General features: G+C 38.7%; 400 protein-coding genes, 2 tRNA genes, 7 pseudogenes and 2 riboswitches (2 of these 411 only partly in view). Of the genes and pseudogenes, 318 read left to right on the forward strand and 91 right to left on the reverse strand.

Annotation, left to right across the window (positions count from 1 at the left end; translation table 11 throughout):
* The 27 genes from L1999_RS08790 to L1999_RS08920 all read left to right on the forward strand — a co-directional run.
* Positions 1-1,560, forward strand: the 3' portion of a protein-coding gene (locus tag L1999_RS08790) for a ribonuclease J (protein ID WP_235743188.1). It extends 108 nt beyond the left edge of the window; only the last 1,560 of its 1,668 coding nucleotides appear in the window; its start codon lies off the left edge, out of view; it ends in the stop codon at positions 1,558-1,560.
* 106 nt (positions 1,561-1,666) lie between these two features.
* The gene (locus L1999_RS08795; RefSeq protein ID WP_235743189.1) at positions 1,667-2,419 is read left to right on the forward strand and encodes a ClpP family protease; all 753 of its coding nucleotides are present in this window, start codon (positions 1,667-1,669) and stop codon (positions 2,417-2,419) included.
* Positions 2,416-2,652, forward strand: coding sequence for a YlzJ-like family protein (locus tag L1999_RS08800; RefSeq protein WP_235743190.1), 237 nt, complete (start codon positions 2,416-2,418; stop codon positions 2,650-2,652). Before L1999_RS08795 ends, L1999_RS08800 begins: the two co-directional genes overlap by 4 nt.
* Positions 2,653-2,781: 129 nt before the next feature.
* The gene (locus L1999_RS08805) at positions 2,782-5,139 is read left to right on the forward strand and encodes a DNA translocase FtsK (protein WP_235743191.1); all 2,358 of its coding nucleotides are present in this window, start codon (positions 2,782-2,784) and stop codon (positions 5,137-5,139) included.
* Positions 5,140-5,486: 347 nt separating this feature from the next.
* Positions 5,487-6,212 carry a GntR family transcriptional regulator gene (locus tag L1999_RS08810; protein WP_235743192.1) on the forward strand — a complete coding sequence of 242 codons (726 nt, stop codon included), beginning with the start codon at positions 5,487-5,489 and terminating at the stop codon, positions 6,210-6,212.
* Positions 6,213-6,299: 87 nt separating this feature from the next.
* Positions 6,300-7,376 (forward strand): BMP family lipoprotein, encoded by a 1,077-nt coding sequence (locus L1999_RS08815; protein ID WP_235743193.1) that lies wholly within the window; start codon positions 6,300-6,302, stop codon positions 7,374-7,376.
* Between the two features lie 200 nt (positions 7,377-7,576).
* The gene (locus L1999_RS08820; RefSeq protein WP_235743194.1) at positions 7,577-9,112 is read left to right on the forward strand and encodes an ABC transporter ATP-binding protein; all 1,536 of its coding nucleotides are present in this window, start codon (positions 7,577-7,579) and stop codon (positions 9,110-9,112) included.
* Entirely contained in the window at positions 9,105-10,151 is a 1,047-nt protein-coding gene (locus tag L1999_RS08825) for an ABC transporter permease (protein WP_235743195.1), read from the forward strand. The genes L1999_RS08820 and L1999_RS08825 overlap by 8 nt, the downstream gene beginning before the upstream one ends.
* Position 10,152: 1 nt before the next feature.
* A complete protein-coding gene (locus L1999_RS08830; RefSeq protein ID WP_235743196.1) occupies positions 10,153-11,112 on the forward strand; it encodes an ABC transporter permease in 960 nt (319 codons plus the stop codon).
* 271 nt (positions 11,113-11,383) lie between these two features.
* Positions 11,384-12,664 carry an EF-P 5-aminopentanol modification-associated protein YfmF gene (yfmF, locus tag L1999_RS08835; RefSeq protein WP_235743197.1) on the forward strand — a complete coding sequence of 427 codons (1,281 nt, stop codon included), beginning with the start codon at positions 11,384-11,386 and terminating at the stop codon, positions 12,662-12,664.
* On the forward strand, positions 12,664-13,956 hold the full coding sequence (gene yfmH, locus L1999_RS08840) for an EF-P 5-aminopentanol modification-associated protein YfmH (protein WP_235743198.1): 1,293 nt from the start codon (positions 12,664-12,666) through the stop codon (positions 13,954-13,956). Before yfmF ends, yfmH begins: the two co-directional genes overlap by 1 nt.
* Before the next feature lie 330 nt (positions 13,957-14,286).
* Positions 14,287-15,009 carry an elongation factor P 5-aminopentanone reductase gene (ymfI, locus tag L1999_RS08845; RefSeq protein WP_235743199.1) on the forward strand — a complete coding sequence of 241 codons (723 nt, stop codon included), beginning with the start codon at positions 14,287-14,289 and terminating at the stop codon, positions 15,007-15,009.
* 83 nt (positions 15,010-15,092) lie between these two features.
* On the forward strand, positions 15,093-15,350 hold the full coding sequence (locus tag L1999_RS08850; protein WP_235743200.1) for a DUF3243 domain-containing protein: 258 nt from the start codon (positions 15,093-15,095) through the stop codon (positions 15,348-15,350).
* A gap of 187 nt (positions 15,351-15,537) precedes the next feature.
* Entirely contained in the window at positions 15,538-16,326 is a 789-nt protein-coding gene (locus L1999_RS08855; protein ID WP_215040815.1) for a DUF3388 domain-containing protein, read from the forward strand.
* A 20-nt stretch (positions 16,327-16,346) separates the two neighbouring features.
* Positions 16,347-17,243 carry a helix-turn-helix domain-containing protein gene (locus L1999_RS08860; RefSeq protein ID WP_235743201.1) on the forward strand — a complete coding sequence of 299 codons (897 nt, stop codon included), beginning with the start codon at positions 16,347-16,349 and terminating at the stop codon, positions 17,241-17,243.
* A 51-nt stretch (positions 17,244-17,294) separates the two neighbouring features.
* Positions 17,295-17,879: a CDP-diacylglycerol--glycerol-3-phosphate 3-phosphatidyltransferase gene (gene pgsA, locus L1999_RS08865; RefSeq protein WP_235743202.1), complete on the forward strand. Its 585-nt coding sequence runs from the start codon at positions 17,295-17,297 to the stop codon at positions 17,877-17,879.
* Positions 17,880-17,908: 29 nt separating this feature from the next.
* Entirely contained in the window at positions 17,909-19,162 is a 1,254-nt protein-coding gene (locus L1999_RS08870) for a competence/damage-inducible protein A (protein WP_235743203.1), read from the forward strand.
* 701 nt (positions 19,163-19,863) lie between these two features.
* A complete protein-coding gene (recA, locus tag L1999_RS08875) occupies positions 19,864-20,907 on the forward strand; it encodes a recombinase RecA (RefSeq protein WP_275677474.1) in 1,044 nt (347 codons plus the stop codon).
* A gap of 319 nt (positions 20,908-21,226) precedes the next feature.
* Positions 21,227-22,786 carry a ribonuclease Y gene (gene rny / locus L1999_RS08880; protein ID WP_215040820.1) on the forward strand — a complete coding sequence of 520 codons (1,560 nt, stop codon included), beginning with the start codon at positions 21,227-21,229 and terminating at the stop codon, positions 22,784-22,786.
* Positions 22,787-22,898: 112 nt separating this feature from the next.
* Positions 22,899-23,696 carry a TIGR00282 family metallophosphoesterase gene (locus tag L1999_RS08885; protein WP_235743204.1) on the forward strand — a complete coding sequence of 266 codons (798 nt, stop codon included), beginning with the start codon at positions 22,899-22,901 and terminating at the stop codon, positions 23,694-23,696.
* A gap of 228 nt (positions 23,697-23,924) precedes the next feature.
* Entirely contained in the window at positions 23,925-24,185 is a 261-nt protein-coding gene (gene spoVS, locus L1999_RS08890; protein WP_003211281.1) for a stage V sporulation protein SpoVS, read from the forward strand.
* A 441-nt stretch (positions 24,186-24,626) separates the two neighbouring features.
* The gene (locus L1999_RS08895; RefSeq protein WP_235743205.1) at positions 24,627-26,363 is read left to right on the forward strand and encodes a 2-oxoacid:acceptor oxidoreductase subunit alpha; all 1,737 of its coding nucleotides are present in this window, start codon (positions 24,627-24,629) and stop codon (positions 26,361-26,363) included.
* Complete coding sequence (locus tag L1999_RS08900; protein WP_215040823.1) at positions 26,364-27,230, forward strand: 2-oxoacid:ferredoxin oxidoreductase subunit beta; 867 nt, start codon at positions 26,364-26,366, stop codon at positions 27,228-27,230. It abuts the gene before it with no gap.
* 273 nt (positions 27,231-27,503) lie between these two features.
* A complete protein-coding gene (gene miaB / locus L1999_RS08905; RefSeq protein WP_235743206.1) occupies positions 27,504-29,048 on the forward strand; it encodes a tRNA (N6-isopentenyl adenosine(37)-C2)-methylthiotransferase MiaB in 1,545 nt (514 codons plus the stop codon).
* A 1-nt stretch (position 29,049) separates the two neighbouring features.
* Entirely contained in the window at positions 29,050-29,505 is a 456-nt protein-coding gene (locus L1999_RS08910; RefSeq protein ID WP_235743207.1) for a YlbF/YmcA family competence regulator, read from the forward strand.
* A gap of 232 nt (positions 29,506-29,737) precedes the next feature.
* Entirely contained in the window at positions 29,738-30,283 is a 546-nt protein-coding gene (locus L1999_RS08915) for an outer spore coat protein CotE (RefSeq protein ID WP_235743208.1), read from the forward strand.
* Positions 30,284-30,500: 217 nt separating this feature from the next.
* On the forward strand, positions 30,501-30,701 hold the full coding sequence (locus tag L1999_RS08920; protein ID WP_215040827.1) for a hypothetical protein: 201 nt from the start codon (positions 30,501-30,503) through the stop codon (positions 30,699-30,701).
* A 9-nt stretch (positions 30,702-30,710) separates the two neighbouring features.
* On the opposite strand, the gene L1999_RS08925 is transcribed toward L1999_RS08920, so the two are convergent.
* Complete coding sequence (locus tag L1999_RS08925; protein WP_235743209.1) at positions 30,711-31,265, reverse strand: GNAT family N-acetyltransferase; 555 nt, start codon at positions 31,263-31,265, stop codon at positions 30,711-30,713.
* 172 nt (positions 31,266-31,437) lie between these two features.
* Between L1999_RS08925 and L1999_RS08930 the strand changes: the two genes are divergently transcribed.
* The 41 genes from L1999_RS08930 to L1999_RS09125 all read left to right on the forward strand — a co-directional run bounded on the left by L1999_RS08930 (position 31,438) and on the right by L1999_RS09125 (position 75,895).
* Positions 31,438-32,091, forward strand: coding sequence for a serine/threonine protein kinase (locus L1999_RS08930; protein ID WP_235743210.1), 654 nt, complete (start codon positions 31,438-31,440; stop codon positions 32,089-32,091).
* Positions 32,092-32,153: 62 nt separating this feature from the next.
* Complete coding sequence (locus tag L1999_RS08935; RefSeq protein WP_235743211.1) at positions 32,154-32,897, forward strand: prolipoprotein diacylglyceryl transferase family protein; 744 nt, start codon at positions 32,154-32,156, stop codon at positions 32,895-32,897.
* On the forward strand, positions 32,890-34,311 hold the full coding sequence (locus L1999_RS08940; protein WP_235743212.1) for a radical SAM protein: 1,422 nt from the start codon (positions 32,890-32,892) through the stop codon (positions 34,309-34,311). The genes L1999_RS08935 and L1999_RS08940 overlap by 8 nt, the downstream gene beginning before the upstream one ends.
* Positions 34,312-34,344: 33 nt before the next feature.
* On the forward strand, positions 34,345-34,623 hold the full coding sequence (locus L1999_RS08945; RefSeq protein WP_235743213.1) for a hypothetical protein: 279 nt from the start codon (positions 34,345-34,347) through the stop codon (positions 34,621-34,623).
* Between the two features lie 14 nt (positions 34,624-34,637).
* Complete coding sequence (locus tag L1999_RS08950; protein WP_235743214.1) at positions 34,638-35,102, forward strand: flavin reductase family protein; 465 nt, start codon at positions 34,638-34,640, stop codon at positions 35,100-35,102.
* Positions 35,103-35,520: 418 nt separating this feature from the next.
* Positions 35,521-36,720 carry an MFS transporter gene (locus L1999_RS08955; RefSeq protein ID WP_235743215.1) on the forward strand — a complete coding sequence of 400 codons (1,200 nt, stop codon included), beginning with the start codon at positions 35,521-35,523 and terminating at the stop codon, positions 36,718-36,720.
* Between the two features lie 131 nt (positions 36,721-36,851).
* Positions 36,852-39,149, forward strand: coding sequence for an arylsulfatase (locus L1999_RS08960; RefSeq protein WP_235743216.1), 2,298 nt, complete (start codon positions 36,852-36,854; stop codon positions 39,147-39,149).
* Between the two features lie 87 nt (positions 39,150-39,236).
* The gene (locus L1999_RS08965) at positions 39,237-40,493 is read left to right on the forward strand and encodes an anaerobic sulfatase maturase (RefSeq protein ID WP_235743217.1); all 1,257 of its coding nucleotides are present in this window, start codon (positions 39,237-39,239) and stop codon (positions 40,491-40,493) included.
* A 187-nt stretch (positions 40,494-40,680) separates the two neighbouring features.
* A complete protein-coding gene (locus tag L1999_RS08970) occupies positions 40,681-41,526 on the forward strand; it encodes an alpha/beta fold hydrolase (protein ID WP_235743218.1) in 846 nt (281 codons plus the stop codon).
* 121 nt (positions 41,527-41,647) lie between these two features.
* The gene (locus L1999_RS08975) at positions 41,648-42,301 is read left to right on the forward strand and encodes a GntR family transcriptional regulator (protein ID WP_235743219.1); all 654 of its coding nucleotides are present in this window, start codon (positions 41,648-41,650) and stop codon (positions 42,299-42,301) included.
* A gap of 32 nt (positions 42,302-42,333) precedes the next feature.
* Complete coding sequence (locus tag L1999_RS08980) at positions 42,334-43,527, forward strand: acyl-CoA dehydrogenase family protein (protein ID WP_235743220.1); 1,194 nt, start codon at positions 42,334-42,336, stop codon at positions 43,525-43,527.
* 94 nt (positions 43,528-43,621) lie between these two features.
* Positions 43,622-44,575, forward strand: a complete 954-nt coding sequence (locus tag L1999_RS08985) for a VOC family protein (RefSeq protein ID WP_235743221.1) — start codon at positions 43,622-43,624, stop codon at positions 44,573-44,575.
* 45 nt (positions 44,576-44,620) lie between these two features.
* On the forward strand, positions 44,621-45,103 hold the full coding sequence (locus L1999_RS08990; protein WP_235743222.1) for a flavin reductase family protein: 483 nt from the start codon (positions 44,621-44,623) through the stop codon (positions 45,101-45,103).
* Positions 45,104-45,195: 92 nt separating this feature from the next.
* Positions 45,196-47,055, forward strand: a complete 1,860-nt coding sequence (locus L1999_RS08995; protein ID WP_235743223.1) for a XylR N-terminal domain-containing protein — start codon at positions 45,196-45,198, stop codon at positions 47,053-47,055.
* A gap of 444 nt (positions 47,056-47,499) precedes the next feature.
* Positions 47,500-48,813 carry an MFS transporter gene (locus L1999_RS09000; RefSeq protein WP_235743224.1) on the forward strand — a complete coding sequence of 438 codons (1,314 nt, stop codon included), beginning with the start codon at positions 47,500-47,502 and terminating at the stop codon, positions 48,811-48,813.
* Between the two features lie 225 nt (positions 48,814-49,038).
* Positions 49,039-49,878 (forward strand): alpha/beta fold hydrolase, encoded by an 840-nt coding sequence (locus L1999_RS09005; protein ID WP_235743225.1) that lies wholly within the window; start codon positions 49,039-49,041, stop codon positions 49,876-49,878.
* Between the two features lie 14 nt (positions 49,879-49,892).
* Positions 49,893-50,846, forward strand: a complete 954-nt coding sequence (locus L1999_RS09010) for a VOC family protein (protein ID WP_235743226.1) — start codon at positions 49,893-49,895, stop codon at positions 50,844-50,846.
* Between the two features lie 59 nt (positions 50,847-50,905).
* The gene (tcuA, locus tag L1999_RS09015; protein WP_235743227.1) at positions 50,906-52,405 is read left to right on the forward strand and encodes an FAD-dependent tricarballylate dehydrogenase TcuA; all 1,500 of its coding nucleotides are present in this window, start codon (positions 50,906-50,908) and stop codon (positions 52,403-52,405) included.
* A 46-nt stretch (positions 52,406-52,451) separates the two neighbouring features.
* A complete protein-coding gene (locus L1999_RS09020) occupies positions 52,452-53,624 on the forward strand; it encodes an acyl-CoA dehydrogenase family protein (protein ID WP_235743228.1) in 1,173 nt (390 codons plus the stop codon).
* 30 nt (positions 53,625-53,654) lie between these two features.
* Entirely contained in the window at positions 53,655-54,524 is an 870-nt protein-coding gene (locus tag L1999_RS09025) for an FAD synthetase family protein (protein WP_235743229.1), read from the forward strand.
* Positions 54,525-54,944: 420 nt separating this feature from the next.
* Complete coding sequence (locus L1999_RS09030) at positions 54,945-55,640, forward strand: GntR family transcriptional regulator (RefSeq protein WP_235743230.1); 696 nt, start codon at positions 54,945-54,947, stop codon at positions 55,638-55,640.
* A gap of 325 nt (positions 55,641-55,965) precedes the next feature.
* Entirely contained in the window at positions 55,966-56,253 is a 288-nt protein-coding gene (locus L1999_RS09035; RefSeq protein ID WP_235743231.1) for a hypothetical protein, read from the forward strand.
* Positions 56,250-56,750, forward strand: coding sequence for an FAD-binding protein (locus tag L1999_RS29550; protein ID WP_275677478.1), 501 nt, complete (start codon positions 56,250-56,252; stop codon positions 56,748-56,750). Before L1999_RS09035 ends, L1999_RS29550 begins: the two co-directional genes overlap by 4 nt.
* Before the next feature lie 17 nt (positions 56,751-56,767).
* Positions 56,768-57,409, forward strand: coding sequence for an FAD-binding protein (locus tag L1999_RS29555; protein ID WP_275677682.1), 642 nt, complete (start codon positions 56,768-56,770; stop codon positions 57,407-57,409).
* The gene (locus L1999_RS09045) at positions 57,390-58,952 is read left to right on the forward strand and encodes an ABC transporter substrate-binding protein (protein ID WP_235743232.1); all 1,563 of its coding nucleotides are present in this window, start codon (positions 57,390-57,392) and stop codon (positions 58,950-58,952) included. The genes L1999_RS29555 and L1999_RS09045 overlap by 20 nt, the downstream gene beginning before the upstream one ends.
* Positions 58,953-59,918, forward strand: coding sequence for an ABC transporter permease (locus tag L1999_RS09050; RefSeq protein WP_235743233.1), 966 nt, complete (start codon positions 58,953-58,955; stop codon positions 59,916-59,918).
* Positions 59,919-59,934: 16 nt separating this feature from the next.
* The gene (locus L1999_RS09055) at positions 59,935-60,774 is read left to right on the forward strand and encodes an ABC transporter permease (RefSeq protein WP_235743234.1); all 840 of its coding nucleotides are present in this window, start codon (positions 59,935-59,937) and stop codon (positions 60,772-60,774) included.
* Between the two features lie 17 nt (positions 60,775-60,791).
* Positions 60,792-61,814, forward strand: a complete 1,023-nt coding sequence (locus L1999_RS09060; protein WP_235743235.1) for an ABC transporter ATP-binding protein — start codon at positions 60,792-60,794, stop codon at positions 61,812-61,814.
* Complete coding sequence (locus L1999_RS09065) at positions 61,789-62,781, forward strand: ABC transporter ATP-binding protein (protein WP_235743236.1); 993 nt, start codon at positions 61,789-61,791, stop codon at positions 62,779-62,781. Before L1999_RS09060 ends, L1999_RS09065 begins: the two co-directional genes overlap by 26 nt.
* Positions 62,782-62,890: 109 nt before the next feature.
* The gene (locus L1999_RS09070; RefSeq protein ID WP_235743237.1) at positions 62,891-64,237 is read left to right on the forward strand and encodes an MmgE/PrpD family protein; all 1,347 of its coding nucleotides are present in this window, start codon (positions 62,891-62,893) and stop codon (positions 64,235-64,237) included.
* 207 nt (positions 64,238-64,444) lie between these two features.
* Positions 64,445-65,332 (forward strand): isocitrate lyase/PEP mutase family protein, encoded by an 888-nt coding sequence (locus tag L1999_RS09075; protein WP_235743238.1) that lies wholly within the window; start codon positions 64,445-64,447, stop codon positions 65,330-65,332.
* Positions 65,333-65,358: 26 nt separating this feature from the next.
* The gene (locus L1999_RS09080) at positions 65,359-66,780 is read left to right on the forward strand and encodes an FAD-binding protein (RefSeq protein WP_235743239.1); all 1,422 of its coding nucleotides are present in this window, start codon (positions 65,359-65,361) and stop codon (positions 66,778-66,780) included.
* A 46-nt stretch (positions 66,781-66,826) separates the two neighbouring features.
* Positions 66,827-67,564, forward strand: coding sequence for an SDR family NAD(P)-dependent oxidoreductase (locus L1999_RS09085; protein WP_235743240.1), 738 nt, complete (start codon positions 66,827-66,829; stop codon positions 67,562-67,564).
* 29 nt (positions 67,565-67,593) lie between these two features.
* Positions 67,594-68,031 carry a GlcG/HbpS family heme-binding protein gene (locus tag L1999_RS09090; protein WP_235743241.1) on the forward strand — a complete coding sequence of 146 codons (438 nt, stop codon included), beginning with the start codon at positions 67,594-67,596 and terminating at the stop codon, positions 68,029-68,031.
* Between the two features lie 68 nt (positions 68,032-68,099).
* Positions 68,100-69,371 carry an MFS transporter gene (locus tag L1999_RS09095; RefSeq protein ID WP_235743242.1) on the forward strand — a complete coding sequence of 424 codons (1,272 nt, stop codon included), beginning with the start codon at positions 68,100-68,102 and terminating at the stop codon, positions 69,369-69,371.
* A gap of 38 nt (positions 69,372-69,409) precedes the next feature.
* Positions 69,410-70,786 carry an FAD-dependent oxidoreductase gene (locus L1999_RS09100; RefSeq protein ID WP_235743243.1) on the forward strand — a complete coding sequence of 459 codons (1,377 nt, stop codon included), beginning with the start codon at positions 69,410-69,412 and terminating at the stop codon, positions 70,784-70,786.
* Positions 70,787-71,037: 251 nt separating this feature from the next.
* On the forward strand, positions 71,038-71,895 hold the full coding sequence (locus tag L1999_RS09105; RefSeq protein WP_235743244.1) for an aspartate/glutamate racemase family protein: 858 nt from the start codon (positions 71,038-71,040) through the stop codon (positions 71,893-71,895).
* 58 nt (positions 71,896-71,953) lie between these two features.
* On the forward strand, positions 71,954-72,736 hold the full coding sequence (locus L1999_RS09110; RefSeq protein WP_235743245.1) for an electron transfer flavoprotein subunit beta/FixA family protein: 783 nt from the start codon (positions 71,954-71,956) through the stop codon (positions 72,734-72,736).
* A gap of 12 nt (positions 72,737-72,748) precedes the next feature.
* The gene (locus tag L1999_RS09115) at positions 72,749-73,729 is read left to right on the forward strand and encodes an electron transfer flavoprotein subunit alpha/FixB family protein (protein ID WP_235743246.1); all 981 of its coding nucleotides are present in this window, start codon (positions 72,749-72,751) and stop codon (positions 73,727-73,729) included.
* Between the two features lie 94 nt (positions 73,730-73,823).
* On the forward strand, positions 73,824-74,630 hold the full coding sequence (locus L1999_RS09120) for an ABC transporter ATP-binding protein (RefSeq protein ID WP_235743247.1): 807 nt from the start codon (positions 73,824-73,826) through the stop codon (positions 74,628-74,630).
* Positions 74,631-74,767: 137 nt separating this feature from the next.
* The gene (locus L1999_RS09125) at positions 74,768-75,895 is read left to right on the forward strand and encodes a thermonuclease family protein (protein WP_235743248.1); all 1,128 of its coding nucleotides are present in this window, start codon (positions 74,768-74,770) and stop codon (positions 75,893-75,895) included.
* A gap of 84 nt (positions 75,896-75,979) precedes the next feature.
* Here L1999_RS09125 and L1999_RS09130 read toward each other — a convergent pair whose 3' ends face one another.
* The gene (locus L1999_RS09130) at positions 75,980-77,098 is read right to left on the reverse strand and encodes a serine hydrolase (RefSeq protein WP_235743249.1); all 1,119 of its coding nucleotides are present in this window, start codon (positions 77,096-77,098) and stop codon (positions 75,980-75,982) included.
* 251 nt (positions 77,099-77,349) lie between these two features.
* Here L1999_RS09130 and L1999_RS09135 point away from each other — a divergent pair, with 251 nt between their 5' ends.
* Positions 77,350-79,356, forward strand: coding sequence for a catalase (locus L1999_RS09135; RefSeq protein ID WP_235743250.1), 2,007 nt, complete (start codon positions 77,350-77,352; stop codon positions 79,354-79,356).
* Positions 79,357-79,447: 91 nt separating this feature from the next.
* Here the strand turns inward: L1999_RS09135 and L1999_RS09140 are convergent, their stop codons facing one another.
* The gene (locus tag L1999_RS09140) at positions 79,448-79,912 is read right to left on the reverse strand and encodes a low molecular weight protein-tyrosine-phosphatase (RefSeq protein WP_235743251.1); all 465 of its coding nucleotides are present in this window, start codon (positions 79,910-79,912) and stop codon (positions 79,448-79,450) included.
* A gap of 275 nt (positions 79,913-80,187) precedes the next feature.
* Here L1999_RS09140 and L1999_RS09145 point away from each other — a divergent pair, with 275 nt between their 5' ends.
* The gene (locus L1999_RS09145) at positions 80,188-80,604 is read left to right on the forward strand and encodes a VOC family protein (protein ID WP_235743252.1); all 417 of its coding nucleotides are present in this window, start codon (positions 80,188-80,190) and stop codon (positions 80,602-80,604) included.
* Between the two features lie 487 nt (positions 80,605-81,091).
* Positions 81,092-81,394: a hypothetical protein gene (locus L1999_RS09150; RefSeq protein WP_235744506.1), complete on the forward strand. Its 303-nt coding sequence runs from the start codon at positions 81,092-81,094 to the stop codon at positions 81,392-81,394.
* On the opposite strand, the pseudogene L1999_RS09155 reads toward L1999_RS09150, so the two are convergent.
* A pseudogene (locus L1999_RS09155) lies at positions 81,362-81,573 on the reverse strand (IS5/IS1182 family transposase); the annotation flags it as partial. The gene L1999_RS09150 and the pseudogene L1999_RS09155 sit on opposite strands and share 33 nt — an antisense overlap.
* Before the next feature lie 568 nt (positions 81,574-82,141).
* Between L1999_RS09155 and L1999_RS09160 the strand changes: the two are divergent.
* The 4 genes from L1999_RS09160 (at position 82,142) to L1999_RS09175 (ending at position 86,678) form a co-directional block, all read left to right on the forward strand.
* Positions 82,142-82,912, forward strand: coding sequence for a helix-turn-helix transcriptional regulator (locus L1999_RS09160; protein WP_235743253.1), 771 nt, complete (start codon positions 82,142-82,144; stop codon positions 82,910-82,912).
* Positions 82,913-83,113: 201 nt separating this feature from the next.
* Positions 83,114-84,466 carry an APC family permease gene (locus L1999_RS09165; RefSeq protein ID WP_235743254.1) on the forward strand — a complete coding sequence of 451 codons (1,353 nt, stop codon included), beginning with the start codon at positions 83,114-83,116 and terminating at the stop codon, positions 84,464-84,466.
* 30 nt (positions 84,467-84,496) lie between these two features.
* Complete coding sequence (locus L1999_RS09170) at positions 84,497-86,134, forward strand: amidohydrolase (RefSeq protein WP_235743255.1); 1,638 nt, start codon at positions 84,497-84,499, stop codon at positions 86,132-86,134.
* 82 nt (positions 86,135-86,216) lie between these two features.
* Entirely contained in the window at positions 86,217-86,678 is a 462-nt protein-coding gene (locus tag L1999_RS09175; RefSeq protein ID WP_235743256.1) for a DUF3237 domain-containing protein, read from the forward strand.
* Positions 86,679-87,170: 492 nt separating this feature from the next.
* Here the strand turns inward: L1999_RS09175 and L1999_RS09180 are convergent.
* Positions 87,171-87,244: transfer RNA gene (locus tag L1999_RS09180), tRNA-Arg, on the reverse strand.
* A gap of 205 nt (positions 87,245-87,449) precedes the next feature.
* Complete coding sequence (locus tag L1999_RS09185) at positions 87,450-88,190, reverse strand: YwaF family protein (RefSeq protein WP_235743257.1); 741 nt, start codon at positions 88,188-88,190, stop codon at positions 87,450-87,452.
* A gap of 631 nt (positions 88,191-88,821) precedes the next feature.
* On the opposite strand from L1999_RS09185, the gene mutS reads away from it, so the two are divergent.
* Positions 88,822-91,434, forward strand: coding sequence for a DNA mismatch repair protein MutS (mutS, locus tag L1999_RS09190; RefSeq protein WP_235743258.1), 2,613 nt, complete (start codon positions 88,822-88,824; stop codon positions 91,432-91,434).
* Positions 91,435-91,447: 13 nt separating this feature from the next.
* Positions 91,448-93,376 (forward strand): DNA mismatch repair endonuclease MutL, encoded by a 1,929-nt coding sequence (gene mutL / locus L1999_RS09195; RefSeq protein ID WP_235743259.1) that lies wholly within the window; start codon positions 91,448-91,450, stop codon positions 93,374-93,376.
* Between the two features lie 341 nt (positions 93,377-93,717).
* Here the strand turns inward: mutL and mreBH are convergent, their stop codons facing one another.
* Complete coding sequence (gene mreBH / locus L1999_RS09200; protein WP_235743260.1) at positions 93,718-94,725, reverse strand: rod-share determining protein MreBH; 1,008 nt, start codon at positions 94,723-94,725, stop codon at positions 93,718-93,720.
* 307 nt (positions 94,726-95,032) lie between these two features.
* Between mreBH and miaA the strand changes: the two genes are divergently transcribed.
* The 3 genes from miaA (at position 95,033) to spoVK (ending at position 97,387) form a co-directional block, all read left to right on the forward strand.
* Complete coding sequence (gene miaA, locus L1999_RS09205) at positions 95,033-95,989, forward strand: tRNA (adenosine(37)-N6)-dimethylallyltransferase MiaA (RefSeq protein ID WP_235743261.1); 957 nt, start codon at positions 95,033-95,035, stop codon at positions 95,987-95,989.
* Positions 95,990-96,015: 26 nt separating this feature from the next.
* The gene (gene hfq / locus L1999_RS09210) at positions 96,016-96,246 is read left to right on the forward strand and encodes an RNA chaperone Hfq (protein ID WP_215040877.1); all 231 of its coding nucleotides are present in this window, start codon (positions 96,016-96,018) and stop codon (positions 96,244-96,246) included.
* Positions 96,247-96,439: 193 nt separating this feature from the next.
* Positions 96,440-97,387: a stage V sporulation protein K gene (gene spoVK, locus L1999_RS09215; RefSeq protein ID WP_235743262.1), complete on the forward strand. Its 948-nt coding sequence runs from the start codon at positions 96,440-96,442 to the stop codon at positions 97,385-97,387.
* Positions 97,388-97,415: 28 nt separating this feature from the next.
* Here spoVK and L1999_RS09220 read toward each other — a convergent pair whose 3' ends face one another.
* Positions 97,416-98,054 carry a trimeric intracellular cation channel family protein gene (locus L1999_RS09220; protein WP_235743263.1) on the reverse strand — a complete coding sequence of 213 codons (639 nt, stop codon included), beginning with the start codon at positions 98,052-98,054 and terminating at the stop codon, positions 97,416-97,418.
* 196 nt (positions 98,055-98,250) lie between these two features.
* Here L1999_RS09220 and hflX point away from each other — a divergent pair, with 196 nt between their 5' ends.
* The 4 genes from hflX to glnA all read left to right on the forward strand — a co-directional run bounded on the left by hflX (position 98,251) and on the right by glnA (position 102,716).
* Positions 98,251-99,516, forward strand: coding sequence for a GTPase HflX (gene hflX / locus L1999_RS09225; protein ID WP_430540009.1), 1,266 nt, complete (start codon positions 98,251-98,253; stop codon positions 99,514-99,516).
* A gap of 14 nt (positions 99,517-99,530) precedes the next feature.
* Positions 99,531-100,799: a methionine gamma-lyase family protein gene (locus L1999_RS09230; protein ID WP_235743265.1), complete on the forward strand. Its 1,269-nt coding sequence runs from the start codon at positions 99,531-99,533 to the stop codon at positions 100,797-100,799.
* Positions 100,800-100,943: 144 nt separating this feature from the next.
* Positions 100,944-101,345, forward strand: a complete 402-nt coding sequence (locus tag L1999_RS09235) for a MerR family transcriptional regulator (protein WP_275677489.1) — start codon at positions 100,944-100,946, stop codon at positions 101,343-101,345.
* 36 nt (positions 101,346-101,381) lie between these two features.
* Complete coding sequence (gene glnA, locus L1999_RS09240) at positions 101,382-102,716, forward strand: type I glutamate--ammonia ligase (protein WP_235743266.1); 1,335 nt, start codon at positions 101,382-101,384, stop codon at positions 102,714-102,716.
* A gap of 103 nt (positions 102,717-102,819) precedes the next feature.
* Here the strand turns inward: glnA and lexA are convergent, their stop codons facing one another.
* Entirely contained in the window at positions 102,820-103,443 is a 624-nt protein-coding gene (gene lexA, locus L1999_RS09245; protein WP_215040883.1) for a transcriptional repressor LexA, read from the reverse strand.
* Between the two features lie 161 nt (positions 103,444-103,604).
* Between lexA and yneA the strand changes: the two genes are divergently transcribed.
* The 9 genes from yneA to L1999_RS09290 all read left to right on the forward strand — a co-directional run bounded on the left by yneA (position 103,605) and on the right by L1999_RS09290 (position 112,986).
* Positions 103,605-103,925 carry a cell division suppressor protein YneA gene (gene yneA, locus L1999_RS09250; protein WP_235743267.1) on the forward strand — a complete coding sequence of 107 codons (321 nt, stop codon included), beginning with the start codon at positions 103,605-103,607 and terminating at the stop codon, positions 103,923-103,925.
* A 12-nt stretch (positions 103,926-103,937) separates the two neighbouring features.
* Complete coding sequence (locus L1999_RS09255) at positions 103,938-104,585, forward strand: YneB family resolvase-like protein (RefSeq protein ID WP_235743268.1); 648 nt, start codon at positions 103,938-103,940, stop codon at positions 104,583-104,585.
* Positions 104,586-104,657: 72 nt separating this feature from the next.
* Positions 104,658-104,888, forward strand: a complete 231-nt coding sequence (locus tag L1999_RS09260; protein WP_215040886.1) for a DUF896 domain-containing protein — start codon at positions 104,658-104,660, stop codon at positions 104,886-104,888.
* Positions 104,889-105,101: 213 nt separating this feature from the next.
* Positions 105,102-107,108: a transketolase gene (gene tkt, locus L1999_RS09265; protein WP_235743269.1), complete on the forward strand. Its 2,007-nt coding sequence runs from the start codon at positions 105,102-105,104 to the stop codon at positions 107,106-107,108.
* A 399-nt stretch (positions 107,109-107,507) separates the two neighbouring features.
* The gene (sirA, locus tag L1999_RS09270; protein ID WP_235743270.1) at positions 107,508-107,948 is read left to right on the forward strand and encodes a sporulation inhibitor of replication protein SirA; all 441 of its coding nucleotides are present in this window, start codon (positions 107,508-107,510) and stop codon (positions 107,946-107,948) included.
* Positions 107,949-108,021: 73 nt separating this feature from the next.
* The gene (locus tag L1999_RS09275) at positions 108,022-108,234 is read left to right on the forward strand and encodes a YneF family protein (protein ID WP_215040889.1); all 213 of its coding nucleotides are present in this window, start codon (positions 108,022-108,024) and stop codon (positions 108,232-108,234) included.
* 370 nt (positions 108,235-108,604) lie between these two features.
* A complete protein-coding gene (locus L1999_RS09280) occupies positions 108,605-108,805 on the forward strand; it encodes a cold-shock protein (protein ID WP_098532719.1) in 201 nt (66 codons plus the stop codon).
* Positions 108,806-109,439: 634 nt separating this feature from the next.
* Positions 109,440-111,191 (forward strand): ABC transporter transmembrane domain-containing protein, encoded by a 1,752-nt coding sequence (locus L1999_RS09285; protein WP_235743271.1) that lies wholly within the window; start codon positions 109,440-109,442, stop codon positions 111,189-111,191.
* Position 111,192: 1 nt separating this feature from the next.
* The gene (locus L1999_RS09290; protein ID WP_235743272.1) at positions 111,193-112,986 is read left to right on the forward strand and encodes an ABC transporter ATP-binding protein; all 1,794 of its coding nucleotides are present in this window, start codon (positions 111,193-111,195) and stop codon (positions 112,984-112,986) included.
* Between the two features lie 89 nt (positions 112,987-113,075).
* On the opposite strand, the gene L1999_RS09295 is transcribed toward L1999_RS09290, so the two are convergent.
* Positions 113,076-113,228: a Spo0E family sporulation regulatory protein-aspartic acid phosphatase gene (locus L1999_RS09295; RefSeq protein WP_430540026.1), complete on the reverse strand. Its 153-nt coding sequence runs from the start codon at positions 113,226-113,228 to the stop codon at positions 113,076-113,078.
* Between the two features lie 302 nt (positions 113,229-113,530).
* On the opposite strand from L1999_RS09295, the gene L1999_RS09300 reads away from it, so the two are divergent.
* Entirely contained in the window at positions 113,531-114,238 is a 708-nt protein-coding gene (locus L1999_RS09300) for a cytochrome c biogenesis CcdA family protein (RefSeq protein ID WP_235743274.1), read from the forward strand.
* A gap of 170 nt (positions 114,239-114,408) precedes the next feature.
* On the forward strand, positions 114,409-114,882 hold the full coding sequence (locus L1999_RS09305; RefSeq protein WP_235743275.1) for a CcdC family protein: 474 nt from the start codon (positions 114,409-114,411) through the stop codon (positions 114,880-114,882).
* A 72-nt stretch (positions 114,883-114,954) separates the two neighbouring features.
* On the opposite strand, the gene L1999_RS09310 is transcribed toward L1999_RS09305, so the two are convergent.
* A complete protein-coding gene (locus L1999_RS09310) occupies positions 114,955-115,380 on the reverse strand; it encodes a DUF2621 domain-containing protein (protein WP_235743276.1) in 426 nt (141 codons plus the stop codon).
* Positions 115,381-115,631: 251 nt separating this feature from the next.
* Here L1999_RS09310 and L1999_RS09315 point away from each other — a divergent pair.
* From L1999_RS09315 to L1999_RS09335, 5 genes are all read left to right on the forward strand, one after another.
* Positions 115,632-115,728 (forward strand) — tRNA-Sec (locus L1999_RS09315).
* 188 nt (positions 115,729-115,916) lie between these two features.
* Complete coding sequence (locus L1999_RS09320; protein ID WP_235743277.1) at positions 115,917-116,903, forward strand: tyrosine-type recombinase/integrase; 987 nt, start codon at positions 115,917-115,919, stop codon at positions 116,901-116,903.
* A 12-nt stretch (positions 116,904-116,915) separates the two neighbouring features.
* Entirely contained in the window at positions 116,916-118,115 is a 1,200-nt protein-coding gene (locus L1999_RS09325) for a hypothetical protein (protein ID WP_235743278.1), read from the forward strand.
* Between the two features lie 156 nt (positions 118,116-118,271).
* The gene (locus L1999_RS09330) at positions 118,272-119,528 is read left to right on the forward strand and encodes a DEAD/DEAH box helicase family protein (protein WP_235743279.1); all 1,257 of its coding nucleotides are present in this window, start codon (positions 118,272-118,274) and stop codon (positions 119,526-119,528) included.
* A 569-nt stretch (positions 119,529-120,097) separates the two neighbouring features.
* Complete coding sequence (locus L1999_RS09335) at positions 120,098-120,331, forward strand: hypothetical protein (RefSeq protein ID WP_235743280.1); 234 nt, start codon at positions 120,098-120,100, stop codon at positions 120,329-120,331.
* Between the two features lie 367 nt (positions 120,332-120,698).
* Here the strand turns inward: L1999_RS09335 and L1999_RS09340 are convergent, their stop codons facing one another.
* The 4 genes from L1999_RS09340 to L1999_RS09355 all read right to left on the reverse strand — a co-directional run bounded on the left by L1999_RS09340 (position 120,699) and on the right by L1999_RS09355 (position 124,696).
* Complete coding sequence (locus tag L1999_RS09340; RefSeq protein ID WP_235743281.1) at positions 120,699-121,289, reverse strand: recombinase family protein; 591 nt, start codon at positions 121,287-121,289, stop codon at positions 120,699-120,701.
* A gap of 750 nt (positions 121,290-122,039) precedes the next feature.
* Positions 122,040-123,155 carry a hypothetical protein gene (locus tag L1999_RS09345; RefSeq protein ID WP_235743282.1) on the reverse strand — a complete coding sequence of 372 codons (1,116 nt, stop codon included), beginning with the start codon at positions 123,153-123,155 and terminating at the stop codon, positions 122,040-122,042.
* Positions 123,156-123,270: 115 nt separating this feature from the next.
* Entirely contained in the window at positions 123,271-123,831 is a 561-nt protein-coding gene (locus L1999_RS09350; RefSeq protein ID WP_235743283.1) for a hypothetical protein, read from the reverse strand.
* 283 nt (positions 123,832-124,114) lie between these two features.
* A complete protein-coding gene (locus tag L1999_RS09355) occupies positions 124,115-124,696 on the reverse strand; it encodes a hypothetical protein (RefSeq protein WP_235743284.1) in 582 nt (193 codons plus the stop codon).
* A 341-nt stretch (positions 124,697-125,037) separates the two neighbouring features.
* Between L1999_RS09355 and L1999_RS09360 the strand changes: the two genes are divergently transcribed.
* Positions 125,038-125,241 carry a hypothetical protein gene (locus L1999_RS09360; protein ID WP_235743285.1) on the forward strand — a complete coding sequence of 68 codons (204 nt, stop codon included), beginning with the start codon at positions 125,038-125,040 and terminating at the stop codon, positions 125,239-125,241.
* A 129-nt stretch (positions 125,242-125,370) separates the two neighbouring features.
* On the opposite strand, the gene L1999_RS09365 is transcribed toward L1999_RS09360, so the two are convergent.
* Entirely contained in the window at positions 125,371-125,658 is a 288-nt protein-coding gene (locus L1999_RS09365) for a hypothetical protein (RefSeq protein ID WP_235743286.1), read from the reverse strand.
* A gap of 699 nt (positions 125,659-126,357) precedes the next feature.
* Between L1999_RS09365 and L1999_RS09370 the strand changes: the two genes are divergently transcribed.
* From L1999_RS09370 to L1999_RS09415, 10 genes and pseudogenes are all read left to right on the forward strand, one after another.
* On the forward strand, positions 126,358-127,926 hold the full coding sequence (locus L1999_RS09370; RefSeq protein ID WP_235743287.1) for a caspase family protein: 1,569 nt from the start codon (positions 126,358-126,360) through the stop codon (positions 127,924-127,926).
* A gap of 344 nt (positions 127,927-128,270) precedes the next feature.
* On the forward strand, positions 128,271-129,230 hold the full coding sequence (locus L1999_RS09375) for a HEPN domain-containing protein (RefSeq protein ID WP_235743288.1): 960 nt from the start codon (positions 128,271-128,273) through the stop codon (positions 129,228-129,230).
* A 180-nt stretch (positions 129,231-129,410) separates the two neighbouring features.
* Positions 129,411-130,952: a zinc-ribbon domain-containing protein gene (locus L1999_RS09380; RefSeq protein ID WP_235743289.1), complete on the forward strand. Its 1,542-nt coding sequence runs from the start codon at positions 129,411-129,413 to the stop codon at positions 130,950-130,952.
* Between the two features lie 933 nt (positions 130,953-131,885).
* A complete protein-coding gene (locus L1999_RS09385) occupies positions 131,886-132,038 on the forward strand; it encodes a hypothetical protein (protein WP_235743290.1) in 153 nt (50 codons plus the stop codon).
* Positions 132,002-132,880 (forward strand): annotated as a pseudogene (locus L1999_RS09390) (alpha-galactosidase); the annotation flags it as partial. The gene L1999_RS09385 and the pseudogene L1999_RS09390, both read left to right, overlap by 37 nt.
* Positions 132,881-133,927: 1,047 nt before the next feature.
* Positions 133,928-135,568 (forward strand): extracellular solute-binding protein, encoded by a 1,641-nt coding sequence (locus tag L1999_RS09395; protein ID WP_235743291.1) that lies wholly within the window; start codon positions 133,928-133,930, stop codon positions 135,566-135,568.
* Between the two features lie 69 nt (positions 135,569-135,637).
* Positions 135,638-136,534, forward strand: a complete 897-nt coding sequence (locus tag L1999_RS09400) for an ABC transporter permease (protein WP_235743292.1) — start codon at positions 135,638-135,640, stop codon at positions 136,532-136,534.
* 11 nt (positions 136,535-136,545) lie between these two features.
* The gene (locus L1999_RS09405) at positions 136,546-137,487 is read left to right on the forward strand and encodes a carbohydrate ABC transporter permease (protein WP_235743293.1); all 942 of its coding nucleotides are present in this window, start codon (positions 136,546-136,548) and stop codon (positions 137,485-137,487) included.
* A 16-nt stretch (positions 137,488-137,503) separates the two neighbouring features.
* Complete coding sequence (locus L1999_RS09410) at positions 137,504-138,157, forward strand: YesL family protein (protein WP_235743294.1); 654 nt, start codon at positions 137,504-137,506, stop codon at positions 138,155-138,157.
* A 235-nt stretch (positions 138,158-138,392) separates the two neighbouring features.
* The gene (locus L1999_RS09415) at positions 138,393-138,491 is read left to right on the forward strand and encodes a PTS sugar transporter subunit IIB (protein WP_235743295.1); all 99 of its coding nucleotides are present in this window, start codon (positions 138,393-138,395) and stop codon (positions 138,489-138,491) included.
* Positions 138,492-139,078: 587 nt separating this feature from the next.
* Here the strand turns inward: L1999_RS09415 and L1999_RS09420 are convergent.
* From L1999_RS09420 to L1999_RS09430, 3 genes are all read right to left on the reverse strand, one after another.
* On the reverse strand, positions 139,079-139,258 hold the full coding sequence (locus L1999_RS09420) for an aspartyl-phosphate phosphatase Spo0E family protein (RefSeq protein ID WP_275677495.1): 180 nt from the start codon (positions 139,256-139,258) through the stop codon (positions 139,079-139,081).
* 16 nt (positions 139,259-139,274) lie between these two features.
* Complete coding sequence (locus L1999_RS09425) at positions 139,275-140,600, reverse strand: alpha-glucosidase/alpha-galactosidase (RefSeq protein ID WP_235743296.1); 1,326 nt, start codon at positions 140,598-140,600, stop codon at positions 139,275-139,277.
* Positions 140,601-141,154: 554 nt separating this feature from the next.
* On the reverse strand, positions 141,155-142,030 hold the full coding sequence (locus L1999_RS09430) for a helix-turn-helix transcriptional regulator (protein WP_235743297.1): 876 nt from the start codon (positions 142,028-142,030) through the stop codon (positions 141,155-141,157).
* Between the two features lie 571 nt (positions 142,031-142,601).
* On the opposite strand from L1999_RS09430, the gene L1999_RS09435 reads away from it, so the two are divergent.
* The 4 genes from L1999_RS09435 (at position 142,602) to L1999_RS09450 (ending at position 146,477) form a co-directional block, all read left to right on the forward strand.
* Positions 142,602-143,381: an ABC transporter ATP-binding protein gene (locus L1999_RS09435; protein WP_235743298.1), complete on the forward strand. Its 780-nt coding sequence runs from the start codon at positions 142,602-142,604 to the stop codon at positions 143,379-143,381.
* On the forward strand, positions 143,378-144,214 hold the full coding sequence (locus L1999_RS09440) for an ABC transporter permease (protein ID WP_235743299.1): 837 nt from the start codon (positions 143,378-143,380) through the stop codon (positions 144,212-144,214). Before L1999_RS09435 ends, L1999_RS09440 begins: the two co-directional genes overlap by 4 nt.
* Positions 144,215-144,237: 23 nt before the next feature.
* Entirely contained in the window at positions 144,238-145,266 is a 1,029-nt protein-coding gene (locus L1999_RS09445) for an ABC transporter substrate-binding protein (RefSeq protein WP_235743300.1), read from the forward strand.
* Between the two features lie 101 nt (positions 145,267-145,367).
* A complete protein-coding gene (locus L1999_RS09450) occupies positions 145,368-146,477 on the forward strand; it encodes an AbrB family transcriptional regulator (protein WP_235743301.1) in 1,110 nt (369 codons plus the stop codon).
* Between the two features lie 45 nt (positions 146,478-146,522).
* On the opposite strand, the gene L1999_RS09455 is transcribed toward L1999_RS09450, so the two are convergent.
* Positions 146,523-147,389, reverse strand: a complete 867-nt coding sequence (locus L1999_RS09455) for a LysR family transcriptional regulator (protein WP_235743302.1) — start codon at positions 147,387-147,389, stop codon at positions 146,523-146,525.
* A 479-nt stretch (positions 147,390-147,868) separates the two neighbouring features.
* Here L1999_RS09455 and L1999_RS09460 point away from each other — a divergent pair, with 479 nt between their 5' ends.
* From L1999_RS09460 to tcuB, 4 genes are all read left to right on the forward strand, one after another.
* Positions 147,869-149,251: an MFS transporter gene (locus L1999_RS09460; protein WP_235743303.1), complete on the forward strand. Its 1,383-nt coding sequence runs from the start codon at positions 147,869-147,871 to the stop codon at positions 149,249-149,251.
* Positions 149,252-149,345: 94 nt separating this feature from the next.
* Entirely contained in the window at positions 149,346-150,527 is a 1,182-nt protein-coding gene (locus L1999_RS09465) for a 2-methylaconitate cis-trans isomerase PrpF family protein (protein WP_235743304.1), read from the forward strand.
* A 218-nt stretch (positions 150,528-150,745) separates the two neighbouring features.
* Complete coding sequence (tcuA, locus tag L1999_RS09470; RefSeq protein ID WP_235743305.1) at positions 150,746-152,137, forward strand: FAD-dependent tricarballylate dehydrogenase TcuA; 1,392 nt, start codon at positions 150,746-150,748, stop codon at positions 152,135-152,137.
* Positions 152,112-153,221, forward strand: a complete 1,110-nt coding sequence (gene tcuB / locus L1999_RS09475) for a tricarballylate utilization 4Fe-4S protein TcuB (RefSeq protein ID WP_235743306.1) — start codon at positions 152,112-152,114, stop codon at positions 153,219-153,221. Before tcuA (L1999_RS09470) ends, tcuB begins: the two co-directional genes overlap by 26 nt.
* A gap of 449 nt (positions 153,222-153,670) precedes the next feature.
* Here the strand turns inward: tcuB and L1999_RS09480 are convergent, their stop codons facing one another.
* On the reverse strand, positions 153,671-154,894 hold the full coding sequence (locus L1999_RS09480) for a helix-turn-helix domain-containing protein (protein WP_235743307.1): 1,224 nt from the start codon (positions 154,892-154,894) through the stop codon (positions 153,671-153,673).
* A 134-nt stretch (positions 154,895-155,028) separates the two neighbouring features.
* Between L1999_RS09480 and L1999_RS09485 the strand changes: the two genes are divergently transcribed.
* The 12 genes from L1999_RS09485 to L1999_RS09540 all read left to right on the forward strand — a co-directional run bounded on the left by L1999_RS09485 (position 155,029) and on the right by L1999_RS09540 (position 174,410).
* On the forward strand, positions 155,029-157,332 hold the full coding sequence (locus tag L1999_RS09485; RefSeq protein WP_235743308.1) for a glycoside hydrolase family 3 C-terminal domain-containing protein: 2,304 nt from the start codon (positions 155,029-155,031) through the stop codon (positions 157,330-157,332).
* A gap of 128 nt (positions 157,333-157,460) precedes the next feature.
* Positions 157,461-159,020 (forward strand): MDR family MFS transporter, encoded by a 1,560-nt coding sequence (locus L1999_RS09490; protein ID WP_235744297.1) that lies wholly within the window; start codon positions 157,461-157,463, stop codon positions 159,018-159,020.
* A 433-nt stretch (positions 159,021-159,453) separates the two neighbouring features.
* Complete coding sequence (locus tag L1999_RS09495) at positions 159,454-160,884, forward strand: MFS transporter (RefSeq protein ID WP_235743309.1); 1,431 nt, start codon at positions 159,454-159,456, stop codon at positions 160,882-160,884.
* 537 nt (positions 160,885-161,421) lie between these two features.
* A complete protein-coding gene (locus L1999_RS09500; RefSeq protein WP_235743310.1) occupies positions 161,422-164,166 on the forward strand; it encodes a family 78 glycoside hydrolase catalytic domain in 2,745 nt (914 codons plus the stop codon).
* Positions 164,167-164,406: 240 nt separating this feature from the next.
* Positions 164,407-166,134 carry a carboxylesterase family protein gene (locus L1999_RS09505; protein ID WP_235743311.1) on the forward strand — a complete coding sequence of 576 codons (1,728 nt, stop codon included), beginning with the start codon at positions 164,407-164,409 and terminating at the stop codon, positions 166,132-166,134.
* A 300-nt stretch (positions 166,135-166,434) separates the two neighbouring features.
* Positions 166,435-167,931, forward strand: a complete 1,497-nt coding sequence (locus L1999_RS09510; RefSeq protein WP_235743312.1) for an NAD-dependent epimerase/dehydratase family protein — start codon at positions 166,435-166,437, stop codon at positions 167,929-167,931.
* A gap of 96 nt (positions 167,932-168,027) precedes the next feature.
* The gene (locus L1999_RS09515; protein ID WP_235743313.1) at positions 168,028-168,282 is read left to right on the forward strand and encodes an HPr family phosphocarrier protein; all 255 of its coding nucleotides are present in this window, start codon (positions 168,028-168,030) and stop codon (positions 168,280-168,282) included.
* 115 nt (positions 168,283-168,397) lie between these two features.
* Entirely contained in the window at positions 168,398-168,511 is a 114-nt protein-coding gene (gene sda / locus L1999_RS09520) for a sporulation histidine kinase inhibitor Sda (RefSeq protein WP_235743314.1), read from the forward strand.
* A gap of 226 nt (positions 168,512-168,737) precedes the next feature.
* The gene (locus tag L1999_RS09525) at positions 168,738-169,964 is read left to right on the forward strand and encodes a cytochrome P450 family protein (RefSeq protein WP_345790884.1); all 1,227 of its coding nucleotides are present in this window, start codon (positions 168,738-168,740) and stop codon (positions 169,962-169,964) included.
* 327 nt (positions 169,965-170,291) lie between these two features.
* Positions 170,292-171,368, forward strand: a complete 1,077-nt coding sequence (locus L1999_RS09530; RefSeq protein WP_235743315.1) for a sensor histidine kinase — start codon at positions 170,292-170,294, stop codon at positions 171,366-171,368.
* 14 nt (positions 171,369-171,382) lie between these two features.
* Positions 171,383-172,033 carry a response regulator gene (locus L1999_RS09535; RefSeq protein WP_235743316.1) on the forward strand — a complete coding sequence of 217 codons (651 nt, stop codon included), beginning with the start codon at positions 171,383-171,385 and terminating at the stop codon, positions 172,031-172,033.
* Between the two features lie 136 nt (positions 172,034-172,169).
* Entirely contained in the window at positions 172,170-174,410 is a 2,241-nt protein-coding gene (locus tag L1999_RS09540) for an MMPL family transporter (protein WP_235743317.1), read from the forward strand.
* Between the two features lie 139 nt (positions 174,411-174,549).
* Here the strand turns inward: L1999_RS09540 and L1999_RS09545 are convergent, their stop codons facing one another.
* Positions 174,550-174,831, reverse strand: a complete 282-nt coding sequence (locus L1999_RS09545; RefSeq protein WP_345790885.1) for a sensor histidine kinase — start codon at positions 174,829-174,831, stop codon at positions 174,550-174,552.
* A 98-nt stretch (positions 174,832-174,929) separates the two neighbouring features.
* Positions 174,930-175,814: a LysR family transcriptional regulator gene (locus L1999_RS09550; protein WP_235743319.1), complete on the reverse strand. Its 885-nt coding sequence runs from the start codon at positions 175,812-175,814 to the stop codon at positions 174,930-174,932.
* A 535-nt stretch (positions 175,815-176,349) separates the two neighbouring features.
* On the opposite strand from L1999_RS09550, the gene L1999_RS09555 reads away from it, so the two are divergent.
* The 5 genes from L1999_RS09555 (at position 176,350) to L1999_RS09575 (ending at position 181,706) form a co-directional block, all read left to right on the forward strand.
* The gene (locus L1999_RS09555; protein WP_235743320.1) at positions 176,350-177,147 is read left to right on the forward strand and encodes a fumarylacetoacetate hydrolase family protein; all 798 of its coding nucleotides are present in this window, start codon (positions 176,350-176,352) and stop codon (positions 177,145-177,147) included.
* A gap of 299 nt (positions 177,148-177,446) precedes the next feature.
* Positions 177,447-179,036, forward strand: coding sequence for an ATP-binding protein (locus L1999_RS09560; RefSeq protein ID WP_235743321.1), 1,590 nt, complete (start codon positions 177,447-177,449; stop codon positions 179,034-179,036).
* A 12-nt stretch (positions 179,037-179,048) separates the two neighbouring features.
* Entirely contained in the window at positions 179,049-179,756 is a 708-nt protein-coding gene (locus tag L1999_RS09565) for a response regulator (RefSeq protein WP_235743322.1), read from the forward strand.
* 257 nt (positions 179,757-180,013) lie between these two features.
* Positions 180,014-181,444 (forward strand): GntP family permease, encoded by a 1,431-nt coding sequence (locus L1999_RS09570; protein WP_235743323.1) that lies wholly within the window; start codon positions 180,014-180,016, stop codon positions 181,442-181,444.
* Positions 181,445-181,553: 109 nt separating this feature from the next.
* A complete protein-coding gene (locus L1999_RS09575; protein WP_235743324.1) occupies positions 181,554-181,706 on the forward strand; it encodes a hypothetical protein in 153 nt (50 codons plus the stop codon).
* A 142-nt stretch (positions 181,707-181,848) separates the two neighbouring features.
* On the opposite strand, the gene L1999_RS09580 is transcribed toward L1999_RS09575, so the two are convergent.
* The 3 genes from L1999_RS09580 to cyoE all read right to left on the reverse strand — a co-directional run bounded on the left by L1999_RS09580 (position 181,849) and on the right by cyoE (position 185,812).
* On the reverse strand, positions 181,849-184,266 hold the full coding sequence (locus tag L1999_RS09580) for a molybdopterin-dependent oxidoreductase (protein WP_235743325.1): 2,418 nt from the start codon (positions 184,264-184,266) through the stop codon (positions 181,849-181,851).
* Complete coding sequence (locus L1999_RS09585) at positions 184,266-184,703, reverse strand: hypothetical protein (RefSeq protein WP_235743326.1); 438 nt, start codon at positions 184,701-184,703, stop codon at positions 184,266-184,268. Before L1999_RS09585 ends, L1999_RS09580 begins: the two co-directional genes overlap by 1 nt.
* A gap of 221 nt (positions 184,704-184,924) precedes the next feature.
* Positions 184,925-185,812: a heme o synthase gene (cyoE, locus tag L1999_RS09590; RefSeq protein WP_235743327.1), complete on the reverse strand. Its 888-nt coding sequence runs from the start codon at positions 185,810-185,812 to the stop codon at positions 184,925-184,927.
* Between the two features lie 189 nt (positions 185,813-186,001).
* Here cyoE and L1999_RS09595 point away from each other — a divergent pair, with 189 nt between their 5' ends.
* From L1999_RS09595 to L1999_RS09630, 8 genes are all read left to right on the forward strand, one after another.
* Positions 186,002-187,000 (forward strand): DUF3231 family protein, encoded by a 999-nt coding sequence (locus tag L1999_RS09595; RefSeq protein ID WP_235743328.1) that lies wholly within the window; start codon positions 186,002-186,004, stop codon positions 186,998-187,000.
* Positions 187,001-187,126: 126 nt separating this feature from the next.
* Positions 187,127-188,164 carry a DUF3231 family protein gene (locus L1999_RS09600; RefSeq protein WP_235743329.1) on the forward strand — a complete coding sequence of 346 codons (1,038 nt, stop codon included), beginning with the start codon at positions 187,127-187,129 and terminating at the stop codon, positions 188,162-188,164.
* A 348-nt stretch (positions 188,165-188,512) separates the two neighbouring features.
* The gene (locus L1999_RS09605; RefSeq protein ID WP_235743330.1) at positions 188,513-190,000 is read left to right on the forward strand and encodes an ABC transporter substrate-binding protein; all 1,488 of its coding nucleotides are present in this window, start codon (positions 188,513-188,515) and stop codon (positions 189,998-190,000) included.
* 117 nt (positions 190,001-190,117) lie between these two features.
* Entirely contained in the window at positions 190,118-192,670 is a 2,553-nt protein-coding gene (locus L1999_RS09610) for a glycoside hydrolase family 3 protein (RefSeq protein ID WP_235743331.1), read from the forward strand.
* A 413-nt stretch (positions 192,671-193,083) separates the two neighbouring features.
* Positions 193,084-193,692 (forward strand): YdhK family protein, encoded by a 609-nt coding sequence (locus tag L1999_RS09615; protein WP_235743332.1) that lies wholly within the window; start codon positions 193,084-193,086, stop codon positions 193,690-193,692.
* 203 nt (positions 193,693-193,895) lie between these two features.
* Positions 193,896-194,630 (forward strand): urease accessory protein UreH domain-containing protein, encoded by a 735-nt coding sequence (locus L1999_RS09620; protein WP_235743333.1) that lies wholly within the window; start codon positions 193,896-193,898, stop codon positions 194,628-194,630.
* Between the two features lie 344 nt (positions 194,631-194,974).
* Complete coding sequence (locus tag L1999_RS09625; RefSeq protein ID WP_235743334.1) at positions 194,975-195,142, forward strand: hypothetical protein; 168 nt, start codon at positions 194,975-194,977, stop codon at positions 195,140-195,142.
* Positions 195,135-195,284, forward strand: a complete 150-nt coding sequence (locus tag L1999_RS09630; RefSeq protein ID WP_275677499.1) for a FeoB-associated Cys-rich membrane protein — start codon at positions 195,135-195,137, stop codon at positions 195,282-195,284. Before L1999_RS09625 ends, L1999_RS09630 begins: the two co-directional genes overlap by 8 nt.
* Before the next feature lie 143 nt (positions 195,285-195,427).
* Here the strand turns inward: L1999_RS09630 and L1999_RS09635 are convergent, their stop codons facing one another.
* Both L1999_RS09635 and L1999_RS29835 read right to left on the reverse strand, forming a co-directional pair.
* Positions 195,428-196,180 (reverse strand): CPBP family intramembrane glutamic endopeptidase, encoded by a 753-nt coding sequence (locus L1999_RS09635; protein WP_235743335.1) that lies wholly within the window; start codon positions 196,178-196,180, stop codon positions 195,428-195,430.
* Positions 196,181-196,440: 260 nt separating this feature from the next.
* Complete coding sequence (locus tag L1999_RS29835; RefSeq protein WP_430540027.1) at positions 196,441-196,629, reverse strand: response regulator; 189 nt, start codon at positions 196,627-196,629, stop codon at positions 196,441-196,443.
* Between the two features lie 323 nt (positions 196,630-196,952).
* Between L1999_RS29835 and L1999_RS09640 the strand changes: the two genes are divergently transcribed.
* Both L1999_RS09640 and L1999_RS09645 read left to right on the forward strand, forming a co-directional pair.
* Positions 196,953-197,372 (forward strand): hypothetical protein, encoded by a 420-nt coding sequence (locus L1999_RS09640; RefSeq protein ID WP_235743336.1) that lies wholly within the window; start codon positions 196,953-196,955, stop codon positions 197,370-197,372.
* Positions 197,344-198,729: a 4Fe-4S binding protein gene (locus L1999_RS09645; protein WP_235743337.1), complete on the forward strand. Its 1,386-nt coding sequence runs from the start codon at positions 197,344-197,346 to the stop codon at positions 198,727-198,729. Before L1999_RS09640 ends, L1999_RS09645 begins: the two co-directional genes overlap by 29 nt.
* Before the next feature lie 280 nt (positions 198,730-199,009).
* Here the strand turns inward: L1999_RS09645 and L1999_RS09650 are convergent, their stop codons facing one another.
* A complete protein-coding gene (locus L1999_RS09650; protein ID WP_430540028.1) occupies positions 199,010-199,546 on the reverse strand; it encodes a YdhK family protein in 537 nt (178 codons plus the stop codon).
* 442 nt (positions 199,547-199,988) lie between these two features.
* Here L1999_RS09650 and L1999_RS09655 point away from each other — a divergent pair, with 442 nt between their 5' ends.
* The 14 genes from L1999_RS09655 (at position 199,989) to L1999_RS09720 (ending at position 215,942) form a co-directional block, all read left to right on the forward strand.
* On the forward strand, positions 199,989-200,342 hold the full coding sequence (locus L1999_RS09655; protein WP_235743338.1) for a metal-sensitive transcriptional regulator: 354 nt from the start codon (positions 199,989-199,991) through the stop codon (positions 200,340-200,342).
* Positions 200,343-200,367: 25 nt separating this feature from the next.
* A complete protein-coding gene (copZ, locus tag L1999_RS09660; RefSeq protein WP_235743339.1) occupies positions 200,368-200,574 on the forward strand; it encodes a copper chaperone CopZ in 207 nt (68 codons plus the stop codon).
* An 83-nt stretch (positions 200,575-200,657) separates the two neighbouring features.
* Positions 200,658-203,072 carry a heavy metal translocating P-type ATPase gene (locus L1999_RS09665; RefSeq protein WP_235743340.1) on the forward strand — a complete coding sequence of 805 codons (2,415 nt, stop codon included), beginning with the start codon at positions 200,658-200,660 and terminating at the stop codon, positions 203,070-203,072.
* A 402-nt stretch (positions 203,073-203,474) separates the two neighbouring features.
* Entirely contained in the window at positions 203,475-203,972 is a 498-nt protein-coding gene (locus L1999_RS09670) for a DUF6803 family protein (protein WP_235743341.1), read from the forward strand.
* A 223-nt stretch (positions 203,973-204,195) separates the two neighbouring features.
* Positions 204,196-205,584: an aminotransferase-like domain-containing protein gene (locus L1999_RS09675; RefSeq protein WP_235743342.1), complete on the forward strand. Its 1,389-nt coding sequence runs from the start codon at positions 204,196-204,198 to the stop codon at positions 205,582-205,584.
* Positions 205,585-205,789: 205 nt separating this feature from the next.
* On the forward strand, positions 205,790-207,031 hold the full coding sequence (locus L1999_RS09680; protein WP_235743343.1) for a MalY/PatB family protein: 1,242 nt from the start codon (positions 205,790-205,792) through the stop codon (positions 207,029-207,031).
* A gap of 240 nt (positions 207,032-207,271) precedes the next feature.
* Positions 207,272-208,714 (forward strand): amino acid permease, encoded by a 1,443-nt coding sequence (locus tag L1999_RS09685; protein WP_235743344.1) that lies wholly within the window; start codon positions 207,272-207,274, stop codon positions 208,712-208,714.
* A 134-nt stretch (positions 208,715-208,848) separates the two neighbouring features.
* Positions 208,849-209,235 (forward strand): RidA family protein, encoded by a 387-nt coding sequence (locus tag L1999_RS09690; protein ID WP_235743345.1) that lies wholly within the window; start codon positions 208,849-208,851, stop codon positions 209,233-209,235.
* 39 nt (positions 209,236-209,274) lie between these two features.
* Positions 209,275-209,532: a hypothetical protein gene (locus L1999_RS09695; RefSeq protein ID WP_235743346.1), complete on the forward strand. Its 258-nt coding sequence runs from the start codon at positions 209,275-209,277 to the stop codon at positions 209,530-209,532.
* 230 nt (positions 209,533-209,762) lie between these two features.
* Positions 209,763-210,989: a MalY/PatB family protein gene (locus L1999_RS09700; RefSeq protein WP_235743347.1), complete on the forward strand. Its 1,227-nt coding sequence runs from the start codon at positions 209,763-209,765 to the stop codon at positions 210,987-210,989.
* Positions 210,990-211,386: 397 nt separating this feature from the next.
* The gene (locus L1999_RS09705; RefSeq protein WP_235743348.1) at positions 211,387-212,589 is read left to right on the forward strand and encodes an aminotransferase-like domain-containing protein; all 1,203 of its coding nucleotides are present in this window, start codon (positions 211,387-211,389) and stop codon (positions 212,587-212,589) included.
* Positions 212,590-212,721: 132 nt separating this feature from the next.
* Positions 212,722-213,834, forward strand: coding sequence for a flavin monoamine oxidase family protein (locus tag L1999_RS09710; protein WP_235743349.1), 1,113 nt, complete (start codon positions 212,722-212,724; stop codon positions 213,832-213,834).
* Positions 213,834-215,087: a Zn-dependent hydrolase gene (locus L1999_RS09715; protein WP_235743350.1), complete on the forward strand. Its 1,254-nt coding sequence runs from the start codon at positions 213,834-213,836 to the stop codon at positions 215,085-215,087. Before L1999_RS09710 ends, L1999_RS09715 begins: the two co-directional genes overlap by 1 nt.
* 42 nt (positions 215,088-215,129) lie before the next feature.
* Positions 215,130-215,942, forward strand: a complete 813-nt coding sequence (locus L1999_RS09720) for a VOC family protein (protein WP_235743351.1) — start codon at positions 215,130-215,132, stop codon at positions 215,940-215,942.
* 171 nt (positions 215,943-216,113) lie between these two features.
* Here L1999_RS09720 and L1999_RS09725 read toward each other — a convergent pair.
* Positions 216,114-217,143 (reverse strand): annotated as a pseudogene (locus tag L1999_RS09725) (ABC-F family ATP-binding cassette domain-containing protein); the annotation flags it as partial.
* A gap of 177 nt (positions 217,144-217,320) precedes the next feature.
* Positions 217,321-217,507, forward strand: a riboswitch (cobalamin riboswitch).
* Positions 217,508-217,680: 173 nt separating this feature from the next.
* Here L1999_RS09725 and L1999_RS09730 point away from each other — a divergent pair.
* From L1999_RS09730 to L1999_RS09805, 16 genes are all read left to right on the forward strand, one after another.
* Complete coding sequence (locus tag L1999_RS09730) at positions 217,681-218,640, forward strand: ABC transporter substrate-binding protein (protein WP_235743352.1); 960 nt, start codon at positions 217,681-217,683, stop codon at positions 218,638-218,640.
* Positions 218,627-219,667, forward strand: a complete 1,041-nt coding sequence (locus L1999_RS09735; protein WP_430540029.1) for a FecCD family ABC transporter permease — start codon at positions 218,627-218,629, stop codon at positions 219,665-219,667. Before L1999_RS09730 ends, L1999_RS09735 begins: the two co-directional genes overlap by 14 nt.
* A 3-nt stretch (positions 219,668-219,670) precedes the next feature.
* A complete protein-coding gene (locus tag L1999_RS09740; protein WP_235743354.1) occupies positions 219,671-221,137 on the forward strand; it encodes an adenosylcobinamide amidohydrolase in 1,467 nt (488 codons plus the stop codon).
* Positions 221,134-222,117 (forward strand): adenosylcobinamide-phosphate synthase CbiB, encoded by a 984-nt coding sequence (gene cbiB / locus L1999_RS09745; protein WP_235743355.1) that lies wholly within the window; start codon positions 221,134-221,136, stop codon positions 222,115-222,117. Before L1999_RS09740 ends, cbiB begins: the two co-directional genes overlap by 4 nt.
* Entirely contained in the window at positions 222,074-223,153 is a 1,080-nt protein-coding gene (cobD, locus tag L1999_RS09750) for a threonine-phosphate decarboxylase CobD (RefSeq protein ID WP_235743356.1), read from the forward strand. Before cbiB ends, cobD begins: the two co-directional genes overlap by 44 nt.
* Entirely contained in the window at positions 223,132-223,704 is a 573-nt protein-coding gene (locus L1999_RS09755; RefSeq protein WP_235743357.1) for a bifunctional adenosylcobinamide kinase/adenosylcobinamide-phosphate guanylyltransferase, read from the forward strand. The genes cobD and L1999_RS09755 overlap by 22 nt, the downstream gene beginning before the upstream one ends.
* Entirely contained in the window at positions 223,704-225,212 is a 1,509-nt protein-coding gene (locus tag L1999_RS09760) for a cobyric acid synthase (RefSeq protein WP_235743358.1), read from the forward strand. The genes L1999_RS09755 and L1999_RS09760 overlap by 1 nt, the downstream gene beginning before the upstream one ends.
* Complete coding sequence (gene cobS, locus L1999_RS09765; protein WP_235743359.1) at positions 225,209-225,997, forward strand: adenosylcobinamide-GDP ribazoletransferase; 789 nt, start codon at positions 225,209-225,211, stop codon at positions 225,995-225,997. Before L1999_RS09760 ends, cobS begins: the two co-directional genes overlap by 4 nt.
* A complete protein-coding gene (locus L1999_RS09770) occupies positions 225,955-226,566 on the forward strand; it encodes a histidine phosphatase family protein (RefSeq protein WP_235743360.1) in 612 nt (203 codons plus the stop codon). The genes cobS and L1999_RS09770 overlap by 43 nt, the downstream gene beginning before the upstream one ends.
* Positions 226,518-226,967 carry a bifunctional adenosylcobinamide kinase/adenosylcobinamide-phosphate guanylyltransferase gene (locus tag L1999_RS09775; RefSeq protein ID WP_235743361.1) on the forward strand — a complete coding sequence of 150 codons (450 nt, stop codon included), beginning with the start codon at positions 226,518-226,520 and terminating at the stop codon, positions 226,965-226,967. The genes L1999_RS09770 and L1999_RS09775 overlap by 49 nt, the downstream gene beginning before the upstream one ends.
* A complete protein-coding gene (locus tag L1999_RS09780) occupies positions 226,964-227,548 on the forward strand; it encodes a cob(I)yrinic acid a,c-diamide adenosyltransferase (RefSeq protein ID WP_215040943.1) in 585 nt (194 codons plus the stop codon). The genes L1999_RS09775 and L1999_RS09780 overlap by 4 nt, the downstream gene beginning before the upstream one ends.
* A gap of 1 nt (position 227,549) precedes the next feature.
* Positions 227,550-228,041: an ECF transporter S component gene (locus L1999_RS09785; protein WP_235743362.1), complete on the forward strand. Its 492-nt coding sequence runs from the start codon at positions 227,550-227,552 to the stop codon at positions 228,039-228,041.
* Entirely contained in the window at positions 228,041-228,757 is a 717-nt protein-coding gene (locus tag L1999_RS09790) for an ATP-binding protein (protein WP_235743363.1), read from the forward strand. Before L1999_RS09785 ends, L1999_RS09790 begins: the two co-directional genes overlap by 1 nt.
* A 969-nt stretch (positions 228,758-229,726) precedes the next feature.
* The gene (locus tag L1999_RS09795) at positions 229,727-230,695 is read left to right on the forward strand and encodes an ABC transporter substrate-binding protein (protein WP_235743364.1); all 969 of its coding nucleotides are present in this window, start codon (positions 229,727-229,729) and stop codon (positions 230,693-230,695) included.
* A gap of 207 nt (positions 230,696-230,902) precedes the next feature.
* Positions 230,903-232,360: a sugar ABC transporter ATP-binding protein gene (locus L1999_RS09800; protein ID WP_345790886.1), complete on the forward strand. Its 1,458-nt coding sequence runs from the start codon at positions 230,903-230,905 to the stop codon at positions 232,358-232,360.
* Between the two features lie 14 nt (positions 232,361-232,374).
* The gene (locus tag L1999_RS09805; protein ID WP_235743366.1) at positions 232,375-233,334 is read left to right on the forward strand and encodes an ABC transporter permease; all 960 of its coding nucleotides are present in this window, start codon (positions 232,375-232,377) and stop codon (positions 233,332-233,334) included.
* A gap of 182 nt (positions 233,335-233,516) precedes the next feature.
* Here L1999_RS09805 and L1999_RS09810 read toward each other — a convergent pair whose 3' ends face one another.
* The 3 genes from L1999_RS09810 to tkt (L1999_RS09820) form a co-directional block, all read right to left on the reverse strand.
* Positions 233,517-235,070, reverse strand: a complete 1,554-nt coding sequence (locus L1999_RS09810) for an ABC-F family ATP-binding cassette domain-containing protein (RefSeq protein ID WP_235743367.1) — start codon at positions 235,068-235,070, stop codon at positions 233,517-233,519.
* Between the two features lie 384 nt (positions 235,071-235,454).
* Positions 235,455-236,123 (reverse strand): fructose-6-phosphate aldolase, encoded by a 669-nt coding sequence (fsa, locus tag L1999_RS09815; RefSeq protein WP_235743368.1) that lies wholly within the window; start codon positions 236,121-236,123, stop codon positions 235,455-235,457.
* A 23-nt stretch (positions 236,124-236,146) separates the two neighbouring features.
* Positions 236,147-238,135, reverse strand: coding sequence for a transketolase (gene tkt, locus L1999_RS09820; protein ID WP_235743369.1), 1,989 nt, complete (start codon positions 238,133-238,135; stop codon positions 236,147-236,149).
* Positions 238,136-238,351: 216 nt separating this feature from the next.
* On the opposite strand from tkt (L1999_RS09820), the gene L1999_RS09825 reads away from it, so the two are divergent.
* The 9 genes and pseudogenes from L1999_RS09825 to L1999_RS29770 form a co-directional block, all read left to right on the forward strand.
* The gene (locus L1999_RS09825) at positions 238,352-239,101 is read left to right on the forward strand and encodes a DeoR/GlpR family DNA-binding transcription regulator (RefSeq protein WP_235743370.1); all 750 of its coding nucleotides are present in this window, start codon (positions 238,352-238,354) and stop codon (positions 239,099-239,101) included.
* A gap of 570 nt (positions 239,102-239,671) precedes the next feature.
* Positions 239,672-240,133 (forward strand): C-glycoside deglycosidase beta subunit domain-containing protein, encoded by a 462-nt coding sequence (locus L1999_RS09830; protein ID WP_235743371.1) that lies wholly within the window; start codon positions 239,672-239,674, stop codon positions 240,131-240,133.
* A gap of 4 nt (positions 240,134-240,137) precedes the next feature.
* Complete coding sequence (locus L1999_RS09835) at positions 240,138-241,199, forward strand: apurinic/apyrimidinic endonuclease family protein (protein WP_235743372.1); 1,062 nt, start codon at positions 240,138-240,140, stop codon at positions 241,197-241,199.
* Between the two features lie 165 nt (positions 241,200-241,364).
* Positions 241,365-242,363, forward strand: coding sequence for a LacI family DNA-binding transcriptional regulator (locus tag L1999_RS09840; RefSeq protein WP_235743373.1), 999 nt, complete (start codon positions 241,365-241,367; stop codon positions 242,361-242,363).
* Between the two features lie 302 nt (positions 242,364-242,665).
* Positions 242,666-244,189, forward strand: a complete 1,524-nt coding sequence (locus L1999_RS09845; protein ID WP_235743374.1) for an ABC transporter substrate-binding protein — start codon at positions 242,666-242,668, stop codon at positions 244,187-244,189.
* Positions 244,190-244,633: 444 nt separating this feature from the next.
* Positions 244,634-246,601 carry an acetate--CoA ligase gene (locus L1999_RS09850; RefSeq protein WP_235743375.1) on the forward strand — a complete coding sequence of 656 codons (1,968 nt, stop codon included), beginning with the start codon at positions 244,634-244,636 and terminating at the stop codon, positions 246,599-246,601.
* Between the two features lie 623 nt (positions 246,602-247,224).
* Positions 247,225-247,638, forward strand: a complete 414-nt coding sequence (gene arr / locus L1999_RS29840; RefSeq protein ID WP_430540030.1) for an NAD(+)--rifampin ADP-ribosyltransferase — start codon at positions 247,225-247,227, stop codon at positions 247,636-247,638.
* Positions 247,639-247,743: 105 nt separating this feature from the next.
* Positions 247,744-247,845, forward strand: a pseudogene (locus tag L1999_RS29560) (macrolide 2'-phosphotransferase); the annotation flags it as partial.
* 513 nt (positions 247,846-248,358) lie between these two features.
* A pseudogene (locus tag L1999_RS29770) lies at positions 248,359-249,300 on the forward strand (DUF3231 family protein); the annotation flags it as partial.
* A gap of 270 nt (positions 249,301-249,570) precedes the next feature.
* On the opposite strand, the gene madM reads toward L1999_RS29770, so the two are convergent.
* Both madM and madL read right to left on the reverse strand, forming a co-directional pair.
* Positions 249,571-250,335, reverse strand: coding sequence for a malonate transporter subunit MadM (gene madM / locus L1999_RS09865; RefSeq protein ID WP_235743378.1), 765 nt, complete (start codon positions 250,333-250,335; stop codon positions 249,571-249,573).
* 14 nt (positions 250,336-250,349) lie between these two features.
* Positions 250,350-250,766: a malonate transporter subunit MadL gene (gene madL / locus L1999_RS09870; protein ID WP_235743379.1), complete on the reverse strand. Its 417-nt coding sequence runs from the start codon at positions 250,764-250,766 to the stop codon at positions 250,350-250,352.
* A 304-nt stretch (positions 250,767-251,070) separates the two neighbouring features.
* Here madL and L1999_RS09875 point away from each other — a divergent pair, with 304 nt between their 5' ends.
* The 8 genes and pseudogenes from L1999_RS09875 to L1999_RS09910 all read left to right on the forward strand — a co-directional run.
* Positions 251,071-251,718, forward strand: a complete 648-nt coding sequence (locus tag L1999_RS09875) for a GntR family transcriptional regulator (protein ID WP_235743380.1) — start codon at positions 251,071-251,073, stop codon at positions 251,716-251,718.
* Positions 251,719-251,732: 14 nt separating this feature from the next.
* The gene (locus tag L1999_RS09880) at positions 251,733-252,644 is read left to right on the forward strand and encodes an ACP S-malonyltransferase (protein WP_235743381.1); all 912 of its coding nucleotides are present in this window, start codon (positions 251,733-251,735) and stop codon (positions 252,642-252,644) included.
* Positions 252,641-254,287: a malonate decarboxylase subunit alpha gene (mdcA, locus tag L1999_RS09885; protein WP_235743382.1), complete on the forward strand. Its 1,647-nt coding sequence runs from the start codon at positions 252,641-252,643 to the stop codon at positions 254,285-254,287. Before L1999_RS09880 ends, mdcA begins: the two co-directional genes overlap by 4 nt.
* Before the next feature lies 1 nt (position 254,288).
* Complete coding sequence (locus L1999_RS09890; RefSeq protein WP_235744301.1) at positions 254,289-255,113, forward strand: triphosphoribosyl-dephospho-CoA synthase; 825 nt, start codon at positions 254,289-254,291, stop codon at positions 255,111-255,113.
* Positions 255,114-255,139: 26 nt separating this feature from the next.
* Positions 255,140-255,439, forward strand: coding sequence for a malonate decarboxylase subunit delta (locus L1999_RS09895; protein ID WP_235743383.1), 300 nt, complete (start codon positions 255,140-255,142; stop codon positions 255,437-255,439).
* Positions 255,429-257,102 (forward strand): biotin-independent malonate decarboxylase subunit beta, encoded by a 1,674-nt coding sequence (gene mdcD, locus L1999_RS09900; protein WP_235743384.1) that lies wholly within the window; start codon positions 255,429-255,431, stop codon positions 257,100-257,102. The genes L1999_RS09895 and mdcD overlap by 11 nt, the downstream gene beginning before the upstream one ends.
* Positions 257,096-257,728, forward strand: coding sequence for a malonate decarboxylase holo-ACP synthase (locus L1999_RS09905; protein ID WP_235743385.1), 633 nt, complete (start codon positions 257,096-257,098; stop codon positions 257,726-257,728). Before mdcD ends, L1999_RS09905 begins: the two co-directional genes overlap by 7 nt.
* A 333-nt stretch (positions 257,729-258,061) precedes the next feature.
* Positions 258,062-258,277: pseudogene (locus tag L1999_RS09910) on the forward strand (DNA replication protein DnaD); the annotation flags it as partial.
* Positions 258,278-258,415: 138 nt separating this feature from the next.
* On the opposite strand, the gene L1999_RS09915 reads toward L1999_RS09910, so the two are convergent.
* From L1999_RS09915 to L1999_RS09935, 5 genes are all read right to left on the reverse strand, one after another.
* Positions 258,416-259,951, reverse strand: coding sequence for an APC family permease (locus L1999_RS09915; protein ID WP_235743386.1), 1,536 nt, complete (start codon positions 259,949-259,951; stop codon positions 258,416-258,418).
* 101 nt (positions 259,952-260,052) lie between these two features.
* Positions 260,053-261,549, reverse strand: coding sequence for an aldehyde dehydrogenase family protein (locus L1999_RS09920; protein ID WP_235743387.1), 1,497 nt, complete (start codon positions 261,547-261,549; stop codon positions 260,053-260,055).
* A gap of 62 nt (positions 261,550-261,611) precedes the next feature.
* Positions 261,612-262,586, reverse strand: a complete 975-nt coding sequence (locus tag L1999_RS09925) for a PDR/VanB family oxidoreductase (protein WP_235743388.1) — start codon at positions 262,584-262,586, stop codon at positions 261,612-261,614.
* A 56-nt stretch (positions 262,587-262,642) separates the two neighbouring features.
* Positions 262,643-263,161, reverse strand: coding sequence for a dimethylamine monooxygenase subunit DmmA family protein (locus L1999_RS09930; RefSeq protein WP_235743389.1), 519 nt, complete (start codon positions 263,159-263,161; stop codon positions 262,643-262,645).
* A 25-nt stretch (positions 263,162-263,186) separates the two neighbouring features.
* Positions 263,187-264,173, reverse strand: a complete 987-nt coding sequence (locus L1999_RS09935) for a heme-dependent oxidative N-demethylase family protein (protein ID WP_235743390.1) — start codon at positions 264,171-264,173, stop codon at positions 263,187-263,189.
* Between the two features lie 306 nt (positions 264,174-264,479).
* Here L1999_RS09935 and L1999_RS29575 point away from each other — a divergent pair, with 306 nt between their 5' ends.
* The 3 genes from L1999_RS29575 to L1999_RS09955 all read left to right on the forward strand — a co-directional run bounded on the left by L1999_RS29575 (position 264,480) and on the right by L1999_RS09955 (position 269,042).
* Positions 264,480-266,324, forward strand: a complete 1,845-nt coding sequence (locus L1999_RS29575) for a sigma-54 interaction domain-containing protein (RefSeq protein WP_275677509.1) — start codon at positions 264,480-264,482, stop codon at positions 266,322-266,324.
* A gap of 298 nt (positions 266,325-266,622) precedes the next feature.
* Positions 266,623-267,810: a CaiB/BaiF CoA transferase family protein gene (locus L1999_RS09950; RefSeq protein WP_235743391.1), complete on the forward strand. Its 1,188-nt coding sequence runs from the start codon at positions 266,623-266,625 to the stop codon at positions 267,808-267,810.
* Positions 267,811-267,830: 20 nt separating this feature from the next.
* On the forward strand, positions 267,831-269,042 hold the full coding sequence (locus L1999_RS09955) for an acyl-CoA dehydrogenase family protein (protein ID WP_235743392.1): 1,212 nt from the start codon (positions 267,831-267,833) through the stop codon (positions 269,040-269,042).
* A gap of 43 nt (positions 269,043-269,085) precedes the next feature.
* Here the strand turns inward: L1999_RS09955 and L1999_RS09960 are convergent, their stop codons facing one another.
* The 3 genes from L1999_RS09960 to gabT all read right to left on the reverse strand — a co-directional run bounded on the left by L1999_RS09960 (position 269,086) and on the right by gabT (position 272,345).
* The gene (locus tag L1999_RS09960; protein ID WP_215040964.1) at positions 269,086-269,394 is read right to left on the reverse strand and encodes a DUF3870 domain-containing protein; all 309 of its coding nucleotides are present in this window, start codon (positions 269,392-269,394) and stop codon (positions 269,086-269,088) included.
* A 185-nt stretch (positions 269,395-269,579) separates the two neighbouring features.
* Complete coding sequence (locus L1999_RS09965) at positions 269,580-270,971, reverse strand: NAD-dependent succinate-semialdehyde dehydrogenase (RefSeq protein WP_235743393.1); 1,392 nt, start codon at positions 270,969-270,971, stop codon at positions 269,580-269,582.
* 72 nt (positions 270,972-271,043) lie between these two features.
* On the reverse strand, positions 271,044-272,345 hold the full coding sequence (gabT, locus tag L1999_RS09970) for a 4-aminobutyrate--2-oxoglutarate transaminase (RefSeq protein WP_235743394.1): 1,302 nt from the start codon (positions 272,343-272,345) through the stop codon (positions 271,044-271,046).
* Between the two features lie 113 nt (positions 272,346-272,458).
* Between gabT and L1999_RS09975 the strand changes: the two genes are divergently transcribed.
* From L1999_RS09975 to modA, 3 genes are all read left to right on the forward strand, one after another.
* Positions 272,459-273,868, forward strand: a complete 1,410-nt coding sequence (locus L1999_RS09975; protein ID WP_235743395.1) for a MocR-like transcriptional regulator GabR — start codon at positions 272,459-272,461, stop codon at positions 273,866-273,868.
* 243 nt (positions 273,869-274,111) lie between these two features.
* Complete coding sequence (locus L1999_RS09980; protein WP_235744303.1) at positions 274,112-274,294, forward strand: Fur-regulated basic protein FbpA; 183 nt, start codon at positions 274,112-274,114, stop codon at positions 274,292-274,294.
* A 143-nt stretch (positions 274,295-274,437) separates the two neighbouring features.
* Entirely contained in the window at positions 274,438-275,247 is an 810-nt protein-coding gene (gene modA / locus L1999_RS09985) for a molybdate ABC transporter substrate-binding protein (protein ID WP_235743396.1), read from the forward strand.
* 82 nt (positions 275,248-275,329) lie between these two features.
* Here the strand turns inward: modA and L1999_RS09990 are convergent, their stop codons facing one another.
* The gene (locus L1999_RS09990) at positions 275,330-275,875 is read right to left on the reverse strand and encodes a TetR/AcrR family transcriptional regulator (protein WP_215040970.1); all 546 of its coding nucleotides are present in this window, start codon (positions 275,873-275,875) and stop codon (positions 275,330-275,332) included.
* Between the two features lie 240 nt (positions 275,876-276,115).
* Between L1999_RS09990 and L1999_RS09995 the strand changes: the two genes are divergently transcribed.
* The 4 genes from L1999_RS09995 to arsC all read left to right on the forward strand — a co-directional run bounded on the left by L1999_RS09995 (position 276,116) and on the right by arsC (position 281,363).
* Complete coding sequence (locus L1999_RS09995) at positions 276,116-279,199, forward strand: MMPL family transporter (protein ID WP_235743397.1); 3,084 nt, start codon at positions 276,116-276,118, stop codon at positions 279,197-279,199.
* Positions 279,200-279,486: 287 nt separating this feature from the next.
* On the forward strand, positions 279,487-279,834 hold the full coding sequence (locus tag L1999_RS10000; RefSeq protein ID WP_235743398.1) for an ArsR/SmtB family transcription factor: 348 nt from the start codon (positions 279,487-279,489) through the stop codon (positions 279,832-279,834).
* Positions 279,835-279,858: 24 nt separating this feature from the next.
* Positions 279,859-280,914: an ACR3 family arsenite efflux transporter gene (gene arsB / locus L1999_RS10005; protein WP_235743399.1), complete on the forward strand. Its 1,056-nt coding sequence runs from the start codon at positions 279,859-279,861 to the stop codon at positions 280,912-280,914.
* Positions 280,915-280,940: 26 nt separating this feature from the next.
* Positions 280,941-281,363: an arsenate reductase (thioredoxin) gene (gene arsC, locus L1999_RS10010; protein WP_235743400.1), complete on the forward strand. Its 423-nt coding sequence runs from the start codon at positions 280,941-280,943 to the stop codon at positions 281,361-281,363.
* A 408-nt stretch (positions 281,364-281,771) separates the two neighbouring features.
* On the opposite strand, the gene L1999_RS10015 is transcribed toward arsC, so the two are convergent.
* The 4 genes from L1999_RS10015 to L1999_RS10030 all read right to left on the reverse strand — a co-directional run bounded on the left by L1999_RS10015 (position 281,772) and on the right by L1999_RS10030 (position 283,424).
* Positions 281,772-281,987 (reverse strand): hypothetical protein, encoded by a 216-nt coding sequence (locus tag L1999_RS10015; RefSeq protein ID WP_235743401.1) that lies wholly within the window; start codon positions 281,985-281,987, stop codon positions 281,772-281,774.
* Positions 281,988-282,053: 66 nt separating this feature from the next.
* Positions 282,054-282,536 carry an ArsI/CadI family heavy metal resistance metalloenzyme gene (locus L1999_RS10020; protein WP_235743402.1) on the reverse strand — a complete coding sequence of 161 codons (483 nt, stop codon included), beginning with the start codon at positions 282,534-282,536 and terminating at the stop codon, positions 282,054-282,056.
* Between the two features lie 74 nt (positions 282,537-282,610).
* Positions 282,611-282,802, reverse strand: a complete 192-nt coding sequence (locus L1999_RS10025; protein ID WP_235743403.1) for a hypothetical protein — start codon at positions 282,800-282,802, stop codon at positions 282,611-282,613.
* A 175-nt stretch (positions 282,803-282,977) separates the two neighbouring features.
* Positions 282,978-283,424, reverse strand: coding sequence for a MarR family winged helix-turn-helix transcriptional regulator (locus L1999_RS10030; RefSeq protein ID WP_235743404.1), 447 nt, complete (start codon positions 283,422-283,424; stop codon positions 282,978-282,980).
* 120 nt (positions 283,425-283,544) lie between these two features.
* On the opposite strand from L1999_RS10030, the gene L1999_RS10035 reads away from it, so the two are divergent.
* Together L1999_RS10035 and L1999_RS10040 are read left to right on the forward strand one after the other, a co-directional pair.
* Positions 283,545-284,054, forward strand: a complete 510-nt coding sequence (locus L1999_RS10035) for an arsinothricin resistance N-acetyltransferase ArsN1 family A (RefSeq protein ID WP_235743405.1) — start codon at positions 283,545-283,547, stop codon at positions 284,052-284,054.
* 150 nt (positions 284,055-284,204) lie between these two features.
* Positions 284,205-284,681 (forward strand): DUF3237 domain-containing protein, encoded by a 477-nt coding sequence (locus L1999_RS10040; RefSeq protein WP_235743406.1) that lies wholly within the window; start codon positions 284,205-284,207, stop codon positions 284,679-284,681.
* Between the two features lie 116 nt (positions 284,682-284,797).
* Here L1999_RS10040 and L1999_RS10045 read toward each other — a convergent pair whose 3' ends face one another.
* The 3 genes from L1999_RS10045 to L1999_RS10055 are packed head-to-tail and all read right to left on the reverse strand — an operon-like array spanning position 284,798 to position 288,118.
* Positions 284,798-286,135, reverse strand: a complete 1,338-nt coding sequence (locus L1999_RS10045) for an MFS transporter (RefSeq protein ID WP_235743407.1) — start codon at positions 286,133-286,135, stop codon at positions 284,798-284,800.
* A gap of 49 nt (positions 286,136-286,184) precedes the next feature.
* Positions 286,185-287,180 (reverse strand): amidohydrolase family protein, encoded by a 996-nt coding sequence (locus tag L1999_RS10050; protein WP_235743408.1) that lies wholly within the window; start codon positions 287,178-287,180, stop codon positions 286,185-286,187.
* Between the two features lie 26 nt (positions 287,181-287,206).
* Positions 287,207-288,118: a VOC family protein gene (locus L1999_RS10055; RefSeq protein WP_235743409.1), complete on the reverse strand. Its 912-nt coding sequence runs from the start codon at positions 288,116-288,118 to the stop codon at positions 287,207-287,209.
* A gap of 209 nt (positions 288,119-288,327) precedes the next feature.
* Here L1999_RS10055 and L1999_RS10060 point away from each other — a divergent pair, with 209 nt between their 5' ends.
* From L1999_RS10060 to L1999_RS10150, 19 genes are all read left to right on the forward strand, one after another.
* Positions 288,328-289,269 carry a LysR family transcriptional regulator gene (locus L1999_RS10060; protein WP_235743410.1) on the forward strand — a complete coding sequence of 314 codons (942 nt, stop codon included), beginning with the start codon at positions 288,328-288,330 and terminating at the stop codon, positions 289,267-289,269.
* A 364-nt stretch (positions 289,270-289,633) separates the two neighbouring features.
* Positions 289,634-291,439: a tannase/feruloyl esterase family alpha/beta hydrolase gene (locus L1999_RS10065; protein ID WP_235743411.1), complete on the forward strand. Its 1,806-nt coding sequence runs from the start codon at positions 289,634-289,636 to the stop codon at positions 291,437-291,439.
* A 523-nt stretch (positions 291,440-291,962) separates the two neighbouring features.
* Positions 291,963-293,135 carry an ABC transporter substrate-binding protein gene (locus tag L1999_RS10070; protein WP_235743412.1) on the forward strand — a complete coding sequence of 391 codons (1,173 nt, stop codon included), beginning with the start codon at positions 291,963-291,965 and terminating at the stop codon, positions 293,133-293,135.
* A gap of 120 nt (positions 293,136-293,255) precedes the next feature.
* On the forward strand, positions 293,256-294,128 hold the full coding sequence (locus tag L1999_RS10075; protein ID WP_235743413.1) for a branched-chain amino acid ABC transporter permease: 873 nt from the start codon (positions 293,256-293,258) through the stop codon (positions 294,126-294,128).
* A gap of 15 nt (positions 294,129-294,143) precedes the next feature.
* Positions 294,144-295,181: a branched-chain amino acid ABC transporter permease gene (locus L1999_RS10080; protein WP_235743414.1), complete on the forward strand. Its 1,038-nt coding sequence runs from the start codon at positions 294,144-294,146 to the stop codon at positions 295,179-295,181.
* Between the two features lie 2 nt (positions 295,182-295,183).
* The gene (locus L1999_RS10085; RefSeq protein WP_235743415.1) at positions 295,184-295,951 is read left to right on the forward strand and encodes an ABC transporter ATP-binding protein; all 768 of its coding nucleotides are present in this window, start codon (positions 295,184-295,186) and stop codon (positions 295,949-295,951) included.
* The gene (locus L1999_RS10090; RefSeq protein WP_235743416.1) at positions 295,951-296,679 is read left to right on the forward strand and encodes an ABC transporter ATP-binding protein; all 729 of its coding nucleotides are present in this window, start codon (positions 295,951-295,953) and stop codon (positions 296,677-296,679) included. Before L1999_RS10085 ends, L1999_RS10090 begins: the two co-directional genes overlap by 1 nt.
* A gap of 26 nt (positions 296,680-296,705) precedes the next feature.
* Positions 296,706-298,064: an MFS transporter gene (locus L1999_RS10095; RefSeq protein ID WP_235743417.1), complete on the forward strand. Its 1,359-nt coding sequence runs from the start codon at positions 296,706-296,708 to the stop codon at positions 298,062-298,064.
* A gap of 156 nt (positions 298,065-298,220) precedes the next feature.
* Positions 298,221-300,458 carry a helix-turn-helix domain-containing protein gene (locus L1999_RS10100; protein WP_235743418.1) on the forward strand — a complete coding sequence of 746 codons (2,238 nt, stop codon included), beginning with the start codon at positions 298,221-298,223 and terminating at the stop codon, positions 300,456-300,458.
* 223 nt (positions 300,459-300,681) lie between these two features.
* Positions 300,682-301,536, forward strand: a complete 855-nt coding sequence (locus L1999_RS10105) for a 3-hydroxyacyl-CoA dehydrogenase family protein (protein WP_235743419.1) — start codon at positions 300,682-300,684, stop codon at positions 301,534-301,536.
* Between the two features lie 19 nt (positions 301,537-301,555).
* Entirely contained in the window at positions 301,556-302,335 is a 780-nt protein-coding gene (locus L1999_RS10110) for an enoyl-CoA hydratase-related protein (RefSeq protein WP_235743420.1), read from the forward strand.
* Positions 302,336-302,471: 136 nt separating this feature from the next.
* A complete protein-coding gene (locus tag L1999_RS10115) occupies positions 302,472-304,037 on the forward strand; it encodes a class I adenylate-forming enzyme family protein (protein WP_235743421.1) in 1,566 nt (521 codons plus the stop codon).
* A gap of 15 nt (positions 304,038-304,052) precedes the next feature.
* A complete protein-coding gene (locus L1999_RS10120) occupies positions 304,053-304,472 on the forward strand; it encodes an acyl-CoA thioesterase (protein ID WP_235743422.1) in 420 nt (139 codons plus the stop codon).
* 4 nt (positions 304,473-304,476) lie between these two features.
* Positions 304,477-306,180, forward strand: a complete 1,704-nt coding sequence (locus L1999_RS10125; protein WP_235743423.1) for an acyl-CoA dehydrogenase family protein — start codon at positions 304,477-304,479, stop codon at positions 306,178-306,180.
* Positions 306,181-306,282: 102 nt separating this feature from the next.
* The gene (locus tag L1999_RS10130; RefSeq protein WP_235743424.1) at positions 306,283-307,404 is read left to right on the forward strand and encodes a cupin domain-containing protein; all 1,122 of its coding nucleotides are present in this window, start codon (positions 306,283-306,285) and stop codon (positions 307,402-307,404) included.
* A gap of 15 nt (positions 307,405-307,419) precedes the next feature.
* Positions 307,420-308,289, forward strand: a complete 870-nt coding sequence (locus L1999_RS10135) for a fumarylacetoacetate hydrolase family protein (protein WP_235743425.1) — start codon at positions 307,420-307,422, stop codon at positions 308,287-308,289.
* Between the two features lie 246 nt (positions 308,290-308,535).
* Positions 308,536-309,762, forward strand: coding sequence for an FAD-dependent monooxygenase (locus L1999_RS10140; protein ID WP_235743426.1), 1,227 nt, complete (start codon positions 308,536-308,538; stop codon positions 309,760-309,762).
* Between the two features lie 23 nt (positions 309,763-309,785).
* Positions 309,786-310,343 carry a hypothetical protein gene (locus tag L1999_RS10145; protein ID WP_235743427.1) on the forward strand — a complete coding sequence of 186 codons (558 nt, stop codon included), beginning with the start codon at positions 309,786-309,788 and terminating at the stop codon, positions 310,341-310,343.
* Between the two features lie 270 nt (positions 310,344-310,613).
* Positions 310,614-311,789 (forward strand): acetyl-CoA C-acetyltransferase, encoded by a 1,176-nt coding sequence (locus tag L1999_RS10150; protein ID WP_235743428.1) that lies wholly within the window; start codon positions 310,614-310,616, stop codon positions 311,787-311,789.
* Positions 311,790-312,128: 339 nt separating this feature from the next.
* On the opposite strand, the gene L1999_RS10155 is transcribed toward L1999_RS10150, so the two are convergent.
* Positions 312,129-312,953: a helix-turn-helix domain-containing protein gene (locus L1999_RS10155; protein ID WP_235743429.1), complete on the reverse strand. Its 825-nt coding sequence runs from the start codon at positions 312,951-312,953 to the stop codon at positions 312,129-312,131.
* A gap of 164 nt (positions 312,954-313,117) precedes the next feature.
* On the opposite strand from L1999_RS10155, the gene L1999_RS10160 reads away from it, so the two are divergent.
* Positions 313,118-313,963 (forward strand): phytanoyl-CoA dioxygenase family protein, encoded by an 846-nt coding sequence (locus L1999_RS10160; RefSeq protein ID WP_235743430.1) that lies wholly within the window; start codon positions 313,118-313,120, stop codon positions 313,961-313,963.
* On the forward strand, positions 313,917-314,852 hold the full coding sequence (locus L1999_RS10165; RefSeq protein ID WP_235743431.1) for a sugar phosphate isomerase/epimerase family protein: 936 nt from the start codon (positions 313,917-313,919) through the stop codon (positions 314,850-314,852). Before L1999_RS10160 ends, L1999_RS10165 begins: the two co-directional genes overlap by 47 nt.
* A gap of 398 nt (positions 314,853-315,250) precedes the next feature.
* Here L1999_RS10165 and L1999_RS10170 read toward each other — a convergent pair whose 3' ends face one another.
* Positions 315,251-316,138 carry a LysR family transcriptional regulator gene (locus L1999_RS10170; protein ID WP_235743432.1) on the reverse strand — a complete coding sequence of 296 codons (888 nt, stop codon included), beginning with the start codon at positions 316,136-316,138 and terminating at the stop codon, positions 315,251-315,253.
* Positions 316,139-316,324: 186 nt separating this feature from the next.
* Here L1999_RS10170 and L1999_RS10175 point away from each other — a divergent pair, with 186 nt between their 5' ends.
* The 15 genes from L1999_RS10175 (at position 316,325) to L1999_RS10240 (ending at position 328,668) form a co-directional block, all read left to right on the forward strand.
* Positions 316,325-317,494 (forward strand): MFS transporter, encoded by a 1,170-nt coding sequence (locus tag L1999_RS10175; protein WP_235743433.1) that lies wholly within the window; start codon positions 316,325-316,327, stop codon positions 317,492-317,494.
* A 61-nt stretch (positions 317,495-317,555) separates the two neighbouring features.
* A complete protein-coding gene (locus L1999_RS10180; protein ID WP_235743434.1) occupies positions 317,556-318,260 on the forward strand; it encodes an SDR family oxidoreductase in 705 nt (234 codons plus the stop codon).
* Between the two features lie 283 nt (positions 318,261-318,543).
* Positions 318,544-318,999: a C40 family peptidase gene (locus L1999_RS10185; protein ID WP_235743435.1), complete on the forward strand. Its 456-nt coding sequence runs from the start codon at positions 318,544-318,546 to the stop codon at positions 318,997-318,999.
* Between the two features lie 227 nt (positions 319,000-319,226).
* A complete protein-coding gene (locus L1999_RS29580) occupies positions 319,227-319,352 on the forward strand; it encodes a hypothetical protein (protein WP_275677519.1) in 126 nt (41 codons plus the stop codon).
* Between the two features lie 358 nt (positions 319,353-319,710).
* Positions 319,711-319,980, forward strand: coding sequence for a CD3324 family protein (locus L1999_RS10190; protein WP_235743436.1), 270 nt, complete (start codon positions 319,711-319,713; stop codon positions 319,978-319,980).
* Positions 319,981-320,120: 140 nt separating this feature from the next.
* Positions 320,121-320,771 (forward strand): FusB/FusC family EF-G-binding protein, encoded by a 651-nt coding sequence (locus L1999_RS10195; protein ID WP_235743437.1) that lies wholly within the window; start codon positions 320,121-320,123, stop codon positions 320,769-320,771.
* 264 nt (positions 320,772-321,035) lie between these two features.
* A complete protein-coding gene (locus L1999_RS10200; RefSeq protein ID WP_235743438.1) occupies positions 321,036-321,848 on the forward strand; it encodes an STAS domain-containing protein in 813 nt (270 codons plus the stop codon).
* 1 nt (position 321,849) lies between these two features.
* Positions 321,850-322,212: an STAS domain-containing protein gene (locus L1999_RS10205; RefSeq protein ID WP_235743439.1), complete on the forward strand. Its 363-nt coding sequence runs from the start codon at positions 321,850-321,852 to the stop codon at positions 322,210-322,212.
* 3 nt (positions 322,213-322,215) lie between these two features.
* Positions 322,216-322,632, forward strand: a complete 417-nt coding sequence (locus L1999_RS10210) for an anti-sigma regulatory factor (protein ID WP_235743440.1) — start codon at positions 322,216-322,218, stop codon at positions 322,630-322,632.
* 3 nt (positions 322,633-322,635) lie between these two features.
* Positions 322,636-323,640, forward strand: a complete 1,005-nt coding sequence (locus L1999_RS10215) for a PP2C family protein-serine/threonine phosphatase (RefSeq protein ID WP_235743441.1) — start codon at positions 322,636-322,638, stop codon at positions 323,638-323,640.
* Between the two features lie 91 nt (positions 323,641-323,731).
* Entirely contained in the window at positions 323,732-324,331 is a 600-nt protein-coding gene (locus L1999_RS10220) for a PP2C family serine/threonine-protein phosphatase (protein WP_235744304.1), read from the forward strand.
* Between the two features lie 73 nt (positions 324,332-324,404).
* Complete coding sequence (locus L1999_RS10225; RefSeq protein WP_235743442.1) at positions 324,405-325,226, forward strand: STAS domain-containing protein; 822 nt, start codon at positions 324,405-324,407, stop codon at positions 325,224-325,226.
* A 238-nt stretch (positions 325,227-325,464) separates the two neighbouring features.
* The gene (locus L1999_RS10230) at positions 325,465-326,757 is read left to right on the forward strand and encodes an ABC transporter substrate-binding protein (protein WP_235743443.1); all 1,293 of its coding nucleotides are present in this window, start codon (positions 325,465-325,467) and stop codon (positions 326,755-326,757) included.
* A 64-nt stretch (positions 326,758-326,821) separates the two neighbouring features.
* A complete protein-coding gene (locus L1999_RS10235; RefSeq protein ID WP_235743444.1) occupies positions 326,822-327,808 on the forward strand; it encodes a carbohydrate ABC transporter permease in 987 nt (328 codons plus the stop codon).
* Entirely contained in the window at positions 327,805-328,668 is an 864-nt protein-coding gene (locus L1999_RS10240; protein WP_345790887.1) for a carbohydrate ABC transporter permease, read from the forward strand. Before L1999_RS10235 ends, L1999_RS10240 begins: the two co-directional genes overlap by 4 nt.
* Positions 328,669-328,822: 154 nt before the next feature.
* Here L1999_RS10240 and L1999_RS10245 read toward each other — a convergent pair whose 3' ends face one another.
* Entirely contained in the window at positions 328,823-330,235 is a 1,413-nt protein-coding gene (locus tag L1999_RS10245) for a PQQ-dependent sugar dehydrogenase (RefSeq protein ID WP_235743445.1), read from the reverse strand.
* A gap of 316 nt (positions 330,236-330,551) precedes the next feature.
* Here L1999_RS10245 and L1999_RS10250 point away from each other — a divergent pair, with 316 nt between their 5' ends.
* Genes L1999_RS10250 through L1999_RS10265 form a run of 4 tightly spaced genes read left to right on the forward strand, consistent with a single transcriptional unit; the run spans position 330,552 to position 338,320 of the window.
* The gene (locus tag L1999_RS10250) at positions 330,552-331,625 is read left to right on the forward strand and encodes a Wadjet anti-phage system protein JetD domain-containing protein (RefSeq protein WP_235743446.1); all 1,074 of its coding nucleotides are present in this window, start codon (positions 330,552-330,554) and stop codon (positions 331,623-331,625) included.
* Positions 331,616-333,127, forward strand: a complete 1,512-nt coding sequence (locus L1999_RS10255) for a hypothetical protein (RefSeq protein ID WP_235744306.1) — start codon at positions 331,616-331,618, stop codon at positions 333,125-333,127. Before L1999_RS10250 ends, L1999_RS10255 begins: the two co-directional genes overlap by 10 nt.
* Complete coding sequence (locus tag L1999_RS10260) at positions 333,127-333,873, forward strand: DUF6063 family protein (protein WP_235743447.1); 747 nt, start codon at positions 333,127-333,129, stop codon at positions 333,871-333,873. The genes L1999_RS10255 and L1999_RS10260 overlap by 1 nt, the downstream gene beginning before the upstream one ends.
* The gene (locus L1999_RS10265; RefSeq protein ID WP_235743448.1) at positions 333,851-338,320 is read left to right on the forward strand and encodes a coiled-coil domain-containing protein; all 4,470 of its coding nucleotides are present in this window, start codon (positions 333,851-333,853) and stop codon (positions 338,318-338,320) included. The genes L1999_RS10260 and L1999_RS10265 overlap by 23 nt, the downstream gene beginning before the upstream one ends.
* Positions 338,321-338,435: 115 nt before the next feature.
* Here L1999_RS10265 and L1999_RS10270 read toward each other — a convergent pair whose 3' ends face one another.
* The 4 genes from L1999_RS10270 to L1999_RS10285 all read right to left on the reverse strand — a co-directional run bounded on the left by L1999_RS10270 (position 338,436) and on the right by L1999_RS10285 (position 340,275).
* On the reverse strand, positions 338,436-338,768 hold the full coding sequence (locus tag L1999_RS10270; RefSeq protein WP_235743449.1) for a replicative helicase loader/inhibitor: 333 nt from the start codon (positions 338,766-338,768) through the stop codon (positions 338,436-338,438).
* Positions 338,765-338,905, reverse strand: a complete 141-nt coding sequence (locus L1999_RS10275) for a hypothetical protein (RefSeq protein WP_235743450.1) — start codon at positions 338,903-338,905, stop codon at positions 338,765-338,767. Before L1999_RS10275 ends, L1999_RS10270 begins: the two co-directional genes overlap by 4 nt.
* A 353-nt stretch (positions 338,906-339,258) precedes the next feature.
* Positions 339,259-339,855 carry a class I SAM-dependent methyltransferase gene (locus tag L1999_RS10280; protein WP_235743451.1) on the reverse strand — a complete coding sequence of 199 codons (597 nt, stop codon included), beginning with the start codon at positions 339,853-339,855 and terminating at the stop codon, positions 339,259-339,261.
* Between the two features lie 117 nt (positions 339,856-339,972).
* Positions 339,973-340,275: a hypothetical protein gene (locus tag L1999_RS10285; RefSeq protein WP_235743452.1), complete on the reverse strand. Its 303-nt coding sequence runs from the start codon at positions 340,273-340,275 to the stop codon at positions 339,973-339,975.
* Positions 340,276-340,402: 127 nt separating this feature from the next.
* Between L1999_RS10285 and L1999_RS10290 the strand changes: the two genes are divergently transcribed.
* Together L1999_RS10290 and L1999_RS10295 are read left to right on the forward strand one after the other, a co-directional pair.
* Positions 340,403-340,732, forward strand: coding sequence for a phasin family protein (locus L1999_RS10290; protein ID WP_235743453.1), 330 nt, complete (start codon positions 340,403-340,405; stop codon positions 340,730-340,732).
* 8 nt (positions 340,733-340,740) lie between these two features.
* Entirely contained in the window at positions 340,741-342,417 is a 1,677-nt protein-coding gene (locus L1999_RS10295; protein ID WP_235743454.1) for an ABC1 kinase family protein, read from the forward strand.
* A gap of 86 nt (positions 342,418-342,503) precedes the next feature.
* Here L1999_RS10295 and L1999_RS10300 read toward each other — a convergent pair whose 3' ends face one another.
* Both L1999_RS10300 and L1999_RS10305 read right to left on the reverse strand, forming a co-directional pair.
* Positions 342,504-342,773 carry a DUF2188 domain-containing protein gene (locus L1999_RS10300; protein WP_235743455.1) on the reverse strand — a complete coding sequence of 90 codons (270 nt, stop codon included), beginning with the start codon at positions 342,771-342,773 and terminating at the stop codon, positions 342,504-342,506.
* Between the two features lie 40 nt (positions 342,774-342,813).
* On the reverse strand, positions 342,814-343,032 hold the full coding sequence (locus L1999_RS10305; protein ID WP_235743456.1) for a hypothetical protein: 219 nt from the start codon (positions 343,030-343,032) through the stop codon (positions 342,814-342,816).
* 161 nt (positions 343,033-343,193) lie between these two features.
* Between L1999_RS10305 and L1999_RS10310 the strand changes: the two genes are divergently transcribed.
* Positions 343,194-344,093: a diacylglycerol/lipid kinase family protein gene (locus L1999_RS10310; RefSeq protein WP_235743457.1), complete on the forward strand. Its 900-nt coding sequence runs from the start codon at positions 343,194-343,196 to the stop codon at positions 344,091-344,093.
* A 55-nt stretch (positions 344,094-344,148) separates the two neighbouring features.
* On the opposite strand, the gene L1999_RS10315 is transcribed toward L1999_RS10310, so the two are convergent.
* The 5 genes from L1999_RS10315 to L1999_RS10335 all read right to left on the reverse strand — a co-directional run bounded on the left by L1999_RS10315 (position 344,149) and on the right by L1999_RS10335 (position 348,220).
* Positions 344,149-344,535, reverse strand: coding sequence for a hypothetical protein (locus L1999_RS10315; protein WP_235743458.1), 387 nt, complete (start codon positions 344,533-344,535; stop codon positions 344,149-344,151).
* A gap of 312 nt (positions 344,536-344,847) precedes the next feature.
* A complete protein-coding gene (locus L1999_RS10320; RefSeq protein ID WP_235744507.1) occupies positions 344,848-344,994 on the reverse strand; it encodes a hypothetical protein in 147 nt (48 codons plus the stop codon).
* A 180-nt stretch (positions 344,995-345,174) separates the two neighbouring features.
* Entirely contained in the window at positions 345,175-346,266 is a 1,092-nt protein-coding gene (locus tag L1999_RS10325; RefSeq protein ID WP_235743459.1) for a Gfo/Idh/MocA family protein, read from the reverse strand.
* A 28-nt stretch (positions 346,267-346,294) separates the two neighbouring features.
* Positions 346,295-347,032, reverse strand: coding sequence for a ThuA domain-containing protein (locus tag L1999_RS10330; protein ID WP_235743460.1), 738 nt, complete (start codon positions 347,030-347,032; stop codon positions 346,295-346,297).
* Between the two features lie 27 nt (positions 347,033-347,059).
* Positions 347,060-348,220 carry a Gfo/Idh/MocA family protein gene (locus L1999_RS10335; RefSeq protein ID WP_235743461.1) on the reverse strand — a complete coding sequence of 387 codons (1,161 nt, stop codon included), beginning with the start codon at positions 348,218-348,220 and terminating at the stop codon, positions 347,060-347,062.
* Positions 348,221-348,466: 246 nt separating this feature from the next.
* On the opposite strand from L1999_RS10335, the gene L1999_RS10340 reads away from it, so the two are divergent.
* The 3 genes from L1999_RS10340 to L1999_RS10350 all read left to right on the forward strand — a co-directional run bounded on the left by L1999_RS10340 (position 348,467) and on the right by L1999_RS10350 (position 350,904).
* Positions 348,467-349,288, forward strand: a complete 822-nt coding sequence (locus L1999_RS10340; RefSeq protein ID WP_235743462.1) for a helix-turn-helix domain-containing protein — start codon at positions 348,467-348,469, stop codon at positions 349,286-349,288.
* A gap of 264 nt (positions 349,289-349,552) precedes the next feature.
* Positions 349,553-350,332 carry a Cof-type HAD-IIB family hydrolase gene (locus tag L1999_RS10345; RefSeq protein ID WP_235743463.1) on the forward strand — a complete coding sequence of 260 codons (780 nt, stop codon included), beginning with the start codon at positions 349,553-349,555 and terminating at the stop codon, positions 350,330-350,332.
* A 146-nt stretch (positions 350,333-350,478) separates the two neighbouring features.
* On the forward strand, positions 350,479-350,904 hold the full coding sequence (locus L1999_RS10350; protein WP_235743464.1) for a universal stress protein: 426 nt from the start codon (positions 350,479-350,481) through the stop codon (positions 350,902-350,904).
* Positions 350,905-351,475: 571 nt separating this feature from the next.
* Here the strand turns inward: L1999_RS10350 and glsA are convergent.
* Entirely contained in the window at positions 351,476-352,405 is a 930-nt protein-coding gene (gene glsA / locus L1999_RS10355) for a glutaminase A (RefSeq protein ID WP_235743465.1), read from the reverse strand.
* Positions 352,406-352,813: 408 nt separating this feature from the next.
* On the opposite strand from glsA, the gene L1999_RS10360 reads away from it, so the two are divergent.
* The 7 genes from L1999_RS10360 (at position 352,814) to L1999_RS10390 (ending at position 361,218) form a co-directional block, all read left to right on the forward strand.
* Positions 352,814-353,230 carry a helical membrane plugin domain-containing protein gene (locus L1999_RS10360; protein ID WP_235743466.1) on the forward strand — a complete coding sequence of 139 codons (417 nt, stop codon included), beginning with the start codon at positions 352,814-352,816 and terminating at the stop codon, positions 353,228-353,230.
* Positions 353,231-353,266: 36 nt separating this feature from the next.
* Positions 353,267-354,445, forward strand: coding sequence for an NAD(P)/FAD-dependent oxidoreductase (locus L1999_RS10365; protein WP_235743467.1), 1,179 nt, complete (start codon positions 353,267-353,269; stop codon positions 354,443-354,445).
* 352 nt (positions 354,446-354,797) lie between these two features.
* Positions 354,798-356,021 carry an MFS transporter gene (locus tag L1999_RS10370; protein WP_235743468.1) on the forward strand — a complete coding sequence of 408 codons (1,224 nt, stop codon included), beginning with the start codon at positions 354,798-354,800 and terminating at the stop codon, positions 356,019-356,021.
* A gap of 138 nt (positions 356,022-356,159) precedes the next feature.
* The gene (locus L1999_RS10375) at positions 356,160-358,082 is read left to right on the forward strand and encodes an FUSC family protein (RefSeq protein ID WP_235743469.1); all 1,923 of its coding nucleotides are present in this window, start codon (positions 356,160-356,162) and stop codon (positions 358,080-358,082) included.
* Positions 358,083-358,238: 156 nt separating this feature from the next.
* Positions 358,239-358,664: a MarR family winged helix-turn-helix transcriptional regulator gene (locus L1999_RS10380; RefSeq protein WP_235743470.1), complete on the forward strand. Its 426-nt coding sequence runs from the start codon at positions 358,239-358,241 to the stop codon at positions 358,662-358,664.
* A 239-nt stretch (positions 358,665-358,903) separates the two neighbouring features.
* Positions 358,904-360,538 carry an MFS transporter gene (locus L1999_RS10385; RefSeq protein WP_235743471.1) on the forward strand — a complete coding sequence of 545 codons (1,635 nt, stop codon included), beginning with the start codon at positions 358,904-358,906 and terminating at the stop codon, positions 360,536-360,538.
* 44 nt (positions 360,539-360,582) lie between these two features.
* Positions 360,583-361,218, forward strand: coding sequence for an HlyD family secretion protein (locus tag L1999_RS10390; protein ID WP_235743472.1), 636 nt, complete (start codon positions 360,583-360,585; stop codon positions 361,216-361,218).
* 86 nt (positions 361,219-361,304) lie between these two features.
* Here the strand turns inward: L1999_RS10390 and L1999_RS10395 are convergent, their stop codons facing one another.
* Entirely contained in the window at positions 361,305-362,795 is a 1,491-nt protein-coding gene (locus L1999_RS10395; RefSeq protein ID WP_235743473.1) for a S8 family peptidase, read from the reverse strand.
* A 294-nt stretch (positions 362,796-363,089) separates the two neighbouring features.
* Positions 363,090-363,551 carry a nucleoside-diphosphate kinase gene (gene ndk, locus L1999_RS10400; RefSeq protein WP_235743474.1) on the reverse strand — a complete coding sequence of 154 codons (462 nt, stop codon included), beginning with the start codon at positions 363,549-363,551 and terminating at the stop codon, positions 363,090-363,092.
* A 268-nt stretch (positions 363,552-363,819) separates the two neighbouring features.
* Here ndk and L1999_RS10405 point away from each other — a divergent pair, with 268 nt between their 5' ends.
* Complete coding sequence (locus L1999_RS10405; RefSeq protein WP_235743475.1) at positions 363,820-364,641, forward strand: alpha/beta fold hydrolase; 822 nt, start codon at positions 363,820-363,822, stop codon at positions 364,639-364,641.
* 355 nt (positions 364,642-364,996) lie between these two features.
* Here L1999_RS10405 and L1999_RS10410 read toward each other — a convergent pair whose 3' ends face one another.
* Entirely contained in the window at positions 364,997-365,767 is a 771-nt protein-coding gene (locus L1999_RS10410) for an IclR family transcriptional regulator (protein WP_235743476.1), read from the reverse strand.
* Between the two features lie 271 nt (positions 365,768-366,038).
* Between L1999_RS10410 and L1999_RS10415 the strand changes: the two genes are divergently transcribed.
* Both L1999_RS10415 and L1999_RS10420 read left to right on the forward strand, forming a co-directional pair.
* Complete coding sequence (locus L1999_RS10415) at positions 366,039-367,202, forward strand: Gfo/Idh/MocA family protein (RefSeq protein ID WP_235743477.1); 1,164 nt, start codon at positions 366,039-366,041, stop codon at positions 367,200-367,202.
* A 42-nt stretch (positions 367,203-367,244) separates the two neighbouring features.
* The gene (locus tag L1999_RS10420) at positions 367,245-368,222 is read left to right on the forward strand and encodes a Gfo/Idh/MocA family protein (RefSeq protein ID WP_235743478.1); all 978 of its coding nucleotides are present in this window, start codon (positions 367,245-367,247) and stop codon (positions 368,220-368,222) included.
* Between the two features lie 398 nt (positions 368,223-368,620).
* Here the strand turns inward: L1999_RS10420 and L1999_RS10425 are convergent, their stop codons facing one another.
* Positions 368,621-369,022 (reverse strand): DoxX family protein, encoded by a 402-nt coding sequence (locus tag L1999_RS10425; protein ID WP_235744307.1) that lies wholly within the window; start codon positions 369,020-369,022, stop codon positions 368,621-368,623.
* A 226-nt stretch (positions 369,023-369,248) separates the two neighbouring features.
* Entirely contained in the window at positions 369,249-373,673 is a 4,425-nt protein-coding gene (locus L1999_RS10430) for a pullulanase X25 domain-containing protein (protein ID WP_235743479.1), read from the reverse strand.
* A 331-nt stretch (positions 373,674-374,004) separates the two neighbouring features.
* Between L1999_RS10430 and L1999_RS10435 the strand changes: the two genes are divergently transcribed.
* On the forward strand, positions 374,005-375,039 hold the full coding sequence (locus L1999_RS10435) for a LacI family DNA-binding transcriptional regulator (protein ID WP_235743480.1): 1,035 nt from the start codon (positions 374,005-374,007) through the stop codon (positions 375,037-375,039).
* Positions 375,040-375,113: 74 nt separating this feature from the next.
* Here the strand turns inward: L1999_RS10435 and L1999_RS10440 are convergent, their stop codons facing one another.
* Genes L1999_RS10440 through L1999_RS10460 form a run of 5 tightly spaced genes read right to left on the reverse strand, consistent with a single transcriptional unit; the run spans position 375,114 to position 378,866 of the window.
* The gene (locus tag L1999_RS10440) at positions 375,114-376,133 is read right to left on the reverse strand and encodes a thiazole biosynthesis adenylyltransferase ThiF (protein WP_235743481.1); all 1,020 of its coding nucleotides are present in this window, start codon (positions 376,131-376,133) and stop codon (positions 375,114-375,116) included.
* On the reverse strand, positions 376,130-376,897 hold the full coding sequence (locus tag L1999_RS10445) for a thiazole synthase (protein WP_235743482.1): 768 nt from the start codon (positions 376,895-376,897) through the stop codon (positions 376,130-376,132). Before L1999_RS10445 ends, L1999_RS10440 begins: the two co-directional genes overlap by 4 nt.
* 1 nt (position 376,898) lies before the next feature.
* The gene (gene thiS, locus L1999_RS10450) at positions 376,899-377,102 is read right to left on the reverse strand and encodes a sulfur carrier protein ThiS (RefSeq protein ID WP_235743483.1); all 204 of its coding nucleotides are present in this window, start codon (positions 377,100-377,102) and stop codon (positions 376,899-376,901) included.
* A 10-nt stretch (positions 377,103-377,112) separates the two neighbouring features.
* Positions 377,113-378,240, reverse strand: a complete 1,128-nt coding sequence (gene thiO / locus L1999_RS10455) for a glycine oxidase ThiO (protein ID WP_235743484.1) — start codon at positions 378,238-378,240, stop codon at positions 377,113-377,115.
* Positions 378,237-378,866, reverse strand: coding sequence for a thiamine phosphate synthase (locus L1999_RS10460; RefSeq protein WP_345790888.1), 630 nt, complete (start codon positions 378,864-378,866; stop codon positions 378,237-378,239). Before L1999_RS10460 ends, thiO begins: the two co-directional genes overlap by 4 nt.
* Before the next feature lie 104 nt (positions 378,867-378,970).
* Positions 378,971-379,079: riboswitch (TPP riboswitch) on the reverse strand.
* A 282-nt stretch (positions 379,080-379,361) separates the two neighbouring features.
* On the opposite strand from L1999_RS10460, the gene L1999_RS10465 reads away from it, so the two are divergent.
* The 15 genes from L1999_RS10465 to L1999_RS10535 all read left to right on the forward strand — a co-directional run bounded on the left by L1999_RS10465 (position 379,362) and on the right by L1999_RS10535 (position 398,169).
* On the forward strand, positions 379,362-379,571 hold the full coding sequence (locus L1999_RS10465) for a hypothetical protein (protein ID WP_235743485.1): 210 nt from the start codon (positions 379,362-379,364) through the stop codon (positions 379,569-379,571).
* Between the two features lie 29 nt (positions 379,572-379,600).
* Entirely contained in the window at positions 379,601-380,197 is a 597-nt protein-coding gene (locus tag L1999_RS10470; RefSeq protein ID WP_235744309.1) for a DNA-3-methyladenine glycosylase, read from the forward strand.
* A gap of 185 nt (positions 380,198-380,382) precedes the next feature.
* On the forward strand, positions 380,383-381,717 hold the full coding sequence (locus L1999_RS10475; protein WP_235743486.1) for a hypothetical protein: 1,335 nt from the start codon (positions 380,383-380,385) through the stop codon (positions 381,715-381,717).
* Between the two features lie 250 nt (positions 381,718-381,967).
* Entirely contained in the window at positions 381,968-383,194 is a 1,227-nt protein-coding gene (locus tag L1999_RS10480) for a Zn-dependent hydrolase (RefSeq protein ID WP_235743487.1), read from the forward strand.
* A 29-nt stretch (positions 383,195-383,223) separates the two neighbouring features.
* Entirely contained in the window at positions 383,224-384,600 is a 1,377-nt protein-coding gene (locus tag L1999_RS10485; RefSeq protein ID WP_235743488.1) for an NAD(P)-dependent oxidoreductase, read from the forward strand.
* 32 nt (positions 384,601-384,632) lie between these two features.
* A complete protein-coding gene (preA, locus tag L1999_RS10490) occupies positions 384,633-385,919 on the forward strand; it encodes an NAD-dependent dihydropyrimidine dehydrogenase subunit PreA (RefSeq protein ID WP_235743489.1) in 1,287 nt (428 codons plus the stop codon).
* Positions 385,920-385,958: 39 nt separating this feature from the next.
* On the forward strand, positions 385,959-387,377 hold the full coding sequence (hydA, locus tag L1999_RS10495; protein WP_235743490.1) for a dihydropyrimidinase: 1,419 nt from the start codon (positions 385,959-385,961) through the stop codon (positions 387,375-387,377).
* An 81-nt stretch (positions 387,378-387,458) separates the two neighbouring features.
* Positions 387,459-387,704 carry a hypothetical protein gene (locus L1999_RS10500; protein ID WP_235743491.1) on the forward strand — a complete coding sequence of 82 codons (246 nt, stop codon included), beginning with the start codon at positions 387,459-387,461 and terminating at the stop codon, positions 387,702-387,704.
* Positions 387,701-388,834 (forward strand): alanine dehydrogenase, encoded by a 1,134-nt coding sequence (gene ald, locus L1999_RS10505; RefSeq protein WP_235743492.1) that lies wholly within the window; start codon positions 387,701-387,703, stop codon positions 388,832-388,834. Before L1999_RS10500 ends, ald begins: the two co-directional genes overlap by 4 nt.
* Positions 388,835-388,891: 57 nt before the next feature.
* Positions 388,892-390,358, forward strand: coding sequence for a CoA-acylating methylmalonate-semialdehyde dehydrogenase (locus L1999_RS10510; protein WP_235743493.1), 1,467 nt, complete (start codon positions 388,892-388,894; stop codon positions 390,356-390,358).
* Between the two features lie 583 nt (positions 390,359-390,941).
* Complete coding sequence (locus L1999_RS10515; protein ID WP_235743494.1) at positions 390,942-392,294, forward strand: aspartate aminotransferase family protein; 1,353 nt, start codon at positions 390,942-390,944, stop codon at positions 392,292-392,294.
* Positions 392,295-392,458: 164 nt separating this feature from the next.
* On the forward strand, positions 392,459-394,393 hold the full coding sequence (locus L1999_RS10520; RefSeq protein WP_235743495.1) for a sigma-54-dependent Fis family transcriptional regulator: 1,935 nt from the start codon (positions 392,459-392,461) through the stop codon (positions 394,391-394,393).
* Between the two features lie 260 nt (positions 394,394-394,653).
* Complete coding sequence (locus tag L1999_RS10525; protein ID WP_235743496.1) at positions 394,654-395,643, forward strand: thiamine pyrophosphate-dependent dehydrogenase E1 component subunit alpha; 990 nt, start codon at positions 394,654-394,656, stop codon at positions 395,641-395,643.
* Positions 395,644-395,667: 24 nt separating this feature from the next.
* On the forward strand, positions 395,668-396,684 hold the full coding sequence (locus tag L1999_RS10530) for an alpha-ketoacid dehydrogenase subunit beta (RefSeq protein WP_235743497.1): 1,017 nt from the start codon (positions 395,668-395,670) through the stop codon (positions 396,682-396,684).
* 75 nt (positions 396,685-396,759) lie between these two features.
* The gene (locus L1999_RS10535; RefSeq protein ID WP_235743498.1) at positions 396,760-398,169 is read left to right on the forward strand and encodes a 2-oxo acid dehydrogenase subunit E2; all 1,410 of its coding nucleotides are present in this window, start codon (positions 396,760-396,762) and stop codon (positions 398,167-398,169) included.
* A 190-nt stretch (positions 398,170-398,359) separates the two neighbouring features.
* On the opposite strand, the gene L1999_RS10540 is transcribed toward L1999_RS10535, so the two are convergent.
* Complete coding sequence (locus tag L1999_RS10540) at positions 398,360-399,058, reverse strand: hypothetical protein (protein ID WP_235743499.1); 699 nt, start codon at positions 399,056-399,058, stop codon at positions 398,360-398,362.
* A gap of 354 nt (positions 399,059-399,412) precedes the next feature.
* On the opposite strand from L1999_RS10540, the gene thrC reads away from it, so the two are divergent.
* The 8 genes from thrC (at position 399,413) to L1999_RS10580 (ending at position 410,499) form a co-directional block, all read left to right on the forward strand.
* Positions 399,413-400,816, forward strand: a complete 1,404-nt coding sequence (gene thrC, locus L1999_RS10545; RefSeq protein ID WP_235743500.1) for a threonine synthase — start codon at positions 399,413-399,415, stop codon at positions 400,814-400,816.
* Positions 400,817-400,919: 103 nt separating this feature from the next.
* On the forward strand, positions 400,920-402,725 hold the full coding sequence (locus tag L1999_RS10550; protein ID WP_235743501.1) for a cache domain-containing sensor histidine kinase: 1,806 nt from the start codon (positions 400,920-400,922) through the stop codon (positions 402,723-402,725).
* 1 nt (position 402,726) lies between these two features.
* Positions 402,727-403,794, forward strand: coding sequence for a response regulator (locus L1999_RS10555; protein WP_235743502.1), 1,068 nt, complete (start codon positions 402,727-402,729; stop codon positions 403,792-403,794).
* 100 nt (positions 403,795-403,894) lie between these two features.
* Positions 403,895-405,175, forward strand: a complete 1,281-nt coding sequence (locus tag L1999_RS10560) for an ABC transporter substrate-binding protein (RefSeq protein ID WP_235743503.1) — start codon at positions 403,895-403,897, stop codon at positions 405,173-405,175.
* Between the two features lie 87 nt (positions 405,176-405,262).
* On the forward strand, positions 405,263-406,222 hold the full coding sequence (locus L1999_RS10565) for a carbohydrate ABC transporter permease (RefSeq protein ID WP_235743504.1): 960 nt from the start codon (positions 405,263-405,265) through the stop codon (positions 406,220-406,222).
* Positions 406,222-407,040, forward strand: coding sequence for a carbohydrate ABC transporter permease (locus L1999_RS10570; RefSeq protein WP_215041087.1), 819 nt, complete (start codon positions 406,222-406,224; stop codon positions 407,038-407,040). Before L1999_RS10565 ends, L1999_RS10570 begins: the two co-directional genes overlap by 1 nt.
* A gap of 36 nt (positions 407,041-407,076) precedes the next feature.
* Positions 407,077-409,083, forward strand: a complete 2,007-nt coding sequence (locus tag L1999_RS10575) for a beta-galactosidase (protein WP_235743505.1) — start codon at positions 407,077-407,079, stop codon at positions 409,081-409,083.
* 93 nt (positions 409,084-409,176) lie between these two features.
* Positions 409,177-410,499, forward strand: coding sequence for a glycoside hydrolase family 30 protein (locus L1999_RS10580; RefSeq protein ID WP_235743506.1), 1,323 nt, complete (start codon positions 409,177-409,179; stop codon positions 410,497-410,499).
* Between the two features lie 119 nt (positions 410,500-410,618).
* Here L1999_RS10580 and L1999_RS10585 read toward each other — a convergent pair whose 3' ends face one another.
* Positions 410,619-411,179, reverse strand: coding sequence for a cysteine dioxygenase (locus L1999_RS10585; RefSeq protein WP_235743507.1), 561 nt, complete (start codon positions 411,177-411,179; stop codon positions 410,619-410,621).
* 12 nt (positions 411,180-411,191) lie between these two features.
* Positions 411,192-412,118, reverse strand: a complete 927-nt coding sequence (locus L1999_RS10590) for a DMT family transporter (RefSeq protein WP_235743508.1) — start codon at positions 412,116-412,118, stop codon at positions 411,192-411,194.
* Positions 412,119-412,328: 210 nt separating this feature from the next.
* Between L1999_RS10590 and L1999_RS10595 the strand changes: the two genes are divergently transcribed.
* Both L1999_RS10595 and L1999_RS10600 read left to right on the forward strand, forming a co-directional pair.
* On the forward strand, positions 412,329-413,132 hold the full coding sequence (locus L1999_RS10595) for an SRPBCC domain-containing protein (protein WP_235743509.1): 804 nt from the start codon (positions 412,329-412,331) through the stop codon (positions 413,130-413,132).
* 25 nt (positions 413,133-413,157) lie between these two features.
* Complete coding sequence (locus L1999_RS10600; protein WP_235743510.1) at positions 413,158-413,601, forward strand: SRPBCC family protein; 444 nt, start codon at positions 413,158-413,160, stop codon at positions 413,599-413,601.
* A gap of 50 nt (positions 413,602-413,651) precedes the next feature.
* On the opposite strand, the gene L1999_RS10605 is transcribed toward L1999_RS10600, so the two are convergent.
* Together L1999_RS10605 and L1999_RS10610 are read right to left on the reverse strand one after the other, a co-directional pair.
* Complete coding sequence (locus L1999_RS10605; RefSeq protein WP_235743511.1) at positions 413,652-414,125, reverse strand: hypothetical protein; 474 nt, start codon at positions 414,123-414,125, stop codon at positions 413,652-413,654.
* Between the two features lie 253 nt (positions 414,126-414,378).
* Entirely contained in the window at positions 414,379-415,092 is a 714-nt protein-coding gene (locus tag L1999_RS10610; RefSeq protein ID WP_235744310.1) for a response regulator transcription factor, read from the reverse strand.
* Between the two features lie 241 nt (positions 415,093-415,333).
* On the opposite strand from L1999_RS10610, the gene L1999_RS10615 reads away from it, so the two are divergent.
* Positions 415,334-417,274 carry a PhoX family protein gene (locus L1999_RS10615; protein ID WP_235743512.1) on the forward strand — a complete coding sequence of 647 codons (1,941 nt, stop codon included), beginning with the start codon at positions 415,334-415,336 and terminating at the stop codon, positions 417,272-417,274.
* 238 nt (positions 417,275-417,512) lie between these two features.
* Here the strand turns inward: L1999_RS10615 and L1999_RS10620 are convergent, their stop codons facing one another.
* Positions 417,513-417,695 carry a YolD-like family protein gene (locus L1999_RS10620; RefSeq protein ID WP_235743513.1) on the reverse strand — a complete coding sequence of 61 codons (183 nt, stop codon included), beginning with the start codon at positions 417,693-417,695 and terminating at the stop codon, positions 417,513-417,515.
* A 269-nt stretch (positions 417,696-417,964) separates the two neighbouring features.
* Between L1999_RS10620 and L1999_RS10625 the strand changes: the two genes are divergently transcribed.
* From L1999_RS10625 to L1999_RS10635, 3 genes are all read left to right on the forward strand, one after another.
* Positions 417,965-420,718 (forward strand): bifunctional YncE family protein/alkaline phosphatase family protein, encoded by a 2,754-nt coding sequence (locus L1999_RS10625; RefSeq protein ID WP_235743514.1) that lies wholly within the window; start codon positions 417,965-417,967, stop codon positions 420,716-420,718.
* 111 nt (positions 420,719-420,829) lie between these two features.
* Positions 420,830-423,928, forward strand: coding sequence for an efflux RND transporter permease subunit (locus L1999_RS10630; protein WP_235743515.1), 3,099 nt, complete (start codon positions 420,830-420,832; stop codon positions 423,926-423,928).
* Between the two features lie 259 nt (positions 423,929-424,187).
* Positions 424,188-425,117: a phosphate ABC transporter substrate-binding protein gene (locus L1999_RS10635; protein ID WP_235743516.1), complete on the forward strand. Its 930-nt coding sequence runs from the start codon at positions 424,188-424,190 to the stop codon at positions 425,115-425,117.
* A gap of 64 nt (positions 425,118-425,181) precedes the next feature.
* Here the strand turns inward: L1999_RS10635 and L1999_RS10640 are convergent, their stop codons facing one another.
* A complete protein-coding gene (locus L1999_RS10640) occupies positions 425,182-425,919 on the reverse strand; it encodes an IclR family transcriptional regulator (RefSeq protein ID WP_235743517.1) in 738 nt (245 codons plus the stop codon).
* 170 nt (positions 425,920-426,089) lie between these two features.
* On the opposite strand from L1999_RS10640, the gene L1999_RS10645 reads away from it, so the two are divergent.
* Genes L1999_RS10645 through L1999_RS10660 form a run of 4 tightly spaced genes read left to right on the forward strand, consistent with a single transcriptional unit; the run spans position 426,090 to position 430,883 of the window.
* The gene (locus L1999_RS10645) at positions 426,090-426,944 is read left to right on the forward strand and encodes a dimethylarginine dimethylaminohydrolase family protein (RefSeq protein WP_235744311.1); all 855 of its coding nucleotides are present in this window, start codon (positions 426,090-426,092) and stop codon (positions 426,942-426,944) included.
* A gap of 19 nt (positions 426,945-426,963) precedes the next feature.
* Positions 426,964-427,725 carry a dimethylarginine dimethylaminohydrolase family protein gene (locus tag L1999_RS10650; protein WP_235743518.1) on the forward strand — a complete coding sequence of 254 codons (762 nt, stop codon included), beginning with the start codon at positions 426,964-426,966 and terminating at the stop codon, positions 427,723-427,725.
* 33 nt (positions 427,726-427,758) lie between these two features.
* Complete coding sequence (locus L1999_RS10655; RefSeq protein ID WP_235743519.1) at positions 427,759-429,189, forward strand: amino acid permease; 1,431 nt, start codon at positions 427,759-427,761, stop codon at positions 429,187-429,189.
* 59 nt (positions 429,190-429,248) lie between these two features.
* Positions 429,249-430,883: a M20/M25/M40 family metallo-hydrolase gene (locus L1999_RS10660; RefSeq protein ID WP_235743520.1), complete on the forward strand. Its 1,635-nt coding sequence runs from the start codon at positions 429,249-429,251 to the stop codon at positions 430,881-430,883.
* Between the two features lie 125 nt (positions 430,884-431,008).
* Here the strand turns inward: L1999_RS10660 and L1999_RS10665 are convergent, their stop codons facing one another.
* The 4 genes from L1999_RS10665 to fabG all read right to left on the reverse strand — a co-directional run bounded on the left by L1999_RS10665 (position 431,009) and on the right by fabG (position 434,705).
* Positions 431,009-431,656 (reverse strand): tetratricopeptide repeat protein, encoded by a 648-nt coding sequence (locus L1999_RS10665; protein WP_235743521.1) that lies wholly within the window; start codon positions 431,654-431,656, stop codon positions 431,009-431,011.
* Between the two features lie 242 nt (positions 431,657-431,898).
* Positions 431,899-432,102 (reverse strand): hypothetical protein, encoded by a 204-nt coding sequence (locus tag L1999_RS10670; RefSeq protein WP_235743522.1) that lies wholly within the window; start codon positions 432,100-432,102, stop codon positions 431,899-431,901.
* A 174-nt stretch (positions 432,103-432,276) separates the two neighbouring features.
* The gene (locus L1999_RS10675) at positions 432,277-433,464 is read right to left on the reverse strand and encodes an acetyl-CoA C-acetyltransferase (RefSeq protein ID WP_235743523.1); all 1,188 of its coding nucleotides are present in this window, start codon (positions 433,462-433,464) and stop codon (positions 432,277-432,279) included.
* Positions 433,465-433,970: 506 nt separating this feature from the next.
* Positions 433,971-434,705 carry a 3-oxoacyl-[acyl-carrier-protein] reductase gene (gene fabG, locus L1999_RS10680; RefSeq protein WP_235743524.1) on the reverse strand — a complete coding sequence of 245 codons (735 nt, stop codon included), beginning with the start codon at positions 434,703-434,705 and terminating at the stop codon, positions 433,971-433,973.
* A 446-nt stretch (positions 434,706-435,151) separates the two neighbouring features.
* Between fabG and L1999_RS10685 the strand changes: the two genes are divergently transcribed.
* The 23 genes and pseudogenes from L1999_RS10685 to ssuE all read left to right on the forward strand — a co-directional run bounded on the left by L1999_RS10685 (position 435,152) and on the right by ssuE (position 457,788).
* Positions 435,152-435,541, forward strand: a complete 390-nt coding sequence (locus L1999_RS10685; RefSeq protein ID WP_235743525.1) for a polyhydroxyalkanoic acid synthase subunit PhaR — start codon at positions 435,152-435,154, stop codon at positions 435,539-435,541.
* Positions 435,542-435,579: 38 nt separating this feature from the next.
* Complete coding sequence (gene phbB / locus L1999_RS10690) at positions 435,580-436,323, forward strand: acetoacetyl-CoA reductase (RefSeq protein WP_215041113.1); 744 nt, start codon at positions 435,580-435,582, stop codon at positions 436,321-436,323.
* 97 nt (positions 436,324-436,420) lie between these two features.
* Positions 436,421-437,479 (forward strand): class III poly(R)-hydroxyalkanoic acid synthase subunit PhaC, encoded by a 1,059-nt coding sequence (phaC, locus tag L1999_RS10695; RefSeq protein WP_235744312.1) that lies wholly within the window; start codon positions 436,421-436,423, stop codon positions 437,477-437,479.
* A 306-nt stretch (positions 437,480-437,785) separates the two neighbouring features.
* Positions 437,786-438,688, forward strand: a complete 903-nt coding sequence (locus L1999_RS10700; protein ID WP_235743526.1) for a LysR family transcriptional regulator — start codon at positions 437,786-437,788, stop codon at positions 438,686-438,688.
* Between the two features lie 187 nt (positions 438,689-438,875).
* A complete protein-coding gene (locus L1999_RS10705) occupies positions 438,876-439,208 on the forward strand; it encodes a hypothetical protein (RefSeq protein WP_235743527.1) in 333 nt (110 codons plus the stop codon).
* Positions 439,209-439,372: 164 nt separating this feature from the next.
* On the forward strand, positions 439,373-440,383 hold the full coding sequence (locus L1999_RS10710; protein ID WP_235743528.1) for an LLM class flavin-dependent oxidoreductase: 1,011 nt from the start codon (positions 439,373-439,375) through the stop codon (positions 440,381-440,383).
* A gap of 93 nt (positions 440,384-440,476) precedes the next feature.
* Positions 440,477-441,814, forward strand: a pseudogene (locus tag L1999_RS10715) (LLM class flavin-dependent oxidoreductase).
* Between the two features lie 12 nt (positions 441,815-441,826).
* Positions 441,827-443,476 carry an ABC transporter substrate-binding protein gene (locus L1999_RS10720; RefSeq protein WP_235743529.1) on the forward strand — a complete coding sequence of 550 codons (1,650 nt, stop codon included), beginning with the start codon at positions 441,827-441,829 and terminating at the stop codon, positions 443,474-443,476.
* A 22-nt stretch (positions 443,477-443,498) separates the two neighbouring features.
* A complete protein-coding gene (locus L1999_RS10725; RefSeq protein ID WP_430540010.1) occupies positions 443,499-444,431 on the forward strand; it encodes an ABC transporter permease in 933 nt (310 codons plus the stop codon).
* 120 nt (positions 444,432-444,551) lie between these two features.
* Positions 444,552-445,442, forward strand: coding sequence for an ABC transporter permease (locus L1999_RS10730; RefSeq protein WP_235743530.1), 891 nt, complete (start codon positions 444,552-444,554; stop codon positions 445,440-445,442).
* A 14-nt stretch (positions 445,443-445,456) separates the two neighbouring features.
* Positions 445,457-447,475, forward strand: coding sequence for an ABC transporter ATP-binding protein (locus L1999_RS10735; RefSeq protein ID WP_235743531.1), 2,019 nt, complete (start codon positions 445,457-445,459; stop codon positions 447,473-447,475).
* Between the two features lie 39 nt (positions 447,476-447,514).
* A complete protein-coding gene (locus L1999_RS10740) occupies positions 447,515-448,573 on the forward strand; it encodes an LLM class flavin-dependent oxidoreductase (protein ID WP_235743532.1) in 1,059 nt (352 codons plus the stop codon).
* A gap of 49 nt (positions 448,574-448,622) precedes the next feature.
* Positions 448,623-449,957: an LLM class flavin-dependent oxidoreductase gene (locus L1999_RS10745; protein ID WP_235743533.1), complete on the forward strand. Its 1,335-nt coding sequence runs from the start codon at positions 448,623-448,625 to the stop codon at positions 449,955-449,957.
* A gap of 246 nt (positions 449,958-450,203) precedes the next feature.
* The gene (locus tag L1999_RS10750) at positions 450,204-451,541 is read left to right on the forward strand and encodes an LLM class flavin-dependent oxidoreductase (RefSeq protein WP_235743534.1); all 1,338 of its coding nucleotides are present in this window, start codon (positions 450,204-450,206) and stop codon (positions 451,539-451,541) included.
* Between the two features lie 207 nt (positions 451,542-451,748).
* Entirely contained in the window at positions 451,749-452,027 is a 279-nt protein-coding gene (locus L1999_RS10755) for a glutaredoxin family protein (protein WP_235743535.1), read from the forward strand.
* A 120-nt stretch (positions 452,028-452,147) separates the two neighbouring features.
* On the forward strand, positions 452,148-452,984 hold the full coding sequence (locus L1999_RS10760; protein ID WP_235744314.1) for an amino acid ABC transporter substrate-binding protein: 837 nt from the start codon (positions 452,148-452,150) through the stop codon (positions 452,982-452,984).
* A 35-nt stretch (positions 452,985-453,019) separates the two neighbouring features.
* Positions 453,020-453,727 (forward strand): amino acid ABC transporter permease, encoded by a 708-nt coding sequence (locus tag L1999_RS10765; RefSeq protein WP_235743536.1) that lies wholly within the window; start codon positions 453,020-453,022, stop codon positions 453,725-453,727.
* Positions 453,728-453,742: 15 nt separating this feature from the next.
* On the forward strand, positions 453,743-454,453 hold the full coding sequence (locus L1999_RS10770; RefSeq protein WP_235743537.1) for an amino acid ABC transporter permease: 711 nt from the start codon (positions 453,743-453,745) through the stop codon (positions 454,451-454,453).
* Positions 454,450-455,220: an amino acid ABC transporter ATP-binding protein gene (locus tag L1999_RS10775; RefSeq protein WP_235743538.1), complete on the forward strand. Its 771-nt coding sequence runs from the start codon at positions 454,450-454,452 to the stop codon at positions 455,218-455,220. The genes L1999_RS10770 and L1999_RS10775 overlap by 4 nt, the downstream gene beginning before the upstream one ends.
* 33 nt (positions 455,221-455,253) lie before the next feature.
* Positions 455,254-455,766, forward strand: a complete 513-nt coding sequence (locus L1999_RS10780; protein ID WP_235743539.1) for a GNAT family N-acetyltransferase — start codon at positions 455,254-455,256, stop codon at positions 455,764-455,766.
* Positions 455,767-455,781: 15 nt separating this feature from the next.
* Positions 455,782-456,915, forward strand: coding sequence for an amidohydrolase (locus tag L1999_RS10785; protein ID WP_235743540.1), 1,134 nt, complete (start codon positions 455,782-455,784; stop codon positions 456,913-456,915).
* A gap of 86 nt (positions 456,916-457,001) precedes the next feature.
* Positions 457,002-457,211, forward strand: a complete 210-nt coding sequence (locus tag L1999_RS10790) for a Fur-regulated basic protein FbpA (protein WP_235743541.1) — start codon at positions 457,002-457,004, stop codon at positions 457,209-457,211.
* A gap of 43 nt (positions 457,212-457,254) precedes the next feature.
* Positions 457,255-457,788 carry an NADPH-dependent FMN reductase gene (gene ssuE, locus L1999_RS10795; protein ID WP_235743542.1) on the forward strand — a complete coding sequence of 178 codons (534 nt, stop codon included), beginning with the start codon at positions 457,255-457,257 and terminating at the stop codon, positions 457,786-457,788.
* Between the two features lie 62 nt (positions 457,789-457,850).
* Here the strand turns inward: ssuE and L1999_RS10800 are convergent, their stop codons facing one another.
* From L1999_RS10800 to L1999_RS10815, 4 genes are all read right to left on the reverse strand, one after another.
* Positions 457,851-458,345, reverse strand: coding sequence for a cysteine dioxygenase (locus tag L1999_RS10800; RefSeq protein WP_235744315.1), 495 nt, complete (start codon positions 458,343-458,345; stop codon positions 457,851-457,853).
* A 227-nt stretch (positions 458,346-458,572) separates the two neighbouring features.
* Complete coding sequence (locus L1999_RS10805) at positions 458,573-459,001, reverse strand: EamA family transporter (RefSeq protein WP_215041232.1); 429 nt, start codon at positions 458,999-459,001, stop codon at positions 458,573-458,575.
* A 42-nt stretch (positions 459,002-459,043) separates the two neighbouring features.
* Positions 459,044-460,219, reverse strand: coding sequence for an ROK family protein (locus tag L1999_RS10810; protein ID WP_430540011.1), 1,176 nt, complete (start codon positions 460,217-460,219; stop codon positions 459,044-459,046).
* 136 nt (positions 460,220-460,355) lie between these two features.
* A protein-coding gene (locus L1999_RS10815; protein ID WP_235743544.1) for a branched-chain amino acid transporter BcaP crosses the window boundary here: on the reverse strand, positions 460,356-461,373 show its 3' portion. It continues 380 nt past the right edge of the window; the window shows 1,018 of its 1,398 coding nt (coding positions 381-1,398); the start codon falls outside the window, past its right edge; it ends in the stop codon at positions 460,356-460,358.

The raw sequence follows: 461,373 nt of genomic DNA on the forward strand, positions 1-461,373 counted from the left end.
GATGCTGGCTTAATGTTCCCCGAGGAAGAAATGCTGGGTATCGATATGGTCATTCCTGATATTACATACGTAAGAGAAAATAAGGAACGGGTGAAGGCCATTTTTTTAACACATGGTCATGAAGACCATATTGGTGCGCTGTCTTACGTACTCGCACAAGTTGATGTCCCTGTTTATGGAACGAAACTTACCCTTGCACTAGCAAATGCAAAGCTAAGGGAACAAGAATTTACTGGTACAGCTAATTTTATCGAAGTGGATTCAGACACGACGCTGGAATTAGATACGGTACAGGCAAGTTTTTTTAGAACGAATCATAGTATTCCGGACTCTGTTGGCGTTTGCATTCATACATCCGAAGGAATTATTGTTTATACAGGTGATTTTAAATTTGACCAGGGGGCAACAAAGCTTTATAAAGCTGAGGTCGGCAAGATGGCTGCCATTGGAGATCAAGGAGTATTGTGTTTACTATCTGATAGTACAGAGGCTGAAGTCCCTGGATACACCACTTCGGAAACCAAGGTTGAACAAGAAATGTCTAACGCCTTTTATAATGCCCCAGGCCGAATTATTGCCGCTTGCTTTGCATCTGATATCAATCGGATCCAGCATATTTTTAATGCGGCAAGTGAAAATGGCCGTAAAGTTACGGTTGTTGGAAAGAGTCTTGAACAAATTTATCATATCGCACTCGATTTAGGTTATTTAGAAGTGGATGAGGATCTGATTATCCCTGTTAGTGAAATTAAAAACTACCAGGACCGTGAAATTGTCGTTTTAATGACAGGCAGCCAAGGTGAACCGATTGAGGCATTACAGAAAATGGCCAAGCAATCACATAAACTTTTAAACATCCAACAGGGTGATACAGTCTTAATTGCCGCCTCACCTCTAAAGGGAAGTGAAGTCTTTTTATTTAAAACGATTGATATGCTTTTTAGAGCGGGTGCTAATGTGATTTCTGGCAAACGGGCCCTTCATGTATCTAGTCACGGCAGCCAGGAAGAATTAAAATTCATGATTAATTTAATGAAACCGAAATTTTTCATTCCTGTCCATGGTGAATATAAGATGCTCAAAGCACACAGGAAAGTGGCATTGGAATGTGGACTTACCGATCAACAAATCGTCATACCTGACCGCGGTGATGTGGTCGAATGGAAGGAAGGCAGCATTGGTATTACCGGTAAAGTCCCATCAGGAAATGTTTTAATTGATGGGATTGGTGTAGGTGACGTGGGCAATATTGTGTTACGTGATCGAAAGCTTTTATCTCAAGACGGTATACTGATTGTTGTTGTCACGTTGACAAAGCAGGAAAAGAAGATTGCGGCAGGACCTGAAATTATTTCAAGGGGCTTTGTTTATGTACGTGAGTCAGAAAAGTTAATGGATGATTCTACAAAATTAGTCCGTGATATCGTAGAGAGAAATACAGCCAAAGGTACGTTTGAATGGGCGAGCTTAAAACAGGAAATAAGAGATGATTTGAATCGATCCTTATATGAAAAAACAAAGAGAAGACCAATGATACTTCCAATCATTATGGAAGTGTAATATAAAAAGGCACTGGTGAATAAGCCAGTGCCTTTTTATATTTAAAGCATGAAATTGTCTCTCGAGTAAATACTAAACATATATCATGCTTGGAGGGAGTAGTAGAATGAATAACGATTATCAAAATAATGACACCGGCAGACAAGAAGGACAAGAGCCTCAAAAAGAGGAAAAGTCTTCTCCATTATTAGAAAAAATACAACAATTGGGACAAACAAATGTGCCGCAGCTCTCAGCCGATTCTAGTATACATTGTTTAACCATAATAGGCCAAATAGAGGGACATCTTGCCTTACCGCCACAAAATAAAACAACCAAATATGAGCATTTACTTCCACAGTTAGTCGCTATTGAACAAAACCCGAAAATTGAAGGGGTCCTGATTATTCTGAATACGGTTGGCGGTGATGTAGAAGCCGGCCTAGCTATTTCAGAGATGATTGCCTCCCTATCAAAACCAACTGTTTCAATTGTTTTAGGGGGAGGACATTCCATCGGGGTGCCAATTGCTGTTTCGTGTGATTATTCATATATTGCCGAAACTGCTACAATGACCATACATCCTATTCGCCTGACTGGACTCGTGATTGGAGTTCCTGCAACCTTTGAATATTTAGACAAAATGCAAGAGCGGGTTGTTAATTTTGTGACGGGACATTCGAAAATTAAAGAAGAAACCTTTAAAGATTTAATGTTTGCGAAAGGTAATTTAACGAGAGATATTGGGACAAATGTCATTGGTATTGATGCGGTTAAATACGGATTAATTGATGAAGTAGGCGGTCTAGGACCCGCGATGAAGAAATTAAATGAAATGATTGAACTCCGAAAAGGGGAAAATGAGGGGCTGATTCAATGATTTTATATACGATGATGCCAAGTGAACTGATCTTTCCAGCCGAACAAGTGGAACAGAGCAAACAAAAACTGATAACTTATCAGGGTGTCTCCATGCTGGTAGAGCAAACAGACTCCGAGTATGTCGAAGTGGTCCGTATTTTAAGCAGCGACCCGCAACATTATTTAAATCAGCAGCTTTGCCCGGGTGCAAAAATTTCTTTTGCTAACCTTGGAGGTTTATCGGCATTGTAATAGTAGAATATGGTATAATTATCAAAGGAGAAAAAGAGCAGCCAAATTTGGGCTGCTTTCTTTATACATATAGATGAGTAAGACTTTAGTATATAGCTGAATAACATATTTTTCGTACAAGGTGATTAAATGGCCAAAAAAAAGAGAAGACAACCAAAAAAGAGAGACAATCATTTAAAACGGACCGTTCAATTTGAATTATCGGCCCTTGCCATTTTAGCGCTAGCAATTATTTCAATTGCCAAGCTCGGAGCAGTTGGAAAAGCCACCGTTCTATTCTTCCGTTTTTGGATGGGCGAATGGTACATGCTTGGATTGTTAGGGCTAGTTATATTAAGTGTTTATTTAATGTGGAAACGGAGTGTTCCTTTTTTCTTTCATATTAAGTTAGTTGGCACCTATTTTATTATTTCGGCAATCCTCCTATTGAGTCATGTAACACTTTTCCATTTGCTTACCAATAATGGGAAATTTAAAGACCCTAGTGTAATTAGTAACACTTGGGAGTTATTTATGATGGAAGTCAGAGGGGAGACAAGCACCACTGACCTTGGCGGAGGGATACTCGGGGCAGTTTTGTTTGCGTTATTTCACTATCTATTCGCAGAAACAGGAACAAAAATTATTGCATTTATTTTTATACTAATCGGAATCATTTTGCTAACAGGAAAGTCAATTGGCGATTTCGTTGGAAAAATTATCATGACTGTTTTCGATTTTTCAAGAGGTCAATGGGAAGCATTTAAACTGGATATGTCCGAATGGAAGCAGAAACAAACAGAGCGCCGTAATGAGCGCATTGCCGAAAAACAACAGGAAAAAGAGAATCGTCAAAGACAGCCTGCCCCAGTCCCCAACAATGTGCAACATGAACAGGAAGAAACTATTATTCCTGAGCCTATTATCTCTAGTTTTGCGGATCGGGCCTATATAGATGAACCATCCATCCCTAAACCTGAAACAGAACAAGCAAAAGGGAAAGAACAAAAGAGTAAGACGGAAGAGGTTGACGATGACAATACCCCGCCAATCTCATTTACCGAAGAGGTAGTGGAAAACGTAACATACGAATTACCGCCGCTCCGGCTTTTAAAGGCACCAAGGAAGACAGATCAGAGTGGTGAATATGAATTAATACACGCCAATGCGGCAAAGCTCGAACGGACATTCCAATCCTTCGGAGTAAAAGCCCGCGTTACCCAAGTTCACTTAGGACCTGCTGTTACAAAATACGAGGTCCATCCTGATGTCGGAGTAAAAGTTAGTAAAATTGTCAGCTTAAGTGATGACATTGCCTTAGCCCTTGCTGCTAAAGGGATCCGGATTGAAGCACCAATTCCAGGCAAATCGGCGATTGGAATTGAGGTTCCAAATTCCGAAGTAGCCATGGTTTCCTTACGGGAAGTACTTGAAGCTACGCAAAATGATAAGCCCGATGCCAAACTATTAATTGGTCTTGGAAGGGACATCACTGGAGAAGCCGTTCTAGCTGAATTAAATAAAATGCCGCACTTACTTGTTGCCGGGGCTACTGGAAGCGGAAAGAGTGTTTGCATAAATGGAATTATCACAAGCGTTCTTATGAGAGCAAAGCCACATGAAGTGAAATTAATGATGATTGACCCGAAAATGGTCGAATTAAATGTTTATAATGGTATTCCACACCTGCTAGCACCGGTAGTAACCGATGCAAAAAAAGCATCACAAGCTTTGAAAAAAGTAGTAAGTGAGATGGAAAGACGATATGAACTGTTTTCTCATACAGGTACACGTAATATCGAAGGTTATAATGAGCATGTAAGAAGACATAATCTTGAAGAAAATGATAAGCAGCCCTTATTACCATATATTGTCGTCATTGTTGACGAGTTGGCTGATCTAATGATGGTTGCTTCATCAGATGTTGAAGATTCGATTACTCGACTAGCGCAAATGGCCCGAGCTGCCGGAATTCATTTAATTATTGCCACCCAGCGGCCATCTGTGGATGTCATAACTGGAGTTATTAAAGCGAATATTCCATCACGAATTGCCTTTGCTGTTTCAAGTGCGACCGATTCAAGGACGATCCTCGATATGGGCGGCGCAGAGAAACTGCTGGGAAGAGGGGATATGCTATTCCTGCCTGTAGGAGCATCCAAGCCTGTTCGCGTTCAAGGTGCCTTTCTCTCAGACCAAGAGGTAGAAGATACAGTGGAATTTGTTATTTCGCAGCAAAAAGCACAATATCAAGAAGAAATGATTCCGGATGATATTCCAGAGGTAACAGGAGCCGTCGATGATGAATTATACAACGATGCTGTCGACTTAATTATTGATATGCAGACGGCATCAGTATCCATGCTGCAGCGCCGGTTCCGGATTGGATATACGAGAGCTGCACGTCTTATCGATGAAATGGAGGCCCGTGGTGTTGTAGGACCATATGAAGGAAGTAAGCCGCGGACCGTATTACAGGCAAAACCAAATGAAGAGCAGAGTTCCTAAACTCTTTTAGAAAAGAAATTTCTCAGCTAGATAAAAAAAGTAGTAAAAAAGAGCCATTCGGCTCTTTTTTTGTAAGTCTATTTTCTATAAAAAGTGATACTATAGTAGTGGAAGGAAGTGATAGCTCATTAATTGATTATTGCTATTTTTCTACTTTTTTCGACACAATTCATGGTTTTCTTCCGAAATTTGTAAGCGTTTTTATAAATGTTGGTTTATTTCCCCCTTTTTTCGACGAAATTCCATATTCCTATTTATTTATCACAAAAAAAATGTTAATATAAATCCGATTAGTAGGAATGATATCAGATGTCTGATGTCTTAGGAAAAAGGCTGGAGGAAACAGCATGTCTATTAGGTCAGATAACCGGCACTTATATTTACAAGTAATCGATCGGTTGAAGCAGGATATTGAAAATGGGGTCTATAAAGAAAAAGAAAAGCTGCCTTCAGAATTCGATCTTGCGAAACAACTGGGGGTAAGCAGGGCAACTCTTAGGGAAGCACTCCGTATTCTAGAAGAGGAGAACGTTATCATAAGACGCCATGGTGTTGGTACTTTTGTAAACGGAAGACCCATGTTTACGTCTGGGATTGAACAACTAAATAGTGTCACTGACATGATCAAACAAGTTGGGATGAAACCTGGGACTATTTTCTTAAGTTCATCAACTCAAGGTCCTACCGAGGAGGATATTCGTCGTTTCTCATGTTCTGCTAATGAGGAGATTTTCGTGATGGAGAGGGTTAGAACTGCAAACGGAGAACCGGTAGTTTACTGCATAGACAAGGTTCCGGAAAGCATTTTGCCTGAAACATTTTCCCATGAGGAAGAATCTATTTTTCAGATTTTAGATGAGGCGGCAAATCGCAGAATTACATACGCAGTTGCCCAAATAGAACCTTTAGGTTACCACGAGAAAATTTCACCCATTTTAGAATGTGATCCAGAAACTGCTTTGTTAGTGTTAAAGCAAATGCATTTCGATGAAACGGATGAACCTGTCCTATTCTCGGTAAACTATTTTAAGGCGGATAAATTTAGTTTTCATGTATTAAGAAAAAGAACATAATTTTTTTGTTAATAGGTGTAAACGGTAAACAAATGAAGTGTCAACATTTCTACTAAATCAAACAACATTCTTAGGGGGTATATTTCTTTGAAAATACGTAAAATTGGAATGGCGCTTTCTCTAGTTCTTGCTGCTGGAACACTTTTAGGTGCTTGTGGAAAAAGCAATGATACAAGCAAGGGTGGAACATCAGATAAATCAAAAGCATTCTCTGTAGCAATGGTTACTGACGTTGGCGGTGTAGATGACAAATCATTTAACCAATCAGCTTGGGAAGGTCTTCAGAAATTTGGTAAAGACAATAACATGTCCAAAGGTAAAGGCGGATATGATTACGTACAATCAAAATCTGATGCTGACTACTCTACTAACTTAAATACACTTGCTCGTCAAAATTTTAGCTTAGTATTTGGTATTGGTTATTTAATGCAGGGTGCGGTTGAAGAAATTGCTAAGCAGCAAAAAGATAAGCATTTCGCCATTGTTGACTCTGAAGTGAAACAACCTAACGTTGCAAGTATCCTATTTAAAGAACAAGAAGCTTCATTCCTAGCGGGCGTGGCAGCAGCAATGACAACTAAATCCAACAAGATTGGGTTTATTGGCGGTATCGAAGGTGCTGTTATTGAACGTTTTGAATCAGGATTTGTAGCGGGTGTTAAAGCGGCGAAGCCAGAAGCAACTGTTGACATTCAATATGCTGGTGCATTTGATAAAGCAGAACTTGGCCAATCAATCGCTTCAAAAATGTACTCTTCCGGCGCAGATGTTGTTTTCCATGCTGCTGGTGGAACAGGTGTTGGTTTATTCAAAGAAGCAAATGACCTTAAGAAAAAAGATCCATCACGTGAGATTTGGGCAATTGGGGTTGACAGTGATCAAGCTAATATGGGTCCAGATGTTGTTTTAACTTCCGCTCTTAAACGAGTAGACAATGCTGTTATCGACGTTTCTACAAAAGCGAAAGATGGTAATTTCCCTGGCGGAAAAGTTGCCTTATACGGTCTAGCTGAAGACGGTGTTGGTTTATCACCAATCAATAGCAAAGCACCAAATAAAGCCGCTATTGAAACTGCTGTCAAAGATTGGACGGACAAAATTAAAGCAGGTACTATAAAAGTTCCAGGTACTCGTGCAGAATTAAAAACATTCAGCGCAAAATAATAATAATAGGGAATAAGCTGGTCTTGCTGCCTGCTTATTCCTTCTTAATGAAATCCTAACTGAAGTGTAGAAGCACATTCTACCTTTCATTTAAGATTTTACCGGGGAGTAATCCCTGTTTTTTTAAAAATCTGAAAGGTCTGACCTCTTACTACTATTGGTCAATTTTTCCTTTTATCTTATCGCAGGGAGTGAGAAAGATGGATTTTGTAATTGAAATGCTCAACATTCGTAAAGAATTTGGCGGTTTCGTTGCGAATGATAACATTACCCTTCAGTTAAAGAAGGGCGAAATTCATGCATTACTTGGTGAAAATGGTGCAGGTAAATCCACCTTAATGAACGTTCTTTTTGGGCTATATCAGCCGGAGCAAGGTGAAATTCGTGTCAAAGGGAAACCTGTGAAAATCACCAACCCTAACATTGCAAATGATCTAGGAATCGGCATGGTGCACCAGCACTTTATGCTTGTCGATACTTTTACGGTAACAGAAAATATTATACTTGGCAGAGAAATCACAACGGGCGGAAGAATAGATCTTAAAAAGGCAGAAAAAGAGGTTCGTGAAATTTCTGAACGTTATGGTCTAGCAGTGGATCCGCAAGCAAAGATATCTGATATTTCCGTGGGAATGCAGCAAAGGGTCGAAATTCTAAAAACTTTATACCGTGGTGCGGAGATCGTCATTTTTGATGAACCATCTGCTGTACTTACACCTCAGGAAATTAAAGAACTTATGCAAATTATGAAAACGCTTATAAAAGAAGGTAAATCTATTATTCTCATTACCCATAAATTGAAAGAGATTATGGAAGTAGCTGACCGCTGTACGGTCATCCGTAAAGGTAAAGGGATTGGTACCGTTAATGTAAGTGAAACAAATCCTAATGAACTGGCGAGCTTAATGGTTGGTCGTGAAGTGGTCTTTAAAACAGAAAAGACTGAAGCAAAACCACAACAAGACGTCCTTACTGTTCAAGATTTAGTCGTAAAAGATTCACGCGGCATTAATATTGTCAACGATTTAAATCTAAGTGTGAAAGCTGGTGAAATTGTTGGTATCGCCGGGATTGATGGTAATGGGCAAACTGAACTAATTGAAGCCATTACCGGATTACGAAAGGCAGAAAGCGGCAGCATTAAATTAAACGGAAAAGAACTTATTAACCAAACACCACGCAAGATTACAGAATCAGGGGTTGGCCATATCCCGCAGGACCGTCATAAACATGGACTTGTTTTAAACTTTCCAATAGGCGAGAACATGGTGTTGCAAACGTATAATAAAAAGCCATTCTCAAAAGGCGGAGTCCTAAACTTTAAAGAAATTTATAAAAAAGCACGAACTTTAATTAGTGAGTTTGATGTTCGAACACCAACCGAATATACTTTGGCTCGTGCCTTATCCGGCGGTAATCAGCAAAAGGCGATTATTGGCCGCGAGGTCGATCGGAATCCGGATCTGTTAATTGCAGCACAGCCTACACGTGGTTTGGATGTCGGGGCAATTGAATTTATTCATAAACGGCTGATTGAACAGCGTGACCATGGTAAAGCCGTTTTACTGGTTTCATTTGAATTGGATGAAATTCTCAACGTGAGTGACCGAATTGCTGTCATCTATGAAGGGAAAATCGTTGCTATCGTCAATCCTAAAGAAACATCGGAGCAGGAGCTTGGCTTGTTGATGGCTGGGTCAAATAGAAAGGAAGCAGGTGAACACTCCCATGCTTAAACGCTTTAATAGTATTTTAACACCGATTATTTCTGTTTTATTAGGTATTATTGTTGGTACCATTATCATGGTTATCAGCGGTTATGATCCTGTGGCAGCTTTCGCGGCCCTCTGGAATGGGGCTTTTGGTGAATCTTATTATATAGGGGAATCCATAAGACAGGTTACACCTTATATTCTTGCTGGTTTAGCTGTTGCATTTGCCTTCCGCGTAGGCCTGTTTAATATCGGGGTAGAAGGACAATTTCTTGTCGGCTGGCTTGCCGCAGTTTGGGTGGGAGTAGCCTTTGATCTTCCAAAAGCTATTCATCTGCCACTTGCCATTTTAGCTGCAATGGCAGCAGGGGCTTTGTGGGCATTCATCCCTGGCTTTTTAAAAGCTCGTTTCCGAGTTCATGAAGTAATCGTTACAATTATGATGAACTATGTTGCCTTACACGTTTCCAATTACATTATTAAAAATATCATCACCGATAATAAAGATAAAACCGATATGATTAAGGAATCTGCATCTTTAAGATCGGACTGGTTACAAAGTATTACGGATTATTCACGGCTTCATTGGGGTATTGTTATTGCCATTATTGGTTGTATTGTTATGTGGTTTTTACTTGAAAGAACAACAAGAGGATTTGAATTACGTGCTGTTGGTTTTAACCAGCATGCCGCTCATTACGCAGGAATGAGTGTAAATAAAAATATTATCCTCTCTATGGTTATTGCTGGTGCCTTTGCTGGATTGGCAGGGTCAATGGAAGGATTAGGTACTTTTGGCTATGCGACAGTAAAAGGCGGTTTCACTGGTGTCGGATTTGATGGGATTGCGGTTGCCTTACTTGGTGCCAATACCTCATTAGGAGTATTTTTCGCGGCATTACTATTTGGTTCATTAAAAGTAGGGGCATTGAATATGCCGCTTGAGGCCGGTGTTCCCAATGAACTAGTTGATATCATTATTGCCTTGATCGTATTCTTTGTTGCTTCAAGTTATATAATAAGGGTATTTCTTGACCGATTTAGTAAAAAGGAGGTGAAGTAAGTTGAGCTTAATGGAAATCTTAATCATCGTCGTTCCATCCACATTATTATGGGCAGCTCCTCTTGTCTTCACTGCATTAGGCGGTATTTTTTCAGAGCGTTCCGGTGTTGTAAACATTGGTCTTGAGGGTTTAATGGTAATCGGGGCATTTACTGCGATTGTTTTCAATCTTACCTTTGTTGACACGTTTGGAAGCCTAACTCCATGGCTTGCGATCCTCGTTGCTATGGTAGCAGGTGCGATTTTTTCATTGTTACATGCGGTTGCAGCGATCACCTTCCGTGCTGACCATACCGTTTCCGGTGTGGCGATAAACTTATTAGCAACAGGTTTAACCTTGTTCCTAGTCAAGCTTATCTATGATAAGGGTGAAACAGATATTATCAACAAAGGTTTTAACAAAATTGATATTCCAGTTTTAAAAGATATCCCGATTATTGGGGAAATATTCTTCCAAAACACTTATTGGACATCATTCCTTGCTATTATTGTGGCAATTATCGTTTGGTACATTGTCTATAAAACACCATTTGGTCTTCGTCTTCGTTCGGTAGGAGAACATCCAATGGCGGCAGATACAATGGGGATTAACGTGACAAAAATGCGTTATCTAGGTGTAATCATTTCAGGAGCGTTAGGTGGAATCGGCGGCGGAGTTTACGCTCAATCGATTACCTCTAACTTCAGCCACTCTACGATCAGTGGTCAAGGTTTTATGGCTATCGCAGCGATGATTTTTGGTAAATGGCATCCACTTGGTGCGATGGGTGCAGCTATTTTCTTTGGATTTGCTCAAAGTATCAGTATTATCGGTTCAAGTTTACCGTTCTTAAAAGAAATTCCAAATGTCTACTTGTTAATTGCTCCATATGTATTAACAATCCTTGCTTTAACCGGATTTATCGGCCGTGCCGATGCTCCGAAAGCAAGTGGTACCCATTATATTAAAGGCAGTCGGTGATTGGAAGAGCTCTCAGCAAATGAGAGCTCTTTTTTTATGGCTGTGTTAAAGGTTATTGTTAATTTTTAGCATGTTGATTGGAGCGAAGCCACTGGAGCGGAAATCAATATTCAGGATTAACGAAGCATTTTTAATAAATAAGCGTAATTTCTTGTATTGTACGGGCTTGGCAAATTATAGTAAGAAGTATAGGTATTTTTACAAAAGGAAAAGATATAAAGAAAAATGTTTACATATTATAAGTAAGCCCTTTAGAAAAAGGAGGATTACAATGGACTCAACTGCAGAAAAAATCACAGAATTGCAGGGTTATAAACTCCATGTTATTGCAACCGAAAAGTATAAGACCAATACATTCGTTTGGCGAATGAAAGCACCTTTAACAAAAGAAGATGTAACGAAACGGGCCCTGCTTCCGCATGTTTTACAAAGCAGCTCAGCCAAACATACATCTACAACAGCATTACGCTCTTATTTAGATGAGCTTTACGGTGCAACTCTTTATGTTGATTTGGCTAAAAAAGGTGAATACCATGTGATGAGTGTATCCTTAGAAATAGCCAATGAAAAATTCTTAAGTGACCCAGAACCGCTGTTGAAAAAAGGATTTGAACTGCTATCAGAGATTTTAACAAATCCAAATGCAAGTGGAAATGCCTTTGATCAGGATACAGTGGAAAAGGAAAAACGAGTCCTAAAATCTCGGATTCAATCTGTTTTCGATGATAAAATGCGCTATTCGAGTGTCCGCCTATTAGAAGAAATGTGTAAAGACGAACCATATGCCCTCCAGGTTAATGGGGAAGCCAGCGATGTTGATGCAATCACACCGGAAAATTTATACGAATATTATCAAAAGGCGTTTTCAGAAGATGAAATGGATCTTTATGTAATTGGTGATGTGAAAGAAGAAGAAGTAAAACAACTAGCAGGCCAGTTACTACAGTTTGAGAATCGTACCCCGAAAAAAGTACAAACTGAAAAATCAGCCTCTAGATCGAATGTGAATGAAGTGAAAGAAGTACAGGATGTAAAACAAGGTAAATTAAATATTGGGTACAGGACAAATATTGTGTATGGAGATCCTGATTATTTTGCTCTTCAAGTATTTAATGGGGTTTTTGGAGGCTTTTCACATTCAAAACTATTTATTAATGTTCGTGAAAAGGCCAGTCTTGCTTACTATGCGGCAAGCCGGCTTGAGAGCCATAAAGGCCTAATGCTAGTTATGTCAGGGATTGATTTGAAAAACTATGACCAGGCAGTCGGAATCATTCATGAACAGATGGATGCGATGAAAAAAGGAGATTTCACCGACCAAGAGTTAGAGCAGACCAAAGCCGTTATCCAAAATCAAATTATGGAGACAGTGGACACGGCCAGAGGCTTAACCGAAATTCTGTATCATAATGTGGTGGCAGGTACGACGATAGCTCTTGATACCTGGATGAATGAAATGAATAAAGTGACAAAGGAAGAAATCACAGCAGTGGCAGAAAAGATTCAGCTTGATACGATTTATTTCTTAACGGGAACGGAGGCGGGCAAATAATGGAAAAAATTACGTTTGACCAGCTTCAAGAAGAACTTTTTCATGAAAAAATGTCTAATGGCTTAAATGTATATATCCTGCCAAAGAAAGGTTTTAATAAAACCTATTGTACCTTTACAACCAAATATGGTTCGGTAGACAATACCTTTGTTCCGCTAGGCAAAGACGAGTATGTCAAAGTCCCAGATGGGATTGCCCATTTTCTAGAGCATAAACTGTTCGAAAAAGAAGATGGCGATGTGTTTCAGCAGTTTAGCCGTCAAGGGGCATCGGCCAATGCGTTTACTTCGTTTACACGGACGGCTTATTTATTTTCTAGTACGTCTGATGTCGAAAAAAACTTAGAAACACTGATTGATTTTGTCCAGAGCCCCTATTTCTCCGAAAAAACGGTGGAAAAGGAAAAAGGAATCATCGGTCAGGAAATTACCATGTATGATGATAACCCTGATTGGCGGTTATACTTTGGTTTAATCCAGAATTTATATCAAAATCATCCAGTGAAAATTGATATTGCCGGGACCATTGAATCGATTGCAGAAATTGATAAAGATTGGCTGTATGAGTGTTACAATACCTTTTATCACCCAAGTAATATGCTGTTATTTATTGTCGGTCCTGTTGACCCGGATAAAATAATGACACAAGTGAGAGAGAATCAGGACAAAAAAGATTATAAGGCGATGCCGGAGATTAAACGGAAATTTGAAGAGGAGCCGCCGCAGGCTGCTGAAAAGAAACAGGTTCTTCAAATGAATGTGCAAACCTCCAAATCTCTCCTAGGAATTAAAGCCCTTCATGTGGACCAGACAGGTGAAGTGCTGCTTAAAAACGAGCTAACCATGAATGTGCTGCTTGATTTATTGTTTGGAAAAAGTTCGGATAACTATACTAAGCTTTATGACGAGGGTCTTGTCGATGAAACTTTTTCCTATGACTATACGCAGGAACAAGGCTTTGGGTTTGCGATGATTGGAGGAGATACGGCGGAGCCGGATAAACTATCTGACAGTCTGAAACAAATGCTTCTTGATGCAAAACAAGGCAGTGTGTTTAATGAGGAACAGTTAGAAAGAGCGAAAAAGAAGAAAATTGGTGCCTTCCTGCGAGCTGTGAATTCACCTGAGTATATTGCCAACCAATTTACTCGGTATGCGTTTAATGATATGAATTTATTCGACGTTGTACCAACGCTCGAAAAGATAACCCTGCAGGACTTACAAACGTTAGCTTCTGAAGTGATTTCAGAGGAACGATTTTCGGTATGCCAAGTGGTCCCGAAACAAAAGTAGGCGAGGAAGCGTCGTAACCCGGCGCTTCTTTGGCGTTGGATGGGTGAGAAGTGGTGCTGTGTGGGTTTAGTAGCGGATAGCATTTGGTAGTGGCGCAAGAGCCGGAATATTGGCGGATAGAAGAGATTAGTGGCGCAAGAGATGAAATACTGGCGGATGGCTATGAATTAGTGGCGCCAAGACACGCTACTGGAGAATAGCAAGAGATTAGTGGCGCATGAGGATGAAATACTGGCGGATGGCTATGAATTAGTGGCGCCAAGACACAATACTGGCGGATAGCAACAAATTAGTGGCGTGTGGGCCTGACTAAATGAAAGAGTGATGTAATTGAAAAAATATGTGTTAGTAACGGGAGCAAGTGGAGGAATTGGACAAGCGGTGGCCATGAATTTAGCCGCGAAAGGGTATCATTTGTATCTGCATTACAATCAAAACGAACAATCGATCAGGAATTTAATCACCAAGCTCGAACCATATGGCGTTGAATATATCCCCATTCAGGCTGATTTTTCCATAGCGAATGGTTATCAATCAGTGCTGCCGCAAATCTTTTCTTTAGATGCGATCATCCATTGCGGGGGGAAAAGTCATTATGGACTGCTGGTCGATTTAAAGCATGACGAAGCCGAAGCTTTAATGAATATTCATGTACTAAATCCCCTGATGCTAACCAAAGAATTATTACCTAAATTAGTAACGAAACGGACAGGGAATATTATTGTGATTACCTCTATTTGGGGACAAACAGGTGCTGCTTGTGAAGTTGCTTACTCTGCTGCAAAAGGGGCCCAAATTGCCTTTGTAAAAGCGCTAAGTAAAGAAGTGGCTTTAAATGGAATTCGCGTCAATGCCATTGCTCCAGGCGCTGTGGATACACCCATGATGGAGTCCTTCACATCTGAAGAACTAAAGCAAGTTTCCTTTGAAATTCCAATGGGACGATTGGCAAAGCCTGCAGAAATTGCTGCTAGTGCCGCTTTTTTACTTTCTGATGAGTCCTCCTATATCACAGGTCAGGTGCTGTCGGTCAATGGGGGATGGTACACCTAAGAAAAAATTTCATGGTTAGCAATGAATAGTTCAGGGTGCTTCTTCGCAAAATAACCTTGTACTATTCTAAAGGAGGGAATACAATGTCTGTTTTAGAAAACTGGAAACAGTGGGAAGACTTCTTAGCGGATCGGCTTCATCATGCGCAAAATGAAGGCATGAGTGAAGGGGCTGTTAGTAACCTTGCTTACCAAATTGGTGACTACTTAGCTAACCAAGTAGAGCCGAAAAATGAACAGGAAAGAATTCTTGCAGATCTTTGGTCTGTTGCGGATAAACAAGAACAGCAGGCAATTGCTAACATGATGGTAAAATTAATTTCAAATAACGGATCACGCTAAGAAAGAGGGACCTGAGGGTCTCTCTTTTCGCTTTTTGTAAACATCCAATGTTTTTCATTAAGATTTTTAATAAATATATCATATTCATTGTTTTTCCTTTCATCTTCTATCAAAATCATTTATTATAAGGTTTAGACGTGACAGTGTAAAAAATTTGTCGAAACTTCTTTTTGGGGGTTTTTTATTAATGAAAAAAGAATGGTACTTAGAATATGAGATTCAGAAAAACCGACCTGGTCTTTTGGGTGACATTTCCTCTTTATTAGGGATGCTTGCAATTAATATTGTCACCATAAACGGTGTGGACGAAGGCAGGCGTGGATTGTTAATCTTAGCAAAAGATGATGATCAAATTAAACGGCTTGAGTCAATTTTAAATACTATGGACACAATAAAACTAATAAAACTAAGAGAGCCAAAACTGCGTGACAGGCTGGCAGTTAGACACGGCCGTTATATTCAAAGGGACGCTGATGATAAAAAAACATTCCGGTTTGTGAGGGATGAGCTTGGATTATTAGTTGATTTTATGGCAGAATTATTTAAGCAGGAGGGGCATAAACTAATCGGTATTCGTGGAATGCCTCGCGTTGGTAAAACAGAATCACTCGTTGCAGCAAGTGTTTGTGCCAATAAGCGCTGGTTGTTTGTTTCATCGACGTTGTTAAAACAAACGATCCGTAATCAGCTGATTGAGGATGAATATAACGCCAACAATTTGTTTATACTTGATGGAATTGTCTCTACTAGACGTGCTAATGAACGGCACTGGCAGCTGGTACGTGAAATTATGCGCTTGCCTTCCGTTAAAGTGATTGAGCATCCTGATATCTTTGTGCAGAACTCAGAGTACACGCTAGACGATTTTGATTATATCATTGAACTTCGCAACGACGCTGAAGAAGAAATCACCTACGATGTCGTTGATCAGCATAATATGTTCTCCGGATCTGATTTTGGAGATTTTGATTTTTAATAAATTGGAAGGTGTTAAAGGTGACGGAACTAGGGAATCGATTAAAGGAAGCCCGAATAGCTAAAAACTTAAGCTTAGACGATCTTCAGACCATAACCAAAATTCAAAAGCGATATTTAGTAGGGATCGAAGAAGGCAATTATGCCAGCATGCCTGGGAATTTTTATGTGAGGGCTTTTATTAAGCAATATGCAGAAGCACTGGACCTAAATCCCGATGAAATCTTTGAAACCTATAAAAACGAAATTCCAGCCTCCCATAATGATGAAATTCATCATTTATCACGAGTAAATACGCACAAAGCGATCTCAAAAGGGGACTCAAAAGTATTTGATTTCTTGCCAAAGGTTTTAATAGGTGTTTTTGTTATAGGGATTGCTAGTCTTTTATATTACTTTATTGCCAACCACGCCAGTGATACGAAGAATGAAACGATCAGTAATGACCGGGAACAGGTTAAACTTGAAAAATCAACAAAACTTGAAAAAGTTAAAGCAGATGAAGTAACTAAAAAAGCCGAGACCAAAAAAGACACAGAAACAGCTAAGCCAAATAAGGAAACAACCCCGCCAGTTGATACTCCAAAACAGGTGGTAACAGCTGTTCAAACACAGGGGAACACCACAACCTATGATTTAAAAAATGCTGATAAATTTGTCATTAAGATAGTATCTAAAGGACAAACATGGGTAAGCATCAAAAATGGAAAACAGAAAACCTTTTTCCAAGGTACCCTTAAAAAAGGGACAACTGAGAGTCAAGCTCAAGATTTATCGGCAGAAAATATGGCTGTGATTAGAGTCGGAAATGCTGCAGATACAGATATTTATATTAATGATCAAAAGCTTGAGTATGCAATACCAGCAACAGCTAATGTTCAGAATATCAAGATTCAACATGTTCTGAAGAATGAATAGTCATCTGCTGATGGCTATTTTTCACTTTTTCAATGATAAGGAGAAAAAAATATGAATATTCCTAATAGAATAACGGTATCCAGGATCCTATTAATTCCAATATTCTTAATTATGATGCTTGTACCTTTTGACTGGGGAAACATGCATCTTCTCGGGGCAGATTTACCTGTTACCCATTTTGTAGGTGCACTTATTTTTATAATTGCTTCATGCACAGACTGGGTGGATGGTCATTATGCCCGTAAATATAACCTTGTGACGAATATGGGGAAATTCCTTGATCCATTGGCTGATAAATTACTAGTGTCAGCTGCTTTAATTGTTCTCGTTGAACTTCCTAATGTCTATGCCCCATCTTGGATCGTCATCATTATTATCAGCAGAGAATTTGCGGTTACTGGACTTCGCTTGTTACTCGCAGGTGAAGGTGAGGTTGTTGCAGCGAATATGCTTGGCAAAATTAAAACATGGACCCAAATTATCGCCATTTCTTCACTTTTATTACATAATATATTTTTTGAAATGATCTCATTTCGATTTGATGTTTTATCATTATGGGTAGCCATGATTTTTACGATTTGGTCTGGCTGGGATTATTTTGCAAAAAACAGCCATGTACTAAAAAATTCAAAATAGGACTGCCATGTTTTTAAGGAGGGATAGGTTTGAAGAATGCTGAAATCATTGCAGTAGGTTCGGAGTTATTGCTCGGGCAAATTGTCAACACCAATGCGAAATTTATTTCACAGCAATTAGCGGAGCTTGGCATTAATGTCTATTTTCATACCGTTGTGGGGGACAACCCTGACAGGCTGCTATCTGCCATTAAAACAGCAGAAGGCCGAGCGAACATCATTATCTTTACCGGTGGGTTGGGACCAACCAAGGATGATTTAACCAAGGAAACAATTGCCCGTCACCTAAGTAAAAATCTGGTGATCGACCAACAGGCATTAGTGTCGATTGAGCAATATTTCGCACGGACCAGTCGTGTGATGACGGAAAATAATCGTAAGCAGGCATTGGTATTAGAAGGCGCGCATATTCTTCCAAATGACCACGGTATGGCTCCTGGAATGGTACTGGAGACAAACGGTAACACGTATATGCTTTTACCTGGCCCTCCAAAGGAAATGGAACCGATGTTTCAGCATTATGGCTGCCCGGCCCTGGCCTCTAAGGATGTGGCGAATGAGAAAATTGTTTCTAGGGTGCTGCGTTTCTTTGGAATCGGGGAAGCGGCATTGGAAACGGAAATTATCGATATCATAGATGCACAGAGTAATCCTACGATTGCCCCGCTTGCCGGCGATGGGGAAGTGACCCTGCGCCTAACGGCAAAACACGAGGATGAGGATGTTGCCCAGTCGATGCTGGATGAAGTGGAAAAGACAATTAGTCAACGTGTTGGTCAGTATATCTATGGATATGATCAAACTTCATTATTTGCTGAATTGACGAAAGTATTAAAAGAACGAAACCTAACGATTACGGCTGCGGAGAGTTTAACCGGGGGCTTGTTCCAGAAGGAGTTAACCTCGATTGCCGGTGTAAGTTCTGTTTATAAAGGTGGAGTGGTTTGCTATTCAAATGAAGTAAAGCACAAGATTTTGCAAGTGAAACAGGAAACGCTTGACAATGAAGGTGCGGTCAGTGAACAGTGTGCGGTAGAGCTTGCGGAAAATACGGCTTCGTTAGTAGGCGCTGCTATTGGGATCAGTTTCACGGGTGTAGCAGGTCCGGATGAGCTAGAAGGAAAGCCGGTAGGCACGGTTTATATAGGGGTTGCGCTTAAGGGAAGACCGACGATAGTGGAAAAGCTTACTCTTGGAGGAACAAGGGAAGCAATCCGCAATCGTGCGGTGAAATATGGTTGTTATTTTGTCTTGAAAACGTTAAAAGAATCACAGAATGCTTAATAGCGTTCTGTGGTTCTTTTTTTGGAGTGGGGGTAGTCGTGAGATCGTGATGTTTGGTTGCTATTGGACAAGTTATTTGAAGGCGAGGGGTTTTTGTTCAATAGGGTGGTTCTATTGGACAATTTAGGTTCGATGAAAGAGGATTTTGTCTAATAGCGTGGTTCTAATGGACAGTTTAGTTCGATGAAAGAGGAATTTGTCCAATAGGGTGGTTCTATTGGACAGTTTGGTTCGATGAAAGAGGAATTTGTCCAATAGGGTGGTTCTATTGGACAGTATAGGTTCGATGAAAGAGGATTTTGTCCAATAGAGCTCTTCTAATGGACAGTTTAGCTAAGGAATAAGAGGGTATTGTTCTATAGAGCCCTGCTATTAGACAAATTACAAGAGCCGTAAAAGAGTTTTGTCCAATAAGCAATTTTTAATGAGGACCTCTCTAAAATTCCTTCTTTATAAAAACATAGAAGTTTCATTTTTCAGATAAATAGAGAAAATGTAATTATCAGCTAGCTTTAAACAGTAAAAAGACAAAAACAGGGTTAAAACAGCTGTTTTCCTAGTATAAATTGTTAATAATTAAGTCGAATAAATGTTCGCTTTTTTACTCGACAAATAGACTAAAAGAAGGTATAGTAATAATAGGATTTATATTCATAGACTTCAACACTTTAATTCTTTATATATAAAAGGAGGAACTATTTGTGAGTGACCGTAAGGCCGCCTTAGAAATGGCGTTAAAGCAAATAGAAAAACAATTCGGTAAAGGTTCCATTATGAAAATGGGAGAAAAAACCGAAACAAGAATACAAACTGTTCCGAGCGGCTCCTTAGCACTTGATGTGGCACTTGGAGTGGGCGGATACCCTAGAGGACGTATTATTGAAATTTATGGCCCAGAAAGTTCTGGTAAAACAACCGTTGCCCTTCATGCAATTGCAGAAGTACAAGCAAAAGGCGGACAAGCTGCGTTTATCGATGCCGAGCACGCGCTTGATCCAACCTATGCACAAAAACTTGGTGTTAACATTGATGAATTACTATTATCACAACCTGACACAGGTGAACAGGCACTTGAAATCGCTGAAGCTTTAGTACGAAGCGGTGCAGTTGATATTATTGTCATTGACTCCGTTGCTGCACTAGTTCCTAAAGCAGAAATTGAAGGCGAAATGGGTGACGCACACGTAGGTTTACAAGCCCGCTTAATGTCGCAAGCCCTTCGTAAACTATCAGGGGCGATCAATAAATCTAAAACAATCGCAATCTTTATTAACCAGATTCGTGAGAAAGTAGGAATCATGTTCGGAAATCCCGAGACGACACCTGGTGGTCGGGCCCTAAAGTTCTATTCCACTGTCCGTCTTGAAGTGCGCCGTGCTGAAACTTTAAAGCAAGGCACGGAAATGGTTGGTAACAGAACCAAAATTAAAGTCGTAAAGAACAAAGTAGCACCCCCATTCCGTACGGCTGAAGTGGATATTATGTATGGAGAAGGTATCTCTAAAGAAGGCGAAATCGTCGATCTAGGTTCTGAATTAGATATCGTTCAAAAAAGCGGTTCATGGTACTCCTATAATAATGAAAGAGTTGGCCAAGGCCGTGAAAATGCGAAGTTATTCTTAAAAGAAAATACTGAAACCCGAGATGCAATCAGCCAAAAAATCCGTGAACACTTCGGTTTAGATGGGGAAAAGGTTGTAACGGAATCAGAAGATGAAGATGAACAGATTAATTTATTAGAATAGGTCTGAGTAGAGCAAAGCCTGGAAATGGTTTTGCTTTTTTGTTAAAACTAATAAATATCCATCGATATTTATAAATATACACATTAGGTATTATAACCTATTGATTAGATTAGCTAATTTCTAAATATTTCAAAAAGCTAATCGGACAAAGCCTTGACAATAAATATTCACAGCTTTACAATTAACATGTATATTTTACATTTTTGGAAATATTACATTGCGAAAAGCCTTGGTGCTTGCTGTATGTTGAGTCTAAACAATGTACATGCCGACACTTAAAAAAAAAAACAAAAGTTCATAGCAAGAGGAGGTGTAACGATTGGATTTAATTACTATCATCTCCATTTTGCTTGGCCTTATCGTCGGTGCCGTTGTTGGCTATTTTGTTCATAAATCCATTGCTGATGCAAAAGTAGCAGGTGCAAAGAATGCTGCAGAGCAGATTCTTGAAGATGCGAAACGTGATGCTGATTCATTGAAAAAAGAAGCTTTGCTAGAAGCAAAGGATGAAATTCACAAGCTTCGTACTGAAGCTGAACGTGAGGTTCGTGAACGAAGAAATGAAATGCAAAAACAAGAAAACCGTTTACTGCAAAGAGAAGAGAATTTAGATCGAAAAGAGGAAACGTTAAACAAGCGTGAAAATCTTTTAGAAAAGAAGGATGATTCTCTAAACCAAAGACAACAGCATATTGAAGAGATGGAAAGCAAAGTGGACGAGTTGGTACGAAAACAACAAACTGAACTCGAACGTATATCGAGCTTAACGCGCGAGGAAGCAAAAACAATCATTGTCGACAGAATGGAACAAGAATTATCCCATGACACGGCTATAATGATTAAAGAAAGTGAAAATCGAGCGAAAGAGGAAGCCGACAAGAAAGCGAAGGAAATTCTCTCCCTAGCCATCCAGCGTTGCGCTGCTGACCATGTTGCGGAAACGACTGTTTCTGTCGTCAACCTTCCAAATGACGAAATGAAAGGTCGGATTATCGGCCGTGAAGGACGAAATATTCGTACCCTTGAAACATTAACCGGAATTGATTTGATTATTGATGACACTCCTGAAGCTGTCATTCTATCAGGCTTTGATCCTATTCGGAGAGAGACAGCTCGCTTAGCTTTAGAAAAGTTAGTTCAAGACGGACGAATCCATCCTGCCCGTATCGAGGAAATGGTTGAAAAATCCCGTCGGGAAGTGGATGAATATATTCGTGAAGTCGGAGAGCAAACAACCTTTGAAGTGGGAGTTCATGGACTTCATCCGGATCTTATCAAAATTCTTGGCCGCTTAAAATTCCGTACTAGCTACGGTCAAAACGTCCTTAAGCATTCTATGGAAGTGGCTCAGCTTTCTGGCTTATTGGCTGCTGAACTTGGTCAGGATGAAACACTGGCCCGTCGTGCAGGATTGCTTCATGACATCGGTAAAGCAATAGATCATGAGGTAGAAGGAAGCCATGTGGAAATTGGGGTAGAACTTGCAACAAAATACAAGGAACACCCAGTTGTAATCAATAGTATTGCATCCCACCATGGTGATACAGAACCTACATCCATCATTGCCGTCCTTGTGGCCGCAGCAGATGCTTTATCAGCTGCTAGACCAGGAGCTCGTAGTGAAACACTCGAAAACTATATCCGCCGCCTTGAAAAGCTTGAGGAGATTTCAGAGTCTTATGAAGGCGTTGAAAAATCTTTTGCGATTCAAGCAGGTAGGGAAGTCCGTATTATTGTAAGACCAGACGCAGTTGATGATCTTGCTGCACATCGATTAGCACGAGATATTCGTAAACGAATCGAAGAGGAACTTGATTATCCTGGACATATTAAAGTAACAGTAATCCGTGAAACACGGGCTGTTGAATATGCAAAATAAAGCGGTGCGAATGCACTGCTTTATTTTTTTGAACAGTCTTATTTGGATTAAATAAGAACCATATGTGATACAATTTAAACAATACGAATTTTTATCAACGAAAGGGAATAACATGAACCTACTTTTTATCGGTGACGTCGTCGGCTCCCCGGGTCGAGACATGGTGAAGGAATATCTGCCAAAGTTAAAGGAAAAATACCGGCCGCATTTTACCATCATTAATGGTGAAAACTCAGCGGGTGGAAAAGGGATAACCGAAAAAATCTATCGTGAATTTTTGAGCCATGGTGCCCAAGCGGTTACACTGGGTAATCATGCATGGGATAACCGAGAGATATTTGAGTTTATCGATTCGGCAAAAAATATGGTACGGCCTGCGAATTTCCCAGAAGGAACACCGGGAAAAGGACTTGCCTTTTTTAAAATAAATGAATTCGAAATAGCTGTTATAAATCTTCAGGGTCGAACCTTTATGGCGCCATTGGATTGTCCTTTTAAAAAAGCGGATGAATTAGTCCAAATTGCCAGAGAAAGGACGCCGTTCATTTTTGTGGACTTTCATGCGGAAGTCACCAGTGAGAAGCAAGCCATGGGCTGGTATTTAGATGGAAGAGTATCGGCTGTTGTTGGTACCCATACGCATGTCCAAACGGCTGATAACCGGGTTTTGCCAGGCGGTACTGGCTATCTATCAGATGTGGGCATGACAGGCCCTTACGACGGTATTCTTGGAGTGGAAAGGGAGGCTGTGCTCAAAAGATTCCTAACAAGCCTACCAGTTCGATTTGAAGTGCCTACGTCCGGCAGAAACCAGCTGAGTGCCGTTTACATTGAATTAGATCGAAAAACAGGTTTGGCTAAAAAAATCGTTCCCATCCAAATTAATGACGACCATCCATTTTATAGTTAAAAACTTCCGAGTTAGGAAGTTTTTTTTGAGTCTTTATAAAAGTATGATGACACTCCCTGAAAAAATCGCCGATTAGTGAGTTAGTTTTATTGCGAATATCTTGACTTTTTTCGTCCAAGCCGGAATATGTCATTTCACAGCTGAATATAGTAGCAGTGGAATGTTATAACCTGATTTGTTCATGAAATGCTCATGCGGGATCGGGATTTTTCTAAGGGGGAGCTAGGAATGGAAATATTAAAAGTTTCAGCAAAATCTAATCCTAATTCTGTAGCTGGTGCACTTGCCGGAGTTCTGCGTGAAAGAGGTGCAGCAGAAATACAGGCAATTGGTGCGGGTGCATTGAATCAAGCCGTTAAGGCAGTAGCGATTGCAAGAGGGTTTGTAGCACCTAGCGGAGTTGATTTGATCTGTATCCCTGCGTTTACCGATATTTTGATTGACGGGGAAGAACGCACAGCTATTAAGCTAATTGTAGAGCCGCGTTGAAAGAGATAGGCCTCAAGACATAAACAGCAAAAACCTGCATGGAAATCATTCCGGCAGGTTTTTGCTGTTAAAAGTATATAAGAATTAAAAAAATACTATTCTGCTATATAACACAAACTTAAACGAGAATTCTAATTATAGTAAAGAAATCTAGTATTTGCGTATCTAAACGTTTATTTTAACGTAATTTTCCTAGTGATGTAATAGCCATTTTTTAATAATAAAAAAATATTCATATTTTAGACAATATTTAATGCCAAAGGGTTGCAATTTTGAGTTCTTAGGTCTAGAATTGTAAGCGTTTAGTACATATTCTCAATTCTGACTATTTAGTCTTAATGGCGTTTTCATAGGCTAATTTCTAGTGGGTTACTTGGAATTGTGCTACAATTAAAATGATTTAGACTACTTAATTATACATATCCAAAGGGGTGTAAGGGAATGATCAATCAACTTTCGTGGAAAGTTGGCGGACAACAAGGGGAAGGTATTGAAAGTACTGGGGAAATCTTTGCTATCGCACTGAATCGCCTAGGATATTACTTGTATGGCTATCGTCACTTTTCATCACGTATTAAAGGCGGTCATACAAATAATAAAATCAGAGTTAGTACAACAGAGGTTCGCTCTATTTCTGATGACCTGGATATCCTTGTAGGATTCGACCAAGAAACTATTGATGTTAACTACAAAGAACTGCACAGTAATGGTGTAATCTTAGCTGATGCAAAATTTGATCCAAAGAAACCTGAAGACACTGAAGCCTCCTTGTATGCGGTTCCATTCACTGAAATTGCAACAGAATTAGGGACTTCCTTAATGAAGAACATGGTTGCCATTGGGGCTACCTCTGCCGTTCTTGATTTGGATATTCAAGTTTTTGAAGAAGTAGTTCGAGAGATTTTTGGTAAAAAAGGTGATAAGGTTGTAGCCAAAAATATGGATGCCATTAAAGCAGGCTACGATTATATGAAAGAAAAAATGGATGCATCTGTACCGACGATGGTACTTGAAAAAGCAGATGGCAAACGCCGGATGTATATGATTGGAAATGATGCGATTGCATTAGGTGCTATGGCAGGCGGATGCCGATTCATGGCTGCTTACCCTATTACACCTGCTTCTGATATCATGGAATATTTAATTAAGAAATTACCGGCTGTTGGCGGCACAGTAATTCAAACAGAAGATGAAATTGCTGCATGTACAATGACGATTGGTGCAAGTTACGGTGGTATTCGTGCGATCACAGCTTCATCAGGTCCAGGATTATCCTTGAAAATGGAAGCAATCGGACTAGCTGGTATTACAGAAACTCCGCTTGTTATTGTTGATACACAGCGTGGCGGTCCTTCTACAGGTCTTCCAACAAAGCAAGAACAGTCTGACTTAATGGCCATGATTTACGGAACACATGGTGAAATTCCAAAAATTGTTTTAGCGCCAAGTACTGTTCAAGAAGCATTCTATGATACGGCAGAAGCCTTTAACCTTGCTGAAGAATATCAATGTCCGGTCATCGTATTGTCTGACCTTCAATTATCATTAGGTAAGCAAACGGTTGAACCTTTAGATGTATCTAAAGTAGAAATCCGACGCGGAAAGCTTGTAACCGAAGAGCTTCCTGAAATTGAAAACAAAGGCTATTTCAAGCGCTATGAAGTAACAGAAGATGGCATTTCACCTCGTACCATTCCTGGTATGAAGAACGGAATTCACCATGTTACTGGTGTTGAACATGCGGAAACTGGTAAACCATCTGAATCAGCTTCAAACCGGATTGCGCAAATGGATAAACGCTTCCGTAAAGTTGAAAAGATTCGCTTTAACACACCTGTTTATAAAAATGCACAATATGAAAATCCAGACATCTTAATCGTAGGGTTTAACTCTACGCGCGGTGCCATTGAGGAAGCAATGGTTCGATTGGAGAAGGATGGCTTGAAAGTAAATCATGCCCAAATTCGCCTAATTCATCCATTCCCAACTGACGAAGTACTTCCATTAGTTCAAGCTGCGAAAAAAGTACTCGTTGTTGAAAACAATGCAACTGGACAGTTAGCAAACATTATGAAAATGAATATTGGTCATGCTGATAAAATTACTAAATATGTTAAATACGATGGGAACCCATTCCTACCGCACGAAGTTCATTCAAAATGTAAGGAGTTGTTCTAAGTGGCCACTTTTAAAGATTTTAGAAATGATGTTAAACCGAACTGGTGCCCTGGCTGTGGCGACTTCTCTGTACAGGCAGCAATGCAGCGTGCAGCAGCAAATTGTGGTTTAGAACCAGAAAATTTAGCAGTTGTTTCAGGGATCGGCTGTTCAGGACGTATCTCTGGTTATATTAATTCATACGGCTTCCATGGCATTCATGGCCGTTCACTTCCAATTGCCCAAGGTGTAAAAATGGCAAACCGTGATTTAACTGTCATTGCTTCAGGCGGTGATGGTGACGGGTATGCAATTGGAATGGGCCACACCATTCATGCGATTCGTCGTAACGTTGATATTACGTACATCGTTATGGATAACCAAATTTATGGTTTAACAAAGGGACAAACATCCCCTCGTTCAGCCGTAGGTTTTAAAACAAAATCCACTCCAATGGGTTCGATTGAACAAGCAATTTCTCCAATGGAGATGGCATTAACAGTTGGCGCTACATTTGTCGCACAGAGCTTCTCGACAGATTTAAAGGATCTGACAGCATTAATTGAAGCAGGAATTAAACATAAAGGATTCTCCTTAATTAACGTGTTCAGCCCATGTGTCACTTACAATAAAGTCAACACATATGACTGGTTTAAGGAAAACCTTACAAAACTAAGTACTATTGAAGGATATGATCCTTCTAATCGCGAACAAGCAATGCAGACATTAATGCAGCATAACGGCTTAGTAACCGGTCTAATCTACCAAAACACTGAGCGTCCTTCTTATCAAGAATTAATTCCTAGTTATTCGGAAGAACCATTAACGAAGGCGGAATTGAACCTTGATCAGGCACACTTTGATAAGTTAGTTGCTGAATTTATGTAATTGATGTTACACCACCCGTGGACAATTCCACGGGTTTTTTAGCGTTTTTTTTAAGAGACACCCCGGCTATTAAAGAACGTCTATTTAATAATATTTCTTATCTCTGATTTCACATGATAACTCGCGTGTTGACAGGGATTTCTATTGTTTTCAGTCATGTAAACCTTTATACTATTATAATGTGTGGACTTTCATAGTAAGCACAGGTAATAAATAACAATTGGAAAATTAATAGACATTTGAGGTTATTTTTAAAGAAAGGGGTTTATGAACATGAATGAAAAACAACGATTAGAAGGTCAACAAGTAGCAACTGCTAATTCTTCGGACAAAAAATCCGCCAAGGATTACAGCAAATACTTCGAACAAGTGATTACGGCACCTTCTTTAAAAGATGCGAAAAAACGTGGTAAGGAAGAAGTAAAGTATCATAATGACTTTGCGATACCTGAAGAGTTTCGTGGAATGGGTGAAGGCCGTAAGTTCTATATCCGTACTTATGGATGTCAAATGAACGAGCATGATACGGAGGTCATGGCAGGGATTTTTCTTGCATTAGGCTATGAACCAACCGACAACACGGAGGATGCGAATGTTATTCTTCTTAATACATGTGCGATCCGTGAAAATGCGGAAAACAAAGTTTTCGGCGAGCTTGGACATTTAAAAGCACTAAAGTTGGAAAAGCCGGACTTGCTCCTAGGCGTTTGTGGCTGTATGTCACAGGAAGAATCGGTTGTTAATAAAATTCTAAAAACCTATCATCATGTGGATATGATTTTTGGCACACACAATATCCACCGCCTTCCAAATATTTTGAATGAAGCTTACATGTCAAAAGAAATGGTTGTCGAAGTATGGTCAAAAGAAGGCGACGTCATTGAAAACCTTCCAAAAGTACGTCGTGGGAAAATCAAAGCATGGGTAAACATTATGTACGGCTGTGATAAATTCTGTACCTATTGTATCGTTCCGTATACACGTGGAAAAGAACGGAGCCGCAGACCAGAAGAAATTATCCAGGAAGTACGCCATTTAGCCGCACAAGGTTATCAGGAAGTTACCTTACTAGGTCAAAACGTAAATGCATATGGGAAAGACTTAGAAGGATTGAACTATGGTCTAGGAGACCTAATGGATGAATTACGTAAAATTGATATTCCAAGAATCCGTTTTACTACAAGCCATCCGCGCGACTTTGATGACCGTTTGATTGAGGTTCTTGCTAAGGGCGGTAACCTAATGGATCATATTCACCTTCCAGTTCAATCAGGTTCAACTGATGTCTTAAAAATTATGGCTCGTAAATATACAAGAGAACAATATTTAGAGCTAGTAAGAAAAATTAAGGCAGCGATCCCAAATGTTGCCCTGACAACCGATATCATTGTTGGCTATCCCAATGAAACAGATGAGCAGTTTGAAGAGACAATGTCACTTTATCGTGAGGTAGGGTACGAATTGGCGTATACCTTTATTTATTCCCCACGTGAAGGTACACCAGCTGCAAAAATGGAAGATAATGTTCCGTTAGAAGTGAAGAAAGAACGTCTTCAACGATTAAACAATTTGGTGAATGAGCTGTCGTTAGAAGCCATGAAGAAGCATGTAGGTCAAACGGTTGATGTATTGATCGAAGGGGAAAGTAAGAACAATCCGGACGTCCTTGCAGGTTATACGACGAGAAATAAGCTTGTAAATGTAATCGCACCAAAATCAGCGATTGGAAAAATCATTAAAGTAAAGATTACAGATGCAAAAACATGGTCATTAAATGGAGAAATGGTTGAAGAATTAGAACCAGTTGAGGTGAAATAAAGTGGCGAAGTATACAAAAGACGATATCGTCGCTCGTGCAGCAGATCTAGCTCGAATGATTGCAGAAACAGACGAAGTAGATTTTTTTAAACGGGCAGAAGCTCATATTAATGAAAATCAAAAGGTTAAAACGTTAATTTCTGATATTAAGGGACTGCAAAAGCAGGCTGTGAACTTACAGCATTATGGTAAATCAGAAGCATTGAAGAAGGTTGAAGATAAAATCACTACAATCGAAAAGGAATTGGATGAGATTCCAGTAGTTCAGGATTTCAAACAATCCCAATTAGATGTAAATGAACTACTTCAGTTGATTGCTTCCACTATTTCTAATACGGTTACCGATGAAATCATCCTTTCAACAGGCGGGGATGTATTAATGGGGGAAACAGGTTCAAGCTTGAAAAATGGCGGCGGGGCTTGTGATAACCATAACGACTGTGATCACGACCATTAAAATAACTGACCAGACTTCGCAATGAAGTCTGGTTTTCTTTTTGTTCTTTTTTAGACAAAATCCCCATCATCTTCCTTTTTAAAGTACAGGTATTGTAAGTCACACACCTATAAATCCCGCATAAAATGAAGCATGACTAAACTTTTAACCAGTATTCACAAAATTATATATCACACTAGTCTAAGTTCACGCATACGATGAAATGAAAATGAATGAGGAGGGTTCGCGCGAAATGGGAGAATATAGAGAGATAATTACAAAGGCCGTAGTAGCGAAAGGACGTAAATTCACTCAGTCCAATCATACGATTAGCCCGGCGCATAATCCAACAAGTATTCTTGGCTGTTGGATCATCAACCATAAATACAAAGCGAAAAAAGTGGGCAAAACGGTAGAGATACATGGCTCGTATGATATCAATGTTTGGTATTCATATAATGATAATACCAAAACAGAGGTTGTAACTGAATGCGTTCAATACAAAGACACCATTAAGTTAAAGTATCGTGACCATGACTGCCTTGATGACAATGAAATTTGTGCTCGAGTGCTGCAACAGCCGAACTGCTGTGAAGCCGTCATCTCCCCTAATGGTAACCGCATCATCGTCCATGTCGAAAGGGAATTCCTTGTCGAGGTTATAGGCGAAACGAAGGTATGTGTCCGAGTAAGCCTAGAAGCCTGCAAAGACAAAGATGATGATTGGGGATTAGATGTGGATGACGAAGAATTTGAGGAATTAAACCCAGATTTCTTAGTTGGCGGGGAAGAAGAGTAAGGACACTAGGAAGGTAACACTTCCTAGTTTTTTCTTTTTATTAACATATGAAAAAAATTCCGGCTTTAGACTGACAGAATAAACGAAGCCCCAAATGGTAGAGCAGCGCCCTGAGGACCTTGACGGTTGGCGGATGTTCTGAAGAATTCTGCCTGGATGTAAGTTTGATGAATGATTATTGAAAAACTCAGCAAGCTAGATTCTAGGAGGTGCTAATATGGAGCCGCGACAAACTGGAAATAAAAAAATGCCTGATTTTGATCAATTAAATGATCGGATTATTCTTGAAAGTACACCAACGCCCATGATCGTGATCAAAACGAATCTTGACCCGAAAAACGTAACAGAAAATAATCCTTATTATCAGGATGAAGAAGTAAAAGACCCAAAAGCTGTAAAGGATTACTTTGAAGAATAAAAGCCAGGATTATTTTTCCTGGCTCTTTTCCCATTCTGGTTTTAATAACGATAACATAAACGTATCATGGAACTGTTCCTCTTGAAACATATAGCCTCGCAGTAACCCTTCGTGACTAAAACCTAATTTATCCAGTAATGACAGGGAGGCAATATTTTCTGGATAAACAATCGCACCGATTCGATATAATCCCAGCTGTTCAAAACTAAACCGAATGACTTCACTGACAGCCTCGGCTGCAAACCCTTGTCTCCACAAAGCGGGATGCAGCTCATAGCCGATTTCTGCCCGTTTATTTTTAAGATTGAGAACGTTTAGACCAACAGTACCAATGATTCTTTGATTCTCCCTTAATTTGATTCCCCAGCGAATTCCCCGCTTATCCAAATAGTGCTTGTGAAACATATCAATTAATCGAGTGGCTTCTGCTTGTAAGGTGAAGGGACTGGTTCCATAAAAACGAGTCACTTCATCTAATGATAGTATCTCATAAACCGCATTCATATGTTGATGGGTTAGTTCAATTAGTTTTAATCTCTTCGTTTCCAAAATCGGAAAAGTCATCGACACACCTCTTTTTTTCACCGTTTCCATCTATAATGGCAGTCAGAGCAAATATTTCTTTAATTGTATATTGGCTGAATAGAAATATCTAGGCTAAACCCAACAATGGATGAATATTTTTGGTAAAATGCAAACAAAGAGACGAAAGTCAAGAATGGTAGAAGGTGTGTAAATGAACATTAAAGAGTATATTAACCTGATCGATACAGAATTATTGCCGAATATAAACTTATCTGTGTTAAATCCATTTGATCCAATCGTGGTGGAAAATCGCTCCAATTCATGGAAGACGATTGGCTGTGGCAATTATGCAGGAGTTTTCTTACATGAGTCCTACCCGGATTTAGTAGTAAAAGTGTATGGCCGAAATCATGCGGAGCTTGTCAACGAAATGGAGGTTTATCAAAAATTAGGGATACATGAAACCTTTTCAAGACTTTATGCTTATGGAGAAAATTACTTGGTCTTAAAAAAGCTAGAAGGCATCACGTTATTTAATGCCCTGATAAAAGGGATTCAGATTCCTAAGCTCGTCATTGAGGATATTGAGGATGGTTTAGAGTATGCCCGATCAGTCGGCTTAAATCCTTTTGATGTCCATGGTAAGAATGTCGTAATGTTTGCGGGAAGAGGCTATATAGTGGATGTATCTGATTTTTATAAACAAGGCTATTGCCAAAAGTGGGACGATTTGAAAAAGGCTTATTACAAAATTTATCGGCCTTTTCTGTTTAAATACCATCCGCCCATTCCTTTTTCAGTCGTTGACGGAATTCGTAAAGGTTATCGGATGTATCGAAGATTAAAAAGAAAATGGAAAAAATAAACTATCCACTTAGTTTTCTGATAATATAGAATAGTATCTATTTACAGGAAGGAGACTGTAACGTGCATTTTCCTGTCTATCTATTTGGCATCCACCCACATCTCTTGTTCGAATCTCTGGCCTATTTTATTGGATTCAGGGTTTATTTATATACAAGAAATAAAGAAAGAATCCCATTAGATAAAGCCATTTGGGTGGTCGTTGGTGCAACATTAGGTGCTGCGATAGGCTCAAAAGTTTTATATTGGTTTGAAAGCCCAGTGAAAACGGTTGAAAACTGGAATAATATCATTTACTTAGTCGAAGGGAAGACGATTGTGGGCGGGTTATTAGGCGGACTCATTGGTGTTGAAAGTGCCAAAAAGTGCATTGGCTGGACACGATCGACCGGTGATGACTTTGTGCTGCCATTAACAATAGGCATGATGATTGGTCGAATCGGCTGTTTTTTAACCGGGTTAGATGATCATACCTATGGGACTCCAACTACTTGGATAATGGGAATTGATTTTGGCGATGGAATAAAACGTCATCCCACCCAGTTATATGAAATCATTTTCTTACTTTTACTCATCATCACGCTAACCTATTTAAAAAGAAAACAGCTAGGCTGGGAAGGCTGGTTGTTTCAATTATTTATGCTTGGTTATTTAATCTTCCGTTTTTTGATTGATTTTATCAAACCAACCCCGCATCCATACTTTATTCTTAACAACATTCAACTTGCTAGTTTACTAGGAATCATCTATTACATAGCGCTTGTCTTAAAAAAACAAACCGAAAAAAGGAGAGAGATTCATGCCTAATCGCCCCTATTTATTTTATGAGCTGACAAATAGTATTTGTTCCACCTGTTTAAGAAAAGTAGAAGCGAAAGTGATCATCGAAAATGAAAAGGTCTATTTGGTGAAAAATTGCTTTCAGCATGGGCGAGAGAAAGTACTGATATCGACCGATGTTGCCTATTATAAATGGTGCCGGGAGTTTATCAAACCATCCGAAATGCCTTACCGCTGGAATACCCCCATTAAGTATGGCTGTCCATATGATTGCGGCCTCTGTCCGGATCATGAGCAGCATAGCTGTTTAACTCTGTTAGAAATAACGGAACGCTGTAATTTGAAATGTCCCATCTGCTATGCCGAATCCTCACCGCAAAAAGGCAGTTTCCGCAGCTTAGATAAAATTGAATTTATGCTTGATAATATTATAAAGAATGAACGGCATGCTGATATTGTTCAAATCAGCGGCGGGGAGCCTACAATCCATCCCCAGTTCTTTGACATTCTTGATTTGGCAAAATCAAGGCCTATCCGTCATATAATGGTTAATACAAATGGTCTTCGCATTGCGACCGATAAGGAGTTTGTGAAACGCCTGGCTGCCTATTCTCCCGGCTTTGAAATCTATCTTCAATTTGATAGTTTTGAAAAAGAGGCACTTGAGGAGCTAAGGGGAGTGGACCTAAGGGACATTCGAAAGCAAGCAATCGAAAATTTAAATGAGTATAATATCTCGACGACCTTAGTAGTGACCCTTAAGAAGGGATTGAATGATCACGAGGTTGGAACCATCATTCAATATGGCCTGAAACAAAGATGTGTGAGAGGGGTAACGTTTCAGCCAATCCAAGCGGCAGGGAGATTGGAAGAATACGACCCAGCGACGAACCGGTTAACGTTAAGTGAAGTGCGGCAGATGATCATCGATCAATCGGAAGTGTTTGGCCCAAAGGATATCATTCCTGTCCCATGTCACCCTGATTGTTTAGCAATGGGTTATGCGTTAAAACAAAATGATTCGGTTACGCCCTTAACCGGTCTAATTGATCCTAACATTCTCTTAGAAGGTGAACGAAATACGATTGTATTTGAACAAGATGACCATATAAAGGAGATGATTTTTAAATTATTTTCCCTGAATCATTCACCAGATTCATCGGCATTATCCTTACAGGATCTTTTATGCTGTCTGCCGAAGGTATCAATGCCGGGACAAATTGGTTATGATAATGTATTTCGGGTGATTATCATGCAATTTTTAGATGCATATAACTTCGATGTCCGTTCCGTCAAGAAATCCTGTGTTCATATCGCACACCCGGATGGGAGAATTATTCCGTTTGATACCTATAATTTATTTTACCGCGATGATAAAGAGCAGGAATTAAAGAAAATTCAGGCTGAACTTGAGGGGAAAACTTACATTCAGGCAGAATAATTTTTTTTCAAAATGTAATTAGGGGGTCATTCATTGAGCAAGAATCAAAACGATGGTTCATTAAAGCAACTATGGTTGGGAATAGGGATTGCGCTAGGTATATACCTTCTGGGTGTATTATTATTAATAGCTTCTTCCACCCTAACTCTTCCTTATATGCTGCTTGCTGGAATTGCACTTATCGTCTTCCCAATTGTATCCTTCTCAATGGGAAAGAAACGCTTAGGGCAGGGGGCATTAATTGGCTTAGGGCTAAATATACTGTTATTTTCAGCTTGTGCTGGAATTTTAATAACCAATTTAGGAGGATGAGGGGGAGAAGCAGGATGGATGATCGTCACTTTCGCAATGCAATGGGCAAGTTTGCCACAGGGGTAACCGTTGTGGCTGTGGAAGTCGAGGGCAGCGTGCATGGCATGACGGCGAATGCCTTTATGTCTGTATCACTCAGTCCAAAACTGGTGGTAGTCTCTATTTCTGAAAGGGCACAAATGTTAGAAAAAATGAACCAAAGCGGAAAATTCTCCGTTAATATCCTAAGCCGTTCGCAGCAGGAACTATCGATGATTTTTGCGGGGCAGCAAAAAAACCAGCAAGAGGTGAAATTTGAGCGGTTAAGCGGGGTTCCGGTATTAGCTGGTGCCGTGGCACAGATTGCCTGTGAAATTTCGGCGGCACATGTCGAGGGGGACCATACCCTGTTTATCGGAAGGGTAACGGACATCCACATTGAAGATTTTGAGCCGCTCATTTATTTTAGTGGAAAATACCGGGCGCTGGCAGAAGAATAAGCTCATATAATAGTTTTTTACTAATTTTAAAGCTTAAACGCTAAATAACGCTGTGAATGGTAAGTTTATTCGTAATAGTTTATTAGATAGTCGGGATAAAAAATACGCTGAAAGAATCAGCGTATTTTTTTGTGTTTTAGTACAATAATGATTTTTGTTCTGAAAATAAAAAATATTTAGAATATGTTGACAAGTATATTTGGCCTATGTAGAATTACAGTTAGTAAAAGAAAGCGCTTTTTTTACCGTTTTTATTCAGTAATCATCTGAAATCTTTAAGGTTGAAATTTTAGCTTAGGTAAGCTAAAACTTTTTTTTCTGTTGTTCTTGGTGGCCGGCAAAACAACAGAAAACTATTCTGTATCATCACCTCTGGGTAACATCTTTGCATCTATTTTAGATTATAGGAGGTTCCACAATGGCAATGAAGACAATCAGTAGAAATTTTCTTAAGTTTTTGGTTGTAATTCTTGCATTTCAAGATGTAGCTGCAGGGGTAGCAGGATCGATCATGGCAGATATTATTAAAGCATTTCCAGACTACGACCCGACGATTGTCATGCTAGTCGCAACCTTTCCAGGATTAATTCAAATAGTACCAGCCCTCTTTTATGGCAAACTTTCCAAAACGTTTAAGAAAAGAACACTTCTTTTTGTTGGTCTAGGTCTCTTCATCATCGGTGGTACGCTGCCAACATTTATGGACAGTCTGCCATTGATTATTGCGATGAGGGGAGTTTTAGGGTTAGGTGTAGGGATTACCATGCCTTTATCAGTGGATGTCATTACTGATTTCTTTGAAGGCAGAGAAAGAGATTTCTTAATTGGCTTTGGGACCTCTACGATTGCCTGTATCGGGGCCATCTTTTTCCAGTTAGTTGGTGGGATTTTAGCTGATGCTTATGGCTGGCAATATGGGTTTTTAACGTACCTCTTCCCGATTTGGATCTTAGCTGTAACGATTCTTTATTTACCGGAGCCTGAAAAGAAACTGCCAATTGAATCAGCAGGAAATGAAACTCGTGTAAAAGTGAAATTACCAAAAGCAATCTATTGGGTGTGCCTTGGACAGGTTTTATTCTCAGGACTCATTTTTGGATATGTTACGAATATTTCCGTTGTTATTCAAGCAGATAAATTAGGAAGTGCAACTGAGGCGGGCTTGGCAATCTCTGTTTTTACTTTTGGAACGCTGCTTGCCGGGTTTTTATTCGGGAAAATCAAGCATAAACTTCCGAATTATTACTTGCCGATTGCAGTCATCATGACAGGAATTGGGATGGCGATTTGTTATTTTGCACCTTCCTTGCCAGTTATATTTGCCGGAAGCTTAGTCGGCGGGTTTGGGATGGGAGTTGGACTTCCAGGAGTATTTACAAAGGTTAACGAGCTTACACCGGCTGGAGCCGCATCCGGAGCTGGTTTAGTTGTTGTCGGTCAAGGACTTGGCGGAATTCTGGGGCCATTTGGGTTCCAAGTAGTTCAAAATCTGTTTCATCAAGGAATTGGCAGATTCCCATTAGCGGTAAGTGCGGCAGGTTTAGTTGTTTTGGCGCTGATCTGGGCGTTGTCAATTAGAGCACCAAAAAGTGACGTAGAGGTTCCAATCGGACAGTAAGACTAGAAAAATACTAATATTTAAAGCTAAAATAATGCGGTCATTTTTCATTATTTTAGCTTTAATAATTTCTTTGATGGGATGTGAGGTTGAAAGGTTAAGCCCATGAAGATATTTAGGAGGAGGATTTAGTGGATAAAGGTTTAAAGGTACTAAGAAAATCACCGTTTCAAAAGTTGACAGTTGTAGCTTCTGCTTTAGCTTTAATGTCAGGCTGTTCCTCTAAAATGATCACGGGTCAGGAAGTAAAAGCAGAAGTTTTAAAAACAAAGACCAACGAACAAAATAAAACTCAGAAAAATGGAGAAAATTCGTCTAAACCAAATATCGTCTATATCGTTTTAGATGACTCCGGGTTTTCTGATATTGGCAGCTATGGATCAGAAATTAAAACTCCAAACCTAGACTGGTTAGCGGAAAATGGACTGCGATACAACAATTCCCATGTCACACCAGTTTGCTCACCAACACGTGCATCTTTACTTACAGGAAGAAATCCTCATGACATTGGAATGTCGACAGTAGCTAATTTTGATATGGGCCCTGACTATCCTAATAAACGTGGCCGAATTTATCCTGAGGCGGGCACGATTGCTGAAGTACTAAATGAATATGGCTATAACAATTATGCTTTAGGTAAGTGGCACTTAGCACCTGCGCATCAAGTTACCCCTGCAGGTCCTTATGAAAATTGGCCGCTTGGAAAGGGCTTTGACCGTTTTTATGGCTTTCTTGAGGATTCCGGTGATCAATACAGACCGGAACTTATACAAGATAATAGTCCAGTAGATGTACCTAAAAAAGAAAACTATCATTTTTCAGAAGATATTGTAGATCGAGCTGACCAGTATGTGACGGACCAAGTATCTGTAAATCCGGATAAACCTTTTTTCCTTTATTTATCGTTTGGAGCACAGCACCAACCCGTACAGGTTCCTCAAAAGTATATCGATATGTATAAGGGGGTTTACGACAAGGGCTGGGATAAAATCCGTGAAGACCGATTTAATAAGCAGAAGGAATTAGGGATTATCCCAAAGGACACCAAATTAACTGGACTGAATCCAGGTGTAAAGCCGTGGGTGCAACTTTCAGACGAGGAGAAAAAGGTATTTGTTCGTTTCCAAGAAGCGTATGCCGGCTTTTTAACGCATACAGATGAGCAAATAGGCAGGTTTATCCATAAATTAAGCTCTTTAGGTGAATTGGATAATACCATGATTGTCTTTCTATCAGACAACGGGACGAGTTCCATGGGGAAAAATACGGGTTCCATCAATCATACATTACCGTATAACGACGTACCAGAAAAGTTAGCGGATGTTGTTAAACATATAGACGATATTGGAAGCGATCGAGCAGGAGCAGAATTTCCGACAGGATGGGCACAAGTAAGTAATACCCCATTCAAATTTTATAAGGCCACAACCTTTGAGGCCGGTGTACATACACCATTGATCATTTATTATCCAAAAAAGATAAAGGATAAGGGGGGCATACGAAAACAATACCTTCACGTAAGTGATATTACACCAACGGTATATGATGTTTTAGGAATCGATTTGCCAAAGGAAATTAATGGAGTAAAACAAATGCCCCTTCAAGGGAAAAGTTTTGCTGACACATTTGACAATCCAAAAGCTTCCGGCAGGGATGTCCAATATTATGAAAACAATGGTCAACGTGCCATCTATGAAGACGGTTGGAAAGCGGTGGCCCTTCATAAGTCGGGTGACCCTTATGAAAATGATAACTGGCAGCTTTATCATACAGCGGAGGATTTTTCTGAGACCCAAGATCTCGCAGCCAAATATCCAAAAAAGCTAAAGGAGTTACAAGCCTTATGGGAGAAGGAAGCCAGAAAGTACGGAGTTTTCCCAATGACAGATATAGCAGGAAATGGTTTTTTAACGATTCCTTCAGATTCTAACCGTGCTAAGAATAGCTTCACGTTTTATCCGGGAATGTCACGATTGTCCGAGGCCGCTTCCCCCTTTATCATAAATCGCTCGTATTCCATCACAATCCCAATAAATCGTAATAAGGCTTCAGATGATGGTGTTCTCCTTGCATTAGGAGGCTACGAAAGCGGCTATACATTATATATTAAAAATAAAAAGCTCATTTACGAATACAACATGGGAAATGCTGTCTATAGAATTCAATCCAATAGTGAGGTACCTACTGGTCCATCCACTATTCGCTACGATTTTACGAAAACGGAAGCAAATAAAGGCATAGGTCATATATTTATTAATGGGCAGGAAGTAGGCGAAGGAACAATTGAGCACACCCATCAATATAAAATTGCCTTTGAAGGGTTGGATATTGGAAAGGACACGCTTTATCCAGTTAGTTCGGAATACAAAGATGAAGGTGAGTTTAAATTCACAGGGGAAATAGAGAAAGTGATTTATCAACTAAATTAGGATAAGGTCTATTAAATAATCAAAGGACAGAAGCCAGTAACATTCAAATTTGTTACTGGCTTAAATTTTAGAAGTGAGGGAAGTTAGATGAGCAGCGTTCAAGAGCAAGATAAGGGATTTCACATAATAGCAAAACCATCAGGCCCAATCTGTAATTTAGATTGCAAATATTGTTTTTATACGGAAAAGGAGGCTTTATTCACGGGTAACAGGTATCTTCACATGTCAGAGGAGGCCTTAGAGGAGTTTATTCGGCAATACATATCCTCACAAAAGGTGATCGATATTCCTTTCGTTTGGCAGGGGGGAGAACCGACTTTAATGGGGCTGGATTTTTATAAGAGAGTGGTAGAATTACAAGCAAAATACAGCAAAGGCAAGCGAATTACGAATTCATTGCAGACTAACGGTACTCTATTAAATGAGGAGTGGTGTGAATTTTTAGCAAAACATCATTTTTTAGTGGGACTAAGTATCGACGGACCAGAAAATATTCACAATCATTACAGGGTAGATAGGGGGGGAGGGGCGACGTTTCAAAAAGTTCAACACGCCTTACATCTTTTAAAAAGATACAAGGTCGAGTTTAATGTATTAGTTTGTGTAACGAGCTACTCTTCAAACTATCCCCTTGAAATCTATCATTTTTTAAAAGAGCAAGGTGCAGCGTTTATTCAATTTATTCCAATTGTGGAACGATTGCCGGATGTGGAGGCAAAAAAACTGGGTCTCCGTCATGCAACACCGCCACCTGTTAATCACGAAGATTTACAACAAACCGTTTCCTCTTGGACGGTCGAATCAGAGAAATATGGAGACTTTCTGATTGCTATTTTTGATGAGTGGGTGAGAAATGACGTAGGTACCGTACATGTAATGAATTTTGAACACGCACTAACCTCCTGGCTAGGGCTGCCTTCAACATCCTGTATCTTTTCTGAAACTTGTGGCAGGGCAGCAATGGTAGAACATAATGGCGATGTCTATTCTTGCGACCACTATATGTACCCGGAATATAAATTGGGTAACATTCTGGATGGGACCTTTACTGAAATGATGGAGTCTAATCAACAGCGCGTATTTGGTGAGAATAAAAAGACTTCACTTCCTAAATACTGCCAAACTTGCGAAGTTCGTTTTGCTTGTAATGGAGAATGCCCTAAGCATCGTTTCCTCCACACACCCGATGGGGAACCTGGGCTAAATTATTTGTGTGCAGGCTACAAAAAGTACTTTCACCATATACACCGATATCTGAAGGTCATAGTCCAGCTAATTGAAAATGGACTACCTGCATCCGATGTAATGAAGGTTATTGAAAGACCGCTTATCTTGAAAAAATAGTAGGCTAAACCTTATAAAGAAAAAATATTTAGAATTTATTGACAAGGAAAGATTAGTAGAGGTAAAATTATAGTTAATTAGAGAAAGCGCTTTAATTAGGGTATTCACCCTTTGTACAGTGGTAAATTCTAATACTAAAATTTTAGTTATGAATAATGAACATAATTCTGGTAACGGAGGTAAACGAATGACATTTGTTGAAACCAAGAAAATTCAGACTGGAAACTACCAAACTTACATCCATGAGGGTGGAGAAAAGCCTTCTGAAACAATTATTTTTCTTCATGGAAGCGGACCAGGGGCAAGTGCTAACACAAATTGGAAGCATATCCTACCGCATTTTAAAGAAAAATTTCATGTAGTCGCACCTGATATTTTTGGGTTCGGTCAAACCGATCATCCTAATGAATATCCCCAAAATGGCGCTGAATGGATGAGTGAGCGGGTGCAGCAAGTATTGGCTATAATGGACACATTAGAAATCGACAAAGCCCACTTGGTTGGAAACTCTCTTGGAGGTGTGATTGCTCTTCATCTCCTCATGTATGCTCCAAATCGGTTTGATCGTGTAGTCTTAATGGGGGCAGGCGGTGGTTTAACCGAACCAACTCCAGAGCTTGCCAAACTGGCAAACTTCCATAAGGATCCTAATCCGGTAGCCTTTAAAAACTTATTAAGCTGGTTCTTATATGATAAAAGCGTGCTTGAAAATGAGCTCGACGCCATTGTGGCCGAGCGATTAGAAATGTTTTTAAAACCGGAAGTACGAAGATCTTACGAGGAAAATTTCACCAAATCACATCTTTCAGATATGCTAATCCCACCTTCTGCCTTAAAACAAATGGACCATCCGGTCTTACTAATCCACGGACATGGAGACCGATTCGTACCAATGGAAAGCAGTCTTTATGTTATGGACTATCTGCCAAATGCTCAACTCCACATTTTTAAACGCTGCGGCCATTGGGCACAGGTAGAGCAAAAAGAAAGATTTATTAAATTAACATCCGATTTTTTCAACGGTGAACTTTAAAATCAACTTCCCATACACCGTTGCTTCCCTAATATTAGTAGTTTAGATAATAATAGACTTCATGAAAAAATTACCATAATATAGGGGTAACTAAATTCTTGAAAACTAGTAGGTGTATGTGATGAAAATTGAAAAGGCTTATCGTTATATAAAAAGATTAATTATCGAAGGAATTTTAGAGCCCGATACCGCCATTAATGTGAATGAAATTGCCGAGACCTTAAAGATGAGCCGGACACCCGTACACAAAGCGCTATCCAAGCTGGAACAAGAAGGCTTTCTTTCGATTGTGCCGCAGGTAGGGGTCTATGTGAAAAGACCTGATCCTGAAGAAGTATTAGAACGTCTTCTAGTCTGTGCGAATCTGGATGCATTGATGACCGAGCAGGCCGCATTATTATTAACGCAAGAAGAATTTACTTATATGGAGTCCATCTTAGAACGAATGGATCAACCGGAATTGTCTGCTGACGAATATGACAGCCTCAACATTGACTTTCACCGTACAATCTATGAAGCCTCTAAGTTAACTTTTACCTTCAACTTAGCAAAGCAGCTATGGGATTATCTGAATTTTGTCGGAAACCCGGAGGACTTATTCACAAGTGACCGGCGGCAACAATCACAAACCGAGCATTGGATGATTTTCTATTACTTGAAGGAAAATGATAGCAAGTCCGCTAAAAATCTGATGGAAAAACATATGCGCCGAGTAGCCAAGCTGGTTGGTGAAAAATATCAGGGCATTGAACTAAAGCGGCGTATCCTAAGCTAGTCCAAAAACTACTAATCCAGGAGGTCCTATTAATGGAGCAAAGTGTGGTTGAATTAAAAAAAGAATTGGTGGAGAATGCTCGGTCCCTAATCCCAACATTACGGGAACATGGTGAGGAAATTGAAAAAACAAATACATTACCCCAGGCAATTATTGAGGAAATGAAAAATAAAGGTACCCTTAAAGTGTTACGCCCCCATCTCTTTGGCGGTTTTCAAACCAATATGCGGACCTATACCGAGGTTGTAACGGAAATTTCTAGAGGAAATGGATCGGCTGGCTGGTTTGTGGCGTTAAGTAATATACGGGATTATATGATCTCATATACGTTTGGTGAAAAGGCACTAAGCGAAATTTACCCTCCTGGAAAAGATGTAGTGCTGGCCGGTAACTTTAAGCCAATCAAATGCAATATTAAAAAGGTAGATGGCGGCTATTTTATTGAAGAAGCACAATGGCCGTTTGTTTCCGGCAGTCCCCACGCTGACTGGTGCTATTTTGGCTTCCCGCTTGTCGATGACAACGGCGGAATCGAGATGGCGATTATGGTAATTCCACGGGACGAATTAGAAGTACTAGATGACTGGTATGTAATGGGTCTTAAGGGATCGGGCAGTAATAGCTGCAAAATCCAAAACGTCTTTGTTCCTGAACACCGCGTGTCGTTGGACCGTCTGGCAAGTAAAGGTCATTATTTAATTGACCCGCTTAAGGATGTGGGTTTATATCGTTCGTCCTTTGTGCCTTCACTAACCTTATCGATCGTTGCCCCGGCATTAGGACTTGCTCAGGCTGCAATGGATTTATATATGGAGAGACTTCCAAAGGCTGGGATTGGGAACACCTTCTATAGTAAGCAAAACGAGGCACCGATCACTCATCTGCAGGTTGCGCAGGCACAGCTTAAAATTGATTCGGCAGAACTTCATCTTTACCGGGCTGTAGACAAGATTGATGACTATGCAGACCGGGGAATCGTAATGGATAAAGATGAAATTGTCAAAGTGAAAGCGGACTTTGGTTATGTAAACCAATTATGTAAGGAAGCGATCGATCTCCTTGTTGCTGGAGTGGGTTCGATGTTCACCTATGAGACGAACGCATTACAAAGGGTTTATCGGGATTTCTTGACGATGCATTTACACGGCTTTATCACCCCATCCAGTTTAATAGAAACGTACGGCAGAATACTATGCGGACAGGAACCGAACACTTATTTTGTATAAACAATACTTCTAGAGCATGGCAACAGGCTAGCGCATATTTTTTATAAAAATGTAAGGGCTTTCCCTAATAAATAATAGTCTAGGAGGATTTAATATGAGTTTACCAGAGATTGCAAAGTTAGGACATGTCGCATTAGTGACGGAAGACTTAGAGAAATCACTTTGGTTTTATAAGGATGTCATCGGCCTCGAAGAAACTGAAGTGGTAGACGGGACCCATTATTTACGTGCTTGGGGAGATTTTGAACACCATACCCTTTCAGTCACAGCGGGAGACAAAAATCATCTCGACCATATCGCCTGGAGAACCAAGCGCCCTGAGGATGTAGAAGGTTTTGCAAATCTATTAACAGAAGCAGGTACCGAAGTTACTTGGATTGAGGCGGGAGTGGAGGCCGGTCAAGGTAGAGCCATCCGTTTTCAATTACCGAGTGAACACCGCTTTGAAATTTACTATGATATGGAAAAAACGTTAGCTGAGCCATCAAAACGTTCCGTCTTGAAGAATCAAACCTATAAATCATGGGCTCGCGGGGTATCGCCGCGACGAATTGATCACGTAAACCTGTTAACGTCTCTCAAAGCGGATGTTATTTCCGACTACTTAAAGGAGAAATTAGGCTTTAAAATGAGAGAATACGTAAAAGCACCAGATGATTCGTTAGTGGGGGCTTGGTTAAGTGTAACGCCATTGGTTCATGATATCGCTGTCAGCCATGATCCATTCTCACCAACAACACACCAAATCCATCATATTTCCTATTGGCTCGATAATTCTCAGGACCTTTTAAGAGCCGCCGATATTTTAAAAGAGAATGGAATCTTTTTTAAAGGACCTGGTAAGCATGGAATTTCACAAGCTATGTATATCTACGCTATCGATCCAGGCAGCGGATTACGAATAGAATTGTTTACAAACGGTTACTTAATATTTGAACCTGACTGGGAGCCAATCGAATGGACATTGGATGAGATGGATATCGGCTTTACCTTCTGGGGCGATCAAATGGACAATAAGCCAGAAAACAATCCAACAATAGAAGCATAGCGTTTCAAGATGACAAAGTTTAAAGATAGAAAGGGGAACAACGGGATGGATGATCGTCAATATCGAACAGCAATGGGGAAATTTGCAACAGGTGTTACGGTGATTGCCACTGATGTGGATGGAGATGTACATGGAATGACAGCGAACGCCTTTATGTCTGTTTCACTTGACCCGAAGCTGGTTGTCATTTCGATTGGGGAAAAGGCTCGTATTCTTGAGAAAATTAAACAGAGTAAGACATTCTCTGTGAATATATTAGCGGCAGATCAACAAGAACTGTCGATGATTTTTGCAGGACAGCTAAAGGAGCACCGAGAGGTAATTTTTGACCGCCTTGATGGAAAGCCGGTATTAGCTGGTGCGGTTGCCCAAATCGCTTGTGAGGTATCAGCCGAACATTTGGAGGGGGACCATACCCTCTTTATTGGCAGGGTAACAGATATTCAGCTTGAAGATGCCGAACCGCTCATTTTTTACAGCGGCCGTTACCGTTCATTAACCGAAGAAGAGGCAGTAACGCTTAAATAACGATGTGTTTTAGACTCCTTGTAGAAAACGATAAGGAGTCTTTCTTTTATAAAGAATGCTTCGATTCTAATTAATCGATAAGGGGTGTGGCCATGAAGGGGAACCTGGCTAGTATACTGGAGCTAACTACTAGTGAAGAAAAGAATAAAAAAATGATCACCACTTCCTCCGCATTTGGACTGTTACGTAAAGGGATTATTGAAAATTTAGGAATGACACGGGCAAAGGGATTTCTGCTTCGTTACGGCTGGAGCCTAGGTGTTACCGATGCCGAGGAAGCAATGAAAAAAACTTCCAATATTGATGAACTCCTTCAGCAAGCTGCGATCCTTCATTTAAGCACAGGCCATATTAAAGATATTCAATCGGAACGAATTATCGAAATGAGCGATTCTGACACGATCAAATCGATTCTTGGCAAAGGAAAATGGATTGATTCCTTTGAAGCGAACGAACACCTAAAGCATCATGGTCAATCAGATATCCCAGCCTGTCATACGTTAACCGGCTATGCTAGCGGTTATATGTCTACGGTTTGCAAAAGAAGTGTCATTGTAAAAGAAATAAGATGTATTGCCAAGGGAGATCTCGAATGCTGTTTCGAAGCGAGACTGCAGGAAGATTGGGGTGCTGAGATTCAAGAGGAATTAAAATTTTATAACGAAATTAATATCATCGAAGAACTCGAGTATACCTACGAGCAATTGCTAGAGCAGCGTAAACTTGTAGAAATGGTTTCTAAATTCCATAAAAAACTAACGGAAAGTGTCTCAAATGGGAGTAATCTTCAAGATATCGCTGACATTACCTTTAAACTACTAGGCCTGCCCATTTCCATTGAAGATTTAGGCTTCCAAAAAATTGTTTATTCAGGAATAGAGAAAGAAGAGTACGAAAACTTGAGTCTCGAATTAAAGGATAGTTTGGTCCGAAAAAGTCGAAAGAACAACTCGAGTCTGCCATTGTTTACTGAAACAACTAGATTGAAAACAGTCCACCAAGAACGCCTGATCACACCGATTATTGTCCAAAAGAAAGTAATTGGCTATTGCAGCTTCCTCTATCCCAAACGTTCACGTGCTAGTACAGAAGACAATAACATTATGTTTATTGAACGGGTAGCCAACGCCGCCTCCCTGTTTCTCTTGAATGAAAAAACAAGTTTTGAAGCTCTGGAAAAAATGAAGGGTTACTTTTTGGAGCAAATCCTAAAACACCAATATTCTGCCCGAGAAGAGGTAATTCATCGAGGCAGGTATATGGGGATTAATTTAGAGGAACCGTTTTATGTGGCAGCATTAGATTTAAAGGAAAAGGGGAATACCTCAGGGATTAAGAAAGACCAATACGACCAATTTCTCGAGACCCTTGCCAAGTATTTGGATATCCAGGGGTATAAAGCGTTAATTGGCCAGTATGGAGGTCAAATTATTATGCTGATTCCCGAATCAACTCAACTGTTAAGTCATCTTGGTAAAATGATAAAGCATGTTGAAACGACGCATTCCCTCTATGAATGTAAAATGGGGATAAGTGACTCCGCTGAAGAGATTGAGAGCGTTCTGGAAAGCTTAGAAGAATCATTGATTGCCTTAAGGATGGCGACAGGAAAGAAGATTATTCATTTTAAAGATTTAGGGATTGTCGGTGTGTTGATAAATTCCAAAAATGTCAGCGGCATTAAGAAAATAGCCAAACAAGAATTAGGACCGCTCTTTAAATTAGGCGAGGCCAAACAAAAGGAATTAGTTAAAACTCTCTATGTGTTTCTAGCGAATGGAGGTAAGCTGCAGCAAACGATGGATGATTTGGCTCTATCCATGAGTGGGCTCATGTATCGAATCAATAAAATTGAAAGCCTGCTTCAAAAAGATTTACGTGATTCCACTCAAAGTTATCAGTTGCAGTTAATTTTAGATTCTCTTTTGGCATTAGGGGAACTAGATATATAATCCTGCGAAGCATTCCATCAAGAGGAGTGCTTTTTTTGTTAGCTGCGTTAAACTTGAATGTTGATTTCCGCTCCAGGCGGCTTCGCTTTCCGCGGGCGTGCCGGGGAGCCTCCTCGGCGCTTGCGCCTGCGGGGTCTCCCCTGCCCCGTACTCCCGCAGGACTTTGAATTTGCATCCTCGAATCCGCCCACGCACGAAGGAAATGCGATAGCATTTTCGAGGAGTCTTCGCCGCCTTCCGCTCCAATCAACATGGCTTAAAATCAACAGTATCCGTTAATACTGCCTTTATTAAAACCAATAAAAACTTACGAAAAATCATTTCCAATATAAATTAGTTAAAAATCACAAGATGTTAACTACTTTTTATTCTAGTAATAGTTGATTGAATTTTCTAAAATCATTAAATGTAAAGGTTTTCATTAATGAATAGGGGGAAACGATATTGAATCAAGGTCTATCGATTGAAAAAAGTACAGTCAAGAAAACGATGAACAGAATTTTGCCGTTTATTTTACTCTTATATGTTGTGGCTTTCTTGGACAGGGTTAATATGGGCTATGCGGCCTTAGAAATGAATGCTGATTTGGCCTTAAGCGCAGAGGCATTCGGTTTGCTGTCAGGATTATTCTTTATCAGTTATTTTATCTTTGAAGTTCCAAGTAATTTGATTATGCACAAAGTCGGGGCAAAATTATGGATTTCACGAATAATGATTTCGTGGGGCATTGTGGTGATCTTAACAGCATTTATTCAATCCGCTACTCACTTATACATTTTAAGGTTTTTACTGGGCGCAGCTGAGGCAGGCTTTGTTCCTGGAATCGTCCTTTATTTAACTTATTGGTTTCGAAGCCGTGAGAGGGGGCGGGCAACCGCGTTATTTTTCGTGGCCTTGCCGTTAAGTGCGTTAATTGGAGCACCACTGTCAACCTGGATTATGGACACCATTTCATGGGGAGGTTTAGCAGGCTGGAGATGGATGTTTATTATCGAAGGAATTCCGGCCGTACTTTTGGGGATTGTCGTTTTATTTTATTTGACCAATAAACCGGCCAATGCCAAGTGGTTAACCGAAGCGGAAAAGACCTGGCTCGAAGGGGAATTGGACAAGGAGCGAGTCTTAAGTGCAAAGTTAAATAAAACCTCCCATCTAGGTATGTTAAAGGATTCAAAAGTATGGAAGTTAGCTTTATTTAATATTGCTGGTTTTATCGCAGTTAATGCCTTGTCATACTGGATGCCAACGATCATTAAATCTTTATCGGCCTCTTCTACAACCAATCTGCAGATCGGCTGGCTAGCCATGATACCTTCCATTATAGCTATTCCCTCTATTCTGTTTACGGGTTGGAACGCGGACCGAACAAATTCACACAAATGGCATTTAGCTGCATGTGTAACCGTAGCGATGGTCGGCTTTTTAGGTTGTGCCTTCGTGTCAAGTGTTCCCATGATGGTATTGATGCTTTCGATTACTTCTGCAGGACTATATGGGATATCCGGAACTTTTTATGCCTATATTACTTTCTTCTTCTCTGAATCAACGGCACCAGCCGGCATCGCCTTAGTAAGCACTCTTTCCTCATTAGGCGGATTCGTGGGGCCTATGATTATGGGTGTTTTCAATTTTACCCAAGCCATGTTCATCATCGCAGGCTTCCTTTTAATCAGCTTGATAACTCTTACAACTCTTAAATTATTACCTAATAATAAGTCTGATCTGGCCGAAGACGGTATCATAGAAGTACCAAATTAATAGAATCATTAAGTGACCTACTTAAGTCCGGGCTTATAACCTGGATTTTTTTATGTATAAAAGTTAAACCAAAACCAATAAAAAATAGTTGAAAATTGAATTAAATCAAATGGTTTTTTCTCTAGAATTAAAACACTCAATTTTCTAAAATTTAATCAAGAACTAGATTATGAAGAAATGTAAAGGGTTTCATTAACCCCTTACCTAAAGAAGGGAGAATTTAATTTGGATCAGATTAAACAAAAAGTAATTAAAACCAAAAACTTTGAAACATTTCTTAATCGTACAGGGGAAGGAAACTCGGAGGCAATTTTATTTTTACACGGATCTGGTCCGGGGGTGTACGCATGGGCGAATTGGCGCTATGCCTTAAATGCCTGCAGTGAGCACTATGATTGCCTTGCTCCTGACCTGCTTGGTTTCGGCAATAGCAGCCATCCCGAAACGCTGCCCAAGAATCGCCAGGGCTGGTCCGATCTTTGGGTCAATCAAATCATCGAACTGTTGGATGAATTGGGAATTCAAAAAGCTCATGTAGTGGGCAATTCGTTAGGTTGTTCGATCGCTCTAGAATTACTCTTGGAGCATCCGGAACGGTTTAGCAGTGTTGTCCTAATGGGACCGGGCGGGACACCTAATACCAAACTTAGTACGGAGCTTGCCCGTGCAAAGGGATTCTATGATAATCCGTCGGAAAAGAAAATGCGCCAGATTATGAGCTGGTTTGTCTATGATGCTGAAAAACTAGCACCGGAAATTGATGCCTTGGCAGAATCCCGTTATGAAACGGCGATGCGTCCGGAAATTCAACGCTCCAATGATGCCATCTTTGCTACTGCTGCTGTTCCTGTCCCTGTTACGGCTTTAAAACGAATTCAACACCCCGTTTTATTAGTACACGGACGAGACGATATGGTTTGCTCGATTGAATCAAGCTATTACTTGCTATCTTATTTGCCAAATGTCCAGCTTCATGTCTACGGTCAAACAGGACATTGGACGCAAATTGAACAGAAAGATAGTTTTAATCAATTAATCCAAGATTATTTTTCTAATAAACTCTAATGGAGGTTTTGGGGATGACTTTACCGGAAATTGCAAAGCTGGGACATGTGGCTCTTGTTACACCTGACCTTGAAAAATCATTGTGGTTTTTCAGGGATGTAATAGGCTTGGAAGTAACCGAAGAGAAAGATGGGATCTATTATTTGCGGGCTTGGGGCGACTTTGAACATCATACGCTTTCCCTTACAGCGGGGGACCGAGGCTATATTGACCACATTGCTTGGAGAACCAAGCGTCCTGAGGATGTAGAAGGATTTGCGCAGTTGTTAGAAAAGGCTGGAACAGAAGTCAGATGGATTGAAGCAGGCGAAGAGACAGGGCAAGGACGGGCCATCCGATTTAAACTGCCAAGTCAGCATTCTTTCGAAATCTATTATGACGTAGAAAAACCGAAGGCAGATGAAAAGAGACGATCCGTCTTGAAAAATCAGACCTATAAATCATGGGCCCGCGGCTGTTCGCCTCGAAGATTTGATCATGTCAATATTGCTACTTCGATGGATGTTGGTGAAATTATTGATTACTTAGGGAGTCAGCTCGGCTTTAAACTCCGTGAATATGTGAAATACAATAATGGCAAAAAAGTGGCAGGCTGGATGAGTGTCACTCCATTGGTTCACGATATTGCCGTTATCTCGAGACCGCAGGCAGAAACACCAAACCAACTGCATCATATTTCGTATTGGCATGATAACGCCCAAGACATTTTAAGGGCTGCTGATATTTTAAAAGAAAACGGCATTAATTTTATCGGACCTGGAAAACATGGTGTATCTCAAGCATTTTATCTCTATGTATTGGATCCTGGCAGCGGCTGCCGTGTCGAATTGTTTAGCGGTTCCTACTTAATACTAGAGCCCGATTGGGAGCCGGTGGAGTGGACAGAAGCAGAGCACTCGATTGGTAATACCTACTGGGGAGATTCTGTGATGGATAAGGAAATGAATAAGCCGACCATTGAAGCTTAATTAAAGTGCTGACTCATCACCATATTGAGTCAGCTTTTTTAAAAGAAAGGGAGAGGTCTGTGACTGAAATACGAAAATTTGAAACAGATATAGTGGTTATAGGAGCTGGAAATGCTGCTATGTGTGCGGCCATATCCGCACGAGAAAATGGCGCTTCGGTCATGGTGCTGGAAAAGGCACCTGAATCCGAAAAAGGCGGAAACAGCACATTCACCCATGGTTCGATTCGGTTTGCTTATGAGGGCAATGAAGACTTACAACAAATCATGCCTGATCTGACTGCAGAAGATTTTGCCATCACAGACTTCGGAACCTATCCGGAAGAGGAATTTTTTAATGATATGTGCCGCATGACGGAATACCGTACCGACCCAGAGCTCGCATCACTCCTAACTGGCAATAGTTTTGAAACAATGAAATGGCTGGTATCCCATAAAGTTCGATTTGTGCCAATTTATGGCCGACAAGCATTTAAAGTGGATGGTAAATTCAAATTTTGGGGCGGTATGATTGCTGAATCGGTCGGAGGTGGTCCAGGTTTAGTCGGGTCACTGCATGAGGAAGCCTCGCGATTGGGTGTGCAAGTATTATTTAATGCCATGGCGACAGAACTGATTCATGATGACGATGGAGTTCATGGAGTTATTTTTAAACATAAAGGGAGAACCTCGGAAGTTCGTGCTAAAGCAGTAATCTTAGCTTCTGGGGGCTTTCACGCCAACCCGGAAATGCGGACACGGTATTTAGGTCCGAAATGGGATTTGGCTCATGCAAGAGGCAGCCGTTATAACACGGGTGAAGGGATTCAAATGGCATTAAATATTGGTGCAATTGCCAGTGGAAACTGGTCAGGCTGCCATTCGGTGGGCGGAGACCGGTACCTGCCGGAATTCACGGAAGGCTTTCAAAGGCTAAGCTATCCATTTGGCATTATCGTAAATGCAGAGGGCAAACGCTTTGTTGATGAAGGCGCAGACTTTCGCAACTATACGTATGCAAAATACGGCAAGCTGATACTGGAACAGCCTGGGCAATTTGCTTGGCAGATATTTGATCAAAAGGTGTCAGGTCTATTACGGGAAGAATATCGTGGCAAACAAGTAACAAAAGTCAAAGCAAATACATTGGAGGAATTGGCCAAAAAACTTGACGGGGTCGATCCGGAAGCATTTTTACAAACAGTGAAGGAGTACAATGAGGCGGTCCGGGCTGATATTCCGTTTAATCCTAATACCAAGGATGGCAAGTGTACAGAAGGGCTGGCGGTTAGGAAATCCAATTGGGCAAATACCCTCGATGAAGGCCCATTTGAAGCATACGCTGTTACATGCGGCATCACCTTTACTTTTGGCGGGTTGAAAATAAATTCGAACGGAGAAGTACAGGACGTTTTATATCAATCGATTCCAGGGTTATATGCGGCTGGTGAACTGGTGGGCGGCTTATTCTACTTTAATTATCCTGGTGGTGCAGGCTTAATGGCAGGTTCTGTTTTTGGAAAAATTGCAGGCGAAAATGCTGCACGATTTGTCCATCTAGGAAAAGAAGAGATGGTTTAATAGTTGAGATCTTTTTATGAGATTACATTAAAAAGGGGTGCGAAATATGGTAAACAATGTATTGGATGAAAACAAATCCGATTTGGGCCTGTTGTTAAAAGGGGCAGAAAAGGTTGGGAAAATTGCAGAATCAGAAGCGCTCGAAGCAGACCAGAACAAAACCGTTTCAAAAAATGTCATTGATGCGATAAAAGAAGCTCGATTATCCAAGTTATTACTGCCGAAAAAATATGGAGAGCCTCAAGTGAATTTAAGAGAGTACTCCCAGATTATCCGCACGGTTGGAAAATATAATACTTCTGCTGCTTGGTTAACTTTTCTTTATTCCATTCATAATAGTTTAGTAGCATTTATGACGAAACAGGGAGCAGAAGAAGTGATTAATCAGGGGGGATTAATCGCAGATATCTTTGCTCCGATAGGGAAAGTGGAAAGGGATGGGGATGGTTATCGGATTACCGGTAAGTATAGTTTTGTAAGCGGAATCTTATATAGCGACTGGGTTTCTCTTGCAGTGAAAATAAAAGTAGACGACAACGAAGAGAATGAGCTATGCATGCTGACATTACCGGTATCTGATGTACAAATAGTAGAAAATTGGGATACGTTAGGCCTTAGGGGAACAGGAAGCAACCAGGTAATTGTCGATAATGTCTACGTTCCAAAGCATCATCTAATACGGCTTACTGTTGCAGATCGTACAGGCAGACCTCCGGAAGGTTATGATAAAGACTATCCTCTTTATGATGTTCCATTTTTCTCATCTTTTTGTATTGGATTCCCTATGGTCGCACTAGGCGGCGCGGAGCGTTTACTAGAGGAATTTAAGAAACGGACGGAGCATCGGGTTCGATTAGGAGGAAATTCTGCTAAAGATTCCCGTCACCAGGGGGTATTAGCAGAATTAACGATTAAATATTACGAATCAGAAGGTCTATTAGACAGATATATTTCTTTATTAGAAAACTATGAAATGGGAAAAGAAGATAAACGTGGTGAATTTGCTGCAATTAGGGCGAAAATCACGAAAAACGTAGCGGATATTGCTGTGAAAATTTTGTTGACACTTGGCGGATTTTCAATGTTTAAAGGCGATCCGATCGAAATGTTCATACGCGATCTTTTGGCAGTATGTACACACCGATCCAATCTTTACGAAGACTCGGTAGAAGCATTTGGAAAAACACAATTTGGCTTTAACGTATCGATTAATGGGTAAGACTTACGTGAACTAAGAGGAGGCACCTGCATGGAAACGATTTATTTGAATCCCGATAATCTGACACTCTGGCAGCAAAAGGCAAAACCGAGCGTCATGGCGTTAGGATTTTTTGACGGCATTCATATCGGTCACCGTGAAGTCATTCAAACTGCTTTTAGGAAGGCAAAAGAGGAAAATCTACTTTTAACGGTAATGAGTTTCTTTCCGCATCCCAAAACCGTTTTATCAAATGGAAAAACAAAAGTAGAATATCTAATGCCGTTACCTGAGAAAGAGAAACTGTTCTCTGAACTCGGTGTCGATCTATTTTATATTGTTGAATTCGATCGAGAGTTCGCATCGCTGTCGCCAGAAAAGTTTGCTGCTAAATATTTACTCGGGCTCGGTGTCGTCCATGCAGTTGCAGGATTTGATTATACGTATGGCTTTCGCGGTGAAGGGAATATGGATCGCTTGAAACGAGATTCAGGCGGAATCCTCGAAGTTACGAAAGTCAATAAAGTCGAATGCCGTGGAGAGAAAATTAGTTCAACAAGCATTCGGGAAAAATTAGCAAAGGGAAATGTAGAAGACTTGCCTGCCTTTTTAGGACGGTCTTATGAGGTGAGTTGTGAATGGGACGGCAGTGCATTAAAAGTTAAACCTTATTATACCCTGCCAGGTCAGGGCAAATATGCTGTTACATTAACAAGCGGATGTCATTCACAAGAAATAGAGGTATTTGTGACAGGTGAAAACAAAATGATTCCACTTCTAAATGTTTCGGAACGATTCATAAAGAGTGATACAGCGGTTTCGGTTACTTGGCACCAGCGGCTAACGAAAGATAGAAGGAATTCAATTAGCGAAAGGGATTGGTTACACTCTTCGAAATACCGTTTTGTTTGGAATGGATAATAAGATAAAAGAAGAAATATTCAGTGGTAGATAACGGCAAATACTCTAAAAATTTTTAAGAAAAATTAGCAAAAAGCTAACTTTGAACAGAACCCAAAATTAAAATAGTATACTAATTGCTAGGTGGTAAGAATTCTGTACTTTACAGGAGTCTTACCACCTAGTTTTTTTCTATCTGCCGAAGCCTGAATTTCGGAAAAACATGTGTATAAAAGTATATCACGTCAATTTAACATTTACTTTTACCAAGGAAAATAATAGCGGTTAGTTAATTGTAAAAATATATTGACAATTAGAGCAAATTTCTAATAAAATTAGGCTAACACATATAATTGTATACAATTACACAAATGTACTGTTATACAATATTTTAATTACACTATTAAAATTACTAAATTAACTAAAAAGGGAGCTTAAATAATGCTGAATTCATCTCAAATGAATCGGAGGTTATCTACAAAGGACTTTGTTTATTTCGAAATAAAGAAAAAAATTATTGAGGGTATCTTAGCTCCTGATCAACCAATTAATGAAGAGTATTTAGCAACTGAACTCAATATAAGCAGAACACCTATTCGAGAAGCCTTACAGAGGCTGGAAATCGAAGAACTTATCCAGAGGTTACCAAATGGGCGCCTTAAAGTAGCACCTATCTCAATTCAAGAGGTTGGGGAAATTTTTCATGTTAGAAGCTTACTTGAAGGGCTGATAGCTAGGGAGGCAACGACAAAGGCAACAGCAAACGATATACAAAAGTTAGGTCAATTTACTCAACTTATTGTCACTGCGGCTAATAATGATAGAGGAGAAGAAGTTGTTTATTATGGAAGTGAATTTCACTCATATCTTTATCAAATTAGCAAAAATAAAACTGCAAATAAGATTTTAAATCAACTTAATGATCACATATCTAGATACCGTAGGTTAGGACCTATTAAAAATAATGAGAGAAGTAGAAAGGCGGCACAAGAACACCAAGAAATGTTTGAAGCAATCTCCAATAAAAACCCCGATAAAGCTGAGAAATTAATGAGAGAACATATTAACAATAGTTTAAAGGCCGCGGTTCATACAATTGAAGCACATCTTCAACAAAATATTGATGAAAACAACTGATTAATAGCATCTTTAAGTAGAGCTCAAATATTGAGCTCTTATAATATAAGTAAAATTTTCAAAATATTTAAAATTGATAGATGATAGTGATAATTCATCTTCATATCCAATACAACCCTAAATTTAGCCATTTCATCCTTGTTCAAAATAAATACGTTTACATTTTTGGAGGTTGATGCATTTGGAAATTTTGTAGACTAGTTGATTTTTAGTGTTCCTCATGTAGATAGAAAACTAATGTCAATAAAAGGCATGAGATTGTAAAGGCTAGCCTAATTAGATCCTGAGAAATTTGGGGGCAAATTTACGAAAGAAGGGGAAAAATGTGAATGCAGCAAGGGAGCAAGGAGCCAATGTTATTGTCCTAGAAAAGTCACCTGAAAATGAAAAAGGCGGAAACAGCGCTTACACCCATGGATCTATTAGGTTCGCCTATAACTCTATAGAAGATCTAATACAAATTATGCCGGACCTTACAACTGAAGAAATTGAGAATACAGACTTAGGAATTTACTCTGAAGAGAATTTCTACGATGATTTATGTCGACTAAGTGAATATAGGACTGATCCTGAATTATCATCACTATTAGCAAGTAAAAGTTTGAAACGATGAAATGGCTTAGATCTCATAAGATCAGATTTGTGCCTATATATGGTCGTCAGGCTTTTAAGGTTAATGGAAAATTCAAATTTTGGGGTGGGATGGTTGTCGAATCAGTAGGTGGTGGTAATGGTTTAATAGAAACTCTCCATAATGAAGGGAAAAATTTGGGGATTCAAATACTTTATAATGCTATGGCTACAAAGCTTATACATGATGATAAAGGTGTCCAGGGAGTTGTTTTTAAGCATCATGGTGAAACAAAAGAAATTTATTCAGAATCAGTGATTTTAGCTTCCGGAGGATTTCATGCTAACACAGAAATGAGAACTCGATATTTAGGTCAAAAATGGGATATAGCAAAAGTTAGAGGGAGTCGCTTTAATACAGGGGAAGGTATCCAAATGGCTTTAGATATTGGGCTGTTTCCCATGGAAATTGGTCAGGAGCACATGCAGTTGGTGGAGATCGATATGCACCAGAGTTTGGTGAAGGCTTTCAAAAGCTAAGCTATCCTTTCGGAATTATAGTAAATGCAAAGGGGGAGCGTTTTGTAGATGAGGGCTCTGATTTTCGCAATTATACCTACGCGAATATTGGAAAACAAATACTAGAACAACCCGGACAATTTGCCTGGCAAATATTTGATAACAAGGTATCCCATCTTTTACGTGAGGAATATAAACATAGACAGGTTACTAAGGTAACAGCAAATTCAATAGAAGAATTAGCTAAAAAACTTGATGATATTGACCCTGACGGTCTTTTACAAACAATAAAGCAATACAATGCATCTATTCGCAACAACATACCATTTAACCCCAATATTAAAGACGGTCGATGTACAAAAGGATTATCAATAAACAAATCAAATTGGGCTAATACTTTGGATCAGGCTCCTTTTGAAGCGTATGCAGTTACATGTGGCATTACCTTCACATACGGGGGGCTACGGATTAACTCTGATTCTGAGGTTCAGGATACATTGCTGCAATCCATTTCAGGATTGTATGCAGCTGGAGAACTAGTAGGTGGACTATTCTATTTTAACTACCCAGGTGGCGCTGGGTTAATGGCAGGCTCTGTTTTTGGGAAAATTGCGGGTGAGAAAGCAGCTCAATTTGCAAGTTATAGGGGGAATAATCAATATGAAAAAAATCAAATTTAAAATGAGTTTTATAGTTTTATTATTACTTACATTTACAATCGTTTTAGGGGCTTGTTCCTCAAAAACTGACACAAAGGCTTTAGAAAACAGTAAAAAAGTGGTGGATGAAGGTGCCCCTCAAAAAGGTGGAAATGCAACGATCGCTTATGAAACAGATGTAGCTAATTTTGATCCAATTAAGGCAAGCGGAGGAATTAATTTTCCTTTATTGTTTCCAGTCTATGACACTTTAATTCACTTTTCTCCTGATCTAGAGCCTCAACCAGGATTGGCCGTGTCTTGGAAATACTCAAATGATTCTACATTGATTCTTACATTAAGGGAAAATGTTAAATTTCATGATGGTACTCCCTTCAATGCAGAAGCAGTAAAATTTAATATCGATCGCATAAATTCTGATAAATCTATGTTGACCGATTTGAAAAATATCATAAGTGTAAAAGTGATAGATGACAAAACTGTTCAATTAAACTTAAAACAACCAGATTCATCAATTTTATTAGCGCTATCGGATCAAGCTGGAATGATGGTTTCACCAACTGCTGTTGAAAAAAACGGGGAAAGTTATTCTCAACATCCTATTGGTACTGGTCCATTTAAAATGTTAAAGCATGTACCAAATGGTGAAATTGTTTACGAAGCAAATAAAGAATACTGGGATGGAGACCTTCCATATTTAGATAAAATGACGGTTAAAATTATGCCGGAAGAAACTACTAGAATAAATGCACTGAAATCAGGTGAAGTCGATTTTGCAGAAAATATTTCTCCTGGTACTGTTTCATCACTAGTAAATGATAAAAATCTTAAAGTGATACAAGAGATATCATTACCGTTTAAAATGTTGTATTTAAATGATGCAAAAGCTCCGCTAGATAACAAAGCTGTACGACAAGCCATTAATTTCGGTATCGATCGAGAAGCACTTATTAAAGCTATTAATTTTGGAATTGGGGAGCCTGCATATCAGCCATTTCCAAAAGCATACTGGGCTGCAAATAAAGATTTAAAGATTAACTATGACCCGGAAAAGGCAAAACAAATTCTAAAAGAAGCTGGGATTAACAAAGTTTCATTTACTTTGGTGCATCATTCAATGGCCTATGATCAAAGGGTTGCTGAAGCAATAAAAAGTCAGCTGGCGGAAATTGGAATTGATGTTAAACTGCAAGCGATGGAGCAGCAGGCTGCTTTAGCTAACTTTTGGGATGAAAAAAAAGCAAACAGCTTCCTTGGAAGATGGTCAGCCCGTCCAGATCCGCAGATTACAATTAAAGCATTATACTCTAGCGGGAGCTACTATAATACAGGTCATACCACAGCAGAAATTGATAAACTGATTGCTGAAGCGGGGAAAACTTATGATCAAGAAAAGCGTGCTAAATTATATAGGCAGATTAGCGAGAAAGCAATTTTAGAAGAAGCAATTGGAATCCCATTATTCTTTACGCCAAGAACAGCCATCATGAATCAATCGTTAAAGGGATATGTGCCAAATAAATTAGAAAAGCCAGTTTTTTCAACACTTTGGAAAAAGGAATAAATGACAAAGGGAGCGATTAAATTGTTTTTTAAATTTTTACTTCGGCGTATATTATACGTAATTCCAATGCTATTAATAACAACGCTCATCGTATATTCTTTTATCCTTTTGATACCAGGCGATCCAGTTTTAACCTTGCTTGGAGAGAATGCAACCCCAGAAAAAGTAGCCCAGTTGCGCCAGCAACTTGGGCTAGATCATTCGATTATTTCGCAATACTTCGATTGGTTAATAAATGCCTTAAAGGGGGATTTAGGGCGATCTGTATTTACAGGACAATACGTACATGAAGCAGTAATTGAACGTTTAGCCGTTACATTTCAACTTGTTGTAGTAGCAATGATTATTTCTGTCTTTGGTGGAATGTTTTTTGCTATTACATCTACTTTTTCCCCAAATAGTTGGATCGATTATGTCTCAAGGTTCTTTGGAACACTAGGAACTGCACTACCTAATTTTTGGCTAGCAATGCTGCTTATTTTATTTTTCAGTCTACACCTTGGTTGGGTCCCAGCGACAGGTTTTACTAGTATTACTGAGAATCCTGTTGAATTTTTTAAAGGGATATTGTTACCTGCCATTTCTCTTGGTGCAGTTGGAACTGCGCAAATTACAAGGCATTTACGGTCATCATTGATGGAAGTAATGAGTGCGGACTATATACGAACAGCTTATTCAAAGGGAGTTAATCGTTGGCAAGCTATTCTAAAACATGGTATCCAAAACGCTATGCTACCTGTTGTAACGACAATTGGGATTTTATTCGGTCATTTGTTAGGTGCAACAGTTGTTATCGAGACTGTGTTTGCCATCCCTGGTATAGGACAGCTTGCAGTAAATTCGATATTACAGCATGATTTCACGATGCTACAGGGGGTTGTCCTGATTATGATTGTCATGGTCATTCTCATTAATTTTATTACTGATATCGTTTATGCGCTTTTAGATCCACGGATCGAGTACTAGTAGAGGGGGTGTGACTATGAGTTTTCAAACTATCGTTAAAAGGTTAATGTCCGAAAGGATGGCCTTTATTAGTTTCTTCTTTTTAGTTTTCCTTATAATCATGTCATTAATTGGGCCTTATATTGTTCCACATGATCCATTAAAGCAGAATTTAACGAAGGTTTTGCTTAGTCCGAATACCGAATACTGGTTAGGTACAGATGAGCTTGGACGTGATATTTTTAGCAGATTAATAATCGGATCTCAGGCTGCAATCAAAGCTGGTTTGTTCGCTATACTGATTCCACTTTTTATCGGAGTGCCCATTGGAATTCTTTCAGGATATTTAGGAGGAATTGTTGATGATATTTTCATGAGAATTGTAGATGGAATTATTGCTATTCCTTCCATATTATTGGCACTTGGAATAACAGGGGCATTAGGCATTAGCTTATGGAACGCCATGATTGCCATTGGAATAGTCTCGATTCCCCAATTTGCAAGACTTGCAAGAGGACAAACATTACAAATCAGAACAGAGCCCTATGTTGAAGCAGCAAAAATTTCTGGCGCTGGAGCGAGTTGGATTATGATTAAACACATTATTCCGAATATAGCTCCGCCGGTAATAGTTCAGGCTTCGTTTAATCTAAGCTATGCCATTCTTGTTGAAGCATCTCTTAGTTTCCTTGGCATGGGAGCGCAGTCTCCTCAAATTAGCTGGGGGAATATGATACAACAGGCATACAGCATGATTAATATGAAACCTTGGATGATTGTCTACCCAGGTTTTGCAATCATGCTTACTGTACTTGCTGGGAACTTTCTTGGAGATGGTCTACGGACAGCACTTGATCCAAAGTATAAAAAGGTCTAACAAAGGGGGACAGAAGTATGAAAACACCACCACTTCTAGAAGTAAAGAATTTGAAAACTTTCATTCCTATTCCTAAAGGTGAAATCAAGCCGGTTAACGACGTTTCATTTACTATTCAAAAGGGGGAAATTATGGCATTAGTAGGAGAGTCAGGAAGCGGAAAAAGCGTTACATCTCTCTCTATAATGGGGCTCAATGCTAGTGCAATTCAATATAAAACCGAAAGTACTATTTTATTTAATGGGCAGGATTTATTGAAATTGAAAGAAAAGGAAATGCGGAAAATACGTGGAAATGACATCGCAATGATCTTCCAAGATCCAATGTTTTCCCTTAATCCAGTCCACCAAATCGGCAAGCAAATTGTGGAGTCTATTATACTTCATAAAAAAATTAAGTATAAGGAAGCCGAAAAGATAGCATTAGATTTACTAAATAAGGTAGGAATTCCTGATGCACAACGTCGATTAAGAAACTATCCACATCAGATGTCAGGTGGGATGAGACAGAGAATCATGATTGCGATGGCACTTGCTTGTAATCCACAACTCCTTATTGCTGACGAACCAACAACAGCACTTGATGTAACCATTCAGGCACAAATCTTGAATATATTAAAAAATCTTCAACATGAATTTGGTATTTCTATTCTATTAATTACTCATGATCTCGGAGTTGTAGCTGAAATAGCAGATCGTGTACTAGTAATGTATTGCGGTAAGATTGTTGAAGAAGGAACAGTCAAAGAAGTGTTTAAAAATCCACGTCATCCTTATACCAAAGGGTTAATGGATAGTGTTCCTGAATTAACTGGGCCGAGGATAGACGAATTGGAAACCATCCCTGGTGTTGTTCCAAATCCATTAGATTTACCATCTGGCTGCAATTTTGTAACCCGTTGTTCATTTGCAACAGAAAAGTGCAGACAAGTAGCGCCCGTACATGTGAAGTATTCTACAGGAAACAGCGTTTCTTGTTGGAATCCCCTTGTAAAGGAAGGAGTGAGTTTGGATTATGCAACAACCTCTAGTGTCTCTTAGAAACATAAAAAAGTACTTCCCTGTTGGCAGCGGACTATTCGGAAAAAAAGATCAAGTTGTAAAAGCCGTAGATGGTATTAGTCTTGATATCTTTCCTGGTGAGACCATTGGACTGGTCGGGGAATCTGGTTGTGGAAAATCAACGACTGGAAGAATGGTTGTTGGATTAGGCCAACCGTCCAGCGGTGAAATCCTATTTGAAGGAAAAAGATTAAGTGATTTCAAAAACAAAAAGGAATTAGGAAAAAATCTACAAATGATTTTTCAAGATCCCTATTCGTCATTGAATCCAAGAATGACAGTAGCCAATATTATTGCTGAACCGCTTTTTCTGCATAAAATTGGCTCAAAAAAAGAAATTAAGAAAAGGGTGGATGAATTACTCGAAAGAGTTGGGCTCGCTTCCTACCATGGCACTCGGTACCCCATTGAATTCTCCGGCGGACAAAGACAAAGAATTGGGATTGCACGTGCGCTTGCTTTAAGGCCAAAACTCATTGTTTGTGATGAGCCGGTTTCAGCCTTGGATGTGTCCATTCAAGCCCAAATCTTAAATCTATTAAAAGAAATTCAACAAGATTTTGGATTATCTTATATTTTTATTGCTCATGGAATCCAAGCTGTTAAACATATTAGTGATAAAATTGCTGTGATGTATCTCGGAAGAATTATTGAATTTGCCAAGACAGAGGAATTATTTGAATCTCCACATCATCCCTATACTAAAGCACTGTTCTCGGCTGTACCTCAAACTAATCCAGAAATGAGAGAAAGAGAACGAATTATCTTACAGGGGGATTTGCCGAGTCCTTCAAACCCTCCACAAGGCTGCCATTTTCATACTCGTTGTCCAGTGGCGATGGAAAAATGCAAAAGTATTGAGCCTGCTTTATTACAAACGTCCATTAACAGTTTGACAGCTTGTTTATTATTTCAAGAACCAAAAAAGGAGCAGATCGCAACTTAATAATTCTGAATTAAGATTTTCATATACTCCCTTAGATATTGATGAGTTTTGAAAGCAGGGAGGATTTTTTATTTGGAAAACTATCTTGAGAAATATTGGGGGCTTATATTTGTCATCATTGAGCTTTGATATTATTAATGCCATTCGCCAAAGACAAAAACGGGGTTTGCCAGAGAAAGTCCGTAAAAAGGTAATACTTCATATTTCTGATACTATAGGAATCTCATTGGCGGCTCATAAAGGAGCACCTATAGCTTTACAATCGATATCTGGGATATCTTTGGGAGTACAAGGTGGTGATGGCCGAGTAATTGGAAGTGGTTATCAATTACCTCCTGCCTATGCAGCATTTTCCAATACTGCTTTGGCACATGCACTAGATTTTGACGATATAAATGATTTAGCGAGAATACATCCTACTCCAATTATTTTAGCTTCTGCATTAGCTGCTGCTGACATTGAAGATTCTAGATTTACGGATCTTGTCACTGCGGTAGGACTAGGAAATGAGTTGATTTGCCGGCTTGGATATGCAATTGAACCTAGAGGTATAGGCGTTGATTCCAAATGGTTTTTAAGTCAACTTTTTGGTTATCTTGGTGCTGCAATCACTGCCGGTCTTGTTCTGGGGTTAGATGATTCTAAATTAGTCCATGCCCTAGGTCTAGCTTACATGCAATTAGCTGGTGGAAAAGAGCCAGGAGTTGGTGTAGGTTCTCAAGCTAGGTCGATCTATCCTGCCTTTGCATCTATGGGAGGTGTTCAAGCAGCATTTTTGGCTCGAGAGGGAGTATCGGCTCCATCGAGTAGTTTGGATGGTAAAACAGGTCTTTTTAGAAACTATTTTGGGAAAAATCTTAGCGAAGGTCAACGAAAAATATTATTAGATACTGAAACGTGGGCATTTTCAGATACATCAATAAAACTTTTCCCTAGCTGTCGTTATTCACACCCTTACATAAAATCGGCGCTAGACCTTCGTAATGAAGTAAAACACAATCAAATCGAAAACCTTGTAATCGGAGTAAATGAAACGGCAAGTATGTTATGTCATCCAATGCCGGAGCGTTGCCATCCCCAAACATTACAAGATGCTAAATTTAGTATCCCTTTTATGGTTGCGTTTGCATTTGTGCATGGAAATGTCAATTTGAATAATCTTACAGATAAGGCTCTTATGGATTTTCAAGTATTAGAATTGTCAAAAATTGTAAGGGTTGAACAGACACAACCTAATACGCTTGGGCTTCCTCAAGGTGATATTAAGGTAATAACTGCTGAAGGAACCAAAAGACAAATAGAACGTTGCCTTCCTATAGTGACTTTTGATGAGGTTAAGAATAAATTTATTGATTGTTGTTTATTTGCAAACATAGATGCTCCAGAAGAAGTATGGAAAACGATAAGTAATAACCTTGATTATGACTTATTAAATAAATTACCTCTAATTCACTAAAAATTTTTGAAATTAATAAATAAGAAACACTTTATCTCTTTTTAATGATTTTTCACCATTTCAAAAACTATTAAAGTAATTTTATAAAGAAAAACTAGTAAAAATTATTGGAAAATTGCCAAAAGTCGAATGGTTTTTACCTTTGTAATTAATGTTTTAATTTTCTAAAATTTAAATGTATATAAATAAAAAAAGGAGATCCAATAAATGAATAAAACTAAAGATTTCCAGGAACTTTTGAAACAACAAGAATCATTTATCCTGCCAGGAGCTTATGATTCGATGTCTGCTAGATTAATAGAAGAAATCGGATTTAAAGCAATTTACGCGACAGGGGCTGGAATATCTAATGCCCAATTAGGCTGGGCAGATGTCGGGCTGACTTCTTTAAAAGAAGTAGTTGATATCGTAGCTCGGATGGCTGATGTGACAACAGTTCCGATTGTTGTGGATGCTGATACAGGGTTTGGTAATGCCATTAATGTTATGCGGACAGTTCGTGAGTTTGAGCGTGCTGGGGTTGCGGCCATTCAAATGGAAGACCAGGTGTCGCCGAAAAAATGCGGTCATTTCAATGGGAAGGATGTTATTTCAAAAGGTGAAATGATTGGAAAAATCAAAGCAGCCTTGGATACAAGGCAAGATGAAAACCTGGCGATTATTGCCCGCACGGATGCATTAGCTGTAAATGGAATGGAGGATGCTTTGGACCGGGCACATGCTTATGCGGAGGCTGGCGCCGATATTATTTTTGTGGAAGCGCCTACAACGATCGAACAACTTAGGCAAATAACCAGTTCTTTAACAGGTATCCCCCAGATCATTAATCTAGTAGAGGGCGGTAAAACCCCGCTGGTTTCTTTAAAAGAAGCGGAAGAGATTGGTTTTAAAATCATGCTTTGTGCGAATACCGTTCTTCGTTCAGCGATTAAAGGTATCACGGAGTCACTAAAAATCTTAAAAGCAGAAGGTTCACAAGAGAATGTTAACGACTTGATCTGTACATGGGAAGAGCGCCAATCCCTCTTTAAACTTAATCAGATTAAAGAATGGGAAAACAAGTATGCAGAAAATCAGTCATTAATTAATAAGTAAAAACTCATTTAGAGGAGGAAGCTGAAGTGGTGAGAGAAGTAGATTATGACATTGTAGTAATTGGATGTGGAGTGGCTGGTACCTCAGCAGCTTTAGCTGCCGCAGAAACGGCAAAGAAAACCAATAAAAACTTAAAAATCGCCATCCTGGAACGAGCTGATTATGATCATAGGGGGGGAAACTCCCGTTGGACTGCCTCTTATATGCGGATGAAAAACCTTGATGAAGTCGCTGACAACTTCGTAGAAGATATGCTGGCTTTTTCAGACAACTATTCCGATCGAGAGTACATAGAAACTCTCGCTGAGAACGCCGGCAGCACATTACGGTGGGTAGAGGAAAAAGGCGTTGAGTTCGACTACCTGCCAACGATGTTTTTAACTGCATCGAAGCCGCGTTTATTGCCAGTGGGCGGCGGTCGGGCGATTATTGACACATTAGCGCGCCGTGCAGGTGGACTGGGTGTTGAGATTATTTATGAAGCGGCTGCTTGGAAATTACTTTTAGATGAAGAAGGTAGCGTCAATGGGTTAATGATCCGTGTAAAAGGCGGAACATCCCTCGAATTAACTGTCGGAGCAGTTGTATTAGCTTCCGGTGGATTCCAGGGAAATCAAGAGATGATGGCCCAATATGTTGGCAGAGATGCCCATAAGATTCGGACAGTTGCCGATGGCGGCTTATTCAACAAAGGGGAAGGCATTCGGATGGCAATGTCCATCGGGGCAAAAACAGCTGGCCAGTTTGATTCGTTCCATGCTGAACCGGTCGACCCAAGAAGCAAGCGGGAAGAAGCGGCTGTTATGACCTATCCTTACTTCATTTTGGTTGATCAAAATGGAAACCGTTTTGTCGATGAGGGAAAAACAACTGTTGACGAGCAATATGAGGAAGTAGCCCGGAAAATCTTCCATGATCTTCCTGGTCATATTGCCTATATGATCGGCGATCAAAAAATGTATGATATTCCAAATTATGAGCGCGCAGTAGAAACGGATAAACCTGCTATAGTTGCTGACACGCTTGAAGAATTAGCCGAGAAGTTAGGCTTGCCGGTTGAACAATTAACGGCTACCGTGGAATCCTATAACGCCGCTATTCAACCGGGTGAATTTCACTGGGATAAAAAAGATGGCAAACAAGCGGTCGGAATAACCCCGCCAAAGTCTAATTGGGCAATCCCTATTGATCAGGCACCTTATATAGCCTATCCAATTGTCTGCTCAAATGTTTTCACAAATGGCGGGTTAGCTACCGATACGAATGGCAGAGTTCTATCACAGGATCACGATGCCATTCCTGGTTTATATGCGGTGGGTGAAACGGCAGGGCTGTATTACGGAAAGTATCCAGGCGGAACATCGGTACTAAGAGGACTTGTATTTGGACGCAAGGCCGGAGAACATGCCGTATCCTATGTGTGTCAGTCAAAGAAACTCGAGCTTTAAGCAAAATTAGATAAAAAGCCATTATGTTACGTTATTTAAGGAAAGGATGATTTTCTTGGAATTAAAAGGAAAGGTAGCCTTTGTGACTGGCGGCGGCCGGGGAATTGGCAGGGAAACCTGTATACTTTTAGCCAAACAAGGTGCCAAAATAGCTGTTTTTTCAAATAACGAAGCAGAAAGCAAAGAAACGGCTGCTTATATTAAGGATGAATTAAAAGGGGAAGCCATCTTCATCGTCGGAGATGTTCGTTCCGAATTCAATGTCTATAAAGCAGTCCAAGAAACAGAAGAAAAACTCGGCTCCGTTGACATTTTAGTAAATAATGCTGGTGTAATGAGTTTAAAACCGTTTCTAGAAACAAGCGTGGAAGAATGGGACTTTTTACAAGAAGTCAATGTAAAAGGAAGCTTTTTATGTTCTCGGGCAATCGTGCCGAAAATGATTGAAAAAAAGCAAGGCGTAATTATTAATCTTTCATCTATTTGGGGAACGAAAGGTGGTCCCGATCGAAGTGCCTATATTACCTCAAAATATGCGGTCATCGGTTTCTCCAAAGCATTGGGTGAAGAATTAAAGCCACACAAAATTAGGGTAAATGCTGTCTGCCCAGGTCCTGTCGACACAAAGATGATGGAAGATTTAGCACCTGATGTAAATAAAGACAATTGGCTGCGACCAATAGATATCGCCAATGTCATTGTCGATTTATGTTTACCTAAATCGACAGCAATTACTGCAACCGCAGTGGAGGCTTTTGGCTATGGCCGGCCTGTAAATGTATAAAACTTGAGAATTTGAAGGGAGTAAGAGAGATGGAAAACTTAAAAACGACGGTGGAAACAAAAAATATAAGTCTAGCACTTGCAAATAAAATGATGGAGGCAGCATTAGAGAAGGCGGCAGAGCTGGGGATTCCATTTAGCATTGCGATTGTAGATCGACCTGGAAATTTAAAGGCTTTTACAGCTGTTGACGGAGCACCTGTATTAAGTATAGAAATTGCTCAGAATAAAGCATTTTCTGCAGCTGCCTACAATAGGCCAACCCATGAATGGTATGACAAAATCAAAAATGATCCTCCATTATTGCATGGCATTGTTCACACGGAAAGATTAGTGATTTTTGGAGGCGGTTTCCCGATTAAATTCAAGGGGGAACTGATTGGCGGAATTGGTGTGAGCGGGGGACATTATACCCAGGATATGCAGGTCTGTGAAGCAGCGTTAGAAGTGATTAAAGAATACGAATAAAAAGGCATATAAGCCCGGCTTGTGTTGAACAGCACAGGCCGGATTTAGAATAAAAGGGTGGGATGAGTTTGAAGGCAACTGAATACGAAAAAATGGATAAAGCGAAATATAAAGCCTTCTTTGGTGCCTATATCGGCTGGATATTTGATTACTATGAAGTATTTGTTTTGAGTTTTTTAGTCATTCCAATGGCTGCATCCCTCTCATTATCAACAGGGCAAGTAGCATCCTTATTCTCCGTTCAATTGGCCTCATTGGCTTTAGGCGGCATTGTATTTGGTTTACTTGGAGATAGAGTGGGCCGTAAAAAGATATTAATATGGACACTAGTTATTTTTTGTTTTGCTACTTTAATGAGAGCATTTACTTTTGATTATTCTTGGCTAGTGTTCTGGACGGCGGTTGCAGGTTTTGGACTAGGAGGAGAATACGGAGCGGGCCAGGCACTAGTTAGTGAAGTGGTACCAGCCAAACAACGGGGATTTTGGAGCTCTCTTCTCTATGGCGGAGCCTATATAGGTATTTTTATGGGGGCATTTATAGGAGGATTTATATTACCAGTTATTGGCTGGAGATGGACCTTTGCCATCTCAGCAGCTCCTATATTAATAGCGCTATATCTTAGAAAGGATGTCGAAGAATCAAAGGTATGGGAAAAAACGATTAAAACTGCTGGCGCTTCCGATTTTAAGAAAAAGTTTGGCCTGAAGCGTTTTTGGAAGCCGTTTTTCATAGCTTTGGTTGCAGCTGTATTTCAATATTTTGCTTATTATGGAATAACCAACTTTTTACCTACTTACCTCGTAAAATATGAAGGGTTCGAAATGGGGAAAACAGCCTGGTGGTTATTCTTTACAGCCTTCGCCGGATTGGTTGGTTCACTTATTGGAGGCTATACAGCCGACAGGTGGGGAAGAAGGATTACTCTTTCGTACTTAGCATTTATCGCGGCTGCTGGCGGTTTGCTTCTATATTTTACTTGGGATTCTTTATTGCACTCTTTGTGGATACTTGTCCCAATTTTCTTCCTGTACATGGGATCGAATGGGGCAACCATCTTCGGTTCGTTGTTTAGTGAGATATTTCCTACTGATGTAAGAAGTACAGGAATTTCTTGGGCACTTCAAATTGGAAGAGGACTTGCATTTGCTCCGCCTTTAATTACGGCTGCAATCTTTCCGGTTTATGGGTATCAACCGATCATACTTATGGGAGCAGGATTCTTCTTCGCATTATGTCTTTGGGCTTGGGTCTTCCCGGAAACGAAAGATAAGAATTTAGATACTGACTCATCCGAGCCAATCGATATTTCACACAACGGTAAAAATATTTCTAGTTAAAAAAATAATAGAAAACAAATGTAAGAGGATGTGAACCGATGGAATCCTATGAATTGGTTATTTTAGGCGGGGGCCTGGCCGGCATGTGTGCGGCAGTCGAGGCTGGAGAAAAAGGGGCCCATGTCCTCCTCCTTGAAAAACAAGACGAGCTGGGCGGCAGCACTGTTTTAAGTTCCGGCTATATGGCATTTGCCGGAACTGATATGCAAGAGGCGGCAGGGATAGTAGATTCCAATCAATCTCTTTTAAACGACCTTATAGAAGTGGGCGGAGGCGTGAACGACCCTGCCTTACTAACGTTTTATACACAGAATCAGTTGGATACCTATAAATGGCTTTTAGAGCTTGGGATAGAGTTTCGCTCATTAGAGGCGGTAAGCGGTCACAGTGTTCCTCGTGGACATATCATTGATCCGCATCAAGCCATTCAAACACTTTATAAAAAAGCAAAACAGCTTCCGAATGTAACCATCCGTTTTTGTGCACCTGCCAAGCGCCTGTTAAAGAACGGCGAAGGAAGAATTGATCGAGTCCATTATGAGCTGGATGGGGCAGAACAGATAGTTGAAGCGACTAAAGGGGTAGTGGTTGCTTCTGGTGGTTTTGCCAAGGATGAGGCATTGCTTGAACAGTTTGCCCCACATTTAAAGGGAGCGCTTCGAATTGGCGGGAGCGGGAACCATGGAGACGGTATTAAGATGGCCTGGGAACACGGGGCCTGGGTTAGTGATTTACCTTATCTGAACGGAACATACGGATTCCATCCGAGTGCATCCGGCGCAGTTAAAACGCAGGGGCTGGCCTTTTATAAAGGGGCAATCATGGTGAACCAATTGGGGAAACGATTCGTTAATGAATCGATATCCTATAAGCTGCTAGGAAAAGCTGCCTTTGAGCAGCCTGATAAAATTACTTATCAGGTGTGGGATCAAACCGTGATGGATAAGAGTGTGGGCGATGACCCGCTCTATGATTTCGAGCTGCTCCGCCGTCGCCGTCTTCTTTATACGGCGGATACTTTAGAAGAACTGGCTGATTGTATTGATGTCCCTTTGGAGGTATTAGAAGAAGCCATTTCTAGATACAATCAGGGGATACAAACCGGCGAGGATCCTGATTTTGGTCGGAAGACATTAACACATAACTATGGAAAACCAACTCCGATAGAAAAAGCACCTTTTTATGCATTTGAATCGACTGTGGCGATGCTGGCAACTTATGCAGGAGTCGCGGTCAACTCCGCTGCCCAGGTTCTAAATCCGTTTGGTGAGCCAATCCCGGGATTGTATGCGGCAGGGGAGGTAACCGGCGGGTTCCACGGTGCCGGTTATATGACGGGAAGTTCGCTTGGAAAGGCAGCGGTGTTTGGAAGGGTGGCTGCGGCTAGGGCATTATCGGAGTTAATTAAAAGGTAATTAAAGCCTTCTAGTTGAAATCGCCGATAAAGATGTAAAAACCGCTGATAAAGATATGAAAATCGCCGATAAATAGGTAGAAACCGCCGATATACATGAAAAAACCGCCGATAAATATTTGAAACGGCCAAAAAGCATGTGAGTACCGCATGTAAACATCAAAAAAACACCAATAATCATAAAAAACCGCTGATAAAACAAAACTCGAAGAAACGAGCTAACAGCTTTTCCTAAAAAAGGAGGTAATCAAGATGAAAATTTGGCATCAAAGCTTAACCACGATCGACCGCGTTCCCCAGTATCGCGATGCCATTGTCAATCATGTCCGCCGGATTGCCCGGCCCGATGTAGAGGTCGTTTTACACGGAATGTCGGAAGAAACCTATCCCACCCATTATCCGGGGCAGTTTATCACCTATTCTTACTTGCAAAACCTGCATCGTGAACAGTTTGTACGGGCGGCCTTAATGGCTGAAAAGGCTGGCTACGATGCTATGTTTATTGCGACCATTCCTGATGTTGGTCTCTTAGAGGCCCGAACACTAGTCGATATTCCGGTAGTTGGCTATGGCCAAGCCTCTTTTCATATGGCCTCCATGCTGGGAGATAACATTGGCGTAGTGAATTTTCTTGGTCCGCTTGCCGATGAACTGCGGCAAAATGCTGCCCGCTATGGATTAGGCAGTAAGCTGGGGACAATTGTTCAAACTGAAGTAGGCTTTGATCAAGTCTTAGCCGGTTTTAATGATCCGGAACCCGTGATTGCTTCTTTTAAAAAAGCAGCTGAAGCCGCGATTGCAGACGGAGCCGATATCATTGTTCCAGGTGAGGGACCTATGAATGTGTTCCTTGCCACCCATGGTGTTTCAAGAATCGGCGATGTTCCCGTGATTGATTCTTTTGCCGCTGGAATCAAAATGTGTGAGTCCTTAGTGGACTTGCGTAAAAACTCCGGAGTTTACATGACCCGCCGCGGTTATTTCAATGCGAAACCACCTGCAGAAGCAGTTGAAAGACTTCGGGAATTATACAACCTCGAAGCATCTCCAGACCCAAAGCAGGAGCGGGGAGTAGCAGTTAGAGGGAGCGAAACGAACACTGTGCAGTAATTCTGTATTTTTTTAATAGATTACAAGATAAAGAGGTGATGGGGAAATGCATATCGTCGTGTGTCTCAAACAGTCATACGATCCAGAAATTACTCCACGACATTTCAAGTTAGATCCTAAAACAAATCGGCCGGAAAATGTAGATTCAGATCTGGTCTTGGATTCTTTCGCAGAAAATGCGCTTGAACTAGCGATTCAGCTTCGCGATAAAACGCCAGGAGCGACTGTCACTGCTCTCTGCTTAGGTGATGATGAATCAGAAGATGCCTTGCGCCGGGCGCTTGCCTTCACCGCTGATCATGCCGTGCGAGTTTGGGACGAAGAGTGGGAGGATTTAGACGGTCAGGCTGTTGGTCATATTCTGGCCCAAACGATTAAGGAACTCGGCGGCGCGCAGCTAGTTTTAACAGGCTGCCAAGCCAGTGATATAGAGGAAGGCCTGGTGGGGCCTGTTCTAGCTGAAGAGCTGGGCGTACCTTGTCTAACATCAGTTTCCGAAATGGAAATAGAAGAAAGTCATCTGAAGGCTACTCGTGAAGCAGAGGGCGGTTACAGCGTGGTGGGCGTTCCGGCTCCTGCTGTCTTCACGATTATTAGTTCTGAGACAAATGTTCCGAGACTGCCGAAAGTAAAGGATATTCGGCTGGCGAGAACGAAGCCGATTAAAGTATATGAGGCAGAGGATCTCGAACTAGATGAAGAACGGTGTCAACCGGGTGTCAAACTTGAGCGGGCCTACGTGTTAAACAGAGAAGTTACGTGTGAAGTCCTGCCTGGTTCGGATGGAGCAGAACTTGCGGGTGAATTAGCTGACAAGCTCTTGGCGCTCAAGATTCTTTAGGAGGAGTCCAACATGTCCAATATTCTTGTTTTTGCAAATCAGCAGGGAGATGCCTTAAGTCCGAGTGCTAAAGAGGCATTAGCGTTTGCCTGTCAGTTAGCCAAGAGCACAGGTGGAGAAGTCGCAGCTGTTTTAACAGGTCCTGCAGCTGTGACTTGTTCCAAGGAAGCGATTGCTTGCGGTGCGAATAAAGTCTACACGGTTTCTAATCCGTTGCTTGCCGAATATCAGGCCGACGTCTATGTGGATTGTCTTTCTACTATTTTTAAGCAATCCGGTGCAGATATTTTTGTCCTTTCCTTTGATCAAATCGGCAAGGACCTTGTGGGCCGGATCGCAACAAGGGTGGGCGCCTCTGCCATGACAGAAGTGGTTGATTTTAAAACGGAAGGTCAAAAGATCACCTGGGTTCGTCCCATTTATGGGGATAAGGCATTTGGAGAATATTCGGCCAACCGCTCTCTAATGGTAGTGGGGATCCGCCAAAAAAGTCAAAACTTGCCTCTGCCTGATGAATCTCGAACAGGGGAGATTATTTCGGTAGACTATCAACCTAAAGAAGAGCTTGTTTTAACAAAGCTGGTCGTAAAAATTCAGTCGGCCTTGTCCGATATTCGCCTAGAAGATGCAGCCATTATTGTTTCCGGTGGACGAGGGCTGGAAGGACCTGATGGTTTTGCAGAACTGCAGGCCCTGGCAGATGTGCTTGGGGGAGCAGTGGGAGCATCCCGGGCAGCCTGTGATGCAGGCTGGGTTCCGTCCAATTTCCAGGTTGGTCAAACAGGAGCGGTTGTGGCACCTGATCTCTATATAGCGGTAGGTATTTCAGGTGCGAGCCAGCACTTAGCCGGCATTTCCAATGCCAAAACGGTCGTGGCAATCAATACGGATGCGGAGGCGGCTATTTTTAAACGGGCCGATCTTGGTGTGATTGCGGATTATAAGCAGGTCATTCCTGCGCTGACGGAGAAATTAAAAAAAGTTCTCGTATAAATAGGTGAAGCAGGAACCTGTCAAACAGTAGGGGTTCCTGCTTCTTTGATTCTGAAAATTTTGATATTATTAGAGGATGAAAGGTGTGATAGAATTGGTTGTTCAACTAGAAAACGTCTCCTTAAAGCGGGATGGGAAATGGATTCTGCAAGATATTAACTGGCAAATTAAAAAAGGAGAACATTGGGTGTTATTCGGATTAAATGGTTCTGGAAAAACAGCCATTTTAAATTTACTCAATGCCTATAATTTCCCAACAAAGGGGAAAATTACGGTACTAGATTTGGAGTTTGGAAAAACCTATTTGGGAGAAAAACTTCGTAAACAAATTGGATTTGTTTCATCATCGCTCCAAGAAAAATTTCACCCGGATGATAACGCATTCGAAGTCGTCTTAAGCGGTGCCTTCGCCTCGATTGGTTTATACGAGACACCAACCGACGACATAAGAAAAAATGCAATTGCGCTTCTTGAGGAACTAGGCTGCATGGAGTATGCCAATCGTGACTATACTACCCTATCACAGGGCGAAAAACAACGCGTCCTTATTGCGCGGGCATTAATGGCCAATCCAGCGTTGCTGATTCTTGATGAACCGACAAATGGCTTAGATTTTATTGCCCGCGAGCAATTATTAGAATCGGTTGAAAGGATCACCAATAAACTGGATGCACCGACCATCATTTATGTTACCCACCATGTGGAAGAAATCCTGCCTGCTTTCAGTAAAACCTTCCTTTTGAAAAAAGGACAAGTTTTTGCAGCAGGAGAAACGAAAGCGATGATATCCAGCGATACGCTTACACAGTATTTTAACTTACCTGTTAAGGTGCAATGGGACAACGACCGACCACTACTGTCCAAACAGACGGCAAAAGAAACAGTCAAATTGAATTCTTAAAAAGAACAACAAAGGCACATGAACATTCATGTGCCTTATTTCGATGGGGACTGGTGAACTAGAATTGTAAAAATCTGACCGTAAAAAATAATAACTAGACATAATAAGAAGAAGTGAGCAAAAGGGGAGAAAAAGAAGTGAAATTCATCAAAGCTATTCTTATTATACTAGCCATATTGTTTATGCTCGTTTTGGGTATAACAGCACCCATTTCATTTATCGGTTTTGTTATTTTTCTAATCGGAATGGTAGTAAACAGCCAATACAAAAAACGAAACATTCGGTTTGCTAAGGGAGGCTGGCTGATTGCGGCAGGAATCATCTCCTCCTTTCTACTAGCAATGGTGTTCTCGGAACCTGCGAAACAGAAACAAGTAACGGATCCCTCAAAAACAGAAGCGGTGAATAAGGAAAAGGAAGCAGCCAAGAAAGCGAAAGAAAAAGCGGAAGCAGAAAAAAAGGCAAAGGCTGAAGAAGCGAGAGTAGCCGAAGAGAAGGCTAAAGCAGAGGAAGAAAGAATTGCAGCAGAAAAGGCAGAAGCAGAAAAAGCTGCACAGGAAAAACAAGCAGCAAAACAATCGCAGGAAGAATTAGCAAAGAGTCTGGGGTTAGAGTTGATTACCGTTGGCCGAGTGGTGGACGGGGATACCTTTGTGACTTCCGATGGACGGAAGGTCCGTTTAATCGGCGTCAATACACCAGAATCGACGACAAGACATGAGCAATACGGCAAAGAGGCCAGTAATTATACAGTGTCAAAGCTAAATGGGAAGCAGATCTGGATGCAAAAGGATGTTTCCGAAACAGACCGATATGGGCGATTGTTAAGGATCATCTGGTTCGGTGTACCAACAAATGATCAGGATGAAAAGGAAATTCGCTCGAAAATGTTTAATGCTGATTTAGTGTTAAACGGGTATGCCGAGCCGTCCACATATCCACCAGATGTCAAATATAGTGACTATTTTGTTAAGTTTGCCCGAGAGGCAAGGGAGGCAAATAAAGGTCTTTGGGCATTCGGCAGCCAAGGGACAACGAAGGGGGATTTAGATTCAAGCTCCAGCAGCAATGGTTCTGGTGCCTCGACAGGCGGGAATCCATCAAATAGTCCTTCAAGCGGAAAGGGCAAGACTAATGCGGGTACGGAGTCGTTTAAGAATTGTACGGAAATGCGAAAAGTGTATCCGAATGGTGTGCCATCAACGCATCCTGCTTATGAGGCAAGGCATGACCGCGATAAAGATAACTGGGCTTGTGAACAATAATAGTAGATAAAAGAAAGGCCGCAATCAAAAATGATTGCGGCCTTTCTTTTATCAATATATGATCACCGTGTCCCAAAACGGTTATCAGTGTTTGACTGTTACTGTTTTTCCAGGTAATGTCGTGACACGTCCGTTCATACTTGTTTCCCGAATGGTCACTGTATGCTTTCCGTTCCGATACTTGGCAGTGTCAAGAAGGTAATGAAAGCCAGCTTTGCCATTATTGTATTGAGGATAGGCTTTTTGGACATCCGGTCTCGGATCCCAATAGACCGCTTTACCGGCCAATACTCCATCTACTAATATTTCAACCTTGGAAACCACGTTATTATCTAGGAACCAGCCTTTTACGATACTTTTTCCGATAATAGTAGAGTTATTCACAGGTGCATCGATATACCCAATCGCAGGATAGGATGCTGGAACTTCATTCCATACTAAGCTTGAAATTTTATTGATGGTCTCTTTCCCATAGGAGAAGGTTTTATTATTGGTGGTGAGCACTGCAATTACATAGTTTTTACCTTGTCCATTTATATATCCGACACTATTGACATAGAGTTTACTTGGCGGATTGGAAGTGACCCAGCCATTTTTTAAGGCAATACTGACTCCAAAAGGAATTCCATACCCTGTGCCCCAGCGTTGATCCAACTGGACGTGCCGCATAAGATTCAGACCATATGCTCTTTGTGAATCAGTCAATAAGGCATTATGAAAAGCAAAGTATTTCATCATGGTAAGCTGATCCGAGACCGTTGTGGTGGTGCGTCCCCACCAGCCGCCAGTACCGGCAGTTGTTTGAAGCATCCCCACTTTTCGGAAAAAGGGCTGAACCTTTTGTTCACTGCCAAGCTGGCGCCAAATTGTACTTGCCGCACTGTTATTACTATTTTCGATCATTTTAGTCAGCAGGGAATTTTCATAACTGGTAATGGGTGTTTTATTGTAAAGCACATTTGCCAACATCGACATTTTTACAACACTTTCAGTATAGTAGGTTTTAGAAGAGTTGTATGTATAAGTTTTACCCGTGTTTGCATCGTAAACGCCCACGGAAACGGTATTACCTCTGGAATGAATATAGTTGGTTACTTCAGGTCCTAAGATTGTGTTTGCTGATGCGTAGATTGGCGCTTTCCCAAACGAAAGCGTTAACATCCCCATCAAGACTAGCGCAGTTACTTTTTTAAACAGTTTCATATTTTCATCCTTCCTAGCAAATAGTATACCTATTCTATGATACTGCTCTTCTAGTAAAAAAAATACTACTTTTGTCATGTTTTTTAGGTAAAAAATACAAGATGCCATTTCTTCTTGTTCATTTTCCTAGATGCTTTGTTGCATCCAATGTTCACGACAGGTTTCACTTTCCTGCAAAATGGGTACCGAAGGAGGGGGTAATTTAATTATCTGCTAATCTTTTTAGTACCTATTTTGTGAGGAGGATCACGATGGAAAATAAGAAGGCCGTTCAATTAGAGAATTTTTCAATTGATAATGAAAAAAAGGCACCATTGACTACTAACCAAGGGCTAAAGGTGTCGGAGGACGAGTTTTCTTTAAAAGCTGGGTTAAGAGGGCCAACATTAATGGAGGACTTCCATTTCCGAGAAAAAATGACCCATTTTGACCATGAACGGATTCCTGAACGGGTTGTTCATGCCCGTGGCGTAGGGGCCCATGGAATCTTTCAACTCTATGAATCTTTGGTTGAATATACCAAGGCTGATTTTCTCACAGACACAGCCAAAACGACTCCGGTGTTTGTCCGCTTCTCAACAGTACAAGGCTCAAGAGGATCAGCCGATACAGTTCGTGACGTCCGCGGATTTGCAACCAAATTTTATACCGATGAAGGCAACTTTGATTTGGTTGGGAATAATATGCCAGTTTTCTTTATTCAAGATGCAATTAAGTTCCCTGACTTTGTACATGCTCTTAAACCTGAACCGCATACAGAAATTCCACAAGGCGCGAGCGCCCACGATACATTTTGGGATTTCATTGGCCAAAATCATGAATCAGCCCATATGGTGATGTGGGCCATGAGTGACCGTGCTATTCCGCGCAGTTTACGGATGATGGAAGGCTTTGGTGTACATACTTTCCGACTGATCAATGCGGATGGGGAAGCCCATTTTGTAAAATTCCATTGGAAGCCTGTCCTTGGCATTCATTCACTCGTCTGGGATGAAGCACAGAGGATCGCCGGTAAAAATCCAGACTTCCACCGTCAAGACTTATATGAGGCAATTGAAAAAGGAGATTTCCCGGAATGGGAGTTAGGTCTGCAAATCATCCCTGAAAAAGATGAATTTAATTTTGATTTTGACATTTTAGATCCAACCAAATTATGGCCGGAAGAGGATGTTCCCGTAAAAATCGTTGGTAAAATGACCTTGAATCGTAATGTCCACAACTTTTTTGCAGAAACAGAGCAAGTTGCTTTTCATCCCGGTCATGTAGTGCCAGGTATCGATTTTTCAAACGATCCACTCTTACAAGGCCGTTTATTTTCCTATACAGATACACAGCTTACCCGTCTGGGAGGTCCAAACTTCCATCAGATCCCGATCAACCAGCCTGTTTGCCCGTTTCATAACAATCAGCGGGATGGAATGCATCAAATGGCGATTCATCAAGGGCAAACAAGCTACCATCGCAACGGTCTAAATGCCAATCAGCCTGAACCGGCGCCAGTTGAACTAGGTGGCTATGAATCTTATCAGGAAAAAATAGAAGGCCGTAAAGTCAGAGGCCGGAGTGAGAGTTTTCTAGATTTCTACTCTCAAGCGAAGTTATTCTACAACAGTCTTGCTCCATTTGAACAACAGCACCTGAAAGATGCCCTGAGCTTTGAGCTTGGGAAATGTAAATCGGATATGGTTAAAAATAATGCGGTGGCACTGTTAAATCATATTGATCGGCAAGTAGCCGAAGAAGTCGCTGACAATATTGGGGCGGAGCTCCCTGAGGAAAATCTTGAAGTAAACTCGGATAAAAAGTCTCCGGCACTTAGTATGGCAAACACCGTTAGCCAACCGTCTACTAAATGTGCAGCCATCTTGTTAAACGGTGAACCCGATGATGAAAAAGTAACGGATTGGGTTCGAACACTGGCCCAATACAATATAAATTATAGTATTGTGGCAAAGAAAGTGTATACGATTAGTCCTGTACTAAAAGTAACCGATACGTTTGATACGGCCGATTCCAGTCTTTTTGATGCCGCGATATTAATTAGTAGTAGTTCTGAAGTAGAGCCGTGTGCATTGGAATTTATTGAAACGACCTTTAAACACTTTAAACCTTTGGCTCTAGCTGTTCCAGATAAGAATGCGCTTGAACGATGCCGTGTGCAGTTAGATGCACCAGGTGTTTATAATTTATTCCAAGGTGATATTACTTCATTTATTGAGGGAATGGCAAAAGGACGTTTTTGGGAACGTCCGTTATAAGGATTTTTTTCTTTAGGTAACAGAGCAATGCTTACAGGGCATTGCTTTTTTTGTTTTTCGAGTTAGAAGGATTTAAGAATTAAAGATATTGTTAAAATTTTTGTTCGCTGCGTATTTTATGGAGTAATGCCCGGCAACCGGCTGAAACAAGACGATAAGTCTGTTCAAAATCTCCTGTGAAAAAGGGATCGGGGATATCTTTTTTGTATCTGGTCAGGTCGAGCAGCCTGAAGATTTTGGGATGATTAGGTTTGCCGGTGATCTTATAAATATTTTTTATGTTGCTATTGTCCATACCGATAATATAGTCGAACTTCAAAAAGTCCTCTTTCTTTAATTGGCGTCCAACAAGCCCCTCAGAAGAGATATGGTATTTCTTAAGAATCTCAAGAGTTCCTTTGTGCGGAGGGAAGCCGATTTGCCATGAACTGGTTGCAGCGGAATCAACGGCTATTTTTTTTGACAGCTTTTCTTTTTTGACTAAAGCGCGAAACAAAGCTTCAGCCATGGGTGAACGGCAAATATTCCCTAGGCATACAAATAAAACGTTAATCATGGATGTAACCCCTTTTCATTCTCTTTTCCACTTTGATCCTTTTTTTGGAATGCATTATGTATTTAGACGTTAGTGAATTGGACTGGTGCGCTGGTTAATTACAAAGTATGTATAAAACATGAAATGTGAAACGGCCTATGATAATTTTAATTGAAGGGGATGGGCATAACTCTGTAAGGATTTTATTTCTAACCAAGAAGGGAAGAATAGGATAAGCATTGAATTTATATAGAAGTGAGTGAATCACTGATCTCTATAGCAGGGGGTTGTTAGATATGTCGAGAGAAATATGGTTGAACCTGCCAGTCCGAGAACCAGAACGGTCAAAGGCGTTTTATACTGAGCTCGGTTTTCGGTTGAATGAGCAGTACGCGAGTCAAGATGGTTCAGTGAGTTTTATCGTTGGCGATAATCAGGTTGTTTTAATGCTTTTCCCGGAATCCACGTTCCGCGGTTTTGCTGGTAATGCGGTGGCGGATTCGTGGCAGGGCACGGAAGTATTATTCTCCCTGGGGGCGAACTCCAGGGAGGAAGTTGATGAGTTAGCTTTGAAAGCAGAACGGGCCGGCGGCACTGTATACGGTAAGCCGGGCGAAAAGGACGGCTGGATGTACGGCTGCGGTTTTGCCGATCCGGACGGCCATCGGTGGAATGCGTTGTATATGGATATGAGCAAGATGCCAAAAGGCTGAAAACAATTGGCGAGTGACGCGTAGTTAAGAAGTAAGTAATAAGATTACTTGACTACAAGCTAATCTTTTTAAGTATGCTAAAAAGTCAAAACCCTGTAAAACTAACCTAGAAGGTCTGGTTTTACAGGGTTTTTTGTACGTACCAAATAGGTCCAGTTATGGATATATATTTGCATTCGAAAATGGATAATACCCAAAATTGTAATAGGAAGAAGGTAAGACCAAATAAAATCTGTTTTTAAGGAAATAATTTAATCATAAAGGTTCTAATGATTAATGGATGGAGATTATTGATGATGACGACAATAGTTCGACATGTTCATTCATTTTTTAATAAACATAGCGTTATGGCCATTTTACACAGTTGGCTATGTACAGGCTTTGGCCAATTTTATAACAAGCAATATTTAAAAGGATTACTATTTTTTTATTCAATCTCTTAAATAATCTGTTCGGACACCTTAATCTTGCTCTGATGTATAGTTTATTGGGGGAGATTGAAAAAGCAAATTCAATTATTAATTACCAGTGGATTTTAAATTATCCATCGGGTTATGCCTATGCCCATTGGGACGCATATAAGGATGGATTTATTCGAGATCACAACAAGAAACCACCTGTCTCGCATTCCGTGCCTTTTATTTTATCTGCTATGTTTACAACTGTAGGCGTTGTTTATGGCAGTAAAAATTCAATAGGTCCTGTCTTTACGGGGGTAGGCTGCTACTTTTTAGGTATAGTAACAGGTGCAATAATCATAAAAATATCCAATAAACATCATTTTGAATAAGATAATTGGCGGAATAGAAGGCCGGTCATTATTAAGCAGTAATATGGGGAGATCTTTTCATCAATAAAAGAAAAATCAATGGTTTTCTCAATCGTTTTTAAAAAGTGGTCTTTTGGGTCAAGTGCCTCTATAGAAGTAGTGACCTGATCATTACGGTGATTAATAATTTTACCAATCATTGTCAATCCCTCTTATATCCTATTTTGAACCCGATTGGACAAAATGACAAAAAATAACCGTTGAGAATTTACTTTCTCAACGGCCTGTAAGAAGCCTTGATTTTTCAAGGCTTTTTTGACGTCCCGAAGAGGATTCGAACCTCCGACCTACAGTTTAGGAAACTATCCGATATGTCATCGATATGTCAACGTATTGTCATGAATGTTTTGTAAACAATTTTCTTTTGAGGGCGTAAATGGAAATACGTAGATATTGGTCAAAACTGATACGTTAGAATACTGTGCACAAAATAATTACGTGTTTATTACGAAACAAGGCGGGGTCATATCCAATAGTCCAACGCATAACAACATTCAAAAACGTTTAGAAGGTAGGATGAAGTGACATTGTACAAGTGTCGGAATAATTTATTAGACATAGTAAAGATACATAAAATTATTTTTAGATTTTTCCGAATTGCTGTTTTATAATATATTATAAAATACTCCCATTTGGAGAGAATGAGTAAACTTATTTTAATAAGAAAGCGTTCGCAAAGTACATGTTCTTATACAAGGGGGAAAAATAATGAACTTCCTATCTGATCAAAACGTAAAAAATATATTAATTTTTATGGATGAAATAAATTATCTAAAGGGAAAAATTAATTACGCACAAATCTTGTATCTATTTGAAAAATATTTCGGGTATTCCCGGTCAGAAATGTATTTATTTGATCAAAATTATGACTTGACACTTCTTCATTCTATTAACATTGAACAGAAAGCAATTGATGAGTATTTTCATTATGATCAAACAGATTTCAATTGGCACCCTAGACGTGCACTTCCACCGAATGGGACTAACGTAATAAAAATTTTTGATGTAGTTTCTAAGGAGGATTATGAAAAATCTAGATTTTATAAAGATTATTTGGAGATATACGGATATTACGATTTGTTATCAATGTGCTTTTATCATGAAAAAGGAAGATTTGGTTGTATTACCTTTTCAAGACAAAGAGAAGATACCCCTTTTAATCAGGTGGATGTTATGCAACTTGAAATTATTTCTAAATTTATGTCTCCAAAAATCTGGCAATCCCTAATTGAGTCTCAAACTGACCTTTCTTCCCATAATCAATCTCATTCTGAAAGCCATTTTTTGGATTTTTTATCTAAAAGAGAAAGAGAAGTACTCGAACTTGTTCAAAAAGGGCTCTCAAATGAAGATGTCTCCCGCCAATTATTCATCAGCATTAATACAGTAAAAACACATTTATTAAATATTTTTAAAAAATTAAAAGTAACGAATCGGACAGAGTTGTGTTATAAAATCAATCAAAAAATTCTGTTATAAATGAACAAAGGATTATCTAAAATATATAGACTTGTCATTACATGTAAGGGTGCACATTATTTTCGGGCACTCTATTTTTATTTCCCCTTTATATTCTGTTTTATGAAACTTAAATCACCCGTTTGGTTGATTGTAATATTTATAGTAAATGAAATAATATAAAAAAGGCAGAAAATTCAGATTTAAAGGAGGAGAAATTAATTGAAAAAAGCAAATCTTAATCAACGTCTTACCTTATTTTCTGTAGTGATGATTGGTTTATCAATAATGGCACCGGGTACCGTGTTTTCTACTTACGGGATTGCCTCTCAAATTACAGAAGGCAAAGTACCGGCAGCCTATGCTGTGGCAGCAATTGCTTTAGCTTTCACAGCATATAGTTATGGACAAATGGTAAAGGCCTATCCTACTTCAGGATCAGCCTATACTTATGTTCAGCAAGCCTTTAATCCATACATGGGATTTCTTATTGGTTGGGCTCTTTTTACAGATTACCTGCTTCTTCCAATGGTCAACTATCTTATTGCAGGGATCTTTATATCTTCTGTAATACCTGCTATTCCATCGTATGTATGGATTCTTTTACTAATAGGAATGACCACAGTCATTAATATAAGGGGAATAAAGCTTGTTGGGGTCATAAACACATTATTGATGGTTTATTCTATTCTTGTTATTGTCCTATTTTCCTTCTTGTCTATTAAATCTGTGCTAGATGGAACGGGGACCGGCACACTTTTTTCAACCTCACCAATTTTTGATTCCGGACATTCCTTTTCCCTAATTCTTGCTGGTGCCTCACTTCTATGTTTTTCATTTCTCGGATTCGACTCCATTACAACATTAGCTGAAGAAACAATTGATCCAACTAAAACAATTCCAAAAGCAATTTTTATTATCCTAATTACAGGGGCATTAATTTTTATCGGTGTCTCTTACATTTCTAGTATGGTTCAACCTGATTTTACGGCTTTTACTAATCCAGACGCTGCAGCAGTAGAGATGGCTACAATGGTTGGAGGGAATTTATTTACATCCTTTTTTCTAGGCGCTACGCTTGTTGGGACATTTGCTTCAGGCCTTGCGGCTCAAGCGAGTGTATCTCGTGTATTATTCGCTATGGGGCGTGACTCAATGTTACCTAAGAAATATTTTGGCTATGTGCACCCACGTTTTAACACACCAATCTTTAATATTGTTTTGGTAGGTGCCATTTCTTTACTCGCCCTAGTGCTTTCGCTTACCGTTGCTACCTCTTTTATTAATTTCGGGGCACTAGTAGCCTTTTTATTTGTCAATCTATCTGTCATTGCACATTATTTTAATAGAAAGAAGGAACGTTCAGTTAAGGGGATTGTTTCCTACCTGATCTTGCCTCTCATTGGTGCTGGTTTTATTGTTTGGTTACTTTCTGGACTAAATGTACATTCAATAATCCTTGGGATTTGTTGGACAGTACTTGGGGTGTTTTACCTTATGTATTTAGTAAAATTTAAAGGTATGAAGTCAGTAAGTTTAAAATTTGATGAAAATAATACTAGTTTTATGGATTAATACTTTTTATTAGATTGGAGATATAAACAAATGAACAGTTCAATAAAAGCAGATATTATCATAACTGGTGATGCAGTTTTTACTGGGTTAGATAATCGTCCTAAACCTGGAGCAATTGCTATTATTGGGAATAAAATTGCTGCTGTTGGTTCATATGATGAGATTGTCCCTTATATTGGAACCAATACCCAAGTGTACGTTTACGGGAACCAATTGATCATGCCTGGGTTTCATGATTTTCATCTTCATATCATTCCAGGAGCTATTGAATTAGATAGTATTAGTTTACTAGATGCAAAGTCAGAAGAAGAGGCTGCAGACATGGTTCGTCAATTTGCTGACACAAGGCCTGAAGATCCATGGATTTTAGGTTTTTCATGGGACAATTCAAATTGGGACAATAAACAACTTCCGACCCGTGCTTCACTAGACCGTGTTCTACCAGATAGACCAGTAGTTTTAATGTTTATAGAATTACATTATGCCTGGGTGAACAGTAAGGCTTTGGAAATTATGGGGATTACTCGGGATACTCCGAATCCACCATTTGGAGAAATAGAAAAGGACAAAAATGGTGAATTGACAGGTATTCTTTATGAAAAAGCAATGGACTTGGTTCACAAAGGAGCTTATGATTTTTCGAGAGAAAAGAAATCACAGATTCTAAAGAAATTCTTTCATTTAGCGGCTGAATACGGAATAACTTCTGTAAATGATATGTATGCTCCTACAAGTGATTTTCTTGATGATTTTGAGTTATTTAGAATACTAGAGAACGCAGGGGAATTGCCAACCCGGATTCACCTGCTACCGGCATTAACGAATGACTTAGAACGTTCAAAAGATTTAAGAGGCACTTATACATCTAATAAACTTCAATTTTCAGGATTAAAATATTTTATCGACGGGGTTATTACAGGTTACACTGCATACTTGTTAGATCCATACAGTGATAAGCCAGAAACAAGAGGTAGTACTTCAATATCTCCGGAATTATTCAAAAAAATGGTCATCAATGCTGACAGGGAAGGTTTTAGAATTCGCATACATGCGATTGGTGACGCTGGAGTCAGGTTATCGTTGGACGCATTTGAAGAAGCTCAGATAATAAATGGTGTAAGGGATTCTAGGCACACAATTGAACATATTGAGTCGATTCATCCAGACGATATTAATCGCTTCCAACAATTGGGGGTGATTGCCTCTATGCAGCCCCAGCATTTGGCACTAACGCATAAGGAAGTTTATCTTTCTCGATTGGGGGAGGAGCGCGATAAATTAACTTTTGCTGTAAATACACTTAAAAAAGCCGGTGCAAGAATAGCATTTGGAAGTGATTTTCCTGTTACATCGTTAAATCCAATGTTAGAAATCTATCGTGCGGTTACGAGAGTCGATTATTCAGGATCCATAGAAAATGTTTGGAACCCGGAAGAAGGAATTGCATTAGCTGAAGCTTTGAAGGCCTATACTTTGGAGCCTGCATATGGAACATTCAGAGAAAATGAATTAGGAACGATAGAAGTTGGAAAGCTTGCTGATATCATTGTATTAGATAGAAATCTTTTTGATGTTCCTACTGAAGAGATAGTAGAAACGAAGGTTCAATTAACAGTTGTAGACGGAAAAGTAGTGTTTGAACAAGGAAAAGTAAAAAGTATTCACTAGAAATTAAAAGGTGATTAATTAATTTATAATATACTGCTTCCATAAGCGATTTTGGTAAGTATGGATTTAAGGAGGAGTAAGAATGGATCTTAAATTAGAATTCTCCTTTGAGGCAAGAGTTTTAGTCTCTGATTCTGTATTAATTGGTGAAACCCCTATAGGAACTCAGTACATGATTCCGATTATAGGAGGAACTTTTGAAGGACCCGATTTAAAGGGAACTGTACTTCCGATAGGAGCAGATTTTCTATTAGATAGAAGAGATGGGGTTTCAGAAGTGAAGGCTACTTATACTATTGAAACAGATGATGGGCATAAAATATATGTAGATAATAGAGGGTATTATTTTGCCCCAAAAGAAGTGCTTGATTTACTAGATCGAGGAGAAAAGGTGGATCCTAGTTTAATTTATTTTAGAACCACTCCAATATTTCGAGCATCAGCAGGAAAGTACTCTTGGTTAAATAGAACCATTATGGTCTGTGCAGGAGAAGAACTCCGTGCATCATCTACCATTCGGCTTCAATTTTATAAGGTAAAGTAACTAATTGAAGGGAAAACAAAAAAGATTAATTGACTTCAAGAAAAATTAGTTTTCAAAATTATCTAACAAGCTGCTCTTATTCAAGAGCAGTTCTTTTTTTGTGAAAGGATAAGGAAGAAAAGTTTTCGGTATATAAGAATATCCAGTTAATTAAAACGCAAAACATCGTTTTCTTCGAATTCAAATTAATTGCATGTGGAAGTATGAAGGTATCAAAAAAAGTAGATGACATTTTTTCTCTTTTTTTGACTGATTAAATAAAATTAGAATTTGCTGAACCAAAGTCTATAATTTTTTGCCCTAAAAACTTGATTGCTGAATATTTGTCTGGATATTGATCTGATTTGATAAAAAGTTTCTCATGAAAAAGTGATGATAATAATCTTTTTTGATAGTTAAGTTCCTTTCCTTTTCTTTTATGCAAAGGTGAATTGCGTTATCTATTTCTGCATGACAAAAATAAAAAGCCTTGATTTTTCAAGGCTTTTTTGACGTCCCGAAGAGGATTCGAACCTCCGACCTACAGTTTAGGAAACTGTTGCTCTATCCTGCTGAGCTATCGGGACAAATTTAATAAAACATATCTAGATTCCTAACACAATAAAGTATAACCCCGTCCTGATCTCAGAAAGATTAATCAAGAAGCAGCTCGATCAGTACGCTGTAGCAAAACCACCGAAGCGTATTCATACGTGCTGAGCTATCGGGACAAATATAAGGAACGTTATTTATTATAATAATAAAGTTAAAAAAGGTCAATAAAAAGATCAGTTAAGGCATTGGGAAGTTCCTCTCCACTTCCGTTTGTCTTTTTGTTTTTTCACGAAAGAGGGCCCAAACAATTAAGCTTAATGAAATTAATAAACCTTCCAATGATAAGATATACCAAGGATAGGGGCCAAGAACATCTAACAAACTTGTGCCGTTTGGTTTGTGACTCAGGAACATATAATTTCCTCCCACCAACTTATTTATCAGCATAATAACCGGCATCAGGACATTTAAAAAGATAAACAACTTCAAAACTGACCAAAGGGTAGGGCGATATCCTTTTACCCAAGTAAAATAAAGCGGAACAAAAATGCTCATTAAGTGTGTATAAAAGAAATGAAAAAAGCGAAAATGCGGAAAATCATAATTTAGTAATGGAGTAAAAATTGCCTGTGAAGCGCCCAACAAAGCGGTAAATAACAGAATTTCATAAATGATCTTCTTTTTAGATAGCAATAGTATCACTGTTAATATGAGGCTAATACTGCATAATTCTAGCGGGATCGCATGACTAACATGCCAACTTCCATTGATTAACATCCAAACATGATAGGTTGCTTCTATTATAATTAGCGAAATGGCTGCTCCAATCTCCCAAGGTCTTAACTGTGCAGACTGAATTTTATCCCTGTACAAAAATAGGCATGTTACACCTAAAACTAAAAGGGTTATAACGATAAAATGGCTTACGGAAAACATTTCAAAATCATAGTTTTTATAGCTGCGTCCAAACCATCCCATACATAAATCCCCCCTTAATTTGCATCATATCATGGTTAACCTACGGAAATAGTCGAAAGTAAGAACCATTTATTCTATTAATTTGGCAAATATTCAACGGGTGCCTGACACCACTCGGATATGATATAATAGTATGTCGAAGAAAATCGAATATAGAATAGTAAGAGCCAAGAAATTTGTTATGAGGATAGAGAAAGCAAGAAAAGTATGAACCATGTCCGTATGAAGCTGTTATGAGGACAGAAAAAGCAAGAAAAGTATGAACCATGTCCGTATGAAGCTGTTATGAGGACAGAAAAAGCAAGAAAAGTATGAACCATGTCCGTATGAAGCTGTTATGAGGACAGAAAAAGCAAGAAAAGTATGAACCATGTCCGCATGAAGCCGTCATGAGGACAGAGAAAACAAGAAACGATTCAACCATGTCCACATGAAGCCGTCATGAGGGCAGAGAAAACCAGAAACGATTCAACCATGTCCGCATGGAGCCGTTATGAGGACAAGAAAAGCAAAAAAAGCACCAACCATGTCCACATGAACACGTCTCTAAGGACAAAGAGTGTTTCTTAAAATACCCAATCAAGAGGGGAATCCCCTTAAAATAAAATAGATTAATACCCTGGAGGTCATTATGGCTGGTTATACGCCGATGATACAACAATATCTAACGATTAAGGCAGATTATCAAGATGCCTTTTTATTTTTTCGCTTAGGCGACTTTTATGAAATGTTTTTTGACGATGCCATCAAAGCATCCCAAGAATTAGAGATCACGCTGACTAGCCGCGAGGGCGGCAGCGAAGACCGAATCCCCATGTGCGGCGTGCCTTATCATTCCGCACCAAACTATATTGAACAACTGATTTCAAAAGGCTTTAAAGTGGCAATTGCGGAGCAAATGGAAGACCCAAGGGAAACAAAAGGCATGGTCAAACGGGAAGTCGTTCAGCTCATCACACCAGGAACCGTGATGGATGGCAAAGGACTAACGGATAAAGAGAACAACTATCTTGCATCCATTACAGCCTTTGACGACCAAACCTATGGTTTTGCCTACAACGATATCTCAACTGGAGAGAGCCGAGTCACACTCCTTTCCACTAATTTTGATGAAGTTCTCAACGAATTGGCGGTCTTAAGTGCCAAAGAGGTTGTGGTTGATAGCAATTTTGATGGGGAACTGCAAAAGAAGATGCGTGAACGCGATGTGCTGGCGATTTCGATAGAGGATAACAGTTCAATTGAAATGGACTTTGCCCATCTGCTTGAGGATCTGAATCAGGAAAAATTAAAGCAAACGGCAGCAAGGCTGTTTCATTATTTATTCCGCTCACAGAAGAGAAGTCTTGACCATTTGCAGCCTGTAACCACTTATCAAATTCAGCAATATATGAAAATTGATTACTATTCAAAACGAAATCTCGAATTAACCGAAACGATTCGTTCAAAGGGAAAAAGAGGCTCCTTGTTATGGCTGCTTGATGAAACAAAAACAGCCATGGGTGGACGGATGCTGAAGCACTGGATCGACCGGCCGTTGATTCAACAATCAGAAATTGAGCAGCGTCATAATCTGGTAGATGTGTTAATTCAGCATTATTTTGAGCGTCAGGAGCTGCGTGAAAACTTAAAAGAAGTCTACGATTTAGAGAGATTAGCCGGACGGGTGGCGTTTGGAAATGTAAATGCCCGGGATTTAGTCCAGCTAAAGCGCTCCTTAATGCAGGTACCCTTTTTAAAACAAATCCTATTTGGAATGCAAAATGAGCAAATGAATGACATTGCTGAAAAGCTTGACCCCTGTGAAGAGGTAACCGACCTCCTTGAACAGGCCATTGTTGATAATCCACCGCTTTCCTTAAAAGAAGGAAATATCATTCGCGACGGCTATCATGAGCAGCTCGATCAATATCGGGATGCCAGCCGCAATGGAAAAACGTGGATTGCCCAGCTAGAACGGGAAGAACGCGAGAAAACCGGAATTAAGTCCTTAAAGGTTGGCTATAATCGTGTGTTTGGCTATTATATCGAGGTTACCCGTGCGAACCTGCACCTTTTAACAGAAGGGCAATATGAGCGGAAACAGACGTTAACGAATGCAGAACGTTTTATTACACCGGAATTAAAAGAAAAAGAGGCTTTAATTTTACAAGCGGAAGAAAAATGCGGAGAGCTGGAATATGATTTATTCACCGGAATCCGCGAAATGGTTAAGGAACAAATCCCGCGTTTGCAGGCGTTGGCCAAAGCTGTTAGTGAATTAGACGTTTTACAATGTTTTGCTCAAGTCAGTGAAGAACGCCGCTATGTCAAGCCGCAGTTTTCGAATGAGCGCCGGGTCGTGCTGAAGGATGGCCGTCATCCGGTTGTTGAAAAAGTGTTGAACACACAGGAATATGTGCCAAACGACTGCATGATGGACAGCGATCGTGAAGTCCTTTTAATCACAGGACCGAATATGTCAGGTAAAAGTACGTACATGCGGCAAATCGCCCTGATCGCGATATTGGGGCAAATTGGCTGTTATGTACCGGCATCAGAAGCGGTATTGCCGATTTTTGATCAGGTCTTTACCCGGATTGGCGCAGCGGACGATTTGATTTCTGGACAAAGTACCTTTATGGTAGAAATGCTTGAGGCAAAAAATGCAATTGCGAATGCAACGCAAAATAGTTTAATTTTATTCGATGAAATTGGCCGGGGAACATCTACCTATGATGGGATGGCCCTAGCACAGGCGATTATTGAATACATTCATGAGCGAATTGGAGCGAAAACCTTATTTTCAACCCATTATCATGAGTTAACCGTGTTGGAAGAAGAACTTTCGAAGTTGAAAAATATTCATGTTAGTGCGATTGAACATAACGGCAAGGTTGTTTTCCTTCATAAAATTAAAGAAGGTCCAGCTGATAAAAGTTACGGTATTCATGTAGCGCAGCTGGCGGAACTTCCGGTGGAGTTAATCAAACGGGCAAGTGAAATTTTAGCAGAACTTGAAGCGACAGACGCTCAGACGGCTCCCGTGAAAAAAGTGGTTGAGCAACCGGTCGCAGAGATGGAAAAACCAGTGGAGCAGCCGGCCCAGTTATCCTTTTTCGATGAGCCCGCATCACCGAAAAAAGCGGAGCCAACTCCTAAAGAAAAACGAGTGTTAGAGAAGATTAAAGAAATCGATTTATTAGATGTAACACCACTACAAGCGATTAACCTGCTGTATGAGCTCCAGAAAAAGTTAAAGTAAGGGGGCTTTATTGATGGGCAAGATTATTCAATTAGATGAAATTTTATCAAATAAAATTGCGGCTGGAGAGGTTGTCGAACGGCCTGCCTCTGTCGTGAAAGAACTGGTTGAAAATGCGATTGATGCCGGCAGTACGGTGATTGAAATTGAAATCGAAGAGGCCGGTCTTGCTAAAATCCGCATTACAGACAACGGCTATGGGATTGAGGAAGAGGATGTATTAATTGCCTTTCAGCGCCATGCCACCAGTAAGATTAAAAATGAAAATGATTTGTTCCGGATTCGGACGCTCGGATTCCGTGGGGAAGCCCTGCCGAGTATTGCCTCGGTTTCCAGACTGGAGATGAAGACCTCGACAGGGGAAGGTGCCGGAAACAGAGTGGTTATTGAGGGCGGAAAGGTCGAAGTTTTTGAAAAAGCATCGGCCCGACGAGGTACCGATCTTACGATTACGGATTTATTTTACAATACGCCTGCTCGTTTGAAATATATGAAAACCATTCATACAGAGCTTGGCAACATTACGGATGTCGTGAACCGCTTGGCGCTTTCCCATCCTGAGGTAGCATTTCGGTTAATTCATAATGAGCGGAAACTGCTGCAAACGAACGGAAACGGTGATGTCCGCCAAGTGTTGGCTGCTATTTATGGGATGGCTATTGCGAAACAGCTTGTCCCTGTTTCCGGTAAATCCCTAGATTATACGATTAGCGGTTTTGCCTCCATGCCGGAAGTAACGAGGGCTTCAAGAAACTATATTTCTACGATGATTAATGGCCGTTTTATTAAGAACTACGCTTTGGCCAAGGCGATTCAGGAAGGGTACCATACGTTGCTTCCAATCGGACGATTTCCGATTGTTCTTCTTAATATTGAGATGGACCCGCTCTTGGTTGATGTCAATGTGCATCCATCGAAAATGGAGGTCCGCATCAGTAAGGAAGCCGAACTGTATGAGTTGGTCACGACGATGATTAAGGATACCTTCAAATCGAAAATCTTGATTCCAACCGCCTACACACATGTGAAAAAAGAAGAACCCAAATCTGAGCAAACAGCGTTCGTTTTGGATGAAGGGACGCCACATACAAGTAAGCCGATAGAAACTCCGTGGGAGCGTCCGGTATTTGCTCAAACGGTTCAAGAAACGACGTCCATTCCGGTTCCAAGATTTGATTATATTCCAGTTAAGCAGGAGGCACCGACGTTTGCATTTTCGGAAGAAACTTCGTTTGAACCGAATGAGGAGACGTTTGACCAAGAGTATTTCGATCATGCGTCAGCGCCTGAAATCGAACCAAGTGATGTTCAACCGCAGACAGAGTACACTGCACCGGCTGATCCTGATGATGTCAAAAGCAGGATCCCGCGTCTTTATCCAATCGGTCAAATGCATGGGACGTATATTTTTGCGCAGAATGAAAATGGCTTATATATTATCGACCAGCACGCCGCACAGGAACGATTGAAATATGAGTATTTCCGGGAAAAAGTAGGACAGGTTCAGTCCGAGCTGCAAGAAATGCTCGTGCCGATAACTTTGGAGTATTCAACCGATGAATATGTCAAAATAACAGAGAATCTTAGTGAACTAGAAAAAGTGGGCGTGTTCCTAGAGGAATTCGGTTTAAATAGTTTTATTGTCCGCTCGCATCCGCAATGGTTTCCTAAAGGGGAAGAGAAGCAGATTATTGAGGACATGATTGAACAGGTATTATTGATGAAAAAGGTAGATATTAAGAAGCTTCGGGAAGAGGCGGCGATCATGATGAGCTGTAAAGCCTCGATTAAGGCAAACCGCCATTTGCGCAATGATGAAATCCAGGCACTTCTCGATGATCTCCGCAAAGCATCAGACCCGTTTACCTGTCCGCACGGCAGACCGATTATTGTTCACTATTCGATTTATGAGATGGAGAAGATGTTTAAACGGGTGATGTAGTATGTTATTGTGACCGTGAGATCTGTAAATGAGGTGGAACGGTCACAATAAAAAATTATTATGCCCGTGGAAGCTGAAAAAGAGAGTGGAAGGTCACAATAAAAGAGAATTGTGCCCGTTGACTCTGAAAAAGAGAGTGGAAGGTCACAATAAAAGATAATTGTGCCCGTGGACTCCGAAAAAGAGAGAAGCCGGTCACAATAAAAGATAATTATGCCCGTAAACTCCGAAAAAGAGAGCACACAGTCATAATAAAAAGAATTGTGCCTCTAGAAAGCAACACAAAACTATCAAAATAACAAAAGGCTGCAGGAAAAAATCCTGCAGCCTTTTAAAATACCCTATTTTACCCCAACATGAATCTTATTAATAAACTGCAATGCCTGTCCAGTTCCGACAGCCACAGATTCCAATGGACTTGATGCCAGCTGAACCGGAACAAAAATTTCCTCACTCAACCATGCTTCCATTCCATTTAGCAACGAACCGCCGCCAGTCAGAATCACACCTCTATCGACAATATCACCGCTCAACTCGGCTGGGCAATCCTCGAGCGTGGCGCGAATCGCCTCCATAATATGCAGCAAGGATTCTCTAATCGCATTTCGAATCTCATAGGATGATAGTTGAACTGTTTTTGGTAAACCAGTTACGAGGTCACGGCCGCGAACATCCATAAACTTTTCCTCATGGTCAATCAGAGCATAACCAATTTCCATTTTAATATTCTCAGCAGTTCTCTCGCCAATTAATACATTGTACACCTTGCGGACATGTTGAATAATATCGTCATCCAAACGATCGCCGCCTATTTTAATAGAATGGCAGGCTACTACACCGCCAAAGGAAATAATCGCTACTTCCGTATTCCCACCGCCGATATCAACGACCACATTGGCAACAGGTTCATCAACAGGCATACCTGCCCCAATTGCCGCTGCAACAGGTTCTTCAATGAGTGATATCTTTTTTGCACCAGCATTGCGGACTGCATCCTGGATTGCTCTGCGCTCAACACTAGTGGAACCTGATGGAATGCAAACCACTACATTCGGCTTGCGAAGGGCCAAACCTAATTTCTTAGAAGCTTTCCGCATCACGTTTTTAAGCATTTCAGTAGTGACATCAAAATCAGCGATAACCCCATCTTTTAATGGGCGAATGGCGACAATTTTTTCCGGTGTCTTACCGATCATCTCTTTCGCTTCGATTCCAAATGCAACTACATTTTTTGTCTCTGTATCTATTACCACAACCGATGGCTCGTTTAGTACAATTCCTTTACTTTTGCTATATACCAATATATTAGCGGTTCCTAAATCAATCCCAATATCAAAATTAGAAAGCATTTTTATTCACCTATTCCTAAATTATTAAATACATTAAAAACTACGTATAAGCCTACCATGAATGTGGGGGTAAATAGCTTTTTGTAAAAGAACCGTTATCCATTTGTAACCTTATAAATTTATTTGTCACATTTTGAAGGAATCTGTTATAAAAATTTCATTTCCCTAAAAACGCATAAGAAACAAATTTTTTGTATATACTTGTTTGATGTTCTACTGCTTTACAAAATTGTGTTAACATGTAGTGATGGCAGCAGGTGAAAATAGCCTCCAACACTGAAAAAAAGCATAAGGCAGTGAGAAAATAGTGGATTCCAACCAAAAATTAATCGTTATCATTGGTCCTACCGCAGTGGGAAAAACAAATTTGAGCATCGAAATGGCTAAACGCTACGACGGAGAGATTATCTCGGGTGACTCCATGCAGATCTATCGTGGTATGGATATCGGGACAGCAAAAATAACGGAAGAAGAAATGCAGGGTATCCCGCACCATTTAATTGATATCAAGGAGCCTGAAGAAAATTTTTCCGTTGCAGAATTTCAACTCCTGGTTCGTGCCAAAATAAATGAGATTGCCAAAAGGGGAAAGCTTCCGATCATCGTTGGCGGAACAGGGTTATACATTCAGTCCGTTATTTATGACTATCAATTTTCAGATGTACCTGGTGATGAAGCTTTTCGGCTTGAGCTAGAGGAACGAGCCAAGCAAATTGGTAATGAAGCATTGTACAAAGAATTACAAGCGGTTGATCCAGAGAGTGCCGCACAAATTCATCCGAATAATCTGAGAAGGGTGATCCGGGCACTGGAGATATTCCATTTGACAGGTAAAACGATGCTGGATTTTCAGAGGAAACAGCAGCCGGATCTGATGTATGAGACAGCGCTTGTCGGATTATCGATGGAACGGGAAAAGCTTTACGAGCGCATTAACCGAAGAGTAGATATAATGGTTGAGCAAGGACTGCTAGATGAGGTAAAATCCTTATACAACCAAGGTTTACGTAATTGCCAGTCGATTCAAGCGATCGGGTATAAAGAAATTTATGACTATTTAGATGGCAGTGTAACCTGGGAAGAAGCCGTTGAGCAGCTAAAACAAAACTCGAGGAGATATGCAAAAAGGCAGTTGACTTGGTTTCGTAACAAAATGGATGTACAATGGTTTGATATGACATATGTGAATAATTTTGCAAAAAAAATAGCGGAAATTTCACAATATGTTGAAGGAAAGCTTCAAGTAAAATCGAATACATATTAGTAGAGATAAAAGAGGAGGATATACGAATGAAAACAACCATTAATATTCAAGATCAATTTTTAAACCAGTGCCGTAAAGATAACACCAATGTGACGGTGTTCCTTCTAAATGGGTTTCAATTAAGAGGCCAAATTAAGGGCTTTGATAATTTTACCGTATTATTTGAATCAGAGGGTAAACAGCAATTGGTATTTAAGCACGCTATTTCCACGTTTGCACCGCAGCGCAATGTCCAACTTGAATTGGATAATCAATAAACTAGTATCAAAATGGAGCCCTCAACCCTTGGGCTCTTTTTTTATTTCAAAAAATAAAGGAAATCTTCTTTAATGAATTGCATGGGTAGTGAATACACATAGAGGGAAGGATTATGCCTAACCTAAAACACTTCTGAGTAGCTTAAATCATGCTACCTTACGTATACTGTCTGCAGAATGAGAGGTGATAGCTTTGGATCAACCAATTCGAACGAAAAGTAACGGCCAAATAAGGGTGGTTCTCAACTCACATGAAAGAACTACGATAAGAAAAGAGGTACCCGATTTTCAAGTTGTTCCAAAGGTCATTCCCCCAGAGCACACCGCACTAAAAGAAATTGAAGAGGAGCTCGGGGCATTGGTTGGCATGGAAGAAATGAAACGCATGATTAAAGAAATTTATGCTTGGATTTATGTGAACAAGAAGCGTGAGGAAATGGGGCTGAAGGCCAGAAAGCAAGCCCTTCATATGATGTTTAAAGGGAATCCTGGAACAGGGAAGACAACGGTTGCCAGGTTAATAGGCAAGCTTTTTCAAAAGATGAATGTACTCTCCAAAGGCCATCTCATTGAGGCGGAACGGGCCGACCTTGTCGGTGAGTATATTGGTCATACTGCCCAAAAAACGAGGGATTTAGTGAAGAAAGCTCAAGGAGGAATCCTGTTTATTGATGAAGCCTACTCGCTAGGCCGCGGCGGTGAAAAAGATTTTGGCAAGGAAGCGATTGATACACTGGTCAAACATATGGAGGATAAGCAGCATGAGTTTATTTTAATTCTTGCCGGGTATTCGCGGGAAATGGATCATTTTTTAACATTAAACCCTGGTCTTCATTCGCGGTTTCCCTTGGTGGTTGATTTTCCCGATTATAATATCGAGCAGCTGATGGATATTGCCGGCAGGATGTTAAAGGAAAGAGAGTATGCGTTAAGCCGCGAGGCCGAAAAAAAATTAAAGGACCATTTGATTTGGGTAAAGGCGGTTTTAAATCCTACTAGTTTTTCAAACGGCAGGTATGTCCGCAATGTAATTGAAAAATCAGTACGGGCGCAGGCCATGAGATTGTTGATGCTAAATAGCTATGACAGACACGAATTAATGACCCTTCGGAGTAATGATTTAATATTTGAGGAAGATTAATAACAAATAGAAAAAATCGGCGGAATCATCATCCGCCGATTTGTTTTTGATTATGAATTTTTGGGGAAACCCCAAGATGGCGGGAAGGAAGCTTCCAGTCAAAGGTATAAGACAGTACTCGTAAGCCGGTTATGATCACAAATAGAGTATATAATTGCCAAGAATCAACAGCAATCTCTAGACCAATGATTAGACCGGCCAGGATAGCCCAAACCGCATAAATTTCCGCTCTCAACACGATTGGTTTCCTGCCGGCAAGCAGATCACGAATAATCCCCCCGCCAATCCCGGTTAAAACAGCGGCTACAATCACCGCACTTAGCGGATGGTTCATTTTTTCGGCATAAATCGCACCCTGAATTGCAAAGGCGGACAGGCCGATAGCATCAAAAAGGTTGCCCCATTTTTGCCAATGCCGCAGCAGGTTAGTGGGAAATAAAAACACCGCTGTAATCGACAACAGGGCAATTTGAAAAAATAATCCCTGTCCCCATAACGCTGATACTGGTACGCCAATTAACAGATTCCGTATCGCGCCGCCGCCGAACGCTGTAACAATTCCTAAAATATAAACTCCTAATATATCATAATCCTCTTCCATTGCCACAATGGCACCGCTGACAGCAAAGGCAATGGTTCCGATCATACTTAAAACTTCCCATGTCATAGTTGATTTCCCCTCTGTTGTAAGGTCACAAAACCACAATGCTAATAGTAAAAACCGATCTCAATTGAACAATAAAATTTTATCATGATGACGGAAAAATACAACATTTATTTTATTATCTAAAAGCTTGGGGAAAATTAGTGATTACAAAGTTTTTTTGTTATGATGAGAGATAAGAACAGTTAAGGAAGGAAGGATGCCTGTGGAACAAAAGGAAACGAAAGAAAAGGTCATTCTCGTTGGCTGTCAAACAAACGGGGAAGAGGATTCACGTTTTGACTATTCGATGGAAGAGTTAGGAGCGCTAACCGAAACCGCTCAAGGAGAAGTCGTTGCTTCTGTAATCCAAAAACGAGACCGTGTCCACCCCGCAACCTATATTGGCAAAGGGAAAGTAGAAGAACTGAGAGCACTCGTGGAAGAGGTTGAAGCAGACATCGTCATCTTTAATGATGAACTTTCACCAAGCCAAAAAAGAAATCTAGGCTCAGAAATAGAAGCACGGATTATTGACCGGACCCAGCTCATTTTAGATATCTTTGCGCAAAGAGCGCGTTCAAAAGAAGGAAAGCTGCAGGTTGAGCTCGCACAGCTGCAATACATACTTCCCCGCCTGGCTGGACAAGGTACAGCGCTATCAAGACTTGGTGCCGGAATCGGGACTAGAGGGCCAGGGGAAACAAAACTTGAATCAGATCGACGACATATTCGCCGCAGAATCGATGATATTAAGAGTCAGCTTTCCGTTATAGTTCAGCACCGGGACAGATACCGGGAACGCAGGAAGAAAAATAAGACCTTTCAAGTCGCGATCGTCGGTTATACAAATGCAGGCAAGTCGACACTTTTTAATCGGTTATCAGAAGCGGAGTCATATGAGGAAAATCAATTGTTTGCGACACTCGATCCGATGACACGCAAATTGATTTTACCAAGTGGCTTCTTAGCCTTAATAACGGATACAGTAGGATTTATTCAAGACCTGCCAACCACGTTGATTGCCGCATTCCGCTCAACCCTTGAGGAAGTAAAGGAAGCGGATTTGCTTCTCCATGTGGTTGATATGTCCAATCCAGACTATTACCAGCATGAAAAGACGGTGAAAAAGTTACTTGATGACTTAGATGTAAAAGATATCCCGCAAATAACCGTGTATAATAAAAGAGATATTCAACATCCTGATTTTGTTCCCACAGCAGGTACGACAACCGTCTTCATTAGTGCCTTTGATGAAAATGATCGTCATACGTTAAAGGAACAAATCGAGAAAGTTGTCATGGAGATGATGGAGTCCTACGAAGTGCGCATTCCTTCAACGGAAGGGAAACTGCTTTCACAATTGAAAAATGAGACCATCCTCCGAGAACTTGTTTTTGATGAGGAAGGACAATTATACCGTTGTAAAGGGTACACACTCGCGGATCATCAAATCTCCGGACAATTACAGAAATTCACGATATAGATTGGAGTAACAACATGTTTCAACAGTTGCAAAATGGGGAAAAGCTTTACTCCCTTGTTAAAAAAGTGGAGCAGCAAATTGCTGAAGTACATAAAGAAATAGATGAGAAAGTGGAAAATAACCAATTTCGGGTCTTGCAAAGCTATCAAAAGCACCGGGTCAGTGATTCGCACTTTATGCCGTCTACTGGATACGGCTATGATGATATTGGCAGAGATACCTTGGAATTAATCTATGCAGATGTGTTTGGCGGAGAAGCTGGGCTTGTCCGCCCGCAAATTATTTCTGGTACACATGCGATTTCCATTGCCTTATTTGGGGTCCTAAGACCAGGGGATGAACTCCTCTATATCACCGGTAAACCCTATGATACCTTAGAAGAAATCGTTGGGATTCGCGGTAATGGGGTAGGCTCGTTAAAGGAATTTGGGATTTCCTACGACAGTGTCGCCCTAACAGATGACGGGGCGATTAATTGGGATGAGGTTGCCGGAAAAATAAATCCAAACACGAAAATGATTGGCATTCAGCGCTCAAAAGGGTACGCCACAAGACCATCGTTCACGGTAGAGGAAATTGGTCAAATGATTTCCTTTGTCAAAGAAATAAAACCGGATCTTGTAGTTTTCGTTGATAATTGCTACGGTGAATTTGTAGAGGAACAAGAACCATGTCATGTTGGGGCAGATTTAATTGCTGGCTCGTTAATCAAAAATCCTGGCGGCGGACTTGCGAAAACAGGCGGGTACATCGTTGGTAAAAAACAATGGGTTGAGGCATGTTCTTACCGAATGACATCACCTGGGATTGGAGCGGAGGCTGGCGCTTCGTTATATAGCCTTCAAGAAATGTACCAAGGATTCTTTCTGGCGCCGCATGTGGTGGGCCAGGCATTAAAGGGGGCAGTCCTAACTGCCGCATTGCTTGAACAATTGGGGATGAATTCTTCGCCAAAATGGGATGCCAAAAGAACGGATCTTATTCAGTCCGTGCAATTTGATGATCGCGATAAAATGATTTCGTTCTGTCAGGCCATTCAATTCGCCTCACCTATTAACTCCTATGTCACACCACATCCAAGTTATATGCCTGGCTATGAAGATGATGTAATCATGGCTGCAGGAACATTTATTCAAGGAGCAAGTATTGAATTAACGGCGGATGGCCCGCTTAGACCACCGTATGTGGCCTATGTTCAGGGTGGTTTAACCTATGCTCATGTGAAAATGGCCATTTGTATAGCCATTGATCACTTAATTGAAAAAGGACTATTGGAACTTTAATCGGGCATATTCATGTTTAACAAAATAAATCTTGTTCAAATATTCTTTGAAAAATGATGTAAGAAAATCTTACATAACATTGACATCTTTTCTTACACGAAATATAATAGCATTATGATTTACCAGTAAGGGAGGAGAAATTTGGTGAGTGGAAGTGAAATTCGTCGTTCCATGCCATTGTTTCCTATCGGAACCGTCATGCAGTTAACCGAGTTAACCGCAAGGCAAATCCGCTATTATGAAGAACACCAATTGATTTCTCCAGCAAGAACCGAGGGAAACAGACGTCTATTCAGTCTAAATGATATTGATAGACTGTTAGAAATAAAAGACTTGATTGACCAAGGTGTGAACATGGCTGGAATCAAGCACTTGTTCATGGTCAAGGAGCAGCAATCAAATATAGTAGAGAAACAAACCGAGAAAGCAAAACAAGACTTAACAGATGAACAACTTAGAAAGCTTCTCCGCAATGAATTAATGCATACAGGCAGAAACAATCGATTTACATTACGCCAAGGCGATATGTCTCGATTTTTCCATTAATGTTAATCATTCTTTATGAAAATAGGGGGAATTAAAATGGCAAAGTATTCAAGAGAAGACATCCAACGGATGGCGAAAGAGGAGAACGTAAAATTTATTCGCCTTCAATTTACAGACATTCTTGGAACCATTAAAAATGTTGAGATTCCAATTAGCCAATTGGAAAAAGCACTTGATAACAAAATGATGTTTGACGGTTCTTCCATTGAAGGATTTGTTCGGATTGAAGAATCTGATATGCTTCTATATCCAGACTTAAACACATGGGTAGTTTTCCCTTGGACAGCAGAAAAAGGAAAAGTGGCTCGTTTAATCTGTGATATTTATACTCCAGAAGGTAAACCTTTCGAAGGTGACCCGCGTAACAACCTAAGAAGAGTATTAAAAGAAATGGAAGAGTTAGGATTCACTAACTTCAACCTTGGACCTGAGCCAGAATTCTTCTTATTTAAGCTAGATCAAAAAGGTGAACCAACTCTAGAACTTAACGACCAAGGCGGATACTTTGACTTAGCACCAACTGACCTAGGTGAAAACTGCCGTCGCGATATCGTTCTTGAGCTAGAAGAAATGGGCTTTGAAATTGAAGCTTCTCACCACGAAGTAGCTCCAGGACAACACGAAATCGACTTTAAATATGCAGATGCATTAACAGCTTGTGACCAAATCCAAACGTTTAAGCTTGTTGTAAAGACAATTGCTCGTAAGCATGGCTTACACGCAACATTCATGCCAAAGCCATTATTCGGTGTAAACGGATCTGGTATGCACATGAACCTTTCATTATTCAAAAATAGTGAAAATGCGTTCTACGAGCCAGGCAGCGACTTAGATATGAGTGATACAGCTCGTCAATTTATTGCTGGTATCCTAAAGCACGCTCCTGCCTTTACAGCGGTAACGAACCCAACTGTAAACTCTTATAAGCGTCTAGTTCCAGGATATGAAGCACCTTGTTATGTGGCATGGTCTGCTATGAACCGTTCACCACTTATCCGTATTCCTGCATCTCGTGGCCTAAGCACACGTGTAGAAGTACGCAGTGTGGACCCATCAGCAAATCCATACCTTGCAATGGCAGTTCTATTAAAAGCAGGTTTAGATGGAATTAAAAATAAATTAACTCCTCCAGCTCCAGTAGACCGCAATATCTATGTAATGAGTAAGGAAGAGAGAATCGAAGAAGGCATCATCGATCTTCCAGCGACCCTTGCACAAGCGTTAGATCAATTAAGCGCTAATGAAGTAATCGTAGCTGGTTTAGGAGAGCATATCTTCGAACACTTCGTTGAAGCAAAAGAAATCGAGTGGGATATGTTCCGTACAGTCGTTCACCAATGGGAACGCGATCAATACATGAGCATATACTAAAAAACAGTAAAAGCCTTGGCGCTCGTCGCCAAGGCTTTTTTATGTATGATGGTAAAGCATTAGAGCCAAAAGAATAGAGAGCTGATAATCAGCTCTCTTGGTTTTAATGAATATGACGATAAACCCCAATCACTTTCCCTAATATCGATACATTTCGTAAAATGATCGGATCCATCGAAGAGTTTTCCGGCTGCAGGCGGATGTAATCTTTCTCTTTAAAGAATCTCTTACAGGTTGCCTCATCATCCTCAGTCATCGCGACAACAATTTCCCCGTTATTGGCAGTCTGCTGCTGCTTGACGATTACGTAGTCACCGTCAAGAATGCCCGCCTCTATCATACTTTCACCCATGATTTCTAGCATAAACACCTGCTCATCTGCAGGAGCCAGGGTTTCAGGAAGTGGAAAATACTCTTCGACATTCTCGATGGCTGTAATCGGCAAACCTGCCGTTACCTTACCGACCACAGGAACATTGACAACTTTATTTCTAGGAATCTGTGATGCTTCATCCGCATCTAGTATTTCGATCGCTCTTGGTTTAGTAGGGTCTCTTCTAATAAGGCCTTTACTCTCTAAGCGCGCAAGGTGACCGTGAACAGTAGAGCTGGATGCAAGCCCCACCGCTTCACCGATTTCCCGAACGGAAGGAGGATATCCCTTACTTTTAACCTCGTCCTTGATAAACTCCAGGATATCTTGCTGTCGCTTTGATATCTTTACCATGATAAAATGCACCTCGCCTGGTTAATGTTGTCTTTATTATAGCATGTTGAACCCTACTATACAAACATAAGTTCGAGAAAATAGTTGACAGCAAACAAGTGTTCGAACTATAATAAAATCAAATCAAAAGAGAACATATATTCTTATAAGAGGTGCGAAACATGAAAAAATTATGGAACCAATACTCGTATGCTATTACTCTTATTCTTTTAAGCTGCACATTAGCTTTCTTCTTATCATTAAACCATCATTCTGATGAACAATATGTAAAAGTAACCATTTCTGAAGGGGACACATTATGGAAGATTTCTGATCAATTTGAAGATCAGCATTCTTTATCACACAAGGAATTCGTAAGCTGGGTCAAAAAACATAATGAAAATATCAAGGACCAAATTTATCCTGGTGAAGAAATTGTAATTCCGGTTAGTAAAAAGGAAACTTCCCAACCAACACAGCTTGCAAGTGCACCAAAAGAATAGAAGGGAAATAGAATGAAAGCAATTATATACTGCCGAGTCAGTACCAATAAAGAAACACAGGAAACCTCATTAAAACGTCAGGAAGAAGAATTAATTCAGCTTGCACACCAATGTGGATTTGAAATCGATACCATCATTAAGGAACAAGCTAGTGGTTATGATTTTGAAAGAGATGGGATACTAGAGGTATTAGAGCGGATAAAAGAACCACAAGTTCAGGCCTTGTTAATTCAAGATGAAACACGGCTGGGAAGAGGAAATGCCAAGATAGCCCTCCTGCATTGTATTATAAAAGAAGGAATTCAACTTTATAGCATTTCTCATAATGGTGAATTACAACTGTCTGAATCTGATTCAATGGTATTAAAAATAGTCAGCATGGTGGAAGAATATCAACGGAAACTACATAATGTGAAAATTAAACGAGGCATGAAACGAGCCGTAGACCAAGGCTATAAACCGGAAAAAAACTTAAAGAATCTTGGACAATCCTCCGGCAGGGACAAAATCGAAGTACCAATCGACCAAATAATACGACTGCGGGACAATGACCTGACGTTTGCGGAAATCGCCGCCACCCTTAGAGGATTTGGGTATAATGTTTCAAAAGCAACCGTTCATCGAAGATACCAGGAATATATAGAATCGCAGAATCAGTAGCCCTTTACTTGTCATAAAGGGTTTTTTTTAGTAAAATCAAGTGTCTTTATTTAATAGGAAGGATGGGTGGGAATGCTTTCAAAAGAAAAAATGGCTCGCATTAATGAACTGGCTAGAAAAGCAAAATCGTCAGGATTAACAGAGCTAGAAGCAAAAGAACAATCCAAATTAAGAAGTGAATACTTGGCAACTTTCCGGGCAAATATGCTCGATACCTTAACGAATACAAAATTTATCGATCCAGAAGGTACTGATGTAACACCTGAAAAATTGAAGGCTAGAAAGAACCGGCCTCTTCATTAACAATATAGGCAGGGTACTACCCTTTTGCATGATCAAGCCCCGTCTAAAAAAGGCGGGGTATTTCCATTCCATACATACATTCACTATGGTAGAGTCAAAATAAAATAACAGGAAATTTTCGGTCTAATTATTGTTTATTTGTTGAATTAATAGGCAATGAAAGATAATATAAAGGATGTATTTAGTTACCGTGAACAAGAAAGGATGTATTTCATGTTTAATACTATTGATGATTTATCAGTAACATCGATTCGTACGCTTTCCATAGACGCAATTGAGAAAGCAAACTCTGGGCATCCAGGTATGCCGATGGGTGCTGCTCCAATGACTTATACATTATGGACAAGATTTATGAACCATAATCCAAAGAATCCTCATTGGTTCAACCGTGATCGTTTCGTCTTATCTGCAGGCCATGGTTCTGCGTTGTTATACAGCATGCTTCACTTATCTGGCTATAATTTAAGTATGGAAGACATCAAACAATTCCGTCAGTGGGGCAGTAAGACACCAGGACACCCTGAGTACCGCCACACAGAAGGCGTCGAAGCAACTACCGGTCCACTTGGACAAGGAATTGCAATGGCTGTCGGAATGGCTATGGCAGAACGCCACGTGGCTAGTGTTTATAATAAAGACAACTATGAAATTGTGAACCATTATACATACGGTGTTTGTGGTGATGGTGACCTTATGGAGGGTGTTTCTGCAGAAGCTGCTTCACTTGCAGGACATTTAAAATTAGGCCGTTTAGTGGTTTTATATGATTCAAATGATATTTCTCTTGATGGAGACCTAAACAAGTCTTTCTCTGAAAGTGTAAAAGGACGTTTTGAAGCTTATGGCTGGCAATACCTTCGTGTTGAAGACGGCAATAACCTTGAAGAAATCGCAAAAGCACTTGAAGAAGCAAGAAATGACCTTGACCGTCCTACAATGATTGAAGTTAGAACTGTCATCGGGTATGGTTCACCAAACCGTGCTGGTACTTCTGGTGTTCACGGTGCTCCACTAGGTGCGGACGAGTTAAAACTTACAAAAGAAGCATATAAATGGACGTTTGAACAAGATTTCCATGTACCACAAGAAGTGTACGACAACTTCCAAAAACTTATTGTTGAAAACGGTGAGAAAAAGGAAAAAGAATGGAACGACACTTTCGCACAATATAAAAAGGAATATCCAGAACTAGCTGTTCAGCTTGAACAAGCGTTAAACAATGAACTTCCTGAAGGCTGGGACAAGGATATCCCTGTTTACCAAGAAGGTAAGAGTCTAGCAAGCCGTGCTTCTTCTGGTGAAGCCCTAAATGGTATCGCTAAAAACCTTCCAATTTTCATTGGCGGTTCAGCAGACCTTGCTGGTTCAAATAAAACCATGATTAAAGGCTCAGGCGATTTCATGCCAGGCAGCTATGAAGGCCGTAACTTCTGGTTCGGTGTTCGTGAATTTGCTATGGGTGCCGCAATGAATGGTATTGCCCTTCACGGCGGAGTAAAAGTTTTCGGCGGTACGTTCTTCGTATTCTCTGATTACCTTCGTCCAGCGATTCGTTTAGCGTCTATCATGGGACTTCCTGTTACGTATGTATTTACGCATGATAGTATTGCTGTTGGAGAAGATGGTCCAACACACGAACCTGTTGAGCAGCTTGCAGCATTACGAGCAATGCCAGGCCTATCGATCATCCGTCCAGCTGATGGTAATGAAACAGCAGCAGCTTGGAAGCTTGCGGTTGAATCAACTAATAAACCAACTGCACTTATCTTGACTCGTCAAGATTTACCTACATTAAAAGGTACTGATACGAATGCATATGAAGGAGTTTCAAAAGGTGCTTATGTGGTTTCTCCAGCAGAAAAAGAGACAGCAGATGCGTTAATTTTGGCAACCGGTTCCGAAGTAAGTCTAGCTGTTGAAGCACAAAAAGTCCTTGCTGGTGAAGGTCTTCATGTATCGGTTGTCAGCATGCCTTCATGGGATCGTTTTGAGCAACAATCTCAAGAGTATAAAGATTCAGTTCTTCCAAGAAGTGTGAAAAAACGTCTTGGAATTGAAATGGGTGCCTCGCTTGGCTGGCACAAATATACAGGTGACGAAGGCGATGTATTGGCTATTGACCAATTCGGAGCATCAGCACCAGGTGAAAAAATTATGGAAGAATACGGCTTTAGCGTTGATCATGTTGTTGCCCGTGTTAAGGCTCTATTACAAAAATAATCTGATAAGATAAAGAAGGAGAACGGAGATTCCGTTCTCTTTTTTGCTGTGTGTATGTAAAAGTATGGTAATTATGCCAATCGATGATAAAAATCAGCCATAAATACAAATAAATGAGCCAATCCATCGTTGAAATGAGCCATTAGTACCTATTTTTGAGCCAATTACTCACAGAAATGAGCCAATACCGTCAATCACGGGTAAATATAATAGATATAGTTATTACAATATTTTGAACAATGGCGTTTTTTAGAGGAAAATTCATGAATTCTACCGAAATAGTAGTTGTGTAATATTTAATCGACAAAAGTAGTGAAAGTTTTTGCCGCCGTAAGACAAACGTTTTGTTTATGCTTTTTTATAATAGAAAAAAGGGTTTCAACGGAGGAGAGAACAGTGGTGAGAAAATATCAGCTTTACTTAATAGAAGATGAATTTGCCGCCCATTACTTCGGACGAGAGCGTATATTTTTTCAACTTTTTCAAGAACATCAAACTTCTAACGGCGAACTTAAATTTATAACGCAAAAACAAATTTCATATATTACAAAACGGGTCGAGGTCTTAAAAATCCACAATCTGCTTCAAAAACAGCTCGGAAAAATGAAGGGGTTTAAAGCGGATCAGGGTGCATACACGATTTTCCTAAGCGGAAAACTAAGCACGGCAAGATTAGAAGTTTTTCAAGAATTAATCACTGTGGAAGCAGAAGGTACCTATGAAGCGGAAACTGCCTTCTTTGAAGTACTCAGAAAATGTGAATCTTCCTTCTTAGCCATTGATCTTGAACATGAGCGGGTTGGCTGGTTAAAACCTATTAAAGAAAGAAAATTTGTCTAATTAAAATGAGATATTGTTTTCTTCCGATTAATTTAGTACACTGTATGATAGACAACATGAAGGAGGAAGTTTAATGTTATATTTTCTAGTTGGTATACTAGCATTAGCAGCTGGTGTAGCACTAGGATTTTTCATTGCTCGCAGATATATGATGAGCTATTTAAAGAAAAATCCGCCAATCAATGAACAAATGTTAAAAATGATGATGATGCAAATGGGTATGAAACCTTCACAAAAGAAGATCAACCAAATGATGGCTGCAATGAACAAGCAGCAATCTAAATAAACCGGACAAGCATCCATGTAAAATCCTTTTCCAAAGGATTCATCACTTGTTTGTAAGTAATTAGAAGATAGGGGAGTTTAACGGTCATTCTTTGTCAATTAATTACTTACCCTTCATAATTTAAATCCAAAAACCACTTTTTCTGATGAACCGGGAAGGTGGTTTTTTTATGAATTAAAATCGAAGTAAAAAAATTATTGTCGTTAAATTTTGGAAACCTTGCATACTTTTATAAACTATGTTATTATAAAGAAGAATTATTTTTGTTCGGTGTAAAGGATAGTATAAGATTAAACTTTTCGTCTTGATGATCACTGAGTGCAAGGATAGTAACACATTGTGTGCAAAGCACACAGCAGGAGGAAACAAAATGGAAAACGGTAAAGTAAAATGGTTTAATGCAGAAAAAGGATTCGGATTCATCGAGCGTGAAGGCGGAGAAGACGTATTCGTACATTTCTCAGCAATCCAAGGCGAAGGTTTCAAATCTTTAGACGAAGGTCAAGCAGTAACTTTTGACGTTGAGCAAGGCCAACGTGGAGCTCAAGCAGCTAACGTTCGTAAAGCTTAATTAAAAGCAAAAGAAAACAGGCTCTTTATAGAGTCTGTTTTTTTATTAGCTTTTGATCTCAATGTATTTGAAAAATAAACGGTAAAATTCCGTTTATTTTGGGAAATACCCATATTTCATTAATAATAAAGGAAGTATTTCCGTTTATATTATCCAAATGTTTGGATTTTGTCTTATTTCGAGCGGTTAATCGGAATATCTGCGCTTATATTTGCTTCTTAAGCTTCCTCTATATACATTAGCAGGAAATTCTCCGGCTATAATACCACACGAAAATCCACAATTAATAATACCAGTACCTATTTTATAAAAAACAAGGAGCCCTGCTCACGAATGAACAGGGCACATGTAAAAAAGTAAATCAAATGGTAGACTCATTGTAGCATATAAACCAGCAATAACCAAATTTATTTATATATACGGTAAACAGCTAGGATGAACCTCATGCTAGCAGTCAATGACTGGGAATATTCGAACTAAACCGACAAGCACTCATATTAATGTGGTGCTTTTTTTGACAACCGATAATTTCTAAGTATTTATTATTTTGTAAAAATTTGATAAAATAGGTACCTCGGTATTCGAAGAATTCGTTATGAAACAAGAGCTCGTCATGTATGTTGGGGGTGTTTAGTTGAAAGTATTTTTAGAATTAGGCTGGTTTTTTAAACAAGAGAAAAAAGCGTACTTATCAGGGGTTTTCATTTTATTATTTGTGGCGGCACTGCAGTTAATTCCTCCTAAAGTAATTGGAATCATTGCCGACCAGATTCATGAAGGAACGATCACATCCGCCATACTGGTAAAATGGGTCGTGGTATTAGTTGTTGTGGGACTATCGATGTATGTTCTTCGCTATTATTGGCGAATTATGATCTTCGGCTCATCCGTCAAGCTAAGCAGGATCCTCCGCGACCAATTATATAGCCACTTTACCAAGATGTCCCCATCATTCTATCAAAAAAGCCGGATTGGGGACCTCATGGCCCATGCAACCAATGACCTATCGGCGATCCAGCAAACAGCTGGCGCAGGTGTGTTAACCTTCGTAGATTCACTTTCTACTGGCGGATTTGTGATACTTGCAATGGCCTTTACCATCAGCTGGAAACTGACGTTGATTTGTTTAATACCGATGCCGGTTATGGCGATGCTGACCAGCTGGTTTGGCACGATGCTACATAAAAGTTTTCACAAAGCACAGGAGGCTTTTTCCTCTTTAAATGATAAAACACAAGAAAGCATCACCGGGATTAAAGTGATTAAGACATTCGGCCAAGAGCAAGAGGATATTGAGGATTTTCGCAAACAATCAGAAGATGTCGTTCGAAAAAATATTGTTGTGGCCAAAATCGATTCTCTCTATGACCCGACCATATCCATCATTGTTGGGATTTCCTTTTTTCTATCAATTGCTTTTGGGGCAAAATATGTTCTTAATGGGGAGCTAACCATCGGTGAATTAATCTCGTTTACGACCTATTTAGGCCTTCTAATATGGCCGATGCTGGCATTTGGCTGGCTGTTTAATATCGTGGAACGGGGTCGCGCTTCCTATGATCGTGTCGCTGTGCTCTTAAGAGAAAAGGTAGAAATCACCGATGATGATGACGCATTAGACGTCATGCCGATTGGTGATATTGATTTTAAGATAAATGAATTTACCTATCCGGGCGCCACAAATCCAATTTTAAAAGACATCTTTTTCTCAATAAAGAAAGGTGAAACACTTGGAATTGTGGGGAAAACTGGTGCAGGAAAAACAACGCTGCTCAAACTTATTATCCGTGAATTTGAGCGCTATCAGGGTGAAATTTTATTTGGCGGGAAAGCGCTTCAAGCTTATAGGCTCGAAAAACTTCGGGAAGCGATTGGTTATGTTCCCCAGGACCATTTTCTGTTTTCCGCGACCGTAGCCGAAAATATTGCGTTTACAACCCCAGATATTTCAAGAGACGAAATCGAAAAGGCGGCAAAACTTGCAAATATTCATGATGACATTCTTCAATTTACCGAAGGCTATCAAACGGTTGTTGGAGAACGGGGTGTCTCTTTATCAGGCGGACAAAAACAACGGATTTCCATTGCCCGCGCCCTCTTGATGAATCCTGAACTATTAGTGCTGGATGATTCGTTATCTGCAGTCGATGCGAAAACAGAAGAGGCCATCCTTTCTTCCTTACGACAAAATCGGGAAGGGAAGACCACGATGATTACCTCCCATCGCTTAAGTGCCATTCAGCATGCCAATCTGATTCTGGTCCTGGATGACGGGAAAATTGTTGAGAGAGGGAAGCATGAAGACTTAATGCAACAAGATGGATGGTATAAGGAAATGTATTTGCACCAGCAGTTAGAAGAGCTGGTCGAACATGGGGGACGTTAATATGGACGAGAAAATAGAACTATCAGAACGTGAACAACGAAAGGTCTTATACCGTCTTCTTTCCTATACAAAGCCGCACAAAAAAATGATCACTTTCGCCTTTGTCCTGCTTTTGCTTACCACGATTGGCGATATTGTACTTCCGTTAATCGTGAAAGTGTTTATTGATAATTATTTAACACCAGGAAAGCTTGAGTTTCAGCCCTTACTGATTCTTGGCTCCGTTTATATGGGGATTCAAGTCGTTAAAGCGATTCTCATGTTCTTTCAATTAGTTAAATTTCAGGAAATTGCCCTCTATATAATTCAGCAGCTTCGAATTGATGTCTTTTCCAAGGTACAGTCACTTGGATTAAAATATTTTGATAAAACACCAGCAGGGAGTATTGTCTCAAGGGTCACCAATGATACAGAAGCCATTAAGGATATGTTCGTAACGGTCATCGCTACGTTTATTCAAAGTGGATTCTTACTGATCGGCATTTTTATTGCCATGTTTTTCTTAAATGTGAAGCTTGCCCTGTTATGCGTAATTATTTTGCCAATCTTAATGTTTGTCATGAACTTATACAGAAAATTGAGCTCTCGTTTTTACCTCGATATGCGGGAGCGATTGAGTCAATTAAATGCAAAGCTGGCCGAATCGCTTTCCGGGATGGCGATAATTCAAGTTTTTCGCCAAGAAAAACGCCTCCGTCAAGAATTTGGTAACATCAATGAGCAGCACTATAATGCTGGAATGAAAAATATTAAGATTGATGGCTTACTGTTAAGACCGGCGATTGACCTCATCTATATCTTTGCCTTGATTCTTGTTCTCAGCTACTTTGGGATCACTTCCTTTGAGAACCGTGTAGAAATCGGTGTCATCTACGCCTTTATCAATTATTTAGACCGTTTCTTTGAACCAATTAATCAAATGATGATGAGGCTTTCGTTATACCAGCAGGCCATTGTGGCTGGTTCACGTGTTTTTAAATTATTAGATGAAGAGGAACTAGCCCCTGCGCAACAACTGAAAAAGAGCACATCCATTGAAGAAGGGAAAATTGAGTTTAAGAATGTCAGCTTTTCCTATGATGGTGAAAGGGATGTGTTGAAAAATATTTGCTTTACAGCGCATCCAGGGGAAACAGTTGCATTAGTAGGACATACGGGGAGCGGGAAGAGCTCGATTATTAACTTGATGATGCGTTTTTATGAGTTTGAACGTGGGGAGATTTTAATCGATGGGGAATCGATTCGAAATTACACAAAGACCGAGTTACGGAAAAAAATGGGCCTTGTACTCCAAGATCCATTCCTGTTTTTTGGGACGGTAAAAGATAATATCCGCCTTTATAATCATGGTCTATCAGATGAACAAATAGAAGAGGCAGCGAAGTTTGTGCAAGCCCATCCGTTTATTGAAAGATTAGAAGATGGCTATCATCATAAGGTAGTTGAAAGGGGATCTACTTTTTCAAGTGGACAGCGGCAATTGATTGCCTTTGCTAGGACGATTGCGGCTAATCCAAAAATATTGGTCCTCGATGAAGCGACAGCCAATATTGATACGGAAACGGAAGAAATGATCCAAACCGCATTGGCGAAGATGCGAAAAGGTCGTACTACGATCGCTATTGCTCATCGCTTGTCAACGATCCAAGATGCGGAATTAATTCTGGTCCTGCACCAAGGGGAAATTGTTGAGCGGGGGACGCATCAAGAACTGCTTGCCCTAGGAGGTCTCTATCATAAGATGTTCCTGCTGCAAAACGGGGTACTAGAGCGGTTGGAGGATGCGGTGAATTAATAGAAAAAGGCCTGGCATAATGCCAGGCTTTCCTTTTAAAGTTGTCTAGCTCCAGGCCATACGCCGCTGACCAGGGCGCTTACGCTTTTCTATACTGCGGTATTTGGAACCTTTTTTATATATATTTTATTATATTCGTTTAATAGCTTATCAAGTTCCTGACTGTAACGAATTGCAACGGAGGATGTCAAGCCGTTTGTCGTGGCGACTTGAATTAATTCAGCTCGCTTTGTTTCTATCATAGTAATGAGATCTTGTTTCAACACGGCCGAAGTCCTTTCCGGAGTAACTCCTAAAATTTTTTAGTAAAAAAAAATAGTCTATTGCCATTTAAAAGGGCATTGTTTTACTAGTATAACCTATAATGTAAATTACTTCAAAGAGATTTGTAAGAATAAATCCATTTTATTTGTTTCTATTTGAAAAAGTTACTATTTTTTGACGTGTGAACAGCGAGACACAAAATTTTCACGTTAACCATTATCATTTCGAGAGCATATTTGTTAGAATGAGAAGGTATCGACTATAGTGGGAGTGTTAATATATGTCTGATGTAAATCTATTTATCGCATTAGGGGCCGGCTTTTTAAGCTTTATTTCTCCTTGTTGTTTACCGCTTTATCCAGCTTTTCTTTCATACATAACGGGCATGTCTGTGGGAGAACTAAAAGATGAAAATGCCATGCTGCAAAAACGAAGCTTGCTGCATACCTTATTTTTCTTGTTAGGTTTTTCGATTATCTTTATCGCGATTGGGTTTGGAACCTCATTTCTTGGCAGCTTCTTCTTATCTTATAAAGATCTGATTCGGCAGTTAGGCGGAATCTTTATTGTTTTATTTGGCTTAATGATTGTCGGTGTGTTTAAACCGGAATTTATGATGAGGGATCGCCGCTTTGAATTCAAAAACAGACCATCAGGTTATATCGGATCCATATTAATTGGGATGGCATTTGCTGCTGGGTGGACGCCTTGTACGGGACCGATTCTTTCATCCGTCATTCTCTTAGCTGCATCCAATCCTGGTTCAGGCGTATTATATATGATTGCCTACTCCCTAGGCTTTGCGATTCCATTTTTAATCCTATCCTTCTTTGTCGGCCGGATGAAGTGGATCAAAACGCACAGCGGGAAAATTATGAAAATCGGCGGTTATATCATGATTGTCATGGGAATTGTACTCTTCTTTGACTGGATGACGAAAATTATTATCCTTTTTCAAGGAATGTTTGGCGGCTTTACTGGTTTTTAAGAATTTCCTAGTTTGGAAGTTATTTGGAGCTTTCCATCTATTGCATGGATTTCCTTGAACATTTGAATATTTTAAAGGTAAAAATAGTGATTATTTTTTCTCAAAATTCATCATTTGATATATAATGGTTGAGTAAATAATTAGATAAAGATAAGGGATGAATGAATCCAATGAATTACGTAGTTGTTTCTTCAATCGGAGCTGTTATTATGGGCTCTCTTGCTCTGTTCGTTCGGATGAAAGCAGCAAAGAAACCGACCAATGCAAAAAAAATTATCCTGCCACCTTTCTTTATGGCGACTGGGGCATTGATGTATGTGGTACCGGAGTTTCGCTTAACCCCAATGGAAATTGGTGAGGCAATTATAGTTGGGATGCTGTTTTCCATTTTATTGATTAAGACTTCAAATTTTGAAATTCGAGATAATAATATTTATTTAAAACGGTCGAAGGCCTTTATCTACATCCTTGTCGGGTTGTTAATTCTTCGTCTGGTTCTAAAAGCAATTTTGAGTACTACGATTGATATCGGACAGTTAAGCGGGATGTTCTTCCTGTTGGCTTTCAGCATGATTGTCCCTTGGCGTGTGGCAATGTACCGTTCATATATGAAACTCTACAGAGAACTTCATAATAGTAAGTAAAATGACATTGATTCCTCCGGGAGTCAGTGTTTTTATATGTAAATAAAGAAAAAAACCGCCTTGTTAGGGCGGTTAAAATAGATGTTCATACGGAGTAACATCAATTTGATTTTGAAAGAGCTTTTTACGCAAAAACTTATGATCCCGTTTTGGTGTGGCTTGAATATAGCCGCGAATAACGAGTTCTTCTGTTATTTTGGAGGCATTTTCTTTTACGGCCAGCTCACCAACTTTCCCTGCGATTTTATGTTTTGCTACATCACGGAATAGTTCTGGCACGGGACTGACAAGATCATTGAGCAGGGCCTTTTCTTCAGGACCCCAGAGGTGAAGAGATTCATTTACATAATGTTCTTCCCAATCCATGACCGATTTGCCATCTTCCTTTGGCATCTTTTTCAGAAACTTTCGGAACATAAAGAAGCCGCCAATTGAAAAGGAACCTATTAAAAAGACTACCCAAAATAGGATAAACCAGAGAAACCAACCTTGAAGCATGCTATTCACCTACAATAACGATATTATTATCTATTATAGTCTTTTTCTTGGGCGGATGACAAGAATTCGTCACAAGTTTGGCTTTAATCAAATAGGAAAAATGCGATATGGGATTGGAATTGCTTGTCGAAAAAATGACAATTCGGCCAAATTTATTGATTAATACTATTTTCCATTGTAATATGATATCAAGATAGTAATTGTTATTTAAAGGAATAAGATTCTTTTTTATGAAGATTTATCATTCATATGGGACTGAATGGGGTACTGGTGTCCTCCACAGTCTTCAAAACTGCTTGAGACCTGCGTGCCAGGTCTGGTGGGTTCGATTCCCACGCAGTCCCGCCAACCTATTTGCAGTGTTATCAACGGTTTGAACAGTTTTTGTACTGTGATTTGACAGTGATTTGAACCGTGATTTGCAAGTTAAAAGTCACCAGTATTTTTTCTATAAATTACATAGTACTAGTGAGACTGATTTTGTGAGTCCTAGTGTGTCAATTCCACCAATTTCTATAAAAAGGGTGGATTTTTTTATGCAAACTGTTGTTAGAAAAACTCAACGTAAAGGAGTTAGAAGTAACAAAAACATTAGCCGTTTGAAAAATTTAGAACAAAAGATGACACTGTTTGAAATGTTTGAACGGTTTATGAATTACAAGCAGACGGAAGGGTTAGCAAAGCCTACAATACAAGGTTATTACGAACACTTTCATTATCTTAATGACTACTTAGGTAGAGATATTCCTAATGAAGAAGTTACAGTGGAATTATTCAGGGAGTATATTGGCTACATGCTTCACGAACAGGGATTAAAGCCTACTACTGTTAATGTCCGCATAAGAACTAATCGTGCATTTTTACGATATTCTTTTCAAGAAGGCTGGATTCAGATACCAATCCATGAAAAATTTAAACCAATTAAAACACCAGAGGATGAAATACAGGCATTCACACCAGCGGAAGTAAAGGCATTGCTGAACCAAATTGACGATTCACGTTTTGTGGGATTCAGAGACAAAGTGATGATCTACGTATTACTAGATACTATGGTTAGAATTTCAGAACTACTAAATATGAAAAGGGCTAATATTGATTTAAAGGGTGGTTACATTAAACTAGAACCTCATGAAACAAAAACAAAACGGACAAGAAGCGTGCCAATATCTACCAAGACAATAAAACTACTTGAAGAGTATATGAGGGAATCAGAGGATTTTAGAAGTGAGTTCCTTTTTGTAACATATGATGGAAGAGACATCCTAAGCAATACATGGAGAAGACGACTAACTGAATTAGGTGAAACAGCTGGTATTGATAATAAGAGGGTTTCACCCCATACATTCAGACATACTGGGGCATTATTTTATATTATGAATGGCGGTGACCCATTTTCATTACAGAAAATATTAGGTCATTCTGATATGTCTATGGTTCGGAAATATATTCAAATGACAGATTCAGACGTTAAAAGACAGCATAATGTCTATTCGCCACTTAAAAGTATATTTGGAAGAAGGTAAGGGGGGAGGATTGTGGAACTGAAAGTAATTGATAAGGCAAAAACGGGTAAGCGTAAGGCATATAGAAATGAATTTGATGAGGTATTTTTAGATTGTAGCAATTGCGGGCAACCCAAAGCCTTAGAAAGTTATATAAATTCACCAAAAGGTTTCTATGGTAAGGATAGTAAATGCTACGAATGTAGACGAAAAAAATATTTCAAATACGAAAAGTTATTAGGTAAGGTTATTTTACTAGGTCAAATAAGCTTAACAGTTGAAGAAGTAACAGAGAGAGGTAGACGAAAGTTAACTGATAATCAAGGAAATATCTATCTAGACTGTACAAAGTGCAAAAAGATTAAAGCAGATAAGGATTTTCGGGATAGAAAAGGATTCATTGGAAACAAGGACAGTCATTGTATACTATGCTGTATTGAAAAAGGGCGGACGTTTCGTAAAGAAAATGAAGAACACTATAAAGAATATAATCGGCAATACAGAGAGGAAAATAAAGACTGTCTAAATTGTTTAGCTAAGGTACGTTATTATAAAAATTGGAATCATATTAGAAATAAACAAAGAGAGTATCGTAAGAAAGACCCTGAACGGTATAGAGAACATAGTCGAAACTGGGCTAGGGAGAACTCAGAATATCAAGTTCAATTGACAAGAAAAAGAAGGGCAAAAATTAGACGACTACCATTTGACTTAACGACTGAACAACGAGACCAGTTATTAGCAGGAGGCTGTTGTTTAACTGGTGATAAAGAAAACATACACTTAGATCACGTTATTCCTTTAAATATAGGACATGGGGGAACTACTCACGGAAATATGATTGCTTTAAGAGGTGACCTAAATAATTCTAAAGTCGACAACAATATTTTTGAATGGGCAAAGTTCAAACATAAACAGTTTAATTTTACAATGGAACGATTTAATGAAATAATGACTGAGATTGCTGAGAGAAACGGATTGTCTTTAGAAGAGTACAAAAAGTATGTTTATTGGTGCTTTGATAATCCAAGAGAAGTTAATAATGGACAACCTACTAATACTGAATTAAAAAAGCAGATGTTTTTTCAAAGATTGGATAAAGCAATAGAAATGTATATAAGAGGAGAGTCATATAAAAAGATAAGAGAGGAAACAAAGATTGTAAGTAATACCTTACTAAGATATTTAAGGGAACGTGATATTCCAACTCGGAAATCCCTAGATAAGGACTGATTTTCCGGCTGGAAAAAAGGATAGATTAAAATTAATTAAAACTACTGGTCAACGACTGGTAGTTTTTTTATTTATTGTCCTATTCTTTATCATTTCTGCAAGTGAGTAAGTGTGGGGAGATTACCCATAAGTATACTTACGAAGGAATGATAATTCATGTTAGTAAAAAAACCATTAAAAACAAAAATTAACATTATAGATTCAATTATGGGGTCAGGTAAAACATCATGGGCTATTCAATACATGAACGAGGCACCACGGTATAAGAAATTTATTTATATAACACCATTTCTAAATGAAGTGGAAAGGGTGCTAAATGCTGCTGAAAGGGAATTTGTACGACCTGAGAATATAAAAGGTAAATCAAAGTTGGATAATCTCAAGAAATTGATCTTAAATGGTGAGGATATTGTTTCTACTCATGCACTATTTCAACGATTTGACAATGACCTTATAGAACTAATTGAGATGCAGGGCTACACATTGATACTAGATGAGGTAATGAACGTAATAGAACAAGTCAAATATACAAAAGATGATATCCAAGTCCTTTTAACAGCAAAAACTAAAACTGGTGAATCACTTATCACAATAGATAAAAATGGATTTGTACAATGGAATGAAAAGGATTATTCTGAGGGGAACTTCACACAAATTAGAAATTTGGCTGTCGTTAATAATTTAATGATATTTGAGAATACAGCTATGTACTGGTTATTACCTGTTTCAGCCTTTAAAGGGTTTGAGGAAATATTTGTTTTAACCTATATGTTTAATGGTCAGCTACAGCGGTATTATTATGATTTGTTTAATCTAGCTTATTCTTTTCATTCTGTTACTAATGTTAACGATTCTTACCAGCTTATTGATTATATCCCACTAGATAAAGAGGATCGGTCCCATTTGAGGGAAATGATTAAGATATATTATTCTAAGCCAATTGATAAAGTGGACCTTAATAAAATTGGTGAGGGTAGGTATTCCTTTAGTGTATCCCACTTAAAAAAAATTGTAGAAAATAATGAACTAAGACAACTAATTAAAAATAATGGATTCAACTATTATATAAATAAATGTAAGATACCGGTTGATTTGGTTATGTGGACTACATTTAAGGACTTTGAGAAAATTCTATCTCCTAAGAATTTAAAGAAACAGTTTGTAGAGGTAACAGCAAGGGCCACTAATGACTATGTAAATAAGTCAACTTGTATTTATTTTGCTAATCGTTTTATGAATCCAATCTTAAAACAATTTTTCTTATCTAAAAATGTAACTGTAGATGAGGATTTATTCGCACTATCAGAATTACTTCAATGGATATTTAGAAGTAGGATTAGAAATGGACAACCTATTAATCTTTATATTCCTAGTCAAAGAATGAGGGAGTTGTTAGAGGAGTATTTGAGGTAATATACCGTTTATACTAAAAAAGGTATAAACAATCGCTGAAACCCTTGATAACACTGGGTTTTTTAGCGATCCCCTTATATAAGTATATATTAAAAAGTATAAACAGTTTAACGCGTTATCTAAAGGGCTAACGCCCTTCGTGGGATAGTCTATCGACTACCCACGGCTTTAAAACCATTATTAGAAATTATTTAACTAAGATATTAAGGGGTTAGTTTTTAGTAGTGTGAGGCGTTAGCCGAAACACCTGACCCGTTAGGGGAAGTATTATTATTTAGTTCTTTATTATTTAGTAGTCCTTAATTTTCCATATGTACGTTTTCAACATGTACTGAATAAATTTTTAATTTTATGTTTAGCTATGCCAATAAGTGGTAAACAATATTCGGCACCTAATATACAGCCAAATTCTAAAAACTCCCTGTTGAATTAGGGCACCTCGTTTTAGGGGGTGTTCTTTTTCTTTTGATCTAACGGGTCGGCCTTAAACTAGTGTCTCATATTGAGGAATCTAATTAGAATTGCTATTATATATTAAACATAGTGGAAGGTAAAATAGGGGGCCTAGAATGAACAAGAGTCAAACATTACTGAACGGCTGGACACTAATAGCACATAAATCTTACAAGCTATATTCGAACGAAAATTCCTATGTCCTAATAGATCAGGATGGTGTTCTTTCTATGCAATTTACAGTTACAGAACAAGAGTTTGAAATAATCCATTCTGAATATGATTTAAGGGTCAAAATGATTCCAGCATTTAAGACGATAAAGGTTTTAAACGTTCCTGAGGAAGTATAGGAAGGTTAGGGCTGACAATTATCCTTTATAGCCATATAAAGCTGGTAGGAACTATGACAGCATTTTTTATATTTATGATTAACTTGCTGTAATACGGGAATATATAGAGATTGCTGCTACACATTTGCCCAACCCTATCTAATTTTTGACTCTTGGCTATCCTTTTTTGGATAGTCCTTTTTTGATCTAATGGACCTGCCTCAAAAACTAGGGACAAGGGTGATTTATTGTGAGGAATTGGAAATCTTTTTTCATATGAAGTCAAGTTAAAACGCTTGACGGATAAAGGTTTTTTAGGGATATGGTTGCAAGGCCTCTAGAATATAATCACAGTAGACGAAAAAAAGGGGCCTGAGATAACTCAGCCCTATACTTTAGTAATACCGTGCCTTTTTAATAATCTATAGAACTTCATTCGGTTGATATTATGTTGTTCACAGATCAATGTAACAGGGATTTTTCCGTCTTGATATTTTCTAATAGCCTCTTGTACTGAGGGGTTATCTAGTGTTAAATCCGCTTTTCTACCAATGTGTTTACCGTTCGCCTTAGCTAGTTCCATACCATTCTTACGTTTTTCATCTAATGTATTTATTTCTAATTCAGCTACTGCCCCTAGAACAGTAATCATAAATTTCCCCATTGGTGTAGAGGTATCTACTATAGACCCCTGTAAGTCCAATATAACAAATGTAACTCCCTTTGTTTCTAAATCCTCAGCTATCTGTAGTAAATCCTTTACGTTACGGGCTATACGGTCAATACGGGTAATTACAACGGTATCACCAGACTGTAACGTATTGAGTAGTTTAGTTAGCCCCTCACGTTCTTTATTTTTACCTGTAGCCTTATCCTCTACTAGTTTAATATCTTGATCGTATTGTCTTAATAGTTGTCTTTGGGTTGCTAAATTCTGACCTACTGTACTCACCCTTGCATAGCCGTATACTGTACTCATTTGATTATCCCCTTTACTGTAACGTAATTTGTATGTATTAGTTTGGTTACACATACTATAGCAATGTTTTAATTACGTTACAAACTTTCGTTACAAAATTATCAAAATAAAATCCCTATACCAAGTGGTTTATAATTGTCAGAAAACGGTGTATTGGAAGTATACCTTCCGTTACAGATAGGGAGTTTTAAAGGGGTTTTTTAAAATAAGTGAATGGCTGCTAAACAATTAGGAGTGGTATTAATTATTAACTAAGGTATTACTGAGGGGTATTAACGATAGGGGACTTTATACACCCTCTCAGTGGGGCTGTAAAGATTAGGGGAATAGAATGAATGAGTCTATGGACATGGATAACGGCATACAGACAGCCACAGGGACAGCCACAGTACACGGGTAAGAGGTAGGATATCAGTACCAACCGTCAGGGACTAACAGTAGTCAACACACTAACGTAAGTACCAAGAGGACAACACTATACCAAGGATTGAGTCACTAGCATTAGTCACTGTCATTAGGGATTAATATATATCTGTCTTACAGCTATGCCTTTAGGGTATCTGTCACCCCCTCGATCACGTTTCCATTTAACCAGGGCAAGGGTACTAAGGGGGGCTGGGGGGCCTCTGCCCTCGGTCTAGCATCCACTATTTACACGGTACGGATTGAAAAACTTGGACTAACGATAGGAACGACTACAGGAAATTAACTCTACTCTTATAGGTTTTAAGGTTTACCTTTGATTAAAGATCATCTTTTTAATTTATTAGCTTGTTCCCTTTCAATTGAATCCCAGTCGATTTCATAAGATGTAAAATCAAAATACCAAGTATTCTGATAAGCGTTTTCTAAAAAAATCTCGCAATGAATCCGACCATTTTTTATCCAGGCTTGATAGGTCTGTTTTCCAAAGATAAAACGAAATCCACTATTCTCACCAAATTCACGTGTGTTCCTTATTACAAAACTTTTAGTATGTCCAGTCAGTAATGAAAATAGTTCGACGTATTTACTTTTAGGTAGGTTCATTAATATTCCATCCTTATTAGGAAAAAGCCCCACGAATTCACCTTTTTCCCATCTATTCTTAAATTCATCAAATTGTTGTGGAGTATTATTTTTTCTTCCATAAAGCTTATGAAACAAAATGTGAATCTCTTTTTTTAAAGGTATACCTAAAATTTCTTCATTTCGAAGTTCTAGCTTCTCAAGTATTAATTGAATTTCATCTTGGTTATAATTATCAAGTTTTTTCCTCTCATAAAAACCTAATTCTTTCATAACCTCATCTCTTATTGTTTCAAAGGACTTAGGATGGTGTATTTGTATATCATCAGACCATTCGTTAGATAATGCACACCGAAACCCATATTTGGCCAATGATATTTTTTTCCATTCCTTTATACTATTTCTTAAAACATTACTTAATGGAGTGATTCCTCCATTCCAGTTAGGGTTATTTTCACTGTTTTTAAGCTTTTCACTTTTTATCTCGTTATAGCAAAGAGGGCATCCGTTGCCCTTGGCAAAGCTATCATAACTCATATAATTTATATTGTTCGGATGCTTTTTGCATATATATCTCATTTGTTCTCTGGCATTGACATATTTAGTTTCTAATAGCTTAAATCCTCTTTTTTCAAAATCAACTTTCAAATCATCAATAGATTTTTTATTTCCAGAACAACAAGTACAGCCAATCCCTAATCTCATAAATTGATCGAAGTTAGTGATTTGTTCATCATTTGGATGCTTAGGACATCTAAAACGCATTTTTACACGTGTACTTATATATTCATTTTCTAATAATTCATAGCCCCTATCTTCAAAGGATATTTTAACCTCTTCATAAGTGAACTTTCTCATTTTTAATCCAACCTCACAGTTTGTTCTCAACCTAAATTATACCAAAAGTTTCTTGGTTGAAGCTGAAAAGGACCCCCCAAAGGTCCTTTTTTATATATTTTTTTAGTAAAGTTAACTACTTTTTACTTGGTCTCTGCGTTTGAGGTAGTCTTTCTTCTAATTGATCTATCCGATTTTGCATTTCTTCAATAGAACCCACTGTTTTTTCTAATTCTGAAATTTTCGCTTGAAGTTCTTCAAGTGTTCCTAATTTTGTTTCGTATTCGGACAATTTACCTTCCAATGCTTTTACTTTTGTATCTAACTCTTTATCCGTATAAATAGTAAAAGGTGATAAAACTGCTGATTCATTATAATTGTCAATAAGTTCTTGCGGTATTTTATCACCTTCTTTTAAACCACTACTAGCTGGAAGAACTATATGGTTTGGACTTAAACCAGAAAATTCACCAAAACTTGTAGACCATGTTCCACCTTGAATTGTATAAACTTGTAAATCGAAAAAACCGCCGATAACAACATGGTTTTCATCATAAGTAAGAAGATCTACTGGTCCTGACACCGAACCTTGAGAAGCGTCTTCGTTGGCACTTGCTATATTAGTAAACGCAATCAAACAAATGATGAATACAACAGAAAAGATTTTCTTATTTAGTTTACTCACTTTCTTAAGCATATTAACCCCTCTTTTATTTTAATAGTTTATAGAAATATCTTAACAAAGAACATTTCATTCTTCAATAAGAACAAGGTGATTTTTCCTATTGCAAAACTAATAAATAAAGTAAATATTATTTAATAAATTTACTCCACCAACAAATAGACTAGGGGGTACCAAAATGGTACCCCCTATACACTAAACTATGGAGAACATGGGTAGTTAATCAGGCTACCCTGACCGCTACAAGAAACTGTGTTCCGAAGCGGATGTGTGCCCAAAAAACTATTTCAGAAAACTCCTAATTTTGCTTTACAGGAGTTAAAGTATCTCGTAAACTTAAATATTCTTTTAAATCACAACGTAGTTTAGTTTTTGTAATTTTTTCTAATTGTGAATCAAAAAATAACATAGTTGATACCGTATTAGGGGACATGGTTATGAAATCAAGGGACTCATAAAGATTACCATATCCATCCCTATCTTGTATCCTATAAACCCCAACCGTTTCATCAACTAAATGGATGGTATCTTTAATAGGAACTTGGTTCACTTCAGATAATAACTGATTAACATAATCTAATGCATCGCTTGAACATTGGAATTCCTCAATGCACTCTTTGTAAACCGGATTAGTGGAAGGGACTGCTTCGTTGGACCATGGTAATTCCAGCATAACAGTTTCCTCACCTATTTTTACTCGTCTTTTGACATAATGCATATTTTGTTCGTGGTCGTCACTCCAATCGGTATAAAAAGTTATGTCATCACTATTTAATTCTTGGTTATCATAAAAGAGTGCTTCTATCCTCTGATTAAAATCATAAGATCGAATATCGATGCCCTGCTTCCTTTTCCAAATTACATAAAAATTTTTCTTCAATTTTGTCACCATCCTAAAGTATAATACAATCTTTTTAAAAACAGTGAAAACTATCCACAGTTAAACTTATGCATAGATAGAGACCTATTTATGGTATAAATTTACTATACAATAACATTGCTGGAAAATCGACTTTTAGTTTTTACTAGGAACCTAAACTAGTAAACGCCTGTTTATTTGTTTATTAGTTTGCACAGGATTTCCCATATATCATTCGTGTGACCTAGTGAAATCTAGTGAAAACTCGTGTAATCTACGAAAATATAAAATTTGTATAAATACCCTTTCAAGGGGGATATTATGGATAGGACGTCCTAAATAAATATAAAGGAATGATAAAATTGGATTTAGAAACACGTGATAAAGAAGTACGTTTTGTTAGAAAAGAGGATTATGATATTCATACCTCAAAGGTTAAAATTCATGAGATAATGATCGAAGATTTAGATGACTTAAGTGATTATATTGAAATGATACTATTAAATCTTCAGTCTTGGAGAGAAATGGGAATATTTGAAGACATGGAAGAATGGTGGGGAGTATAGCTTGTAATATTAACCGAATAGGCAGGGCTATTATATTAGCCCCGCCTGTTTAAGGTAATAGTGAACTTAACTATTTTATATGTTTAGGTGATACCTAATTACCTAGTTCTGGGACATGCATTTTATAAATTATCTGTGTGTATTCCTATCTATTAAATCTCTAATTTCTTCATCCAACTCCATTATCTCATTAACAGTTAATCGGTTAAACATTTCCTGTAGTGTTACTTCTTCTTCAAGTATTCTTACCTCTACAATATTAGGCATTTCGGTGTCATAATCTGATTCAATTTCCCTTCTTCTCTCATCAAGTTCATTTTTAGTTGGAAACCATTCATCAAAGATTATTTCTGCCCCACTTTTTCTGTAAATTTCCGCCAAAATATGGTGGTATTTTTTTCCTATGTTTATTAACATTTCTCTTCCCCTTTATAACGTTTAATAGTAATCAATTAAACATACTACATATTTAACCGTTTTTACAAAAATAAGGAATCAGAAAAAATCCTGACTCTTTAAAAATATGTATATCATTTCTCTTTTCTAAGTGAAGAAACAACCATTAATTCAGTAATTGGCTTCTCCGATACAATAAATGACTTTTTGTACTCAGTATATTTATTAACTATTTCTTCATAAGTACCTTTATCTTTAATAAATTCGGGTTTGTATATAAAGCATTTAGCATGCTGTATTTGTGTAAACATGGTGTCAGTGTAAACTAAATCATTCTTTTTAAAAGGTTTACGACAAAACTCACAATGAGGCTGCACTTTTCCTTCGACATAAAACACTTCCCTTCCACTTTAAAATATAACAGCTTGGAATATAAGAATAGTAAAAAAACAAAAACATTCATTATTAGTTCACACTCACATGACTAATTAATGAACGTATGCTTTTATACAATTAACTGTTTTATCCACTTATTATCTCGTGTTTTTTCATCTAATTCACTTAAGTAATAGTATCTTTCTTCGTCATCTATGTTCCATTATGAATTACATCAAGTACTACTAAAAATACATCTAATTAAAAGTAATGAAAAAATTACCATTATTTATTACAAATAATATATAATTTAGGTATATTAACACTTTTGCTGGAGGGAATTAAATGAATTTAGCTATATTAATAGGAGTAAGTGAGTATTATCATGAAGAAATTGATAACCTAACTGCTTGTAAAAATGACGCCATTTTAATGAATTCATTACTAAAATCAACTAACAAGTATGATGAAATATTATTAATTGAAAACGATACTACTAGTGATAATGTTAAAAAACAAATAACTGAGTTTATTAAAAAGTATACTGAAAATAAAGAAAAAGATATTGAAGAGGTCTTTTTCTATTATTCTGGTCATGGACAAGTTTATAATCAAGAGTTTCACTACATATTATCAGATTTTGATTTTGAAAGACTTAATAGCACTTCTTTAAATAACAGTGAATTAGATAATCTTCTAAGAAATTTAAAGCCAAAATTAGCAATTAAACTTATAGATGCATGTAAATCTGGAGTTTCGTATGTAAAGGAACCTGGGGAATTTAATTTTGAAAAAATAATTAGTCACGAGGAACATGCTTTTCAAAATTGCTATTTTATGTTTTCCTCTCATACAAATCAAAATTCTGGTGCAACAGATAAAATTAGCCATTTTACATGGAGTTTTTTAAAAGCTATTATTAATTCCCATAACGGTGAGGTGAGATATCTAGATATTATTAGTAGTATTAAAGATGATTTTGCACAGCCGAAATATACACAAATTCCTTATTTTGTTTCACAAGCTAGTTATACTGAAGTGTTTTGTAATGTTACCGATCCTTTAAGGGATTTGTTAGTAGGTAAATTATCTTTACTACTTGCAAAAAATTATAGTATAGAAAAAGAAAAGAATAACTCATCAATGACTCTATTAGAGATAATACAAAAAGAAGCAGAAGAATATTGTAAAACACCAGAAGAAGCATATGAGTTATTAAAACAGGTGCGAGAAACAATATTTAATTATGAATATAATCAAGATATAACTTCCCTTTATGAGGTCACAGCTTTCGATATAGATAGTTATTCCGATTTACCAAAAATTAATGTTATTGGGGAACAACTGTCAAAAGAGGAAGATTATTTTGTACAAATAGAATATAAGAATATAAATGTTAAAGTAGAAATTACTAACCCTTTGCAGTCATCTTTACTTAGATTATCGCATAGTCTTACTGGTACTCAACCAGAAAAGAAATATAGAATGATAGAAAAAGAAGTTGTTAGTAATTTTAGTGTTACAGAAGAAAGTCCTTTTTATCGAATTAAAATTAATTTAGAACCTAGGTTTCCTAATCTACCTGGATTTACTGCAACAATAGTCGCTGCTTTTTCAAAAAAAGAACTAACCATTTTTTACTTTTATAATAAATGTAAAGAAGTTAGTTGGAAACAATTTGTTGAAAATGAAGATAAAGTAATGTGGAAATATAACAAATTCCTACTTAAAAAAGTTGGAGAACCTGAAGAGAAAAATAAGGTAGAAAAAATCATTCGAGATTTTCAGACATACGTATTAGAATACTTTACGGAAAAATATAAAACACAATTAATCGATAATAATACTGAAGGTGGCGAAATGCTTCTTCCTGTTGTTCCTAATAAAGAGACAGAAGAGGATAAAAAGGATTAATCATCGAAGTATCATTAAAGGGTCACCTTAAAAGGTGGCTTTTTATGTATATTGTTTTACAGTTTCCTTCCATGTGTTTAATTAAAACTTTATCAAGATCATTGTGTAATGATGTTAGCTAGACTATCTTATTTCTAATAAATTCAAAGATATAATTTGGTTATTAAGTAAAACAGTGTATTCTAATTCTTAATTGAAATCAATATAAATGGGTGTAACTATGACTGGACAGACACCGTGGGTGAAAGAAATCATTGAATCTTTTAACTGAGTTAGACGGGTAAGGGGCTTTAGATGTAATATATAAAACAATTTATAATAAAAGAAGTGGAGATTGATATTACATGAAGTTTTATTTTGTAGCAAGTATTTATAATCTAGAAATTGATAGGGTGCTTAATAGGGGGATTAATGTTATTGAAGGTATTAGACTATCAAATAGTAAAACAAGGCTAGATACTTTTATTGATGATTTCTTTACAAAACTTGCAGGACAACTAGAAGTAGACGAATTGTACGACAAACCATTTTTATATTATGAGGGTAATATTAATGAAGCAGAAGCTGATAAGGGAGAAAAAAGATTCGACATATTAGATTACTACCTTAAAATTGCCCAAACATTTTCAAATTATCTATGGACATCAAAAGACAATAGCGTAACAGTACAGCAAGGTTTTCTATATGTTAAATACCCTGATGGAAGCCCGCATTCAATGACATCTAATATGAGAACTGCGTTATTCTTTAATTCAAAGTGTCAAAGAGAAAATATAAGATTTACAAACGAAGAACTAAAGGAATTAGTTGACTCAATAGAAAGTTTAGATAAGGAAAAAATCGAAAAAGAAACTCACGAGATGTCTATGTTAGTTAGTAAGACAAATAGGATTGAACGGTTTTATTATTTTTTACAAGCAACTAGGACTCAAACGCATTTACCTAGTAGAATCGGTATGTACTGTACATTACTGGAAACATTATTATCCACTGATAAGGACGAAATCACACATAAGATTGCTGAAAGATTAGCAAGGATATTAGGTGAAACTTATGAAGAACGGTTAGAAATATTTACTTTTATTAAAAACGCTTATGCTGTTAGATCATCAACAATTCATGGTGATAAATTATCTAAAAAATTTAGAGATATTGATAAATTAAGAGAAATGTCTAGTAAATTTGATCAGTATTTAAGGTCACTTTTTGGCTATATATTACACGATGAAAAGTTAAATCAAATTTATAAAGATGATAATAACGATAAATTAAATGAATGGTTTAAAGAAATAATTTTAAAATAGATTGAAAGTTGCAAGGAATTGATTTAAAAAGAGGCGTCTTTACCTATTTGTTAATAATGCCTCAATTTTTGCATACTTTGCAGTCCTGAGTACTATTTACTAACATTTACGAACAAATAATAAAAAGTAGACGAATGTTTATTACCTTCAATTAAACTGTTAATAACAAGAGGGATTAAAATGATACTAGAGAAGAAAGTCTGGGTGGGATTATATTATAAGAATATCAGCTATTATGAATCTTTAGGATACACTATTCCTAAAGTTAACGGAATAGTTAAAAAAGATACTAAGATTTTAGTTAGAATTGAGGATTTACCTGAAGGGTCCAATGTTAAAGTTACGAAGGTATGTGATGTGGACGGTTGTGGGAAACACATTCCTAATCAGGTATATAGACAAATACTAAGTCGCAGAAAAGATGGGGACGGAAAAGATAGATGTTCTAAATGTGGTTATTCTGAAATAGGAAAAACGAGAAAGAAAAATATTGATTATGAAAATACATTAGAATTTAAAGCAATTCTTAATAAGCAAAACTATTTGTTAGAAGAATTTAGTTCTAAGAATGAATATTTACCCAGTCAAATACCATATAAGTCTAATGAGAAAGTTCTATGGAATTGTAATAGATGTGGGGGTGAGTTTCCAACAACTGTAGCTAGCAGAACTGAATCAAAGACCAATTGCCCATACTGTGCAAATAAAAAGGTCTTGAGAGGATTTAATGATTTATGGACAACTAGCCCTGAAATTGCTAGATATCTAGCAAATCAGGAAAGGGGTTATGAATTAACTGTAAGAAGTGGTAAAAAAGAGGATTTTAAATGTAATGATTGTGGATATGTCATACGAAAAAAAAGACTAGCTGATGTAAGTAAACATGGATTTTCATGTCCTCAATGTGGTGATGGAGTTTCTTATCCGGAGAAATTTATGATTAGTTTATTGTTTCAATTAGAAACATTATTAAACATTTCATTTGAAACTCATAAAATCTTTGATTGGTCAAAAAATATTTTTCATGTGAATAAAAATTTAAGTGGAGATAAAATTTATGACTTTTACATTCCATCAATAAAATGTATTATTGAAACTCATGGAATTCAGCATTATAAAAAAAGTTTTAGTTCAGCGGGCGGTAGAACTTTAGTTGAAGAACAAGAGAATGACCATATCAAAAAATCACTCTCAATCAATAACGGAATCAATTATTATATAATAATTGATTGTTCTAAATCTGACCCAGTATATTTAAAAAATAATATTATCAATTCGAAATTAAGTGAAATATTAGATTTAGCAAATATCAACTGGTCAAAATGCCATGAATACGCTTGTGATTCAATCGTGAAGAAAGTTTGTCTGATGTGGAAAAATGGGGTTAACAATACGGTGAAAATTGGAGAAGATTTAAGAATTCATTCTAATACTGTTATTAGATATTTAAAACTTGGAAAAGAATTGGGATGGTGTGATTACGACTCAAAAGAAATAATGAGACAAAATGCAGATTTAAACAGGGAAAATCATAAGAAAGCAGTAGTGCAACTATCAATGGATAATACCTTTATTAAAGTTTTTTCCAGTGCCGCAGAGGCAGGACAAGAACTTGGGGTTAACTATAAAGGGATTTCATCTGCATGTAATAGAAACCAGAAGACAGCATTTGGATATAAGTGGATGTTTAAGAGAGAATTTGATTCTTTGATGAATAAGTGAGAATATCCTACATAATAACCCTGCTTTTTTTAAGATTAAGACTTTGTTAGGTCTGAAAACTAAGGGGGTGGCTAAATTAGTATTAACCCCTTAGTTTTGAATAGTAAGAATCCTTATATATCAAGGGTTCCAGAGTTTAACTTTGTCTTAAATAATAGTCACTATTAGTCTTTTTTCTTAGTTCTTTTCTACAGTGATCGCTACACGTTAACTTATTCTTAGAGTTTGTTTTGAAAGGTTGCTGACAGGCTTTACAAGTACGGTTGTACTTTCCTACCTCAGTTTCCTTGAAAGAAAACCATATATTTGTTGATAAGTGTCACTAAGTACATTATTTGGCAGCACATTCATCAAATCAATTTCACTGTGTCCCTCGATAACCACAACCTCGAACTCATTTGTTGATATCCATTATGGAGTCTGAATATAGTACTTCAAGGATTACTGTGGAAATTTCATCATATTGCATATTTATTTCTACCTTTAAAACCTACGATTTCTGTTTGAGTTTACGTATAAATGGATATTGATAAAGAATAAAAATGGGGTATAATAAAACTAGGGAATTAGACACAAATACTAGTGATTAAATTAAGAAAAATACTAGTGATATTATTGGTTTTATACTGCTTTGACGTTAATTTGAAGGGGATTTGAATGGATTTACTCCTATTAAAAAGTGATTATAAATGAGTACAGTCTTCAAAACTGCTTGAGACCTGCGTGCCAGGTCTGGTGGGTTCGATTCCCACGCAGTCCCGCCAACTTAAGATGCTTGAAACAACACCGAATAAGTGTTTGGACTTATTCCCAAACGGATTTCGACCAGTCTCACGAAAGACTGTGTTAGGCTGTAATGAAAAACCGTTTTAGACTGATACATAAAACCGTTCAACCTCTTACGTAATTTTTATTATGGAAGGGGTTTTTATTTTGCGACAAAACCAATTAAGAAAGGTTAATCGTGAAGCGAAATCAGTAAATGTTGGAGGATATGCATATTCCATTTCAGAGATGTTTGAGCAATTCATGTTAATCAAAAAAGGAGACGTCGACGCTCCGAAAGCAGACAGCAATTGGTGTTAGATTTTTCAAGAAAAGATGTTTGTGATGAAATTATCTTAAGACTTTCAAATATTTTAAAGAGTGCGCCCATTACGTATGTAAAATGGGATATGAACCGCCATATGACAGAGGTTGGATCTGCTAGTTTACCTCCTGAACGTCAAAGGGAAACAGCACACCGATATATGCTTGGTTTATACCGTGTAATGGAGGAAATTACAACAAAGTTCCCCCACATATTGTTTGAGAGTTGTTCTGGCGGCGGTGGACGCTTTGATCCGGGAATACTTCACTACATGCCTCAAACATGGACTAGTGATAATACGGATGCCATTTCCCGTTTGAAAATTCAATACGGAACGAGCCTTGTCTATCCTATTAGCGCTATGGGGGCTCACGTATCTGCAGTTCCTAACCATCAAGTGGAACGTATAACATCGCTGGAAGTAAGAGGCCATGTGGCCATGTCAGGAAACTTTGGTTATGAACTGGATGTAACAAAATTATCAAAAGAGGATCAAGAGATCATTTCAGATCAAGTAGCCTTTTATAAAAAAATAAGATCAGTTATCCAATTTGGGGACTTTTACCGTCTATTAAATCCATTTATGGGAAATCATACAGCATGGATGCATGTTTCTACAGATAAAAAAGAAGCAGTTTTCACCTATGTAAAGGTGTTATCTGAACCGAATGATTCATTCACTAAGGTTCGATTAAAGGGATTAGATCCAGACACAAAATATAAAGTATTTGAGTTAAATAGAAGCTTTTATGGCGATGAATTAATGAACGTTGGAATAAATATTCCTCATATGAATGGAGATTTTACAAGCCTTATGTGGAGATTGAGTGCTGAATAATAGGTTAAATGGGATGGATTCGTAAATGCTTACAGATCCATCCTTTTTTCATAGGTAAAAAGTGATAATATAAAAGACGAAAAGATTACCTGAATGATTCGTTACAAAGAATTCGCCTCCAAAAAGAATTTTGAAAATATGGCAGCACCATTCTCTACGTCCGGATGAACATAGGGCCATATTTTCAGGCAGTTCGGTCGTGGACCACAATGATTCTACTGGTTTATTTATGGGAAAAAAGGGCTTGTTGCCATCCACACTCTTGCAGATGAATAAAAACAAAGACAATTAATTTAGAAAAATCTTAGTAAAAATAACTAGATTTGGCTTGGAATAGTTTTAATATATTCTGTCTTCGGAATTGGTATAAAGATGACTATACAATTAAACAAGTATATAAACACCAGATCAGACGCTCCTCCCCTTTTTTAAAAAAATGAATGAGCTGCGTCTATTTAAGTATTGCCATTTTTCAGTTCTTACAGAAACTAATTTTCATGGTAGTGTAGTGAAAAATGATTTTACTTTTAAAGATTCTCCTCTTTATTTAGACAGAGAATATAAATCTTTGAAAAATGTACCTGTAAAACTAACGCAGGTCAATATTTTACCTTCTAATCGCACTAACTTACCGTTGAGGATACCGTGTAAGTGTTTTATTATCATTATAACAACAAAAAAAACAATGCTGAATGCGGTCTATTAATCTGTTTTGAAAGCAATTTTTTATCTTATTAGAAGATCCGATAGACAGTCCTAGTTTCAGCTTACAGGAAGGAGATAAATTTATGTCAAAAACCACGTTTATTGGACAGGAAGTACAAGTTTCGCAAAAAATTTGTTAACTGTATGTATGACTTGACATTGATTAAAATGAAAGCGGTAAAAATTAAATAATGATTGACCTTTACTATACAAAAAAATTTAATTAGCTATATCAAATAAGGGGGGAACAAAATAATATCATTTATGTATATCAAGAGGTTAACAAATTTGAAGAAAAATCAGAATATTATGAGAAATATACTATAGGGGAGTCAATGTTTTATGAAAAATAGGAGAAACATGAAAAAATGGGTTGCTCTCGGTCTGGCTGCTGTTTTAAGTGCAAGCATAACAGGATGTAGTATGGAGACAGCCAACAACACTACAAAGGCAGTTGATGTGCCTAAAGGTCTATGGGATCCATACAAGAAAGAGGTAACTTTGACAACAGTAGTGGAACAAAATGCTGGAACCAATTTCCAGAAGGGGGATTCCTACGATCATAATCCTTGGTATCGTGCATATAAGGACAGGTTTAATGTTAAGGTAAAAAATCTTTGGGTAAGCAACGATTATACTACCAAGCTGAATCTTTCCATCGCGGATGGTAAGATTCCGGATGTTTTCCATGTGAATACCCAGCAGTTGGTTCAGCTTCAGCAATCCGGTCTTATTATGGATTTGACGGATTTGTTTAATAAATATGGATCGGATACTCTGAAGAGTTATATGAAGAATGATAAAGATACCTATAAAACAGCAGTTCTTGATGGGAAACTGTATGGAATTCCACAATTGAACTATGGTATAATCGACCAGTTTAATTATGTGTGGATTCGTAAGGATTGGAAAGAAAAACTTGGTCTGAAGGATCCAAAGACCATGGATGATGTAGTTAATGTGGCAAAAGCATTCCAGAAGAACTTTGGAGGATATCCGATCACTGAGACAAAGACTCTGGATACCATGAACCGTTTGGCGGTTGCCTGGGGTGCACATCCGGGAATCTGGGTTAAAAAGCAAGATGGAACCATCGCATACGGTTCTGTACAACCGGAGATGAAACAAGTACTGTCAGATTATGCAAGGTGGTTTAAAGACGGACTTATCAATCCGGAATTTACCACATATGATCAGCAAAAGATGTTTCAGGATGTGATCAATGGCAAGACGGGTGTAGCTCCTATGGCACAGTGGTTCGGTTATCTGCCAGGTCCAGACATTGTGAAGAATCAGGGGCCGAATGCAATCTTTGAACCATATGCGATTCCATCAGCAAATGGAGCAGAGGTAAAAGGTAGTGTAAGCTTTGGAAACCGTGGATATATTGTAATAAGTAAGAACGCCAAAAATCCGGAGGCAGCTCTTAAGCTTATTAACTTCTTTGCTTATATGATGGATGATGCAGCTGGAAAAGAAAAACCAGAATTTATCAGCTCTCTGTTTGACAATAACTATCCTAATATTCCATATGGATTGAATGTTATAAATCCTCTTACAGACTACAATCAGTTTGTCAAAATCAAGGAAGCGATCGCAAAAGGAAACAATGTAGATGTTACTGAATTAGGAAAAGATGCATCCAAATATAACAGTATTGTGAATTGGAAAACCAAAAAGGATCCAAATGGTGTAGGTGATTTTCTTCAGCAGGGAAATGACAAATCTGCATACGGGATTGCGAAGAATTACCTTGATAACGGGAATTATGTAAAAAATGCACTGTGGGGATCGGGGGGGAAGGAAACTGAAACATTGATGCAATATGGAAGTACCCTGAATGATATCCTGACTGAAGGATTTACCAAAATTATCACTGGAGAAGAAAAAATCAGCTACTTTGATTCTTTAGTGGAACAGTGGGAAAAAGCAGGTGGTGCACAAGCTACAAAGGAAGTCAACAAAGCTTATGGAAATAAATAAGAAATAAGGTGCAGGGTTGTCGAAGCTTTGGCGACAACCCTATAAAAATGCATAGATTGGAGTTGAAGTATGAAATTATCGAATAAAATCAAGAATCAGTGGCAGTATCATGTTATGCTTTTGCCGGGTGTGATTCTGACATTTATATTTTGTTATATACCATTGTATGGATTAATTATGGCTTTTCAAAATTATAATCCAGGAACCGGATTTTCATCGCCGTGGGTTGGATTGGATAATTTCAAGTTTTTATTTAATCAGCCGACTTTTGTCAGAACAATATGGAACACATTATTTATTTCCGCTTTGAAATTAATATTAGGCATTATTGTTCCATTGTTTTTTGCCGTTTTGCTGAATGAAATGATTTCCCAGCGTTTGAAGCGTTTTTTTCAGACACTGATTTACATCCCCAATTTCCTTTCATGGGTTATTGTGGCAGGTGTATTGATGGATCTACTTTCCAAAGACGGTGCAATCAACCAAATCTTTGGGATGATCGGACTCCCAGCCATAAATTTTCTTGGAAGTGATAAATTATTCCCTTGGACAATGATTATCAGTGATGTCTGGAAAGGCTTTGGATTTGGTACAGTTGTCTATCTGGCAGCATTGGCTGGCATTGATCCGGGGTTGTATGAATCTGCAATTCTGGACGGTGCTACCAGATTGCAGAAAATTAAAAGTATTACCATTCCATTGCTTAAACCGACGATCGTACTGATGCTGGTTTTATCTCTTGGAAATGTATTGAATGCCGGATTTGATCAGATCTATAACCTTTATTCCCCAAGCGTATATCAGACAGGAGATATTATTGATACTTATGTCTATCGTTTGGGTTTTCAACAGGCCCAGTATTCGATTGGTGCAGCAGTTGGTTTGTTTAAGTCTGTAATTTCCTGTGTACTGGTTCTTGCATCCTACGTTATGGCGGATAAGTTTGCTAAATATAAGGTATTTTAGGAGAGAGTGGCATGAAAACTATAACTAAAATAAAATATAGTACTTTTGATTTGAATAGCATGAAAAATATAAAGAAAATAAAATATAGTACTTTTGATGTAGTACTGGTGATTTTTCTGGGGCTTGTGTGTATAACTTGTATTCTTCCATTTGTAAATCTCCTGGCAATCTCTTTTAGCGGTAGTACTGCGGTTGCTGCTGGAAAGGTCGGGCTAATACCAAAAGATTTCACATTATCCTCTTACGAGTTTGTATTGTCAGGGGGGAAATTTCTTAGAGCAATGATGGTATCTATCGAGAGGGTTATCATTGGTACGGGCATTAATCTGCTTTTAATGGTGTTGACTGCATACCCATTGTCAAAGGGCACTAAAAAATTGGCTGGCAGAAAGTATTATATGTTATTTTTTGTTATTACCATGCTCATAGGCGGAGGTATGATTCCTACCTATCTGGTTGTATCAAATTTAGGTCTTAAGGATACTATCTGGGCACTAATACTGCCGGGAGCATTGCCGGTATATAGTATGATTATTCTGATGAATTTTATCCGGGAATTGCCAGCGGAGATGGAAGAGGCTGCGGAAATTGATGGAGCGACACCTTTGCAGATTTTGATTCGTGTTATTTTGCCGGTTCTTAAACCTGCTTTGGCAACTGTTGGGTTGTTTTGCATAGTAGGTCATTGGAACGACTGGTTCAGTGGTATGATTTATATGAGTAATCCCGATAACTATCCTCTTCAGACATATTTGCAGTCTCTTCTTCAGAATTTTGATCAATTGCTTTTATCAGATAACACCCATGATATTCAAAGCCTGCTTTCAAAGATGAATGCAAGAACAGGACGTGCTGCACAACTGTTCCTGGGTTCAATTCCTATAATACTGATTTATCCGTTCTTACAGAAAAATTTTACAAAAGGACTTGTACTTGGAAGTGTTAAAGGATAAACAAGGGGTGTAAACTATGAGTTTTGGTGGGATTTTTAATATAAACAGCAAATTTTCGCAGTTTATGAGTCGGCTATTTGATTTAGTTATCCTGAATTTAATTTTCATCATCATGTGCATTCCTGTTATTACTATAGGAATAAATTTTACAGCCATGTATTATGTGTCATTGAAAATGATTAACAATGAGGATACTTATATCATCAGAAGCTATCTGAAAGCTTTTAAAGAAAATTTCAAACAATCGACTTCTATCTGGTTGATTTTGATTGCTGTTGGGGGAATAATAACAGGAGATATATATTATACAAATAATTTTATAAAAGGTATCGGATCATACTCAAAATATCTGTTTTATTTTTTAGGAATAATTTCCTGTTTTGTAATGTTATATGTTTTTCCGATACAGAGTAAATTCAGCAATAAAATTAAAAATACCATGATAAATTCCCTATCGATGTCCATCAGACATTTGCCTTATACAATTTTAATAATGGCAATTTTCATAGTACCATTTGTGATATGCATGAATGCTTCGTTTTCATTTTTTTTCTCATATATATTTATTGGCTTTTCAGCAACTATATACATTAATTCAATAATTTTAAATAAGATTTTTAAAAATTATTTACAGGATGGGCAAGCGGAACACACAGACCCTGCTAACTAAAAATTCATAGAGTATGAATGAAATTAAAGCTAAAACAGCAAAACCGATAAACTGGTTTTGCTGTTTTCCTTTTGATTAGACAACAATCTGCTTAGACGGTGGAAAAAAGGGCTTAAGATCCGAATAAAAAAGAACTCCTATATAGAATGAAAGTGACTGACAATCGCAAAACAAAAATCATAGGTGGTGCCGTACTGGGTAATGATACACACAAAAAGGAGGTGTCAATATCATATTGTGTGCTCTTGGTGGCAAAGAAAATATTTCTGCTGCAGCACATTGTGCAACGCGTTTGCGTTTAGTTTTACATAATGAAGATTCATGCTGTTGGTAAATCACTTGCTGAATAGAGCTAAGCAGGAAATGTTTATAGAGCTATGCTTGTCCTTCACGTTGTTAATTCGAAAAAACTTGATACTATTCCTTCTAGAAGGGAGATAAATCATGAAAATAGAAATGGATCATCCTTTCAATTATCGCTGTCTTTCTGATCGCTGTAATAGGATGTATAGTCAAGCTTCTTAGAACGGAAGATAGACCTAAAGTAGCCGTTATTTTACAAGACCTAGACTCACGGTATTGGGATATTGTGAGGGAGGAGTGGAAAAGGGGTTTCGAGAATTCGATATAGATGGTAAAGTTATCGCGCCTCCTTACGGCTCAACTATTTAAATACGTCTGTTCTATGCTAGGATTCAGAACGTTTCGAACAGCCAAATAGATCATCTGTGGAGTGGAGGTGATGCACATGTTGAAAAAAAGACATATTCAACAAGGGGTGAAGTCTGTCCAAAGTGAGTTGAAGTTATATATAAATCAAGTGCATAAAGAAAAAATTGGCAGGTATGAGTCTGGTTCAATACGGTACCCATACCTGCCAATTAGCTGCTTAATAGAGAACTCTAACTTTTCGGGGTTACTTCAAAGAGGCATCTTTTTTATATATTCATAATTATTCATTTTGCTTTTCATATTTAAATTAATCAATTTATCTAGTTGTTGACTGCATTGGATGGTTCTAAAGTTGTTTAATCCATACATTCTACTTAAATGAAGTAGTTGGCTTCTCTTTTCCTCGATTAAAATTATGAGGTTTGACATGTGTAATGATTTTTTGTTATACGAACGAAATTGTTTTACGATCTTCAAATTTTGGAATCCAGTCACCGTGTGCTTCAATTAAATCATCACACATCGCAATGATGTCGTCCATTGATAATTCAGCGGCAGTATGAGGGTCAAGCATTGCTGCCTGATAGATGTGTTCTCTCTTTTTCGTTACCGCTGCTTCAATTGTTAAAAGCTGTGTATTAATATTTGTACGGTTAAGAGCCGCTAATTGTTCTGGAAGATCACCCACATAGCAAGGGTTGATTCCACTGCGGTCAGCAACGCATGATACTTCAACAACAGCTTTTTCTGGTAAATTGCTAATTAAGCGCCCCGTATTTAAAATGTTGCCGCCAAATTTAAATGGAACATTCGTCTCAATCGCTTCAATAATCCGGGAACCATATTCGTGAGTACGGGTATGGGTAAGCTGCGTATTGTTGACCATCTCGTCACGCATTTTGTCCCAGCGTTCAATCTGCTCTACACAACGACGTGGATACTCATCAAGAGGGATATTGAATTTTTCGATTAATTCCGGATAATTGCGTTTAATAAAGTACGGATGGTACTCGGCATTATGCTCAGATGATTCCGTTACGTAGTATCCGAATTTATCCATTAATTCGAAGCGGACCATATCATCATGTTTTATTTGTTGTTTTTCTCTCGCACGGCGTTTAATTTCTGGGTATAAATCTTTGCCGTCGCGTTTGATCTCAAGGAGCCAGGCCATATGGTTGATACCAGCGATTTTTTCTTCCACTCCTTCATGATCCATTCCTAAGGCTTTAAACAGGTGCTCGCTGCAAACTTGTACACTGTGGCATAATCCAACTGTCTTAACGTTTGTATAGCGCAGCATGGCTCCTGTTAAAGTTGCCATCGGATTTGTGTAGTTTAAAAACAGGGCATCCGGACAAACCTCTTCGATATCTTTGGCAAAATCCCACATCACGGGAATGGTGCGAAGCGAACGGAAAATTCCGCCAATCCCGCTTGTGTCAGCAATTGTTTGACGAAGGCCATATTTTTTAGGAATTTCAAAATCGATAACGGTGCTTGGTTTGTAGCCGCCAACTTGAATGGCATTAATAATGTATTTTGCTCCTCGCAATGCTTCTTTCCGGTCCGAATACGCTTTTACTACAATGTTTGCATGTAAGCTTTGTTTTAAATTGTTTAACATATTTTCTGAGTCTTTTAAGCGCTGCTTGTCTATATCAAATAATGCGAACTCGAACCCGGCTAATGCGGGAACAAACATGCAGTCACCAAGAACATTTTTTGCAAAAACGGTACTTCCTGCTCCAATAAACGTGATTTTTGACATAAATTTACCTCCTGTAAAGTAAAACAGGGACTGCCTATCGGCTTTTTTTTGAAAGGATAAAAAATTGCCTGAAAAACAGATGATGTCCCGTATTAAACTTTTTGTTTTTTTGTTGTCTTAATAATAGTAAAACGTTTATATAATAACCTCAATGGTAAGTTAGTGTGGTTGGAGGGTAAAATATTGCTTTAAATTATAGTAGGCAAATGTAGGATTATGGAACATACTTTTTTTCGTTTTCAAATTGTGCTTTTTAACGATGTGGCCGACATTTTCGTGCTGCCGGCCATGAAGAAAAAGTATATATTAGCATCGGTTAAAGTGGAAAGACGTAGCACGTGTGTTGATTCAATACTTCAGGAACGAAAGTTATCCAGTCAAGGCAGGGAAGTTATCCTTTAATTTTCTTGGGTGAGACTAGAGTAATTATTAGCTAGAGAGATCTCTCTTAAAATATTAAAAGGACTTCAGTAACAAAGAAATAAGAAATAGTGTAAGCGACCTTGTGATTCCTAAGAGGAAGATCGAGGTTGCTTTCTGTTTTCTTACTTCACTCACTTTTCAAATAAGACCCGATGTACTTCATAATAATTGTTTTTTCTACGGAATTCCATTGGTGAGGAACCAATTACCTTTTTAAAAACTTTCCCAAAATAATTTGAGCTTGAAAATCCAGTTTGTCTTGCAATATCTTCTATATTTGGATCAACTGATGAAATTAATAACTTAGCTGCATGTTCGATTCTTACTTTGGTCAAATATTGGTTAGGAGTCATTCCAATTTTTTTTTCAAATTCTCGAATAAGATAAAATTTTGAAATTCCTATAGCAGTCGCTATATCGTCCAACCCGATAAGTTCTTGATAATTTAATTCAATGAACTGTTTACATAGTTCAATTTTTGATGGCAGTGGCTCAATTTTTTTCTCTCGGTAAACATGACTGATTAATTCCATAACTAGTTGATATGCATATTTTGAGGATTGATATACATCATGTATTTGGTCTTTTATCGCTATCTCATAGGTATTCCACGCTAATTGAATAAAAGACGAATCCGGCACTATGGAAACAATAGGTCCTTTTAGGGAATACAGTTGACGCCAGAAAGGTAATGCTTCTTTTGAAAATTCAATATAAAGTACCTCCCACTCAGAAGAATCAGCAGGCAGACGGTAACAATGGTCACCTGGTATTTCAACAATAAACGCATCCCCTTGTTTCAGACGGTAGACGGTACCATTAATTTCGATTTCTCCTTGTCCACTTAAAGTGTACTGAAACAAACAATGGTCATCCTCACGTTCTCTTCCATCCCATTTATAATTAACAGACGTAATCGTTTCCCATCCGATACCCTTTAACATTAACAGAGACATAGGCATTACAAATTGAAATCCAACGGAAGTTTGTGGTAGATCAAACAGCAAGATTTTACCCTCCATCTATTTTTATTTCTAATGTCCGATAAAACAATTCATTTTATCTTTAATTATACAAGCAATAAATTTTAATTAAAAGATTTTTAGGAGTACAATAATTTATTTGTTTCTCCTTTAACAACAGTAAAGATCAGTACAAAAGGGATGGGGCAAACTGCCATTTAAATATTATTAGATTGAATAAGTGGCGGGAAACTTTCATTGAAAGTAATTGTTCCTACTGAATGGGTAATTAAAGAATATTGCGGAACTAGCAGGTAGAGAGAAGATATAACTTTAAAGGGCAGGATGCTTTGGTTTATGTAATTTAAATAGTCTGAAGGTTTAGCATCTCGTAACTATTGAAGAATAAAGGTTTTTTGAGGTATCCTCGTCCTTATGCCCTAAACATCCCTTAATCTGTGTTAGACTTATTCCGGCTTCAGCTAATAAAAGCGTTTGATAACACAGAAAATTTTTTTAATAGATTATATTTATTGACTATTGTAAATTTTTTGAATTTTAAAATTTAATTTAGTTATGATAGGTTATTACTATAGCGAAGGGGGACATGTTAAAAATGGCACTAATAAAATTTTCTGGTGTATCCAAACAATTTGAACGTAATGATGAAACAATTTGGGCTACACGCGATATTCATTTAGAGGTTGAAAAAGGGGAGTTTCTAACAGTAATTGGTCCAAGCGGCTGCGGAAAATCAACTGTGCTAAATATGTGTGCCGGAATAATGAAGGCCGATGAGGGATCCATCCTGTATGATGGAAAGCCGGTCAAAAAGGTAAATACTAAAGTTGGCTATATGACCCAAAAGGATAACCTGCTGCCATGGCGAACAGTAATGAAAAATGTGGAACTTGGGTTAGAAATCCATGGGATCAGTCGAAGTGAACGAGAAAAAAGATGTAGGCGCTATATTGAAATGGTAGGATTGGATGGATTTGAAAAACAATATCCTCAAGAACTTTCCGGTGGAATGCGAAAACGGGTAAGTTTGGCTCAATTGTTGGCCTATAATCCGGAAACATTACTGCTTGATGAACCGTTTGGTGCCCTAGATGCTCAATTACGGTTAATCATGCAAGATAAATTATTAGAAATATGGAAAGAAACGAAGAAAACCATTATTTTTGTTACCCATGATCTCGACGAAGCAGTTTCTTTAGGCGATAGAGTAGCAGTATTCAGCAAGCGTCCCGGAACCATTAAAATGATCGAAAAAATCAATATTCCAAGACCAAGAGATGTATATAATATTCGTCTTTCACCGGAATTTTCGAAAGCGCATACAACGCTTTGGAGTGCACTAAAAGATGAATTTGAATTGGAGGTTAGCAAATGAGTTTAGAGGTAATTACAATCGAACAGCCAAAGAAAAAGGCCATTTCTAAAAGGAAAATGAGGAAACAGAAGGAATTTATTAAACTTTCTATTATTAGACTATGTATCATCATTTTTACTCTTTCCATTTGGCATTTCTTATCTGGAAGAGTGATAGATAAGTTTTGGGTCAGCTCTCCTACTGATGTTTTGCAAGCGATTTACAAGTGGACGGTTAGTGGCGAATTGTTTTACCATCTATCCATCACAGTGCAAGAAACGATACTAGGGTTCGTATTCGGTGCATTGGGAGGGGGGATTGTAGGATTTTTGCTCGGCCGCTGGACATATGGCGCGAAAATTTTCGAACCTTTCATTATGTCTTTATACAGCTTGCCTAAGATTGCGTTAGCACCGTTATTTATTCTTTGGTTTGGAATTGGAATCGATATGAAAATTATCTTGGCTGCGGTTACAGTGTTTTTCTTAGTATTTATCAATACCTATGCGGGTGTTAGAAATGTGGATAAAGATATGCTGGAAAACATTCGGATTATGGGAGCTTCTGAAAGACAAATTACCTTTAAAGTGGTTCTCCCTTCTGCACTGACTTGGATCATGGTTGGACTAAGAACATCTATTCCCTATGCTTTAATTGGAGCTGTTGTTGGTGAAATTACGGCCTCGAACAGAGGGGTTGGTTACTTAATTCAATATTCAGCTGGGCAATATGACACGGGTGGCACCTTTGCGGCCTTAATTGTTCTAATGTTATTTTCAATTGCATTAAATTTCGTCGTTACCGGGTTAATTGAAAAGCGCTTCTTGCGTTGGAAGACTGATCATTCAAACTAAACAAAAGGAAATGGGGAGAATCTATGCGTAGGGTAAAAACATTTGCGGCGGGGTTATTAACAAGTATGTTATTATTATCGGCCTGTAGTGCTGAAAAATCTTCAAACGAAGCAGGAAAAAAGGGGAAAACAGAAAAAATAACCATTGCTCAATCCTCTTCCAGCTTATTATTTACACCGATTTATGTTGCCCAAGAGAAAGGCTTTTTTAAGGAGGAAGGTTTGGACGTTGAAGTGACAATTGCCGGAGGATCTACCAATGTTCTTTCCGCAGTAGTTGGGGGTGGAGCAGAGGTTGGGGCCACTGGCTTGTCCGTGGTAATGGATGTGAATAGTAAAGGTCAGGACGTTCAAGCATTTGCCTCTTTAATTAATCAATATGCATCAAATGTGGTGATTAGGAAAGATGTGGCTCAGAAGCTAGGTGTCACCGAAGATTCATCTATTGATCAGAAAATTATGGCTTTGAAGGGTTTAAGCATTGGAATTACACAGCCAGGCGGCGGCAGTGATCGTTTAGTTCGCCACTTATTAAAAGGTCAAAATCTGAATCCAGATAAGGATGCAACGATTGTCCCTCTAGGGAAAGCGGAAGCCGTTCTCCCAGCGTTTAAGAATAATCAAATTCAGGCATTTGTATTCTCTTCGCCTACAACTGAACAAGCCATTACTAGTTATGATGGTATGTTATTGATAAACCTGTCGAAGGGCGAAATGAAAGAATTAGATGGGTTTACACATAGTACATTACTAACAAAGAAAGATTTTATTAAAAAGAATCCAGAAACGATCCAAAAAATGACGAATGCGATTGCGAAAGCAGAAAAGTTTATAAGTGAGAATAAAGAAGAGGCGAAAGAAGCAGTCAGAAAATCATTTGATAAGCTTGATAAGGCAACCTTCGATGCCGCATTTGAAAACAACTTCGATGCGTTTGCACGGACACCGGTTATAACCAAAAGTGGATTTGAGATGAATGTTAAGTTTGAAGGAGTAAATGCGCCTTTTGATCAGGTTGTAAACAATAAGTTTGCCGAAAAGAGTATTCAATAAAATAGAGTGATTGAGTAGAAAAAGTCTTGTGGATGTTGCAAGACTTTTCCTTTTAATAGGAGGATTGAAAATTTCCTGAAACAGGAAGAAGGTTTGTATAGGTGAATCGGAAAAGACTTTATATTTTATTACTCTGTATCCTCTCGGGGTATTTTGTTTCTTTAACAGGCATTTCTGTTGGTTGGATGATTGGGGCATTCCTGATGGGTGGAATCCTTTCTCTGTGGATACCGTCTTGGATTAACCCTGCCGAAGGGGTACCAGGAGTTCCGAAATACTGGATGTTTATCGGTCAATGGATATTGGGGGTGGAATTGGGACAAAAAATGAATACGGGCGTTTTCCACCTATTTATTGAAAATTGGCTTTATGTCATCACCATACTTCTCGTGTCCATTCTATTTTCCCTTCTTACCGGCTATTTTTTATGGCGATTTAGTCAAACGGATCTCTTAACAAGTTTTATTGGAACGGCACCTGGTGGGATTTCAGTCATGCCTATTTTTGCCGAAGAAATAGGGGCGAATCCCGCTTTAGTTAGTATCATTCAAATCATCCGAGTTCTATTAGTGATTGGTACGGTGCCGCTTTTGGCCATTTATTGGACGAACAGCAGTGAAAAGTTGCATACCAGTGTACTTGCCAGTGATGCTCCAGTGGAGGTCCATCACCTTTTTTGGATGGGGTTAGTAGTGATTCTTTCTGTTGGTGGTTCATTCCTAGCAAAATATTTAAAATTCCCTACTCCATGGCTGCTAGGCAGTATGATCGTGGTAGCCATATGGCAGGTAATAGGTGGTCTGTATAAGGAAAGTTTTTCAGTCATTTATTGGCCGCACGGGCTGCTCATCATATCACAGCTATTAATTGGGCTTAGCATTGGCTCTCGATTAACGAGTCGGATGTTTGTTGGAATCAAACGGACATTGCTGGTCGGTTCACTAGGATCGGTAGGGTTAATTATAGTGATAGCGCTTTGTGCAACCGTGATGTCAAAAGTAACCGATATTAGTTGGATTACAGCTATTTTAGCCTTCGCGCCAGGTGGAATTGCAGAAATGGCAGCTACAGCTGTTGCCCTAGATGCAGATTCTACTTTCGTGGTGGTCGTGCAGGTGCTTCGAATCGGCATTGTCATTACGGTATTACCAGCAGTATTTAAATTTCTAGAGCGGCGAATAACAAAGAAAGAAATTAGTATGACAAAATAGTTGAAAATAAGAAGAGCAAACGTCAGGTTTGCCCTTCTTATTTTTTTATTCATTTGGGTATTCTTTTAAAAAGTCGACAAATGCTTTAACTGGCGATAGGGAAAGCGATCTTTCACGGTAAAGCAGCCAGGATTTTCTTGTTATTAGTTTGTTATTTTTTTTAGAGATTTTTATTTTATGAACATCCTCATCTTTTAATAAGCACATAGAAGGCAGAATTGCGTAACCCAGACCCATCAGAACCATTTGTTTACATGTATCAATACGGTCTACTTCCATGTTAATAGTAGGAGGGTTCTCAAAGGTTTCCTGCCACCAATTATCGATTGTTGTCTTTAAGGATTGGTCAGTTTCGTAATTAACCCTAGGAAGTTTAGGTAAGTCCTTAATATTTTTGATTGGATCTTTGGAGACGATGACAATAGGTTCCTCACGAAACAAATATTTTCCTTCTGGCCAGACATAAGTTCCTCTTACAAAAGCGAGATGAACGTCTTCTTTATGAAGCATATGGTTAACCTCAGTGCTCCAGCCAGTTTTTAAATGAATTTCAACATTCGGATAGAGGGATGCGAATTCTTTTAAAATGAAGGGGAGTTGAAACCTTGCGATAGTACTTGAAACTCCTATTCTTAGTACTCCTTTGATTTCCTGGCCCATGTTTTGGACGTATTCTTTTGTATTTCGAAGCTGTAAGATCATATTCATGGCATATCGGGCGATATATTCACCTTCAGAGGTGAATTCTACTCCTCTTTTTCCTCGAGCAACAATCATCGTTCCAAATTCTCTTTCCAATTGCTGAAGGCGATAGGTCAAAGCCGGTTGGGAAATGTAAAGTTTTTCAGCAGCTTTAGTAATATTACGCTCTTCATAGATCGTCTGAAGAATGGTCCAATCCTTTTCATTCATCGTTCAGGAATCCCCCTATCCATAAGCAATATTTATCTAATAATAGCAAATAAACAAATTATTTTTATGATTCATATTATACTATTAATAAAAAAAATGAAATATAAAAATACCATTTTTGTGCAAAAAATAGAAAAGAGTACCCTATAACAGAACTACCTTCCATTAGGCGGGCTATTTTTTAATCAAACTATTTCCGGTTTCTATTGTTGTGATTAAATGTATAAGTTATTTGTTTGGATATTTATCACTTGTATATATCATTTTTTTGTTATTTTTCTATTATTAGGCTGTAATTTAATCATATGAAACATCACTTTTCTAAGATAAAGAAATTTTATGGTAGTTTATAAACAATCAATATTATTTTTATTCAATAAATTATGATAACTTTTAAATATCACCTTTAATAAGCTTATTAAGTTGAGAAAAAGTAACAAAGAGAAGACGGGGATATGAAAAAATGGGGGGGAATTGTCATGAGTAGAGCAACGGGCCTTAACATTGCAAATCGTATGGATCGTTTACCTATTTCTTCGGTCCACAAGAAGGTTATTTTTATTTTAGCAATTGCTTATTTTTTTGAATTTGCAGATTTGAATACGTTTTCATACGCTGCACCTGTATTAATGAAACAGTGGGATCTTCCAATGAATGTTATTGCAACCATTAACTCCAGTGCCTTCTTCGGAATGTTTTTGGGGGCTACCTTAGGTGGATGGCTTGGCGATAAAGTAGGAAGAAAGAAAGCTATTATTACAGGATTAATAATTTTATCTGTATTTTCAGCGTTGAATGCGCTCGCTTGGGATGTATGGTCACTTGCAATTTCCAGATTTGTAACAGGGATGGCTGCTTCAGCTTTGTTGGTGAATGCTAATACTTACATCATTGAATTCTTCCCTAAAGCCGTTCGTGGTAAGTATCAAGCATTAGCGGTAGGTATTGGTATTACGGGTATCCCAATTACGGGTTATGTTGCTAGTCGGCTAATTCCTATGGGGGATTTTGGCTGGAGATTTGTATTTGTATGGGGAGCGTTGGGAATCTTTGCTTTATTCGGTATCGTAAAATTGTTTGAACTACCTCGTTGGTATGAAATGAAGGGACAAGTAAGTAAAGCGAAAGCAACCATTGAACAAATTGAAAAAATCGTTGCCAGTGAAAAAGGTCCTTTAGCTAAGCCGGACCCTGAAGTTTTAGTTGCTCCAATAACTAAAGGTAAAATGTCTGATGTCTTCAAGGGAATATATCTAAAACGTACAATCATTCTAATTTCAGTTTGGATCCTTCAAACAATCGCTTTCTATGGATTTGGATCATGGGTTCCAACACTATTGGTAAATCAAGGAATTGATATCTCGCATACCTTACTTTATAGCACATTAATTACGTTAGGTGCTCCATTAGGTGCATTTACGGGTGCAATGATTTCGGACCGCTTTGAGAGAAAAATAAATATTATTGCTGCTTCCTTCTTCATTGCAATTGCTGTGTTCTTATTCGGAGCCACATTAAATCCTGTTATGATCGTTATCTTTGGTTTCCTTATTAATTATATCGAAAGAACCTTCTCATCAAATCTATATACTTATACATCAGAACTTTACGGAACAGAAGTGCGATCTTTTGGACAAGGATTGACATATGGTATCGGCCGTGCTTCCAATATTATCGGACCATTTATTATTAGTTTTGTCTACACAGGATTTGGATATTTAAACGTATTTATTCTAATCTCACTTGTTTGGGTATTAACAGCTGTAGCTATATTCTTTGGTCCGCGTACTTCTAAGAGAAGTCTTGAAGAAATAAACGGCACACAATCGAATAAAAAATTCCCAGCATCGTCCAATCTTTAGACTGAAAAAATGGCACCATGCGGGGTGTCATTTCCATTCACCAGGTATAAATATTTGTTTTCTGAGTTCTCGAAAAACGGGAGGGTAAAACAACATGTTTGATTATGGCCAATTACATAAAATTCCAACTGTCATTATGAGAGGAGGAACCAGCAAAGGACTTATCTTAAGAAGATCAGACCTTCCTTCAGATCCTGCTTTAAGGGATGGAGTCATCTTAAGGATTTATGGCAGTCCTGACAACAGCCAAATTGATGGTTTAGGAGGGGGAACCTCAACCACCAGCAAATTAGCAATCGTTGGTCCTTCCACCCATCCTGATGCACACATTGATTACACTTTTGGCCAAGTCAGCCTGGATCGGCAAGTGGTTGATTATAATGTTACTTGCGGAAATTTTGTTACTGCAGTTGGATTGTATGCTGTGGAAGAAGGATATGTCCCATTAACTGAACCAGTCACTTCTGTGAACATATATAACACAAACACAGACAAGATGATCGTTGCGGAAATACCGGTGATAAATGGGCAAATTCAATATGAGGGTGAATTTTCGATTGCTGGTGTTCCAGGAACAGCAGCTCGAATCATGCTTAACTTTTTAAATGCAGGTGGAACATTTACAGGAAAAACACTTCCAACCAATAACCCTACAGATCACATCAAAATGGAAGATGGAAGGAAATATGAAGTGAGCATTGTTGATTGTGTCAATACGCTCGTATTTGTACGCGCAGAAGATGTTGGTCAAACTGGAACAGAGCTTCCCAACGAAGTAAACGCAAATACTGATTTATTAGATACACTAGAAAAAATTCGTGTCAAAGCCGGAATCAAGATTGGTCTTATCAAAGTAGGGGAACAGGTTTCTCCTTCCACTCATGCATTGCCAAAAATTGTGATGGTCTCAAATCCAAAAGACTATCAAACGATTGATCAACAACTTGTCAAAAATGAAGATGTTGATGTTCTTTCTCGTTATATTACGATGGGATCCCTTCATCGTGCACATGCAGTAAGCGGAGCAATGGGTCTTGCAGCCGCAGTAAAGATTACGGGAACGATTCCGAATCAAATTGTTTCCGATGGGCTTAATGGAATCCGGGTTGGACATCCTTCGGGGATCTTATTTGCAGCTGCAGATGTAGAAGAAATTGGAGATGAATGGGCGGTAAATCATGCTGGAAATGGCCGAACAGCAAGAAGGTTAATGGAAGGTTATGCATATGTACCTGCCTCTATTTTTACAGGTATGAATCAGGCGGCAATGTTTTAATCACTATTTTATATGGGATTTAAGGTGATCTTACGGAGAGAAGCTAAACTAGTTTTAGCTTCTTTTCATTTTTATACTAGTTTTAACCTTTTTTATATCACTAATAATCTATCATAAATTAATTTTATGAACTCGTATAAATTATTAATATTTTTTTTATTCCTAATATTATATTAAAGTTATATTAAAGACGATACACCATGAAAGGGGATTTAATAATGGAGACGGATGTTTTAGTAGTCGGTGGCGGGAATGCTGCCCTCGCTGCTGCACTATCAGCTCGTGATCGAGGTGTAAAGGTGCTGATAATTGAAAGGGCTCCTAAATTTTATCGTGGCGGTAACAGCAGACTCACCCGGGACTATAGGGTGATGAATACACGTGAGAATAAGTATATGACTGGCCAGTATCATGAGGAAGAATTCATGGAAGATTTAAGGCGTGTTGCCGGGGGTGAAATAAATGAGCCTATTGCAAGATTAGTTGTGAAAAAATCCGAGGAACTTCCGGACTGGCTTAACAAACAGGGGATTCAATGGCAGCCGGCCCTATCTGGGACCCTTCATTTAGGAAGAACGAATATCTTCCAGCTTGGCGGCGGTAAGGCTGTAATCAATTCCTACTATCAAACTGCCAAAGCAAAAGGGGTAGAAGTCTGGTACGATTCAATGCTTGAAGATATAGATATGAGCGGCACTAAGTTTAAGGCTGCTAAAGTTCGCAGGAATAACCGAATCGAGACTATTAAAGCAAAAACGATTGTATTTGCTTCAGGCGGTTTTGAAGCCAATATAGAGTGGCATAAACGGTACTGGGGAGATGCAGCTGAGAATTTTATCATTCGTGGTACTCCATATAATCAGGGGAATGTTCTTAAAATGCTTCTTAATAAAGGTGCAGAAAAGATAGGAGAACCCGATGCGTTTCACGCTGTTGCGGTTGACGGCAGGGCTCCAAAGTTTGACGGGGGAATTGTTACCCGGCTTGACAGTGTTCCATTTGGGATTGTGGTCAATAAGAATGGTGAGCGCTTCTATGATGAAGGAGAAGATTTCTGGCCGAAACGATATGCTATTTGGGGAGGACTGATTGCCCGGCAGCCAGATCAAGTTGCTTACTCGATTATTGACAGTAAGGCACTTGGAAGATTCATGCCTTCGGTATTCGAACCAGTAACCGCGGGAACAATCGAAGAATTGGCCGAAAAACTGGGCCTTAACCCGAAAGCAGTTGCTAAAACGGTTAAAGATTTTAACAAGGCCGTTCGTCCGGGAACTTTTCATCCAGGTGAATTAGACGATTGTAAAACAGAAGGATTAGCTCCGGTGAAAAGCCATTGGGCGGTACCTATCGATAAGCCTCCGTTTTATGCTTATCCACTGAAGACTGGTATTACATTCACATACCTTTCAGTAGCAGTAAACGAGCAGGCAAGAATCAAGTGGAATAATGGAAGTCTCTGTGAAAATATGTTTGCAGCAGGAGAAATGGCAGCAGGTAATGTACTTCGTCGAGGGTATCTGGCTGGTTTTGGACTCACGATGGGTGCAGTATTAGGAAGAATTGCAGGGGAGGAAGCAGCAAATGCAGTCAAAAGAGCTACTAGATGATGGAAAACGTCAAATGAGATTATGTAATTCTTGTCGCTACTGTGAAGGGTACTGTGCCGTATGGCAATCGATTGAGTGGCGCCGGGATTTTACGGATAATGATATGACTTACTTAGCAAATTTGTGCCATGATTGCCGGGACTGCTACCATGCATGTCCATTTACAACACCACATGAATTTGGCATAAATCCTCCAAAACTGTTTGCACAATTGCGTGAAGAAACCTATCGAAAGTACGCAAGCCCTAGAGTATTTGCAAAGGCACTCGGCGAAAAACAAAGTGGTTTTTGGATTACATTTTTCTTTGGAATCATTTTAATGTTAGCTTTAATCTTGGGAACTAACGGAATTTCTGGACTTTTAAATGCGCATGTAGGAACAGGAGCATTTTATAAGTCTATGTCAGAAGCTGTCATGATTATTGTTTTCTTGGCTTTAGGAATTTGGATGGTTGGCGGCTGGTTGATCGGAATGAGCAGATTCTGGAAGGACATTAAGTCGACTAAGTCTGAAAAAATCATTGGTAAAGATATTGTGACTGGTACAAAATACGCGCTAAGCCTTCGTTATTTAGGAGGAGAAGGTGCAGGCTGTAATTATCCAACAGAAGAGCCTTCTACGATTCGCCGTAAGTTTCACCATTTAGTATCTTATGGTTTTATGCTTGACCTTGCTTCAACAGCATTAGGGGCTTTTTACGCACATATCCTACACATTCCTGCACCATATTCTGTGTATCATCCAGTAGTAATACTGGGAATTTTAGGCGGTCTAGGACTTATTATTGGAACCATTGGACTGTTGATACTTAAGGGAAAAAGTGACCCCGAAGTCGGCGATGAAAAAGCAGCTAAGTCAGGTACTTCATTTATCGTTGTATTACTAGTTGTTGCAGTAACAGGGATGATCTTGTTGCTGGCTCGTGAAACGGCAGCAATGGGAATTTTGTTGGCAATTCATTTAGGAAGTGTTGCAGCGCTATTCTTCACAGCTCCATATACTAAATTTGCGCACTTCGTCTATCGTTATTTAGCACTTATCCGTTATGCACAAGAAGAGCGCATTGCACATCAGCCCTGGTGAAAGTTGGAAAACATCCTGTTAAGACAGGTAAAGCAGTTGTAGGCAAAAATTGATTACAGTATGAGATTAGCTAAGTCTTTCAAAAAAATGCAGGAAGTAGTAATTCCATATGTGAAATAGAATTTATAAATAAAAGGGCTTATGGTGAATTAACCGAAAGCCCTTTTATTATGATCTAATTTTTAACTGATTGCCAAATATTAAGTAATACATCATAAAACCTTTCTATTGTTAAATAAAATTATAATAAGATTCTTTTAAAGAAAAATAAACGAGCTTTACAGAGAGAGTCATGCTAAAAAGTAGGCCTTAGGTTTCTTTCAGACCTTAGCAAAATGATGATATTAAGGTAACAAAAAATATTCCAGCGCCTCGACCCATTGAGGAGCTTAGGAATCTCTTTTTAATAGAACTAAAAACACAAAAAAAGCAGCCGGCTTCGCTGCTTTTTATTCATGTATTGCTTTTGTTTGTCCGTTTTTAAATTGTTTAGGAGTGACCCCAGTAAACTTCTTAAATATCTTAATAAAATAACTTTGATCATTGAAATTAAGTAAAGAGCAAATTTCCGGGAGTGTATGGGTTGAATCTTTTAGTAGTTTTTTCGCTTCTTCCACTTTCTCTCTTTGAATATAGTCGTTAAGAGGCATCCCTAACTCCTTTTTGAATAATCGGGACAAATAAGCTGGATTGAGATAAACTATTTCCGCGAGGTCAGCAATAGTAATTTTTTCGTAAATATGATTAAAGATATAATCTTGGCAGACCCATACTGGCTTGGAGTATTGAAGCTGTTTCCTCTTCTGGACCCGGTCGCAAAACTCGATAAATGCCTTTCCCATTAAACCATTTATATCACTAACTGCAGATAATTCTTCTACTTTTTGAATGTATAGATCACTCATGGTATAGGCTAATTCTGGCTGAAGTCCCCCGTCTATCGCTGCCCTTGTATAGAGGGCAATTCCACAGATAGCCAAATTTTTTTCATTCCTTAATTGACTTTTCTTTGATAAGACACCCATTCCTTCGGGAGGGTTTAAGGCAACATATTGTGTTAATATTTCTTTCCGTCCTTCTTTTATTGCCTGAAGGAAAAGATTTTCAAATGAAGGATCATGATGAAACGAGATATTTTGACGATTCACAGTCATATGGGATTCGACGCTCCTTGAATCCTCATTAGTATTTTCAATTATTGCATTCTGATGGAGGACCTCTCCGATATCCAGTTTCTTTCGGAAAATCAAGTAATAAAGCAACAATCCTGTATGCATGAATTTTAATGAATTCATAATAGGCAGTTCTTGGTAGTATGAAATTAACTCATTTTTATAAATATATGAAATCTTATAGTCGTTCATTATACCGGAGATGACATCTTCTGACATCCGGTTGTAAAGACAAGGTCCTGCAATGATTGAGCCAGTTTCAATAGTGATTACTAAGTAATTTTCTAAATAATTGGTAGTCCTGATTACCGGAAAATCCGAAGTAACACCTGTATATAGGAGCTGTGAAAATAGCTCTTTTTTATTCGAATTAATTGGGTTTTCAATAAAAGGTGTTGGAAACTTTATTTTAATTTCACCATTAGTATCTAGAAAAGTAACAGGAATTTTACAGGATTCAAATACTATTCTGCTAATATACTCCAATTCGTCTAAATTCATCTCTGCACCCCAATTATTTTTTAAAGAAATACAAATTACACGATTTTTGTACAAATCGTAACATAAAAACGATTTCATAAGCAATACAATAATCTCAACTCGAGTGACCATGATGTAAAGGAGAGAAAAGCATTTTGCAAAGAAATATTAAACAACTAATTTCACAAATGACACTGGAAGAGAAAGCGAGCTTGTGTTCGGGGCTTAGTTTCTGGCGTACTAAAGGGATTGAAAGATTAGGTATTCCATCCATCGTTTTAACAGATGGTCCCCATGGTCTAAGGAAACAAAAAGAAGGTGCAGATCATTTAGGATTAAACGAAAGTGTTCCAGCTACCTGTTTTCCTTCAGCTGCCGGATTAGCTTGTTCATGGGATAGAAATTTAATAGAAAAGGTGGGTGTCGCATTAGGGGAAGAATGTCAAGCAGAGGATGTAGCGATTTTACTTGGGCCTGGTGCAAACATAAAGCGTTCCCCGTTATGTGGTAGAAACTTTGAATATTTTACAGAAGATCCCTATTTATCATCTGAACTTGCCGCCAGCCATATTAATGGCGTACAGAGTCAAGGAGTAGGGACTTCCTTAAAGCATTTCGCTGCCAATAACCAAGAACACCGAAGAATGTCGGTTGATTCGGTCGTTGATGAAAGAACATTACGGGAGATTTATCTTGCAAGCTTTGAAGGGGCTGTTAAAAAAGCGCAACCGTGGACCGTAATGAGTGCTTACAACATGGTAAATGGTACTTATGCATCAGAAAACGAATATTTGCTTACTACTATTTTAAAAGAAGAATGGGGACTTGAAGGGTTCGTTGTTTCTGACTGGGGAGCGGTAGATAATCGGGTTAACGGTTTGGCTGCCGGGCTTGAACTTGAAATGCCGCCGACAGGAGGATTGAGCGATCAGCAAATTGTAGAAGCCATAAAGAATGGTCAAGTTTCGGAGGAAAAGTTAGACCAAGCAGTAGAACGATTATTAAAGGTTATCTTTAAAGCAGTTGACAATAAAAATAAAAACGCTGTTTATGATATAGAAAACCATCACCTTCTTGCAAGGGAAGTTGCGAGCGAAAGCATGGTTCTCTTAAAAAATGAAGATTATATTCTTCCACTAAAAAAAGAAGGTACGATTGCCGTAATTGGAGCCTTCGCAAAATCTCCTAGATATCAAGGGGGTGGAAGTTCTCACATTAACCCTACTAAACTTGATAATATCTTTGAAGAGATTGAAAAATCAGCTGGTAGTGACTCAAAAGTGATTTACGCACAAGGTTACGATTTAAATAGTGATGATATTGACAACCAACTTGTGCAAGAAGCAAGGGAAGCGGCTAGTCAATCCTCCGTTACTGTTATATTTGTCGGACTACCAGATCGATACGAATCTGAAGGTTATGACAGAGAGCATTTACGAATTCCTGAAAATCAGTCAAGACTAATTGAAGCAGTTGCTGAAAGGCAAAAGAACCTAGTAGTTGTTCTTAGCAATGGTGCTCCAATTGAAATGCCTTGGATTGATAGAGTAAAAGGTTTGCTTGAAGGTTATTTAGGAGGTCAGGCATTAGGGGGAGCTATTGCTGATTTATTATTTGGTGATACAAATCCTTCTGGCAAATTAGCAGAAACCTTTCCCGTTCGTTTAAAAGATAATCCTTCCTTCCTGAATTTTCCTGGAGAGGGCGATAATGTTGAATATAAAGAAGGATTGTTCGTTGGATATCGCTATTATGATACTAAGGAAGTAAAACCATTATTCCCATTTGGTTATGGACTGAGCTATACCAATTTTGAATACTCCAACTTGTCGTTAAGTAAAAAGGAAATGAAAGATACAGAAACGCTTACCGTTTCAGTGAATGTAAAAAACATCGGCCAAGCAGCAGGTAAGGAAATTGTACAGTTGTATGTAAGAGATATAGATAGCAGTGTTATTAGACCGGAAAAAGAGTTAAAAGGTTTTGATAAAGTTTTCCTTCAACCAGGTGAGGAAAAGACAGTTACGTTTGAGTTAAATAAAAGGGCCTTTGCTTATTATAATGTCTCCTTAAAGGATTGGCATGTAGAGAGCGGCGAATATGAAATTTTAATTGGAAAATCATCACAAGAGATTGTTGCAAAAGGGATTATCAATGTTGTCTCGACTGTGCAAGTTAGAAAGGTCTTTACCCAAAACACACCAATGGGTGATATGATGGCAGACCCCATCGCGGGTCCAATTATTATGAATTTCCTTTCAAGCCTAGGTCAAAGTATGGGCGCACCACAGTCAGATAATGAACAATCAGATATGATTAATGCGATGATGAAATACATGCCATTGCGTGCATTCGTTTCATTTAGTAGTGGCGCTTTCAATTATGATATGTTAAATGAATTGCTACTTCACTTAAACCAGGCATCGCAAAATAAGGATCTAACTTCCAAAGTGAATTAAAAATATTACATTACCCCGCTTCATTTAATGCAGGCGGGTTTTTAAAGTAAAAAGCAAAGGGTGGTATCTTGAATCCGGATGATATTTTAAAGGAAAATCAGTTGAATAAGCCATTTAAGCATCAGAAAATGCTTCTTGCAGGTTTATTTATTGCGATGTTATTCGGGGCATTAGATGGTACGATTGTGGGAACAGCTATGCCGCGGATTGTCGGGGAATTAGGAGGTTTGGGATTAATGGCTTGGTTAACAACCTCTTATATGTTAACCTCAACAGTTATTGTCCCAATAGCTGGAAAATTATCAGACCTAGTAGGGAGAAAGATTGTTTATGTTTCAGGTTTATTAATATTTATGGTTGGTTCAGCTCTTTGTGGAATTGCTCAGGGGATGAACGAACTGATCATTTATCGTGCCTTCCAAGGGATAGGCGGCGGAATAATGATGCCGTTGGCCTTTATTATAGTTGGTGATATGTTTCAGGGTGCTCAAAGAGCAAAGTGGCAGGGAATCTTTGGTTCGCTTTATGGAGTGGCTAGTATTATTGGCCCTCAAGCAGGTGGCTGGATTGTAGATTCATGGAACTGGAGATGGGTATTTTATATTAATCTTCCTGTTGGTATAGTTGCGACCTTTTTAATAGCTCTTGGATTGCCTAAACATCGAAAAGCTGGCAAAGTGATCTTTGATATTCCAGGAATTATTACCATGGTCGTAGGAGTGGTGGGAATCCTCCTTGCCTTAACATTTGGAGGTAAAGATTATGCATGGAATTCATGGCAGATCATAGGGATTTTGTTTATCTCTACTATGGCTTTGATAGCCTTTGTTTGGATAGAGAATAAAGCCGTGGAACCTATCCTTCCTATAAGCCTATTTAAGAGTAAAATTTTTACCGTAACCAACCTGATTGGCTTTTTGGTAAGTATAGGAATGTTTGGTGCTATGATGTTTGTTCCTTTATTTATGCAAGGGATTGTTGGCGTAAGTGCATCCGCGTCAGGAACCATTATGATGCCGATGACGGTAACCATGATTATAGCCAGTATAATTAGCGGTTTGTTTATTCACAAAACTGGTGTACGAGTACAGATGACAGCTGGTCTTATCCTTATGGCAGCAGGGTTTATATTTCTTTCCGTGATGGGTATGAATACCACGAAATTAGCAGCCTCTTTATATAGTTTAATAATAGGAATTGGATTAGGACTTATTATGCCCAGTTTGACATTAGTATTGCAAGAAAGCTTTCCTGATTCCGAGCTTGGAGTTGTTACATCATCCAGCACTTTTTTTAGACAAATTGGCGGTACATTTGGGATGACAATATTAGGGGCTGTGATGAATCAAAGGTCAGGCCAATATTTAATTGATCACCTATATCCTGTTTTAGATCAATTACCAAAGGATGCAGAACCTTTAAAGTATCAAATCATCTCTGAAATAAATAACGATCCGCAAAGCCTCTTTTCAGCACTGCTTAGCCCAGAAGCTATAGGTAAATTACCGAATTTAATGACAGATAAAATGGTCCCTATCATGAAGGCATCACTTGTTGATTCTCTTCATTTGGTATTTATCTGTAGTGTGGGATTCATTTTATTAGGATTAATTTTAGTTCCATATATGGGGAAGATTCAAATCTCAACTCAAGTAAAATCTAAGAATAAAGTCCAGCAGGTTCATTAGATAACGAAATTATTTCTATTAAAGGTTCTTAAATAAAACGAGATATTAAAAATTAATCGTTACATCCTGGGGAAGAAAAAACAGTCACGTTTTGAGTTAGATTGCTTATTACAATGGTTCAATTCAAAGACTAGAAACAGGGACCTTCGAAATATGAATAGAATCATCAAGAGGAAAATGATATATAATTAAGTCTTGTAAATCGATAGGTTAAATTTCCTATCGATTTTTTTGTAAAGAGATTAAATATACAAAAAATAATCTTAATGTAGTTCATATCATACTATTTTTGTGCAAATTACAATATAAAACCGCTTACAAGTTCTATAAGATGAGTATTAATTAAACCACATGAGGGAATCACTGACCGGTCTATTTCCTTTATGAAGTATTAATTAGAAACTAGCAGGTAAAATCACTGGGAGGCGGTATTATGAAAGCTGAAAAAGAAGTTCTAAATCCGAAAATGCCATCTTTAAAAAAGAAAAAAGAACTTGGGCTTGATTCACAGGGGATTCAGAAAACAATGAAATTGCGTCATTATCTTGGAGACGGGGCAGGCCAGATCGCCTTAAATTCTCTTAATGGTTTGATTGGAATGTTAACCTATTTTTATACAGATAAGGTTGGTATAGCAGCCGCAACAGTAGGGACCATTATGTTGCTAACAAAAATCCTTGATGCCATAGCAGATCTTGTCATGGGCAAAGTTGTTGATGTAACAAAGTCTAAATATGGGAAGGCACGTCCTTGGATGTTATGGACTGCAATCCCTACTTTATTGGCTATTATTTTACTTTTTACCGTACCATCCCATGCATCAGTTGCTACCAAAAATATATATGCTTTTGCAACCGTTATCTTTGCAAATCTCTTGGTCACTGCTATTGCCATTCCATATGGAGGTTTAATGGCGATGCGGACTAAGAGTTCGGAAGAGCGTGGAAAAATTGGAATCACTCGTGCAATTTTTGGCTACATTATTGGGATGGTTATTGCTATTATATTAATTCCAATAACAAATCTGCTGGGTGGCGGACAAATTGCTTGGATAGAAGTTGCAGTAGTACTAGGGGTATTATCCAGTATTTCATTGTATCTTACATTCCTTTCTTCAAAAGAGGACAATAAAGAAGTTTCCTTAAATGAGAAGGAAGACAATGTTCCGTTTTTGGAAAGTATTGGATTATTATTTAAGAATAAGTATTGGGTGATGATGCTGTTTGTGCAGTTATTTGCTAATATGCTGATTACACTTACAGGCTCGACGGGAATATATTATACAAAATATATACTTGGTAATGAGAATCTCGTTGGTATTATGGGTGCGGTTGGACTAGTTCCTGTAGTACTGGGGTTTGTGGCAGTTGGTCCAATGATTAAAAAATTTGGTCTTGCAAAGACAACTAGGATTGGTTTAATTTTAGGGATTATTGCAACAGTGATTCGCTGTTTTATGCCTTACAATTTTGTTGCTGCATTAGTTCTAGGCGGTATTGCTACTTTTGCCACAATTCCTATGATGGCAGTAGGAGGAGTACTCGTTAATAATACGGTGGAATATGGTGAATGGAAGTTTGGGAAAAGATTGGTGGGTATGGCCAACAGTGCAAGCAGTTTTGGAGTGAAAGTTGGAACAGGCTTAGCAGCAGCTATGGTTGGATGGATTCTTGCATTTGGTAAATACGATGGCAGTCTAGCATCTCAACCTCACTCTGCTATTACTAGTATTTTAGTTTTAACAATTTATCTTCCATTGGCTTTGCTAGTCATTACTTATGTGCTTCTTCAAAAGTACGATCTAGATGAGAAATATCCGCAGATAATAAAAGAGTTAGAGGAAAGAAGAGCAAATAAGAATTAATATTGAAATTCGACAAAAGAGAACATTTGGAATGAATTTCTAAATGTTCTCTTTTTTATGGGAAATCATCTGTAAAGATATAGCCATTACATGATAATTTTATTTATAACTATAATCATTAATGAAGTGAAAGGTTTAATAATGAACGAGGTTACTGAGGAATGGTATTAATACAATAATACGTAGGAGGATTGAAATGAAAACAGAAACAATCAAATTTACTGAAAAGAATGTAACTTTAACCACATATCTATTTTCTAACCTTATTAGAATATTGACTTAATATTTTTCGAGGAATATTCATATATTACTATTTTTGTACAAATAATAATATAAAAACGTTTCCAAATTTAATAGAATAATTTCAAAAGTACGCTAAAAAGGGAGTGAAATCATGAGACTGGAAACAATATATGTAAATAGTAAAAAGGCAGTAACAATGAATGCCTATTTATTGGATACTTAAAAGCCATTCTTTTTAATTGATAGTAGATACGAAAATTTACACCAAATATAAAAAGATGGGGTTGTTAATATATGAACATAAAAGATTTCTGCATTGAATATCGGAAGAATCCAGTTGGATTGGATGTAAGGAAACCAAGATTCTCTTGGAAAATCGTCTCAGAAGAGAAAAATGTTTTACAAACAGCATACCGAATTACTGTAGAACAACAGGGGACAGTTATCTGGGATACCGGCAAAAGAGATAGCAGTGATTCTGTTTTAATTGAATATGAAGGGATCGAACTTAAAGCTTGCTCTTTTTACGAGGTTCAGATTGAAGTGTGGGATAACAAAGGAAATCAGGCTTTGGTACAAGGAAGTTTTGAAACAGGATTATTAAATGGAACAAACTTTAACGCTGACTTTATTACACATGATTTCCCATCTGAAGAAACGGCATGCCCTGTTTTTGTCAAGGAATTTAAGGTGAAAAAAGAGATTGAGAAAGTCCGGGTATATGCTACTGCATTAGGTGTATATGAAATTAAAATTAATGGAGAAAAAGTGGGAGACACTTTTTTTGCACCGGGTTGGACCAATTATAAAAAACGGCTACAATATCAGACCTATCAAGCAGATAACATGCTCCAAAAGCAAAATATGATTGAAATAACAGTTGGAAACGGCTGGTATAAAGGGATCTTTGGCTTTGCAATGACCCCAAATAATTATGGGGACAGGGTGGCTGCTCTAGCTGAGATTCATATTACTTTTTCCGATGGCACAAAAGAAATCATTAAAACCGATGAAAGCTGGACGGTGACAACCGGAAAGATCCGCAGCAGTGAAATCTATATGGGGGAAACTATCGATTCTCGCTTTAAAGGGGAAGAGCTGCAAAAAACCATTAAATTCTCTTTTGAAAAAAACCTTATCGTGGGACAAGAAAGTGAGCCTGTACGGATTACAGAAAGAATTCCTGCAAAAGAGTTCATTATTACTCCAAAAGGAGAGAAATTAATAGACTTTGGTCAAAACATGACGGGGTTTGTAGAGGTTACGGTAAAAGGGGAGGCAGGGCAGAAAATTACCATTCGTCACGCAGAAGTATTGGATAAAGACGGAAATTTTTATCCCGATACCCTCAGGCAAGCCATTTCTCATGATATTTATATTTGTAATGGTGAGGATCAAATTTTCTTACCACACTTTACCTTTCATGGTTTCCGTTATATCTGTATCGAGGGACTGGATGAAATAGTGCTTGAGAATTTTACGGCATGTGTATTGCATACGGAGATGGAAGAGACAGGATCTTTTACAAGTTCCAATCCTCTTGTAAATCAGCTTCAAAGCAATATCCAATGGGGCCTGAGAGGAAACTTTCTAGATATCCCAACCGATTGTCCACAAAGAGATGAACGACTTGGATGGACAGGGGATGCTCAGGTGTTTGCGGGAACGGCTGCCTATAATCGAAATGTTGCCTTATTCTTTACAAAATGGCTGCGTGACTTAGCTTCAGAACAGACGGCGGAATACGGTGTTCCTCATGTGATTCCTAATATTTTAGGGCAACAAGAAGGGGCAGCAGCGTGGAGTGATGCGGCTACCATTATACCATGGGTAATGTATCAGACTTACGGTGATGTCCGACTATTAGAAGAACAATATGAAAGTATGAAAGGCTGGGTCGATTTTATTTCCTCACGTTGCGGCAGCAATGGATTATGGCAGACTGGTTTTCAATACGGAGACTGGTTGGCGTTAGATAAAGAAGAAAGTGCGGACCGGACCGGGGCAACGGACAAATATTTAGTGGCGAATGCCTATTATGCTTATTCTACTGATATAGTGAGAAAAACGGCAAAAGTTCTCAATAACACAGAAGATGCCGAAAAATACAATGATTTATATGTAAAAATTAAAAAGGCATTTAACGAGGAATATATTACTTCTACCGGCAGACTGGTGAGTGAAACACAGACTGGCTGTATATTAGCACTTTATTTTGATTTAGCCGAAGAACAGTATCGGGAGAGAATCCTAAAATCTTTAGAAACTAATATTGCCAATCATAAAAACCATCTTTCTACCGGTTTTGTAGGAACTCCTTACTTATGCCATACTTTGACGGAAAATCATCATCATGATTTAGCCGGAATTTTATTTTTAAGAGAGGATTATCCTTCTTGGCTCTATTCTGTAAAAATGGGGGCTACAACCATATGGGAACGCTGGAATTCCATATTACCAAATGGAGATTTTGATACCTCTGGTATGAATTCCTTAAACCACTATGCTTATGGCTCGATTGGGGATTGGATGTACAAAAGGCTTGCAGGTATCAACCATCTTGAGCCTGGATATAAGAAAATTTTAATTAAGCCTCAATTCATCAAAGGAATCACTTCTGTAGAAGCAACATTTAATTCCGTTTACGGAGAAATAAAGAGTGCATGGTCTTGTAAGGATAACTGGATTAAGGTAGATGTAGAGATTCCTGCAAATGCCACGGCGGTGTTATATCTCCCGGAGAAAGATGAGCCAATTGAATTAGGTTCCGGATCCTACCATTACGACTATAAGACGGAAACTACTATAGAAATGGACAGATTTACATTTGAATCCACACTAAAGGAAATCATCGATGAACCTTTGGCATTACAAATTTTGAATCAATATGCACCAGATCTAATGAACAATCCAATGATCCAGTTTGCCTATCAGTTATCTATTACTGAAATTCTGGCTAATGCTCCGGGTGAAACGGAACAATTATTTAAAATGGTCATTGATGCCCTTAACCAAAGTCAGAATAAAGTTTTGAACTGATTTAATTCCTATGATAATAGGAATAATATGAACTTCTACCATTTCTGTAAAAGGTAATGTTAGTTAAACCTAATGAAGTCAATAAGTTAATCTTGGTTAACTTATTGGCTTTAATTTTGGTAATCCAATAATAACGAATGACCTATACTCCTAAGAAAAATGCTTTTACCTTTTTAGACAAAAATTAAATAAAGTGATAGACGTTTTAAGTATTTAAATAGAGGGAGTGAATAAGGAGAAGTGAAAAAAAAAATTAGTATCTTATTATCTTTATTTCTTACAACAAATTTAGTGAGTTTTAATGGGACAACCGATGGACAAGCAAGTGCTAAGGAACAAGTATCTTCCTCGCGTGCTTATAAACAGGGGACATTGCAAAACACAAAATATGGTAATGTCGAGGGCTATGCTAATCATGATGAAAATACACTTGTATGGAAAGGAATCCCATATGCAAAATCTCCAGTTGGAAAGTTGCGGTGGAAAGCCCCTGAAGATCCAGAGCCATTTGAAAGCACGTTTGATGCAACTAAACCAGGAAATACGGCTATTCAGTTGTCTGAAAACAGTATCATAGGTAGTGAAGATAGCTTAAATCTGGACATCTATCGACCAAATACAAATAAAAAAAACTTACCTGTAGTAGTATATGTACATGGAGGCAACAACCAAACTGGTTCATCGGAAGAAATCACTGGAGATGCGTTAGTTAATGATTTAGATGCAATTTTTGTTTCTGTCAATTACCGGCTTGGGCCATTAGGATTTAACCCTCTTCCAGCTTTAAATACTGGAGATAAACTAGGGGACTCTGGAAACTATGCGTTACTTGATATTGCTAAATCTCTGGATTGGGTTAAAGAAAATATAAAAAGTTTTGGTGGAGATTCTAGCAATATTACCATCTCTGGATTTTCTGCTGGGGGTAGGGATGTCATGGCTATGCTGGCCTCCCCAATTTTTAAGGGCAAATTCCAAAAAGCGATCGCTTTTAGTGGTGGAATGACGATGGCTGACCAAAACGATAGTATTAAAGTATTTGCTAAGGCCATTGCACCTTTAGTTGTTAAGGATGGAGTAAAATCTTCGGAAGATGAGGCATATCAATGGCTTCAAAAAGATAGCAAAGAAGTAAAAGAATACCTCTACTCCTTATCAGCTGAACGATTAAGTAGTTTAATGGGGGATGCAGCTATAAGAATGAGTGCCTTTCCACATCTATACAACGATGGAACAGTACTGCCCAAGGGAAAATTTGATACTGATAAATATAATTCAGTCCCGTTAATAATGCTGACTGGAACAACAGAATTCTCATTTTTTGAACTGGAAGATCCTTATTTTGCAAAAAGTTTGGAGGATTTAAGTTTATTTACCGATCCATCGAAATTTGCTGAATTTGCATTTGCCAATAAGTATGGCAGCAAACTCTATAAGGTGTTTAATACAACAGAATCCGCTTCTAAAATGTATCCTAATTATAAGGCTCCAATTTACACAATTGAAATGCCTTTCGGTGAAGGTCTTACTGCCACCAATGACATGGCATTGTTAGGTTCATTCCATGGTGTTTTTATTCCTCTACTAGATAGTAATAATAAAACTTACTTGCCATTCTTTAAGGAATCTTATAATTTACAGGGAGCCCAAGAGCTAAGCAGACAGTTTAAAGAGTATTTATCAAACTTTATTCATCAGGGAAATCCAAATGGAGAAAACTTGACTAAATGGGATAAGTGGACCCCTGAGCAACCAGGGAATTTTGTCCTAACTGCAGATGAAAAAAATGTAATTGCCAATAGGTTTAGAGAAACAATAAGCAATGAAGACATCATCAAAGAATTGGATAAAGATAATACAATTTCAACTGAAGCTAAGAAAAAAATTATAAGCGAAGTATTAAATGGACGATGGTTTAGTGCTGAACTCGATAAATTCTATGGAACTAAAAGTTTATGGATCAAATAAAAAAAGGTTTTGTCTAAGATGAAACAACTCTTAAGAACTAGAAATCGATACCCTTCAGAATAAAGTTTTGACAAATTAATACGCTGAGATATACAAAGCAAAAAGGTTAAATTTTGATCGATAGGTTAATCCTATCGATTTTTTTTTTGAAGCGGGGAAAAAACCCATATGAAAACTAAAAAAATTGGATATACAATTAATCCTATTTTTGTTCAAATTACAATATAAAATTACTTTGCCTTTTAATAGAATGTTTCTTAACTTAAGGTTTTGAAGTTCCTAAGTATTTGAAATGAGGGAGTGAAAAGATTGAATCATAAAAAAACAGTTTTTTTAACAGGTGCATCAGGGAACATGGGGTATGAAGGGTTTAAGCAATTGCTTGATAGAAGAGATCGTTATAATATTGTGGCCTTGGTATTACCGACAGAGAAAGATAGAAAAATAATGACCAAATATGAAAAAGAGCCTGGCGTTAAAATCGTTTGGGGGGATTTAACAAATTATCAAGATGTTTTAAAGTGTGTAGAAGGAGCCGATTACGTCCTCCATGTAGGAGGGCTGGTATCTCCGGCGGCAGACTATCGTCCATCTATGACTACTAAGGTGAATATAGGTGCGATAAGAAACATTATAAAGGCTATTAAAGCCCAACCTAATCCCGATGAAATTAAACTGGTTTATATCGGAACAGTGGCTGAAACAGGGGATAGAAATCCTCCTATTCATTGGGGAAGAACCGGAGACCCAATTAAGATCAGTATTTATGATAATTATGCAATTACAAAAACCATTGCCGAGAGAGAAGTAATTGAATCTGGTTTAAAGTATTGGGTTTCATTAAGGCAAACAGGGGTTTTATATAGTGGACTTTTAAACCACTTGGATCCAATCATGTTTCACGAACCGGTAAATGGCGTATTTGAATGGGCTACTGCCCGTGATTCAGGCAGACTTTTAGCAAACGCTTGTGAGGATGATATACCGGATGATTTTTGGAGAAGAATTTATAATATTGGCGGCGGTGAAAAATATCGGACTACCAATTATGAATTCATGCAAAAAAGCTTTCAAGCGTTAGGCATGAATGATTTCAGAAAAGTTTTTGATTTGAATTGGTTTGCAACGAGAAATTTTCATGGTCAATGGTATGAAGATTCAGATGTATTAGAAGAATATCTGCACTTTCGAAGCGGGTCTGTCGATCAGTTCATCAATGAGTTAAAAGCAAATGCACCTTTTAGTATGAAATTAGCTAAATATGTACCATCTTTTATCATCAAGAAATTCATCATGGAACCAGTAGCTAATAAAGAACTAGGAACTATGTATTGGATTAAGAATAACGATAAGGACAGAATCTCTGCTTTCTTTGGAACTAGAGAAGAGTGGGACAAGATACCAACTTGGGATAATTTTAAGTTTGTTGAACCCTCAAAACAGCCAATTCGTCTTAATCATGGATATGATGAGAGCAAGCCTAAATCTGAGTTAGATATAGTGGACATGAAGGCTGCAGCGGAATATAGAGGAGGAAAATGCTTATCTTCTAAAATGGTAAAAGGAGATTTAGCTACAAAACTCCAATGGCGTTGTGCTTTTGAGCATGAGTTCGAAGCTAGTCCAACGCTGATTTTACTAGGTGGTCACTGGTGTCCAGACTGTTTCCCTGCTCCATGGAACTATGATGAAGAAGCTAAAAGGAATCCGTTTTTTGCACAAGTGTGGTACCCACTCCATGATAAAAATGAAAATAATTACTATTCAAAGGATATTATTCAGGATATAAAATCGTAGTTTATATGTATTTAAGCAATATTTATTAAGACCTTCAATTAAAAATAAGATTGAAATCAACATAGGATGATAGACATCGTAGGAGAGTTAAAGAAGATGCGTGAGAAAAAGATTGTAGTGAACCTACAAGGAGGCCTTCAAGCATATAATGCTACTGAGTTTGTGAAAGAAGCAACTAAATATAGTAGTGATATAAAGATTCTGAAAGATGAAAGGTTGTTAGCTGCTAAAAGTATTATGGGTGTTATGTGCTTAGCAATTAGAAAAGGAGAGGAAATTACCCTCATTGCGGATGGAATTGATGAATGTAAAGCTATAAAATCCTTAGAAATATTTCTTACAAAGGGATGATTATAGTAATTGGGTAAAAACCCAATAGTAGGACACTAGTTGTTGGATTTTACTATCTGCTAAACACTAAAAATTACAAACTTTAAATAGATAAAAGTAAGTGAGTGATAATAATATGGAAAGACTGAGCACAGAGGAATTGATTAAAATTTACAATAAAGCAATTAGGCTTGATATATGTAAAGGCTTTATTTTGTTATTATCTGAGGAAATAAAGAAGCGTTTATAATTAATGTTTTTCTAAGAATATAACGATAAATAATTAAATAAATACCCCCAGCTAAGTATCGTTAAATCCACTCTCTTTTTGGGAAAAAGTTAATTAGTTTATTAGAGGCCCTTATCACTTGCCCATTAGTACATATACATTTGCCCAATCGGACGATTTTTTTTTTTGCCATTACTACTAAAATGGATATTGTAAGAGGTTACTAAACAATCTGAATGGAGGAGCTATGATGAATTCGAATGAATTAAGAGGAAACAATGAAACTAAGATTGATTTTTTAAATGAAGAATTTATACGTAATCCGTTTCCTATATACAAGGAAATTAGAGAAAAAGATCCTATCTATCGGTTTCTAATGCCAAACGGTCACCTTGCCTGGATTATCACAAAGTATAAAGAGGCAGTGGAAATATTAAATGATTCACGCTTTGTTACCAACTTCCCAGATAACAACCAAACGGGTGAACCAAAGCTCCCACCTCATCAGGAGATAATATCTCGTAATTTACTCAGTGTTAATCCTTCCGATCATCGCCGATTACGACGTTTGGTGCAAAAGGCTTTTACACCCCGTATGGTGGAACGGCTCAGGAGTCGTATTGAAGAGATAACTAATCAGCTCCTAGACAGGGTGCAACATAAAGGAGAAATGAATTTAATTGAAGATTTTGCGTTTCCATTACCAATTATTGTAATTTGTGAAATGTTGGGTGTTCCGATTGAAGATCAAGATAAATTCCGTGAATGGTCTGATGTGATTATGGAAGGTGTTAACAACCCAAATTTTTCACAACAAAGCGAACAAGTAATGATTGAATTTGTAGATTATTTAAAAGAACTGATTGGAAAAAGGCGTAATAATCTACAGCAAGATCTAATCAGTGATCTAATTAGTGTAGAGGATGAAGGGGATGTACTCTCTGAACATGAATTATATGCTCTGATTTTTGTATTGATAATAGCCGGTCACGAAACCACAGTGAACTTAATTGGAAATGGGGTTTTAGCTTTATTAGAGCACCCTGATCAAAAGGAAATGTTGAAAAATCAGCCTGAACTTATCCATTCTGCAATTGAAGAGATTTTACGATACAATGGTCCAGCAGAAGTAAGCAATATTAGATTTGCTACAGAGGACATTGAGTTTAAAGGAAAACACATTCACAAAGGGGATATGCTTTTTGTAGCTTTATCTTCTGCAAATAGGGATTCTGAACAATTTATTAACCCTGATATCCTTGATATTACAAGAGGGGCTAATAATCATATTGCTTTTGGTAAAGGGGTTCATTACTGTGTGGGTGCTCCTTTGGCTAGGTTAGAAGGAGAAATAGCCATAAATACATTATTAAAACGAATGCCTGAAATACGATTAAAAACTGACCAGAGTTTGATTGAATGGCGTACGGGGATGATTATTAGGGGCGTAAAAGAAATCCCTCTCTTGTTTTAAGGTAGTAAGAATGGATTATAATTATTAATACTTGTATATCCATTAAAATAAAGTAATTATTTATTTCAATAGGATAAAATATAATTATAATGATAAAAACTCGTACAAATAGGAAGTCCTTATGTACGAGTTTTTTATATTCTCGTTCAAGATATGAATATCGTCATGATATATTTGTATTTAAATTTGTTGAAGTTGGTGGTTTATTTGTACCCGAAAAATAAGGATAATAGTTATTTTTCTAGTGTATCCGTACAAGATATTTTAGTGATATCCAGAATTCCAATCAGTTTATGGATCACTCTTGTATTTATTGGAGCAATCATAATGCAGCATATTAGCAAGCCTCTTTTAATACAAAGTTTATTGTTTACAGCTTTAATAACTATTCATAATGTAATGTACTGGTTCTCCAATAGTTTTCTAAATAATGGGCTTTATTTTTTGGTGCAAGGTTGTCTTATTTTCACATGCTCCTTGCTTCTGCCTAACGGTTCTCCTGTTATACTCTTAGGGTTACTTCCCATACTTATTTCTCAAAGTATAACCAAGTTTCAGCATAAACTAAAAGTGTTCCTGGTTTTTATTATTTTTTACCTGCTTTATTGTTATGTTATAGGAATTATATATGGTCTTGCTGAACTACCAAAATTTATAATTATCCTTTTTATAATCCTTACGATTGTCATCTTTTATTCAGTAATATACAACAGACAAGTTAATGCAAGGATAAGAATGGAACATTATTTGCAAGATTTAGAAGCGGCACACAAAAAAGTTGAAGAACTTACGTTATCAAATGAAAGGCAGCGTATGGCCCGAGATTTACACGATACCTTGGCACAAGGATTGGCTGGTCTTATTATGCAATTAGAAGCAGTTGACTCGCATTTAGAAAAGGGTAATATAAACAGATCGCGTGAGATTATCCAAAAGTCAATGGAACGGGCAAGAGAAACATTAAGAGATGCAAGGAAAGCAATTGATAATTTGAGAATAATGTCTATAGAAGAGACAAATTTTTATTATGAGGTAATAGAACAGATAAAAAGATTTAAGGACGAAACCTCAATCAATGTAGACTATCATATTGAGCCGACACTTCAAGTAACTCCTTTAATTACGGAGCACAGTCTTTATATCATTAGTGAGTGTTTAACCAATATAGCCAAGCATTCTCAAGCAGATAAGGTGAACGTAACTATTAATGAAGTAATTAATCATTTAAGGATTAATATAGAGGATAACGGGATTGGCTTTGATTCCAATTCACTCGGTAAACATAAAGGTAAGTATGGTTTATTAGGTTTAAAAGAACGAGCTAGAATTATAGGCGGTAAGATAAATATTCAAAGTGATTTTCAAATGGGTACAAAAATTATTATAGATGTGCCCATCTCATAAGAGGAGTTCTGGACATGGAAAAATATAAAGTGTTAATTGTTGATGACCATATGGTTGTTCGAGAAGGCTTGAAATTAATATTAGAGACAAATGAGTTATTTGAAGTGATCGGAGAGGCTGATAATGGAAAAGCAGCCCTTGAGTTCTTACAATTTCAAAAACCAGATGTTATTTTAATGGACTTGAATATGCCAATCTTGAGTGGGTTGGATACCATTAAAACAATAAAGGATAGACAAATTTCTGTCCCGATTATTATTTTAACGACCTATAATGAGGATGAGTTAATGATTAAGGGTTTGGAGTTAGGCGCGAAAGGATTTTTATTAAAAGATACAGGTAGAGAAAATCTTTTTCGGACCATTGAATCTGCCATTAGGGGAGAAACATTATTACAACCGGAAATGATGGCCAAACTAATTTCTTCAAAAGAAAAGAAACCTAATGTTAAGTCTCCTTCAGAAGTATATAATTTGACTGAAAAGGATCTATTCATACTCCAAGCAGCGGCTAAAGGATATCGAAATAAGGATATAGCTTTCGATATGGGAATTGCTGAACGAACGGTAAAGGCACATTTAACGAACATATATAATAAACTTAGTGTCAATACTCGAACAGAAGCGGTTGCAGTTGCCCTAGAACACAAATTGATCCGCCTATAAAAAATATAATATGCCCAATCGTACATTTGGAACTTGCCCATATGTACGATTTTTTTTATTTTCTTCCCTGTTAGAATGAAAAATGTAAGTAGAACGCTTTTCAATATATAGAATCAAATTCTGGAAGGGGATTTAAATGGCAAAGTATCTTTATAGGCTAGGCCAGTGGTCAGTCAAAAATAGAAAAAAAATAATGGTTGGATCGATTGGTATACTTATAGCAATGGTGATCCTTGCTCTAAGTATGGGGCCAACATTTCAGGACAATATGTCGATACCGGGGACTAAATCAGAAGAAGCAGGGAAATTGCTTAAGACGGAGTTTCAAACATCAGGTCAGCCTGCAAGAGGTGAAGTACAGTTAATCATGAAGGCACCTAAGGGCCAAAATATGGAGTCTGAACAGGTTAATAAGGTGATTACAAAAACCCTTGATGAAATAAAAGAAGACAAAGCAGTCGCTTCTGTGGCTACACCACTGGAGCTCGGTAATATAAGTCAAAATAAAAAAATTGGTTTCGCTGTGGTTACTTATGATATGGCAGCGGATAAAGTAACAGAAGCTTCAAAGGAAAGTATTCTTGAGAAGATTGAAAAAACACGTGATGCTGGCATTCAAACAGAGTTAGCAGGTAATGTAGCTTTTTCCGAAATGGAGATTGGAGGAGTTTCGGAGGGAATTGGAGTACTTGTAGCTTACTTGGTATTAGCCCTTACTTTTACATCATTTTTAGCTGCGGGGACGCCAATTTTCACGGCCGTAATAGGTTTAGGAATCGGATTAATGACAATATTAATAGGTACGCATTTTCTCGATATAACCTCCTTCTCTCTATCTTTAGCCGCTATGTTAGGGCTTGCAGTCGGAATCGATTACGCTTTATTCATTATTTCACGTTTTCGGCAGCAATTGGAAAAAGGCTTCTCGGTTAGGGAATCGATCGCCATTGCAACAGGAACAGCTGGAAGCGCCGTTGTCTTTGCTGGTATAACCGTTATTATTGGTTTACTTGGTTTATCTGTTGCAAAAATCCCGTTTTTAACCATGATGGGAGTATCAGCAGCGGTTTGTGTATTAATTGCAATCATTATTGCAGTCATTTTTGTACCTGCATTATTAGGTATAATCGGAGAAAAAATTGGCCCTACAAAGAAAAACAAGCTATTACAACGATTAAGCCGATTAGATAAGAAGCACGCACGTTCTAATAAATGGGGGGAATTCGTTACAAAACGTCCCCTGTTTGTCTCTATCGTTGGTGTGGCTTTGCTTGCGGTGATAAGCATCCCGTTTTTCCATATGGAATTGGGACTTCCCGATAATGGGACGAAGTCAAAGGAAACAACTGAGCGAAGAGCGTATGATCTATTTTCTGAGGCATATGGTCCTGGATACCATGCTTCCCTTGTTGCCGTAGCTAAAACTAGTGAACAAACACTGGATGCACAAAAAGCCATAAGTGAGACTACGCAAGAATTAAGTCAGTTATCTAATGTAAAGAGTGTTACTCCCGCAATTCCTGGTTCTTCAGGAAAAGTATACATGATATCAATTACTCCTAAAACCGGGCCAAATGATATTGAAACAAAAGAACTTGTCAATAAGATAAGAGATTATTCGAAAGTTATGAAGAAAGAGCATGGTATAGAATTGCTGGTAACCGGATCTACAGCTGTCAATATTGATATAGCTCAAAAACTAAATGATGCAATCCCTTTATTCTCTTTACTCATAGTTGGTTTAGCCTTTATACTGTTGGTTCTTGTATTTAGGTCCATACTTGTTCCCTTAAAAGCAGTAATAGGCTTTATACTTTCTTTGGGAGCCACCTTAGGATTTGTCGTTTTTGTTCTTCAGGATGGGAATTTAATTAGCTTGTTTGGCTTTCCAATAGCAAGTCCAGTTTTATGTTTTCTACCTGTTATCGTAATAGGAATTTTATTTGGCTTGGCAATGGATTATGAAATGTTCCTGGTAAGCAGAATGCGTGAAGAATTTACGCATACAGGAGATGCACGGAAAGCGGTCTTGGCTGGACTGAGGGATAGTGGAGGAGTTGTTACTGCAGCTGGATTGATTATGATGGCGGTCTTTGCAGGGTTTATGCTTGCACCAGATCCAATTATTAAATCAATGGGGTTTGCTCTTACTTTTGGAGTTCTTTTTGATGCATTTGTCGTAAGGATGGCCATAGTTCCCGCTGTAATGATGTTAATGGGTAAATCAGCTTGGTATTTACCGAAATGGTTAGATAAACTATTGCCAAATATCGATGTTGAAGGAGAATCAATGATGAAAAGTTTAGAACATATGAATGAGAGAAAAACATATATAAACAAAAGGGTATTAAAAATACCGATGAAGATTAATGAATAATAAGATTTGCAGCTTTTAATTATCTCTCAACTGGTAAAAGAAGAAAGAGTATGCTATTTGTAACCTTTAATGCACCCCGAGGGTTAGAGTAAAATCTAACATTTGGGGTGTATTTTTATGGCCTTGTATTTCCATTGATTTATGCCTGCTGAGTTTGATATTGAATCATCACCAATTGGGAATTGCTTCGAAACATAAAATGAAAATATTCCACCAAGCACCTAGTCATTTCTTGAATTAAAGAAAAATCCTTTACCGTTGCCAAACTAAAGATGATGTTCAACGAATTCAGAAAAAACTGCGGATTGATCTGTAATTGCAGGTGTTTTAATTCTGCCTGCTGCGAGCGCAATTTTTCATTATATATATCTTTTGTTAAATGATGAATTTGACTGCTCATGCGATTAAAGGACTTGTTCATAATTTGGGGGTGGGGTCTTCAAAACTGCTTGAGAGGCTTCGGGTCATTCTGTTAGGTTTGGTTTATAGGCAATTCAGCCAAAAGCCTATTCAAGTATTTTATATATCTTTCCAATCTAATTCTTTTATAAATTGTACGAATGCATTTACCACATTCAATTCCAGAAATCTCTCATGATAGTAAATCCATGTTCGTCGCAAGATAGGATTCCCTTTATTATCAATTAAATCAATTTTATTTAAATCCTCTATCCCGTTAAGTGTCCTGCTCGAAAGAATACCATAGCCTAACCCATTTTTAACCATTTCCTTGCAAGTATCCACTTGGTCGACTTCTATACTCACAAAAGCCGATTGTGTGAAGTTTTCAGCCCACCAATTATCAATTACTGATTTTAATAAATAGTCCCCTCTGTAATCGATTCTAGGAAGATGAGGAAGATCAGCGATGACAATTTCTTCTTTAGAAGTGACGCATATAGTTTCTTCAAATAATTGATGTTTCACTAATCCCCGGCAACTGTAATCTCCCCGAACAAAGCCAATATGAACATCATTGTTATGCACAAGTTGAGAAACGTCTTTACTCCACCCTGTGATCACTTTAAATTCCACATGAGGATACTGTTGTTTGAATAATTTCAAAATATGAGCAAGTTTATAATTCGCAAAAAAATTGGAGACTCCCAATTTAAGTATACCTGCCACCTCATTATCTTTTGTACTGCCCATATTGAGCAGATTTTCTTTTATTTTTTGATAATGAGCAAGGGCTTCCTCTGCACAAAGGGCAAGGTACTCTCCTTGCGGGGTAAAATGAATCCCCCGACTTTCACGCGTTACAATTGTCGTCCCTAATTCCTCTTGCATATGCTTTAAACGATTGGTTAATGCAGGTTGTGTAATAAACAAATGCTTAGCAGCCTTTGTTAAGTTTTTTTCTCGATGAAGAACTTTCAGTATTTCCCAATCACGGTATTCCATTGTTCACACCCTATTTTATTCGATATAAAAAATTCTTATAGGTTAATATAATTTTTTGGTATTTTATTTATTTCTATTATTGCATTATCCTTAATCGTAGGCAATCTATTATTCTATAAATGAAAGTGACAAAACAAAGGAATAACCCCAAGCACGGAGGTATTGGGAATAGATAGAAAATCCATGGGGAATTTAGTTTATCCAAACCTGCCTTGTGAGGGGAGTTAGCTGTCACAGGAGATATAATTAAAACTTGAAGTTAACCATGTTGAAGAGAAACGTAAAATAGTTGAAAAAGTGAGGGATTTTTGAATGTGGAATATCACTGTGTTTAATAATGGAAAAAGTTTAAGAATGTATGAGTTTAACACAGAAAAAGAAGCAAAAAATTTTTTCGATAGTATTAAAGGAAATAAGATTCTTACACAAATTGTTTATTTTAATGATCCATGTTTCGATTTAGTAGCTAATTAAATTCCCCCTAGTACAGGATAAATGATATGTAAATTTGTTGATGGAGTTGGTTGGTACGGTAATGCAGTTATTACAAAAAACACAGACACTAGTTCGTTATCAGAACCATAGCGGTAAAATATATTATGGTATTGTTGAGGATGATGAAATTTTACAATTGTCCAGTAATTTTACTGAAATTGTAAACAATGAATTAAATTATGATGGAATAAAAGTTAAATTTAGTGATGTAAAGATTTTGGAGCCTGTAGCACCCTCGAAAGTGATTAATTTCGGCTGGACATATGCGGCACACGCGAAGGAGACTGGGGGAAAGGCAAATCTGAAAGAGCCATTTTTGTTTTTAAAGCCGACAACTTCATTGATTCCAAATGGCGGGGATATTATTCTTCCGTCATGTGATTTAACAAATCAGGTGGAGATGGAAGGGGAAGTTGCACTCATTATCGGTAAACGAGGCAAAAATATAAAAGAAGAAGATGCATTGGAGTATGTTTTTGGCTGTACCATATTTAATGACGTAACGGCAAGAGATCTTACAAAAAGAGATCCCCAGTTTACACGCGGAAAAGGTTTTGACACTTTTGGCCCATTGGGTCCGTGGATGGTGACAGGTCTAGATCCAACTAATTTACGAATAGTTACGACATTAAACGGAAAAGTCGTACAAGATGGTAATACCAATCAGATGTCACTGTCAATTCCTTTCCTTATTAGTTGGATTTCACAAATTATGACACTGGAGCCGGGTGATGTTTTGGCTACTGGTTCACCTTCCGGAAGTTGTCCAATGAAGGCAGGCGACATCGTAACTGTAGAAGTGGAAAATATCGGCAAATTACGTAATTATGTGGTATAGGAAATACAAAAATTGCTGTTGCCCCTATTCAATTTTAAGGTTAACCAGTTTCTCTGGTTAACTTTTTCTATTATACTGCGAGTTAATGCACTTGAGGCCCCACCTCAAAATGTTCCCCAAATAGACCAATAGATCAAATATAGTAAAAGATTACACGTGGAATTTTTAACTTTTAATCCATTAATTTAATATCTAAAAAGATCCGCTGCCAAAATATAGTAAGAAATAAATCGTTTTTCGTTAAATGCAATCTGATATACTATGGATATAGTAAACTTTTATGTTGGAGTTATAACCTGATGAAATTGCCAAACTTCAAATTGAAATTATTCACCCAAATGGTATTGCTTATATCTTTGGTTATTTGTGCTACTTCCATCCTAGCAGCCGTATTCTTCACCAGAATTATGGACGATCTTTCAACACAGTATCTCGGCCATGAAGCGATGTCTGTTGCAAAATTAGTTGCACAAGATGACAGGATTATCCGTGCTTTTAAAAACGACGATCCTTCAAAGGAAATTCAACCGATTGCTGAAAAGATGAGAAAATTAACAGGTGCGAGTTATATTGTTATCGGCAATAAACAGGGGATCCGTTATTCCCACCCCATTCCGAAATATATCGGTAAATCAATGGGAACGAGCAATGAGCCTGTTTTTAAACAGCATATATCCGTTGTCTATGTTGGCGAAGGGATCTCGGGTCCTGCGATTAAAGCCAAAACCCCAATTATAGATGAAAAAGGGAACATTATTGGCGTTTCATCAGTGGGATTTTTAATGGTGGATGTAAAAAAAAGAATCTTAACCTATAAGGAAGAAATTATTGGACTTGCTTTATTGCTGCTGCTAATTGGAGTAGCAGCTTCATTTTTTATTGCAAGGAAAATAAAACGGAAAATGTTTGGTCTAGAACCCGAAGAGATTTCCTATGTTTTTAAAGAAAAAGAAGCGATACTAGAATCGATTCTGGATGGAATTATTGCGGTAGATAAGGATTTTCGAGTCCTTTCTATGAATAAAAGAGCACGCGAGCTGCTAGCGCTAAATTTGCAGCTGAATGATTCTAAAATCCAAAATATTCGTTTAAGAGAGATGGTTCAAGAGGTTATAGATTACAAGAACGGGAGAGCCAATCAAAAGATTTTAATAGGTAATCAATTGTATGTCATTGATTTTTCATTGGTTACTCAAAAGGACCATATCGCAGGTGTGGTCTTAACGATTCGCACAGAATTTGAAATAGAGCAATTGTTTGATGAGGTTTCAGAAATTAAGACTTACTCTGAAAACATGCGGGCACTCAATCACGAATTTTTAAACAAATTAAACACGATATATGGTTTGTTAAGCATTGAGGAATACGATAAAGCAAGGGAAGTTATTTCAGGTGAAGTGGAAGAACGTCAAAGCACGATTGTGTTTCTTATGACTGCGGTAAAAGATCCTTTCCTTGTAGCCTGTTTGCTAGGTAAAATTAATCGTTCAAAAGAGTTAAAGGTAGAGTTGAAAATTGATCAAGAAAGCAATTTAACAGATATACATGATTCAATGGATACCAAATTGCTTGTATCCATTCTCGGCAATATAATTGATAACGCGATGGAAGCTGCAAAAGAAAAAAACGGAGCGGAGGCCTTCGTCACCGTGTCCTTCACGGACATTGGCAGGGACCTTGTTTTTGATATACAAGACAATGGACCAGGCGTTCCAGATGATAAACAAAACTCTATTTTTTCAGAAGGGTTTACCACCAAAACTGGAAAAAACCGAGGTCTTGGTCTAAGTATCGTCAAAAATTCCCTTGCACAATTACATGGACAAGTATTTATTACGAACAGCTTTCTGGGTGGTTCAAAATTCACCCTTGTGATTCCAAAAAAATAAAAGGAGAAGTTTATGGCAGGAAACCCCATTCAAGTCATGATTGTTGAAGATGATCCTCTTGGGTCGAAAATTATTAAGCAATTCACCGAAAAAATAGACGGCTTTGAAATTTCCGCCATTGCAAATTCTGGGAATGAAGCATTTGCCTATCTTCAAACATTTAAGCCACAATTAATTTTGTTGGATATTTATCTGCAGGATATGAATGGCATCGACTTATTACGGGCCATAAGGATCAAATATCGTGGGATTGATATTATTCCAATCACTGCTGCAAATGATGCGGAGACAGTTACAGAGGCGATTCGCGGTGGAGTTTTTAGTTATTTAATCAAACCGATTGATGTGAAGAAATTCACCGATGAGCTGACAAGATATAAACTGACCATGGAGCAGCTTCAGATTAAAAAAACAATGGATCAAAAGGAGATAGATACATTATTCTCCTTAGCGAACCCTCCCAATACGAAAAATAACAGGGAAAAACAACTGCCAAAAGGCATCGATAAATTTACATTAATGAGGGTCCGGGACAAACTTTGTTTTGAAAAGGGGAGCGTTAGTGCTGAGGAATTAGCAATCCTCCTTGGAATAACAGATTCAACTGCTCGAAAGTATTTGGAATATCTAACATCTATTGATGAAATGTATGTCGATGTCAAATTTGGATCGGTTGGCCGGCCAGAACGCAAGTACAAATGGAAGAGAAATGATCATTAAGAGATTGGCAAAAGGCCAATCTCTTTTTTGTTGTAAAAACGCTTACAATAAATGTAAATAACCATTTAATTAATTTAATTCAACTAATTTAGTTAATATTCAAAATCCTCTTTCTAACCTGTACATTTAGATTAATAACTTATTCAAACGACAGTTTGAAAACGTTATCTGATTTTTAGGGAGAATGAGAGCGCTCTCTTATTCAAAAATTATCTATTTATAAAAATTTTTAACGATGGAAAAAGGGGTGTATGTTTATGACAGGTCATGATCTTTCACTGCTTATTGTTGCAGTATGCGGCATTTTGCTGCTGGTTTTCCTCATAGTCTCAAAATTACGTTTCCATCCCATGTTAGCGCTTTTAGTGGTGTCAATTGCTGTTGGATTTGCAGCGGGTCTTGACGCGAAAACCGTTGTAGATTCAATTGAAGAAGGGGCAGGGGGAACACTGGGGGGAGTAGGACTTCAAGTGGCACTTGGTGCAATGATAGGAAAAATATTGGCCGATTCCGGTGCAACGGACAAAATTGCTGCAACCATCTTAAGAGGCTCTACTAACCGCACGTTGCCATGGTTAATGGGGGCTGTGGCTTTTATTATCGGAATTCCAATGTTCTTTGAGGTAGGCTTAATCATGCTTTTACCAATTGTTTTCGCTGTTGCCTCCAAAGTAGAAAAGCAAGGAAAAATAAAAGGTTCAGCATTTGTTTTAATCGGTGTACCTGTAATCGCAGCCCTTGCAACTATGCATGGCATGGTGCCGCCACATCCTGGTCCACTCACTGCAATTGCAGGATTTAAATCCAATCTGGGAATAACCATGCTTTATGGTCTTATCTGCGCCATACCTGCAGCGGTATTAGCGGGACCTGTATATGGTAAATTCATTGCACCACGGTTAAGTGTTTGTCCTGACCAATTACTGTTGGAGCAGTATACCACCTCTTCCATAAGAGGGTCAGAGAAGAAAACAAACGAGGCTTCGAAATATACAGCTGCAGCAGTAGAGAAGCCTACAGTCTCAACGTTCACTTCATTTGTAGTTATTTTACTGCCAATGGTCATCATGTTAAGCCGTACGCTGGCAGAAACTTTGTTTAAGAATTCAATTATATTAAATAATATAACAGGATTTATAGGAGAACCCATTATTGCTTTGCTAATCGGTTTAGTGGCAGGAATCATTCTATTAGGATATGGACGGGGAGTAGATACAAAAAAACTTCGAGATTCATTAGGTACGAGTCTAAAGCCAATTGCGGGCATTTTATTAATTATTGCCGGAGGTGGTGCATTTGCAAAAGTACTTGTGAATTCCCACGTTGGGGATGCGATCATCCATCTTTCTTCCGGTTTGAAACTTTCCGCCATTGTAATCGGGTGGCTGATTGCTGCTTTATTATCTGTTACCACAGGTTCTGCTACTGTTGGCATTGTTGGGGCTACAGGCTTGTTGGCACCACTTGTTGGATCAGATCCGAGCATTAATAAAGAATTGCTTGTAGTAGCCATTGGTGCAGGCTCATTATTCTTTAACTATGCTAACCATGCTGGCTTCTGGTTAGTTAAAGAATCATTTAGTATGTCAATGGGTGAAACCTTTAAAACCATTACCATTATACAATCAATTATAGGGCTAGTTGGTTTGGTCATGGCACTTTTATTAAATTTACTGCCTCATTTTTAATAACTAATGAGATAATTCATTGTCATCATCTAAAATGGGAAACACTTACGACAAAAAGTGACTTGACAACTATGCAGAGGATAATTTGCCGTTAACAGAGGGGATTCCGATGTGGAATATTACTGTATTCTCAAAGGGAAAAATCATAATGATGTATGAGTTTAACACGGAGCAAGAAGCGAGAGAAGCATTTAAGAATATTTATGGGAATAAAATTCTTTCGGAGATTATTTACTTTAATAATGATTGTTTACTTTTATAATATTCCTCCCTTTGTGTAAAACCCATCTTTTATTTTCTGGTCAATGAACAAACTTTAGGATGTTGAGTGAAGAAATAAAAAGAACCCTTGAGCCAGGGTTCTTTTTAAATTGACAAGACTAAATGTTTCTTGTATTTTATTTTTATTTATATGGCAGATATTCTGGCAGCGGTACATTGGTTACCGAAAGAGGTATTTCCAGCTTGATTCCCATTTGAAGGTCGTAAGGAGATACAAGCCCATTCACTTTTTGAAGGGCTTCAATACTTGTACCAAATTGTTCAGCAATTGTTCCGAGAGTATCCTTCTCTCCTACGATATGGGTTTTTCTCAATTTCTCGATTCTGCAGGCGGACTGCTTAAAGGTTGGCTGCTTCGATAAAGGATCGGTAAAATCTGCAGTCAAATCATTTGCAGCCTCCTTTTTATGCCAGCTTCCAAAATGAAATGGCACAAAAATTAATCCTTTTTGTACGGATTCACCAATTCTCACGGGGACCTCAATTTCCCCTCTTGCAGAAATAATTCTCACTTTCTCGCCCTCGATCAGCCCTAGTTCCAATGCATCAGCGCTATTAATTTCCGCATACCCATTAGGAGCAGCCGCCTGAAGGTATGGCGAACGTGCGGTTTTGGTCCTTGTATGCCAATGCCAAACCAGTCTTCCAGTAGTAACCCATAAAGGATATTCCTTGTTTGGCTGCTCCACAGGGGGCAGATATCTAGTTGGATGGAGCATCGCTCTCCCATTTAAATTTAATTCTTCAAACTCTTCCTTAGATAGCGGTCTTCCAGTAAACTGGTCCTTCATAAACGATTGAGTATAATTGGTTTCTGTTGCAAAACGGCCATCCGAATAAAGCCGGGTAGTTCCTTCCGGTGCTTGATCATTGACCGGCCATCTTAACCCATTATATTTTTCAAGTTTTTCATAAGTAATGCCGGTCATGTCAGAAGGTCTTCCTTTTGATACTTTTTTCCATTCCTCAAAACATTCTTCTGGAGTTGAATATTGGATCAATGGATTTTCATCCTTGTCACGAAAATCCATCCTCTTTGCAAAATCGAGCAGTATCTCAAAGTCGGATTTAACTCCCTTAGGAGGGTCTACTGCCTTTCTTAATAAATTAATAGTTCTATCGGCATTTTCCATCGTTCCTTCTTTTTCTCCCCATAAAGCTGCTGGAAGGACAACATCAGCAACAACTGCTGTTTCTGTTAAAAATGGGTCCTGCACTACTACAAAAACCTCTTCCAGAGCCTTTCGAGCTCTTGTCCGGTTAGGAAGAGATACCATAGGGTTTGTTCCAATGTTCCAAAAAAAGCTGATTTCTCCATTTTCGATCATATCAATCTGTTCTTCTATCCCTTTTTCTGGGCCAACTGGCAGGTTCTTTTCTTCCACGTTCCATAGCTCTGCCATTTCACGAATATGGTCTGGATTATTTGGATTTCTATTTGCTGGATAAGTTCCAACTCCACCAGCTGTACGGTTTGCTGAGGAACTAGGCTGGCCGGCCATATGGAGCGGCCCGCAGCCAGGCTTGCCAATCAGCCCTCTAATTAAGTGAATATTATTAATAGCAACGCATGCTGTTGTTGCATCCGCACTTTGGTACGTACCCTGGAGGGTAGTAGTTACAAGAGTCTCGGTATTACCAAGAATTTCTGCAGCTTCTTTAATCAATCCTGCTGGTATTCCGGTAACTTCGCTAGTGTGTTCTACATCCCAATCACCAAGAGCCTCTGCCATTTTTTCAAAACCAACAGTATTGTTTTTTATAAATTGCTCATCCAGTCTTCCTTCCTCTATGATAAGGCGCTGCAGTCCATTTAATAATGCTACATTGGTTCCGGGATATAATTGAAGATGCATATCGGCCATACGGGCCGTAGCTGTTTTCCGTGGGTCTACAACGATAATATACGGCTTTCCGGTTCTCTTTTTTCTTTCCATAATTCTTTCAAATAAAACAGTTCCCGTTTCGGCAGGATTATGACCGAACAAGAAAAGTGTATCTGCTTCATCAATATCGTCAAATGATGCAGGAACACCATCCGCACCGAAGGACTGAAGCAGGCAAAATTCAGTAGTAGCTGTACAAAGCCTTGTATTGGCATCTAACAAATGAGTTCCAATTCCTGCTCTGCCAATTTTAGCTATCGTATAATAGTCTTCTAGAAATCCCTGTCCCGTTGAATAGATAGCGATTCCATTTCCGCCCTTATCTTTGATGGTTTCCCGTGCCTTTTTAACAATTAGTTCCATCGCTTCGTCCCAGGAGGCTGGAACAAGCTGTCCAAACGCATCCCGGACCATTGGGGTCAAAAGCCTGTCCGGACTGTTGTTTGCATGCCATTGGTTTTCACCTTTTGGTCCTAATCTTCCTCTGTTTATAGGATGCTTCGAATTACCCTTTATCCCCACAACCTTATGATCTTTAACGGCTATATGGCATCCGCAGCCGACAGAACAGATATTACAAGTACTGTATACCCATTTATCGACCTCTCCCTGACTATATACATTTATATCCGTACGCTCCGTTTCCCAAGCCATTATTTTCCACCCTCTCTTTGTGTCTTAGGCAAATACACCTCTGGTACAGCATATTTAATTTTCTCAGGACCAAATTGAACTTCTAACTCTTTGGCACCTTCTTTCAGGCTTTTTTTAATCCTCTGGAATAGTAAATCCAAGTCATTAACATGTTGGGCATTGTTTTCATCCTGCCATGTTATCGCTCTTCCCCAAGCCCGAAAGGTTGAATCGGCAACCGAATCGTCATAGTATAAAATAGAGAGATCCTTTTTATATGTTTTAAAATCCTGTTCCTTCCTTTGTAAAACTTCAATTAGGTTCTCACAAGTATCCTTTTGTTCTTCCAATACTGTCCTAAAAAGAATTGCTAATGGATTTTCTGCATACTGACTTTCCTTAATAATCTTGTCAGAGTCCTCCATAATACTGTTAAAAATTTTATGTAACTTGTCCATTACCTCCCGCCTTCCTTTTAATTTACTTCTATATATCTAGTAACCCTATCCATAAAGGTTAAACCTTCGAAGACGTTTTTTAATAGAATTCTCATAATGCTCTTCCACAAAAAAACGCCAAAAGCTGGTAGCTCAGCTTAAGACGTAAAAAAGATTATATTATATATCCAGTACTTTAGGATGTAGAGTAAATAAAAAGAACCCTTGAGTCAGGGTTCTTTTTAAATGGACATCACGATAATAGATATAAGAAATAACATCATATGAATAACGGAGTATCTAAACATCCGTTTCGCCCAATGATCTTCATTTTGTGTAGAAAATCCGCTAATAGATAAAATGATCCATCCAATATTTAATAGTGTCATAAATCCGATGAAAAACATACTAAGAGATTTCATGAAGAATGGTATTGGAATCAAACAGATAAGATAAAATAAAAGGTGGATTTTCGTTTTCTTGATGCCTGATACAACAGGTAACATGGCGAATCCTGCCCGTTTGTAATCATCAAATCTTCGTATGGCGATTGCATAAGTATGGGGCATTTGCCAAATGAATATGATGAGTGCCATCATCATAGGAATAAGTTGAAAACTGCTAGATAACACAGACCAACCAATTAAAGGTGTTACGCATCCTGATACGGCACCAATAATCGTGTTCCATGAGTATTTTTGTTTGCTCCAAAATGTGTACAAGACTACATAAAAAAACCAACCAATAAATGAAAATAGTAACACTTCGGCATTTGTAAAAAGCAATATTAGAAATCCTATTATGCTTGTTGTAACTCCTAAAATTAAAACAAACTTCTTGCTGAACTCGCCAGTAGCACTCGGTCTATTTTTAGTTCGTTCCATTAGTTTATCTAAATCGGTTTCGTACCAATTATTCAACATTAAAGCACCTGCAATGACAAAGGCACTTCCTATTAATGTAACAAAGAAAGAGGCAATATGTTCAGCAAGTGGAAGATGATTGATATGAGAAGATAAAAAATATCCTGCCAACACAGGAAGTACATTGATAACAAAGACTTTCCCTTTTATGAGGCTGATAAGGTTTATAAAGAAATTTTTAGGTGTTTTAGTTTGCATTTGATTCATAGCTGTTCCTCTCTCTTTCTATCCACCAGACTATTTATTTTAACACAAAGATTCGTCGAATGCTTATGGTTTATTTTTGAATTTCGTTCTGTGTCAGATACTTAATGCTGCTTTTTCATAATAATTTCTTTTGCTCAAGGAATAACCAAATTTTGAGAAGGGGAAGTTAAAGAAAAGGAGGGGATGTTTTTGAGTGAAAAAGTTGAAATAATCAAGTTAACCAGTGCAGAAATCTCTACACTATGGTCAACTTATTTGAATGTAAATGTAGTAAACTGCTTTATGACTCATTATCTGGAAACTTGCAATGACCCTGATATTCTGGAAATACTCAAAGAAACAAATCATTTTGCAGAAAAACATCAGAATGAAATAGAGCAATTATTTTTAAAAGAAAAAATCGCCATACCAAATGGTTTTAATGCCAATGAACATGTTGTATCTAATGCACCTAAATTATTTTCGGACGTTTTTTATATAACGTCTGTTTTGCAAATGTGTAAATTTGGAATTACCTCACATACAGCGAGCTTTACACTTGCTGCAAGAGAGGATATTCGGGTCCTATTTAAGGATCTTATTGATGATGTTTCCCATTTATACAATAGAGTTGTCAATTGTATGCAGGAAAAAGGAATTTATATACGATTGCCTGCTATGAATTATCCATCAAAAGTAGATTATATTAACAATGAAAATATTCTAACAGGGTGGTTCGGAAAAAAGCGGCCGTTGTTAGGGATTGAAGTCACACATTTATCAAGCAATGGGTATCAAAATGATATGGGAAAGGTGTTATGTACCGGTTTTTCACAAGTAGCCCAGGATAGAGAGGTGAAGGATTATTTTCTAAGAGGTAAGAAATTATGCAAGAGTATTTCAGCTTCCATTTACGAGGTTATAGAAGAAAGTGAAGTCTCAACTGGAATGCCATGGGATCAGAGTATCACCAACGCAGAGGTTGCTCCTTTTTCTGATCAATTTATGTTATACATAATAGGCATTCTGTCTGCTTTAGGGATTACTGGGTATGGAGCAGGAATCTCAACCTCCTTGCGAAGAGATGTAGGAGCCATGTATGCCAATTTTATAGCAAAGACAGTTGCATTTGTGGAAGATGGTATTAATTTAATGATTGATAGAGAATGGATGGAACAACCTCCTAAGATAATGGAGCAAGAGAAGTAACTTTTCAAAAGGCTAACTGTTTGGGATGACGTTTTTTTACACAAGTTTGATTCATGACGTCGATCGTATACTAGGGATAATTTCATCATATTAACTATTGAAGTGGTGTAGAGGAGAGGGATTGATATGACAAATCTTAATGATAAAGAGGTAATAGCTGAAAGTAATATTCCACTTACTGCTTCGGAATTAGGGTTTCTTTGGGCACAATATATGAATGATACTTTAGATATTTGTGTAATGGATTATTTCAAATATATTTGTAAGGATAAAGACATTCTTCCTCTTATCGAAAATTCCTCAAATATAGCAAAAAATGACATCAGAATTATTTCTGAGATCTTTATAAAAGAAAAACACCCGATACCAGTGGGATTTACGGATGAAGATGTTAATATAGATGCACCTAGGCTGTACTCAGATTCGTTTATCCTTATGTATATTCAAAAAGTAGAAGTACTAGCAATGGCAAGTATAAGTATGGCAGTTGGTCTCTCCGCTCGTTCAGATGTAAGCGACTTTTTTAGAAAATTACTTATATCCGTGTCTGAATTACACGATAAGGTTAGAAAAGTTATGTTAGCAAAAGGTGTATACGTCCGACCACCGCAAATACCTAGTCCAGATCAGATTAACTTTGTAGAAACTCAGGGTTTCCTGTTTGATTTTTTGGGTAAGCATAAACGGCCTCTGACAGCAATTGAGATTACACATCTTTTTAACAACTTTCAAACAAATGCTATGGGTAAAGCGATGATGATGGCATTTGCTCAGGTGTGTAAAAATGAAGATGTTAAACAATTCCTTATAAAAGGAAAAGAAATTGCAAATAAACATATGAAGAAATTTGGTTCAATCCTAATTGATGAAGACATTTCAGCACCCATGAGTTTGGACGCACATGTTACAGATAGTACCATCGCACCTTTTTCAGATAAATTAATGATGTTTCAAACAACTTATATGATCGCAGCAGGGATTGGGAATTACGGTATGGCTGCTGGCACTTGTCAAAGAATAGATGTAAGTGCTACCTTTGCACGCCTTGCAACTGAAATTGCTTTATATGCGGAAGATGGCGCAAATATACTAATAAAACATGGCTGGTTGGAAGAACCTCCGAAATCAGTTGATCGAGAAAAACTTGCCAATCAAAGTAATTGAAGGCAACTTCGCTTGAAAGAATGAGACCTCATGATCCTAAAAAATAGATATGGTATAGATCTTCAAAACTGCTTGACGGCTGAAGCCGTACCGATTGCCCGAGAAAAAATGCAGGCGTGAATTCTTTGTGGATTCACGCCTGTATTTTTTACATCAATAGATCCTCCTTGGATTCTGAGCAAAGGTTAATTAAAACAAAAAGTCGTAAAAGTGAAAATAGAAAGTCGTAATAGTAGTATTTCAATTTAATCTAACTCTTTTATACTAGAGATACGGATGTTTGAAAATTCAAAAAACAAAAAATCAGACATTTGTACATACTTGTTAAATAAAAAAGGGGGAAAACGAATGGAAAAGAAAGCGTTATCATTTTTTCTGATGTTGGTAATGGTAGTTTCAGTAGTTTTATCAGGCTGTTCATCGAAGGAAAGCAGCGGGGCGGCAAGTGGAGGAGATTCAAAGGACAAGCCATATGAAATCACAATGGCCTACTTGTATTTTACCAAAATTGATGACCTTCCTGCAGTACAGGCCGAAATTAACAAAATTACCAAGAAAAAAATTAACGCAACTGTAAAACTTATGCCGATTGAAGCTGCGGCTTGGCAGCAGCAATCAACCCTATTATTAACAGGTAATGAAAAAGTCGATCTTATGTTGGCAACAGGAACTGCAGGCTACTCTTTGCCAGCAACAAAAGGACAGTTTCTTCCTTTAGATGATTTATTAAAGAAATATGGAAAGGGCATTATCGATGCTGTTCCTAAGCATGTACTTGAAGGAGCTAAGGTCGATGGCAAAATTTACGGAGTTCCAAGTATAAGAGACTTCGCAGCTAATTATGGATTTGTTATGCGAAAGGATATTGTAGACAAATACCATATCGATCTATCCCAAGTAAAATCTTTTGAAGATTTAACCAATGTCTTCAAAACGGTAAAAGAAAACGAACCTGGCATGGCACCAATTGCTAACACCACAACATTTAACCAACCTGCAATGGTTATAGACGGTGGGAATTTTGATATTCTGGGAGACTCTTTAGGTGTAGTATCCTTTAAAGAAAAAAAGGTTGTAAATTTATTTGAACAGCCAGAGTATGTTAAAGCTGTGGATCTTGCAAGACAATGGTATAAAGCAGGATATACCTTGAAAAATGCAGCAAACATTACCGATGCCAACGTATCTATGGTTAAATCAGGTAAAGGCTTTGGTTACTTCTCGCATCAGAAGCCAGGATTTGCTCTTCAAGAGTCAGCAATGACAGGGCATGAAATGGTAGCTGTTACGTTTACAAAGCCATATTCTTACACAGATGCTGCAATCGGGCTTAACTTGGCAATCACAAGAAACAGCCAAAATCCGGAAAAAACGATGCAATTCTTGAACCTACTTTATACCGACAAAGATATTATGAATCTGTTAGCGAATGGTATTGAAGGTAAGCACTACCAGGTTAATTCCGATGGAACGATTAAATTACCAGATGGAGTAAAAGAATCAAATTATGTATTCAATCAGTGGGAACTTGGAGACAATGCTTTGACTCGTGTTTGGCAAGGCAATGATGTGAACTATTGGGATGAAATGCTTAAATTTAATGATTCAGCGGTCATTTCTCCAGCATTTGGTTTCCAGTTTAATCCTGATCCGGTCAAAACAGAAATTGCAGCAAGTACAAATGTTATCAATCAGTACAAAGCTGCACTTGAAGCTGGTGCATTAGATCCTAATAAGACTTTCCCAGAATTTAATAAAAAACTAAAAGCAGCAGGCATTGATAAAATCATTGCTGAAAAGCAAAAGCAATTTGATGCGTGGAAAAAGAATAATTAATTAATAAGAGAGAGAGCTAGTGAGAATGTAACTAGTTCTCTTCTCTTATGGCTACATATTTTTCTCAAAAGTTGAAAAACAAAAAATGCGTTTTAATAATTTTATGAGGTGAAAAAGATGGCCAACCGTACATACGAAGACCAAGCAAGCCGAACCGAGCTTGCCAAAACAATAGCCAGAGAAGGAATTGTCCTTCTAAGAAATGAGAATCAAATCCTTCCATTACATCCAACCAGTCCTGTTGCTGTTTTTGGAAGAGGGCAGGTTGCAACCCAAATTGGAGGAAGCGGTTCGGGAGCATCAGACTCCAAAAATGCCAGCACCATCATGGATGGTCTGCTAAGTCTCGGCTTTAACCTAGATCAAGAGCTGGCATCGAAATACCAAAAACAACTATCATTAGAACCCAAGCAAGAAATGACCGATTTCATGGAGATCATCACCAGTGGCTATATTTATGAGATTTGGGGCGTCTATAACCCGCCGGCCAAAGAACTGGCTATAGATGATAAAGTGGTTTCTGCTTCTGCTGGAAAAGCTGAAACTGCCATCATTGTCTTATCTAGAAATTCCGGCGGAGAAGAAAGTGACCGAAAAGTGGAAGATGATTATTATTTACAGCCATCAGAAAAAGCATTGGTAGAGCAGGTTACGTCCAATTTCAAACATGTAGTCGTGGTGATTAATACAAACGGTTATGTGGATACTGCCTGGACGAATGACTATAAAAATATTGAGGGCTTGGTGTATCTTGGACTGCCAGGTGAGGCAGGTGGCACAGCTTTAGCAGAAGTACTAGCCGGATCATACTCTCCTTCAGGAAAACTTACAGCAACGATGGCGCTGAGCTATGACGATTACCCAACGGCAAGGCATTTTAGCTATAACAAGGACCTTCCGGAAAGTATTTTAACTTATGACAGCTATGGTTTGGATGCAGCTGCAAATGGAAGCATCGGTTTTAGCATGAGTCCGGTTACCGTCTATCAAGAAGGCATTTATTTGGGGTACCGTTACTTTGATACATTTGGAAAAAAGGTGATGTTCCCGTTTGGACATGGCCTCTCCTATACCAACTTTGAGATCACGAATGTGGCTGTTTCCATCGATAAGGATCAGGAAATAATTCGGATAACCGCTGATGTTCGCAACACCGGCGAAACATATTCCGGCCAAGAAGTGGTTCAGGTATACATCAGTGAGCCTGATGGGAAGCTCGAAAAGCCTTATCAGAAGCTGACCACTTTTTCAAAAACAAAAGACCTTGCGCCGGGAGAAAAGCAAACGCTCGCTTTGAACTTTCCGTTTTCCGAGCTTGCTTCCTACTATGAAGAGACTGCTTCCTATCTAATCGAAGCTGGAGACTATCTCCTAAGAGTGGGGAACTCTTCACGGAATACGCATGTTGTCGGTAAAATCAGTGTACCCGTTACCATTGTGACCGAGCAGCTTTCCAATCGATTAGTCTTACATCCTGCCAATCAAGGGAAGATAGAATTTTTAAGCAAGGAAGGCGTGTCATCCATCACTTACGAGGGCGAGTTAGAGGAAATTTCCTCATCAGCTTGCGTAGGGGTTCTTACGAAGGATGATGTAACCTTTAAGGAAATGGAACCTGCAAACCAATTTGAGGAACATCCCTTTGCACATACCGAATTTGCTTTAGAAGATGTCAAACAAGGAAAAATTACTATGGAACAATTTGTGGCGCAGCTAACCAAAGAGGAACTGGCCGTTTTGGTGAATGGGCACGGAAAAGGGGTACCGTTCGGAGGAATCGGCTTGGATGTGCCCGATTCTATTTGCTATGAGGACGGAAAAGACATCGGTAGCAATACGCATCCTACGGGCCAAAACAATTATGTATCACCGGGAATTGAACGTTTAGGGGTTGCCTCTATTTTTTATAAAGATGGACCTGCTGGAGTCAGAATGACGGCGTGGCCGATTCAAACCGTTATGGCTAATACTTGGAATCGTGAACTTCTCTATGAATTCGGTGATGCCGCCGGGCAAGAAGCCGAGAGCCAGCAAGTGGATTCCTGGCTTGCTCCCGCCGTCAATCTTCATCGAAACCCGATTGGGGGAAGGAACTTTGAATATTATTCAGAGGATCCGTTATTAAGTGGAGAGTGCGCGGTGGCAGTGGCGAATGGGGTGCAGGAAAACCATCTTGTCACGGTTTGTGCCAAGCATTTTGCCCTCAACGAGCAGGAAACCTATCGCCGCGGACATAGCATACGGAATATTGATGCAGTTGATAGTATTGTCGAAGAGCGGGTGGCCCGGGAATTATATTTGAAGCCATTTGAAATGTTGGTCAAGCAAACAAAGATGATGAATATCATGACTTCTTTTAATAAAATTAATGGAGTGTTTGCCGCAGGAAGCCATGATCTGAATACAGCTATCCTTAGGGAAGAATGGGACTTCAACGGCTTTGTGGTCACGGACTGGGGCGACATGGATACGGTCGTTGACGGGGCAGATGCGATTGCCGCTGGCAATGACATTGTCATGCCAGGAGGGCCCCCAGTCATCGAACAAGTGCTTGCCGGTCTTGAAGAGGGCAGATGCACCCTTGCGGATTTGCAAAGAAATGTCATCAACCTATTAAATTTTGTGGTAAATTCCGAGGCATTTAAAGTTCAAACTAGTAAAGTAAAATAGCCGAAAACAGAGACTTTCTAGTTAGAAAGTTAGATTAAAAAACAGCAAAAATTGATCAGTGAACTTATTTGCGTCTACCGAATTGGTAGGCGTTTTTTATTTGAAAGTTTTACATGGCTATTCCACCAAAACATACAACCGAAACGTTTATGGCAGCTTTGGGAATGGTAATATGTTTATAACTTAGGAAATACTTAAACTCAAGCAATTTCCCTAGTTATTGCTGCATTTATGATCCCAGCAATCAGATTTTCATCCATTTTTAAAATGTCATTTGCTTTCTCGATAATCGGGGGGAAATCAAATGGCTAGTGCCTTATTAATAAAAAAGTTCACTTTTTTCTCAAACTGCATACTTTCTGCAAACTTTTCTTGTAGGATAGGTTTTGTAACAAAATGTAAGGAGGATCTAAATGAAACCAAAAAGACTGTTTATAGGGATTTTCACGTTAGTTTTAATGTTCATGTTAGCTGCTTGTTCAGGTAATAGTACGGATAATAGCACTGACAAAGGTTCAAAAATGGATCATCAAAACATGAAGATGGATAATAAGAATTCGGATGATAAAAGTATGGACATGGGTGATATGGATCATTCAGGTTCTGGTGAGATTCCTGCAGGATTAAAGGTAGCAGAGAATCCAAAATATAAGGTAGGAGACCAAGCTATTCTTAAATCAGATCATATGGAAGGGATGAACGGTGCTGAAGCAACTGTTGTTGGTGCCTTTGATACGATAGCTTATGCTGTTACCTATACACCGACTACTGGAGGAAATCCAGTAAAAAATCATAAATGGGTTATTCAAGAAGAAATCAAAGATGCTGGGGATAAAGCCTTAGAACCTGGAACAAAAGTTACCATGCAGGCAGACCACATGGAAGGTATGGATGGTGCAACGGGAACAATTGATTCAGCGGAAAAAACAACTGTATATATGGTTGATTACACACCAACTACTGGTGGGGAAAAAGTAACAAATCATAAATGGGTAACAGAAAGTGAACTATCTGCTAAATAATGTGCAAAATTTTTGATAAGAGAGTTAAAGAGGAAAAGGGTTGCGATGCAATCCTTTTTTTATTAATCAAAAAAGTGCAGCGAGGAAGAAGCAACAATCCTTAAATTTGTAGTGTTTTAAATAATTCTGTAAGAAAACCTTCATAATTTCTGCAATTTTTTATGATAACCTTAAGATATTAAAATAGTCTGTTAGGTGATCATATGTACAGTTTATTAAGTCAAATTAGTTCCGTATTAAGTAAACCATTTTTTAGTATGGCAAATAGTTTGGAATCTTGGCCCATTGTCTTTGCTTTAATTCTGGGACTAGTAGGAGCCCTTGCACCTTGTCAGCTTACAGGGAATATTAGTGCCGTTACACTTTATGGCAATCGTTCCATTCAAAAGAAAGTAGCTTGGAAGGATGTTACTTATTTCATACTGGGTAAAATAGCAGCCTTTTCGTTATTAGGTGTATTGGTTTGGTTACTAGGTAAAGGTTTTGAACAAAATTTGCCTTTATTTTTTCCTTGGCTGAGGAGGATGATGGGCCCTTTATTAATTTTCGTTGGTTTGTTTATGCTGGGATTCATTAAAATAAGGGGAACCTTTAATTTATTAAAACTATCTAAAGATTATAAGCATGAAAATCCATTTGCTTCTTTTATGTTGGGATTTAGTTTTTCACTCGCATTCTGTCCTACAATGTTTATCCTATTTTTCGTTACATTAATGCCAGTTGTACTGTCTAGCTCTTATGGGTTTATTCTTCCCCCCATTTTTGCAGTTGGAACAGGTATCCCCTTATTAATCGTTATTTTAATTATTTGGTATCTTGGGGGAAGTGGTGTGGTAATGAAAAAAGGAAGAAAGTATGGAATGGTTATTCAAAAGATTGCTGGAGCTCTAATGTTAATACTAGGTATCTTTGATACAATCACATATTGGTCTCTATAAAAAGAGGCAAACAGAACAACGATATTTGATCGTTGTTTTTGTTTGAAAGTGTAAAGACAGTCAAAAATATAAGGAAGATCTTCTTACGGAATGCCCACCCTCTAATCCATTACAAAAAGGCAATACAATTCAGATACTTGCCGTTTCACTTACCCAGTAAGAACAAAGAGGTAAATCTTTTTCAAGATAACGAAATTCATGGGTTTCAGCATTGGCTCCATCTACTAATTTACAGTTCGGTAAATTGTAATAAATTCTTGTCACTTTCTGCAAACTTATTTACTAAACTCAAAGCAGATAAAGGTACTGTATGATTTTATAAAGGAATACTGAGGAGGCCCCTTATGTGTCAGAAACCTATGAAATTTACTCTCCACCAAATGGAGATGGAAAGAAAGGCAGCAATTAAAAGAGAAAATCAGTCACAAAGCTTTTTTAGGAAGTTATTTAATACACTAAGTGTTGGTAAGAAATCTAAAGATTTAGTGAAGGGTGGAGCGAAAAATGATTAATTGGGTTATTGGAATTGTTATTTTTGTAATTGCAGGCAGGATGTTATATAAATTTATTCAAAAATCCAAAGAAGGGAAATGCCCTTCATGCTCTTCTGATTGCTCTTGTAGCGGAGATAATTGTATCTTCTTATTCAACTAAAGCCCGGTTACTTTAACGTAGAATTCTTCACAATCTTTTCTAAACCCTGTAAACTCCAATAACATAGATGTGTTGTCTATATTGATTACTCTTACAAGAAAAAGTGAGAGGGGTTTGTTGATTACGAACGATACTGAAACCTTTTATATAGAAATCGTATTACTACTAAAAAATATTTTTATATTTTTTCCACGTAGAATCAAATACACAAGATAGAATGCAGTGATAATTATGGTAAGAATAATTATTTGTATGTGTGTGTATCCGACCATTGATATGTTTGCAACAAAATTATACAAAATATGAGTAATTATACAGATAGAAAGATTTCCGCTTGCTAAAATTACTATCATAAACATAAAGCCTACAACAAATGCATTAGCTATTTGAAGGATTGTATCCCCACCAGATTGGGCAACTGCCACCATACTGATGATGTGCCCTATTGCAAAGGTAAAGCTAATGAAAGCAACTACTAAAAAATGGTTCCACTTCTTTTCCAGTGCTTTGAACATGAGACCGCGAAAGATGATCTCCTCCATAAACCCCACACCAATGTACATAATTGCCATAAAAGTAATTTCTGTTGCAGATAACGATGAGTTAATCCCGTAAATTAAATTTAAAAAAGGTAAAATGAGCAAAGGTACATAATATAACATGATAGATGACTTTTCCGTAGGCTTTGACGAAAGCCCTATATCCTCAGAAATATGCGTCCTTTTTAAATACATAAAGCAAACAACTGCTAATATCAAATTAGGAATGGCAGTTACCAAATTAAATCCTATATTCATTGAACTGGCTATATTGTCTGTAATGGTGTTAAGGACAAGATAAATTCCTAACCAAACAAGTGAATGTAAAACTGCATTTCTTTCATAAAGTTTTTTCAAGATATTTTCCTCCTTTAAACGTCCTTTGTTACAAATTCTTATGCCAAGTTCTTCAAATGGCTGAATTAATAAGGCGATCTAAGGTGGATTTAAATCTGAAATTACTATGTTACCTTAATTTTACATCTAAACAACTATGATATTAATTAGAAAAATTACAAATTCGTGAAGAATTCCATTTTTAACCAATGACTGGATTTTAAAATGGATTCTCGTCAGCCCCCAATTTAAGCCTCTTAATCATCTCTAGCGTTTCACTCCTAGCTGTCAACATAATTATAAGGAACATCCGAAAGCTGTCTTATTTTTTTGCAGCTTGTCCAACCATCCATTTCGGGCATCATAATATCCAGGACGACCAAGTTAATTTCTTCCTTTTCAAAATAAGTTAGAGCCACTTTTCCTGAGTTGGCCTTAACGCATTTATAACCATGATGGCTATATATAATCCTAAAAGATCAGGCATTAGTTTCATCATCGACAAGTAAAATTGCCTTCATATCCTCACCAACTTAACAAATTTTTTACCATTATAATAAAGGGGATTTTAAAGAAACTTTGCAGATTTAATAGTTTTTCTATATTCCGAAAAATTTCACCTAGAAAATTAGGATAATAAAACTTTATTTCAATTTTGTGTCAAATGGGGGTTTTTATGTAGATGACATATTTTATACAAAAAAAACTCAAAGTTTCTGCACACTTTTCAATTAAAGTGTAAGTTGTTAAGCGATTATCGTATATACACATACTTTGGAATGAGGTGAAGACATTGAAGGGAAAATGGTTGTTAATGATTATCCTTGTGGTTGTATTTTCAGGGGGAAGAATAGCTTTGGCAGATGGAGATCATGGTAAGGCTCCATCCACAGCTAACCTAAATGGCCAGGAACATGATATGGAAGGCATGGACATGAGCGGGGGAAGCAACACTGAAAGCACCAGTAGTGACCATAAAACAAGTGAAGGTCATGATATGGAAGGAATGACTGAAGGGGAAGACATGGAAGGTATGAATATGGAGGGCAGTAGAGGTCACAGTCATGAACCTGTCAAAGAAGAACCAGCAAACCTTAAGGTGTTAGGAACTTTTGGTGCGGTTAATCTTTCCTTTATCGTAATCGGCATTTGGAATAAATGGTTTAGAAGAAAGGATGGGTCCAATGGCAATTCCAAAAGACAAGTTGTCTAAAGAGAAAAAACAAATGGAAGAAAAGAAGCCTTATAATCTATTAACGATACCTATGGTTAAGAAATTCATACAAAGTAAATGGTATCCTGGCATTTTCCAATGGATTGTCCTCGCTGTATTCTCTGTAATTGTTTATGAATTGGTGGCAGGAACAGTGGATCCGACCCGAAATGTGGGAACATCATTAACATGGGTGTTATGGTGGCCTTTAATCCCAATCTTTTTCTTAGTCATCGGTAGATTTTGGTGTACGATTTGTCCATTTGGTAAAGTAAGTGATATTGTTCGGAAAACGATCGGCAGTAATCGTCCAATGCCAAAGTTCTTGAGAAAGTATGGACTTTGGATGATTGACCTTTTCTTTATTGCCATTACCTATAGCGATCATATTTGGGGGATTGTTGAATCACCGAGAGGATCTGGTTATTTACTTCTTTTACTTGTGACAATGGTAGTTGGTACTTCTATCTTTTACGAAAGAAGAACATTTTGTAAAACTTTATGTTTTCTAGGGGGTCTTTCTGGTAACTATTCTCGTTCGGGGTCGTTAGAACTTCGAGGGACACCTGAAATATGTAAGACTTGTAAAACGCAATCTTGCTTTAAAGGAAGTGAAAAAGCGGAAGGTTGCCCAATGTTTCAATTTGTTAGAACAATGGATACAGCAGCTGATTGTAACTTATGTGGAAACTGTGTGAAAAGTTGCCCAAATAACTCGATTCGTATATCCCCACGGGTACCTACATCTGAACTATGGGGAATTAAAAAACCAATGTTGGAGCATACATTCCTTGCGGCAGTTATTATGGGGATTGTATTTGTTCAAAACATCACAATGGTAGCAATATGGCAGGATATCTTAAACGCAATTGGATCTGTAACCGGAACAGATAATTATAATGTGAACTTTACTGTCGCCTTCATTATTGCAATGGCAATCCCAGTTGGACTCTTATATGGAACAGCCAAACTTGCTACCTTAACAGGTGGTTCAGTAGAGAAAGTAAAGAAAAACTTTATCAGATTTGGTTATGCCATTATTCCATTGGATTTAGCTGGGCACCTTGCTCACAACTTATTCCATATTATTACTGAAGGTAAAGCGATTTGGTACAACTCAGCTGCATTATTTGGTATGAATGTAACAAGGGGTGACCTTGCATTTGCACCAGCATCATCCGTTCAACTATTACAATATATTATTATAGTAATAGGAATGATTGGCTCCATTTATACTGCCTACCGTATTGGTAATAAGGGTTCATTTAAAGCATTAGCTCCATACTATGTACTAATGATATTACTAGCAGTAGCAAACATTTATTTATTCTCACTTCCAATGATGCATAGGGTTTAAACGAATATAAAGTATCTGTATTTAGAAATTAAAAAATACTAAATGGCAGTATCTTTTATGAATATTAAAGAGCCAAAATACGCAAGTATTGTCTAAAAACTTGCATATTTTAGGCTCTTTATTTTTATAGCTTATTGTGGGAAGCTACCCATTAGTATAAGTGAAATCCTTCACATCTTTTTTCCTTGATAGAATATTATTGATATTGGAAACAGCACCCATACTTTAAGCACTCATTATTAAATGTTACTTTATATTTTATAACTAGACTCTTTGTTCATTACTTAGTTGAAAGTTCACTTTCTATAACCCACTTATGATTTTTTACTATTGGTCCTCCAGTAGTCGGAATGTAATCAATCATATAAACTGTTGTGTGTACTGCTGAATTAATAGTTCCTTTTGCCCCCATCATGCCTTTCATGTGATTTGCTTCTAAGGTTACCTCCGTTCCAGGTTTTAAGGTTTTATGACCAGCCTTTTTAATCTCTTCTTGGATAACCCATTTATGATTTTTCACCATTGGTCCTCCAGTAGTGGGAGTGTAGGTAACAGCATATGCTGTCGTATCATAAGCACCTACAATGTTTGCTTTAGTACCATACATCCCTTTCATGTGGTCAGCTTTAACAATAACTTGACTACCAACTTTATAAGTTGGACTTTCTGCTTTTTTTAAACTTTTAGGGACTTCGGAAGAACCTAAATGCATTTTACTTATATTTTTCTTTTTATCGTCCGTATTCATATTTTTATCGGAACTATATGGACTACTATTGCTCGTCCATGCAGATAACATCAATACTAATATTAGCATTAAAATTCCAGTTGCAAATTTTTTACTTTCCAATTCTTTATGACCTCCCAATAATTTGTTTCAAAAGTGGTCTAAAAAATTGTACATTTACTACATTGTTTCCTCCAGCTTTTTAAATTATTTATGATTTTAAATTTAATGAATCAGATGGCATAATTTCCCACAAAACAGAATACTTCTTTTCCACTGCACTTTCCCGTTAACATAATAACTTCTATAGGGATAAAAGAATTGAACTCTTGATGAAATAATTGCTAAATGCACAGATTCTCGATATTTATTTGCTAAAGTTAATATAGAAGACTAAATAACAGTCACTTTTCAAAGTAGGCTGGATAGGTGGACAAATTGTGAAGGCGGAGCTAAAAAGAAAAAATTTTTAAGCACGCCTATTTACATAGGGTAGGGGGGTATGGTAAGTTTAAAATAAAGGAGGGAGGTAATGAATAATTACGATCCTGATAACCTGAATCAATTTAATGAGCACGGTGTTTCCTGTGATTCCTTAACATCAGAGCGAAAAAGTCATCATTCAGATAAAACGAAACAAAATCTTGTATCAAGATTAAATCGTATCGAAGGACAGATTCGGGGTATTAAAGGTCTAATCGAAAAAGATACCTATTGTGATGATGTCATTACGCAACTTGCAGCAACTCAAGCAGCATTAAATAGTGTTGCGAAAGTTCTTTTGGAAGGCCATATGAAAAGTTGTGTGGTGGAGAGAATTCAAGAGGGCGATTATGAGGTTGTAGATGAATTGTTAACGACCATTCAAAGACTTATAAAAAAATAATTAAGATAAGAGAGGGAGTATTAAAATGGAAAAAGTAACGTTAAATGTTCAAGGAATGTCTTGCGGTCATTGTGTAAAGGCGGTAGAGGGAAGCGTTGGTGCTCTAAAGGGGATCAGTTCCGTTAAAGTTGACTTAAAAGATGCTAAAGTGGATGTTGAGTTTAATGATCAAGAGGTTTCACTAGATCAAATTAAAGAAACAATCGAAGATCAAGGCTATGATGTGAAATAAAGAGATCGAAAAGACGTGCTAGTGATAGCACGTTCTTTTCGAAGAAAAATATACCTATATGGGGTATAAGGAGTTGGCTTAAAATGAGTCAAATGGTGAAAGAAACAAATTTACAAATATCAGGTATGACCTGTGCTGCATGTGCGGTGAGAATTGAAAAAGGTCTTCAAAGATTAGAAGGCGTGGAAGAAGCAAATGTAAATCTTGCTTTAGAGCGTTCAAATGTGAAATATAATCCTGAGAAGATAAATATTGGGGACATTGAAAAAAAGATTAAAGATCTTGGTTATGATGTTGTTAATGAGAAAACGGAGTTTGACATAACTGGTATGACTTGTGCAGCATGTGCTACACGGATAGAAAAAGGTTTAACCAAATTAAATGGTGTCGTGATAGCAAATGTCAATTTAGCACTCGAAAAAGCGACTGTAGAGTACAACAGTGCGGTCCTAAACCAAAGTGAAATTATTAACAAGGTAGAAGCCCTTGGGTATGGCGCTCAAATAAAGGAAGATGCAAAAGAAACTAGTGATCATCGACAAAAGGAAATTGAAAGACAAACAGGGAAGTTTATCTTTTCGGCGATTCTTTCCTTCCCACTTTTATGGGCAATGGTGGGTCACTTTTCATTCACTTCGTTTATTTGGGTTCCAAAAATGTTTATGAATCCATGGGTGCAATTAGCTCTAGCTACCCCAGTACAATTTTTTATTGGTAAACAATTTTATGTTGGAGCTTATAAAGCATTAAAAAATAATAGCGCCAATATGGATGTTCTAGTGGCTTTAGGTACATCGGCAGCTTATTTTTACAGTTTATATTTATCATTGATGTCAATCGGAGGTATGAACCATTCCGTAGAACTTTACTATGAGACGAGTTCGATTCTTATTACACTGATTATTCTTGGAAAACTTTTTGAAGCAAGAGCTAAAGGAAGATCATCGGAAGCGATTAAAAAACTGATGGGACTTCAGGCAAAGACAGCCATTGTTGAGAGAGAGGGAGTAGAACAAGAAATCCCCATTGAAGAAGTAATCGTTGGTGACATTGTTCGTATTAAACCCGGTGATAAAATACCGGTAGACGGCAAAGTTTTGGAAGGTCATTCTGCGATTGATGAATCAATGCTTACAGGAGAGAGTGTTCCGGTTGATAAGACCATTGGTGACGAGGTAATCGGAGCTACAATCAACAAAAATGGATTTTTATTAATTGAGGCAACAAAAGTTGGCAGAGATACGGCTTTAGCCCAGATTATAAAAGTAGTAGAGGAAGCGCAGGGATCCAAAGCACCAATTCAACGTCTTGCTGATAAGATTTCAGGTGTGTTTGTTCCTATAGTTGTTGCACTAGCAATATTAGCTTTTATCGTTTGGTATGTATGGGTGGCTCCTGGCGATTTTGCAGAAGCACTAGAAAAATTGATTGCCGTTTTAGTTATCGCTTGTCCTTGTGCATTGGGTTTAGCAACGCCAACATCCATTATGGCTGGTTCTGGTCGTGCAGCGGAATATGGCATCCTGTTTAAAGGTGGCGAGCATTTGGAAATGACCCATAAAATTTCTACGGTTGTATTAGATAAAACGGGTACTGTTACAAACGGAACACCTGTTTTAACAGATGTAATAACCGTCCAAACTCTCATAGAAGATGAATTCCTCTCATTAGTGGGTTCTGCCGAAAAACAATCGGAACATCCATTAGCACAAGCTATTGTTCAAGGAATCAAGGAAAAAGAGATTCCTTTAAAGGATGTAACGGAGTTCGAAGCAATCCCTGGATTTGGCATTAAAGCAACGGTCGATGGCAAAGAACTATTAGTTGGTACGAGGAAATTAATGAGTAAATACAATGTAGCTGCAGAAGAAGCTTTTGGTCAAATGGACGAGTTAGAAATGGTTGGTAAAACAGCCATGCTCGTCGCGATCGACTGCCGATACGCCGGGATGGTAGCTGTAGCGGATACCATTAAAGAAACGTCCAAATTAGCGATTAGCCGTCTCAAAAATATGGGAATCGAAGTAATCATGATTACGGGGGATAATAAGCAGACTGCACGAGCTATAGCTGAACAAGTTGGTATTGATCATGTTGTTGCTGAAGTTCTTCCTGAAGGAAAAGCCGATGAAGTAAAGAAATTGAAGGCTGTAGGGAAGAAGGTTGCAATGGTTGGTGATGGAATCAACGATGCGCCCGCCCTTGCGATTGCCGATATTGGAATGGCTATTGGAACTGGTACTGATGTTGCAATGGAAGCGGCTGATATTACCCTTATCCGCGGGGATTTAAATAGTATTGCCGATGCCATCTTTATGAGTAAGAAAACGATTAGAAATATAAAGCAGAATTTATTCTGGGCTCTTGCCTATAATACGCTTGGTATTCCTGTCGCTGCTATCGGATTACTTGCACCATGGCTTGCAGGTGCAGCCATGGCATTTAGCTCAGTATCTGTCGTTCTCAATGCGTTACGTTTACAAAAAGTAAAATTGTAAAGATAAGCTGTAGGAGAAGATGATCTTTAGAAAAAATCTTCCCTCCTACAGCTCATTTTCTACTGTATTTTGACATCGTTTTTAGAGATTCTGGCTAATTATTTTGGTATCCTTTAGTGCGTTAATACTTTATTAACAATTTATAGGGGGATATTAACAAAATTCTATTAGATATTAACAAAATATCATAGGATATTAACAAATTTCAGGATATATTAACAAATCCCCCAATACAGTCCAACTCAAATAGAACGTACTTAAATCTGAAAAGCCGTTATCCCATGGGATTACGGCTTTTTGTCTTTATCGACATCTTTACACAAATTCTTCAAAGTTTCTGCTAAGTTTCTGCATACTTTTTTCTTATATTAAGAGTATCAGATAAATAAAGGAGAGTTAAACATGAACATGACGCATTACATGGGGTTACTCGCAGACAATCAGCCTTGGAATTTATTAATTTTTATGGCGGTTCCGGTTATTTGTGCTGAAATTTTGGCGATTACAGAAATTGCTATCTTATTCACAAGAAAATTAGATGGTACCTTGAGAAAACTAAATAAATTTACCGGTATTTTTGCAGGAGTTTATTTTACTGGTATATTTATTTACTTAATGAAGACAGCCTACATTCCTCTTACTGTTAACGGAGACTGGAAAGGCTGGATTGATGTAGTAGCTGTTACTTTCTATCTGCTTGGTATTATCCCATTCCTCGGTATGGCACTGCTTGATCTAGGTCTTATCTATAGAAATAAAAAAGAAGAAGAGAGACTTAAAATCCATGCAATCTTTGTTAGTATTTTCTTGGTCGTAGCCCATATTGCCATGATTTTCGGAATGATTGATCCTGCTCTAGGATCCAGTTCAGCTGGTGGTCATGATATGATGAACATGTAATATTTATATAGGAGGCTATTTAGTTGCCTCCGTGTAGTATTTTAAGATTAATCATTCAATGCAGTTCAGTAGTATAGGAAGGTAAAAATCCATAAAGGTAGATATAAAAAGGATAAAGGCTGTGTCTCTATTTAGAGATACAGTTTTTATTTTCCTATGATACAAATTATAATTGTGTTATAAACCACACAATCATATAATTGTACGAGAAAGGATGAGTATCATGCCGATTAATTCTTTTGAAAACTATCCGATGAGCTGGAAGCCATCCATTGATAAAACCAAAAAGCCAATTTATAAAATACTCGCAGAACAATTAAAACAGGACATTTTAAACGGAGTTTTAATACCGGGGACAAAACTGCCCCCACAGCGAGAATTGGCCGATTATTTAGATTTAAATTTGAGTACCATCTCAAAAGCATTTAAAGTCTGTGAGTTAAAGGGTTTGTTGAGTTCATCTGTTGGAAGTGGCACATTTGTATCATATGATGCGTTATCGAATGCGTATTTACTTGAAGAAACAAAGCCCAAACATTTAATTGAGATGGGAGCAACGCTGCCAGATAATGCTTCTTACGAGCCACTCCTGAACCAACTGAAGGGTATGCTGCAAGAGCCACATTATGAAAAATGGTTTGGCTATGGCAGGGCAGGCGAAAGCCTTTGGCAAAAGGATGCCGCTGTAAAGCTTATCAGAAGAGGCGGGGTTGAAACAACAGTTGATCACATTTTATTTGCAAATGGGGGTCAAAATGCGATTGCTGCCACGCTTGCGAGTCTTTGTCACCCTGGTGATTGCATTGGTGCTGACCATCATACATACGCGGGCTTAAAAACTGTTGCAGCGATGCTTAGTTTGAAAATAGTGCCGATAAAATCAGAGAACGATGAAATGAGTCCAGATGCCTTTGAATATGCGTGTAAAAATGAAAATATTAGAGGGATATATTTAATACCAGATTATCATAATCCGACAACTCGCTGTATGTCAGTAGAGAATAGAAAAGCTATTGCAACAATTGCCAAAAAGTATAATAAGTTCATAATTGAAGACGCGACATATCATCTCCACAAAGAAAAAGTAATTCCAGCCATTGCATCATTTGCACCAGAACAGGTCATCCATATTGCAAGTTTATCTAAATCAATAGCACCGGGGTTAAGACTAGCCTATGTGGCGGTGCCGAACCAATATAAGGAGTTAATTTCAAAGGCACTTTATAATTTGAATATCTCAGTTTCCCCTCTATTAGCCGAACTGGCTGCACGTACGATTGTATCGAATCAGTTTGAAGTCTTAATTGAGGAGCATCGGAAACAAACCATTCGTATAAACCAAGTCGTAAATCGATATTTGGCAGACTATGCGTGCTTAGGTGCTGAAACAGGCATATTTCGATGGTTGAAATTACCAGGCAGAATTACAGGTGCTAAATTTGAAACGTTAGCGGCACAGCAGGGGGTACAAGTGTATGCCGCTGAACGGTTTGTAGTTGGAAATAGTAGTCCAGAGCGGGCTGTAAGGATTGCTGTCTGTGCACCAGAAACGCTTGAAGAGCTTGAGCAAGGGTTAATGATCCTTAAACGGTTATTAAATGAACTCACCTAATAATAGTCGCCATACAACACGATGATTGTTTGCCACACAAAATAATATTGTTCGCCATACAATCATTGTGTTGTGTGGCTTTTTTGTGCCTGTTATGATGATTACAGATAGAGGGATCCCAATAAAAAATATTTTTCGAATATTCCAACATCTAGAAAACCCGGTTAAGTAGACTTAACAAAAATTTAGAAGGCGTGATGAGCTTATGTATAATTTTGACGAAATTATTGACAGAAGAAATACAAATGCAATGAGTACAGATGGTTTCCGGGGATATATTTTCGGTGACAACGATGGTTCGATGACGTTTCCTTACAAAGATGAGGAGTTTATCAGAATGTGGGTGGCAGATATGGATTTTGCAACACCCCAGGTAATTCTTGACGGAATAAAAGAAAGATTGGATAAAAAAATAGTTGGTTATACCCGTATACTCTCAGATTATTATTATAAAGCTTTTGTAGATTGGTGTATTAGAAGATATGGATGGAGCTTTGAGAGAAAACAACTAGTCATGTCTAATGGAGTAATACCTGCTTTATTTGAACTGGTGGAGTATATCTGCAAGCCAGATGAAAAGGTTATTTTTTTAACTCCATCATATGCCTATTTTAAATATGCAGCAGATTATAATCACCGTGAAAGTGTATGCTCAGACCTAATTAATGAAAAAGGTCGCTATCGTATTGACTTTGAGGATTTTGAACGGAAAGCAGCCGATGAAAAAACAACTCTCTTTATTTTGTGTAATCCACATAATCCTACAGGTCGAGTATGGACGGAAGAAGAGCTTAAAAGATTGGGCGATATATGTGTCAAAAACGATTTGTGGATTATCTCAGATGAGATTCATTGTGATCTTCTAAGGATGGATAAAAAACATATTCCGTTAGCAAAAATATTTCCTGAGTATGAAAAATTGGTTACCTGTATGGCACCGAGTAAGACATTTAACACAGCCGGACTGATGCTTTCGAATGTTATTATTCCGGATGAAAGATTAAGAGAAATTTGGCTTTCAAGACATTACAATTTTGATAATCCTTTAAGTGTGGCTGGTGCCCAAGCCGCTTATGAAAAGGGAGAACCTTGGTTAGAAGCACTAAGGGTTTATCTTGATGACAATTTTATTTTTACCAGAGAATATCTAGCAGAAAATTTGTCAAAAGCAGTTTTTGAAATTTCGGAAGCAACGTACCTTGCATGGGTAAATGTAAGTGCTTACTTCAAAGAAAATGAGAACCTTCCTTTGTTTTTTGCCTATAAGGCTGGTGTTCTATTAGAAGGGGGAAATATGTTTGTACAGAATTCAGACTGCTACATTAGGTTAAATCTGTCCTGCCCGAGATCTGTTTTGGCTGAAGGCCTGAAACGAATCTGCGATGCAATCAATGCCAAGAAAGAAGAAATTCCAGAATCCGAAACGAATGTGAAAATGGAGGTTTGAGAATTGTAACATGGTTGATCGGTCTTCCTCTATGGTGGTGAACAGCAGGTTTAGCGATTGGAAGGCTAGCGAGTTAGTAGGAGAACGAAAACGATTTTTAAGTGGTACCGTTTGATTTAGCTAATTTGAAGAAAGAGATTATTAAATAACCGGGAAACGTCTTTATTATTACATTTAGGGTAAACACTACTGTTTATATATATCTTTTCTGCGATCACCACTATAGAGGGAGGAAAAAAAATGAGTGACAAAGTACACTTAGAGTCTTACGAGAAAGAAGACTTGAAGAGAGATCTATCAAATCGTCACATCCAGATGATCGCCATAGGAGGTGCAATTGGTACCGGTCTATTCTATGGTTCTTCCTGGGCTATTAGTCAAGGGGGACCTGCAATTCTGCTGATGTATTTAATAGTTGGGATAGCCATTTACTTCATTATGAGAGCTTTGGGTGAAATGGCTGTTGAAGAACCTGTGTCGGGAACGTATGTATCCTATGCGAATCGTTATATTCATCGCTTTGCTGGCTTTCTATCTGGCTGGAACGCATTTATCTTCTTAATTGCTACAAGTGCAGCCGATCTTAATGCACTTGGAAAGTATGTACAGTTTTGGTTTCCTAATATACCAGTATGGTTAAGCGCTTTAGCAGTGGTAATGATCATGTTCACCATTAATATTATTGGCGTATCGATCTATGGAGAAACTGAATTCTGGTTATCCTTGATTAAGGTCACAGCAATTGTTTTTATGATCATATTTGGAGCTTTAATGATTATTTTCGGAGTTGGCAATCATGGTAATCCGGTCGGAGTCGGTAATCTTGTAAACCATGGGGGATTTTTCTCGACTGGAATGAATGGATTTATTTTATCGATTGTTATGGTAGCGTTTGCATTTGGCGGAGTTGAAAACCTCGGATTTGCAGCTGGAGAAGCAAAAAATGTAAAGACTACTATTCCTAAAGCTGTTAACGCTGTGTTCTGGAGAATTATGATTTTCTACGTAGGGGCAATCTTTATTTTGGTAACAATCTTTCCATGGAATACTGCTGGTTCGAAAGGAAGCCCTTTCGTTGAGATATTTACTAAAATGAATATTCCAGCTGCGGCTTCCATTATGAACCTTGTAGTTATTTCAGCAGTATTATCTGCAGTAAACTCTAGTATTTTTGCCAACACCCGTACATTCTACAACTTGGCTTTACAAAAGAACGCTCCTGCGATACTTGGCAAGGTTAACCGTAAAAATATACCATTTGCTGGAGTTATCCTAGTTTTTGCCTCAATGCTTTTTGGGGTTTTAATGAATTTCCTTATGCCCGAAAAAGTTTTCTCATTGTTTGCTTCAGTTACTGTCTTTGGTTTAATTTGCAACTGGTCTGCGATTCTAATCAGTCATTTGAAATTCAGGAAGATAAAGATTAAAAATAATGAAGTTGACAAGCTTACTTACAAGATGCCTTTTTATCCGTACAGCAATTATTTCGGCCTGTTCTTTATGGCTGTGGTAATAGTATGTATGGGATTCTTACCGGATGAAAGAATGTCCTTGGTTGTGTCGGCTGTATGGGTTGTAATAGTTTTTATTGCTTATAAGTTCTATACAAAAAAGGATACCGGAAAGGATATTACAAATGATACAGATATTACAAAAGACACATTAGAAGATTTTGGCGGATAAAAATTACTTTAGAAATTACTTGTTTACAGGAATGCAACTTATGTGATCCGTTTAATCGGGTTTACTAGATGAAGAAATTTGTGAAAATTAGATTATTGCAGAACCTAAATATATAAAAATATTGGAGGAAAGTGATGATGAAAATAATAGAAACCGTACATGCACCAGGAGCAATTGGACCATATTCACAGGGGTTTATAGTGAATGGATTGATCTATACTTCAGGTCAAATTCCGGTAAATCCAGAAGATGGAACGGTAGGAAATACTATAAAAGAACAGGCAGAACAGAGTTGCCGAAACGTGAGAGCAATTCTTGAAGAGGCAGGAAGTGGATTTGAATATGTATTTAAGACTACCTGTTTCCTAGCAGACATGGCGGATTTTGCGGTCTTTAATGAGGTATATTCAAAGTATTTTGTATCAAAACCTGCTAGAAGCTGCGTAGCGGTAAAGGAACTCCCGAAAGGTGTTCTTTGTGAAATAGAAGCGATTGCTGTCATGCCAAAAAACCAGTATTAAATAATTTATAAATATAAATTTGAAAGGTGGATGAACACTATGAAAGTAAAAGTAATTGGAAGCCACTTGTGCCCAGATACATTATACGCTCTCAGCAAACTGAAAGATAAAAATGCCAATATCGATTTTGCGAATCTTTCTGCAAGCTTTTCTGCGCTAAAGGATTATTTGCACGTTAGGGAAAATAATGCCCTTTATGATGCCGTACGTGAAGCAGAAGGAATAGGAATTCCTTTTTTTGAAATAGAAGATGGAACAAAAACTTTGGATTTAAATGTTGTGTTAAATAGATTATAAATGGTACATTGTAATATTTTTACCATACAATTTTAAAAATTGTATGGTTTTTATGTGGTGGAATTATTCAAATCTGGTTCGAGGAATATAGCTATACAATTAGTTTTTTAGAAAGGTAGTTTAGATATCGAAGATCGTACAGTAAGCCGGAAGAAGGATTAATATTGGGTTGAGCTTCCTGATTCGGTGAATTATTATAGTAGTAGTTGCAAAAAAGGGAGAGACCAGACATGAATATGGAAGAATTTGTAGAAAAGTATAAAGTAGAGAGAAATAATACAACATCTTTAAAATGGGATTTATTAGAAGAACGATTTGGGGATCCAGACTTACTTGCCATGTGGGTAGCGGACATGGATTTTAGGACCTCAGATTCCATTACAGAAGCTCTTACAAATCGCGTGAACCATGGTGTGTTTGGTTATTCTTACGTTCCACAAAGTTATTTTGATGCATACTTCAAATGGATGGAGGAAAGATATTCTTTTCCATTGAAAAAAGAATGGATTCGCTATTCGACTGGTGTCGTTGCTGCACTTTACTGGTTTATTAATGCTTTTACTGAACCTGAAGATTCTGTAATCATTCTCACTCCAGTATATTATCCATTCCATAATGCCGTTCGTGATTGTGGTCGGAAACTAATTACTTGCCCATTAAATAATGATAACGGTATTTTCACCCTTGATTATGACCGTTTCGAACAAGCAATCATCGATAGCCGTGCCAAACTGTATATCCACTGTTCTCCACATAACCCAGCTGGCAGAGTTTGGACGGAAGAAGAACAAGATAAACTATTTGAAATTTGCAAGAAACATAACGTTTTGATTGTGTCAGATGAGATTCACCAGGATTTTACCTACGAGGATCATAAACATATTCCTGCCGCAGTAGTTAAAGGCGGAAAATATCGGGATTTAATTATTACAGTGAATTCTGCCTCAAAAACTTTCAATCTAGCAGCACTGATTCATTCCAACATTATCATTACAGACGATATACTAAGAGAAAAATATGATAATTATATAAAAACAGTGAATCAGACAGATTTTAATACGATGGGACTTACTGCTGCAGAGGCAGGTTATTCTGGCGGAGGTGAGTGGTTGGAATCCTTGAAAAGCGTTATCTATTCAAACTTTGTTTATGCAAGAGATACCCTTAATAAAGAGCTTCCGGAAATTAAAGTTACACCTATGGAAGGAACGTATTTAATGTTTATTAACCTAAATAAAATTGTTCCAGCAGAAAAAACAAAAGAATTTATTCAAGATCGCTGTCGACTAGCTGTGGACTTTGGGGAATGGTTCGGTACAGATTATAAAGGATACGTCAGACTGAACCTGGCAACGACTCCGGAGAATGTCAAAATAGCGATTACAAACATTATTAAAGAAGCAAAACTATTAAAAGAAAATGATGATATGAATGTACCATCTTTGCTCTCTATTTGAGCACCTTCTAAATAAAAATGATTATTTTCCATAGTTATAAAGTGATTGAAAAATTGTTTGCCATACACTTATAATGTTGTATGGCTTTTTTGTGCGTGTTAAAATATTACAAATCTAGTTGGCGGATTATATGAACTAGAATTAGCACTACAATCCTTGTCGATGCAACCCCACCGTCCCCTCGGCCTTAGACGCAGGGCTCTGTATGCTCCAATTGCTAGTGATTGCATTCATTACTGTTATCCCATTAATTATGTGGGCCGGTAGTAATCAGAGTAAGGTCTCATAAAAAATAACTGAAAATTCAGGGTAATCGGGAGCAAAGGTAGCTAGTAAACTTTTTTTAAATAATAGTTAACTGAAATTCATTACTAAGATAAAAAAGGAATGATGATCAATGGAAAATAAATTTGCTGAGAGAACTCATTTAGTAAAACCTTCTGAGACACGTGAAATATTAAAAGTAACAGAAAGGCCAGAAGTTATCTCCTTTGCGGGAGGCCTGCCAGCTCCAGAGTTGTTCCCTGTAGAAGCTCTTAAGGATGTATGCAATGTTGTATTGAATGAAGAAGGTGCGGCTTCTCTTCAATATAGTACGACTGAAGGTTATATTCCTTTAAGAGAAGCTATTTGTCAGAGGATGAAAGTGATTGGAATCCACTCTCCGCTTGGAAATGTTCTTATCACATCAGGGTCCCAGCAAGCAATCGACCTTACTGGTAGGATATTCATCAATGAGGGAGATACTATTATTTGTGAAAGCCCAACCTATCTTGCCGCAATAAATGCATTCAAGTCATACAATCCCAAATTTGTTGAAGTAGCTATGGATGATGAAGGTATGATTATGGAGAAATTAGAAAAACAGCTGCAAGAGCATCCTAACACCAAATTTATCTATACGATTCCAGATTTCCAAAACCCTACAGGTCGCACATTAAAGCTCGAAAGACGAAAGAGAATGATTGAGCTCGCTAATCAATATGATGTATTGATTGTAGAGGATAATCCCTATGGAGCTATTAGATTTGCTGGAGAGGCACTTCCGCCTGTGAAACATTTTGACACAGAGGGTAGAGTAATTTATATAAGTACCTTTTCTAAGATTTTTGCTCCCGGTCTACGACTTGGATGGATTTGTGCAGACGAAACTTTCATTGAAAAGTATGTTGCATTTAAGCAAACAGCTGACTTACATACTGACAGCTTTGCTCAAAGAATTACAGCTAAATATTTGGAACTTAACAATATCGAAGAACACATTCATAAAATCAAAGCTGTTTATAAAGAAAGATGCACAGCTATGTTATCCTGTATTAAAGAATTTTTCCCAAAAAATATAAACTATAGTTTGCCAGAAGGTGGATTATTTATTTGGATCGAGCTTCCTGAATCTGTTGATTCTGGGGAATTATTCGTTAAATGTTTGGAAAATAATGTTGCTTTTGTTCCTGGTGCCCCATTCTTTCCAAATGGAACAAAGAAAAATACTTTACGTTTAAATTACTCAAATATGCCTAAAGAGAAAATTATTGAAGGTATGAAACTTATGGGAGAAGTATTGCATCGTGAATTAGAAAAAGAAACAACTCTTTTATAAATTTGGCCCAATCATAAAAACACATTTTTTTCACATAAGGAAAACTCATTTAAAGGGGACCAATATTAAATGGAATAACCCTTTCGAAAATAAATTTTTACAACATAGGAACAGTCAGAAGGAGGAGAAAATATGAACAAGCCTGTAATCATTGTTGGTGCGGGTTTAAGTGGCCTGCGTGCTGCATCACTGCTTACTGAAAAAGGCATTAAATGTAGCGTACTAGAGGCAAGAGATAGGATTGGTGGAAGGGTTTTGAGTGCTTCAGATCCAAGCAGACCTAACCTAGACAGGTTTGACCTTGGCCCTACCTGGTTTTGGCCACAGTATGAAAGCCAAATTGCTAACCTTGTTAAAGAACTAAATTTAGAAACTTTCGAACAATATAAGGAAGGCGAAATACTTATAGAACGATTCCAAATCAAGCCACCAGAGCGCTGTGAGCTGAAAGAACACTCTGACGAAAAATGGGTCCGATTGAGTGGAGGTGTGCAGTCTCTTATTGATGCTCTAGCAGAGACCATTCCCTCAGAAATAGTTGAACTAGAAACACGAGTGAAGAAAATTCAGCTGAATGAAGCTGGTGATATCACGGTTGAAGCAGAGCTTTCTGATGGGAAGAGGAAAAAAATTCCTGCAGGAGCTATTATTCTAGCATTGCCGCCTCGTCTTGTGGCGCGTCACATTGAATTTTCTCCTTCGCTCCCTCCAAATCTTATGAATGACATTGTAGAAAAACCTACATGGATGGCGGGACAGGCCAAGGTAGTTGCAGTCTATGATCGTCCCTTCTGGAGAGAATCAGGGCTTTCTGGATATGTATTGAGTGCCGTTGGTCCCTTAGAAGAAATATATGATGCCTCCCCTAATAAAGGCCCTGGTGCATTATTTGGTTTCTTCGGAATGCCACCAGAAGCACGTGAAAAAATGGGACAAGATAACGTTTTAAAATTGGTTGTTGCCCAATTAGTTAAACTCTTTGGAAGTGAAGCTGAAAATTTAAAGGCTATTTTTTATAAAGATTGGTCCAGCGATTCTGAAACCACTGTTGAGGAAGACTTAAGTCCTCTTAAAAATTACCAGAGCTATGGTCCACCTCCAGTAGAAGGTGTATGGGAAAAGAACATTATTTTTGCTGGTACAGAGACGAATTCAGAATATAGTGGACATCTTGAAGGTGCCCTGCGGTCAGCTGTACAGGCAGTTGCTGAAATCATTCATTTAAATAAAAAGGATGTTTCTTGATGGCAAAGCAAATTGCGAAAATCTCGATTAATACGGAACGAATTTGGTCTCAATTAATGGAGCTGGCCGAAATCGGTAAACAAGAAAGTGGCGGAGTAACCAGGACTTCCTTGTCCCCAGAAGACTTAACCGCCCGCAAGCTTCTCATTAATTGGATGCAGGAAACGGACCTGGAGGTACGGGTGGATGAAGCTGGAAACATTATTGGACGTTTGCCAGGAACCGATGAATCAATAGCTGAATCTGTTATGACTGGTTCGCATATTGACTCCGTCCTCAATGGGGGGGAATTTGATGGGCCATTAGGAGTTCTTGGTGCCCTCGAGGCCGTTCGGACCATTCAAGAGAATGGGGTAAAACTGAAACGTTCTATTGAATTGGTTTCGTTTACGGACGAAGAAGGTGCTCGCTTCTCAGCTAGTTTTACCGGAAGCAAAGGAATGTGCGGCCTTTTTGGCCGGCACCATCTTGATGAAATGGTCGATCAAGATGGGATTACCTATTCCCAAGCCTTTCTTCAAGCTGGGTTAAATCCAGATAACTATGAAAATGCAAGAAGAGAACCTGGTAGTATCAAGGCATTTGTTGAAATTCATATTGAACAAGGTAAAGTACTGGAGAATGAAGATCTTTCTGTAGGAATTGTCACGGGAATTGCAGGACCGATGTGGCTCGAATTGACCATTCAGGGTGAATCTGGCCATGCCGGAACCACCCCGATGCATCTGCGGCGTGATTCAGGTTTGGCCGCAGCAGAGTTAATGCTGCAAGTCGAACAGATTGCCAAAGCGTATCAAGGGGTAGGGACAATCGGGAGGATTCACTTTGAACCTGGCGGTGTCAATATTATTCCTGAATCTGCTAGCTTTATGATTGATTTACGCCATGCGGATGCCGAGAAAAGGGAGCTAATGAAATCGGAGATTGAATTAGCTCTTCGTAATATTTGTGAAAAACGGTCATTGCAACATAATCTGACTGTGAATATGGATATTCCACCCGTCTTATGTTCGAATATGATTGTAGATGTGATGGAAGAAGCATGTCAAGAACTGGCTTACAAACCGTTTCGAATCGTAAGTGGGGCTGGCCACGATGCGATGATCATGTCCAATATTACGGATGTAGGCATGATTTTTGTTAGAAGCAAGGATGGGATCAGTCATAATCCAAAGGAATGGAGCAGTAAAGAGGATATCTCGGATGGCGTTAATCTCCTCATGCAAACGATAATTAGATTAGCATCAGAATAGAAACAATGTTAACACTCAATATTGAGTGAAAGGAGTACTAAAATGGATTTTTTCTTTGATCACCTTGTTTGGTTCTTTAAGAAACCAGAGCAAGCAATTTTACCCTTAAAACAAAGAGGACTTCATATAGTGAAAGGCGGCCGCCATGAATCTTGGGGAACCTATAATACCCTCACCTATTTTGGCTTAAGTTATGTTGAATTTTTAGGAATTGAAAATTTATCAATAGCCGAAAAGCATAGTGAAAATCGATTGATTACGCAAATTGTTGAACAACTAGCAAAAGAAAGTCGGGAAGGTCCTGCGACAATAGCAATTCGAACCAATCAAATAGAAGAACTAGCGAGCAAACTTAAAGCAGAAGGACTTACAGTATATGGACCGCTTACTGGGGAGAGAGTTCGTGCTGACGGCCAAGTAATCAGGTGGTCAACGTTATATCCTGAATACGTGGAAAACAAGGTTCCTTTACCATTTTTTATTGAATGGGAAAAATCAGATGAAGAAAGGCATTTAGAATTAGAGGACCAAAGACTTATAGGGTCACACGTATTAGGACAACCAAAATTGGAGAGTGTGGGTTTAGTTGTAAATAATTTAGATAATACAATAGAAATTTGGACAAAATTGTTTGGCCTTAAACAAAGCGAAGAGTATATTGATACGGAAATCAATGCACGTTGTAGAATAGTAAAATTGAACGGAACTAATTTATTATTTTGTACACCAATTGGAGATGGTCCTGCAGCTAAGGTATTAAAAGAAAAAGGGGAGACTCCTTTTTTAGTGAACCTGACTGATACGAATCAAAGTCACTTTTTTGAAATGTTGGATGGTTATTGGAGGTTCCAATAATATATTAAAACCAATATATAGTGAATCATAGATTGAGATTAAATATGATCCTTTTAAATTTCATTGTCCTCACATGCATAAAATGTGTATTTTTGTTTTTTTGAAACTTTCTACTCTGTTAAGCTGAAATGGAGGTATCCAAGTTATTCATTGGGTACCCCTTAATCTTATTTAAAACACTTTCGTCGTCCAATCCTCACAATTCCAAATATCGGTCGCAATTTCACGATAGAAATCAGGTTCGTGGGATACCATCAAGATACTTCCGCGATATGCCTTTAAAGCACGCTTCAATTCTTCTTTTGCGTCCACATCCAAGTGATTGGTAGGTTCGTCTAGAATTAATAAATTCGTTTCTGTGTTAATAATTTTACACAAGCGAACTTTGGCTTTTTCGCCACCAGAAAGGACTTCGATTTTACTTTCAATATGTTTCGTCGTTAATCCACATTTTGCAAGAGCCGCACGGACTTCAGCCTGATTTATACTTGGGAACTCGCTCCAAATCTCTTTAATACAAGTGTTGTAGTTGGCCTGTTTCACTGCCTGCTCGAAGTAACCGATGTGTTGATACTCACCACGTTCCACTTTACCCAAAATTGGATCAATCAGCCCAAGAATACTTTTTAAAAGAGTACTTACCAATACCGTTTGCACCCACGAAGGCAATTTTTTGTCCGCGTTCCATTTTCAAATTCAGCGGGCGGGAAAGTGGTTCATTGTAACCAAGAACAAGATCTTCAGCCGTGAAAATATAACGACTAGCTGCACGAGCTTCTTTGAAGTTAAACTCTGGTTTCGGATTCTCTTTCCCCAATTCAATAATGTCCATTTTGTCGAGCTTCTTCTGACGAGACATCGCCAGGTTACGAGTCGCAACACTTGCCTTGTTACGGGCAACGAAATCCCTCAAATCAGCAATTTCTTGTTGTTGGCGCTTGTACGCAGACTAAAGCTGTTACTTCTTCATTTCATGAATTTTTAAGAAGTTATCATAGTCACCAACATAGCGATTCAATTCTTGGTTTTCCATATGATAGATCAAGTTAACAACATTGTTCAAGAATGGAATATCATGCGAAATCAAGATAAATGCATTCTCATATTCCTGTAAATAGCGTTTCAACCATTCGATATGCTGTTCATCCAAATAGTTCGTAGGCTCGTCTAGTAATAGAATCTCAGGCTTCTCTAGCAAAAGCTATCAGCACTCCATTTGTTGCCACATACACTCCACACAAGTGGAAAGTGGAAACAGTTAGTGGCAGACCGTTGGCAAAACAATCATACTTCCACCAACTGTACCTGAAATGGTAATAGTATTCTGAAAAACATGTACAATTGATTAACTACTATATATAATTGCTATAGCATAAAAAAATAGATTTCATAAACAGGTGCTAAAATCATTAAAGATTATTAGCTTAATAGGGAAGTTGGTTGAAAGCCAACGCGGTCCCGCCACTGTAAATGGGAGCATCCTATAATAGCCACTGTCGTAAGATGGGAAGGTATAGGAAGCGATGATCATGAGCCAGGAGACCTACCTGTTTATTCAAGCCAAAACCTACGAGGATAGGAATGTGTGGCATGCTGGACTCTTTACGTTTCGTATTAGAATCTATCCATACCAACATCTCCATGTCTTCATGGAGATGTTTTTTGTTTTCCAGCTTTGAAGCGTTATTGGCAGGATTTATTTTCATTATGCTGCAAAATAAAATCAGGGGGAAAAAAGATGAAGAAAGTGTATTCACTATTGTTGGTTGTTTTATTAACAATAGGCGTGCTTGCAGGTTGTGCTGGAACAACGAAACCGAACGAGGAAGGAAATCAGGCGAAAACAGAAAATACAACAGCCGCCTTTCCGGTAACCATCAAGGATGCTTTAGGGAACAAAGTTGTGATGAAGCAAAAGCCTGAGAAAATTGTGTCGCTAATGCCAAGCAATACTGAAATTGCCTATGCCTTAGGCTTAGGTAAAGAAATTGTGGGAGTCTCGGATTATGATAATTATCCAAAAGATACTCTAAAAAAAGAAAAAATTGGCGGGCAGCAATTTAATACGGAGAAAATCATTGGATTAAAACCAAACCTAGTTTTGGCGCATGCCTCATCTGCTTCGATCGCGAAGGATGCACTTCAGCAACTTCGCGATGCAGGAATTCCCGTTCTGGTTGTTGCTAATGCACAAAACTTTGAACAGGTTTATAACTCTATTGAGATGATCGGGAAAGCAACCGGAGAATCAAAAAAAGCAGATGAAGTTGTAAAAGGCATGAAGGATCAATTGGCGGCTATTAAGGCAAAGGCAGCATCCATAAAGGAAAAGAAAAAAGTGTATATGGAAGTAGCTCCTGCACCCGATATTTATACAACAGGAAAAAATACGTTTATGGACGAAATGCTAACAACCATTCAAGCTGACAATGTCGCAAACAATCAACAAGGTTGGATTAAGGTTGATCAGGAAGCGATTATTCAAAAAAATCCTGATGTCATCCTCACTACATATGGATATTATGTAAAGAATGCTGTCCAACAAGTGTTATCAAGAAAAGGCTGGGAGAACGTGGACGCGGTAAAAAATAAACAAGTAATTGATATTAATTCAGACCTTGTCGACCGCCCAGGCCCAAGGGTTGTTGAAGGAGTAGAGGAGCTTGCTAAGGCAATCTATCCGGATGTATTTAAATAATAAATATTATGCCTATCTAACTGCAGGAATCTTTCTGCTCCTATCCATTCTATTGGGTACGTCCATTGGTACGGTAAATGTGCCAATTCTAACAATCATAAAAATAATCGAAGCGAAACTTTTTGGATTTGTTTCTCTGGAACAAATTGATTCAATGTTCATCAATATCGTCTTGGATATTCGTCTCCCCAGAGTGATCTTATCCGGTCTTGTCGGGGCTGCTCTTGCTGTTGCAGGAGCAGCCTTTCAAGGCTTATTAAGAAACCCGTTGGCCGACCCATATACACTGGGGGTATCATCCGGTGCATCGGTCGGGGCGGTCATCACATTGTTCTTTCAACTTTCGATACCATTCATTGGTTCCTTTACCCTGCCATTCGTAAGTATCGTATTTTCACTTGTTACCATCGTTTTTGTTCTTGTCTTCGCGCGAAAAATGGAGCGTTCCATGAGAGTGGAAACCATTATTTTAACAGGAATTATTTTCAGCTCTTTTCTTGGGGCTGTAATTTCCTTAATGATTGCTTTAACGGGTGAGGAACTAAGGCAAATTATCAGCTGGCTTTTGGGCAGCGTTTCGATGCGAGGCTGGGAGTACATCAAGATTATCCTGCCATTTCTTATCATTGGATCGGTCATTTTGATGATGAATGCAAAAGAATTAAATGCAATGTCGTTCGGTGAAGAGAAGGCACAGCATTTAGGTGTCAATGTCCAAAGCAGAAAATTGATGATCTTAATCGCCGGTTCCATCCTAACGGGGGCGTCTGTAGCTGTTTCCGGAACCATCGGATTTGTAGGGCTTGTCATTCCACATTTGGCGAGATTATGTTGGGGCCCGGACCATAAGCACCTTTTGCCATTATCGATTTTAACCGGTAGCGGGTTTTTAATCATTGCGGATCTCATTTCAAGGACGATCATTTCTCCGACTGAATTACCGATCGGAGTGATTACCGCTTTAATTGGTGCACCGGTCTTTGCTCTCATTCTTTTACAAAGAAAAAGGAAGGAAAGAAGTGGATAAGAAATGATTAGAGTTGAAAATATTTCAGGTGGATATACAGGTGAATCCGTTCTAAAAAACGTTTCTTTTGAAGTCGGAACGGGGGAATTGTTTGGTGTCTTAGGACCAAACGGCAGCGGAAAGACGACTCTTTTAAAACTGCTTAGCGGAATCTTGGCCATTCGTGGTGGAGAGATTTTCTTAAAGGGAAAAAGGCTTCAAGATTTCTCTACTAAACAGTTAGCGCGTATGGTTGCTGTTTTATCCCAGCATTCCTTCGAATCTTTCTCCTATACAGTAAAAGATACCGTTTCACTCGGTCGCTATGCCCATCAAAAAGGTTGGTTTCAATCGTGGAGCAAGGAAGATGAAGAGATTGTCCAAACAGTCATGGCACAGACGGGTGTAGCTTCATTACAAAATAAAACGATACAGGAACTATCCGGTGGTGAGAAGCAGCGTGTTTTTTTGGCGCAGGCACTGGCCCAGGAGCCTGAAATTCTTCTTTTGGATGAACCGACAAACCATTTGGACCTATCCTATCAAAAAGAATTATTAGATCTCCTCAAACGATGGACGATTGATAAAGGTTTAACCGTCGTGTCAATTTTTCATGATTTAAATCTTGCCGGGCTTTATTGTGATCGGCTTCTCCTGCTGGAAAAAGGGACAGTGAATATTCAACATATTCCGAATGAAGTACTAAAAGAAGAGCGAATTCGAAAAGTATTTCATACCGACATCAAGAAGCATCCGCACCCAAAAGTGGCTGCTCCGCAAATGGCCCTCTTACCAAATTTACAGCAAACCGAAAATGCCGAGTGTATTGATGAAAGCCGTCTGTCTTTTTTTAAAGAATACATCCGATTAGAATCTTCCATACCGCTCCGAACGATGTCTTCCGGTGTAGTTGGGGCGGGGACCGGCTGGTATCAAAAGTTCGTGAATCGCCATGTGGATAAAAACTATAACTGCAGTGATCACCGCCAGGAAATGTCGGCTTTTCTTAGCGCAAATGGATTTGAACCGGCAGAGACGGTCGGGATGATGACCGCAGTTTTCCTCGATGATGCGGCCTATCAATTGTATGAAAACGATGATTTTTCGATTTTTGTTGTGGTGACAGCTGGTGTTAGCAATGCGATTGATGCTTCGAAGAGTGAAATGCATTCCTATGAATTTTCTCCGGGAACCATTAATACTTGGATTTTCGTGAATGGTGAACTGACCGAGGAGGCATTTATTCAAAGCATTATGACGGCAACTGAAGCAAAAGGTAAGGTGATGAATGACCAAAAGGTGATTGACAAGGTCACGGGAACGATTGCGACTGGAACTTCCACCGACAGCATTTTAATTGCCGCCACACAACAAGGAAAATGTTTGGAATTTGCAGGGACGATTACTCCTTTAGGAAAACTCATCAGCAAAGCTGTGTATCAGTGTACAACAAAAGCGTTACAAAAATCGCGAAAAAGGATTCGATCATGATAGTTTATCATTTAATCTCAATCACAATCGCATACCTTATTGATATGGTCGTTGGAGACCCGCCTCATTGGCCGCATCCTGTCAAATGGATGGGCCGGATGATTGCTTTCTTTGAAAAGCGTTGGAATATAGGAGAAAGAAAACGTATGAAGGGGGCTTTTATGCTTCTGATTGTTTTAGTGGCTGTTTTTGCGTTCGTTTTTCTCCTTATTTTTATCGGTTATAAGCTTCATCCCGCCCTTGGAATTATTCTGGAGAGCATAATTATTTCAACCACAATTGCGCAAAAAAGCCTAAAACAGGCCTCTGTTGAGGTGTATGGGCCGTTAAAAGAAGGAGATCTCATAACAGCAAGATTAAAATTATCCTATATTGTCGGCAGGGATACGGATCGGTTGGAGGAAGGAGAAATAGCCCGCGGTGCAATTGAAACGGTTGCGGAAAATACAAGTGACGGGGTCACAGCGCCCTTGTTTTGGGCATTAGTGGGAGGGGCGCCGCTTGCGATGGTTTATCGGGCAACCAATACGTGTGATTCAATGGTCGGTTATAAGAATGAACGCTACAAGGAATTTGGCTGGGCTTCAGCGAAATGGGATGATGTGATGAACTGGATTCCGAGCCGCTTGACGGGAATCATCATGATGCTTGGGAATAGGCCGAGAAAAACAAGCTATCAAAAAGCATGGACGATTTTGTTCCGCGATGCCAAAAAACATCCAAGCCCAAACAGTGGATGGGGCGAAGCGGCAGTTGCATCTATTTTAGGAATTCAGCTTGGGGGGATTAATTATTACAAAGGGCTCATATCGAACCGGGCAAAAATGGGGGATCCGATTGAGCCGATTCAGCTGGAACAGATAAAAGCAGCAAATGCAATTTTAAGCAAAACGGTTTTTTTATTTATACTTTTCTTATGGGCAGGAGGGATGTGCCTTGAAATGGCCATCACATGGTTCGAATCCCCAATATCTTTATGAAGCAATGGGCATGAAGCTTCCGGATCAGTACCTCGATTTTAGCGCCAATATCAATCCGCTTGGACCGCCGGAAGCATTGAAAACGAAGTGGAATGACTTTTATAACAAGGTAACGGTGTACCCGGACCCTTATTCCATAACGTTGAAGCAACAACTGTCAAAAAATGAACAGATCCCGATCGATTCTCTGCTAATAGGAAACGGCGGAGCAGAGCTAATCACCCTTGCCGCAAGAATGCTGGAGGGGAAAAAGGTGTTATTGATTCAGCCTACGTTTTCGGAGTACGAACATGCGTGCAGGGTCAATCGCTGCGAGATCATTATCCATCAATTGGAAGCGCCGGATTTTGAACTCAACCTTGATGGCATCCGTCAGAAATTAAGGGATGCAGATGCGCTGTTTTTCTGTAATCCAAACAATCCGACAGGAATCCACTACACGAAATCCGACATCATCTTGCTGATGGAAGAATGTGAGAAACACGATTGTTTGTTTATATTGGATGAAGCCTTTTATGACTTTTTGGAGGATTATCAATCGCTTTCTCCATATATTAAGAGATCTCCCCATTTATTAGTGATTCGTTCGATGACCAAAATGTTTGCGATCCCGGGGATTCGGCTCGGCTATGCAGCTGGAGATCCAGCCACGGTTGCGAAGCTTCAAAACTTGCAATCCCATTGGAGTACCAATGCAATTGCTTTGGCAGCTGGTGAATTATGTATAGAGGAAGAAGCATTTATTAGAAGGACCCAAACATATATTGCAAATGAGCGAAAGAGGCTTTTCACTTATTACAAAAAACAGGGGTTTATGATTTCAGCTTCTAAAGTGAATTTTTATTTATTGCAGGACCCCTATCAAAAAGACCAGTTTGCGTTATTTGAATTCCTGTTAAAAAAAGGAATCATCCCACGCCATACCTTTAATTTTCCTGGTTTAGAAGGGAATTGGCTGCGATTTGCCATTAAAAACAGTCAAGAAAACGAGCAGTTAATGGAGGTGCTGAACCAGTGGAGAAAGCACCATTGTTGATTTTTATCACAGGTGGTGTCAGAAGCGGAAAGAGCAGCTTTGCAGAACGGATTACAGTGGAAAGAGCGGCTGAAACTGGCGGAAAACTTCATTATATTGCAACGGGTGTACCGTTTGATTCCGAAATGAAAGAACGAATCAAAAAACATCAGCAGGACCGAGAAAATGCGAAGGTTTACTGGCATACGGTGGAGAAGTCTTTAAGCGTTGGTGAATTAGCTGCCCATTATAATGAACATGATTTTTTGTTGCTTGATTGTGTGACAACTTTATTAAACAATGAACTGTTTTCGGCTGTACATAAATGGGACCAACCTATCTTGGATACAGTGTATGAAAAGATCATAACCGGAATTTTGGCGATAAAAAGGCAAGCCGGAGCTATCGTTGTGGTCAGTAATGAAGTATTACACGAACCGAACGTGGAGAATGAACTTATTTTAGCCTATAAACGTTTGCTTGGTAAAATCCATCAAAGGTTAGTGGAGGAAGCAGATCAGGCGTATTTAATTGAAGGTGGAATACCGATTGTCATGAAGGAGGTGATGTGATGAGGGGAGTGATGATTCAAGGGACGGCATCTGATGTGGGAAAAAGTTTAATTGTGACCGCTTTGTGCAGAATGTTTGCCAATGAAGGAATAAAAGTTGCCCCTTTTAAATCACAAAACATGTCCAATAATTCTTATGTCACTCATGATGGCAAAGAGATTGGACGAGCTCAGGGAATGCAGGCAGAAGCAGCGAAGACGGAAGCGAGTGTCTGGATGAATCCGATTTTACTAAAACCAAGATCGCATATGCATTCTGAAGTGGTGTATTTGGGAAAGGCTGTTGAATCCATATCAGGTCAGGAATATCGAAACCGCTTTTATGAAAGAGGGCTAGAGGTGATCAAGGAATCGCTCTCCCATTTACAAAAAGAATTCGATTTATTGGTAATAGAAGGGGCCGGCAGTCCTGTTGAAATCAATTTAAAAGATCGAGAGATTGTCAATATGAAAGTGGCAGAAATGGCGGATGTGCCGGTCATCCTTGTTGCCGATATCGATCGGGGAGGAGTTTTTGCCAGTATTGTTGGCACGCTTGAATTACTGGAACCTATTGAGAGAGAGAGAGTCGCAGGCCTGATGATTAATAAATTCCGGGGAGATCGCTCATTATTTGAAGATGGCATTCGCTGGTTGGAGGAGAAAACAGGAATCCCTGTTTTAGGAGTTTTGCCATATGTGGAAAACCATATGATAGATGGGGAAGACTCCTTATCGATTCATCAGCAATTTAGAGGCAGAAAAAAAGCTGACCTTGATATTGTTGTGATTCAACTTCCATTTATCTCAAATTATAGTGATTTGGACCCGTTTTTGTATGAAGAAGATGTTTCACTGCGCTGGGTGAAAGATCCTTCAGAATTCGGCAGGCCGGATGCAGTGATTATCCCCGGTACAAAAAGCACGATCAGCGATTTGAATGATCTTAGGGCAAAAAATCTGGATCAATCGATTCAAAGACATTTGGAAGATGGCGGCTTTTTGGTAGGAATTTGTGGCGGCTATCAAATGCTGGGGGATGAATTGATAGATGAAGCTGGTTCAGATACAGGGAAAACCTACTGCTGCGTAGAGGGATTAGGGATGATACCTGCGAAAACATTTTTTAAACGTGAAAAAGAAACCACAAGGACAGCAGCCCAACTTCACAAGGACACCGGTCTACCCCATTGTCATAGGTTAGAAGGGTACGAGATTCATTTAGGCAGTACCATCCTATCTCGGGAAGGATGTTCTTTTCTCCAAACCACTGATGGGAAAGCAGAGGGCTACTACGACAAAAACGGCAGAATAATAGGAACATATCTCCATCATCTCTTTCATAATGACGGTTGGAGAAACCAATGGTTGAATAGTATTCGGGAGTGGAAGGGACTTCCAAACAAAAAAGTGGTCCATATAAAAGATTTTAAAGATCAAAGATTTAATGAATTAGCCCGGCAAATGAAAGATCATATCAATTGGGATTTGCTTCATCACATTATTAATCAATGGGGTAGAAGAGCATGAAGTTGCTTATGGGGTTGATGATTAACCTGCAATTTTTCACGTCTATTCCAATTAAGCGGGAATTGCCTATGGATCAACAGAATCTTCGCGGGGCGGTTCAGGCTTTTCCGTTAGTAGGATTCATTCAAGGAGTTTCTTATTCAATCCTTTTGTATGCTGTGATGAACTGGACTCCTTTTTCTCATGTAGCTGCTGCCTTTCTTTTGTGGCTAGCGACCATTCTTCTTACAGGAGGCATCCATTTGGATGGCTGGATGGATGCAAGTGATGCTTATTTTTCGTATCAGGATCAGGAAAAAAGACTCGAGATTATGAAGGACCCGCGAACAGGTGCCTTTGGAGTCATCTCGGTTATTGTGTTGCTGAGCTGCCGTTTTTTCTTTATCTATGAACTGACCATGAACATTGGGCCTGTAATCTATTACCTGATTGCTGCCTTGCCTTTTTTTAGTAAAAGTGTAATGGGCGCGGTGCTGCTATCCGTTCAATCGGCTAAAAATGAAGGTCTTGGCCGTATGTTTCAACAGGCCGCAACCGTAAAAGTGCTTTGGATTTATCCTTGCTATATCCTTGTTTTTCTGATAGCAGTCTTTTGGTCAAGGGAATTTTTCATCCCTATGTGCCTGTTGCTTTTAGCTTCAATCCTTTGCTATTTGATTTTTCGCAGGAATGCACTCAAATGGTTCGGAGGTATTACGGGTGATGTTTTAGGAGCGACAGTAGAAGGGACTGAATTGATTTTATGGATGACCGTGTGGTTATTGCATTATTTCGTCATGGCTTAACAGAAGAAAATAAACGAAAAGCGTATTTAGGCTGGAATGATTCCCCCTTATGCCCAGAATCATATAATTTAGCAACAACCCGTACCTACAATTGTTATTTTTCCAGTGACCTGAAACGGTGTATAAGAACAGCAAATGTATTGTTTCCAAACGAGGAGCCTTTCCTTTTGAAAGATTTGCGGGAACTGGATTTTGGAAAATGGCAAGGAAAAACGTATGAAGAGTTGAAAACAGAAAAGCTTTACCGGCTATGGATTGAAGACCCGTTTACTATTGCACCGCCGGAGGGAGAATCTTTTCAGCAATTTAGCAAAAGAGTTCAAAATGGCTGGGACAGAGTGATTCAAGAAATCCTTACGAAAAACTTTCAGCGCTGTGCATTGATTACTCATGGAGGAGTGATCAAACATCTTTTAGCAGAATTTGCCCCAGAGAGAAAGGAATTTTGGAGCTGGAGGGTGCCACATGGTTACGGGATTGAACTTATTTTTGAACGAGAAGCACTTAGGAGGAGAGAACGGTGCATTTTATTACAGGAGGTGCCTTTAACGGGAAAAGAGCATGGGTGATAAAAACATACCAGGTCGAAAAGGATGAAAGCTGGTTGTCAGCCTATGAATACCATCCGCTGCCACGGAATGTAAACCATCATCAAAATTTTCTCATCTTGGAAGGTATCGAAATCTGGTTAAAGCTTTTATCCGAGCAGGTTGATGTAAAGCAATCCCTAGAAATTTGGAATAGCTGCTTAAATGACTGGATGAAATGGGAGAAGGAAAAGGCCGGCCGAAATGTAATTATAATCGGAACGGATATAACTAAGGGGATTGTACCTGTGGAAAAAGAAAATCGATTGTGGCGGGATCTAACAGGCTGGGCGTATCAAGATACCGCTGCCAAGGCACTAAAAGTGGATGTCATCTGGTACGGTATCAATAAAACCATTAAAGAAAAGGAGAATGTGACATGAGAATTTACACACGAACAGGGGATAAAGGAAAAACAAGCATCATCGGTGGAAGGGTGGATAAAGACGACACCCGTGTAGAAGCTTATGGAACAGTAGATGAAGTTAATTGTTTTGTCGGGCAGGCAATGGTTGAATTGGACCAGGAAATTTTTGGGGATGTCATTGCTGATCTTCAAAAAATTCAGCATGAATTATTTGATTGCGGAGGAGACCTTGCAAACATAACCGAAAAACGTGAAATCAAACTTCAAGAAGAGTCGATTGAGTACTTGGAATCAAAAATTGACGAATATATTGCTGAAGCACCGGAGCTGGAACGATTTATCCTCCCAGGAGGAACAAAGCCCGCCGCATCGATTCACATAGCTAGAACGGTAACAAGAAGAGCAGAAAGATTAGTCGTCAGGCTTTCGAAGACAGATCAAAAACCACCGGAAACAGCACAGAAATATTTAAATCGGCTTTCAGACTATTTTTTTGCATTGGCAAGGGTCATAAACTTTCGCCTGCATGTGCAAGACGTAGAATATGAACGCAGTGCAAAAGTTTTTCGTACAGGAAATCGCAAGGAGGAAAAATAAATTGAAGGGAAAAACGATTAGCTTGCTAGGCTTGATGATTGCACTGTCGGCAGTTGGAGCAAGCATCAAAATTCCTGCTGTGATTGATAGTGTGGCATTGGATGCCTTACCGGCTCTTCTAGCTGCTGCATTATTGGGTGTCAGAGCCGGGGCGATTACTGGAGCGTTAGGTCATTTATTCTCGGCATTAATCGGAGGATTTCCACTGGGCCCTATGCATCTGTTAATTGCAGTAGAAATGGCTGCACTTGTTTGGAGCTTTGGGATTTTATATAAACAAAACAAAAGAATCCTTGCTAGTCTCGTTTTTATCGTGGGGAATGCCTTTATCGCTCCTGTACCGTTTATTTTTCTTATGAATAAAGGCTTTTATTTTGCAATTGTCCCTTCCCTTTTAATTGGTTCTTTCCTAAATACAGTGCTTGCTGTGATTTTAATTCCAAGACTTTCATCCTTGACACAGCAAGTATTGAAAAAGAGAGATGCACATTGATGAGAAACGTTTTAACCCTTCCGTTTGAAGAGGCAGGCAACCTCATTGTTGCCAGCGATAACAGTGGTGCGATTGGTATGAAAAAGGATGATCTTGTTTTTGTATCATATGAAACGGTCGCCTACTATTCTTTTCGAGTTGCCGTGATGGAATGTATGGCAGCAGGAGGAGACCCTATTTCCGTTATCCTTCACAATTTTTGCGGGAATGAAGCTTGGGAGGAACTGACAAGTGGAATTCAAAGAGGAATAGGCGAGCTTCAATTAAAGAATCTTCCGATTACAGGCAGTACGGAAAGCAACTTCTCCATGCAACAATCGGCCGTTGGGATCATTGTCCTTGGCAAAAAGCAGATTGGAAAAATGGATGAGATCGTTTTTAACGAACAGTCGAAAATCGCTATCATCGGTAACCCGTTGGTTGGCAATGAGGTAATAGAACAGGAAGATCAAATTGTTCCATTACCCATTTTTCAAAAGATTAGCAGACTTGAAGGGATTGGGGTTTGGCCGGTCGGTTCCAAAGGGATCCAATCTGAATTGAATCAAATGTTTAAGAACAAGACATTTTTAAAGGAGCAAATCATCACGGACATTGATCTAGTAAAATCCGCTGGCCCGGCTACATGTTTCCTTGTTACTTATCAGGAAAATATGGAAGAGGAAATAAAAAAAGGGACCGGAAGCTATTTTCATTCCGTCCAAATAAGGAGTTAAGTGTAGTTTATCCATTTAGAGATAGGTGGAAATAGCATGGGAAATCGCAGACTTGTGATAGCGGGAACAGGAAGCGATTTTTATTGATGGTACAAAAATTGAAGCAAACCTGAATAGATTACCAATAAAATGAAAAAAGTGAAATCGGCGTAACGATTTCACTTTTTTCGTTTATTGAAGCTAGTTATGTCCCAGCCTCGTACAAAAACTGAAAGAATTGGTTGAGTTCTAAAAAAAACTTTAATAACAAGTGAAAACTCACCAACACCTCATGTGATACCACATATCTATAGCCATGTTAAATGCGTGTGGGCTTAAAAGAAAAAGTTGGAAACCAGTAAGGACCTTCCTCTTCCATTCAATTTTAGGACCAAATGAATATTAAAATTTTCGCAATTATCTAGAAATTAATATTGTAAATTGGTAAAATAGCACATATAATCAAAAATGAGCATAAAACATCAAATTCATTCAAAAAGTGACTAGAAACAGTCAAAGGTCGCATTTTATATGAATTGGAGGGAACCAATGCTATGTACGGTATGAAAGAATAACGACCGTACTAGATTTACTAAACAAGAATGCTAGAGTAGTCTGATTCCCCCCGTAGTTTAGGAGCTAATATCAGATAAAAGAAGTAATGAAAGCGTTTTAAAGGAATATCCACATCATTTTGAGGAGGTGATGCTTATAGATGTGAAAATAATAGAAGGAGGTTTTAATCGTATTAATTAACTATTCTTTGGGGGAGAAAAATGAAAGAAACACAAAAAAGGTTACGATTAAGGGCAACCACGACCAAATGGATAAAAGCCCAAAATCATAACCCCGCCTGAGTATATCTAAAATTAATACTAATTTTAGCACTCATTTTTATTCTACAGTATGACAGATTCTATTACAAGGAACTGTGTTTTGGTAGAAGTATCTATAACTTTACAAAACTATTTTTGGGAGGAATTACAAATTATGAAAAACTTTAAAATTTTTAATATAGTAATATTAATTTTAACTTTATGCCTTTTAGGCGCATGCAGCAATAATGAAAGCGCTTCTAATCCAGGGAAAACAAGTGATATGTCTAATACTGAAAAAAAGCTAAAGATTGGTTTAACTGTTCCAAATTTAAGTAATCCATTCTTTGTAGCGATGTCTAAAGGGGCTAAAGAAGTTGCTTCTAAGTATAATGCTGATGTAACCACTGTCAGTGCGGATCAAGATCTTGCTAAACAAACTGCACAAATCGAGGACTTTATTACAAAAAAAGTTGATTTAATATTATTAAGCCCATTTGATTCTGCAGGTATTGCTGGTGCAGTAAGTGAGGCAAAGGCAGCAGGTATTCCGGTTGTTGCTCTTGATGGATTTGCAGAAGGCGGCATTGACACAGTGGTTATGTCTGATAACGTTCAAGCAGGTAAATTAGCTGCGGAGTACCTTGTAAAACAACTTAATGGAAAAGGTAATATTGTTATTATTGATGGACCTCCTGTTTCAGCAGTGACAGACCGAATTAAAGGTTTTAACCAAGTAATTAAAAAATATCCAGATATCAAGGTTGTGGCTAAACAAAATGGTGAGGGTAATCGTGAAAAGGCTCTTACCGTAATGGAAGGTACACTAACAGCAAACAAAAAAATCGATGCAGTATTTACAATAAATGATGAAGAGGCTGTCGGAGTACAAATTGCTCAAGAACAAGCTAGTAGACAAAAAGAATTCTTTGTCGTAAGTGTTGACGGTGCGCCTTCTGCGGTTGATGCGTTGAAAAAAGGCGGAAGCTTTGCTGGTACTTCAGCACAATTCCCGAATCAAATGGTTATTGATGGTGTTGCCTTAGCATTAAAAGTCATTGATGGAAAGAAAGTTGATTCAAAAGTTCTTATTCCAACTAAATTTATCACTAAAGAAAATGTTGATTCCTATAGTGGCTGGTAATTGATTTCCCTCTAGTGGAGGTAAAATATGGTGCTGATTAGGAGCACTATATTTGTATCCTAGTAAAATAGGGCTTAAAAAGAGATTTAGGGAGTGGCACTAATGGCAGTATTTCAGGTTCAAGAACAAATAAATCGTCATCTACCAGAGAGTCAGTTACCCATCCTTAGAATGAAGGCAGTTACGAAGAAATTTTCCGGTGTCAAGGTGTTGCAAAACGTTAATATCGAACTCTATAAAGGGGAAGTTCATGCCTTGATGGGGGAGAATGGAGCAGGAAAATCGACTTTAATGAAGATCATGGCTGGTGTGTACCAGCCTGATGGAGGAACGATTGAATATAAAAATCAAGAAGTACATTGGAATAATCCAATGGAGGCAAGAAATAAGGGGATCAGTGTTATTCACCAAGAAATAAGCCTCTCACCGAATTTGTCTATTGGTGAGAATATTATGATGGGGACATCATTTAAGAAAAATAGGCTGGGCCTAATAAATTGGAATGATATTTATAAAAAAGCTGCCCAAGTTTTAAAATCCATAGGATCTTCCCTGGATCCTCGAGCGGATGTTTCCACCTTAAGTGTGGCCCAACAACAAATGGTAGAAATTGCTCGAGCTTTATCACTTAATTCTGAGATTTTAATTATGGATGAACCGACGGCATCTCTGACAGATAAAGAAATAGAAAAGCTTTTTGGCATCATTGAAGAATTAAGAAGAAAAGGCGTAGCTATTGTTTATATCTCTCATCGCATGGATGAGATTTTTAAAATTTCAAATCGCTTTACAGTTCTTAGAGACGGCCATTGGGTTACAAGTGGGCCAATTTCAGCTACAAATCCCGAGAATCTAGTAAAACTTATGGTAGGAAGAGAGTTAAATGAGCTATTTGTAAGAGAAAGAGTCGAAAGTATTGATAGGTCTGAACAAAAACCTGTCCTTGAGTTAAAAAATGTCTCTGACAAGAAGATTGTAAAGGGCATATCACTAAAAATCTACCCTGGTGAAATTGTAGGCTTAGCAGGCCTTGTCGGTGCGGGACGGACTGAGCTGGTAAGAACAATCTTTGGACTATCCGAACTGTCAGAGGGTCAAATCATTTTGGATGGCCAACAGGTTCATATAAAAAATCCTATTGACGCAATAAAACTTGGCATTGCTCACGTTCCTGAGAGCAGGAAAGAACAGGGGTTATTACCAAACTTATCTGTAAAAGAAAATATACTGATGGCACAATTGCCAACCTATCGTAAATTTAAACTTTTGCAGTATAAGCAAATGAACCGTGATGCGGATCGATACATTAAAGAACTTGGGGTAAGAACGGCATCAAAGGAACAAAATGTTATGGGCCTTAGCGGAGGAAATCAACAAAAGGTTGTTATTGCTAAATGGTTATCTATTGGTCCTAAAGTTCTGCTGCTTGACGAACCGACCCGAGGTGTAGATATAGGTGCAAAGACTGAGATTCATAAAATCATAACTAAATTAGCAGAACAAGGGCTTGCTGTATTGATGATTTCTTCTGAATTACCAGAAGTTTTAGGAGTTAGTGATCGAATTTTAGTGGTTCATGAGGGGAAACTAAGAGCTGAACTATCTCGTGAGGAAGCTACACAAGAAAAAATCATGTACTATGCTACAGGAGAGGTTAAACAATGAATACAAACTTACAAATGTCAAGTCCATCAGTAGTTTCATTCAAGGAACGGTCAAAACAGATTTTTAACCAGCTGGGCATGGTTATCATTCTTGCCTTATTAATTATAGTTATGGTTATTTTTGCACCGAATTTCACAGACTCAAGTAATATCTTAAACGTACTAAAGCAGAGTTCAATCACTGCCATTCTGGCAGCGGGGATGACTTTAGTGATATTAACAGGAGGAATTGATTTATCGGTAGGCTCAACCCTTGCATTGAGCAGTGTTATATCTGTATTACTATCAAATGCCGGAACTCCTCCAGTTATCGCTATGTTAGCAGGAGTTGCTGTAGGATATGTTGCAGGGGCTATTAATGGATTTTTAACAGCTGTACCTAAGTTGCCAGCCTTTATCGTGACGCTTGGAAGTATGACCTACCTGAGGGGGTTGGCTTATGTTATAACCGGCGGATATCCTGTAGTTTTGGCATCAAAGCAGTTCAAGTTCATTGGAGCAGGTGAAATTCTGGGGATCTCTACGCCTATTTATGTGATGGCAATTGTTTATATCATCATGATAGTCGTTTTAAAGTATACGATGTTCGGGAGACATGTTTATGCTATTGGCGGTAATGAAGAGGCTGCACATCTTACAGGGATTAAAGTGAATCGCACCCTGATTCATGTTTATTCCATCAGTGGCTTATTGGCTGGTGTTAGTGGCGTTGTAATGGCAGGACGTTTGTTTTCAGGGCAGCCTATGGTAGGAATAGGATTTGAGCTAGATGCAATAGCAGCTGTAGTACTAGGTGGTACTAGTTTTGTAGGGGGACGTGGCCGTATACAAGGAACGATCATTGGGGTTTTGATTGTGGCCGTGTTAACGAATGGAATGACCTTACTTAACGTGGATTATTACTGGCAACAAGTTGTAAAAGGGATCGTAATTGTTATTGCCGTACTTCTTGATAGATTACGAAGCAGAACTTAAATTAATTCTATTTCAAATAAAAAGCCTGTAGAGTAACCTTCTGGATTAATAAATTCTAAAATTTAATTCGCATGAGCTTTTTTAAGAAATCTAAAAGTATAACTTTATTAAAAATTTTGGATGGTTAATAAATAGGGGTACCCAAGTGAAATATTATTCATTGGGTACCCCTTAATTTTCATTTAAAACACTTTCGTAGTCCAATCCTCACAATTCCAAATATCAGTCGCAATTTCACGATAGAAATCAGGTTCGTGGGATACCATCAAGATACTTCCGCGATATGCCTTTAAAGCACGCTTCAATTCTTCTTTTGCGTCCACATCCAAGTGATTGGTAGGTTCGTCTAGAATTAATAAATTCGTTTCTGTGTTAATAATTTTACACAAGCGAACTTTGGCTTTTTCGCCACCAGAAAGGACTTCGACTTTACTTTCAATATGCTTCGTCGTTAATCCACATTTTGCAAGAGCAGCACGGACTTCAGCCTGATTCATACTTGGGAACTCGCTCCAAATCTCTTCGATACAAGTGTTGTAGTTGGCCTGTTTCACTTCCTGCTCGAAGTAACCGATGTGTTGATACTCACCACGTTCCACTTTACCGGAAATTGGATCAATCAGCCCAAGAATACTTTTTAAAAGTGTTGACTTACCAATACCGTTTGCACCTACGAATGCAATTTTTTGCCCGCGTTCCATTTTCAAATTCAGAGGGCGGGAAAGTGGTTCATTGTAACCAATAACAAGGTCTTCAGCCGTGAAAATATAACGACTAGCTGCACGAGCTTCTTTGAAGTTAAACTCTGGTTTCGGCTTCTCTTTCCCTAATTCAATTACTTCCATTTTGTCGAGCTTCTTCTGACGAGACATCGCCATATTACGAGTCGCAACACTTGCCTTGTTACGAGCAACGAAATCTTTCAAATCAGCAATTTCTTGTTGTTGACGCTTGTAAGCAGACTCTAGCTGTTGCTTCTTCATTTCATGAATTTTTAAGAAGTTATCATAGTCACCAACATAGCGATTCAACTCTTGGTTTTCCATGTGATAGATCAAGTTAACAACATTGTTCAAGAATGGAATATCATGTGAAATCAAGATAAATGCATTCTCATATTCCTGTAAATAGCGCTTCAACCATTCGATATGCTGTTCATCCAAATAGTTCGTAGGCTCGTCTAGTAATAGGATTTCAGGCTTTTCTAGCAACAATTTAGCTAGCAGAACTTTCGTACGCTGCCCACCGCTGAGATCATCTACATCTCGATCGAGTCCAACATCGTCTAATCCTAAACCACGAGCAACTTCCTCAACTTTTGCATTAATTCGATAGAAATCATTACTATCTAAAGTTTCTTGTAGCTCGCCAACTTCTGCAAGTAATGCATCGATATCAGCACCTTCATCACCCATTTTTGCGTAAAGTTCATTGATTTCTGATTCAGCATCAAAAAGATATTGAAAAGCAGAACTTAAAGCTTCACGCATTGTTGTACCTTTTTGAAGTACAGCATGCTGATCTAAATAACCAACACGAACTTTTCGTGACCATTCCACTTTTCCCTCGTCGGGCTGTAACTTCCCAGTCACAATATTCATGAAAGTAGACTTACCCTCACCATTTGCCCCGACTAGTCCAACATGTTCTCCTTTTAAAAGTCGAAACGACACATTATTAAAAATCGCACGATCACCGAAACCGTGGCTTAAATTTTGTACGTTTAATACACTCATTATTTAACCCCTTATCTAATATCATATGTGGATATCTTACTAGATTTTGGCTGCTTTTTCTATCTAGAAGTTATTTTTTTGAAAAATGTAATTTTATCTTTGGGCCAAATTGAAATATGTCCCATTTTAAATAACTTGGGTGTATATAAATTGGATAAAAGTCTATTATACAACCGAACCTGGAGGCAAGATATGTGTTATTCCCATTTGGTAATAACTGTACAAAAAATGAAAGAATTGGTTGAGTCTTACTATCTTTCTATTAATTTATACTATAACAAAAATGGCATGCGTCAATTCGCATGCCATTTCATGTGTCAATTTATCCCCGTGAACTATTTAAGAGAACCCTTTAGGATAAACATGTCGTGTTTTTTGTTTCACTTAGTTTTTAAGAGTATTTTCCCAATCAGCAGCAAATTTTTCAATTCCTTGATTAGTTAGTGGATGTTTAGAAATTTGCTCAATGACTGAAAATGGAATGGTTGCAATATGTGCACCTGCCATTGCTACACGAGTTACATGATCTGGATGACGAACAGATGCTGCAATTATTTGTGTGTCAAAATGATGAATGCGGAACAAATCAGCTATTTTTGATACTAATTGGACACCGTCTTCAGAAATATCATCTAAGCGGCCTAAGAATGGAGATACATACGTTGCACCGGCACGAGCTGCTAAAAGTGCTTGGTTTACTGTGAAGATAAGGGTGACATTTGTTTTCACACCTTTATCGGCAAGATAACGGCAAGCCTCTAAGCCAGCTAAAGTCATCGGAAGCTTGATGGTGATTTTTTCATCTCCGCCGTTAATTTTAATAAGCTCTTCAGCTTGGGCAATCATTTCATCAGCAGTAAGGGCATCTGGAGTTACTTCAGCGGAAACGGACTCTACTTCTGGAACCGCCTGGCAGATTTCTTCAATCCGGTCTTCGAATTTTACACCTTCTTTTGCAACTAGGGAAGGATTAGTTGTAACACCTGATAAAACACCAATTTTATAAGCCTTTTTAATATCTACAAGATTAGCAGTATCAATAAATAATTTCATCGTATTTTTCCTCCATTTTAAGATTATAGTAGACTTTTAGCCGTACGAACCACATTTTCAGTCGTAAATCCAAATAGCTCCATAACAGCAGCGCCCGTTCCTGAAGCACCGAATGTTTCAATGGATAATACTTTGCCTTCTAATCCTACATAACGCTCCCATCCAAGAGAGATACCCATTTCGAGTGCCACACGCTTTTTAATAGAAGCAGGGAGGACAAGCTCTTTATACTCCTTCGGTTGACGATCAAACAATTCCCAGCTTGGCATAGCGACGACGCGAACCGATACATTTTCTTTTTCAAGTTCAGCTTTTGCGTTAGTGGCTAATGACACTTCCGAACCGGTTGCAATCAGGATAACCTTTGGCTGGTCATTTGTTTGCGTTAATACGTAAGCTCCCTTTGAAAGGTTGTCTAAGCCCGCTTGTGTTTCTTCGAATACAGGCAGGTTTTGACGGCTCAGCACCATTGCAACTGGACCATCTGTTTTTGTTAGTGCATATGCCCAAGCGCTTGCTGTTTCATTTGCATCTGATGGGCGAATGACGGTTAGCCCTGGGATAGCACGAAGAGAGGCTAGCTGCTCAACTGGCTCATGAGTTGGTCCATCCTCACCAACCGCAATCGAATCATGCGTAAATACATAAGTGACAGGAAGCTTTTGCAAGGCTGCCAGACGAATGGAGGGTCTGAGATAATCATTGAAAACAAAGAATGTGCTAACAAATGGTTTTACCCCGCCATGAAGAGCTAAACCATTGCCAGCCGCACCCATTGCGTGTTCCCGGACACCAAAATAGATATTCCGTCCACTAAATGATTCTACTGCGAATGCTGCGTTTTCCTTTATATCTGTCATGGTGGAGTGGGAAAGGTCCGCACTTCCTCCAAAAATAGAAGGAACTGATTTGACAAAATGGTTAATAGCCTCTCCGCTGGCTACACGAGTTGAGATGGTTTTACCTGTTTCAAATGTCAGGATGTCTTCCGCATTAATTAAAACTTCTCCCGTGATCGCTTGTTGCAGTTCTTTTGCTAATTCAGGGTATGCCTCTTGATAAGACTGGAATAATGCATTCCATTGTTGTTCTTGACCCATTCCTCTTTGTTTTAGCTCTTCAAAATGGGCTTTAACTTCTTCTGGTACAAAGAAATCCTCTTCATAGTGCCAGCCATATACCTGTTTAGTTGCACGGGCTTCTTCTGCTCCAAGTGGATTACCATGTGCCTTGTTTGTTCCTGCCACTTTGGGACTTCCAAAACCGATTGTGGTTCTAATTTCGATTAAGGTTGGTTGTTCTGTATTTTGTTTTGCTAAGGTAATAGCTTTTGAGATTTCAGCCACATCATTGCCATCTTCTACTCGTAAATATTGCCAATGAGCAGATTCTGTTCTTTTTTGAATGTCTTCTGAAAAGGAAAGGTTTAATTCACCGTCCAAAGAAATATCATTGGAGTCATATAATGCAATTAATTTTCCTAGTTTCATATGACCGGCCATAGACATGGCCTCATAAGAGACGCCTTCCATTAAGTCTCCATCGCCCACTAAAGCATATGTATAATGGTCAATTATAGAGTGTCCATCCCGATTGAATTTTCCAGCTAAATGCGCTTCCGCCATCGCCATTCCGACTGCATTGGCAATCCCTTGTCCTAAAGGCCCAGTGGTTGCTTCAACACCATCTGTGTGACCAAATTCAGGATGACCAGGTGTTTTGCTATTAAGCTTTCTAAAACCTTTTAAATCTTCTAAAGATACATTGTACCCAGTTAAATGAAGCAAACTATATAACAAGCTAGATCCGTGTCCTGCAGAAAGAATAAATCGATCCCGGTTAAACCATTTTGCATTGGCAGAATTATGATTTAGATGATTCGCCCAGAGTGCATAGGCCATTGGAGCAGCCCCCATAGGCAGGCCTGGATGACCGGAATTAGCACTATTGATTGCGTCAATTGATAAGGTACGAATTGTATTTACAGCTAGTGTTTCAATACTATTATTCATCTTTTTTTCCTCCTTTAATTTCGTGTGAAAAATAGGTAACAATTTTCTTGTTTTTGCTTCTTTATGCTAGTTTTTCCGTGTTTGAGAATATTTTATCTCCATAAACAAGAAAAAACAAGAAAAAATTTGCCGTTTTTTTGAAAAAAATTGGTGAATTCAAGAAAAAACTATATAATATAAGAAAAAACATGCAAAAACACGGAGGCTGGCACTGTTATGCTTAGAAAAGAACGACAAAGCGAAATTTTAAAAATACTTGAAAAAGAGGGGAAAGTCGTTGCGAAAGAATTAAGCATAAAATGGGATGTTTCCGAGGACACCATTAGACGAGATTTAAGAGAAATGGATTCATTAGGTCTTCTTAAAAGAGTACACGGCGGGGCATTTCCGGTATCTGCGAGCGCTTTAACCTATTCTGAAAGAACGGAAGAAAATATAGATGCAAAAAAAGAGTTAGCCTTAAAAGCGGTTAAGATGATTAAAGATGGACAAGTTCTTTTAATAGATGGAAGTACAACCAATCTTTTTCTGGCTCAAGAAATTCCAATGGAGTTTAAAGGGACCATTATCACGAATAGTCCCTCTATTAGTTTGGCGTTATCAAAACATCCCAATACAGATATCATCCTTTTGGGTGGAACCTTTTTTAAGGAATCTTTTGTCACTGTCGGATTAGATGTCATTGAAGTGCTTAAAAACATTAGAGTCGATCTCTGTTTTTTAGGAGTGTATTCCTTGCACCCTGATTTTGGTATCAGCATTCCTCATATAGAAGAGTCTCATGTTAAACGTCAGATGATTAAAAGTTCAAATAAAATCGCCACCTTGGTAACAAGAAGTAAGCTTAATACCATTTCCAATTACTTAGTGGGCCCTGTTTCAGAACTTGATTACTTAATTACGGAAGACGGTCCACTAAGTCATAATTTAAATAAGTATATGGAATTCGATATTGAAATCATTTGACTATAGTTAAGCACCTATGCCTTTGAGGGGACAATAGGAATGCATTAAAGTCCTAGAAAAGAAGATTCGCTATCAACTTAATCAATTATTAATCAAGAAAAGGGTATGCCTCCATTAATTTAGGCATACCCTTTTCTAAATAAGTCCTATTATTAGCAAAGAATACCATTATAAGATTATCTAAAACAATATGACAGTATTTTTTGTTTTCTAAGCCTTCATGAAAAAATTTTACATAAAATATCTTTAATTTCAGGATTATGCTCAGATTACCGTAGAATTATCTGTTTAACTTAAAGTTTGTTCGATTGTTGGCAAATTACTAAATTAAATAGTTTGGAAAAAGCAGAAGAACCCTTGCGTTGCAAGGGTTTTTATTTGAACCAGGTCATAATGCTATGATAAAGAATTGCATCTAATTTTTAACCTAAAAAGTAAAATCTAAGTGTAATAAAAGAAAAAATATAATGAAAATATATGTAAAAAGAAGAAAAGTATATTTATTTTCTGAAAATGATAAGGTAAAATCAAAATAGATAGAAAAATAGTTAAAATGAAAGGAGAATAATAATGTTTGATAATTTTTTAATTAGAAAAGATAGTCTTGAAAATGTATATAAGGATGATAAAGCGATAGGATTTAAATTTGCAGTCCGTATAGCAGATTATAGAGGTTGTTTCTTGTCATTGCACAATGGATATTATATTGAATGTGATGGGGTCGAATATCCAAAAGATGTACAAACATTTGAAATAAATGGTAAAGAGCCAAGGGATTTTGAAGAAATTAAAAAGTGCGTTTGGGAACATTGGAATTATGATGATGAAGGGTATGTTTATGTCGAAAAAGAAGGTGGGTTAACACCTGGTCTGCATACTATTATGTTTCAACAATCGATTCTAGCAACATATGGTTATATGCCATGGGATGAAGAATGGTTAAAAAATCCACCTGTTCCGGGATATGGGGCAGGTTCAGGTAAAACAGCAAATATTTGTTCATTTAATTTAGAATTACAGGAAAGGAGATGATCGTATGTCTATTAAAAGAGGGGTCTCACTATATAGTTATCAGCAAGCTCAATTTTTTAAACAAATGAACTGGAAGGATATGATTAAGGAGGTTCACGAACATCTTAAAACAGATGGTATTGAGATTATTGATGAAGCCATTATTAGAGATTATCCATTTCCATCTGAACAGTTTATATTTGATTGGAATAATGAAATGGCAAGATATAATATGAATGCAGTCACAATGGATGTCTATTTAGATGTACACCAATTTAGGGATCATATTATGACTCATAGAGAGGCGGCAGAAAGATTAAAAAATGATATAAAAATTGCTGCTAAATTAGGGTTTAAAAATGTGCGTCCGCTTTGTCTCGTACCAATAGAAGTAATTGAGATGGCACTTGAAACGGCAGAAAAATATAATGTGAGGATTGGAAAAGAAATTCATGCACCACTTCCTATTAAGCCAGGAACAAGGGTACAACCTAAAACAGGAATGGCATCAGCCCTTGATTTTAGAATGTCAGAGCAAATTATTGAACTAGCAAATCGTACTGGAAGTAAACATGTTGGATTAGTACCTGATTTTGGGATTTTCCAACACTCACCATCTCAAGTATCCATTGATTATGCAAAGAGACAAGCAAATATTCCGGAAGCGATTGATTTTCTTTTAGAAAACAGTAAAAATTATAGTTTAGACGATATTGGTACAGTATTAAGTGAAAAATATCCTACTCATAAAATTGATCCGGGAACGATTGAAAGAATGAGTCTCCATGAATCTTCAGCAAATCCTGAAGATATTATAGATATTATCCCATACATCGTAAGTATGCATGGGAAATTCTACAATATGACAGAAATACCAGGTAAACCAGGATGTTATGAAGATTTAGCTATTGATTATGAAACTCCTATTAAATATTTAAAGGAAAATGGATTCAAGGGATATATCAATTCTGAATATGAAGGACAAAGAGATCAGCAAGATAGAGGTATTGAGTTTTTGGCTGATGAGGTTGACCAAGTAAGACGTCACCAGGAGATGCTTTCAAGATTAATTGGTGAAGAGATATAGGATGTATTGATCATACCATGAGGGGGCCGTTTGAAAATGGGCCTCTATTTTTTTGCAAATAATCGTTATTGAAATCCAACCTTTATAACTGGAAAGTGTTGTGGTACTATAAGTTCAAAGCTGGCTGAAAAAGCCTGAGTTATTTACAGAAAAACAGGTGATAAAATGGTTACTGTTATAGATGTTGCGAAGAGAGCAGGGGTATCTGTTGCAACGGTTTCTCGTGTTTTAAATAGTAATTACATAGTAACAAAAGAGAAAAAAGATAAAGTATTAAAAGCGATTGAGGAGCTTGGATATGTTCCTAAAACCACCGTCCGAACTGAAAAAAGTAATGAAAAAAAAGTAATTGTTGTCCTTGCAGCAGCTATCATTCATGATATTATTGCTGGAATACAGGATTTTGGAGTACAACATGGTTATGAGATCATGATAAGCTATCATGCAAGTGAAGCAAAAAACTCACAACCCTGGAGCTTCTTACCAAAAGGGCAATTAGGTGGGTTAATCATTTTAAATATGCTATTTAATGAACAAGAGCTTCAAGAAATAAGTGATACCCTTCCAGTTGTGCAATGCAGCCAGTATACCTCTATCCCAAATGCATATGCAGTTACCGTAGATGATGTAAATGCTGCTTATCATGCAGTCTCTCATTTAATTGAGGCAGGAAAAAGAAAGATTGCTTTTGTTGGTATGGGAATTGAAGAGGGAGAAGGTTGTATTTCCACAAACTTTTCAAAAGATCGATTTATAGGTTATCGTAGAGCATTGGAAGACAACGGTATCCCATTTAATCCACAGTTAGTGAAGTATAGTGACAACAGTTATGAGAGCGGTGCCCAATCGGCGATGAAATTGATGGAACAACAAATTCCATTTGATAGTGTTTTCTGTGTAACCGATAATTTGGCTGTAGCTTGTTTAAATACGTTTAAAGATGCTGGTTATCGAATTCCTGAGGATATTGCCGTATGTGGTTTTGATAATCAAGAAATTTCGGAAATGACCAATCCAAAGCTAACAACTGTTGATCAACCTTTTTATGAAATTGGGTACGAATCAATGAGAATGCTTGAAAGTATTATCAAAGGTGAAATTTCTACGGGTAGAAGAGTATTAATTGAACATAAACTTCTTAAACGAGGATCAACCGTTTCATAATCAATCAAACCTTAATTAAATATGATTAAAAGCCTGGATATATCTCTTATCCAGTTTTTTTTTTTTAATAATTAGTGAATTCATTTGCTTTTATTTTCTGAGAACAATGAAAAAAAGATGAAATCAAAAGAAAATACCGTGAAAATTTATGAAAAAACTGAAAATAACATATTGTTTTACTGAAAACCAGATGATATATTAGATGTAAAGCTGCATAAAACGCTTTCAATCCAGGGGGGTGGCAGTTCCTAATAGCTTAGACGATCAAAAGGATAAAAAATAATTAGTTATGGGGGTAAAAAATGAAAAAGAAATACAGCTTCTTCTCTATCATTATTTCTATCATGATCCTTCTAGCTGCCTGTAGTAACAACACCAAGACCTCAAGTGAAAACAAAAAAGATCAAAATGCTAATAAAGATAGCAAAACAGTCGAATTAACCATGGCCTTTTTGGCATTTGGTCCTCCGCCAAAGGATTTGGCATTGGTTCAAACTGAAATTAATAAATTGACGAAAGAAAAAATTAACGCAACAGTTAAATTACTGCCTATTAATGCCAGTCAATATACACAGCAAACGAATCTGATGTTATCAAGTAAAGAAAAACTAGATCTACTTATTACAGGTAACATACCAGGTTTTCTAGATTATTCTGGGCAGTCTGTAAGGGGACAGCTTCTCCCATTAGACCAATTGATTGAAAAATATGGGAAAGGTATATCTGTTTCTCTTGGAGAAAAATTTATCAATGCGGGTAAAATTAACGGAAAAACCTACGGTATTCCATCAATAAGAGATTTGGCTGGAAATCGAAGTCTAATCATGAGAAAAGATTTAGTAGATAAATATAAGATCGATAGCAGTAAAATAAAATCCTTAGATGACGTAGAAGCCGTTTTAAAAACAATTAAAGAAAATGAACCTGGGGTTTCTCCATTAATGCCTGGACAAGTTGGGGCTGCAACAATTGTTGATGGACTATTTCTTCCAGAGGGTGATTCGCTAGGGGATAATCTTGGTGTGCTTCTAGATTCATCCCAATTAAAGGTTAGTAATTATTACCAGTCTGACGAATATTCAGAACTAGTAAAAGTGGCAAGAAAGTGGTCCAAAGCAGGATATATTTTACCTGGTGCAGCTACAAACAAGGAATCCGCAGAATCCCTAATGAAGGCAAAAAAAATATTCGCCTTCATGGGAAGTTCAAAACCGGGAATTGATGGTCAAGTATCAAAGAGTGTTGGATCAGAAGTAGTAAGTGTACCATTAACACCAGTCTCAACCGACACTCAAAAAGTAACTAGTTTTATGTGGGCAGTTCCACAGTTTGCAGAAAATCCTCAAAAATCCGTGGAATTACTTAACTTATTGTATTCCGATAAGGATTTAGTCAATTTGATTGATTGGGGAATTGAAGGAAAACATTATGTGAAAACAGACACCGGTGTGATTGATTACCCGCAGGGTGTTGATGCAAACAGTACAGGTTATGGGTTAAATTCAGGTTTTCAATTCGGTAATCAATTTTTATCCTATATCTGGAAAGGTGACTCTCCTGATCTTTGGAAAGAGATGGATTCCTTTAATAAAAACGCAAAAGCATCCAAAGCTCTTGGTTTCTTATTTGACTCTTCACCGGTGAAAACAGAAATTGCTGCCGTATCAAACGTTATAAATCAGTATAAGGGCGCATTGGAAGATGGTATGGTTGATCCAAAAACAGAATTGCCAAAATTCCAAGAAAAACTAAAAGCTGCCGGTATTGATAAGATTATTGAAGAAAAGCAAAAGCAACTTGAAAAGTGGGAAAAACAGAATAAATAAGATGTTAGACTTAATTAGGCGTGGAAATTGACGGTGCAAAAAGAGAAGAGCTGTAGCCTCAGGGGTTACAGCTCTCTTTTTTATAGTAGAATACTAGAATGATTTTCTTCTTTGGTAATGTATTGAAAATTCGGAATATTTATGTTAATTTTTTATTGGTGTTACTATTTATAGAATTGTGGAAGGAAGTGATGCCAATTTTATCTGCGGCGATTTTTTGATATCAAAAAATAAAAGCGTTTTCATAAACTGTGTACCTAACTCATTCACTAGTCATTTTAAAAGGGAGTTATATTTTTCTATAAATTTTGTCCTAGTTTTCTCTATAACTTGGCTTATATATGAATATATATGAAGGATAAGTGTTTTGATTTTTCAATAGTGCAACAGATGAAAACGACAACTAAGATAGGTTTCTTATATTTCATTTATAGGGGGATTCAGATGGATGTTAGTGGAATTTTAAAAGTAGTTGCAGAAAGTAAACTGGTTAATCCAAGTCAAGAAAAACAATCAAATACCTCAATTGGGAGCAGTGAAGCCTTTCAAGAACTACTTCAAAAATCCCAACAAGATCCCGAAGCTTTTTGGAACGATGTCGCAAAAGAACTAGTTTGGTATGAACCTTGGCGAAAAACAATCAGTGGAAGTCTTCCAGATTTTCGTTTTTTTGAAGGCGGTATTAGTAACCCTTGTATTAACTTACTCGACCGCCATGTTGAAAACGGTGCTGGAAATCGCACGGCTCTCATTTGGGAGGGAGAAAACGGAGACACGAAGTTTTTTACATATAATATGCTGCTAGCTGAAGTGAATCGTTTTGCTAATGTCCTTCGTTCCTTCGGTGTGAAAAAAGGAGATTGTGTGGCGATTTTCCTTCCTAATTTGGCCGAAGCCATAATTGCTGTTCTCGCATGCTTTCGGATTGGGGCTATTTACAATACCGTATTCTCAGGTTACTCTGAAAAGTCTTTGAAGGACCGACTTGTTAGCTTTGAGCCAAAGATTATTCTCACGGCGGATGCTACCACAAGAAGGGGAAACAAGGTTGGCTTGAAGGAAAAAGTGGATGCGGTCATTCCATATATTCCCTCTATTGAAGCGGTGATTGTGGTAAATCGCCTAAACACGGAAATCATAATGAAAGAAGGACGCGATTTCTGGTGGGAGGAACTAACAAAAAAGGCAAGTATCCATTGTGAACCTGAGAGGCTAGATGCGAATGAGTATGGAATTGTGTTCTATACAAGCGGTACAACAGGTAAGCCAAAGGGCGTTGTTCACTCGGGTATGGCCTTTGTCACCCAAAATTACATCTATAGCAAATATCATATGGATCATCATGATGACGATGTCTTCTGGTGTACGGCGGATATTGGCTGGTTAACGATGCATATTTGGGGCATTGCGGGTGCTCTAGCAAATGGGGTCACCACGGTCGTATATGAAGGCGCAATGGACTATCCAACAAAGGACAGATTTTATCAGGTGATTGAGAAATACCGTGTCAATAAATTGTTTACCGCTCCAACGGCATTGCGAATGTTAAAGAGCCTGGGGGAGAAGGTTTTGGATCAATTTGATTTATCATGCCTGGATGTCATTTCCCTAGTTGGTGAACCTTTTGATCCAGAATCATGGCAATGGACATATGAAGTACTAGGTAAGAAAAAGATATGTGTCAATAATACATGGGGACAAACGGAAACGGCCGGTTGTCCAATTGCTGGTGCAGCATGGTTAACCCCAATGAAACCTGGATCAGCCGGAAAGCAATTTTTAGGGGCTGAAATTGCAGTAGTAGATGAAGAGGGAAATCCAGTGAAACCGGGGACATTAGGGAATTTAATTATTAGAAAGCCATTTCCAATGCTTTGCCGCACGCTATGGAAGGAACCTGAGCGCTACATTTCCTCTTATTTTAGCCAAGTCGAAGGCAGCTATTTTGCTAGTGATTTGGCTCTCATTGATGAGGATGGCTATGTATGGGTCGTTGGTCGTTCTGATGATGCTTTCAATGTTGCCGGGCATCGCTTAAGTACAATGGAAATTGAAAGTGCAGTGCTTGAATGTGAAGGGGTTGCTGAAGCCGCTGTCATTGGTGTCCCGGATGAAATTAAAGGAGAGGTACCTCTCGTATTTGCCCGAGTAAATGATACTTCGCTAGGGACAGAACAATTGAAAGAAAAAATAAATGAACGGATTATCCAGCTTATCGGAAAAATTGCTCTGCCCAAAACAATCATTTTCACAGAAACACTTCCAAAGACAGTTAGCGGAAAAATCATGCGCCGCTTATTAAAGGAAATTTTTATGTCAGGACATGTTTCAGGAGACATCACAGGACTTGAAGATCCAGCAACAGTAGCGCAAATTCAGACGATAATTAATGAAAGGTATACAGTAAAGTAATTTTGATAAGTCAATTGAATTAATACATTTATTATAAAAGATTTTGAATGGGATGTAGGTAGTTACCTAATGTGTTTGCAACGGTATTCACAATTTTGGCCTTATTACTTGTCATTTTGTGCTACTGGTAAATCACCGATGGGAGATAATTAGGTAGGCATCGCGTTATCGTGCGATGGTGAATAAAGGTGGAATTGAAAGGAAGTGCCTTTTTATGACCAACGAGCGCGTGTACAAGAGGGCGTTTTCGAGAGTTAATAACAATCAATTAATTTGGAGGTAATTAGATGAATATAAAATTTGATCCAAATAACGTCGTTATTAAACTCTGTATGAGTGGGATGGGATTAGAGGAGAGTGGAAATATTGAAGATGCAGTCAAGGTGTTTCATAAAGCATGGCACGAAGCAACAGACGACTATGAAAGATTTATTGCTGCTTATCATTTAGCTCGTCAACAAAAGAGTATTACAGACAAATTAAAATGGATGGAAACATCTCTAAAGTGTGCTCTAAAAATAAATGATGATAATGTGAAGAGTGCATACTCAACGTTATATTTAAACATTGCCAAATGTTATGAGGAGTTGTGTGATACTGAGAATGCAAAAAGAAATTATGAATTGTCAAATTCATTTAAGGGTGAATCTTCTGATGTAGGACCATTTTACCATGGGACAAAGGCAGATTTGAAGGTTGGTGATTTACTAACAGCAGGTGGAGATTCAAATTACAAACCTGGACTTAAAATGAACCACATTTATTTCACTGCTATTGTCAATGGCGCAGGACTTGCAGCAGCTTTAGCAAAAGGAGAAGGAAGAGAACGAGTTTATATAATTGAACCAACAGGTGAATTTGAAAACGATCCAAATGTTACTGACAAAAAATTTCCTGGTAACTTAACACGTTCTTATCGTTCAAAAGAACCTTTAAGAATTATTGGTGAAGTAACAGAATGGGCGAAATTGACAACTATAGAGCGACGCGAATGGCACGAAAATTTAGCTAAAAACAAGGGCGAAATTATTAACTGAACATATTTCAAGATGTTAAAATGCAAATGACTTTTTGAAAATAGAATAACAATGATTAATGACCAACTTAGCATTGAATTTATGTTTGGAATCGAAATAAGATTTCTAAGCTATCTGAATCTTGCATACAGAGAAGTAGGCGGGTATTACCAGCCCAAGATAAAAGAAAATATTATTGAACTAGTTCCTGCGTATCTAGTTTCTATTTGCTGAGTTTGCAAGGTATCCTTCACCAGCACCCCATGAGTTGACACATACACTCCGTACATGTAGAGTGCGTGTCGCATTTAGTTTTAAAACATCTTTATAACTACTTCCTATATTCTACTCCTGAGACAAGGAGAATCCTCTTGTACCATCATGCTGCTTGACAGTTGTATTAGAAATAAAAACGATGAAACTAGGGTTTATGATGAACATGGTTTCATCGTTTTTTATTCTTTGCTTAGTCTGAGATCGTTATTTCGGCTTCTATGTCATAGAAACGTGTTGCTGTACCAACACCCAAGAAGTCAACTTTGTTACGTTCCTTCTGTTTTGGAAAAGTTATTTTTAACAGTACTGAATGGGCTATGAGTATGCACGTTGATTGCCATTTTAACCATTAATATTAAGTTAAGGGGTTGGAGAAACTAATCAGAAAGGAGTGGATAAGATGAGTCATTCAGAGAACGATATGCCTTTTATAGAATTAACCTCAAATGAAGTTCTGACCTTTGGTCTTCCCATTTAAAGAGTGGTATGGAACTAAGGTTTTGCGAATATTTTTATGCAAGTACAGAAAATAACGAAATAAAACAAGTGATAGAAAAGTTGTTAAATCAATCTCAAAATAATCTTAATGAAATCAAAGAGATTTTTATCAAAGAGAATCTTACTATTCCACTTGGTTTTACCAATGAAGACGTAAGAGTTGACGCACTCAAAGTATTTTCCGATACATTTATTTTGTATTTTTGTTTTGATTTAACACACTTATCGATGAGTACATATCCAATTGCAATATCAGATTGCAGCAGAAACGATGTACGAGAACATTTTCAAAATAATATAGCATTTTCTGTAAAAATTCAAAATGAAATGGTAGAACTAATGTTATCACAAGGAGTATATTTGGGACATCCACAAGTAGCGATAAATAGTGAAGTAGAATTTGCTGATTCCATGCTATACCTCAATGGTTTTTTTGGAGGATCAAGACCTCTAAATACTGCTGAAATTGCTAATCTATCCAGAATTGTTCATAGAGCCCAGTTTTCAAAAATGGTATTTGTCACTTTTCATAAATTAGCGAAAGAAAAAGAGTTAAAACACCATTTTAGTAAAGGGAGAGTTGGAATCCAAAAAGTATTAGATGCTCTTCAAGAAGTTCTTGATAAAGAAAATATTCCGATATCAGCATCGGGGGACTATAAAATTTCCGAAGTAGAGATGTCTCCATTCTCCGATAAGTTAATGTTGTTCTTTGTGAATACTTGTCTGGGAATATTCTGTTTTTCCATGGTAAGTCAGGCTATGACTTCTAGCTTAAGAACTGATATTCATTCTAAATTGGACAAAATATCTGACGATATGAAAAAGTATTATGGACTAGGTTTACTTTTAGTAATAAAAGAAAAATGGTTTGAACAACCTTCTCAAGTAGTAAATAGAGAAGTCTAGTTAGAGATATTACTTTAAGTTAATAAAAAAGAAAGACCACATATTCGTTTAAAGGGAGGGAGTGAATTTGTGGCCTAAAGAAGAAACAGGATTTCACCTTACCGTAGAATACACAAATTTCCAAAAATGTTTTTAAGATATTAAGAAAAAAATCCCCTCCTAGTCATAGGAGGGTTGTACATTTTCAATCATTAGGTAATCAACCATTTTTAAAACTGCCGCAAGTTCAACGAAATTTGCGATTTGTCATTGTTAAAAGAAAACACAATGCTATCCAAATATGAACTTAGTTACGAGGAATAACACGGATGGACATAACAGACATCCAATTCCTGTGTGAAACGTAGCTCCCATCGCACCATAAGGCACCAATTTAGGATTTGTTGCAGCTAGTCCGCCGGCCACACCGCTGGCGGTCCCCATGGCTCCGCCAAAAATAACTGCGGTTCTGGGATTGGTAAGACCCACAAACTTTGCCATATACGGTGTCGTAAGCATCACGGTAATGGATTTAATCACCCCTGCTGCAATACTAAGCGCCATTACCGTAGAATTTGCACCAATCGCTGCCCCGGTAACAGGTCCAACAATATACGTAATGGCACCTGCTCCAATGGTGGTTAAGCTGACTGGATCATTGTAACCGAAGGCTAAAGCTACGGTAACACCGACAATGAAAGGGACGACAGTACCGACCAAGAGAGAAATCAGGCCAATTAATCCTACTTTTTTTAATTCCTCAAACCTTGCTCCGAAAACAGTGGCAACAATGGCAAAATCACGAAGCATGCCACCACCCATTAAGCCGATCCCTGAGAACATGGTAATATCAGCAAGACCTTTTTCGCCGCCAGTATTTAGCCCGCCGAAATAAGCAAGAACTAACCCGATTAAAATAGCAATAGCAGAACCATGTACTCTGCCTTTGGTAAACCTGCTTGAAATAAAATGGGAAATATACATCGTAATTCCAATAACCGCAAAGGCAGTAATAAGACCGTTATTCATCAATGAATTAAAAACCACTTCAAGCATTTATTTCCCCCCTATTATTTTGCTTTTAACTCCAAATTAGGTTCTATTAGTTCTTCCTCTAAATCATGACGATCTTCCTTTTTTCCCACTTTGTCTAAAAGCGGAATTAGTAAAAACATAATGATCACGGTAATAACCCCAGCAAGCAAGGCTAAGGGCCCTCCTTTGACCGCTGCCATTACGTTTTGCTGTGCAGCCATGGCGACAACAATGGGAATATACATAGCTCCCCAGAATTTCAAGCCCTCCTGTGATGGGATATTTAATTTCCCTTTCTTAGTGAAGTATTCAATAAGCAGGAGCAGCAGAAAAATGGAGATTCCTACACCACCGACGTTCGCCTTAACCCCAATTAGCTTTCCTAATAGATCACCCAAGATTTGGCCTGCTAAATAGGCAAAGGATAATAACGCAACACCATAAATGACCATAAAACATCTCCTTTTGATTTTTTTGTTTTAGACAAATGGGAAAAACACGTAATGCGGAGAGAAAAACCAAACAATTGCGGGTCTAGTCTAAGATGGGAGATTGAATGCTTACGGACTTAGTAAGCGTTTGCAATATAAAAATCTACAGTCGACTGTATTCCTAGAATCCATAATAAAACGAGAAGAGACAAAGTGTCAATTTATTTTTATAATTTTCTAAAAATATTGAATCATTTAAAATACCGAGTTATAATTATTTTAAATCGACAGTCGACCGAATTTTTTTAGTGAAGGAGAATGACTAATGAAATCTAAATTTGCTCAAAATGCTCTATCCAATCATATCGCCGAACATATAACCGAGCAAATCATAAAGGGAGAGTTAGGACCGGGGGAAAAACTGGTTGAACATATTTATGCAGAGGAGTATGGAACAAGTCGCGCTCCAGTAAGGGAAGCCATTTATTTACTGTCAATTGAAGGACTTGTAGAGAGAATCCCGCGGAAAGGTGCGGTTGTAAAGGACTATACGGAGAATGAAATTTATGACCTTCTAGAAATACGCAATATGCTTGAAACGATGGCCATTGAACGGATTCAGCGAAATGGAATCGATCAGGAATGTCTTCAAAAAATGGCTGCTATTTTAAAAGAAATGAAGAATATTACGGATGTTCATCAGTATACCCAATTAAATCACTCCTTTCATATGGAACTTGTTGAAATGAGTAAAAGTGAAACTATTAAAACGATGTATTCCCGCTTGGGCTGGCCTCTGCTTAGGATCCAAAGTCTTTCGTTCGCGAGTCAAGGAAACATTGAAAAATCAGTAAACGAACACGAAATGTTAATTGACCTTTTAACAAAGGGCAATATAGCTGAAGCTGCTAAGCTTTTAAACTCTCATAACCAAGATGTTATTTCTAGTATGAAAATAAAATTATCTCAATAAAAGGCGGTGGAAAGTTGAAAATTGTTTTTACATTTCCCGGACAAGGAGCACAAATACCGGGAATGCTTCTGGATGTTCCGGATTATGTGCAAAAGGCGGAAAGGATCATCGGGGTACCTATACTCGATGATGAAAAAGCATTTCAATCTACCATCTGGATTCAACTGGCGCTTTTTTTAAAAGGTGTAGCGGTGGCCGAGCGATTAATCGAGAAAAATGTCTATCCTCAATTTGTTGCTGGCCACTCTATTGGAGCTTTTGCTGCTGCTGTTATAGCAGGTGTACTTACATTTGAAGATGCCCTCAAATTGGTATGGCATCGAGCAAAACGAATGGATGAAGCCTATCCCGAAGGTTTTGGAATGGGAGTTATTTGCGGTCTGACTGAAAGGGAAGTTAAAAAAGCGGTTGACCTTGCATATCAGGTACAATTCCCTGTTCATCTTTCCAATATTAATGCTGAACAGCAAATTGCAGTCTCAGGCTCGTGGCAGGGAATTGAAAAAGCCTTTCAGTTTGCACAACAATTTGGAGCTCAGAAGACAACCATATTGCAAGTTCCAATCCCTTCTCATTCCCCATTGATGGCTGAACTTTCAGGAGAGCTGCTGGAATTAATCAGTAAATTACCCCTAAATGATGCCAATATTCCTTACCTGGCCAATCGTACTGGGCGAATGTTAAGAGATAAGAATAAAATTTCGGAAGATCTGGCCCTAAATGTTGCTTATCCTGTTCGCTGGAATGACATGACAGAAGTGTGTGTGGAATCTGGAGCAGATTGTTTTATTGAAATGCCTCCAGGTCATGTTCTCTCCAATCTTGTTAAGCAGGCACATGAAACCACTCGTCAGATCGTTGTGGATGAGGTTGGTTTGGAAGCGACGCAATACCTAATAAAAAAATGGAGGGAGCAAGAGGAATGAAAAAAATAACACGCTCATGGACACAGAAACGTGATCGGAAATTAGAAAAATTAGAAAGAATAAACAGCTTGATGGATGGAAAATTCATCGATACCTCACGAATTGTTGAAGTAATGGAAGCGCTTATCGAGCCAGGGTCAAAGGTCATTTTAGAAGGGGATAACCAAAAACAAGCTTCTTTTTTATCTCAAAAACTAGTAGAGGTGAATCCATCAAAAGTACATGATTTGCATATGATTATGTCAAGTATTTCCAGACCTGAACATTTGGATATTTTTGAAAGAGGAATTGCTGAACGGATTGATTTTTCCTATTGTGGTTCACAAAGTTTACGGGTTGCACAAATGGTTGAAGATGGCACTTTGAAATTAGGAGATATTCATACTTACCTAGAATTATTTGGCCGTCTATTTGTTGATTTAATTCCAGATGTCGCATTGGTTGCTGCAGACAAAGCAGATCAAGATGGTAACTTATATACAGGGAACAATACAGAAGAAACACCAACCATTGTGGAGGCGGCTGCATTTAAAGATGGGATCGTGATTGTTCAGGTGAATGAAATCGTGGATGAACTGCCACGAGTGGATATTCCGGCTTCATGGGTAGATGTGGTTGTGAAAGCAGACAAACCGTATGTGTTAGAGGCACTTTTTACTCGCGATCCCCAAAATATTACAGAATTACAAATCCTGGCGGGAATGATGGCCATTAAAGGAATCTATGGAAAACATCAAGTACAGTCACTCAATCATGGAATCGGATTTAACACCGCTGCTATTGAACTGTTATTACCTACATACGGTGAACAGCTTGGTTTAAAAGGGAAAATCGCAAAGCACTGGACCTTAAATCCTCATCCCACGTTGATTCCGGCAATTGAATGTGGATGGGTAGAAAGTATACACAGCTTTGGCGGTGAAGTAGGAATGGAAAAATATATTGCGGCCCGTCCGGATATATTTTTTGTGGGAAAAGATGGTTCCATGCGTTCCAACCGTGCGCTTTCCCAAGTCGCAGGACAATTTGCTGTTGATATGTTTATTGGCTCCACCCTTCAAATGGATCGGGAAGGGAACTCTTCTACAGTTACAGCAGGCCGTCTCTCAGGTTTTGGCGGGGCACCAAACATGGGTCATGATCCGCGTGGACGCAGGCATTCAACACCAGCCTGGCTGGATATGATTGAAAATCCGCATGAACTTTCAAAAGGCAAAAAATTAGTTGTTCAAATGGTTGAAACATTTGGTGCAAATAAAAAGCCAGTATTTGTAGAAAAATTAGATGCCATTAAAGTTCGTAATGAAGCTGGACTTGCCATCGCACCTGTTATGATTTATGGGGATGATGTGACACATGTCGTAACAGAAGAGGGGATTGCTTACCTTTATAAAGCAGCAGGCCTTGATGAGCGGAAAAAAGCACTGGCAGCCATTGCAGGGGTTACACCTTTTGGAATGGAAAGTAATGAAAAAGACGTAAAGAAATTACGTGAAAAAGGGATTGTTGCTTATCCGGAGGATCTTGGTATTTCAAGGGTACATGCAAAACGTTCACTGCTTGCAGCACAATCCATTAGCGACTTAGTGAAATGGTCAGATGGTTTGTATGAGCCTACTTCCAAGTTCAGGAGCTGGTCTTAAAATGCTCTCCCTTAATCAAGTAGCCATGGGGAAGGAGTTAGCATCAAAAGCGGTAAAAGCATTAATAGATGAAGCCCTTCTAACACCAAAGCCAGGATTAGTAGATACAAGTAATAGTGGCTCCCATTCCGATATGTCAATTGATCTCATGCTGCAATCTGCCCAATCATTAGAAACAACATTCAGAGATATAGCAAACGTTTCTTACCTTCACCCTGTCAATCAAGAGCTGCGAGAGAGAATAGCTTTTATCGGACGTCTTGGAGAAAAGGAGATGCTTTTAGCTACGGGGGGAGTCAATACACATAAAGGAGCTATTTGGGCCATCGGATTATTGACAAGTGCAAGCGCTGTCTTTCCGGAAGAAAAGAATCCATATAAAATCATGGAGACTGCTGGCGAGATTGCCTCTTTCAAGGATCGATATGAGCCGTTACTCAAGACGCATGGGCAAGCAGTTAAGAAGAAATACCGGATCATGAACGCGAAAGAAGAAGCGCAACAGGGTTTTCCTACGATTCGAGACGCGGGATTACCTGCTTTACTTAGGGCAAGGAAGGCAGGCAAGTCTGAGCAAGAAGCTCGTATTGAATCACTGCTTGCACTCATGGCTTCAGTAGATGATACATGCATTTTGCACCGTGGAAGCTGGTCAGATTTAGTAGAAATTAAGCGAATGGCAAAAGAGTTTTTGTTGTGGGATGGTTTTGAAACGATCAAAGGAAGAAAGACTTTTAATTGTTTAACCGAATACTGTGAATCTAGAAGACTCTCTCCAGGGGGAAGTGCAGATTTATTGGCTGCCATTTTGTTTTTAATAAGTTAATAGGAAAATTTTGGAGGTGGACTGGAATGGAAAAACTACAATTTGAGTATACCACTTCACAACCTATTGAGAAAGCAGTACATATAGGTGTCGTGGGGTCGGGGGATTTAGAAATTATCCTTGAACCAATACAAGGAAACAAAACAGAGGTCTATATCCTAACAGGTAGTAATGGATTTGGGGAAATATGGAAAAATGTATTAACCCGTTTTTTTAATAGATATCCAATTACTGCAAAAATAACTATCCATGATTTTGGCGCTACACCAGGTGTGGTTTCGTTAAGGCTAACCCAAGCGTTGGAGGTGCTTGACCATGCTGAATAGTTTCGTAGAATTGAATGGACGTGAACGGGCAAAAGCGTTACTTGACAAAGGGACCTTTCGGGAACTGCTTGGTCCATTAGATCGGTTGGAATCCCCACATTTAGAACCCCAAGGAATCGTCCCCCAGAGTGATGATGGCATTATCTTAGCTCTTGGTCAAATCAACTCGAAAAATGTTCTCATCATTTCGATGGAAGGTGCTTTTCAAGGCGGAGGTATCGGTGAAGTTAGTGGAGCAAAAATCTCTGCCTCACTTGAATTGGTTCTTGAGGAAAATAAACAAGGTAAAACCATTTATCCTATCATCATATTTGATACGGGTGGTGTCCGGTTACAGGAAGCCAATTATGGCTTGCTCTCTATTTCCGAAATTGCCAATCAAATTGTGGCACTGCGAAACTATGTTCCAGTCGTTGGAATTATTCCCGGCCGGGTAGGTGCTTTCGGTGGAATGTCCATTACAGCCGTATTATGTACCACTTTAATTGCCACTAATAAAGCACGTTTAGGACTAAATGGACCGGAAGTGATTGAACAAGAAGCGGGTGTAATGGAATTTGATTCAAAGGATCAAGCTTTAATTTGGAATACAATAGGATCGAAACAGCGGCTTAAAATAGGATTAATAGATGCAGTGGTGGAAGATGATACGGAAGTCATTAATCATACCCTTGATTCAGCCTTAACTCATAAAGCGAATCCAGCCAAAACGGAAAAAGTAGATTTCTATCTAACCTTATTAAATGACATCAATTTATCCTTAGAATGGACACCAGAAAAGTATACGGCCTATTTTAATCAGCTTCAGCCGGTCCAACAAGCTGTTCCGCTGGCGAGAGAAGGGCAGTCAGCTTCTTCAAACAGCAGAGGATATAAATGGTTCTCCAATCTAACAGGTATCGTTCATCCGACAAGTTCCGTCCCATCGGTATTAGCTGCAGATATTGAAAAGAATGGTCAATTGTGCCGGTATATTTCCATTGTTCCAGATCCAACTAATAAATTTCCTCGTGTACGGAATGGCGAAGCAGGGCTGTTGGAAGGATGGACGGTTGCTCAAGTTGTACGGGATGTTATTCAACAAGATGAAAACAAAGAGATGAAACGCCCGATTGTAGCTATTATTGATGTTCCAAGTCAAGCCTATGGATATAAGGAAGAATTGATTGGGATTAACTTAGCGTTGGCAGCAAGTGCAGACGCATATGCAACAGCGCGGCAAAAAGGACATCCTGTTATTGGGCTGATTGTAGGGAACGCTATTTCAGGCGGCTTTTTGGCGCATGGGCTGCAGTCGAATCGGCTTATTGCATTAGACGATGAAAAAATTACGATTCAAGCGATGTCAAAAGCTTCTGCTGCCCGAGTTACAAAACGTTCCATTACAGAGCTAGAGGAAGCGACGAAAAAGGTACCTGCAATGGCATATGATGTTCGCAGCTATCGTACATTAGGTGCATTATATAAACTGGTTTCAACTATTAATCCTGATCAACCAACAGAAGAAAATATTGAAGAAATTGAACAAATTTTGGTGGAAGCAATTAATAGCACGAAAGGCACTGTAACAGATTTAAGTTTCCGGCTCAATACAAAAGAAGCATTAGCTGGGGGACGTGCTGCAACCATCAAGGTTCGGGAGCGGTTGTCAGAACAATGGTAATTCGACCACATGATCTGATAGAAATATCAGACTTATCTCTATTGAAATGGAATGAAGAGAATGATTGGGCAGGCCCCTCATTGGAACGTACTCCTTTCGTAGTTGTACGCCGAGCGGAAAGGCCTAATCAGGATTGTATCCCCGTAGGAATTCGTGGATATCATCGTAATCAGCGTGAACCTGCATTCCTTCATCAAAATGGTATTAAAAACATCCTTTCTCCTTATTGGCTGAAAGAACAGAGAATGTGGAAAAGATTAAATGATGAAAGAAAACAGCTGCCTGTTATAGCTGTTATGGATTTAGTCATGGAAATCATGTCGGAATGGCACTGGGGTCCTACTGGAAGTGCAGGTTTTGAAATGACAACCGGATATCCAGCTTTGAAAGTAACAAGTGATCTCGATCTGGTGATAGATGCACCGGAGGAATTTGATTTTAACAAAGCAAAAAAAATGCTTCAAACATTAGATACATTAAGTATTCGGATTGATATTCAAGTGGAGACGGGGAACGGTGCGTTTTTATTACGAGAATTTATTGAGCAACGGACGAAAACGGTGGTTCTTCGCACAAATTCTGGTCCCCAGCTAGTGAGAAATCCATGGACAGTACGAGTAAAATAATAGAGATTAAATGGCTTCATAGAAAAAATCTATCAAATCAGGCTGAAATTGCAAAAAACGCCTTCAAATTTCGAATTTGAAGGCGTTTTTTGCGTTTAGCCCCAAGAAATGCCCTCAAATTCGAAAAATGGTCGTTCGCTTTACTTCGCATATATCGATATTGTAGAGGTGTTGATGACAGGGACTTTTCCATAAAGCCCTAGCAGAGAAAAGAATGATGAAGGGTTGTCAAAAACAATTCACAATTCTAATGAATAACATATGTCCTTTTACCTCATTTATCTATATATCGTATATGAAGGAATTTTAATAGAAGAAAGGCAGTGGTTGAGAATGGCAAGGTTTAGAATGGTGTATACCGATTTTTGGAAGAATCCGATTGTTTTGGAGGAGATGACGCCAGAAGACAGATACTTCTATTTATACCTTTTGACCAATCCAAATACAACTCAAATTGGAATCTATAAGATTACGAAAAAGCAAATGGCTTTTGATCTGGGTTATTCAATTGAGACTGTCCAATCGTTAATGGAACGATTTACTCGGCATTAATTCGGAAGATAACACTATATAAGAGGAATGATTCATCCTATATAGTGTTAACGTCCTTTGCTTTTTTCAATTCAGTATAAAAAATAGTTATCCACGATTTCTCTTCTTAAGTAACCACTAGAAGACTCATTCATCCTACATAGATATTTCTTTTGGCTCGTTTTGCTCAGAGCTATATTTTTTAGGAATCGCATCATTATACGGCATACTACTATGTCCATAGCTGCGATGAATCATCATATACACTAATCCAGTAACAACAACTACCACTCCTGAAATGAGCACGATATAGTTATCATACCACGGTGCATCTGGCGTTCTTGGCCAGCACATGTTAATCATAGCGATTATTCCGTAAACAAGTGCACCAATATTGATAGGCAGTCCCCACTTACCTAATTGATACCTGCCATTTGGCTTCCATCCTTTAATTCTAGCTCGAAGTGCAGCCAGGACAACTAGTTGGAATCCAAGATAAATGCCAAAAGCCGCAAAACTGACTATCTTTGTGATCGCGTCTGTTGACACTTTTGATCCAAGCACAATCATGGCAGGAGCAAAAGCCGCAAGAAGAAGGGCGTATGGTGGGATGTGCCGAGTAGTGGAAAACTTCTTTAATAATCGGCTTCCTACGATCATATCATCACGTCCATACGAATAAGCAAGTCTGCTTGCTGCCGCCTGTAAACTCATTGCACAAGATAGGAAAGAAATTACTACAATACCCAATACAACTTTTGCTCCAATAGGGCCAAATGCATTGTTTAGTATGGTATCTACTGGCGTAACGTCCTTACCAGCGATAACTGCTGGGATATCAGCAACGGCAAGGATTAAAGAGATACAAACAAAGGTTGCCGCAGCACCACCGATGTAAATCGTACGACGCATTGCCTTCGGGATAAGAACACCCGGATTCGGTACTTCTTCAGCTACATCACCACAAGCTTCGAACCCATAATATTGAAAAATTCCAATTAATGAAGCTGCTGCAAAAGCAACAAAGTAACTACCACTACCCTGAGCACCAAAAGAATCAAAGAGTACTTCAAGACCGTGATGTCTTTCTGTTAATAGCAACCAGCCACCAACTACAAGCGCACCAATTATCTCAGCAGCAAAACCAATAATGGCTGCAGTTGCAAGAACTTTCGTACCAAGAAAATTAATGATAGTTGCTAGTATAAGAATGATTAAAGCACTTATAATCGTTGAGTCAACAGACGCTTCAAAACCTAAAATTTGTCCTAGAAAAGGTCCAGCTCCGTACACAACACTGGCAATCGTAACAAGCAAAGCAATTAAGTAAACCCAGCCAGTCATCCAAGCCCACTTGCGCCCCCATAATCTTCGGGCCCAAGGATAAACTCCCCCTGAAACAGGGTATTGCGCAACAATCTCACTAAAGTTAAGTGCGACTAATAATTGTCCAAGTCCAACGATAACAAAACTCCAGATCATTGGTGGTCCGCCTACCGCAAGTGCGTAGGCAAATAGTGTGTATACACCTACTACAGGAGAAAGATAAGTGAACCCAAGTGAAAAGTTTGCCCATGGACTCATGTCGCGACGGAATTCAGATTTATATCCAAGCGATTCAAGATGAGCAGCATCACTATCATGATGTTCTGAAGCAGAGCCGCCATTTTTGCTGTTCAGATTTTCTTGCATAATTTGAGCCTCCTTTAAAATAGTAGTTATATTCCTATTTGCCATTACTGTGTAACTATATAGTTATTTTACTATTAAACAACCATTACTTAGTTAGAAAGTTATTTATTGTTTGAAAACCAGCCTGTTGGCCCCACAGCAAGATTAATGTTAATTTGTTTCACTTCTTGAAATTCTTCTAATCCAAATGTTCCAAGGCTTGAACCAATGCCACTTTGTTTATATCCATGCCATGGCGCTTCATTGTAAGTTGGTCCATAAGCGTTAATCCAGGTAATACCAGCACGTACTTGTTTAATCACACGCAGCGCTTTTGCCCCATCTGAAGTGAATACGCCGCCGGCAAGACCATAGATGGTGTCATTTGCCAGTTTAATTGCTTCTTCTTCATCTTTGAACTTTTGAATAACGGCAACAGGTCCGAAGATTTCTTCCTTTACGATCCTCATCTCTGAAGATACATCAATGAATACGGTTGGTTCAACAAAGAATCCTTTATCTAACCCATTTTCTGTAACACGATTCCCACCGCAGGCTAATGTTGCACCTTCTTTTTTACCAATTTCGATGTAATCTAGAATAGTATTAAGCTGTGCTTCACTAACAATGGCACCCATTTCGGAATCTTCTTCTAATCCAGGTCCAACTTTAATATCTTTGGCGCGTCTTACGAACTCCTCAACAAATTGATCATAAATGCTTTCTTCAACAATAATTCGGCTTCCTGCAGAACATACTTGACCAGAGCCATAGAAAATACCAAGTAATGCATGATCAACAGCGGCTTCAAAATCGGCATCGGCAAATATAATATTTGGTGATTTTCCACCTAATTCAAGGGAGATTTTTTTCAAATTGCCTGCAGCGTTACGCATAATACTTCTTCCTACCTCAGTGCTACCTGTAAATGAAACCATATCTACATCATGGCTGGCTGCGATTACCTCGCCAATTATAGAGCCTTTTCCTAATACTAAATTGACAACACCTTTCGGGACACCGACTTCTTCAATAATTTCAACTAATTTCGTTGCAGTTACTGGAGTGATTTCAGCTGGCTTATATACAATCGTATTTCCAGCCGCTAAAGCAGGAGCAAATTTCCAGACGCTCATCAGTAATGGGAAATTCCAAGGAACAATTAACCCTGTAACCCCTACTGGTTCACGTACTACCATCGCTTGCATTGGATCGGCAACATGATATGTTTGTCCATCCGGGGTTCTAATTAGGCCTGCATAATAGCGGAAACAAGAGGCAGCATCACTTATATCAATATCAGCTTCCGCTTTAATTTTCCCATTATCTTTTACCTCAAGTTCTACTAGTTCATCGTGGTTTTCATCAATTTTATCAGCAATTTTTAATAGGTAATCCGCACGCTCTTGTGCACTTAGATTAGACCAAACACCGCTTTCAAACGTTTCTTTTGCCGCTTTAATGGCTTCTTTGGTTTCTTCAACTGTTGCTCTAGGAGCAATAGCAATTAATTCACCATTCGCCGGATTAATTACCTTATTGGTATCTGGATTACTAGAAAGTTTCCATTCACCATTAATATACATTTTTAGTTCTAATAATTGAGTGGTAATTGTCATAAGAATTGCCTCCTAAATAGTGGATGTTTATTATATAAATCTATTAATAAAGAAAGGTTTTATTATAGGATTAAAATGAGCTCTTTTTCAGATTCTCTTGCTCTTGAGCAACAAGTTAAAATAACTTTCTTTGTACATCTTTCCTCATCTTTATAGAAGTGATCCCGGTGATCAACGTCCCCTTCAACTACCTGGACTTCGCAGCTTCCGCAACCGCCTACTTTACAAGAATAGGGAGCCTCTACTCCAGCCTTTAATAGTGCCTCTAATAAGGTTTCTTCCTTTGAAACTTCCACCTTCTTATCGCTATTAGCTAACTTTACAATAAAAGGATTTTTTGGGCCTTCATCAGTCGCAGCAAATAACTCAAAATGAATGGAATGACTTGGGTAACCGTAGATTTCCGCTGCTGCCTGAAATTCTTTTACCATTGAAACAGGTCCACAAAAATACACATGGGAGCCAATCCGATGTTCAGCCATAGTGGCAGGTGCCATTTTAACAGGGTTTTCCATTCTTGAGAAATAGAAATGACATTTTTCAGGATATTTTTCAGCCAAATAATCATAAAAGGCACAATCTTCTTTTGTTCTAGCAGCATAATGTAATTCAAATGATTTACCTTCAGCTGTTAAATCTTCCATCATGGTTATAAATGGTGTAATACCGATTCCAGCTGCATAAAACACGTGGTGTTTAGCTGCTTTGAAAGCCAGTGGGAAATGATTTTTAGGCCAACTGATATCTAATTGATCGCCCACTTTGATTTCATCATGCCAGTAAACAGACCCACCTTTTGAATGATCATCCTTACGAATGGCAATCGCATACTGAGTACGGTCAGTTGGATGACTAACCAGTGAGTAATTCCTTTCAATAATGCCATTACGACTTTCTAGATAAGTAGCGATATGGGAACCACCAGTAAATGCAGGCAGTAATTCTAGATCAACCGGATACAAGTGGAAGCGCTTTACCGTTTTTGTTTCCTGTACTATTTTTCCAACGGAAACTTTAATCTTTCCGAATGCTCTCATACACATTACTCCTATCGTTATAACTATAATTCTATTTCTTACTTCTCAAGTGACTATTAATTTGATGTTACGAAAGCAGGATTATAAGGATATCCAATATAACCTTTCCGCTCTCTTGAGAAAAAGGGACCTATTTCTAAACTGATTTGGCAATGATAACAAGTCGTATCTGTTTCCTTGGCCTGAACTTCTTGTAGATGATAGCATTTTAAACAATAAACATATCGTCTCTTCTCGCCAGAAATAAATGTTTGAATCTCATCCTCCGAAAAGCCAGCCTCAATTGCTGCTGAAAAAATAGAAACCGCATCATCCCATTTAGCTGAAATGTAAAGCTGTGTCCCCATCTTTTGAGAATCTAATACTTCGCTAATATTCTTTAATTTTAATTTATCAGTGATTTCAATAAGTTCATATTCTTTTAGGCCATTTAGTTCATTGGTAAATTGTTGGATTGTGCCTGCTTCTTTTTGTTCTGCAGAAATAATCAGCAATTTTCTCCTATCATGTCTTACCGTGAATTTTTCTACAATTGTTTCTGATTGATCGAATAATACCGGGCTGTTGTATACCACATTATATACCTCCAATCATTGCTTCCTAGTTAGTGTGTATTTTTACTTTTTCAATCAAGTTTTTCAAATATTCTACTGTAGGTTCGATAAACGGGGTAAATCCTTTATAATCAGCCATTGGTTTAGGAATATCTGAGAGAATAGAGTATGTTTGCTCCAGCCATTCGGGTCTTAATGCCAAATCCTCCATTGGCAGGAATTGAGTATTTAATACGAATAAAATCGCATTACTCCTTGGCATACGATAGAAAAATTGCTCTTCTACCCGAAGTCTTACTAGTTCACCGGCATTTTCTGGGGTAACTAGGGAGCGTGTTGGTCCCCATGTATCAAATGTTTCATAGTTTACATCCCAGCGGTTTGCCATCAAATTCCAATTGATTCGGGTCCATGGCTCACCTGGTAAAACATTGCGTATTAAGAAATTACGAACTCTTTCGGCCAGCGGTACACCTGTGCGTGACACAAATGGGACAGGACCATGAATTTCATCAAAGGACATCCCTTTATTCCAGTGAGGGGAGAATAATGCTGCATAGGATTCTTGAGCAACTTCCAAATAAAGATTGTCATCCCGAAGAACCATTAATACAAAGTCAGTGGCGAAATGACGGCCAATTAAATCAAGTGGCTCAAGCTCGATGCTGGATGCATCACCAAATATAAAAGATTCCGTTTCATTTAAGATGGAATTATGAAAAGTCCAGTGATTTCCGTTCTTTTCTACTTGGAAATGCACCGGGTAGCGTTCAACCGCCATATTAATCAGCATTTCTGCTACTTCCCATTGCATTTCCATTGTATGTGGATAGGATTGGAATCTTACTTCAGGTTGTTCCTTAAGTAATTCCCTTTTCCGTTTTATTTGTTTTTCATATTCTGGTGTTATCACTACACAATTTTGTTCATTCTTTTCAAGTTTTTTTAAGTCATTTGAATACCGATAGTTGGTACCTTCTTTAATGTAACGAAAAGGATACGGAAAAAGATCCAGATTAGTAGATTTGTACATGATAAATTCCTCCTTTAATTTTTGAATAATCATCTCATTTTCAGATTGAATCGTTGGAAAAAGATCCATTTTACTTGCTGCACTTGAACTATATAGTGTCAGTTCTATAGACCTTCTCTTTTCTAAACCTTTGTTATAACTATTAGCAAGTTTTATGCCAAATAGAAAACATTCATAAAATAGCCACAATTTAATCTTTCAACCTTTATTAAAATTCAAAATTGAATTCATTATTCAAATATGAAATAATATATTTTGAATACTCTTTAAATTTAAAAGTATATTAGATGAAGGGTTAAATGTGTGATGTCTATGACTTTGACAAATGATCAACTATTACAAGCTTATCAATCTAGTTTTCTATCTATTTATGATGAGATGATTGTAACGAATGAAAAGGGAACGATTTTATTTCGTAGTGGGAAACTGAAAAATTTTTGGTCCACAAACTCTCCCTCACTGATAGGAAGAACATTTACTGAATTAGAGGAGATTTCATTCTTTGGTGATTCTATTTTTCAACTGTTAAATAAAGAGGCACATTCTCTTCAATTAAAGGCTTGGAACGGCAGTACGATTCTAATAACCGTGTTCCAATCAAATGGTACTAGTGAAGAGTTAATGATATGGGGATTAAAAAGTATCTCCGATCTTCTAATGGATTCTAATGAAATAACCGATGAGCCAGAGATAAAACACACGCCTTCCATGGTTGTCCATAGTCAGAAAATGAAAGATGTATTTCACACAATCGAAATGGTGTCAAAAGTTTCAACAACAGTTCTTTTATTAGGGGAATCAGGTGTAGGAAAAGAAATGATTGCTAAAACCATTCATCAATTAGGAAATAGAGAGTCTAAACCATTTATTGCAGTGAACTGTGGTGCCATTCCGGAAAATTTATTAGAAAGTGAATTATTCGGTTATGTCGGCGGGGCATTTAGTGGTGCAAACAAAAATGGGGCTCCCGGAAAATTTGAATTAGCAAATGAAGGGATTATTTTCCTTGATGAAATCGCAGAATTACCACTGTACTTACAAGTAAAACTACTGAGGGTTTTACAGGAAAAGGAAGTCACGCCATTAGGAAGTTCAAAACCGATTCATATTGATGTCCAAATAATAGCTGCAACGAATCAATCATTAGAAAAAATGGTCAAAGAGGGACGATTTAGAGAAGACTTATATTATCGTTTAAATGTAGTACCAATTGAAATCCCTTCATTAAGGGAAAGAACAGAAGAGATTCCTTACTTAATTTATCACTTCCTAGGAAAATATAAAACGTTATACCATCGAAACATCAATATTTTACCAGATGCGATTGATTTATTATGTATTTACGATTGGCCGGGAAATGTTCGGCAATTAGAGAATACAATTGAACGAATCGTTGTGACGAGTAAAGAAATCGACGTGGACTCAAGCTTAGTTTACAAATACATTCCTAAAAAGGCTTCTGTAAAGGAACCTCCTATGATTCATCACATTATGCCACTGCAAGAAGCAGTTGATTTGATTGAAGAACAATTGATTAAAATGGCCATCGATAAATATAAATCTGTTAAGCTTGCAGCAAAAGTACTGGATGTTAGTCAACCTACAATGAGTAGAAAATATAAAAAAATTCGTGAGAAATTGCAACACAAAACTCTTTCTCCTCAAAATAAAAGAAAAATACTGGAAGAACATTTAAATAAACAATTACGATCCATGGCGATTGTTACCTCTACTGTTATTCTTCCAGAAGAAGTTTTTGAATTAGTGAAACCTAGTATCCAGCCATCCAACCAGACCTATATAAATGTTCAGAAAAAATTAACGAAAATACGTGAACAAGAAGGAATCATTGAGTGGGTATATATTTTTAAAGTTTTAGATAATAATAAAATGCTGACGATTGTAGCCAGTGAAGATTTCGTGATTCCACCTGGACATATTTATGAGGGACCTCCTGAAATGATGGAAGTAGCATTAGAGGCAATGGAAGGGAAAGCAGGAGTATCTTCTTTATATGAGGATATTTATGGAGAATGGAAAACAAGTTTTGCGCCCTTAACGGATCATAACGGTAACGTTTTGGCCATTATTGGGTTTGACCATAGCAGATCGTATATCGAAACCGAGTTAAAGAAAATAGAGAATATGTAAAATAATCCTTGAATCCTTTTTGCATCAAAAACAGTCACCAAAAGTGATAATGAAAAATACTTGAACTATTCTGAATATTGTTGTAAAATGACAATGAGCTTCATCCTATCCGCTTAAACAGCTGAAGGCAGTGAAGAAAACAAGTAAACATTTATACTATTGACTGATAAGTTTCCACTCCCGGCCTTTGCAGGTTGGTTAAAATGGAGCATAAGCCAGTCCAAAACACAATTGTGTGTATTTGGGCTGGCTTTTTATGTTTTTAATAAATAAATTTTTAATAAGTGGAGGAGGCAGTATGGGAGGAGCATTAGAAGGTATAAAAGTATTAGATTTAACAAGGGTGCTGGCTGGTCCTCATTGTACGATGATTTTAGCAGACCTCGGTGCAGATGTCATCAAAGTAGAAGGCCCTGGGGGAAGCGATGAAACGAGAAGCTGGGGGCCTCCGTTTCAAAATGGTGTGAGTGCCTATTATTTATGTGCCAATCGAAATAAGCGCAGCATTACTGTCAATCTGAAAACAGAAGAAGGAAGGGAAATTATTCGGAAACTGGCTATCGATGCAGATGTTCTTATACACAATTTCAAAACAGGTTCTATGGAAACATGGCAGCTAGACTATAACTCTTTGAAAAATATAAACCCGCAGTTAGTATATTGTTCCATCACTGGATTCGGGGAAACGGGACCGTTCCATCATTTACCCGGATATGACTATATTATCCAAGGTATGAGCGGATTGATGAGTATAACCGGGAGTGAGGAAAGCGGTCCTATAAAAATAGGTGTGGCAATGGTTGATATTTTGACAGGTTTGTATTCTGCCATTTCCATTGAAGCAGCGTTGTATGAAAGAGAAAAGTCCGGCGAGGGTCAAAAAATTGACATGTCACTGATGGATACGGCCGTTAGCTCGCTTGCTAATGTTGCCAGCAATTATCTGATTTCAGGAAATGTTCCACGAAGAATTGGAAATGATCACCCTAATATTGTCCCATATTCAAAATTTCAGGCATTAGACGGTGAATTCATTATTGCTGTAGGGAATAATCGGCAGTTTACCACCTTATGTGAAGTGGTGGGATATAGGGAGCTAGGGGAGGATGAAAAATTTCGTACAAATGAGGCTAGAGTTAAAAATAAAGAAGAACTGACAAGAATTTTGGAAAATCTGCTGCAAGTGAAATCTGTTGAAGAGTGGATAGAGCTATTATCGAAAAAAAATATCCCATGTGGTCCGATTCATTCAATGGATCAAGTGTTTGAACATCCGCAGGTTACCGCTCGTGACATGGTCGTTCAAGTCGAACATCCGGAAGCAGGGTTAGTAAAACTTGTCGGTTCCCCTATTAAATTATCAAGAACAAAGGTGAAAATAGAACGACACCCTCCGATGGCAGGGGAACATAACAGTGAGGTTCTTCAACAAGCTGGATTCTCTTTAGAGGAGATAACACAATTAAAAGAAAATAAAATCATTTAAAAAACCAGGAGGTATTAGCTATGAATTTTGATTTCACAGAAGAGCACGAGATGTTAAGAAAAATGGTGAGAAGTTTTGTCGATAAGGAAATAATTCCCAATATGAAACAATGGGATGAACAAGGACACTTTGATCCTATTATTTGGAAGCGTTTAAGTGAATTAGATCTGATGGGGGTTTGTATCCCTGAACAATATGGCGGCAGCGGTATGGATTATAATTCCCTTGCCATTGTTTGTGAAGAACTGGAAAGAGGCGACACAGCCTTTCGTACGGCCGTCTCCGTTCATATCGGATTAAATAGTCTAACTCTATTGCAGTGGGGAACTGAGGAACAAAAGCAAAAATATCTCGTTCCACAGGCCAAAGGCGAAAAAATCGCTGCCTTTGGATTAACAGAACCAGGGGCTGGTTCAGACGTGGCATCGCTCTCAACAACAGCCATTAGGGATGGCGATGATTATATTCTAAATGGGTCAAAAACATGGATATCCTTATGTGATATTGCCGATCATTTTATCGTATTTGCTTATACAGATAAAGACAAAAAACATCACGGGATTTCCGCATTTATCGTTGAGCGAACCATGCTTGGCTTTTCTTCTAAAGCAATAAAAGGGAAATTAGGAATCCGTTCTGGCAATACAGGTGAATTGTTCTTTGACCAGGTAAGAGTTCCAAAGGAAAATTTACTAGGCAAAGAGGGGGAAGGGTTCAAAATTGCCATGGCCGCACTTGATAATGGCCGCTTTACGGTTGCTGCAGGGGCTGTTGGTCTGATTATGGCAAGCTTAGAGGAAAGTGTAAAGTATTGTCATGAACGAAAAACATTTGGTAAAGAAATTGGAAAACACCAGCTGGTTCAGCAAATGATTGCCAACATGGAGGCGGGATTGCAAATGAGCCGTTTATTGGTTTATCGTGCAGGCGAGCTAAAAAATCAAGGGAAGCGGAATACAAGGGAAACCTCACTTGCAAAATGGCAGGCATGTGATTTTGCCAATAAAGCGGCCGACGATGCGGTACAAATTCATGGGGCATACGGCTATTGTAGTGAATACCCTGTTGAACGATTCTTAAGAAACTCAAAAGCACCCGTTATATATGAAGGAACAAGGGAAATTCATACTATTATGCAGGCAGAATATGTACTTGGTTACCGGGAGGATAAAGAATTAAACAGGGGGCTGCCAGCCTGGCCATTTGAAAAGGAAACTGTAAAGAACAGTTAAAAGTAGGGCTCCTTTATTGGAGCCCTTACTTCGAAACTATGATTTATTTAGTAAGTGATTCATATTGTTTATATAAGTCCTTTAAGGCAGCTATCAGGGCATGATTTGCTTTTCCTAAATAGCCTGTTTTTAACTGATCAAGAGGAAGTTCGATTCCATTCCGTAAGCTATGACCTTTGAGGAGCCTATTGATAAAATCCCTGCCATGTTCAGTAGCCAATGTACAAGAAGCATCTACAATTACCCCATAATGTTTATCGATTTCTGCAGTAATAGTTAACGTTTCGAAAACATTTTTGGCAGCCATACCTGTTGGCAGCTTGGCATGTCCGGCGATAAAAATTGTATTCACTCATCCCACTCCTTAATGCATGATAAATCAAGACTAAAATAATTAAAATATAGAAATAACAAGGCTATTACGTTGTTTATAAGTACACATCGTAATAGCCTTGTTTGAATTTCATGTAAAAAGAAACTCTTCTAAAAATGTTTTTGGCAAGTAAAAAATGCATTATTTCTTTTTATTGTGAGGTTCTAAAGATTTCCTATCGATAAATATTTAGTTTCCAAGTAGGGTTCAATTCCTTCGAGCCCGCCTTCACGGCCTATTCCACTCTCCTTCATTCCGCCGAATGGAATGTGAGCTCCCGATGGTGCCCCGTCATTCCATCCGATAATACCAAAGTCCAGGCTTTCACTTAAATAGGTTCCGGTTTTATAGTTATTGGTAAAGAAATAGGCAGCTAAACCATATGGTGTACTATTGGCGATTTCGACTGCTTCCTCTACATGTTTAAAGGAAATAATCGGAGCTACTGGACCAAACGTTTCTTCCTGCATAATGTTCATATCAAGCGTAACATTTGATAAGACAGTAGGGGAGACGAAGAAGTAACCTTGTTCCTTATCAGCGTTGAATTGATTTCCAGCCAGGACCATTGCCCCTTTTTCAATCGCATCATTAATTTGGCTAACGATTTTGTTGAAGCCTTTTTCGTTAATAATCGGTCCTACCTGTGTATCTATATCAAGTCCATTGCCAACTTTTAATTTTTTTGTTGCTTCAGCTAATTTGGCAGAGAAAGCCTCAACAATTGTTTCATGGACAATGATCCGGTTTGCACATACGCATGTTTGTCCGGCATTCCGAAACTTAGTGAGGAGCGTTTGCTGGACAGCAAGATCCAGGTCCGCATCTTCGGCAACGATAAGCGGAGCGTGCCCGCCCAATTCCATTGTCACATGTTTCACTGTATTAGCACTGTTTTTGATTAACTGTTTTCCGACAGGAGTAGACCCAGTAAACGTAATTTTACGGACGTATTCACTGTTTGTAAAAAGATCCCCAACCATCGAGCCAGAACCATTTACATATTGGATGACATCAGTAGGAATTCCTGCTTCGTAGGCAAGTTCAATTAATCTGATTGTTGTTAAAGGTGTTTCGACTGCCGGTTTTACAATAAATGGGCAGCCCGCAGCCAAAGCAGGTGCTGCTTTTCTTGTCATCATCGCCGCCGGGAAATTCCACGGCGTAATTGCAGCCACTAAACCAATCGGCTGTTTTGTAACAACGATTCTTTTTGTTTCAGAAGACGCAGGGACCGTTCTTCCGTAGATGCGTTTTGCTTCTTCTGCATACCAATCAATATAGCTTGCAGCATAATCTACTTCACCGAGTGATTCGCTTAACGGCTTGCCATTTTCCAATGTCATGATTTCAGCGATTTCCGCTTTATGCTCTTGAATGATTTGTGACCAGTTTCTTAATAATCGGGCACGCTCATGGGCATTAACCTTTGCCCATTTTTTAAAGCTGTCATGCCCGGCTTTTAGTGCTAGCTTGATTTCTTCTTCTGTATTAATCCGGATTTCTTTAATAACTTGACCTGTTGCCGGATTCTTCACTTGTAATAGATTTGTCATTTATATACACCACCCATTGCTTTTATGAAGGAAGCCCGATCCATCAAATTTCGGACCGGGTGTCTCTAATTCTTATTCAAAAGCCTTTTCCAAAATCGCTAATCCTTTTGCTAATTCTTCTTCAGAAATCACTAATGGGGCTAAGAAACGAATTACATTGCTCTTTATGCCGGCTGAAAGAAGTAATAGTCCATTTTCGTTTGCATATTTAACAATCTGTGATGTTTTCGTCTTGTTTGGTTTTTTGCTGGAGCGGTCTTCCACGATCTCACAAGCAACCATCGCACCCAAACGGCGAATATCTCCTACAAAGTCATGTTTTGAGCTGAGGTCTTGTAATTTCGCTTCAATTTTTTGCCCAAGGATTTCAGCTTTCTCCACTAAATTTTCTTCTTCCACAATATCAATAACAGCTAGAGCTGCAGCACAGGCGACAGGACTCCCCGAATAAGTACCGCCAAGCTCACCGGAATCCGCAACATTTAGAATTTCTGTTTTTCCGACCACACCACTTAACGGCAGACCAGCGGCCAACGATTTTGAAACCGTGATTAAATCAGGAATTACATCAAAATGTTCGATGGCAAATAATTTGCCAGTTCGGCCAAATCCAGTTTGAATTTCATCGGCTACAAACACAATTCCATTGTCCTTACAAAAACGGCTCACAGCTTGCATAAACTTTTTCGGTGGAATAATAAAACCGCCTTCGCCTTGAACAGGCTCCATGACTACACAAGCAACCATTTCCGGAGCAACTGTTGAAATAAAGAAATCTTCAAAGTCTGAAATGACCTGATCCACATATTCTTCTTCCGTCATCCCGGATGGTTTATGGTACAAGTAAGGAAATGGTGCTTGGTAGATTTCCGGAGCAAAGGGACCAAACCCAAATTTATATGGCTTTACCTTGCTTGTCATGCCCATTGTTAAGTTAGTTCGTCCATGGTAGCCGCGGACAAACGAAACAACTGCGGGTCTTTTTGTGTAGCGGCGGGAAATTTTAATCGCATTTTCCACTGCTTCTGCACCTGAGTTAAAGAAAATCGCTTGTTTGTCAAAATCTCCAGGGGTGATTTGGCATAACTTTTCAGCAAGATTGATGTAACTTTCATACATAATAACATTGAATCCAGGATGTAAAAACTTATCCACTTGGTTCTTGACTGCTTCTGTTACCTTTGGATGACTGTGGCCTACATTTAACGTCCCAATTGCACCTGCAAAGTCAATCCATTCATTGTTATCAATATCTGTTACGGTTGCCCCGGAGGCATGATGGGCAAAGTTTAAATTCCCGTTGCTTACACCTTTCGGGATAAAATTTTTTCTTTTTTCTTGTAATTCTGCGGTTTGTGAATAAGTAACTGGCATCCTGATCGCTCCTTCAATTACTTTCTGAATTATAGGAAAAGTATCTCAGGAAGCTGGTATAATGAAAAGTACCATAATCGAAAAAAAATAGGTACCAGATGGGGAGTAATAATATGTTCATACTGATCGATAAACAGAGGGATTCGAGTTATATTTACCAACAAATATACGAAGGGATCAAAGAAAATATTTTAACAGGAAAGCTAAAATCAAATGAAAAGCTTCCTTCAAAAAGGTCATTAGCCGAACAATTAAATGTTAGCGTTAATTCCGTCAGCTTTGGCTATGAACAGCTGCTTGCTGAGGGGTATATTTATACGATTGAACGGAGCGGATACTTTGTTGAAAATATTACTGAGTTTATTGAACAAAAGAAACACTTGAAACAAAAGCTGCCAAGTGAACTAAAGGAGGAACTTGTCGACAGAGATGGGTGGCTTTCACTGTCTCATATGGCATCAGATACTTCTTTATTTCCTTTTAAAGAATGGCTGAAGTGTCAAGAGAAAGCAATTAAATCGTATAAAAGAGAGCTCTCGGAATTGTCTTATTCCCAGGGGCCATATGTTGTGAGAGAGACAATTTGCCGCATGATTGCTTTGACTCGGGGAGTCAATTGTGAGCCGGAGCAAATCATCATCGGCGCAGGAACACAGCTATTGGCAGGTCAATTGATGGAAATGAAAAGCATAGGAACAGTTGTTGCAATCGAAAACCCGGGGTATGCCCGCTTTTACCAGCTTTTGAAAAAGATGAATTTAACTGTTCACCCTGTTTCATTGGATGACCAAGGAATTAATATGACCGAGATTGAGTCAGTAAAGGCAAATGTGGTGTTTGTCACCCCGTCACACCAATTCCCTACAGGTAAAATTATGCCAATCTCCCGACGAATTGAGCTATTAAACTGGGCAGCTCAACGCGAAAACAGATACATTGTTGAAGACGACTATGATAGCGAATTTAAATATGGAACAGATAATATTCCATCCTTGCAAAGTTTAGACCGGAACCAAAGAGTCATCTACATGGGGACTTTTTCAAAAACAGTACTGCCAGGCCTGCGGATTAGTTATATGGTCTTGCCACCTGAGTTTATAAGGGAATACAGGGAGCATTATTCCAACTCGATTCAATACAGTAACTCTCTTATGTTATTCACGTTGCAGTTTTTCATTGAAAGCGGTGAATATGCAAGACACGTTAAACGGATGAACCATCAGTATGAGACACGAAGAAAATTGTTAATCACTGAGCTTCGACAGCGTTTTAAAGAGGAGATTGACATAGAAGATGTTTCGGCAGGCCTTCATTTTCTTGCCCATTTTCATACGGGGAAAGGGTATCAGGAAATAGAAGAAAGCGCCTTACGGTTAAAGCTTGAAATCTATTCGATGCGCCGATTTATGTTAAAAAAGAGCGTTAATAACGAAAACAGAATTAGTTTAGTATTAGGATTTGCTAATCTTAGAGAAGAAAATGTAGCTGGAGCCGTAGAGAGATTGTATAAGGTTTTCCATTGAATGTTGCTCTTTGAAATGAGCAGGCTATGCCATGGATAATTACCATTATATTAAGTGTTCCATTAGTAAATAAAAATCGCTAACGTACTGTCATGATGAGAGTACCAGCGATTTTTATTTTAATTCCTACTTTACAGATAGGAATTATGAGTTTATAATACAATTAATCTACTAATTTAATCGGATTAAATTTTGAGTGTAGGATTTAAAGGGGATTTTTGTAAAATCAAAGGAGTGTTTATGATGAGAAATAACGATGAAAAAAAGCGAAAAAAACTTATCAATAAACTAATATTTTTTAACGTTTATAACAAAGAAGATCAACAACTTTATAATCTGCCACTTTCGAAATTAGAATATGAGTATAGGAGATTTAAATTACAAAACCATCCACATGGTGAGCTTGGCTCCATAAAATGGGTCTAAAATAAATTTTCTTGTAATAAGAAGGCCACTTTATTGCCAGAGTTTGCACCTGTTTGACGGGGATATTTATTTCTATTCTTTTTAGTTATAACTAATTATAATAAGTTATATCTGATTATAATTAGTTTGGCAGGGAGAGTTTGATGAAAAAATTTAATCTATTATTTATCACATTGATGCTATTTGTATTAGCCTTATCTGGATGTTCAACAAAGGAACAAACTAAAAAACCAGAAGAGCAGAAACAAGCAGCTTCTGAAAAGAAAGTGGAATTGACGGTTTCGGCTGCTGCAAGTTTACAGGAGGCCTTAACTGATATTAAAGCAGACTTTGAGAAGGAACATCCAAATGTAAAACTAAACTTTAACTTTGGAGCATCAGGTGCACTGCAACAGCAAATTTCCCAAGGAGCGCCTGTCGACCTGTTCTTTTCTGCTGCTGAGGACAAATTTCAAAAATTAGTACATGATGGCCTTATTGAAAAGAAAAAGGGAATAGATTTAGTGGGGAACGATCTTGTCCTGGTAGTACCAAAGGATTCAAACAAAGAAATGAAAACTTTCGAAGACCTAACAAAAGCTGATAAGGTGTCAATTGGGACCCCTGAGTCCGTTCCAGCTGGACAATATGGCAAGGAAACATTAGAAAAATTAAATGTTTGGAAATCAATTGCCGGAAATGTGGTATATGGAAAAGATGTTCGCCAAGTGCTTACATATGTTGAGACGAACAATGTTGACGCAGGAATTGTCTACAAGACGGATGCTTTGACTTCTCAAAAGGTTAAAATTGTTGCAACTGCAATGGAAACCACACACGATCCAATTATTTATCCAGTAGGGGTAATTAAAAATAGTACCCATCCAAAAGAAGCCCAGCTATTCTACTACTATCTTCAAAATGATCAATCAATGAAGACGTTAGAAAAGTATGGATTTAAGGATCTAAAATAATTGGTTACCTATTTAGATTGTTATAAGGCCGTTGAGACTGATCTCGACGGTTTTTTGACTTTTTTAAATAATATTGTATGGATTAAATCATGTACATCGTTTCTAAGATGCGTATAACTTCTTCAGAAGGAAGTTTCATATCATCATTTATCCATTTTCGAACGATTTCAATCGTTCCTCCTGTTATATACGTGAAAAAATATTCTAATTGAGTCTCATTAGCATGGGGAAACCGCTTTTTTTGTTCTTCCATTGTTCTTACATAGGCAGATTTCAAAATGGTATTCAGCACATTCGAGCCATTTTCTTCATTAAAAATAATTTTACAAAGCTCTATATTTTCAAGTATCAATTTAAAAATATCACTCAATATATTCTTGATGGACTCATCCCCCGAGATATTTATGGTACTCATCATTTTCTCTGCCATTTCTTCCTCGATTCTTCTCATTAAATCAACCGGATCATTGTAATACGAATAAAAAGTTCCTCGATTAATATCAGCTTCTTTGCAAATATCGGTAACGGTAATTTTATTTAAGTTTTTTTCTTGAAGCAGCTTTAAAAAAGCATTGATAATTACTTTTTTACTATACAATGTTCTTCGGTTTCCTTTTATACCAACCATGTAATGCTCCTCCTAATGATCAATCAAATATCTTTTAGTGCTGTTTTCTTTAAACAAAACAAAAGAATTTGTCTATTTAATAACATGGATATTCCAATTTGCTTATTGTTACTTGTCATTAGATTTAATATACTTTGCTTACGCCATTAAATCAACAGAGTGTTTGAATAATAACTAGTTGTCTTTGTGGGATGTAGGGGAAAATCAATATCATATATAAATCATCAGGGAGGATACAAGGTGAGAAAGATCATAAAGGGCCGTTGGGCAATATTCACCATATGGTTAATCGCAACAATCGTGCTTACGGTGATTCAGCCAGACATCAATGCCATTTTGCGACAAAAGGGGCAGCAAGGGGCCAATAGCGAAAGCCCTTCAGTCATCGCTGATCATATCTTAAAAAAGATCGATACCGCTAAAGGAACAAACGACCTTATCGTATTTTACGATAAAGATAAAATTTCAAACGATGAAATGAACAAAATCGGTGATGCGGTCAAGGTTATTAGCGACAGCAGCTCCGAACTCGGTATTACTAATATGATCGATCCTTTTAGTATGCCGGATGCCAAAAGCTCTTTAGTTTCTCAGGATGGCACAACTCTTATGGTCAGCTTTAAGCTTGATAAGAAATCAAGAGAAGTTGATGATATTAAAAAAGAACTGGATAGCAAACTAAGTAAAGTACCTGTGGAATACTACCTAAGCGGTGAGGATTTCATCAATAATGATTATTTGAAAGCATCTCAGGGTGGGGTAGAGAAAAGTGCTGCACTGACAGTTATCTTTATCTTAGTCGTATTAATCATCGCGTTTAGATCAGTTGTTACTCCTTTGATATCGTTATTGGCTGTAGCTTTTTCCTATCTATGTTCGATGGGAATTGCCGCTCAATTAATTGATAAAGCTGGATTTCCGATTACAAGTCTTACGCAAATGCTCCTCATCCTAATTCTGTTTGGGATTGGTACTGATTACAACATTCTTCTTTTTAATCGCTTTAGGGAGGAGCTTTCCCATGGCCACTCTATTGATGATGCGATTGTCACCACCTATAAAACGGCAGGTAAAACGATTGCCTATAGTATACTCACGGTATTTATTGCTTTCCTTGCTCTCGTTTTTGCGGAATCACCAATTTACAAATCCGGTGTGGTCGTGGTAATCGGAGTAACGATACTATTATTGGAAATATTGACACTGACACCTTTCATTATGAAAGTTTTAGGCCAAAAACTATTTTGGCCTTCCAAAAATGTATTGGGTCATAAGGAAAATAAGTTTTGGGGTATGACTTCGTCCTATGCAACCAAGCATCCTCTTTTACCCGTTCTTATTATTCTTTTGATCATAGGGCCGATGGTATATTTTCATGAGGAAAAGCTTAACTTTGATACGATTGGAGAACTTGGAAATAAATATCCTTCTTCTAAAGGCTTTAATTTAGTTGCGGACCATTTTGGTAAAGGTCAGGCCATGCCTGCTACGGTGGTTATTGAAACTAGTAAAGCCCTTGATAATAATGAACCACTTGCCGTAGTGGATAACTTAACGGAAAGACTTAAGAGTATGAAAGGGGTTAAGCTGGTTTCTTCAGTCACGCAACCTCAGGGAAAGCAAATTGATCATTTTTACGTCGACAGTCAAATGGGTTCCGTTACGGATGGAATTACAAAAACGCAGAATGGTGTCGATCAAATCAATGATGGATTAAAGCTGGCGCAAGAAAAGCTTGGATCTGCAGACTTTTCTAAGGTTAACCAAATGGTCGATGGGACGGCCAAGCTTCAAGATGGAATGACTGCTTTAACCAATGGATTAAAGCAAATCCAAGCTGGTATTGATGATGGAGCTAATCAATCACAAACGATCAGCAATGGCTTAGCCACGATCGAAACCAATCTCACCAAGATGAGTAGCGGAGTGGCGGTATTAGCTGATAATTATGGAAAAATGCAGGCTGGTTATAAAGAAATGGGTACTCATTACCAAGGTGCGGCTCAAGCACTTCTTGGTGTAAAAAGTGCTCTCTCGCAAATGCAATTAATGGTGGCTGCATTAGGAAATAGTTATGCAGATTCAGAGAGTGATGCGAATTACCAGGCATTAAAGCAAACGATCAATCAGGTATCTTCGTCTTTAAGTCAAATTACTCCTGAAGGAATACAAGCCTTAAATCAAAATTATAATGCCGTAACGGCTGGTTTTGCGACCGCCAATAAAAATCTTGACACCATGGGCAGCGGCTTATCGCAAATGGCAGATGGTTTGAAAAAACTTGAAAGCGGTCTTGGGAAAGCATCGTCTGGAATAGGCACCATTGTTACGAATATGAACATTGTTTCCGATGGGCTTGGCCAAATGAAATCAGGACAGGAACAGCTTGTAGCAGGCCTTAATGGTTTCAGTACCTTTGGACAAAAGCTATCGGATGTGAACAACGGGTTAAAGCAAATTTCTGACGGACTAGGCCAGACGAATGGGTTCCTAACGCAATTTAAATCCAATAAAACATTCTTTATTCCAAAAGAAGCGTTAACGGACAAAAACTTTAAAAAATCATTAGATGCATTTATGTCCAAAGATAGAAAAATAACAAAAATGACAATTGTTTTGAAAGCTGATCCTTATTCCAAGGAAGCGTTAAGTACAATCAGTAAAATTAATTCAACCATTTCTAATGGACTTAAGGGCACAGGCCTTTCAAACGCAAAGTTTGGTGTATCAGGACCAAGTGCTACTACAAACGATATGAATAATATTCTGAGCCGGGATTTGAATAAAACAACAGCGATCGTCATTATCGGAGTATTACTCGTGCTGTTCTTTGTGATCAGATCTTTCTGGATTCCGGTTTTCATAACTGGTTCTCTTTTAGGGGCATACTATTCAGCCATGTTCGTCATCAATTATATTTTCATAGATTTACTTGGGTATGAGGGGATTTCTTCTTTTGTTCCATTTTTCTCATTCATTATCATTGTTGCCTTAGGAGTGGACTACAGTATATTCCTCATGATGCGCTTTAAGGAATATCCGCTATTGTCGCCTAAAGAGGCCATCGTATTGGCTTCCAGGCAGACAGGTGGGGTCATTATATCTGCTGTCATCATTCTTGGCGGCACCTTTGCGACACTAATGCCTTCAGGAATATTGCTTTTGTTTGAATTGGCAATAGCTGTCATTACAGGCCTCGTAGTACTTTGCTTTATCCTGCTGCCTGTCTTTTTGCCAGCGATGATCGCACTTCCAGATGCACTTAGAAGTTTATTTTCTAGAAAAAAGGCAAATGACCTAGGTTTAGAGGAGAAAGTGATATAAGTAAGAGATAATCTACAAAAAATTTTTGAACTGCACTGCCAATTGTTAGACAATCCTAACAGTTGGAGGTGCAGTTTTTTATATTTACAGTAACTTTACAATCCTAAGCTTGAATTCATGGACTATTTATATTAACATATAAGCAAATAATTATATCTTAATTTAAAGGACTTGTTTTGCAGTTTTTTGTCTACCTAATCCAGCAAAACACTAAAAGTGATTATAATTATGTCATACATATAAGTAAATGACTATTTACTTATAAACTTGAAGCGGGGGTGTTTTTTATGGTGAAATCAATTGTTGATTTGGAGCGCTCTGCAACCATTTTAAAATTATTAGGGGATAAAACAAGATTAACCATTGTTGCAATTTTGAAACAACGTGAATGCTGTGTTTGTGAGTTTCTTGAAGTGTTCGAAATGAGTCAGCCATCCATCAGTCAGCATCTTCGAAAATTAAAAGATGCCGGGATGGTTAGGGAAGAACGAAGAGGTCAGTGGATTTACTATTCCCTAAATCAACAAAGCGAGTTATATGGACTCATTCAGGATATTTTAGAACATGTGCCTGTACAAACAGAGAAAATTAAAATGATTGAAAAAAGCAATCCCACCCTTCGATGTGGATGTTAGTTTTATTAAATTAGGAGTGAGAAAATGAGAAAGACAGAAAAGAAGCGTTTATCGTTCTTGGATCGATACCTAACGCTATGGATTTTTCTTGCTATGGCAATCGGAATTGGTTTGGGATTTATCTTTCCGAGATTTGTCGATAGTATGAACAGTTTGCAGGTGGGAACTACATCGATTCCACTAGCTATTGGCTTAATTTTAATGATGTATCCTCCCTTAGCGAAAGTTCGTTATGAGGAAATAGGGCGAGTATTTAAAAATGTAAAAGTATTGATATTATCCCTTGTACAAAACTGGATCATTGGACCCATCCTTATGTTTTTATTAGCCATTATTTTTCTTCCTGATAAACCGGAGTATATGGTTGGTCTCATTATGATTGGTTTAGCTCGTTGTATTGCGATGGTCATTGTCTGGAATGATCTTGCAAAAGGAGATACGGAATACGCTGCTGGTTTAGTAGCATTCAACTCTATTTTCCAAATGTTATTCTTCTCGGTTTATGCATATGTGTTTGTAACCATTATCCCTAAATGGATAGGAATCCAAGGGGCTGTGGTAAACATTACGATGATCGAAGTGGGGAAATCGGTTTTCATCTATCTTGGAATACCTTTCATAGCTGGTATGGTTACTCGGTTTACGTTGGTAAAGGCTAAAGGCAGACAATGGTATGAAAAAGTGTTTATACCTAAAATCAGTCCCCTTACATTAATTGCGTTACTATTTACGATTATCATCATGTTCTCCTTAAAAGGGGACGCTATCGTGAGCTTGCCATTAGATGTAGTTCGTATCGCCATTCCTTTATTAATTTACTTTGTCATCATGTTCTTTGTTTCCTTTTTTATAGGAAGGAAGATTGGAGCGAACTATCCTGTAACTACCACACTTGCTTTTACAGCTGGAAGTAATAACTTTGAATTAGCGATTGCTGTAGCTGTTGGTGTATTTGGTATCCATTCTGGTGCAGCTTTTGCAGCCGTTATTGGACCACTCGTAGAAGTACCCGTAATGATTGCATTAGTAAACGTGGCTTTATGGTTCAAAAGAAAATATTTTAACGAACAAGCAGCTTAAAACTAATCATAAAGGTGGAAATCAACATGGATAACAAAAAAACAATTTACTTCTTATGTACAGGGAACTCTTGCCGTAGTCAAATGGCAGAAGGTTGGGCGAAACAGCATTTAAGTGATGAGTGGGAAGTGAAAAGTGCTGGGCTTGAAGCTCATGGATTAAACCCTAATGCCGTAAAAGCCATGAACGAAGCGGGAATTGATATCTCAACCCAAACATCTGATGTGATCGACCCTGAAATTTTAAACCATGCTGATTTGGTTGTTACGCTATGTGGACATGCTGCAGAACACTGCCCAGTTACACCTCCACATGTAAAACGAGTGCACTGGGGATTTGATGACCCTGCTAAAGCAGAAGGAACGGAAGAAGAAAAATGGGCATACTTCCAACGTGTTCGAGATGAAATCGAAGATCGCATTAAGCGTTTTGCTGAAACTGGTGAGTAAGAGGATTGAATAGCCAGGAGATTTTATAATCTCCTGGCTTTAAGTTTTAAGCAATTTTATTACTTTATTATAAAGAAGTGGATTAAAATAAATAGGTAAAACAAGCAGGAGGGAATGGACATGAAAATCACTGATGAAGCACGTGATGAATTTAAAAAAATGTTCAAAGAAGAGAATGCTAAAAACATTCGTATCTTTTTTGATGGCTTTGGCTGAGGACAGCCGAGGATTGGACTGGCTCTGGATGAGCCAGAAGCAGACGATATTATCGTCACTATAAATGATATAAAAGTAGCAATCGACCCAATTATTGAACCGAGCACCGAAGACCTTATCCTTGATCGTAGTGGAAATGGTTATGGAATTTCGATGATCGGTAATACGGGAAGATGCTGTTAGAAAAGACCTTTACTGGTCTTTTTTTAATTTATCTGTTAGTTCATGAAATGCAGCTAAAAATTGTTGATAAGTTTGGGAGCCGTATTCCTCGATGTTGTAATGGAAAAATAGCTCCATGGCAATTTCTTTTGCTTGCTCAATCGTGCAATTTCGTGAAAGTCTAATTAGGTTTAAATAAGATAAAAAATACTCCTTCTTTAATGCACCTGCATGATTCACGGTCATACAATTATCCCCCTAAAAAAGGGTCTCTTCCTAAAATGAGACCCTTCGTTAACTCATTATAATATTTCAAGAACAGCATTTAGTTGTATTTTTGCTTAGAGCCGTCGTTGAACAACACTCCACTTTTTCATCTTTCGGTTCATGTGTGCAACAAGAAGAAGCATTTTCACTGTTAACTTCAACATCTGCTTTTGTATAGAAAAACTCCCACTCGTTTCCATCAGGGTCAAGAATCCAAAATTTATCTTGTAGGGCATAGCAGCATGTGGTGTTTATTTCTTCGTATTGTGTACGAATACCGTTTGCTTCGAGTCTATTCTTGTGCGCACTAACCTCATCTGTGCTTTCAACCTGAATACCAAAATGTCCTACTTGATTTCCACTTACTTCATCTCGAAGATTAAGGGTAAAGTTTAATCCTGGTGTTTGAAGAAGAAACTTTGCATAATCAGGCTTTACTTTAACTGGTTCAACTCCAAAAACTTTACTATAGAACTTGATGGATTTTTCTAGGTTAGTAACATTAAGACCAATATGTGCATATTTCATTTAAATTTCCTCCTAAAAATTTATTTTGATTAATCATCAATAATATGATTGGGATTTATTTTTTAAACAACGGTTTAATAGGCGCAACAGCAGCAATTTGGTTGTACTCTTGATGACTTTCGACCTTCATTCCATTTCTTTACGACTTTTTCAAGGAATGTTTCCTTTTGGATGTCTCCAAATTTCCAAGCATTTTGGGCTTTCATTTCCTTTTCCTCCTGACGTATTTTCATGGTTTGATATACTTCATACTCGTTAAACACCATAAATCCCTCCTATTTATCAAAGAACTAAGAAATTAAAACAGGTAAGATTGAAAACTGGTAAAGTGGACAGTAAACGGATCAATGTGAAAATTTATTGACTACAAAATAATCCCTCCTTTCATTCACTTGCGATTTGCAAGTATTAATTTTTAATAAAAGAGCAAGTGATTCTTGCTCAAATTAATGGTTTACAACAAACAGTGGATTTTGACATTGCTTCGTTAAGTAATTTTACTGATTTAATAACCATTTCTCGTTCAAATTCGCTCATATGTGAGAATACTTCATTTAAGTATTGATTCATTTCCGCATTAATTTTAGCAGCAACATAATTTCCTTGTGTAGTTAAAGTAAGAATTGAAACACGTCTATCATCAGGAAGAGGCGACTTTTTAACCAGCTCCATCTTTACTAGAGTTTGAATTTGGCGACTAAAAGTGGTTATATCGATCCCCAGAGTATCAGCAACCTGTTGCATCGAAGGTTTATCATTTCGTAGAATTTCATAAAGGATATGACTCTGTACAAGGGATATTTCAGTTTCACCTATCTGACAACAGTTTTTATTTAAAAGACCAAATCTCCTAGTCATAACTTGAAACAATTCTCTAACGTTTTCCATTATTTTCACCTCTGATCTATTTATATTATAATTATTTGCAAAATGCAACTAGTATTCCTTTTAAAATGGAAAATTTTTTATATAATGGTTATATGCCAATAAAAATTAGGAGGTAAAGAAATGAAAAATGATGATGAGTTTAAAACAAGGCTTGCTTCAATAAATGACCTAAAATCGATTTTACACATTTATAATCAAGGGATTGAGGATAGGATTGCAACGTTGGAGGAAGACCAAAAAGATATTGGATACATGACAGAATGGTTTGACATCCATAACGGACGTTTTACGGTTATCGTAATCGAAAATAACGATGAAATAGTTGGATGGACTTCATTAAATCCATATTCCAATCGTTGCGCCTATGTTGGGGTTGCCGATTTATCCATTTATATTAGAAGGGATTATAGAGGAAGAGGAGTTGGATCATTTTTGTTAAAGGAAATCGAGTGTACTGCCATACGAAATCAATTTAATAAAATTGTTCTATTTACATTACCTTTCAATCACTTGGGGCAGGGTCTTTATAGAAAAAATGGATACAGGGAAGTTGGGGTATTTAAGAACCAAGGTAAATTAGATGGGCGTTTTGTTGATGTAATGATTATGGAAAAAATCCTTATTCCTTAATTAAATGTCATTTGTTTAGGAAGATAGCAAAAGTCAGAAATCCAATGTAATTTAAAGTGTTTCCTTTTATTTAAATAAAAGTTTTTTAAACATACACACTACGGATCTATTTCTCGATATATAAATAATACATAGATGGGGTGTAATTAGATGAAAAATTTTGGTAGTAAAGAGGTAGGATTAGAAGAAGTATTCAGTATTAATATTGTCGTTGATAAACCTATTGTTGTAGGTGAAGATGATATTGTTGGCAGACGGCAATTAATTCCGATTTTATCTGGTGAAGTAAACGGGAATGGCTTTAAAGGAACGGTTTTGCCAGGTGGTGTGGATAGCCAAATTATTCGTCCAGATGGTAGGTGTGAACTTTTAGCTAGATATGCCATTCAATTAGAGGATGGCACTGCCATTTATATTGAAAACAATGGAATACGTACAGTACCAGAAAAATATGTAGAAGATGTGAAGGCTGGAAAGTTTGTTGACCCTGGCGTCTATTATTTCCGGACTACTCCGACTTTTGAAACATATAGTGACAAATATAAATGGATGATGAATTGCATTTTTGTGTGTTATGCTACTAGATTGCCAGAGAATGTACTATTAAAGTTCTTTAAGGTTACCTGATAAATTTTGCGTAAATATCATTTGAAAAAGCTAGAAGGTTCACCAGGGAGGGTGAACCTTCTAGCTTTTTTCAGTAGTTTTTAGAATTTTTGCTAGAAAATTAATGGTACTTCGGTTTAAGTAAATTGCTCAGTTTGATCTTCATGGATCGTCATTGAGCTTAATTTATTATTTGTCAGATATATAACAAACGCGGCAATTGCCCCAGGTATCGCAAAGGCAATAAAATTAAATTGAATGGATGTGCCTGAAGAGAGTAATATCCCTCCAACAGTTGGACCAACAATGGCACCAATACGTCCAATTCCAAGTGCCCAGCCTAAACCAGTAGAGCGCATGGAAATAGGATAGTATTGTGAAACATAGGAGTTAGCTATATTTTGTGTGCCAATCGTCGCAGCACCTGCAAGCGCTACTAATAGATACAATAAAAACATATTATGAGCATATCCCAAGCACATAATGGTTAGTGAAGCAAGACTATAAAATAGAATGAGGATTCGTTTTGCGCCCCAGGTATCTGCTAACCATCCCATAACGAAAGCACCAATGGTAGCTCCAATATTTAATGCAAGCAGGAAGCTTAAACTTGAACCAAGCGGAAATCCAGCTGTCGTCATTAATTTTGGAAGCCAAGTGTTTAAACCATAAACCATTAGAAGGGACATAAAGAACGCAATCCAAAATAGAATGGTGGATACCCCTCTGCTTTCCTTAAATAAGGTAAAGACAGGGAAGGAAGATTTAGTAGAACTATTAATCGTGAGTTGTTCACGGTCATCCGGGCTGTAAAGTGGATTTAGTTTTCCAAGTATCTCCTTTGTTTTGGTAATTTCTTTTCTGGCCAGATGTGACCCGATTGTGTCGGGTAAGTAACGTATCATAAAGGGAATAAATAAGAGTGGCAGGCCGGCGAAGAAAAAAACAGATTGCCAGCCAAAGTTAGGTACTAAGACAATGCTAAGGGTAGCAGCAATCATTCCCCCGATTGAATACCCAGCCATCATTATGGACACCATTCGGCTGCGAAGAGCTTTAGGTGAATATTCGCTAATAAGCGCAATAACATTTGGCATTACGCCGCCAAGCCCCAAACCGGTAATAAACCGACATAGCCCGAAGGCTCCTGGACTGGTAGTTAAAGCTGTGAGGATCATAAATATACTAAAAATGCACACACAGATCAAGATGACTTTTTTTCTGCCTAATTTATCAGCAAGAGTGCCAAAAATCATCGCACCAAACATCATTCCGAATAAGGCATAACTACCAAGAACGCCCGCCTCAATAGGCGAAATATTCCAATTTTTCATAAGTACAGGTACAACGGCCCCATATACGGTTAAGTCAAAGCCATCAAAGATCATTAAAAATGAACACCATAAGAGTATCATCAGATGATACTTATTAAACTTTGCCTGATCGATTAACTGTTGCGTATTCGTAATCTTCATAATTTCCCCCCTATATATTCCTTCCCGCAAGACTCCTTACACTATTACTCTACTTTTCTAAAAAGCGTAAAGCGTTTCCTCCTAACATAGCCATTTTTATTTCTAGGCTCACATCTTCAAGTTCTAAAATTGCTCTACCAGGAGGGGTTTCTCTGATGATAAAGGGGTCATCTGAGCCCATTAATAGTCTTTCATAGCCAATCAAATCAATCAGATATTTCGTATTGACCTTGTCATAAACTAATACATCATAATAAAATTTATTGGCATAAAAACTAGGCGGATTTTCTGTTTTTCTTAATGCCGGCCATGAGTTCCAGCCAGTATCTACTCGTGGGAGAATATAAGGGAATGCTCCGCCTCCATGTGCCAGGCAAATTTTAATCGCTGGAAACTTATCGAAAATTCCGGACCACACCAATCTAGTTGCAGTGAGCGCTAATTCCATTGGCATTCCTACCGTAATGCTAAGGTTATCGTTCACTGTGCGTTCCTTTCCTATCATTTCATAGGGATGGATAAATAGTGGAACGTTCCATTGTGATGCTTTCTCAAAAAAGGGTAAAAAACTAGGGTCATCTAACCCTTTACCATTTACATTAGAGCCTATTTGAAGGCCGCTTAACTTAAGCTGCTGGATACACCGCTCCATTTCAAGGATGGCAGCGTCAACATCTTGAAGTGGAACGGTCCCTAGCCCTAAAAAGTGGTTGGGATGCTCTCTGATAACATTTGCAATAAAGTTATTCTGCCATCTAGCAAATTCGACAGCCCCTTGTATAGGTGCCCAGTAACATAGTGTTACTGGGATAGGGGAAAGGACCTGTATATCGATTCCTTCTGCCTGCATTTTTTCTATTCGCCTAGACGGATCCCAAGCTTCTTTTGATATTTTTCTAAAAACGTTTCCTTGAACCATTATGTTGGCTGTATCTTCATCCAATCTCTTGATCCAAGGCCATCGATCACCTTCAAATGATTTCCCGAAATCTGGGATATCGAATGGGATAATATGAGTGTGAAAGTCAATTCGCTTTACGGTCATTGTTTTTGCTCTCCAATTCCGGGATTTTATCCAATTTTACCGATTGAACCAAACCTTGGATCTGGAGTCCCTCCCCACATATCTAACGTTTCAAGAGTCGGTTGCAGAACCCTTGGCTGGCGTGGAGCTTCTTCAGAAAACTCTTCCATTCCTTGGCTGTATTCTAATGTTAATCCATCAGGATCTAAGTAATATAAAAATAGACTGCCAGATGGGGCGTGTCGGCCTGGACCGAATACGATTGGGACATTATTTTCTACTAACCGTTTTTGACTAATTCCTAAGTCATCGATTGCCTCGATTTGGAATGAAATATGATTAAGCTTTCGCTCTTTTCCACGATTAATCGCGAACGAATGATGTAATGGATTCGGAAAGGCCCTCAACCATGCCCAGCCAATTTGGTCGCCGGAAACGTCCGATATTTTGAAGTTTAATGTTTCTGTTAAAAACTTATATAGGTCATCAAAGTCTTGATCTTCAACCTCAAGGACAGCGTGGCCTAACTGAGTAATATTCACTGGTTTGGAGTTGATTGGTTTGGAGGCAAAAGGTAATTCAAAATGCTCAATATCAGAATATAATTCAAATGTGACCCCGGATGTAGGCTCGGTAAAGCGAATCGTACGACTTTGATGGAGTGATTCAACTTCTGAATCATCCACCTCCTGCCAGTTTACTCCTGCTTTAGTAATCCGCTTAATGGCAATGTCGAGCTGGTTTTCGTCTTCCACCTCGAAGGCAACTCGTTTTAATCCAGGATGTTGAGCGGGATAAAGAACCAGATTATGATGATCATTGCTGCATCTAAAATAGGCTATTTTATTTGAGACTAATTCTACCAGTTCAAGACCAACAATATCTCGGTAAAATTGGGCTGATTTGTTTACATCGGTAACATTTAATGCAACATATCCTAATTTTTTATAACGAATCATTCAAAACTCTCCTTTTTGATAAATATAATTTTTTAAAAAAATGTCTCTTAGTCATTAACCTCCTTTACTTAATTAAAACGCTTACATCCGTACATAGGATGTGACATAAGCCTTGTAAATATAGTGTAAATGAAATTGAATAGTGTAAACAATTCCAATTTTCTGTATAATTAATTCCAAACGGGAATAAATCAGGAAGGAAGGTTCACTTGAATATTGAGCAATTAAAATATGTTATGGCCATTGTCAAACATCAACATCTTACGAATGCTTCCTATGAGGTTTCCATCTCACAGTCTTCTTTATCCAAATACCTTATTAAGTTGGAAAAAGAACTAGGCGGGGTACAATTATTCGATCGTACGACTAGAACGGTTAAACTCACTGCCGCTGGTCAGGAGTTTGCTAAATATGCCAATCGCATTTTGGATGAATATGATCATATGTTGAATGAAATGAGAACGTTTACAAATGGAGAAAGAGGAGTACTTTCGGTAGGAACCATACCTGTATATAGCAGCAGGGGACTGATTAGTCTTTTTGCATCTTTCCAGAAAAAGTATCCAGAAATACAATTAGATATCACGGAAAAGATGAGCAGTGAACTAATTGGTCTTCTAAAAAAAGCGGAGCTAGATATGGCCTTTATTGCCCTGCCTGAAAACTTTGAAAAACTAGAGGCGTTCTCGGCCTATCCCATGATAAAGGATGAAGTGGTATTGATTACCCAAAGGGGTCACCCTTATGCAAATCGTGAAGCTATAAGTCTATCAGAGGTTAAGTATGAACCGTTTATCTTGATGAATCAAGCAAGTACTCTTTTTCAAATTTGTATGGATGCCTGTAAAAAGGCTGGATTTACACCAGATATTACTCATGAAAGCAGTCAAATAGATATTATTGTGGGGCTTGTTGCGGAAGGATTAGGTGTCTCATTAATAACATCTAAGGAAGCTGAATATTTTTCAACGGCTAATATCTCATTAATCAGGCTGGAGAAATCAATCAACCATACCACCGCACTTGTTGTTAATAATCGAATGAAAAGGTCAAACGCTATGAAGGCTTTTCTAAACCATGCCCAGGATTGGGAAGGAAGAACTTCGGAAGCTGCTCCTCTAAATAGTGATAGGGAAGGAAATATCTCATAAATAAAAAACCTATATCTTTTTATTGATGTATCCGTTGTTCCTCATCCTACTGTCCCATTTCTTACGCTAAACGGTAATTTTACTTAATTTTGGATATTATTTAAAAAGGTCGTTACTAAATAAATTTAATGTTAGAAGAAAGCAGAATAAATAGTAAAAAGCTAACAAGTTATGGACGAATTGTCCAGTTGTTAGCTTTTTTATATGCCAGTTTCCACATTTTTTATGAAATTACTAACGTCTTTTAGCACATCGTGTACGTATTCTTTTAAAAATCCATCACCTATAATTAAATTACAAATTCAATATCTATCATCTATGTGAACAAGATTTTATTCGAATAAAAGAAGAAAGGAGAATAGTTGTGAACAAGAAGAAAAGTTTTTCCATTCTACTAACGATTATCCTAATCATGATGTCCCTTTTTCCTTCCTTTGTTATGGCGGAAAGTGGAAGCGCTTTAAAAAAGGATAAACCTTCACCACTAAAAAATACTGAGGATTTAAAAACAGAGCGGGGATCATCCAGACCAATTCCGCAGCTATCTCCTGCTCAGCCAGGCACACTAAAGAAGTGCGAGGCACTGTTATCTTTTGACTTTAAGAATACCAAGATCACGAAAGCAGAGCTCGTTCCTGAAGGAGCCCTGTCCAATGGAGGTAAGCCAGTTGGCCAACATTGCCTTATCCAGGGCAAAATGAATGAGCGCGTTAGCCCTGTAGACGGACAGACCTATGCGATCGGTTTTGAGATGCGTCTTCCTGTCGACTGGGCAGGCCGATTCCTTTACCAAGCCAATGGCGGCTTAGATGGTGTTGTCGCTTCTGCTCTTGGCAGTATCACAGGTGGCCAGCTTAATAACGGTTTGCAGATGGGATTTGCTGTTATGAGCTCAGACGCAGGCCACAATGGAGCGCAGAATCCTCTGTTCGGGCTCGATCCGCAGGCCCGTTTGGATTACGGCTATCAGGCAGTTGGAACACTCACTCCAATGGCGAAGAGTTTGATTAAGGCTGCGTACGGTCGTGAGCCGGACCGCTCCTACTTTGCTGGAGGATCCAACGGAGGACGGCACACCATGGTTGCTGCTTCCCGTTATGCGGATCAGTACGACGGATTCCTCGCAGTTGCTCCAGGCTTCAACCTGCCAAAGGCAGCGGTAGCCCAATTGTGGGGAGCTCAGCAGTGGGCCAAGGTAGCGACTACGACAGATAACCTTGAGACGGCGCTTCCACCGGCTGAGCGACAAGTGCTAGCGCAAGCGATCCTAGCCCGCTGTGATAGCCTGGACCGATTGGTTGACGGCATGGTGCAGGACAGCAATCGTTGCCAGAAGGTTTTCGACGTTCAGCGGGACGTCCCAACTTGCGATACGGTACGAGATGGAACCTGCTTGACAGAAGAGCAGAAGCATGTTGTGCAGGATGTTTTCGCAGGAGCTAAGACAAGTTCTGGAAAAGAGCTCTACTCTTCCTTCCCATTTGATCCAGGGATCGTTCAGGGCGGCTGGGCCGAATGGAAGTTCAGGAGCTCTGTGGGTCCACGTGACCCCGTTGCTGTCGGCTTCATCTTCTCAACACCACCGGTGGATAAAAGCATGTTAAAGGACACCTTAGGCTATGCCCTTAACTTTAATGTGGATACTCAGGCGGGGGTGATTTACAAGTCCAACGAACTGTACACCGAAAGCGCCATGGAGTTCATGACACCGCCAAACCCGACTAATTTGGATACGATGCGCAATTCAGGGGCCAAGATGATCGTGGTTCACGGTGCCGCGGATGGAGTTTTCTCCCCTGCAGACACAGCACGCTGGTATGAGAATCTCGACGCGAACTACCAGAACAAAGCCGAGGAGTTCGTCCGCTACTTCGAGGTTCCTGGCATGGGGCACGTCCGTGGCGGTCCCGCCACCGATCAGTTTGACGGGCTTGGTGCGCTAATCAAGTGGGTTGAGAACGGCTCAGCGCCAGACCGAATAATCGCCACGGCGCGCGGTGAGGGCAATCCGGGCGGAGTAAACCCGGATGTACCATCCACCTGGGCACCTGACCGTTCCCGTCCTCTTTGCCCATACCCGCTTGTGGCCCGCTATACAAAGGGCGATCCGGAAGTAGCCTCAAGCTTCCAGTGTAAGCCTAGTTCAGGGGGTTCGGGACTTAACCAATAGCCATCCAGAAACAGAGGGGCGTGCTCTATAGGGAACAGGGCATGCCCCTCTGTTACGTATGTAAGAACTGTGAAGACTATCAATCTATCATATTAATCATAGCTAAAGGAAGCGATCCTTGCGTTATCTTTGAAGTGTCTAATCAAATTATGGGTAAGAGTTCCACAATTTTAATGAAAATCATCCTATTTTTTAGTACATCGTGTACGTATTTTTTTATTTTTCCTTCACCTATAATGAAAATACAAATATTCAGAACATTCATAAATATAAACTTGAGCTTGCAGGCAGGAGCTAGTTGCTAGATGGCAGTTTTTGAAAAAGCGATTCCTGTTTATTATCCTTATTAATCGTTTCATTGCTTTAAGATGAAAACGATTACATCACTAGAAGTTAGCTTCTCTGTTCAAGTCTATTCTACTTGCGTAAATGGAGGTGAAAGGGAAAAGTAAGAATCTTAGAAAAGAGTGTCATTACTTTATGGGATTAGTTTGCGATCTTTCAATAGAAAAGGGGATTGAATATGAAAAAGATAATTAAAAAGTTAAGTATTTTAAGTTTCATTCTTGGACTAGTCTTTGCTTTGGCCGCCTGTAATGCGGAAAGCTCTGGCGGCAGCGGTGGTGACGGTGAAAAAGCAGGTGGAAAGGTCATTAAGATCGGTGCCATTTTTGCTGAAACCGGTCCCGCTTCCACTCTAGGAAAAACCCAAGCAAATTATGTGAAGCTTCTTCAAAAGCAATTAGACGAAGCAGGTCCGATCAATGGAAAGAAAATTGAAATTGTCATGCAAGATTATGAAACAGATGACACCAAAGCCGTAGTGGCGGCTGATAAATTAATTTCTGAGGGAGTAGTCGCGGTCGTGGGCGCCACGCAAGCTAGTACTTCCATGGCGATTTTACCAAAGATTTCAGGAGCAGGCATTCCGTTAATGACGGTTGCTCCGGTCAATCCAGCCACAAAAAATATCTATCAAATGGCACCAAGTAACTCAACTAGTGCCAAACTAATTATTAAATTCTTAAAAGAAAATAATATTTCGAAAGTGGCATGGATTAATGCCAGAGATGGTTTTGGTGTGGATGGACTTCCACCATTCGAAAAGGCTGCAAAAGAGAATAAAATTGAGATTGTTGCCCACGAAGAGTTTGATGCTACGGCTACAGATATGACTGTACAATTAACCAATATTCGCAAAAAGAATCCTGAAGCCGTAATCGTATGGTCAAGAACTCCAGGTGCTGGAATCGTTGCCCGGAACTTTAAAACACTTGGATTCGATATTCCAATGATTCAATCCTCTGCATCTGCAAATCAAGGTTTCTTAGACCAAGTGAAGGATAACAATGAGAACCTCTATGTAATCGGAAGCAAATTAAGTGTTGTTGATCAATTGGCTGATAGTGAGCAAAAGGAGCGTTTAAATAAGTTTCGTGAAGAATACCGGGCGATGTTTAATAGTGACCCAGATAACTTTACTGCCCATGCAGCTGATGGTTTCCATCTAATTATTGAAGCGATCAAAGCAGGGAATACGACACCTGCTAAAATCCATAATTATCTAAAAAAAGAAGTAGGTAAATATCCAGGCCTTACAGGTACCTTCGAACTCCAGTCTAATTATGTAGGTCCTTATGAAGATGGCTTCGCCGTTCTTGGTATTGAAAATAACAAATGGAAGTATCGCGATTAAATTTTAATTGAAATTAGAAGAGGTCAAATGGAACCTAAGCAGTGAATACTTTCAAAGAATAGATGAACCAATGGCAGAATCTCAGGTTTCTGCCATTGGCATGAAGAAAGGGGCGCGTCCATGGATTTACTCATGCAATATATTGTAACGGGGTTAACCGTTGGAAGTATCTATGCATTACTGTCAATTGGATTTGTCACCATCTATAACATTACTGGAATATTAAATTTCGCTCAAGGCGAGTTTGCCATGATTGGAGCCATGACATGCATTACTTTAGTCAATGCGGGGGTACCTATGTTTGCAGCGATCATTCTTGCCATTTTGATTACGGCAGTGATTGGATTCATTGTAGAGAGAACGGCTATCCTTCATGCACGAAATACGTCCGTTATTGTTTTAATCATTATTACAATCGGATTATCGACGTTCCTAAAAGGAATGGGTCTGATTGTGTGGGGAACAAATCCAAAACAGCTATCTCCAATCATAAAAGCAAATCCCATTCAATTTATGGGGGCTGTTATTAATCCGCAGAGTATCGTTATTTTTATTATTTTATTTGTCCTCCTAGCCGTATTATACGTATTTTTTGAAAAAACGTATATCGGTTCTGCCTTAAGGGCAAGTGAAAAGAATCCACGCGCTGCAAGGTTGATGGGGATTAACACGAGTACGATGTCTGCTTTGGCTTTTACTTTAGCAGCTGCTTTAGGTGCCATTGCCGGTATCCTGATTACCCCTATAACTGATGCAACCTATGAAATGGGATTTCTTATTGGGGTGAAAGGATTTGTAGGTATGGTTATTGGCGGCATGCATAGCATTCCGGGAGCCGTAGCGGGTGCTTTAATCGTTGGTTTATTAGAAACCTTTTCGGGCGCCTATATTTCTACCTTTTATAGTGATGCGATTATGTTCACCGTATTAATCTTAGTCTTATTCTTAAAACCCAATGGGATATTCGCAAGAGCTTCTGGTGAAAGAGTTTAATAGGGAGGAATTTGGATGTCGAAACTAGAAAACGTTTTATATGGGAGTCGATTAAAACCTCTCCTATTTTTAGGTGCACTCGTTCTAATCTTGCCTTTAGTGGTGAAGTCTCAATATCTCTTTACAATTTTTATTTTAATCGGAATTTATTCAATTGTATCCATAGGTTTATGTCTCTTGATCGGATATGCCGGACAGATCTCGCTCGGGCATGCGGCCTTCTTTGGAATCGGGGCCTATACATCCGGAATATTGACGACACACTTTCAAATCTCTCCCTGGCTTGCCATTGTCATTGGAATGGCCGCTACTTTTTTCATTGCTTACCTGATTGGAATCCCCATTTTAAAGCTGAAAGGACATTTTCTTGCCTTGGCTACGCTTGGAATTAATATTATTTTTTTCATTTTGATCTTAGGTTTAAACCAGTGGACAGGAGGGGCAGCAGGTTTAGTTGGTATACCTACCCTGTCTGTATTTGGGGTTTCACTGATAGATAAAGTATTTTTTTACTTCTTTGTATGGGCCTCTTGCTTAGTTGTGCTGTTGCTGTCTTTAAATATTGTTCGCTCACATGTAGGCCGAGTACTTAGAAGTATCCACGATAGTGAAATAGCCACAGAGACACTTGGCGTTCAGGTTTCTAACTATAAAGTCGCAATCTTTGCATTAAGTGCAGCCTTTGCTTCGCTGGCTGGAAGTATTTATGCCCATTATATTACTTTTGTTGCCCCACCTACTTTTTATATAACCAAATCGATTCTCTTTTTGATCATGGTCATGGTAGGGGGAGCAAGTTCTGTATGGGGTGCACTCTTAGGTACTGCTATTATTATGTTTTTAAATGAGATCATTCGGTTTGTGGGACATACGTACTTTGGAATCAGCGGCGAGGTAGAAATCGTTGTTTATGGCTTAATCATTATTTTGATCATGATGTATTTACCAAAGGGATTGATTTCGGTTATTTCCCAGCCTTTGCAAAAACTCAAACACAAAAAACAGCTACCTGCAAAAACAACAAAAGATATGATTTCTCAAAAAGGAGTATAACCATGTCTAAACTACTTGAAGTAAAGGAATTAACGAAACAATTTGGCGGAGTTACGGCTGTGTCAGATGTAAGTTTTGGAGTAGGAGAAGGAGAAATTGTCGCTGTGATCGGACCAAATGGAGCAGGTAAAACGACTTTATTTAATATGATTTCTTGTTTTCTTGCTCCAACAAGCGGAGAGGTAAATTACAAAGGAAAAAAGCTAACAGGGCAAAAAATTCCGCAGCTAGCTGCTTTAGGAATGGCTAGGACCTTTCAGAATCTGCAGATCTTTCACAATATGACGGTTCTTGAAAATGTGATGATGGGGGCACATGTCAAACTGAAAACCAATGTATTAAATGCAGCATTTAGGCTCCCAAGGATAAAAAAGGATGAAACATTAGCTTATGAATTGGCATTTGATGTCATTAAGTTAGTCGGATTAGAGGAGTTAATGTATGAAAAGGCTGGACAATTATCCTACGGCCTTCAAAAACAGCTGGAATTTGCAAGAGCAATCGTTTATGGACCGGATTTGATTATGCTCGATGAACCGATGGCAGGATTAAACGACTCCGAAACCAATCGAATGGGTGGGTTTATTCAAGAGTTAAAAAGAAAAGGAAGTTCCTTTTTGTTTGTTGAACATAAGATGTCCACTGTTATGGAACTGGCGGACCGAATTGTTGTCCTTGACTTTGGAAAGAAGATTGCCGAAGGAACGCCTGAAGACATCCAGCGAAATCCAAAGGTTATTGCGGCGTATCTAGGGGAGGAGGTTGGATAATGTTATCAGTGCAAGGTTTATGCACCCATATTGGAAAAATACAAATCCTTCATGATATCAACTTTCAAGTGAACAAAGGTGAAATTGTTTCGATTATTGGCGCAAACGGAGCAGGTAAAAGTACATTATTAAATACAATGGCTGGGCTATATCGTCCAACTGCCGGAACGGTAACACTTGAAGGTGAAACGATAAGTGGTTTCCAGGCCTTTAAAGTGGTCAAAAAAGGATTAAGCCTCGTACCTGAGGGGAGGCAGATCTTTTCTAATCTTACTGTTAAGGAAAATCTAATGCTAGGAATGTTCTCTAAATATTATAAAGATAAAAAGCTAGTTAGTGAAAACCTAACCAAAATGCTTGATATGTTTCCAGGTTTAAAAAAGCACTTAAATAATCTTGGCGGGAATTTAAGCGGCGGGGAGCAGCAAATGCTAGCGATTGGCAGAGGGTTAATGTCCAATCCAAAAATTATCCTGCTTGATGAACCAAGTATGGGTCTAGCTCCCAAAATCGTCAACGAAATATTAGATACGTTAGTGATTATAAAAGAGGATCTTGGAACGATGGTGATTTTAGTAGAGCAGAATGTCAAAGCGGCACTAAAAGTTTCAGATAAAGCTTATGTCCTAGATCAAGGTAAAATCATATTAAATGGAACAAGTGAGGAAATCAGCTCTGACCCACAGGTAATGTCTGCTTATTTAGGTATTAAGACCGTTGGAGCATGAGGAAGTAATACATGGAGGTTATGACAATGAAAGCAAATTCTATTAATCCTAACAATGTAATCGATCATAGTAGATTTCATTCCTACCATTTGAGGCTTATTTTTTGGATGTTCCTTGTCATCATGTTTGATGGATATGATGTGGTTATTTACGGTGCTGCTGTTCCTTCTCTTATTAAGGAATGGGGGATATCCGATGTCACGGCTGGAGCGATTGGAAGTTATACCGTCATTGGTACCGCAATTGGCGCGATAATGTTCGGAATGGCCGCAGATAAATTAGGGCGCAAGAATATTATTCTATTAACGACGTTATTATTTAGCTTGTTTACTTTACTTTCTGGCTTTGCTAGTAACCCTGTTACATTTACCGTTTTTCGTGTCATGGCTGGTATTGGTTTGGGAGGAGTTATGCCAAATGTTATTGCCTTAACAACCGAGTATGCTCCTAAACGTATACGTTCTGCAATTGTCTCGTTTGTATTCTGTGGCTATTCCGTTGGTGCGATTGTGGCTGCTTTAACGAGCCGGACTCTTCTTCCAACGGCGGGCTGGGAGCCTGTTTTTTGGCTGGCAGGAGTTCCATTATTGTTTCTTCCATTTATGCTGAGAAATATTCCAGAATCTATTGGTATTCTAGTAAATAAGGGCAAAGAAGAGAAGGTAAAGAAAATCCTTTATAAGATAGATTCTAGCTTGGATTTAAAAGCAGCGATTCATGTTGAAAAACAGCAAGCTAAAACACCTGGATCGCCTGTTATCAAGTTATTTGAAGAAAAAAGAGCATTGAGTACGTTGATGTTTTGGATTTCTTGTTTTAGCGCCTTTGTCCTTATTTATTCTATGAATACCTGGTTACCACGGCTGATGATGCAGTCAGGCTATGACCTTAGCTCAAGTCTCACCTTTACAGCAGTAATGCAATTAGGTGCGATTGCAGGTACTTTAATTTTTGGCCGTCTAGTTGATAAATGGGGTTTTAAAAAAGTTCTTGTTCCGTTATTTTTCTGTGGAGCGATTGCCCTATCGTTAATCGGCTTTACTAAAAGCACAATGCTAGCGTTTATCTACATTTCAGTCATTGGGGCTTCCTCTGTAGGAGTGCAAAATATGTCAAATGCTTTTGTTTCTCAATATTACCCGTTTTCCATGCGGTCAACCTCTTTGGGCAGTACGATGGCTTTTGGCAGAATGGGAGGAATTGTAGCACCTATATTTGTTGGAGTCTTACTTTCTATGAACTTAATGCCTCAGTTTAACTTTGCAGCGATTGCATCGGCTGCTGTTCTTGGTGGTTTTGCGATGTTGTTTGTTCAAGAAAAGCATGGAGATTATCATAAAGATAGAAAAGCTTCTCATGATAAGAATTTGAAAATAGCAAAATAATGATTAAAAATCCCGGAGATTGTTCTTCGGGATTTAACTAATTAGAAATTAAATAGGTCTAAAAATAGTAAATTACCAATTGTTATACTTTTCAAAAAATATTTTTCTATTAAAATAAGAAGGGAAGAAGAAAATATGGATGAGGGGAAATGGGTTATGCCGTATATAGACAAGGATAAACTAATGAAGAAATTAGAAAACCATTTACGCTCTACAGCCAGACAACTGATTAAATTTGATACGGAAGATGAAGTTCTCCAATATTTAACAGCTGTATTTCACTCTGAGCTGTATTGTGATTTTGTCGGTGTGATCCTAAATGAAACAGGGAATTTTGTACCCAAAGCATGGAGCGGAAACCTGCCTGCGGTGACAAATTCTTTTCCAATCGAAATACATAAATGTTCCCCGAAGCTTCTGCGTCAGAGTTTAACAAACGATCGTGCCGACTCACCTGAAAGCTGCCAACTTTCAAAAGTACTTAAAGATGCCAATGTTAAAACTTGGTTTACTGTGCCCCTTTATGATAACGACTACAATTTAGGGTTCTGTATTGTCGGTTTTTTAAATTATGTGCCATTATTAGATATGGAGATGCCTTTTGAAGAATTCGGAAAAGATATTGCGGTAGCCATGGCTATGGCAAGAGAAAAGAAATCCCAATTGAAAAAAATTGAGGGGATTGAATGGATCAGTAAGAATCTATCCCTCAATGCACCGATTGAGAAACATATTGCAGAGCTGACAATGCGAGCAGGTAAGGGAACGAATGCCGACTTTGCTTGTATATATTTATATAATGAAAAGGAAAATAGTTTTGTATTTCAGCCGCCAGCTTATGGAGAAAGTGAGTTTCCGCATAGGATCATGATCGAAGACAACTATATGCTTAATAAGTATTTTCCGTTTTTAGAGACTCCTGGCGGAACACAAATGACGATCCCCTTAATCATTGATTTAAAAACGATTGGTGTTTTGCATATTGAGAATAATAAGGATGTTATTTTTACCGAAAATGATTTAAAAATGTTAGAGTTATTATCGAATCATGTTGCTGCCATTTTGGAAAATGCCCGTTTATTTAACAATGAAAAGGAGAGTAAGAACCGTCTCCAATTTTTGTTGGATTTCCAACAAGCGCTTGTGAAAGAAACAGTAGAAGTCGATAACTTTGATGGGATTACATCTATGCTTGCAAACTTATTCCAAAATCCAGTTATCTTATTTGACCGATTTATGCAGCCCATTTCGTTTAGTATGTTTGATAATCAGACTCGGGTGCTGCTTCCAGAACAGATCGCTGACATTGCTAAAAATAGGAGAAATAAAAATAGAGGTCTCGATTATTTTTCAGTTGAGGATCCGGAAGATTCCTCAAGTAGTTTCTCCTTTTTGATGATAAATGGTGGAGGAAGTTTACTAGGGTTTCTTGCCGTATGCAGACCAAATGGAGAAATGGACGAGATTGATCGTTTAACCATGGAATTATCGCGAAATATTTGTTCCATCCAATTTATCAAACAAAAATTGGTTCTCGATGCCAAAGAGCAGGCAAAAGATAGTTTTATCAATAAATTGCTAACGGAGAACATTGAAGATCAAGAGGGCATTCTTCAATACGCTAACCTTTTCCAGTGGGATCTTTTTCAAAGTCATCAAATTGCCGTTCTGTCAATCACGCTTGATGACAGAGAGATGAAAGACAGCAATCTTTTTGACCAGCAGTCGAAAAAAAACCAAGTATGGGAATATATTAAATCTCATTTACAAGAGATAGAAGATTCTATTATCACTGCCTATCATGATGAGAAATATGTATTAATTGTACCGTTAAAAAATGAAAGCGCTCTTCCTAAAAAATACTGGCAATCGCTTTATTCTAAAATAAACAAGTGGACCTTAGAAACCGCTATAAAATGCAAGGTTTTAATGGGTGTGGGCGGAAAAACAAATAACTTGCAAGATTATTTTGTGAGTTATCAACAAGCCATCCAGGCATTAAACATTGTTACCAGTCGTTTACGGCAAAGCGGTTTTACATTATTTGATGAATTAGGTTCTTATGCGATTCTTCATCATTTAAATTATTCTGTGGCCATTGATTTATTTGTAAAAAAACAACTCGGACCCCTGCTATCCTATTCAGAAAGTAAAAATACAGATCTTTCTAATACACTTCATACGTTTCTCCAAAACAATGGAAATGTCAAAAATACAGCTGAAGAACTTTATATCCATCGAAGTTCATTACTTTATCGTCTTGAAAAAATTGAATCACTCTTAGATATTCAGCTAAGCGATGCGGAAGTAAGATTTAATTTAATGATGGCTTTAAAACTTTATGATATGTATGGTAACGAAATGGTGAAAAACATATTATTAAATGTAAAGTAATAAATATTTCCTCATTTTTGGTCAATAATCCATTTAGCAGATTATTGACCTTTTTATCGACCTGTTGCTGTAGCGTCTCATGCCTTTTATTCTATTAAACCGTAAAATAGATGAAAAATAGTCTGTTTTTTCCTACATTGTGTAGGTACAATTCAACCGTACAAATTCGCTATAATAAATTTACAGAAATCACAAAAAATTTAAAATTTAAGGAGATGCAGATATGGCCATTCAAACAATTGGTGTTGTAGGAGCAGGATCGATGGGGACAGGTATTGCAAACCTTGCCGCTATAAATGGATTTAATGTAGTTTTAAGAGATATTGAGGAACACTTTTTAGAAAGCGCTTTAAACCGAATGAGTAAATTTATGGATAAGAGTGTCGCAAGAGGAAAAATGACAGAGGAACAAAAGCAAGAGGCATTAGGTCGTATACAAACTACGACTAGCTTAGAAGATTTTAAAGATGTGGATCTTGTTATTGAAGCAGTCCTTGAGGATCTTAATCTTAAAAAAGAAGTATTTTCAAATCTGGACAAAATTGTTCGAGAAGGAGTCATTTTAACAACAAATACCTCTTCCATGTCCATTACGGAAATTGCGGCAGCAACAAACCGCCCTGAGCTGGTTGCCGGCATGCACTTCTTTAATCCAGCACAAATCATGAAACTGGTTGAAGTGGTACGAGGATTTAAAACAAGTGATGAAACCGTGCAAGAATTGAAAGCGTTATCTAAGAGACTATCAAAAGAGCCGGTTGAAGTAAAAAAGGATTCTCCTGGATTTATTGTCAACCGAATTATGCTTCCTCAGTTTATTGAAGCGATTAGGCTGGTCCAAGAAGGCGTTGCATCCTACGAGGACATCGATAAGGCCGTAAAACTTGGATTAAATTATCCAATGGGTCCATTTGAACTTCAGGATTTTGCCGGTGTCGATATTGGCTACCATGTTATGAACTATTTTAAAGAGGAATATAGCGAAAACTATTATGCACCGCCGCTTTTATTAAAACAAATTGTTAAAGCAGGCAGATTAGGGAAGAAAACGGGTGCAGGATTCTACGATTACGAATAATCATTTGGAGGGGAAAATTATGAGTTATGAATTTTTATTATGTGAAATCGAAAATAAAGTAGCGGTTGTAACGATCAACAGACCACCTGTAAACCCATTGAACACACAGGTGTTTAACGAATTGTCCGATTTATTCGACTATCTGGAAACAAATGAAGAAGTACGGGCGATTGTTTTAACTGGAAGAGGGGAGAAGGCTTTTGTAGCTGGTGCGGACATCACTGAAATGGCTAACTTGGACCTTGTCGGTGTAAATAAAATGAACAAAACATCCAGAGCTGTTTTCTCCAAAATTGAAAATCTAGCAAAACCTGTTATTGCAGCACTAAATGGGCTTGCTCTTGGCGGTGGTCTTGAACTCGCACTAGCATGTGATTTACGTATTAGTTCAAGTAAAGCGAAATTTGCCTTCCCTGAAGTGGGTCTTGGAATTATCCCTGGCGGCGGCGGTACCCAGCGCCTGCAAAAAATCGTTGGTCAGGGAGTAGCAAAGGAATTGCTTTATTTTGGGGAAATGTTTGATGCTTATCGTGCCTTAGAACTACAAATTGTAAACAAAGTGGTACCTGGGGAAGAACTTCTTGAGACAGCTAAGGAATGGGCCAACAAATTAGCCCAAAAACCGCCAGTTGCCCTGCAAATGTTGAAATTGGCTGTTAATACGGGAGGAAACACTGATATCGAATCGGGATTAATTATTGAAAGTACCTGCTTTGCAAATGCCTTCTCAACAGAGGATCGTAAAGAAGGATTGAAGGCATTTGTAGAAAAAAGAAAACCGGTGTTTGCAGGACGATAACTTTTTTCTGACCATATTATATTGCTAACACTTAAACCAACATGAAGTATCCGGGATCATGTGACGGATACTTCCTTTTCGAATTTATTTTAAATAAGAAAGTATCATAGTGAAACTATTGGAGTGATGATACGAAATGGTGAATGATCGTAATCATTTTACGGTTTATGGAATCCTTGAACATGCTGCAAAAGTTTTTGGTGAAAAAGAAGCTGTATTTGATTTAAATAATCGAATAACATTCTCACAAATTAAAGCTAATGTGGACAAAATGGCAGCCGCATTCGTCAGGCGTGGAATTAAAAAAACGGATCGAATCGCCGTCTCCGTACCGAATTGGTATGAAACGATTGTAATATTTTTCGCTGCTGCAAAAATTGGAGCTGTACTTGTACCATTCAACCCCAAATATAAGGCCCATGAAGTCAGCCATATTTTAAGGAATTCAGAACCTAAAGCGTTAATCGCCACAGAAGAATTTGAAAAAAATTTCGGATTTAACGATGCACTTTACTTTGTACCTGAAATCATTACGGTAAGGTCTATCATCAATAATTTCCCATCTTATGAAGATTTACTAAATGATGATACGTTAGAAATTAGCCAAGAAGAAGTAATTGATGTAAATAACGATTTATTTTGTATTCTTTATACTTCGGGTACGACCGGTGTTCCAAAGGGCGTTATGATTACCCATCGCAGTGTTGTGCAATCCGCTAATGTAATGGGGATTGAACTGCGCTGTACAGATAATGATGTTTTAATTCTTCCCTCACCTTTATTCCACATCTTTGGTATGGCTGTAAATTTGTTTAATGCCGCTTTTACAGGTACGCGGATCGTTTTAGTAGAAAAATTTCATCCTTCAGACATTCTCAGTTTAATTGAACAGGAAAAAGTGACCATTCTTCATGGAGTACCCACCATGTTTATAAAATTATTAGAAACGCAGGATTTTGACTCCTACGATTTATCCTCATTAAGAACAGGTGTTGTCGGAGCCTCACCTATTCCAGCGACGAAAGTTAAAGAAATAAGGGATCGAATGGGCATCAATCTTTGTCAGTCATTTGGAATTACGGAGACTGTTTCGGTTACTTTGACACCTTATGATGACGAGGAAAAGAATATGATTGAAACACTTGGAAAACCACTTCCAGGTGTAAAGTTAAAAATAGTCGATGATAATAGGATGCCATTACCTCCTGGAGAAAAAGGGGAAATCGCGATTCACAGCTTTGGCACAATGAAGGGTTATTATAAATTGCCTGAACAGACAGCTGCTGTTTTGGATCACGAAGGCTGGTATTACACCGGTGATCTAGGTATTCTCGATGATCAGGGCAATCTGAAATTTATTGGCAGGAAAAAGGAAATTATCATTCGAGGCGGCTTTAATATTTACCCTCAAGAAATTGAAGCCGTTTTGTCTAAGCACCCTAAAGTAGTAGAAGCTGCGGTCATCGGTATTCCACACGAAACACTTGGTGAAGTCGTCTGTGCAGTGATTCAGCTCAAGGACGGGAAAGAAAGCACAGAGGAAGAAATGAAAAATTACTTAAAGGAAAAAATGGCAAATTTCAAGGTTCCGCAAACGGTCGTATTTACAGATAAGTTCCCTGTAACCGCGAGTGGAAAAATTCAAAAACTTAGACTAAAGGAAGAGATTAATGCTAAAACAAGTCCAACGATTAAAAGTTGAAGGGAGCAAAATAAGGTGAAATCTGAACATCATTTCCAAGTACGCTGGGGAGATACGGATGCTGCAGGAATTGTTTTTTACCCGAATTTTTATAAATGGATGGATGACGCCACACATGCGTATTTAGCCGCGATTGGCTATCCATCCTCCAAGCTGTTTGCTGAAGAACAGATTGGAGTACCATTATTGGAGGCAAATTGTGCTTTTAAACGACCGCTCTTGTTTGAAGACCAGGTGATCGTAAAGAGTTATGTGGAAGAACTACATAACAAGGTTTTTAAAATCAAGCATGTATTTGTAAAAGGGGATCAAAATGCAGCAGAAGGGTATGAAGTTCGTGCATGGACATCCTTTAAAGATAAACCAAAAGCACAGCCTATTCCAGATCGTATCCGAGAAAAAATGATGCCAAAAGCGGAAACCGTGGAGGGATAACATCGTGTTAACCGAAAAAAAGGATCAAAAACACTTTTTATATGATGAAATTTTTCCGGAGGATGTGTTTACCCCTGAGGATTTTGAAGATGAACAGATCATGCTCGCGGATATGGCAACTAAATTTGTCATAAATGAAGTCTATCCAAAACTAGAGAAAATCGAGAATCAGGAATTTTCGGAAACGGTTAATCTGATTAAAAAAGCCGGGGAGCTTGGTCTGATTGGAGCCGATATCCCCGAAGAAGATGGCGGGTTGGAATTAGGGAAGGTATGTGCCACGATTATTTCTGAAAAAATGGCATCTGGCCGCTCGTTCTCGATCACCTTTGGCGGCCAAACAGGTATTGGGGCGCTGCCAATTGCATATTTTGGAACAAAAAGACAGAAGGAAAAGTATCTTCCGGACATTTTGACTGGCGAAAAAATAGCAGCCTATGCTTTAACAGAGCCATCTTCCGGTACAGATGCTATGAGTGTTAGAACCAATGCTGTATTGTCAGATTGTGAAAAGTATTATGTGATAAATGGCGAAAAACAATGGATCACAAACTCTGCATTCGCCGATATTTTTATCGTCTATGCAAAGGTAGATGGACAAAAGTTTACCGCTTTTATTGTAGAAAAAGGTTACCAGGGTGTTTCTACAAGCCCAGAGGAAAAGAAAATGGGGCTAAAAGGTTCCTCGACTCGATCACTTATTTTAGAAAATGTGAGAGTACCTGTTGAAAATGTGATCGGTGAAGTTGGAAGAGGGCATATTATTGCATTCAATGTATTAAATATAGGCCGTCATAAAATTTCGGCAACCTCGCTTGGGACAGCTAAACGAGCGATCGAAATTGCTGTCAACTATGCAAATGAACGCAGGCAATTTGGTCAGTCTCTATCTAGTTTCAATTTAATCAAAAGTAAAATTGCCGATATGGTTATAAAAACGTTTGTGAATGAAAGTGCTGTCTACCGAACAGCAGGATTGATGCAGGATGGGTTCGAGGGAATGAAGCAGACTGGCAATGATTATGGAGAAACCATTGCCCGATATGCAATGGAATGCTCGATCAATAAAGTGATGTCCACAGAATTTCTTGATTTTGTTGTCGATGAGGCCTTACAAATCCATGGCGGTTATGGTTATATGGCAGAATATGAAATTGAAACCCTTTACCGGGATTCCCGAATCAATCGAATCTTTGAAGGAACCAATGAGATTAATCGAATACTTATCGCTACTACTGCGGCAAAAAATCATCATGTGCGAACGGAGGACAATGATATTAAAAACGGTGTGTTCCAGCGTGAGAAGCAAGTGCTTCACCTGTTGAAAAAACTGTTTGATGCCGCAATTGAGTCTGTAAATAAAAAATCAATGGGCAATTTGAATATCGAGCAAGAAATTGCGGCTTTCCTTGCAGATTTAGTTATGACGATTTTTGGCATGGAAAGCGCCATCCTTAGAACAGAAAAAGCAATCCAGAAATCCGGGGAGGAAGCGAATAGACAAAAGATTGACTGTACTAAGGTATATTCGCTTGAAACCTCTCAACAATTTGCTCTTAGAGTGTTAAATATGATTAATCATTTCGGCGATGGCGAGATTTTTTCACGAATTGCCAGTCTCCTCATTATGAGCAGTTCGGAAAATATTATAGTCGTTAAACGCAGAATTGCAGATGCTGTCATTATGAAAGAATGCTATTTTTGCTAAATGAATGAAAGAAGAAAGATGAGAGGGCTGATTCAGATTTTTTTCCCTGGATCAGTTTTTATTTTTAGACAATTTACTATATTACTATGGGAGTGAACCATTATGACAAAAAATGATGTACAAACGCAGGAACATTTAGATTTGTATTATGAGGGGATGAAGAAAAACCACTTGGGTCCACTCTGGTATGATCTTGGCCATATGGTTACAAAAGAACCTGTGCATGATGTTGAGCCCTATTTATGGAAATGGAAAACAATTCGTGAGTATGTACTGAAAGCTGGGGAGTTGCTAAAACCTGGTAAAGATGCAGAAAGGCGGGTTGTGTATCTTCAGAATCCAAGTCTATTAAAACATGGACTTGTCGGGTACGGAACGCATACTCTCTATGCTGGGATTCAGTTGCTGCTTCCAGGAGAAAATGCTCCTTCCCATCACCATTCACAGTCTGCCATTCGGTTCATTATTGAAGGGAGCGGAGCCTATACCGCCGTAAATGGGGAGAAAACCTATATGGAAAGAGGCGATATGGTTTTGACCCCTGCATGGACATGGCATGAACACAAGCATGAAGGAACCGAACCGGTATTTTGGCTTGATGGTCTGGATGTGGGGCTTGTTCGCACATTAGCTGCCTCCTTTTTTGAACCATATGAAGAGGAAAACTATCCAATGGAAGCTCCTGAAAATTATTCAAACATGCAATTTTCAATGGGAGCTTTTAAAAAGCTGAACGAATCCAAACAGCCTGGCTATCCATCTCCCATTTATGGATACAAGTTTGATAGAGTAAAATATTTGCTAGATCAAATGAAGGAAACGGATCATGATCCATTTGATGGTTATGCGATTGAATATATTAACCCAATAACAGGGGGCTCTGCTGATTCCCGTATTGGTACCATGATGCAAAAATTAAAATCAGGACAGCAAACAAAAGCACACCGGCATGTGCATAGTGCTATTTACCATGTGCTTGAGGGGAATGGTTATACCGTTATTGATGGGCAAAAGTTTGAGTGGGAGAAGGGTGACTTCTTTATTTTACCGCCGTGGAGTCAGCATGAACACGTAAATACTGGATCTAGCGATGTCTATCTTTTCTCTTTTAATGATAAACCTGTTATGGAGAAATTGGAGCTTGAATATGGTGAGGCTTATCAAGACAATGGCGGTCATCAAGTAATTGAAAAGGTCTTTGTTCCAGATACTTCAGTTGAATAAGTAGGGGGATACAAAATGAAAATTGCTATTTTTAATGAAAATCTGCTTGGACTAGTAATGGGTGAAAGAGTAGCAGATATTTCTAGCGTGGTAGGGTGGGATACGGTTAATCCAAATGAATCATTTTTGAAGTTGGTAGAAAACTATCAGGATTTAAAAAGTAAAATTTACGCTGAGATTGAGTTTTGTCCTACGTATCATTTGTCAGAGGTGAAACTTAAGTCCCCTGTTCCTGAAACTAGAAAAATATGGGCAGCACCTGTTAATTATCGCAATCATCAACTAGAAATGAATAAAATGTTTAACAATGCACCTCGGACGATTGAAGAGATTAAACTGTTTTTAAAATCCCCAGAGTCGCTATCAGGGCCAGCAGATCCGATTTTACTGCCAATCAAGGGGCGGAGAACGGACCATGAGGCTGAACTAGGTTATGTTGTTGGAAAGAAGGCAAAAAATGTTCCGGCATCTGAAGCCAAGGATTACATTTTCGGTTATTTCGCTTTGTTGGATATTTCTATTAGAGGTAACGAAGAAAGAACATGGCGAAAATCGTTTGATACGTTTACACCGATTGGTCCATGGATTGTGACGGCAGATGAGATTGAGGATCCTAATGATTTAGCAATGAAGCTATGGGTAAATGATGAAATACGTCAGGATGGCAGTACCAAGCACTTGATCTATGATTGTTACCAATGTTTTGAAGCAGCCAATCAAAATATGACACTTCATCCTGGTGATATTATTGCCACGGGTACCCCTGAAGGAGTGGGGCCAATCAAGGCTGGCGATTGCGTTCGAATTGAGATTGAAAAAGTTGGGGCGTTTACCGTCAATGTCCAATATGCGGAGAAAGTTGTAACGGAATATTGCGTCAGGTAAATAAGTTAGCTGAATGATCCCTTATGAAGGAGTATATCCTTCGTGAGTGATTTTTTGTTAAATAATGTCAATGCTAATCCGTGATTTACAAGAAACTCCGTCGCCGATAAGGTTGATTGTCTACCGAAAAGTTAGAATTACTAGAATCGCGGTCGTTAATAGACAACGACATATTATTCTAGCAATCCCATTTCTTATAATTAACTTAACAAATAATAAAACATTTCAAAAGGGGAGCGAAACAGCATGGTAAAAAATAAATGTGATGTGATTGTAGTAGGAGCTGGTCCTGTTGGTCTCACAGCAGCTCTTGCATTAAAACAAAAGGGAATTTCATCTGTTGTGATTGAGGCGGACCCGTTTGGGCGTCCACGCCCTGGAAGCAGAGCCATCTATATCCACAATGCCACACTTAACCATCTGGAAGAAACATACCCAGGATTAGGCTTTACATTAGCCCGTAATGGGATCATCTGGCCAATCAATCGAACTCTATATAAAGGTAAAGAAGTATACGTTCGCAATTATGGTATCACCAATAACCAAGATCCAACTAAATTGCCGCATTTTACTTCTCTTCATCAGGATGAAATTGAAAAACACCTATATGAAGCGTGCGTTGAAGCCGGGGTAGAGGTAATTTGGGATTTGCCTGTAGCTAAACTTGATATTAGTGATAATGGGGTCGTCGTCACCAATGTATCGGGTGAAGTTTGGGAAGCACAGTATGTTATCGGGTGCGATGGTGCCCGCTCTGTTGTAAGACAACAAGCAGGATTGACCTTTGAAGGGCCTAGGACGGAGGATACATTCTTAGTACTGGATGTAAAAGAAGACGAAGAGAACCCTCTGCCGCTAGAACGTACCTTCCATTATCAGCATCCTGCAACAGATGGAAGAAATGTGATGTTTGTTCCATTTAAAGGAGGTTGGCGTGTTGACCTTCAATTGTTAGAAGGTGACAACCCAGACGATTTTACTAGCATCGAAGGTGTAAAACAGTGGCTCCCAAAGGTGATGGATCCTAAGTATGCGGAACGGGTTACATGGGTATCGACTTATCGATTCCACCAGGTAGTTGCCAATTCCTTTACCGATGAAAAGCACCGAGTTTTACTCGCTGGAGAAGCCGCTCATTTATTTGCTCCATTTGGTGCTCGGGGTCTTAATTCAGGTGTTCCAGATGCTCTCAAGGCAATAGCTGGAATTGAAAAAGCACTTGACTCCCATTCAGAGGAGGACCGAAGACAGGCAATTCATTTAGCTGCTAATGAACGATATATTGCTGCCAATTGGAATCGTGACTGTTCAACCACAGCGCTGCATCACCTGCAAGGGAACTCTCCGGAGATGAATATGAAACGTGAACTTGCTGCTTCACTTGTTTCGATTGTACCAAGATTAGGCCGGTGGTTAGAAGAGGGTCCCTATGGTCCTAAATTTGGTCCGCCGGAATTAACGACAAAATATTAATCTGCGTGAAAGGAGAGAATAGAATGGCAGTGGCACAGTTAATGAATGAAGGAAAATATGGTCTTACAGCTCGGTTGGTAAATGAGTTAATTGAAAAACTAACCTCGATTAACTGGTATTCAAAAGCAGGTCAATATAATCCGGATGTGGAAGGCAAACTAGCCAGGTTTATGAGTGGTCTTGGTGTTCATAATTATGAAATTAAATGGATTACAAAAGGACAGACCGCTGAAACAATTGAAAAACTTTCATTTGAAAATAGTGAACTTTGGGAAGTTATGAAAGAATTACCTGGTCAGCTTAGTAATAAGATAGATAGCCTAGGTCACCAACAACTTCTAATTGATGTTGTGGATAAGGTCCCAGAGGCTGTGTTTCATGGAGTATATAAACATGCTTACGAGGCTTTTAATCAAGAGAATACGATTAAATTTCTAGTTGGTCATGCGATGTATATATGTATACTTGCCTGCACAGCTGAACTTGCTGATGAAAAAGAAATGATTTCAATTTTAGTAAACATTTTAAATGAAGGACATCTTCCGTTAGGACCAAACGGTAATACCTTTTACCTTTTATAAAGATAATAATGAATCAGCCCTGCGAGTTTAAAAGGGCTGATTTTATTTCTCAACCGTAATAAACCCTCCAAACCGTTATATGTATTAAAGCATAAACAAATTCAACAATATTAACGAAGAATAGTGGTGTTTTTCCTATATAGTGCGGATAACAAAATGTAAGTTAAGTCATTACAATAAAAATAAGATCTTGAAAAAAGAGATTTTAATAGAAATAGAATAAGTTATTTTATATAAAAATGAAAGCGTTTTGAAAAGGAGATGGAGAAGATGAGCAATATCGTTTTAGTAGAAGGGGCTAGAACCGCATTTACAGAAATATCTGGGACATTCAAAGGTATATCTGCAACAGATCTAGGTGCAGAGGCAGCAAGAGGGGCGATTCGAAAAGCAAATATCAATCCGGAAGACATTGATCAGGTGGTCTTCGCAAATGTTCAGCAGTCTAGTAAAGATGCTCATCTTTTAGCGAGGCATGTTGGCTTAAAGGCAGGGCTGCCAATCCATGTACCAGGGTTAACTATAAATCGTCTATGTGGAAGTGGTGTAGAAGCGATTCTAACGGCAGCACGTTACATTTTGACAGGGGAAGCAAGGGCTGTACTTGCTGGAGGAACAGAGAGCATGAGTAATGTGCCCCATGTCATTCCAGGGATGAGATGGGGGAGTCCGCTAGGCGGACCAGTTATTGAGGACTGGGTATGGGATGGTTTATACGATACAGTAGGCGGCTGTACCATGGCTGATACAGCAGAAAATTTGGCGGAAAAATATGAGATTACGCGTAAAGAGGTCGATCAACACGCACTTTCTAGTCATGAACTGGCCTTAGCAGCGATTGAAAAAGGTTATTTACAAGAAGAAATTATACCAGTAACCGTACAAGGCAGAAAAGAAGAAATCATTGTGGACCGTGATGAACATGTCCGAAAAACAAGTCTGGAAAAACTAGCGAAATTAAAGCCTCGGTTTATCGAAAATGGTGTGGTTACTCCTGGCAATGCAAGCGGGATGGTAGATGGAGCTGCGGCTGTGATTGTTACTTCAAGTGACTATGCAGAAGAAAAAGGATTAAAACCACTCGCAAGACTTGTGTCATGGAGTGTGGTTGGAGTTGACCCTAAATATATGGGGATCGGTCCTGTTCCTGCGATTCAAACTGCGTTGAAAAAAGCAGATCTGAAGGTTGAAGACTTAGATTTAATCGAAATCAACGAAGCTTTCTCAGCACAATATTTAGCATGTCAAAAAGTATTAGGTTTCGATCCGGCAATTGGAAATGTCAATGGGGGAGCGATTGCGCTTGGACATCCACTGGCGGCAAGCGGTACTAGAATTACATTATCGTTAATCTATGAATTACAACGAAGAAACGCACGATTCGGTGTATCTGCTGTTTGTATTGGCGGCGGGCAAGGAATTGCCTCGATTTGGGAACGTATCTAAAACATTTAAAACAACGAACCAATCTGTTTAAAATGATTGGTTCTTTTTCCAACCATTGCTCTTGCATAAAACGTTCTAATTGCCGTGAATAAACACCATTTGATTCAAACACAAAGTAAGGCTGGTCCCCATATCCTTCGATTAATTCCCCAATCCCAACTCAAAGCTTCTCAAACTCAGGTTTGCTGTGCTTAATTTCACCTTCAAAAATACACTTTTTTAAAGCATTGTATACAGGGTAGGCCTGCGCCTCCTTAGTCAATAGTAAAAGAATTGGGGATCTTACTAGAGAGAATTCTATAACATTTCGTAAACGAAACAAAGATTAAATAAATTAACTTAGTTAGGACGCTGCTTCTCTTTGGACCGGGCACTCTGGCTGAATTCGCTTGGAGTCAGACCTACATACTTGCGGAACTGCCGGGTAAAATGGTTGTAATTCTGAAAGCCTACGTCATGGGCTGCTTCCGTTGCATTCCGATTCGTATGTGCAAGAAGTAAGGCGGCCTGCTTAATTCGCATTCGATTAAGTGCCTCCACAATTGATTCGCCGGTATATTCTTTAAATAAATGCGACAGTCTCGATGCGGAGAGCCCCACACTGCGTGCCAGTTCCTCGACTCGAACCGTCTCCTGCATCCGCTGGGCGAGCAAATACAGCGTTTCTTCAATTCGAGGGTCAACCCCGCTGGTTTGCTGCTTTGCGAGCAGCATTAGAATCTCCCGCAGTGCACTCAAGCAGAGCTCGTGCCAATAAGCGGCACGTTCCCGGGAGTCAGACAGAATACGGAGAAAAGCGTGGTAGATACGCTCCCGAACCGCTTGCTGCTCAATTTGCCGGATGGTCAGCGCATCAATTGGCAGAAGACTCGCATCCATGAACCCGCCAGTAAAATGCGCCCAAACAAAATGCCACCTTTTTCCTTTAGGTGTACCGTAACGATGGGGTGTTCCCGGCTTTAACAGTGCTATGTCACCGACCCTTACCCGTAGTTCGCGGCCGTCTGCCTCGAAATAACCTTCACCATCTAGTGTGTACGTGATTAGCCAGTCACTCATGCCGTCCGGACGAACGGTAGAATAGGTTTCGTGCTCATGAAAATGCCCGGCAATCACCATACCGTTGGCCAATCCGTCATAATTAGAAGGGCGGTCAAGCTCCATGGTTATCCCCCTTTTCTTAGAAGTACTTTATTAAGATTAGTTTAGTTTAACTGTCGGCGGCAAACAAGTGGAATTGTTGAGATATAGCAGAATCGTATGCATTGTTAGCAAGATCCATCCTTCTTCTACTCCTTATTCCAACTATATAATAAAGACAGTGATATATGTCACTTATAGTAGAAATAGGGGAGGGTAAAGAAGTGGTATATAAGAACCGAGTACTAACGGATGAGCAAAAGGGTAAGTTTGAAACGGAAGGTTATTTAATCGTAAAAGGATTGTTTACGGAGGAGCAACTGGCGGAGATTGACCAAACCTTTGAGGACATTAGCCGTCAGGCAATCCCGGGTCATTTTGAACCAGATTTGCAGCAGGAAACGATTGACCCGCTAAAACGGTATCCGAGGGTCATGCATCCGCACCAGTTTAATGAAACGGCTAAACGCTATATGCTGCATCCACAGGTAATGGATGTACTTGCTGATTTGTATGAGGAAGAACCGTTGGCTGCCCAAAGTATGTTTTATTATAAACCTCCCGGCGCACGGGGGCAGGCTCTTCATCAGGATAACTTTTATTTAAAAGTCGAGCCGGGTAACTGCATTGCCGCTTGGACGGCGATCGATGCCGCGGATGAGCAGAACGGCGGGCTGTTAGTTGTGCCAAAGACGAGTGCCTATGATATTGTTTGTCCTGAATTGTCCGATGCCAAGGAATCGTTCACTACCCACTACGTGAAGCCGCCGAAGGACCAGAAGGCCATTCCGGCTGTGATGGACAGGGGCGATGTGCTCTTTTTCAATGGGAACCTGATTCACGGTTCATACCGCAATAAGACAAAAGATCGTTTCCGCCGCTCGTTCATTTGCCACTATGCCAACAGCTCGGCCACGCGTATTGCCACGTATTATCGTCCGCTGTTCAAAGTTGACGGCACCGAGGTGGAACTGGAGACCAATCCGAATGGAGGTCCGTGTGGAGTTGAATATGAATCACCATATATCCACTAAACGTGAACCTAGGCTCGAGGTGCAAATGTCCTGGTGGGGGATGAACGGACTGGGTGTTCAAAATGGCGCTGGTGACGAATGGAGTATGGAGGAGAAGGTGGGTCGCATCGCCGAAGCAGGCTACGACGGCATTAACGGCTTCCTGCCTGAGGGCAGGGAGGGCGAACGCTTGTTTAGGCTGCTGGATCATTACAACCTTTCATACAGCGTAAACGCGTATCCGAAAACAGCGGAGGAGCTGGACGTTTTTCTTCGCAAGGCAAAATCGTTCGGAAGGGTTGATTTCGTCAATGTACAGGTAATAAGGCCGTTTCTCGTCGGAGAACAAGCGATGCAACTGCTTGCCGACATGGCAGAGGTGTCGCATTCTGTGGGTATCCCGGCTTATATAGAGACACACCGCGGAACAGTCACGCAGGATCTACTGCGCACGGCAGAGTATGCTCAAGCTTTACCTGAACTTGAGCTGACAATCGACTTCTCACATTATGTCGTGGCAGGGGAAATGACTACGGTGACGGACGAGGCAGAAAAGCTGCTTCAGACCCTGCTTTCACGTACGAAGAGCATACATGCCCGTGTATCGAACGGGGAACAGGTGCAGATTGATATTCCCATGTTAGAAATTGTGGGGGAGGAGGGTGTCAAGGACTTTGAGTTCGAACACCCGATGTTGAAGCACTTTAAACGTTGGTGGCTTGAAGGGATGCGCAGCTGGCGTCAAACAGCACTGGAAAACGAAGTGCTGCCGTTTGTCTGCGAGCTGGGGCCGCCACCTTATGCAATAACGGTTCGCGGTCCGGACGACACGGCGTGTGAGGTGAGCGACCGCTGGACGCAAGCACTGCTCTTTGCAAGGATCGCCCGGTCGTTATGGGAACAGGTTTAAATGATAAATAGCAGGTGAGTTTACTACTTGTTTACCAATTGGAAAAGCTCTTGAAAGAATCAAGGGCTTTTTTGGATTGGAAGCTAACTCTTAGCCATGCGGGAACTCTATGAGTAGTTAGATAAGCGGAGATTTTTCGGTTATATGTAAAATGGTGCTCGTTTAGGGGGTGATAAGGGGAGTTTTTCCGTTTATGCAAAACAAAATCTCCCCTTATCACGTATTTTGAGTCAATAGGCGGAATTCCTGCGTCTATTTAAGCGATTTTCAATGCTATTTACTAATTTAGAGAAATTTTTCCGTCTATTTAAAACAATTTTAAATCATTTGTTGAATAAACAACGAATTGCGCTAATTTACCTTTTAAATTTTTCTCAGCATTTATTAATTTAAGAAATTTAAAATTTCGCCTGAATCTCTTTAAAAAACAGATCAGCAGCAGCGGAAAAAACCTGATGCTTTTTCCAAACAATATTTAAGCCAGATTCAAGCCGCGGTTCTAACGGTTTAAAACAAAGGTTACTATCACTAGACGTATTGACTATTTTATCAAGGGTGACTGCATAACCAATTCCCTCTTCAACCATAATCGCAGCATTGTAGGCAAGATTGTATGTAGTTACGACGTTTAATTTATCAAAATCTTCACCAAACCAATCGGCAAATTCATTTTTAGAAAATGTCTGTTTTATAGCCTGTCGGGAACAGATTAGCGGAACATTTAATAAATCCACAGCTTGAATGGTATTTTTGGAAGCTAGAGGACTGTCTTTCCTCATCACAACACCCCAGACATCTTTAGCAGGGATATTGATATAATTGTATTTTGATAAATCAGCTGGTTGAATTAAAATCCCAAAGTCAAGCAACCCTCTATCAAGCCTCTCCGTCACATCGTCTTCATTTCCACTGTAAAGGTGATACCGTATATTTGGATAATGTAACTGTAACTCTTTCACTACCCGTGCAATCTGTTTCATGGCTTCTGTTTCCCCGCCGCCTATGTAAACATCCCCACTTATTATTTCTTCCATGGAACTAAATTCTGCCTCTAATTTATCGACCATATCAACGATTTCTTCTGCTCTCTTTCGAAGCAGCATACCTTCATCTGTGAGAATGATACTGTGACTACTGCGAATAAATAGTTTTTTCCCTAACTCTTGTTCAAGGTCTTTTAATTGTCTTGATAAGGTTGGCTGTGTAATATGCAAAAAATCAGCAGCCCCCGTAATGCTTCCTTCTCTTGCAACTGTAAGAAAATATCGTAAAACTCTAATTTCCAACCAACACTCCTCCTTAATGTGTTTTAGTATATCCACTTTAGAAATACCTATCAAGCATATCTTGATATATGATATAAGTATTTGGCATATAAAAAAGGCACGGTTACAATAAATAACAAAGGATGAAAAAAGAGTAAGAAAGAATGTTATCTAATTTGTCTATTATTTAATATAGGAGTTGTTTTTTTGACTAAACGAAATAATTTGTTGATTTTCATATTAACCATAGGAGTCTTCGGTATTTTAAATACTGAAATGGGGTTTATTGGAATATTGCCTTCCATTTCTGAACACTTTCATGTCAGCATATCAAAAGCTGGATGGCTGGTGAGTTTATTTGCGCTTGTTGTTGCCGTATCCGGTCCAACGATGCCGTTAGTGTTTTCGGGGATAAATCGGAAGAAGGTTATGTTACTGGTACTAGGTGTTTTCGTTGTGGGGAACACCGTATCCATATTTACCTCTAACTTTACCATTCTATTAATTGCACGTATCATTCCAGCCTTTTTCCATCCAATTTATTGTTCTTTGGCATTTTCTGTGGCTGCTGCCTCGGTAAGTAAAGAAGAAGCTCCAAAAGCTGTTTCTAAAGTATTTATAGGGGTGTCTGCGGGTATGGTTGTCGGCGTACCGATCGCAAGTTTTATTGCAAGTGCAACTTCTTTACAAATGGCGATGGTATTTTTTGCTCTTGTTAATGCTTTTTGTTTCCTTGCTACATTAATTTTTATACCATCTATGCCAGTTGAGGAAAGACTTTCTTATGGTTCACAATTTTCCGTCTTAAAAAAATCGATTACATGGCTTTCGATCGTGACTGTTATTCTATTAAACTCAGCCGTATTTGGAGTTTTTAGTTATCTGGCTGATTATCTGAAAACTGTTACGAATATGCCTGCGAACACCATTAGTTTACTATTATTCGTATACGGCGGAGCCAATATTATTGGAAATATTCTGGCAGGAAAATTACTAACGAAAAATGCAAACAAGTTTGTTGCAGCTTTTCCTTTTGTATTAGGGATCGTTTACATCCTATTGTTCTTATTTGGACAGTTTACCTTCCCTATGGCGTTCATTACGTTAATTTGGGGGATATTAGGTGGAGTAGGGGGTAACATCAATCAATATTGGCTTTCGACTGCAGCTCCAGAAGCGCCTGATTTTGCCAACGGTTTATTTATCGCATCCTGTAATATAGGAACAACTATTGGTGCAGCTGCAGGCGGGTTATTTATAACAGAAATGGGCACCCAGTACGTTGTATTAGTCGGAATCCTATCATTAATACTAAGTTTGGTAACCATTTTACTAAGAAATTATCGGTATAGTCCTACAAAACAACTCTCCACTTAGGAGTATACCCTTTAAGTTTATAGAATTCATTCAATCAAAGAGCGTGGAATGGAGGATTAGAATGCACGATAAACAAGTTGCGCTTGTAACTGGCGGTAATCGGGGAATTGGAAATGAACTGGTCAAACAATTGGCTTTGAATGGTTTCAAGGTGATTTTGACAAGTCGGGATCTAGAAAAGGGTCAAATAGCGGCACAGAAACTTAGGGAGTTAGATTTGGATGTTTCGTTTGTGGAAATGGATGTGACCAATCAAGAAAGCATCCATCAAGCTGCGGTTACCATCAAAGAGGAGTATGGAAGATTAGACGTATTGATTAATAATGCTGGTGTGTATTTGGATGAGAATAAGAAGTTGTTGACTATGGACCCTTCCATTTTAGAGAAAACGATGGCAACTAATTTCTTTGGTGTTTACAACTGTCTCCAATCTTTTCTGCCGCTCATGGAAAAAAGAGGTTATGGCAGAATTATTAATATTTCTTCAGAATATGGGGCGATGAGTGAAATGGCTGAACGAGGTGTAGGTGCTTATAAGTTGTCTAAATTTGCCCTAAATGGATTGACCCAATTAGTCGCTGCAGAAATCAAAGGGGATATTAAAATAAACGCTGCCGATCCAGGCTGGGTAAGCTCAGATATGGGTGGACCTTCTGCTCCAAGAACCCCGAAACAAGCAGCTAAGTCGATCCTTTGGTTGGCGACACTTGGACCTGAAGGACCTAGCGGGGGATTCTTCAGAGATGGAAAACGAATCGATTGGTAACATGATATTATACAAGTAAGTAAAATACCCCTGGGCAGGCACAAACGCCCAGAGGTATTTTTTTATTTAAGTGCCGACTGCTGTTCGTACGATATATAAATGGAAATGAACTTAGTTTCATGCAAGTTAAACGAACAGCTTAATTAGGAAGTATTCCTGCTTGCCTTTGATTTTAAAAATTATATTAAAATACTTTGTAATGAAATTGTTATATAGCTGTGATGAGTCCGTTATATCTTTCTAGTATAGTAAGGCTATCAACTCACACAAGGAGGAAACAATCATGCTAAAGAAATTCATCGTAGCCTTTACTATATTAGCTTCTTGTGGCTCTTTGTTCGCCGCCAAGGGTGAAAAAGCGGAAGCAGCAACTTATAATTATCATACAGCCGCAATTTCAATTGCGAAATCTCATATTGGAGTTCCTTACCGATGGGGCGGGATATCGCCTAGCGGATTTGATTGTTCAGGTCTTGTGAAGTATTCATACGGAAAAGCGGGAAGAACACTAAATCGTACTGCTGCCCAAATGTACTATGGAAACGGATATCGACCATCCAACTTACAGATTGGTGACTTACTGTTTTATGGCCCGTCCAAAGTAAGTGCTCCTACCCATGTTGCCATTTATATCGGATACGGGAAAATGATCATGGCATCTTCTTCAAAAGGGGTTATTATCACCAACACTAGCAACCCATATTGGCATCCAAGATATATTGGAGCAAAGCGAGTTTAAAAGATCATCATGACGATGGTCTTTTTTTCTTTTTAAAAATATTGCTCTTAATAAAGAGTTCCCAATAATCAGTTATCATTTTGATATTTTTTACCGTAATGAACGAGGTTATGTTTTGAATCTTTTGGTAAAAATGGGCTGAATCCGTGTACAAAGGAATTTCACACATAGAATGTTTTTTTGCTGTCTGGTTAAATTATAACCATCTTAACAGTGGTGGTGAAAACATGACAAAACGGAATATTAAAACTAAATCAGGGAAGCAAAGTGCGAAAAGTATAACAAGTACCGAATTTGCTTCTGAAATGAAACCGCAAGATAAAAAAACAGAAAAAACAAGACCTTCCTCTTAAGCCTAACATACGTCTTAAGTTAGAAAGCGCTAGAGATCTATCCTCTAGCGCTTTCTAACTTAATAACCTAGTCTACTACTATGTAGTAAGTAAAGCCTGTCTGAAAAATATCATAAAAAACAAAGCAATTACGGTTCAATCCAATCGTAAATTTCGTTATAATGATAAATTAAAGGGGGTGTTAACAGATGGAGAATCAGTTACGATTGTCTGGGAATTCTTCCACTCATGCAAAGCCTATTATTAGAAAGGCGATACTTTGCATGGGGCGAAACCTTTAGTTTTATCGCTGAACAAGCTTTCTAATATTTTGGCTTTGCACCTTATTTTTTCTAAATCAAAATAAGGAGCGGGCAAAATGAAATATATTAACGCAACCAAAGTTTTACCTGAGAAGCTAATTGTGGAAATCCAAAAGTATATCCAAGGGGAAACCTTATACATTCCCAAGCAGGAAACAAAGTATCAAAAATGGGGAACCTCAAGTGGCGGGAGACGGCTGCTTGATCGTCGTAATGCCGCCATTAAAAATTCTTTTAGTAGTGGCAGCAGTATCCAGCAATTAGCTGAGGAATATTACCTTTCAACCGAAACCATCAAAAAGATCGTTTATTCACATAAAAAGTAAAAAGAACGGCACTGATGAAAGTCCTCATTAGTGCTTTTTTATGTATAAAACGATTCTAAGTCATTTTCTCCATTTCTAAAGCTGACTTTATTTTATAAAATGTGTTAAGAGACGTTGCAAAATGATTGGAGAAATATGTAATGACCGAGAAATTTATCAAAAATGAACAGTTAAATTTTATAAAAAAACAGATTAAATTGATTAAAGACACGACCAAAAAGAATGTACCTCAAAACGTTTTGATGGCTACAATTGACTTAGCCAATGCTAAAATACTGGACCTCTTTCCAAATGCTTCATATGATCAACAAGAAATGCTGGATCTATCCAGACTGAGAACAGATGACGAATATGAGGAATATATCCAGCGTATTTCGTCCTTGTTGCTGCCCTTTCCACAAATCACTGATCAGCAACTGAAAAAAATGTTTCCGAAGAATAAGAAATTAAAGCTGCCTGATTTATCAAAAATAGATCACAGTCAGTTAACCTATTTAAGCTGGAACGATTTAAGATCCAATAAAAAATTCATCGTATATGAGCTGGAGGGAACTATGGTTGGGATTGAATGTAAATTTACGCCTACTAGCAAATATAATTATTGTTCCGTCTGCCATTGTTTAGGCGAGGTTGCCTATTTTTCCACCGTAACAAAAGAAAAAAAGGCTAAAAACCCGGATTATTACAAGTCCATTGGCAATCTAATTTGTGCAGATAGCAGCGAATGCAATAAAAAGATAACCAATGTAGACTATTTAACCACTTTTTTAAAAAACTCACTAGAAATATGAATAAATTCATGCAGTTTTTGGTTTATCTTTCTAAAATACGGGTATGTAATAATTAGCTACATTCCCCCATATCCTTATGTTGCTGCTAACTTTGACTATCTTATGGATAGTCCTTTTTTTTGATTACTCAGTTTAAGCCATTCAAAATAAGATAATTTTAAACTGGGAAACCGACAGCTTCCTAGAGTTACCGCTTTTCTTAGTATTCATGTTATTGGTATAATACTATTAATAGCGTGTTTGTATAAGAAAGGAGGAAATTAAATGGGGGAGCCTATTACTATTCTTGAATATATTCAAAAAAATAGAGAACAGCTGGTCCATGAGTGGGTAGATAAACTAAACAATTTAGTAGAAAATCAGACACCAGACCAAAGCTATTTCAATATTTGTAATGGATACATAAATCTATTAAATTATGATTCAATTGATGAGGATATAGTTAAACTCAAAATAAGTGCGTTCACTCAAAAGTTAATTCAATTCGGGTGGACATTAAATTTTATGATGGATTGTATAAACGAATTTGGAAAGATTGTTTTCTTTCAAATGACCAAAGGTGACATAGACCAAAAGCAAATAGAGTTTGTGTGGGATTACGATAAGTGGATCAGTCCGATTAACAATCAATTATACAGTCAGTACGCAGCTTCCTGGCAAAAAACGATCTCTCTACAAAGAATCGCACTTGATGAATTAGCTGCACCACTTATTCCTGTTTTTGATGATATTTCCGTTATGCCGCTCGTTGGAACTATTGATACAGAGCGGGCAAAAAGTATTATGGAAAATTTGCTTGACGGTGTTGTCAAATATCGGTCCCAAGTTGTCTTAATTGATATAACAGGGGTCCCTGTAGTGGATACAATGGTAGCTCATTACATTATGCAAGCCATTGAAGCAGTTCGATTAGTTGGGGCAAAATGCTTACTTGTGGGGATAAGGCCCGAGATAGCCCAAACCATTGTGAATTTAGGAATTAATCTAAATCAGGTTATAACAAAAAGCAACTTGCAAAAGGGGATAATGGCTGCATTAGAAATGACAAATCGAAAGATTGTATCAACGGAGGAATAAAATGAATACAAGAATCCCAATTCTAAAGCTATATAATTGTTTGTTTGTTTCCATTCAGTGGGAGCTTGATGACAAAACAGCATTACAATTTCAAGAATTATTGCTTGAAAGAATACATGAAACTGGTGCTAGCGGTGTAGTGATCGATTTAACTTCTGTCGATATGATTGATTCGTTTATTGCTAAGGTTCTAGGTGATGTGATTAGTATGTCCAAACTGATGGGTGTAAAAGTAGTTTTGACTGGCATTCAACCAGCTGTAGCGATTACGTTAGTTGAACTCGGGATTCACCTCCAAGATGTACTTACAGCAATAGATCTAGAAAAGGGGTTAGAGACAATACAAAGGGAGTTGGAGGATTAAAGCATGGAAAACGAATCCTCTGTACAGATAATATCAGAATGGGATATTGTTGCAGCTAGGCAACTAGGGAGAAATATTGCCAAAGAGCTAGGATTTGGAACCGTTGACCAGGCAAGAATCACCACAGCAATTTCTGAGTTGGCACGTAATATTTATTTATATGCCGGGCATGGAGAGATTCATTTCGAGCCAGTCAATGATTTCGAAAAAAGAGGTTTAAAAGTAATGGCGGTTGATCATGGCCCAGGAATTCAGGATATTCGGAGAGTGATGGAGGATGGGTTTTCAACATCTGGGGGTTTAGGGGCAGGATTACCAGGAGTGAAACGTTTAATGGATGAATTCGATCTGACCTCGTCACTTGGAGAAGGGACTACCATTCGGGTAGCAAAATGGCTTCGAGATAGGAGGGTTGGTTAGAAGATGGATTTTAAACCGATATTAGAATCAAGTTATCGAGAGATCCTTCGGAGGTATATAGAAAATTCTTCTGAAGAAGCACTTTATCAAGGACAAATGTTCAGCAGGAAATCGATTGAACAGCAAATATCTCCTGAAGAAATTATAAGTATCCATTGTAAAGCTTTAAAGGAGTTATTTCCAAATATTAATCCTGACATATTAGCATCGTTTGATTTCCTAATTGAATTTATGATGAACTATGGTTTAGCCTATCAAGAACATCTGAGCTTACGGGACCAGCAGTTTGAAATAAAATCAGAAATTGAAATCGCCGCCAGCATCCAAGAAACCTTATTAGAAACGCCTATTCCGGAGCTTGAGGAAGTCGATATCGGTGCCATAAGTATACCAGCCAAGAAAATGAATGGGGACTTTTATCGCTTTGTTCAGGATGGAAATAGTATTAGTGTTGCGATCGCAGATGTAATTGGCAAAGGAATACCTGCTGCACTTTGTATGTCTATGATGAAGTATGCAATGGACAGTGTAGCAAATTCTAGAAAAAATCCGAATGATGTGTTAACCAATTTAAATAGAGTCGTAGAAAATAATGTGGATTCAACTATGTTTATTACCATGTTTTACGGAATATATGATTTCGTTAAGCATTCATTTACCTATGCTGCTGCGGGGCATGAGGAAGGGTTTTATTACCATGCCTCTTCTCAATCCTTTGAGGACATTAAAACAAGGGGCATTGTGTTAGGGGTAGAACCGAATTTTACATATGAACAGTATGAAAAAAAGGTTCAACCTGGAGATATGATCGTTTTATTATCAGACGGTGTGACTGAATCCAGGACGGAGAATGGATTTATTGAACGTTCGGTCATTACTGATTTAATTCAATCCTTTATGCATTTACCCGCACAAGAAATGGTGGAAAACATTTATCGTCATATCGAGAGACTCCAGAATTTTGAGATTAGAGATGATTTTACGCTCATCATTTTAAAAAGAGTTTAAAACTCCCTAAATCGGGTAGATTTTATTTGAAACATATGAAAAGTAACTAAAAATCAATGAAAGGCACTTGGTAATGATGCAGAGTGAAAGAATGCTTGAACTTGACCTTAACCAACATATTCAGGCAATTGCCTATCAAGTTCCAAAGGAAGGGAATGTATTTAACGGGGATAGCTTTTTTATGAAAGTTACGGCCGAATACTTTATATGTGTGGTTGCTGATGGTTTAGGGAGCGGGGAGCATGCGTATCATTCGTCCAACGCGATTAGTCAAGAAGTGGAAAAAAACCATGATAAAGAGGTAGAGGTATTAATCGATAGCTGCAATCAGGTCCTAAAAGATAAAAGGGGTGCTACTATATCGATATTAAAGGTGCATTTTTTACAAAAGACCTTCACCTATAGCTCGGTAGGAAACATTCAATTTGTTCTTTCTTGCCCTTCTGGTCGGTTTATCTATCCACTGCCTATCCTAGGATATTTATCTGGGAAGCCCCAAAAATACCGCTGCCAAACATATTCCTATGAAGAGGGATCAAAATTTATTCTTCATACGGACGGTCTTGCCATTCCCGGTATTAAGTCATTAGTAAGTTCCTCTTGTTCGATTGAAGAAATCTCGAACTATTTAGAGAGGAATGCGAAAACAGGAAAAGATGACCTGACTTATATTGTAGGTCAACTTCTCTAACAAAAACCTCTCTTATATGATTGAATATATAATAAATAAAAGTTGTACTTAGACTTCTAGGGAGGAATAAAGTTTGGAAAACGTCTATGATACGAAAAGTATTTCGGAATATATTACCAACCATAATGAAGATTTTCAGAATAAACTTTTAACTGAAGCTGTCAATGTTGCCTCAAATATTGAAGGTATTTTAAGAGAAGGTAATATTGATTTATTGAAAAATGCTCAAAAGCTAGTTCTTTATGTTGTGGAAAATAGAAAAGATGACCTTACTATCTTTGCGAAAGAAGAAGGAATTGCTTGGGCGAAACATTCATTAACTCTAGCGTTCAAATTAGAATGGGTACATGCCATAAGGCGTGCTTTATGGTATTTTATCAGACTTTATGATCAAACACATGAGAATGAGCAATTGGCTAAAGGTTTTTTTGAATTGGAAGAGTTGGTTAATGATGGAATTGATGAGTTTCTTAATTCATTTTTCATTAGCTATTCACAGTATAAAGATGAACTCATCCTTTCCCAAAGGCAATTAGTTGAACATCTTTCTGTACCAATTATTCCAGTTAGCCAAACAGTAGCTGTATTGCCATTAATTGGTACTTTTGATTCTTATCGAATGGATATTATAGAAGAGAAAGTATTAACAGACATATCAAAGCATAGGATTCTAACCCTAATTATAGATTTATCAGGAATATCAGATATGGACGAAGTAACGATTACTCATTTTCAAAAAGTGTTGATTGGTATAACGTTAATGGGAGCTAAATCAGTCATAACGGGTTTACGCCCAGAACTTGTTCGGAAAATGGTACATTTAGGTATTGATCTTACTAGTTTTACTGAAACCAAAGCAACCTTACAGCAAACATTAAATAATTATCTCGGTTAACCTCTACATATTTTCAGGTATCTATAGTATGAAATAGTAGTAATAATAAGAGAATTGAGAACCGGCGGCCGCTATTGGGCAGGCGGTTTTTTTTTGCTGTTTTGCCTCACTTGATGCGACTTTTCTTTCTTTTTTGACAAAAAGTTAGTTTATTAGACAGAAACAAGGGTATACGTTTAATAGAAAAGATTCCGGAAGTCTTTTAACCTGATTAACCACCTAAGGAGCTACATATTATATGAAAAAAATAATTGGAAGTCTATCTCTTATCGTACTCTTACTCTTATCAACCATCCTATCAGGATGTTCAAGCAAAAGCAGTGCCGCTAGTTCAAATGGGAAGGTAGTGGTTGATTTTTGGACATTTTGGGGTTCGGAAACAAGAAGGCCGGTGATTGAAAAATTGGTCGACGACTTTAACAAATCCCAGGACAAAATCTTGGTTAAACATACCTTTATCCCTTGGGGAGATATTTGGACCAAAAATCTTGCCGCTGTGGCAGCAGGCAACCCTGCCGACGTCGTAATCAATGATATCAATAGTGTTTCGCAGCGAGCTGAAAACAATCAAGCAGAGGATTTATCAAAATACATAAATCAAGATACATTAAAAAAACAATTTTACCCGAATCTTTGGGAAACAGTCTTATATAAAAACAAGCCCTATGCAGTTCCGTTCACAACCGATACAAGATTGCTATTTTACAATAAAGATGCATTTAAGGAGGCGGGCTTAGACCCTAATAGACCGCCTGCTACCTGGAAAGAGCTTGAAGAAGATGCCAAGAAGCTAGATGTGAAACAAGACGGCAAATATACCCGGATTGGATTTTATCCATTGTTTGGCGGCTTTGGTGCTCCAAGTTGGCTGAAAAATGCGGATAATGGCATTGGGTACGTCGAAAACGGAGAGTTAAAAATAAACACGCCAAACAAATTAAAAGGATTAGAATGGTTAGCTGACTGGCAAAAACGCTACGGAGTTAAGACGATCCAAAACTATCAAGCTGAATTCAGCAACGGGCAAACCAATCCATTTATTGCAGGAAAGGTTGCCATGTTTACAGATGTAGCCACCTTCTATACTCAAATCCGTGACTCTGGTACAAAGATGAATTTTGGTGTAACTACGATGCCTGCATTTGATGAAAACAGCAAGCCATGGAGTGATGGCGGCGGATTTGTGGCGGAGATTCCAAAAGGAGCAAAACATCCTAAAGAAGCGATGGAATTTATTAAATATTTAACTGGAGAAAAAGCTCAAAAATACTGGGCTGAGAAGAACTATGATAACGTCGCCAATATTAAAGCGGCTGAGAGCGTTTTGAATGATTTAAATGGTAACGCTAAGACGGTGTACCAAAACGCAGTAGATTCCTTGAAGTATACAACTCTATCTCCAGTTCCTAATAAGTATCCTGACTATCAAGAACGAATTAATCCTCTAATAGAGTCAGCAATCGACGGCAAAATGACACCGGCGCAAGCCTTAAACGAGGCAGAAAAAGATGTCGCAAAGATGAAAAAATAACGACGAGAAAAGAGAAGCGTTCAACGCTTCTCTTACTCGTGTGAGATAGGATAGGATGAGCAGAATGGAAAAAGTAACAGGTCAAGTGGATACAAGAATGTCGAGTATCCCGCTTAGCACACAGGAGAAAAGAGCCCAAGTTCCGTCGGTTCCCAGGGTAAAGTGGAAACGGAATCTGATCGGCTATGTATTTATTTTACCCTGGCTGATTGGTTTTGTTGGATTGACAGCAGGTCCTCTCGTTTTTTCCCTGTTTGCCAGCTTTACAGACTATAATATTACTTCCAAAATGAATTTTATTGGACTGGAAAATTATAAAAGAATGTTCACATTAGACGATATGTTCTGGACAGCGCTATGGAACACTCTTTACTATGTGATTTTTTCTGTACCCTTAACAACGGCCGGAGCCATTATGATTGCGGTTTTATTAAACCAAAAGGTGAAAGGGATGAAGGTGTTCCGGACTATTTATTATCTTCCATCTATTTTGTCCGGGGTAGCAGTCTACTTCTTATGGATGCAGATGTTAAGCCCGTCTACAGGGTTAGTCAACCAATTTTTACATCTATTCGGAATCGATGGTCCTTCATGGCTCTTCGACCCCCACTGGACAAAGCCGGCACTGATATTGATGAAAATGTGGAGTGTAGGGGGAGGCATGCTGTTATATCTCGGTAGAATGCAAGGCATTTCTCCCTCGTTATATGAAGCTGCTGATTTAGATGGGGCAAGTGGACCTCAAAAATTTTTCCATATTACCCTTCCGATGATAACGCCGATTATCTTCTTTGACATCATTACGAGTACTATTGGATCGTTTCAAATTTTCCAAGAAGCTTATGTCATGACACAGAATGGACAAGGCGGACCAAGCAATTCGCTGCTCTTCTACAATCTTCATATGTGGAACAACGCGTTCAAATCGTTTGATATGGGATATGCTTCTGCCATGGCTTGGTTCTTATTTATCATAATAATGGGTCTGACCTTTATTAATCTAAAAGCAGGAAAGAAATGGGTTTATTATGATGGAGGAGATGACAAGTGATTGGAGCAGAAGTAAAAAGGTCCGTGCAAAACAGGAAGCAAAACGTCAAAAAATCGATGGTGTTTCTAATTCTTTTCGTAGGCAGTATCGTATTACTAATTCCTTTATGGTGGATGATCTCTACTTCTCTAAAATCTCCTGAGGAGATCATGCAATACCCGCCAACCTTTTTTCCAAAGGGTTTTCATTTTTCCAATTACATAGAAGTATGGAAAACCGGTGATTTTACGAGATGGAGTTTGAATACCTTACTGATTGCTGTTGTCAATACCATTGGTAATGTCTTTGTCAACGCCTTTATCGCCTATGGGTTTGCACAGGTACGTTTTAAGGGAAGGAATGCTCTCTTTGTTTTGGTACTTTCCACGATGCTGATTCCCGGTTTTGTAACGATGGTGCCGCAATATGTTTTGTTTTCAAAATTAGGCTGGGTTAACACCTACTTGCCGCTCATCGTGCCGGCCTTTTTGGGAAGTGCATTTAATATCTTTCTCATTAGACAATTTATGTTGACGATTCCGAAAGATATCATTGAGGCTGCGACGATTGATGGGGCCAGCCACTTTCGGATTTGGTGGTCGATTGCGATGCCGCTTGTTAAGCCAGCGTTAATCACCGTGGCGATTTTCTCCTTTACCGGCGCATGGAATGACCTGCTGGGTCCATTATTGTATTTAAGTGATGAAAAGCTGTATACCCTTCAGTTGGGGCTTCAGACATTTAAAGGCAGTGTCCAAACGCAGTGGAATTATTTAATGGCCATGTCTGTGATGGTATTGATTCCGACGCTATTGATTTTCTTCCTGTTCCAGCAATATTTTATTAAAGGTTCCAATATTTCAGCAGGAATGAAAGAATAAGGTACTGATAAAAAAACGGCTCTGTTTCACCGAAAACGTTTCGCTAACGTTATTGGTGAACTAGAGTCGTTTTTATTTTGTCATTTTATTAAATTTGCCACCCCATTAGAGTTTAATCATTCTCTACATTTTAAATGAGTGAAATAGATAAGAATTATGGAACCAATTCAAAAACAGTACCTAGGTTAAAATCAGTCACTTTCATAGAGCCATAAACCGCTAAATAAAGTCTGGTTTGATCCAGATTCGCTCCCAAACTTACATAATATGAAGATTGGGATCCAAAGTTATAATCGGTTTCAATCACACTAAAATCATTTTGTTTACCATCTGTTCTTATCCTGGTATAAGCTAAAACCCCTCTAACCGGGGAAGGAGGTTCTTTTCGGGCAAGGTCGGTAAACAAAACGCTGCCCGTTAAATCAGGGATTCCATTCCCCAGATAGGCTTGGACTGCTGTCAGGGCAGTTCCCGCAAACTTATCGGGACGTTGATCTTGATGAAAATAACTCGTTAGAGGCTCGAGACGCCTCGCTGAAGTGTTTACAGCTTCATTGTAATAGGCCATTGTTTTCTCGTCCAAATTCGAATTATTCGGGCAGCCCCTGATAATGGAAGTGGGAAAAGCACCTTCCCACCCACGCCAGCCAAGGTTGATAAATGCTTCTTGGTCAGGTTCGGTGTTTCTTACATGGTCTTGAATAAGCTGTGTAACCGGGATGGGTTTATAGTGAAGGAATGAAAAAATTGACTCTGCCAAATCCTGACCGACATTTCCCACATATTTAATATACTGATTATAAAGACGTTGATATGAAATGCCTGGTATATTGCGAACCCCCTTGGCCATTACTGTAAGTGTTTCCTGAATAGGGACAGGAAGTTCATTAAAACGTGTAACCACAGGTGGATGATGGCTAACGGTATTCTTGGATACGTCGATTTCGATTATTTTACCGGCTATCTCCATATTGTCCTGACTTAAATTAAAAGGATCATAGCCTGATCCTCCATCACCGGTAGTTAAAACAAGTTTTCTTGTTTCAGGTGAAAAGTTTAAGCTATTGACACCATTATGATTCATAAATGGTCTTCTTAAGTTAAGTAAGGTCCGGCGTTTTTGAGGTTGACCGTTCAATGGTACAATCCATTCTTCTACCGTATCAATATGATCATAGTGAGTTTCTCTATTTTTCCACGTTTGGTTTAAGGTTTTGGGATCACACGGGTTAGGGCTAAAATGTTCAGAAAGAGCCCCTGGACCTTGTGTTCCTGCCACAGAATAATGAAGATAAAACAAACCATTATAATAAAATTCGGGATGAAAGGCTAGACCCAGCAATCCCCGTTCATCATAACCGCCACTTGATGCACCTAGTTTTATGATTTGGGGCCGAATATCTAAAAATGTCCTTATCCCTCCGTTTTCTATATAAAAGATCTCACCTACCTGGGTTGCAATAAATAATCCTTCCATTGTGCCACCCGGGAGGATAGCAGTTTTTATAACGGTGGGTAAATTGATCTTACTTACAATGGGTTGTAAACGAACCTTCACTTTTTTCACCTAATTTTACACCCCTTCGTATGGTTTCCTTTTAAAAGAATATGAGTTGAAATGTTCTAATAGTACCATATGAGGGGTGATGAATCGGTCAGGCTTAGGACCATATTCTGAACAGCATGCCGGTTGCGCCTTTCTTATCATTTAAAACAAGAGTTGTTAAGAGGATACTGTAGAAATCGAAGTTTATTTGCAGTCTGTTATTATGTTAAGAAAATTTCATTTACCAACCATAAAGCAACTAGTTTATAATATAAGGATGGCCAAAATAGGTTTTGAAATCTATCTATGATAATTAGGAGATTTAAGAGTTAAGTAGGTGAGGACAATCGATGTTATTGAAACAAGGGTGAGGGGTTTTATTGGAGATATTCAACACCCTAAACAAAAGAAGAAGATTAATATAAACGATTTAGAAATCCAGTTGCGTAAACTATTGAATGATTATTTTGAGATGGACGGCTATTCGTTGTTTTATCATGCCATAGAAACATTGCAAGCTGAAGGCCAGCTTATTCCGATTCAAAATAACCAATATAACGGCAGATTACCTGCTCTTCCATTATATTACTGGGTTAATATAAAAGTTCAGGTCTCCAAATGGGATCGTCTTGAGATGATGAAATTAAGTGATCAGTTTGATTTTTCCTATTATGAACGGCATCCCGAATGGCAAACGAAAGATGAATGGGAGCGAATCCAGAATGTATATATGTTTCTTAAGTCCAGTCAGGAACGGGAAATTGTGTCATTAGAAGAAAGAAGCTTGGAACTCTTTGGACATGAAAAATTTATACAAGATAGAGATAGTTTTCCTGACGGTAAAGGCTTTTTGGCTAGAATCGGAGTATCAGAAGAGCAGCTTAAAATGGTGAACTACGGGGAGCCATTTGTATTCTGGATCAAGCAAGGGAAAGAACTCAAAGATATTCAGCGGATCCTGATTGTAGAGAATCTATCTTTCTTTCATACTTCCATTAAATTATTGGAAGCAAATGAACTGGATTATGAACCTGAACTGATTATTTATGGGGAAGGGACGAAGATTGAACGGAGCTTTTCCTTTTTCTTTCGGATGTTTCCACCTAAGCCATACCTTTTCTATTATGCAGGAGATCTTGATGCTGCAGGATATGGGATCCTCATTCGTCTGATTGAAAAATATCCAGATTGTTGTATCCAGCCGGCCTTGAAAATTTATCGCAAAATGCTTGAATGTCTCGATCAAAAGAATGACCAGAAAGCCGGCCAAACACAAAACACCCAATACCGCGATCGTTTTTTTCAATGGTTTACTGACGACGAGCAAGCGATATTACAGCAATTATGGCAGAACAATCAAAGGATCGCTCAAGAAGTGTTAACTATCGAATCATGGAGGAGATGGAAGTGAACGAATCATGGGAAGGATTTGGCAAGCGGCTGCAACGGCTGAATCCACTGTTTGAGCTTGGGAGGGGAATGGAAGTTGGTGAGCTGAAACCGTATATCCAAACCATCCTCATGCAAGTGCTCCTCATCATCTTTTATCGAGAATTAAATGATGATGATCATAGACGCAAAGCGGATATCAAGTATATGGTGCAAGATTCCATTAAGCAGATGAGGTTACTGGCAGACGATAAGCAGATTGAACGGATTACAAGCGGGCTTTTATATCAGGGAAAAGAAGAGTATAGTAAACCGTTTGAAGCCTTCTATTATGATGAAATCAAACAATCTTGGGAAACACAGACTTTCCGCTATGTCGCAATGGATGAATTATATACCAATCTAGAGATGGGCGGATCGATTGTGTATAAACTGACGGATGTTGCGCAAGAAATGATTTTTATGAGCAGGGAAATGGCGGAGGAGTTCTCCATCACCATTGAGCAGCTCTATAGTATGCAGCTGATTAAAAACGGTAATTTCCGCAAAGCTACGCGAAACCTCGATCACCTCATTTCACGAGTAAACCGCCTGATGGCCAATGAATTTACCTTTCAGAAGGAAATGATTAACAATCCCAAAATCTTATTGATTGAAGAAGAATGGCAGCGGGCAGACAATCGTGTGGAAATTGAAAAGCAGTTTGAAGAAGAAAAAAACCACTTCCGTACGATCACTAGTATGATTGAAAAAACAAAACGTAGGAACGAAGAAGATGATTATATTCAGAAGGAACTCGTTCTTCTTCAAGAAAAAATTGGCCATACAAGACAATTACATGATCGTTTTGCTAAATTAGTGATTCAAAATATCTCTTATGAGATGAAATTAAAGGCGGAGAACCCCTCCTTGTTCTGGGAAAATAGCCTGGTTTCCTTCCGTGAGCATTTTTATGAAAATTGGTTCATGAAGGAAGGCGTTCAAAGTTTTAATGAATTAGAACGAGTGCTTTCCCCTTTATTTTCACCGAAGAATGAGTTTATTTTGCCGCTCGATTGGATTTGGGGTGAACAAGAGTTTGACGAAGCTCAAACGAAGGATGTTGTACTCGAAGATGAGGTGGAAGAAAGCATTACTCGTCAGCGCGTAACAAACTGGGAATCTGTCATCAAGGCCTGGAGTTATGTTTTTCAATTTCTACAAACTTCCAGAGAGTTTTCGTTAGCTGATCTTGAAGAACTGCCTTTAGAAGTGCAGGACTTATGGCTTGAAGAATCTGAAACAATTGATTTATGGATGATGTTTGATAAAAAGCCGCTGAAGGTTCAGGTGCTGCATCGAAAAGAAGATACTCTAAGCGATGAGAGGGAAATCCTTCTTTATAAATTAATGATGGAGTATCCGCAATTTCAAGTGTTTGAAGGCTCTAAGCTCTTTACAACTTTTGATCATCGAGCGGAGCCTTTCACCTGGTACAGAATGAAAATCACTCCTTTTAAAATATGTGTACAGGAGGAGAAGTAATGAACGCAGAAACGATTAAACAGGCGTCGGCCGTCTATTTTACTCTATTAAAAGAAAAAGTAATCGATGAGAATAGTGAACACTTCGAGGCTTATTTTCATCCTGAAGTGAGGCAGACCGTTCTTTTATTAGCTGACGAATCTGGTACCTATATCATTGAATCACCGAAGCGCATTCAATTGGTGGTCCAGCCAACCGGCTCTGTCTTTGCGACTAATTTTACTCATTTGAAAGATAAACATCGGCAAGTTGAAACGAAGAAACACTTCCATTTGATGAGCGTTGTTATGATGGCGTTTTTGGGAGCCATCGACCGTAACCAAGCAGCAAAAATTCGCACCAAGCGGGAAGGAATCAGCTACTACGCGTTAGAGCGGCAAGTGAACGATCTTATTATGAATTGGGATAGCATCCTTAAAACAAAACCTTCCTTTGGAGAAGAAGAACGAATTGATATGAAAGAAGTGGTGACTACCTGGAAATACATGGAGGTCGACACGGACGATTATGGGGTTAAAAAAGGCAATCGACGAACCAGAATTGGGTTAATTGCCGGCGCGATGCGTTTATTAGAGACGGAAGGGTTAATTGTCATCCTTGACCGCGACGATATTCCAAAGGCAATTCCCAAACAAGAGCTTTTTGAGCGGATTGAATACTTATATCATGATTATGACCGTTATGAATTATTTAAACAGTTAATGACTTCAAAGGAGGATGAGCATGCCGAAAATCCACAGAATTAGAATTGTTGGCCTCAAGTATGATGGCATGCAAAAGCAATACAAAGATACCACTTTTAATTTCCATAATGAGGAGACATCGACAAACGGCCTCATTGCGATGATGAATGGCGGCGGAAAAGGTGTGTTCCTGCAAACGATTTTCCAGATATTGAAACCTGGAACTTCGTGGGGAAAACAAAACAACCGTTATTATCAGCAGTTCTTTTTTAATAATAAAGAACAATTTATTCCCTATACCTTTCATGTCCTGATTCAATGGGAATTGGACGGAGCTGACCGCAGGCATCTGGTCACGGGAGGAATGTTCTCTGCTGAACAGCGGATTTCGATGAGTGAAGAAAGTGGAAATGAAAGTAAAACACTAGAACAAGAAGCCAAGATCCTTCCTACTATTACTTTTTATACAAGAGAATTTGACCGAAAAGAAGAGGCAGCACTTGAGCATATTCCACTCTTTGAAAATGATGAGGTGGCTGAAACTGAAAGCTTGAAGGATTATTTAAAATGGAATGGATATGACGTTTACCGAGATACGAAGAAGCACTATCGCATCCTTGATACATACGGAATTAACCGTAAAGATTGGGATATTATGAAGGACATCAACAAGGATGAAGGGGGCGTTGGGAAATACTTTGAAGGAGCGGAGGATGATTTTTCCTTGTTCCAAAAGAGAATTATACCGACCGTCAGCCAAGTCTTACATCGAACCGAACATCAAAAGAACGATCTTGTGGAGATTTTCAAGAGTCAAGCCAGTATCGCAAAAGACCTGCCTGTTCTGTTAAAAAGAGAACAAGCCCATAAAGAGTTTTTAGAAGACATTGTTCCCTTTGAAGAGCACCTTGCTAAAGGCGTAGAACATAAAGAAATTGTTCAGGAAAGCATTAAGGCAGGCAGACAGCTGCTTGGGGCTTTAGAGCATTTAAAACAAACGGAAGAGGAAACACTAGTTACTTTAGAAAAAGAGATTGAAAAATTAATAGTAAGGCAGGCAGATCTGCGTTTTCAAAAAGACAACTTAGAGTATGCAAAAGCGCACAGAGAAGTGATGGATTGGGAAAAGAAATTAGCCGAAGAACGGACCAAGCATACTTCGTTGCAAGAGGTTGTGAAAGAAAAGCTGGATCGAAAAGATCAATACTCGTTTCAACTTTTACTGAAAGAGTGGTTTGAAAACGAACAGAGCATCCGATCGCTTTCACAGCAAATCGAGAAATTGGAACAAAATAGCGGTTTAGAGCAAGTGAATCAAAGAATGAATGAAATCAAAAAAGAAGCAAACTCGCAATGGGAACATGCCTATCTCTCCGTTCAAGAAGCAGTTAAACAATATGCAGGATATCAAAAGTACTTAACTAAAAAAGGAACAGAGCTGTCGAGACAGGATAATCAAAAGACAAAAGACATTGCCAAGCTTAGTACTGAAATTGATTATCTTTATACGGATATACATAACTTTGAGTCGAAGGAAGCGGAATTGGTGAAAGAATTTGGCGACCGCTTAACCTATGATTTAAAGGGACTGATTGAAAGCCTTCAAAAACAAATGGAAGACAAAAAGGTTACCTTAGAGGAGCTGCAAGCAAAAGAGAAGGAATCTAGTGAAAGGCAAAATCAACTAGCCACCTCACATGGGACACTGTTCCAATCCATTCAATTTTCAGAAGAAAAATGTGAAGAGTTAAAGGCTGCCAATGAAGCGCAAAAGCAAAAAGAAACGAAACTGCTAGATAAGCTGCATGGTTTATTAGATGATGTAACAGCGCCGTTTACTCATTCTCTTCTTTCGAAGTATGTCATCCAGATCGAAGAAATGCTCGTAGATAACCGTGAACAAGGGGAACAAATTAAAAAAGATCTTTGGGAAACCCAACTCGACCATTCCTTAAATGATGAGCATTTCTGGATTGCCAACAAAGATGTAAAAGAATTAAAGGAATGGATCGACGAGAAGACGGGCATTGATGTCTTTTATGGAACTCAGTTTCTGCAATCATTAAGTACGGAGGAAATGACAAACTACCTTTTGAACTATCCGCTTCTTCCATATGGTTTGGTTGTCAGCCAGCATCAATGGCAAAAGATTAATCAGCAGGTCCTCTCCGGAAGGTTGTTTAAAAGTCCTGTTCCGATATTCTTGCGTGAGGAAATGAACCGCGAAAATCAGCAGCCATCCTTTGTGATTATCAACGGTACTGAGAGAGAGCTATTAACCGATAAGAATCAATTTACCAACTGGAAAATAAAGATTGCTAAACAAATAGAGGAAAAGAAAGATACTCTAGTTGAAATTGAAAAAACAGAAGCCTTGTACCGTCGTATTTTAAAGGAAATAGATCGTTTTTTATCAGGCGAGTTATCGAGTGATATCGAAAAAGCACTCCAACAAGAACAGAACGCCCTTCTTTCAAAGAAAGCGAACCTACAGGAAATCACCACCAGGGAAGATAAAGAAAGAGAATTACAGCTTCAGCTCAAAGAAAAGCTTGAAACAACGAAGCGAAAAATAGGGAAGTTTTCAAAAAATATTGAGACATTAGAGCTGTTTGACCAAGAAACGAGACTTTATCAAGAAAATAAACGGGTGAGACTAGAAAAAGAGAAACAAAAGGATGCTTTAGGTTCGAAGCAGCAAGAAATTGTCAAAGAGCATCAAGACATTCTTGACCTGCAAAATAAGTGGAGTCAAACGTATCTAGAATGGAAGCTTACAACCGAACAAGCTATTAAAGAGATAAGCTTCTTTATAGAAGGGGCAGCTTTTCCTGCGGATGAAAAAACAGATCTTAGTGAAGAGGTTCCGAGTTTATCCCCACATTTATTAGAAGAGATCAATGGAAGTACGCATGAGTTAAAACAGCTCCAAAAATCAAAAGAGGAACAGGCGAGAGAATTGCTTGTGATCCAAGCTAGAAAAGAAACCGAACAAAAGCAGCAAAAGAAATTAGAGAAGAAACTCGATTCGCAAAATAAGGAATGGAATCAAGCTCCAGAACCAGAGGAACCGATTAGTATATTAGAAAATATGCTGCAAACCTCACAAAAGGAAGCGAAGACAGCGGAAAAAGAGGAACGGGAACAAGGAACGGCTGTAACCGTAGCAGAAACCTCCTTAAAACTTGCGACCGAGCAACGCAGCAAGTCAGGAAAAAAGATCGAAAAGCATGAAAAACAGGCTGAAGCATGGGAAGACCTCGACCTAGAGATTAAGGAAGTAGAAATTAAAGACCAAACAAAGCTCACGAAAGACGAAGTAAAGAAGGCAGAGAAACGCCAAAAAGAAACAGAAACGAAAATTACGGGTTATGAAGGGGATTTATTAACCTTATCCGTTATCTTAAAGGAGGAAGCAGCAGCCTTTACAGACGATGATGTCGAAAGAATTCACAGCCAAGGAAAAGCAGGGATCCTATCCTGGTGTGAAGACCATCAAGCGATTCAGGACGAAGGCCAAGAAAAGCACGCGAAAATCGAACAATCCTTGCGTAACTTAAAGCTTGCGATTGAGGGGAAAGATTGGGAGATACGCTTTAAAAATGAAGTCCTCACCACACTCGATCATATGGATACAAGGCATTATGCACATATCCAAACCATCGTGAAAAACATGAAGCGTTTTTCACAAAGTGGTTTGGAGCAATTAGAACGAGATAAAGAACGGGCAGAAAATGCTCAAAACTTCTGGGCAAGCCGGGCCAGCATGAAAGTGATGAGTATTGCAGAGGCCATTCGTTCGATGATTGCAAAAATGAAGTTAAAAAATGAACGAGGTTCTTTTCCGCTCGTCCAGCTCAAAGAAGATATCTTACCGAAAAAAGCAGAAGATATCGAACCATTATTGAAGCAGCATTTTGTTACTGCAATTAATAAAATAACAAAACAATTTGATGTCATAGATGATGGAAATCAAGCCTTAGATCAAGAAATAAAACAGCTCATTAGTGATGAGCAAATCTTATTTGTCTCACTGCGGAATCGTTATCCTGAGCTGCTTGTCTATAATATGCGGACGGATAATGCCTTTATGTACGGAAAACCGCAAAGGGAGCATTATTCAACCTGGCAGACGATTAATCAGGGTTCTAGGACGAAATCCGATGGCAGCGGCGGACAAAAGTTATCGGCGCGAATGGTCATGATGATGATGTTATTATCCGTTAAAAGTGAAACCGATCAAAGCTGGGTTCCGTTAGTTTGTGATAACCCGTTTGGGCAAGCTGCATCAGCGCATGTTCTTGACCCGATCTTCGCAGTTGCCGAAAAATTGAAGTTCCAATTCATTGTCGTCACGCCGCCTGAACTGGTGAAAACGGAAATTAGTCAAAGATTTGAGGCCTATTATAAATTGGACTTCATTCGTGAAAAAGGAAAAGAAATTGTTACAGATACGATTGTTCCTGCTTTTCGAATCTATCAGGGAACGGAAGTAGCGCAGGTAAAATGAATCAGTACTAAATATAGTATAAGAAAGAAACTCTTCTAAATGGAGAGTTTCTTTTCTTTTTAACCCATTCTGTGGAACTAGCAACCAGCCCAATTGTTTAGGGATGCCCTCTGTTTCAAATAGATTTTCTTGTTGAATATTCAGTTAGCCAATCGGGAATTGTGATTCGTTTTGTTTGGTTGTGTTCCATTCTTTCAGGTCCTGTCTTCATCCATTTCTGTAGGAGCGCTGGAAAATTGTTTTCTTCAAAGGGGAATACCGCAATGTCCGCAATTGTTGGAGGGTAAGGACTTTTTCGAATGTGTTTTTTCAGTTTCGCCATCACTTTTTCAACATCCATTTCAGAACAGAATTGGAACCATTGCTGAACCGTCTCGTCCTTGAATACGAAGTTGGAATAAACGGATTCGATTAGTATTAATAAATTAACTACCTCTGTTTTAGTCATTGTTTTTTCTCCTCCACTAAAATATCAACTTTGTTTGTTTTTTTGAGCTGCTTCCCTTTTTTCTCCGCTACTAGTATCGACCTGATGTCCTTTTCGCAATACAAAAAGCTGTTAATTTTCCCATCTCGATTTTTCAATTGAAACTCCTATCGTGGGACAAAAAAAGGCGACCTGCGACGCCTATTTTTGATGTCCTATTTAGAGATTATGAATAGTTTATAATACGCAACTTGTACCATCCATTCCAAGGAAATAGAGGTGATGATTATGGCAAAAAAATCAAACAACAATAAAAAAAATTCTTCGGCTTCAAAGAATAGCAATAACAAAAATAATAATAATTCTAAAAAATCAAACCAAAAAAACAAGAAAAAATAAATTGAAGAGGAAGGTAAAATAAAATAGTCCCCTCCATAAACAGATAAAGAAAAGCATTTAAATCTGTTTTGGAAGGGGACTTCTTATGGAGAAAAATAAAAAAAACAGGAACTCACTTTAAACTAGTGGATATAAACATTGAGGCATCTTGATTCATAAAAATACGATTACCATGATAGAATGTCTTAATTTCAATGGAATGAAATCCTACTTCTGATAATCCTTTTTTCAGTTCTTCATGCGAAAACCCGTTATGAACTTTCGGATGATCTATTTTATCGTTTTTGTCAAAATCAATAATAATTAGCATGCCACCATTAGTTAAAATGTTGAACAATTCTTGTAAAATCTTTTTAGTATCCGGAATGTGAAGAAGGACTAGTGACATTAAAATTATGTCTGCCTTAAGTTCAGGGGTTTCTTGAGTGAAATCTGAATAAAGCACTTTCGCATTGGTTATTCCTTTATGTGAAACTTTAGCTTTCGCCACCTCCAGCATTTGTTTTGATGAATCCACCAACAAAACCGAATCTAATAAATCAGATAACTCCAAACTAATTAGACCAGTACCACTTCCATAGTCTAGTAAAGATTTAGATTTATTATTATGTAATTCTGATCTTACTTCCTTCACAATCACTTTAGCTAATTCAATTCTTTCTTCTGTTTCATATCTTTTTGCCATCTGTTCAAAAACATTATTTTCCATATTCCACTCCCCACTATTTATATACGGGAATACACAAATTTTACGTTTTGTTTTTTGACTTTGCGGTAGATTTTCTGCCCCTGAGACGTTGGTCTTGTCTAGTCTCAGGGACTAGTTTTAATCATATCGAACTTGATCTTCTCCGTCTATAATGAGCTCAAGTTCTGTAAGAAAGTTAAGTTCAAGCGGTGCAGGTAATCGTTCCATTATTTCCTTAATTTCTAAAAGATTTTCTGCTTCCTCGATCGTAGAGGGAGGTTGTTTTAAATGCTGGTACCAATTCTTTAATTCGTCAATAAACTCATAAAAATGCCGTTCAAACCTTTCAGCGCATTCTTCGCTTTCATCCTCTGAGGCTTTCTTCATCAATTCCCAATCTTCTAAAGCGGTTTCCAATTTCTCTTTTACTCTATTTATCAAATATAATCACCTCTCGTAATTAGTATAATATGGCGCCTAAATAAAAAACAAATCGATATGTAGTGATACAGCTCCTCCATTTAAGGGTATGGAATAGTAAATAGCAAATTTAAGGAGGAATAGATGAATGAAAGACCTATTTAAAAATGGATTCCTTTTAGGGCTTGGGGCTGCACTGTATGGCAAAGAAAAACTGGATGATTTGGTGAAAGGTATGATTGAAAAGGGTATCGTGAGCCAATCAGAAGCAAATTCTCTAGTCACAGATTTTTTGAAGCGTGGTGAAGAAAAAAGCGAGAGCTGGAATCAACAATATCAAGAAATGGTACAGTCACAACTAAAGGACCTGGGTTTCGTGGCCTGGGAGGAAATTCATAACATTCAATCCCAACTATTACTGCTTCAACAAGAAATCGTCCAATTGAAAAATAATCAAACAAACGAAGAACAGAAATAGGTGGCAGGATGGGGACGAATGGAATCAGACGTTTAAACCGATATAGAGAAATTGTTTCCCTGTTGGTCAAACATGGGTTTGGGTACATAGTTCAGGAGATTGGTTTAACCGATACCCTTTCCATGAAAGACCGGGTCATAGCAGATCTTAAACAGGGAAATTCACAGGAAATGGGACAGCGCTTACGCCATTTATTAGAGGAGCTTGGCCCGACTTTTATTAAATTAGGCCAGCTCCTTAGTATTCGAAGTGACCTGCTTCCAGTAGAGGTCATTTCTGAATTGGAACTTCTTCAGGACAATGTGAATCAGGTATCAATTAAGGAGATTAAGGAGAAAATTCAGCTCGAATTCGGACGGACGGTTGAGGACGTATTCACTAGCTTTCATGAAACACCGGTCGGATCTGCTTCTATTGGCCAAGTTCATGAAGCGGTCTTGCCGACCGGCCAGAAGGTCATGGTAAAGATACAACGGCCTAACATAAAAGAAACGGTTTATGCTGACCTTGGAATATTAAAGGATATAGCAAAGATGATGGAAACCCACTACGATTGGGCCGAACATTACCATATAACTGATTTGATGGATGAGCTGGCTGAATCGATCAAAAATGAACTGGATTACATGGAGGAAGGCCGGAATACGGAAACGATTCAGCTTCAATTTGAAAGCCATTCCGGAATAAAAGTCCCTGAAATTTATTGGGATTACACGACAGCCGAAATACTTACGATGGAACGGATAGACGGAATAAAAATAACCGAGATACAGCAGCTTGACCTAACTCAGCAGGAAAAAAGACAGATAGCTGATTTGTTGATCGAATCATTTATTACGCAAATTTTAAGGGAAGGTTTTTTTCACGGAGACCCGCATCCCGGTAATATTCTTTACATTCCTGATACGAAGCAGCTCGGGTTTATAGATTTAGGGCAGGTCGGCAGATTGTCCTCGAGAAAAAGATATGATGTGACCACATTGATGATTGGTCTTATGAACGAGGATACGGATTTAATCGTGAAGGCCATGTACAGACTGACCTATGTCCCATCATCCGTTGATGATAAGCAATTTTACGACGACATTGACAGAATCAGAAAAAAATTCAGCCATACTCCTCTAGGTGAATTGAATTTTGGATTGACGATCAATGAACTTTTCTCGACTGCACATAATCATGAGATTTATATCCCAACCGATTTCATGATGCTGGGAAAAACGTTAATAACGTTGGAAGGAATTATTAAGGATATAGATCCTTCCTTAAACCTGCTTGAACTCGCCAAGCCTTATGGTCAACAATTACTAATGGAACGCTATAATCCTATTAAATTTGGCAAGAGACTTTTAAAAGATGCAGAGGATATGACGGAAAGCTTTACAAAAATTCCTGGGCAGCTCGAGGAAGTTCTCCAGAAGACTTCGGAAGGTGACTTAAAGGTAAAAATTAGTGTCCATGAACTGGAAGATATTTTTGCGAAAATTGACCGCTTAAGCAACAAATTCTCGTTTAGTTTAACCCTACTTGCCTTTAGTATTGTCGTTTTAGGCTTAATAGTAGGGGCTACTTTCGGAACTAACACCATTCTCACCAGCATTCACGCAGTAGAAGTTGGCTTTGTTATTGCCTTCTTAATGTTTTTATGGATTATTTATTCGATCATTAAAACAGGCCGCTTCTAACTTTTTTCTATATGAAGGATGATCGTTGATTGATCCTGTTTAAGAATACATTAAAATGCCCGGGAAGGTTTCCTTCCCGGGGCATTTTACGATTCCATGTAATTAAGCTGTTCTTCTATTTTACCGTCATCATCATGAATGTAGACCATCGTTTGCGATTCTTCTGCCATCCTTTTGGCTTCTTTTACAGCCTCACTTTTTGTATCAGTTGTACAGGCTGGCTCCTCTTTGCCCTCAATCTTCACGGCCCAGCCTTCCTCGTCATGTGGAACTACATGGAACCTTGCCTCATCGGTCCCGGCGCGCTCCTTAAAATATTGATCGCGGTCACTATGGTTATCTGTTTTATTTGCCATCGGTTTTGCCTCCCATTATAAATTCTCTTGCCTTAAAAGATTAAACGCCACCATATTTTTTTTCACTAGAGGAAGTATTCTTGCTATCACGCTTGTGCTTTTCTTCTTGTTTTTCTTCATTTAGGTCTTCCATCGGAATTGGATCTACTGTTCTTTCACTTTCAAATTTATCAAATAAGCTTTCGTTAGTTGTTTCATATTGTTCCGGGTGATCCATTTTATTTGTTTGGTAGCTTTCGCTGTTCTTTTTATTCTCCATCCACTCACTCCTTTTTCTTTTGTCTATTTTTTACCCTATTGGTAGTTAAATAAACAGTTTTTTATCATCTCTTTCCAAGAATCTTAGATTAATTGAAAAAGTGATGAATAGCAGATGAATGGGTATATAAGTAAGAAGATGAAAATGAGGAAGTGGTTTATATGCGTTTCGAGCGAGCCCTATTAATTTATAATGGAAATGCCGGGAAAAAGGATATGAAACAGGCACTCGGGGTCGCTGTCCCGATTCTATCATCCAATATTTCAAATTTAATGATTGTCCAAACACAAAGAAGCGGCCATGCAAAGGAGCTTTGTCAGCTGCATGGACCAGATGTTGATTTGGTCATTATCCTTGGTGGAGATGGTACTGTCCATGAATGTATAAACGGACTATCAAATCTGGACCATCGACCAATCATTGGCATATTACCTGCGGGCACGTGTAATGATTTTTCAAGGAGCTTATTGATTGAACAGGATATCGCCTTAGCTGCGAACCAAATTATCTCATGTGGAAGCATGCCAGTGGACGTTCTCAAAGTGGATGATCAGTACAGTTTAAACTTTTGGGGGACAGGATTAATCGCAGAAACTTCCAATAATATTAGACCAACAGAAAAGGATCATTTTGGTAAAGTAGGTTATATGCTCAGTGCAATCAGAACGATGAATAATATGGATCAATTTAAATATGTACTAGATATTGATGGGGAGAAAATGGAAGGAGAGGCGCTCTTAATTATTGCAGCCAATGGGAATTATATAGGAACCAATAGGCTGCCTTTTAAAGCAATCAGTTATCATGATGGACTCGCAGATGTCTTTATTATTAAACATACAAACTTAACGTTGTTGAAAGAACTGATTACGACAGATATTACGATTCAAGATAATGAATTAAGCCAGGAAATGGACCATTATTCTGGGAAATCAATCACCATTTATACAGAAGAGGACATGGATGCAGATATGGATGGGGAAGTGTATACCAGAACGCCGAGTCATATTACCGTGCTCAAACATCATTTACAAATGGTAACGCCGAGTGGAAAATGGTAGACGGCTTTTTAGACGTATATACTTTTTGGGCATAAAAAAGGAGGTATCTTTTTGCTCATGATACCTCTTCAAATTGAAAATACGTAAACAATTTCTCTTGTACATGCTGTTCCCACTCATCCAATGGGGCGTCTATCTCTTTGAGAAGCTGATAAGCATTGACCCATGCCTTCATTTCTGCATTGATACGATAGGGACGGTTCGAAATCCACTGGTCGTAGTCTAAGTTTCCTTCGATGAAGTCGATGAGATGCCCAGTCTCATGTGCTAGGGCATAGAGGTTTTCTTGCTCTGCAATCGGCGGGATTGTGACCGTTAGATCGGGTCTAAAGCTTACCCGATTTTCGTGTGAAAAATGGACAGTTCCTCCCATTTGCTCTACTATATCTATTAAGCTGTTCATGTATTTAGTGATGTCAGCCCTGCCAAATAGACTTCGCATCTTTCTTTGCCACCCTTTTTCTCTTATTGATTTCATCTTATCACATTTTATCTTAAATTTTGAAAGTGGTATAAATAAAATTAAATTTAGCTAATCAATACACGCCACAAACCAAAAACAACTAGATGTACTATCATTTTAAGCTCAGATGACGAACGTTATGACACAATTATCGGTAAAATCATAAAAAACAGCCCTCCTCATTGTTTGAATGCGTTTAACAATGAGGAGGGCTGTTCATATTTCAGTCGGCTGGATTAGAGGACCCGTACTTAGTTTATCAAGCTTACCGGTCATAAGCCGGCTGCAAGTTCAACGGTTGCGTTCTGAATTTTTCTTACCTACATTATCGTTTGGTGAATCACCAGTTCCATTTTTGCTCTTACTATTAGGCGTTCCATAGATTTGATTATCCTGTGTTACTTTCGCGCCTTCTAGAAAATCATCCTTTGTTTTCAATCTTCTCACCTCCTGAATAGTCTACCTCCCATATTATCTGTTAAGATAACTAGAAACATACAATAGGGGATTAGTTAAATAGGCTGTTAAATAGCAATAATTAAAAAAAGCTCAACAAAAAAGGGCCTTCCCCAAAAAAGGGGCAGCCCTTGTAAATTTAACTATGGATTGAAATCATATTTATTTCTGTAATTCAAAAGACACGGATTCAGGACGCTCACAGGTACTTTCCATTATATAGTGGCTGCCGCTGTCCGAGGAATCATGGAAGCCATGCATCGCTTCTAAAACATGATACGCTAATTCCCCATTGGCTCGATATTGTCCGCCTTCGAGGATGGCTTTGGCCATATCGGCAACACCTAGTCCTCGACTGTTTTGGGCGTGTCCGTAAGCAAGTGGAACCTCTTTAAATTCATCTTCGTCCCGTTTTCTTACTTTGACAGGGCCGCCGAACGTGTTTGGATCTGGAACAAGTATCGTTCCTTCACTTCCATAAATTTCGATTGGAGGAAGGGTTGTACCGCCAAACGCATCAAAACTAGTAGTAATGTTTCCAATTACCCCCGATGCAAAGTCAATGACACCTGAGATATGAGTAGGAGTGGATACTTCAATTTTGGTACCTGCTTTTGGCTGGCTAAGTACTGTTCTTTCAGGATAACTAATCCGAGTGAAACCAGAAATTCGTTTAATTGGTCCTAGCAGAGCCACCAAAGCTGTTAAGTAGTAAGGTCCCATATCAAACATTGGTCCGCCGCCTAAATCATAATAAAAGGCAGGGTCTGGATGCCAATGTTCGTGCCCGCGGCAAATCATAAAGGCAGATGCACCAATCGGTACACCAATTTCACCTTGTTCAATCAAATGGATGGCCGTTTGAATACCTGCACCTAGGAAGGTATCAGGTGCACTGCCAACAAGGAGATTTCGCTTCTTCGCTGTTTCTAAAATTTGTCTGCCTTCCTCGCGTGTAACAGCCAGTGGTTTTTCAGTATAAACATGTTTTCCTGCTTCAAGTGCCTGGATGCAAACGGAGGCATGTGCTTTAGGAATGGTTAAATTGATCACTAGTTCAATCTCTGGGTTAGACAGTAGTTCTTCTACAGAACAAGCGGTCGGAATAGCGTATTTCTCTGCTTGAGATTGGGCCCGCTGCACATCTAAATCTGCACAGGCAACCAGTTCGAGGTGGGGGAACTTCGGACAATTTTCCATATAAATTGAACTAATATTTCCACAGCCGATGATGCCAACTTTTAGTTTTTTCAAAATAGCTCCTCCTAGATTTTGACTGTTGTTATTGACTATCTCCCATACCCGTATAGGAACGTATATTTCCATAAATAGAATCCACATCGAATTCTTCAGCCCGTTTCTTTCCCTCAGCGGCCCATAAAAATCCACGGCGCATAATAAGAGAAACTTCTGGCATCGCAACGATATTGGCCTGATGGCCTAATGAACTATAGAACACATTTCCAAGGCCCCAGCGTTTCGTCCAGACAACGGGCATATCCACTGCCTTGTTGGCAGAATGCGGTCCATGAAACACAGGGAAGCGGGTAGTGGCTAAGACTTCCACGGACGGATCATAATGAAGGTAATATTGCTCACTTGCGACTTTAAAATCGGAGATCCCTTCTAGTAGTGGACTGGAGGAATGTTTGATGTTTACGGTGTATTCCACCCCATCATTCCCTGGATGAGCAACCCAATTGCCGCCGGTGATAAATTGCCAGTCGACATTGTTACGGAACGAGTCACACATTCCACCGTGACAGCCGGCTAAGCCGACACCGGCTGCGACTGCTTCAGAGATATTGAGAACATACTTTCTTTCAATTTCACCCATCGTCCAGTGGGGAATGATCAAATCCGCTGATTTCAACTTTTCTTTATCAGCATACGTGTCAAGCGAATTGGATACCTCGACTTGGAAATTTTCCTCCTCAAGGATTCCTTTAAAAATGTCTGCAACTTGTTCAGGCTGATGTCCATCCCATCCACCCCACACGATTAATGCACTTTTTTTCATGGTAAAAGCACTCCTTTATAGGTTTAATTAAACGTCAGAAATCCGAATCCATTGGCGTTTCTCAATCGATAAATCCACCGCTTCCAAAACTTCTTGGCACTTTACGCCGTCACGGAAGTTGGGAACTGGTTCACGCTCTTCACGGAAAGACTCCATAAGTTCCACTACTTCGTGAATAAACGTATGCTCATAGCCGATTGTATGTCCTGGCGGCCACCATGCTTCGGAGAAAGCGTGGGAAGGGTCAGTCGCTAATACGCGGCGGAAGCCTTGTACGTCATCTCTGTCATCCGTGAAGTAAACCTGGAGTTCATTCATGCGCTCAAAGTCGAAGATGACGCTGCCTTTACTGCCGTTAATTTCAAAAGAATTCGTACAGCGGTGGCCTGCAGCAAAACGTGTCGCTTCAAAGCTGCCTAATGCTCCGTTAGCAAATCGAGCCAAGAAAAGGGTAGCATCATCGACCGTCACTTCACCTTTTTCTCCACTATCGCTGCCTTTTGCCGATAAGCCGGTCATCTGAGAGGGAATGGGCCGTTCTTTAATAAAGGTATCGTTCATGCCAATAACTTCTGTCATATCACCAATTAGGTAGTGGGCCAAGTCAATCAGATGTGCCCCAAGGTCACCGTGAGAACCTGATCCTGCAATTTCCTTTTGAAGTCTCCAAGCTAGCGGGAAGTTGGGATCAATGAGCCAATCCTGTAAGAACCAGGCGCGGAAATGATAGATTTTACCTAATTTGCCTTCATCCAGCAGCTTTTTCGCCAGCATAACAGCAGGGGCAAAGCGGTAGTTGAATCCAACCATATGTTTAACCCCAGCAGCCTCAACCACTTCAAGCATTTCTCTAGAATCTTTTAATATAAGCGCTAACGGTTTTTCGCAAAAAACATGCTTGCCTGCTTGTGCGGCAGCAATCGTGATTTCTTTATGTACATCACTCGGTGCATTGATATCAATTAAATCAATATCATCTCTTTCTAAGAGACTCTTCCAGTCTGTTGAATATTCCTGCCAGCCGAATTGCTTGGCAGCAGCAGCCACTGCGTTTTCATCACGGCCGCAAATAACCTTCATTTCAGGATGAACAGTGTTTGGAAAGAATAGAGGAAGGTCCCGGTAAGCATGGCTGTGTGCCTTACCCATAAATTTATAGCCGACCATGCCAATTCTAAGTTTTTCCATAGTAATCTCCTTTTTTAAAAAATTAGATAGTTATAGATTTAAAAAAGAACTCTTGGATTCTAGTGTCGGATACTAGATAATTGAAACAAGAAGAAGTTTAAAAGTTGTCTCTAATGAAGTGGATACCTAGACTACGACAAATGTATATCTTCTATTGGTAAATGTATCATTTCTACGTTTGACACAACAAGATAAAACTTATATAATCCTAGACAAAATTTATCCTTTTTGAAAGGGTCAATCTAAATGTTAATCTATGAACCCCACCATTTTGATTTGATTAAAAACTATGAGGTTATCAATTTAAACTTTCCAAGCCATCTCCATCGTTGTTATGAATTGATATTTGTCGTTGAGGGAGATATGGAAGTCATAATTGAACAGAGAAGTTGTGATTTACATACTGGACAATACTTATTAATATTACCGAATGAAATTCATTCCATCGTGACAAAATCACAGGCTAGGGCTAAAATATGTATTTTTTCTCCAGATTATATTCCGACCTTTCAAAGGATGATCGAAAATCGTTCCCTTGAAAATCCTATTTTTTTCCTATCCTCAGAGGCAGAAAAGATTATTTCTAGAACCCTCTTTAAAAATGACACAAATTTACTAGCACAAAAGGGAAGTCTCTATTTATTATTATCAGAACTAATGGTACAAACCACCTTCATTAAAGCAGAAAAAAAAGACTCAGAGCTGCTTCATACCCTGCTAACCTATATCCAAGAACACTTTACCGAAGCGATTTCGTTACACAGTATCGCCGTTACCCTTGGGTATAGTTATAATTATTTATCGAAATATTTTAATGCGAATGTTAAAACGACTTTTGCCGATTTTTTAAATGGGACTAGGATTAGCTATGCTTGTCATCTGCTGAGAACGACAGAAAAAAATATGACTGAGATTGCTTATCTTTGTGGTTATGATAACATTCGTTCATTCAATCGCAACTTTGTTAAGAAAACGTTATGTACACCTAAAGAATACCGTGAAAATATACCTCTGATGTATCTTGATTTGCACCCTGTCCACACTTCTTCAAAGGAATCCAATATATAGGCCCTATCTCATTGAGGTGGGACCTTATTTTTGTTAATTTAAGCCTCTTTTGCTATGGGAGAATCTCAATAAGCGAAGTAGGACTTCCTATAGGGTAAAATACAGGTATACGGAGATAGTTATTTTTTTATAGTGCCGGGTAAACGATAGTAAATGTATCTAGGATTTGAAAAAGGGTAACAGAACATATTAGAATGGAGACAAACCATTTCAGGTAGAGATTAAAAAGAAAACTAGATTAAACATCGAAAGTTGGAAACAAAAATGACGAATCAAAGCATTATTTTTTTTGATATTGATGGAACGTTGCTTAACCATGATAAAAAATTGCCTCTCTCAACGAAAGAATCCATTTTTAAATTAAAGGAACTTGGACATGAAGTAGCGATTGCAACTGGTCGGGCTCCATTTATGTTCGAGGATTTACGAAAAGAATTAGATATTAACACCTATGTTAGTTATAACGGGCAATACGTTGTATTAAAAGGGGAAGAATTATATCGAAATCCATTAAACATCACTTCTCTTGAAAAGTTAACAGAAGTGGCTTTACATAATAATCACCCTGTCGTCTTTATGGATCACGAGGATATGAGAGCGAATGTCCCAGAGCATGCGTATATTACTGAAAGTATAGCAACGTTAAAAATTAGCCGTTTTCCTACGCATGATCCACTTTATTACAAAGGGCGCGAGCTGTTTCAAACGCTTCTTTTTTGTCCAGAAGGGGAAGAAAAACAATATGAACAGGATTTTCAGGATTTTGATTTTGTAAGATGGCATCCTGTTTCAGTTGATGTACTCCCAAGGGGAGGATCAAAGGCCCAAGGGATTAAAAAGATTGTTGAAAGTCTAGGTATTCCATCAGAACGGCACTATGCCTTTGGGGATGGACTCAATGATATGGAAATGCTCTCAACCGTACAAAATAGTGTGGCGATGGGAAATGGCGAAGAAATAGTAAAATCTGCGGCAAAATATGTAACAAAATCTGTTGAGGAAGATGGAATTCTCCATGGTCTTCAAATGGTAGGTCTTTTATAAGTAGAAAACAAAAAACTTAAAAAGCCGAAAAAATAGAGTTTTTTAGTCAAAACTTTTTATTTTCGGTTTTTTTTGTTTATGGTCTTATTAAATAAATGGTAAAAAGAGGATTTAATAAACTATACTTTTGTAATGGAGTTGATCTTATGTTTAATCGCATTCTTGTAGCAATAGATGGTTCTAAAATGAGTGAAAAAGCATTAAGGGCGGCTTTGGATATAGCGAAGGAAAGATATTCTAAAATTTGCGTGATCCATGTTGAAAAGAATCTAAAAATTTCAGAAGGAATGCCGAATGCAACAATCGACCTGCTCTATAAAGAACAAAACAATGAGAGCGAAGATTTATTAAAACATGCTGTTTCTCTTGCAGAGAGGGAAGGGATCGAAATAGAGGTCCAATCTGTCATGGGAGAACCGGCGATTCAAATCGTCAAGAAGGCAGAGGAAGGAAATTATCAAATGATCGTCATGGGCAGCAGAGGTCTAGGAAATCTTAAAGGCTTAATGCTTGGCAGTGTTAGCCAAAAAGTTTCTCAGCTATCGCATTGTCCTGTTTTGATTATTAAGTAAAATACAGCTTTATTAGAGGTAGGCATGGACTCGGTACTTACTGGGTTCATGTTTTTTATGAAAAAAATATTTAATTTACAATAAGGATTTAGTGGTGATTTTTATTACTATGGTGTATTAAATAATAGAATATGAGGCATTTTTAGTATATATTACGCTATAATCCCCCGAAGGAGAAAGCAGCCAGGAGCTACGGCAGATAAGAGGGGTTCATAACCCCCGAAGGAGAAAGCAGCCAAGAGCTAGAGCAGATAAGAACGGTTCATAACCCCCGAAGGAGAAAGCAGCCAGGAGCTACGGCAGATAAGAGGGGTTCATAACCCCTGAAGGAGAAAGCAACCAGGAGCTACGGCAGATAAGAGAGGTTCATAACCCCTGAAGGAGAAAGCAACCAGGAGCTACGGCAGATAAGAGGGGTTCATAACCCCTGAAGGAGAAAGCAGCCAAGAGCTACAGCAGATAAGAACGATTCATAACCCCCTAATGAGAAAAGAATCAGAATCTATAACAGATTAGAGGCATGGATAAACATACCATGCCTTTTTCTTGCAAATGGTTTTAGGAAAAAAACCTAAAACATACTCAACCGATAATTTCTTGATAAAAGTTCCAAAAGTTTAATTCCCGCCACACTATTACCTTTTTCATCCAGCGCAGGACCAAAAATTCCGATTCCAAATTTACCTGGAACCGCGCCCATAATCCCGCCCGATACCCCACTTTTCGCCGGAATCCCGATTTTGATGGCAAATTCTCCAGATGCATTATACATACCGCATGTAACCATAAAGGTTTTGCAAATTCGGGCTACATCTTCAGGCATAATCCTTTTCCCATTAAGAGGATCCATTCCATCCATTGCAAAAATCATCCCGATGCGACCTAGATCCAAACAGTTCATTTCAATAGCACACTGTTTTGTATATAAATCCAATAATGCGTCGACATCCTCTGTGATGATATGATGCTGCTTAAGAAAATAACATAATGCCCGATTTAAATCAGCTGTTTCGAATTCGGATTGAGCTACTTGCTCACAATATCCAATGGAAGAGTCATCGGCCAATTCCCGAATAAAGCTTAATAAGCGATGAAACCGATCCGCTATAGAATCCCCTTTGATCATATGCGTCACCACAAGTGCTCCTGCATTGATCATGGGGTTTAACGGTTTAGCAGGAGCCATTGTTTCCAATTTGGCAATTGAATTAAACGGGTCTCCTGTTGGTTCCATTCCCACCCGTTCAAATACATATTGAAATCCTCTTTCCATTAAAACGAGGGCTAAACTTATCACCTTTGAGATACTTTGCAGCGTAATCTTTTTATCAATATCACCGGCCGAGATACATTTTCCATCCGGATAATGAATCGCAATGGACAAATCATCCCGATTTGCTTTCCCTAGCTCCGGTATATAGTCTGCAACCTTGCCATCTTTTGTATAACGTTTTGCTTCTTCGACTAATAGCTTTAATTCGCTACTTTTTTGACATGGCATTTTCATCACCCATAGTAGTATAGGCCTGTGATATCACCCTCATTCATCAGCTATAATGGATCTTGTATAAAAATCGATTGGGAGTATGTGATTATGATGAATAACTGCTAATAATAGACAAATCCATGTCAATTAACACATGTATGAACCATTGCCAAACATTCAGATAATCATAAATAATTTTACAAAAAATTTAGAAATTAGTGTTTCGAAGCTTTTTCCTTGAAAAAAGTACTCAATTACTCTATTATATTTCTTTGTTAATTAATTTTTTATAGTGTATATATTGTTTAATAAAAAAAGGCTCGTGGGAATATCAATTTTTATAAAAAGTTGCTTTTTATAATTGTTATTAAAAATCGATCCACCTAAATAATCCATACCGGCCAATCGAAAGGGGAATTAGAGATGTTAGAAGTTATGGAAAAATCAAAGGAATTCAAAGCAGAACAACTGGATGTCCTTGACCAATTGTTAAAGCCAGAGGTTCAGGAGTCCTTGACTACTTTAGTGGAGCAGCTTCCAAAACTGACCGAACTTGTGAATATTTTAACAAAATCGTATGACTTTGCTCAGTCAGTTGCTACGGACGAAGTATTAAAAAACGATACAGTCGGTGCCATTACAGAGATTGTTGAACCTATTAAAGATACAGTGAAAAGCGTTGCTGCAACAGTGATCGAAGCAAAAGATCGTGCAGAGGATAGTAATGAAGTGATTGGTTTATTCGGACTTTTGAAAATGATTAAAGATCCTCAAGCTCAAAAGCTTTTCCGTTTCGTTAACGCATACCTTGAAGTTTCCGGAGAACGTTCAGCAAAATAATTATTACAATACATCCATAGAGACGGGGGAGAGACCATGTCAAAAAAAGTTGTCATCTTAGGTGCCGGTTATGGCGGACTATTAGCTGCAATGAATATTCGTAAATATTTAAATAAAGATCAAGCACAAGTAACTGTGATTAATCAGTACCCTACACACCAAATTATCACAGAGCTTCACCGTTTGGCTGCAGGAAGTGTGGCAGAACAAGCTGTTGCGATGCCTTTAGCGAAGCTATTCAAAGGAAAAGATATTGATCTTAAAATCGCAAAGGTTGAATCTTTCTCTGCAGATCAGAAAGAAGTAAAACTATCAGATGGATCTTCTTTATCCTATGATGCGTTAGTCGTAGCATTGGGAAGCAAAACTGCTTACTTCGGTATTCCAGGGTTAGAAGAAAACAGCATGGTGTTAAAATCAGCAGACGATGCCAATAAAATCTATCAACATATCGAAGAACGAATTGCTGAATATGCCAAAACTAAAAATGAAGCAGATGCAACGATCCTTATTGGCGGCGGCGGTTTAACCGGCGTTGAGTTGGTAGGAGAAATTGCGGATATGATGCCTAAACTTGCGAGAAGCTATGGCGTAAATCCTAAAGAAGTTAAGCTGATGCTAGTTGAAGCAGGTCCTAGGATCTTACCAGTGTTACCAGCAGCTTTAATCGAACGTGCAACTGCAAGTCTAGAAGCTCGTGGTGTTCAGTTCTTAACAGGTCTTCCTGTAACAAACGTGGACGGAAATGTCATTGATTTAAAAGATGGACAAAAGATTACCGCTAATACTTTTGTTTGGACTGGCGGCGTACAAGGTAATCCACTAGTCGGTCAATCAGGCCTTGATGTGGATCGTGGACGCGCAACTGTAAATGAATATCTTCAATCTACTTCCCATAAAGACGTATTTGTTGTCGGTGACAGTGCGGTTGTTTTTGGAGAAGATGGACGCCCATTACCTCCTACTGCCCAAATAGCTTGGCAAATGGGAGAGCAAACAGGCTACAATGTATTTGCTTTCTTGGAAAATAAATCATTTAAAGAGTTTACTCAAGTTAACTCTGGAACACTAGCAAGCTTGGGACGTAAAGATGCAGTTGCTTCCATTGGTGCTAACTCCATCCCACTTAAAGGACTTCCAGCTTCGTTAATGAAAGAAGCTAGTAATGTTCGATATTTATCACATATTAAAGCATTATATAGTTTAGCTTATTAATTCTATTGGTTTTAACGTTTTGTTCGGTCGGACATTATTTCTATCTTTCCATAATATTCTCTTTAGGGAGATTAGGCTTATTTATAGTAAAACCACGGCGTTCCATTAAATGCTGTGGTTTTATTATTATTTAAAAAATAATATAAACATATTGTCACATACCTACAATCGTGTTACTATTAGATGAAATTAATTCCTTTAACTTGGTCCAGAGAGGCCAAAAAGGCAAAAGTAAACTTTATATATGTATTTATGTATATAATGCCCTTTTGTCCATTGGATAAAAGGGCTTTTATTTTGCCGACTATCTTTTAATCAAAGTCCCGTGAGGCTTGAAAGGAGAACGACAAAAATGGATTATCGTAAAAAAACAGTAGTTGCATCAGTAGCAGGTTTAACACTTGAGGGTATGGATATTATGTTCATCTCCTTTGCCATGTCAATGATTATTGCCCAGTTTCATATTGATATGGTATCGGGAGGTCTTATTTCCTCCATTACAAACATAGGAATGCTAGCTGGAGGAATGATTTTCGGTATTTTGGCAGATAAATTCGGGAGAGTTCGAGTATTTACCTATACGATTCTACTATTTGCGATTGGAACAGCGTTAACAGGGCTGGCTCAAAATATTGAACAGGTTTACGCCTTTCGATTTATAGCGGGTTTAGGTGCAGGTGGAGAATATGGGATTGGTATGGCGCTTGTCGCGGAAGCATGGCCAAAGAATAAACAGGGGCGCGCTTCTTCCTACGTTAGTATCGGTGCTCAATACGGTGTGATCCTTGCAGCACTTCTAAGTGCCATGATTCTTCCTGCCTGGGGATGGAGAGGATTGTTTTTCGTCGGCTTGGTTCCAGTTATCTTCGCTTTTATCGTAAGAAGGAAATTAGACGAATCGCCTGTTTGGGTAGAGGCACAAAAGCAAAAACAACTTCTGCCTCGGCAAGGGAAATTAAAGCAATTGTTTGCTGATCCGAGAACTTCAGTCACAACGATTGCGTTAGCCATTATGGCTACTGTCCAAATTGCAGGTTATAATGGTTTGATGATTTGGCTGCCATCGATGCTTCAGCAATCTCAAGGATTATCCGTATCTAATTCGGCTCTTTGGACGATTAGCACGGCTGTAGGGATGATTGCCGGAATGTTAACATTTGGCCAATTTATCGATCGATTCGGAATGAAGCGCTCATATGGAATGTTCCTTGCTGCTTCTGCTTTAGCGGTGTTCTTATATTCCTATGCATCAGGAAGTGCAGGCCTTTTAATCGGCGGGGCGCTTGTCGGATTTTTCTCAAATGGAATGTTTGCCGGATATGGTGCCTTAATCAGTAATTATTATCCAGTTGAAATTCGCAGCACAGCAACCAATACCATCTTTAACTTTGGCAGAGCATTGGGCGGATTATCTCCCATTTTAGTTGGTTACATCCTGCAGCATACAAATGTAAAGGTCGCAATGGGCTATCTTGCCGTACTTTACTGCATCTCCTTTATCGCTATGATTAGTTTGAAAAAAGGAAAAGGTTCTAAAAAACAGCTCCCTGTATTTTCTAAAGTGGAGTCCTTTTAAGAAAAAACCCAAGTGAATGTACTTCACTTGGGTTTTTTGTCTAGTTGGGAGATAATAATATAAGAGGGCATTTTAACTTATTTATATATTAAAAATGCGTATAAAGTTGAATTAGGTATGTAGAAAGAAGTGAAAAGAATGAAAGAAATCCCCTCGATCTCTTCATCGATTATTAAACAGGCTTTATCGGTTAATAAAAAGCCGTTCCCATGGTTAAAGGCATTTTCGGCAGGGGTAGCTGCGTCTTTGCCTATTTTGATTGGCTTATTATTAGGCAATTTTAAATATGGGTTGATCGCTGGAATGGGTGGTTTCACCTATCTTTACGTATTTAATATTCCATATGCTCAGAGGGCTAAAAAAATATTTTTTGTCTTAGTTGCTTTGTCTGTACTAACTGCGTTAGGGACACTTGTTGCTCCATATCCAATGGCAATTGCCATTTTAATGGGGCTGATTGGAGCCGCAGCCATATTCTCTTTTGGAGCATTAAGAATTACAGGTCCTTCGGCCATCTTTTTTGTTCTGGTTTTTTCAATGACAACAGGTATGCCTGTTCAGCCAGAACTAGCCCTTGTTCGAGCAGGACTTGTTTTCCTTGGCGGGAGTCTGTCGTGGATCATTGCGATGCTTGGTTATTTTTTTGACCCGCATGGTCCAGAAAAGGGTGTAATGAAAAGGACCTTACTCGAGCTAGCAACATTTCTTGATTCTGTCGGAACTGAACGTTTTAACGAGTCGAGACATCGTGTCATGTCAATATTGAATGAGGCCGAAGGAACACTTGCTTCGGGTTATATTTCCTGGAATCAAACAGACTTTTTTAAAAGATTATATGTATTAAATAATTCGGCTCGTGCGTTATTCACGTACATACTTGAAAATTATTCCGAACATCCTGTCAAGTTACCATCTGAATTAGGGCATTCGCTTCGGAAAATGACTTTATCGTTAGACACTAAAAGGAAGGGTCATTATTCCGAACAAAAAATTTTACAGCCGGATGTAATGGATGATCAAATTGCTTACTTGTTTAAACTCATCTATGATGCAGATGCAATCTTTAACGAACCCGCTTCTAAAATTAATAAAGAAGTTGAATTTGCGAAGTCCTCCACAAAGACTGTGCTTGGGGGGGCATTTGACAAAAATTCGATTATTTTTATTTCAGCTTTAAGATTTGGTATTGTCACAACGATAGCGGCCATTATCGCTTTTCAATTTGGACTTGTGCGGTCTTACTGGGTACCGTTATCCTGTGTAGCTGTTATGTCAGGATTCTCGATTGTGGCCACCTTTCATCGTGCTATCCAAAGAGGAATTGGTACATTGCTAGGAATCTTAATCGCAAGTATCATACTTTCCTTTCATCCGAGTGGTTATTTAATTGCTATGCTTGTTTTATTATTAACGTTTATAACAGAGCTGTTTATCGTGAAAAATTATGGATTAGCCGCACTGTTTTTTACACCGAACGCTTTACTTATGGCTGAAAGCACCAGTTTGGGGAATTTTAACTTTACCTATTTTGCTTCTGCAAGAATGATGGATGTTTTAATTGGCAGTATCATTGGTCTCTTGGGAGTATGGTTAGTAGGGAGGAGGTCGGCCTCTAGTCGTATTCCTCACCTGATATCGAAAACGATTCGGAGTCAAGCACAATTGTTGATTATTCTATTCTCTGACCAAGGAAAAGGGTTAAAGTCGAGAGAAAACAGAGGGTTAAGCAAGATGAAAACGAATATCTATAATTTAAAAACCCTATATAATACAGCTTTAGGTGAAGTTCCTGCTGATCGAAAAGCGTTGGATTATTACTGGACTGTGGTATTCTCCATCGAACATTTAGGCTATTTATTGGAAGATTGTGCTAAAACAGGTACCCGACGGCCCCTTTCGGATGAGATACTAGCCCAATTGCTTTATGTTTGTGAAACAATGGCCATCGCGGCAGATCTGAAAAGGTCGCCAACTATGAGAAGAGTTCCTGAAATAGAACCATTTCCAGGCATCCAAAATGAGATTGTAAATTTACAAAAAGGACTTCAAACAAGCGACTAGTATGCAAAAAAGGCCCCTCATTGATGACGGGCCTTTGATTCTGTTCCTTACATTTATCTAGGTGCTTGCATTTGCTTGTCCAGAACCCAAGTATTATACTAAAATCAGTTTGTTTACCATAAGAAGAACCGTTTGCTTTATAAGGGGGAAGGACTTTTGAATCGCGACTCACTCCAATCTATTGAATATGAAATTGCCTTGTTGGTTCGGCTTACAACAGCTTATAGTCCTAAATTAGGTGAATTGGACCGTTCAGAGTATCTTATATTGAGTGAAATTAATGAAAATGGCCCGCTGGCGATTAATGTTATTGCTGAAAAACTAATGTTAAACATATCAACAGCGAGCAGGCAGGTTGGTACGTTAGAAACCAAAGAATATATTAAACGTTTTCCAGACCCAGGCAATGGCAGAATTAGTCTAATTGAAATGACCAATAAGGGAAAAGAGATCTTAAACATTGTTCAAACTGCTCGCTATAAGTTTTATTCCGAAGTACTTCAACATTGGTCGAAGACAGAATTAGAACAATTGGAGGATAACTTAGTTCGTTTAAATATGGATTTTAAAAAAAGGAAATGATCCTATTTTTAATATTTCCCAAAAATTAAGAATAACTGTATATGGAGAAGGATTGTGACCTGTTGTCACGATCTTTTTTGTTTTCACTATTGTATAAAATAAAGTTTATCATTGATTTTTTTGTTATAAGTTGTATAATACAAGTTGCCGTATGCAATATAGATATGGTGATTATGTTGACAAGCATTATGAAACAAAACTATTACGAAATTTTTCAGATATTGAAAGGAGGAAAATTGATGAGTCGACAAATCAATACGGCAGCTTCAGAGACTGAAAAAGTTGCTGTCCCACAATATTTGGTTATATCCATCTTGACAATCCTTGCGATTGGTTCACAGTATTTTTCTAATCTGTCCTACATCTTAAACCAAGGAATTATTCAAAACGGACTGGGGCTAGGTTCAAATCATTTGCTAATCCCATCTACATTATCGAATTTGGCATTTGCACTCGGTGTGCCACTGGGTTCAGTACTCACGAGGAAGTTTGGATTAAGAAAAAATTATTTAAGGTTTGTGTTTATCTTTTTATGTGGCTCCATTATTTCTGCTCTATCACCTGGACTGATTATTTTAATTGTAGGTAGAATCATTCAAGGTTTAAGTGCAGGAATGCTTTTCTTAACCATTTTGCCAGTTAGTCTAAAATCCTTCCCAAACGCCATCCGAAATACCTTTTTGTTTATGGTCATTACCGGATTATTTGGATCGAGTGCCATTGGAGCTTTATTCGGTTCGATTTCTTTAAGAGCTGATGCATGGCGTTGGTTATTTGTTTTAAATGTTATTGCATCAATATGCTGCTTAATAATTGGTTTTTTTGGTTTGCCTAAGCAAGAAGAGCCTGTTCATGATCATAGTCCCGTGGATAAAACAGGCGTATTTTTGTTAAGTCTTCTTATGATTGTACTAGCATTTCCACTATGTAATTTGTTAGAAAAAGGGTTTACTTCCTTATATGTTTGGCCCTTTCTACTTGCAGGGCTAATCTTGTTACTTTTGTTTATTTATGTGGACGTAAAAGCCGAAACACCCATCGTTCCGTTTCGGACCTTAAAGGCACCAAAACCTATTTCCGGAACCATTATGGCTGTCGCATCCCATGTTTCGCTTATCGTGGCCATTGCAGGGATAAACGGATTTTTAAGAAATAATTTGAACCTGCCATTTTTATATTTAAGCCATTTTTACTTTTGGTTTTTTGCAGGCATTTTGTTTACTGCCATATTCAAAACCCTATTTTATGACAAATGGGGGGCCGGCGTACTTGGAATAATGGGCTCACTTATCGTTTTATATATAAGCATTAAGTGGAGAGTGATTGGTCCAGAAACAACTTTATCTTCATTATATTTTCAAGTTGCCTGTTTGGGCGCCGGGATCAGTATGACTCTCGTTTCAGGTGCACTTGGAACTGCATTAGCCGGAGATATTCATCAGGCATCTATGAGGTCCGTCACCTTGCACTCTATTCGAAATTTTATTGGTGCAGTTATTTCACCAGTGATCGGCTGGTTTTTAACAAGACAAAACGCTCAAAACTATGAAGACATACGCGGACAAGTTGACCCAAATAGTTCAGAATTTAAATCGGAAATGACAAAATTAATTCGTTCCTTAATGGGGAAACACGTGTCTTTATCCGATGCAAAAAGTACAGCAGCTTATGAACTAGTCGCCAATTCTAAAAAATCAGCTATTTTGGGTGCCTATCATGATTTGTTTACGTTCTTACTTGTTCTCAGCATTATTATGCTGATTGGCTCAATAGGAAAAACTTTGACTGGCAAAGGACGGTCATTGGTTCAGAAACAGAAGAGAGTGCTCTTACCAGATAAAAAAGCGAAAGCTGGAATGGAGACATCTGTTTAAATTTACAAGGAAATTTTTAAAATATGTGAGGAGAGATTTCAAACATGAGTAAAGGTCGTTTATTACTGATTAATGTTGTGGGGATGATTGTTGTTTTGGCAGTAATTGCAGCAGGTGGAAACTTCTACTATGAAAATCAGAACTATGTAAAAACCGATGATGCGGTTGTATCAGCAGAAATTAATCAAATCGTCGCTACTAATTCAGGCTTACTGACCAATTGGACTGCGAAAGAGGGGGAAGTTGTCACTGGACATCAAGAAATTGGGAAAATCTCAACGGGACAACAAGCTCTTCCTGTGGATAGCATGGCTAAAGGAACCATCATCAAAAATGAAGCAAAAACAAATCAACTGGTACAGGCTGGTCAGGTTTTGGCTCAAACAGCGGATATGGATCATTTATATATTACTGCCAACATTGATGAGGACCAATTAAACAATATTGAAGTAGGAGATACTGTCGATATTACGGTCGACGGGGATGCTGAAGCAACCTTTAATGGTCAGATTGAGGAAATTGGTTATGCGACCAATTCCGTATTTTCAGCTCTTCCGTCTCAAAACTCGAACGGCACCTATACAAAGGTAACTCAAAAAGTACCTGTGAAAATTTTAGTTGAAAATCCTTCAAGTAAGGTACTTCCAGGAATGAATGCCGAGGTCAAAATTTCTATTTAGTACTTTTCCAAATTCTGTTTTGCTCAATAATAATGTAGAACAAAGCAAAGGCCCATCTAGTAAAGAGGGGCCTTTGTTTTGTTCTATTACTTACCGGTTAATGCTGTATAAGCATTTGCTTCACCGGAACCAAAGTATGCATCATGACCTGGTTTTCCATAATCTAATGCGGTCTTTTCAATAAGTGCTTCCACCTGGGCTGGTTTGTAGTCCGGATGCGCCGCTTTGATGACTCCTGCAATACCGGCAACTTTTGGCGAAGCCATGGAAGTTCCGTGGAGGTAGGCGTAGCCTGGATGCTCTGGATGCTCTGGATCAATTGTGGTGAAATATGGAGCTAAATAGGTTGGCCAAGTCGACAAGGTACGGTAAGTAAAGTCACGATCGTTTAAATTTGCAGTCTCAGCATATTTAGGGCCATTGTCTCCGCCAGGTGCTGCTACCGTAATAAAGCTATTGCCATAGTTCGAGTAGAATGCCAGTTGATCTTTTGACCATTTGTTGGAAGAGGATACAGTAATAACACCCGGTAGGCCTCCTGGCGTTTCAATGGTGACTCCTTTATAGACAAGGTTCGTATCACCATAATTGGCATTCAAGTAGTCAGTAAGTGATTTTTTATCTGCATAGTTTAATGACTCATTTCCAGCAGAAGTCACAATCGTGACATTATTATTGACAGCATATTTGATAGCACGCTTCCAGAGGAGAACATCTGCAATGTCGCTATATCTAGTTCCACTAAATTCATATTTTAGATTGTCATAGCCGCCAATCGACATATTGACAACATCGACTTTATCTTTTGCAGCTTGGATGATCGCTTCAACGATTGGGGCAGTTGGGGCGCTTCCAGAGCTGTCAAAAATACGATATGCCCTGATTCCTAGATTTGGGCCGACTCCCTTAATTTTTCCATTGCCTGCAATCGAACCGGCAACGTGTGTACCATGACCTTCACGATCTAGTACATCATTGGGATCGCCTGTTTCTTTCTTGTCATTTCCAGAATAACCACCTGCAGGAACGAAGCTTTTCCCGCCAACATAGTTGGCTTCAAGATCTGGATGTTCAGCGTCAATACCTGTGTCGATGACTCCGACGATCGCCTTATGGGTGACCTTACCATTTGATTCTGTACCACCTGACTCGATGCCAAATGATTTTCCATCATTAGTTAAATGCTGTATATCCCACTGTGAGCTCCAGTATGTACCATCTTGATCCGGAGTAAGTGTTACTGGCTTCCCATCCGCAGCTGCTGGTTGTTCGTCATCTAGTCTATATTTCATTTCTACGTTTGCCGCAATAATACTAGCATTGGATTTCAAGTTGCTGAGAAAATTAGGGTTCGAAGAGCGGACTTCTAAACCGCCAATTTCCGGAATAGCATTGATTACAACTCCTCCGGCATTCTTAATGTCTGTTTGATAGGTTTTAGGTAATGAAGACTGGTTGTAGGCGATGAGGAAACTTTTAGTTGGTGATGTGGCCGAAGTGTGCAGATTGAAAGATGATAGGGAGATTGCTAAGATACTGGTGGCTGCTAGAGCCATTGCTTTTTTTCTTTTTTTCAATAGAAAAACCTCCTTAATAATGGATCTAACAGATTAATTTTAGTCCAACTGCCACTACTTGGGAATAATAACCTCTCGATAAAGAACGACAAATTTAGTGGAATATGCGACTATTTTGTCTATTTAAACTATTAATAGTCCTAACTTAGTCATAGGATCAATTTATTAGGAAGAAATAATAGAACTATTATAATGTATTTCCTATAAACAATTAGTCCTAAGGCAGGGAGCTTCTAAAGACTCTTTACTTAATGCAAAAGGCCACCTCCGAGTAGGGAAGTGGCCTTTATGTAATTACATAGATTGTCGATCCTCGAATGGAAAATCATCTCTTGAGATCCGTTTTTTCAGCAGGCCAAAGAAATTTTCAATTTCTCGTTCGGCACTTAAGAGAGAATCGGAGCCATGAATCACATTTTCTTCTTTTGAAAAGGCAAAGTCACCACGAATGGTGCCTGGCACTGCTTCCGACGGACTTGTCTTTCCAATCATGAGACGAGAAACTTCGATAATATTTTCTCCTTCCCAGACCATGGCGAAAACAGGATCTGAGGTAATGAAATCGACTAATTCTCCAAAAAACGGCTTTTCCTGATGTTCCATATAATGATATTCAGCTTTACTGCGGTCTACTGTCATTAGCTCGGCATTCAATAGGGTAAAGCCCTTTTGTTCAAAGCGGCGGATAACTTCTCCGATTAACCCGCGTTTCACCCCATCAGGTTTCACCATGATAAACGTGCGTTGTAAACTCATATGATCACCTCGAAAAAAAATAGATAGTTTGATGAGAATCACCGGACAGCACATAGAATGCTAAATTTTTCAAAGGTGGATTCTACACATATTTCATTATGGGAAAATAATATAGATTTCAAACTAAGAAAATAAAAATAGAACATGTCTATAGTATATTTGGAAAAAAATTACTTTCAGTTAACTAGGAGAGATATTTTTTGCATTCTCATGAACGATTTGAACAATAATAAATACTATATGATAAATTCCCGAGGAGTGGAACACATTGTGTGTCGACGGATTGAAACAAACCTACATGAAAGTAGATAATATTAATTTGTACTGTGAATACTTATTAAATGATAAACCACCGATTCTTCTGATCCACGGCTTCGCCTCTTCTACTTATACATTTCGTCGTATCATCCCTTTATTACAAGAGAAGTTTTCAATACTAGCCATTGATCTCCCCGGTTTTGGAAAAAGTGAGAAATCAACCTCGTTTGTTTATAGTTTTGAAAACTATGCAAAGTTAATGATTGAATGTATCCACCATTTTGGATTTGCTAGGACCTGTATTGTTGCCCATTCGATGGGCGGTCAAATTGCTCTAAATATGGCGCGCATCGCTCCTGAGAAAATTAATAAACTAATTTTATTAAGTAGTTCAGGCTATTTAAAGCGTGCAAAAAAACTTCTCATTTGCAGTTCCTATTTACCATTCTTTGATAAAGTCATTCATTATTATATTGGAAGAAAAGATGTCAAATATCACTTGGGGAATGTTTTTTTTAATCAATCCTTAATCAATGATGAATTGATTCGTGAATTTGGCAGACCGCTGGCGGAAAAAGGATTTTATAAAGCTTTAATCCGACTAATCCGTCACCGTGAGGGTGATTTGTTGCCACAACAACTAAAGGATATTCAAATTCCAACATTATTATTATGGGGAGAAGAAGATCGAGTGGTACCAGTGGAAGTGGGCAAAAGATTAGTTCAGGATTTACCAGATGCGAGATTAATTACTTATGAAGAAACAGGACATTTAATTACGGAGGAAAGACCAGAGTTTGTTTTTAGAAATATATTGATGCATACAAACTAACGCTAGTAACAAAATTTCATCGTTCTTCAAAAGAAAAAGGGGAAGCTGAATCAAAAAGTTGTGAATCAATGAGCTTATGAGTCAGCTTATTTTTTTAAAAGAATAATGGAATTAGGAAAGTTGAACTTGTGGTTCTTCATAATATGGCTCTCCAACCTTCAAAATAAATTGTAATCCCTTTATCATACTAGACCATTAGGCGTTATCTTCTTAAGATACCGTTAAAAATAGGTAAAGATTATGTAAGGATTGATGGGGAACAATGGTATCTCTTCATTATTCCCACCCTTTATATGTGTTTTACTTAGATAAATAAGAACTATTTAATCCCATCAACGATTAATTAAACAAGACATTAGTTTAGTTCAAAGTGCCGGCTGATCGCTTGGCAAGTATGATTCAGGGCCGCAGCTAGTCTTTCTTCATGGCCATAAAAACGAGTGGATGGCAGCGGAATCGAAACAGCGCTTATATTCCCCATGCGATCAACAACCGATGCTCCCACTGCACAAATCCCTAGAATATGCTCTTCCCTTACAAAACTGACTCCTTTTATCCGAACTTGTTCTAACTCCCTTAACAGCTCTGCCCGGCTTGTAATTGTATGTTCCGTATACTGTTGCAGGTGTTCAGGCAACAAATTTTCTACCTTAGCTAATGGCAGAGAGGCGAGGATGGCCTTCCCGTTTGCTGTACAATGCAGTGGAAAAGACGCCCCAGGCTGTGAAGTTGCTTGCAATGGATGTGGCGCAATAATCTGATCAACAAAAAGCACCTTACCATTATCCAGTACAGAGAGGTCTACTGTTTCATTAATTTGATTGGATAATTCTATTAAAAATGGCCTGATTTCTTCTCGTAAATCACTATGAACAGCACCTGCAAGCATCGCGATCTCAGGTCCAAGGCGGAAACCGCCATTTACAGACGCGGAAGCAATAAACCTTTCCTGTTCGAGTGTGGTAACAATTCTTTGAACCGTTGATCTGGCCATGCCTACTTCTTTCGCAATTTGCGATAAGCTTAATCCTTTTGGATGAGCTCTAAGAGTCCTCAAGATTTTAGCAGCACGAGAAATAACTTGTACATTAGCTGCCTTAGATTGATCCTGGTTATCGTTTGTCATACGTATGTTTTCCTTTCTCTTATATATCCTTTTTTCTATCCATTCCATTTTATACTAATACCTGTATGAGGGAAGAATAATACATAGTTATTGACTTGTATTTTAACTTTTCATTATAATAAGATTAACCATTATGTGATACAACTGTACTACAATGTGGTTAATAATAAAAATTTTTCAATTAATGTCTCCATTTAAGATTATTTTTTTGGGATGATTTACTAGATTTATATATTGTGGCAACCATAATTCTTAAAAAGAAGGAATTTAGATGAGTATTGTTAAAATCGGTGTGATTGGAATTGGGAATATGGGCAGCTCACATGTGCAAATGTTAAGCGAAGGACAAATTAAAGGAGCACAGTTGACTGCCGTTTGCAGCAGCAATGATAGCCGAATAGACTGGGTAATGAACCATACAAAGGGTGATGTACGGGTTTTTAAAGATGTCGAGTCTTTTTTTAATGAAACAGCAATTGATGCTGTCCTCATTGCAACCCCGCACTACAGTCATCCGGAGCTAGCTATAAAAGCCTTTGCAAAAGGAAAACATGTGATGATTGAAAAACCAGCTGGGGTTTATACCAAAAATGTGCTGGAAATGAATGCTGCAGCATTAAAAAGTGGAAAAGTATTCAGTATCATGTATAACCAAAGGGCTAATCCACTTTATCAAAAAGTACGTGAGCTTATTCAAACAGATCAACTGGGTGAAATTAAGCGGACCAATTGGATCGTTACCGATTCGTACCGTCCACAAAGTTATTATGATTCAAGTAAATGGAGAGCTACCTGGAAAGGTGAAGGTGGCGGGGTCCTCTTAAATCAGGCCCTTCACCAATTAGATCTTTGGCAGTGGACGACAGGTTATATGCCAAAGCGCATTCGTGCCATAACCAGTCTAGGAAAATATCATGATATTGAAGTGGAAGATGATGTAACTGCCTATGTGGAATATGAAAATGGGGCGACGGGTGTGTTTATTGCATCGACAGGAGAAGCACCGGGTACAAACCGTTTTGAGATTGTTGGAGATCGTGGGAAAATAGTGATTGAAAATGAAGAACTTATCTTTTACCAATTAAGCGAATCAGAACGTGAATTTAATACTTCGTACACTGGCGGATTTGGTCAGCCGCCATGTGAAAAAATTAAAATTCCCGTCAAATGTGATAATGGTAATCATGCTGCCATTGTTCAAAACTGGATTGATGCCATTCTTAATGGTTCACCATTACTTTCACCTGGGGAAGACGGTGTCAAGGCGTTAGAATTTTCAAATGGTATCTACTTATCTTCATGGTTAAACGAAACGGTTGATTTGCCCGTAGACGCAGACCTTTATTATGAAAAATTACAAGAGAAAATTCATTCTTCCACATTTAAGAAAAAGCATGTCACGAATACGATATTAGATGTCAGCGGGACGCATTAAGATGAAAGATATAGAATTATACGAGAGAAGGGGAATATATTTATGAAATTTGAAAAAGTACGTTGGGGAATTATTGGATGCGGTGATGTAACGGAAGTGAAAAGTGGACCAGCATTCCAAAAAATCAGTCATTCAGAGTTGGTCGCCGTGATGAGGAGAACTAGTAAACTTGCAAAAGACTATGCGGAAAGACACCATGTTCCAAAATGGTATGATGATGCTGATGCGCTTATTAACGATCCAGATGTGGATGCTGTCTATGTCGCGACACCACCAAGTTCACATAAAGAATATGCAATAAAAGCTGCAAAAGCCGGCAAACCGGTTTATGTAGAAAAGCCAATGGCACTTAATTTTGCTGAGTGTAATGAAATGATTGCTGCTTGCAAGATGGCTGGTGTTCCTTTATATGTAGCTTACTACCGCAGAGCGCTGCCTCGTTTTGTAAAAATAAAAGAGTTGTTGGAAACGAAAGCAATTGGAGATGTTCGTTTTGTATCGACAACACAATATCAAACAGCATCTGAAAATGTAAAGGATTCACAGGCTCTTCCATGGAGGGTTCAGCCTGAATTGTCAGGAGGAGGGCTATTTTTTGATTTGGCAAGTCATACACTCGATTTATTAGATTTCTTACTGGGGCCAATTAAGGAGGCACAAGGTTTTACTTCCAATCAAGCAGGTTATTATCATGCCGAAGATATCGTCACAGGGACGTATCGATTTGAATCCGGAGTCCACGGTGTTGGAAATTGGTGTTTTTCTGCGTTTGAAGATGTAGATGTGAATGAAATCGTCGGCAGTGAAGGAAAAATTACCTTTTCCACTTTTGGAAACGAGCCCATTGTGTTAACGACAGCTAGTGGAACAGAGCAATGGAGTTTTGAACCGCCGATGCATGTCCATCAATACCTTGTAGAAACCATTGTGGCTGAATTATCAGGAGAGAGCAAAGAGTGCCCAAGTACGGGAGTGTCCGGTGCAAGAACCAATTGGGTGATGGGTGAGATTGCTTACTAGTTACTTGCTCTATTGATGACTCTGATGAGTTATTTTTGAGGTAGAAGATCGACAATAAGAGCTCTTGACGACGCTGCTGAATTATTTTGAGGAATACGGTAGTCAATAGGCACTCTTGACGACCCAGATGAATTATTTTTGAGGAGGACGGTCGCCAATAGGTGGTATTGACGACCCAGATGGATTATTTTTGAGGAGGACGGTCGCCAATAGGTGGTATTGACGACCCAGATGGATTATTTTTGAGGAGGACGGTCGCCAATAGGAGCTCTTGACGACCCAGATGGATTATTTTTGAGAAAGACGGTCGCCAATAGGTACTCTTGACGACCCAGATGAATTATTTTTGAGCCAGAGAGTCGTCAATAAGCTCTATTGACGACTCTAATTTTTATTCATCATTTAAGGTTAAAAAACAAAACAAAGTCACCAGGGCCAATGAGCGCTACTCCAATAACAGCAGCAATTAATACAAGATTATATTCAAATCCATTGTTGGTCATCCAGTAGCCATTTTTGCCATGAACAGTAAAAATAGCATCAATCATCACAATTACAATCATGATTGCACCAAGCCAAGTAAGAAAACCAGCAGCAAAAAGTAATCCGCCTATCAACTCAAATAGGCCTGCAAGAGTCGCCCAAACCTTGGCTCCCTTTTCAAGGCCGAGTGTTTCAAGCCAGTTTCCCATACCCGCTATACCAGGGCCGCCAAACCAGCCAAATAACTTTTGTGCGCCATGCCCAAAAAAAGTTAGCCCGATCACGAGCCGAATAAGTAACAGCCCGATATTAACCAGTGCCATATTTTCAGTCATATTATACCTTCTTCCACCTTATGTAATTTCAAAAAAAGTGTCGAAAAGAAATGGATATCTTATTTTGGCTAATTAATCCAATTCTTATTCTAGTCTAGTTGTTAGATTACTATTTAATCAACCAAAAGACTAGAGTAAAAAGACCTCATCTTTACCCAATTAATTACATGAAAAAAGGTCTGCCGCACTTGGCAGACCTCTTTCTATCCTAATTTTTCACTTCACTTATTGTTTTTCCTGAGACATCAATCAAATAGTCCTTAGTATTTTTATTAATGGATCCGCCATCACCTTTAAAAATTGTCGACTTTGTTTCGGTAGAAGGCTCGATGTGAACAGGTACAGAAGTTTGACCTGCTTGGAGTGTGAAGGATTGTGTGAACTTCATATCCTTGCCCACTGCTACTTTCTCTCCATTGATAGTCAAGTCTGCGCCTTTAATTGCATTTCCAGTTACCGTCATCGTTGAACCATTCACATTCATTTGACTCACGACTAATGGCATATCAATCCAGCGCAGGATGGTGTCCTGGACAACCATTTTATTGTTGCCTTGATTGGTAATGACAATCTTCATATCCGTTCCTTGGGCACCATACCCATAGTAACTAATATCGTCATCCGTAGAATCGTTTGGAGTATGGTCTGTTAAACCTTCCTGATCCCAAGAATTGTTTTTTACATATTTATAAGTGAGTTCGGTTCCTTCTTCTAACTCCATCGTATATTCCCAATCCGGTGTAACGGCACCATTGCGGCTCATCGACCAAGCGCCTGTATTCCATCCATTTAGGCTGCCAGGTATATTGACTTGAGCGGACAAAGGAGTGTAATCCGGTGCATGCACCTTAAAGCTCACTTGAACCATGACAATTTCCGGTGTCACACTAACGGTGTTTGAATCTACATAATTACCAGCCTGGTCAAAGACACGGATTTGGTACTTATAGGCCGTGCCATTTGCTACCTGATAATCACGGAAAGAGGTAACATCCCCATTTAATGTGGTTAGAACTTGGCCGTCTCGGTAGATGAGCGTTTTAAATGGCTGATCAGGCTCCGACAGTTTCCATGTTAGATTAACCTGACCGGACTCTTTTACTGGTGTATCCAATACAATTTGTTTAGCAGGTGGAGTGGTATCAGTCGTATTTTGAGTATAGGTCACTTCTCCTGTTGAGGAGTATACCAAGGTCGTTCCTAGATCCGGCGTAAAGGCCATCCGGTATTCATACGTGCCCGCTTCAAATGCCGTGAAGTTTCCTTTAAATTCATTTGACGCGCCATCTTGTGTCTGGCCATTATATAGGGCAGGGGAGGATTGCCATTCTGTTTGTCCTTTTAGCCTTACTTGAAGCTCAGCTGTCACTCCTTCTGCTGCTCCTGTTTCTGTGGCGCTAGACAAGTAAAAAGTTGCTTTTACAGTTGAGGCTTGAGCAAGATTCAGTTCACTGTTATCTAATCTAGTCAGATCTTTGATGCTGGCCTTCGATACATCGTAGTGAGGGACTAATCCAGAAGTGGCAACAGGGACAGATTCATTCCCATTCTCATCCACAGATGTAACAGCAAAATAATAGGTTCGGCCATTATCTAAGTTAGAAATGGTGACAGATGGATCAGTTGTTTCTTGTACTTTTGTCCATAAGCCGCCAGATACTGTAGATTGATAAACAGTGTAGTTGGCACTAGTTCCTGACCAGGTTAACATCACCTTTTTTGAACCTGCTGTTCCGGTTAGAGCTTTTACGGAAACTGGCTTCTTGACTTCATTAACTGATACTAGCATACGGCCTGATTCAGCCGGTACAGTTAAGCTCAATTTTCCATCCTTTGTAGCAGCTTGATATTTCTTATCTAATTGATCAACAAAACGAAGACCATTCCCTAGCAGTTCTTTTGTATCGATCTCGACCGTTTGAGCGTTTTTCCCTCTATTAATGATGACAAGGCCGGATTTTGCTCCTTTTGTCCGGACATAGGCTAATATATCGCCTTTAGCATAAATGTGGTGTAAATCCCCATAAGCAAATAGGTCGGCATTTTCTTTCCGGATTTGACCAATTTTTTGATAATGGGCAATGAGGGACTTATCTTCCCTGCCCCAAGGGTAGGTCCTGCGGTCGTCTGGATCCTTCGATCCTGTCTGGCCTGCTTCATCTCCATAATAAATAGTCGGTGCTCCTGGATAGCCCATTTGAAGTATGGAAGCCAGCTTCAGTCGCTTAACACCTTCATTATAATTATAGTTCGGGTCTTGTTCTGCCCGGTAATACGTATCTGTTCCATTGCCTAACAGAAAAATAGCCCGAGCTGTATCATGTGATCCCATTAGGTTCATAAGGGCATAAAACGCTTCTTTAGGATAATCCTCTTGTACAGCTAGGAGGGTGTTCTCCGCATTAGCGGCATTACCGTTTTTTAAGTAATCCAAAATGGCCCCGCGAAACCGATAGTTCATAACTGAATCATATTGATCTCCCAAGAAATACTTGGATGCATCATCCCAAATTTCACCTAAAATAAGGGGTTCTTCCTCTTTTTGAAGTGTTTTTCCCGCACCGGTCATCGCCTTGGATTTCATTTGCTTGCGGAATTCTTGCCAGAAGGAGCTGTCCACTTCATTGGCTACATCGAGACGCCAGCCAGAGGAACCTTGATCAATCCACGATTTTGCTACGGAATCTTTGTCATAAAAAATATAATTCGCTAATTGTGTATTGTTTAGCTCACTTGGGTGGTCGACCTTCGTACCATCCACTGATTTAAACACAGGCAGACTGTCATATCCCCACCAGTCATCATATTTATAATGCTGACCTGTTGAAACGCCGTTAACTTTTTCGTTGTCTACCTTTTCATTTTTGATATCGAACCAGTTTTCAAAGCCGTAGGGACTAAAGGATTGGCCTTCGGCTAGAAATTGCTTCTTAGCTTTATCTTTGGCTGCTGTTTCGGTCAACTTTTCTTGATTCATCAAGTCATAAATACGGGACCAATATTCATATGCACCTACGGTTTTATATTTGTTGTAGCGGTCAAAATAGATGGAATCGTCGGAAACATGGTTAAAGACCCCGTCTAAAATAAGATGCATATGACGTTTTGATAATTCCTTTGCAAAATCTGCGAATTCTTTCTGCGTCCCAAACATTGGATCGACCTGTTTATAGTCAGTAGCATCGTATTTATGGTTGGATGGTGCAAGTGCGATTGGATTTAAATACAGGGTATTAACGCCAAGAGACTGCAGATAATCAAGCTTCGCTTTAATACCGGCAAGATCGCCGCCAAAAAAGTCATTGGTGAACTCTCCATCCCCCGTATAGGATCCAGTACCTTGTTCATATGGATTATCCGGCAATGAGCTCCAAGAAGCTGGATGTTCGATTGGCTGGCTGCCACGTGCGCCAATTTTGTCCTTAACATGATCGTTCGCTTTGTTTCCATTATTAAATCGGTCCGGAAAGATTTGATAAACAACAGCTTCTTTCATCCAATCTGGTGTTTTATAGGCAGGGTCGTAAACGGTCAATTGGAATAATCCTGCATTTTTATCTTCTGCTTTTCCAGTGTGGCCTTCCTGTGTATCTTCACCATATTCGGCAGTAGCATCTTGATCCCCAACAATGAATTTGTACCCATAGATGCCTTTTTCAGAAGGGGTGAATGAGGCTTCCCAAAACTCAAGAGGACCTTTGTCGGTTTTATCGGTCCAGCCGGCACTCTTCATAGAAATGACATTTGATGTTCCTGTATTGTAGTTTTTTACATACAAACTGGCCCTCGTCAGGTCACCCTTCTTAGCGGATACGCTTAGTGTTACAGGTTGTTGTGCAGGTACTGCTCCGAAAGGCGTCCGGTAGACTTTGTCCCATGAATCATGATATAGTGCAGACTTATCAATTAAACCATCAGACCCAGCTGGTCTGTAATCTGTATACACCTCATTTGTTTGCTGATTATAAAAAAAGGTGATCGTAGTATCTGCAAGGACATTTAGTTTTTCATTGGAAGATGGGTAGGACTCTGTCCAGTCCTTGCCCAAAACAATCTTGTATTCATAGCTGCCTCTGGGTACTTTTGTGGTGAAAGAGTAGACATTGTTAAAATGATCATCTGATAGCAATGCAGTTGATTCGGCAGGGCTCCATGCTGAACCGGCTTGAATGGCAGGCTGGATGGTGCCGGCAATACGAGGCTGTTTGTCTCCTGTTAATGGAGTGTAATGGCTGCTGTCGGCAATGGAGTGAGTGTTATCATTGTAGTAGAATGTTACTTCTTTTTGTTCAGTGAGAGATAGTTTGATATTGTTCCCGCCTGGAGTGCCTCCTTCTCCGTAATTCTCATTCCAGCTGCCGCCGATGGCGATCTTGTACTCATATGTACCGGCTGGTAATGTCCCAGTTAATGTATAGAGACCATTTCCTTTGTCGGTCATTTTGGTAATGGTGGATGATGGATCCCAATCCCCAGAATTTCCTAGAGCGGTTTGCAGGTTCCCAACAAGTACAACCTGCTTAACTGACGTTTCTGCTGCCTTTACAGTTCCGCTTGAGAGACCTGTTAACAGCTGGAGTATTAATCCGGTAATGGTGACAAGCGACAGCAGTGTGCGCTGCTTCTTTTTCATAAAAAAACCCCTTTCCCCTTTGTTCGATTGTTTTGTGAAATCGTTTGCGCAAAATGTGATAGAAAGATCCTCCTGAGATGAATATAGGAGGATCTTTACAATTTTAAAAAGTAATGCAACCGTTTTCATATACAAATAATACTATTTTTGGAGGGTTAATTCAATAGAAAATTAGTTTAATAGACGAAAATTTCTGTGAAATGCTGGTGATTTGTTTTTAAAAGGGGATTCTTACGAAACCCAATATGCCTGGTCTTTTTATGGTGCTACCAAAGTACTATTTCTGTTATGATAAAATTAAATAAAATCCCTATTAAGAAGGGTGAAAAATATGACAGTAACAATAAAAGATGTCGCAAAGCTTGCAAATGTTGCCCCTTCTACGGTTTCAAGAGTAATTGCTAATAATCCGAGAATTAGTGAAGCAACGAAACGAAAAGTCAAACAAGTGATGGAGGAGCTGGGGTACCATCCTAACCTAAATGCAAGAAGTCTATCTAGTAAAACAACCCAGACCATTGGGCTTGTAATGCCAAGCTCTGGAGATGTTGTTTTCCAAAATCCTTTTTTTTCGACGGTGTTGCAGGGGATTAGCGAAGGGGCACACGAAAAAAAGTATGCCTTGCAAATGACAACAGGAAGATCAGAACAAGAAACCTTTGAAGCAGTCATTGAAATGGTCCAAGGAAAACGAGTAGATGGGATGATTCTCTTACATTCTAAGGTGGAGGATCAGGTCATCATGTACTTAAGAAAAATGGATTTTCCGTTTGTTGTGATTGGAAAACCAGCTAAATATACAGAAGAAATTGCACATGTTGATAATGATAATGTTGGTGCCATGAAAGAGGCGACCGATTACCTGATTAAACTGGGACACCAGCAAATTGCTTTTATTGGCGGCAGCACGGAACTTATGGTAACCGTAGATCGTCTAAATGGCTATAAACAAGCTTTAGAGGAAGCATACATTCCGATAAATGAGGAATATATCAAACATGAGGAATTCTTAAGGGAAGGGGGTCAAGAAGCAGTTAGTGAGTTAATGGCACTTCCACAACGGCCTACCTCTCTTTTAGTAGTTGATGATTTTATGGCGCTGGGCGTCCTTAATAAGTTAGATGAATTAGGAATCAAAGTTCCAGAGGATATCTCAGTTGTTAGCTTTAATAATATCCTGTTGTCAGAAATGTCAAAGCCGCCTTTAACTTCCATGGATATCAATATTTTAAAGCTTGGAGTTGAAGCATCAAGGAGCTTAATCAAAAAAATAGAAAATAGTTCAGAACCTACTAAACGCATTATTGTTTCACATAAATTGGTAGAACGCTCATCATGCAGCCCTCTCAATATTTCAAACAATTAAAAAATAGAGGTTTCCATCCAACACACCGTTATAGTCACGGGATTAGAAGGAACCTCTAATTTTTTTTTTGTTTTTTAGCCTAAATATCTATGATATAGCGCCTTTGCTTCCGATATATCCTTCGTTCCGTGTATTAAAACTCGACCATCTTTAAAAACGACCAATCTGTAAGGATTTACATTAAACGATAGGAGGTAAGGATTTCGCTGGACAATTCCCCCTTGATTCATTAATACTTTTTCTAATACCTCTAAATCCCAGCGATTGGAAAGGGCAGGGCGTATCTGAACGGAATCTCTGCCACACAATACCGCTGTTTTTGTTTGATTCTCAAACGACAAATAGGGATAGGAGCGGTGTTGCCCACAAGAAGGACAGTCCTCTTTTTTTAATTTATCTACTTTTATGGCACTATGTTGATTTTTCCACAAATCAAAAGAAACCAGTTTGTTCCGTAAGGACTCCAGGTCGCCAACCAAAATTTTTAAAGCTTCACTGATTTGGTATGAAACAACCATGCTCACAGCTGGACTGATAATTCCTGCGGTATCACAGGTTAATCCTCCTAATGGAACTGTTTCTAATAAACAAGTTAGGCAAGGAGTTTTTTCAGGAATAATGGTGTAGGAGATGCCATAGCTCCCCACGCAAGCACCGTAAATCCATGGAACTCCAAGCTTTTGCGAAACATCATTAATCATCATTCTGGTTTCAAAATTATCCGTTGCATCGATAATAAGATCGACTTGTTTAGCCCATTCTTCAAGCTCTAAGACAGAGGCATCAGCAATAACAGCCTCAATGGCCACAGAAGAGTTAATCGCTGTTAATCGATTTTTAGCAGCAATGACTTTGGGTAATCTATTTTCTGCCTCTTCTTCTGTATACAATTGCTGCCGTTGTAAATTGGACCATTCAACATAGTCCCGGTCAACGATGGTTAACTGACCAATTCCGGAACGCACAAGTGCTTCGGCACATGCGGATCCAAGAGCCCCAGCTCCAATGACGAGAACATGTTTCGTTGAAATTTTTTCCTGTCCGCTTTTTCCGATTGGAGGGAAAAGTTCTTGGCGTGAGTACCGATTATTCACCCGATACTCATTCCTTCTTTTGGACTGCTGGCAGCAGCGTACCGCTTTTTCTCGATTCGTCCAGCTTCATAGCCTAAGCGTCCAGCTTCAATCGCTAAACGCATCGCTTTGGCCATTTTTAGAGGGTCTTTTGCGGCTGAAACAGCTGTATTTAATAAGACACCATCGGCTCCTAATTCCATGGCCAATGCAGCATCGGCAGGGGAACCAACACCAGCATCAACAATAACCGGCACCACTGCTTGTTCGATAATAAAACAAAGGTTTACTGGATTGATGATTCCCTGACCAGAACCAATTGGGGAGGCTCCTGGCATAACCGCATGACAACCAGCTTCTTGTAGTTTCCTTGCTAAGACGACATCATCAGAAGTATAAGGGAGGACAATAAATCCTTCTTTTACTAACTCTTCCGTAGCTTTAAGAGTTTCGATTGGATCAGGAAGCAATGTTTTATCACAGCCAATAACCTCGACTTTAATCATGTCACAGAGACCGGAAGCTTTTGCTAGCTTAGCAATTCGCACGGCCTCTGCGGCAGTCTTTGCCCCAGCTGTATTCGGCAGCAAAGTATATTTATTGGTGTCCAGCTGCTCTAAAAAATTAGGCTGGCTTGGTTCAAAGATATTCATTCGCCGCACAGCAAACGTTAGAATCTCAGCTTTAGAAACATCAACCGCTTCTTTTTGGATTTCAAAGCTTGGGTACTTCCCAGTTCCTAGTAATAAACGAGAATTAAATGATAATGGACCTATTTTTAACATTTCAACCGCCTCCTACAAAATGGACAATTTCGATTCGATCTTTATCTGATAATCTAGTACATTGGTGATGTTCACTAGTTAAAATTTCCCCGTTCACTTCGACGACAACGACTTTATCATGGACTTTATAATGTGCAAGTAAATCGGAAACTGAAACAATGTCATCTGGTAATGTAATAAACTCTCCATTTAATAAAACGTTCATGTTTAACCCCCTAATGCACCCATGTTTTATGTCGGTCGATTCGGAAAGCTGAAAGCAGGTTTTCATCTGGTCTGCCATCCAATAAATCAGCCATAAGCATACCTGTAACCGGGCTTAGTAAAATTCCGTTCCGGTAATGTCCGGCTGCAATGAACAATCCTTTCCATAATGGATGTTCACCCAAATAAGGGAGGCCATCTCCAGTTTGGGGTCTAAGACCAGCCCAAACCCGCTCCCAAGGGGCATCCTTGATTTGTGGAACCAATTGACTGGCTCTTTCCACTAATGTAGCAATTCCGCTTGGTGTCACTCTTTTATCAAATGTGTGATCAATTTGGGTAGCACCAATTAAGATTTCACCATTGCGTTTTGGGACCAAGTAACATCGCTTATCCGAAAAAATAGTTCTGTTTATAATCGGTATATCTGTCTTAACAGAAAAGCATTCCCCTTTGACCGGATAAACTGAAAGATCCAGCCCGGTTTCACGCATTAGCTTTGAAGCCCATGCCCCGGTGGCAAGGACAACCTGGTTACAATCGATATTTCCTATAGTGGTTTTAACCCCGTTGACTCGGTCATTTTCATAGTTGAATGAAAATACCTCTGTGTTTTTCAGAATGGTCGCCCCAAATTGTTCAGCGGCCTTTGCATAAGCGCTTGATAATTTAGCAGGCTGGACATGACCATCGTTAGGGATGAACATCCCGCCAGCAACGTCTGGGGAGAGGGAGGGTTCCAATTCTCGTATACTTTGAGAATCGAGCCATTCTATTTCCGGATCCCAAAGTCGTTGAAACGCTGCTTGTTGTCTAACTTCTTTTGCTATTTCTTCTGTTTCAGCAATTTTAATCATGCCTTTACGAACAAACTCAATATCGATTCCGGTAATCTCAAATAACTCGTTTGAGAGGGAAGAAAACATTGCCTGGCTTTTTAAAGCTAATTGAAAAAAGGGACCATCGTCTTCAATCTCTGCTTGTGCTGCCAGCATTCCGGCAGCGGCACTGGATGCTTCACAAGCCAAATGGTTCTTCTCAATCATAACCACTTTTTTCCCAAGCTTTGAAAGTTGATAGGCAATGGAACTCCCGTTTATTCCGCCGCCAATAATGGCAACATCAAATGATTTTTTCACCTTTTACCATCTCCATCTTTTAATGCATGTACATATGCTTTTACTGCCGATACAGGATCGCTTGAATCTAAGACACCTGACATAACCGCGATACCATTTACACCGGCTTGAATGACTGGTTTCGTATTTTCAGGTGTGATCCCGCCAATGGCAATGACCGGAATAGGCAGTCTAGCTACCCTTGATAATTCTTCTATACCTTTTGGAGTCTTGCCCGGTTTAGAGAGGGAAGGGTAGACGTGGCCGAACAGAACGTAATCTGCACCATCCCGCAGAGCATTTTCTCCATCTTGAAAAGAGTGAATGGAACTTCCTACTCTTAAACTTGGAAACTCTTTTTTTACAATCGCTTGATCCAAACTATGATAGGCTAATTGGACCCCTGCGACTTTTGCAGCGAAAGCAACATCCACCCTGTCATTTAACATTATTTTTGAAAGAGGGATGTCCCTAGAAAGCAAATCTACCGCTTGAAAAAGTTCCCGTGCCGTTTTTTGCTTTTCCCTTAGGTGGATCGACGTTACATAAGGGTGAATATCGATTAAAATCTCTCGTAACTGCTCGATTGGCATCTTACCGTTCGAAATGATATGTAATTCGTTAAGCTTTGTTAAAATTCGCGTCACCTCTTTAGAAGATTCCACTAATGAAACAAGTGAAAAACAAAAAAACCACTTTCCGATGTTTAGAAAGTGGTTTGATTATTTGAAAGAGAAAAGGACGCATTCAAATAGCCTGTTTTCCACTTCCCTACGCTGGTATAACCCAGATCAGGTTCATAGAGTCCCGAAGTAGTACTTCAATCTCAGCCCTTTAAAAAGGCACCTCTAGCGGATATATTTTCCATATAAATTTGTAATCATTACCTGCATGTATAATATTATCAACATTGTTTGAAATGTCAAATAATTTTATTTAGTAATAAGTCTGTATCTTTTGCTGTCATCGGTTAAGCTTTTTTCAGAATTAGCGTATAATGAATAGATAATGGCTCCATCTTCGCCATTATCATGATAGCCACTCATATAAGATTCCGCTTATTTGCAGAAATTTAACAAGGATATTTTTCATTTTTAACAAATTATATACGTATGTATTTATAAGGGGAAGGAGTGGAAAGAATGAAACATCAGAAAACTTTTTTTGTAATCGACGACCTGATTTTTGAAGTCGTGAAGCCAGAAATAACTTTAAAGAAAATTAGAGTAACACAGGTGAAATTTGAAAATGAGGAGTATAAATTACTTAGAAAAAAGTTTGATGAAAATTTGTTTCATATTGAAAGAAAACCTGATGGATGGTTTATAACAGAGAAAGATAAGCCTTTTTAAGGAGTGATCAAGGCGTGGAAGATACGTTAATGGAAATTAATCCGTTACCCTCGGAGTTTTATGACCAGCCAACTCTTGAACTGGCAAGGGCATTACTCGGCTGCCTGCTTGTAAAAGAAACACCAGAAGGAATGACGGCAGGTTATATTGTCGAGACAGAGGCTTACATAGGACCTGGAGACAGGGCTGCCCACAGCTATCAAAACAGGCGTACGAAAAGAACCGAAGTCATGTTCCAGCGTTCGGGTCTTGCCTATACGTATTTAATGCATACCCACTGCCTTTTCAACGTGGTTAGCGGCGGTGAAGAAAAACCTGAAGCAGTCTTGGTCCGGGCACTTGAACCTGTGGCTGGTATCGAGCTTATGAAAAGAAGAAGAGGAATTGAGGTCCTGACCAATCTGACAAATGGCCCCGGAAAATTGACTAAATCAATGGGTATTACAATCGAGGACTATGGCCACACCCTGACTTCTTCCCCTTTATTTATTGCTAAGGGCATCTGTCCGGAAAGTATATCAGCTGGAAAAAGGATTGGAATTAACAATTCTGGTGAAGCAAAGGACTATCCATGGCGGTTCTGGGTGACGAAAAATAAATATGTTTCAAGACATCAAAAAGCCTGATCCTTTCGGTACATCGAATAGGGATTAGGTTTTTTTGTTCTAAAATGTATCCGTTTACATAAATTTCAATGTGAGCTTTTATTTCAAAGTGATGGATTAGTTTAAACACTCTAAGGATAATTAGGCTAACGAGCTAGTTAAGGCACAAGTGAGATGCATTCACTACTATTGAACAGAAGGTGATAATGATCAAACTGACAGTAGTTATTGTCGGACCAGAACCGTTAGTTCATAAAATAAGCAAGATTGCCTCAGAATTTCATGAACTTAAAACAAAATCACTTTTCTATGAAAAGGTAGAGGAATCAGCAAAATTAGTTCGGGAACTCCAAGAACCGAAGGATATTTATATTTTTGCTGGTCCAACACCTTTTTTTATTGCAAAAGAGACGATCCCCTTGGATGTAATCTCCTATTATATTCCTTTTGAGGGCTCGGATATCTATCGCCTTTTATTAGAGGTTTTTGAGATGTACCATCACTATCCAATCATTAGTTATGATATTGTCGAACCCCATTACTTAGAAGAAATCTATGAGGAAATGGGGATCACTAGCATCCCCTATCAATTAATCACCTTTAACGAAGATCCAGTGGATAGTGATGGATTAGCAAACTATCACTTGAACTTATGGAAAGAAGGAAAAGTACAGGTGATTGCTACTACGCTAAATTCTGTCTATGAAAGATTAACATTCCTAAATATACCCGTTTTTTTAATCAAACACACAAATGCTAATATCCGAGATACATTACGCAAAGCGGTGCTAAGTGGGCTGAATCAGAAACAAGAGGAGGCTCAAATTACGGTCCTTCAATTTCAGATGATCCTAGACGAGAGTGAACGAAATGACCGATTACAACAAGAATGTCTTTTTATAAAAGAAAGAATCGTAGAATTTGGTAACTTGCTTTTTTCAAGCACGAATTTATCGGATAGCGAGGTCATTACCCTTTATACAACCCGCGGTGTTTTTGAAAAAGTAACGAAGAAATGGAGCGATTTCTCCTTTTTAAAAGAATTAAATGAACTTTTTACCGTTACGGTTAATCTTGGAATTGGCTATGGAAATACGGCTGAAAGTGCTGCTTACAATGCAAGAAATGCCCTTGAATTTTCACTCAGAGAGAAGAGAGGGAGCAGTTTTTTAATTGATGCAGACAAAAGAATTTACGGACCACTTGGAACGGAAGAAACAGTGAATTATCCCTTACAAAAATCTAACGATAATCAGCAAAATTCATTAACAGTTCGTAAATTTTATGCATGGTTGTCAATGATGCAAAAAAAAGAAGTTACCACAAGGGAATTAAGTATCGGGATGAATACAAGTGAACGCCATGCAGCAAGAATTTTAAAAAATTTATGTGAAAAGAAGATTGCTAACATCATAGGGAAAGAGTCTTTACATCAAAAAGGACGGCCACGGATTGTGTACGAAATTGATTTTACAGAATTAGCAAAACTAGTGAATGAAGAAGGAAAGCCAAATCTTGATCCATACTTGTTAACACCTTAACCATTTACTGGGATGAGCCAAATAAAGGGCGCCATCATTGCAGGCGTTATCGTAAATTATTATATAAGATTACCTTACCAGATAATGGAATGCATTTCCTATAAGGAAGATAATCAATCTTGAACGTAAATTAAAGACATATAAAAGACATTAGGTTAAAGCATAGCAAATAGGAGGAAATCTCAGATAAAGAAAATAGGAGAAAAAAGCCTTTGCAGACAGCTAGTGAGAGGAAAGGGGCAGAAATAAGATGAAGGAACAACAAAAAATGTTAATCAGTGCCGAACGATTACAATCCACGCTTGAGCAATTTGCTAATTTCGGCCGTACCGAAAACAATGGCGTAACTCGTTTAGCCCTATCGGAGGAGGATCGTTTAGCGAGAGATTACTTTATTTCATGCTGTAAAAAGTTAGGGATGATGGTTGAAATTGACGATATGGGGAATATTTATGCGACATTAGCAGGGATTGAAGACATGCCGCCGCTTGTCATTGGCTCGCATTTAGATTCGGTCAAAAAAGGCGGACGGTTTGATGGCGTATTAGGGGTAGTCGCTGGTTTAGAAGTGGCCCGCGCGTTGGTTGAAAATAATGTTAAGCCCCAGATTCCGCTTGTCATTGCCGATATCACAAACGAAGAAGGAGCCAGATTTGAACCATCGATGATGGCATCTGGAGTATTGTCGGGTAAATTCGATAAAGCCGCTATGCACCAGAAAAAGGATGTCGATGGTATCACGTTTAAAGACGCATTACAGTCGATTGGCTATGTTGGTAAGGAGGAATCTCGTTTAAAGAAAGCTGCGGCCTTTTTAGAATTACATATCGAACAAGGACCGATCCTTGAACGGGAATCTTTCTCAATCGGGGTAGTGGAATGTGTACTGGGAATGGTTTGTTATGAAATCACGGTAACAGGGGAATCGGACCATGCCGGAACCACTCCAATGGATATGAGAAAGGATGCACTCTTTGCGGCAAATAACTTAATTACGGAAGCCCGCCAAAAGCTTGGGGCTGTAGATAAGGATTTAGTTTTCACGATGGGACGGATGAATGTTCTGCCAAACATTCACACCGTTATCCCTAATAAAGTAGTTTTTTCACTAGAGGCCAGACACAAAGATCCAGCGGTAATTCAGCGAGTAGAAGAGATAATCGTTGGTCTAACCCAATCCACGGCAAATGAAGGCTGTGATATTCAAACCGAGAAATTATGGGATCGTTCAACTGTATTATTTGATGATGATCTATGCGATTTATTAGAGAATGCTGCTAAGTCATTAAACTACTCGTATAAACGAATGGATAGCGGCGCCGGTCATGACGCTCAATTTCTAGCAAGTTATATTCCAACGGCGATGATCTTTGTTCCAAGTATCAATGGAAAGAGTCATTGTGAAGAAGAGCTGACTACTTGGGAGGATTGTGCCAAGGGAGTAAATGTCCTGTTGGAAACGGTTTTGTCGTTTTAACCAAAGATCTTTAAAGGAGGTTTTGGCAATTGGGTGTTATCAATCATTCGAACATCTCATCTGAAGATTTAAGTCTGAATTTTCAAGAAATAGTTCCTGAACTAACCAAGCAGGAAGCAGTGGAAGAGGCGAATCGATGTCTCTACTGCTACGATGCACCATGTATAAAAGCATGTCCAACAGGAATTGATATCCCGTCGTTTATTAAGAAAATCGTTTCTGGGAATTTAAAAGGATCTGCCAAAACGATTCTAACGGCAAATCCGATTGGTGCTAGTTGTTCACGCGTTTGTCCAACAGAGGAATTATGTGAGGGCGCCTGTGTCTTGAACCATTCCACCAAGCCCATTATGATTGGGAACCTGCAGCGTTATGCGACCGATTGGGCGATCCAGAATGAACAATCCTTGTTTACAGCTGGACAGAAAAATGGAAAATCCGTGGCGATTGTCGGCGGGGGGCCAGCAGGGTTGTCTGCTGCAAGGGAACTAGCACTGCTTGGGTTTAAGGTTACTATTTTTGAAGCAGAAGAAAAGGCCGGTGGATTAAACACCTATGGAATTGTGCCATTCCGACTGCCGCTTACCATCTCCTCCTGGGAAGTAAAGCAGATTGAGAGCTTAAATGTTGAGATCCGCACCGGCACAAGAGTTGGGCAAGATATAGCAGTTGAAGAAATAATGAATCACTATGATGCTATTATCCTCGCGATTGGTATGTCCAAAGTTCCGGAATTGGGGATAATTGGTGAGGATTTAACCGGAGTGTTTGACGCGATTGAATTTGTTAAAGAAACGAAAACCAAACCACTTACTACGCAGCTTCTAGGAAAAAAGGTTGCCGTAATTGGCGCAGGAAACACCGCCATTGATGCAGCAACCAATTCCATTCGCCTCGGTGCTGACAATGTCAAAATCCTTTATAGACGAACAAGAGAGGAAATGACTGCTTATCAATTCGAATATGAATTCGCTAAACAAGATGGCGTCGAATTTCGTTGGCTTACGGCGCCAGTTAGGATTTTAGGTGATAAGCAAGGAAATGTAATCGGGATTGAATGTATCCGCATGGAGCTGACAGAACCAGGAGAGGATGGCCGCCGCCAGCCTGTTCCAATCAAAGGAACTGAATTTATCCTTGAAGTCGATACAGTCATTAAAGCAAATGGCCAATCCAGATATGTGGAACTAATCGAACAGTTTCATTTAGAACATAACGGAGGCGTAGTCAAGATTCATCCCACTACCTATCAAACCTCCAATCAGAAGGTATTTGCTTGTGGCGATGTTATTTATGGAAAGGGACTACAGGGGGATGCGATGGTCGTAACGGCTGTTCAACAAGGGAAAGAGAGTGCTTATGCCATTCATCAATTACTGAAGTCTTCAGTTGTTGAAACAGAATAGGCTTACGGATAAAGAATAAAAGGAGGTAGTTTATGGCAGATTTAAGGATTAATTTAGCTGGAATAACTTCACCAAATCCATTTTGGCTTGCCTCAGCACCCCCAACAAACTCAGGATATCAAGTCCAACGTGCATTTGAGGCCGGCTGGGGCGGTGCCGTTTGGAAGACATTGGGAGAGCCTATTATCAATACGTCTTCCCGATTTGCAGCCGTCAGCTTTAACGGACAAAAAGTAGCCGGCTTTAACAATATTGAACTGATTACGGATCGCCCGCTAGAGGTGAACCTGAAAGAAATAGCCGAAACGAAGAAGCGTTTCCCCAATCACGCCATCATCGCCTCGTTAATGGTCGAGCCGAAGCAAGAAAAATGGCATGAGATCGTAAAAAAAGTAGAAGCAGTTGGTGTCGATGGTCTTGAATTAAACTTTGGGTGCCCACATGGAATGGCAGAACGAGGGATGGGATCGGCATCAGGCCAAGTACCAGCCCTAGTTGAACAACAAACCTATTGGGTAAAAGAAGTAGCGAAGACTCCGGTCATTGTAAAACTGACACCGAATATAACCGATATTACGGCAACGGCTGAGGCTGCGGTAAAGGGTGGTGCGGATGCCGTTAGTATGATTAATACGATTAATAGTTTAGCAGGGGTAGATCTTGATACCTGGAACACGATTCCACATGTGGCCGGGAAAGGGGCACATGGAGGTTACTGCGGGCCGGCCGTTAAACCGATTGCGTTACATATGGTAGGGGAGTGTGCCCGAAATCCTAGGATTAATATCCCAATCTCTGGAATCGGTGGAATCTCAAACTGGCAAAACGCTGTCGAATTCATGTTGATGGGTGCAAGCGGGGTCCAAGTTTGTACAGCAGCTATGCATCATGGCTTTAGAATCGTTGAGGATATGATTGAAGGATTAAATAATTATTTAGATGATAAGGGCATCGCCTCTGTCATGGATTTAATTGGTAAAGCAGTACCGAAATATTCTGACTGGGGCAATCTTGATTTGAACTATAGTGTGGTTGCTAAAATCAATAATGATGTTTGCATTCATTGCAATAAATGCCATATTGCCTGTGAGGACACCTCCCATCAATGCATCGATATGCTGAAGGATGAACATGGAAACAGCATCCTCAAAGTAAGGGAAGAAGACTGTGTCGGCTGTAATTTATGTTCCATCGTCTGCCCGGTAGAAGGTGCAATTGATATGATTGAAGTACCAAGTGGACTGCCGCCAATGACATGGAATGAACGCCAGGCAGCACTCGGGGCGCTTTCGTTTAAAACGGATATTGTTAAAAAATAATAGACTCAATTTCTACTAAAACAGGGAGGGTCATTCATTATGAAAAAAGTGATTAAAAATGGAACCGTCGTGACGGCAGCGGATACCTATCGAGCCGATGTCTGTATTGAAAATGGAGTCGTTACGCAAATTGGCGAGAATTTATCCACTGTTGGTGCAGAGGTTATTGATGCAAAAGGCTGTTACCTGTTTCCTGGCGGAATTGATCCCCATACCCATCTCGATATGCCGTTTGGCGGAACAGTTACAAAAGATGATTTTGAAACCGGTACGATGGCAGCCGCTTTTGGTGGAACAACCACCATCATTGATTTCTGCTTAACGACCAAAGGGGCAACATTGAAAAGTGCCGTCGATGCCTGGCATGCCAAATCAAAAGATAAGGCCGTCATTGATTATGGATTTCACCTGCAAATTGTTGAAATGAACAATGAAAAGCTAGCCGAGCTGCCTAAAATGATTGAAGAAGAGGGCATCACCTCCCTTAAGGTATTTATGGCCTATAAAAATCAGTTTCAAGCTGATGATGAAACCCTTTTTAAAACATTGATTGCTGCAAGGGACCTTGGCGCCCTCGTCATGGTTCATGCGGAAAATGGCGATGTGATTGATTATTTAGTGAAAAAAGCCTTAGAAGAAGGGAATACGGATCCCATTTATCATGCGCTGACAAGGCCGCCGGAAGTAGAAGCGGAAGCAACTGGCCGAGCGGCAACCTTAACCAAATTAGCAAATTCTCAACTATATGTTGTCCATGTTTCTTGTGCCGAAGCTGCCCGGAAGATTGCCGAAGCGAGGAGCAAAGGCGCCGATATCTGGGGAGAAACGTGCCCGCAGTATTTAGTATTGGACCAATCTTACTTAGAAAAGCCAAATTTTGAAGGAGCAAAATACGTTTGGTCGCCTCCGTTACGTGAAAAATGGAATCAAGCTGAGTTATGGAATGCTTTAAAAACAGGACAGCTGCAAACCGTGGGCTCTGATCAATGCTCCTTTGACTTTGTCGGTCAAAAGGACCTTGGGAAAGGTGATTTTTCAAAAATTCCAAACGGTGGACCAATTATTGAGGACCGCGTAAGTATTTTGTTCTCCGAAGGGGTTAAGAAAGGAAGAATTTCCATTAACCAGTTTGTTGAAATTACCTCAACAAAGGCGGCAAAATTATTTGGTTTGTATCCAAAAAAAGGAACGATTGCCATAGGAGCTGATGCTGATATTGTCATTTTTGATCCAAATGTGGAACGGGTCATTTCAGCTGAAACGCACCATATGGCTGTTGATTATAATGCATTCGAAGGGTTCAAGGTTACTGGTGAGCCTGTATCTGTCCTTTCACGTGGTGATTTTGTGATCCGTGATAAACAGTTTGTTGGTAAACCAGGTGCAGGACAGTTTTTAAAACGAGAGAAATACGGTTCAAATCAAAAAGCAGAATCGGAAAAAACGGTAACATTGTAAGAGATTGTATAGGGAAAAAGGGTTAAGGATTAAGATTCTTAACCCTTTGCCGAGTGGAAGCAAAATAAAGGGAGGAGAAAAATGTCTGACTATCAACAGTATTTAAAAGAACGGGATCTTGTGGATTATTACCTTCAAAAGGGGTACCTAATTAAAAATAGTACCGAAAATTTAAGCGGAGCCTTTGTTCTTTTTGAGAAAAAAAACAGCAATGGTGAAATGGAAAGGGAAACGATCCAACTATTAACTCCTGCGGCTCGGAAGTATTTTTCCGTGAGAGTGATTCAACAACAAAACGCTCAACCAGAAAGGGATGTAGGAGCATGATTATCGGCATACCCAAAGAGATTAAAAACAATGAGAATCGAGTGGGAATAACACCTGGAGGAGTATTTGAATTTATTGCCAATGGGAATGAAATTTGGATTGAAAACCATGCGGGAATGGGCAGTGGTTTCCCGAACGAGGAATACATGGCTGCCGGTGCCAAAATCGTTCAGACTGCGAAAGAAGCATGGTCAGCCGATATGGTTATGAAAGTAAAAGAGCCGCTGCCAGAAGAATTTCAATATTTTCGGGAAGGATTAATCTTATTTACTTATCTCCATCTGGCCCCGGAATATGATCTGACGAAAGCTCTTATGGAAAAGAAAGTAATCGCGATTGCTTACGAAACCATTCAACTCGAAAATGGATTACTCCCATTGTTGATGCCGATGAGTGAAGTAGCGGGCAGAATGTCGATCCAAATCGGTGCCCAATTTTTAGAAAAGCCGAAAGGTGGTAAAGGAGTTCTACTTGGAGGTGTTCCTGGTGTTGCTCCGGCTGAGGTTGTCATTATCGGCGGCGGGATAGTCGGAACGAATGCAGCTAAAATGGCGCTTGGCCTTGGTGCTAAAGTAACCATCCTGGATATTAATGCAAACCGTTTAAGAGAAATAGATGACTTATTTCAAGGACGGTTAACGACACTTATGTCCAATCCTTATAATCTTACTGAAGTGATAAAAAAAGCAGATCTAGTGGTTGGTGCGGTTCTTATTCCTGGGGCACGGGCACCGAGACTTGTCACGGAGGACATGATAAAAACGATGCAGCCCGGTTCTGTTGTGGTCGATGTGGCAATTGATCAAGGCGGCTCCATAGAAACAATTGATCGGATTACCACTCACACAAACCCAACCTATGAAAAGCATGGCGTAGTTCATTACGCGGTTGCCAACATGCCAGGTGCTGTCCCTCGTACAGCGACCATCGCCTTAACAAATGTAACCGTTCCATACGGTATTGAGATTGCCAACAAAGGTTTAAATCTTGCTGCACGTTCCAAACCTGCTTTATTGAAAGGAATCAATGTGATCGGTGGAAAAGTTACCTTTAAAGCAGTGGCAGATGCCCATGGATTTAGTTATACCAAGATCGAACAAATGATTAATAATGATAGTCTATCAGTTTAGTAAGGACCATCGGGGAATCGAACATACAACCTTATATATCAAAAGGAGACCGTTTGAATGACAATTTTTACACAAGGAATCAAGCATTTAAAAAACTATATTGGGGGAGAATGGGTTGACTCAAAATCTGATAAAACGGAACTTGTTGTCAATCCAGCAACAGGGCAAGCAATTGCTGAGATACCGCTATCTACCAAAGAAGATGTTGATCATGCCGTTGCTGTTGCGAAGGTGGCCTTTAAAATATGGTCACAGACACCTGTTCCTAAGCGGGCCCGAATCCTATTTAAGTATCAGCAGCTGCTTGTGGAAAATTCAGATGAATTGGCGAGGCTGGTCACTATAGAAAATGGGAAGGCTCTATCGGAAGCAGCGGGTGAGGTACAGCGTGGAATTGAGTGTGTTGAATTTGCTGCTGGTGCCCCTTCTTTCATGATGGGTAAACAGCTGCCCGATATTGCCACCAATCTTGAATCCGGGATGTATCGCTATCCTCTTGGAGTGGTAGGTGGGATTACACCATTTAATTTTCCGATGATGGTTCCGTGCTGGATGTTCCCGATCGCGATTGCTTGCGGAAATACATTCGTATTAAAGCCATCCGAAAGGACACCAGTTCTTGCGGCACGTCTTGCAGAATTAATGACAGAAGCCGGATTACCAAGTGGAGTCCTAAATATTGTCAATGGTGCGCATGATGTAGTCAATGGGCTGCTCGAACATAAAGACGTAAAAGCAATCTCATTTGTCGGTTCACAGCCTGTTGCCGAATATGTCTATAAAAAAGGAACAGCCAACTTGAAGCGGGTCCAAGCACTTTCTGGTGCCAAAAATCATTCCATCGTCTTAAAAGATGCAAACTTAGAGCTTGCGGCAAGAGAAATTACGAACGCTGCCTTTGGCTCCGCAGGCGAACGCTGTATGGCAGCGGCCGTAGTTGCTGTCGAAGAAAGTATTGCTGATGAATTAGTCCAGCGTTTATCAATTTTGGCTGATGACATCAAAATAGGGAATGGACTTACCGAGGGGGTTTTCCTTGGACCAGTCATTCGTGAAGGAAATAAGACGCGTACGATCGAGTATATCGAGTCAGGTATTACTCAAGGTGCTACACTGGTGCGGGATGGACGAAAGGATGAAGCGGTTAACGGTCCCGGCTATTTCGTTGGACCAACGATTTTCGATCATGTTACGAAAGAAATGAAAATCTGGCAGGATGAACTTTTTGCACCGGTTCTCTCGATTGTTAGAGTCAAAGATTTGGCAGAAGCGATTGATGTGGCAAATGCCTCACCATTTGCGAACGGTGCCTGCTTATTTACTGATCGTGCTTCCGCCGTGCGTCAGTTCCGGGAAACGATTGATGCAGGAATGCTCGGAGTCAATGTTGGGGTGCCAGCTCCAATGGCTTTCTTCCCATTTTCCGGGTACAAGGATTCGTTCTATGGGGATTTACATGCAAATGGCACAGACGGATTTGACTTTTATACAAGAAAGAAAATGGTGACAGCTCGATATCAATAGGATGAGAGACAGTGTTGCTTTTTCTTTAAGGATCTTCAACTTGATGTTGATTGCATTCAAGGTCAGTGAGAGAGCGGTTCATTGCCCGAAGAAAGGAAGAAGAGCCCTTCAAGGTCAATGAGAGAGCGGTTCATTGCCCAAAAAAAGGTAGTAGAGCCATTCTGGGTCAATGAAAGAGCGGTTCATTGCCCGAAGAAAGGAAAAAGAGCCCTTCAAGGTCAATAAAAGAGTGGTTCATTGCCCGAAAAAAGGAAATAGAGCCATTCTGGGTGAATGAGAGAGAGGTTCATTGCCCGAAAAAAGGTAGTAGAGCCATTCTGGGTAAATGAAAGAGTGGTTCATTACCCGAAGAAAGGAAAAGGAGCCCTTCCAAGGTCAATGAGAGAGGGGTTCATTGCCCGAAGAAAGGAAAAGGAGCCCTTCAAGGTAAATGAAAGGGCGGTTCATAGAACGATATGAAAAATGGCTACCCCAGGGTTAATGAAAGACTGGTACACCCTATATATTTAACGGAAAAAACGTTCCCGTTTTCAATAATTTTAAACAAAAGCCTGAAATTTCTAAAACAGGAAGGACAATGTGCATGACCAAAAATAAAGCAGAGGAAATCCTCGAAAAAGACCGGCAGTATTTATGGCATCATATGACCCCCTATAAAGAAAAAGCCTCACCAACTGTTGCTGTTGAAGGAAAAGGATCGTGGATTACGGATATCCATGGCAATAAATATCTAGATGCTATGTCAGGATTATGGTGTGTGAACGTTGGATACGGAAGAGAAGAGTTAGCCCAGGCCGCATATGAACAACTAAAAAGCATGCCCTATTTTCCACTTTCACAAAGTCATATTCCGGCCATCCAGCTAGCCGAAAAATTGAACGAGTGGCTAGAAGGAGAGTATGTGATTTTTTTCTCGAACAGCGGTTCGGAAGCAAATGAAACTGCCTTTAAAATAGCCCGTCAGTACCACCAGCAAAATGGAGAACCCAATCGTTATAAATTTATTTCGCGTTATCGAGCGTATCATGGGAATTCAATGGGGGCTTTAGCTGCGACAGGCCAGGCTGTACGGAAATTTAATTATGAACCACTGGCTCCAGGCTTTATTCATGTCAGCCCGCCCGATAGTTATCGCCGTCCAGAAGGGCAAAAGATCGAACATTTTAATCTGCAATGCGCCTTAGAAATAGAAAAAACCATCATTTGGGAAGGCAAGGAATCGATTGCTGCGGTCATAATGGAACCCGCTATCACTGGGGGAGGTGTTCTAGTTCCGGAGCCAATTTATATGGAAAAGGTTAAGGAAATCTGCCAAAAGTATGGCATCCTCTTCATTATAGATGAGGTCATTTGCGGCTTTGGACGAACTGGGAAAAAATTTGGTCACATGCATTTTGACATCAAACCTGATATAGTCACCATGGCGAAGGGGCTAACGAGCGGATATCTTCCTTTATCAGCTACTGCCGTTCGTCGTGAGTTATACGACAAATTCAAGAGTTCAGATGAATATGGTTTTTTCAGACATGTAAATACCTTTGGTGGAAACCCTGCAGCTTGCGCAGTCGCCTTAAAAAATATCGAAATTTACGAAAAAGAAAATTTAGTGGAGCGTGCTCAACAATTAGGTAAACAGTTGAGACAAGAACTGAATGAACTCATGGATCATCCACTTGTTGGTGATATCCGTAGTTTTGGTTTCTTGCTCGGTATAGAACTGGTTGAAAACAAACAAACGAAGGAACCAATTTCGCCTGTAATAATTGATCAAATCATTGCTGAATGTAAAAGTAAGAGATTGATTATTGGTAAAAATGGGGCTACGGTTGCGGGGTTTAATAATATTCTTACGCTTTCTCCACCATTATCCTCAACAGATCAAGATTTGGCGTTTATTGTAAAAACGTTAAAGGATGTTTTCAGGAAAATCGTATAAGTAATAAACGAAAACAGCTACTTGCCGAGATTAGTTCAATTAAATAGGATTTTCAACTACCTGTATAGAATTAATTCTATACGGGTTTATCTTTTGGTGAATTTAATTTATTGATTTAAATCTTTTTGTTCCTTATAAACAAAAAAGTATAAGGGGTGGTCATTATGACGAACATTAATGAGTTATTACTATCAAATGCCTTCATTCTTAACGCACAAAGGTCAGATTCCACTTTTTCAAACATTATTCACCAATCATTAATGCGATCAAGAGAAAACAAAATCGATCCCAATAGGAAAAAAGGTAAGGTTAATAAAGAACTGTGGCAAAGAAGTATTCTACATAATGAGGAGTTATTTCATACCACACTGCCATTAATGAAGGATATATTCCAATTAGTTGCAGGTACAGGGTTCATGGTGGTGATTTGTGATAAAAATGGATTATTACTGAAAACAATTGGGGATGAAGACACCCTGCAAAAGGCTCGGGAAATCTCTTTTATTGAAGGTGCCGATTGGAGTGAAGAAACCGTTGGCACTAATGCAATCGGTACATGTATTAAAGAACAAATCCCACTTCAAGTATTTCATGATGAGCATTACATGAAAATTTGCCAGGAATGGACTTGTTCAGCCTCACCGATTTTTGGAAATGATGGAAAATTATTAGGTGTCTTAAACGTTTCAGGTCCGTATGAGAAAGTACATCAACACACGCTGGGAATGGTGGTTTCCACTGCAAGGGCCGTAGAAAATCTGATGAAATTGCAAGATAAGATTAATAGAAATGAATTAATGAAGAGTTACCTAGAAGCAACCATGAATACACTTACCTCAGGCATTATCCTCGTAAACCATCAGGGAGAAATCATACAGGCTAATAAAACCTTGCTCGATATGCTTCAGCTAGAAGAGGATATAATCGACAAAAAAATTTATGAGCTGTTTGCGAACCAAATTTTCCAGGATGGTAACTATGCGATAAAAATAAAAGATAAAGATATCCACTTAAAATTAAAAAGAGGTAATTCAAAGCATGTGGTGTTAAATAGTCAATCTGTCTATCAAGGAGAGAAACAGATTGGATCTCTGCTGACTTTACAGGAAATTCAAAAAGTTCGGCAAATGGTTAACCGTTTTACTGGAAACCGAGCCAATATTACTTTTAAGGAAATAATTGGTGAAAATGAGTTGTTTTTAACTAGTCTAAGAGAAGCCAAGTCCGCTTCTAATTCACCATCAAATGTTTTGCTTTTAGGTGAAAGCGGGACGGGGAAAGACTTGTTTGCGCAGGCAATCCACAATGAAAGTGATCGTCGTAAAATGCCTTTCATTGCCATAAATTGTGGAGCTATTCCCAGGGATTTACTAGGAAGCGAATTATTCGGTTACGTAGATGGGGCCTTTACTGGTGCAAGAAAAGGTGGTAGTTCAGGAAAGTTTGAGCTGGCCGATGGTGGAACCATTTTTCTTGATGAAATCGGAGAAATGTCTTTAGATATGCAAGTCTTGCTTTTAAGAGTTCTTCAAAACCGGGAAATTAATAGAATTGGGGACCATAAGGTAATTCCTGTAGATGTAAGAATTATTGCTGCTACTAATAAAAATTTGAAAGACGAGGTTCGGAAAGGGAATTTTCGAGAAGATCTTTATTTTCGCCTTAATGTCCTCCCCATTCATATCCCAGGTTTACGTTATCGGGAAGAGGATATCTCTCTACTAGCCTCTCATTTTGTCAAACATTATAACCAAAAAATTCCTAAACAGATCGAAACCATTTCACCGTCCTACATGAAGGCAATTGAAAAATATAACTGGCCTGGAAATGTCCGCGAACTACAAAATGTAATTGAAAGATCACTGAATCGGTGTACTACAGAGGTTCTCTCTATAGAGTGTCTGCCTGATGAAATCCAGACCGTTAATATTGACACACCATCTGACCAAAATCTTGTGAGTAGAAAAGACGTTCTGCAAAAACAGGCTTTACTTGAAGTGATAATGAATTGTGACTATAACTATAGTAAAGCTGCGAAGAAATTAAACATTTCAAGAAGCACCTTATACAGAAGGCTGGAACGTTTCAACCTGAGATAGAAGTGTCTCGTTTTGTGTCAGTGTATCAAATTAAATGATACACTTTGATACAAAATGGGACACTTTTATTTGATCATTACCATTCAAAAGTTTATTTTACGGTTAGGGGCGTTAAAAAAAAGTAGTTTTTACTATATATTACAAGTGCTTAAGGCTTTTCCTATTATTTTTTTACCTACTAATGAAAACGCTGCCAAAATTGGCATGGTTCTTGCAACTAAAGGAAAGTGAGCATTTATTTAGCAAAAGGAGGATCTATCATGTCAATCCCTAAGGAAAAGTTGCTTTGGATGTATGAAACAATGGTGAAAAGCCGCTATTACGAGGAGATGCTTGTCGAGGCTTATGCTGAAGGGAAAAAACCGGTTTTTAATATTGGGGCGGGCCCTGTTCCTGGAGAAATGCACCTTTCTAATGGTCAGGAACCAGCAGCTGTTGGAATCTGTGCCCATTTGACAAAAGATGATACAGTTGCATCACCGCACCGTCCTCACCATCATGCAATTGCTAAAGGTGTGAATTTAAACCGTATGACTGCTGAAATCTTTGGGAAAGAGACAGGTCTTGGAAAAGGGAAAGGCGGTCATATGCATTTATTCGACCCAGAAGTGAAATTTTCATGTGGCGGTATAGTTGCTGCCGGAATACCCCAAGCGGCAGGAGCAGCACTTGCGGCAAAGCAAAAAGGGGAAGACTGGGTAGCTGTTGCCTTTATCGGTGAAGGAGCAGCGAATGCGGGTGCCTTTCATGAAACACTTAATATGGCAGCGCTCTGGAAACTTCCACTAATAGTTGTTGTAGAAAATAATTCTTGGGGTATTTCTGTTCCAAAGACGGCTTCAACGGCCATTGCTTCGAATGATAAGAGAGCAGCAGGTTACGACAATACAATGGGTTACCATGTAAAAGATAATGATCCTCTTGAAATGTACCGCGTTTCCCAACAAGCAGTGGAAAGAGCACGGCGTGGAGAAGGACCTTCCATTATTGAAATCGAAACATATCGGTTTTTAGGCCACTTCCAAGGAGACCCTGAATTGTATCGTGAAAAAGAAGAAGTTCCATCATTACGTGAAAGAGATCCAATTGATAGATTAAGAATTAACATCCTTTCTGAAGGAATCGCCTCTGAAAATGATATAAATCTGCTAGAGAACAAGGCAAAAAGTGAGGTGGATTCAGCTTTCCAATTTGCCAGGGAAAGCGAATACCCTCGTCCAGAAGCCGCACTTGAAGACCTATTTTGTTAATTTACTAGATGGGAGATGAATGAGATGCAAACAACTAAACGTATGCTCACAGGGAACAAAGCGTTAGCAGAAGCGATAGCTCAAGAGATGGAACGAGATTCAGGTGTATTTGTCCTGGGTGAGGATGTTGGAAAATATGGCGGCATATTTGGAGCCACTCAAGGATTGATTGAGAAATTTGGCGATAGACGAGTGCTGGATACACCAATTTCCGAAACTGCCTTCATCGGTGCAGCCATTGGCGCTGCGGCAGAGGGTATGAGACCGGTTGTTGAACTTATGTTTGTTGATTTCTTTGGTGTGTGCATGGATCAAATTTATAACCATATGGCAAAAATCCCCTATATGTCAGGCGGATCGGTCAAATTGCCAATGGTCTTAATGACGGGCGTTGGCGGTGGATACAGTGATGCTGCACAGCATTCACAAACTCTTTACGGAACCTTTGCCCATTTACCTGGAATGAAAGTAGTTGCACCATCTACTCCATATGACCTCAAAGGAATGATGACGTCAGCGATTCGAGACGATAACCCAGTCGTGTTTATGTTCCATAAAACATTGCAAGGGTTAGGCTGGATGGATCAGATTGATGAGTCGGTGGGGGAAGTACCGGAGGAGTCTTATACCGTTCCGCTTGGAAAAGCTAAAGTGGTACGGGAAGGAGCGGATGTAACGATTGTAGGTATCCAGATGATGACCCACCAAGCAGTATCCGCTGCGAAAATGCTAGAAAGTCAGGGGATCAGCGCGGAGGTAATTGATATCCGTTCGCTTGTCCCGCTTGATAAAGAAACTATTTTAAATTCTGTTCGCAAAACACATCGCATAGTGGTGGTGGACGAAGATTATCTGTCGTTTGGGTTTACTTCTGAAATTGCTGCAATCGTTGCTGAAGAAGCACTCTATGAATTGGAGGCTCCGATCAAGAGGCTTGCGATTCCCAATGTACCAATCCCATATAGCCGTGATCTCGAAAAATATGTGATACCAAACGCACAAAAAATTGCCGATGCAGTCATGCAATTAATGGAAGAGTAGAAGTTTGATATTTAGCAGGCGGCTGTTCGGGATCAGAATAGCCGCTTTCTTATGATTTTATTAGGAGGGATTGAAATGCAAGACACAAAAACCTTACGTGAGATCAAATTACCTCGTTTGTCTGATGCGGATGAAGAAAGTCTTATTACCTTTTGGCATAAATCAGAAGGGGACTTTGTAAAAAAAGGAGAGGTTCTGGTTGAGGTTCAGACCGAAAAGGCTGTTTCGGAAATCGAATCCGATACGGATGGTGTCATTGTTACCATCCACAAAAAAAGAGGGGAAGTGATATCAGTTGGTGATGCCCTTGTTAGCATAGCGGAAGAAGATGGAGATATACCTAATTCTATTAAAAAACAATCCAGCTCTACTTCTATAGAAATTAAAAATGAAAACCAGCAAACTCATAAATCATTTGTTAAGGCATCTCCAAGAGTACGTAAAATGGCAAAAGATTTAGGGGTTGATTTAGCTGCTGTTTCTGGATCAGGTAAAAAGGGGGAAATATCGGTCGAAGATGTACAAAAAGCTGCAAACGGACAACTTAGTATTGAAAGGCCTCATGTAAATCCTTTAAGTGAGAAACCCAGGGTAATCGCATCCCCTTCTGTAAGAAAGCTAGCCAGGGAGAAAGGGATAAATCTTGAAGAATTACATGAAAAAATAAATCGGAAAATTCAACGTGAAGATGTTTTAAGTTTTGCCGGAGAACAGGAACAGGATAAGAATGTGGTGAAGGAAGAAAAAGCTCCTGCCGAGAAAATGCCATCTGAGACCCTTCATGAAGTTGAAATAGTAAAACTTGGGGGGATTCGTAAAGCAATTGCCAAAGCAATGACACATTCAAAACAAACGATTCCTCATGTCACCCATTTTGCTGAGGCGGATGTTACAGCGTTGGTGCTTCATAGAGACAGGTTAAAAGAAATCGCGAAGTCAAAGCAAATTAAACTAACATTCCTTCCCTATGTCATAAAAGCTCTGATAAGTGCTTTAAAAGGTTTTAAAGAATTAAATGCATTCATAGATGAAGCGGAAGAGAACATTTATTATAAAAAGTTTTATAATATTGGAATCGCTGTTCAAACAACTAATGGTCTAATTGTCCCTGTTATTAAGAATGCAGACCAGAAAAATATCTCAGGACTCGCAAAAGAAATTGAATTACTGACAAATACTGCTAGAGAAAACAAATTAACGATGGAGCAAATAAAAGAGGGGACTTGTACGATTTCAAACATCGGCTCGGCTGGTGGACAATGGTTTACCCCGATTATAAACCATCCTGAAACCTCGATCCTGGGATTTGGTGAAATTATCGAAAAACCGGTCGTTAGAAATGGTGAAATTACAATTGGAAAGACACTCCCTCTTTCCCTCAGCTATGATCATCGTGTCATTGATGGGGTCATCGCCCAAAATGCATTAAACCAGATAAAAAAATTATTAGAGGACCCTGAACTTCTTTTATTGGAATTAGAATAAAATAATCTTAAATGTGAAAAGACTTAACCCCCGTGGTTAAGTCTTTTGCGTATAGTAACGTTATTCTATTAAAAGTCAGCGATATATCCTTTCCTTAATATTTTTTCCATCGAAACGGATTATCCTTTTAATCCGTTTGTTTCGATAGATACTAATATGAAGTTGTGGAATCCATCATGGACAAACCTATTCACCACCCCCTCTTGATTAAGATTGTTTGGTTCTGATCACCCGGACCGATAAAATCTAATGCGGCAGGAGAAAATACGGCAACTTTTCTTTTAACTCCCTCCAATAGAATTCGGATTGGCTCTCTAACTAGTTGATCCTGAAAGAGATGGCCTCCTGAGATCATTATCTGTTTGGCTCTCCTAGCTAAGCCAGTCTTAATTATTTTACGTTCCATGATAGAGTTGACCGTTTCGACCGCTTTCTCTTTATGATGCATTGAATCTTTCACTGGCTGTAATCCTTCTGCTTCAACTGAAGCAACTAAACCAATTTCACGATTATTTAATACTAGGACGAAGTTATACCCTGTGTCCGTTTTCTTTTGGACAATTTCTACTTCATCCGTAATAACCGTGACAAATTCATCAGGTTCTTTCAAGTGTGAGTCTTGAGAATTCTCTTTTTGCTTGATGACTCGGTAAGATGCTTTTGCTCCAATTCCTTCAGCTGTGAAGTCGAACGGTTTTATACTTTGAGTGCGGACAAAGTATAATTGATTCAGCTTTTCTTTACTGTCTAATTGGACACATAAAGCAACATCCTCTTTCACCGCCTTTCCCTCACCGTTCGAGAGCATGGGGACATTCATTTTCATTCCTGGAAATTGAACGAAGATGTAGCTAAAGTTTTTCTTAGGCAGTACATCTGAAAGTCTCATAAACTCACAACCTTTCTGATTTGTTTCAAGGTTATTTTCCTTGTAAAAGTATAATTCCATATAAAATCTTTTCTTCCTGTATGGGTATGAAGAGTTTTCATCGTCACTTTCTTATGAAATGTGAGGGTTCCTCCTATTTGTTGAGTAATTATGAGGAAATCTACTATCGAAAAATGTAAATCGTCAAAAAATTTTCTATCTAAAACAAAATTTATAGACTATTCGCTAAATTATGTATTAAAATAAACGTTATATATTTTAATTCAAAAAAAGAATATAGTAATCTTATGATATAAAAATTGAACAAGTATGATAATCAAGACTTACAACTTTAATATAAACCTGGAGGGCGCTATGAACTTTGTTAGTACACGAGGAAAAGTAAATAAAATTGGATTTATTGAGACAGTCTTAATGGGACTGGCAAATGATGGGGGACTATTAGTACCGGAGAACATCCCGCATATTCCTGCCGAAAAGTTAGAAGCAATGTCAAAGTTAACGTATCAAGAATTGGCCTACGAAATTTTTTCCTATTATGTGGATGGTGAAATTCCAGGCAATGAGCTAAAGGCATTAATCGAGAAAAGCTATGCTACCTTCCGCCACCCGGAAGTAACGCCCGTACAAAAAGTAAAAGATAATCTGTATGTGCTGGAACTGTTCCATGGTCCAACCTTTGCTTTTAAAGATATTGCACTGCAATTTTTAGGGAATTTATATTCCTATGTATCAAAGAAAACAGGTGAAACGATTCATATTCTCGGAGCAACTTCTGGTGATACGGGTGCATCTGCCATTGAAGGTGTTAGAGGAAAAGAAGGCATTCGCATTTGTATCTTGCATCCGCATGGAAAAGTAAGTAAGGTACAAGAATTGCAGATGACGACTGTTGCGGATAAAAGTGTGTTGAATTTAGCCATAAAAGGAACATTTGATGATGGTCAGAGAATCATTAAGGAATTGTTCGCAGATGTAGACCTTAAAAACAAGTATCATCTTCGCGCGATTAATTCTATTAACTTTGTACGTATCCTGGCGCAAACCGTTTATTATTTTTATGCGTATTTCCAAGTGAAAAAAGAGAATGACCTTATGAATGTTAACTTTAGCGTACCGACAGGAAACTTTGGTGATATCTTTGCTGGTTATCTTGCTAAGAAAATGGGTCTTCCTGTAGGTAAACTGATTGTCGCAACCAATGAGAATAATATATTAGAAAGCTTTATCCAGGATGGTGTGTACATGCCTGGTGAATTCCGAAGTACCTACAGCCCTTCGATGGATATCCAAGTAGCCAGCAATTTTGAGCGGTACCTGTACTACTTGCTTGGCGAAGATCCACAAGCAGTGTCCGACTTAATGGCCAAATTTAAGGCAGAAGGAAAAATTGTTGTGAACGAAGAACAGCTCCAACAGGTTCAAAAGGATTTTGCAGCACATGGAGTGGAAGGGGAAGAATGTTTGCAGACGATCAGTAAATATTATAATGAAACAAGTTATTTATTAGATCCACACACTGCCTGCGGTGTCGCTGCTTACGAAAAATGTAATCATTCGAATGAGGTGTGTGTAACACTGGCAACAGCCCATCCGGCGAAGTTTAATGAATCGATTGAGCTTTGTGATATTAAGCAGACATACCCTGAGGAAATCAATCAATTGTTTAATAAACCACAGTATTTAGAAGTGGTTGAAGCGGATAATAATGAAGTGGTTCGCAATTTAGAAAAGCTTTTTAGTTTTTCTGCTAACTAAATTTTATATAAAGTCGATGAAAAGGAGTAAGAGTTTTACTCCTTTTTAATTTTGATATAATTAATTTTGTACTTACTATCCTCTTAGAAAAGGAAAGAGCGCTATGTTGAAAATTACACGGCTCCCTATAAGGATACGGAATTTCCAGCAAAAAATTCTTCGTAAACTTGCGGGAAATATCCGCTATAAATTAATGTTCCTGCTGTTATCTGTCATGATCGTCCCATTACTGATCCTCATTATTTTTTCAATCAATGTATCGCAACGAAATTATGAAAAAGAAATCATCAGTTCAAATGAGTCAAGGATCGTTTTAGCTGGAAAGTATGTAGATGAAAAATTAAAAGAAAGTGACAAAATCCTTTTTTCTAGTTTACTTGACGAAAAATTAATACCCAGTATAAGTCAAACCAGTGATGAAACTACTCCATTAAATTTTAGTACACTAAACTACATAAAAGACAAATTATATTCCATTTATTATCGAAATGAAAACCTTGATCGTTTTTCCATCTATTCCAAAGAAAAAGGCACCGTTTATTCTTTGACAGCAGAAGATTTCAAAGTTTCAAAGATAGCCAATCTTTCGGGAACCAACTGGGCTAAATTAGGTGTCAATCCCCATTATATTTTTGATAGTAAAAATTCAAAACAAAGTTTTTCACTAACAAGAAGTATTATTCGGTTTGAGGACCGAAAAATAGTGGGCGGGGTATCCATTGATGTGAATTGGAATGTGGTCGACAATGTCATTGAGATGCTGGAATCAGAAAAAGAAAGCTCTGTTTATCTACTAAATAACAGAGGGCAAATCATATACAATCCAAACCATACTAAAACTCCATCCGTTGATTTCCAAAAAATAATAAAGCAAATCAACAATAGTAAGAAGGATGTTTACTATCTTAATGATAAAAGTGGATATATTTTCTTTCAAAAGGCATTTAACCAAAAAGTGGTCATTGTGAAAGTTATCCCTAAAACACTCATCATGAATGGTGTAACGAAGACATTGATCTACGCCATTATCATCGGTGTTTTTTCTATCATTCTAACCATATTTTTATCTATTATTATTTCTTTAAGAACGACAAAACCCATTATTCATTTAGTGGATGCGATGCAAAAAGTGGAAGAAAACAACTTTGATGTAAGAATTGAAACCGAACGATCTGATGAGATTGGCCTGCTTGAAAAAAGATTTACATCTATGGTTTATCAAATAAATGAATTGATAGAAAAAGAATACAAAAGTGAAATTGCTACAAAAGAGGCTCAATTTAAGGCACTGCAAGCACAAATCAATCCTCATTTTTTATACAATACCCTTCAGTTAGTTGGGGGAATGGCAGTCGCTCATAATGCTGAGCGGATATATAGGGTGATAAGTGCACTAAGTGATATGTTCCGCTATATTACAGGGAAGCAAGGAGACATGGTTAAGATCGAAGATGAAATCGAACATATAAAAAATTACCTCTATATTCAAAATCAACGTTTTGATGGAAAAATAGAAACGGATATTTATATAGAAGAAGGTACTGAAAGGTACGAAATTCCTATGTTAACGATACAGCCTTTGGTAGAGAATGCATTTAATCATGGGTTTGAACAAAAAGTGGGTCTATGGAAACTCACTGTAGAGGTGCAGAAAGTCTTTGATGATATTGAGATAACCATTACAGACAATGGCGTAGGAATACCTGAGGAGAAACTGAGAACACTCATAAGTCAAATTAACGATATATCGCAGCCCTTGAATACTAAAGGAAGTATTGGAATTAAAAATGTCGCCGCTAGAATTGGATTGTACTTTGGTAAAGAATACGGTCTTGATATCTCAAGCGGAGTGGATCATGGAACACAAATTGTAATTACAATCCCTGCAAGGATGCTATTGGAGGTATAACATGATAAAAACATTACTTGTTGACGATGAAAAATGGACAAGAGAGACGATTAAACAGTTTGGAAAATGGCAGGAATATGGCATTGAAGCCATTGAGGAGGCTGCTGATGGACAAGAGGGGTTAAAATTAATCGAACAATGGTCCCCGGACATTGTGATTACCGACATGAAAATGCCTGGTGTGGACGGCATGGAATTACTTCGGATTGTAGCTGAACGTTTCCCTCAGATTAAGTTGATCGTAGCCAGCGGCTATGATGACTTTCATTATATGCGCCAGGCGATTCGCTCAAAAGCCAATGAGTATCTGCTTAAACCAATCAATGCAAACGAATTAAACCTAACTTTAGAAAAATGTGTAAAAGAGATTCACCATCAATCCAGGCAGCAGTTAACGCCTTTTTCTTTTTTAAATAAAGATATCTCTACGTTACTAATGGATTATAAAAAACCTATCATCTCTTTTTTGGATGAATTAAATACAGAGGGCTTTGAAAATGCCATGGAGCGTTTTTTTAATGAATTAAAGGAAGTCGATGGGATTGACAACCATGCTCTAGCTAAAATTGAACACGAGTTTATTCTGATTTTAGAAGCGCAAATGATTAAAAATGATTGCAATGTCCAAGAAGTGTATAAAAATGAAGAATTAAGCTATGATAGCGGCTTGTCCCTTGAGTTAATCATGAAGAAACATCAAGATCTAGGGAAGCGTTATGTGGAATATATGCTCCAGGTTAAGAAACGAAAGGGCAGAGTAGATCTCCAAGAAATAAAAGAATACATAGAACGGAATTTTACAGAATCCCATCTTTCTTTGGATGTATTAGCCAACAAGTTTTTCGTTAGTAAAGAATACTTAAGCAAAGCATTTAAAGCTATGTACGAATGTAATATCACAGAGTATATTGTCAGCAGACGAATGGAATATGCGAAAAAATTAATTGAAGCAAATGAACTTCAAATTAAAAGCATTGCCCAAATGGCGGGGTATGAAGATCTGTCGTATTTTTATCGTGTTTTTAAAAAGTACTTTAAAATTTCTCCGGGAGAAATGAGGCAAGGTTAAAAAAGTCCAAATGTAAGCGCTAATATTTTCAATATTCGAATACGCGTGAAATGTTTATGATAAGAGTGTAAGTTAAAACTTTATCAGGGGGCCACAAAAGATGAAGAAAGCGATTTCAACAGCACTTAGCTTGATTCTTGGGATTGGTTTGTTAGCAGGTTGTAGTTCAAATGATACTGCTTCAGGCCAAAATGACACAAAGGCGTCAAAACAAGTTGAACTTAAAGTTTTTATTGGACAACCACGATTTAAGACACAATATGAAACGTATTTTGATCAGTTTGTCAAAAAGGAGAAACAGGATAAAAACATTGATGTCAAAATCAAATTGGAATTACCAAATGTAAATCAGGCATCCCAGCTATTAAAAACAAGATTAGCTTCAGGTGATAGCCCCGATATTTTCAGTCTTCATGCGATAAATGATATCCCTCTTTTTAATAAGGCCGGTTATCTAGAAGATTTATCAAAGGAACCGTTTGCTGATAAGTTGTATGACACGGTTAAACCAGCTGTCACCACAACCGATGGTAAAGTCGTAGCAGTTCCATTAGAGACTCTTCAATGGGGATACTTATACAATAAGAAAATCTTTAGTGACTTAGGATTAAAATTACCACAGACGATGTCTGAAATGAAAGAAACGATTAAAGTATTAAAACAACATAAGATCACACCATTTTTACTAACTTATAAAGATGCATACATCCCGCAATTATTTTTACCACTTACTGTAGGTGGGGACGTCAGTACAACGACTCCAGACTTTATTAAGAGCATGAATGAAGGCAAAGGTTCGTTTAAAGATGTTAAAGACTTGTTTAATGTCATGGATTTAGTAAACTCCAATGGAACACCACGTGCCTTTGAAAATGGACAAGATCAAGGTGCTTCTGATTTTGCAAATGGCAAAGCTGCGATGTGGGTACAAGGACCATGGATGGCAGATTCCATCGTAAGTGCGAATAAAGACTTTGAATTTGGGGTTGCACCACTGCCTATTAATGATGATCCAAAAGCAACTTTATTGAATTTGAGTACATCAACATCGCTTGCTGTTTCCAAAATGAGTAAAAACAAAGCAGTGGCAAAAGATCTCATTAATTATATCCTTGATGATAAAGATTCTAGTGATTTCTATAAAAGCCTTGGATTTAATCCAATCTCAAAAGTTCATACGTTTGCACCATTTCCATGGTTAAAAGAATCATCGGAGTATGTTTCAAAAGGAAGAGCTTATCAGGATCCTGCCATTCCATCTGCTGTGAAAGACGAGTCACAAAAATTATTCCAGAGTTATCTTGCAGGTGATGCATCCAAAGCTGAGGTCATCAAAGGGTTGGATCGAGCCTGGGATCAATTCAATAAAAACAATAAGTAATTTGATTATGATCAGACAACGATAAAGGCAGCTCTACACAGCTGTCTTTATCATTATCAAAAATTAACTGTCAGTGGGGTGGGGGCAATGCCACAGTTAGGAAAACAAAGCAATCAAATCGCTATCAACCAAGTTCAACCGAAAATAAGCTCTAAAAGCAGCTTAAGTTTGAAAAAACAAAAAGGTACTCTTAGTTTACTATTATTTGTTCTTCCGGCCTTTATCTTTTATTTTGTATTTTTATTGATTCCAACGATTGGCGCAGGTTTTTATAGCTTTACCGATTGGAATGCCTTAGCGCAAACTTTTCATTTTGTTGGTTTTAGTAACTATATTGAAGCATTTAAAGATGACCCTGATTTTCGTCATTCCTTTTTCTTCACTTTAAAATATACGGCTTTCATGTTTGTTTTCCAGAATGTGATCGCGTTACTTCTAGCACTTTTTATTGAAACCAGGGTGAGGACGAAAGGCTTTTTTCGAACCCTATTCTTTATGCCAAATATGTTAAGTTTAATCATTAGTGCATTGATGTTTTCGTTTATTTTCTCGAATGTACTTCCTGAACTTTCGAAAAAAGCAATTTTTCATCTGCTAGACCAGCCATGGATTGGGGATGCAAAAGTTTCTTTCTATTCCATTCTTATCGTGTCATTGTGGCATGGTATTGGCTATATGATGGTCATTTATATGGCAGCACTGCAAGGTGTTCCATCACATCTTAAAGAGGCAGCCATGATTGATGGGGCAAATCCGTTTCAACGACTTATTCATATAACGATTCCAATGATTATGCACGCCATTACCATTTGTGCTTTCCTAACATTGAATGGTGCCTTTAAAGTGTTTGATGTTGTTTATGCACTCACTGCAGGCGGACCGGGGAGATCGACACAGGTGATGGCCCTAAATATTTATGAAGAGGCATTTTCCAATAATTTTAGATATGGTTATGCCAATGCAAAAGCAATGATACTCTTTCTCATTGTTCTAGTGATTACCTTGATCCAAGTGAAAGTGTTGAAAAAGAAAGAGGTGGAAGCATAATGAAAAAACTATACGGGGCAGCAGCTACTCTTATTCTAGCAATCTTTGCGGCCATATCGTTTTTCCCCATTTACATGGCTTTTATTAATTCCTTTAAAACACAAGGGGAAATTTTTAAATCCGTTTTAAAACTGCCGACAAAATTACATTTTGAAAATTATACGGGTGTGTTTGAACAGCTAAATTTATTTCATAGTGCCTGGAATACGGTCCTAGTCACGGTAATAGGATTAGCAGGTATTGTTATTTGCGGTTCACTGGCCGGTTATAAATTAGCTAGGACTCCAGGGAAACTAAGCAATTTTATCTTTACGCTATTCTTAGCTTCAATGCTTGTACCTTTTCATTCCATCATGATTACCTTGACCAAGGTAGCCAAGGGGTTACATGTACAGGGGTCGATTTATGGGTTAGGACTCATTTATATTGGACTTGGGGTAAACATGGCCATCTTTCTATATCATGGTTTTGTGAAAACCATCCCTAAAGAGCTCGAGGAAGCGGCAAGAATTGATGGATGTAATGACCTACAAATCTTCACAAAAATTATTTTTCCTCTTCTAAAACCAATCACAGCCACAATTCTAATTTTAGATATTTTATGGTTGTGGAATGACTTCTTATTGCCTTTGATCATGTTGACTGATGTGAATAATTATACTCTGATGTTGTCGGTTAACATGTTATTCGGGGAATACAACAGCGATTGGCCAAAGATCCTCTCAGGACTTATTATTACGGCTCTGCCTGTGGTTGTGTTTTATGCGATTTTTCAAAAATACATTCTTAAGGGAATTGCAGATGGCGCGATTAAATAAGCTAGTGGCTTAACAGACTAGGAAGGTGAAAATGTAATGAAACAGTTGTTATACGGTGTAGCATACTATGATGAATATATGCCCTATGAACGATTAGAAAAAGATATCGTGATGATGAAGGATGCGGGTATAAATGTGGTTCGAATCGCAGAATCGACGTGGAGCACCCATGAACCGCAAAATGGCGTTTTCGATTTTACATCAGTGGACCGAGTACTGAATGCTATGCATAAGGCCGGAATAAAAGTAATTGTAGGAACCCCCACCTATGCGATCCCCACATGGATGGTAAAGGAACATCCAGATGTATTGGCGATTACCCAAAACGGACCAGGAAAGTATGGGGCTCGTCAGATAATGGATATCACCAATCCTACGTATCTGTTTTATGCTGAACGGATTATCCGAAAATTGATTGGTCATGTAAAGGATCACCCAGCCGTAATTGGCTACCAAACGGATAATGAGACAAAACATTATGACACCGCCGGTCCGAATGTGCAGGTGTTATTCGTAAAATACATGAAAGAAAAGTTTAAAACACTTGATACTATTAACAGCGTATTCGGATTAGATTACTGGAGCAATCGCATTAATAGCTGGGAGGATTTCCCCTCTGTAGTTGGAACCATAAATGGAAGTTTAGGAGCGGAGTTTGCAAGATTTCAACGGCAGCTAGTAACGGAGTTTCTTTCTTGGCAGGTCTCGATTGTGAATGAGTATAAACGACAGGACCAGTTTGTAATGCAAAACTTTGATTTTGAATGGCGTGGCTATTCCTACGGGATTCAGCCAAGAGTAGATCATTTTGAAGCAGCTAAACCATTTGATGTAACTGGAGTGGATATCTATCATCCTTCGCAGGACGATTTAACCGGAATTGAAATTTCGTTTGGCGGCGATGTTGCCCGTTCTACGAAGGGAACCAATTATCTTGTCGTCGAAACAGAAGCACAGGCATTTACCAATTGGGTTCCGTACCCAGGGCAGCTAAGGCTGCAGGCGTTTTCCCATTTAGCTTCTGGGGCAAACATGGTCGCCTATTGGCATTGGCATTCCATCCACAACTCGTTTGAAACCTATTGGAAAGGGCTGTTAAGCCACGATTTTGAACCAAATCCCGTTTATAATGAAGCCAAAACAATCGGCAGGGATTTCGTAAGACTCTCATCGCATCTGGTGAACCTTAAGAAAAATAATCAAGTTGCCATATTGGTCAGCAATGAATCGTTAACGGCAATCGAGTGGTTTAAATTTAATTTTTCCAGCACTAAAAACTACAATGATATTGTTCGGATGATGTATGACGAGCTTTACAAAATGAATATTGGCTGTGATTTTGTCAATCCGTCTAGTGATAATTTTGAAGACTATGAGATGATCATTGTTCCTGCATTATATACGGCTCCTGACAGTTTGTTAGAAAGATTAAACGAGTTTGTTAGAAATGGTGGAAACATAGTTTATACCTTTAAAAGTGGATTTACAGATGAACAAGTAAAAGTAAGAACGACTCATCAGCCAGGGATTATTAATGAGGCATGCGGTGTTTATTACAATATGTTTGTTGAACCGAAGAATGTTTCATTGAAAGATAATCCTTTTGAGGTGAGTCCTGAAAATAATACAGTGGAAACTTGGATGGAACTCTTAACCCCAACTACGGCTGAGGTATTAGCTTATTATGATCATCCTCACTGGGGGAAATATGCGGCTATAACGGAAAATCGTTATGGTAAAGGAATGGCAACTTATATTGGTTGCATTCCAAGTAAAGCCGTTATGCAGAAGGTACTCGAGCAAGCCGTTAAAAAAGCAAATTTATGGGGAGCGGACCAAGAACTAGCGTTTCCGTTAATTGTCAAGTCAGGCATAAATGAAAAGGGTAACAATGTTCACTTTTACTTTAATTACTCTGATCTTCCAAATGGTATCAAGTATTTCCATAAAGATGGCGTCGAATTGTTAACCGATTGCACTGTATCAATCGAGCAAACAATCGATATTGAACCTTGGGGAGTTCTTATTATAGAAGAAGAGTAAATATATGTTTGGTTCTGTCGTAAGTGATTTACAACAGAACCAATTTTATTTAATGATTAAAATGCAATACATGAGAAATGGAGGAATCGACGAATGAGTATTCAATGGGTATCTACCACAAAACAAAGAAGTTGGAACACACGAGAAATTTTTGATACAGAAACAGGTTCTCCTAATTTATCTTTAACGGATGTAACTCAACGCAGGATCGACGGTTTTGGAGGCTGCTTTAATGAATTGGGATTAACAGCCATGCAACATTTAAGTGAAGAAGATCAAAAGACTGTATTTGATGCACTATTTGCCCCAGAGGGTGAGTGTAAATTTACGATTTGCAGACTTCCAATTGGGGCAAGTGACTATGCATTAGAATGGTATAGTCATAATGAAGTAGAAAATGATTATCATATGGAGCATTTCAATATTGACAGGGATCGAAAATATTTAATCCCGTACATAAAAGAAGCGTTAAAACGTAATCCAGAAATGAAATTATTTGCCTCTCCTTGGAGCCCGCCAACATGGATGAAATTCCCTAAAGCTTATAATTATGGAAAGCTCCGTTGGGAAAAAGAAGTATTAGAAGCATATGCCTTATACTTTGTTAAATTTGTGGAGGCATACAAACAGGAAGGGATTACGATCGATCAAATACATGTCCAAAATGAAGTCGTTGCTGATCAGAAATTTCCATCCTGTGTCTGGTCAGGTGAGCAGCTTCGGGAATTTATCAGCGACTATTTAGGTCCAGCCTTTGAAAAGCATGGACTTGACACCGAAATTTGGTTGGGAACCATTAATGGAATTGTAGAAAAATTATTTCAAAACTCAGCTTCGGACTATGATCAAATGGTAAATACCGTTCTAAGTGACCCTCATGCTTATCCATACATTAAAGGTGTCGGTTTTCAATGGGCAGGTAAATATACAATCCAACAAGCGGTGCAAAGTTATCCAGAGCTGCGTTATATGCAGACCGAAAATGAATGTGGAGATGGAAAGAACTCTTGGGAATATGCACACTATATCTATAATTTGTTCCGACATTACTTTGTAAATGGAGCTAATTCCTATGTTTATTGGAATATGGTGTTGGAGCCGTTTGGCCGGAGTACATGGGGCTGGGAACAAAACTCTATGATTACGATAGATCCAGATACGAAGGAAGTAATGTATAATCCAGAGTACTATGTCATGAAACATTTTTCTCATTATATTACTCCTGGTGCTGTTAGGATTGATACAAAAGGTCCTTGGACTGGTAATACAGTAGCATTTCAAAATCCTGATGGTTCTAAGGTGATCGTTATTGCCAATCCATTTAATGATGTACGTGAACTTTGTATCGAACTAGATCATAAAAAGTATCGTGCTACCTTAGAGCCTGATTCTTTTAATACCTTTGTATTACAATGATTAATCATTATTGAATAAATAAACTGACTCTCCTCCTCATCATTTTTAAGAAATGAAAAGAGGGTTTGCCGAAAGGGAAAGGAAACTTTTCGGCAAACCCTCTTTTTGTCTTTAACATTTTAACTTTCCTTTTTAAGTTGGAACTCTTTTATCTTCTGTTTTTGTTCGTCCGGCCACCATGCGCCGCAGTCATCCGAAACGATACAAGCAGCACATTTTTTTAGGTCATACACAATCATTCCGGTAATAGGAGGTGAATAAAGATGAAGGGTAATCAAATCTGTTTGGTTAGAGGTTTGCATTTTATGGATCGCTTTTTTCGGAGCATAAAAATATTTCCCCTGATGGTGGTACTCCTGAAACAATTCAGCAGGTAAGCCAGTTCCGCTCATTTCATAAACCGTATTTAGAGAGGTGCCGGAGAGGACTTGTATCCAGCCGTGTGAATGGCCATGGTCATGTGGGGCGCACTCCAACTGAGACCAATTCATCACGAGCATCTCGACTTCTTCATTTTTAAATAATAGTTTTCGGTTATACGGTTTACCTAGGGTTGGTTGTGGCAGGTCGTCAAAATCTCTAAGGTGTATATTTAGTTTTATTAATGCTTCTTTTAACTGTGCTTTTGAGGGACTTTTTAAGGGATCTAATACATTCTTTATCCTACTTGTCAAAGTCATAAAGCTATCCTCCTATGGACGTTTTTTCTTGAAGAGGCTGAACAAAAGAGGCATAAGCTGACCGTTAACAATAATCACTCCCATTATAATTATGATTCCTCCGGCAATACTTATGAATAAAACTTTTTCTTGTAATAGTAAGACAGCTGCAACTAATGTTGAGACAGGCTCCAAATATAGAAACATGGATACCTTAGTGGCCTCTAAAACTTCAAGTGCTTTTCCCCAATACCAATAAGCAATCCCAGAAACAAAGACACCAAGAAACAACAAATGCGCCCACTCTGTATGATTTAACAGTAACAGGGATTTCCAGCCCTTGTTCCTGATCATAAAAGGAGTCGTTAGAATCAATCCTAGTAAACTCATATAAAAGGTCACCAACAGAGGAGAATAAGGAATTCGTAAACTTTTTAAAAGCACAGAATAAACAGCCCAGTTCAAGGTGCTTAAAACCATAAGAAAAAAGCCGATGTTCATGCTGAAGGCAAAGGAATGCCCACTTCTTGTCGTTGTTACCAGCAGTACACCTGTTATGGCTAATACCATTCCCGCTGCCTTAGATAAAGTCATTTTTTCATGCAAAAAGAGAACGGAAAGGATAACTGTAAAGATGGGGGAGAACGATATGAGCCATCCAGCTGAAGATGCTTGAATGGTTAATAATGCTGTCACCTGGAGTAATTGATGAACAAAAACACCAAGAATACCCAGTACCAATAAATGGGGAAGATATTTAATTGAGACACGCAGCCGGGTTCGCTGAATTAGTAAAAGCAGCAGTAAAAATAAGGCTCCTATTCCAAATCGAAATACAACGATCGAAAACGGGTCTAGTTTTGCTAGAACTGCCTTCGTCGATACAAATGAAATTCCCCAAAAACTAATTGAAATGAAAGCATAAAGCGAGGCAGTTAACTTAGAACTTGTAAGGGTCATGGACTGGACATTCCTCTCAGCAAAAAAAGTGTTATTCTATTTTATGCTTGTCCCGAGAGAAGATGTTTGTTTCTACTACAGTGATGGTAAGATCTGGATATATTTGGTAACTTGATCTTTCTTGTGATACATGTTACCATAAAGTCACTTATCACATGTGACTATTAAGTCACATGTGATTCACTATATTTCTTTGAAAGGATCGTTGGAATGGAAGACGAACTTTCCACAGTTTTTAAAGCATTGGGACATCCAATTCGCAGACGAATTCTTGATATTCTGAAGGATTCACCTAAAACAACAGGAGAACTTAACAACTATTTTCCGGAAGTCACTAGATATGCAATTATGAAGCATTTGTCATTACTTGTGGAAGGAAACTTAGTGGTCGTCAGGAGAGAAGGGAAATATCGGCGCAATTTTCTAAATGCTGTTCCACTTCAGAAGATGCATAATCGCTGGATTGGGAAGTACATGCAATCAGCAGCCAATTCATTGTTAAATTTACAATCAGTAGTTGAAAAAACAGGAGGAGAATTAGATATGAAAGTATCAAACCAAGATCAAAGCCAAGTTTTTAAAATTGAGCAAGAGGTATTAATTGATGCTCCACGTGAACAAGTTTTCAAGGCCTTAACAGAACGTGCCGGCGATTGGTGGGAGTTCCGATTGGCGCCAAAAGGAGTCCCATCAGAGTTTACCTTTCAACCTGTTCCGGGAGGGCAATTTACTGAAAAATGGGGTGAAAATCAAGGTGCCGTCTGGGGGAATGTTTACTATGTGAACGCACCTGAAGAAATCCGCCTGCATGGTCATCTCGGTATGCAAGGGGCGGTAAACAGTTCCTATACGTATCGTCTCGTTGAGAAGGAAGGATCTACAGTGCTGCAACTATCCCATCATGCATCTGGAATCATTCAGGAAAACTGGGAACAAGAACATTCCGAAGGATGGAAATATCTGCTTGGTACTCTGCTGAAAAATTATCTAGAACAAAATCGTTCATCAAAATAATGTGTAAGGAGATTAAATCGAAGATATGGTAGACGTGTTAACAGAAATAACCATCCGATGTCCGCTTCAACAAGTTGCGGAGTATGCAGCAGATCCTGACCATGCTCCTAACTGGTATGTAAATATTAAATCTGTTGAGTGGTTGTCACCTAAACCATTATCAGTGGGTTCGAAAATGGCCTTCAAAGCACAATTCTTAGGCAGAGAACTTGCCTATGTTTACGAAGTAGTCGAATTTATAGGTGGACAAAAGCTTGTTATGAAAACGGCTGATGGTCCTTTTCCAATGGAAACCGTATACACTTGGGAACCGATTGAAAACAATCTAACTAGAATGACGCTGCGAAATAAAGGGAACCCAACTGGATTTTCAAAATTGTTTACTCCCTTCATGGGTACGATGATGAAAAAAGCAAACAATAAAGACCTAAAAAAAATAAAATTTGTCCTTGAAGAATCACTAGATTAAATAGTATTCACAAAAAAAGAACTGTCCTAAAAAGGAACAGTACTCGTTTTCTAATTCATCATAAAATCAGGTGAGTTTATACCGGAAACCAGTGAATCTCGTGCTGCTTCTAACTCAATTTTAATAAACGCCAACTGCCCTTGAAGTTTATCAGTTTTACCGCTTTGTAAAATAGCTTCGTTAATGAACGCAAGTGTTTCGTTCGTCTTGTCAAATGCCAACGTAATTCGATTGTCAGATAGATTAATGAGTAGTTGGTTATCTTGAATTTCGGGGGCGATCGGTATATTTTGAAATATTGGATCGCTTGGAAAATAAGTATCAAAAGGTAAACCTTTAATCGCAAGATAAACCTCTGTAAGACTATCAATCGCATCTTGGTAGAATTGTTCTTTAATCGGATTTGGCGGGAAAGGAAAGGCATTCAGTTCTCGAAAAAAAATTAACGCACTCTCAGTATATCGAATGGCTCGTATTGTATAAGCCAAGGCAAATCTTACATTTGAAACAATGTTAGAGGACATGGTCTTCACTCCTAATGATGAATTCCTATTAGTGTATGTAAGGAAGACGAGCCCGTAAAGGACAATTAGGTAATTATATAATACGTTCTTATTCAGAAATGGTTGGAACTGTTTTTCGTTTACCTCATTATATCAGGTTGTTTTTTGAACCATCTAGAAGGCTAGAAGTCAGCTTTAACCATATACAAACAACAATGATGTCATACTGGATGAAGCCAGAGCAAATATGGATAAAAGAAACAGAACAGGACCATTAACACTTTGGCTCTTCCAACTTATAACCGATTCCTCGAAATGTTTTAATATATACTGGCTTTTTCGTCTCCTCTTTTAACTTTTCTCTTAATCGGGAAATATGGACATCTACAATTCTCGTGTCGCTGGAAAAATCATTTTTCCACACAGTGTTGAGCAATTCATCACGACTTTGAACTCTACCCCTATTTTTCGCTAAATAAAGCAGTAATTCAAATTCCTTCAAAGTTAGTTCTAGTTGGTTTCCTTTGAAATGGGCTTCAAATTTTTGAGGAAACATCACTAATTCACCAATTTCTATTTGTGCGTCTGCTGTGGCAATGTCCAACGCAGCCTCAGTTTGAATCTGAGTTCTTCTAAGTATTGCCTTAATTCTTGCAATCACTTCACGCGGGCTGAATGGTTTAACCATATAATCATCAGCACCTAATTCAAGACCGATTAATTTATCAAGTTCGTCATTTTTTGCCGAGAGCATTAAAATAGGAGTCATAATCTTTTTCTGGCGAAGTTGCTTACAAACCTCCATCCCATCTAACTTTGGGAGCATTAAATCTAATAGAATGACATCTGGTGCCTCTGTTTCAGCTAATCTTTTCCCCTCTTCACCATCCATAGCCGTTATAATTTCAAATCCTGCCCGGCTCAAGTTAAACTGCAGCAACGTTATTATGGATGGTTCATCATCGATTACTAGTATTTTACGTTTCATAAAATCCCCCGTTATTCTAATAGGATGACAATCTTCAATTTTCATTAATTTTACCCTTTGTTAGGCTTGGTCTCTTTTATGATAATTTTAGCTTTTGTTTTTTACAATTTAATCTAAAGAAACTTTACAAGGAATTAACCTAACTTTACGAACCCTTAACATTCTGGAGACCCTAGGTTAATATTTTTTTTATTAAATAGATTAAGTGATCAAAAAGTTTCTAGAAACTAGGGGGAGAACAATGGGAATACATACTTTTAGTAAAAAAGCGACTACTATCGCACTTGGACTAGCTTTTACAATTCCGGCATTAACACCTGCTGCTGCCGCAGGCAATGGTCATGTTACGATTGATTCCGTAAAGTTTAATGGGATGGAAGCACCGAAAACAATCGAAAAAATGGTTCAAACCTATACAAACGCATCAATGGATGTAAAGTATAGTAATGGTGAAGTAAAGAATTTTCCACTTTCTTATAAGAGGCTATTTAAATCAGAAGATAAAGTAGCAATGAACAAAGGAAAATTGATTCCTGCAGGCACACCAATCGATGTTAATGGTGACCCAATCATGGATACAAGCGTGGAAGGAAAACCTACCTATTATGTATCAGATGCACCAGATTCCAATAGTTTATTGAACCCAATCCATGGACAACAATTTATGGTTACCCATTATGAATACCAAACAATTGATGCTGCTGGTAAATCAGCATATGGTATTGTTCCTGCTTCCATGTCATTATCTACATTGGAACAAAATAAAAAAACTGGGGAATTAACCCCTAAAGAGGTTAAGAAAATTGATTTTTCAAGTGTAAATGGATTGTGGATACCATGTAACGGTTCTCTTTCACCATGGAATACACATTTAGGTTCTGAAGAATATGAGCCAGATGCACGCAGTTTTGAACTTGATCCCAATTCCTCTGCAAGAACTGGGGTAGAAAGTTTTGCAAAGCTTTATTTTGGGGACAAGTCAAAGGCAAATCCGTATTTTTATGGATTCATTCCTGAAATTAAAGTAGATAAACAAGGAGAAGATTCTGTTGCAAAACACTATAGTATTGGCCGTTTCTCTCATGAATTAATGAAGATGATGCCTGATCAGCGTACAGCATTCTTTGGAGATGATGGTTCCTATACAACTATGTTTATGTATGTAGCAGATAAAGCAAAAGATCTTACAGCGGGTACCCTATATGCAGCGAAATTCCATCAAACCGGCACAGAAAATGGCGGATCTGGGAATCTAGAATGGATAAAAATTGGTCATGCTACAGATAAAGAAGTGAAGAAAATCATTGATAGTGGCGTTACGTTCAGTGATATTTTCGAAACTTCTGATGTACCAAAAGAAGGCTTCAAAGCGATCAAGCAATACTCATATGGAAAAACAGAATACTTAAAGCTTAAGCCTGGCATGGAAAAGGCAGCAGCATTTTTAGAGTCTCGCCGCTATGCAGCCATGCTTGGAGCAACATCTGAGTTTAACAAAATGGAAGGTGTGACCCTAAACGAAAAGGATAAAAAAGTTTACATTGCAATTTCCGATCAAAGTAATGGGATGGTCGAAAATGCTGCTGATCCAGTCGATGATATGAAGCTGCCAAAAATAAAATCAGGTGTTACGTATCAATTAGATTTAACTGAGGGTCAAAAAGATAGCACAGGTCAAAAGATTAATAGCAAATATGTGGCAGCCAGTATGTCTGGACTAATCGCAGGTGAAGACATGTCATCTGCGGACACATACGGAAATACAGCGAATGTCAATAAAGTAGCCAATACAGATAATTTAAGCTATTCAGAAGCATTAAGGACCTTATTTATTGGCGAGGATAGCGGAATGCATACAAATAACTTTGTATGGGCCTATAATGTGGATACAAAAGAATTAACAAGAATTCTATCTGTTCCAGCTGGAGCAGAATCAACTGGTTTGTTTGCTGTGGATAACCGAAATGGATTCTCTTACATTATGAGTAATTTCCAGCATCCAGGGGATGAATTAGAAGGTAAGAAGATTACAGCAGTCGATAAAACCGAATTAGAACAAGCGATGGAGAAAGAAATCGGAATTGATCGAACTGGTGGAGTAGGTTATATTTCCGGGTTACCTTCTCTAGAAGACTTGCAAAATACCAATAGAGATGTAAAAAACGATTTAAATAACAAATAAATTATTACTCGCTTGGAAATAAATAGTTTTCTCTAATTAACTCCGGTAATCTAATTGTTACCGGAGTTATTGCAATCCGGTGATCCAAGCTAATCATTTACTCAAAATTATAGGTATCGAAAAGAATCTGAGTGATATATTCAGGTTCTTTTGTTTTATTCCGAGTCCATTGACTAGAGGTGAAGGACAAAAAAAATAACCTTAACACTGAAAGGTTAGTTTCTTACAATTTAAAGCATTAATGAATTTGTTTAATACCAGATAAATGGATGGAATGGAGCACTTTTTTTTCATCTATTAATGAAACCAGTTGATCTTTAAGATTTAAGCGGCGAACCCGTCCTCTAAGGGTCCTTAAAACTCCATTTTTATAATATTCAACCGTAATCTGTCCACCTTGAGCTAACTTTTTCAAGAACATTCTATTGCCTCCTTTTGTAGTAATCCATTACATAAACAAATTATACGGAAAGTATTTTAAGAGAAGATGAAGCAAATGTTAAAGAATTATTAATTATAACTATGTAAAGATGACTTAACTATTATAATAGTAGATTCGCATAAAAGAACTAGTTATATAGTTATGGATATATAGTCAGAATTTTATTTATTTATCTTTTACACTGCTTCAACTATAGCTTAATAAAAGAATTGTATTCTATAAAAGTAATAAAGAAGGGGATGAAAAGGATGTTAAAAAAGCTTAGAAAAAAGAAAAAACTGCTTGCTGGACTAACTTTATGTACTGTGTTAATGGGATCAGCAGGGGCTTACGCTGCAAATGATGGAGCATTTGGAAGTAATTTAGTTGGGACACAAGCGGATGGTTCTGTGCAAACACCTGTTAATCAATTGATTACACCTGCTGGTAAGCAAATTGAATTTGGCGGAAATCCGATTTCAGTTGCTGTTAATCCAAAGGGGAAAACGGCGGTAACTATTGTTGGGCGTAACAATTATGGCGGCAAGGGAATCAACGTCGTCGATCTTGCAACAGGTAAATTGACATTAAAAGATTTCGATTTAGGCCTTTCCACAATGTGGGGATTAACCTATTCGAAGGACGGAAATCAGCTATTTGCAACAGGCTCTAAGGGAGGAAAAGGTAAAGTGGTGGTTATGTCTGTTGGAACAGATGGAACTCCTGCTATTCAAAAGACGTATACTCTTCCAAATGCAGCTGTAGGTGGAAATATCAATCCGCTTGATTTAACGGTTGGACCACAAGGCCAGCTTTTAGTTGCACTTAACCGTGATAACAGCCTAGGAGTGGTCGATCCGCAAACAGGCGCATTAACAGCCAAAATTGCAGTGGAAAATGCTCCAACCAGTGTTTTAGTGGATGGTAATACGGCTTATGTTACAAACCAAGGCGGACGGGTAGCGAAAGCTGGGGATACAACCGTTGACTCTTCTGGTACGCAAGTAGTCGTGGATCCTAAGACAGGTGCGACGTCAACAGGAACAGTATCAGTTATTGATCTGACAACAAACAAAGTTACAAAGACCATTGAAGTGGGTGTGCAGCCTGAACGTATGGCACAGTCCGGTCAGTACATATTTGTAACAAATACAAACAGTGACACGGTTTCCGTTATTGACTCTAAGACAAATACGGTCGTACAAACAATTGATATTAAACCGTATCCAAATGCGCATAAAGGTTCTGCACCAAACGCTGTTAAGGTAGTAGATAACAAGTTAATGGTCAGCCTTGGCCGTGATAACGCCATTGCGGTGTATGACTGGCAAGGCCCTGATAAGACTCCAGAATTACAAGGTCTCTTACCGACTGCCTGGTTCCCAGTCGATATTGCAGTGGATTCCGAAAACAAAAATCTAGTAGTGGCAAATGCGGATGGAATTGGCTCACAAGGACCAGCACGGGATTTGACGATTCAAGGAATTAAGGTTTCAGGCCACTCTTCCTATGCGCAAATGGGATCTCTTTCCTTAATCCCATTCCCTTCGGCTGAGGATCTAGCTAAGGGAACAAAACAGGTTTACGCTGACAATAACTGGTATGGCTTAAAGAATCTAAACGCTAAACCGCGTACTAACAAGAAACCTGTCGCAATGCCTGAACGTGTTGGCGAGCCATCAACGATTAAACATGTATTCTATATTATCAAAGAGAACCGAACCTATGACCAAGTACTAGGTGACCTAGGGAAAGGTAATGGAGAAGTAGGATTAACACAGTTCCCTAAAGCTGTAACTCCTAACATTCATAAACTTGCGACTACCTTCCCGCTTCTTGATAATGTGTATACCTCAGGTATCCAATCAGCGAGCGGACATCAATGGGTTATGCAAGGAACGAACACAGATTATGAGGATAAAGAAACCGATACAGCTAATGTTAAAAGCTATCCAGGCGGGGCCGGGGATCCAATGGCATATGCTCCTACAGGACATTTATGGGATCAAGCTGCTAAATATAATGTATCCGTCGAAAACTTCGGAGAAGATACAACAGGATTCACAGGTTCAGCCCCATTTGGCACTTGGACTGATTGGTATAACGATTACTTAATCCTTTCGGGACAAAAACAAGGTACTCTTCATGTACCAATCGGAAATTATTCGGCTACTTACGATATTCCATCTCTTGGACCTATCACGTATAAACCGTTCCCGACGTTTGATACGAATATTCCAGATCAATACCGATACGAAATCTTTAAACAGCGCTTTGAAGAACATGTTAAAAATAATGACCTACCAGCATTAAATACGATGTGGGTGATGGATGACCACACGGCAGGAAATGCTACAGGTTCTCCAACACCACAGGCAATGGTGGCAGACAATGATTTGGCTATTGGTAAAATCGTTGACCTGATTTCACATAGCCCATATTGGAAAGATTCTGTCATTTTCATTACCCAAGATGATGCACAGAATGGGTTAGATCACGTGGACGGCCATCGTGAGCCGGCACATGTCATTAGTCCTTGGGTGAAGAAAGGTATTACTGACAGTCACTACTGGACTGTCATCAACATGGTTCGCAGTATTGAGCAAATTCTTGGCCTTCCTGCCATGAACCAAAACGATGCAGCGGCAGAGCCAATGAGCGAACTCTTTACAAATAAGCCTGATTTTACTCCATACAATTTTGAACCAAACCAAATCCCGCTTGACACCTTAAACGGTCAGCCTGGGTCTAATACTGCTGCCCTTGCCAACACAGAGCAAGTGACGCCAGAGACAAAGGAACTTTCTAAAAAGTGGACGGAATGGTCTAACAAGAATAAGGACAAGTTTACTGGTAAACATGCATCACCAGATGAAGTTAACGCCAATATGCTAAATCATGCTGTTTGGTATTCAACAGAAGGTTTTGATAAACCATATCCAGGTGATAAAAAAGTTCATACACCAGATGAGGTAGAAAAGCAGCCGGAAAGCTTTGCTCCAAATCCTGCTGAGAATGACTAATCGTCAGCTGAGTTGAAACAGTCAATAAACAACAATAGCTATCCATAAGGGTAGCTATTGTTGTTAAACCAAGTACCAAATACATAAATGAGGGGGGAATTTGGGCTTCCATTGCCCAAATTAAATCATATGAAACGATTGATAAATGAAACGATGAAACGTTCGATTCTCATTGTCACTTTAATGGTTCTGATCATTATATGGGGTGGAATGTCGGCTCGACAAATACAGAGTGACTATCTGCCGGAAATTAATAATTCAACTCTCTCCATCACTGTTCGTGCCGATCATTATCAGGCCGATCAAATAAAGGCGAAAATTACAGAACCGATTGGGCAGGCACTCCGGATCGTGGACGGTCTTCAAGAAGTCGAAACCAACTCATTCAATGGCGGGTCGTTGATCAGTCTGAACTTTCCCATGAATTATGATATGAAGCAAGCGGAGGAACAGGTGACAAGGGCATTAACGGATATCAAATTGCCGGACGATATTGAAAAGCCGCTAGTAACCCGTCTTAGTACTCATTCCATGCCGATTATAAGAATGAGTCTGATTAGTTCGTCTCAAAATATAACAGAAAATATGCTCAGAACCACTATTCAAGAAGATTTCGTCAATCGATTAAAAACAGTGCCAGGGGTTAAAGATGTACACGTATCCGGTGGGGGAACAGCAGGTTATGCAGTTAACTTGCGGATGGCAGATTTAAATAAGGCTGGATTAACAGTAAATGACGTAAAACAATCCCTCGAAGAAAACTATACGACCGGAATAGAGGGAAAAGTTTCTAACAACCAAGTATCCATTCCTGTCCAGGTTTCCGGCTGGGTATTAAATCAACAAGATTTGTTGCAGTTGCCAATTCATAACAGAGAAGGTATAACGGTTCCACTTTCTAAAGTGGCCGACATTTCAACTTCTATTGTCAACCTAGAGACTATATCAAGAACCAACGGGAAACCGAGTGTTTTAATCGATGTTTTAAAGACTCCATCCTCCAATATTACCGATGTATCTGATCGGGTCAAGGAGAAAATGAAGGATATTCCTGCATTGAAAAATAAGGATACGTCTATTCTCTTTGATCAAGGCGATCAGGTCAATGCGTCATTAAAAGGTTTAATCAAAGAAGGTCTATTAGGCTGCTTGTTTTCGATGATTTGTGTTTTTCTGTTTTTCCGTAAAGTCCGTTCCACCTTACTAATTGTCATTTCCTTGCCAATCTGTTTATTAGCTACAACTGGTTTATTAAAAACAATGGGAATCAGTCTCAATATTCTTACCGTTTCTGGTCTTATTGTTGCAATGGGCAGGGTAGTCGATGACTCAATCGTCATTCTTGATAATATGAATCGGAAAGTGAATAAAGCACAGGGGAAAAACAGTCTATCATTGCTGACAGGTGCCGTGTGTGAAATGATCCCTGCGATTGTTTCATCTACGGCCACTACTGTAGCTGTCTATATTCCGATTGCACTTATAGGTGGTTTAGTTAGTTCGGCTTTTTCAGGTTTTGCTTGGTCCGTGGTGATTGCTTTGATCATCTCACTCTTTGTTTCTATTTTGGTGGTTCCAGCGCTCTACAACCTTTTTTGGAAGGGTAAACCAATCTCAAACGATGATAAATTAGAACCGGTTGCCCATAAAATAATCACATGGGTGTTTGCTCACAAGAAAAAAGTGGTTTTGGCATTTATAGCTTTATTTTTATTATCATCGTTGGGTGCCGCCTTCCTTCCCGTAAATTTTTTACCAATGTCTACTAACAAAGGACAAATCGCGGTACAAGTGGAACTGCCACAAAATACTGCTTTAACGGAAGTAGACGCAGAAGTAAGAAGGTTGGAAGAATTAGTAGAAAAAAATTCCAAAGTAGACTCGTTTTCATCAGGACTCGGTTCCACTTTTACCCCGCAATCGGATGATGTTTTTGATGCAGGAGGAGGATGGCTTCAGAAACCGAATATTGCCAATTTGTCCATAACGGTAAAGAAGGATACCGATGTAGATGCCTTTATCCTGAGTCTGCAGAAACAATTAAATACATTGTCAAGTAAAGCTGTATACACTGTTTCGAATCAAAGCATCGCCGGTGACGATTCCCAATTAAAGATCAATCTTACCGGGGCGGATAGTCAGACACTGGAAACAATGGCCCAAACCTTGCGAACCAAGCTTAAGCTCGTTCCCGGACTATCCGTACAGGGGATGGCGGATGATGAAGATCATATACCCCAGTATCAGATTACATTAAACCGCAAGGCGATCGAACATTATGGCATTAAGCTAGATGATGTTTTAAATCGAATTCAGCAATTTACTGCTGAGGGAACACAAGGGTTCATCTCTATTAATCAAAATACATTTCCAATTGTCATTCATACAGATAAACAAAATGGCAGTACAAAGGATATTTTCACTTTAATGGGCGGCGAGTCCTTTCTACTTAACCAAGGACAAAAAGTGACATTAGATCAACTTGCTACTTTAAAACCAGTAAGTTCCTCGGTGATTCAAGAGAAAGATGGAAAACCGTATGCGGTGATTACAGCAAACATCATTTCCCGTGATATAGGAAAAGTCACGAAACAAGTTAAAAGTACCCTAGGGAAAATTCCGCTGCCAGAAGGGATCGAGTATTCCTTTGCAGGTGCTCCTGAGCAAGTATATGAAATGATCTATGAGATGGCGATCGCTTTATTCTTTTCCATTTTGCTTGTTCTGCTAATTATTAGTGCTGTATTCCGGGGGTGGAGAGCACCTTTATCCGTTTTAGTGTGCATTCCATTAGCGTTTATCGGCTCTGTGATGGCAATGATTATTTTTAGACTTGAATGGAATTTGGCGGCACTAGTAGGATTGTTGATGTTAACAGGAATTGTGGTCACAAACGGGATTGTCCTTGTTGATAAGATTGAAAGAAACCTTTCGGAAGGATTAGAATTAAATTTAGCCATTCTGAGTGGAACGTCAACAAGAGTTAGACCTGTGTTAATGACTGCGGTAACGACTATTTTAACAGTCCTTCCGTTAGCTGTGTCAGGGAAAGGGGACACGATCATTTCTCAAACACTCGGTATTGTTGTTGTTGGAGGTATGATCAGTTCTACGCTTATTTGCCTGTTGATTATCCCAATTGTATATAAATGGTTGAGTGGGAAAGGAAATAATTCAACTATAAAACAGCAGCAAGGATTATCAGCATAATTATTTATCGCACTTCATTTTAAGCATAGAAAGGGCGGAACTCAGGCGTCTGAACGCAGAGTTCCGCTCTTTCGCACTTCTTTGATTCAAGACAAAAAAGATAGCTTTTGCTAAATCTATCAAAACAACAAAAAGAGAACTTTACAAAACCTTTACATGTAATTAAAACTGAATTAATACTTATGGTCTATATTAAACCTTGTAAGGAAAACAAATAGATTCATAAATTGATATGAATCACTAGGGGGAAATAAAGCAAATGAAACGTTTGAAAAATCTTAGCCTACTTACAATTTTCGCAGCAGTAATGGTTTTCATGGCTGCATGTGGAGGCGGAACATCTACAGACAAATCAGCAAGTAGCACCGACAAATCAACAACTAAAACTGAGGAAAAGAAAGAACTTTCAGGTTCATTATCTGTTTCTGGTTCATCGGCAATGCAGCCTTTAGTAGCAGCAGCGGCTGAAGAATTCATGGCGGCAAATCCTAAAGTTGATATACAAGTACAAGCTGGTGGATCTGGTACAGGCTTATCACAAGTTGCTGAAGGATCCGTTCAAATTGGTAACTCTGACGTATTTGCTGAAGAAAAAGAAGGCATCCCTGCGGATCAACTAGTGGATCATAAAGTAGCAGTAGTAGGTATGACAGCAGCTATTAACCCTAAAGTAGGGATTAAAGATATTAAAAAAGACGATTTAATCAAAGTATTCACTGGTAAAATCACTAACTGGAAAGAACTTGGCGGAAAAGATCAAAAAATCGTTCTTGTAAACCGTCCTGACTCTTCAGGTACACGTGCCGTATTCAATAAGTTTGCTCTTGATGGCGCAACACCTGCTGAAGGTATTACAGAAGATTCATCTAACACCGTTAAAAAGATTATTAATGAAACAGATGGCGCCATTGGTTACCTTGCATTCTCATACTTTACTGATAAATCTGTAACACCTCTTTCCATTGATGGTGTTGAACCAACTGCCGAAAATGTACAAACTGGTAAATTCCCTGTATGGGCATATGAGCATTCCTATACAAAGGGTGAAGCTACTGATCTTGCTAAAGCATTCCTAGATTATATGATGTCAGAAGATATCCAAAACAAGCTATTACAAGATCAAGGATACCTTCCTGTAACAAAAATGGAAGTAGAACGTGATGCTAAGGGAAATCAATCAAATAAATAAGATTTATTATCCTAAAAAAGGTAAATGCAGAAAATGCATTTACCTTTTTTGTTTGTAAAGATGTTTATTGTCTTCTTCCAAGCTTCGCTGAGATACGTATACCATATTGTATTACTTGTTCAATTAGATAGCGCTGCTTTTCTTCTGATAAATTGAAGTTAACATAACCGATGCTGACCGCTCCGATTATTTCGTTTGAGTGATTAAAGATGGGGGCTGCAACTGAGGAGGTGCCTTTGGTTCTTTCCTCATGGCTTTCCCCATATCCTTGCTTTCGAATGGACTCTAGCTGCTGTAAGAATGATTCTGTATCTTCTTTCGAAACTAATTGATTTACAATCGATAAGGCTTCGGTCTTTGGCATATTAGCTAACATTACCTTATTGGCAGCACCAATATTCAGCGGGATACGGATTCCTAGTTGGTCATAAATTCGGATGGGGTTATGCGGGCAGTCAATCCGCTCCATCACTAAGGACTCGAAGCCTATTGGTTTGCTAAAATAAACACACTCCTCTACCTCTTGCATTAATTTCTCCATTTCGGGACGAATCAGCCCGACAAAATCATAAGTGTCATACATCTTTAAGCCATACTCTAACCAGGTATTGCCCATTGAATAGAGTTTTAGGTCCGGATCTTGCTGAACAAGTCCGTGTTTAATCATGGATTGTAATAGACGATGCATGGTACTGACCGGCAGTTCACATTCCTTTGATAAATCTGTTATAGAATACCATCTTTTTATATCGCTATCATTTAGTACTTTAATTACGTGCATGGCTCGGTCAATTGTTTGCATGAGGCCAACTCCTATCAACTATCTTTATTCTTTTTATAAAATAATCTGTAAATTCAAAATATATTGACATGTAACTTTACCTACTATAATATCATATTATAGAATTCCATTCTAAGAAAATATTTTCCACTATGCGGAAAACGGGAGGAGAGGTTGATTTGGTTTCTTCCATGTATAAAAAGTTAACTAAAGTTATTCTGAAACATCCCAAGGATGCTTTTATCAGTCAAGAACATTTGAGTAATGCCTGGAAAAATTTCAATTACATCCAAGAACCAGATTACATAAAGGCGCATCAAGAATTTGACCAGTTTCTTGCCATTATGAAAGAACATGTAGCTGAAATAGAGTTTTTACCAGCTACAGAAACAGTAGGATTAGATTCTCTTTACGCCCATGACCCTGTTAAATTCACCAAAAAGGGAGCCATCATTTTAAAATCAGGGAAAAGGCTGCGTCAGCCGGAAGCACAAGCTTATAAACATTTTTTACAAGAAAAGAACATTCCGATCCTAGGAGAACTTACTGGTGAGGCGGTAGCTGATGGAGGAGACTTAGTATGGCTCGACGATCGTACGTTGTTAATTGGCCGAGGATATCGTACCAATGATGAAGCCATCCGCCAAATTCAAGAAATCACAAAAGATTTGGTGGATGAATGCATAATTGTTCAGTTGCCGCATCATCAAGGAGAAGAGGAATGTCTTCATCTTATGTCGTTCATCAGTATCGTAGATGAAAATCTAGCAGTGGTTTATTCAAAGTTAATGCCTGTCTTTCTAAGACAGCTACTTATCAAACGAGGCTTTGATTTAATAGAGGTACCCGATGACGAATACGATCGGCTTGGCTGTAATGTACTTGCTTTAGCTCCAAGAGTGTGCGTAATCGTCAGTGGAAACCCATATACAAAGCAACAATTAATTGAGGCAGGGGCAGTTGTTCATGAATATGACGGAAATGAAATCTCGTATTTAGGGACGGGGGGGCCGACATGTCTTTCATGTCCAGTTGTTCGTGAATAAAAATAGAGGAGGACGAAACATGTTTAAACATACAATTGTAAAAATACCAGGTGAAAGTTATGTAAATGGTTTAACCACTTCCGATCTGGGAAGACCAGAACTGGCACAAGCTTTAGAACAGCATAAAGCCTATATTCGTGCTTTAGAAAAATGTGGGACGGAGGTGACGGTTTTACCGAGTACGATTGAATTTCCAGATTCCACTTTTGTCGAGGATACAGCGGTACTGACTCCGCGATTTGCTGTTATTTCCAACCCAGGAGCCATATCACGGAATGGAGAAATCCGTGATATGGAACCTGTTATTAAGTCTTTCTATGAAACTATTTATTATATTAAAGCTCCTGGGACTCTTGATGGAGGAGATATTTTACAAATAGAAGATCATTTCTATATTGGTGTCTCTGTGAGAACAAATGTAGAAGGAGCCAGACAATTAAAACAAATTTTCGAATCCGAGGGTTATAAAGCGACGATTATTTATTTGGAGAAATTTTTTCATCTAAAGACAGGGATCGCCTATTTAGGGGACCAAACCATTGTTGTTGCTGGAGAATTTATAGACCACCCTGACTTCAGCTCTTTTAAAAAAATTATTGTTCCACCTGAAGAGGAATATGCGGCCAATTGTATCCGGGTCAATGACTATGTCATTATTCCTGCTGGCAACCCGGTAACGAAACAAAGAATTAATGAAGCCGGCTATCCAACCATTGAACTCGACATGTCTGAGTTTCGAAAGTTGGATGGCGGATTAAGCTGTTTGTCACTGCGTTTTTAGTAGACTGCATTTTCAAGAGGGGTGGGAGAGCGGATGGGTAATCAAGGGGTTCAGCAGGAACAATTAAATCGGTCAATGAAACGCCGTCATTTGTTTATGCTTTCATTAGGGGGAGTCATCGGAACGGGGTTGTTTTTGAATGCTGGTTATACGATTAATCAAGCAGGAGCAGGCGGTGCCTTAATTGGGTATATTTTCGGCGGCATCATTTTGTATCTTGTTATGGTCTGTTTAGGGGAGCTTGCTGTCTATATGCCTGTTACCGGTTCCTTTCAAACGTATGCCAGTAAATTTATTAATCCATCGGCGGGCTTTTCGCTGGGTTGGATGTATTTTATTGGGTCTGCGACTACGGCAGGGGTAGAATTCACCGCAGCCGGAATCATTATGAAGCGATGGTTTCCGGATGTATCTGTTTGGGTTTGGTGTGCTGTATTTATTCTCCTGTTGTTTTTATTAAATGCCTTAACAACAAGAGGATTCGCTGAAGCTGAATATTGGTTTTCGGGAATTAAAGTGGTAGCCGTGATCTTTTTTATTATCATTGGTGTTGGGGCAATAATTGGCATTATTCCTTTAGAGGATCGGCCAGCTCCTTTATTGCAAAATTTGGCCCCAACTAGTTTATTCCCGGCTGGGATTGCCATTCTGTTTGTAACGATGATGAATGTGATCTTTTCGTATCAAGGATCTGAATTGATTGGCATTGCAGCGGGTGAGAGCGAAGAACCTCAAAAGAATATACCTCGTGCCATTCGCAACGTGTTGTTTAGAATTATTGTCTTTTATCTTGCCTCCATTATTATCTTATCGGCCATTTTTCCAACGAAGGAGCTTGGATTATTGGAAAGCCCATTCGTGACCTTAATGGACCTGGCTGGAATTCCTTTTGCACCAGATATCATGAACTTTGTGATCCTGACAGCCATTTTATCAGTTGGGAATTCATGTATCTATGCATCCACTAGACTCCTGTGGGCGATGTCCCATGATGGGATGGCCCCAAAAGTGTTTGGTAAATTATCCAAACGAAAGGTCCCGTTTACAGCCCTCGTCTTTACCATGATTTTTTCATTACTATCTTTGTTAACTAGCGTGCTTGCTGCTGATACAGTTTTTGTATTATTGATGTCCATTGCAGGAATATCGGTAACTATCTCATGGATCGGGATTGCCCTCTCTCAATTCATGTTTCGCCGTAAATACCTGCAGCAGGGTGGGAAATTAGAGGACTTACAGTATAGAGTTCCCTTCTACCCGTTAATCCCCCTCATTTGCATTGTATGTTGTGTTTCAATCTTAATATTCTTAGCATTTGATCCAACCCAATTAATAGGACTCCTCATCGGATTAGGATTCCTGCTGATTTGCTACCTATCCTTCTATTTCAAAAATAGAGTGTCAGGCACCACAAATGTACAAAGTCCATCACAGGTGGACAGTGATTTTTCACAAAAACATTAAGTTTAACTATTACTATAGTAATTATTATTTTGCGAATTAATTTCAAAGGAGTAACGAACATGGAGCAGCTTAGGTGGGGAACACCGGAAGCATTAAGAGGATTGTTGTGTGAACTAGTGAGTTGGCATAGTATGACCTTAACGGAGGGTGAACGTGAATTTCCCGGTAAGGTTCTGGGGAAGTTGAAAGAACTCCAATATTTTCGCGACAATCCACTTAACCTGAAACTGAATGAAGTTGATTTGGGTCGTCGTTTTTTAACCGCATTATATAGTCATAAGGAAGTAAAGGACACAATTGTCTTAATAAGTCATTTTGATACAGTAAACACGGAAGAATATGGAGACCTTGAGCCATTTGCCTATCAACCTGAAACTTTGACAAAATTCCTTTTCGATAGAATGGATGAATTAAACGGAGACGCACAGGTTGATCTTTTATCGGGGCAATATTTATTTGGCCGCGGGACCATGGACATGAAAATGGGCCTCGCGATGCACATGGGGTTACTAGAAAAAGCAGCGGTTGAAAAATGGCCGATTAATCTCTTGTTACTTACCGTTCCTGATGAGGAGGTTAATTCATCAGGCATGCGAGCGGCTGTGACCAAACTATTAGAACTAAAAGAAGAACATCAACTCGACTATAAGTTATTCTTAAATGGAGAGCCTGTCTTTACTCAAGAACCTGGGGACAGAAGTTTTTATGTTTATTCTGGTTCCATCGGAAAAATTATGCCTTCCGCACTTTTTTATGGGAAAGAAACCCATGTAGGTGAACCGCTTAGCGGTATTACCGCACCCTATATTGCCTCATTTTTAACACAGCGGATGGAGTGGAATATGAACCTGCAGGAAAATGTGATGGGAGAAACCACACCGCTCCCCGTAACACTTCAGCAAAAGGATTTACGATTGGAATACTCCGTTCAAACTCCATATCGATCAGCAGCCTTGTATAACGTTTTTTTAATGAAACGGACTGCAGAAGAAATTATGGAGATATTTGAAAAAATTGCTCAAGATGCTGCGAGAGCTTGCAATCAATCTTATAAAGAGGTTTGTCTTAAGCAATCCGCCACACCAATTGGTGAAGTCCGGGTTTTGCGTTTTGAAGATTTACAAATGCATGCGATTCGAAAATTTGGTCTGGAACTAGTCGAAAAAGTGAAGGACGAGGTTCAAGCTAATTCCAATTGGGATGACCGTGAAAAATCTTTAAGAATTGCCGACAGTCTAATGATTGAGTGCCAAGAACTTGCTCCGGCGATCGTGTTAATTTATGCACCGCCATTTTATCCAGCAGTCAATTCTTCTCACGACCATCTTGTGAAAAAGTGTGTTCAATATGTTAGGGAAGAAGGATGGAAGAAATTTGCTTTACCTGTCAAACAAGTACATTATTTCAATGGAATCAGCGACTTAAGTTATCTAAACTATCAAGATGAAGGAAAAGGCTGGACTGCCTTTAAAACAAATACGCCTGTGTGGGGGAGCAGCTATACCATTCCTTTCGATGCAATGGTCCAACTCCAAGCTCCTGTCTTAAATATCGGTCCGTTTGGAAAAGATGCCCATAAACGCACGGAGCGACTACACATGAAAAATGCCTTTGAAGAGGTTCCACTCCTTGTTGAAGGCATGATCAAAATGATTGCCGCTAGTAGGTGCCAGATACCGAGTAATTCAAACTAAATGGAAATGCCCCCAGTTTGGGGGCATTTTTCGTGTGTAATAAAACAATAGTACGATAGTTTCTACAACCTACTTAAAATGTAAAATAGTATTCTAAAATATAAAAATAATACGGAGAGAATACATTATTTGTATGTACTCAAGCCATACTGTATGGCCCCCATATACCCATGCTTTGCTGATTCAATGATTAATTCATAAGCTTCTTCAAACCTTAACTGATTTTCAAGCAATACGGCGAGATTTAACATAGATGGTGGAGACCCTAAACGAATGGCATGCTTATAGTAGCTTTCTGCTTTTTTATAATCTGGTAAAATATCAGAATAGCCGAACTGATAGATTTTACCTAATGCATTTAATGCCTCAATTTCCCCCTGGGTTGCAGCCGTATTTAGGGACTGTAAAGCCTGATTAATATCCAGGGCAACCCCTAAGCCTTTAAGATACATCATCCCTTGATAATAAAGAGCACCTGTATGCCCTAGAACAGCAGCATCAGAAAAATACTCAAATGCCCTTAGGTAGTCTTTAGTAATACCTAACTGGTCACTTCCAAAATAATGATGTTTCCCCATTTCAAACTCTGCAGCTGGAAATCCTTTATGGAGCATTTGAGCAAGAAGATCGAATGCTTCCAGGAAGCTTTCAGTTTCATAGAATCGTTTGTATTCTTTAAAGAGATCTTCTGGAGTAAGGTTTTCTGACCGAATTTGATCAGTATTGAGCATTTTATTAAAGTCATTATTAATGTTAGATTCATTAAATTTCAAATTAATCCCTCCTAATACTTCTTGTTAAAATGAGAATGTGGCCGCGAGTAAAGAAAATTAAACCACTAGAGATTGGTTTTTTATAGGAGAACCTATTTGTTTCAAGAGATCGTAGGTTAATAAGTAAAATTAGGACGGATAAATGAACATCCCTTGCATTCTTTATAAGAGAATCATCAAGGGATGCCTAATTAACTTGAATAAAATGCTGACTTCCATTTACCTGTTATTCTCAAAAATAGCTAGATAAGGACTGTTTCTCTTTTTTCTTGTTGAATTTCTTTTTCAACAAGTTCCCACCAACGGTTAAAATGTGCCGATTGTAAATCATCAACTGAAGAACTAGGTTTCATATCCATTCCTAATTTACCGATACCCAACGAATGCCCACCACCATTATAGTTAGTACAAATTCGGAAAATATCGTTATAATCAGCAAATGACATGATCAGGACCTCCCTTCTGAATAATTAAGGGAAGAGAAGAAGATTTCTTTTTCCCTTTAAGCCAATTATAAGACCAATCATGCACGACGAATAATCGAATCGTGAATTTATTTTGAATCTTATAATAATTCAGAAGAGGATTGTTCTGTTGTCCTTCTTAAGATTTTATGGAGTTTAAATGTTCTCCACAATTGTTGCGACACCTTGGCCTCCACCGACGCACAAGGTAGCTAAACCAAAACGATTCTCACGTTTCTTCATCTCATGAATTAAAGAAACCAAAATTCTTGCTCCGCTGGCCCCAATTGGGTGACCTAGGGCAATCGCACCGCCATTTACGTTTAATTTTTCCTTATTAAAATGCAATTCCCGATCTACTGCGATTGCTTGGGCAGCAAATGCTTCATTTGCCTCAATTAAATCCACCTCTTCTAATGATAAAGAAGCTGTTTGGAGAGCTTTATTTACTGCTGGGACTGGACCAATTCCCATAATACTTGGATCAACCCCAGCAACCGCATTCGCTTTAATAACGACTAATGGTTTAAGCTGCAGTTCCTCGGCCTTTTTCCGGCTCATAACCACTAATGCAGCAGCACCATCATTAATTCCTGAAGCACTTGCGGCTGTAACCGTTCCATCCTTTTTAAAGGCTGGGCGAAGTTTTTCTAGCCCGGCTGCAGTTGTTCCAAACTTAGGGAACTCATCCTGGCTAAAGACGCTTACTTGGCCTTTGCGACCTGGGATTTCAACAGGAACAATTTCATCTGCGAATCGATTGGATTCAATTGCAGCTTGGGCCTTTTGTTGACTCCAGGCAGAAAATTCATCTTGCTCCACGCGGGTAATTTCATATTTTTCAGCGAGATTCTCAGCTGTTACACCCATGTGATAATCATTTTCGGCGCACCATAAACCGTCAGAAATCATGCTGTCGAGAATTTTTTGGTCTCCCATTTTAAATCCGTTCCGGCCGCCTTTTAATAAATAGGGGGCTTGACTCATATTTTCCATACCTCCAGCTACGACCACTTCAGCTTCGCCGGAAAGAATGGCTTGTGTTGCCAAGTGAACCGCTCTTAAGCCAGAACCACAAACCATGTTAATCGTCATGGCAGGTGATTCCTGTGGTACTCCCGCTGCAAGGGAAGCTTGTCTAGCAGGGTTTTGGCCCGCGCCGGATTGTAACACGTTTCCCATAATAACTTGATCAACATTAGCAGGAGATATTCCTGCTCGTTCAATAGCCGCTTTTATCACTGTGGTCCCAAGTTCTTTAACCGAAACATTTTGTAAACTTCCTAGAAAACTTCCAATTGGTGTTCTAACAGCACTTACAATAACAACTTCATTTACTGCCATCTGAATCACTCCCATAACGAATTTATTATACTCCTATGTATAATTTCTCCCATATGATACTACATCTAGTAGCTAGTTTTCTAAGTAATTCTTCGACAAATTTAGTAGCTTGATTTTTTATATGATTAATTGGATGGCAGTAAATTTACTCGATTGAGAGGAATGTCTTTTGGGAGGTAATTTCAGTTGGGAGTGGGAGAATAGGATAATTCTCTACTCAAAAAAGAACCAAAATAAGAAGAGATAAATCGAACAAAATAAATAGAGCGAATTTTGTTGAAATTTCAAATAATTTAGCGGTTGTTGTAGAAATAAATTTTTGGATGAGTAGTCAACTGTCCTGTTTACAAGACAAAATTCTAGTAAATCAGCCAAATCAGTTTGTTACAATAGTAAAAGTGTTTTTCCTTGTTTGTTGCTAAAAAAAGAAGGGAAAAACATGGAGGTTTTTCCCTTGTATCTTATTTCTTTTCTATACAAATCTCAGCTAAGTTATCGGACTCATTCTAAATAACTAAACCGCCATCTACACTTAAAACCGTTCCATTAATATACTTGGCGTCATCTGAAGCTAAGAACAGGTACGCAGCTGCAATATCTTCTGGTTGACCAAGTTTTTTAAGTGGTGTTTTATCTTTCATATAATTAAGAACCTTTTCTGGAACTGCTGCAGTCATTCCTGTTTCAATGAAGCCAGGTGCAACGGCATTCACTCTAATTCCTTTCGGTCCAAATTCCTTCCCCCAGCTTTTGGTTAACCCGATTACCCCAGCCTTTGTTGCAGCATAATTAGTTTGGCCAATATTTCCATATACTCCAACAACGGAAGAAGCATTCAGGATCACGCCAGAGCCTTGTTTTAGCATAATAGGAGCGACTGCCTTGGTACATTTAAATACACCTGACAAGTTAACAGAAATCACTTTCTCCCAATCTGATTCGTCCATCTTAGTAAGAAAGCCATCAAGGGTAATCCCGGCATTGTTGATCAGGACATCAATTTTACCATGCTTTTGGATAATAGATTGAACCATTCCTTTGATTTGGGAGCTGTCCGTTACATTGACTTGGAAGAATTCAGCTTTTTCATCATTCAAATCTTCCAATGCTTTTCTTCCAGCTGCTTCATCATAATCACATATAACAACAAACGCTCCTTCTTGTAGAAATTTTTTTGCTGTTTCTTTTCCAATTCCTTGTGCTCCGCCGGTAATCAAAACAACGCTTTCATTAAACTTCAAACTTACCACCTCTTTTTTTAAATTCATCCATACACCAGAATTCACGAAGAGAAACCAATCAGTCTGAAATTTGTCTAAATTGTGAACAAAATAACAGCAAAGAAAATAAATTTGTCGATTCGTGTTGAAAGAACGCTGGATCCAGCAGCTTCAAATAAGGAATTATCCTCTTAAAAGCAATTGCGATTTGCTAAAAATATTATTCAATTCATAACAAAAATAGAACTAAGGAAAAAATATCCTCCGTTTTGAAAACGCTTAAACCATTGCCGTTATTGGGTTTGTTTAGGTTAGAAAAAATTCTATATATGTAATCTACATAGAGGTTAGAAATTTGTCGTAAAATGCAATAATATTTTTTGATTATTTTTAATGTTTGTTCTTTAATTGTTTGAAGGATGTTAGTATGATTAAAATGTCGATAAAAAGTTTAAGGAGGAATAAAATTGACGACAAATTTTAATGTTTTTGAAGCTTGGAAGGATCTATATAACCAAACTAGTAATTTATACGATGAAAAAATCATGGAATCCTTTCCTTCCCAGGGTATTGGCCAACTTTTGGACATGAATCTACAATTAAAAAAATTTATTGACGAGTCAACAGAAAAGTATCTAGAACTGAGCAACCTGCCATCCCGTAAGGATCTTGCTAACTTATCTGCTCAAATTGTTAATGTCGATGCTAAGGTTGATAGCATAGAAGAATTGCTTGAGGATAAACTCGAGAGCACAGATAATCAAGTGCCATTAAAAAGTGAAATAGCTGAATTGAAATCCGAAATGAAGAATTTAGATAAGAAACTTAATCAAATTCTATCCGCTTTAAAAGCTTAAGAATAACTACATACTAACAACTAATGGGGGATAAAAACATGACAAATTTAACTGGTAAAGTAGCTATTGTAACAGGCGGCAGCAGAGGCATTGGTGCAGCGATTTCTATGGAACTTGCAAGACAGGGTGTAAAAATTGTTCTAAATTATGTTTCTCGTGAAGAATTAGCAGAAAAAATGGTTGCCGATATAAATGAAATCGGTGCAGAAGCTTATGCAGTTCGTGCAGATGTTTCCAATACTGATGAAGCTGCCCATCTTGTTCAAGAGGCCATCGAGCATTTCGGAAAAGTAGATATCTTGGTTAATAACGCAGGAATTACAAGAGATAGCACATTTAAAAAGCTAAGCTCAGAGGATTGGAGAAAAGTAATTGATGTTAACCTAAACAGTGTTTATAACACAACATCTGCTGCACTTCCTTATCTGCTTGAATCGGATGCAGGCCGTATTATCAATATTTCTTCCATCATTGGACAAGCTGGCGGCTTTGGTCAAACTAACTATGCAGCAGCAAAAGCCGGACTTATTGGATACACAAAATCTCTTGCCCTTGAGCTTGCGAAAACAAATGTAACCGTTAATGCGATTTGCCCAGGATTTATCGGAACGGAAATGGTCCAAGCAATCCCTGAGAAAGTTCTTGCTGGAATTGTAGAAAAGGTTCCGCAAAAACGTCTAGGAAAACCGGAAGAAGTAGCTCGTGGCGTTGCTTTCCTATGTAGTGATGGAGCTTATATTACTGGTCAGCAGCTTAATATTAATGGCGGACTTTACATGTAATTGTCATGAAGGCAGAAATCTATGTATATAGTAAATAATAATTAAGAAGTGGAAGGAGTGAACTTTCGTGAGCGTACTTGCGGAAAAAGATTGGGACATGTTTCTAGACGCACTCCCTGAAGAGTATGGTAAGCAAATGAAACGTGTGATGAAGGCAACCCAAGTGTTAACTGTTGATCCTCAGCCAGAGGTCGGACCAACTCCAAAAGAGGTGGTTTGGACTAAAAATAAAACGAAACTTTATCGTTATATTTCGGAACAACCAAAAAAGCATAAAATTCCATTATTGTTGGTGTATGCATTAATCAATAAACCATACGTTTTAGATCTGACTAAGGGTGGAAGTTTAATAGAATATCTAGTAAATAATGGGTTTGATGTTTATCTTCTTGATTGGGGTACTCCTGGTTATGAAGATCGAAATATGAAACTAGATGATTTTATTATTGACTATATCCCTCGGGCGGTAAAAAAGGTTTTAAAGACTTCGAATGTTGATGAAATTTCCATTCTTGGTTATTGCATGGGCGGTACGATGACATCCATTTTTGCAGCACTTTATCCAGAATTACCAATCCGCAATTTGATCTTTATGACAAGTCCGTTTGATTTTGCGGATACAGGATCATATGGCGCCATGCTAAATGAAAAATACTTTAATATTGATAAAGTAGTAGATACCCTTGGTGTGATTCCTCCTGAAATGATTGACTTTGGAAACAAGTTAAGTAAGCCGATGGGTAACTTCTATGGACCATTTGTAAGTCTAGTTGACCGTGTCGAAAATGACAATTTTGTAAAAAGCTTTAAACTTCTCCAAAAATGGTTAAACGACGGAATTCCATTCCCAGGAGAATCTTATCGTCAATGGATTCGGGACTTTTATCAGAAAAACAAGCTGATTAAAGGGGAACTGGTCGTTCGCGGCCGCAAGGTTGATCTGAAAAATATCACTGCTAATGTATTGAATTTATCAGGTCAAAACGATCTAATTGCTCAGCCGCATATGGTAGAAGCATTGATGGACGCGATTTCTAGTAAAGATAAACAATACAAAAACCTGCCAGTAGGTCATACCTCGATTACATTTGGCTCGCAAGCTTCCAAGATTACCTACCCAACCATTGGAGAATGGCTTGCTGAACGTTCTAATTAACATCCTGCTTTAAGAAATATTTACCCTAAAGTGAGTGTTTAAACACACTCACTTTTTATATAGGTAACAATAATTATATTAAATTATCAAATAATACACAAGAAATAGATTTTTTTATATAAAATATTTCTTATTCCCACTTTACTTATGGGATTAATTAGGTTAAAATTTAGAGAATTCAAAAAGTTAAGCTGATTGGTCAACCAAAGGCTCCTAAACGCATTATGCGTAGAGGAGCCTTTTTTATTTCTTTAAAAGCCAAGGTCCTTCTTATTACCTATAGGAAGTGAAAAAGGGGGAATTGTTTTGAATATTGATCATCTTGAAGCGTTTATGTATGTCGTTCATTTGGAAAGTATTCATAAAGCAGCGGAAGCACTTTTTTTATCTCAGCCAACTGTTACAGCAAGGATTAAAACATTAGAACAGGATCTTGGCATCGATTTATTTTTACGGAAGGGAAGAAGCTTGACCTTATCGGGGGAAGGAAAAGCGTTTATCCCATATGCAGAACAAATTATTCATACTTACCAACAAGGGAAGAAGCTGCTAAAAAAGGAAGACCATCCCGAGGAGCTGGTCATTGGGGCGAATCTCATCACCTCACAGTATTTTATGCCGTTTGCCCTTCCTCTCTTAAAAAAAGCGCATCCAGAGTTGCGGTTTAAATTTATCTCAGCTCCAAATGAGGTCCTGCTTGATAAATTGCTACAGAAGCAGGTAGATATCGCCTTCATGAAGGATGTTTCTCATCGGGGGATTCAAAAGCAAGAGTTTCTCGACAATTCACTTAAATTAGTTGTACATCCCGGGCACCCATTTCAATTTCAAGAGAAAATTTCTGTTCAGCAATTAGCAAATGAACCGATGGTATTTTTTGAATGTGGGGCTTTTGACTGGAATCGTGTATATCATTTATTTGAAGAGGCCAATATTGAACCAAAGATAGAGTTTCTTGTGGACCATCTTGAGGTAGCCAAATCTATTATTCTAAGTAAAAATGGCATTGGATTTTTACCATCCTTAAGTATTAAGGAAGAGCTGCAGCGGGGAGACCTTATTGAAATCGATGTGTCACATATTCTAGAAATTAATCAGCCTATTTTTGTAGCCCATTTACACAATGGATTCACATATTCGCTGGTCTGGGAAGATATCCTTGAGTCCGTTAAAGAATTTGAAAATCACCGTTATCTCGCTATAAATTAAAGTTCCCGATGAATTGATAAAATTTTTCTATCAGCTAACGTATTGCGGGATCCATCTTTTCCCTGATAGGATTAATCTCATTAAAGAACAAATCAGTATTCTAGATGAATAGTGGCAAAATAGTATTTAAAATCCGACTATTCAAGTGTGTATTCTTGGTTATTGGTTAAAAGGGAGGCAAGAAAGTATGAAAGCACAAAATGTACATGATGTAAGCCCATTGTTAAAATCTAAAAAGCAAAACTCCTTTGCAGCATGTAACTATCTTAATATGCCAGATCTACAGTTTTTTAACTGGTGTAATCAGCAATTCAAGGTGAATCGAGGGATATACAATACGATTGATCAATGGTTTTACGAATATGGGGTCGTTAATATCTATTCCCGCAGAATTCAGCTATTAGCATTCTTAGATTCTGTTAAAGATCAGTTAAATGAACCGCAGTCATCTAAATTTATTCGCTTTGGTCATGGTGGTCTTACCAAAAGGCTAAATGATTTTATCATGGATAAGGGTTAGTTTCATTTTAAAACAGTAATGATAGAATTTTTTAATCAAAAATTGATTATTTCCTATCAGTGAAACTATTGCCAGTTCCTTATTTCCAATGATAGGATAAACAGCAATAAACTAAAACCAACTTATCTGATTAGTAAAGTCGGAATAAAACGGAGGAAACGTAAATGAGTTACAGGTTAAGTATACTGGATCAGAGTCCAATATTCCCTGGTACTACTGCTTCACATGCATTGCAACAAACCGTATTACTAGCTCAAAAAGCAGAAGAATGGGGCTATACACGTTTCTGGGTATCAGAACATCATAATGCAGAAAAATTAGCAGGATCATCGCCAGAAGTATTAATATCCTATTTATTGTCGCAAACCAAGACCATCAAAGTTGGCTCAGGTGGAGTGATGATTCAGCACTACAGTCCATATAAGGTGGCTGAAAACTTCCATGTCTTATCGAACCTTGCACCTGGAAGAGTTGACCTGGGGATTGGGAAAGCACCAGGTGGTCTTCCACTGTCAACAAAAGCCTTACAGTATGGAACAGTCAATGATGGGAAAGACATTTCAGATCGGCTCTCCTTTTTAGTAGACTTAATTGAAAACTCGGTTGATAGCGCACATCCGCTTGCGGGAATCCAAGCAACCCCAATTCCTCAGGAAAAACCTGAAATATTCCTGCTTGGGGCTAGCGCAACCAGTGCTCGGCTTGCTGCTGAATTGGGAATATCATTTGTTTTTGCTAAATTTATCAATAGTGATGATCGGGTACTTGAGAGTGCAGCCAATCAGTATCGGGCAGTATTCCCTAATGGAAGATTGATTGTTTCACTAGCTGTTATTGCGGCGCCTACTCAAACAGAAGCAGAACAATTAGTTGGGGACAGGAAAATAGTCAAAGTCCATCTCCAGAGTGGACGTTCGGTTACGGTACAGTCCATTGACCAAGCAGAGGTTTTTGGAAGGCAATCAGGGGAGCCATATGAAATCACGGAACAAGAAGCAGACATCATTGCGGGAACACCGGGTTATGTCACGGAAGTTTTAAGTCAACTTCAAAAAACCTACCAGGTCGATGAATTCATCATACATACACCTATTGAACTAGAAGCAGCGAGGTTTCAATCCTTTCAGTTATTAAGCCCGCTAGGTATAACAAATGTTCAGTCGCTAATTAGATAAGGATTCAGAGTTTGCTTATTTTTTTAACCTGTAAAACCAACTATTCGGGTAGGAATTATAAAAATTATGAAAATCGAAAGGATGGAAATTGTGATGTCCCAAAAAAGACAATTAAAACTAGGAACGATTATTCATGGAGTTGGCGGGAATATTGCGGCTTGGAGGCATCCTGAGGTATTAACAGATGCCAGTGTGAATTTCGACTTTTATAAGGAGCAGGCCCAAAAATCTGAACAGGCTAAATTTGATTTTGTCTTTATTGCGGATGGCTTGCATATTAACGAAAAATCATTGCCCCACTTTTTGAATCGGTTTGAGCCACTGACCATTTTATCGGCAATTGCGGCTGTCACTTCCCGGATTGGCCTTGCCGGCACCGTATCAACTTCCTATAGTGAACCGTTTAATGTTGCACGGCAATTTTCCTCGCTTGATCATATTAGTCATGGTCGGGCGGGCTGGAATGTTGTGACTTCACCATTAGAGAAAACAGCCTTAAATTTTAGTAAAACGATCGAGGAGCATCCTAATCATCCAAAAAGATACCGAATCGCATCTGAATATCTAGATGTTGCCAAAGGATTATGGGATTCCTGGGAGGATGACGCCTTTATTCGCGATAAAGAAACAGGGGTATTCTTTGATCCAGAAAAATTGCATTCATTAAATCATAAAGGAGAATTTTTCTCAGTTCAAGGGCCGTTAAATAGTGGCAGATCCAAGCAAGGACGGCCGATTATCTTCCAAGCAGGATCTTCTGAAGATGGGAAAAACCTTGCTGCGAAAGATGCTGATGCCATCTTCACTGGTCAAGCAACATTGGAGGATGCTCAAGAATTTTACCAAGATGTTAAACGCAGAACAGCTGACTATGGCAGAAATCCAGATCATATTCTTATCCTGCCAGGTATTGAGCCAATTGTTGGAAAAACGGAGGAAGAGGCCGAACAGAAATATCAAGAGATTGCTAATTTAGTATCAATTGAACAGGCATTGAACTATCTTGGTAGATTTTTTGAACACCATGATTTTTCCTAGTATCCACTCGATAAACCATTTCCAGAAATCGGTGATTTGGGTTCTAACAGCTTTAAAAGTGGAACAGACCGAATTAAACAAGATGCGAAAGAACAAAATTTAACCCTTCGCCAGGTTGCATTAAGAGCGGCAACTCCAAGAACACCGTTTATTGGAACACCAGAAAAAGTAGCCGACCTGCTTCAGGAGTGGTTCGAAGGGTTTGGAGAAGATGGGTTTATTATTCACTTTAATCTCCCAAGCACGTTAACAAGATTTATTGATGACGTAGTACCGATCCTAAGGGAACGCGGATTGTTCCGCACAGAATATGAATCTGACACATTACGAGGGAATCTGGGACTCCCATTCCCGACTAATCGTTATGCACAATCTACAGTAAAAAAGGGATAAGGGGCGTTTGATATGAAACTAGTTCATCAGACAAAATTATTTACTATTCTATTGGTATTGTTACTTCTAGTGTCAGGCTGTGCAAACGATGCAAATACAACCAATCAATCAGCTGAAGCAAGCGAAAGGAGTAAATCGCAGTCAAAACAGGGCGGGGAATTAACTTATGCTCTCGCTACATCGCCTGATACATTGGATCCGCACAGGGCAGGGTTAGCTGTAGCAGGCCGTGTATTCAGAAATATCTTTGATAACTTAGTCTTTCAGGCGAAGGATAACACGATCCAACCATGGCTGGCAACAGAATGGACCGTTTCAGATGATGGAAAAAGTTATACATTCAAGCTTCGTAAAGATGTGAAATTCCAAGATGGAACACCTTTTAATGCCGAAGCTGTGAAATATAGTTATGACCGGATTATCGACCCAAAATCAAAATCAGGAAATGCACCAGGACTTCTCCAGCCATATGTATCATCAGAAGTCATCGATGATTATACCATCAAGATTAATCTGGCCACACCATCTGCCGCATTCTTAAGTAACTTAAGCCAAAATCAACTTGGGATTGTCTCACCAACAGCCGCAAAAAGATATGGTGATCAATTTGGCAAACATCCGGTCGGGACTGGACCTTTTAAATTTGTTAGTTGGTCTGAAGATGCAGACATTCACCTTGTGAAAAATAGTGACTACAATTGGGGACCACCTAACGTTGAGAATAAAGGAAAACCAAATTTAAATAAACTCACCTTTAAAATCGTTCCAGAAGAGGCCACACGGATCGGCAGTATTCAAAGCGGTCAGGTGCTTGCAGCTGAAACAGTACCGCCACAAAATATTGCTTCATTAAAAAATGATCCGAAAACTCAATTACTGAAAGTAAATACAATTGGATTACCATATACGCTCTTTTTCAATCAAAGAAAAGCGCCTTGGACTGATGTGAAAGTTCGTCAAGCGGTACAGCTCGCAGTGGATGTTGATTCGATCGTCAAGACATTGTACCTAGGAACGTATCATAGGGCTTGGTCACCATTAACACCTGGTATTTTTGGTTATGATCCATCTCTCGAAGGCAGCACAAAAGCAAATATTAAAAAAGCCAATCAAATCCTTGACGAATTAGGCTACAAGAAAGGATCAGATGGCATACGGGTAAAGGACGGAAAGCCATTTACATTGAACTATGTGGACGGATCACCGAATCGCGAAAAAAGAAATGATATTGCTGTTATCATCCAGCAGCAGTTAAAAAAGGTCGGTATTAAAGTAGAAATTAATATTACAAAAGATATTGCCACAGTGATTTATAAAAATGCTGATTACGATTTATATGGAAACAGCCAAGTAAATTCTGATCCAAATGCGCTTCGTGCCATCTACCATAGTCGTACACCAGAAGAGGAAGCTGTTTTTAAAGGTTTAACAGGTGCATCTAATCCAGAATTAGATAAATTACTAGAGCAGGGAACGATCGAAGCCAATTCGGGGAAACGGGAAGAAATCTATAAAAAAGCCCAGCAAATCATTATCAAAGATGCCTGGATTATTCCGATTTATGTTTTTCCATATACCGTAGCAGCCTCTAAAACAGTAAAAGGACTTTCCTTTGATTCATTAGGCTATCCAGTGTTCAATGATGTAAGAATTGACCAATAACAAGAATTGGAGCTGATACATTGTGGGTTTAGTGAACAAGATCTTTTTAAAAATAGTGACTGCATTTGTATCTATAATAGGCTCCTTAATCCTTGTCTTTTGCATCATCTATTTGCTTCCGGGGGATCCAGTGCTATCGATGCTTGATCCCTCTGCTGCAACACCTGAAATGATTGCAAATTTACGCAAGGAGCTGGGGCTCGATCAACCCTTTTACATTCAATTCTTGAACTATTTTATAGGAGTTCTTCATGGGAACTTTGGCCAATCAATCGTTAATAGCGACCAGGTACTTCCCAAAATTTTAGAACATTTTCCTGCCACAATCGCCTTAACGTTCACAAGCGCAATCATATCTGTTGTGATAGGTGTTACGTTTGGCGTCCTTTCAGCGATTTATCGGAATAAATGGATGGATATTGTCGTACGGTTAATCGGTTTATTTGGGATTTCTATGCCGACATTTTGGTCGGGAATTTTACTTATTCTTATTTTTTCTAACTTTTTAAACTGGTTTCCTGCCATGGGGTCGGATGGCTGGAAAACGCTTGTACTCCCATCCCTTTCCCTCGGCTTTGTAGGTGCGGGGTTAATTATTCGGATGGTCCGTAATAGCATGTTGGAGGTAATAAATGAGCAATTCATTGTTACTCTAAGGGCAAAAGGTCTTTCAGAGCGGGCAGTCATGTATCGTCACGCCTTAAGGAACGCACTGATACCTGCTATTACGATTATTGGTCTGAATATCGGGGAGCTTATGGCAGGTACAGTTGTCATTGAAACTGTATTTTCCAGACAGGGAATAGGCCGGATTGTAGCTGATGCGATTATGGCGAAAGACATCCCTGTCATTCAAGGTGTTGTGTTCTTTAGCGCCATTGTTTATGTAATCGTCAATCTTTTAGTTGATTTATCCTACTCACTGATTGATCCTCGGGTACGCCGAGCTAATTAAAGGGTAACCGTTATGGTGAGCAGGTCACTGAGTTCTGAAGAGAGAGGAAAAAAGCTGGGACGAGAACAATGAGAGACAATGCCAAGCGTAAGAAAAATTAAAAACAGGAGGGACTATATAATGAAGGAAGTGGTTAACACCAAAACGGTGCTCCAAGTACCAAAATGGAAGTTTACAAGATTAAAAACTAACTTCTCCGTTTCAAGCCTGTTTATTTATGCAGCAGGAATGATTGTCCTATTCATCATCGCCTCTGCATTATTTCCAAAGTGGATTGCGCCTTTTTCTCCAACCTACATGGATACATCACTTATTTTAAGTGCACCAAGTTCAGCACATTGGTTCGGAACCGATTATTTTGGCAGAGATGTGTATAGCCTAGTAATCTATGGAAGCCGGGACTCCCTTATCATTGGTCTGGCATCCGTTCTCATAGGTGGACTGATTGGCGGGACGATCGGGGCAATATCCGGTTATTTTGGCGGATTAATCGATGTTGTTTTTATGCGGTTTATTGAAATTTTGATGACCATCCCAGGTGTTCTGTTGGCATTAGCTATTGCTGCTGCACTTGGACCTGGCTTATTTAATATTGTATTAGCTGTTGCAGCCGCTTCTATACCAGGATACGCACGAGTAATGAGAGGGCAGATGCTTTCGATTAAGAAACGCCAATATGTAGACGCATCTCGCTCAATTGGAACACCTGAATGGAGAATTTTTCTTTGGCATTTATTACCGAATTCCTGGTCCCCGTTGTTAGTCATGGCGACCATTGGTCTCGGGTCCTCTATTTTAATTGGATCAGGACTGAGCTTTCTTGGCTTAGGTGTCATCAAAGAAATTCCTGATTGGGGCGCACTCCTTTCCCAGGGACGCGGATATTTGACTGTTGGCTGGTGGATTTCTACCTTCCCTGGCTTAGCCATTACCCTTTTTGTTCTCTCTGTAAATATTATTGGCGATAAACTTCGAGATACTTTTGATCCAAAAACAAGCCGTACGAGGTAAAGGAGGAACTTTAGATGGAAAAGCTGCTCGATATTCAACATTTAAAAGTTGATTTTACAATGAAAGGCCGTGATCTTACAGCCATAAAAGATGTATCGCTGCATATTAAAGTCGGGGAGACGGTTTGCATTGTTGGGGAATCTGGAAGTGGCAAGAGTGTTACCTCGAAAGCCATCATGCGGCTCATTGATTATGAAAATGGCAAGATTTCAAATGGCAGCATTGTACTAGATGGAATGGACCTCACCCAATTACCGCAAAAAAAGCTCCGTTCGATTCGAGGTAAGAAGGTGGCTATGATTTTTCAGGAACCGATGGCTGCTTTTGATCCCGTGTTTACGATTGGAAGTCAAATCATCGAAACCATTCTTGAAAATAAACAATCTACTAAATGGCAAGCCAAGGAGCGTGCGCTTTATTTGTTAAATAGAGTTGGCATATCCGATGCGGAAATACGATTAAAACAATATCCAAACGAGTTATCTGGAGGAATGCTGCAACGGGCAATGGTAGCGATGGCGCTTGCTTGCGGTCCTGATCTTCTCATAGCGGATGAACCAACGACAGCACTTGATGTCACCATTCAAGCTCAAATACTACAACTGCTTCAAGAGTTGAAAGAAGAGTTTGGTATGTCGATTCTTTTAATTACTCATGATATGGGCGTTGCGGCTGAAATGGCGGATCGGATCATTGTCATGTATGCTGGTCGGATTGTCGAGCATGCAACGGCAGAACAATTGTTTGAACTGCCCCATCATCCTTATACACGTGGATTACTTCAGTCGATTACGACAATGGAGAGCGATCGAAGTAAAAAACTTTATGCTATTAAGGGATCTATTCCAGGATTGGCTGACGCGCTATCGGGCTGTCAGTTTCATCCGCGCTGTCCCTTTGCAACCGATCTTTGTTCAAAGGAGTCGCCACCGTTAATGGAAGTGAATAATCGAGATACGGCTTGCTGGTATGCAAGGGAGATTTTACAGTCCGAAAATGGGAAACAGCCTATTGAAGAAGAAAAAGCAGTCGTACTCTCTGAAAAAGAAGATATCCAAAAACAATCTGGTGAACCTTTGTTTAAGGTTCAGGAATTAAGTAAATATTATCCGATTAGCAAGAACGTATTTTCTCGAAACCAATCCTGGATTGGAGCGGTTGACAATGTATCTTTCACCATTGAAAAAGGGGAGACATTTGGTCTAGTTGGAGAATCAGGCAGTGGAAAATCGACTTTAGGCCGCGTCCTTTTGCAGCTTGAAAAACAATCCAGTGGAAAAGTCTTTTTCGAAGGGCAGGATTTGTCACTATTAGGGGCAAAAGAATTGCGTGAAAAACGGAAGGACATGCAAGTGATTTATCAAGACCCATATGGTTCTGTCAATCCACGCTGGAAGGTTGGAGATATCATAGGAGAGCCTCTTCAGGTTCATGAATCACTTAATGTTAAAGAAAAGAATGAGAGAGTTCAAGAATTATTAGAGATTGTTGGTCTTAATAAAGGCGGATTTGATCGCTATCCTCATGAATTTTCAGGAGGACAGCGTCAGCGGATTGCGATCGCTAGAGCTATTGCACTAAACCCTCAGTTTGTCTTAGCGGATGAAGCGGTCTCGGCTTTAGATGTATCAGTTCAGGCGCAAATTGTGAATTTATTGCAGGATTTACAGAGGGAGAGGAACTTAACTTATTTATTTATCGCACATGGGTTAAATATTGTCCGGCATATCTCAAATCGGATTGGTGTTATGTATTTAGGTCAATTAGTGGAAATGGCAGATAGTGAAGAATTGTTTTTGCATCCCGCCCACCACTATACAAAAGGTTTAATTGATTCGATTCCAGTCGCAATTCCTGCTTACGCTAGAGAACGGCTCTCTATTCAGGGAGAAATACCATCTCCCGCGAATCCTCCAAGTGGCTGCAGATTTCATAATCGCTGCCCGGCAGCTACTGCGCGTTGTCGAGAAGAACAGCCGCAATTCAGGGAAGTTACAAAAGGGCATTGGGCTGCTTGCCACCATCCTTTGTAATTCAGCTAAGATGAAGGATAAAAAAGGGAGAAGATATAAATGAAATTTGTATTATTTGATTTAATGAGTAATCATCCAAATGGTGTAACAGGAGAGACTTTAACTTCTCAAGAAAGGATTCAGCTTGTCATTGACCAGGCTGTTTTTGCTGAAACTCTTGGATTTGATGGCTATGGTGTCGGTGAAAGGCATGGACCTCCATTTTTATCCTCCTCACCAGCCGTAATGTTAACCGCAATTGCAGCCAGAACCTCAAAGATACGCTTACTGCCAACCGTATCAGTTTTAAGTGTTCTTGATCCAGTGCGAGTAGCAGAGGATTATGCCACACTTGATCATCTGTCCGGAGGAAGATTAGAGATGATGATTGGAAAAGGAAATGATCCGCGCCATTTCCCGTTATTTGGAATTACTGAGGAAGAGCAATGGATTTCACTTGCTGAGCGCTATGATCTGCTGAAACGCTTATGGTCTGAAGAAAATGTCTCATGGGAAGGGACCTACCGTTCTCCATTAAATAATATTACAACAGAACCAAGACCGTATCAAAAACAGATTCCTATTTGGCATGGCAGTGCATCCAGTCCACTTTCTACAGAATTAGCAGCAAAAAATGGTGAACCGATCTTTTCATCTAATGCTTTCCATCCAATGGCCAAATATAAAGAATTAATTGACCATTATCGGGAACGACTAGAGTTCTATGGTTATGATTCAACTAAAGCCATTGTCGGTGCTGGTGCTGGCAGTTTGTATTTGGCCAATACAACGGAAGAAGCCATTACCCGTTTTCAGCCCTACTATGATAGTCAAATGACAACAGAAGCAGCAAAACATAATCAGTCTCCATTCAAGGATCTTAGGGATCACATCCAAAACGGCTCAGCTCTAATAGGAAGTCCAGAGTTTGTCATCGAAAAAATCCTTAAATACCATCAAGCGTTTGGACACCAGGTACAAAGTATAAGTGTAGGAGGCATAAGTAAGGAAGAACAATATGAGCAGCTGGAGAGGTTTGCGGCGGAAGTGATCCCAGTGCTTGAACGCGAGGTTCCTAGTACAGTTTGGGAAGTGGAGCAGGCAGTGGTGGAATCTTAGCCATTATTTTTATCTCACCTAGTCGTGTTCTGATCGAGAGGAGTTATCAATGAGCAATCAAGTGCGTACCATGCATTTAAATTTATTTTTATATAATATGGGACATCATGAGGTCTCCTGGCGATATCCAGAATCGTTGTCTCATCGATTGATGGACTTCACTTATTACAAACAATTGGCTCAAAAAGCAGAACAGGCAAAAATGGATTCTATCTTTTTAGCCGATCGTATTTCTACTTCACCAAAGGCTGTTGAACATGGCTCGCTCATTTCTTTTGAACCAACAACATTATTATCAGCAATCGCATCTGTTACCAACCGAATTGGATTAATTGGAACAGTTTCAACCAGTTTTAATGAGCCCTATAATGTAGCGCGGAGATTTTCGTCCCTTGATTTTTTGAGCAATGGGCGAGCAGGATGGAATATTATTACTTCTGGGACCGATCATGAGGCTCAAAATTTTAATTTTGCTGGAATTCCTGATCATTCTGAACGCTATAGAAAAGCAAAAGAGTTTATAGAAGTCAGCATGAAGCTTTGGGATAGTTGGGAGGATGATGCTATTTTACTAGATAAAGTGAATGGTATTTTTGCAGATAAACAAAAGGTTCATGAAATTCATCATAACGGAGAATTTTTTAATGTTCGCGGACCGTTAAACCTTCCAAGGTCTCCACAAAAAAGACCCGTTCTCTTTCAAGCAGGAACGTCAGAGGACGGAAAGGACTTTTCCGCCCTCTATGCTGATGCCATTTTTACCGCTCAGCAAACCTTTGAAGATGCACGGGAATTTTATAAAGATGTAAAAGAAAGGATTTCTGGAAATGGCAGGAACCCTGAGCAAGTGAAAATATTGCCGGGAATTAGTTTTGTGATTGGGAATACAGAAGAAGAGGCCGATGAACGAGCAGAAGAGTTGTCCGAATTCATGAATTTCGATCATAGTATGATTCAGCTTTCGAATAGACTCGGCGTGGATCTATCATCCATTTCGTTGGATGAACCGCTCCCCAATCTTTCTGATTTGAAAGAAACACAAGGGCACCAAAGTCGTACAAACTTAATCATTCAATTGACCCAAAGTGAGAATCTTACCCTTAAACAATTATTGATTCGCTTAGGGGGTGGGAGAGGCCATTATACAATTAGCGGGACACCAAAGCGTATTGCCGATGAGCTTGAGTTTTGGTTTCTTAACGGTGCAGCAGATGGATTTAATATCATGCCGCAAATAATGAATCGAGATTTCAACCAGTTTGTCGATTTAGTTATCCCAGAATTACAGCGCAGGCAGTTATTTAGAATGGATTACTCAGGTTCTACTTTGAGAGATCATTATCAGCTGCCCTTTCCAGTAAATCAATTTGTAACTATTAGTTGAGCTAAAAAGAACTTCCATAATAATCGTCTTTTTGAAGTTTTTTTATTTTTTAAATCCAACTAATTTGATGAGTTTAATTATATTAAATTAAATCAATTATATTTTTGATAGATTTTATCAATGTAAACTATAAGTTTTTCTATCAGAGAAAGTATAGAAACGCAACTCTTTCCGTGGTAGGATAATCGTAATAAAAGTATTCCTATCAAATAACTAAGAATTAAATGTAAAAAAGGAGGAGCTTCAATGTCAAATCCAAAAAAATTGAAATTTGGGGCAATTATTCATGGAGTTGGCGGAAACATTGCAGGATGGAGGCACCCAGCTATTCAAGCAGATGCAAGTGTAAGTTTTGATTTTTACTCCAATCAGGCTCAAAAGGCTGAAGAAGGAAAATTTGACTTAGTCTTTATTGCAGATGGCTTGCACATTAATGAGAAATCCATTCCACACTTTTTAAATCGGTTTGAACCACTAACGATTTTATCAGCTCTTGCTGCTGTCACCTCAAGAATTGGTCTCGTAGGGACACTATCCACTTCCTATAGCGAACCGTTCAATGTGGCAAGGCAGTTTTCGTCACTTGATCATATCAGTCATGGCCGGGCCGGCTGGAATGTTGTTACTTCACCGCTGGAAAAAACGGCATTAAATTTTAGTAAAACGATTGAAGAACATCCCGACCATGGAAAAAGGTACCGTATTGCAGCTGAATATTTGCAGGTCGCGAAAGGGCTTTGGGATTCTTGGGAAGACGATGCCTTTGTTCGGGATAAAGAAACAGGCGTGTTTTTTGATCCAGATAAATTGCATCCATTAAATCACAGAGGAGAGTTTTTCTCCGTACAAGGACCACTTAATATCGGCAGATCGAAGCAAGGCAGACCGGTCGTATTTCAAGCAGGTTCTTCAGAGGCAGGAAAAGACCTTGCAGCTAAAGAAGCTGATGCGATCTTTACAGGACATCCAACATTAGAAGCCGCTACAGCATTTTATCGGGATGTTAAAGCGAGAGCAAAAGATCACGGACGTAATCCAGATGAGCTCGTCATCCTTCCAGGGATTGCACCCATTATTGCTGCCACAGAAGAAGAGGCAGAAAGAAAATATCAAGAAATCGCAAATCTGGTATCCATTGATAAAGCGCTCGATTATCTGGGCAGATATTTCGAGCATCATGATTTCTCACAATATCCGCTGGATGAACCATTTCCAGAACTAGGGGACTTAGGAAAGAATAGCTTCCAAAGTCATACAAATCGTATTAAACAGCAAGCTAAGGAACAGAATTTAACCCTTCGCCAGGTAGCATTAAGAGAGACAACACCACGACCTGCTTTTCTTGGAACCCCGGATAAAGTAGCGGATCTCATCCAGGAATGGTTTGAAGCGGGTGGAGCAGATGGGTTTATTATTGGCTCAGCTGTTCCCAACGGATTGAATGATTTTGTAGACTTTGTCGTGCCGATTCTGCAAAAACGAGGACTATTTAGAACGGAATACGAGGCTGAAACCTTACGAGGTAATCTTGGAATTCCTTTTCCAGAAAACCAAAATGCCAAGAACAAGGTGATCACCCATTGAAAAAACAAAATAAACATATATCTGTATGCCTGCTAGTCAACTAGAGGCTCCCTATTTAAGATTAAATCTTTAACAGGGAGCCTATTTTATTAAAAATAGCTTAAGGCTGTTGATTTTTAGCCTGTTGATTGGAGCGAAGCCGCCTGGAGCGGAAATCAACATTCAAGATTAACACAGCCAAACTAAAAAAGCATTGGAGGAATAAGGATGGGAAAAGAGTTATCAGTTTTGGTTTGGGCAAAGCAAGGGTGTCATTATTGTGGAGAAGTTAAACAATACTTAGAAGATAAAAGAATAAGTTACGAAACCATTGATGTCACACATCATGATGAGCGTAGAGATATTCTGGAAATTAAGTATGGTGTTCGTCATGTGCCTGTCGTTGAAATTGGTCAAGGTGAAGTGTATGAAGGGGTAACGAAAGTGGGAATCGAACATCTTGAAGAAGTACTTGAAAAATTTCAAAAGCAAAATAGTCTAACGTAATTCCGACTAAATTCATATGTTTACTAGTTCAAAAGGGTATTAGGATGCACTACATAGTACAGCAGCTAGTAACTTTGTATAAATAGTTGGAGAAAAATGTGAATAAAGGGTGGGCTCATGATGAAATTTAAAAAAACATTTCTATTAACTTTAACGCTAGTAACCTCAATAGTGGCTGGGGCATGCTCGTCACAAGAAACAAGCAAAACTTCCAAAGCAAGCTCAAATACAGCTAACGGAGGAACTAAAGTACAAAAAATAATCGTGGGAACAGGTACACAGTTTCCGAATGTATGCTTTATCGATAAAAATGGAAAGTTAACCGGTTATGATGTGGAACTAGTTAGAAAAATAGATGAAAAACTGCCAGAGTACAAATTTGAGTTTAAAACAATGGAGTTTTCCAACCTGTTAATCAGCTTAGAAACAAATAAGATCGATTTTATTGCCCACCAGATGGAAGTCAATGAAGAACGGCAAAAGAAGTTTCTTTTTAATAGTGAACCATATAATATTTTTCCTCTTCATGTAACAGTGAAACAAGATAACAATGAGATTAATTCCATTAAAGATTTAAAAGGGAAAAAGGTTATCGTAAGTCCGACCAGTAACTCAGCTGTCTTTATTGAAAAGTATAACAAGGAACATAACGCAGGTATTCAAATTGTTTATGCAGGTAATGGACCAGATTCTACGATTAATCAAATAAAAACAGGAAGAGCAGATGCCACCATTACCACACCATTTTCAGTGGATTTCCTTAATAAGCAAGTGGATGCTCAAGAAAAAGTAGTTGGTGAACCACTTTTAAATTCAAAAGTTTATTTTCTTCTAAGAAAAGATGAAACACCACTACAAAAGAGAATTGACGAAGCACTCGTTGAGTTGAAAAAAGAAGGGGTCGTTGGCGAACTAAGTAAAAAATGGTTAGGAGCTGACTATACTGTCAACTTTTAAATCGTAGATTGTTAGTGTTTGGAGGTTGGTTACCAATGGGCAAAGCGTTTGATCCTTTATTAATAATTGAGTTTTTACCCACACTATTGCATTATCTCGGGGTAACTCTAGAGATTTTAGCAGCATCTATTTTTCTAGGACTAATCCTCGGTGTAGCAGCCGCTATACCGAGGTTGTTTAAAATTCCTATCTTAAATCAACTAGTCATTTTATATGTTTCGTTTATTCGCGGGACACCGATTTTAATCCAATTATTCCTGGTTTTTTATGGTTTACCCGCAGTTCTAATGATTTTCAAGATTGATATCTCAAAGCTAGATGCCATTTATTTTGTGATTATTACGTACGCAATTAGTAATGGAGCCGGATTTTCTGAAATTTTTCGCGGAGCCATTCGCGCTGTAGATAAAGGGCAGACGGAAGCCGCCTACTCAGTAGGAATGACCAGCACTCAAAACTTCTTTCGAATCGTTATACCACAGGCCTTACGGATTGCGTTTCCAAATCTGGCAAACTCAGTGATTGGATCTTTAAAGGACACTTCCCTTGCTTTTACTATTGGGGTGATGGATATGGTGGGCCGAGGAGATACGCTGATTTCAGCCACCGCTCATGCTTTGGAAGTGTACATATCCTTGTCTATTATCTATTATGCAGTGGTTTTATTGTTTGAAAAGATATTTAGCAAACTAGAAAAATATTTCAATCGTTATCAGAAAGCTGATTTATCAGCTGCCGCGTAGTAAGGAGGGGTATACATGACAATCGATCTTCCTTTTATATGGACTGCTTTTAAAGAAATTATTAAATCTCTTCCCATTACACTAATCTTAACAATTGTTCCCTTATTAGTAGGTTTTTTAATCGGAATGGTGGTTGCACTCGTCAGGATTTATCAAACGAAGTTTCTATACCAGGCAGCAAATGGCTATGTGTCATTCTTTAGAGGAACTCCCATTATTATGCATATCATGGTCATTTATTATGGAATTCCCTTATTAATAGACCAAGTATCGTTAAAGTTTTCATTCAATATCCAATCTAGCAAACTCCCGATTATTTTGTTTGTTTTAACTGCTCTGTCATTAGCAGCAGGTGCCTATTTATCAGAAATTATCCGCTCAGGGATTATTAGTGTTTCGACTGGTCAATTGGAAGCTGCCTACTCGGTGGGGATGTCGAAACTTCAAGCCATGTTTCGAATTGTCCTGCCACAGGCGCTGGCACAGTCTATCCCAAATTTCACTAATATTTTTGTAGGATTTTTGCACACTTCGTCGATAGCCTTTCTTGTATCAGAAAAAGAGTTGACAGGTGCTGCTAATATTGTGGCTTCCACTAACTTGAAATTTTTAGAGGCCTATATCGCGGCAGGAATTATCTATTGGGGACTGACGATTATGGTTGAGGGAATTTCGTTATTACTTGAAAAAAGGATGACATCATATAGTCGAGGAGGCGTGTCATGATTATTTTAAAAGAAATAAAAAAATCATTTAACAACTTACCCGTGTTAAAAGGGATTAATCTCAAAATAAATCGTGGTGAGGTGGTGACGATTCTTGGCCCAAGTGGTTCAGGGAAAACAACGTTACTTCGCTGCTTAAATTTCTTAGAAAGACCCGAAGCCGGTATTGTGCAAATTGGCAATACTCAGGTCAATTCAATTAAGGCAACGAAAAAGGAAATGTTGTCGATCAGGAAACAATCTGCTATGGTCTTTCAACATTATAATTTATTTGCTCATAAAACAGTGGTAGAAAATGTAATGGAAGGACTAATTGTTGCAAAAAAAGTAAAGAAAAAGGATGCCCGAATTCTAAGTGAACAAGTATTGGAAAAAGTGGGTCTCAGTGATAAATTACATTTTTATCCGTCGCAATTATCAGGTGGCCAGCAGCAGAGAGTAGGGATTGCTAGAGCATTAGCACTAAATCCAGAAGTCATTTTATTTGATGAACCGACATCTGCCTTAGATCCTGAATTAGTTGGAGAAGTACTTTCCGTTATTAAAGAAATAGCTCAAGAAGGCATCACGATGGTAGTAGTTACACATGAAATGAGTTTTGCAAGAGAAGTGTCTGACCGTGTTTTGTTTATGGATGGGGGAGTAATAGTAGAGGAAGGAACTCCGTTAGAGATATTCCATGCACCAAAGGAAGAACGTACACGTCGTTTTTTACAACGAATTTCAGGTGAATCCTTGTTTACACCGTTAAAAGAGCAAATTAATTAAAAGACAAATTTATATTGTGAAAGGGTGATAACGATGGCAATTAATCAAATTATGATAGATGAATTAAAAGAAGAAGAAAAAGAGACCGTTCGACAATTATTAGTGGAGAGTTATCAACAGTATGAGCATGAGTATCAATCAGCGCAAGTTTGGGAGGAGTATTTAACAAATATCAAGGCATCTGTTGATAATCCAGACGTAGAAAAAATCTTAATTGCCAAAAATGAGGATCAAATTCTTGGGACCTTACAGCTATTTCTTTCATCAGAAAAGGCCTATCAAAGACCAGAATTACAGATTTTCTCACCCGTGATCCGATTATTGGCTGTTCATCCGGAAGCACAGGGACAGGGCATAGCACAAGCATTAATAAATGCTAGTCTTCAGTTTGCAAAGTCGCAAGGAGCAAACCAGTTGTATTTGCACACAGGTGATAAAATGCAAAAGGCGATCCGCTTGTATGAATGGTTTGGCTTCAAGCGTGATCATAGCAAAGAATTTTATAATCATGATATTTTGGTAAAATGCTATCGATATGATTTATAAGAAAGGACCCTTACTATGATTCAACAGGAATTAGAGACATTCTTACGCTCGATTCGTCGTCATTTACATCAGTATCCAGAGTTATCAAACCAAGAATTTGAAACCACTAAATCGATTGAACAATGGCTTCGGGACGCTGATATTTCGATACGAGAAACGGATTTGAAGACAGGTGTTTTTGCCGACATAAAAGGAGGAAAACCTGGTCCCATTGTAGCGATTCGGGCAGATATTGATGCACTGCCAATTGAAGAACAAACGGGACTGCCTTATGCTTCTAAAAATAAAGGTGTTATGCATGCCTGTGGTCATGATTTTCATACAGCCGCCCTTATTGGGGCTGCTTATCTATTAAAAGAGAGTCAGTCAACTCTAGTTGGCACTGTCCGTTTGCTTTTTCAACCAGCTGAGGAGTTAGGTGGAGGGGCCAGCCATGTGATAAAGGATGGACAATTGGAAGATGTCGAAGCGATCATTGGACTGCATAATAAACCAGATTTACCTGTTGGTACGATAGGAATAAAAGAAGGACCGCTAATGGCGGCAGTCGACCGTTTTCACATCGTACTTTATGGTAAAGGGAGTCATGCGGCACTACCGCAAAATGGGAATGATCCCATTGTAGCTGCCGGACAGCTGATCACAGCCCTCCAGACGATTGTCAGCAGAAATGTGTCCCCGCTGCAAAGTGCTGTTATTAGTGTGACAAAAATAATAGGAGGGAGCACGTGGAATGTGATACCGGGTGATGTCAGCTTGGAAGGGACGGTTCGAACCTTTGATCCAATTGTACGAGAAGAAGTGAAAAAAAGGTTTTACACGATTGTACATTCAATTGCTGCGGCTTTTTCGCAAGAAGTGGAGCTTAACTGGTTTCCAGGTCCACCGCCACTTATTAATCATAAGTCGGTGACAGAGATCGTAGAAAGAGCTGCCAGACAACATTCCTTGGAGATCATCCATCCAGAACCATCTACAGCGGGGGAAGATTTTTCTTATTATCTTCAGCAAATTCCAGGGTTTTTCGCCTTTTTTGGAACCAATGGGAATGAGGATTGGCACCATCCTGCATTTACAGTTGATGAATCAGCGCTTTTAAAAGCAGCTTATTTCTTATATGGAAGTGTGCGAGAATTACTAGAGCGCTGATTTTGCTAGGTTATATTTATAAAAGTCTATGATCCAAACGAAAAACGTTTCATTTATACCTAATTTCATAAATTGGAGTGATTCGGGTGGGGAATATTCTTCGGGACGCTGTTGAAAATAAGCGCAAAAAGTTAATCGATAAACTAATTGCCTTTAATGTATATAAGAAAGAAGATAAACACCTATTTGAATTATCACTAACGGAACTAGAAAATGAGTATAAAGCATTCAAAGAGATTCAACATCCACATTGTAATTTAGGTTCCCTAAAAATAATCAATAAAAAATCGAAATAGAAAATCATCCATATATATATAATAGAAGAAAGGACGATTAACGATGAGCAAAGTAACAATAATTTCTGGAAGTCCTACAGAGGTAACAAGATTAAATGGAGTTCAACACGAGGTATTCAATCATTTTAATGGGAATGGGATTGTACCTGAAATTATAAATGTCCGCCATCTTCCATCAGAGGCTTTAATTCAAGCGAAGTTTGATTCGAAAGAAATTATCGAGGCAAATAAAAAAGTGGAGGATGCGAACATTATCGTCATATTAACTCCGGTCTATAAAGCTTCATTCTCTGGTGTTTTGAAAACTTACCTAGATCTTCTCCCGCAAAGTGGTCTAGAGGGGAAAACCATTTTACCCATTGCTGTCGGTGGCACGTTTGGGCACTTATTAATGATTGATTATTCCTTAAAACCGGTTCTGACAGCTTTAGGAGCAACTCATATTTTAAAAGGAGCCTTTCTATTAGATAGTCAAATCAAAAAATTAGAAAATAATCGTTACGAATTAGACTCTGAGGCCAAAAGTCGCTTAAGTTCTTTATTAACTAGTATTAAACCATCCTTATTAACTGTATGAAGTTATTAATTTAGACCCAAAAGAGGCAAGTGAGAATTTGCCTCTTTTAGAGTTGACCACTTTTATACAAGATCAGGTAAGATATCGCTTGCTGCTTGTTCTTGATAACTAGACATATTAAGAAGTGGAGGGGAGTAGACATGAAGTGAAATCATTCGTTCATCTTGAAGATTACTCATTTTATGGATCAAACCCTGAGGTGCGAAAAGACAATCTCCTTTTTGAACAAAATAGGCAGCAGCTCGTTCAGTTTGATTCTCGTTGTTACGGTAAGTGGAATTAAGCAGTTTTCCTTCGATAACCATTGCGCAACCAATCGATTTACCATGATCATGGATGGCAGTTTCTATATGCGGAGGGAGATTTATTATGATTACTTCTAATTGTTCATTTAAAAAAATCACATTCCTCCCATATGAAAACTGGTCTGGATCAGTAATAAAAGGCTGGACTAATTCATAAAGATTTGGAATCCTTTTTAAGGAAGTTCCTAACTCCTTAAGTGTAGGACTTGTTAACTTACCTAATTGTTGATGAATACAAGCGAGCAGCTCCATGTATAAATCCTCCTCAAATTCTTCTGAATGTTGATTCAAATAGTCAAGATTAACTGACCTTTCTGACATGATATTTACCTAACATGTCTAAAGAGACGGCAAAAGCCCAAATAAAACCAGACATAAAAAAATAAAACCACAAAGTGAGTGTTCACTAGTGGTTTTCTGTAGACAAGCTTTTTTATTCAAGATCTTTTCAACTTTGTGTTTAATATTTATATTTAACTTTATTGAAGTGCAGTTAAAATAACCCCAATGGCAATTAATGCTACCCCGACTCCGTTAACGAGGCTAAGTTTCTCTCCAAAAAAGATAATCGCTAAAACGGTCGCAATCACGACACTTAGTTTATCAATTGGACCCACCTGTGATACTTTTCCAGTTTTTAAGGCTAAAAAGTAAAACAACCAAGAAGTGGCACCGGCTAAACCACTAAGAACAATAAACAGCAAGGCTTTTCTTTGTCCGATAATCTCCGGGATTTTGCCCAAATTCCCCTGTACACTAACAACCCCAATTAAAAAGAGCGCCATTATGACAGAACGAATGGCGGTGGCCGTATTCGCATCAATATTTTGTAAGCCGATTTTCCCAAAAATAGAAACTAACGCTGCTGAAACTGCAGATAGAATCGCAAATATCAACCATGACATAATGACACCATCTTCCCAGTTTTAATTAAATTTTTATGCGAACTATTAGGCAGTAAACAATTCTAAAAAATTACCAATTGCAATGGAGCTTGCCCCTAAGGCAGGGGCATTTTTACCTAAGGATGAGGTTACTAGTTCATAACTATTTTCAAGTTGTTGGTAGGTTCTTGATGCCACCGAATTTTTGATTGAGTTTAATACCATTGGCAAGGCCTCAACAATATTGTTTCGGATGATAACGGCTTGGGGATTAAAGGTATTTAATATGCTTGTTAATCCAATCCCTAAGTAAAAACCAAATTTTTGAAGTGCCGTTAGAATGTCTGGGTTATTTTGGTTAGCGAGAGAAATGATCTCCCGATTAGATAGTTTCCCTTGTTGATTTTTCGCTAATGATTTTAATAAAGCTTTCTCGGAAGCATATAGCTCCCAGCAGCCCCGATTTCCACAACTGCATTTGAGCCCATTCAGGTCAATCGTTAAATGGCCCATTTCTCCAGCAAAACCTCGGACTCCATGATAAAGCTCGTTATTAATGATAATACCGACTCCAATACCTGTATGAACGCTTACGTAAACTAGGTTTTCGTAGTTTTTCGCAGCTCCATACTCTTTTTCACCGTAAGCTCCGGCATTGGCCTCATTCTCTAAAAAGACAGGTACGTTAAATTCCTGTTCGATTAGAGGTTTTAAGTCTAAATCATAATTCCATTCCAAGTTAGGAGTGAAGATGACTTTTTGCTCAGTATTGACAAGTCCAGGGATACATAACCCAATCCCTATTAGCCCGTAGGGAGATTCAGGCATTTTTGCTTTTAAGTTATTAATTTTTAAGAATAAGACATCCTTCAAATCTTCAGAGGACTGGTCAACTAATGGCTGATAATCTTCCAGAACAATATTTCCTTTTAAATCCGTTAATATACAATTAAGATAATCGACACCAATATCAATCCCAATAGAATAACCTGCATTTTTATTGAATACCAGCATCACAGGTTTTCTTCCTCCGCTTGATTGCCCTTGTCCAATTTCGAAAATAAGATTTTTTTCAATTAAGGTAGTTACCTGGGAAGAAACAGTCGATTTATTTAACCCAATGGTTTCAGATAATTTTGCTCTTGAAATAGGGGAGTTGGACACGATTTCATTTAATATAAGCTTTTGATTTATTTTTTTGACTAGCATTTGATCAGCAGTTATCACTTCTAAACACCTCATTTAGTATAGCGGCTCAATTAAGTTAGAATTACTTTATATAAGCATTATATCTTATAATACAATGGAAAACGCAAGGTTCTTACATAAAAAGACCTTCTGTAAGAAAATATTTACAGAAGGCCTTTTTATGTTCCTGTTACACTGTTCGATCATTTAACTTGGAATGCTTTCTTCCATAACTGAAATAAATGACTAAACCGATGACGAGCCAAACTAAAAAGCTAATCCAGGTTATCCCTGGGAGCTGAAGAACTAGGTATCCACATGATAAAAAAGCAATTAATGGGATCCACGGAACGAGTGGTACTCGGAAGCCTCGTTTAGGTGCTCCTTGTGTCTTGCGCAGATATAAAATTCCAATGGAAACAGACATAAATGCAAATAAAGTGCCAATATTCGTTAATTCTGCCAGCTTTCCAAGTGGAATTAAACCGGAAAAAATAGAAACAAGCAGGCAGATGATCCATGAATTCACCACTGGAATTTGTTTTTTCTGATCAACTTTGGAAAATATTTTAGGAAGCAAGCCATCACGGCTGATGGCATAAAATAACCGAGTTTGTCCAAAAACCATCACGGTTAAAACAGTCGTAATCCCAGCGATAGCCCCAAGGGAAATAAGTCCTGCAGCCCAATCTTGGTGAATATAGTTTAATGCAAATGAAACGGGATTTTTTACATCGAGCAATTGATATGGAACAATCCCGGTTAATACAGCGGAAACAGCTACGTATAAAATGGTACAAACGATTAGTGAGGCGATGATCCCAATGGGCATGTTCCGCTGCGGGTTTTTTACTTCCTCAGCGGCGGTTGAAACAGCATCGAATCCGATATAGGCATAGAACGCTGTAGCAGCACCAGATGCGACTCCCGAAAAGCCAAATGGCATGAAAGGTGTCCAATTGTCTGGTTTAACATACCATGCTCCAACAGCTAGAAAAATGACAACCACTGCTAATTTAATGATGACCATGGTGGCATTAAAACGTGCCGAATGTTTAACGCCTCTTGTTAATAAGAAGGTTATCACAAACGTAATCAAAATGGCCGGCACATCCACATAGGTACCATTTGCCGGATTAAATGCACTAGAGATCTCTTTTGGAATGTGAAGCCCAAATCCTGCAATCAACCCTTGGAAATAACCGGAC

The organism is Neobacillus drentensis, assembly GCF_021560175.1.
Classification (GTDB): domain Bacteria; phylum Bacillota; class Bacilli; order Bacillales; family Cytobacillaceae; genus Neobacillus; species Neobacillus drentensis_A.

What these genes read in the sequence shown, in the direction of transcription:
- L1999_RS08795 (WP_235743189.1), top strand. Translation starts at nt 1,667, where the DNA reads ATGAATAACGATTATCAAAATAATGACACCGGCAGACAAGAAGGACAA.
- L1999_RS08800 (WP_235743190.1), top strand. Translation starts at nt 2,416, where the DNA reads ATGATTTTATATACGATGATGCCAAGTGAACTGATCTTTCCAGCCGAA.
- L1999_RS08805 (WP_235743191.1), top strand. Translation starts at nt 2,782, where the DNA reads ATGGCCAAAAAAAAGAGAAGACAACCAAAAAAGAGAGACAATCATTTA.
- L1999_RS08810 (WP_235743192.1), top strand. Translation starts at nt 5,487, where the DNA reads ATGTCTATTAGGTCAGATAACCGGCACTTATATTTACAAGTAATCGAT.
- L1999_RS08820 (WP_235743194.1), top strand. Translation starts at nt 7,577, where the DNA reads ATGGATTTTGTAATTGAAATGCTCAACATTCGTAAAGAATTTGGCGGT.
- L1999_RS08825 (WP_235743195.1), top strand. Translation starts at nt 9,105, where the DNA reads ATGCTTAAACGCTTTAATAGTATTTTAACACCGATTATTTCTGTTTTA.
- yfmF (WP_235743197.1), top strand. Translation starts at nt 11,384, where the DNA reads ATGGACTCAACTGCAGAAAAAATCACAGAATTGCAGGGTTATAAACTC.
- yfmH (WP_235743198.1), top strand. Translation starts at nt 12,664, where the DNA reads ATGGAAAAAATTACGTTTGACCAGCTTCAAGAAGAACTTTTTCATGAA.
- L1999_RS08850 (WP_235743200.1), top strand. Translation starts at nt 15,093, where the DNA reads ATGTCTGTTTTAGAAAACTGGAAACAGTGGGAAGACTTCTTAGCGGAT.
- L1999_RS08855 (WP_215040815.1), top strand. Translation starts at nt 15,538, where the DNA reads ATGAAAAAAGAATGGTACTTAGAATATGAGATTCAGAAAAACCGACCT.
- pgsA (WP_235743202.1), top strand. Translation starts at nt 17,295, where the DNA reads ATGAATATTCCTAATAGAATAACGGTATCCAGGATCCTATTAATTCCA.
- L1999_RS08885 (WP_235743204.1), top strand. Translation starts at nt 22,899, where the DNA reads ATGAACCTACTTTTTATCGGTGACGTCGTCGGCTCCCCGGGTCGAGAC.
- spoVS (WP_003211281.1), top strand. Translation starts at nt 23,925, where the DNA reads ATGGAAATATTAAAAGTTTCAGCAAAATCTAATCCTAATTCTGTAGCT.
- L1999_RS08895 (WP_235743205.1), top strand. Translation starts at nt 24,627, where the DNA reads ATGATCAATCAACTTTCGTGGAAAGTTGGCGGACAACAAGGGGAAGGT.
- miaB (WP_235743206.1), top strand. Translation starts at nt 27,504, where the DNA reads ATGAATGAAAAACAACGATTAGAAGGTCAACAAGTAGCAACTGCTAAT.
- L1999_RS08915 (WP_235743208.1), top strand. Translation starts at nt 29,738, where the DNA reads ATGGGAGAATATAGAGAGATAATTACAAAGGCCGTAGTAGCGAAAGGA.
- L1999_RS08920 (WP_215040827.1), top strand. Translation starts at nt 30,501, where the DNA reads ATGGAGCCGCGACAAACTGGAAATAAAAAAATGCCTGATTTTGATCAA.
- L1999_RS08925 (WP_235743209.1), bottom strand. Translation starts at nt 31,265, where the DNA reads ATGACTTTTCCGATTTTGGAAACGAAGAGATTAAAACTAATTGAACTA.
- L1999_RS08930 (WP_235743210.1), top strand. Translation starts at nt 31,438, where the DNA reads ATGAACATTAAAGAGTATATTAACCTGATCGATACAGAATTATTGCCG.
- L1999_RS08940 (WP_235743212.1), top strand. Translation starts at nt 32,890, where the DNA reads ATGCCTAATCGCCCCTATTTATTTTATGAGCTGACAAATAGTATTTGT.
- L1999_RS08950 (WP_235743214.1), top strand. Translation starts at nt 34,638, where the DNA reads ATGGATGATCGTCACTTTCGCAATGCAATGGGCAAGTTTGCCACAGGG.
- L1999_RS08955 (WP_235743215.1), top strand. Translation starts at nt 35,521, where the DNA reads ATGGCAATGAAGACAATCAGTAGAAATTTTCTTAAGTTTTTGGTTGTA.
- L1999_RS08965 (WP_235743217.1), top strand. Translation starts at nt 39,237, where the DNA reads ATGAGCAGCGTTCAAGAGCAAGATAAGGGATTTCACATAATAGCAAAA.
- L1999_RS08970 (WP_235743218.1), top strand. Translation starts at nt 40,681, where the DNA reads ATGACATTTGTTGAAACCAAGAAAATTCAGACTGGAAACTACCAAACT.
- L1999_RS08975 (WP_235743219.1), top strand. Translation starts at nt 41,648, where the DNA reads ATGAAAATTGAAAAGGCTTATCGTTATATAAAAAGATTAATTATCGAA.
- L1999_RS08980 (WP_235743220.1), top strand. Translation starts at nt 42,334, where the DNA reads ATGGAGCAAAGTGTGGTTGAATTAAAAAAAGAATTGGTGGAGAATGCT.
- L1999_RS08985 (WP_235743221.1), top strand. Translation starts at nt 43,622, where the DNA reads ATGAGTTTACCAGAGATTGCAAAGTTAGGACATGTCGCATTAGTGACG.
- L1999_RS08990 (WP_235743222.1), top strand. Translation starts at nt 44,621, where the DNA reads ATGGATGATCGTCAATATCGAACAGCAATGGGGAAATTTGCAACAGGT.
- L1999_RS08995 (WP_235743223.1), top strand. Translation starts at nt 45,196, where the DNA reads ATGAAGGGGAACCTGGCTAGTATACTGGAGCTAACTACTAGTGAAGAA.
- L1999_RS09010 (WP_235743226.1), top strand. Translation starts at nt 49,893, where the DNA reads ATGACTTTACCGGAAATTGCAAAGCTGGGACATGTGGCTCTTGTTACA.
- L1999_RS09020 (WP_235743228.1), top strand. Translation starts at nt 52,452, where the DNA reads ATGGTAAACAATGTATTGGATGAAAACAAATCCGATTTGGGCCTGTTG.
- L1999_RS09025 (WP_235743229.1), top strand. Translation starts at nt 53,655, where the DNA reads ATGGAAACGATTTATTTGAATCCCGATAATCTGACACTCTGGCAGCAA.
- L1999_RS09030 (WP_235743230.1), top strand. Translation starts at nt 54,945, where the DNA reads ATGCTGAATTCATCTCAAATGAATCGGAGGTTATCTACAAAGGACTTT.
- L1999_RS29550 (WP_275677478.1), top strand. Translation starts at nt 56,250, where the DNA reads ATGAAATGGCTTAGATCTCATAAGATCAGATTTGTGCCTATATATGGT.
- L1999_RS09045 (WP_235743232.1), top strand. Translation starts at nt 57,390, where the DNA reads ATGAAAAAAATCAAATTTAAAATGAGTTTTATAGTTTTATTATTACTT.
- L1999_RS09050 (WP_235743233.1), top strand. Translation starts at nt 58,953, where the DNA reads ATGACAAAGGGAGCGATTAAATTGTTTTTTAAATTTTTACTTCGGCGT.
- L1999_RS09055 (WP_235743234.1), top strand. Translation starts at nt 59,935, where the DNA reads ATGAGTTTTCAAACTATCGTTAAAAGGTTAATGTCCGAAAGGATGGCC.
- L1999_RS09060 (WP_235743235.1), top strand. Translation starts at nt 60,792, where the DNA reads ATGAAAACACCACCACTTCTAGAAGTAAAGAATTTGAAAACTTTCATT.
- L1999_RS09065 (WP_235743236.1), top strand. Translation starts at nt 61,789, where the DNA reads ATGCAACAACCTCTAGTGTCTCTTAGAAACATAAAAAAGTACTTCCCT.
- L1999_RS09075 (WP_235743238.1), top strand. Translation starts at nt 64,445, where the DNA reads ATGAATAAAACTAAAGATTTCCAGGAACTTTTGAAACAACAAGAATCA.
- L1999_RS09085 (WP_235743240.1), top strand. Translation starts at nt 66,827, where the DNA reads ATGATTTTCTTGGAATTAAAAGGAAAGGTAGCCTTTGTGACTGGCGGC.
- L1999_RS09090 (WP_235743241.1), top strand. Translation starts at nt 67,594, where the DNA reads ATGGAAAACTTAAAAACGACGGTGGAAACAAAAAATATAAGTCTAGCA.
- L1999_RS09100 (WP_235743243.1), top strand. Translation starts at nt 69,410, where the DNA reads ATGGAATCCTATGAATTGGTTATTTTAGGCGGGGGCCTGGCCGGCATG.
- L1999_RS09105 (WP_235743244.1), top strand. Translation starts at nt 71,038, where the DNA reads ATGAAAATTTGGCATCAAAGCTTAACCACGATCGACCGCGTTCCCCAG.
- L1999_RS09115 (WP_235743246.1), top strand. Translation starts at nt 72,749, where the DNA reads ATGTCCAATATTCTTGTTTTTGCAAATCAGCAGGGAGATGCCTTAAGT.
- L1999_RS09130 (WP_235743249.1), bottom strand. Translation starts at nt 77,098, where the DNA reads ATGAAACTGTTTAAAAAAGTAACTGCGCTAGTCTTGATGGGGATGTTA.
- L1999_RS09135 (WP_235743250.1), top strand. Translation starts at nt 77,350, where the DNA reads ATGGAAAATAAGAAGGCCGTTCAATTAGAGAATTTTTCAATTGATAAT.
- L1999_RS09140 (WP_235743251.1), bottom strand. Translation starts at nt 79,912, where the DNA reads ATGATTAACGTTTTATTTGTATGCCTAGGGAATATTTGCCGTTCACCC.
- L1999_RS09145 (WP_235743252.1), top strand. Translation starts at nt 80,188, where the DNA reads ATGTCGAGAGAAATATGGTTGAACCTGCCAGTCCGAGAACCAGAACGG.
- L1999_RS09160 (WP_235743253.1), top strand. Translation starts at nt 82,142, where the DNA reads ATGAACTTCCTATCTGATCAAAACGTAAAAAATATATTAATTTTTATG.
- L1999_RS09170 (WP_235743255.1), top strand. Translation starts at nt 84,497, where the DNA reads ATGAACAGTTCAATAAAAGCAGATATTATCATAACTGGTGATGCAGTT.
- L1999_RS09175 (WP_235743256.1), top strand. Translation starts at nt 86,217, where the DNA reads ATGGATCTTAAATTAGAATTCTCCTTTGAGGCAAGAGTTTTAGTCTCT.
- L1999_RS09185 (WP_235743257.1), bottom strand. Translation starts at nt 88,190, where the DNA reads ATGGGATGGTTTGGACGCAGCTATAAAAACTATGATTTTGAAATGTTT.
- mutS (WP_235743258.1), top strand. Translation starts at nt 88,822, where the DNA reads ATGGCTGGTTATACGCCGATGATACAACAATATCTAACGATTAAGGCA.
- mutL (WP_235743259.1), top strand. Translation starts at nt 91,448, where the DNA reads ATGGGCAAGATTATTCAATTAGATGAAATTTTATCAAATAAAATTGCG.
- mreBH (WP_235743260.1), bottom strand. Translation starts at nt 94,725, where the DNA reads ATGCTTTCTAATTTTGATATTGGGATTGATTTAGGAACCGCTAATATA.
- hfq (WP_215040877.1), top strand. Translation starts at nt 96,016, where the DNA reads ATGAAAACAACCATTAATATTCAAGATCAATTTTTAAACCAGTGCCGT.
- L1999_RS09220 (WP_235743263.1), bottom strand. Translation starts at nt 98,054, where the DNA reads ATGACATGGGAAGTTTTAAGTATGATCGGAACCATTGCCTTTGCTGTC.
- hflX (WP_430540009.1), top strand. Translation starts at nt 98,251, where the DNA reads ATGCCTGTGGAACAAAAGGAAACGAAAGAAAAGGTCATTCTCGTTGGC.
- L1999_RS09230 (WP_235743265.1), top strand. Translation starts at nt 99,531, where the DNA reads ATGTTTCAACAGTTGCAAAATGGGGAAAAGCTTTACTCCCTTGTTAAA.
- glnA (WP_235743266.1), top strand. Translation starts at nt 101,382, where the DNA reads ATGGCAAAGTATTCAAGAGAAGACATCCAACGGATGGCGAAAGAGGAG.
- lexA (WP_215040883.1), bottom strand. Translation starts at nt 103,443, where the DNA reads ATGGTAAAGATATCAAAGCGACAGCAAGATATCCTGGAGTTTATCAAG.
- yneA (WP_235743267.1), top strand. Translation starts at nt 103,605, where the DNA reads ATGAAAAAATTATGGAACCAATACTCGTATGCTATTACTCTTATTCTT.
- L1999_RS09255 (WP_235743268.1), top strand. Translation starts at nt 103,938, where the DNA reads ATGAAAGCAATTATATACTGCCGAGTCAGTACCAATAAAGAAACACAG.
- L1999_RS09260 (WP_215040886.1), top strand. Translation starts at nt 104,658, where the DNA reads ATGCTTTCAAAAGAAAAAATGGCTCGCATTAATGAACTGGCTAGAAAA.
- tkt (WP_235743269.1), top strand. Translation starts at nt 105,102, where the DNA reads ATGTTTAATACTATTGATGATTTATCAGTAACATCGATTCGTACGCTT.
- L1999_RS09275 (WP_215040889.1), top strand. Translation starts at nt 108,022, where the DNA reads ATGTTATATTTTCTAGTTGGTATACTAGCATTAGCAGCTGGTGTAGCA.
- L1999_RS09280 (WP_098532719.1), top strand. Translation starts at nt 108,605, where the DNA reads ATGGAAAACGGTAAAGTAAAATGGTTTAATGCAGAAAAAGGATTCGGA.
- L1999_RS09290 (WP_235743272.1), top strand. Translation starts at nt 111,193, where the DNA reads ATGGACGAGAAAATAGAACTATCAGAACGTGAACAACGAAAGGTCTTA.
- L1999_RS09295 (WP_430540026.1), bottom strand. Translation starts at nt 113,228, where the DNA reads ATGATAGAAACAAAGCGAGCTGAATTAATTCAAGTCGCCACGACAAAC.
- L1999_RS09300 (WP_235743274.1), top strand. Translation starts at nt 113,531, where the DNA reads ATGTCTGATGTAAATCTATTTATCGCATTAGGGGCCGGCTTTTTAAGC.
- L1999_RS09305 (WP_235743275.1), top strand. Translation starts at nt 114,409, where the DNA reads ATGAATTACGTAGTTGTTTCTTCAATCGGAGCTGTTATTATGGGCTCT.
- L1999_RS09310 (WP_235743276.1), bottom strand. Translation starts at nt 115,380, where the DNA reads ATGCTTCAAGGTTGGTTTCTCTGGTTTATCCTATTTTGGGTAGTCTTT.
- L1999_RS09320 (WP_235743277.1), top strand. Translation starts at nt 115,917, where the DNA reads ATGCAAACTGTTGTTAGAAAAACTCAACGTAAAGGAGTTAGAAGTAAC.
- L1999_RS09330 (WP_235743279.1), top strand. Translation starts at nt 118,272, where the DNA reads ATGTTAGTAAAAAAACCATTAAAAACAAAAATTAACATTATAGATTCA.
- L1999_RS09335 (WP_235743280.1), top strand. Translation starts at nt 120,098, where the DNA reads ATGAACAAGAGTCAAACATTACTGAACGGCTGGACACTAATAGCACAT.
- L1999_RS09340 (WP_235743281.1), bottom strand. Translation starts at nt 121,289, where the DNA reads ATGAGTACAGTATACGGCTATGCAAGGGTGAGTACAGTAGGTCAGAAT.
- L1999_RS09345 (WP_235743282.1), bottom strand. Translation starts at nt 123,155, where the DNA reads ATGAGAAAGTTCACTTATGAAGAGGTTAAAATATCCTTTGAAGATAGG.
- L1999_RS09350 (WP_235743283.1), bottom strand. Translation starts at nt 123,831, where the DNA reads ATGCTTAAGAAAGTGAGTAAACTAAATAAGAAAATCTTTTCTGTTGTA.
- L1999_RS09365 (WP_235743286.1), bottom strand. Translation starts at nt 125,658, where the DNA reads ATGTTAATAAACATAGGAAAAAAATACCACCATATTTTGGCGGAAATT.
- L1999_RS09370 (WP_235743287.1), top strand. Translation starts at nt 126,358, where the DNA reads ATGAATTTAGCTATATTAATAGGAGTAAGTGAGTATTATCATGAAGAA.
- L1999_RS09375 (WP_235743288.1), top strand. Translation starts at nt 128,271, where the DNA reads ATGAAGTTTTATTTTGTAGCAAGTATTTATAATCTAGAAATTGATAGG.
- L1999_RS09380 (WP_235743289.1), top strand. Translation starts at nt 129,411, where the DNA reads ATGATACTAGAGAAGAAAGTCTGGGTGGGATTATATTATAAGAATATC.
- L1999_RS09395 (WP_235743291.1), top strand. Translation starts at nt 133,928, where the DNA reads ATGAAAAATAGGAGAAACATGAAAAAATGGGTTGCTCTCGGTCTGGCT.
- L1999_RS09400 (WP_235743292.1), top strand. Translation starts at nt 135,638, where the DNA reads ATGAAATTATCGAATAAAATCAAGAATCAGTGGCAGTATCATGTTATG.
- L1999_RS09405 (WP_235743293.1), top strand. Translation starts at nt 136,546, where the DNA reads ATGAAAACTATAACTAAAATAAAATATAGTACTTTTGATTTGAATAGC.
- L1999_RS09410 (WP_235743294.1), top strand. Translation starts at nt 137,504, where the DNA reads ATGAGTTTTGGTGGGATTTTTAATATAAACAGCAAATTTTCGCAGTTT.
- L1999_RS09420 (WP_275677495.1), bottom strand. Translation starts at nt 139,258, where the DNA reads ATGTCAAACCTCATAATTTTAATCGAGGAAAAGAGAAGCCAACTACTT.
- L1999_RS09425 (WP_235743296.1), bottom strand. Translation starts at nt 140,600, where the DNA reads ATGTCAAAAATCACGTTTATTGGAGCAGGAAGTACCGTTTTTGCAAAA.
- L1999_RS09435 (WP_235743298.1), top strand. Translation starts at nt 142,602, where the DNA reads ATGGCACTAATAAAATTTTCTGGTGTATCCAAACAATTTGAACGTAAT.
- L1999_RS09440 (WP_235743299.1), top strand. Translation starts at nt 143,378, where the DNA reads ATGAGTTTAGAGGTAATTACAATCGAACAGCCAAAGAAAAAGGCCATT.
- L1999_RS09445 (WP_235743300.1), top strand. Translation starts at nt 144,238, where the DNA reads ATGCGTAGGGTAAAAACATTTGCGGCGGGGTTATTAACAAGTATGTTA.
- L1999_RS09455 (WP_235743302.1), bottom strand. Translation starts at nt 147,389, where the DNA reads ATGAATGAAAAGGATTGGACCATTCTTCAGACGATCTATGAAGAGCGT.
- L1999_RS09460 (WP_235743303.1), top strand. Translation starts at nt 147,869, where the DNA reads ATGAGTAGAGCAACGGGCCTTAACATTGCAAATCGTATGGATCGTTTA.
- L1999_RS09465 (WP_235743304.1), top strand. Translation starts at nt 149,346, where the DNA reads ATGTTTGATTATGGCCAATTACATAAAATTCCAACTGTCATTATGAGA.
- tcuA (WP_235743305.1), top strand. Translation starts at nt 150,746, where the DNA reads ATGGAGACGGATGTTTTAGTAGTCGGTGGCGGGAATGCTGCCCTCGCT.
- tcuB (WP_235743306.1), top strand. Translation starts at nt 152,112, where the DNA reads ATGCAGTCAAAAGAGCTACTAGATGATGGAAAACGTCAAATGAGATTA.
- L1999_RS09480 (WP_235743307.1), bottom strand. Translation starts at nt 154,894, where the DNA reads ATGAATTTAGACGAATTGGAGTATATTAGCAGAATAGTATTTGAATCC.
- L1999_RS09490 (WP_235744297.1), top strand. Translation starts at nt 157,461, where the DNA reads ATGCTTCTTGCAGGTTTATTTATTGCGATGTTATTCGGGGCATTAGAT.
- L1999_RS09495 (WP_235743309.1), top strand. Translation starts at nt 159,454, where the DNA reads ATGAAAGCTGAAAAAGAAGTTCTAAATCCGAAAATGCCATCTTTAAAA.
- L1999_RS09500 (WP_235743310.1), top strand. Translation starts at nt 161,422, where the DNA reads ATGAACATAAAAGATTTCTGCATTGAATATCGGAAGAATCCAGTTGGA.
- L1999_RS09515 (WP_235743313.1), top strand. Translation starts at nt 168,028, where the DNA reads ATGCGTGAGAAAAAGATTGTAGTGAACCTACAAGGAGGCCTTCAAGCA.
- sda (WP_235743314.1), top strand. Translation starts at nt 168,398, where the DNA reads ATGGAAAGACTGAGCACAGAGGAATTGATTAAAATTTACAATAAAGCA.
- L1999_RS09525 (WP_345790884.1), top strand. Translation starts at nt 168,738, where the DNA reads ATGATGAATTCGAATGAATTAAGAGGAAACAATGAAACTAAGATTGAT.
- L1999_RS09530 (WP_235743315.1), top strand. Translation starts at nt 170,292, where the DNA reads ATGCAGCATATTAGCAAGCCTCTTTTAATACAAAGTTTATTGTTTACA.
- L1999_RS09535 (WP_235743316.1), top strand. Translation starts at nt 171,383, where the DNA reads ATGGAAAAATATAAAGTGTTAATTGTTGATGACCATATGGTTGTTCGA.
- L1999_RS09540 (WP_235743317.1), top strand. Translation starts at nt 172,170, where the DNA reads ATGGCAAAGTATCTTTATAGGCTAGGCCAGTGGTCAGTCAAAAATAGA.
- L1999_RS09545 (WP_345790885.1), bottom strand. Translation starts at nt 174,831, where the DNA reads ATGAACAAGTCCTTTAATCGCATGAGCAGTCAAATTCATCATTTAACA.
- L1999_RS09550 (WP_235743319.1), bottom strand. Translation starts at nt 175,814, where the DNA reads ATGGAATACCGTGATTGGGAAATACTGAAAGTTCTTCATCGAGAAAAA.
- L1999_RS09555 (WP_235743320.1), top strand. Translation starts at nt 176,350, where the DNA reads ATGCAGTTATTACAAAAAACACAGACACTAGTTCGTTATCAGAACCAT.
- L1999_RS09560 (WP_235743321.1), top strand. Translation starts at nt 177,447, where the DNA reads ATGAAATTGCCAAACTTCAAATTGAAATTATTCACCCAAATGGTATTG.
- L1999_RS09565 (WP_235743322.1), top strand. Translation starts at nt 179,049, where the DNA reads ATGGCAGGAAACCCCATTCAAGTCATGATTGTTGAAGATGATCCTCTT.
- L1999_RS09570 (WP_235743323.1), top strand. Translation starts at nt 180,014, where the DNA reads ATGACAGGTCATGATCTTTCACTGCTTATTGTTGCAGTATGCGGCATT.
- L1999_RS09575 (WP_235743324.1), top strand. Translation starts at nt 181,554, where the DNA reads ATGTGGAATATTACTGTATTCTCAAAGGGAAAAATCATAATGATGTAT.
- L1999_RS09580 (WP_235743325.1), bottom strand. Translation starts at nt 184,266, where the DNA reads ATGGCTTGGGAAACGGAGCGTACGGATATAAATGTATATAGTCAGGGA.
- L1999_RS09585 (WP_235743326.1), bottom strand. Translation starts at nt 184,703, where the DNA reads ATGGACAAGTTACATAAAATTTTTAACAGTATTATGGAGGACTCTGAC.
- cyoE (WP_235743327.1), bottom strand. Translation starts at nt 185,812, where the DNA reads ATGAATCAAATGCAAACTAAAACACCTAAAAATTTCTTTATAAACCTT.
- L1999_RS09600 (WP_235743329.1), top strand. Translation starts at nt 187,127, where the DNA reads ATGACAAATCTTAATGATAAAGAGGTAATAGCTGAAAGTAATATTCCA.
- L1999_RS09605 (WP_235743330.1), top strand. Translation starts at nt 188,513, where the DNA reads ATGGAAAAGAAAGCGTTATCATTTTTTCTGATGTTGGTAATGGTAGTT.
- L1999_RS09610 (WP_235743331.1), top strand. Translation starts at nt 190,118, where the DNA reads ATGGCCAACCGTACATACGAAGACCAAGCAAGCCGAACCGAGCTTGCC.
- L1999_RS09615 (WP_235743332.1), top strand. Translation starts at nt 193,084, where the DNA reads ATGAAACCAAAAAGACTGTTTATAGGGATTTTCACGTTAGTTTTAATG.
- L1999_RS09620 (WP_235743333.1), top strand. Translation starts at nt 193,896, where the DNA reads ATGTACAGTTTATTAAGTCAAATTAGTTCCGTATTAAGTAAACCATTT.
- L1999_RS09625 (WP_235743334.1), top strand. Translation starts at nt 194,975, where the DNA reads ATGTGTCAGAAACCTATGAAATTTACTCTCCACCAAATGGAGATGGAA.
- L1999_RS09630 (WP_275677499.1), top strand. Translation starts at nt 195,135, where the DNA reads ATGATTAATTGGGTTATTGGAATTGTTATTTTTGTAATTGCAGGCAGG.
- L1999_RS09645 (WP_235743337.1), top strand. Translation starts at nt 197,344, where the DNA reads ATGGCAATTCCAAAAGACAAGTTGTCTAAAGAGAAAAAACAAATGGAA.
- L1999_RS09650 (WP_430540028.1), bottom strand. Translation starts at nt 199,546, where the DNA reads ATGCTAATATTAGTATTGATGTTATCTGCATGGACGAGCAATAGTAGT.
- L1999_RS09655 (WP_235743338.1), top strand. Translation starts at nt 199,989, where the DNA reads ATGAATAATTACGATCCTGATAACCTGAATCAATTTAATGAGCACGGT.
- copZ (WP_235743339.1), top strand. Translation starts at nt 200,368, where the DNA reads ATGGAAAAAGTAACGTTAAATGTTCAAGGAATGTCTTGCGGTCATTGT.
- L1999_RS09665 (WP_235743340.1), top strand. Translation starts at nt 200,658, where the DNA reads ATGAGTCAAATGGTGAAAGAAACAAATTTACAAATATCAGGTATGACC.
- L1999_RS09670 (WP_235743341.1), top strand. Translation starts at nt 203,475, where the DNA reads ATGAACATGACGCATTACATGGGGTTACTCGCAGACAATCAGCCTTGG.
- L1999_RS09675 (WP_235743342.1), top strand. Translation starts at nt 204,196, where the DNA reads ATGCCGATTAATTCTTTTGAAAACTATCCGATGAGCTGGAAGCCATCC.
- L1999_RS09680 (WP_235743343.1), top strand. Translation starts at nt 205,790, where the DNA reads ATGTATAATTTTGACGAAATTATTGACAGAAGAAATACAAATGCAATG.
- L1999_RS09685 (WP_235743344.1), top strand. Translation starts at nt 207,272, where the DNA reads ATGAGTGACAAAGTACACTTAGAGTCTTACGAGAAAGAAGACTTGAAG.
- L1999_RS09690 (WP_235743345.1), top strand. Translation starts at nt 208,849, where the DNA reads ATGATGAAAATAATAGAAACCGTACATGCACCAGGAGCAATTGGACCA.
- L1999_RS09695 (WP_235743346.1), top strand. Translation starts at nt 209,275, where the DNA reads ATGAAAGTAAAAGTAATTGGAAGCCACTTGTGCCCAGATACATTATAC.
- L1999_RS09700 (WP_235743347.1), top strand. Translation starts at nt 209,763, where the DNA reads ATGAATATGGAAGAATTTGTAGAAAAGTATAAAGTAGAGAGAAATAAT.
- L1999_RS09705 (WP_235743348.1), top strand. Translation starts at nt 211,387, where the DNA reads ATGGAAAATAAATTTGCTGAGAGAACTCATTTAGTAAAACCTTCTGAG.
- L1999_RS09710 (WP_235743349.1), top strand. Translation starts at nt 212,722, where the DNA reads ATGAACAAGCCTGTAATCATTGTTGGTGCGGGTTTAAGTGGCCTGCGT.
- L1999_RS09715 (WP_235743350.1), top strand. Translation starts at nt 213,834, where the DNA reads ATGGCAAAGCAAATTGCGAAAATCTCGATTAATACGGAACGAATTTGG.
- L1999_RS09720 (WP_235743351.1), top strand. Translation starts at nt 215,130, where the DNA reads ATGGATTTTTTCTTTGATCACCTTGTTTGGTTCTTTAAGAAACCAGAG.
- L1999_RS09730 (WP_235743352.1), top strand. Translation starts at nt 217,681, where the DNA reads ATGAAGAAAGTGTATTCACTATTGTTGGTTGTTTTATTAACAATAGGC.
- L1999_RS09735 (WP_430540029.1), top strand. Translation starts at nt 218,627, where the DNA reads ATGTATTTAAATAATAAATATTATGCCTATCTAACTGCAGGAATCTTT.
- L1999_RS09740 (WP_235743354.1), top strand. Translation starts at nt 219,671, where the DNA reads ATGATTAGAGTTGAAAATATTTCAGGTGGATATACAGGTGAATCCGTT.
- cbiB (WP_235743355.1), top strand. Translation starts at nt 221,134, where the DNA reads ATGATAGTTTATCATTTAATCTCAATCACAATCGCATACCTTATTGAT.
- L1999_RS09760 (WP_235743358.1), top strand. Translation starts at nt 223,704, where the DNA reads ATGAGGGGAGTGATGATTCAAGGGACGGCATCTGATGTGGGAAAAAGT.
- cobS (WP_235743359.1), top strand. Translation starts at nt 225,209, where the DNA reads ATGAAGTTGCTTATGGGGTTGATGATTAACCTGCAATTTTTCACGTCT.
- L1999_RS09770 (WP_235743360.1), top strand. Translation starts at nt 225,955, where the DNA reads ATGGATGACCGTGTGGTTATTGCATTATTTCGTCATGGCTTAACAGAA.
- L1999_RS09780 (WP_215040943.1), top strand. Translation starts at nt 226,964, where the DNA reads ATGAGAATTTACACACGAACAGGGGATAAAGGAAAAACAAGCATCATC.
- L1999_RS09790 (WP_235743363.1), top strand. Translation starts at nt 228,041, where the DNA reads ATGAGAAACGTTTTAACCCTTCCGTTTGAAGAGGCAGGCAACCTCATT.
- L1999_RS09795 (WP_235743364.1), top strand. Translation starts at nt 229,727, where the DNA reads ATGAAAAACTTTAAAATTTTTAATATAGTAATATTAATTTTAACTTTA.
- L1999_RS09805 (WP_235743366.1), top strand. Translation starts at nt 232,375, where the DNA reads ATGTCAAGTCCATCAGTAGTTTCATTCAAGGAACGGTCAAAACAGATT.
- L1999_RS09810 (WP_235743367.1), bottom strand. Translation starts at nt 235,070, where the DNA reads ATGAGTGTATTAAACGTACAAAATTTAAGCCACGGTTTCGGTGATCGT.
- fsa (WP_235743368.1), bottom strand. Translation starts at nt 236,123, where the DNA reads ATGAAATTATTTATTGATACTGCTAATCTTGTAGATATTAAAAAGGCT.
- tkt (WP_235743369.1), bottom strand. Translation starts at nt 238,135, where the DNA reads ATGAATAATAGTATTGAAACACTAGCTGTAAATACAATTCGTACCTTA.
- L1999_RS09825 (WP_235743370.1), top strand. Translation starts at nt 238,352, where the DNA reads ATGCTTAGAAAAGAACGACAAAGCGAAATTTTAAAAATACTTGAAAAA.
- L1999_RS09830 (WP_235743371.1), top strand. Translation starts at nt 239,672, where the DNA reads ATGTTTGATAATTTTTTAATTAGAAAAGATAGTCTTGAAAATGTATAT.
- L1999_RS09835 (WP_235743372.1), top strand. Translation starts at nt 240,138, where the DNA reads ATGTCTATTAAAAGAGGGGTCTCACTATATAGTTATCAGCAAGCTCAA.
- L1999_RS09840 (WP_235743373.1), top strand. Translation starts at nt 241,365, where the DNA reads ATGGTTACTGTTATAGATGTTGCGAAGAGAGCAGGGGTATCTGTTGCA.
- L1999_RS09845 (WP_235743374.1), top strand. Translation starts at nt 242,666, where the DNA reads ATGAAAAAGAAATACAGCTTCTTCTCTATCATTATTTCTATCATGATC.
- L1999_RS09850 (WP_235743375.1), top strand. Translation starts at nt 244,634, where the DNA reads ATGGATGTTAGTGGAATTTTAAAAGTAGTTGCAGAAAGTAAACTGGTT.
- madM (WP_235743378.1), bottom strand. Translation starts at nt 250,335, where the DNA reads ATGCTTGAAGTGGTTTTTAATTCATTGATGAATAACGGTCTTATTACT.
- madL (WP_235743379.1), bottom strand. Translation starts at nt 250,766, where the DNA reads ATGGTCATTTATGGTGTTGCGTTATTATCCTTTGCCTATTTAGCAGGC.
- L1999_RS09875 (WP_235743380.1), top strand. Translation starts at nt 251,071, where the DNA reads ATGAAATCTAAATTTGCTCAAAATGCTCTATCCAATCATATCGCCGAA.
- mdcA (WP_235743382.1), top strand. Translation starts at nt 252,641, where the DNA reads ATGAAAAAAATAACACGCTCATGGACACAGAAACGTGATCGGAAATTA.
- L1999_RS09890 (WP_235744301.1), top strand. Translation starts at nt 254,289, where the DNA reads ATGCTCTCCCTTAATCAAGTAGCCATGGGGAAGGAGTTAGCATCAAAA.
- L1999_RS09895 (WP_235743383.1), top strand. Translation starts at nt 255,140, where the DNA reads ATGGAAAAACTACAATTTGAGTATACCACTTCACAACCTATTGAGAAA.
- mdcD (WP_235743384.1), top strand. Translation starts at nt 255,429, where the DNA reads ATGCTGAATAGTTTCGTAGAATTGAATGGACGTGAACGGGCAAAAGCG.
- L1999_RS09905 (WP_235743385.1), top strand. Translation starts at nt 257,096, where the DNA reads ATGGTAATTCGACCACATGATCTGATAGAAATATCAGACTTATCTCTA.
- L1999_RS09915 (WP_235743386.1), bottom strand. Translation starts at nt 259,951, where the DNA reads ATGCAAGAAAATCTGAACAGCAAAAATGGCGGCTCTGCTTCAGAACAT.
- L1999_RS09920 (WP_235743387.1), bottom strand. Translation starts at nt 261,549, where the DNA reads ATGACAATTACCACTCAATTATTAGAACTAAAAATGTATATTAATGGT.
- L1999_RS09925 (WP_235743388.1), bottom strand. Translation starts at nt 262,586, where the DNA reads ATGAGAGCATTCGGAAAGATTAAAGTTTCCGTTGGAAAAATAGTACAG.
- L1999_RS09935 (WP_235743390.1), bottom strand. Translation starts at nt 264,173, where the DNA reads ATGTACAAATCTACTAATCTGGATCTTTTTCCGTATCCTTTTCGTTAC.
- L1999_RS29575 (WP_275677509.1), top strand. Translation starts at nt 264,480, where the DNA reads ATGTCTATGACTTTGACAAATGATCAACTATTACAAGCTTATCAATCT.
- L1999_RS09950 (WP_235743391.1), top strand. Translation starts at nt 266,623, where the DNA reads ATGGGAGGAGCATTAGAAGGTATAAAAGTATTAGATTTAACAAGGGTG.
- L1999_RS09955 (WP_235743392.1), top strand. Translation starts at nt 267,831, where the DNA reads ATGAATTTTGATTTCACAGAAGAGCACGAGATGTTAAGAAAAATGGTG.
- L1999_RS09965 (WP_235743393.1), bottom strand. Translation starts at nt 270,971, where the DNA reads ATGACAAATCTATTACAAGTGAAGAATCCGGCAACAGGTCAAGTTATT.
- gabT (WP_235743394.1), bottom strand. Translation starts at nt 272,345, where the DNA reads ATGCCAGTTACTTATTCACAAACCGCAGAATTACAAGAAAAAAGAAAA.
- L1999_RS09975 (WP_235743395.1), top strand. Translation starts at nt 272,459, where the DNA reads ATGTTCATACTGATCGATAAACAGAGGGATTCGAGTTATATTTACCAA.
- L1999_RS09980 (WP_235744303.1), top strand. Translation starts at nt 274,112, where the DNA reads ATGAGAAATAACGATGAAAAAAAGCGAAAAAAACTTATCAATAAACTA.
- modA (WP_235743396.1), top strand. Translation starts at nt 274,438, where the DNA reads ATGAAAAAATTTAATCTATTATTTATCACATTGATGCTATTTGTATTA.
- L1999_RS09990 (WP_215040970.1), bottom strand. Translation starts at nt 275,875, where the DNA reads ATGGTTGGTATAAAAGGAAACCGAAGAACATTGTATAGTAAAAAAGTA.
- L1999_RS10000 (WP_235743398.1), top strand. Translation starts at nt 279,487, where the DNA reads ATGGTGAAATCAATTGTTGATTTGGAGCGCTCTGCAACCATTTTAAAA.
- arsB (WP_235743399.1), top strand. Translation starts at nt 279,859, where the DNA reads ATGAGAAAGACAGAAAAGAAGCGTTTATCGTTCTTGGATCGATACCTA.
- arsC (WP_235743400.1), top strand. Translation starts at nt 280,941, where the DNA reads ATGGATAACAAAAAAACAATTTACTTCTTATGTACAGGGAACTCTTGC.
- L1999_RS10015 (WP_235743401.1), bottom strand. Translation starts at nt 281,987, where the DNA reads ATGACCGTGAATCATGCAGGTGCATTAAAGAAGGAGTATTTTTTATCT.
- L1999_RS10020 (WP_235743402.1), bottom strand. Translation starts at nt 282,536, where the DNA reads ATGAAATATGCACATATTGGTCTTAATGTTACTAACCTAGAAAAATCC.
- L1999_RS10025 (WP_235743403.1), bottom strand. Translation starts at nt 282,802, where the DNA reads ATGGTGTTTAACGAGTATGAAGTATATCAAACCATGAAAATACGTCAG.
- L1999_RS10030 (WP_235743404.1), bottom strand. Translation starts at nt 283,424, where the DNA reads ATGGAAAACGTTAGAGAATTGTTTCAAGTTATGACTAGGAGATTTGGT.
- L1999_RS10035 (WP_235743405.1), top strand. Translation starts at nt 283,545, where the DNA reads ATGAAAAATGATGATGAGTTTAAAACAAGGCTTGCTTCAATAAATGAC.
- L1999_RS10040 (WP_235743406.1), top strand. Translation starts at nt 284,205, where the DNA reads ATGAAAAATTTTGGTAGTAAAGAGGTAGGATTAGAAGAAGTATTCAGT.
- L1999_RS10045 (WP_235743407.1), bottom strand. Translation starts at nt 286,135, where the DNA reads ATGAAGATTACGAATACGCAACAGTTAATCGATCAGGCAAAGTTTAAT.
- L1999_RS10050 (WP_235743408.1), bottom strand. Translation starts at nt 287,180, where the DNA reads ATGACCGTAAAGCGAATTGACTTTCACACTCATATTATCCCATTCGAT.
- L1999_RS10055 (WP_235743409.1), bottom strand. Translation starts at nt 288,118, where the DNA reads ATGATTCGTTATAAAAAATTAGGATATGTTGCATTAAATGTTACCGAT.
- L1999_RS10070 (WP_235743412.1), top strand. Translation starts at nt 291,963, where the DNA reads ATGAAAAAGATAATTAAAAAGTTAAGTATTTTAAGTTTCATTCTTGGA.
- L1999_RS10075 (WP_235743413.1), top strand. Translation starts at nt 293,256, where the DNA reads ATGGATTTACTCATGCAATATATTGTAACGGGGTTAACCGTTGGAAGT.
- L1999_RS10080 (WP_235743414.1), top strand. Translation starts at nt 294,144, where the DNA reads ATGTCGAAACTAGAAAACGTTTTATATGGGAGTCGATTAAAACCTCTC.
- L1999_RS10085 (WP_235743415.1), top strand. Translation starts at nt 295,184, where the DNA reads ATGTCTAAACTACTTGAAGTAAAGGAATTAACGAAACAATTTGGCGGA.
- L1999_RS10090 (WP_235743416.1), top strand. Translation starts at nt 295,951, where the DNA reads ATGTTATCAGTGCAAGGTTTATGCACCCATATTGGAAAAATACAAATC.
- L1999_RS10095 (WP_235743417.1), top strand. Translation starts at nt 296,706, where the DNA reads ATGAAAGCAAATTCTATTAATCCTAACAATGTAATCGATCATAGTAGA.
- L1999_RS10100 (WP_235743418.1), top strand. Translation starts at nt 298,221, where the DNA reads ATGCCGTATATAGACAAGGATAAACTAATGAAGAAATTAGAAAACCAT.
- L1999_RS10105 (WP_235743419.1), top strand. Translation starts at nt 300,682, where the DNA reads ATGGCCATTCAAACAATTGGTGTTGTAGGAGCAGGATCGATGGGGACA.
- L1999_RS10110 (WP_235743420.1), top strand. Translation starts at nt 301,556, where the DNA reads ATGAGTTATGAATTTTTATTATGTGAAATCGAAAATAAAGTAGCGGTT.
- L1999_RS10115 (WP_235743421.1), top strand. Translation starts at nt 302,472, where the DNA reads ATGGTGAATGATCGTAATCATTTTACGGTTTATGGAATCCTTGAACAT.
- L1999_RS10130 (WP_235743424.1), top strand. Translation starts at nt 306,283, where the DNA reads ATGACAAAAAATGATGTACAAACGCAGGAACATTTAGATTTGTATTAT.
- L1999_RS10135 (WP_235743425.1), top strand. Translation starts at nt 307,420, where the DNA reads ATGAAAATTGCTATTTTTAATGAAAATCTGCTTGGACTAGTAATGGGT.
- L1999_RS10140 (WP_235743426.1), top strand. Translation starts at nt 308,536, where the DNA reads ATGGTAAAAAATAAATGTGATGTGATTGTAGTAGGAGCTGGTCCTGTT.
- L1999_RS10145 (WP_235743427.1), top strand. Translation starts at nt 309,786, where the DNA reads ATGGCAGTGGCACAGTTAATGAATGAAGGAAAATATGGTCTTACAGCT.
- L1999_RS10150 (WP_235743428.1), top strand. Translation starts at nt 310,614, where the DNA reads ATGAGCAATATCGTTTTAGTAGAAGGGGCTAGAACCGCATTTACAGAA.
- L1999_RS10155 (WP_235743429.1), bottom strand. Translation starts at nt 312,953, where the DNA reads ATGGAGCTTGACCGCCCTTCTAATTATGACGGATTGGCCAACGGTATG.
- L1999_RS10160 (WP_235743430.1), top strand. Translation starts at nt 313,118, where the DNA reads ATGTCACTTATAGTAGAAATAGGGGAGGGTAAAGAAGTGGTATATAAG.
- L1999_RS10165 (WP_235743431.1), top strand. Translation starts at nt 313,917, where the DNA reads ATGGAGGTCCGTGTGGAGTTGAATATGAATCACCATATATCCACTAAA.
- L1999_RS10180 (WP_235743434.1), top strand. Translation starts at nt 317,556, where the DNA reads ATGCACGATAAACAAGTTGCGCTTGTAACTGGCGGTAATCGGGGAATT.
- L1999_RS10185 (WP_235743435.1), top strand. Translation starts at nt 318,544, where the DNA reads ATGCTAAAGAAATTCATCGTAGCCTTTACTATATTAGCTTCTTGTGGC.
- L1999_RS29580 (WP_275677519.1), top strand. Translation starts at nt 319,227, where the DNA reads ATGACAAAACGGAATATTAAAACTAAATCAGGGAAGCAAAGTGCGAAA.
- L1999_RS10190 (WP_235743436.1), top strand. Translation starts at nt 319,711, where the DNA reads ATGAAATATATTAACGCAACCAAAGTTTTACCTGAGAAGCTAATTGTG.
- L1999_RS10195 (WP_235743437.1), top strand. Translation starts at nt 320,121, where the DNA reads ATGACCGAGAAATTTATCAAAAATGAACAGTTAAATTTTATAAAAAAA.
- L1999_RS10200 (WP_235743438.1), top strand. Translation starts at nt 321,036, where the DNA reads ATGGGGGAGCCTATTACTATTCTTGAATATATTCAAAAAAATAGAGAA.
- L1999_RS10205 (WP_235743439.1), top strand. Translation starts at nt 321,850, where the DNA reads ATGAATACAAGAATCCCAATTCTAAAGCTATATAATTGTTTGTTTGTT.
- L1999_RS10210 (WP_235743440.1), top strand. Translation starts at nt 322,216, where the DNA reads ATGGAAAACGAATCCTCTGTACAGATAATATCAGAATGGGATATTGTT.
- L1999_RS10215 (WP_235743441.1), top strand. Translation starts at nt 322,636, where the DNA reads ATGGATTTTAAACCGATATTAGAATCAAGTTATCGAGAGATCCTTCGG.
- L1999_RS10220 (WP_235744304.1), top strand. Translation starts at nt 323,732, where the DNA reads ATGCTTGAACTTGACCTTAACCAACATATTCAGGCAATTGCCTATCAA.
- L1999_RS10230 (WP_235743443.1), top strand. Translation starts at nt 325,465, where the DNA reads ATGAAAAAAATAATTGGAAGTCTATCTCTTATCGTACTCTTACTCTTA.
- L1999_RS10235 (WP_235743444.1), top strand. Translation starts at nt 326,822, where the DNA reads ATGGAAAAAGTAACAGGTCAAGTGGATACAAGAATGTCGAGTATCCCG.
- L1999_RS10255 (WP_235744306.1), top strand. Translation starts at nt 331,616, where the DNA reads ATGGAAGTGAACGAATCATGGGAAGGATTTGGCAAGCGGCTGCAACGG.
- L1999_RS10260 (WP_235743447.1), top strand. Translation starts at nt 333,127, where the DNA reads ATGAACGCAGAAACGATTAAACAGGCGTCGGCCGTCTATTTTACTCTA.
- L1999_RS10265 (WP_235743448.1), top strand. Translation starts at nt 333,851, where the DNA reads ATGCCGAAAATCCACAGAATTAGAATTGTTGGCCTCAAGTATGATGGC.
- L1999_RS10270 (WP_235743449.1), bottom strand. Translation starts at nt 338,768, where the DNA reads ATGACTAAAACAGAGGTAGTTAATTTATTAATACTAATCGAATCCGTT.
- L1999_RS10280 (WP_235743451.1), bottom strand. Translation starts at nt 339,855, where the DNA reads ATGGAAAATAATGTTTTTGAACAGATGGCAAAAAGATATGAAACAGAA.
- L1999_RS10290 (WP_235743453.1), top strand. Translation starts at nt 340,403, where the DNA reads ATGAAAGACCTATTTAAAAATGGATTCCTTTTAGGGCTTGGGGCTGCA.
- L1999_RS10295 (WP_235743454.1), top strand. Translation starts at nt 340,741, where the DNA reads ATGGGGACGAATGGAATCAGACGTTTAAACCGATATAGAGAAATTGTT.
- L1999_RS10300 (WP_235743455.1), bottom strand. Translation starts at nt 342,773, where the DNA reads ATGGCAAATAAAACAGATAACCATAGTGACCGCGATCAATATTTTAAG.
- L1999_RS10305 (WP_235743456.1), bottom strand. Translation starts at nt 343,032, where the DNA reads ATGGAGAATAAAAAGAACAGCGAAAGCTACCAAACAAATAAAATGGAT.
- L1999_RS10310 (WP_235743457.1), top strand. Translation starts at nt 343,194, where the DNA reads ATGCGTTTCGAGCGAGCCCTATTAATTTATAATGGAAATGCCGGGAAA.
- L1999_RS10315 (WP_235743458.1), bottom strand. Translation starts at nt 344,535, where the DNA reads ATGCGAAGTCTATTTGGCAGGGCTGACATCACTAAATACATGAACAGC.
- L1999_RS10330 (WP_235743460.1), bottom strand. Translation starts at nt 347,032, where the DNA reads ATGAAAAAAAGTGCATTAATCGTGTGGGGTGGATGGGATGGACATCAG.
- L1999_RS10335 (WP_235743461.1), bottom strand. Translation starts at nt 348,220, where the DNA reads ATGGAAAAACTTAGAATTGGCATGGTCGGCTATAAATTTATGGGTAAG.
- L1999_RS10340 (WP_235743462.1), top strand. Translation starts at nt 348,467, where the DNA reads ATGTTAATCTATGAACCCCACCATTTTGATTTGATTAAAAACTATGAG.
- L1999_RS10345 (WP_235743463.1), top strand. Translation starts at nt 349,553, where the DNA reads ATGACGAATCAAAGCATTATTTTTTTTGATATTGATGGAACGTTGCTT.
- L1999_RS10350 (WP_235743464.1), top strand. Translation starts at nt 350,479, where the DNA reads ATGTTTAATCGCATTCTTGTAGCAATAGATGGTTCTAAAATGAGTGAA.
- glsA (WP_235743465.1), bottom strand. Translation starts at nt 352,405, where the DNA reads ATGCCATGTCAAAAAAGTAGCGAATTAAAGCTATTAGTCGAAGAAGCA.
- L1999_RS10360 (WP_235743466.1), top strand. Translation starts at nt 352,814, where the DNA reads ATGTTAGAAGTTATGGAAAAATCAAAGGAATTCAAAGCAGAACAACTG.
- L1999_RS10365 (WP_235743467.1), top strand. Translation starts at nt 353,267, where the DNA reads ATGTCAAAAAAAGTTGTCATCTTAGGTGCCGGTTATGGCGGACTATTA.
- L1999_RS10370 (WP_235743468.1), top strand. Translation starts at nt 354,798, where the DNA reads ATGGATTATCGTAAAAAAACAGTAGTTGCATCAGTAGCAGGTTTAACA.
- L1999_RS10375 (WP_235743469.1), top strand. Translation starts at nt 356,160, where the DNA reads ATGAAAGAAATCCCCTCGATCTCTTCATCGATTATTAAACAGGCTTTA.
- L1999_RS10385 (WP_235743471.1), top strand. Translation starts at nt 358,904, where the DNA reads ATGAGTCGACAAATCAATACGGCAGCTTCAGAGACTGAAAAAGTTGCT.
- L1999_RS10390 (WP_235743472.1), top strand. Translation starts at nt 360,583, where the DNA reads ATGAGTAAAGGTCGTTTATTACTGATTAATGTTGTGGGGATGATTGTT.
- ndk (WP_235743474.1), bottom strand. Translation starts at nt 363,551, where the DNA reads ATGAGTTTACAACGCACGTTTATCATGGTGAAACCTGATGGGGTGAAA.
- L1999_RS10410 (WP_235743476.1), bottom strand. Translation starts at nt 365,767, where the DNA reads ATGACAAACGATAACCAGGATCAATCTAAGGCAGCTAATGTACAAGTT.
- L1999_RS10415 (WP_235743477.1), top strand. Translation starts at nt 366,039, where the DNA reads ATGAGTATTGTTAAAATCGGTGTGATTGGAATTGGGAATATGGGCAGC.
- L1999_RS10420 (WP_235743478.1), top strand. Translation starts at nt 367,245, where the DNA reads ATGAAATTTGAAAAAGTACGTTGGGGAATTATTGGATGCGGTGATGTA.
- L1999_RS10430 (WP_235743479.1), bottom strand. Translation starts at nt 373,673, where the DNA reads ATGAAAAAGAAGCAGCGCACACTGCTGTCGCTTGTCACCATTACCGGA.
- L1999_RS10435 (WP_235743480.1), top strand. Translation starts at nt 374,005, where the DNA reads ATGACAGTAACAATAAAAGATGTCGCAAAGCTTGCAAATGTTGCCCCT.
- L1999_RS10445 (WP_235743482.1), bottom strand. Translation starts at nt 376,897, where the DNA reads ATGTTAAAAATAGGTCCATTATCATTTAATTCTCGTTTATTACTAGGA.
- thiS (WP_235743483.1), bottom strand. Translation starts at nt 377,102, where the DNA reads ATGAACGTTTTATTAAATGGAGAGTTTATTACATTACCAGATGACATT.
- L1999_RS10465 (WP_235743485.1), top strand. Translation starts at nt 379,362, where the DNA reads ATGAAACATCAGAAAACTTTTTTTGTAATCGACGACCTGATTTTTGAA.
- L1999_RS10470 (WP_235744309.1), top strand. Translation starts at nt 379,601, where the DNA reads ATGGAAATTAATCCGTTACCCTCGGAGTTTTATGACCAGCCAACTCTT.
- L1999_RS10475 (WP_235743486.1), top strand. Translation starts at nt 380,383, where the DNA reads ATGATCAAACTGACAGTAGTTATTGTCGGACCAGAACCGTTAGTTCAT.
- L1999_RS10480 (WP_235743487.1), top strand. Translation starts at nt 381,968, where the DNA reads ATGAAGGAACAACAAAAAATGTTAATCAGTGCCGAACGATTACAATCC.
- preA (WP_235743489.1), top strand. Translation starts at nt 384,633, where the DNA reads ATGGCAGATTTAAGGATTAATTTAGCTGGAATAACTTCACCAAATCCA.
- hydA (WP_235743490.1), top strand. Translation starts at nt 385,959, where the DNA reads ATGAAAAAAGTGATTAAAAATGGAACCGTCGTGACGGCAGCGGATACC.
- L1999_RS10500 (WP_235743491.1), top strand. Translation starts at nt 387,459, where the DNA reads ATGTCTGACTATCAACAGTATTTAAAAGAACGGGATCTTGTGGATTAT.
- ald (WP_235743492.1), top strand. Translation starts at nt 387,701, where the DNA reads ATGATTATCGGCATACCCAAAGAGATTAAAAACAATGAGAATCGAGTG.
- L1999_RS10510 (WP_235743493.1), top strand. Translation starts at nt 388,892, where the DNA reads ATGACAATTTTTACACAAGGAATCAAGCATTTAAAAAACTATATTGGG.
- L1999_RS10515 (WP_235743494.1), top strand. Translation starts at nt 390,942, where the DNA reads ATGACCAAAAATAAAGCAGAGGAAATCCTCGAAAAAGACCGGCAGTAT.
- L1999_RS10520 (WP_235743495.1), top strand. Translation starts at nt 392,459, where the DNA reads ATGACGAACATTAATGAGTTATTACTATCAAATGCCTTCATTCTTAAC.
- L1999_RS10525 (WP_235743496.1), top strand. Translation starts at nt 394,654, where the DNA reads ATGTCAATCCCTAAGGAAAAGTTGCTTTGGATGTATGAAACAATGGTG.
- L1999_RS10530 (WP_235743497.1), top strand. Translation starts at nt 395,668, where the DNA reads ATGCAAACAACTAAACGTATGCTCACAGGGAACAAAGCGTTAGCAGAA.
- L1999_RS10535 (WP_235743498.1), top strand. Translation starts at nt 396,760, where the DNA reads ATGCAAGACACAAAAACCTTACGTGAGATCAAATTACCTCGTTTGTCT.
- L1999_RS10540 (WP_235743499.1), bottom strand. Translation starts at nt 399,058, where the DNA reads ATGAGACTTTCAGATGTACTGCCTAAGAAAAACTTTAGCTACATCTTC.
- thrC (WP_235743500.1), top strand. Translation starts at nt 399,413, where the DNA reads ATGAACTTTGTTAGTACACGAGGAAAAGTAAATAAAATTGGATTTATT.
- L1999_RS10550 (WP_235743501.1), top strand. Translation starts at nt 400,920, where the DNA reads ATGTTGAAAATTACACGGCTCCCTATAAGGATACGGAATTTCCAGCAA.
- L1999_RS10555 (WP_235743502.1), top strand. Translation starts at nt 402,727, where the DNA reads ATGATAAAAACATTACTTGTTGACGATGAAAAATGGACAAGAGAGACG.
- L1999_RS10560 (WP_235743503.1), top strand. Translation starts at nt 403,895, where the DNA reads ATGAAGAAAGCGATTTCAACAGCACTTAGCTTGATTCTTGGGATTGGT.
- L1999_RS10565 (WP_235743504.1), top strand. Translation starts at nt 405,263, where the DNA reads ATGCCACAGTTAGGAAAACAAAGCAATCAAATCGCTATCAACCAAGTT.
- L1999_RS10570 (WP_215041087.1), top strand. Translation starts at nt 406,222, where the DNA reads ATGAAAAAACTATACGGGGCAGCAGCTACTCTTATTCTAGCAATCTTT.
- L1999_RS10575 (WP_235743505.1), top strand. Translation starts at nt 407,077, where the DNA reads ATGAAACAGTTGTTATACGGTGTAGCATACTATGATGAATATATGCCC.
- L1999_RS10580 (WP_235743506.1), top strand. Translation starts at nt 409,177, where the DNA reads ATGAGTATTCAATGGGTATCTACCACAAAACAAAGAAGTTGGAACACA.
- L1999_RS10585 (WP_235743507.1), bottom strand. Translation starts at nt 411,179, where the DNA reads ATGACTTTGACAAGTAGGATAAAGAATGTATTAGATCCCTTAAAAAGT.
- L1999_RS10590 (WP_235743508.1), bottom strand. Translation starts at nt 412,118, where the DNA reads ATGACCCTTACAAGTTCTAAGTTAACTGCCTCGCTTTATGCTTTCATT.
- L1999_RS10595 (WP_235743509.1), top strand. Translation starts at nt 412,329, where the DNA reads ATGGAAGACGAACTTTCCACAGTTTTTAAAGCATTGGGACATCCAATT.
- L1999_RS10600 (WP_235743510.1), top strand. Translation starts at nt 413,158, where the DNA reads ATGGTAGACGTGTTAACAGAAATAACCATCCGATGTCCGCTTCAACAA.
- L1999_RS10605 (WP_235743511.1), bottom strand. Translation starts at nt 414,125, where the DNA reads ATGTCCTCTAACATTGTTTCAAATGTAAGATTTGCCTTGGCTTATACA.
- L1999_RS10610 (WP_235744310.1), bottom strand. Translation starts at nt 415,092, where the DNA reads ATGAAACGTAAAATACTAGTAATCGATGATGAACCATCCATAATAACG.
- L1999_RS10615 (WP_235743512.1), top strand. Translation starts at nt 415,334, where the DNA reads ATGGGAATACATACTTTTAGTAAAAAAGCGACTACTATCGCACTTGGA.
- L1999_RS10620 (WP_235743513.1), bottom strand. Translation starts at nt 417,695, where the DNA reads ATGTTCTTGAAAAAGTTAGCTCAAGGTGGACAGATTACGGTTGAATAT.
- L1999_RS10625 (WP_235743514.1), top strand. Translation starts at nt 417,965, where the DNA reads ATGTTAAAAAAGCTTAGAAAAAAGAAAAAACTGCTTGCTGGACTAACT.
- L1999_RS10635 (WP_235743516.1), top strand. Translation starts at nt 424,188, where the DNA reads ATGAAACGTTTGAAAAATCTTAGCCTACTTACAATTTTCGCAGCAGTA.
- L1999_RS10640 (WP_235743517.1), bottom strand. Translation starts at nt 425,919, where the DNA reads ATGCAAACAATTGACCGAGCCATGCACGTAATTAAAGTACTAAATGAT.
- L1999_RS10645 (WP_235744311.1), top strand. Translation starts at nt 426,090, where the DNA reads ATGTATAAAAAGTTAACTAAAGTTATTCTGAAACATCCCAAGGATGCT.
- L1999_RS10650 (WP_235743518.1), top strand. Translation starts at nt 426,964, where the DNA reads ATGTTTAAACATACAATTGTAAAAATACCAGGTGAAAGTTATGTAAAT.
- L1999_RS10655 (WP_235743519.1), top strand. Translation starts at nt 427,759, where the DNA reads ATGGGTAATCAAGGGGTTCAGCAGGAACAATTAAATCGGTCAATGAAA.
- L1999_RS10660 (WP_235743520.1), top strand. Translation starts at nt 429,249, where the DNA reads ATGGAGCAGCTTAGGTGGGGAACACCGGAAGCATTAAGAGGATTGTTG.
- L1999_RS10670 (WP_235743522.1), bottom strand. Translation starts at nt 432,102, where the DNA reads ATGTCATTTGCTGATTATAACGATATTTTCCGAATTTGTACTAACTAT.
- L1999_RS10675 (WP_235743523.1), bottom strand. Translation starts at nt 433,464, where the DNA reads ATGGCAGTAAATGAAGTTGTTATTGTAAGTGCTGTTAGAACACCAATT.
- phbB (WP_215041113.1), top strand. Translation starts at nt 435,580, where the DNA reads ATGACAAATTTAACTGGTAAAGTAGCTATTGTAACAGGCGGCAGCAGA.
- phaC (WP_235744312.1), top strand. Translation starts at nt 436,421, where the DNA reads ATGTTTCTAGACGCACTCCCTGAAGAGTATGGTAAGCAAATGAAACGT.
- L1999_RS10705 (WP_235743527.1), top strand. Translation starts at nt 438,876, where the DNA reads ATGAAAGCACAAAATGTACATGATGTAAGCCCATTGTTAAAATCTAAA.
- L1999_RS10710 (WP_235743528.1), top strand. Translation starts at nt 439,373, where the DNA reads ATGAGTTACAGGTTAAGTATACTGGATCAGAGTCCAATATTCCCTGGT.
- L1999_RS10720 (WP_235743529.1), top strand. Translation starts at nt 441,827, where the DNA reads ATGAAACTAGTTCATCAGACAAAATTATTTACTATTCTATTGGTATTG.
- L1999_RS10730 (WP_235743530.1), top strand. Translation starts at nt 444,552, where the DNA reads ATGAAGGAAGTGGTTAACACCAAAACGGTGCTCCAAGTACCAAAATGG.
- L1999_RS10735 (WP_235743531.1), top strand. Translation starts at nt 445,457, where the DNA reads ATGGAAAAGCTGCTCGATATTCAACATTTAAAAGTTGATTTTACAATG.
- L1999_RS10740 (WP_235743532.1), top strand. Translation starts at nt 447,515, where the DNA reads ATGAAATTTGTATTATTTGATTTAATGAGTAATCATCCAAATGGTGTA.
- L1999_RS10745 (WP_235743533.1), top strand. Translation starts at nt 448,623, where the DNA reads ATGAGCAATCAAGTGCGTACCATGCATTTAAATTTATTTTTATATAAT.
- L1999_RS10750 (WP_235743534.1), top strand. Translation starts at nt 450,204, where the DNA reads ATGTCAAATCCAAAAAAATTGAAATTTGGGGCAATTATTCATGGAGTT.
- L1999_RS10755 (WP_235743535.1), top strand. Translation starts at nt 451,749, where the DNA reads ATGGGAAAAGAGTTATCAGTTTTGGTTTGGGCAAAGCAAGGGTGTCAT.
- L1999_RS10760 (WP_235744314.1), top strand. Translation starts at nt 452,148, where the DNA reads ATGAAATTTAAAAAAACATTTCTATTAACTTTAACGCTAGTAACCTCA.
- L1999_RS10765 (WP_235743536.1), top strand. Translation starts at nt 453,020, where the DNA reads ATGGGCAAAGCGTTTGATCCTTTATTAATAATTGAGTTTTTACCCACA.
- L1999_RS10770 (WP_235743537.1), top strand. Translation starts at nt 453,743, where the DNA reads ATGACAATCGATCTTCCTTTTATATGGACTGCTTTTAAAGAAATTATT.
- L1999_RS10775 (WP_235743538.1), top strand. Translation starts at nt 454,450, where the DNA reads ATGATTATTTTAAAAGAAATAAAAAAATCATTTAACAACTTACCCGTG.
- L1999_RS10780 (WP_235743539.1), top strand. Translation starts at nt 455,254, where the DNA reads ATGGCAATTAATCAAATTATGATAGATGAATTAAAAGAAGAAGAAAAA.
- L1999_RS10785 (WP_235743540.1), top strand. Translation starts at nt 455,782, where the DNA reads ATGATTCAACAGGAATTAGAGACATTCTTACGCTCGATTCGTCGTCAT.
- ssuE (WP_235743542.1), top strand. Translation starts at nt 457,255, where the DNA reads ATGAGCAAAGTAACAATAATTTCTGGAAGTCCTACAGAGGTAACAAGA.
- L1999_RS10800 (WP_235744315.1), bottom strand. Translation starts at nt 458,345, where the DNA reads ATGGAGCTGCTCGCTTGTATTCATCAACAATTAGGTAAGTTAACAAGT.
- L1999_RS10810 (WP_430540011.1), bottom strand. Translation starts at nt 460,219, where the DNA reads ATGAGGTGTTTAGAAGTGATAACTGCTGATCAAATGCTAGTCAAAAAA.